The sequence below is a fragment of the Methanoplanus limicola DSM 2279 genome, from assembly GCF_000243255.1.
In the GTDB taxonomy this organism is placed as follows: Archaea; Halobacteriota; Methanomicrobia; order Methanomicrobiales; family Methanomicrobiaceae; genus Methanoplanus; species Methanoplanus limicola.
The window spans coordinates 408,077-869,449 of sequence record NZ_CM001436.1 but is presented as its reverse complement, the minus strand read 5'-3'; the positions used below and the strand labels follow the sequence as shown (position 1 = coordinate 869,449).

428 protein-coding genes, 14 tRNA genes, 3 rRNA genes and 8 pseudogenes (1 of these 453 running past the window's edge) are annotated in these 461,373 nt (G+C 43.2%); 227 read left to right on the top strand and 226 right to left on the bottom strand.

From position 1 onward, the window contains the following. The 3 genes in view from METLIM_RS04195 to METLIM_RS04185 are tightly spaced (at most 35 nt apart) and all read right to left on the bottom strand, a layout consistent with a single transcriptional unit that may run on beyond the window. Positions 1–795, bottom strand: partial view of an elongation factor EF-2 gene (locus METLIM_RS04195; RefSeq protein ID WP_004076670.1) — the beginning only. Its footprint begins 1,401 nt before the window's first position; only the first 795 of its 2,196 coding nucleotides appear in the window; the start codon lies at positions 793–795; its stop codon lies off the left edge, out of view. A 35-nt stretch (positions 796–830) separates the two neighbouring features. Further along, positions 831–1,466 carry a 30S ribosomal protein S7 gene (locus METLIM_RS04190; protein WP_004076669.1) on the bottom strand — a complete coding sequence of 212 codons (636 nt, stop codon included), beginning with the start codon at positions 1,464–1,466 and terminating at the stop codon, positions 831–833. 5 nt (positions 1,467–1,471) lie between these two features. Next, the gene (locus METLIM_RS04185) at positions 1,472–1,900 is read right to left on the bottom strand and encodes a 30S ribosomal protein S12 (protein ID WP_004076668.1); all 429 of its coding nucleotides are present in this window, start codon (positions 1,898–1,900) and stop codon (positions 1,472–1,474) included. Between the two features lie 704 nt (positions 1,901–2,604). Here METLIM_RS04185 and METLIM_RS04175 point away from each other — a divergent pair. The 10 genes from METLIM_RS04175 to METLIM_RS04130 all read left to right on the top strand — a co-directional run bounded on the left by METLIM_RS04175 (position 2,605) and on the right by METLIM_RS04130 (position 13,107). Further along, positions 2,605–3,009 (top strand): 6-carboxytetrahydropterin synthase, encoded by a 405-nt coding sequence (locus tag METLIM_RS04175; RefSeq protein WP_004076667.1) that lies wholly within the window; start codon positions 2,605–2,607, stop codon positions 3,007–3,009. A gap of 110 nt (positions 3,010–3,119) precedes the next feature. Further along, positions 3,120–3,734 (top strand): 7-carboxy-7-deazaguanine synthase QueE, encoded by a 615-nt coding sequence (locus METLIM_RS04170; RefSeq protein WP_004076666.1) that lies wholly within the window; start codon positions 3,120–3,122, stop codon positions 3,732–3,734. Further along, positions 3,734–4,474 (top strand): 7-cyano-7-deazaguanine synthase QueC, encoded by a 741-nt coding sequence (gene queC, locus METLIM_RS04165; protein ID WP_004076665.1) that lies wholly within the window; start codon positions 3,734–3,736, stop codon positions 4,472–4,474. Before METLIM_RS04170 ends, queC begins: the two co-directional genes overlap by 1 nt. A 38-nt stretch (positions 4,475–4,512) precedes the next feature. Next, positions 4,513–5,034: an NUDIX hydrolase gene (locus tag METLIM_RS04160; protein ID WP_004076664.1), complete on the top strand. Its 522-nt coding sequence runs from the start codon at positions 4,513–4,515 to the stop codon at positions 5,032–5,034. A 109-nt stretch (positions 5,035–5,143) separates the two neighbouring features. After that, positions 5,144–5,971: an alpha/beta hydrolase gene (locus METLIM_RS04155; protein ID WP_157202226.1), complete on the top strand. Its 828-nt coding sequence runs from the start codon at positions 5,144–5,146 to the stop codon at positions 5,969–5,971. Between the two features lie 376 nt (positions 5,972–6,347). After that, on the top strand, positions 6,348–7,622 hold the full coding sequence (gene prf1, locus METLIM_RS04150) for a peptide chain release factor aRF-1 (protein WP_004076662.1): 1,275 nt from the start codon (positions 6,348–6,350) through the stop codon (positions 7,620–7,622). A 261-nt stretch (positions 7,623–7,883) separates the two neighbouring features. Continuing rightward, positions 7,884–9,548, top strand: a complete 1,665-nt coding sequence (gene argS / locus METLIM_RS04145; RefSeq protein ID WP_004076661.1) for an arginine--tRNA ligase — start codon at positions 7,884–7,886, stop codon at positions 9,546–9,548. Next, a complete protein-coding gene (twy1, locus tag METLIM_RS04140; RefSeq protein WP_004076660.1) occupies positions 9,529–10,428 on the top strand; it encodes a 4-demethylwyosine synthase TYW1 in 900 nt (299 codons plus the stop codon). The genes argS and twy1 overlap by 20 nt, the downstream gene beginning before the upstream one ends. A gap of 1 nt (position 10,429) precedes the next feature. After that, positions 10,430–12,013 carry an O-phosphoserine--tRNA ligase gene (sepS, locus tag METLIM_RS04135; protein ID WP_004076659.1) on the top strand — a complete coding sequence of 528 codons (1,584 nt, stop codon included), beginning with the start codon at positions 10,430–10,432 and terminating at the stop codon, positions 12,011–12,013. Positions 12,014–12,117: 104 nt separating this feature from the next. Continuing rightward, positions 12,118–13,107 (top strand): DUF1848 domain-containing protein, encoded by a 990-nt coding sequence (locus METLIM_RS04130; protein WP_004076658.1) that lies wholly within the window; start codon positions 12,118–12,120, stop codon positions 13,105–13,107. A 141-nt stretch (positions 13,108–13,248) separates the two neighbouring features. Here METLIM_RS04130 and METLIM_RS04125 read toward each other — a convergent pair whose 3' ends face one another. Further along, positions 13,249–13,812 (bottom strand): DJ-1/PfpI family protein, encoded by a 564-nt coding sequence (locus METLIM_RS04125; RefSeq protein WP_004076657.1) that lies wholly within the window; start codon positions 13,810–13,812, stop codon positions 13,249–13,251. A 385-nt stretch (positions 13,813–14,197) separates the two neighbouring features. Here METLIM_RS04125 and METLIM_RS04120 point away from each other — a divergent pair, with 385 nt between their 5' ends. The 5 genes from METLIM_RS04120 to METLIM_RS04100 all read left to right on the top strand — a co-directional run bounded on the left by METLIM_RS04120 (position 14,198) and on the right by METLIM_RS04100 (position 19,945). Continuing rightward, positions 14,198–15,694 (top strand): DUF2193 domain-containing protein, encoded by a 1,497-nt coding sequence (locus METLIM_RS04120; protein ID WP_004076656.1) that lies wholly within the window; start codon positions 14,198–14,200, stop codon positions 15,692–15,694. Between the two features lie 16 nt (positions 15,695–15,710). Further along, positions 15,711–15,920 (top strand): DUF2180 family protein, encoded by a 210-nt coding sequence (locus METLIM_RS04115; RefSeq protein WP_004076655.1) that lies wholly within the window; start codon positions 15,711–15,713, stop codon positions 15,918–15,920. Positions 15,921–15,928: 8 nt separating this feature from the next. Beyond that, on the top strand, positions 15,929–16,675 hold the full coding sequence (locus METLIM_RS04110) for an MIP/aquaporin family protein (protein WP_004076654.1): 747 nt from the start codon (positions 15,929–15,931) through the stop codon (positions 16,673–16,675). 347 nt (positions 16,676–17,022) lie between these two features. Continuing rightward, positions 17,023–18,129, top strand: a complete 1,107-nt coding sequence (locus METLIM_RS04105; RefSeq protein ID WP_048145586.1) for a PAS domain-containing sensor histidine kinase — start codon at positions 17,023–17,025, stop codon at positions 18,127–18,129. Between the two features lie 34 nt (positions 18,130–18,163). After that, complete coding sequence (locus tag METLIM_RS04100) at positions 18,164–19,945, top strand: SLC13 family permease (RefSeq protein ID WP_004076652.1); 1,782 nt, start codon at positions 18,164–18,166, stop codon at positions 19,943–19,945. Positions 19,946–20,196: 251 nt separating this feature from the next. Here the strand turns inward: METLIM_RS04100 and METLIM_RS04095 are convergent, their stop codons facing one another. From METLIM_RS04095 to METLIM_RS04085, 3 genes are all read right to left on the bottom strand, one after another. After that, the gene (locus tag METLIM_RS04095) at positions 20,197–20,637 is read right to left on the bottom strand and encodes a hypothetical protein (RefSeq protein WP_004076651.1); all 441 of its coding nucleotides are present in this window, start codon (positions 20,635–20,637) and stop codon (positions 20,197–20,199) included. Positions 20,638–20,793: 156 nt separating this feature from the next. Continuing rightward, the gene (locus tag METLIM_RS15400; protein WP_004076650.1) at positions 20,794–22,548 is read right to left on the bottom strand and encodes a PAS domain S-box protein; all 1,755 of its coding nucleotides are present in this window, start codon (positions 22,546–22,548) and stop codon (positions 20,794–20,796) included. Positions 22,549–22,893: 345 nt separating this feature from the next. Further along, positions 22,894–23,538 carry a winged helix-turn-helix domain-containing protein gene (locus METLIM_RS04085; protein ID WP_004076649.1) on the bottom strand — a complete coding sequence of 215 codons (645 nt, stop codon included), beginning with the start codon at positions 23,536–23,538 and terminating at the stop codon, positions 22,894–22,896. A 428-nt stretch (positions 23,539–23,966) separates the two neighbouring features. On the opposite strand from METLIM_RS04085, the gene METLIM_RS04080 reads away from it, so the two are divergent. Further along, complete coding sequence (locus METLIM_RS04080; RefSeq protein WP_004076648.1) at positions 23,967–25,010, top strand: phosphoribulokinase; 1,044 nt, start codon at positions 23,967–23,969, stop codon at positions 25,008–25,010. A gap of 130 nt (positions 25,011–25,140) precedes the next feature. Here the strand turns inward: METLIM_RS04080 and METLIM_RS04075 are convergent, their stop codons facing one another. Next, complete coding sequence (locus tag METLIM_RS04075; protein ID WP_048145584.1) at positions 25,141–25,323, bottom strand: hypothetical protein; 183 nt, start codon at positions 25,321–25,323, stop codon at positions 25,141–25,143. Positions 25,324–25,585: 262 nt separating this feature from the next. Between METLIM_RS04075 and METLIM_RS04070 the strand changes: the two genes are divergently transcribed. The 10 genes from METLIM_RS04070 (at position 25,586) to galU (ending at position 36,476) form a co-directional block, all read left to right on the top strand. Beyond that, positions 25,586–26,320, top strand: a complete 735-nt coding sequence (locus METLIM_RS04070; protein WP_004076647.1) for an ABC transporter ATP-binding protein — start codon at positions 25,586–25,588, stop codon at positions 26,318–26,320. Next, on the top strand, positions 26,302–27,420 hold the full coding sequence (locus METLIM_RS04065; RefSeq protein ID WP_004076646.1) for a SufD family Fe-S cluster assembly protein: 1,119 nt from the start codon (positions 26,302–26,304) through the stop codon (positions 27,418–27,420). Before METLIM_RS04070 ends, METLIM_RS04065 begins: the two co-directional genes overlap by 19 nt. Positions 27,421–27,488: 68 nt before the next feature. After that, positions 27,489–28,112, top strand: coding sequence for a cyclase family protein (locus METLIM_RS04060; protein ID WP_004076645.1), 624 nt, complete (start codon positions 27,489–27,491; stop codon positions 28,110–28,112). After that, on the top strand, positions 28,109–28,717 hold the full coding sequence (locus tag METLIM_RS04055) for a hypothetical protein (RefSeq protein WP_004076644.1): 609 nt from the start codon (positions 28,109–28,111) through the stop codon (positions 28,715–28,717). Before METLIM_RS04060 ends, METLIM_RS04055 begins: the two co-directional genes overlap by 4 nt. Positions 28,718–28,792: 75 nt before the next feature. Further along, a complete protein-coding gene (locus METLIM_RS04050) occupies positions 28,793–30,046 on the top strand; it encodes a phosphopentomutase/phosphoglucosamine mutase (RefSeq protein WP_004076643.1) in 1,254 nt (417 codons plus the stop codon). A gap of 28 nt (positions 30,047–30,074) precedes the next feature. Then, complete coding sequence (gene glmU / locus METLIM_RS04045) at positions 30,075–31,277, top strand: bifunctional sugar-1-phosphate nucleotidylyltransferase/acetyltransferase (RefSeq protein ID WP_004076642.1); 1,203 nt, start codon at positions 30,075–30,077, stop codon at positions 31,275–31,277. 5 nt (positions 31,278–31,282) lie between these two features. After that, on the top strand, positions 31,283–32,434 hold the full coding sequence (gene glmU / locus METLIM_RS04040; protein WP_004076641.1) for a bifunctional sugar-1-phosphate nucleotidylyltransferase/acetyltransferase: 1,152 nt from the start codon (positions 31,283–31,285) through the stop codon (positions 32,432–32,434). A 5-nt stretch (positions 32,435–32,439) separates the two neighbouring features. Beyond that, positions 32,440–34,179 carry a glutamine--fructose-6-phosphate transaminase (isomerizing) gene (glmS, locus tag METLIM_RS04035; protein ID WP_004076640.1) on the top strand — a complete coding sequence of 580 codons (1,740 nt, stop codon included), beginning with the start codon at positions 32,440–32,442 and terminating at the stop codon, positions 34,177–34,179. Between the two features lie 156 nt (positions 34,180–34,335). Then, positions 34,336–35,610, top strand: coding sequence for a UDP-glucose dehydrogenase family protein (locus METLIM_RS04030; RefSeq protein ID WP_004076639.1), 1,275 nt, complete (start codon positions 34,336–34,338; stop codon positions 35,608–35,610). Then, positions 35,607–36,476 carry a UTP--glucose-1-phosphate uridylyltransferase GalU gene (gene galU / locus METLIM_RS04025; RefSeq protein WP_004076638.1) on the top strand — a complete coding sequence of 290 codons (870 nt, stop codon included), beginning with the start codon at positions 35,607–35,609 and terminating at the stop codon, positions 36,474–36,476. The genes METLIM_RS04030 and galU overlap by 4 nt, the downstream gene beginning before the upstream one ends. A 120-nt stretch (positions 36,477–36,596) precedes the next feature. Here the strand turns inward: galU and METLIM_RS04020 are convergent, their stop codons facing one another. The 8 genes from METLIM_RS04020 to METLIM_RS03985 form a co-directional block, all read right to left on the bottom strand. Next, complete coding sequence (locus tag METLIM_RS04020) at positions 36,597–37,667, bottom strand: GHMP family kinase ATP-binding protein (RefSeq protein ID WP_004076637.1); 1,071 nt, start codon at positions 37,665–37,667, stop codon at positions 36,597–36,599. Between the two features lie 36 nt (positions 37,668–37,703). Beyond that, entirely contained in the window at positions 37,704–38,255 is a 552-nt protein-coding gene (locus METLIM_RS04015) for a ferredoxin domain-containing protein (protein WP_004076636.1), read from the bottom strand. Between the two features lie 103 nt (positions 38,256–38,358). Further along, on the bottom strand, positions 38,359–38,802 hold the full coding sequence (locus tag METLIM_RS04010; RefSeq protein ID WP_004076635.1) for a metal-dependent transcriptional regulator: 444 nt from the start codon (positions 38,800–38,802) through the stop codon (positions 38,359–38,361). A gap of 127 nt (positions 38,803–38,929) precedes the next feature. Continuing rightward, positions 38,930–39,388, bottom strand: coding sequence for a hypothetical protein (locus METLIM_RS04005; protein ID WP_004076634.1), 459 nt, complete (start codon positions 39,386–39,388; stop codon positions 38,930–38,932). Further along, on the bottom strand, positions 39,389–40,603 hold the full coding sequence (locus tag METLIM_RS04000) for a nucleoside recognition domain-containing protein (RefSeq protein ID WP_052300876.1): 1,215 nt from the start codon (positions 40,601–40,603) through the stop codon (positions 39,389–39,391). Next, entirely contained in the window at positions 40,603–41,217 is a 615-nt protein-coding gene (locus tag METLIM_RS03995) for a FeoB small GTPase domain-containing protein (RefSeq protein ID WP_048145578.1), read from the bottom strand. Before METLIM_RS03995 ends, METLIM_RS04000 begins: the two co-directional genes overlap by 1 nt. A gap of 17 nt (positions 41,218–41,234) precedes the next feature. Continuing rightward, positions 41,235–41,465 carry a FeoA family protein gene (locus METLIM_RS03990; RefSeq protein ID WP_004076633.1) on the bottom strand — a complete coding sequence of 77 codons (231 nt, stop codon included), beginning with the start codon at positions 41,463–41,465 and terminating at the stop codon, positions 41,235–41,237. Then, positions 41,462–41,677: a FeoA family protein gene (locus METLIM_RS03985; RefSeq protein WP_004076632.1), complete on the bottom strand. Its 216-nt coding sequence runs from the start codon at positions 41,675–41,677 to the stop codon at positions 41,462–41,464. Before METLIM_RS03985 ends, METLIM_RS03990 begins: the two co-directional genes overlap by 4 nt. 286 nt (positions 41,678–41,963) lie before the next feature. On the opposite strand from METLIM_RS03985, the gene METLIM_RS15395 reads away from it, so the two are divergent. Then, complete coding sequence (locus METLIM_RS15395; protein ID WP_004076631.1) at positions 41,964–43,235, top strand: PAS domain-containing response regulator; 1,272 nt, start codon at positions 41,964–41,966, stop codon at positions 43,233–43,235. A gap of 846 nt (positions 43,236–44,081) precedes the next feature. Here the strand turns inward: METLIM_RS15395 and METLIM_RS16475 are convergent. Continuing rightward, positions 44,082–44,219, bottom strand: a complete 138-nt coding sequence (locus METLIM_RS16475; RefSeq protein WP_004076630.1) for a hypothetical protein — start codon at positions 44,217–44,219, stop codon at positions 44,082–44,084. A 264-nt stretch (positions 44,220–44,483) separates the two neighbouring features. On the opposite strand from METLIM_RS16475, the gene METLIM_RS03975 reads away from it, so the two are divergent. The 5 genes from METLIM_RS03975 to METLIM_RS03955 all read left to right on the top strand — a co-directional run bounded on the left by METLIM_RS03975 (position 44,484) and on the right by METLIM_RS03955 (position 49,292). Beyond that, entirely contained in the window at positions 44,484–46,247 is a 1,764-nt protein-coding gene (locus METLIM_RS03975; RefSeq protein ID WP_004076629.1) for a CHASE4 domain-containing protein, read from the top strand. Positions 46,248–46,349: 102 nt separating this feature from the next. Further along, entirely contained in the window at positions 46,350–47,294 is a 945-nt protein-coding gene (locus METLIM_RS03970; RefSeq protein WP_004076628.1) for a ribose 1,5-bisphosphate isomerase, read from the top strand. Positions 47,295–47,796: 502 nt separating this feature from the next. Beyond that, a complete protein-coding gene (locus METLIM_RS03965; protein WP_004076627.1) occupies positions 47,797–48,597 on the top strand; it encodes a hypothetical protein in 801 nt (266 codons plus the stop codon). 17 nt (positions 48,598–48,614) lie between these two features. Next, positions 48,615–48,869 (top strand): DUF4405 domain-containing protein, encoded by a 255-nt coding sequence (locus tag METLIM_RS03960; protein WP_004076626.1) that lies wholly within the window; start codon positions 48,615–48,617, stop codon positions 48,867–48,869. Between the two features lie 120 nt (positions 48,870–48,989). Then, positions 48,990–49,292, top strand: coding sequence for a hypothetical protein (locus METLIM_RS03955; protein WP_157202225.1), 303 nt, complete (start codon positions 48,990–48,992; stop codon positions 49,290–49,292). A 55-nt stretch (positions 49,293–49,347) separates the two neighbouring features. On the opposite strand, the gene METLIM_RS03950 is transcribed toward METLIM_RS03955, so the two are convergent. The 6 genes from METLIM_RS03950 to METLIM_RS03925 form a co-directional block, all read right to left on the bottom strand. Further along, positions 49,348–50,889 (bottom strand): AMP phosphorylase, encoded by a 1,542-nt coding sequence (locus METLIM_RS03950; protein WP_004076624.1) that lies wholly within the window; start codon positions 50,887–50,889, stop codon positions 49,348–49,350. Positions 50,890–51,171: 282 nt separating this feature from the next. Next, entirely contained in the window at positions 51,172–51,345 is a 174-nt protein-coding gene (locus METLIM_RS03945) for a CxxC-x17-CxxC domain-containing protein (RefSeq protein ID WP_004076623.1), read from the bottom strand. Positions 51,346–51,609: 264 nt separating this feature from the next. Continuing rightward, on the bottom strand, positions 51,610–51,783 hold the full coding sequence (locus tag METLIM_RS03940; protein ID WP_004076623.1) for a CxxC-x17-CxxC domain-containing protein: 174 nt from the start codon (positions 51,781–51,783) through the stop codon (positions 51,610–51,612). Between the two features lie 147 nt (positions 51,784–51,930). Then, positions 51,931–52,641, bottom strand: coding sequence for a glycosyltransferase (locus METLIM_RS03935; protein ID WP_004076622.1), 711 nt, complete (start codon positions 52,639–52,641; stop codon positions 51,931–51,933). Positions 52,642–52,717: 76 nt separating this feature from the next. Beyond that, entirely contained in the window at positions 52,718–54,139 is a 1,422-nt protein-coding gene (locus tag METLIM_RS03930) for an MFS transporter (protein ID WP_004076621.1), read from the bottom strand. 108 nt (positions 54,140–54,247) lie between these two features. After that, positions 54,248–55,561, bottom strand: a complete 1,314-nt coding sequence (locus tag METLIM_RS03925) for a protoporphyrinogen/coproporphyrinogen oxidase (RefSeq protein ID WP_004076620.1) — start codon at positions 55,559–55,561, stop codon at positions 54,248–54,250. Between the two features lie 185 nt (positions 55,562–55,746). Here METLIM_RS03925 and eno point away from each other — a divergent pair, with 185 nt between their 5' ends. The 5 genes from eno to METLIM_RS03900 all read left to right on the top strand — a co-directional run bounded on the left by eno (position 55,747) and on the right by METLIM_RS03900 (position 61,734). Then, positions 55,747–57,039 (top strand): phosphopyruvate hydratase, encoded by a 1,293-nt coding sequence (gene eno / locus METLIM_RS03920; RefSeq protein ID WP_004076619.1) that lies wholly within the window; start codon positions 55,747–55,749, stop codon positions 57,037–57,039. Positions 57,040–57,191: 152 nt separating this feature from the next. Beyond that, positions 57,192–57,533: a hypothetical protein gene (locus METLIM_RS03915; RefSeq protein WP_004076618.1), complete on the top strand. Its 342-nt coding sequence runs from the start codon at positions 57,192–57,194 to the stop codon at positions 57,531–57,533. Continuing rightward, complete coding sequence (locus METLIM_RS15390) at positions 57,526–58,884, top strand: MFS transporter (protein ID WP_004076617.1); 1,359 nt, start codon at positions 57,526–57,528, stop codon at positions 58,882–58,884. Before METLIM_RS03915 ends, METLIM_RS15390 begins: the two co-directional genes overlap by 8 nt. Positions 58,885–59,026: 142 nt before the next feature. After that, positions 59,027–59,674 (top strand): protein-L-isoaspartate(D-aspartate) O-methyltransferase, encoded by a 648-nt coding sequence (locus tag METLIM_RS03905; protein WP_004076616.1) that lies wholly within the window; start codon positions 59,027–59,029, stop codon positions 59,672–59,674. Positions 59,675–60,144: 470 nt separating this feature from the next. Beyond that, positions 60,145–61,734 carry a DEAD/DEAH box helicase gene (locus METLIM_RS03900; RefSeq protein ID WP_004076615.1) on the top strand — a complete coding sequence of 530 codons (1,590 nt, stop codon included), beginning with the start codon at positions 60,145–60,147 and terminating at the stop codon, positions 61,732–61,734. Between the two features lie 125 nt (positions 61,735–61,859). On the opposite strand, the gene dinB is transcribed toward METLIM_RS03900, so the two are convergent. From dinB to purH, 3 genes are all read right to left on the bottom strand, one after another. Next, positions 61,860–62,954 (bottom strand): DNA polymerase IV, encoded by a 1,095-nt coding sequence (gene dinB / locus METLIM_RS03895; RefSeq protein WP_004076614.1) that lies wholly within the window; start codon positions 62,952–62,954, stop codon positions 61,860–61,862. Between the two features lie 173 nt (positions 62,955–63,127). Continuing rightward, positions 63,128–64,660 (bottom strand): sodium:solute symporter family protein, encoded by a 1,533-nt coding sequence (locus METLIM_RS03890; protein ID WP_004076613.1) that lies wholly within the window; start codon positions 64,658–64,660, stop codon positions 63,128–63,130. Positions 64,661–64,883: 223 nt separating this feature from the next. Then, the gene (purH, locus tag METLIM_RS03885; protein ID WP_004076612.1) at positions 64,884–66,371 is read right to left on the bottom strand and encodes a bifunctional phosphoribosylaminoimidazolecarboxamide formyltransferase/IMP cyclohydrolase; all 1,488 of its coding nucleotides are present in this window, start codon (positions 66,369–66,371) and stop codon (positions 64,884–64,886) included. Positions 66,372–66,878: 507 nt separating this feature from the next. On the opposite strand from purH, the gene METLIM_RS03880 reads away from it, so the two are divergent. From METLIM_RS03880 to METLIM_RS03860, 5 genes are all read left to right on the top strand, one after another. Further along, on the top strand, positions 66,879–67,478 hold the full coding sequence (locus tag METLIM_RS03880; RefSeq protein WP_245543581.1) for a nucleotide exchange factor GrpE: 600 nt from the start codon (positions 66,879–66,881) through the stop codon (positions 67,476–67,478). Positions 67,479–67,483: 5 nt separating this feature from the next. Continuing rightward, positions 67,484–69,337 (top strand): molecular chaperone DnaK, encoded by a 1,854-nt coding sequence (dnaK, locus tag METLIM_RS03875; protein ID WP_004076610.1) that lies wholly within the window; start codon positions 67,484–67,486, stop codon positions 69,335–69,337. Positions 69,338–69,359: 22 nt separating this feature from the next. Then, a complete protein-coding gene (gene dnaJ, locus METLIM_RS03870; protein ID WP_004076609.1) occupies positions 69,360–70,499 on the top strand; it encodes a molecular chaperone DnaJ in 1,140 nt (379 codons plus the stop codon). A 177-nt stretch (positions 70,500–70,676) separates the two neighbouring features. Further along, positions 70,677–71,630, top strand: coding sequence for a methyltransferase domain-containing protein (locus METLIM_RS03865; protein WP_004076608.1), 954 nt, complete (start codon positions 70,677–70,679; stop codon positions 71,628–71,630). Between the two features lie 87 nt (positions 71,631–71,717). Continuing rightward, positions 71,718–72,875 carry a hypothetical protein gene (locus METLIM_RS03860; protein WP_004076607.1) on the top strand — a complete coding sequence of 386 codons (1,158 nt, stop codon included), beginning with the start codon at positions 71,718–71,720 and terminating at the stop codon, positions 72,873–72,875. A gap of 74 nt (positions 72,876–72,949) precedes the next feature. Here the strand turns inward: METLIM_RS03860 and METLIM_RS03855 are convergent, their stop codons facing one another. From METLIM_RS03855 to METLIM_RS03815, 9 genes are all read right to left on the bottom strand, one after another. After that, complete coding sequence (locus METLIM_RS03855) at positions 72,950–73,378, bottom strand: dCTP deaminase (RefSeq protein ID WP_004076606.1); 429 nt, start codon at positions 73,376–73,378, stop codon at positions 72,950–72,952. Positions 73,379–73,697: 319 nt separating this feature from the next. Next, on the bottom strand, positions 73,698–74,984 hold the full coding sequence (locus METLIM_RS03850; protein ID WP_004076605.1) for a bifunctional hexulose-6-phosphate synthase/ribonuclease regulator: 1,287 nt from the start codon (positions 74,982–74,984) through the stop codon (positions 73,698–73,700). Between the two features lie 190 nt (positions 74,985–75,174). Further along, positions 75,175–75,669, bottom strand: coding sequence for a nitroreductase family protein (locus METLIM_RS03845; protein ID WP_245543580.1), 495 nt, complete (start codon positions 75,667–75,669; stop codon positions 75,175–75,177). 223 nt (positions 75,670–75,892) lie between these two features. Next, positions 75,893–77,104 (bottom strand): TraB/GumN family protein, encoded by a 1,212-nt coding sequence (locus tag METLIM_RS03840; RefSeq protein ID WP_004076603.1) that lies wholly within the window; start codon positions 77,102–77,104, stop codon positions 75,893–75,895. Beyond that, the gene (locus METLIM_RS03835; RefSeq protein ID WP_004076602.1) at positions 77,097–77,663 is read right to left on the bottom strand and encodes a YkgJ family cysteine cluster protein; all 567 of its coding nucleotides are present in this window, start codon (positions 77,661–77,663) and stop codon (positions 77,097–77,099) included. The genes METLIM_RS03840 and METLIM_RS03835 overlap by 8 nt, the downstream gene beginning before the upstream one ends. 7 nt (positions 77,664–77,670) lie before the next feature. After that, entirely contained in the window at positions 77,671–78,231 is a 561-nt protein-coding gene (locus METLIM_RS03830) for a GMP synthase subunit A (protein ID WP_004076601.1), read from the bottom strand. 86 nt (positions 78,232–78,317) lie between these two features. Further along, positions 78,318–79,328, bottom strand: a complete 1,011-nt coding sequence (locus METLIM_RS03825; RefSeq protein ID WP_004076600.1) for a nicotinate-nucleotide--dimethylbenzimidazole phosphoribosyltransferase — start codon at positions 79,326–79,328, stop codon at positions 78,318–78,320. A 91-nt stretch (positions 79,329–79,419) separates the two neighbouring features. Next, entirely contained in the window at positions 79,420–79,644 is a 225-nt protein-coding gene (locus tag METLIM_RS03820) for a hypothetical protein (protein WP_004076599.1), read from the bottom strand. 38 nt (positions 79,645–79,682) lie between these two features. Beyond that, complete coding sequence (locus tag METLIM_RS03815) at positions 79,683–80,378, bottom strand: molybdopterin-dependent oxidoreductase (RefSeq protein WP_004076598.1); 696 nt, start codon at positions 80,376–80,378, stop codon at positions 79,683–79,685. A 127-nt stretch (positions 80,379–80,505) separates the two neighbouring features. Here METLIM_RS03815 and cobS point away from each other — a divergent pair, with 127 nt between their 5' ends. Then, the gene (gene cobS / locus METLIM_RS03810) at positions 80,506–81,276 is read left to right on the top strand and encodes an adenosylcobinamide-GDP ribazoletransferase (RefSeq protein ID WP_004076597.1); all 771 of its coding nucleotides are present in this window, start codon (positions 80,506–80,508) and stop codon (positions 81,274–81,276) included. A 207-nt stretch (positions 81,277–81,483) separates the two neighbouring features. Further along, positions 81,484–82,350, top strand: a complete 867-nt coding sequence (locus METLIM_RS03805; RefSeq protein WP_004076596.1) for a 4Fe-4S binding protein — start codon at positions 81,484–81,486, stop codon at positions 82,348–82,350. Between the two features lie 235 nt (positions 82,351–82,585). On the opposite strand, the gene METLIM_RS03800 is transcribed toward METLIM_RS03805, so the two are convergent. Continuing rightward, a complete protein-coding gene (locus METLIM_RS03800; RefSeq protein ID WP_245543579.1) occupies positions 82,586–82,873 on the bottom strand; it encodes a hypothetical protein in 288 nt (95 codons plus the stop codon). Between the two features lie 197 nt (positions 82,874–83,070). On the opposite strand from METLIM_RS03800, the gene tuf reads away from it, so the two are divergent. The 5 genes from tuf to METLIM_RS03775 all read left to right on the top strand — a co-directional run bounded on the left by tuf (position 83,071) and on the right by METLIM_RS03775 (position 88,315). Next, positions 83,071–84,348, top strand: a complete 1,278-nt coding sequence (gene tuf, locus METLIM_RS03795) for a translation elongation factor EF-1 subunit alpha (RefSeq protein WP_004076594.1) — start codon at positions 83,071–83,073, stop codon at positions 84,346–84,348. Between the two features lie 32 nt (positions 84,349–84,380). Continuing rightward, positions 84,381–84,689, top strand: coding sequence for a 30S ribosomal protein S10 (gene rpsJ / locus METLIM_RS03790; RefSeq protein WP_004076593.1), 309 nt, complete (start codon positions 84,381–84,383; stop codon positions 84,687–84,689). A gap of 18 nt (positions 84,690–84,707) precedes the next feature. Further along, positions 84,708–86,405 carry a flippase activity-associated protein Agl23 gene (locus tag METLIM_RS03785; RefSeq protein ID WP_004076592.1) on the top strand — a complete coding sequence of 566 codons (1,698 nt, stop codon included), beginning with the start codon at positions 84,708–84,710 and terminating at the stop codon, positions 86,403–86,405. 237 nt (positions 86,406–86,642) lie between these two features. Then, entirely contained in the window at positions 86,643–87,491 is an 849-nt protein-coding gene (locus METLIM_RS03780; RefSeq protein ID WP_004076591.1) for a polymer-forming cytoskeletal protein, read from the top strand. Then, a complete protein-coding gene (locus tag METLIM_RS03775) occupies positions 87,488–88,315 on the top strand; it encodes a hypothetical protein (RefSeq protein ID WP_004076590.1) in 828 nt (275 codons plus the stop codon). Before METLIM_RS03780 ends, METLIM_RS03775 begins: the two co-directional genes overlap by 4 nt. Before the next feature lie 9 nt (positions 88,316–88,324). On the opposite strand, the gene METLIM_RS03770 is transcribed toward METLIM_RS03775, so the two are convergent. Together METLIM_RS03770 and METLIM_RS03765 are read right to left on the bottom strand one after the other, a co-directional pair. Next, positions 88,325–90,358, bottom strand: coding sequence for a HEAT repeat domain-containing protein (locus METLIM_RS03770; protein WP_004076589.1), 2,034 nt, complete (start codon positions 90,356–90,358; stop codon positions 88,325–88,327). A 313-nt stretch (positions 90,359–90,671) separates the two neighbouring features. Continuing rightward, entirely contained in the window at positions 90,672–93,740 is a 3,069-nt protein-coding gene (locus METLIM_RS03765; RefSeq protein WP_004076588.1) for a HEAT repeat domain-containing protein, read from the bottom strand. Positions 93,741–94,038: 298 nt separating this feature from the next. Between METLIM_RS03765 and METLIM_RS03760 the strand changes: the two genes are divergently transcribed. Continuing rightward, the gene (locus tag METLIM_RS03760; protein ID WP_217178000.1) at positions 94,039–96,714 is read left to right on the top strand and encodes a DUF3656 domain-containing U32 family peptidase; all 2,676 of its coding nucleotides are present in this window, start codon (positions 94,039–94,041) and stop codon (positions 96,712–96,714) included. Positions 96,715–96,831: 117 nt separating this feature from the next. Here METLIM_RS03760 and fdhD read toward each other — a convergent pair whose 3' ends face one another. Together fdhD and METLIM_RS03750 are read right to left on the bottom strand one after the other, a co-directional pair. After that, complete coding sequence (gene fdhD / locus METLIM_RS03755; protein WP_004076586.1) at positions 96,832–97,563, bottom strand: formate dehydrogenase accessory sulfurtransferase FdhD; 732 nt, start codon at positions 97,561–97,563, stop codon at positions 96,832–96,834. Positions 97,564–97,641: 78 nt separating this feature from the next. Continuing rightward, positions 97,642–97,944 carry a DUF1894 domain-containing protein gene (locus METLIM_RS03750; RefSeq protein ID WP_004076585.1) on the bottom strand — a complete coding sequence of 101 codons (303 nt, stop codon included), beginning with the start codon at positions 97,942–97,944 and terminating at the stop codon, positions 97,642–97,644. 323 nt (positions 97,945–98,267) lie between these two features. Here METLIM_RS03750 and METLIM_RS03745 point away from each other — a divergent pair, with 323 nt between their 5' ends. The 5 genes from METLIM_RS03745 to METLIM_RS03725 all read left to right on the top strand — a co-directional run bounded on the left by METLIM_RS03745 (position 98,268) and on the right by METLIM_RS03725 (position 104,213). Then, entirely contained in the window at positions 98,268–99,416 is a 1,149-nt protein-coding gene (locus tag METLIM_RS03745; RefSeq protein WP_004076584.1) for an LL-diaminopimelate aminotransferase, read from the top strand. Next, a complete protein-coding gene (lysA, locus tag METLIM_RS03740; RefSeq protein WP_004076583.1) occupies positions 99,413–100,708 on the top strand; it encodes a diaminopimelate decarboxylase in 1,296 nt (431 codons plus the stop codon). The genes METLIM_RS03745 and lysA overlap by 4 nt, the downstream gene beginning before the upstream one ends. 29 nt (positions 100,709–100,737) lie before the next feature. Beyond that, positions 100,738–102,420: a single stranded DNA-binding domain-containing protein gene (locus tag METLIM_RS03735; RefSeq protein WP_004076582.1), complete on the top strand. Its 1,683-nt coding sequence runs from the start codon at positions 100,738–100,740 to the stop codon at positions 102,418–102,420. Positions 102,421–102,506: 86 nt separating this feature from the next. Then, on the top strand, positions 102,507–103,481 hold the full coding sequence (gene radA / locus METLIM_RS03730) for a DNA repair and recombination protein RadA (protein ID WP_004076581.1): 975 nt from the start codon (positions 102,507–102,509) through the stop codon (positions 103,479–103,481). 18 nt (positions 103,482–103,499) lie between these two features. Next, the gene (locus tag METLIM_RS03725; protein WP_004076580.1) at positions 103,500–104,213 is read left to right on the top strand and encodes a phosphoglycolate phosphatase; all 714 of its coding nucleotides are present in this window, start codon (positions 103,500–103,502) and stop codon (positions 104,211–104,213) included. On the opposite strand, the gene METLIM_RS03720 is transcribed toward METLIM_RS03725, so the two are convergent. Then, the gene (locus METLIM_RS03720; RefSeq protein WP_004076579.1) at positions 104,202–104,453 is read right to left on the bottom strand and encodes a PRC-barrel domain-containing protein; all 252 of its coding nucleotides are present in this window, start codon (positions 104,451–104,453) and stop codon (positions 104,202–104,204) included. The genes METLIM_RS03725 and METLIM_RS03720 overlap by 12 nt on opposite strands. Before the next feature lie 166 nt (positions 104,454–104,619). After that, the gene (locus METLIM_RS03715) at positions 104,620–105,498 is read right to left on the bottom strand and encodes a CBS domain-containing protein (RefSeq protein WP_004076578.1); all 879 of its coding nucleotides are present in this window, start codon (positions 105,496–105,498) and stop codon (positions 104,620–104,622) included. Positions 105,499–105,546: 48 nt separating this feature from the next. Between METLIM_RS03715 and METLIM_RS03710 the strand changes: the two genes are divergently transcribed. Next, positions 105,547–106,524 carry an NOG1 family protein gene (locus tag METLIM_RS03710; RefSeq protein ID WP_004076577.1) on the top strand — a complete coding sequence of 326 codons (978 nt, stop codon included), beginning with the start codon at positions 105,547–105,549 and terminating at the stop codon, positions 106,522–106,524. Here METLIM_RS03710 and METLIM_RS03705 read toward each other — a convergent pair. Beyond that, positions 106,460–107,380, bottom strand: coding sequence for a presenilin family intramembrane aspartyl protease PSH (locus tag METLIM_RS03705; protein WP_004076576.1), 921 nt, complete (start codon positions 107,378–107,380; stop codon positions 106,460–106,462). The genes METLIM_RS03710 and METLIM_RS03705 overlap by 65 nt on opposite strands. Positions 107,381–107,679: 299 nt before the next feature. Here METLIM_RS03705 and METLIM_RS03700 point away from each other — a divergent pair, with 299 nt between their 5' ends. The 8 genes from METLIM_RS03700 to cofC all read left to right on the top strand — a co-directional run bounded on the left by METLIM_RS03700 (position 107,680) and on the right by cofC (position 113,040). Continuing rightward, a complete protein-coding gene (locus tag METLIM_RS03700) occupies positions 107,680–107,994 on the top strand; it encodes a hypothetical protein (RefSeq protein WP_004076575.1) in 315 nt (104 codons plus the stop codon). A 39-nt stretch (positions 107,995–108,033) separates the two neighbouring features. Further along, entirely contained in the window at positions 108,034–109,035 is a 1,002-nt protein-coding gene (gene fen, locus METLIM_RS03695; protein ID WP_004076574.1) for a flap endonuclease-1, read from the top strand. Between the two features lie 173 nt (positions 109,036–109,208). After that, entirely contained in the window at positions 109,209–110,216 is a 1,008-nt protein-coding gene (gene cofG / locus METLIM_RS03690; protein WP_004076573.1) for a 7,8-didemethyl-8-hydroxy-5-deazariboflavin synthase subunit CofG, read from the top strand. Between the two features lie 4 nt (positions 110,217–110,220). Further along, complete coding sequence (gene purC / locus METLIM_RS03685) at positions 110,221–110,955, top strand: phosphoribosylaminoimidazolesuccinocarboxamide synthase (protein ID WP_342633005.1); 735 nt, start codon at positions 110,221–110,223, stop codon at positions 110,953–110,955. A gap of 4 nt (positions 110,956–110,959) precedes the next feature. Beyond that, positions 110,960–111,205 carry a phosphoribosylformylglycinamidine synthase subunit PurS gene (gene purS / locus METLIM_RS03680; protein WP_004076571.1) on the top strand — a complete coding sequence of 82 codons (246 nt, stop codon included), beginning with the start codon at positions 110,960–110,962 and terminating at the stop codon, positions 111,203–111,205. Beyond that, entirely contained in the window at positions 111,202–111,897 is a 696-nt protein-coding gene (gene purQ / locus METLIM_RS03675; protein WP_004076570.1) for a phosphoribosylformylglycinamidine synthase subunit PurQ, read from the top strand. The genes purS and purQ overlap by 4 nt, the downstream gene beginning before the upstream one ends. Before the next feature lie 27 nt (positions 111,898–111,924). Continuing rightward, positions 111,925–112,224: a ferredoxin-thioredoxin reductase catalytic domain-containing protein gene (locus tag METLIM_RS03670; protein WP_004076569.1), complete on the top strand. Its 300-nt coding sequence runs from the start codon at positions 111,925–111,927 to the stop codon at positions 112,222–112,224. Between the two features lie 177 nt (positions 112,225–112,401). After that, positions 112,402–113,040 carry a 2-phospho-L-lactate guanylyltransferase gene (cofC, locus tag METLIM_RS03660; RefSeq protein ID WP_004076568.1) on the top strand — a complete coding sequence of 213 codons (639 nt, stop codon included), beginning with the start codon at positions 112,402–112,404 and terminating at the stop codon, positions 113,038–113,040. Here the strand turns inward: cofC and cofE are convergent. Genes cofE through glyA form a run of 4 tightly spaced genes read right to left on the bottom strand, consistent with a single transcriptional unit; the run spans position 112,984 to position 116,666 of the window. Continuing rightward, positions 112,984–113,763 carry a coenzyme F420-0:L-glutamate ligase gene (gene cofE / locus METLIM_RS03655; protein ID WP_004076567.1) on the bottom strand — a complete coding sequence of 260 codons (780 nt, stop codon included), beginning with the start codon at positions 113,761–113,763 and terminating at the stop codon, positions 112,984–112,986. The two genes, cofC and cofE, sit on opposite strands and share 57 nt — an antisense overlap. Then, entirely contained in the window at positions 113,760–114,575 is an 816-nt protein-coding gene (gene folP / locus METLIM_RS03650; protein ID WP_004076566.1) for a dihydropteroate synthase, read from the bottom strand. The genes cofE and folP overlap by 4 nt, the downstream gene beginning before the upstream one ends. Then, positions 114,562–115,398, bottom strand: a complete 837-nt coding sequence (folD, locus tag METLIM_RS03645; protein WP_004076565.1) for a bifunctional methylenetetrahydrofolate dehydrogenase/methenyltetrahydrofolate cyclohydrolase FolD — start codon at positions 115,396–115,398, stop codon at positions 114,562–114,564. The genes folP and folD overlap by 14 nt, the downstream gene beginning before the upstream one ends. After that, a complete protein-coding gene (gene glyA, locus METLIM_RS03640) occupies positions 115,395–116,666 on the bottom strand; it encodes a serine hydroxymethyltransferase (RefSeq protein ID WP_004076564.1) in 1,272 nt (423 codons plus the stop codon). Before glyA ends, folD begins: the two co-directional genes overlap by 4 nt. Positions 116,667–116,841: 175 nt before the next feature. Between glyA and METLIM_RS03635 the strand changes: the two genes are divergently transcribed. The 9 genes from METLIM_RS03635 (at position 116,842) to ppcA (ending at position 130,733) form a co-directional block, all read left to right on the top strand. Beyond that, positions 116,842–117,501: a DUF7518 family protein gene (locus tag METLIM_RS03635; RefSeq protein WP_004076563.1), complete on the top strand. Its 660-nt coding sequence runs from the start codon at positions 116,842–116,844 to the stop codon at positions 117,499–117,501. Positions 117,502–117,551: 50 nt separating this feature from the next. After that, positions 117,552–120,992 carry a chromosome segregation protein SMC gene (gene smc / locus METLIM_RS03630; protein WP_004076562.1) on the top strand — a complete coding sequence of 1,147 codons (3,441 nt, stop codon included), beginning with the start codon at positions 117,552–117,554 and terminating at the stop codon, positions 120,990–120,992. Further along, a complete protein-coding gene (locus tag METLIM_RS03625; protein ID WP_004076561.1) occupies positions 120,985–121,707 on the top strand; it encodes a segregation/condensation protein A in 723 nt (240 codons plus the stop codon). The genes smc and METLIM_RS03625 overlap by 8 nt, the downstream gene beginning before the upstream one ends. A gap of 586 nt (positions 121,708–122,293) precedes the next feature. Continuing rightward, positions 122,294–123,762 (top strand): 16S ribosomal RNA (locus tag METLIM_RS03615). A 76-nt stretch (positions 123,763–123,838) separates the two neighbouring features. Then, positions 123,839–123,911 (top strand) — tRNA-Ala (locus METLIM_RS03610). A 143-nt stretch (positions 123,912–124,054) separates the two neighbouring features. After that, positions 124,055–126,980: ribosomal RNA gene (locus METLIM_RS03605) — 23S ribosomal RNA — on the top strand. 106 nt (positions 126,981–127,086) lie between these two features. Then, a 5S ribosomal RNA gene (gene rrf / locus METLIM_RS03600) occupies positions 127,087–127,209 on the top strand. The 16S, 23S and 5S rRNA genes sit together here with 1 tRNA gene alongside, the layout of an rRNA operon. Positions 127,210–127,613: 404 nt before the next feature. Next, entirely contained in the window at positions 127,614–129,017 is a 1,404-nt protein-coding gene (locus METLIM_RS15385) for a PAS domain S-box protein (RefSeq protein WP_004076559.1), read from the top strand. A gap of 237 nt (positions 129,018–129,254) precedes the next feature. Continuing rightward, positions 129,255–130,733 (top strand): phosphoenolpyruvate carboxylase, encoded by a 1,479-nt coding sequence (gene ppcA, locus METLIM_RS03590; protein ID WP_004076558.1) that lies wholly within the window; start codon positions 129,255–129,257, stop codon positions 130,731–130,733. A gap of 2 nt (positions 130,734–130,735) precedes the next feature. On the opposite strand, the gene METLIM_RS03585 is transcribed toward ppcA, so the two are convergent. The 3 genes from METLIM_RS03585 to dph5 all read right to left on the bottom strand — a co-directional run bounded on the left by METLIM_RS03585 (position 130,736) and on the right by dph5 (position 133,176). Next, positions 130,736–131,785: a lysylphosphatidylglycerol synthase transmembrane domain-containing protein gene (locus tag METLIM_RS03585; protein ID WP_004076557.1), complete on the bottom strand. Its 1,050-nt coding sequence runs from the start codon at positions 131,783–131,785 to the stop codon at positions 130,736–130,738. Between the two features lie 62 nt (positions 131,786–131,847). Further along, positions 131,848–132,420 (bottom strand): DUF357 domain-containing protein, encoded by a 573-nt coding sequence (locus tag METLIM_RS16875; protein ID WP_004076556.1) that lies wholly within the window; start codon positions 132,418–132,420, stop codon positions 131,848–131,850. Positions 132,421–132,423: 3 nt separating this feature from the next. Continuing rightward, the gene (dph5, locus tag METLIM_RS03575) at positions 132,424–133,176 is read right to left on the bottom strand and encodes a diphthine synthase (protein WP_004076555.1); all 753 of its coding nucleotides are present in this window, start codon (positions 133,174–133,176) and stop codon (positions 132,424–132,426) included. A 199-nt stretch (positions 133,177–133,375) separates the two neighbouring features. Here dph5 and METLIM_RS03570 point away from each other — a divergent pair, with 199 nt between their 5' ends. Next, complete coding sequence (locus METLIM_RS03570; protein WP_004076554.1) at positions 133,376–133,969, top strand: undecaprenyl diphosphate synthase family protein; 594 nt, start codon at positions 133,376–133,378, stop codon at positions 133,967–133,969. Here METLIM_RS03570 and uppS read toward each other — a convergent pair. The 3 genes from uppS to lysS are packed head-to-tail and all read right to left on the bottom strand — an operon-like array spanning position 133,957 to position 137,235. Then, complete coding sequence (gene uppS / locus METLIM_RS03565; RefSeq protein ID WP_004076553.1) at positions 133,957–134,736, bottom strand: polyprenyl diphosphate synthase; 780 nt, start codon at positions 134,734–134,736, stop codon at positions 133,957–133,959. The two genes, METLIM_RS03570 and uppS, sit on opposite strands and share 13 nt — an antisense overlap. Then, on the bottom strand, positions 134,733–135,698 hold the full coding sequence (locus METLIM_RS03560) for a radical SAM protein (RefSeq protein ID WP_004076552.1): 966 nt from the start codon (positions 135,696–135,698) through the stop codon (positions 134,733–134,735). The genes uppS and METLIM_RS03560 overlap by 4 nt, the downstream gene beginning before the upstream one ends. Then, on the bottom strand, positions 135,688–137,235 hold the full coding sequence (gene lysS / locus METLIM_RS03555) for a lysine--tRNA ligase (protein WP_004076551.1): 1,548 nt from the start codon (positions 137,233–137,235) through the stop codon (positions 135,688–135,690). Before lysS ends, METLIM_RS03560 begins: the two co-directional genes overlap by 11 nt. 135 nt (positions 137,236–137,370) lie before the next feature. On the opposite strand from lysS, the gene METLIM_RS03550 reads away from it, so the two are divergent. The 3 genes from METLIM_RS03550 (at position 137,371) to METLIM_RS17315 (ending at position 143,886) form a co-directional block, all read left to right on the top strand. Next, complete coding sequence (locus METLIM_RS03550) at positions 137,371–138,261, top strand: hypothetical protein (RefSeq protein WP_004076550.1); 891 nt, start codon at positions 137,371–137,373, stop codon at positions 138,259–138,261. Positions 138,262–138,337: 76 nt separating this feature from the next. Beyond that, positions 138,338–140,107, top strand: a complete 1,770-nt coding sequence (locus tag METLIM_RS03545) for a PKD domain-containing protein (RefSeq protein WP_169312354.1) — start codon at positions 138,338–138,340, stop codon at positions 140,105–140,107. Between the two features lie 413 nt (positions 140,108–140,520). Beyond that, entirely contained in the window at positions 140,521–143,886 is a 3,366-nt protein-coding gene (locus METLIM_RS17315; protein WP_004076548.1) for a PKD domain-containing protein, read from the top strand. 471 nt (positions 143,887–144,357) lie between these two features. Here the strand turns inward: METLIM_RS17315 and METLIM_RS03535 are convergent, their stop codons facing one another. The 3 genes from METLIM_RS03535 to METLIM_RS03525 all read right to left on the bottom strand — a co-directional run bounded on the left by METLIM_RS03535 (position 144,358) and on the right by METLIM_RS03525 (position 145,949). Then, a complete protein-coding gene (locus tag METLIM_RS03535; protein WP_004076547.1) occupies positions 144,358–144,813 on the bottom strand; it encodes a Zn-ribbon domain-containing protein in 456 nt (151 codons plus the stop codon). Between the two features lie 108 nt (positions 144,814–144,921). Then, complete coding sequence (locus METLIM_RS03530; RefSeq protein WP_004076546.1) at positions 144,922–145,302, bottom strand: DUF2073 domain-containing protein; 381 nt, start codon at positions 145,300–145,302, stop codon at positions 144,922–144,924. Positions 145,303–145,307: 5 nt separating this feature from the next. After that, entirely contained in the window at positions 145,308–145,949 is a 642-nt protein-coding gene (locus METLIM_RS03525; protein ID WP_004076545.1) for an Era-like GTP-binding protein, read from the bottom strand. Between the two features lie 497 nt (positions 145,950–146,446). Between METLIM_RS03525 and METLIM_RS03515 the strand changes: the two genes are divergently transcribed. The 27 genes from METLIM_RS03515 (at position 146,447) to rpiA (ending at position 166,813) form a co-directional block, all read left to right on the top strand. Further along, entirely contained in the window at positions 146,447–147,031 is a 585-nt protein-coding gene (locus METLIM_RS03515) for a CBS domain-containing protein (RefSeq protein ID WP_004076541.1), read from the top strand. Between the two features lie 143 nt (positions 147,032–147,174). Further along, entirely contained in the window at positions 147,175–148,038 is an 864-nt protein-coding gene (locus tag METLIM_RS03510; protein ID WP_004076538.1) for a CBS domain-containing protein, read from the top strand. 187 nt (positions 148,039–148,225) lie between these two features. After that, positions 148,226–149,002 (top strand): CBS domain-containing protein, encoded by a 777-nt coding sequence (locus tag METLIM_RS03505; protein ID WP_004076537.1) that lies wholly within the window; start codon positions 148,226–148,228, stop codon positions 149,000–149,002. Between the two features lie 112 nt (positions 149,003–149,114). Further along, positions 149,115–150,098: a deoxyhypusine synthase gene (locus METLIM_RS03500; protein ID WP_004076535.1), complete on the top strand. Its 984-nt coding sequence runs from the start codon at positions 149,115–149,117 to the stop codon at positions 150,096–150,098. Positions 150,099–150,213: 115 nt separating this feature from the next. Continuing rightward, positions 150,214–150,298, top strand: a tRNA-Ser gene (locus tag METLIM_RS03495). Positions 150,299–150,331: 33 nt separating this feature from the next. Continuing rightward, positions 150,332–150,781, top strand: coding sequence for a 30S ribosomal protein S13 (locus METLIM_RS03490; protein WP_004076533.1), 450 nt, complete (start codon positions 150,332–150,334; stop codon positions 150,779–150,781). A 13-nt stretch (positions 150,782–150,794) separates the two neighbouring features. Then, entirely contained in the window at positions 150,795–151,343 is a 549-nt protein-coding gene (locus tag METLIM_RS03485) for a 30S ribosomal protein S4 (RefSeq protein ID WP_004076531.1), read from the top strand. Then, positions 151,343–151,741, top strand: a complete 399-nt coding sequence (locus METLIM_RS03480; RefSeq protein ID WP_004076529.1) for a 30S ribosomal protein S11 — start codon at positions 151,343–151,345, stop codon at positions 151,739–151,741. Before METLIM_RS03485 ends, METLIM_RS03480 begins: the two co-directional genes overlap by 1 nt. A gap of 3 nt (positions 151,742–151,744) precedes the next feature. After that, on the top strand, positions 151,745–152,569 hold the full coding sequence (locus METLIM_RS03475) for a DNA-directed RNA polymerase subunit D (RefSeq protein ID WP_004076527.1): 825 nt from the start codon (positions 151,745–151,747) through the stop codon (positions 152,567–152,569). A gap of 1 nt (position 152,570) precedes the next feature. Continuing rightward, a complete protein-coding gene (locus METLIM_RS03470; RefSeq protein WP_004076526.1) occupies positions 152,571–152,933 on the top strand; it encodes a 50S ribosomal protein L18e in 363 nt (120 codons plus the stop codon). Between the two features lie 7 nt (positions 152,934–152,940). Further along, a complete protein-coding gene (locus tag METLIM_RS03465; RefSeq protein ID WP_004076525.1) occupies positions 152,941–153,363 on the top strand; it encodes a 50S ribosomal protein L13 in 423 nt (140 codons plus the stop codon). A 16-nt stretch (positions 153,364–153,379) separates the two neighbouring features. Continuing rightward, positions 153,380–153,781 carry a 30S ribosomal protein S9 gene (locus METLIM_RS03460; RefSeq protein WP_004076524.1) on the top strand — a complete coding sequence of 134 codons (402 nt, stop codon included), beginning with the start codon at positions 153,380–153,382 and terminating at the stop codon, positions 153,779–153,781. 32 nt (positions 153,782–153,813) lie between these two features. Next, positions 153,814–154,002 carry a DNA-directed RNA polymerase subunit N gene (locus METLIM_RS03455; RefSeq protein ID WP_004076523.1) on the top strand — a complete coding sequence of 63 codons (189 nt, stop codon included), beginning with the start codon at positions 153,814–153,816 and terminating at the stop codon, positions 154,000–154,002. Between the two features lie 8 nt (positions 154,003–154,010). Further along, positions 154,011–154,083, top strand: a tRNA-Pro gene (locus tag METLIM_RS03450). Positions 154,084–154,125: 42 nt separating this feature from the next. Continuing rightward, positions 154,126–154,293, top strand: a complete 168-nt coding sequence (locus METLIM_RS03445; protein ID WP_004076521.1) for a DNA-directed RNA polymerase subunit K — start codon at positions 154,126–154,128, stop codon at positions 154,291–154,293. 19 nt (positions 154,294–154,312) lie between these two features. Then, positions 154,313–154,921: a 30S ribosomal protein S2 gene (gene rpsB / locus METLIM_RS03440; RefSeq protein WP_048145560.1), complete on the top strand. Its 609-nt coding sequence runs from the start codon at positions 154,313–154,315 to the stop codon at positions 154,919–154,921. A 16-nt stretch (positions 154,922–154,937) separates the two neighbouring features. Beyond that, a complete protein-coding gene (amrB, locus tag METLIM_RS03435; RefSeq protein ID WP_004076516.1) occupies positions 154,938–155,744 on the top strand; it encodes an AmmeMemoRadiSam system protein B in 807 nt (268 codons plus the stop codon). Between the two features lie 4 nt (positions 155,745–155,748). Beyond that, positions 155,749–156,618 carry a mevalonate kinase gene (mvk, locus tag METLIM_RS03430; protein WP_004076515.1) on the top strand — a complete coding sequence of 290 codons (870 nt, stop codon included), beginning with the start codon at positions 155,749–155,751 and terminating at the stop codon, positions 156,616–156,618. After that, a complete protein-coding gene (locus tag METLIM_RS03425) occupies positions 156,608–157,372 on the top strand; it encodes an isopentenyl phosphate kinase (protein WP_004076514.1) in 765 nt (254 codons plus the stop codon). The genes mvk and METLIM_RS03425 overlap by 11 nt, the downstream gene beginning before the upstream one ends. Before the next feature lie 152 nt (positions 157,373–157,524). Continuing rightward, entirely contained in the window at positions 157,525–158,604 is a 1,080-nt protein-coding gene (gene fni, locus METLIM_RS03420; RefSeq protein ID WP_004076513.1) for a type 2 isopentenyl-diphosphate Delta-isomerase, read from the top strand. Further along, a complete protein-coding gene (locus tag METLIM_RS03415) occupies positions 158,595–159,941 on the top strand; it encodes an RNase J family beta-CASP ribonuclease (protein WP_004076512.1) in 1,347 nt (448 codons plus the stop codon). The genes fni and METLIM_RS03415 overlap by 10 nt, the downstream gene beginning before the upstream one ends. Before the next feature lie 20 nt (positions 159,942–159,961). Beyond that, on the top strand, positions 159,962–160,927 hold the full coding sequence (locus tag METLIM_RS03410) for a polyprenyl synthetase family protein (protein ID WP_004076511.1): 966 nt from the start codon (positions 159,962–159,964) through the stop codon (positions 160,925–160,927). 3 nt (positions 160,928–160,930) lie between these two features. Further along, on the top strand, positions 160,931–162,619 hold the full coding sequence (locus METLIM_RS03405; protein WP_004076510.1) for a glutamate--tRNA ligase: 1,689 nt from the start codon (positions 160,931–160,933) through the stop codon (positions 162,617–162,619). Positions 162,620–162,676: 57 nt separating this feature from the next. Continuing rightward, positions 162,677–163,957: a histidine kinase N-terminal 7TM domain-containing protein gene (locus METLIM_RS03400; RefSeq protein WP_004076509.1), complete on the top strand. Its 1,281-nt coding sequence runs from the start codon at positions 162,677–162,679 to the stop codon at positions 163,955–163,957. 94 nt (positions 163,958–164,051) lie between these two features. After that, positions 164,052–165,008 carry an EF-Tu/IF-2/RF-3 family GTPase gene (locus METLIM_RS03395; protein WP_004076508.1) on the top strand — a complete coding sequence of 319 codons (957 nt, stop codon included), beginning with the start codon at positions 164,052–164,054 and terminating at the stop codon, positions 165,006–165,008. 193 nt (positions 165,009–165,201) lie between these two features. After that, positions 165,202–165,939: an SIMPL domain-containing protein gene (locus METLIM_RS03390; protein WP_004076507.1), complete on the top strand. Its 738-nt coding sequence runs from the start codon at positions 165,202–165,204 to the stop codon at positions 165,937–165,939. Positions 165,940–166,120: 181 nt separating this feature from the next. Further along, complete coding sequence (gene rpiA, locus METLIM_RS03385; RefSeq protein WP_004076506.1) at positions 166,121–166,813, top strand: ribose-5-phosphate isomerase RpiA; 693 nt, start codon at positions 166,121–166,123, stop codon at positions 166,811–166,813. On the opposite strand, the gene METLIM_RS03380 is transcribed toward rpiA, so the two are convergent. Then, positions 166,799–167,176 carry a hypothetical protein gene (locus METLIM_RS03380; protein WP_004076505.1) on the bottom strand — a complete coding sequence of 126 codons (378 nt, stop codon included), beginning with the start codon at positions 167,174–167,176 and terminating at the stop codon, positions 166,799–166,801. The two genes, rpiA and METLIM_RS03380, sit on opposite strands and share 15 nt — an antisense overlap. 142 nt (positions 167,177–167,318) lie before the next feature. Continuing rightward, complete coding sequence (locus METLIM_RS03375) at positions 167,319–167,879, bottom strand: TATA-box-binding protein (RefSeq protein ID WP_004076504.1); 561 nt, start codon at positions 167,877–167,879, stop codon at positions 167,319–167,321. A gap of 300 nt (positions 167,880–168,179) precedes the next feature. Here METLIM_RS03375 and METLIM_RS03370 point away from each other — a divergent pair, with 300 nt between their 5' ends. Next, entirely contained in the window at positions 168,180–170,240 is a 2,061-nt protein-coding gene (locus METLIM_RS03370) for an acetate--CoA ligase family protein (protein WP_004076503.1), read from the top strand. 257 nt (positions 170,241–170,497) lie between these two features. Here METLIM_RS03370 and METLIM_RS03365 read toward each other — a convergent pair whose 3' ends face one another. Beyond that, positions 170,498–170,812, bottom strand: a complete 315-nt coding sequence (locus tag METLIM_RS03365; protein ID WP_004076502.1) for a transcription factor S — start codon at positions 170,810–170,812, stop codon at positions 170,498–170,500. 111 nt (positions 170,813–170,923) lie between these two features. On the opposite strand from METLIM_RS03365, the gene artA reads away from it, so the two are divergent. Next, the gene (gene artA, locus METLIM_RS03360; protein ID WP_004076501.1) at positions 170,924–171,748 is read left to right on the top strand and encodes an archaeosortase A; all 825 of its coding nucleotides are present in this window, start codon (positions 170,924–170,926) and stop codon (positions 171,746–171,748) included. Here artA and METLIM_RS03355 read toward each other — a convergent pair. Then, positions 171,720–172,364 (bottom strand): CDP-alcohol phosphatidyltransferase family protein, encoded by a 645-nt coding sequence (locus METLIM_RS03355; protein WP_004076500.1) that lies wholly within the window; start codon positions 172,362–172,364, stop codon positions 171,720–171,722. The genes artA and METLIM_RS03355 overlap by 29 nt on opposite strands. A gap of 207 nt (positions 172,365–172,571) precedes the next feature. Here METLIM_RS03355 and METLIM_RS03350 point away from each other — a divergent pair, with 207 nt between their 5' ends. Then, positions 172,572–173,252 carry a RibD family protein gene (locus METLIM_RS03350; protein ID WP_048145558.1) on the top strand — a complete coding sequence of 227 codons (681 nt, stop codon included), beginning with the start codon at positions 172,572–172,574 and terminating at the stop codon, positions 173,250–173,252. Positions 173,253–173,261: 9 nt separating this feature from the next. Continuing rightward, positions 173,262–174,074, top strand: coding sequence for a signal peptide peptidase SppA (gene sppA / locus METLIM_RS03345; protein ID WP_004076498.1), 813 nt, complete (start codon positions 173,262–173,264; stop codon positions 174,072–174,074). A gap of 89 nt (positions 174,075–174,163) precedes the next feature. On the opposite strand, the gene truD is transcribed toward sppA, so the two are convergent. Both truD and pth2 read right to left on the bottom strand, forming a co-directional pair. After that, the gene (gene truD, locus METLIM_RS03340; RefSeq protein ID WP_004076497.1) at positions 174,164–175,444 is read right to left on the bottom strand and encodes a tRNA pseudouridine(13) synthase TruD; all 1,281 of its coding nucleotides are present in this window, start codon (positions 175,442–175,444) and stop codon (positions 174,164–174,166) included. Continuing rightward, positions 175,441–175,803: a peptidyl-tRNA hydrolase Pth2 gene (pth2, locus tag METLIM_RS03335; RefSeq protein WP_004076496.1), complete on the bottom strand. Its 363-nt coding sequence runs from the start codon at positions 175,801–175,803 to the stop codon at positions 175,441–175,443. Before pth2 ends, truD begins: the two co-directional genes overlap by 4 nt. Positions 175,804–175,945: 142 nt before the next feature. On the opposite strand from pth2, the gene METLIM_RS03330 reads away from it, so the two are divergent. From METLIM_RS03330 to METLIM_RS03300, 7 genes are all read left to right on the top strand, one after another. After that, complete coding sequence (locus METLIM_RS03330; protein WP_004076495.1) at positions 175,946–177,094, top strand: geranylgeranyl reductase family protein; 1,149 nt, start codon at positions 175,946–175,948, stop codon at positions 177,092–177,094. A gap of 108 nt (positions 177,095–177,202) precedes the next feature. Then, on the top strand, positions 177,203–177,511 hold the full coding sequence (locus METLIM_RS03325; RefSeq protein ID WP_004076494.1) for a hypothetical protein: 309 nt from the start codon (positions 177,203–177,205) through the stop codon (positions 177,509–177,511). A gap of 467 nt (positions 177,512–177,978) precedes the next feature. Continuing rightward, entirely contained in the window at positions 177,979–179,898 is a 1,920-nt protein-coding gene (gene gyrB / locus METLIM_RS03320; protein WP_004076493.1) for a DNA topoisomerase (ATP-hydrolyzing) subunit B, read from the top strand. Further along, complete coding sequence (gene gyrA / locus METLIM_RS03315; protein ID WP_004076492.1) at positions 179,888–182,458, top strand: DNA gyrase subunit A; 2,571 nt, start codon at positions 179,888–179,890, stop codon at positions 182,456–182,458. Before gyrB ends, gyrA begins: the two co-directional genes overlap by 11 nt. Positions 182,459–182,685: 227 nt before the next feature. Continuing rightward, the gene (locus tag METLIM_RS03310; protein WP_004076491.1) at positions 182,686–183,888 is read left to right on the top strand and encodes a hypothetical protein; all 1,203 of its coding nucleotides are present in this window, start codon (positions 182,686–182,688) and stop codon (positions 183,886–183,888) included. A 198-nt stretch (positions 183,889–184,086) separates the two neighbouring features. Continuing rightward, entirely contained in the window at positions 184,087–184,770 is a 684-nt protein-coding gene (locus METLIM_RS03305) for a hypothetical protein (protein ID WP_004076490.1), read from the top strand. An 8-nt stretch (positions 184,771–184,778) separates the two neighbouring features. Next, positions 184,779–185,195 (top strand): secondary thiamine-phosphate synthase enzyme YjbQ, encoded by a 417-nt coding sequence (locus tag METLIM_RS03300; RefSeq protein WP_004076489.1) that lies wholly within the window; start codon positions 184,779–184,781, stop codon positions 185,193–185,195. A gap of 218 nt (positions 185,196–185,413) precedes the next feature. Here the strand turns inward: METLIM_RS03300 and METLIM_RS03295 are convergent, their stop codons facing one another. Continuing rightward, positions 185,414–185,677: a UPF0147 family protein gene (locus METLIM_RS03295; protein ID WP_004076488.1), complete on the bottom strand. Its 264-nt coding sequence runs from the start codon at positions 185,675–185,677 to the stop codon at positions 185,414–185,416. A 65-nt stretch (positions 185,678–185,742) separates the two neighbouring features. On the opposite strand from METLIM_RS03295, the gene METLIM_RS03290 reads away from it, so the two are divergent. Then, positions 185,743–186,195, top strand: coding sequence for an Sjogren's syndrome/scleroderma autoantigen 1 family protein (locus tag METLIM_RS03290; RefSeq protein ID WP_004076487.1), 453 nt, complete (start codon positions 185,743–185,745; stop codon positions 186,193–186,195). Between the two features lie 46 nt (positions 186,196–186,241). Here the strand turns inward: METLIM_RS03290 and METLIM_RS03285 are convergent, their stop codons facing one another. Together METLIM_RS03285 and glyS are read right to left on the bottom strand one after the other, a co-directional pair. Next, positions 186,242–188,572, bottom strand: a complete 2,331-nt coding sequence (locus METLIM_RS03285; RefSeq protein ID WP_004076486.1) for a DEAD/DEAH box helicase — start codon at positions 188,570–188,572, stop codon at positions 186,242–186,244. A 9-nt stretch (positions 188,573–188,581) separates the two neighbouring features. Further along, positions 188,582–190,303, bottom strand: coding sequence for a glycine--tRNA ligase (glyS, locus tag METLIM_RS03280; RefSeq protein ID WP_004076485.1), 1,722 nt, complete (start codon positions 190,301–190,303; stop codon positions 188,582–188,584). Between the two features lie 255 nt (positions 190,304–190,558). Between glyS and METLIM_RS03275 the strand changes: the two genes are divergently transcribed. Continuing rightward, a complete protein-coding gene (locus tag METLIM_RS03275) occupies positions 190,559–191,194 on the top strand; it encodes a hypothetical protein (RefSeq protein ID WP_004076484.1) in 636 nt (211 codons plus the stop codon). A gap of 143 nt (positions 191,195–191,337) precedes the next feature. Beyond that, positions 191,338–192,009, top strand: a complete 672-nt coding sequence (locus tag METLIM_RS03270) for a metal-dependent hydrolase (RefSeq protein ID WP_004076483.1) — start codon at positions 191,338–191,340, stop codon at positions 192,007–192,009. 257 nt (positions 192,010–192,266) lie between these two features. Here the strand turns inward: METLIM_RS03270 and METLIM_RS03265 are convergent, their stop codons facing one another. After that, positions 192,267–192,485, bottom strand: coding sequence for a type II toxin-antitoxin system HicA family toxin (locus METLIM_RS03265; protein ID WP_004076482.1), 219 nt, complete (start codon positions 192,483–192,485; stop codon positions 192,267–192,269). After that, complete coding sequence (locus METLIM_RS03260; RefSeq protein ID WP_004076481.1) at positions 192,482–192,718, bottom strand: type II toxin-antitoxin system HicB family antitoxin; 237 nt, start codon at positions 192,716–192,718, stop codon at positions 192,482–192,484. The genes METLIM_RS03265 and METLIM_RS03260 overlap by 4 nt, the downstream gene beginning before the upstream one ends. A 319-nt stretch (positions 192,719–193,037) precedes the next feature. On the opposite strand from METLIM_RS03260, the gene METLIM_RS03255 reads away from it, so the two are divergent. Beyond that, on the top strand, positions 193,038–193,934 hold the full coding sequence (locus METLIM_RS03255) for a GNAT family N-acetyltransferase (RefSeq protein ID WP_004076480.1): 897 nt from the start codon (positions 193,038–193,040) through the stop codon (positions 193,932–193,934). A gap of 29 nt (positions 193,935–193,963) precedes the next feature. Here METLIM_RS03255 and METLIM_RS03250 read toward each other — a convergent pair whose 3' ends face one another. After that, positions 193,964–194,170, bottom strand: a complete 207-nt coding sequence (locus METLIM_RS03250; protein ID WP_004076479.1) for a hypothetical protein — start codon at positions 194,168–194,170, stop codon at positions 193,964–193,966. A gap of 383 nt (positions 194,171–194,553) precedes the next feature. On the opposite strand from METLIM_RS03250, the gene METLIM_RS03240 reads away from it, so the two are divergent. The 4 genes from METLIM_RS03240 (at position 194,554) to METLIM_RS03225 (ending at position 197,618) form a co-directional block, all read left to right on the top strand. Beyond that, a complete protein-coding gene (locus METLIM_RS03240; RefSeq protein ID WP_004076477.1) occupies positions 194,554–195,030 on the top strand; it encodes a hypothetical protein in 477 nt (158 codons plus the stop codon). A gap of 105 nt (positions 195,031–195,135) precedes the next feature. Beyond that, complete coding sequence (gene serS / locus METLIM_RS03235) at positions 195,136–196,413, top strand: serine--tRNA ligase (RefSeq protein ID WP_004076476.1); 1,278 nt, start codon at positions 195,136–195,138, stop codon at positions 196,411–196,413. A 183-nt stretch (positions 196,414–196,596) separates the two neighbouring features. Next, positions 196,597–197,199 (top strand): Panacea domain-containing protein, encoded by a 603-nt coding sequence (locus METLIM_RS03230; RefSeq protein ID WP_004076475.1) that lies wholly within the window; start codon positions 196,597–196,599, stop codon positions 197,197–197,199. A 23-nt stretch (positions 197,200–197,222) separates the two neighbouring features. Continuing rightward, complete coding sequence (locus METLIM_RS03225) at positions 197,223–197,618, top strand: type II toxin-antitoxin system PemK/MazF family toxin (protein WP_004076474.1); 396 nt, start codon at positions 197,223–197,225, stop codon at positions 197,616–197,618. A gap of 137 nt (positions 197,619–197,755) precedes the next feature. Here METLIM_RS03225 and METLIM_RS03220 read toward each other — a convergent pair whose 3' ends face one another. From METLIM_RS03220 to METLIM_RS03210, 3 genes are all read right to left on the bottom strand, one after another. Next, entirely contained in the window at positions 197,756–199,162 is a 1,407-nt protein-coding gene (locus METLIM_RS03220) for a hypothetical protein (protein WP_004076473.1), read from the bottom strand. Beyond that, the gene (locus tag METLIM_RS03215; RefSeq protein ID WP_004076472.1) at positions 199,155–199,940 is read right to left on the bottom strand and encodes an ABC transporter ATP-binding protein; all 786 of its coding nucleotides are present in this window, start codon (positions 199,938–199,940) and stop codon (positions 199,155–199,157) included. The genes METLIM_RS03220 and METLIM_RS03215 overlap by 8 nt, the downstream gene beginning before the upstream one ends. A 95-nt stretch (positions 199,941–200,035) precedes the next feature. Next, positions 200,036–201,232 (bottom strand): AAA family ATPase, encoded by a 1,197-nt coding sequence (locus tag METLIM_RS03210; RefSeq protein ID WP_004076471.1) that lies wholly within the window; start codon positions 201,230–201,232, stop codon positions 200,036–200,038. A 327-nt stretch (positions 201,233–201,559) separates the two neighbouring features. Here METLIM_RS03210 and METLIM_RS03205 point away from each other — a divergent pair, with 327 nt between their 5' ends. Next, positions 201,560–202,423: a PHP-associated domain-containing protein gene (locus METLIM_RS03205; RefSeq protein ID WP_004076470.1), complete on the top strand. Its 864-nt coding sequence runs from the start codon at positions 201,560–201,562 to the stop codon at positions 202,421–202,423. Positions 202,424–202,560: 137 nt separating this feature from the next. On the opposite strand, the gene cls is transcribed toward METLIM_RS03205, so the two are convergent. The 14 genes and pseudogenes from cls to METLIM_RS03135 all read right to left on the bottom strand — a co-directional run bounded on the left by cls (position 202,561) and on the right by METLIM_RS03135 (position 214,940). Continuing rightward, positions 202,561–204,045, bottom strand: a complete 1,485-nt coding sequence (gene cls / locus METLIM_RS03200; protein ID WP_004076469.1) for a cardiolipin synthase — start codon at positions 204,043–204,045, stop codon at positions 202,561–202,563. A gap of 337 nt (positions 204,046–204,382) precedes the next feature. Further along, positions 204,383–204,571 (bottom strand): annotated as a pseudogene (locus METLIM_RS03195) (bifunctional 5,6,7,8-tetrahydromethanopterin hydro-lyase/3-hexulose-6-phosphate synthase); the annotation flags it as partial. Between the two features lie 185 nt (positions 204,572–204,756). After that, positions 204,757–204,906, bottom strand: coding sequence for a hypothetical protein (locus tag METLIM_RS17310; RefSeq protein ID WP_174266682.1), 150 nt, complete (start codon positions 204,904–204,906; stop codon positions 204,757–204,759). Next, positions 204,906–205,121, bottom strand: coding sequence for a type II toxin-antitoxin system HicB family antitoxin (locus METLIM_RS03185; protein ID WP_004076456.1), 216 nt, complete (start codon positions 205,119–205,121; stop codon positions 204,906–204,908). Before METLIM_RS03185 ends, METLIM_RS17310 begins: the two co-directional genes overlap by 1 nt. Before the next feature lie 134 nt (positions 205,122–205,255). Next, entirely contained in the window at positions 205,256–206,398 is a 1,143-nt protein-coding gene (locus METLIM_RS03180) for a bifunctional 5,6,7,8-tetrahydromethanopterin hydro-lyase/3-hexulose-6-phosphate synthase (RefSeq protein ID WP_004076468.1), read from the bottom strand. Between the two features lie 55 nt (positions 206,399–206,453). Continuing rightward, positions 206,454–207,086, bottom strand: a complete 633-nt coding sequence (locus tag METLIM_RS03175) for a hypothetical protein (RefSeq protein WP_004076467.1) — start codon at positions 207,084–207,086, stop codon at positions 206,454–206,456. Between the two features lie 75 nt (positions 207,087–207,161). Next, complete coding sequence (locus tag METLIM_RS03170) at positions 207,162–208,394, bottom strand: hypothetical protein (RefSeq protein WP_004076465.1); 1,233 nt, start codon at positions 208,392–208,394, stop codon at positions 207,162–207,164. A gap of 912 nt (positions 208,395–209,306) precedes the next feature. Then, positions 209,307–209,837, bottom strand: a complete 531-nt coding sequence (locus tag METLIM_RS03165; protein WP_004076464.1) for a hypothetical protein — start codon at positions 209,835–209,837, stop codon at positions 209,307–209,309. A gap of 133 nt (positions 209,838–209,970) precedes the next feature. Then, a complete protein-coding gene (locus tag METLIM_RS03160; protein ID WP_004076463.1) occupies positions 209,971–210,855 on the bottom strand; it encodes a hypothetical protein in 885 nt (294 codons plus the stop codon). A 258-nt stretch (positions 210,856–211,113) separates the two neighbouring features. Continuing rightward, positions 211,114–211,464, bottom strand: coding sequence for a hypothetical protein (locus METLIM_RS03155; protein ID WP_048145550.1), 351 nt, complete (start codon positions 211,462–211,464; stop codon positions 211,114–211,116). Between the two features lie 704 nt (positions 211,465–212,168). Further along, positions 212,169–212,930, bottom strand: coding sequence for a winged helix-turn-helix transcriptional regulator (locus tag METLIM_RS03150; protein WP_004076461.1), 762 nt, complete (start codon positions 212,928–212,930; stop codon positions 212,169–212,171). Positions 212,931–212,945: 15 nt separating this feature from the next. After that, the gene (locus tag METLIM_RS03145; protein ID WP_004076460.1) at positions 212,946–213,170 is read right to left on the bottom strand and encodes a hypothetical protein; all 225 of its coding nucleotides are present in this window, start codon (positions 213,168–213,170) and stop codon (positions 212,946–212,948) included. Between the two features lie 34 nt (positions 213,171–213,204). Beyond that, on the bottom strand, positions 213,205–214,173 hold the full coding sequence (locus METLIM_RS03140) for a hypothetical protein (protein ID WP_004076459.1): 969 nt from the start codon (positions 214,171–214,173) through the stop codon (positions 213,205–213,207). An 11-nt stretch (positions 214,174–214,184) separates the two neighbouring features. Then, entirely contained in the window at positions 214,185–214,940 is a 756-nt protein-coding gene (locus METLIM_RS03135; RefSeq protein ID WP_048145548.1) for a DUF6345 domain-containing protein, read from the bottom strand. 58 nt (positions 214,941–214,998) lie between these two features. On the opposite strand from METLIM_RS03135, the gene METLIM_RS03130 reads away from it, so the two are divergent. Further along, positions 214,999–215,277: a hypothetical protein gene (locus tag METLIM_RS03130; protein WP_004076453.1), complete on the top strand. Its 279-nt coding sequence runs from the start codon at positions 214,999–215,001 to the stop codon at positions 215,275–215,277. Between the two features lie 769 nt (positions 215,278–216,046). Here METLIM_RS03130 and METLIM_RS17650 read toward each other — a convergent pair. From METLIM_RS17650 to METLIM_RS03095, 9 genes and pseudogenes are all read right to left on the bottom strand, one after another. Continuing rightward, positions 216,047–216,331 carry a winged helix-turn-helix transcriptional regulator gene (locus METLIM_RS17650; protein ID WP_394295890.1) on the bottom strand — a complete coding sequence of 95 codons (285 nt, stop codon included), beginning with the start codon at positions 216,329–216,331 and terminating at the stop codon, positions 216,047–216,049. A 74-nt stretch (positions 216,332–216,405) separates the two neighbouring features. Continuing rightward, positions 216,406–216,807 (bottom strand): helix-turn-helix domain-containing protein, encoded by a 402-nt coding sequence (locus tag METLIM_RS03125; protein ID WP_048145546.1) that lies wholly within the window; start codon positions 216,805–216,807, stop codon positions 216,406–216,408. Positions 216,808–217,061: 254 nt separating this feature from the next. Continuing rightward, positions 217,062–217,226, bottom strand: a pseudogene (locus METLIM_RS17305) (bifunctional 5,6,7,8-tetrahydromethanopterin hydro-lyase/3-hexulose-6-phosphate synthase); the annotation flags it as partial. A gap of 109 nt (positions 217,227–217,335) precedes the next feature. Continuing rightward, positions 217,336–217,569, bottom strand: a complete 234-nt coding sequence (locus METLIM_RS03120) for a type II toxin-antitoxin system HicA family toxin (RefSeq protein ID WP_004076457.1) — start codon at positions 217,567–217,569, stop codon at positions 217,336–217,338. Continuing rightward, complete coding sequence (locus METLIM_RS03115) at positions 217,569–217,784, bottom strand: type II toxin-antitoxin system HicB family antitoxin (RefSeq protein ID WP_004076456.1); 216 nt, start codon at positions 217,782–217,784, stop codon at positions 217,569–217,571. The genes METLIM_RS03120 and METLIM_RS03115 overlap by 1 nt, the downstream gene beginning before the upstream one ends. A gap of 134 nt (positions 217,785–217,918) precedes the next feature. After that, positions 217,919–218,749, bottom strand: a pseudogene (locus METLIM_RS03110) (bifunctional 5,6,7,8-tetrahydromethanopterin hydro-lyase/3-hexulose-6-phosphate synthase); the annotation flags it as partial. Continuing rightward, positions 218,734–219,568: pseudogene (locus METLIM_RS17645) on the bottom strand (IS1634 family transposase); the annotation flags it as partial. The pseudogenes METLIM_RS17645 and METLIM_RS03110, both read right to left, overlap by 16 nt. A 104-nt stretch (positions 219,569–219,672) precedes the next feature. Beyond that, positions 219,673–220,872 (bottom strand): hypothetical protein, encoded by a 1,200-nt coding sequence (locus METLIM_RS03100; RefSeq protein WP_004076455.1) that lies wholly within the window; start codon positions 220,870–220,872, stop codon positions 219,673–219,675. Between the two features lie 14 nt (positions 220,873–220,886). Further along, positions 220,887–222,035 carry a hypothetical protein gene (locus METLIM_RS03095; protein ID WP_004076454.1) on the bottom strand — a complete coding sequence of 383 codons (1,149 nt, stop codon included), beginning with the start codon at positions 222,033–222,035 and terminating at the stop codon, positions 220,887–220,889. 71 nt (positions 222,036–222,106) lie between these two features. Between METLIM_RS03095 and METLIM_RS03090 the strand changes: the two genes are divergently transcribed. Beyond that, a complete protein-coding gene (locus METLIM_RS03090; RefSeq protein WP_004076453.1) occupies positions 222,107–222,385 on the top strand; it encodes a hypothetical protein in 279 nt (92 codons plus the stop codon). A gap of 42 nt (positions 222,386–222,427) precedes the next feature. On the opposite strand, the gene METLIM_RS17115 is transcribed toward METLIM_RS03090, so the two are convergent. From METLIM_RS17115 to METLIM_RS16440, 6 genes and pseudogenes are all read right to left on the bottom strand, one after another. After that, on the bottom strand, positions 222,428–222,604 hold the full coding sequence (locus METLIM_RS17115) for a hypothetical protein (RefSeq protein ID WP_217177998.1): 177 nt from the start codon (positions 222,602–222,604) through the stop codon (positions 222,428–222,430). Between the two features lie 542 nt (positions 222,605–223,146). Beyond that, positions 223,147–223,401 (bottom strand): annotated as a pseudogene (locus METLIM_RS17640) (winged helix-turn-helix transcriptional regulator); the annotation flags it as partial. An 18-nt stretch (positions 223,402–223,419) separates the two neighbouring features. Further along, positions 223,420–223,908 (bottom strand): helix-turn-helix domain-containing protein, encoded by a 489-nt coding sequence (locus METLIM_RS03080; protein WP_048145541.1) that lies wholly within the window; start codon positions 223,906–223,908, stop codon positions 223,420–223,422. Between the two features lie 15 nt (positions 223,909–223,923). Next, complete coding sequence (locus tag METLIM_RS03075; protein WP_157202223.1) at positions 223,924–224,370, bottom strand: hypothetical protein; 447 nt, start codon at positions 224,368–224,370, stop codon at positions 223,924–223,926. 440 nt (positions 224,371–224,810) lie between these two features. Then, positions 224,811–226,001, bottom strand: a complete 1,191-nt coding sequence (locus tag METLIM_RS03070; protein ID WP_004076451.1) for a bifunctional 5,6,7,8-tetrahydromethanopterin hydro-lyase/3-hexulose-6-phosphate synthase — start codon at positions 225,999–226,001, stop codon at positions 224,811–224,813. 92 nt (positions 226,002–226,093) lie between these two features. Beyond that, a tRNA-Trp gene (locus METLIM_RS16440) sits at positions 226,094–226,280 on the bottom strand. Between the two features lie 93 nt (positions 226,281–226,373). Between METLIM_RS16440 and METLIM_RS03065 the strand changes: the two genes are divergently transcribed. Beyond that, positions 226,374–228,074 (top strand): AMP-binding protein, encoded by a 1,701-nt coding sequence (locus tag METLIM_RS03065; protein ID WP_004076450.1) that lies wholly within the window; start codon positions 226,374–226,376, stop codon positions 228,072–228,074. Between the two features lie 66 nt (positions 228,075–228,140). Here the strand turns inward: METLIM_RS03065 and METLIM_RS03060 are convergent. The 3 genes and pseudogenes from METLIM_RS03060 to METLIM_RS03050 form a co-directional block, all read right to left on the bottom strand. Next, positions 228,141–229,839, bottom strand: a pseudogene (locus METLIM_RS03060) (IS1634 family transposase). Between the two features lie 128 nt (positions 229,840–229,967). Further along, positions 229,968–231,293 carry an amidohydrolase gene (locus METLIM_RS03055; protein ID WP_004076449.1) on the bottom strand — a complete coding sequence of 442 codons (1,326 nt, stop codon included), beginning with the start codon at positions 231,291–231,293 and terminating at the stop codon, positions 229,968–229,970. A 119-nt stretch (positions 231,294–231,412) separates the two neighbouring features. Then, positions 231,413–232,081 carry an MTAP family purine nucleoside phosphorylase gene (locus tag METLIM_RS03050; protein ID WP_004076448.1) on the bottom strand — a complete coding sequence of 223 codons (669 nt, stop codon included), beginning with the start codon at positions 232,079–232,081 and terminating at the stop codon, positions 231,413–231,415. Positions 232,082–232,302: 221 nt separating this feature from the next. Between METLIM_RS03050 and METLIM_RS03045 the strand changes: the two genes are divergently transcribed. The 3 genes from METLIM_RS03045 (at position 232,303) to METLIM_RS03035 (ending at position 234,608) form a co-directional block, all read left to right on the top strand. Then, positions 232,303–233,421, top strand: coding sequence for a nicotinate phosphoribosyltransferase (locus METLIM_RS03045; RefSeq protein ID WP_004076447.1), 1,119 nt, complete (start codon positions 232,303–232,305; stop codon positions 233,419–233,421). Positions 233,422–233,599: 178 nt separating this feature from the next. Further along, entirely contained in the window at positions 233,600–234,316 is a 717-nt protein-coding gene (locus tag METLIM_RS03040) for a TIGR00266 family protein (RefSeq protein WP_004076446.1), read from the top strand. Positions 234,317–234,326: 10 nt separating this feature from the next. Beyond that, a complete protein-coding gene (locus METLIM_RS03035) occupies positions 234,327–234,608 on the top strand; it encodes a hypothetical protein (RefSeq protein WP_004076445.1) in 282 nt (93 codons plus the stop codon). A 61-nt stretch (positions 234,609–234,669) separates the two neighbouring features. On the opposite strand, the gene METLIM_RS03030 is transcribed toward METLIM_RS03035, so the two are convergent. Beyond that, a complete protein-coding gene (locus tag METLIM_RS03030; RefSeq protein ID WP_004076444.1) occupies positions 234,670–235,176 on the bottom strand; it encodes a pentapeptide repeat-containing protein in 507 nt (168 codons plus the stop codon). A gap of 80 nt (positions 235,177–235,256) precedes the next feature. Between METLIM_RS03030 and METLIM_RS03025 the strand changes: the two genes are divergently transcribed. Further along, positions 235,257–237,023 carry a DUF2070 family protein gene (locus METLIM_RS03025; RefSeq protein ID WP_004076443.1) on the top strand — a complete coding sequence of 589 codons (1,767 nt, stop codon included), beginning with the start codon at positions 235,257–235,259 and terminating at the stop codon, positions 237,021–237,023. A gap of 85 nt (positions 237,024–237,108) precedes the next feature. Here the strand turns inward: METLIM_RS03025 and METLIM_RS03020 are convergent, their stop codons facing one another. The 4 genes from METLIM_RS03020 to METLIM_RS03005 all read right to left on the bottom strand — a co-directional run bounded on the left by METLIM_RS03020 (position 237,109) and on the right by METLIM_RS03005 (position 240,030). After that, a complete protein-coding gene (locus tag METLIM_RS03020; protein ID WP_004076442.1) occupies positions 237,109–238,215 on the bottom strand; it encodes an FIST signal transduction protein in 1,107 nt (368 codons plus the stop codon). Positions 238,216–238,225: 10 nt separating this feature from the next. Then, positions 238,226–238,426 (bottom strand): hypothetical protein, encoded by a 201-nt coding sequence (locus METLIM_RS03015; RefSeq protein WP_004076441.1) that lies wholly within the window; start codon positions 238,424–238,426, stop codon positions 238,226–238,228. Positions 238,427–238,841: 415 nt separating this feature from the next. Then, positions 238,842–239,423, bottom strand: coding sequence for a flavodoxin family protein (locus tag METLIM_RS03010; RefSeq protein ID WP_004076440.1), 582 nt, complete (start codon positions 239,421–239,423; stop codon positions 238,842–238,844). Positions 239,424–239,475: 52 nt separating this feature from the next. Then, the gene (locus METLIM_RS03005) at positions 239,476–240,030 is read right to left on the bottom strand and encodes a diacylglycerol/polyprenol kinase family protein (protein WP_004076439.1); all 555 of its coding nucleotides are present in this window, start codon (positions 240,028–240,030) and stop codon (positions 239,476–239,478) included. A gap of 343 nt (positions 240,031–240,373) precedes the next feature. On the opposite strand from METLIM_RS03005, the gene METLIM_RS03000 reads away from it, so the two are divergent. Next, a tRNA-Ala gene (locus METLIM_RS03000) sits at positions 240,374–240,445 on the top strand. Positions 240,446–240,609: 164 nt separating this feature from the next. On the opposite strand, the gene METLIM_RS02995 is transcribed toward METLIM_RS03000, so the two are convergent. The 3 genes from METLIM_RS02995 to METLIM_RS02985 all read right to left on the bottom strand — a co-directional run bounded on the left by METLIM_RS02995 (position 240,610) and on the right by METLIM_RS02985 (position 244,378). Beyond that, positions 240,610–241,008 (bottom strand): PIN domain-containing protein, encoded by a 399-nt coding sequence (locus METLIM_RS02995; RefSeq protein ID WP_004076438.1) that lies wholly within the window; start codon positions 241,006–241,008, stop codon positions 240,610–240,612. 10 nt (positions 241,009–241,018) lie between these two features. Then, a complete protein-coding gene (locus tag METLIM_RS02990) occupies positions 241,019–241,267 on the bottom strand; it encodes an antitoxin VapB family protein (protein WP_004076437.1) in 249 nt (82 codons plus the stop codon). A gap of 78 nt (positions 241,268–241,345) precedes the next feature. After that, the gene (locus METLIM_RS02985) at positions 241,346–244,378 is read right to left on the bottom strand and encodes a type I restriction endonuclease subunit R (RefSeq protein ID WP_004076436.1); all 3,033 of its coding nucleotides are present in this window, start codon (positions 244,376–244,378) and stop codon (positions 241,346–241,348) included. A 183-nt stretch (positions 244,379–244,561) separates the two neighbouring features. On the opposite strand from METLIM_RS02985, the gene METLIM_RS16435 reads away from it, so the two are divergent. Together METLIM_RS16435 and METLIM_RS02980 are read left to right on the top strand one after the other, a co-directional pair. Next, positions 244,562–244,720, top strand: a complete 159-nt coding sequence (locus tag METLIM_RS16435; protein WP_157202221.1) for a hypothetical protein — start codon at positions 244,562–244,564, stop codon at positions 244,718–244,720. Positions 244,721–245,621: 901 nt separating this feature from the next. Continuing rightward, a complete protein-coding gene (locus METLIM_RS02980) occupies positions 245,622–247,067 on the top strand; it encodes an ATP-binding protein (RefSeq protein WP_004076435.1) in 1,446 nt (481 codons plus the stop codon). 108 nt (positions 247,068–247,175) lie between these two features. Here the strand turns inward: METLIM_RS02980 and METLIM_RS02975 are convergent, their stop codons facing one another. Continuing rightward, positions 247,176–248,516: a restriction endonuclease subunit S gene (locus METLIM_RS02975; RefSeq protein ID WP_004076434.1), complete on the bottom strand. Its 1,341-nt coding sequence runs from the start codon at positions 248,514–248,516 to the stop codon at positions 247,176–247,178. 400 nt (positions 248,517–248,916) lie between these two features. Next, positions 248,917–250,638 carry a type I restriction-modification system subunit M gene (locus METLIM_RS02965; protein WP_004076432.1) on the bottom strand — a complete coding sequence of 574 codons (1,722 nt, stop codon included), beginning with the start codon at positions 250,636–250,638 and terminating at the stop codon, positions 248,917–248,919. Between the two features lie 411 nt (positions 250,639–251,049). On the opposite strand from METLIM_RS02965, the gene METLIM_RS02960 reads away from it, so the two are divergent. The 8 genes from METLIM_RS02960 to METLIM_RS02925 all read left to right on the top strand — a co-directional run bounded on the left by METLIM_RS02960 (position 251,050) and on the right by METLIM_RS02925 (position 261,782). Next, positions 251,050–251,880: a hypothetical protein gene (locus tag METLIM_RS02960; protein WP_004076431.1), complete on the top strand. Its 831-nt coding sequence runs from the start codon at positions 251,050–251,052 to the stop codon at positions 251,878–251,880. Positions 251,881–252,150: 270 nt separating this feature from the next. Further along, positions 252,151–256,419 carry a PKD domain-containing protein gene (locus METLIM_RS17295; protein WP_004076430.1) on the top strand — a complete coding sequence of 1,423 codons (4,269 nt, stop codon included), beginning with the start codon at positions 252,151–252,153 and terminating at the stop codon, positions 256,417–256,419. A 144-nt stretch (positions 256,420–256,563) separates the two neighbouring features. Further along, a complete protein-coding gene (locus tag METLIM_RS02950) occupies positions 256,564–256,860 on the top strand; it encodes a hypothetical protein (RefSeq protein ID WP_004076429.1) in 297 nt (98 codons plus the stop codon). Between the two features lie 55 nt (positions 256,861–256,915). Next, positions 256,916–257,338: an IS200/IS605 family transposase gene (gene tnpA, locus METLIM_RS02945; protein WP_004076428.1), complete on the top strand. Its 423-nt coding sequence runs from the start codon at positions 256,916–256,918 to the stop codon at positions 257,336–257,338. Further along, positions 257,322–258,362, top strand: a complete 1,041-nt coding sequence (locus METLIM_RS02940) for an RNA-guided endonuclease InsQ/TnpB family protein (RefSeq protein WP_004076427.1) — start codon at positions 257,322–257,324, stop codon at positions 258,360–258,362. Before tnpA (METLIM_RS02945) ends, METLIM_RS02940 begins: the two co-directional genes overlap by 17 nt. 319 nt (positions 258,363–258,681) lie before the next feature. Next, positions 258,682–259,311 carry a DUF47 domain-containing protein gene (locus METLIM_RS02935; RefSeq protein ID WP_004076426.1) on the top strand — a complete coding sequence of 210 codons (630 nt, stop codon included), beginning with the start codon at positions 258,682–258,684 and terminating at the stop codon, positions 259,309–259,311. A 16-nt stretch (positions 259,312–259,327) separates the two neighbouring features. Further along, on the top strand, positions 259,328–260,506 hold the full coding sequence (locus METLIM_RS02930; RefSeq protein ID WP_004076425.1) for an inorganic phosphate transporter: 1,179 nt from the start codon (positions 259,328–259,330) through the stop codon (positions 260,504–260,506). Between the two features lie 211 nt (positions 260,507–260,717). Next, a complete protein-coding gene (locus METLIM_RS02925) occupies positions 260,718–261,782 on the top strand; it encodes a DUF3089 domain-containing protein (RefSeq protein WP_004076424.1) in 1,065 nt (354 codons plus the stop codon). Positions 261,783–261,857: 75 nt separating this feature from the next. On the opposite strand, the gene nth is transcribed toward METLIM_RS02925, so the two are convergent. The 3 genes from nth to pyrH all read right to left on the bottom strand — a co-directional run bounded on the left by nth (position 261,858) and on the right by pyrH (position 263,570). Then, positions 261,858–262,511, bottom strand: a complete 654-nt coding sequence (nth, locus tag METLIM_RS02920; protein ID WP_004076423.1) for an endonuclease III — start codon at positions 262,509–262,511, stop codon at positions 261,858–261,860. Between the two features lie 2 nt (positions 262,512–262,513). Further along, a tRNA-Pro gene (locus tag METLIM_RS02915) sits at positions 262,514–262,588 on the bottom strand. A gap of 277 nt (positions 262,589–262,865) precedes the next feature. Next, on the bottom strand, positions 262,866–263,570 hold the full coding sequence (gene pyrH, locus METLIM_RS02910; RefSeq protein WP_004076422.1) for a UMP kinase: 705 nt from the start codon (positions 263,568–263,570) through the stop codon (positions 262,866–262,868). 163 nt (positions 263,571–263,733) lie between these two features. On the opposite strand from pyrH, the gene amrS reads away from it, so the two are divergent. Together amrS and METLIM_RS02900 are read left to right on the top strand one after the other, a co-directional pair. Continuing rightward, complete coding sequence (amrS, locus tag METLIM_RS02905; RefSeq protein WP_004076421.1) at positions 263,734–264,741, top strand: AmmeMemoRadiSam system radical SAM enzyme; 1,008 nt, start codon at positions 263,734–263,736, stop codon at positions 264,739–264,741. Positions 264,742–264,756: 15 nt separating this feature from the next. Further along, entirely contained in the window at positions 264,757–265,326 is a 570-nt protein-coding gene (locus METLIM_RS02900) for a Mut7-C RNAse domain-containing protein (protein ID WP_004076420.1), read from the top strand. Positions 265,327–265,375: 49 nt separating this feature from the next. On the opposite strand, the gene METLIM_RS02895 is transcribed toward METLIM_RS02900, so the two are convergent. After that, positions 265,376–266,041 (bottom strand): flavodoxin family protein, encoded by a 666-nt coding sequence (locus METLIM_RS02895; protein ID WP_004076419.1) that lies wholly within the window; start codon positions 266,039–266,041, stop codon positions 265,376–265,378. After that, positions 266,038–266,445 (bottom strand): hypothetical protein, encoded by a 408-nt coding sequence (locus METLIM_RS15365; RefSeq protein WP_004076418.1) that lies wholly within the window; start codon positions 266,443–266,445, stop codon positions 266,038–266,040. The genes METLIM_RS02895 and METLIM_RS15365 overlap by 4 nt, the downstream gene beginning before the upstream one ends. A gap of 121 nt (positions 266,446–266,566) precedes the next feature. On the opposite strand from METLIM_RS15365, the gene METLIM_RS02885 reads away from it, so the two are divergent. After that, a complete protein-coding gene (locus tag METLIM_RS02885; protein ID WP_004076417.1) occupies positions 266,567–267,913 on the top strand; it encodes a mannose-1-phosphate guanylyltransferase/mannose-6-phosphate isomerase in 1,347 nt (448 codons plus the stop codon). 98 nt (positions 267,914–268,011) lie between these two features. Here the strand turns inward: METLIM_RS02885 and METLIM_RS02880 are convergent, their stop codons facing one another. From METLIM_RS02880 to METLIM_RS02865, 4 genes are all read right to left on the bottom strand, one after another. Then, positions 268,012–268,443 carry a phosphate-starvation-inducible PsiE family protein gene (locus METLIM_RS02880; protein ID WP_004076416.1) on the bottom strand — a complete coding sequence of 144 codons (432 nt, stop codon included), beginning with the start codon at positions 268,441–268,443 and terminating at the stop codon, positions 268,012–268,014. Positions 268,444–268,590: 147 nt separating this feature from the next. After that, positions 268,591–268,830, bottom strand: a complete 240-nt coding sequence (locus METLIM_RS02875; protein WP_004076415.1) for a hypothetical protein — start codon at positions 268,828–268,830, stop codon at positions 268,591–268,593. Between the two features lie 13 nt (positions 268,831–268,843). Continuing rightward, positions 268,844–269,776 (bottom strand): HAMP domain-containing protein, encoded by a 933-nt coding sequence (locus METLIM_RS02870; RefSeq protein WP_004076414.1) that lies wholly within the window; start codon positions 269,774–269,776, stop codon positions 268,844–268,846. Positions 269,777–269,853: 77 nt separating this feature from the next. Then, a complete protein-coding gene (locus METLIM_RS02865) occupies positions 269,854–270,738 on the bottom strand; it encodes a phosphate ABC transporter substrate-binding protein (RefSeq protein WP_004076413.1) in 885 nt (294 codons plus the stop codon). 218 nt (positions 270,739–270,956) lie between these two features. Here METLIM_RS02865 and METLIM_RS02860 point away from each other — a divergent pair, with 218 nt between their 5' ends. The 4 genes from METLIM_RS02860 to METLIM_RS16430 all read left to right on the top strand — a co-directional run bounded on the left by METLIM_RS02860 (position 270,957) and on the right by METLIM_RS16430 (position 273,206). Beyond that, positions 270,957–271,409: a GNAT family N-acetyltransferase gene (locus METLIM_RS02860; RefSeq protein ID WP_004076412.1), complete on the top strand. Its 453-nt coding sequence runs from the start codon at positions 270,957–270,959 to the stop codon at positions 271,407–271,409. A gap of 152 nt (positions 271,410–271,561) precedes the next feature. Next, positions 271,562–272,407 carry a class I SAM-dependent methyltransferase gene (locus tag METLIM_RS02855; RefSeq protein ID WP_004076411.1) on the top strand — a complete coding sequence of 282 codons (846 nt, stop codon included), beginning with the start codon at positions 271,562–271,564 and terminating at the stop codon, positions 272,405–272,407. A 301-nt stretch (positions 272,408–272,708) separates the two neighbouring features. Continuing rightward, a tRNA-Glu gene (locus METLIM_RS02850) sits at positions 272,709–272,783 on the top strand. A gap of 276 nt (positions 272,784–273,059) precedes the next feature. Further along, positions 273,060–273,206 (top strand): hypothetical protein, encoded by a 147-nt coding sequence (locus METLIM_RS16430; RefSeq protein ID WP_004076410.1) that lies wholly within the window; start codon positions 273,060–273,062, stop codon positions 273,204–273,206. On the opposite strand, the gene METLIM_RS15360 is transcribed toward METLIM_RS16430, so the two are convergent. Continuing rightward, positions 273,193–274,830: a dockerin type I domain-containing protein gene (locus tag METLIM_RS15360; RefSeq protein WP_004076409.1), complete on the bottom strand. Its 1,638-nt coding sequence runs from the start codon at positions 274,828–274,830 to the stop codon at positions 273,193–273,195. The genes METLIM_RS16430 and METLIM_RS15360 overlap by 14 nt on opposite strands. Before the next feature lie 405 nt (positions 274,831–275,235). Next, the gene (locus tag METLIM_RS02840) at positions 275,236–275,832 is read right to left on the bottom strand and encodes an FKBP-type peptidyl-prolyl cis-trans isomerase (protein WP_004076405.1); all 597 of its coding nucleotides are present in this window, start codon (positions 275,830–275,832) and stop codon (positions 275,236–275,238) included. 96 nt (positions 275,833–275,928) lie between these two features. On the opposite strand from METLIM_RS02840, the gene METLIM_RS16425 reads away from it, so the two are divergent. Then, positions 275,929–276,087: a hypothetical protein gene (locus METLIM_RS16425; RefSeq protein WP_157202220.1), complete on the top strand. Its 159-nt coding sequence runs from the start codon at positions 275,929–275,931 to the stop codon at positions 276,085–276,087. A gap of 36 nt (positions 276,088–276,123) precedes the next feature. Here METLIM_RS16425 and METLIM_RS02835 read toward each other — a convergent pair whose 3' ends face one another. Together METLIM_RS02835 and METLIM_RS02830 are read right to left on the bottom strand one after the other, a co-directional pair. Next, positions 276,124–277,047 (bottom strand): ion transporter, encoded by a 924-nt coding sequence (locus METLIM_RS02835; RefSeq protein ID WP_004076402.1) that lies wholly within the window; start codon positions 277,045–277,047, stop codon positions 276,124–276,126. A 153-nt stretch (positions 277,048–277,200) separates the two neighbouring features. After that, a complete protein-coding gene (locus METLIM_RS02830) occupies positions 277,201–278,649 on the bottom strand; it encodes an MFS transporter (RefSeq protein WP_004076399.1) in 1,449 nt (482 codons plus the stop codon). Between the two features lie 317 nt (positions 278,650–278,966). Between METLIM_RS02830 and METLIM_RS02825 the strand changes: the two genes are divergently transcribed. The 5 genes from METLIM_RS02825 (at position 278,967) to METLIM_RS02805 (ending at position 284,184) form a co-directional block, all read left to right on the top strand. Beyond that, complete coding sequence (locus tag METLIM_RS02825) at positions 278,967–279,218, top strand: RNA recognition motif domain-containing protein (RefSeq protein WP_004076397.1); 252 nt, start codon at positions 278,967–278,969, stop codon at positions 279,216–279,218. Between the two features lie 117 nt (positions 279,219–279,335). After that, entirely contained in the window at positions 279,336–280,547 is a 1,212-nt protein-coding gene (locus METLIM_RS02820; RefSeq protein ID WP_004076395.1) for an AAA family ATPase, read from the top strand. Continuing rightward, the gene (locus METLIM_RS02815) at positions 280,544–281,140 is read left to right on the top strand and encodes a DUF4276 family protein (RefSeq protein ID WP_004076393.1); all 597 of its coding nucleotides are present in this window, start codon (positions 280,544–280,546) and stop codon (positions 281,138–281,140) included. Before METLIM_RS02820 ends, METLIM_RS02815 begins: the two co-directional genes overlap by 4 nt. Positions 281,141–281,257: 117 nt before the next feature. Beyond that, positions 281,258–282,601, top strand: a complete 1,344-nt coding sequence (locus METLIM_RS02810; RefSeq protein WP_004076390.1) for a serpin family protein — start codon at positions 281,258–281,260, stop codon at positions 282,599–282,601. A gap of 323 nt (positions 282,602–282,924) precedes the next feature. Beyond that, positions 282,925–284,184 (top strand): tetratricopeptide repeat protein, encoded by a 1,260-nt coding sequence (locus METLIM_RS02805; RefSeq protein WP_004076388.1) that lies wholly within the window; start codon positions 282,925–282,927, stop codon positions 284,182–284,184. A 204-nt stretch (positions 284,185–284,388) separates the two neighbouring features. Here the strand turns inward: METLIM_RS02805 and METLIM_RS16850 are convergent, their stop codons facing one another. The 11 genes from METLIM_RS16850 to METLIM_RS02750 all read right to left on the bottom strand — a co-directional run bounded on the left by METLIM_RS16850 (position 284,389) and on the right by METLIM_RS02750 (position 296,171). Then, the gene (locus tag METLIM_RS16850; RefSeq protein ID WP_004076386.1) at positions 284,389–284,553 is read right to left on the bottom strand and encodes a hypothetical protein; all 165 of its coding nucleotides are present in this window, start codon (positions 284,551–284,553) and stop codon (positions 284,389–284,391) included. Positions 284,554–285,037: 484 nt separating this feature from the next. Further along, positions 285,038–285,499, bottom strand: a complete 462-nt coding sequence (locus METLIM_RS02800; RefSeq protein ID WP_004076384.1) for a hypothetical protein — start codon at positions 285,497–285,499, stop codon at positions 285,038–285,040. A 23-nt stretch (positions 285,500–285,522) separates the two neighbouring features. After that, positions 285,523–286,545 (bottom strand): tetrahydromethanopterin S-methyltransferase subunit H, encoded by a 1,023-nt coding sequence (gene mtrH / locus METLIM_RS02795; RefSeq protein ID WP_004076383.1) that lies wholly within the window; start codon positions 286,543–286,545, stop codon positions 285,523–285,525. 94 nt (positions 286,546–286,639) lie between these two features. Then, entirely contained in the window at positions 286,640–286,780 is a 141-nt protein-coding gene (locus METLIM_RS16420) for a hypothetical protein (RefSeq protein WP_157202219.1), read from the bottom strand. 325 nt (positions 286,781–287,105) lie between these two features. Beyond that, a complete protein-coding gene (locus METLIM_RS02790; protein ID WP_004076378.1) occupies positions 287,106–289,589 on the bottom strand; it encodes a hypothetical protein in 2,484 nt (827 codons plus the stop codon). 1,081 nt (positions 289,590–290,670) lie between these two features. Further along, positions 290,671–291,171 (bottom strand): hypothetical protein, encoded by a 501-nt coding sequence (locus tag METLIM_RS02775; protein ID WP_004076375.1) that lies wholly within the window; start codon positions 291,169–291,171, stop codon positions 290,671–290,673. Between the two features lie 75 nt (positions 291,172–291,246). Beyond that, positions 291,247–292,221: a hypothetical protein gene (locus METLIM_RS02770; RefSeq protein ID WP_004076374.1), complete on the bottom strand. Its 975-nt coding sequence runs from the start codon at positions 292,219–292,221 to the stop codon at positions 291,247–291,249. After that, a complete protein-coding gene (locus tag METLIM_RS02765; protein WP_004076372.1) occupies positions 292,218–293,198 on the bottom strand; it encodes a hypothetical protein in 981 nt (326 codons plus the stop codon). The genes METLIM_RS02770 and METLIM_RS02765 overlap by 4 nt, the downstream gene beginning before the upstream one ends. Further along, on the bottom strand, positions 293,195–294,145 hold the full coding sequence (locus tag METLIM_RS02760) for a hypothetical protein (protein WP_245543577.1): 951 nt from the start codon (positions 294,143–294,145) through the stop codon (positions 293,195–293,197). Before METLIM_RS02760 ends, METLIM_RS02765 begins: the two co-directional genes overlap by 4 nt. A gap of 39 nt (positions 294,146–294,184) precedes the next feature. Beyond that, positions 294,185–295,165, bottom strand: a complete 981-nt coding sequence (locus tag METLIM_RS02755; protein WP_004076368.1) for a hypothetical protein — start codon at positions 295,163–295,165, stop codon at positions 294,185–294,187. 55 nt (positions 295,166–295,220) lie between these two features. Further along, positions 295,221–296,171, bottom strand: coding sequence for a hypothetical protein (locus tag METLIM_RS02750; protein ID WP_157202218.1), 951 nt, complete (start codon positions 296,169–296,171; stop codon positions 295,221–295,223). Positions 296,172–296,407: 236 nt separating this feature from the next. Between METLIM_RS02750 and METLIM_RS02745 the strand changes: the two genes are divergently transcribed. Further along, the gene (locus tag METLIM_RS02745) at positions 296,408–297,553 is read left to right on the top strand and encodes a hypothetical protein (RefSeq protein WP_157202217.1); all 1,146 of its coding nucleotides are present in this window, start codon (positions 296,408–296,410) and stop codon (positions 297,551–297,553) included. Between the two features lie 183 nt (positions 297,554–297,736). On the opposite strand, the gene METLIM_RS02740 is transcribed toward METLIM_RS02745, so the two are convergent. Continuing rightward, a complete protein-coding gene (locus tag METLIM_RS02740; protein ID WP_048145526.1) occupies positions 297,737–298,288 on the bottom strand; it encodes a hypothetical protein in 552 nt (183 codons plus the stop codon). A gap of 38 nt (positions 298,289–298,326) precedes the next feature. Then, positions 298,327–298,701 carry a hypothetical protein gene (locus METLIM_RS02735; RefSeq protein WP_157202216.1) on the bottom strand — a complete coding sequence of 125 codons (375 nt, stop codon included), beginning with the start codon at positions 298,699–298,701 and terminating at the stop codon, positions 298,327–298,329. Between the two features lie 472 nt (positions 298,702–299,173). Here METLIM_RS02735 and METLIM_RS02730 point away from each other — a divergent pair, with 472 nt between their 5' ends. Further along, the gene (locus tag METLIM_RS02730; RefSeq protein WP_004076361.1) at positions 299,174–300,253 is read left to right on the top strand and encodes a TolB-like translocation protein; all 1,080 of its coding nucleotides are present in this window, start codon (positions 299,174–299,176) and stop codon (positions 300,251–300,253) included. 29 nt (positions 300,254–300,282) lie between these two features. Beyond that, positions 300,283–301,311 (top strand): hypothetical protein, encoded by a 1,029-nt coding sequence (locus METLIM_RS02725; protein ID WP_157202215.1) that lies wholly within the window; start codon positions 300,283–300,285, stop codon positions 301,309–301,311. 473 nt (positions 301,312–301,784) lie between these two features. On the opposite strand, the gene METLIM_RS02720 is transcribed toward METLIM_RS02725, so the two are convergent. Beyond that, positions 301,785–302,054 carry an eS24 family ribosomal protein gene (locus tag METLIM_RS02720; protein WP_004076358.1) on the bottom strand — a complete coding sequence of 90 codons (270 nt, stop codon included), beginning with the start codon at positions 302,052–302,054 and terminating at the stop codon, positions 301,785–301,787. Between the two features lie 444 nt (positions 302,055–302,498). Here METLIM_RS02720 and METLIM_RS02715 point away from each other — a divergent pair, with 444 nt between their 5' ends. After that, the gene (locus METLIM_RS02715; RefSeq protein WP_004076356.1) at positions 302,499–302,729 is read left to right on the top strand and encodes a hypothetical protein; all 231 of its coding nucleotides are present in this window, start codon (positions 302,499–302,501) and stop codon (positions 302,727–302,729) included. A 134-nt stretch (positions 302,730–302,863) separates the two neighbouring features. Here the strand turns inward: METLIM_RS02715 and METLIM_RS02710 are convergent, their stop codons facing one another. The 5 genes from METLIM_RS02710 to METLIM_RS02690 all read right to left on the bottom strand — a co-directional run bounded on the left by METLIM_RS02710 (position 302,864) and on the right by METLIM_RS02690 (position 306,909). After that, the gene (locus tag METLIM_RS02710; protein WP_052300870.1) at positions 302,864–304,162 is read right to left on the bottom strand and encodes an Lcl C-terminal domain-containing protein; all 1,299 of its coding nucleotides are present in this window, start codon (positions 304,160–304,162) and stop codon (positions 302,864–302,866) included. Positions 304,163–304,231: 69 nt separating this feature from the next. Further along, entirely contained in the window at positions 304,232–304,672 is a 441-nt protein-coding gene (locus METLIM_RS02705) for a hypothetical protein (protein ID WP_004076351.1), read from the bottom strand. Beyond that, complete coding sequence (locus tag METLIM_RS02700; RefSeq protein ID WP_004076348.1) at positions 304,672–304,977, bottom strand: winged helix-turn-helix domain-containing protein; 306 nt, start codon at positions 304,975–304,977, stop codon at positions 304,672–304,674. Before METLIM_RS02700 ends, METLIM_RS02705 begins: the two co-directional genes overlap by 1 nt. Positions 304,978–305,230: 253 nt before the next feature. After that, positions 305,231–305,719: a DUF4411 family protein gene (locus METLIM_RS02695; protein ID WP_004076346.1), complete on the bottom strand. Its 489-nt coding sequence runs from the start codon at positions 305,717–305,719 to the stop codon at positions 305,231–305,233. 2 nt (positions 305,720–305,721) lie between these two features. After that, on the bottom strand, positions 305,722–306,909 hold the full coding sequence (locus tag METLIM_RS02690) for an ImmA/IrrE family metallo-endopeptidase (RefSeq protein ID WP_048145523.1): 1,188 nt from the start codon (positions 306,907–306,909) through the stop codon (positions 305,722–305,724). A 400-nt stretch (positions 306,910–307,309) separates the two neighbouring features. Between METLIM_RS02690 and METLIM_RS02685 the strand changes: the two genes are divergently transcribed. From METLIM_RS02685 to METLIM_RS02670, 4 genes are all read left to right on the top strand, one after another. Next, positions 307,310–307,519, top strand: a complete 210-nt coding sequence (locus tag METLIM_RS02685) for a hypothetical protein (RefSeq protein ID WP_004076343.1) — start codon at positions 307,310–307,312, stop codon at positions 307,517–307,519. Between the two features lie 162 nt (positions 307,520–307,681). Continuing rightward, positions 307,682–309,361: an Eco57I restriction-modification methylase domain-containing protein gene (locus tag METLIM_RS02680; protein ID WP_004076342.1), complete on the top strand. Its 1,680-nt coding sequence runs from the start codon at positions 307,682–307,684 to the stop codon at positions 309,359–309,361. A gap of 4 nt (positions 309,362–309,365) precedes the next feature. Further along, positions 309,366–310,295, top strand: coding sequence for a BsuBI/PstI family type II restriction endonuclease (locus METLIM_RS02675; RefSeq protein ID WP_004076341.1), 930 nt, complete (start codon positions 309,366–309,368; stop codon positions 310,293–310,295). A 269-nt stretch (positions 310,296–310,564) separates the two neighbouring features. Beyond that, positions 310,565–311,677: an OBG GTPase family GTP-binding protein gene (locus tag METLIM_RS02670; protein ID WP_004076340.1), complete on the top strand. Its 1,113-nt coding sequence runs from the start codon at positions 310,565–310,567 to the stop codon at positions 311,675–311,677. 150 nt (positions 311,678–311,827) lie between these two features. On the opposite strand, the gene METLIM_RS02665 is transcribed toward METLIM_RS02670, so the two are convergent. Together METLIM_RS02665 and METLIM_RS02655 are read right to left on the bottom strand one after the other, a co-directional pair. After that, positions 311,828–312,610, bottom strand: a complete 783-nt coding sequence (locus METLIM_RS02665) for a response regulator (protein ID WP_281034220.1) — start codon at positions 312,608–312,610, stop codon at positions 311,828–311,830. Between the two features lie 239 nt (positions 312,611–312,849). After that, the gene (locus METLIM_RS02655; protein WP_004076338.1) at positions 312,850–313,965 is read right to left on the bottom strand and encodes a tRNA (guanine(10)-N(2))-dimethyltransferase; all 1,116 of its coding nucleotides are present in this window, start codon (positions 313,963–313,965) and stop codon (positions 312,850–312,852) included. An 83-nt stretch (positions 313,966–314,048) separates the two neighbouring features. On the opposite strand from METLIM_RS02655, the gene METLIM_RS02650 reads away from it, so the two are divergent. From METLIM_RS02650 to METLIM_RS02640, 3 genes are all read left to right on the top strand, one after another. Next, positions 314,049–314,123: transfer RNA gene (locus METLIM_RS02650), tRNA-Arg, on the top strand. 145 nt (positions 314,124–314,268) lie between these two features. Beyond that, complete coding sequence (locus METLIM_RS02645) at positions 314,269–315,126, top strand: geranylgeranylglycerol-phosphate geranylgeranyltransferase (protein ID WP_004076337.1); 858 nt, start codon at positions 314,269–314,271, stop codon at positions 315,124–315,126. Positions 315,127–315,158: 32 nt separating this feature from the next. Further along, the gene (locus METLIM_RS02640; protein ID WP_004076336.1) at positions 315,159–315,617 is read left to right on the top strand and encodes a polymer-forming cytoskeletal protein; all 459 of its coding nucleotides are present in this window, start codon (positions 315,159–315,161) and stop codon (positions 315,615–315,617) included. Here the strand turns inward: METLIM_RS02640 and METLIM_RS02635 are convergent. From METLIM_RS02635 to METLIM_RS02620, 4 genes are read right to left on the bottom strand one after another with little or no spacing between them, the layout of a single operon-like run. Beyond that, positions 315,601–316,233: a DUF116 domain-containing protein gene (locus tag METLIM_RS02635; protein WP_157202213.1), complete on the bottom strand. Its 633-nt coding sequence runs from the start codon at positions 316,231–316,233 to the stop codon at positions 315,601–315,603. The genes METLIM_RS02640 and METLIM_RS02635 overlap by 17 nt on opposite strands. Before the next feature lie 60 nt (positions 316,234–316,293). Then, complete coding sequence (mtnA, locus tag METLIM_RS02630) at positions 316,294–317,334, bottom strand: S-methyl-5-thioribose-1-phosphate isomerase (RefSeq protein WP_004076334.1); 1,041 nt, start codon at positions 317,332–317,334, stop codon at positions 316,294–316,296. Positions 317,335–317,349: 15 nt separating this feature from the next. Further along, positions 317,350–318,630, bottom strand: a complete 1,281-nt coding sequence (locus METLIM_RS02625) for a CoB--CoM heterodisulfide reductase iron-sulfur subunit A family protein (protein WP_004076333.1) — start codon at positions 318,628–318,630, stop codon at positions 317,350–317,352. Further along, complete coding sequence (locus METLIM_RS02620) at positions 318,623–319,114, bottom strand: gamma carbonic anhydrase family protein (protein WP_004076332.1); 492 nt, start codon at positions 319,112–319,114, stop codon at positions 318,623–318,625. The genes METLIM_RS02625 and METLIM_RS02620 overlap by 8 nt, the downstream gene beginning before the upstream one ends. A gap of 29 nt (positions 319,115–319,143) precedes the next feature. Between METLIM_RS02620 and METLIM_RS02615 the strand changes: the two genes are divergently transcribed. Continuing rightward, complete coding sequence (locus METLIM_RS02615) at positions 319,144–319,608, top strand: phosphopantetheine adenylyltransferase (RefSeq protein ID WP_004076331.1); 465 nt, start codon at positions 319,144–319,146, stop codon at positions 319,606–319,608. A gap of 39 nt (positions 319,609–319,647) precedes the next feature. Here METLIM_RS02615 and METLIM_RS02610 read toward each other — a convergent pair whose 3' ends face one another. The 3 genes from METLIM_RS02610 to METLIM_RS17290 form a co-directional block, all read right to left on the bottom strand. Then, positions 319,648–320,229, bottom strand: a complete 582-nt coding sequence (locus METLIM_RS02610; protein ID WP_004076330.1) for a YIP1 family protein — start codon at positions 320,227–320,229, stop codon at positions 319,648–319,650. Positions 320,230–320,519: 290 nt separating this feature from the next. Next, positions 320,520–320,933, bottom strand: coding sequence for a type II toxin-antitoxin system VapC family toxin (locus tag METLIM_RS02605; RefSeq protein ID WP_004076329.1), 414 nt, complete (start codon positions 320,931–320,933; stop codon positions 320,520–320,522). Continuing rightward, entirely contained in the window at positions 320,934–321,296 is a 363-nt protein-coding gene (locus METLIM_RS17290; RefSeq protein WP_004076328.1) for an antitoxin VapB family protein, read from the bottom strand. Between METLIM_RS17290 and METLIM_RS02595 the strand changes: the two genes are divergently transcribed. After that, positions 321,297–321,611, top strand: a complete 315-nt coding sequence (locus METLIM_RS02595; RefSeq protein WP_052300869.1) for a M48 family metalloprotease — start codon at positions 321,297–321,299, stop codon at positions 321,609–321,611. Here the strand turns inward: METLIM_RS02595 and METLIM_RS02590 are convergent. After that, positions 321,608–322,651, bottom strand: a complete 1,044-nt coding sequence (locus tag METLIM_RS02590) for an RNA-guided endonuclease InsQ/TnpB family protein (protein WP_004076327.1) — start codon at positions 322,649–322,651, stop codon at positions 321,608–321,610. The two genes, METLIM_RS02595 and METLIM_RS02590, sit on opposite strands and share 4 nt — an antisense overlap. 2 nt (positions 322,652–322,653) lie before the next feature. Then, on the bottom strand, positions 322,654–323,058 hold the full coding sequence (gene tnpA / locus METLIM_RS02585; protein ID WP_004076326.1) for an IS200/IS605 family transposase: 405 nt from the start codon (positions 323,056–323,058) through the stop codon (positions 322,654–322,656). 91 nt (positions 323,059–323,149) lie between these two features. Here tnpA (METLIM_RS02585) and METLIM_RS16415 point away from each other — a divergent pair, with 91 nt between their 5' ends. Next, positions 323,150–323,332: a hypothetical protein gene (locus tag METLIM_RS16415; protein WP_157202212.1), complete on the top strand. Its 183-nt coding sequence runs from the start codon at positions 323,150–323,152 to the stop codon at positions 323,330–323,332. A gap of 2 nt (positions 323,333–323,334) precedes the next feature. Here the strand turns inward: METLIM_RS16415 and pyrI are convergent, their stop codons facing one another. From pyrI to METLIM_RS02555, 6 genes are all read right to left on the bottom strand, one after another. Then, on the bottom strand, positions 323,335–323,802 hold the full coding sequence (gene pyrI, locus METLIM_RS02580) for an aspartate carbamoyltransferase regulatory subunit (protein WP_004076325.1): 468 nt from the start codon (positions 323,800–323,802) through the stop codon (positions 323,335–323,337). After that, positions 323,799–324,695 (bottom strand): aspartate carbamoyltransferase, encoded by an 897-nt coding sequence (gene pyrB, locus METLIM_RS02575; RefSeq protein ID WP_004076324.1) that lies wholly within the window; start codon positions 324,693–324,695, stop codon positions 323,799–323,801. The genes pyrI and pyrB overlap by 4 nt, the downstream gene beginning before the upstream one ends. A 169-nt stretch (positions 324,696–324,864) precedes the next feature. After that, the gene (locus METLIM_RS02570) at positions 324,865–325,590 is read right to left on the bottom strand and encodes a methyltransferase domain-containing protein (protein ID WP_004076323.1); all 726 of its coding nucleotides are present in this window, start codon (positions 325,588–325,590) and stop codon (positions 324,865–324,867) included. A 19-nt stretch (positions 325,591–325,609) separates the two neighbouring features. Then, positions 325,610–325,945: a nascent polypeptide-associated complex protein gene (locus tag METLIM_RS02565; RefSeq protein ID WP_004076322.1), complete on the bottom strand. Its 336-nt coding sequence runs from the start codon at positions 325,943–325,945 to the stop codon at positions 325,610–325,612. 5 nt (positions 325,946–325,950) lie between these two features. Continuing rightward, positions 325,951–326,424, bottom strand: coding sequence for a PUA domain-containing protein (locus tag METLIM_RS02560; RefSeq protein ID WP_004076321.1), 474 nt, complete (start codon positions 326,422–326,424; stop codon positions 325,951–325,953). Continuing rightward, complete coding sequence (locus tag METLIM_RS02555; protein WP_004076320.1) at positions 326,390–327,790, bottom strand: single-stranded-DNA-specific exonuclease RecJ; 1,401 nt, start codon at positions 327,788–327,790, stop codon at positions 326,390–326,392. Before METLIM_RS02555 ends, METLIM_RS02560 begins: the two co-directional genes overlap by 35 nt. A 144-nt stretch (positions 327,791–327,934) precedes the next feature. Between METLIM_RS02555 and METLIM_RS02550 the strand changes: the two genes are divergently transcribed. The 12 genes from METLIM_RS02550 to METLIM_RS02495 all read left to right on the top strand — a co-directional run bounded on the left by METLIM_RS02550 (position 327,935) and on the right by METLIM_RS02495 (position 334,812). Continuing rightward, the gene (locus METLIM_RS02550; RefSeq protein ID WP_004076319.1) at positions 327,935–329,386 is read left to right on the top strand and encodes a bifunctional ADP-dependent NAD(P)H-hydrate dehydratase/NAD(P)H-hydrate epimerase; all 1,452 of its coding nucleotides are present in this window, start codon (positions 327,935–327,937) and stop codon (positions 329,384–329,386) included. 3 nt (positions 329,387–329,389) lie between these two features. Next, the gene (moaC, locus tag METLIM_RS02545; RefSeq protein WP_004076318.1) at positions 329,390–329,860 is read left to right on the top strand and encodes a cyclic pyranopterin monophosphate synthase MoaC; all 471 of its coding nucleotides are present in this window, start codon (positions 329,390–329,392) and stop codon (positions 329,858–329,860) included. Between the two features lie 224 nt (positions 329,861–330,084). Further along, positions 330,085–330,675, top strand: a complete 591-nt coding sequence (locus METLIM_RS02540; RefSeq protein WP_004076317.1) for a 50S ribosomal protein L15e — start codon at positions 330,085–330,087, stop codon at positions 330,673–330,675. A 30-nt stretch (positions 330,676–330,705) separates the two neighbouring features. Next, positions 330,706–331,353: an RNase P subunit p30 family protein gene (locus METLIM_RS02535; protein ID WP_004076316.1), complete on the top strand. Its 648-nt coding sequence runs from the start codon at positions 330,706–330,708 to the stop codon at positions 331,351–331,353. Next, positions 331,350–331,844, top strand: a complete 495-nt coding sequence (locus METLIM_RS02530) for an Rpp14/Pop5 family protein (RefSeq protein ID WP_004076315.1) — start codon at positions 331,350–331,352, stop codon at positions 331,842–331,844. Before METLIM_RS02535 ends, METLIM_RS02530 begins: the two co-directional genes overlap by 4 nt. After that, positions 331,832–332,593, top strand: a complete 762-nt coding sequence (gene psmA, locus METLIM_RS02525; RefSeq protein WP_004076314.1) for an archaeal proteasome endopeptidase complex subunit alpha — start codon at positions 331,832–331,834, stop codon at positions 332,591–332,593. The genes METLIM_RS02530 and psmA overlap by 13 nt, the downstream gene beginning before the upstream one ends. A gap of 20 nt (positions 332,594–332,613) precedes the next feature. Continuing rightward, positions 332,614–333,315, top strand: coding sequence for a ribosome assembly factor SBDS (locus METLIM_RS02520; protein ID WP_004076313.1), 702 nt, complete (start codon positions 332,614–332,616; stop codon positions 333,313–333,315). Between the two features lie 72 nt (positions 333,316–333,387). Next, on the top strand, positions 333,388–333,678 hold the full coding sequence (locus METLIM_RS02515; RefSeq protein ID WP_004076312.1) for a 50S ribosomal protein L37ae: 291 nt from the start codon (positions 333,388–333,390) through the stop codon (positions 333,676–333,678). Between the two features lie 16 nt (positions 333,679–333,694). Further along, entirely contained in the window at positions 333,695–333,826 is a 132-nt protein-coding gene (locus METLIM_RS02510) for a DNA-directed RNA polymerase subunit P (RefSeq protein ID WP_004076311.1), read from the top strand. Beyond that, a complete protein-coding gene (locus tag METLIM_RS02505; RefSeq protein ID WP_004076310.1) occupies positions 333,826–334,227 on the top strand; it encodes a Brix domain-containing protein in 402 nt (133 codons plus the stop codon). The genes METLIM_RS02510 and METLIM_RS02505 overlap by 1 nt, the downstream gene beginning before the upstream one ends. After that, positions 334,199–334,456, top strand: coding sequence for a KEOPS complex subunit Pcc1 (locus METLIM_RS02500; RefSeq protein ID WP_004076309.1), 258 nt, complete (start codon positions 334,199–334,201; stop codon positions 334,454–334,456). Before METLIM_RS02505 ends, METLIM_RS02500 begins: the two co-directional genes overlap by 29 nt. Next, positions 334,453–334,812, top strand: coding sequence for a prefoldin subunit beta (locus METLIM_RS02495; RefSeq protein ID WP_004076308.1), 360 nt, complete (start codon positions 334,453–334,455; stop codon positions 334,810–334,812). Before METLIM_RS02500 ends, METLIM_RS02495 begins: the two co-directional genes overlap by 4 nt. Before the next feature lie 60 nt (positions 334,813–334,872). Here the strand turns inward: METLIM_RS02495 and METLIM_RS16410 are convergent, their stop codons facing one another. After that, positions 334,873–335,019, bottom strand: a complete 147-nt coding sequence (locus METLIM_RS16410) for a hypothetical protein (protein WP_004076307.1) — start codon at positions 335,017–335,019, stop codon at positions 334,873–334,875. A gap of 289 nt (positions 335,020–335,308) precedes the next feature. Here METLIM_RS16410 and METLIM_RS02490 point away from each other — a divergent pair. Beyond that, positions 335,309–335,419 (top strand) — tRNA-Tyr (locus METLIM_RS02490). Between the two features lie 35 nt (positions 335,420–335,454). Further along, positions 335,455–335,527, top strand: a tRNA-Asp gene (locus METLIM_RS02485). A gap of 258 nt (positions 335,528–335,785) precedes the next feature. Here the strand turns inward: METLIM_RS02485 and METLIM_RS02480 are convergent. Beyond that, positions 335,786–336,064: a 2TM domain-containing protein gene (locus METLIM_RS02480; RefSeq protein WP_004076306.1), complete on the bottom strand. Its 279-nt coding sequence runs from the start codon at positions 336,062–336,064 to the stop codon at positions 335,786–335,788. Positions 336,065–336,280: 216 nt separating this feature from the next. Between METLIM_RS02480 and METLIM_RS02475 the strand changes: the two genes are divergently transcribed. The 5 genes from METLIM_RS02475 to METLIM_RS02455 all read left to right on the top strand — a co-directional run bounded on the left by METLIM_RS02475 (position 336,281) and on the right by METLIM_RS02455 (position 339,865). Next, a tRNA-Asp gene (locus METLIM_RS02475) sits at positions 336,281–336,353 on the top strand. A 237-nt stretch (positions 336,354–336,590) separates the two neighbouring features. Next, positions 336,591–337,559: a radical SAM protein gene (locus METLIM_RS02470; RefSeq protein WP_004076305.1), complete on the top strand. Its 969-nt coding sequence runs from the start codon at positions 336,591–336,593 to the stop codon at positions 337,557–337,559. Positions 337,560–337,699: 140 nt separating this feature from the next. Next, a tRNA-Asp gene (locus METLIM_RS02465) sits at positions 337,700–337,772 on the top strand. Between the two features lie 51 nt (positions 337,773–337,823). After that, complete coding sequence (locus METLIM_RS15970; RefSeq protein ID WP_004076304.1) at positions 337,824–339,203, top strand: hypothetical protein; 1,380 nt, start codon at positions 337,824–337,826, stop codon at positions 339,201–339,203. 194 nt (positions 339,204–339,397) lie between these two features. After that, positions 339,398–339,865, top strand: coding sequence for a HEAT repeat domain-containing protein (locus METLIM_RS02455; protein ID WP_004076303.1), 468 nt, complete (start codon positions 339,398–339,400; stop codon positions 339,863–339,865). 32 nt (positions 339,866–339,897) lie between these two features. On the opposite strand, the gene surE is transcribed toward METLIM_RS02455, so the two are convergent. Next, positions 339,898–340,680, bottom strand: a complete 783-nt coding sequence (gene surE / locus METLIM_RS02450; protein ID WP_004076302.1) for a 5'/3'-nucleotidase SurE — start codon at positions 340,678–340,680, stop codon at positions 339,898–339,900. 300 nt (positions 340,681–340,980) lie between these two features. Between surE and METLIM_RS02445 the strand changes: the two genes are divergently transcribed. The 4 genes from METLIM_RS02445 (at position 340,981) to METLIM_RS02430 (ending at position 344,302) form a co-directional block, all read left to right on the top strand. Beyond that, complete coding sequence (locus METLIM_RS02445; RefSeq protein ID WP_217177997.1) at positions 340,981–342,177, top strand: CARDB domain-containing protein; 1,197 nt, start codon at positions 340,981–340,983, stop codon at positions 342,175–342,177. 72 nt (positions 342,178–342,249) lie between these two features. Next, positions 342,250–343,137, top strand: coding sequence for an ATP-grasp domain-containing protein (locus tag METLIM_RS02440; protein ID WP_004076300.1), 888 nt, complete (start codon positions 342,250–342,252; stop codon positions 343,135–343,137). A gap of 8 nt (positions 343,138–343,145) precedes the next feature. Continuing rightward, positions 343,146–344,087, top strand: a complete 942-nt coding sequence (locus METLIM_RS02435; protein ID WP_004076299.1) for a hydantoinase/oxoprolinase family protein — start codon at positions 343,146–343,148, stop codon at positions 344,085–344,087. 71 nt (positions 344,088–344,158) lie between these two features. Further along, positions 344,159–344,302, top strand: coding sequence for a hypothetical protein (locus tag METLIM_RS02430; protein WP_245543576.1), 144 nt, complete (start codon positions 344,159–344,161; stop codon positions 344,300–344,302). 20 nt (positions 344,303–344,322) lie between these two features. On the opposite strand, the gene METLIM_RS02425 is transcribed toward METLIM_RS02430, so the two are convergent. Further along, complete coding sequence (locus METLIM_RS02425) at positions 344,323–344,859, bottom strand: hypothetical protein (protein ID WP_004076298.1); 537 nt, start codon at positions 344,857–344,859, stop codon at positions 344,323–344,325. A gap of 486 nt (positions 344,860–345,345) precedes the next feature. Here METLIM_RS02425 and METLIM_RS02420 point away from each other — a divergent pair, with 486 nt between their 5' ends. The 7 genes from METLIM_RS02420 to METLIM_RS02390 all read left to right on the top strand — a co-directional run bounded on the left by METLIM_RS02420 (position 345,346) and on the right by METLIM_RS02390 (position 352,452). Then, positions 345,346–346,215 carry a formate/nitrite transporter family protein gene (locus METLIM_RS02420; RefSeq protein WP_004076297.1) on the top strand — a complete coding sequence of 290 codons (870 nt, stop codon included), beginning with the start codon at positions 345,346–345,348 and terminating at the stop codon, positions 346,213–346,215. Positions 346,216–346,225: 10 nt separating this feature from the next. Next, the gene (locus METLIM_RS02415) at positions 346,226–346,735 is read left to right on the top strand and encodes a hypothetical protein (protein WP_004076296.1); all 510 of its coding nucleotides are present in this window, start codon (positions 346,226–346,228) and stop codon (positions 346,733–346,735) included. A gap of 506 nt (positions 346,736–347,241) precedes the next feature. Next, positions 347,242–347,394: a hypothetical protein gene (locus METLIM_RS17285; RefSeq protein WP_245543575.1), complete on the top strand. Its 153-nt coding sequence runs from the start codon at positions 347,242–347,244 to the stop codon at positions 347,392–347,394. Positions 347,395–347,456: 62 nt separating this feature from the next. Continuing rightward, on the top strand, positions 347,457–348,155 hold the full coding sequence (locus METLIM_RS17280) for a transposase (RefSeq protein ID WP_048145511.1): 699 nt from the start codon (positions 347,457–347,459) through the stop codon (positions 348,153–348,155). A gap of 400 nt (positions 348,156–348,555) precedes the next feature. Next, a complete protein-coding gene (locus METLIM_RS02400; RefSeq protein ID WP_004076295.1) occupies positions 348,556–348,885 on the top strand; it encodes a hypothetical protein in 330 nt (109 codons plus the stop codon). Positions 348,886–349,150: 265 nt separating this feature from the next. Then, positions 349,151–351,217, top strand: coding sequence for a formate dehydrogenase subunit alpha (fdhF, locus tag METLIM_RS02395; protein WP_004076294.1), 2,067 nt, complete (start codon positions 349,151–349,153; stop codon positions 351,215–351,217). 2 nt (positions 351,218–351,219) lie between these two features. Continuing rightward, positions 351,220–352,452 carry a Coenzyme F420 hydrogenase/dehydrogenase, beta subunit C-terminal domain gene (locus METLIM_RS02390; RefSeq protein ID WP_004076293.1) on the top strand — a complete coding sequence of 411 codons (1,233 nt, stop codon included), beginning with the start codon at positions 351,220–351,222 and terminating at the stop codon, positions 352,450–352,452. 205 nt (positions 352,453–352,657) lie between these two features. Here the strand turns inward: METLIM_RS02390 and METLIM_RS02385 are convergent, their stop codons facing one another. After that, positions 352,658–354,478, bottom strand: coding sequence for a chloride channel protein (locus METLIM_RS02385; protein WP_004076292.1), 1,821 nt, complete (start codon positions 354,476–354,478; stop codon positions 352,658–352,660). A gap of 135 nt (positions 354,479–354,613) precedes the next feature. Between METLIM_RS02385 and METLIM_RS02380 the strand changes: the two genes are divergently transcribed. Both METLIM_RS02380 and pscS read left to right on the top strand, forming a co-directional pair. Then, positions 354,614–354,796 carry a hypothetical protein gene (locus METLIM_RS02380; RefSeq protein WP_004076291.1) on the top strand — a complete coding sequence of 61 codons (183 nt, stop codon included), beginning with the start codon at positions 354,614–354,616 and terminating at the stop codon, positions 354,794–354,796. Next, a complete protein-coding gene (gene pscS, locus METLIM_RS02375; RefSeq protein WP_004076290.1) occupies positions 354,793–355,971 on the top strand; it encodes an O-phospho-L-seryl-tRNA:Cys-tRNA synthase in 1,179 nt (392 codons plus the stop codon). The genes METLIM_RS02380 and pscS overlap by 4 nt, the downstream gene beginning before the upstream one ends. Here pscS and thiI read toward each other — a convergent pair. After that, entirely contained in the window at positions 355,960–357,150 is a 1,191-nt protein-coding gene (thiI, locus tag METLIM_RS02370; protein ID WP_004076287.1) for a tRNA uracil 4-sulfurtransferase ThiI, read from the bottom strand. The two genes, pscS and thiI, sit on opposite strands and share 12 nt — an antisense overlap. A 191-nt stretch (positions 357,151–357,341) precedes the next feature. Between thiI and METLIM_RS02365 the strand changes: the two genes are divergently transcribed. Further along, a complete protein-coding gene (locus tag METLIM_RS02365; protein WP_004076284.1) occupies positions 357,342–357,977 on the top strand; it encodes a DUF2150 family protein in 636 nt (211 codons plus the stop codon). A 20-nt stretch (positions 357,978–357,997) separates the two neighbouring features. Beyond that, complete coding sequence (locus METLIM_RS02360; RefSeq protein WP_004076282.1) at positions 357,998–358,450, top strand: DUF5814 domain-containing protein; 453 nt, start codon at positions 357,998–358,000, stop codon at positions 358,448–358,450. Between the two features lie 52 nt (positions 358,451–358,502). Here METLIM_RS02360 and METLIM_RS02355 read toward each other — a convergent pair whose 3' ends face one another. The 3 genes from METLIM_RS02355 to METLIM_RS02345 all read right to left on the bottom strand — a co-directional run bounded on the left by METLIM_RS02355 (position 358,503) and on the right by METLIM_RS02345 (position 362,362). Next, on the bottom strand, positions 358,503–359,978 hold the full coding sequence (locus tag METLIM_RS02355; RefSeq protein ID WP_004076273.1) for an oligosaccharide flippase family protein: 1,476 nt from the start codon (positions 359,976–359,978) through the stop codon (positions 358,503–358,505). Positions 359,979–360,122: 144 nt separating this feature from the next. After that, positions 360,123–361,508: an endonuclease/exonuclease/phosphatase family protein gene (locus tag METLIM_RS15355; RefSeq protein ID WP_004076271.1), complete on the bottom strand. Its 1,386-nt coding sequence runs from the start codon at positions 361,506–361,508 to the stop codon at positions 360,123–360,125. A 128-nt stretch (positions 361,509–361,636) separates the two neighbouring features. Beyond that, on the bottom strand, positions 361,637–362,362 hold the full coding sequence (locus METLIM_RS02345) for a YkgJ family cysteine cluster protein (protein ID WP_004076269.1): 726 nt from the start codon (positions 362,360–362,362) through the stop codon (positions 361,637–361,639). A gap of 193 nt (positions 362,363–362,555) precedes the next feature. On the opposite strand from METLIM_RS02345, the gene METLIM_RS02340 reads away from it, so the two are divergent. From METLIM_RS02340 to METLIM_RS02330, 3 genes are all read left to right on the top strand, one after another. Next, a complete protein-coding gene (locus METLIM_RS02340; protein WP_004076268.1) occupies positions 362,556–362,891 on the top strand; it encodes an STAS domain-containing protein in 336 nt (111 codons plus the stop codon). Positions 362,892–362,912: 21 nt separating this feature from the next. Next, entirely contained in the window at positions 362,913–364,274 is a 1,362-nt protein-coding gene (locus METLIM_RS02335; protein ID WP_004076267.1) for a PP2C family protein-serine/threonine phosphatase, read from the top strand. Between the two features lie 63 nt (positions 364,275–364,337). Continuing rightward, a complete protein-coding gene (locus METLIM_RS02330; protein WP_004076266.1) occupies positions 364,338–364,757 on the top strand; it encodes an ATP-binding protein in 420 nt (139 codons plus the stop codon). Positions 364,758–364,838: 81 nt separating this feature from the next. Here the strand turns inward: METLIM_RS02330 and METLIM_RS02325 are convergent, their stop codons facing one another. The 7 genes from METLIM_RS02325 to METLIM_RS02300 all read right to left on the bottom strand — a co-directional run bounded on the left by METLIM_RS02325 (position 364,839) and on the right by METLIM_RS02300 (position 373,173). Then, complete coding sequence (locus METLIM_RS02325) at positions 364,839–365,546, bottom strand: PH domain-containing protein (RefSeq protein ID WP_004076265.1); 708 nt, start codon at positions 365,544–365,546, stop codon at positions 364,839–364,841. Between the two features lie 464 nt (positions 365,547–366,010). Further along, positions 366,011–368,416, bottom strand: coding sequence for a protein kinase domain-containing protein (locus METLIM_RS02320; protein WP_004076264.1), 2,406 nt, complete (start codon positions 368,414–368,416; stop codon positions 366,011–366,013). Between the two features lie 12 nt (positions 368,417–368,428). Then, a complete protein-coding gene (locus METLIM_RS02315; RefSeq protein WP_004076263.1) occupies positions 368,429–369,238 on the bottom strand; it encodes a PP2C family serine/threonine-protein phosphatase in 810 nt (269 codons plus the stop codon). 6 nt (positions 369,239–369,244) lie between these two features. After that, positions 369,245–369,946: a vWA domain-containing protein gene (locus METLIM_RS02310; protein ID WP_004076262.1), complete on the bottom strand. Its 702-nt coding sequence runs from the start codon at positions 369,944–369,946 to the stop codon at positions 369,245–369,247. A gap of 194 nt (positions 369,947–370,140) precedes the next feature. Next, positions 370,141–371,709: a sodium:solute symporter family protein gene (locus METLIM_RS02305; RefSeq protein ID WP_004076261.1), complete on the bottom strand. Its 1,569-nt coding sequence runs from the start codon at positions 371,707–371,709 to the stop codon at positions 370,141–370,143. After that, on the bottom strand, positions 371,699–371,830 hold the full coding sequence (locus METLIM_RS17510; protein WP_004076259.1) for a symporter small accessory protein: 132 nt from the start codon (positions 371,828–371,830) through the stop codon (positions 371,699–371,701). The genes METLIM_RS02305 and METLIM_RS17510 overlap by 11 nt, the downstream gene beginning before the upstream one ends. Before the next feature lie 281 nt (positions 371,831–372,111). Beyond that, positions 372,112–373,173, bottom strand: coding sequence for a hypothetical protein (locus METLIM_RS02300; protein ID WP_004076257.1), 1,062 nt, complete (start codon positions 373,171–373,173; stop codon positions 372,112–372,114). A 913-nt stretch (positions 373,174–374,086) separates the two neighbouring features. Between METLIM_RS02300 and METLIM_RS02295 the strand changes: the two genes are divergently transcribed. Continuing rightward, on the top strand, positions 374,087–375,268 hold the full coding sequence (locus METLIM_RS02295) for a type III PLP-dependent enzyme (RefSeq protein WP_004076255.1): 1,182 nt from the start codon (positions 374,087–374,089) through the stop codon (positions 375,266–375,268). A 183-nt stretch (positions 375,269–375,451) separates the two neighbouring features. On the opposite strand, the gene METLIM_RS17505 is transcribed toward METLIM_RS02295, so the two are convergent. From METLIM_RS17505 to cfbA, 11 genes and pseudogenes are all read right to left on the bottom strand, one after another. Beyond that, complete coding sequence (locus METLIM_RS17505) at positions 375,452–376,132, bottom strand: sensor histidine kinase (RefSeq protein ID WP_281034219.1); 681 nt, start codon at positions 376,130–376,132, stop codon at positions 375,452–375,454. Positions 376,133–376,135: 3 nt separating this feature from the next. After that, positions 376,136–376,849, bottom strand: a pseudogene (locus METLIM_RS17500) (PAS domain-containing protein); the annotation flags it as partial. 357 nt (positions 376,850–377,206) lie between these two features. Then, positions 377,207–378,373: a transposase gene (locus METLIM_RS02285; RefSeq protein ID WP_004076253.1), complete on the bottom strand. Its 1,167-nt coding sequence runs from the start codon at positions 378,371–378,373 to the stop codon at positions 377,207–377,209. 172 nt (positions 378,374–378,545) lie between these two features. After that, positions 378,546–378,839, bottom strand: a complete 294-nt coding sequence (locus tag METLIM_RS02280) for a hypothetical protein (RefSeq protein ID WP_004076251.1) — start codon at positions 378,837–378,839, stop codon at positions 378,546–378,548. Then, positions 378,823–381,825, bottom strand: a complete 3,003-nt coding sequence (locus METLIM_RS02275) for a chemotaxis protein CheB (RefSeq protein ID WP_004076250.1) — start codon at positions 381,823–381,825, stop codon at positions 378,823–378,825. Before METLIM_RS02275 ends, METLIM_RS02280 begins: the two co-directional genes overlap by 17 nt. 613 nt (positions 381,826–382,438) lie before the next feature. Next, a tRNA-Glu gene (locus METLIM_RS02270) sits at positions 382,439–382,511 on the bottom strand. 266 nt (positions 382,512–382,777) lie between these two features. Then, positions 382,778–383,647 carry a branched-chain-amino-acid transaminase gene (ilvE, locus tag METLIM_RS02265; RefSeq protein ID WP_004076248.1) on the bottom strand — a complete coding sequence of 290 codons (870 nt, stop codon included), beginning with the start codon at positions 383,645–383,647 and terminating at the stop codon, positions 382,778–382,780. Between the two features lie 149 nt (positions 383,648–383,796). After that, on the bottom strand, positions 383,797–385,173 hold the full coding sequence (gene cfbB / locus METLIM_RS02260; RefSeq protein ID WP_004076247.1) for a Ni-sirohydrochlorin a,c-diamide synthase: 1,377 nt from the start codon (positions 385,171–385,173) through the stop codon (positions 383,797–383,799). Between the two features lie 3 nt (positions 385,174–385,176). Beyond that, positions 385,177–386,247, bottom strand: a complete 1,071-nt coding sequence (gene cfbD / locus METLIM_RS02255) for a Ni-sirohydrochlorin a,c-diamide reductive cyclase catalytic subunit (RefSeq protein WP_004076246.1) — start codon at positions 386,245–386,247, stop codon at positions 385,177–385,179. A gap of 6 nt (positions 386,248–386,253) precedes the next feature. Continuing rightward, positions 386,254–387,468: a coenzyme F430 synthase gene (cfbE, locus tag METLIM_RS02250; protein WP_004076245.1), complete on the bottom strand. Its 1,215-nt coding sequence runs from the start codon at positions 387,466–387,468 to the stop codon at positions 386,254–386,256. A gap of 8 nt (positions 387,469–387,476) precedes the next feature. After that, the gene (gene cfbA / locus METLIM_RS02245; protein WP_004076244.1) at positions 387,477–387,881 is read right to left on the bottom strand and encodes a sirohydrochlorin nickelochelatase; all 405 of its coding nucleotides are present in this window, start codon (positions 387,879–387,881) and stop codon (positions 387,477–387,479) included. Positions 387,882–388,208: 327 nt separating this feature from the next. Here cfbA and METLIM_RS02235 point away from each other — a divergent pair, with 327 nt between their 5' ends. Genes METLIM_RS02235 through METLIM_RS02225 form a run of 3 tightly spaced genes read left to right on the top strand, consistent with a single transcriptional unit; the run spans position 388,209 to position 390,923 of the window. Continuing rightward, positions 388,209–389,363 (top strand): methanogenesis marker 9 domain-containing protein, encoded by a 1,155-nt coding sequence (locus tag METLIM_RS02235; protein WP_048145506.1) that lies wholly within the window; start codon positions 388,209–388,211, stop codon positions 389,361–389,363. Further along, positions 389,332–390,270, top strand: a complete 939-nt coding sequence (locus tag METLIM_RS02230; RefSeq protein ID WP_004076241.1) for a triphosphoribosyl-dephospho-CoA synthase — start codon at positions 389,332–389,334, stop codon at positions 390,268–390,270. The genes METLIM_RS02235 and METLIM_RS02230 overlap by 32 nt, the downstream gene beginning before the upstream one ends. Continuing rightward, positions 390,246–390,923 carry a DUF447 domain-containing protein gene (locus METLIM_RS02225; protein ID WP_004076239.1) on the top strand — a complete coding sequence of 226 codons (678 nt, stop codon included), beginning with the start codon at positions 390,246–390,248 and terminating at the stop codon, positions 390,921–390,923. The genes METLIM_RS02230 and METLIM_RS02225 overlap by 25 nt, the downstream gene beginning before the upstream one ends. A 516-nt stretch (positions 390,924–391,439) precedes the next feature. Here METLIM_RS02225 and METLIM_RS02220 read toward each other — a convergent pair. The 6 genes from METLIM_RS02220 to thiD form a co-directional block, all read right to left on the bottom strand. Further along, positions 391,440–392,786: an IS4 family transposase gene (locus METLIM_RS02220; protein WP_004076236.1), complete on the bottom strand. Its 1,347-nt coding sequence runs from the start codon at positions 392,784–392,786 to the stop codon at positions 391,440–391,442. Between the two features lie 123 nt (positions 392,787–392,909). Beyond that, positions 392,910–393,110 carry a type IV pilin gene (locus tag METLIM_RS02215; RefSeq protein WP_004076234.1) on the bottom strand — a complete coding sequence of 67 codons (201 nt, stop codon included), beginning with the start codon at positions 393,108–393,110 and terminating at the stop codon, positions 392,910–392,912. A gap of 388 nt (positions 393,111–393,498) precedes the next feature. Continuing rightward, positions 393,499–393,939 carry a hypothetical protein gene (locus METLIM_RS02210; protein ID WP_004076232.1) on the bottom strand — a complete coding sequence of 147 codons (441 nt, stop codon included), beginning with the start codon at positions 393,937–393,939 and terminating at the stop codon, positions 393,499–393,501. A 4-nt stretch (positions 393,940–393,943) separates the two neighbouring features. After that, on the bottom strand, positions 393,944–394,222 hold the full coding sequence (locus METLIM_RS02205) for a hypothetical protein (RefSeq protein WP_004076230.1): 279 nt from the start codon (positions 394,220–394,222) through the stop codon (positions 393,944–393,946). Continuing rightward, a complete protein-coding gene (locus METLIM_RS02200; RefSeq protein WP_004076229.1) occupies positions 394,212–394,679 on the bottom strand; it encodes an Lrp/AsnC family transcriptional regulator in 468 nt (155 codons plus the stop codon). The genes METLIM_RS02205 and METLIM_RS02200 overlap by 11 nt, the downstream gene beginning before the upstream one ends. A 55-nt stretch (positions 394,680–394,734) precedes the next feature. Then, positions 394,735–395,544 (bottom strand): bifunctional hydroxymethylpyrimidine kinase/phosphomethylpyrimidine kinase, encoded by an 810-nt coding sequence (gene thiD / locus METLIM_RS02195; RefSeq protein ID WP_004076227.1) that lies wholly within the window; start codon positions 395,542–395,544, stop codon positions 394,735–394,737. A 64-nt stretch (positions 395,545–395,608) separates the two neighbouring features. Between thiD and METLIM_RS02190 the strand changes: the two genes are divergently transcribed. Beyond that, on the top strand, positions 395,609–396,934 hold the full coding sequence (locus tag METLIM_RS02190) for an AIR synthase-related protein (protein ID WP_004076225.1): 1,326 nt from the start codon (positions 395,609–395,611) through the stop codon (positions 396,932–396,934). Between the two features lie 79 nt (positions 396,935–397,013). On the opposite strand, the gene METLIM_RS02185 is transcribed toward METLIM_RS02190, so the two are convergent. From METLIM_RS02185 to METLIM_RS02125, 14 genes are all read right to left on the bottom strand, one after another. Then, entirely contained in the window at positions 397,014–397,703 is a 690-nt protein-coding gene (locus tag METLIM_RS02185; RefSeq protein WP_004076223.1) for a hypothetical protein, read from the bottom strand. A gap of 93 nt (positions 397,704–397,796) precedes the next feature. Then, entirely contained in the window at positions 397,797–398,495 is a 699-nt protein-coding gene (locus tag METLIM_RS02180; protein ID WP_342633012.1) for a class I SAM-dependent methyltransferase, read from the bottom strand. Positions 398,496–398,500: 5 nt separating this feature from the next. After that, a complete protein-coding gene (locus tag METLIM_RS02175) occupies positions 398,501–399,499 on the bottom strand; it encodes an AAA family ATPase (protein ID WP_004076220.1) in 999 nt (332 codons plus the stop codon). After that, positions 399,486–400,217: a 4-phosphopantoate--beta-alanine ligase gene (locus tag METLIM_RS02170; RefSeq protein WP_004076219.1), complete on the bottom strand. Its 732-nt coding sequence runs from the start codon at positions 400,215–400,217 to the stop codon at positions 399,486–399,488. The genes METLIM_RS02175 and METLIM_RS02170 overlap by 14 nt, the downstream gene beginning before the upstream one ends. Before the next feature lie 33 nt (positions 400,218–400,250). Further along, positions 400,251–401,108: a pantoate kinase gene (locus METLIM_RS02165; protein ID WP_004076218.1), complete on the bottom strand. Its 858-nt coding sequence runs from the start codon at positions 401,106–401,108 to the stop codon at positions 400,251–400,253. A gap of 17 nt (positions 401,109–401,125) precedes the next feature. Further along, the gene (coaBC, locus tag METLIM_RS02160) at positions 401,126–402,268 is read right to left on the bottom strand and encodes a bifunctional phosphopantothenoylcysteine decarboxylase/phosphopantothenate--cysteine ligase CoaBC (RefSeq protein ID WP_004076217.1); all 1,143 of its coding nucleotides are present in this window, start codon (positions 402,266–402,268) and stop codon (positions 401,126–401,128) included. Between the two features lie 152 nt (positions 402,269–402,420). Then, the gene (locus METLIM_RS02155; RefSeq protein ID WP_004076216.1) at positions 402,421–403,299 is read right to left on the bottom strand and encodes a class I SAM-dependent methyltransferase; all 879 of its coding nucleotides are present in this window, start codon (positions 403,297–403,299) and stop codon (positions 402,421–402,423) included. Positions 403,300–403,415: 116 nt separating this feature from the next. Next, the gene (locus METLIM_RS02150; protein WP_004076215.1) at positions 403,416–404,471 is read right to left on the bottom strand and encodes a 60S ribosomal export protein NMD3; all 1,056 of its coding nucleotides are present in this window, start codon (positions 404,469–404,471) and stop codon (positions 403,416–403,418) included. Further along, positions 404,468–404,749 carry a DUF424 domain-containing protein gene (locus METLIM_RS02145; protein ID WP_245543574.1) on the bottom strand — a complete coding sequence of 94 codons (282 nt, stop codon included), beginning with the start codon at positions 404,747–404,749 and terminating at the stop codon, positions 404,468–404,470. The genes METLIM_RS02150 and METLIM_RS02145 overlap by 4 nt, the downstream gene beginning before the upstream one ends. Positions 404,750–404,939: 190 nt before the next feature. Continuing rightward, positions 404,940–405,773, bottom strand: coding sequence for a TatD family hydrolase (locus METLIM_RS02140; RefSeq protein ID WP_004076213.1), 834 nt, complete (start codon positions 405,771–405,773; stop codon positions 404,940–404,942). Positions 405,774–405,899: 126 nt separating this feature from the next. After that, positions 405,900–406,226, bottom strand: a complete 327-nt coding sequence (locus METLIM_RS02135; protein ID WP_004076212.1) for a dihydroneopterin aldolase family protein — start codon at positions 406,224–406,226, stop codon at positions 405,900–405,902. Positions 406,227–406,418: 192 nt separating this feature from the next. After that, positions 406,419–406,544: a hypothetical protein gene (locus METLIM_RS17495; protein WP_281034212.1), complete on the bottom strand. Its 126-nt coding sequence runs from the start codon at positions 406,542–406,544 to the stop codon at positions 406,419–406,421. 142 nt (positions 406,545–406,686) lie between these two features. Further along, positions 406,687–408,807, bottom strand: coding sequence for a minichromosome maintenance protein MCM (locus METLIM_RS02130; RefSeq protein ID WP_004076211.1), 2,121 nt, complete (start codon positions 408,805–408,807; stop codon positions 406,687–406,689). Positions 408,808–408,855: 48 nt separating this feature from the next. Further along, positions 408,856–409,833 carry a replication factor C small subunit gene (locus METLIM_RS02125; RefSeq protein ID WP_004076210.1) on the bottom strand — a complete coding sequence of 326 codons (978 nt, stop codon included), beginning with the start codon at positions 409,831–409,833 and terminating at the stop codon, positions 408,856–408,858. Positions 409,834–410,171: 338 nt separating this feature from the next. Here METLIM_RS02125 and METLIM_RS02120 point away from each other — a divergent pair, with 338 nt between their 5' ends. The 3 genes from METLIM_RS02120 to METLIM_RS02110 all read left to right on the top strand — a co-directional run bounded on the left by METLIM_RS02120 (position 410,172) and on the right by METLIM_RS02110 (position 414,447). Next, positions 410,172–410,927 (top strand): hypothetical protein, encoded by a 756-nt coding sequence (locus METLIM_RS02120; RefSeq protein WP_157202211.1) that lies wholly within the window; start codon positions 410,172–410,174, stop codon positions 410,925–410,927. Positions 410,928–411,011: 84 nt separating this feature from the next. Next, positions 411,012–411,770, top strand: a complete 759-nt coding sequence (locus METLIM_RS02115; RefSeq protein WP_004076208.1) for a metallophosphoesterase — start codon at positions 411,012–411,014, stop codon at positions 411,768–411,770. Continuing rightward, positions 411,754–414,447, top strand: a complete 2,694-nt coding sequence (locus tag METLIM_RS02110; protein WP_004076207.1) for a DEAD/DEAH box helicase — start codon at positions 411,754–411,756, stop codon at positions 414,445–414,447. The genes METLIM_RS02115 and METLIM_RS02110 overlap by 17 nt, the downstream gene beginning before the upstream one ends. A gap of 380 nt (positions 414,448–414,827) precedes the next feature. On the opposite strand, the gene METLIM_RS02105 is transcribed toward METLIM_RS02110, so the two are convergent. Together METLIM_RS02105 and METLIM_RS17490 are read right to left on the bottom strand one after the other, a co-directional pair. Then, a complete protein-coding gene (locus tag METLIM_RS02105) occupies positions 414,828–415,382 on the bottom strand; it encodes a TATA-box-binding protein (RefSeq protein WP_004076206.1) in 555 nt (184 codons plus the stop codon). A 231-nt stretch (positions 415,383–415,613) separates the two neighbouring features. Then, positions 415,614–415,736 carry a hypothetical protein gene (locus METLIM_RS17490; protein WP_281034211.1) on the bottom strand — a complete coding sequence of 41 codons (123 nt, stop codon included), beginning with the start codon at positions 415,734–415,736 and terminating at the stop codon, positions 415,614–415,616. A 43-nt stretch (positions 415,737–415,779) separates the two neighbouring features. Here METLIM_RS17490 and METLIM_RS02100 point away from each other — a divergent pair, with 43 nt between their 5' ends. Then, on the top strand, positions 415,780–417,666 hold the full coding sequence (locus tag METLIM_RS02100; RefSeq protein ID WP_004076205.1) for an AMP-binding protein: 1,887 nt from the start codon (positions 415,780–415,782) through the stop codon (positions 417,664–417,666). 151 nt (positions 417,667–417,817) lie between these two features. On the opposite strand, the gene METLIM_RS15960 is transcribed toward METLIM_RS02100, so the two are convergent. Continuing rightward, positions 417,818–419,218 carry a response regulator gene (locus METLIM_RS15960; protein ID WP_004076204.1) on the bottom strand — a complete coding sequence of 467 codons (1,401 nt, stop codon included), beginning with the start codon at positions 419,216–419,218 and terminating at the stop codon, positions 417,818–417,820. A gap of 269 nt (positions 419,219–419,487) precedes the next feature. Between METLIM_RS15960 and METLIM_RS02090 the strand changes: the two genes are divergently transcribed. The 3 genes from METLIM_RS02090 to METLIM_RS02080 all read left to right on the top strand — a co-directional run bounded on the left by METLIM_RS02090 (position 419,488) and on the right by METLIM_RS02080 (position 422,921). After that, a complete protein-coding gene (locus tag METLIM_RS02090) occupies positions 419,488–421,359 on the top strand; it encodes an AMP-binding protein (protein ID WP_004076203.1) in 1,872 nt (623 codons plus the stop codon). 180 nt (positions 421,360–421,539) lie between these two features. Continuing rightward, a tRNA-Leu gene (locus METLIM_RS02085) sits at positions 421,540–421,624 on the top strand. Positions 421,625–421,784: 160 nt separating this feature from the next. Further along, positions 421,785–422,921: a tyrosine-type recombinase/integrase gene (locus METLIM_RS02080; RefSeq protein ID WP_245543572.1), complete on the top strand. Its 1,137-nt coding sequence runs from the start codon at positions 421,785–421,787 to the stop codon at positions 422,919–422,921. 15 nt (positions 422,922–422,936) lie between these two features. Here the strand turns inward: METLIM_RS02080 and METLIM_RS16405 are convergent, their stop codons facing one another. Both METLIM_RS16405 and METLIM_RS02075 read right to left on the bottom strand, forming a co-directional pair. Beyond that, positions 422,937–423,095 carry a hypothetical protein gene (locus tag METLIM_RS16405; protein ID WP_004076201.1) on the bottom strand — a complete coding sequence of 53 codons (159 nt, stop codon included), beginning with the start codon at positions 423,093–423,095 and terminating at the stop codon, positions 422,937–422,939. 51 nt (positions 423,096–423,146) lie between these two features. Then, positions 423,147–423,443: a ribbon-helix-helix domain-containing protein gene (locus METLIM_RS02075; RefSeq protein ID WP_004076200.1), complete on the bottom strand. Its 297-nt coding sequence runs from the start codon at positions 423,441–423,443 to the stop codon at positions 423,147–423,149. 276 nt (positions 423,444–423,719) lie between these two features. On the opposite strand from METLIM_RS02075, the gene METLIM_RS02065 reads away from it, so the two are divergent. The 7 genes from METLIM_RS02065 to METLIM_RS02030 all read left to right on the top strand — a co-directional run bounded on the left by METLIM_RS02065 (position 423,720) and on the right by METLIM_RS02030 (position 431,579). Then, entirely contained in the window at positions 423,720–423,905 is a 186-nt protein-coding gene (locus tag METLIM_RS02065; protein WP_157202210.1) for a hypothetical protein, read from the top strand. Continuing rightward, the gene (locus METLIM_RS15345; protein ID WP_004076197.1) at positions 423,869–424,507 is read left to right on the top strand and encodes a DNA N-6-adenine-methyltransferase; all 639 of its coding nucleotides are present in this window, start codon (positions 423,869–423,871) and stop codon (positions 424,505–424,507) included. The genes METLIM_RS02065 and METLIM_RS15345 overlap by 37 nt, the downstream gene beginning before the upstream one ends. Positions 424,508–424,675: 168 nt before the next feature. Continuing rightward, entirely contained in the window at positions 424,676–425,251 is a 576-nt protein-coding gene (locus tag METLIM_RS16400) for a hypothetical protein (RefSeq protein ID WP_157202209.1), read from the top strand. Then, positions 425,236–426,648, top strand: coding sequence for a hypothetical protein (locus tag METLIM_RS02045; protein ID WP_004076195.1), 1,413 nt, complete (start codon positions 425,236–425,238; stop codon positions 426,646–426,648). The genes METLIM_RS16400 and METLIM_RS02045 overlap by 16 nt, the downstream gene beginning before the upstream one ends. A gap of 347 nt (positions 426,649–426,995) precedes the next feature. Then, on the top strand, positions 426,996–427,781 hold the full coding sequence (locus METLIM_RS02040; RefSeq protein ID WP_004076194.1) for a hypothetical protein: 786 nt from the start codon (positions 426,996–426,998) through the stop codon (positions 427,779–427,781). Between the two features lie 20 nt (positions 427,782–427,801). Continuing rightward, entirely contained in the window at positions 427,802–430,939 is a 3,138-nt protein-coding gene (locus METLIM_RS02035; protein ID WP_217177996.1) for a DEAD/DEAH box helicase, read from the top strand. A gap of 427 nt (positions 430,940–431,366) precedes the next feature. Next, a complete protein-coding gene (locus METLIM_RS02030; RefSeq protein ID WP_004076192.1) occupies positions 431,367–431,579 on the top strand; it encodes a hypothetical protein in 213 nt (70 codons plus the stop codon). Positions 431,580–431,834: 255 nt separating this feature from the next. Here METLIM_RS02030 and METLIM_RS02025 read toward each other — a convergent pair whose 3' ends face one another. The 8 genes from METLIM_RS02025 to METLIM_RS01995 form a co-directional block, all read right to left on the bottom strand. Beyond that, a complete protein-coding gene (locus METLIM_RS02025) occupies positions 431,835–437,183 on the bottom strand; it encodes a DEAD/DEAH box helicase (protein ID WP_004076191.1) in 5,349 nt (1,782 codons plus the stop codon). Between the two features lie 41 nt (positions 437,184–437,224). Next, positions 437,225–438,430, bottom strand: coding sequence for a hypothetical protein (locus METLIM_RS02020; RefSeq protein WP_004076190.1), 1,206 nt, complete (start codon positions 438,428–438,430; stop codon positions 437,225–437,227). A 72-nt stretch (positions 438,431–438,502) separates the two neighbouring features. After that, positions 438,503–443,578 (bottom strand): Eco57I restriction-modification methylase domain-containing protein, encoded by a 5,076-nt coding sequence (locus METLIM_RS02015; RefSeq protein WP_004076189.1) that lies wholly within the window; start codon positions 443,576–443,578, stop codon positions 438,503–438,505. Further along, positions 443,578–446,850 carry a DISARM system SNF2-like helicase DrmD gene (gene drmD / locus METLIM_RS02010; protein WP_004076188.1) on the bottom strand — a complete coding sequence of 1,091 codons (3,273 nt, stop codon included), beginning with the start codon at positions 446,848–446,850 and terminating at the stop codon, positions 443,578–443,580. Before drmD ends, METLIM_RS02015 begins: the two co-directional genes overlap by 1 nt. An 846-nt stretch (positions 446,851–447,696) precedes the next feature. After that, entirely contained in the window at positions 447,697–448,347 is a 651-nt protein-coding gene (locus METLIM_RS02005; protein ID WP_004076186.1) for an AAA family ATPase, read from the bottom strand. Between the two features lie 3 nt (positions 448,348–448,350). After that, positions 448,351–448,551, bottom strand: coding sequence for a hypothetical protein (locus METLIM_RS02000; RefSeq protein WP_004076185.1), 201 nt, complete (start codon positions 448,549–448,551; stop codon positions 448,351–448,353). A 367-nt stretch (positions 448,552–448,918) separates the two neighbouring features. Continuing rightward, complete coding sequence (locus METLIM_RS17485; RefSeq protein WP_004076184.1) at positions 448,919–449,044, bottom strand: hypothetical protein; 126 nt, start codon at positions 449,042–449,044, stop codon at positions 448,919–448,921. Between the two features lie 15 nt (positions 449,045–449,059). Beyond that, positions 449,060–454,972, bottom strand: a complete 5,913-nt coding sequence (locus METLIM_RS01995; protein WP_004076183.1) for a DEAD/DEAH box helicase — start codon at positions 454,970–454,972, stop codon at positions 449,060–449,062. A gap of 144 nt (positions 454,973–455,116) precedes the next feature. Between METLIM_RS01995 and METLIM_RS01990 the strand changes: the two genes are divergently transcribed. Then, on the top strand, positions 455,117–457,246 hold the full coding sequence (locus METLIM_RS01990; protein ID WP_157202207.1) for a hypothetical protein: 2,130 nt from the start codon (positions 455,117–455,119) through the stop codon (positions 457,244–457,246). A gap of 84 nt (positions 457,247–457,330) precedes the next feature. On the opposite strand, the gene METLIM_RS01985 is transcribed toward METLIM_RS01990, so the two are convergent. Further along, complete coding sequence (locus METLIM_RS01985) at positions 457,331–457,573, bottom strand: hypothetical protein (RefSeq protein WP_004076181.1); 243 nt, start codon at positions 457,571–457,573, stop codon at positions 457,331–457,333. A gap of 267 nt (positions 457,574–457,840) precedes the next feature. On the opposite strand from METLIM_RS01985, the gene METLIM_RS01980 reads away from it, so the two are divergent. Then, positions 457,841–458,344: a hypothetical protein gene (locus METLIM_RS01980; RefSeq protein WP_004076180.1), complete on the top strand. Its 504-nt coding sequence runs from the start codon at positions 457,841–457,843 to the stop codon at positions 458,342–458,344. 590 nt (positions 458,345–458,934) lie between these two features. Here METLIM_RS01980 and METLIM_RS01975 read toward each other — a convergent pair. The 3 genes and pseudogenes from METLIM_RS01975 to METLIM_RS01965 all read right to left on the bottom strand — a co-directional run. Beyond that, the gene (locus tag METLIM_RS01975; RefSeq protein ID WP_004076179.1) at positions 458,935–459,690 is read right to left on the bottom strand and encodes a DUF1670 domain-containing protein; all 756 of its coding nucleotides are present in this window, start codon (positions 459,688–459,690) and stop codon (positions 458,935–458,937) included. Further along, positions 459,677–460,531 carry a DUF1670 domain-containing protein gene (locus METLIM_RS01970; RefSeq protein ID WP_052300866.1) on the bottom strand — a complete coding sequence of 285 codons (855 nt, stop codon included), beginning with the start codon at positions 460,529–460,531 and terminating at the stop codon, positions 459,677–459,679. The genes METLIM_RS01975 and METLIM_RS01970 overlap by 14 nt, the downstream gene beginning before the upstream one ends. A 444-nt stretch (positions 460,532–460,975) precedes the next feature. Further along, a pseudogene (locus tag METLIM_RS01965) lies at positions 460,976–461,373 on the bottom strand (hypothetical protein); the annotation flags it as partial.

Sequence of the window (461,373 nt, the reverse complement as noted above, 5' to 3'; positions counted from 1 at the left end):
GCGTTTCTGAGCCTGATCCGGGTTTGGAAGGTGGCGGACAACCATGTCAAGGACAACTTCACAGAGGGGACTTTTCTTTGCGAGTGTCTTCATGTCTTCCGCTTTACAGAGGTCGTATACATCCTTGAATGAGATGCCGCTCTGCTTCATATATGGTACTGAAATTGCCCAGTTGTAGAGAGCTGATCCGAATGCAACTCTGCCGTCTGCTGCATCGAGTTTCCATCCGTTCTTGAAGGCTTCTTCGTTCATACCTTTGATGAGTTTGTTGACCTTGTCAATTACCTTACCAAGGCGGATCTGCATCTCCATCTCGTCAACTTTAAGTTCGTTGATGAGACGGTCTACCTTGTTCACGAAGAGAACGGGCATAACTCCCTCTTTGAGTGCCTGGCGAAGAACAGTCTCTGTCTGTGGCATTGTTCCCTCAACTGCATCAACGAGAACGACTGCACCGTCAACAGCACGCATTGCACGTGTGACGTCACCACCAAAGTCAACGTGACCCGGTGTATCAATCATGTTGATGAGGTACTCTTTTCCTTTGTACTCGTGAACCATCGAGACGTTTGAGGAATCAATTGTAATTCCACGTGCCTGCTCTTCTTCATCAGAGTCCATCCAGCATGCTTTACCGGCAATCTCATCGCTGATCATGCCTGCACCTGCAAGGAGGTTGTCTGAGAGTGTTGTCTTTCCGTGATCAATGTGAGCTACAATACCGATGTTTCTGATGTTCTCCGGATTTGACATCAGTCCTGTAACTCTCTCCACCATCTTTTTTCGTCTGGTCATGTAAGATTCACCAAAAAAAAGTAATATTTATTATATTAACGTGCAGACTTTGCAACACGTTCGCGTTCTTCTTTCTTTGAAACAGCAAAACTGCGTGATTCACCTGCGGCAGCGGCGATAAGCTCATCTGCAAGACATGCAGCGACAGGTTTCTTCTTTTTGTGGCTTGCCTGGCGGACAGCACGTGCAAGGAAGATAAGTGCAGTATCAATACGGCGCTGTGGTGCTGTATCGACTGACTTTGGTACATTGATACCACCGTACTTCAGGCGTACGGTCTCTTCACGTGGCCCTGAGTTTGCAATAGCGTCAATTAGGACCTCAACAGGGTTCCTGTTTGTCTTCTTGTTGACTATGTCAAAGGCATCCTTTACAATTCTTGTTGTAAGTTCTTTTTTGCCGGTATTTGTCTCAGTCTGCATAAGCCTGTTGATAAGGCGCTCGACAATGAGCATATTTGATTTTGCAAACTGCTGGTGCTGGTACCTTCCGCCTGAGTGCGGGACAATAAGTGAATCAACACTTACATAGCGTACAAGGCCAGGATCGTTGATCTGGACCTCTGTGAGGTCCCATTTGTTGAAGAGGAGGTAGGCAGGTCTTGCCTTTGGTGCTTCCGCTTCCTCTACAACAGGAACTTCTGTATTTTCGATTATTTCTTCTGCTGTCATAGGGATCACCTGCGTGGTTTCTCTTTCCTTCCAAGAACCATTTCACGGAGACAGACATTGTTTACTTCTGTTACCTGGAAACGAACTCCCGGAATATCTCCCTTTGAACGGCCCAGACGACCGCCGATACCTTCGATGGTGACTTCGTCGTGCTCATCAATGAAGTTGATAGCACCGTCGCCGACTGCAAATGCAGTGACCTGGCGGCCGTTTTTGATAAGCTGAACACGGACACACTTACGGATAGCTGAGTTTGGCTGTTTTGCCTCTACTCCTACCTTTTCGAGTACAATACCGCGTCCCTGTGGTGCTCCTTCCAGAGGATCAGACTTGATGTCAAGACCGAGCTGGCGCCTCGCGTAATTCGGGTCGCGCCATCTGTTCTTCTTGGCATCGCTTTTACACTTTCTTGCTGCGAATTTACCGTTTCCCATTGAATAACCTCAATGCATATTTTTGCTGGAAAAACCTTTTTCCTTTTCAGGATGCTGGTCTTTTCCGGATGTGCCCCATCAGAGATGAATATCTTTCTGATGTGGCTGTAATCACCTCTGCGGCAAAGCTGCCCACAGCTGTAATTACTGATTTTTGCCTCTTAATCTTGCGCTGGGCGCCTGAAATTGATAATTTGTGGCTATTGAGTGATCCATGAGAACTCTGAAAAAGATCGAGGCTAATCTCTTCGAATTGTCAGGAAACGGGCAGATACACGAGCGCCGCTGTCCTCACCGCCGCTGCCACCGGTACCAGATTTCTCCCTAAAATCTTGACTTACAGGTTATTAATATCTATTACTCCTGTACCTTTTCTGCGCGTTTTATTGTCCGGTATATTTATTGTGATAGTGGGTATTATTTCTCTGTAAATTCCTGAATTATTTCTTCTGATTCCAGTACAGGTCCCTGATTGGTATTATTTTGCCTTTATTCTGTCGGACTGGCGAAATTTGCATCTGTCAGTAAAATCCCGTATAAGGACTTTATTTACAGAATCTCCCTGTGCGCGCAATCTTTTATATTTCTCCGGTCTGAAATTACAGCAGATTCCGGACAGTTCTTCTGCTGCATTACAACCTGCACTGATAGTATATTCCATTACTTCTGCGGTGTAAATACTGTTAAGGAGATTTTTGATTAATATGACAATACGCATTTACAAGGAAGTCTATATTGAGGCAAGCCACAGGCTTATGCACTATAAAGGAAAGTGCAACAGGCTTCACGGGCACCAGTGGAGAGTGGAGGTCTGGGCTGAGGGCGAGACTGCCGGTGACAGCATGATTCTTATCGACTATAACCTGATAAAGGAGACTGTGAACCGCTACGATCATGAAGTTATCCTGAATAAAAACGACCCTATGGCAGAATGTATCGGCAGGTACCAGGATGTTGTAAAGACTGACGGAGATCCCACAAGTGAACTTCTCTCCGAAAGATTAGCTGCTGAAATTCAGGCAGAGTGTGATAATGCCGGAATCCGGGCAACAGTCACACGCTGCCGGGTTTGGGAGTCAACCTCCTGCTATGCGGACTGGGAGAGATAAAGCTTTGAGATCTGACCGGTTATGTCTGCCGGAAAAAGGCTTTTTGGTGATATTGTATTGTCTGGAAAACCAGGTTTCCTGAAATTGAGTTATAATCGGAGAGGCAGGATATGAAAATAGTGGAGATCTTTGGCAGCCTTCAGGGTGAAGGAAAAAATCAGGGCCGGCCAACAACCTTTGTCAGATTTTCGGGATGCAACCTCAGGTGCGCCTGGTGTGATACTCCTGAATCGCAGGATGGAAAATCGGGAGAAGAGATGACTCACGATGAGGTCATCGGTGAGATTAAAAAGAGGGGTTTTGGGCACATCTGCATCACTGGGGGAGAACCTCTGCTCTGGATGGATGAACTTGTCCCTCTGTTGGGTGCCCTTGATTCTGAAGGGTATATTATTGATATAGAGACGAACGGAACGATTGACCCGGCACCTCTGATGGATTTTGCATCGATATGTATGGATGTAAAATGCCCCTCTTCAGGTGAGGTCAGTAATCTCTCTCTTCTTAAGAGACTTCGAAACAGGGACTCTGTTAAATTCGTAGTTTTTGGGAGAGAAGATCTCGAATATGCTGAGGATGTGATAATCTCCGGTGGTTGCCTCCCGGAAACATTTATTTCTCCTGTATCCGGATCTGACTACAGAGCTGTCTCGGATTATATACTTGATAAAAAACTCCCATGTAGGATGCAGATTCAGCTGCATAAGATAATTGGTGTGAAATAATGAGTGGTAATAAAAAAGCTGTATGCCTTCTCTCCGGTGGTATGGACTCATCAACCCTTGCATATCTTGCAAAGGATATGGGGTATGATATCTATGCCCTCCATACGACATACGGGCAGAGGACTGAGAAGAAGGAGAGAGAATGTGCTGAGAAAATATCCAGGCTGCTTGGAGCAAAGGAACTTGTTGTTGTCCCGCTGGATTACTTCTCCTGCTTTGGCGGGAGTTCACTGACTGACAGGGGGCTTACTGTCCATGATCATGAGGATTCTGCGGAATCCTGCGTTGGTGCTGTTGATTTAACCGGTGATAACAATCTGTCTGTTAAGAGCGTTCCGAATACCTATGTCCCGTTCAGGAATGCAAACCTTCTCTCTCTTGCAACAAGTTATGCCGAGAGCAAGGGTGCAGATGCCATATTCATAGGTGTTCAGGCGTCAGATTACAGCGGTTATCCGGACTGCCGCCCGGAATTTATTGATGCTTTTCAGAGGGTTATAGATCTCGGCACTTCGGATGATACTTCTATTGAACTGATGACTCCATTTGTAAAGCTTAATAAAACAGAGATTTTAAAGAAGGGATTTGAACTTGGTGTGCCATATGAGTACACATGGTCATGCTACCGGGACGACCATCCTGCATGCGGGTGCTGTGACTCCTGCTATTTCAGGCTGAAGGCATTTGAAGAGGCCGGCAGAAGTGATCCGATAGAATACAGGACAAACCCCTGTGAGTAATTCTGTATGGTTATAATACTGAACGGAGTCTGATTTAAATGGCTGATATAAAAGAACCTGTTAGTGAAATATACAATGGTAAGAGGCTCAAAGTCGAGAAAGTGCTGATTGACCTTCCCGGCGGAGTCAAACTTGAGAGAATTGTTGTTAAACCCGGAGGAGCGGTTGCGATGCTTCCTGTGGATGACGAATACTGCTACCTCATTAAACAGTACAGGTATGCTGTGGACGATTACATCTATGAAGCGCCTGCGGGCACAATCGAAGATGGTGAATCTCCGGCAGATACCGCAAAGAGGGAAATTATTGAGGAAACTGGGCTCTCGGCATCTGAGATGATTCCAAAAGGATATATCTTTACATCTCCGGGATACACAAATGAGATTATATATCTCTATGAGGCAAGGGGTCTTGCCCCATCGGATGAGTTTGAAAAAGATGCGGATGAGGACATTACAGTTGTAAAAGTCAGAATAAGTGAACTTCGCGGTATGATTGAGGCTGAAAGAATAGTTGACGCAAAGACCATATGTCTCGTCTATAAATGTCTGGGGGCATAAAATAATGGCTATGCGGCCTTTTAGAAATAAAATCAATATAAATTATTCTCTCTTTTTATCTTCAGTCTTAATTGCCCTTATATTATTTTCATGCGGTTGCTCCGAAAATGTGCCTGAATCAGGTTATTCTGTCTCTGAATATGGTATTCTGTCGGTTGATAACTCTGCTTACTCCGCTTCCTCAACCGTAATCTCTCAGAAAGACGGGATTACTTCAGAAGAGGTGGTCATCTCAGCTGAAGGGGCCACGCCCTTTTATTCGGTACTCACCTATCCGCAGAACCCGTCCTGTGCGGTTGTATTTGCACCCGGTGCAGGTGTATCTGCCGCCGATCATAATTCAAGGGCTGTGAGTTATGCAGAGTCCGGCATAGCATTTCTGGCAGTCGATATCCGCGGTAATGGCGGGAAAAGTGAGGGTTATCCGCTGGATATATCAAAAGATCTCGGTTACTATCTCAATGGTGAGGTGCCCCAGTATTTCCGGATTGTCGGTGACCTGACTTATGGTGAAAGGTATCTCTCTGAAAGGTTCGGCGTGCCTGTTTATGCCGTTGGTTCATCTAATGGTGGGCGTTATGCGGCTATTGCTGCTGCGGCTGACGGAAATTTCTCCGGATATTTTGGCGTTTCAACATCCGGCTTTTTATTCCCGGAAGGTGATTACAGTGCAGCAACACTCCGCTTTATCAGAAGTATAAATCCGGATAACTACATAGGAATGATCAGCCCGTCTCCGGTTTACATATTCCATTCTCCGGATGACACCATCATTGATTTTGAGTACGGGCAGGCATTCTATGGCCTTGCAGAGGAGCCTAAGGAGTTTATTGCGTTTAACGGTAATCACGGCCTGAATGGAGAGGTTGATGAGGGCATCATCAATATCCTTTTGAGAAATGAATATTTGAGTTTAACACCTGATGCCGGATCTTAAGGTTAATATTTTTGTTCCGGAATTTCATCCGAATTTCTCCTCTGTATTTTTTATAGATTCTGCATAATGTTTTGGAATAACCGGGGTGTGGCGGAGATTATTCCAAATCATGCACTTATGCACTTATGCCGCACTTCATAGTAATAAGCAAATTTTCCGGACCATTCCGGAAAGTTCTGGATTATACTATATTATCCGGATTTTTATGACTGTTCTCCTATGAAACAGTGCACAGTTTTATTCATCATCTGTGAACCGGCTGGTTCATGAGTGACTTTGTTAATGCAGATCTTCTCTGATGATTATCCTGTTACTAAAACTTAATGCTACATACGTTGAATAATAATAAAGTTTATCAGCAGGTGAATTATAGCAGATGGCAGAAACGGTAACTGAGATTGACAGCGCAAGGAAGCGCTATGAATTTAAAAAGACTCTTGAGAAGCTCAATGAGAAGGAAGGAAGCGGAACTGAGCTTATTACAATATATATCCCTCCTGACAAGCAGATATATGATGTCACAAACCAGTTAAAGGACGAGTATGGTCAGTGTTCGAATATTAAGAGCAAGCAGACAAAGACCAATGTACAAAGCGCTATTTCTTCAATCCTCTCAAGGCTTAAGCAGTATAACAGACCTCCGGAGAATGGCCTGGCTGTCTTTTGCGGTACTGTGAAACTTGGCGGGGACAGGACAGATCTCGACTGCGTTATCATCGAACCGCCTGAACCTCTGAACCTGTATATGTACAGGTGCTCTTCTAAATTTGAGCTTGAACCCCTTCAGCAGATGCTTGTTGAGAAGGAGGTCTACGGGCTGATTGTAATTGACAGAAGGGAGTCCTATATCGGCTTTCTGAGGGGCAACAGGATTGAACCTGTGTCTGGTGTGACCTCAACAGTTCCGGGAAAACAGAGGAAGGGTGGTCAGTCTGCAATGCGTTTTCAGCGCCTGCGCCTTATTGCCATAAATGAATATTATAAAAAGGTCGGAGATCGGGCCACGGATATTTTTATGGCTGAACCTGATTTCTTTGAGAGGTTTAAGGGCGTACTTATCGGTGGCCCTACACCTACAAAGGATGAGTTTTATGCCGGAGAATTCATTCACCATGAACTCCAGAAGAGGGTAATCGGTCTCTTTGACTGCTCATACACAAACGAGAGCGGCCTTTCGGAACTTGTTGACAATGCAAGCGAGGCACTCCGCGGCGTTGAGGTTATGAAAGAGAAGGTTGTAATGGAACGCTTCTTTAAGGAACTTGTCAAGGATGACGGGCTTTCATCATATGGTGAGGAGAGCGTCAGAAAGAACCTTGAAATAGGTGCTGTTGATATCCTTCTTCTCTCCTCAGTCCTGAGAAAATCACGCCTGACAATTAAATGTCAGAATTGTGACTACGAAAAAGAGGAGACTGTGCAGGTGGAACCCGGTAAAAAGATGTCAGATATTGACTTTGGCACCTGCCCGAAATGTTCTGCGCCACTGTATATGGAAGATGAGACTGATATTATTGATGAACTTACGGAATTTGCAGATTCAAGCTCAACTGATGTTATGATTATCTCGGATGACTTTGAGGAAGGTGCAATGCTTTACAATGCTTTTGGCGGAATTGCGGCTATACTCAGGTACAGAACCGGGTACTGATTCCGGAATTTTATTCTTTTTACAGGTCTGATGATAACTGTGCAGATATATTCCGGATATGGATATCCGGAAATCCGGGGATGTTTGCCGGGTATATAACCGGCACATTCTGTTTATATCCGGAGATGACTGATGTTGTCCGTTAAATTTAATGATCTGATATGGATGTGGTGATTCTGAACGAATTTCTCTTTGAGTATCAAATTTAAATCTGAATATTCTATAAAAATAATTAATTGATTTATCCGGGGAATGAAAGATATGTTTTTCGAGACTTACGAAAGGATAGAGTCTGCTCTTATAGAGGCAACAGGCGAAGAGGATGTAATGCTTACATATGGCGGGGATCATGCTGATCTCGCCTCCACCGTGGCATTTGCACTTGCAAAGAAGAGAAGGGAAAATCCTGCAAAGATTGCAGGCGATATAACTTCTGAAATATCAGGTTCCCTCTCTAAAGCCGGTATTGAGGTAAAGACAACCGGACCTTATATCAATTTCATATTTGGTCCGGAATATACAGAAAGCGTGATTGCCAGGGCTGTTCTGGACGGTTACGGCAGTCTTCCGGTAAAGAACAAACGTATCAGTATTGAGCATACCAGCGCCAACCCAAACGGTCCGCTTCATGTAGGGCATATAAGAAATACCGTTATCGGTGATACACTTACAAGAGTCCTGAAAAAAGCCGGTTACAGAGTTGAGGCAGAATATTACGTCAATGATATGGGCCGGCAGATTGCCATAGTCTCATGGGGATTTGAAACTCTTGGTATTGAGAGGGAAGAAGGTGAGAAGGGCGATCACTATGTGGCAAGGGTCTATGTTGCTGCAAACCGTTCGATTGAGGCAAAACCGGAGATCAAGGGTGAGATCAACCACAGGATGGCCTTAATTGAACAGGGTGATCCTGAGACTGTCCGAAAGTTCAGGGAGGCCGTGCTGCTCTGCCTTGACGGCATGAAAGAGACTCTCCTTAAGATGAATGCAAAGCACGACCGCTTCATCTTTGAATCCGATTTTGTTAAAAACGGCCTCATGCTCAATGTCCTTCACAGGCTTGAGGCTCTTCCGGAAGCGAAGTCTGACGGTTCGCTCTCACTTGACTTAAGTGAATTCGGCTTTGAGAAGGAGTATTTCCTCCGCCGCTCTGATGGTACATCTGTTTATGCGGCAAGGGATCTTGCATTTCACGAATGGAAAGGGGATAACTTTGACAGGGTTATTGATGTCCTCGGTGCTGACCACAAGCTTATCGGAACCCAGCTTCAGGCAACCATGAAGCTTCTCGGCGACCGTGTGCCTGACATTGTCTTCTTTGAGTTTGTATCTCTTCCTGAAGGTTCGATGAGCACAAGAGCGGGAAAATTCATCTCGGCAGATGAATTAATTGACAAGGTGAGGGAGCAGGCATTTGAGGAGGTAACAGTCCGAAGACCTGAACTTCCTGAGGGTGAGAGATGGGATATTGCCCGTTCTGTCGCCGCCGGAGCAATAAGATATGACATTATCCGGGTTTCACAGGAGAAGAGCACGGTATTTAACTGGACTGAGGCGCTTGACTTTGAGAAGCAGAGTGCACCGTATATCCAGTATGCACATGCGAGGGCATGCTCTATTCTGGATAAGGCCGGCGATTTTGAGATTATTGCAAAAGCAGAGTCTGAGCAGGAAATAGCACTTGCGAAACATATTGCACTCTTCCCGAAAGTTATTGACGAGATTTCAAAAGAGCTTCGGCCTCATATCCTTGCAATTTATGCGCGGGAACTTGCTGACCAGTTCAATACATTCTACAGGTTTAATCCGGTTCTCAAAGCTGAAGGGGAACTCCGGAATTCAAGATTAACACTCGTAAAGGCAGCACAGAATACTCTCAAAGAGGCACTGGAGACTCTTGGTATTGATGCAGTCCGAAGCATGTAGGTCACTGATAAAACAGGGCTATCAGTTCTTCTCTAAAAAATCATCCGCAGCTCTTAAGCCGTGCATGTGGAACAGGAGAGCACTTTCCGGCGGCGATATGTGCTATAAACACCAGTTTTATGGCATAGACAGCCACCGGTGCGTCCAGATGACTCCTACGCTGAAATGCAACCAGAGGTGCCTCTTCTGCTGGAGGTCAATGGAGCATGAGATTGTGGAAGAGGAGGAGTGCCCTCCGGAAGTTATAGTGGGCGGGATTAAGAAGCTTCAGAAGAAGTCGCTTGCCGGATATAACCCAATAGTTGAGTCGAGCACTGCCACTCCCAGGATGTGGGAGGAGGCACTTAATCCAAATATGGTTGCGATCTCACTCTCCGGTGAGCCTACCTGCTATTCCCGGCTTCCTGAACTGATCGATATTTTAAACGCCGGAGGTAATACCACATTTCTGGTCTCAAACGGAACAAGACCGTGGATGATTGAGAAGTGCAGCCCTTACCAGACATATATTTCACTGGATGCACCTGAGAGGGAGACATATCTTAAGATCTGCCGTCCGGTTGAGGACTACTGGGACAACATTAATGAAAGCCTCTCCCTTCTTGGCGGAAGAAGGTCGGCTGTGAGAACTACCGTTGTTCTGGGTATTAATGACCATACGCCTGAAGGTTATGCGAAGATGTACCAGGATTCCGGTGCAGACTTTATAGAGGTGAAGGGGTATATGCACCTCGGTTTTTCAATGAAAAGGCTTGTCCGGGATGCAATGCCTGAACATTCACAGGTAAGGGCTTTTGCAGAGGAGATTGCAAAGTACTGTGATTATAATATACATGATGAAAGCCCTGTATCCAGGGTTGTATGCATGACGAGGGAGTAATATGAGATTTGATTCTGAAGAATTCAGGGCACTGGCCAGAGAGGATTTCGATGGCGCATGGCATAAGGGAGCGGAGTTTATTCCAAAGGCTCCTGTATCAAAGAGCTACCCCAGGGGTAAATTTGTAAGGGCAAAGGCACATCCGGTTGCAGAGACCATCCAGCGTTTAAGGGAGGTTTATCTATCGATGGGCTTTGACGAGGCCAGAGTTCCCCTGTTTATAGATGAAAAGGATGTATTCAGACAATTTGGCCCTGAAGCAAATGCTGTTCTTGACCGTGTTTTTTATCTCGGCGGCCTTCCAAGACCCAATGTCGGGATCGGCAGAAAACAGATCGGGCGGATATCCGAGCTTACAGGGGTAACTGTAACTGAAGAGACTGAGGAGAAACTCAGAAGAACCCTTCATGCCTACAAGAAGTCCGAGATTGACGGTGATGACCTTACACATGAGATCGCCTCTGTGCTTGGTGCTGATGACGGTATCGTTGCCGGCATGATGGACGAGGTATTTCCGGAATTTAAGGAGCTCGCTCCTGAGTCGTCAAGGACAACTCTCCGGTCACATATGACCTCCGGATGGTTCCTCTCACTCGGAGAGATGTGGGATAAATCACCCCTGCCCATAAAGCAGTTCTCAATTGACAGGTGTTTCAGAAGGGAGCAGGAGGAAGGCCCTACAAGGCTTATGACATATCATTCTGCTTCATGTATAATTGCCGGTGAAAATGTCACTCTTGAGGATGGAAAGGCTGTCACTGCCGGACTTTTATCCGCATTTGGCTTTACTGATTTTGAGTTCAGGCCTGATGAGAAGAGGTCAAAGTATTATGTACCGGATACTCAGACTGAGGTCTACGCAAAGCATCCTGTTCACGGGTGGGTTGAGGTTGCGACATTTGGTATGTACAGCCCATATGCCCTTTCAGCTTACGGGGTTGAAGTTCCGGTTATGAACCTTGGAATGGGTGTTGAGCGCCTTGCAATGATTGAATATGAGTCAGACGATGTGAGGGTTTTAACCTATCCACAGATGTATCCGCGTGAATATTCCGATTTTGAACTTGCAGGTGCAGTCGGGCTTAAGGAGGAGCCTGCAACTCCGGAAGGTATCACGATTGCATATGTCATTGAAAAGACGGCCGTATCAAATGGTGATGCGGAAAGCCCCTGTGAATTTCTGGCATATGAATCTGATGATTTCTGTGGTATGAAACTGAAAGTTTATGTCGAAGAGCGTGAGGAGAACTCAAAACTTCTTGGCCCTGCGGCGGGAAATGAGATCTTCATATCAGACGGAAAGGTTCTCGGTGTTCCTGACACAAAGAGTTTTAAAAAGGTGAGGGATAAGGGAGTTAATTCATATATCTCATATATCTCTGCGATTTCAAACCTTGCTGCTGCAAGAATTGAGGAGTCTGCCCTTACCGGAGAATCAGGGGAGATTCAGGTTAAGATGGCCAAACTTCCATCAGATCTCAATATTAAAATAGAACCCTGGGGAATGAGATATATTACAGACCGGGGACTGAAAGTGGACCTCAGGGGTCCTGTATTCACTGCTGTCAGATGGAAATTTGAATAATTCAGTTATTCTTATTTTTATGATTATAATCGTGATCTCTCTAATTATCTGACCTGTTTATCTGATAAAAAAATATAGTAAATAAATTCAGTGTCCTGGTTTTTATGAATCTCTCTGATTTTTCCGGTTCTGCTGCGGTAAAATCTTTAGCTGGTGGTGGGGGTGAATATCCGCCTTTACGCCCCAAAATCCTTTCTGTCAGCAGAACTACAGATATTCCGGCTTTTTATCCGGAATGGTTTATATCCCGACTCAATGCAGGTTATTCTGTTAAAGTAAACCCCTATAACAGAAGGAGGCGCAGGATAGTCTATGATGATGCAGGATTGATTGTATTCTGGTCAAAAAATCCGTCTCCTCTTATTCCTTATCTCCGGGAAATTGACAGGAAAGGGCTAAGATACTACTTTCAGTTCACTTTAAACGACTATGACCGTGAGGGTTTTGAGAGAAATGTGCCCCCGCTTTCTGAGAGAATTGAGACATTTAAGATGCTTTCGGAAGTTTGCGGACCGGAAAAAGTGATCTGGCGTTTTGATCCTCTCATTCTCTCTGATACTATCTCTGTTGAGACACTTACCGGAAGGATTGAGAGCATCGGGGAAGAGATACATCCATACACAGAAAAACTGGTCTTCAGTTTTATCGACCTTTATAAAACTGTAGAGCGGAATATCAAAAATTCCGGGATAAAAGCTGCGAAGCCGGTCCGGGAGTTTTCATATGATGAAGTGATTGAGATTTCAGAGGAGATTGGCAGGTTTGCCGGGAAGTGGGGCATAAAATGCGCCACATGCGGTGAGGATTATGAGCTCCGGGATTTTGGTATTGATAAAAACCGGTGTGTTGATCCTGATTTAATATCCCGCATTTGTGCTGATGATCCGGATATGGTCCGTTATCTTGCCCGGCATGCTAAGAAGGACAAAGGGCAGCGCCCTGCCTGTGGCTGTATCGAAAGTGCTGATGTAGGATGCTATAATACATGCCCGCATCTCTGTGCTTACTGTTATGCCAACCGTTTTCCTGAGAAGGTGAAGGTGAATTATCGTGCCTTCCGGAAAAATCCCGATTCAGAAACTCTCTGCCTTTAATCCCTTAATTTTTCTTCTTTCTCCTGAATTATCCAGGTCTATATCCGGAATTTGTGGTTACGGATTTATCATGGTGGTAGCACTTTTTTTTTTTGGTGTAATTCCCCCAATTATGTTCGTTTTCCGGATTGTCCGGATATTTTATACTTCAGGAGTCTTCAGAAATGCCTCTGCCATTCTTCTGCCAAATTCCCCTGCTGCTTCCGGGCCATCTGCTGTAATGATATTGCTGTCTGTTACCACCTGATCGCTGCTGATTCTGGCATCTGCTTTTTTTAATATCCTGAGTGCCGCACTGTCTTTAAATACCGTAACTTCACGTGACTTTAATATTCCTGCATTTGCAAGGACTGCCGGTGAGAGACAGATAGCCCCCACCGGCTGTTTTTCAATGTCAAATCTTCTGACAATTTCATGGAGTTCTTCATTGTTCCACAGGTATTCGGGTGCCCCTGACCCTCCGACTATCATGAGTGCACTGTATTCAGCATCTCCTTTTCCGCTTCTGATTGTCTCCAGAATATCCTTTAAATCCGTTTCTGCATAAGCATAAGCACCAAGCATTCCCCTTGCCTGTCCCTTCTCTGTTGATACTATCTCATACTCTATGCCGTTTTCTTCAAATACTGCAACAGGTTCGTTCAGTTCTTCATCACGGAAGTTTTCCGGAGCAATGACTACCAGAATTTTTCTCTTCTTTATCATTTTTGGTACCCCCTTTTTTAATATGGCTTATAGTTTCAAACCGGATAAGTATGATCTTTATCCTGAAAAAAAGTTATGCTGCATTATTGACCTCTGTTGTCCCATATATTCCGGGGCATTCATTTGTTGTTTTATATATCGTATGTCCTTATCATAATGGTGCCTGATTCTGAGGTTTTGTTCCGGCAGATATCCAAGACCAAAATTTGTGGTTTCTATACACTTAAATCTATCTCAGGTTAATTTTTCCTTCTGTTAAATGAGTTTATTTTTTTCCTTTTTTTAACTGCATTCCTGTAATATTTATCATAAATTTCTCAGGCTGAAAAAGGAATAAATATTATCCCGTCATTAGTAAAACTGACCTGAATGGAGGTATAATGAAATGACCATATATGAAAAAATGATAAATGAGGCAATGGGGGCACAGTATGCTGATGTTTCCATCCTCAAAGAGAAGAGAGGGAAAGATTTCAAAGTTGCTGATGGTAAGCCATATGTTGATGCCGTAAATAAGATGACTGTTGCCGATGGTCAGTCAGAGGCAGTTTTTGGGCTGCATAAGATTTCAGTCAATGCCCATTTTGACAATTTAAAGGCACTTACCAATTATGTCAGGCCTGAGGATGATCCTTTTGTTGAGCATTATCAGACTCCGGCAGTGCTTGAACTGCTGTATGCCGAGGATGACGCATTTAAGAAGAGCGTTGATAAGTTTATTGAGCAGATTGGTAAAGAGGAGGCTCTCATTGGTCTTGAATCTGCACGAAGATATGCCGGATTTTATGGGCCGACCTGTGTCGTTGACTTTGCTATGATTCCGGGCAGCACAAGTAATATTGTAAACCAGATCCTGAGGAAGACCGATATTCCTGAGGACCACAAAAAAGCTATCCTTGCCGCAAAGTCATGGGGTATGAATACATCCTATGGTGCAGGCGATGTATTTGCCCATGAAATTGAGGGAGGATCAACACTCGCATCTGCTGTTGAAAAGGAGATTGCTGAGTTGAAGTACATCTATGAACAGCCTGTAAGTGCACAGGCAGATCTTATGGATTCACTTGGTATGAATTCATTTGATCCCCGGAAATACATGGACGGTTATAAAAAGGCTATTAAGCCTGCCGTGATGGCGGCACTTGATGACGGGGTTCATTATGCAAATATTGTCACTATCCCTGCATACTGTGTAGGTGATATTGCCCACCACATCGCCCAGTCCACATACAATATGTGTAAGGATGATATGGTAATGGGAATCATTGAAGCGGTAACAGAAGTTATTGATAACTCTCTGCGCCAGAATATAGATAAGTTTAAAAGTCCCTATCAGGTGCTGAGTGTCGCAACCGGCTCGAGTGCCGCTGCTGCTGAGTATATCCTTGAGCTTGATGGTTTTAACGGCCTTTCTGTTGTTGAACTACTGACAAAGAGGTTCCACAACTTTGTTCAGCTGTATCCAACAAGGGGCGCCGCTGCGGAACTTCACAACTGCGACTTTATGGATATGGTGTACCGCGGATGGGGCATTATGGACAGGGCGAGAAAGATCAAAGCCGGAACTCCGGCAGGACTTAAACCCAATGTCAGTGGTTTAAATATTGATCTATCTCCTGTTGATAATCATGACGTGATTCAGAATCCGCAGAGGTATGTCTATCCGGCATGTGCAATTACTGTCAGGTTCGCTGCCATGATGAGTCTTGCGGACTATCCGTGCCTGCTCACATCAGAGCCGATTACAGCAACGATGATGACAAATGTCATTGCTCTTGATAAGAATACCGCAGCTGCTCCGGTTCGTGCATGCAAGAACTGTGCTTCTGCCTCCTGTGTTGACTTCCGGCACCAGTACTGCCAGTATCGTGATGCAGTCTGAAATAATGGTGATGTGAATGAAATGCTACATATGCGCTAAAAACGGCGTTGACTCTGATGCTGTAGCGGTGTGCATAGTCTGCGGTATGGGTCTTTGCATGGAGCATGCAATCCGTGAGGATAATGATGTGTGGGAGGGAGGTTATCCCTTCCCTGCATCCCGTATTTCAAAATCTCTGCCAAGAATATTATGTCCTGACTGCCACAATGCAATGAAGAAGAATTGAGGTTTAACATGGTTTCCCTTGTAAAAAGATCAGTTGCTGAACTGATTGGAACTGCACTTCTGGTCTATTTCGGTGCAGGTTCTGCTGTCATTGCACTGCTGCTCACACAGGGCAGTGTTCGTGGATCTGAGTATTCCATAGGCATTGGTGATGCCGGTGGCCTCTCGACGTGGCTTGCTATAGGTATGGCATTTGGTATTGTAATTGCAGCTGTAATTTACGCATTCGGCAGAGTTTCCGGAGCGCATATAAATCCGGCTGTGACTATTGCTCTGTGGGCTAAAGGGAAGTTCCCTGCCGGTGATACGGGTGCATATATCATTGCACAGCTTATTGGTGGAGTTGTTGGAAGTCTTCTCTTTGCGTTCTCTGTCGGAGATCAGGCTGTACTTATCGGCGGTCTTGGTGCTACTGCACCTTTCCCCGGAATATCTATGGGTGAGGCAATACTTGCTGAATTTATAGGGACTTTTGTCCTGATGTCGGTGATTATGGGTGTGGCAGTTGATGAGAGGGCACCAAGTGGTTTTGCAGGCCTTATTATCGGACTTACTGTTGCCGGAGTCATCACAACTATAGGGAATATTTCAGGAGCATCGATCAATCCGGCACGTTCTTTTGGCCCTATGATTGGCGACCTGCTGCTTGGCGGACCAAATGTTACGGGCAGTTTTATAATCTATCTGGTTGGCCCGATATTAGGTGCAGTTGCTGCTGTATTCCTGTATGAGTGGATTAATAAAGAGGATTCATAATAAAGATTGAACCAATGATATTGCATTGCGATATGCGCAAATCAGTAATCTCATCTGATCTGCGTGATTAATCTTTTTAAAAATCTATTTTTTTATTTAATCGTTTTTTGAGGGAATATACGGGTTACTGCATATTTTTTCATATGTCAGTACTTTATATTGTCGGGTGCACAATACCATTAACTGTGAATATTTCATTATATTTTGTGTGCCGGACAGTCACTCGTGAACTGCGTTTCTCATCAATATATAATTCAGATATAATTTGTGGGATTTTTGCTGATGATAGTAATATTCTGTAGTAATTCTCTGAAATAAATAACAGGTAATTGTTGGGGTGCCGGGAATTGAAGGATAAAAGAGATAATAACGGGAATAATATGCCTCAGAATGATTTATCTCCGGAAAAAACTGAAGAAAGGGTTTCTAAAGCTATCTGGGAGAGCGATCTTGGTGTATGGGACACTGATCTTAGTGACTATGCACAGGTTGTAAACCGGCGTTGGGCTGAGATGCTCGGTTACGGTTCGGAAGATTTACCTGATGATCCTGCTTACTGGCTTAGAATTATTCATCCGGACGACTACGATAAAGTGATTGATGCTGTTAATTCTCATGTGTCAGGTGACAGCCCTTATTATGAGGCTGAGTTCCGTATGCTGTGCCGTGATGGCACGTGGAAATGGATATTCAGCAGTGGAAAAGTTTCAGAATGTGATGAGAGCGGAAAACCTACCCGAATTTCCGGTGTGCACCTCGACATAAATGACAGAGTTTCCGTAATAAATACTGTCCGTGAGGCCAACCGGAAACTTAACCTCTTCTCAGGAGTTATCCGTCATGATGCAATGAATCAGCTTACTGCCGCCTTTGGCTACGCTGATCTTCTCCGTGGTGAGATTGCCTCCGATTCTGATGCTGCTTTGTATCTGAACTCCCTTGAAAAGGCCTTAGATAATATCTATGAGCAGATTACATTTACAAAACTGGTCAGCATGCTTGGTTCTGAAGATCCTGCCTGGCAGCCATTCTGCCGGCTCATTGAAAGATCGGTTGAGGAGACGAGGTTTACAAATTTAACAGTAGATGATTATGCTAAGAATCTTAATATCCTTGGAGATAATCTTTTTTACCGGATATATTCTGTGCTGTTTGAAAATGCACTCCGGCATTCAGAAAATCCTGATGTCAGTATAACCATCGGCTTCAGGGAAGATGGTGATTATGCTGTTATGTGCGTATCTGATGACGGATGCGGAGTTCCGGATGAAAAAAAGGACCTCATATTTGAGAAAGGTTTTGGTGAGGGGACCGGGCTTGGGCTGTTTCTTGTAAAAGAACTCCTTCTGATGCACAATATGCAGATTCGTGAATGTGGAGTTTATGGTAGTGGCTGTATTTTTGAGATACTGATGCCGAAGGGGACATATAGACTTGGTCCGGCTGTCAGATAATATTAATAATGTATCTGCTTTATAGGTTAATCTGATGGATATTCAGATTATCCTTACTCTCTTTGTCCTTATACTGACAGTTTTTCTCTTTGTAACCGAGATTCTGAGATCTGATGTAAGTGCACTTATTGTCCTTACAACACTTGTTATTCTTGGACTTGTATCACCCCAGGAGGCATTTCAGGGTTTTTCAAGTGAGGCTGTAATTGCTATCGCCGGAGTTATGGTCATCTCATCCGGGATTCAGAAGACCGGGCTTATGATAAAGGCAAGCAGATATATTCTGGATATTGCAGGCCGGAATGAGAAGAGGCTTGTTGGTGTTGTTTCAATATTTGAGGGGTTTATATCTGCTTTTTTGCAGAATGTAGGTTCTGCTGCCCTTTTTATTCCTGCACTTATGAGAATCTCAGGGATTACAGGTATTCCTTCACGCAGAATTCTGCTGCCAATAGGGTATGCGGCAATTATTGGTGGCACAGTTACAATGATTGGTTCGGCCACGCTGATACTGGTGAACGATTTTCTTACCTCGGCCGGATACAGTCCTTACGGTCTTTTTGATGTAACTCCTGTGGGTATAGCGCTTGTTATAACAGGTGTTGCATATTTCTTCTTCTTTGGAAAATATGTACTTCCTGAGTCGGACAATCCGGAGAGCGATCCGGAGCAGGAAAAAATTGTTAAATCCTGGAATCTTGTCTCTTCCATCTATTACGTGCGGGTTGTGGGTACCGGCAGTTTAAAGGGTGTAACCCGGCAGGAGGCAGAACTGTCAAAGAATTATAATCTTCATCTGATTGCCCTGCTCCAGAACAATGATGTGCTGTATGCCCCGTGGGTACATACCAAATTTTCAGACGGTCAGATTCTCGCACTGATGGGGGTTAAGGAGGATGTCGGGAGATTCTGCAGTGACTTTGGTGTGACCATTGTTCCGGGGGGAAAACTTGCAGATTCGATGTCAAACGATCTTGTGGGGTTTGCAGAGATAATAATCAGGCCTAAGAGTCATGTTGCCGGGAAAAGTATCTATGATCTGAATTTCCGGAAAATTTACGGTCTTGAGCCTCTCATTGTTTTCTCCGGACAGAGTGAGGAGAGTGCAGAGTTTTCTGACAGGCTCCTCAATGCAGGTGATACAATCGTTGCGCATGGTCCCTGGGATAATATCCGTAAAATTTCCAGTGATCCTGATTTCTTTGTCACTACACATATTGAGGGTGATACATACCGCAGAACAAAGGAAAAAGGTGCACTTGCATGTTTCCTCTGTTCCATATTTCTGACATTTACAGGTCTTTCGATTGCAGTCTCTTTTCTTATCGGTGCAATTGGCATGATACTTCTTGGGGTGCTGTCCTCTCACGAGGCGTACAGGTCGGTTGAATGGGAAGTTATCGTCTTAATCGGCGGTATATTTCCTATCTCTGTCGCTCTCTCGGATAGTGGTTTTGCCTCATGGATCTCCGGTTTTATAGGTACATATCTTGCCGGTGATCTTCTGATTTTTCTTGTCGCAACCGGAATTGTGATGACCGTTTCAACGATTATTATGACCAATATCGCATCCACGGTTGTATTTGTGCCAATTTTTATTCAGATGTCTTCTGATCTCGGAATTAATCCTGCACCTGTGGCACTGCTTGCCGGGATATGTGCATCGAATTCCTTTCTTCTTCCGACACATCAGGTGAATGCGCTTATTAAATCTCCGGGCAATTACAAAAATTCTGATTTCATACGTGCCGGTTTTGGGATGACAGTTCTCTTTCTGGTGGTCTCTGTGGGCCTGATCTATCTCTTTTATTACTGATGCCATACCCGATGTAAACGGTCATCAGAAAAATGGTCTTCTTTTAACCGATATGGTGTAAATGGTCGCCGGTTATTCACCCGGCACTTTTTTTCTTAAGAGATCAGAAAATCATCTGCAATGGCTGAATTATGATTTTCCGGCAGGGGCAATTGCAATGGCAGTTATTTTGATTTCGTGCTTTCCGGATGAATTGTCTGAATGTAAAAAAAATAGATATATGTTTTTTTATTTTGAGTTAATATTTGTTTTCAGGAGAATACTGAGATATCAATCTCAATATTCTTTATCTCTGCTTCTTCTGCTTCCCTTATTATTTCAGGATCTTCTGTATCTTTTTCACTGACAAATGCCAGAAATTCCCTGTATGATCTCCTGCATGTATCACATTCGCAGAAATTAAGGAGCATTTCCCCGTCAAAGAGCAGTTTGTATGCAAATATCCTTCCCGGTAGGTCAAGTTCTTCAAGTCTGCACGGGGTTATGGTTTCAGCTTCTGTTTTGATATTATCACTGTTTTCACTCGATTCTGTGGTTATATTGCCGGCTTTCTGGCTTTCATTTTCTGTTTTCAGAAAATGAGTTTCTCCTTCCGGAAAATATGTTTTGTGGCAGTTCCAGCATGTCTTTGTGTAAGGTGTTCCCCGCTTTCCGCAGTTGTCGCAGATCTGATATTCTGGTAATTCTTCCATGCAGTTATTTTGTATTTGAATGCTTATTTATTGAACTGTTTTATTCTGATATTATATTGCACTGCATAATGTTTTGGGATAATCGGAGTTTAACGGAGATTTATAATATATTTCAGAACTGCTGATTGTGAATGCAGTTCCTCTCCGGCATTGAAGTTAATGGTTAGTATCAAATCTTATATCTTCCAGGGGCACTTTTAATTCAAATATTACCCCCTCACCAAAAGTTCCTGTCTCTCTTATCTCAATTCCGGTTATAGAGAGTATCTCCCTTATGAGGTACAGGCCATATCCCTGATTGCTGCCGTACCCTGCCTTAAATATTAATTCTTTTTTGTCTTCCGGAATTCCGGGGCCATTGTCGCGGTATAATATTATATATGAATCTTCATCTGCGGTAAGACTCAGGCTTATCTCTGAGAGTCCTTCTGCATGCATAATGGAGTTGCCGATTAAATTTGCAAATATCTTCTCTAGCATGGGATCGGCGAATATATGCACGCCATTAATTTCAGAATTTATTTTAACTCCGGGATTTAATGAGACCGTCCTGGTGCAATTTTTAATGATTTCTCCCAGGTCCTGCCACTTAGGTGGTTTACAACCCATATCCTGGTAGTCTCTGCTGAACTCTATCTGTTTCTGAATTATCTGGACTGCTTTTTCAGTATTATTCAGATATTTCTCGATGTTTCTCTCTTTGCAGTCTTCTTTTGCAAATTCAAGATTTGCAAGTGCGACCATTATCTGGTTTATAATGTCGTGCCTTGTAATTGATGCAAGTATGCTGAGTTTTTTTGATGCTACATTTAAGGCTTCTTCATTCTTTTTTCTGGATGTAATGTCTCTTAATATCGTCTGGATTACTTTGGTGTCGGGATCGACAAGACTTGATCTTAAATCAGCGACCAGTCTTGGTGCATTCTCTCTTTTAATTGTGATTTCAGTGTTATAATATCCTTTTAAGGTCATATCGGCCATTATCCTTTCCGGTATTATCTTTTCCTCAAATGTTATCAGGTCCGCAAAATTCGTATTTTTTATTTCGTCATATCCAGCATTAAACAGCATTAAAGCCTGTTTATTGGCATCATATATTTTTCCTTGTGCCGAGTGGATTATTATTGCATCTGTTGACTGCTGGAATAACTTCTGAAATCTGTTCTTGCTTCTTTTAAGGATTTTTTCAGTCCTTTTTTTATCTGTTATATCGATGAATGATATGAGTATAATATTTAGTTCTGATATGTACCTGGCTTTTGCAATAACGTAGTATTTTTTGCTTTTTGCTGCATTAAGCTTAAGTTCTATTCCTTTTCCGGATGTGAATTCAGTAAATCCGGACGAAATGTTCTCTTCATCGTCATCATTTTCTTTGATCAGTTTATTTATGATTCTCACTGACTCATCATCAAGCAGGTCATTCCAGCTGATTCTTCTCAGTTCTTTTAAACTGTAACCTGTAAGTTTTGAGAAATCCCAGTTGCAGTGAATAATATTCATTGAATTGTCAGTAATTGCTGTAGCTGCACCTGAACTTTCAAAAAGGTGTGAATATTTGACTGAGTCTTCCCTGATTGCAAGTGAAATTGTGGCAATCATTGCAGATATGCCAATGTATATTATGCTTTTTATGATTGTGATGGAGATTATATATGCATCTTCGGAAACGATGGCAGATATGAATATCAGCAGAATGGAGAGTAGTGCTGCAAAATAAAATCCTTTTTTTGGAAACCAGAGTGCAGTCAGTGAGATTGGTATCAGATAGAGTTCCGGGAAAAGTATCTCTATCTTAAGATAAAGGCAGATACCTGTCAGTATTAGTGCTGATATTGTAAGTGCTGTTACTATTAAGGCTCTGTACTGGTATATGCCGGTTTTTCGCTGTAAAAAATCGCTTTTAATCATTTATCTGATTTATCTGCTACATTTTCTGTTGTGCCATGTCTAATCCCTTTGTCATTATTATTCTTTCTGTTATGCTATTTATCTGAAGGTATATTGACCTGATCCCTATGCGGGTTTTTGGTCTTTTATATATATTGCAGCGTCAGAGTCTGCTTAAAAAAGAGGACAATAATTGTTTATTTTTCTGTTTTGGATGCCTGATTTGATTGTGCCGGTATTATCCGGAAAATTTTATTCCCGGAAAGCCGGATAATAATGTCAGTGTCATGGTGGCTGCCGGATAATATTTTCTGATTTACTATGTGTTTTTTTGAATATATGTCCCCTTTATCTGTAGTCCTGAATTTATAGGGCCTGATACTCTGTCTGAATTTTCTGGTTCAGATTCTCATTGTGGGATTTTATCATCATAATCAGTGTGATTGATTCTCCTTCAAGGTTTACAGAATGAATTACTTTTGCTGTGTATCCTTCAGCAGGCATCTTTATTATTGAGATACAGTCTGAATCCGGTTCATTAAATGCTTTTTTTCTTGATTCAATGACTTCCGCCCCTATTTCATTTCGTGATATGAAGGCGGAGATCTTCTCTTCAGTTGTCATTTTTCCGCCAGGTATCAGTTCATCAATGATTGTCTCCATTGATTTATTGTAGTATGTGACTTCATCCCTGAAGTTGAGAACGAATAGTCCTTCAAATATATTTTCAATGACTGTAATTACCGGAATTCTCTTTGAAATATTGTATATTTTTGTATGCCCGCACGATCTTGCCTCTATATATCCCGCTGCTGCAAGCACCATGGCATACTTTCTTATTGTATTTCTGTTGATGTCAAGTGTGTCTGATAACTGTGTTATTGTAACTCCCCTTGGATCATCTTTTATCACTTCCATGATGCTGATAAGTTTGTCTGCGTTTTCAGGTTCTGCAAACCCTGTTATCTCTCTGCGTATAATCTCCGGTAATTGGTCATTGTTTATGTACATATTGTCTCCTTTCAGATCACATTTATTTTTAATATCTTCTCTTATCCTTCCGTATATCAGTCTGAATATCTGTCTGCTGCCGTATTTTATATGTATAAAAACTGTACCTGTGATTATTGCAGCAGGATAATTTTTCTATATGATATCTGGGTTCGCACCCTATTAACGATATGCGTATATGCATGTGGTTTGTGATAATGGGGTCTTTGGTTATAATTATCTTCCGGTTTACGGCGCTTCATGCTTTCCGGAGGAGATATCCTGCTGAAATTTTTCAAAATATTCTGATTATAACTGCCTTAATGCCCTGAATTGATAATATCAGGTTTTTTTGATTTGAATATATTTTTTTGTGTGCACAAGGGCCTGACGTATTATATTCTGTCTGGCTATTATTTATAATGCAGAAAATCCTATTCTAATTCGTTATGTCCTGCATTGATGAATATCTGAGCGAGTCCGGGAAATGTAGAAACCGTTTTTCCGGTGATGATGAATATTGCTTCTCTTCTTCCGGAAAAGGGATTAATCTGAAGAAAATTATTGAAAATTCCGGTTTAATTTTTGTAATCGGAGTTTCGGGTGATTCAGGTTCCGGCAAGACTACATTTACTGATGCAATAAGGGAGATATTCGGGCCTTCCTTTGTCTCTACAATTACGCTTGATGATTATCATATTCTTGACAGGGAAGAGAGGAAAGAGAAGAATATCACACCTCTTCATCCGGATGCAAACAATTTCAGTCTCCTTGAAGAGCATCTCTCTGATCTGAAATCCGGAAAAGAGATATTAAAGCCGGTTTACAACCATAAGACTGGGAAATTTGATGAACCTGTTCCTTTTTCATCATCAAAGATACTTATTATGGAGGGTCTGCATGCCTTTGCAACTCCAAAACTGAAAAGTCTGACTGATTTTTCCATATATGTTAATCCTGAAACGAATGTGAAGTATGAATGGAAGATAAAGCGTGATGTCAATGCCAGAGGTTATGATAAAGAGGATGTTCTCTCTGAACTTGAGGCGAGAAGAAAAGATTATGAGAACTTTGTCCTCCCGCAGTCAGAATCTGCTGATGCCTTAATTGAAATATCTGATTCATCCTTTGACAGTCCCTCACTAAAGGACAGAGGGGTTTATAAGATTACATTATATCAGAAACGCCTTGATAAGACTGTTAAAAATATCTGCCTCAATTTTGACCTTTTTGCTATTAATTCACTGGCAGACAGGAATTTCAGGTTTGATTTCAGGGTGACTGAGAGGGGTGGAGAAAAGATAGGTGCACTCTCGCTTGACGGTGAATTCCAGTACGATGTTATCAGATGCCTGGAATTAAATATTGAGGAGCAGACCGGAGTTTCGCCTGTTTCATTATTTGAAGGCCGGGATTATGTAACCGCAACTGAAATGATTCAGCTTCTGCTGTCATGGAGAATTATCAACAGAAGAATTCAGATGGAGTCCTGATTTTTGACTTTTAAGGCGTGAATTCCTCCTGCGCAGGCTGAAGTCAGTTCACGCCGCTTAAGACAGTAATTCAGTGGTTTTTCTGTATTATATTCTTCACAACATATCTCCGGCACGGTTCATATGCCGGTTATACGCATATTATAATGCCGTCGCCTCTTCTTTTTTCACCGGAATTTCTGCAGTTCCTGTGTGGACTGCTGTGGTCTTTCTCCGTTTCTTTCATTGCTTTTCGCTTTGAATATTCTCTTTTACTTTCGGATGATGAATAGTTCTTTGCCCTTTCTGCAAGCAGATAGAATGTCTGGCTCATATCTGCATTTATTTAAGGCCTGGTATAAGTCATTTGGCCGTGCGCAGGGTGAAAGTAAAAAAACCTTAAATTATGACTAAATGACGACATGGATATATTATTAGTCTCAAAAAGACTAAAGAGATTTATGTTACAGCCGGAAATTTTATTCATAAGAGTCACAAATAAGCAGAGTATTTCAGACAATGTCTGAAAAAATATATGCTTATGAGGGACGGGCAGTAAGAAAAAATATTCCGGATGAGAAATGGATGTGATATGAGTGCTTAAAATTGAGAATCTCCATGTGAATGTTGAGGGCAGGGAAGTCCTGCATGACTTAAACCTTCATATAAAGGAAGGAGAGACACATGTTCTTATGGGGCCGAACGGTTCCGGAAAAACAACTCTTCTAAGGGCAGCAATGGGCTTTTCAGGATATGATGTCACTGAGGGCCGGATATTTTTTAAGGGCCGTGATGTGACTGAACTCCCTATGCATGAGAGGGCCAGATATGGGATGGGAATTATGTTTCAGCGCCCTCCGACTATTTCAGGCCTGAAACTTGGAAAACTTCTGCAGGCCCTTTCCGGTGCAGAAAGGAAGGTTATTGAAGAATATGCAAAAAAGATGCATATGGATGACTTCCTTGACCGGGATGTAAATTCAGGTTTTTCCGGTGGTGAAATAAAAAGAAGTGAAGTTCTCCAGTTAATGATTCAGCAGCCGGATTTTGTAATGCTTGATGAGCCTGAAAGTGGGGTGGATCTGGAAAATATCTCACTCATCGGGAAGTCTATTGCAATGCTTGTGGAGAAGGACAGACACATAATTAACCGGCATAAATCAGGACTGATTATTACACATACCGGGTATATTCTGGACTATATTGATGCTGATGCGGGGCATATGCTCTGTGACGGTGAGATTAAGTGTGACGGCAATCCGAGAGAGATTTTAAAGGTTATTCAGGAAAAAGGCTACCAGGAGTGCATTAGATGCCAGAAGATATTATAAATCCGGATATTTCGGCGGAAGATCGGGAGAGAATCAAACTTTCCGGGATTGAATTCTCATCTGAACACAGATCCGGCACATTCATCCAGACAGATCAGCACATTCATCATTCCTCTTCAAAGATAGAGGGGATAGAGATGCTCCCTCTTGAAATTGCCCTTAAAAAATATGACTGGCTGAAGAATTACTGCTGGAACCTGGTGAAGAAGGATAAGGATCAGTATACCGAATTTGTCGCCGGAAAAGAAGCTGAGGATGGTGTCAGGGGCTTTGCCGTTATTGCCAAAAAAGGCAGCAGAAATATATTTCCTCTTCAGTCCTGTCTTTTTATGCAGAAATCTGAGATTCAGACCGTTCATAATATAATTATTGCCGAGGAAGGTGCTGAGCTTCATTTAATTACAGGATGTACGAGCAGCCTTGGCCGTCAGAAAGGGACACATTATGGCATTACTGAGATTTATGTGGGTAAAGATGCCCTTGTCAGCAATACGATGATTCACACCTGGGGCGAGAATATCAATGTATTCCCAAGAAGCGCCACTGAGATTGGTGAAGGCGGGACATTTCTCTCCAATTATGTCAGTTTAAAACCGGTCGGTGAAGTGCAGATGTATCCGGTTGCATACCTTAAGGGTGAAAACTCAGTGGCAAGGTTTAATTCAGTTATCCTTGCACCTGAAGGCTCAAAACTGGACCTTGGTCAGAGGGCTGTTTTAGACGGTAAAGGTTCAGGTGCCGAACTGATCTCAAGGGTTATCACAACCGGAGGGGACGTCATATCAAGGTCTCATATAATCGGTGCAGAGGAGGATACAAAGGGCCATATCGAGTGTAAGGGTCTGATACTAAAAGATGGTCTTATCCACGCTGTTCCTGAAATTGAAGGTCGGCTTAAGCAGACCGAACTTTCACACGAGGCGGCTGTAGGAAAGATTGCAAAGGATGAGATTGAGTACCTTATGGCAAGAGGTCTTGATGAAGAGGAGGCAACGGCAACTATCGTCCGCGGTTTCCTTGATGTCAGGATAAAGGGGCTTCCTGAGCAGCTTCAGAAGCAGATAGATGATGCTATTGATGCGTCAGAGTCCGGATTTTAAAGTGTATTGATTTATTATTTTAATTTGGTAATTTCCTTTTTTTTCGGAAAAATTGGTTCTTGTGTCTTATGGCAGTTTATGATGTGACCCGGAAGGTTTGTGATAGACTTATGGCTTATCCGGGAGATCCGGCGGCTGAAATTTATTCTCAGACTACAGATCACTGCATGGTATCAGAGATTAGTATGTGCTCGCACAGCGGTACGCATATTGATGCACCAAGGCATTACCTGCCAAAAGGATGTTCTGTTGATATGATAGATCCCTTCAGGCTGATCGGACCGGTTGTTGTGGTGGATTCCGGTGTTAAATGTGGTGAGATTGCAGCAGAATGTTTTTTGTCTGAGCTGAGAAATGAAAACTGCAAAAGACTGCTTATAAAGACCGGATTTTCGTATGAGGATAAATTCCGGGAGGATTATCCCTATCTCTCTGAGGGTGCCGCCCGGATGATTGCTGATGCCGGTCTGCTCTCGTTTGGCATTGACACACCGTCAGTTGATCCATACGGGGGGAGTGGAGAGAATCACCGGATCATACTCTCTGAAAATATTCCGATAATTGAACTGCTGAACCTCTCGGATGTTAAGAGCGGTTCATATTTTATGTATGCACTTCCATTACGTCTGAATGGACTTGACGGTTCCCCGGCACGGGTTATTCTCACAGACCCGGAGGATGAATTATTATGAATATCATTGAAGAAGCAGTAAAAAAACTTGAAGAGAAATTATTTGGCAGCGGATGCGATGACGGAGTTGCGGTAATCAGTATAAAAGAGGGCGGGAGGATATGTCCTTTTTCGTCAGGCAGATGTCTGGAGTCTGCATATGGCGGAAAGAGCGTTTATATGTCAACCGGGTGCCCGTTTGAGGTGAAGACAAAGGTATCCTTTATGTATGATTCTGAACTGAATGACGGCCTTAAACGAACGGCTGCCTGTGCACTTGTCAATTCCCTGACAAATTTTATGTGCTTTACAAGACTTTCCTCGCCCTGCAGTGAGGGTATGGAATCTGAATGCCTCAAGAAGCTTAAGGAGATTATTGGGGACAAAAAGGTCTTCCTAAACGGAAATATGCCATTTCTGAGTGAAAAACTCAGTTCACAGACTGTTGCCTCCCCTGAAGAGTCCGATCTGATCATCATCTCCTCAGACGGTATTATCAGCGACTGCGGCGTTGAAATTACAGATCAGTACCGGGACAGGAAGGAAATTTTATTTACAGGTCCTGGAACTGCCGGAATCTGCAATATTCTGAATTTAAATCACTTCTGCCCCTATGGGAATAAATAATTCCTATTACTGTACGGCTGCCTGTAATGGTGGCCGTCCGCCAAGTTATTTTATCCATGAAATCAAACATAAATTATGCTTTTCGGCTCTTCGGGGATAAGACGCCCATTTGGCCCTGAACTTTTAGACATCGGACTTAAAGCCGGTTTTGCCGCCGGCAGTAATGTGGATAGCATCGTTGTCGGTACAGATACCAGAAAAACCGGCCCTGCGTTGTCTGATGCCTTTACAGCAGGGGTACTCTTCTCAGGTGCGGAAGTTGTCTCAGGCGGGATTGCTCCCACTCCGACAATCGCAAATGCAATCAACTACTGTTGTGCAGGTGCGGGGTGCTCAGTTACGGCCTCACACAATCCTGAAAATTACAATGGAATAAAACTGATAAATCCGGACGGTTCTGCATTTACAAAGAAACAGCAGGCCGAAATTGAAGATAATATTAAGTCCTGCAAAAATTCCGACTGGAAACGGCAGGGCGAAGTACGTCAGACTGACATTATCCGTCCTCACATAGAGAACATTTTAAAGAGTGTTGATATTGGTGATACTTCAGTCATTCTTGACTGCGGGGGAGGTGCAGGTTCGGTTATAACACCGCTCCTCCTGAGAGAGGCCGGTGTGGATGCACGGTGCATAAACTGTACACCATCAGGAATATTCCCACGCCCTTCAGAACCTCTTGAGGAGAATGTTCATTACCTCAAAAAAATGGTTAAAGGCGGCAGTTTTTCCGGCGGTCTGATTCATGACGGTGATGCAGACCGTTTTATGGCGATAGACGGAAGGGGACGTTATATTAAAGGAGATCATCTCCTCGTCCTTTTTGCAGAGTATGCCGGTGCAAAAAAGGTTGTAACAACTGCCGATGCCTCAATGGCAATTGAAGAGTCAGCAGAAGTCAGGAGAACCCCTGTAGGGGACTCATATGTCTCAGAAGAACTTCTCTCATGGGGAGATTTCGGCGGAGAACCTTCCGGAAGCTGGATATTCCCGAAAAATTCACTATGTCCGGACGGCATATATGCAGCGGCGCTTTTCTGCCGGATTGCCTCAGAGACTGACATTGCAGAGGCAGTTGATGAACTTCCTGACTATCCGATACTCAGGAGTTCTTATTTCTGTGAAAACGGGCGTGATGTCCTGACAGCACTTGGCGCAGAAAATCCGACAGACGGTATAAGGATAGAGGATGAAGACGGGTGGTGTCTAATCCGTGCGAGCGGCACAGAACCAAAGGTCAGGATTACAGCCGAAGGGAGAACAGTGGATACTGCGAAGAGGATGAAGGAGAGAGGCCTTGGCCTTTTGAAGTCAGCAGCGAAGAAGTAATATTAAGAGGGAATTAAGGGATTTAAATATGGAATGTGTGATTCTTGCAGCCGGAGAAGGCAAAAGAATGAGGCCGCTTACGACCTCAAGGCCAAAGGTTATGCTGCCTCTGGCAAACAGGCCGATGATTGAGCATCTTATGAATTCAGCTATAAAGGCAGGTATAACTGATTTCATATTTGTTGTTGGTTATCATGAAGAGGCTGTCAGGGAGTATTTTGGCGATGGTTCTGAATTCGGGGCAAATATAAGATATGCTGTGCAGAGAAGCCAGAGAGGTACTGCGGATGCTTTAAACGCCGTAAAAGGACTTGTATCTGATGATTTTCTCCTCTTAAACGGAGATATGGTGATGAATGCAGAGGATATATCCGGACTTTCAGGTGCTGTATCGCCCTGCATGGGCGTATTTAAGAGTTCTCATCCCCAGGACTACGGGGTCATAACAACAGAGGGCAAAAGGGTAACCGGCATATTTGAGAAGACTTCCGAACCAAAGGGTGATCTCATAAATGCGGGGGCATATCTCCTTGAACCGGGTATATTTGGTATAATCTCCAATCTTGAACTCTCAGAGAGGGGTGAATTTGAGCTTACCGATGCCCTTATGGAATATGTATCAACCGGAAATCTGACAACCTATGCTCTCTCTGAATGGGGTGATGTGGGTGAACCCTGGAATCTTCTCGATGCCAATGCTGCTATGCTTGAGAATTTAGAAGGAAATATTGAGGGTGAGGTTGAGGACTTTGTTGTGCTGAAAGGTGCGGTATACCTTGGTAAAGGGAGTACAATACGTTCCGGGACATATATTGAAGGGCCGTGTGTAATCGGTGAAAACTGTACAGTCGGGCCTCATGCATATATCCGCGGTGCAACCTCAATTGGTGACAACTGCCATGTCGGCCATTCATCTGAGCTTAAAAACTCGGTAATTCTTCCGGATACGAAAATCCCTCATTTCAATTATATTGGCGACAGTGTAATCGGCTCAAAATGCAACTTCGGGGCAGGTTCAAAGATCGCAAATCTAAGGCATGACAAGAGGGACATCATGGCAGGCGACAGAAACACAAAGAGGAGAAAGTTCGGTGCGGTTGTCGGTGACGGTGTTCTCTTCGGCATCAACTCATCCGTAAATCCGGGCGCGATAATCGGAAGCGGTGCTGCAATAGCGCCCTGCACCCTCGTTGAAGGAAAAATTTCGGACAATACAAAATACGGACGGTGAAACTTATGCAGGCAGTAGTACTGGCAGGAGGAGAAGGCCATAGGTTAAGGCCGCTTACAAGGGGAATTGCCAAGGTTATGATTCCGGTTGCGAACAAACCGATAATCGACTATGTCCTTGATGCCCTTGTTAAAAACGGAATCAATGATATTATTGTTGTTGTGGGTTACAGGCGTGAGCAGCTCATCCGCCACCTCAACAATACAGATTATCCTGTTACGATTGTCACACAGAAAAAGCAGATAGGAACTGCAAACGCACTTCTCTGCGCAAAGGATCTGGTTAAAGATCATTTCCTTCTTCTTCCGGGAGACAATTACATAGATGCTGAATCTGTCTCCAGGATTAAAAATGAGAGAAATGCGGTTTTAATCTCCAGACATCCGTACCCCTCAAATTTCGGTGTTGTGAAGATATCAGACGGTAAAATCTCAGGCATACGTGAGAAACCCGGCGAAACTGAGAGTTTCCTGGTCAGCACAGGAATTTTCTCCCTTGACCGGGAAATATTCGGATTTCTTGACAGGTGTGAAATACCGGAGATTATAGAATACCTGAAGAGAAGCGGAAAACTTTTTACGGCAATTACCACTGAATGCTGGAGAGATGCCATATATCCCTGGGATCTCCTTCGTATGAATGAGAGGACTCTCAGGATGATAACGCCTCAGCTTTCCGGAAAGATCAGCCGAAATGCTGTTATAAGCGGAAAGGTGAGCATTGGTAAGGATACAACAATTGCTCCCGGTGCGGTTATCCAGGGTCCTGCAATTATTGGTGAGGGCTGTGAGATAGGGCCTAATTCATGTATCATGCCCGGAGTTTCGGTTGGCAACCGGACGAAGATCGGGGCATTCACCTGCATTGAAAATTCGATTGTGATGGAAGACTGTGTTGTCGGAACACATTCGCTGGTTAAGGATTCTGTTATTGGTTCCGGCTGTATTCTTCTGGATCATATATCTACAGTCAGCACAAGATCGCTCGTTGAGACCGAAAGCGGCCTGATACATGGCAGGTTTGGAGCTATTCTCGGTGACGGTGTTGAAGCGGCGCCTTTTACAATCTTTAAAGGTGCAATTTCAGGTTCCGGCAGTAAAATAGAGACCGGAAGGACGATTGAGGGCATTCTTCCTGAAAACTCGATAGTGAGGTGATAAATATGTGTGGGATTGTCGGTTATTTTGGTTATCGCAATGCATCGGATGTTGTAATCGAGGGTTTAAAAAAGCTTGAATACCGCGGTTATGACTCTTTTGGAATTGCAACTGTGGATGAGGAGGTGAAAGTCTACAAATGCGCCGGACGCATATCCGAGTCATCCGGTGAGATCTGCGGTACAGGAGGCACTGTATGTATTGGGCATACCCGGTGGGCAACACATGGAATTCCGGATAAGATTAACGCCCACCCTCATACGGACAGCACCGGAAGGATTGCCATTGTCCATAACGGCATTATAGAGAATTATATGTCCCTTAAATCAATGCTGATTAAGGAAGGTTGCATCTTTAAATCGGATACTGACAGTGAGGTCATAGCCCATCTCATCGGGAAGTATTATAACGGTGATCTGCTGGAAGCTGTAACAAGGGCGACAGAGTATCTTGAGGGCGCATATGCATTTTTATCGGTTGTTGCCGGGGAGGACAGGATTGTTGCTGCAAGGGATAAAAACCCCCTTGTTATAGGAATTGGCGATGCTGAGATTATTGCCTCTTCTGATGTCACCCCTATCCTTGAATATACCCGTAATGTCTATTATGTCGATGACGGGGATATAATATCCATTGATTCCAATGGCGCTTCTGTCTTTAATTCCGGAGTTTCAAAGGCGATTGTGACCGACGTTATCGACTGGGAGATCGATTCGGCCAGGAAGGGCGGTTTTGACCACTATATGCAGAAGGAGATCTATGAAGAGCCTGACGTCTTTTACCGGACATTCAACAGTGAGATAGATCCTGATTTCATCAGCGAGTTAAAGTCTGCCGAAGAGATCTGCGTAATTGCATGCGGGACATCGTACAATGCAGGTCTTTTATTCAGGTACCTAATGGAGATGCACTGTGACACTCCTGTACGGGTCGAGGTCGCTTCAGAATGCCGTTTCTTCAGGCCGAGAAGAGGTTCGGTTGTAATTGCAGTCACGCAGTCAGGTGAGACTGCTGATACTATTGCGGCTCTGAATATGGCAAAAGCATTCGGCTGCACCACTGCGGCGGTCACAAACGTGGTCGGAAGTTCGGTTACAAGGGTTGTGGATTACTCATTATGTACAAGAGCCGGGCCTGAGATCAGTGTTGCGGCAACAAAGTCCTATACTGCCCAGGTTGCAGTCTTCATGTCAGTCCTGAGGGAACTCTGTAACGGGAGTATCAAAGAGGACCTCGATGAGATTCACAAGGTTATTGAGGATGCCCTTTTGGTTGATGTCTCTGAAGGGGCTGAGATGTGTGCCGGTGCTTCTGACATTTTTTATGTAGGGAGGGGTTTATATTATCCTGTTTCGCTGGAAGGTGCTCTTAAAATAAAGGAGATTACCTATATTCATGCAGAGGGCTATGCCGCCGGAGAATTAAAACACGGGCCAATCTCTCTTTTATGTGAAGAAACACCAATTGTTGCGGTCTGCACAATGGATGTATCCTATCCTGTCATGCTCTCCAATATTAAGGAGATGAAGGCGAGGGGTGCTCCTGTAATTGCAGTAGGCACTGAGGGTGATGAGGACCTCGATGATGTTGCAGATGTCTGCATTTATGTGAAGAAGTCAACTCCTCTTGGAGAGATGCTTGCTGTGATTGTTGTGCTTCAGATGCTTGCATACCAGTCTGCCGTGATTCTTGGCCGGGATATTGACAAGCCAAGAAATCTGGCAAAGAGTGTTACGGTTATCTGAAAATTCCATATATTTTTCTGATCCGTTTTTTCCTGCATTGTGGTTTCATCCCCACACTGCCGGAAATATAAGGGCACTGCATCACTCTGCTGTACAGGAGGCCGGAGGTTAACTTCATTTTTCTCCGGCGACAAATAATTAATACAGGAAATTTTCATGAAAATATCAATAATAGGATCAGGTTATGTGGGGGTTGTAACCGGTGCATGCCTCTCGGAATTCGGGCATGAGATAATTTTTGTAGATATCGATCAGAAGAAGATTGATCTCTTAAATAAAGGAATTCCCCCGATATATGAACTGGGGCTTGCTGATATTTTAGAGAAGAATAAACATCTTATCTCTGCAACAGACGATTATAATTCAGCTATTGGTGCTACGGATCTGACTTTTATCTCTGTAGGCACTCCCTGTGCGGAGAACGGGACAATTGATACGGTTTATGTCAGATCTGCGGCTGAGAATATCGGTTCAGCCCTTAAAAACACCGGTAAGAAAGATATTCATACCATTATAGTGAAGAGCACCGTCTTTCCCGGAACTACGGAGTCCGTTGTTCTGGATGCACTTGAGAGGATGTCCGGAAAAACTGCGGGTGAGGGATTTTATCTTGGCTGCAACCCGGAATTTTTAAAGGAAGGAGTTGCGATTGAGGACTTCATGAATCCTGACAGGATTGTCATAGGTTCTTATGATGATGGTGCGGGAAGAGTCCTCAGTGAACTGTATGCCTCCTTTGACTGCCCTAAGGTGATTACAGGTATCAAAACCGCCGAGATGATCAAATACACAAGTAATGCTTTCCTTGCAACCAAGATCAGTTTTGCAAATGAGATTGGAAATATCTGCAAAAAGGCCGGCATTGATACTGAAGAAGTCTTTAAGGGTGTTGGGCTTGATGCAAGGATAAATCCCTCATTTTTCCGGTCAGGAATAGGCTTTGGGGGGTCATGTTTCCCAAAGGATGTCAGAGCACTCCTGTCTGGTGCGGCGGAGTCCGGAGTGGATACAGCAATTCTAAAAGCTGTTCTTGATGTAAATGAGGCCCAGCCTCTGGTGATGATTGACCTGTTAAATAAGCATATTCCTGATCTTAAAGGAAGGAAAGTTGGCCTTCTTGGCCTGGCATTTAAGCCCGATACTGATGACATAAGGGAGAGCCGTGCAATTCCGGTTATTTCAGCCCTGACTGATATGGGCGCTGAAGTTGTAGGATATGATCCCCTTGCATCGGAGAATATGTCAGTTCTCTTCCCGGATGTTGTCTATGCAAAGGAGATTAGTGAAGTTATGGCATGTGATGCTGTGCTTATCACAACCGAATGGCCGGAGTTTGAGAACCTTGATTACTCCGGGAAGCTTGTGATTGACGGCAGAAGAGTTCGGAGAGCGGCTGAAACTGCTGAAATATACGAAGGTGTCTGCTGGTGACATCTGTAAAAAAGGCTGTCATTCCTGCTGCGGGGCTTGGCACACGGTTTCTTCCGGCGACAAAGTCCATGCCAAAGGAGATGCTCCCTCTGATTGACCGGCCGATAATTCAGTATGTCGTTGAAGAGGCAGTCAATTCCGGAATTGAGGATATTATTATCATCACCGGAAGGAGCAAGAGGGCAATTGAGGATTATTTTGACGACTCTCCTGAACTTGAGATGCACCTTGAGCTGAACGGGAAGACTGATGAACTGAATCTGATCCGTGAGATTTCAGACATTGCTGATATTCATTACATCAGGCAGAAAGAGCCGAGAGGGCTTGGGGATGCAGTACTCCGGGCTGAGAAGCATATAGGTGATGACCCGTTTGCAGTTCTTCTCGGTGATGATATCGTTAAAAATTCAAAGCCCTGCACAGGACAGCTCATTGATGTCTATTGCAGGACCGGGTGCTCAGTAATCGCCATTGAGGAGGTGCCTGATGAGAAAGTATCAAGCTATGGTATCATTGACGGAAAAACTGTCGAAGAATCCCTCTATAAGATACTGGACATCGTTGAAAAACCGGCACTGAATGAGGCCCCGTCAAGACTTGGTGCGATTGGCCGTTATGTCTTTACACCGGAACTGTTTGAGTGCCTCAAAAAAACTGAGAGAGGTGTCGGCGGTGAGATCCAGCTTACCGATGCAATAAGGATGCTGAACGGAATTCAGGATGTCTATGCCTTCTCTTTTTCAGGTAAGAGATATGATACCGGTGACAAACTCGGTTATCTAAAGGCTATCTTTGACTTTGCGATGAATGACCCTGAAATCTCGGAGAGCATACGCGGGTATATGTCTGAGGCCTTAAAGAGATAATCTCAAAAAAAATTAATTTCTGTTTTATCATCAGGATTTTTGACATTATGTCCGGAGATCCTGATGTCCTGATTTTAATCTCCGGAATTTCGGCTGGTTATCCGGAAATTTGTGGGATATTTATCCAAACTGTATTCCTCTGTTGTCAACCTTTGTTTTTATGGCAATCTCAAGACCAATTGGTCTTAGTATATCATTCATCTCCTCTTCTCTGAGTTTTGTGATTACTGCAATTGAAGGGCCGACTGAACTCATGCCTACAAATTCCAGTCCTGCCTCCTTTAACCGGCTCATGTAATAGTAGATCTCGAAGGAATTGTGCTCAACTTCCGCACGCTTTGATCCTCTAAAATCCATCTCCCAGATGATCTCTCCGAGTTTTTTTATGTCGTTTCTGCAGAGCGCCGGTATAAAATCCATCAGTACAAAATATGCCTTCAGTTCCCTGTCACGTGAGTCAAGCGTCCTTGCCCTGTTCATCAGGATATTGAATTCCTCCTCTCCCGATGCCTTAGCTTCAGTAGGGGGGATTATTACATAGACGTTCTCGTCTTCTGCAAAACTATGATGACATACAAGGGTCAGTTCATCGCCTAAAACTGCCATGCCCCCGTATGTCGCCGCTGCAGGTCCGACTCCTGTTTCAAACCCGCTGATTATTTTCCCGTCGGTTGTCTCTTCGACATAGTTGCACCCTATGAGATACCTGATCTCTTCATTGCTGAGCGGTGATCCGATAGCCCGGTTCATTCCGTGGCAGACTGCAAGGAGTACTGAACCTGTCGAACCAAGGCCGACATGCTTTTTTTCATGGTCCTTTGCATAGATTTTAAATCCGCCGGAATAACCGGTAGCTTCCTTAAATACCTCTATGAGGTGCCTGACTATAGGTTCCCTGTTATAGTCAATCTCGTTTTTTCCGTCTGTGACTTCAACTACAGAATTGCAGTAGCACTGGATTGCAAACCCAATACCTCCGCCGCCAGGCCTGTTGGGTGCAAACCTGTTCATGTCAAGGACAGTCAGATGGATTCTTGCCGGAACTGTGACCTCTACAGGCTTTTCTGAAAATTCCGGCTTGAAATTCCTTTTATCGATACCACGAGTTCTGATATTCTCACCCACTTCAAATGGTGAAAAATCATACTCGACAAGATCCAGGTCTCCGCCCCGGATCATAAGTCTGGGCATTATTATCCTCTTTTTATCAAAACAGAGCTTAATTTATTATCGGTCAAAAAAAATGCTCTTACCTGAGGCTGACAGCGGTATGCCGTATGCTACGGTGCAGTCACCGGGCCAGCCAAGTTTCAGTGCTCCAACGCCGGCCGAAAACATGATTCTGTTGTCTATGTTATGTATTGATGCAGTCTTTGCTGCGGAACCTACTGCGATTCCGAGATCAGCCTGCCTTAATACGCAGTTTGGGCCATGAAATGCAGTGTCACGTCCTGTATTCCGGATAGCTTTCTGCTCTCTGAGCATACCGGAGCAGGTTGGAAAACCACATCCTCCGCAGTTTAAGCCAAGTGAGCCGTCACCTTTTACGCCGATAATTACACAACAGTCGCTTTTTTCAATGTTTCCGGCATCGCGGAGGAAGAAGTTCAGGTTATTCTCCTCTCCGAAACTCCTCATCGAAGCGGCCAGTGCACCAAGTTCATCCTTAGAAACGATCTTAATCTCAATTACATCGCTTCCCTTTGATTTTGGTGCAGTGCGTGCAGAGACTGCCATAAGTTTTGCGACAATCTCAACTGCTTCGCTTTCGATGAACATCAGATTTACATCATCTTTTAGGATATTTATAATGTTTGAAAAAAAGTGGCTTTCTGTAATTTTAATTCAGGGTTTTCGTAAGAACCATTTTATGGTTTATCTGTTAGTATTTTCCTGAATCAATCATTCTTTTGATATCTTCGGAGATCGTCCGGTTGTTCTCAAGGATTTCAATCAGGGTTCTGATCTGCCGTACTGTTTCGGGATGGAGTTCATGCTCCATAAAGCATGCGTCCTCGTTTGCAGTCTTTTCAGGAACTTTTATCAGCATCAGAAATTTTTTGAGTGTCTCATGACGATATTTTATGACCTCGGCAATCTCCCGGCCCTTCTCCTTCAGAACAACCCCTTCATATCTCCGGTACTCTACAAGCCCCAGTTTGTCAAGTTTTTTAAACATCTCGACAACGCTTGAGGGGCTGAGGGACATCTCCTCTGCTATGTCCTTTGTCCTTGCATAACCTTTCTGAATGGTGACATTGAGGATTGATTCAAGGTAATCCTCAACTTTTCTTGACAGGTTGCATGCTTTTTTTTCTGCTTTCATTAGTCACTTCTGCCGTTTATGGTCATATTCCGGTTCTGATCATTTAATCTGTGGTTATCTGTTTTTGTTCAGATGTATTATATACCTACAGATTTTTTCATCAATGTGCAGTTATTTTTATTCACCATCAGTTCTCTTCAAGTCTGAAGTAATAAACTGCGAATACCAGTGTGAACGGAAGGAGAATTACCGCCGGTGCATATGGCGGTGCAAAGGCACTTATGAAACCTGACAGTGAATTGAAGAATTCTGCCGATTCCTCTCCTGCCGGAATATTTTCACACAATGTTGCAAATATGTCTGTACCGGCGACAATCCAGATCATTACAGCGCCCAGAAATGATTTTGAGAACTGTTCAATCCTGTGGATGTCTTTTGCTCCGGAAATCAGCATAATCCCGCCAAATATTACAACAAGACTTCCCCAGACCCACCTGAAGAAGTCATCTCCGCCGATAGTGAACAGACCAAGATCTATTGTCTGGTATATTCCCGACCATACGATTATATTTAATATTCCGGCAGCAAGGGCTGCAATTCCTATAATTCCTGTATATAACTCTAATATATTATTCTTATTTTTCATTTATGCTACCCCCAGGAGTATTCCGATGAGGTGTATCAGTCCGCCATACAGGAATACAATTATTGCAAGCAGTCCTACTGCGGCGGCAAGTTCTTTGACTCCCTCTTTTAGCATGACAACAAATGTTGCGACACACGGGAAGTAGATGGATATCAGTACAACGGCTGTTATCATCTGGTATGGGGTCATGGCAATTGTGGACAACTGTGCTACTGCAAGATCCTTCCTTAAGAATGCTGCAATCAGGGGTCCTACTGTCTCTTTAGGGACACCAAACCATGTAACAAACACCGGGGCCAGTATATCGGCAAGAGCCTGAATGACTCCGAGAAGGTAAAGGACATTTACAAAGAGTATTCCAAGCAGAACGAAAGGTATTGCATTTATGAAAAATCCTTTCGTTTTTACCCAGAGTTTTTTGTAGATATTCTGTAATGTCGGTTTTCTGTATGGTGGGATGTCGATTAGAATTTCGGGGTTCCCGCCCGGAATGATCTTTCCCAGTATAAATCCAAAGAGGCAGAATCCGATTATCAGGTAAAGCATCACCCACCCGACAGTCTCCGGGATTACATCGAGCATTATTCCAAGCTGTGCTCCGCAGGGGATAAATACTGCAAGAAGCACCATCATGATAAATCTCTGTTTCCTTGTCTCAAGGTTTCTTGTTGCTGTTACAGCCGGAACATTGCATCCGAGTCCGAGTATTGCAGGAACTATTGCATACCCGTGAAGGCCAATCTTATGGAATATTCCATCCATCAGCACTGCCAGTCTTGGCAGGTAACCGGAATCCTCAAGGAAAGTCATCATGAGGTAGAATATGAATATTGCCGGCAGCACCACTCCTATTGAGACAAAAAGTCCGGAAGTGAGCATCCCGAAGGCCTCAAAACAGTTGTCTGCAAGCGGGTCGCCTACAAAGAGGAAGTAAAGCACGCTGTCGGGGTCGGGCCATACATTCTGAATCCATGGCAGCCAGTAATTGTCAAACAGTTTCACCATGAAGCCATCCGTTACAAGTGCCCCTGCGAAGGAGCTGAATATACTCCAGAATGCGTAAAGGACAGCCAGTGCTACCGGAATTCCGGTTAATGGCTTAACTGTAAGTTCACTGAGGTAATCCTTAACTGAGGGCTTATATTCTCCTGTGGTGACTGTCCGGTTTGCAATAAGGTCAACAATCTCCCATCTCTTTGCCGTGGATATTGTCATCAGAGGCCACCTCCGCCGCAGAGTCCGCATCCGGCACAGCCGCCTTTGGGTTTCTCCTCGGTAATCTCTCCTTTTGCCCTCTTTTCTATCAGATCTATCTCCGATTTCTGTGCATATCTTATTTTGCCGGTGAGGTCCAGCAGTCCCTCTCCGCTCAGTGCCGATGTGGTTATAACCGGGATTCCGAGTATCTTCTGAAGATTGTATATATCGACCGAAACCCCTTTTTCATGGGCTGAATCGATCATGTTTATGACAAGTACCGATTTGTAGCCCCTTTCAATGACTTCAAGAGCCAGATATAATCCTCTCTCAACCCTTGTTGCATCAAGAACTATGAATACTGTTGCATCTCTGTTATTTTCAAGAATTTTTAATGCAACCTCTTCTGCCCCGTCTTTTGGTTCAAGTGAGTACATGCCGGGAACATCGGTTATTTCATAAATTATCTCAGATGTCTCAAGGACGCCTTTTGTATAATCAACGGTAGTGCCGGGATAATTGGATACCGTTGCATCTGCGCCTGTAAGTCTGTTGAAGAGGGCACTTTTTCCGACGTTTGGATTTCCGACCATCAGAATTTTTTCTTTATTCTTATTTTTATTGCCAGCCATCTGAATCCTCGATTCTTTCACTCTGTCTTAATCTTTAGTTTTTCAGCAATTTCGTAATCGACAGCCACTTCGATTTCATTTACTATGACGACAACAGGGCCTTTGATTGGCTGTTTTGTAACCATCTTTACTGATTTCCCTGGTCTTATACCGAGGCAGTTTAAAATATGTTCACAACACGGGATGTCGTGAACAATTCCTCTTTCTCCATACTCAAGTTCTGATAATTTTTTCTCCAGAATAATCACCTATCTACTAATATTTTGTGTGCCATTCCTCTGCCCAGGACTAGAGATTCACCATGGATTTTTACAACAATGGGTCCGCATCGTCCGGAAATCATAGTCACCCTTTTTCCGGGGCAAAGTCCCCTGAGCGCAAGCTGCTGGACCAGGTGGCTTCCGCCGTTTATCTCCATTATATTGGCAAACTCTCCGGGGAGCAGTTCAGTGAGATGCATCTTCACACAATCAAATTTTTTATTTGGTTGATATTAACAGAGTCCAAATAAATTTAGGTTTTTAAAAATTTCCAAAAACTATTCGGAAAATATTCTTAAATCTAAATGTTTTCTTTATATTCGGCTGAAATTTACAGGGTTCATTGTCTGTTTATATGATATTTCGGGGGCGTTCGCGTCTATTTTGTGGAATTTTTCATATCTACTGATCTTTTTTGGATATTTTGACTGAACCAAATACTTTTCGGCCAATGTATATCCTGAATGAATATTATACCCGGAGATCATGTTTTTACAGACAACTCAGAATTCCGGCTGCGAATGCCGGATGAATAATGAATATTCCGGCCTGAAATCTATTTCAGGCAGGGATGATGAAAAAATAAGGGTTCTCCTTGTTGATGACGAACCTGGTGTCCTTGACGTTACCGGGATATTCCTTGAAAGATCAGGAAATTTTATAGTCGGATGCTGTGATTCAGCAGCTGAAGCATTAAAAGAGCTTGAGGTTGGTAATTATGATGCAGTTGTATGTGATTATGAGATGCCGGAGATGAATGGTCTTGAACTGTTGTTTGAGATCAGGAGTCTTGGGAACGATATTCCGTTTGTCATTTTTACCGGGAAAGGTCGTGAGGATGTTGTAATCGAGGCAATCAATAACGGTGCAGATTATTATATCCGGAAAGGTGGTGAGCCGAAATCACTCTTTGCCGAACTGGCGCATGTGATCAGTGAAGCTGTTGATAAACGGAGATATGCGTTGAGTGCCGGGAATTCGGAGAGGTTTATCTCCGGATTGTTTCATCATCTGCCCGACCCGACTTATGCCGTAAATAAAGAAGGTGTTGTTATTGCCTGGAACAGGGCCATTGAAGAGATGACTGGTGTAAATGCCGGTGATATTGCCGGTAAGTACGGAATCCGTCCTTCTGAAATACTGTACGGGTCAGGCAGGCCGTCACTTGCAGATATTCTGCTCAGCCCCGGTAAGGTTATGCCTGACGATTATAACGCAACAACCAATACCGGTTCTATGATAATTGCAGACGTCTCTAAGGATAAATCGGGTAAACTCTCTTACATGCGTGCCAAGGGGACGTATCTCTATGATGGCTGCGGGAATATCTCCGGTGCGATTGAATCTGTCAGGGATATTACTGAGTGGAAGGTTGCCGAGATGAAGCTTTTGAGGATGAATGAGTACAGAAAGGCCCTTATTGAGTCGCATATTGATCCTCTTGTAACCTTATCCCCTGAACTGAGGATTACTGATGTCAATGCCGCTACTGAAAAGCTTCTCGGATGCGGGCGTGGAGAGATAGTTAACTGTGAACTTCGTGAATGGCTGCCGGACTCTGAGGGAATCGGAGAGGTTTTTAGGTCACTGGACTTTGGGAAGACGATCAGGGACCACAGGTTAAAGGTTATGAAGAAATCTGGTGAGGAGATAACGGTTTATCTTTATGCTACAGCTTATTCGGATGCAGAAGGGGACGTTAAGTGCATATTTGCCGAACTCCATGAACCTCTGCCGTTTATGACCGATGATGAGTGATGACCGGCAAAATGTTGAAATATGGTATTTAATGCCCATATTTTCTGTATCGTAATTTGTGATATGTGCTGGCTCATATTTGGTTCATAAATTCTCATATGAAATAGTGCACCGTTTCATTCATTATCTGTGAACCGGCTGGTTCATGAATGACTATTCTGTTATTGTGTGAATCCGGTAGTTCTCGGTTCGTAACTGAAAAATCCATGCCTGCAATATTGCGTCTGTGCTCATGTCAGCCAGATTTTTATTCTGCCGTTTTCCGGCCGGAAATGCTCAGGATAAATTTTTTAATTCATATTTTATTGTCCGGGCAGGCATATTGACTCTGAAATGTGGTCTGATATGAGGTCTGGATTTGGTATTGCCGTTTATAATTTCCTGATATTTTTGGCGAACCGCATTTATTGGCAGTTCTGCAAAACAGATGATGTTTAATTGTTTATATTTTGGATGTTATTTTTGGCTGATGGCGTTTGATATAAATCTGAGCCCTTTGTTGTTTGTATTTTGGTTAAAAAATGGATGATTTATAACTCTTCTTAAATTCGTCTTTAAGGTTATATCGTGTTGTGCATTTATTGTATTGGTATTGTAGTGTGTATGTATTTTATTTTGTGTGCCCGGAGATCGGTACGTGCGTTGCGTGTTTAGAGGTCCTAAATATTATGGATTTTATTTAAGGTTTGTCCGGGCTGACAGGTTAATGTACCTGATTTGTCTGTTTGTAATGTAAACTTCACTTATTGCAGGTTATCGCATTATCACCTTTATTCCTGGTTTGTTCTTATTATTGTATTTTTGGATGATTTTTCCGGTTGTAAACCAGCTAATGCTTATTCTGATTTATTTATCTGCCTTTTTTTCGGCAAACCTGCTGTTGTCTCTGGAAATGCCAAAAAACTGACTCAATATCTCCTTTTTGTCTTCACTTTTTCCTTCGCTCAATTTTTCAATGCTGAATATTGATGATCTGGTACTCATATTTTACACTCTCCTTTCTGTGGTTAATGCTGATTTCCTGTTCTCATGCACGCGGGTTTCTGTCACTGCTGTGCCGCCCCGCTGTGCTATATTTTTATTGGTATTTCGGTTGTGATGAACACTCACCAAAAGAGATTGGATATGTGAGGTTCCACTGAACTATTTTTGGAATTCTGATTATTTTCCAAAAAATATTCGTGTTCTCCTTCTGATTTTCAGCACGTTTTTATATCCGGCAGATATATTAGATATTACCTGAGTGCCATGAATATCCGACAGAAAACTGTAATTATCGTAGCAACGGTCTTCTCAATTCTTATTGTTCTGCATATTGCCACATATGGCTTATTTATCCTTGGCAGTTACTCTGATGTTGAGGAGAATATTCTTAAACAGGACCTGGAAAGGGTTGTAACCGCGTTTGGCGATGATATAAATCATCTTGATTCTGTTGCCGTTGAATGGTCAAATACTGAATCTGTCAGGAATTATCTTAATGATGAATCTTCCGGGAATATTAAGGGTCTTTTAGGACCGGAAACTTTTGAAAGGCTACAGTTTAACCTGATAAATTTCTATAATGCAGAAGGGGAAAAACTGGACGGTGCAGAATATGATCTTGTAAATTACGAGTTTAAAGGCGTGGATTATATTTCTGAATCTGCAATTAAGGAATTTAATTACCATTCATACTCTCCGGAGAACAGAGATGGCCTGATGGGCATAATTATCCTTCCAAAAGGGCCGGTTATGATAACTTCAAGGCCGGTTGCCGGTGCTGATTCCGGGGATGAAATTATCGGCACGATTGTTATGGCAAGATATTTTGATGACCGGATGCTCGACCGTCTCTCTGCCATAACTAATTTCCCTGTAATTCCGGTGACCGACTCAGAAGAGATCAATCAGAAGATGGAGCGTTTTTCTGATTATGATGAGACATCGTACCCCCTGGTTACCCGCTATGAAAACGATCTCCTTTATCTTTTTGCACCGATGGATATCACCCCGGCAGATGAGGACAATCTCCTTGGAACTATCCTTATAAACGATGTCTATGGTGATGAGAAGATCCTGTTTGAGATAACAATCCCAAGAGCAGTCTATCTCCAGGGAAAATCCACTGTTATATTCTCAATTCTACTTTTCATTCTTTCAGCAATAGTTATGGAGGTTGTAATATTCCTTCTCCTTGAGAAGTTTGTTCTCTCAAGAACGTCTAAGCTGAGCAGGTCCGTAAATGAGATCGGTAAAAAACGCGACTTTTCACAGAGGGTTGTGGATGAAGGTTCTGATGAAATATCGTCACTCTCTGACGGAATAAACGGGATGCTGGGGGAACTTGAATCTTCCCAGAAACAGCTCAGGACTAAACTTGATGTTACTGAGGAGAGATACCGCCTATTCTTTAACAGTGGTAACGATATTGTGCTTGTCTGTGGAAATGGCAAAGGTCCGGGCCGTTTTATTGAGGTTAATAATGCCGCCGTTAATATTCTCGGATATTCCAAAGAAGAATTTTCAGGTATGGGGCCGGAGGAGATTATCAGAGAGGAGATCCCGGATGATCCCGGGTTTCTTCGCCGGATGAAGGAGGGACACAGTTTTTTTACGGTATATTTCGTTGCAAAAGACGGAAGGGAGATTCCCTTTGAGGTCAGTGCCCATATATTCAATAATTTCGGCACTCCTGCAACTCTCATGATCGCCCGTGATATTACTGAAAGGGTTGAGAATGAGAATATGAGGGCTGAAACTCTCAAACAGCTTGAAAAAAATATCGGACAGCTTGCAGTACTTAATGATCATCTCAGAAACCCGCTTCAGGTGATTATGAGCCATGTTCTGCTTGGTGAAGACGGGAATCCTGAAGTTATCCTAAATCAGATCGAAGAGATAACCGTTATCGTCCATAAACTTGACAAGGGCTGGCTTGAATCCTTAAAGATAAGGGATTATCTTGTCAGATATCATGGTATGAACTATGATGAAGATGAGGCGAAGAGGAACAGAGAGGATAATCAGTGACCGGAGGCTATAGTCGCAGTCAGTAAATTCCGGTAAATTGATATTTGACTTTGTAAAAATCCGGCAGGATTATTAAACTGTGGTGGTATAACCATCACAGTAATGAAATCCGTACTTGCTGATACCGCTTTGAAGATAAAATCCATGGAGATTAGGGGGGCGGGAAAGATTGCACGTGAGGCCGCTTCTGCCCTGAAAAGTCATGCAGAATCTCTTGATACCCAAAACTCCGGTAATTTTTTATCTGAAATGAGAACTGCCGGAGATATACTGCTTAAGACGAGACCTACTGCCGTATCACTGCCGAATGCAGTCAATATTATTCTTTCAGGCATGGACGGCAGTGATGATGCCGGTGAGATCAGGGCAGGAATCGTCCGGAGGGCAGACAGTTTTATAGAGCGGTCAAATTCCGCTGTAAGGAGAATCGGTGAAATCGGGGCCCGGCGTATCAGTGACGGTGATGTGGTATTAACCCACTGCAATTCTCAGGTTGCAATTGGCTGCATACTTGAGGCTCACAGGCAGGGAAAGGATATTGAGGTCTTCGCAACCGAAGTCCGGCCAAGAAACCAGGGACTGCTGACTATTAAATCTCTCAGTGACGCCGGTATAAAAACCAGTTTTATTGTTGATTCTGCTGCCCGGTATTTTATGAAGGATGTTGATATTGTGGTTATCGGAACCGATGCAGTAACAGTCAATGGTTCGGTTGTGAATAAAATAGGTACCTCGCAGATTGCCCTTGCTGCCCATGAGGCAAGAACTAGAGTTATGGTTGCCGCAGAGACCTATAAATTTGCGCCTAAGACACTCACCGGAGAATTGATCCAGATAGAGGAGAGGGACTCTTCCGAGGTGTTAAGTCCGGAAATTGCAGCGGCAATGCCTAATGTCACTGTCAGAAACCCGGCATTTGATATTACTCCGGCAGAATATATTGATCTTATCGTGACGGAGGAGGGTGCTATTCCCCCTGAGATGGCATATATAATCATAAAAGATTATCTTGGCTGGAAGATCCGTGATTTTGATAATGAGCGCTAATCTTTTGCTGCTGTTGTGAATTGTCAGGATATATCTGCATTTAGGGTGGTATGATCCTCTGCACTGTCCTGTGATGCTTTCGCCACCGTCTGCCGGACTGCCTTTAATCTTAATGCAGTTTTTGTCAGCCTGTATAAGATATCATCGGAAATTACTCAGATTTCCGAAAATAATTTCATTTGGCTTATTCTGTCAAAATTATTCGGGGTTCTGTTAATCTTTACCAAATAATGAATATTTCTGCGTGAAATACCGGGTGACCTTTCATCCGGTATAATAAACGGAAAGAGAGCATCTGCTCTGGTTATGGTTTATGGTCTGTTTATGCCCGTTATCTGAAAGTTGACGGGCCAGGATGCCTGGGTCTTCCTTTCATGAACCGGGTTATGTATGTGGAAGGGTTTAGCGTATATTCTCTGCGTTATTCACTGAATATTCACAATTCCTGACCATTGGCATATAAACAGGGCTGTTTCTCTTCTTTCCGGATTTTGGCAGAGAGATGATTTCTATGAAAAGAATTACAGTTTTATTGGTTTTTGTTATGGTTCTGGCATGTGGAATTGCGCAGGCCCATATGCCGGGTGCATCCGATGCACCTGATACAGACCTGGGGCCAGTTGTTCTCCTTGACGGTGAGGTGCCGGTAGAGATTACAATTGATGATATCGGGGCGTACCATGGTAAGATGTCCGGTGCAGAACCTGATGTCTGTGTATGCGGCGGATGCACGTACAGAGCACTCTTATGTGGCATAAATGAGATCTGGGGCGATGAAATTCCGCAGAGGTCGGATATTGGTTTTTCAAGCGGCCTTGTGAGCGATGGTGCCCTGCACTGCGCCTGGTATATCACCGGAACCGGCCCGGATATGGATGAGGCAGATGCAGGCACTCTGACTCTTTTAAATCCTGACAGAACTGTACTGACGAATTGTTCAAAACAGGCGAGGAGTAAAATTGCAAAGGAGAGATCAACTGATAATTATTATTTTGAGATAGAAAGGCTCTCAACCGGAGAATCTGTTGTACTGACTGTTTCAGAAGATGTCTTCACTGAAGGGTTTCATGAACTCAGAAAGAAAGTCAAATTCTCCAAAAATGCAGGTGATGAGGAGAATGAGCAGTTTATCGCTGATTACAGCACTGTCAGGGACAAATTTTTATTGAGTCCTGATTATGAACTCTTTAATGAAATTGAAGAAAAAGAGGATAATTCGGGCGTTATTCCGGGTGCTGTATTCCTCTGCCTGATAATTGTATGCTGTGTCGGGCTGTTCATCTCTGCGGGTAAGAATAAATAGACATTTCCGGTAATGTGATGAAAAGAAGAGATGTCATTTATTATACCGATATTGCAATGCTCGCTTCATTTGCTGCCTGTGCTGTGACAGGTTTTATAAAATGGCCGGGTCTTTTAAATCCGGTAAATTTTGTATTTTACGGGCTGACTTTTCGTGAAATTACACTTCTGCATGATTATTCCGGATTATTATTTGTTATATTCTGTTTAATTCATCTGTTTCTTCACGGAAAACGGCTCATTGTTATGACAAAGAATAAGCTGAAATACTGAGCATTGTCAGAAATCCGGGATATTTTATGCACTGTAAAATTCTGTGTTAATTCCGGAATATGAATGTATACTCTGTTTTTGAGCCAAATAATTTAATCTTATGATGTTGTGGTGACTGATGTGAAAAAGAATCCGCTTTTAATGTTTATACAGGTCGTTTGCCTGATTTCCATATTCTGTAGTGTTTCGGGCTGTCTTGAAGGGGATGTGGTGCGTGAGGAGAATCCGGATGCCTTTCTTGCAAAGGACGAGGAGGGTTCAGCCGCTGTTCAGGGAAGCGGTGATCCGGGTTATTCTGAGATAAATGATAATTCCGGCAATGACTCACCTGCCGGGACATGCCCTTTTGGAAATCACTGCTCATGCCCGGGTTGTTCACTATGGCTGGATGCAGACAACGACGGATATTGTGACAGAGGTTAATTCCCCTGACAATAATCCGTCTGCTCTTTTAACGGGAGTGTCAGCAGAAAAGATATTATAATTGTCTTGAATTTCTCCAGTAATCCGAAGGAATCCTGTCTATCATCATTCCTTCAACAATCACCGGCATGAGGCGTCTGCCTGTCTCAAGTGCACTCTCAAGCCTCCATGGTCTGTCAGCATAAATTGTAAAGATCGGTTCACCTTTTTTGACATGGTTGCCCTTCTTTTTATGAATATATATACCTGCACCGTGATCATTTGGTGCTCCGGCGGTTCTTGCAATGGTTATGAGCGAACTGTTGTTAAGTTCAACGACATATCCTGATTCCGGCGCATTTATATCATACGAATGGCTTCCCGGGACGATGTCATCTGATTTTACATCCGGATTTCCACCCTGAATCTTAATGATCTCCTTCATCTTCTCAAGTGCCTTTCCTGATTTAAGTATCTCCTCGGCTAACTTTCCTCCTTCACCGTTCTGAGCCTTTCCGGCCATCTCCAGAGCAATTCCGGCAAGTGATGTACTTTTTTGTATGAGAGACCCCGGAATGTTTGCCCCTTCTAGAGCTTTTAAGGCTTCACGTACTTCAAGGTTTACACCTATTGCATGACCTATGGGCGAGTCACCATATGTAAGTGCGCACTCAACTCTCATGCCAAGTCTCTCTCCAAGTTCAATGAATTCTCTTGCAAGTTTTCTGCCTTCTTCAGGATTTCTGACTTTTGCATGCTCTCCAACCGGAATGTCAATAACAACCAGATCAGCGCCTACCGCGTATTTTTTTGCCATAACGCTTGCGAGCATCTGCCCTCTGGCATCTATCTTTAACGGGTATTCATGGGTAATAATTCTGTCATCTGCGGGGGCGATATTTGTAGCTCCGCCCCATACTATAACAGCGCCCGCTTTCTCTGTCATATTTCTGACTTCATCTGCTGAGAATGATACCGGGCAGAGGGCTTCCATGAGATCAGCAGTTCCTCCAGCACCTGTGATAGCTCTGGAACTTGTCTTCGGGATTTTAAGTCCGGCAGCGGCGATGATTGGTACTACAAGAAGAGTGATCTTGTTGCCCGGAACTCCGCCTATTGAATGCTTGTCAACTATCGGATGGGAGCCGAATGAGATCTGTTCTCCGGTTGAGACCATTGCACGTGTCAGATACTCAATCTCATCCATATCAAGCCCGTTGATATATGACCCTGTGATGTATGCGCTTACCTCTCCGGGTGAGAGGACATCATTTACTATATCTTTTACAACTGAGAATGTCTCATCTGAGGTAAATTTCCCTCCGTCCATCTTTTTCTTGATATAATCTATCGATACCGGGCGGTCTGCAACCCTGATCTCAAATGTTTCTCCTTCTTTTGCATCAAGGCGTTTATTTGTGACATAGAATATTCCGACTGTCCCTTCCTGGATAATTGTCTCTGTTGTTGTAACTACGGCCTGTACAGAGGCACCCCTCTCCTGGTTTATTATCTGGATACGGTCACCGTCAAGGACTCCTGTTTTTCTTGCGTCCTCTCTGTTGAGCATAACTCCGCGGTAATCGATATCCATAAGTTTTGCGCTAAGTTTAATCATAATAACACTTCAGTGGAATATTTCTGATTAAGAATGAATAGGATATATTGTTTTGGTTATAATCCCGTATTTTTTGATTTTTCTGAAGAATTGGCCGGGTATTTTTTTGTAACCTAATGCCATAATTTTGGCAGCATGGCCTGCCGGGATCCATTCTTCCTGAATTTGTCAGCGCCGAACCGCACCCGGCTTTAATTTCCGTATTGATTTTACCGTACGGTATGTGCAGTCGTCTTAAAATAAAAAAAGATGGCCGGAAACCGGCCTTTATTTCCCCGGATATTAGTATCTAGGCTTTCTGTGCTTTGGGAAGCAGTCGTTGCAGTATACAGGTCTTCCTTCGGTAGGTACGAATGGTACTTCGCATTCTTTTCCGCAGTCTGAGCATGTTGTCTTGTGCATCTCTCTTGGACCGCCAAAGTTTCTGCGTCCACCGAAATTATCTCTTCCGTTCATATTAGTACTCTTGCAGAATATCTGCAATATATACAATGTTCGCAGAGGCTAATAATATCTGTGGTGAAAATCTTTAATACAGAATGCTGTTATTATAATTTTAAATAATGCTGTTGGTTAAAAATAAATTCTACAATATATTTTGTCGTACGTTGTGGTTGTTTCAGAAATTATAGCTGATTTGGATTTAAATTTATAGATTATGAAATTAACTGATAAAAAAGTAAACTGACCGTAAATCCGGTCAATATTTCTCCCGGATATTTAGTATCTAGGCTTTCTGTGCTTTGGAAAGCAGTCGTTGCAGTATACAGGTCTTCCTTCGGTAGGTACGAATGGTACTTCGCATTCTTTTCCGCAGTCTGAGCATGTTGTCTTGTGCATCTCTCTTGGACCGCCAAAGTTTCTGCGTCCACCGAAATTATCTCTTCCGTTCATTTTAGTACTCTTGCAGACTTGTCTGCCTTACATAGAATGTTGTCAGAGGGTATAATAGGTATGGTTAGTTGCATAAAAAAAGCAAAATTCCGGTAATATCCCTAAAAAATCCTGAAGATTATTTCTGATTTACAGATACATTTATGATTATTTGTATTTCTGCCTTGCATATGTGTATTTGGCTGAATTACCGCCTTTAATCACAATATAGATCCATATGTAGAGTGATTTGAGTGTTCCGAACTGAACATATCTTCTCATAGAAAACCGAACCTTAATTTTAGTGCTCAGCCTGACTTTTCCGATTTTTCTCATTCTCTGTGCGATTTCCAGGTCATCTCCGGCGTCAATGCACTTATATCCACCTATAGAGTGATATGCCTCTGCCCGAAATGCGGTATTACACCCAAGTGTATAATACAGGGTGTGGGTGTAATATCCAAGTCCTGAGAAGACATTGGCGAGAAATAGCGATATTTTATGCTTTATCCCCGGCTCTATCGGAGCTACAGTCCCATACAGCTGAACGGTATCCGGGTTATTTTCAAAGATTGAGATAATAGTTTCAAGCCAGTTTTCAGGGATCAGGCAGTCTGCATCGGTTGTTGCAAGTATTTTGGCCTTTGCAGCCTCTGCACCGTCATTTCTCGCACCGCCAACCCTTTTGCTCTTCTGGATGAACACCCGGTCAGCATATTTTTCGGCAAATTCCCGCGTTCTGTCTGCCGAATCGCCGTCAACAACAATAAGTTCGTATTCCTCTCTTGGAATTGTCTGTTTTGAGAGTGATTCAAGGCAGGCAGTAATATTGCCTTCCTCGTTGTAGGTTGGTATTACAACCGAAATTCTGGGTTCCATCTGTTCTTAATATTTTCTGGTTTTTAGGCAATATAGGTATAGGTCTGTAATATTCCTTAAAAAAAGGATTTCAGGTTTAAGTAATCCTTTTTGTTCTCTGCTTAAAGGCAAGGAGGGTTGCAAGGAGGCAGAATAAAGTTCCGGCTATGAAACAGGCCATGAATCCCTCTATGAATGCCTCAGTTCCGGGATTCACTGAACTGCCCGCTTCTCTGGTAAACAGACTGAATATGGCAGTGAAAGCTGCTGTCCCTATTGCAGTTCCAAGATAGACTGAAGTGCTCATGATGCCCGATGCAATCTCCTTTTTTTCAGCTGGTGCGGATGAGATAATTCCTGATGCACCCGCGCTCATAACCGGGCCGCAGCCCAGTCCGAGAAGGAGAAGTGTTGCTGCAATATAGATTATTGTTGATGTTTCTGAATAAAATGCAGTAAGCAAAAACCCTAATGTGGCCAGAATTCCGGATATGATACAGACAACACGCGCACCATATCTGTCCGCAGCTATTCCGCCGAGCGGGCTGAATATGGTTATTACAACTGACGGTATCAGAAGTGCAAGTCCTGCCATTGCAGGCGACCAGGATCTGATGTACTGAAAATAAAAAGGGAGCATTAAAACCGCGCCTCCAAATGCACCCATAATCAGCATATAGGTTGCGGTTGAGCTGTTGAATGCCGGAATTCTGAAGATATTAATGTCCAGTACAGGGTCCGCAGCAGATTTTTCTCTTCTGTAGAACAGGTAAAAAAGAGCTGCGCATAATGCCAGTGAGATTATCACGGATGGTGACAGGGGGCCTTCTTCTCCTGCCATTCCAAGGGTTATGATCAATATTCCGACTGATATGAGAAATAACAGTGATCCTGCGTAATCGAAATTAACTCTTTGTTTAGGGTTATCACCCGGAATATTCTCTGATTTCGGAATGTATTTCATGGACAGGGCTGCTGCGGCCACTCCGATTGGGATATTTATCAGAAATATCCAGTGCCAGCTCAGATATTCTGTCAGAATTCCGCCTGCCACAGGGCCAAGTGCAAAGGCGAATGATGATGCGGCGACAAGAATTCCGAGTGATTTTCCCCTTCTCTCTTCCGGGATTTCAGCTGCTACGATGCCTATGGCTGTCGGTGCAATCATTGCCGCCCCGATACCCTGAAGAGACCTGAAAATTATAAGCATCTCAATGCCTGTGGAGAGTGCACAGAGGAGTGATGATGCTGTAAATATCGCAATTCCACCGAGATATATCTTTTTTGCACCTCTGTATGAGGCTATTTTCCCGAAGGTTATCATCAGTCCGCTCAGAAAGATGAGATATGCAGTAATTACAAGGGACGCCAGTCCGATTTCCGCTCCGAAATCCTGTGCAATCTGCGGGAGTGAGACGTTTACAATCGCACCGTCAAGCCCGTCCATGAAGACGCCGATGGAGATGACAGCTAAAAGGAGGGTTTCATCTCTGAGATATTTTGCCGGACTGCTATCCATAATTTATATTTGGTCCGGCAGTTAAAAAAAGATATTTCGGTTATGTCCTGCTGATTGTCTGATATTGGTGCCCGGAATGTATTCAGACCCGGTTTAAAGCCGGTCTTTTCAGCTGAGTTCTTTTACGTATTCCAGAACTCTTCTTATGCAGCCGTCCATATTCAGGTACTCAAATTCAGCAAATCTTCCTACAGTGTCGATTCCGGCCGATTCAATATAGTCCCTGACAGTCTTTACATTCTTCTGGTATTCGGTATCATAGACGACATATGCATATTCAAATCTCTCAACGGTTTTATACACTGCATCATCAGGACTTTCCATTATGCCCATTCTGCATAATGTATCTATTGCTCCGTCTGCGATCTCATCATCAGACATCCCTGATACTGCATCGCCTTCATTGAATGTAATTTCAGCAAGGATGGATGAATGACCGTCCGGAGATGCCTCCACAGAATAGTTGGACGGGAATGATATCCTGTTTGCCGGCCCAAGTTCGGTCTGTGGGACATAAAGCCATGAGATATCATTTAAGTCGCCTTTTACACCTATGCCGACACATGCGATAGAGTTGTACTTCAGGTTTTTGCAGGCGTTGATGACTTCCTCAGGGACATCTTCCATGCAGGGCAGAAGTATCTGGGGTGGGAGGGTGGAGATTATTTTGTCACACCTGATCTCTTCATTGCCGTCTCCGATTACAAATATTTCCCCCTCTTTTCGTATGGTTCTGACACAGAATCCGGTCTTAATGTCATCTGTTACAGGTTCTGCTATTGCATGTATGAGCGCCTCAATTCCACCTTTAACCGGGTATGAAAATACTGACTGGTGTGTATAGCCTTCAGTTTCTATGCCTATTGATGCCTTTATGATATCTTCCACCGGAGGGCGCGGGATTCTTCCGTCAACCCAGTGGTGTGACATCTTCTCTGTCGGAAAATTCCATATTTTTTCATTGTAGGGAATCATATACGACTCTGCAATGCCTTTCCCGAATGTGTAGTATACCCATTCCCGGAAATTCTCAGGCTCTTTTAATTCGCCTTTTTCAAGTGATATGAGGTTTTTTACAAATTCGTTTATACAGAAGAAACGGTCATCGGGTGGCAGCTGGTACAGTCCGTTTTCAAAGGGATATTTGACGTAACTGTCCTTATAGAAGATTTTTGTATTGCGGTTTCTGGTTCCCCTGTTCTCCTTTAAGAGATTGCACATGAAATCATAGACTTCAGTATCCCGGCTGAATATGATGTGTGACCCTCCGATGTCAAAGGTAAATCCGTTTTCGGTCTTTGACCGGCACAGCCCGCCAATATCTTTCTCTTTTTCAAGGACTGTTATTTCATGTCCTTTCTCTTTTAAAAGTCTTGCAAGGGCAAGTCCGGTAAGCCCTGCTCCGAGTATTGCAGTCTTCACATTATTCAGGTTGGGTTTTGGTTTACAAATAACCTGTCAACTGCTCATGATCAAATTTCATGTGTGGATCTCCGGCCCGGCTTAGAGGTATCCTGTGCCGGTCAGCTTATTGTATATTTATTGTATAAAAAAGACAAACAGTTATCCGAAAATTTAAGGGGCATCTTGCTACAGGAGAAATAAATATGGATACAAAAATCAGGTCAGTTAAAGCGAGGGAAATCCTGGATTCAAGAGGTAATCCGACAGTTGAGGCAGATGTCACACTTGAGTGCGGTGTGACAGGAAGGGCAGCGTGCCCGTCCGGTGCATCAACCGGGATTCATGAAGCTGTTGAACTTCGTGACGGTGATAAGTCAAGGTACGGCGGAAAAGGTGTAATGAAGGCTGTTTCGGCAGTGAATTCTGATATTTCAGGCGTGGTTTCAGGTATGGATGCAGCTGATCAGGCCGGCCTTGACAGAAATATGAGAGAGGCAGACGGTACTCCCAACAAGGGAAACTTCGGAGCAAATGCCATTCTGACAGTCTCAATGGCAGCCGCAAGGGCTGCGGCTGATGCTGAGGGTGTTTCGTTATGGAAGTATCTGGGGACGGTTGCAGGGTCGGAGAACTATGTTTTGCCTGTCCCGTGCATGAATATCATGAACGGCGGTGCGCATGCCAACTGGCAGGGTGCTGACCTTCAGGAGTTTATGATTGCACCTGTCGGCGCCGGAAGTTTTTCTGAGGCTTTAAGATGGGGTGCAGAGATATACCAGACTCTCAGGGGAATTTTAAAGGAAGAGGGCCACAGCACCGGTGTCGGTGATGAGGGCGGATTTGCCCCGAAAGTTCCTTCAAACGAAGAGCCTTTAAAACTGATCATGAAGGCCATAGAAAAGGCCGGATACAAACCCGGAGTGGAGGTTGGTATTGTCCTTGATCCGGCATCAAGTGAGATCTTTAAGGACGGATTGTATGACTTAAAGAGTGAAGGAAGAAAGCTCACATCCGCAGAGATGGTTGAGTACTATAAAGATCTCTGTGAAAGGTATCCTATTCTCTCAATCGAGGACGGGCTTGCAGAGGATGACTGGGATGGCTGGAAGCTTTTAACTGATGCAGTAGGCGATAAGGTACAGCTTGTCGGGGACGATCTCTTTGTTACAAATGTAGAAAGAATTGAGAGGGGTATTGAGACAGGCGTCTCAAATGCAGTCCTTATCAAGCTGAATCAGATTGGTACTGTTACTGAGACAATTGCTGCTGTACGCCTCGCACAGAAGAACGGATGGGCGGCCATGGTATCCCACAGAAGCGGTGAGACTGTCGATTCATTCATTGCAGATCTCTCAGTTGCGCTCGGCACAGGACAGATTAAGACAGGTGCTCCTGCAAGAGGAGAACGTGTTGAGAAGTACAACCAGCTCTTAAGGATTGAAGAGGAGATGGGCGACTCTGCACGTTATGCCGGCAGGAATGCCTTCATAAGATAAATCTGTGAATAGTCCGGTTACCCGGTAACCTGATTATATTCTGCTTTTTGAAGAGAAATCGTAGTCATATGGATCATGATTACATTGATTGTGGCTATATTGCGGCCATATTAATGTAAAATAATGTAAAATCTTCGAGAGAAAAATCTTTAATGTGCTCAGAAACTGAAGAGGCAGAATCTGAATTTGGAACCATTCTGGTGTCCGAAGTTATATTCTCAAGGGATGATGTGAGGGTTCTCTCCCGGAATGTTGAGTTCTCAGTAAAATGGAATGCTGAATTCGGGATATTTGTCCTTTTCAATGAGGAATTCGGTATACATGTACATGCTCCTGCCTTAAAGGAGGCGATGCTTGACATTAATGACAGTCTCCGTCTCCTTTACGATGATTGTCTTTTAGTTGATGATGATAATTTAAAAGAAGATGCGGTTCTGCTGAAAAAAAAACTTGCTGAACTGTTTGGCTCTAATTCCGGAGTTTTAATTGAATAAAATCCATAATCAGAACCATAATCCGGACCGGAACTGTCAGCATAATCTCAGTGGTAATTCGCCGGGGAATCCGGATAAACAGAGAATTCTTCTGATATTATCGCTGTGTGTATTTATCTCCCTCGCAGGAATCGGCATAGTCGTCCCGCTCTTCAGTGTTTATGCAGACAACCTTGGTGCGTCCGGACTCTGGATCGGCATTGTTTTTGGTGCGTTTGCATTCTCACGGACGGTCTTTATGCCTTACTTTGGATCGCTCTCCGACAGGTGTGACAAGAAGAGGATTATCGGAGCCGGACTTCTGCTCTACGCAGTAATTTCACTTGGCTATATCATTTCCGGCGATGTGCTGGCGCTTGTTGCCGTCAGACTGGTTCACGGCATCTCTTCTGCAATGATTGCCCCGGTTGCTATGGCATACCTTGGAGAGATTGCATCTCCGGGGGAGGAAGCCGGTTTTATGGCGAAATTTCAGGCTGCAATTCTCTTCGGATTCGGTGCAGGGCCTCTCATAGGCGGTTACCTCTATGACCTCTCAGGTTTTAAGGCGGCATTTTACTCCCTGACTCTCCTTTCAGCAGTTGCATTTCTTGTCCTGGTGCTCTTTCTTCCGTCAGAGTTAAAAATCCGGAGTGAAATATCCGGAGATGCTCCCCCGGTGGCCGGCGGTCCAAAATCCGTGGTTAAAAATAGTGATTCTGCCGGAAAATTCAGATTCTCTCTAAAATCCGTGATGTCCCGCATATCGGGGATTTTATCGTCCGAAGCCTTAAGGTTGCTCTTTAAAAATCCCCTATATGCCGGAGTTCTGCTTGTCACTTTTGTGACGGAGTTCGGCATGATTGGCCTTCTGGTATTCATCCCGCTTTATGTTCCGGGAATTGGCCTGTCCCCCGGAGCTGCCGGGCTTATCATCTCGCTGAATGTATTCTCCGCCGGAATACTTCAGATGGTATTTGGCAATATCGCAGACCGCAGGGGCAGAATGTACCTTGTGCCTCTCGGGTGTCTTATCATGGGGGCTGCATTCATTGCTGTCTCCTGCGCAGGAAGTCTCACGGTCCTGCTTCTGCTCGCACTGCTGCATGCGGCGGGCGGACTCTTTGTATATCCTGCCTTAAACGCATATATGGTTGAGGCGGGAAGGATTGCCGGAATGGGTGCTGTGATGGGCATCTATAACTCCGTAAGGGGTGTGGGTGATATGATCGCACCTGTCATCGGCGGAATTATTATTGATATATACGGACTTGGTGTTTATTACCACTTTTCTGGTATTGCGGTCATAATGTCAGCTTTTATCTTCATACTGCTATCCGGAAAAATTGTTTCTTCTGCAAAATCCCGGTGAAGAATATCCAATTGTTCTGTTTATGTTTTCCGGCTGTCTTTATACGGAGAGTTCTGTTAATATCCCATTGAAATCTGACTGAATGCCCGGTCAAAGAATATATACTTTCCTGCTCATTATACTCATTTAAGAGGTGATAATTTTGGATGAGGACTATTACCGCAGACTCCGCATGGATATGGTTGATTATCAGATTCGGCAGAGGGGGGTTGAAGATGAGAATGTCCTTAAGGCAATGGAGAAGGTGCCCCGGCATATCTTCATCCCTGAAGATCTCAGAAGGCATGCCTACAGCGATCAGCCGTTGCCTATCGGGTACGGACAGACGATCTCGCAGCCATATATCGTAGGTGTAATGACTGAACTTCTTGAACCCTGTAAATCTGACCGGGTTTTGGAACTTGGCGCAGGTTCAGGATATCAGTCTGCGGTACTTGCAGAGATTGTTCATGAGGTTATTTCGGTTGAGATTATTCCTGAACTTGCGAAAGCAGCCACAGATAACCTCCGGAAGGCCGGAATATATAATGTTAAGGTTATATGTGCAGACGGAGCTGAGGCTGCACGGGAGTATGGCATGTTTGACTGCATAGTTGTCACTGCCGCATCTCCTCAGATGCCTGACTATCTGTTTGTAAATCTTAAAGAAGGAGGGAGGATGGTTGTCCCTGTGGGTGACTATTACTCCCAGACACTGATGAAAGTCAGAATGATAAACGGGGAGCCTTTTATTTCATCATATGGAGGGGTCCGTTTTGTTCCTCTGACAGGTAAGAAGGGAATGTTATAATTTAATTTTCTGGCTCTTACCCTATTTTATCTGTCAGGAGATTCTGTATTTCCGGGTCACGTTAACACAGATTATCCGGTATTGCCTTAATGGCCGGATATATTGGAGATTATGATTTTTGTGTCTCCTGTGGATATTCTTCTCCGGACAATTAATATGTGTGGCGCATCACGTCTGCATTTTATCTGTTTTTGACACCCTTTTATGCGTGTATGTATTTTCTTTACTTTGTCTGCTTATATCTGATGTAATCCCTGCGGACTATTCTCTATTCTGGATATTGTTATATTTCGTCATATTTCCGTTTGATTTTTATTTTATGGTCATATTTCTGATTTTTGTGCTCTTTCAGATGTCGGAGTATGCATTTTTCGTTATATATCCGGGAGTGGGTGTGCTCCGGCATTTTGTACTTAATAATTGTGTCACACACTAAAAGATAATAAAGCCATAGATCATATAATAATCAAATGTCTTCTTTTTTGAAATTTAACGAACTAGATATTTCAAACGAAATACTTAAAGCTATAGAAGATATGGGTTTTGAAGAACCGACACCCATACAGAATATATCAATACCGCTGATCATGTCCGGAAAGGACATAACCGCCCAGGCACAGACAGGTACAGGGAAAACAGCAGCGTTTGCAATCCCTCTTCTTGAGAAGATAAATACTGATAAATTAGCTGTTCAGGCAATTGTTCTTGCACCTACAAGAGAGCTTACAATCCAGATCGCAGAAGAATTCAACCGCCTGATTAAATATATGGCTGACATCAGAATCCTTCCAATATACGGAGGTCAGCCGATTGAGAGGCAGATATCCGCTATGAGGCGTGGGGTTCAGGTCATCATCGGTACTCCGGGAAGGGTTATTGACCATCTCGGAAGAAAGACACTGTCAATGTCTGAGGTTAACTTTGTTGTTCTTGACGAGGCTGACCAGATGCTTGATATGGGATTTAGGGAAGACCTCGAGGAAATCCTGGGTTATGCACCTAAAGAGCGCCAGACTGTTCTTTTTTCAGCAACAATGCCTGCCCCGATTCTCCGGATTTCAAAATCATTCCAGCACAATCCGGAATTTGTAAGCATTACTCCAAAGACGCTTACAGTACCTTCAATTGAACAGTTCTATATTGAGGTACGGGAGAGCGAGAAGGCTGATCTTCTCTGCCGGTTCATTGATATAAAAGGTCCGGGACAGTCAATTGTATTCTGCAACACCAAAAAGAGAGTAGATGAACTTTCATCAATTATGCGTTCACGCGGTTATTTTGCGGAAGGACTTCACGGTGATCTCAAACAGCAGCAGAGAGATCGCGTCATGGGTAAGTTCAGGAACGGAACTATTGATATCCTTATCGCAACCGATGTTGCGGCAAGAGGTATTGATGTTGAAGATATTGAGACCGTTTACAATTATGATGTCCCTCAGGATACTGAGTACTATGTGCACAGAATCGGAAGGACAGGGCGTGCAGGAAAATCCGGCGCTTCATACACATTTGTAGGCCCAAGGGAATACGGCAAATTAAAGATGCTCAAGAGGATCTCACAGTCCGGACTTAAGAGGATCCAGAAACCTGGCTTAAAAGATGTCGAAAACAGCCGTGTTGAGAGATATATCGAGAATGTAAAGGATGTAATGTCTGAGGAGGATTCCGGATGCTACCTCACCGTCATCGAGCGCTTCCTGGAAGAGAATGACTGTGACGCCTCAGATGTTGCCGCTGCAATGCTCAAAATCTATATGGGTTCACATAAAATTCAGAGTGACGAGGAGAGCTATGAAGAGACCGGCGGAGAGTCCGGCATGGTCAGGTTCTTTATCAGCATCGGAAAGAACAAGAGGATTAAGCCGGGCGACATAGTCGGTGCAATAGCTGGTGAGACCGGAATTCCGGGCAATTCAATAGGTGCTATTGACATTTATGAGAATTTCTCATTTGTTGACATCCCGCTTAAATTTGCAAAAGAGGTTCACAATATAATGGGCGGTCGCACGATAAAGGGCTGTGATATCAAATTTGAACCCGCAAAAAAAGCTGAATACTAATCTATTCTCTATATTTTTTTACCCGGAAAAATGTATATTCCGCAGCAAAATACCCAATAGCGGATGTCCCCGGATTAGGGTATTACATTAATTCTGCATTACTCCGAATATCTGACTCTCCTTAGCTACCTGAGTGATATATATTCGTCAAGACTTGTCTGATGAGAATTTCCGCCTTCAAATCCTGATATGGTAATTCCGAATGACCTGACCGGCTTGTTTTCGTATAAATCTGTAAATATTTCCTTTGCGTTATTCATAATTTCTGAGAGGCTGTCTGTATGGTGACTAAGGGATTTTGATTTTGCCCTGTCAATAAATCCTGAATACCTGATTTTAACCGTCACAGTACGGCACCTGTAACCCCTTTCAGACATTCTTCTGTGAATATCCCTGCATATCCAGTCAAGGCTCTTCATAATTACATCTGTATCAGATACATCTTCTTCATAGGTCGTCTGCCTGCCTATTGATTTTCTGCCCTCCCTCTCTCTGACTTCACGGTTGTCGGTTCCTCTTGCCATCCGGTACATCGCCTCACCATGCCTGCCGAATGCAGATATGAGGCTCTGAATGTCACATTTTCTAAGGTCGGCAATTGTAATTATGCCGTTTCTCTCAAGTTTTGCAGCAGATTTTCTGCCTATGCCGGGTATTTTCACGGCCGGCAGGGGTGCAAGGAAATCCATTACATCTTCCGGTTTTACAATGGTAAGCCCGTCCGGTTTCCGGTAATCGGAGGCTATCTTTGCTATGACCATTGAAGGACCGATTCCGACCGAGCATGTGATCCTCTCTTCCTGCTTTATTTTATTTTTAATTCTGTATCCCGTATCCTCAGCAGCCCCGTAGTCAGCAAGGTGGCTCATGTCAAGATAGGCCTCATCAACGCTCACCTGCTGGAATTTTTCAGAGTACTGCCTCAGGATTTCCATGACATTTTCAGAAACTTTCCTGTAAAGGGGCATATTTACCGGGAGAAATATGCATTCCGGACATATCCGGTAGGCGGTGGATACCGGCATGGCAGATCGTATGCCAAATTCCCTTGCTTCGTATGAGCATGTGCTTACAACCCCTCTTCCGTGCCCCTCTTTTGGATCAGCGCCGATTACAACCGGTTTTTTGGCAAGTTCCGGTCGGTCCCTCATCTCCACTGAAGCGTAGAAACTGTCCATGTCTATATGAAATATTATTCTTCTCTCTTCATCTTCATTCATAGAAAACGGGGTTTCTCCTGTAATCACATTTTCTGTATCTGAGAATATTTATCTGCCGGATCTTTAAGAATTGTCAGTTTATAGGCATGCAGAAACGTAGATTACTTCTGCAACGGTAGATATGCAAAAAAGTTTAAATTTGTATGGTATTGTTATTATCATTATTATTAATATTATTGTTGTTTGAGTTCTTTTGGCTGGATGTATGGTCCTGTAAATGTCAGGTCTAAAACTTCCTCTGAGTTTTTCGGTGTGAGCAGGCTTACAATAATCATTGCAATGGCGGCACATACAAGTGAATACATCGAGAAGTGCATCGGCAGTTTGTCAATGAACTGGTGATAGTACCCAAATACTCCTGAAGCTATAAGTCCGGTTAACATAGCTGCAATTGCACCGTATGAGTTTGCCCTTCTCCAGTATAGTCCGGCAATAAACGGAACTGCAAATGTTGAGAGCATAACTCCTATACCCATCCATATGAGGAATGCGAGCATTTCGGGCGGGTTTAACGCCAGGACAAGGGATACTGCTGCGGATATGAATACGCAGATCTGGCTCAATCTCAGGATCTGCCTGTCTGTTGCCTCAGGTTTTAAGAGATTTTTGTATATGTCCCATGAAAACATTGTCCCTATTGTAAGCATAAGCCTGTCAGTCGTTGACATAACTGCTGACAGGACAATAACTGCAAAGAGCGCCCATACAAATACATTTGGTGCGGCATATTCAACACCATACATAAATGCAAAGTCCTGTGCATTGACTGCATCCGGAAGAACAAGTTTCCCTTCTTCAACGAGCACCCGAACGGCAAATCCTGTAAATTTTACAAGGAACATTACAACCATGTAAAGTCCGAATGCGATCAGGGGTGACCATTTGAAGAATTTATCGTCCTTTGCCGCAAGCACATTATTCACGACATGCGGTGCGCAGGCAAGCCCGACTGTGAGCAGCACTACAAAGGATACCAGAAATTCCGGGGTGCAGTAGGCATAAGCTGAATATGCAGACGGGTAATAGGGCTGCACCATGTTGGGATCGATGGATGAGAGGACTTCATTTATGTGCTCAAGTCCGCCGGCAGATATGATCACAAGCGGTGCCATGATGAAAACACCGGCGATAAGAATTCCTCCCTGTATAAGGGTTGTCCATGAAACTGCATACATTCCGCCTATGACTGTGTACACCGTAATTATGACGGCGGCAATGATCAGGGCAATCCTGTGATCAATGTCAAAGAGCCAGACAAGAACGATGCTTATGGCGGTGTACTGCCCGACAAGGTAGATTAAGGATACGACAATGCCTGCAATGGCTGAGATCCCCCTCACCATTTTGGGGCTTTCAAACCTGTGGGCAAAATAGTCTTCTACTGTCATATATCCAGCTTTTTTACCGATATAATGTAGTTTTACCCCGAAGACAATTATTGCGAATGACGCTGCAAGTGGTACGGCAAGCTGCTCCCATATACCCGGCCATCCGGATGCATAACCAAAACCGCTGACCCCTACAAGTGTCATTCCACTGCACACCGAAGCGACCATTAATATTGTAAATACCCAGAATCCGAGCGATCTTCCGGCAAGGACATAATCCTCGGTATTATGAACTTTCCTTGATGCCCATCCGCCTATAAGGATGAGGCCAAGTGCATAAATGGCAATAATTCCGATAGTCAGAAAATCTCCGTTCAAATATCTGCCCCCTTAAAGGTAAGGCCCCATAATAAAAGGGCAAGCAATATCAATGCCGTGGCACCTGATACTGCAAAGAAGGTTGTATCGGGCAATCCGAATAACATAAATCAAAACTCCATGCTATTATGTAGCATGCTATCATATAACACGATCGTTTAAATCCTGAGTTATCATCAGGGGATTGAAGGTAAAAAATAGATATTTGATTAACAGGCTTTGATTAATGCCTGAAATATCTGATGCCTGTAAAGATCATTGCGATATTGAGCCTGTTGGCAGCGTCAATGACTTCCTGGTCACGGATCGAACCTCCGGGCTGGATGAGTGCCGTTGCACCTGCCTTTGCAGCGGTTTCAAGTGTGTCTGCAAACGGAAGGAAGGCATCAGATGCAACGACAGAACCCTTAAGCGGGAAGTTTGATTTACTAATTGCAATTTCTGCTGAATTGACGCGGTTCATCTGTCCGGCGCCTATGCCGAGTGCGGAATTTTTATTAGCAAATATGATTGCATTGCTCTTTGTATGCTTGCAGATCTTCATTGCAAATTTCATTGCGTCAATCTCGTCAGGTGTCGGGTCACGTTCCGAAACAACCTCCCAGTTCTCCTGAACAACCTTTGGAGTTCTCTGGAGCAGTGCGCCGCCGTCAATTGTCCTTAATTCATCTTTTTCGTTCTCTTCCGGAAGAATGAGTACGCGCATATTCTCCTTTCTCTTCATAATTCCAAGAGCTTCTTTTGTATAGGACGGTGCAATGACAACTTCAATGAAGGTGGATGCAAGTTCTTCTGCTAAATCTGCACCGACTTCACGGTTGAGAGCGACAATTCCGCCATATGCAGAGACCGGATCGACGTCCCTTGCCTGAAGATATGCCTTAAGGAGTGAATCTCCGGTGGCGACACCGCATGGGTTGTTGTGCTTTACAATCACTGCTGCTGTCTCATCAAATTCCCTTAATAGTCCGGTTGCCGCATCAGTGTCAAGGTAGTTGTTGTATGACATGGCTTTACCCTGAAGCGGGACCTGTCCTGCAATTCCGGTCTCTCCGAAGACTGCGGCGCTCTGGTGAGGGTTTTCACCATACCGGAGTTCTCTTCCGTTTCTGAACTGAACTGTGTATGATGTCGGCACTGCCCTGCCCTCTGAATTGAGGTAATTGCTTATCGCACCGTCATATGCTGCCATTCTTGTGAATACCTTTGCTGCGAGGTATTTCCGGTCATCATATGTAAGCCCCTCTTTTCCTAAGGACTCGATTACTTTGTCGTAGTCTGCCGGTTCGATGACGACTGCAACATCTCTGAAATTCTTTGCAGCCGCTCTTATCATTGCCGGTCCGCCGATGTCTATGTATTCTATGAGTTCATCAAGCGGGAGGTCCCTGCCTGACATCTCCTCAAACGGGTAGAGGTTTACTGCAAGGATGTCGATTGGGCCTATTCCGTTTTCCGCCATCACTGCATCGTCTTTTCCTCTTCTTCCAAGAAGCCCGCCGTGAATCTTTGGATGAAGTGTCTTTACCCTGCCGTCCATCATCTCCGGAGCACCGGTATATTCGGAGACTTCGGTTACATCAAGCCCTGCTTCCTTTAGTATTTTGGCCGTTCCGCCTGAACTGAGTATTTTATATCCGTTATCATTAAGTGCCTGTGCAAGAGGGATAATTCCGGTCTTGTCCCAGACAGAAAGAAGTGCGTATTTCATACCATATTATTTAATTTTGGAATCTAAAAAGCTGTGCGAAAAAACAGATTTTCTTCATCCGGGGTGACAGACGGGTCGCAGGTATTAGTGTAACACCCTGTACTGATGCCGGTGATTTCCGGTCTTTTCATATTGCACTGCATAGTAACAAGCAAACTTTCCGGACCATTCCGGAAGATCCTGCATTATACTATTATACCTGATATTCTGTATGTTTTACAGCGTAGAGAAGAGTATTTTTGATTCTGGCTGGGTGCGCTTTTAAATTCTGAACCCGGAGGAAGATTTTTGCGGCTAAAAAATAATCCAGATGCGTTCTTTGAGGCTAAATCTCAGAGTATATTTCCATATTTGTCAGGAAATATTTTTAATTTTCTCCTTAACCTCTCATCTCCAAAAAAGATATGCTTATATAGAACTGCTAACAGGCAATCAGAAATCATTATATAGAACTACAATCCATCTATTATGGTATTACGAGTATAATCAGGACTCTTTGGAGAATGGATGATGAAAAAGGATAATTCGGAAGAAAAAATTCCAGAGGAAGATCTCAGGCAAAATCCGGATACAGGTCCCTGCGAAGGACCTGATATTTTGGGGGGGAAATCTTCGGAAGACGGCAAAGACGCTTCTGCTGATGCAGACGAATGCAGAGAGGTTTCTGCTGAGGAAAAACTTATTGCAGAGAATGCGGAGTTAAAAGATAAATATCTCAGACTTGCAGCAGATTTTGAAAATTATAAAAAGAGAAGTTCAAAAGAGATCTCTGACCGTTCAAAGCGTGCAGTTGAGAGTTTTGCTGTTGATATCCTTGAAGTTTCAGACAACATCGACCGCGCCTTAAAGTCAGACGATGACAGTAAATTGAGGGAAGGTCTTGAGCAGATCCAAAAAATTCTTGAAAAAGTCCTGAAGTCCCACTCCATAACGCCTATGGAGTCTGTGAACAAAAAATTTGACCCGAACATACATGAGGCAATCGCCTATGTTCCGTCGGGAAATGAAGAAGGTACAGTCATTGATGAAATTATCTGCGGCTACTGCATGGATGACAAGGTCATCCGATGCGCAAAGGTTGCCGTATCAAAAGGTAAGGAGGAATAAGAATCATGGTATCAAATAAAGTAATAGGCATTGATCTTGGAACAACCAACTCCTGCATGTCCGTCATGGAGGGTGGAAAACCGGTTGTAATTTCAAACACGGAAGGAACAAGGACAACACCGTCTGTTGTAGCATTCTCCAAAGACGGAGAGAGGCTTGTAGGCAGTCTTGCAAAACGCCAGGCTGTGACAAACCCTGACAAGACCATCAGCTCAATTAAGCGTGATATGGGCACTGACAGAAAAGTCAGAATTGACGACAAGGAGTATACCCCTCAGGAGATCTCTGCAATGATCCTCCAGAAGCTCAAGGTGGATGCCGAGGCATATCTTGGTGAAGAGGTAAAAAAAGCTGTAATTACAGTTCCGGCATACTTTAATGATGCGCAGAGAAACGCGACAAAGGATGCAGGTAAGATCGCCGGACTTGAAGTTCTCCGCATCATCAATGAGCCTACAGCCAGTGCACTTGCGTATGGCATTGACAAGGAGAATGACGCAACAATTCTCGTATATGATCTTGGCGGCGGAACATTTGATGTCTCAATCCTGACACTTGGAGATGGTGTATTTGAGGTCCAGTCAACAGCAGGAGACAACCATCTCGGCGGAGATGACCTTGATCAGAGGGTCGTTGAGTACATTGTCGGGGAGTTTAAGAAGAAGGAAGGCATTGACCTCACCAAAGACAAGATGGCAATGCAGCGCATCCGTGACGCAGCGGAGAATGCAAAGAAGGAACTCTCCTCAACCCAGAAGACAAACATTAATCTTCCATATATCACAACCGATTCTTCAGGGCCGAAATTCCTTGACATGGATCTGACACGTTCAAAGTTTGAACAGCTCATAGGTGATCTTGTTGACCGGACAATCGGGCCGGTTAAGCAGGCACTCAAGGATGCAGGGCTTAATGCTGATGATATCGACCATGTCCTCCTTGTCGGAGGTTCAACCCGCGTGCCGCTCGTTCAGGAGAGAATTAAAAACCTTCTTGGAAAAGAGCCGGATAAGGGCATAAACCCTGACGAATGTGTCGCAGTCGGTGCATCCATTCAGGGCGGTGTGCTTACAGGGGAGGCAAAGGATATTGTCCTTCTTGACGTAACTCCGCTTACACTCTCCATTGAGACAATGGGCGGCATTGCAACAAAGCTCATTGAGAGAAACACCACAATCCCGACAAAGAAGAGTCAGATCTTCACAACCGCAGCTGACAATCAGACAAGTGTAGAGATTCACGTTGTCCAGGGTGAGCGTGCCCTTGCGGCGGACAACTTCACACTCGGAAAATTCCAGCTTACAGGAATTCCTCCTGCGCCACGCGGCATTCCTCAGATTGAGGTTACGTTTGATATTGATGCAAACGGTATAATCAATGTCTCTGCAAAGGACTTAGGCACAGGCAACAGTCAGGCCATAACAATCTCCGGTGATAAAAAACTCTCAGATGATGAGATTGAAGATATGGTTCAGAAAGCCAGGGACTTTGAGGAAGAGGACAGGAAGAAGCGTGAGGAGATTGAGGTTCGCAATGCCGCTGACAATGGTGTCTTTGCAGCTGAAAAGCTCTTAAAGGAGAGTGAAGATAAGCTCGATGCCGAAGATAAAGAAAAGATTGAGACCTCTGTTGAAAAGCTGAAGAAGAGCATTGAAGAGGACGACATTGAGGTGATCAAGAAGGACACCGGAGAACTTACTGAGGCTGTCTTTGCAGCATCAACAAAGTTATATCAGAAAGCAGCAGCTGAAGCAGAAGCGGAAAAAGGGCAGGAAGACGCTTACGGTGCAGAGGCCGGGGACGACACCGTCTTTGATGCCGATTATGAAGTAAAGAATGATTCAGAGAAGAAGGAATAATTCTTCAATGGCGGTATGAATCATGGGTGCGAAAAATTATTATGATGTCTTAAACATCCCAAAGAATGCGACCGAACAGGAGATTAAGAAAGCCTACCGCACCCTGACAAAGAAGTACCACCCGGATGTCTGTAAGGATGAGGGCGCTGAGGAGAAATTTAAGGAGATTAATGAAGCCTACAGCGTTCTCTCCGATTCCCAGAAGAGGGCTCAGTATGACCATATGGGCCATGATACCTTTACAAGTGCCTCAAAAGGGCAGTACTCTGGTGGAGGATTCGGAGGCGGCGGTTTTACAGCCGATTTCGGTGGCTTTGGAGATATATTTGATGCCTTCTTTGGAGGCGGGCCACGGCGTGGGCCGAGAGGCCCTCAGCCAGGTGCTGATCTCCTGATGAGGATACAGATCTCTCTGAAGGATGCTGTTCTTGGTTCTTCAAGAGATGCCGATGTCATGCATACCGAACCCTGTCCTGAATGTGACGGTACGGGCAGTAAAACCAAAAAAACAAGAGTATGTCCACGCTGTGGCGGAAGCGGTCAGGAAAAGCGTGAAAACAGGACTCCGTTTGGGAACTTTGTATCCATGGTCACCTGTTCAATGTGCAGCGGACGCGGCAAAATCCCTGAAGAGGTCTGCAAGTCCTGTAATGGATCGGGACATACAAGGGTAAAACGCACAATAACCGTAAATATCCCTGCCGGTGTTGAGAGCGGCATGCGCCTTCGGATGGAGGGATATGGTGAGGCAGGAGATCCGGGTGCACCCAACGGCGATCTCTTCATTGAAGTTGAGGTTCTTCCGGACAAAAATTTCAGAAGAATCGGGGATAACCTTGAAACTTCAGTTGAGATCTCCGCTGCACGTGCTGCGGTAGGATCTAAAGTTGATATAAAGACTATAGATGATCGTGATGTCGAGCTTAAGATTCCGGCGGGTGTGCAGCACGGAATTGCACTTAAGATACCCGGAGAGGGTGTAAGAAGGCGCGGAAGGCCCGGCGATCTGCTTGCCAGGATAAAAATTGTCATTCCAAAGCATCTTACTGAGGAGGAGAAGGAGCTTTACAACCGTATTGTTGAGCTTGAGAGCAATAAAAAGGATAAAAAGCATGGCTTCTTCTCTGATGTGATGGGAAAAGTGAAGGATTCAATGAAATAAGTCCGGCAGTGCCTGAAAATAATCCCGGAAATATCCGGGATATCCGCTTATATTTATCTTAAATCAGGTGATATTTTTTTATCAAATCTGAATTCTTTTTTTTGGTCCGGTGGAATGGTCCTTCCCGCATTAATGCCAACTGTTAATCTCTTATCTATACAAATATTCGGAGGAAATATGCGTCTGATCTTTGAACTTTCCGGTGAGCACCCGGAGATACCCTTTGCTGAGATTGAATCTGTAGGCATTATAACTGACCGTGAGGTGCAGGTGGCGGTTGCAGAATGCGTCAATCCTGCTGATGCCGGGCGTCTTGCAATGACTCATAACGTGATGGAATACCTCGGCGAATGCCATGCTGATGCCGGTTCTTTTGGAGACCTGCTGGATTCACTAAGCCTGTCATCAGAAGGTTCCTTTGCGGGACGGGTGAAGAAGATTGCAGGAACTTTTGTTTCTGAGTCCCAGCTGACTCTTGAAAAGATAATCGGTTCTAAGATAAACGGGCCTGTATCTCTGAATAATCCTGAGTATGAATATCGTGCGGTTTTTTCAGGGGAGCGGTGTTTTTTCGGGAAGGTCATATGCAGGATTGACAGGGGCGGTTTTTCATGCAGGAATCCTATGAGGAGGCCGTTCTTCCATCCCGGAGTTATGATGCCTCTCTTTGCACGTACAATGGTCAATCTCTCGCTTGCAATGCCGTATGATCATTTTTATGACCCCTTCTGCGGCACAGGCGGGATAATGCTTGAGGCAAAACTTCTTGGATGCAGGATATTCGGCGGGGATATGGACCCTCTCATGCTTGGAGGCTGCCGCCAGAATCTGCCTGATGCAGAACTTTTCAGGACTGATGCGTCATCAATGCCCTTTGGTGATGAAACTTTTGATGCTGTGGCAACTGATCTGCCGTACGGCCAGTCGGTATGCATAATGGGGGGATCACTTGATAAATTATATGACAGTTCACTATCAGAGATCAGAAGGATACTTAAACCGAAGAGGCGTGCGGTTGTTGTCACACATAATGATGTGAGGGGAGTGGCAGAGGAGTATTTTACAGTAAAGGACTATTTTGAACAGAGGGTTCATAAGAGTCTGACAAGAAGGGTTATGGTGCTTGAATAAAATTCCTGAAGAATGGTTTTTTTATTATAAGATAAAACATATCACAAATAATAATATCATATTGAAATTTATAGGTTTGAAGATTTAATGGATACAATATACTGGCTCAGGGCGAATTTTCCAAAAGCCAAACCGGAGAGGTCGGTTGCGAGAAGCTCAATAAGGCACCTCAAGAAGATTGAGAAGGGGCAGCTTTTTTCAAAGGATCTCTCACAGATGCGGGCGGCTGAAGGGAGATGGTATGAATCCCTGATATACGAGATGGTTCTTGACATCTCCAGAAAGACTGATACAATAAAATATGTTGTCAAAAAGGGTGCAGATGCTCCTTTTCCCCCGGAAAATGTTGTGATGGGCCAAAACGGCCTCTACTACTCAAACAGGGGTGACATCAATGTCAGGGGCAATGGTCAGGATATCGCTGAATTTGATATAATGCTCATCGATGATCAGGACAGAGTCTGCTTTGCCGAGATTGTTACCTCGGCATCCGATCTTAAGGATATGGAAGAGGAGGTAAGGTACAAAAAGGCACTTCTTGGTTATCTGTACGGGCAGGTAATTGTGCCTTTTATACTCTTCTCATCTGTTGATATTTCACGTTCCTCTATCATGAGGCGGCTTGTCCGGGAGACTGAGAGTGCGCTGATTATTACAAGGCCTGTTGAGGAGATTAAGACCCAGATTAGACCGGCTTCTATTAGAGGCGTGCCAAGAAAACCGATCAGTCATCCAAAGGCGATTGATCTTGCGGAAATTCCGGTTAAGAGGCCCTTTGATTACAAGGTACTTCATGACCGGAAGAGGGATCGTCTTATTGGCCTTATGATGGCTGAAAAGCCGATGTCTGAGATTATGAAGAAGGATGAGATCCCTCCTGTATCAAAGAAGGTAATTCTTGGTGCTCTTTATCCGTCGGGGATAAAGGCCCTTATGAGGGACCGCACCTTTTCTATGAAGGGGCAGGTGTATGATTATGATATGGTGCTGAGGGACTTTTCAAAGGTTGTTCTTGCTGTTGATATTCCTGATTATGAGCCGGTTATCTACCTCCGGTCAAAGAAGAAGAATGAGTACCTGAAGGTTGTCAGGAAAAAGTCCGGTGAACTGAAAGTCGAGAGCAAGAGAACCCCGCAGATGACAGGATTTTATATCTGGCTTGAAGACCTCTCACCTTCACTTGGGGCAAAGGTCACAGAATATTATGCAGATTATTTCCTCTGCATGCCGGGAAAAAAGAAGTGAATTTCCAGTCTCCCGGATATTTGTATCCGGATGACTTATCTGAAATTATCTGCTGTTTAGGTTTTGATTTTAATTTAGTTTCTCGCTTCAACTGACCCTTCACTGTCCTGATACCGTCCGTCATAGAGGATTTTTCCGTCTCTGACCTCATGCATTATTATCTGGACGCATCTCTCACCTTTTTTAAGCGGAACATCCTCAGGCCCCATATTGACAAGGCATAGTGTGAGATTGCCGCGGAATCCCGGGTCAACGTATCCTCCGCCGATTAAAACACCTCTTCTTCCGAATGACGACCTGCACATCAGGGTTGCTGCGATGTCTGCCGGAAGTCCTACCTTCTCCATGGAATGGACAAGAGTGCATTCGCCTTTCTTCAGGATATAGTCCTCGCCTGCCCTCAGGTCATATGATGCAGGCTGCTGTGAATCTTTGGAATATGGCTCAAGAGTCAGATCTCCTGAATTAACCCTGCTAATAATCTCATAACCGGATATTATCATTTCAGGATTATTGGTTCTGATGCCTGTAATATCTTATGAAAAATCTCTAAACTTTGCAGTATGGATTGAATGTCTGTTTAAAAGAGTCGTAACCATCTTTAAAATTCAGAATTTTCATGAGAAAGGCAGCAATTGGTGTGTGTACTGAGCCGCCTCCCTCATGGGCGTTATTCGCGTTATAGTGAATAACACCAGTAGTATTGATATTTCAGATAATTTAGAACTTACCTTTTTGCTGCTGTGGCAATATTGTGGAGATTACTCCGGGAAATCTGAATTATTGTTATTTGGGGAATCCTGAGGGGGTATCCGTAACTGTCTACCTCTTCTCCCAGCGTTTCAGTTCCATAACAATTGAGAGGGTTTTTCCCTGAAGAATCTCCTCGCGGACCCTGATTTCATGCTTTTTGACCTCAAGGGCACGCCTTGCAATCTCATATGCCCTCTCCTTTGGTATCACGACAACGCCGGATTCATCCCCTATAAGCCAGTCCCCGTTTCTGACAGTCTGCCCACAGCAGACGATCTCTGCACCTATTTCACCAAATCCCTTTGGTTCGCCTGCATTGGGTGATACTGCGGTTGAGAAGACCGGAATTCCGATCTTTTTTATATCATCAACATCCCTGACAGCGCCGTCAATTACAATGCCTGCAACGCCTTTGTTCTTTGCAGAATGTGTTGCAAGTTCACCCCAGGGTGCAACATGGGTGGCCCTTCCGTTGTTTATCACAATGACATCACCCTCTTCTGCAATGTCAATTGCCTCAACAGGTTTTGCCCAGTCTCCTGCGACAGTCTCAACCGTTATTGCCTTACCTGACATTTTGACATCGCCGCATAGTGAGATCAGGCCTGACATTGCACCTTTCCGAAACATTGCATCCGTTACATTCGGTGCTGACACCTGCATGAGAATATCCCTTATCTCATCATCATGGCTTTTTGCTGTTTTAGCAGGGAGTTTCGGGTCATCAATTGCCTTTCTGATCTCCTCTGTGGCCTTCCGTACATCTGCCGATTTTGTGATGCTGCTCCCGACAAGGAGGATGTCTGCACCTGCGATTACCGCTTCTGCGGCTGATTCTGCATTGAGTCCGCCTGCTGCGCCGACAGGCAGTGATACTTCCCCTGAGATCTCTTTTATCAGGTCAACCGGACTTTTTCCGGTCATCTGCTGGTCAATTCCCACATGGGCGTTTATGATGTCCACACCCAGTTTTTCAAGCTCTCTGGCTCTCTTAACCGGATTTTCTGTATTGATGAGGTCAGCCATTATTCTTATGCCATAGAGACGTGCTGCACGGACAGACTCCTCAATTACCGAGTCATCCGCTTCAGCAAGGACACATACGACTGTAGCTCCTGCTTTGGCTGCCATCTCGACCTCAATTCCGCCTGTATCGGCGACCTTCATATCCGCAACGATCTCAGTCCCGGGAAATTCTGCTTTCAGCCTTCTCACAGCCTCCATTCCCTCACTTTTGATGAGAGGAGTTCCTGCCTCTATCCAGTCAGCCCCTCCTGCAAGGGCTTCTTTTCCAATCTCTATCGCTCTTGTTAATTCTGTCAGGTCAAGTGCAACCTGAAGCAATGGTCCGGACATATTTTATTCACCCTGATTTCTTCAAAGCCAGGCGGGTTTTATTTATTGCCGGAATTTTAACCGATTAAATTCCCGGATGACAGTTATAATAATTGATATTTTATTGATATTGAATTAATCTGAAATCTGTTCAAAAATAAACGGATTTGATCTCTTCCAAAAACACGTTTTAATTACAAATCCTTTTAAATTAATCTTCTCTGTACTTTTCAAAGAAAGAGATCTCTTCAGCACTCTTTTTGGACGGAATTGTAACGTCAGCAGGGTATCCTGCGGGTATGAGTGAAATAAGTGTATATCTCTCAGGAACTCCCAGAAGTGTTCTTACATCATCTGCATATTCCATCTTGTCTCCGGCAATCCAGCATGAACCAACACCATATGACCACAATCCAAGAATTATCTGCATTGTTGCCGCACACCCGTCTTCAACAAAGAACTTATGGTCTTTTTCAGTAAAGACAGCAAAGCAGACATTGGCATCTTTTATAAATTTCCCGTGGGTTGCAAGTTCTGAAAGTTTATTCAGGGTCTCTTTCTCTTTGATTACCCCGATAATCCATGGCTGGGCATTTCTTGCAGTAGGGGCTAATTTGGCACCTTCAATAGCAGCGCTGATTATTTCATCAGATACTTTTTCATCTTTGTATTTCCTGATGCTCCTTCTTCCCTTAAGAATTGTCATTCCAAGATTCATGCTACCTATATAGTATTTTCAATAAAAAAACTCTTGTTATAGTATTGGCGGAAACTGTAGTTCTCTGACGGATGACCTGCCCTTCACTTTCAGATTGAATTACGCAATCAGATCTGATTCTGAGTCAGATTCCGGCGGACTGAAATGATCTGTAAATATCTCTTAAATAGGGACAAGAATTTAAAAAAATGGCGAATAACCGGATTTTTCCCTAAAATGGGAGAAGAGAGCCGATAAAGGCAGAGAAATTTGAAAGGCCGTCAAGTAAAACAACTTTCGGGTCAATGCCAAGGATCGGGAAGATGAATATGAAATATGCAAAAGTTCCTATTGTGCTTCCTACATTTGCCATTGCTGCGACAAGCACAACCCTGAAGAGTGGAACCTTCCTCATCTCCGTGAAATTTTCAGCTTCCATTATCTTCCTGAAATCCAGCGCTCCCGGTTTTCTGACCTTCGCTTCCGTAATTGCAGCAAACCATCCTGCTGCAAGCATCGGATTTAAAGAAGTCATCCATGAAACTGCAAATGCAGTGAGGGCTGAAAGCGGATGGCCTCCGGCGGCCAGGGTGAATCCTGCTGCAAGCACTCCGTTGATTATAACCCAGTACAGCACTGCCTCCAGGAGTACTCCCCATCCAACACCTGAAAAGGCTATCAGTATTATCAGGAAGGCAAAGAGGGCGATGAACCCGACGCCGAGTATTTTTGCCCACGGGAAGGGTTTTGGCTTCTGTACAAGCGATGCCATCTCCGGCAGGGAAGAGGGGTCTTCCATATATTTCCGGATGCCTTTCACATGCCCGGCACCAACCACACCGAGGACCTTCTCATTATTCCTTGAAAGGTTAAGGAGAGAGTGAGTGAGGTAGGCATCCCTCTCTGCTATCAGCGCCTTTGCACCTCCGGGTGAGAACCGGCCGAACTCCTCAATAGCAGCCTCAATGAGGTCTTTGTTCTGCGAGAGTTCATCAATATCAATCTCCTCACCGCCATCTTTGCCTGTAACAGCGCCTGCAAGTGCAACAAGAAGTTTAACCTTCTCAAAGAGTGTCATGCCGCTTACAAACCTTGAGAGTGTGATCCTGATGTCCCGGTCAGCAAGCGCAATTGGTATGCCTCTCTCCTCAGCCTCATTTATTGCCGCAAGCATCTCCGCACCCGGTTCAACACCGACATCCATGCCTATCTTCTTCTGGACATATGCCAGGAGCCACTGGACAAGAAGTTCTGAAAAGTTCCCGCCGGATAATATCTCACTTACATCGGGTGCTCTTGTATCTTTGTTCTTTATTGCCTCAAATCTTGGTCTGTCCAGTTCGACTGCAATGACATCCGGTTCAAACTCTTCTATCGCTGCCTTTACTTCATCTATACTTTTCCGGGATACATGCGCTGTCCCGACAAGTTTTATTTCACTCAATTATTTTTGCCCCTTCACTGTCTATGACATATTTTTTATTTTTTTTATTGCAGTCCCCGTTAAACAGCAGATAGTTCTCCTCTATCTTCCGGAAGTCCTCATCCTCGTTCTCCTCCCGGCAGATCAGGTCTTCAGCCAGTATCCTGGTATCTTTCTTACTGTTATTCTCTTCTCCTATGCCGGGGCATTCAAAGGCCAAAAGTTCACCATCCTGAATCATGAAAGGATAAGTCCGGCAGATGTCCGGTCTTATATCATATATTCTGCATCTCCCTGATTCATTCAGAAAGATACATCTGCTGCCCTCTCTTTTTAGTGCCCAGTTAAAGGTATATTCAGTTCCGTCTTCCTGTTTTAAAAAATCCGGGTATGGTTCTGCAATTTCAGACCAAGATTGTCCGGTATTTTCCATGATTTTTCTTATCTCCGGAGCACTTACCAGGACCAGATTTGAATCTTCGGATACTCTGCGGCAGCAGTCCCCGCAGAGTTTACATTTAAACCCTGTCTTTAATATTTTTAGTTTAATCTCTTCTGATTTTTCTGAAAAACGGGTCATAAAAAAATTAGAGGTTTTCCCTTGTGATTCTGTCAAAGTTTTCAAAAATTCTGCTTCCTTCGAATGTGTGGCTCACTTCCGGGTGCCACTGTATGCCATATATATTTTCATCAACTTTTGATATGGCTTCAGCAGGGCAGATGTCTGATACTGCGGCAAGGGTGAATCCTTCAGGGATTTTATTTACTTCATCGGCATGGGAGGCCCATACACTGATCTTATCGGGGTATCCTTCAAAGAGCGGGTTGTCTTCAAGAATTTTAACTTCAACTCCGCCAAAACCGCCCATTTTTCCGGGCTGAACACTTCCTCCGCGCCTTGTGGCTATGATGTGAAGGCCGAGGCATATTCCGAGAACCGGCACTCCCAGGTCCACATATTCCGGTCCGGAACCTGCCCTTTCAAGTGACGGCCCTCCGCTGAGAATAATGCCGCGACAGTTGCCTTCAACTTCTTCAGCAGGTGTGTCGTTCTTTATCATCACTGCATCAATTTCAAGATCTCTTAGCATTCTTTTGATGAGATGGTTTGACTGTCCGAAATTGTTAACCAGATATATCGGCTGCATTTAATACTTGTTTATACCGGAAAGGCTATAGATTTTTCATAGGTGACGGTTTTGTCTTCAAAAAAAAGTGCTGATTATGGGGCCGGTTATTTCCCGAAATTTTCGAGAAATGTCTTAATTGCGGCCCATATCTCTTCTTTGGAGTGACCTGTCATATAGGCAAGCCACATTGACCCTGCAAGAAGTGCGCCCTCCTTAACCTCACCGCCGCAGTACCGTGCAAGGCTCTCATCCCCTATATTTCCAAAGTCAGGATCGACAAACCAGGCTTTTATCCCGATTTCTTCGGCTGCTTTTTCGATCTCTGCGGATTTATCCGCACGCACATATTCGGTTGTGACAATCGGCGGGACATTGTCGCCGAGATGTTTTATGAGTGCTGCCACGGCAAGCATCTGTGTGCCGCCGGAGAGGACGAGTGTTCCGGTATACCCCTTTGAAATTCCGGCTACGACCGGCATCATAGGATCTCCTGCAATTCTGATGACATCCATCGGGGTCTTCTCCTTAAGGCTGTTTATCTTACCAAGAGCCGCGTCACAGATCTCGTTCTTGAGTGAATGCGGGTTTTCACTGTAACTGCTTGATACACCGACACTGTATCCAAGTCCTCTTAAGACACAGAGTGCGGTTGTGGTACCTCCGGGCACGCTCTCTCCCAGCACCAGCAGGTCACCTGCTTCTGAGAGTTGTTTTCCGATTCTTCGTCCGAATTCGTAGAGCCTTTCGGGATCTTTTATCGCGTCCTCCACTCTTGGGTCCTTTCCCGGTGCTCCGTAAACATCATAGCAGGGCGTAATAGGGTTCTGTGCCAGTCCTGCATTTACAATGACCGGATCAAGCCCGCAGAGTTCGAGCATGGCCCTTGTAACCGTTGCAGGTGTTGCGCAGCCAAGCGGGCTCAGGGGTATCTCCATTCCGGGAAGGGGGCCGTTTTGTATCAGAAAGGCGTCCAGTGCCGGTGTCATGAGTGTTGACTCGGGCGTTGCGCCGGCAGCTGAAAGCCCCGGAATTGTTGAGAGGACTGAATTGCCTATAACCATTCCGATTATTGGCTTTTTAAATTCAATGTCGGGTTTTTCTGATAGAAAATTCATTGTAGTATTTTTCCGGTCAATTATAATAAGAAATATGATCTGGATTTAAATCAGGTCTGGTTGTTTTATCCGGGTATCTGAAGTTCTGATATTATTTTTTCTTTGAGAAAGGGAAGTAAACATGCAGAATAAAGAGTATTACAAAAATTCCCCACGTCATGGTATGAATTCTGTATGAAAGGGGTTTGTCCAGGATTCCTAAAGTCAGGGGACCTATTATGTTGTAATGCGTAATCCCGAAACCGCTGATAAGCAGAACCAGCGTCATTATGAGCAGAAGGATAGCAATAATTCTTTTAATCCGGTATACTTTCATGTTAATCATGACTCCTGTATTTCATCTGTTTCAGGTGCTCAGGTTCCGAAGAAACTTTCGTCAAGTTCTGCTGAATCTGAATATCCGCGGCTCTCCCAGTAGCCCCTGTAGTTCCCGTCATCCGAGAGTTCAATCTCTGTTACCCATTTAATCCACTTGTATCCCCATCTGTCTTCTGCCACAAGCTGGAAAGGAAATCCGCGTTCAGGCGGAAGTGATATTCCGTTCATCGAATGGGCCAGAATTATTTCATTGCCGGTAATGTATTCCAGAGGGAATGATGTGGTATATCCGTCATAGGCATGAAATATAACGGTGTCTGCCTGATCTTCAGGTCCGGAAATATCAATCAGGTCTGATACAGATATCCCTTCCCAGAGAATTGTAACCTGCCACCCTTCAACGCAGTACAGAGTTGTAACCTCTGAATGGTTTGTGAATCCGGATACTGCCTCACTGTAGGTGTATGATGCCGGTTTTTTTACAAGTCCTGATATTTTTAGCCTGTATGTACTCATATCGGGATAAACCGGCCCCCTGATAGAATTTTCCCGGAAGTCATTCACTGAAGAAAGTTTTTCCCCTTCATATTCGCGGATTTCAGTATATCTGCTGTTCTCCGGGTTTTTGTCTTCATAGGGGCCAAATCCGGTATGTCCGGCAAAATCTATGGCATAAATAACTGCTGTTATCAGGATTGCTGCTATTATGACGATCTGTATCTCTCTTCTCATTCTCCACCCTCAATGGATGAAAGTAATTTCATAACCTTAAATTGCTTTCCTCACTTCCTCTCCGGTGACGGAAACGGTCATTTGATCCCCGGCTGATTACTTCTTTTGCAACTCCTATGCTGTCTGAATGGGAAAAAATAAACTGTTTTGGAGATTAAGATATGTTGATTACATGCCGGGATATCTCAAATCCGTAAGATCCACTCTTCAGTTCTGCACCATTCTTCCTCTTGGCGACAGCTCAGATTATGACTCGTACGCACGGCGGTTTTATCTGTTCCCGCTTGTGGGTTATGTCACCGGAGGTATTGCGGCGCTTCTTACAATGCTCGTATCTGATCCTGCGCTTTCTGCGGCAGTTGCGCTTGCAGCTGTTATGATCCTGAACGGTTTTCATCATTTTGACGGACTGCTGGACCTCGGGGACGGGATGATGGCACATGGCAGCCGTGAAAAGAGGTTAAAGGCGCTCTCTGATCAGAATGTGGGCGCGGGTGGCATTGCTTCCGGAATGCTTGTCATACTGCTTGCATATGCTGGGCTTATGTCAATTGCGATGGTTCCTTACGCCATACTTATTGCCGAGGTTCTCTCACGGTTCAGCCCGGTATTTCTGTTGACTTTCGGGGAACCGATAAAGGAAGGCATGCATTCATACACACATGATTTCGGAAAAAAATGGTTCCCTTATGCCGCGTTTGCTCTGTGTGTTCCGGCTCTCTTTCTTGCGCCGGGTGGCGTTGGTTTTATGGCCGCCGGCATTGCGTCAATCGCTGTTCCGCTCTTTCTTCTGGTTGTATTTAAAAAAATATTTGGCGGTGTGAACGGGGATATGGATGGCGCGTCTGTTGAGATCTCCCGGATGGCAGTTATTGCCTGCCTTGCACTGGTTTTGTGAAATAATTGCCTGAATTTATTATTCCCCTCTCTGTTTTTTTGTCCCGCAGGATATTATCTTCCGGCGCTACGTCATTTCATTTATTATCTCTGCTCAGGTGAGAAATGCCTGGAAATTATTTCTTTTACAGTCCGTAATGCCTGAATAATTTACCTTTGCAGTTTTGAATCAGTATATATACCTGTAATAGTCACTTTAATTTATATCATGAATGAATTTTTTCAGGGAATCCACACATCCGGGGGTGTAATCACAGAAAAGGATGGTAAGCACTGTACTTTGAGAATAAGAGTCCCTGCGGGTGTTCTTTCGGTTGAGAAGATGAGAGGGCTGGCTGATATTGCTGACAAATACGGTCAGGAGAATGTTCATCTGACTACCCGTCAGACTCTTGAGATCTCACATATTCATAACTCAAGGCTGGAAGAGATTGAGAAGGATCTTGCCTCAATTAATACACCGATAGGTTCTGAAAAGGATGAGGTCGTTAATATTGTCGCCTGCCCGGGTACTGACAGATGCAAGTTTGCCAATATTGACTCAATTAACTTAGCACTAAGGCTTGATGAGAAGTTATTCGGAAAATCAATGCCGGTTAAAATGAGAATTTCTGTTTCTGCATGCCCTTATGCCTGCACAAGTCCGACATTGAATGAAGTTGGAATAACCGGCGTTGTAACTCCTTTCAGGTCGCCAGGACTCTGTACTGGCTGTGGAAGCTGCACTGAGTACTGTAAGGAGGAGGCAATAAAGGTAAAAGGTGGAATTGCAGAAGTTGATCACGAAAAATGTATCCGGTGTGGAGTCTGCATTGAATCCTGCCCCTTTGATCTTATACAGGCAAGCGCCTCGGGGTATCTGATTACTGTCGGTGGCAGGCGCGGCAGGCACCCTCAAATCGGCAGAGAGTTTATGGAAGTGAAGACTGAAGAGGAGGTTATTGATGTTGTTGACCGCCTAGTTTACTATGTTTACAGGCGGGCATGGTCGGGCAGACTTCTCTCAGATCAGCTTGACGATATTAAGTTTGAGGAATTTAAGGCTGAAATGCTTTCAGGGTCTGCAATGCCATAAATTGTGCTTCAGGTGCGTAATTGACGTTTTAATAGCAAATTTTCTCTTTTTTTTCTGAAAAAAATTGGTTTTAATATAGTCACTCATGAGCCTGCGGGTTCACAGATAATGAATGAAACAGTGCACTGTTTCATAGGAGATCTCCAGGAAACATGCGCTGTTGCCGCAGGGCATATTAAAAAAATGTCTGAATTTCCTGTATGGCAAATTACTGTTTATCTCTCCTTTCTTCTGTCTAATAGCTGTACATTGAAGTGTAGCCCTGATTTTCATCATCGCTGCACACAATCGAGTCCCCGTCACGAATCAGGGTGTTAAACATCATCTGGGAATTAAGCAGGTCATCATCTTCTGAAGTACCCTTTGATATGCCGCTTATCTTCTCTTTCTGCGGCGTTGAAATGACTCTCTTTCTAATCTGGACGCCTTCACAGTGTTTACAGTATGCGCAGTGGCTGTAGACTGAAACTTCTTTATCTGCGCATGCGACTGTCACTTTCTGACCGCTCTGATCACGCTTCATTGGGAGTGTCTTCATGAAAGGAATTTTGGTTTTTTTTGGGTAAAATACCTATCTGCGTAACCTCAGGGAAAAGACGCTGTGTATATCATTTCAGGCCTGCAACGAAATCTTTTATACTACTGATTTCCATATATAAGATACTCGTTTCAATGCGATAGGACGGGTTCCCGTCGAATTTAAAATAAGAGGTTAGGATTATGGCATCTGACAAGCCACACATGAATCTGGCCGTGGTTGGGCACATCGACCACGGAAAGTCCACAACAGTTGGACGTCTACTGTTCGAAACCGGTGCTGTACCGGCACACATCATCGAGAACTACCGCAAGGAAGCTGAATCAAAGGGTAAGGGTTCCTTTGAGTTTGCATGGGTTATGGATAACCTCAAGGAAGAGCGTGAGCGCGGTATCACAATCGATATTGCACACAAGAGGTTTGACACTGACAAGTTCTACTTTACAATTGTAGACTGCCCTGGACACCGTGACTTTGTTAAAAACATGATCACAGGCGCTTCACAGGCAGATGCAGCACTTCTCGTTGTTGCAGCACCTGACGGCGCAATGGAGCAGACAAAAGAGCACGTCTTCCTTTCAAAGACACTCGGTATCAACCAGCTCATCGTTGGTATCAACAAGATGGACGCTGTAAAGTACGATGAGAAGCGCTATGAGGAAGTCAAGGCACAGATCTCCGATCTCGTCAAGATGGTCGGATTCAACCCTGCAAATATACCATTCATTCCAATGTCCTCATTTGCCGGAGATAACATCTCAAAGCACTCTGAGAACACACCATGGTACAAGGGCGTTACACTCCTTGAGTCACTTGATGATCTTGAGCAGCCTGAACTCCCAACCGGCCTTCCGTTCCGCCTTCCAATTCAGGACGTTTACTCAATCTCCGGTATCGGTACAGTTCCGGTCGGACGTGTTGAGACAGGTATCATGAAGAAGGGAATGAAAGTTTCATTCATGCCTGCAAACAAGTCCGGAGAAATCAAGTCCATTGAGATGCACCACGAGGAAGTTCCACAGGCACAGCCTGGTGACAACGTAGGATTCAACGTCCGTGGTATCGGAAAGAACGATATCCGCCGCGGTGACGTCTGCGGTCCTGAAGAGCAGCCGCCGACCGTTGCAGAGGAATTCACTGCACAGGTAGTTGTTCTCCAGCACCCAAGCGCAATCACAGTCGGATACACACCTGTATTCCACTGCCACACAGCTCAGGTTGCATGCACCTTTGTTGAACTCTTAAAGAAACTTGACCCACGCACAGGACAGGTCAAGGAAGAGAACCCAACATTCCTCAAGGCAGGAGATGCCGCAATCGTTAAGTTCCGCCCGGTTCAGCCGATGGTCATTGAGAACTTCAAGGATATCCCACAGCTCGGACGTTTCGCAATCCGTGATATGGGATCAACTGTCGCAGCCGGAATGTGCATAGCTGTAGATGCCAAGCAGATGAGATAATTTAAATCTCAATATTTTTTGGTGAATCAATTATGCAGAAAGCAAGAATCCGCCTTACGGGAACAGATTTTGAGAAAGTAGAGCATGTCTGTGACCGCATCAGGGAAATAGCCGAACGTACAGGTGTAAACCTTGCAGGACCGGTACCTCTTCCGACAAAGAAGATGGTTGTACCTATCCGCAAGAGTCCTGACGGAGAAGGAACTGCCACATGGGATCGCTGGCAGATGCGCGTACACAAAAGACTTATCGATCTCGATGCTGACGAGCGTGCATTAAGGCAGCTTATGCGCATTCAGGTGCCAAAGGACATTGGCATTGAGATTGTACTTGAGAATTAATATGGATAGGAGGCGGCAATGAGAGCCGCAGATATTTCCTCTCAATTTAAGGAAAGCCTTACCTTTGAGAGGGCTTTTATAATTATATTTCTATTCTCTTTGGTGTTCAGGTTTGCATTCCTGGATCTGAAGTTGTTTCACCATGATGAGGCAATACATGCCTGGTTTTCATGGACCCTCCTGACAACGGGGGAGTATGTTTATGATCCCGTATATCACGGTCCGTTTTTATATTATATCACAGCCGGAGTTTTCTCTCTTTTTGGGGAGTCGGATTTTGTCGCAAGGTTTATCCCTGCACTTCTGGGCGCTTTAATAATTCCGCTCGTATATGCGGTGAACAGGCTCGGTTATCTCGATAAAAGGCAGACTATAGTTGCAGCCCTTTTTATTGCGCTGTCTCCCGATATGATATATTTCTCGCGCTTTCTTAGAAATGATATATTCATACTGTTCTTTACAATGCTTCTTCTGGTTGCCCTGCTCTGTTATTTCGAGAGATATGAGCTGAAGTTTGCACTCCTGGCGGGTGCGGCGGCCGGACTTGGTATGTCCTCAAAAGAGAATATGCCCATTGTGATCGGTATTTTCGGGCTGTATATCCTTTACCTTTTATTCCGGGGTAAAATACAGCTCCCAAAATTATGGTGGCGTGATTTAGCCCTTGGAATTATTGTCGCAACCGGAATTTTGGCTTTTTTCTACTCTTCAATGGGAACCCATCCGGAAGTTCTTATGGACGGCTGGTTAAAGGCAATTGAACACTGGACATCAGTACACGGCGAGGAGAGGCTTGGAGGTCCGTTTTATACATATATCCTGCTCTTTATACTTTATGAGCTTCCCGTCATGATTCTTGCGATAATTGGGGTTTACAGGTTTGTTATGTACCGGAAGGTTAAAGACAATAATTCCGTTGATAACATTTCAGATTCCAAAATATTGCCGGATAATGATGACGCAACTGTTAATTGTTCAGATTGCGTTTTGTCTCCGGCTGCCCCAAAACTTATCAGAGATCTCCCCGGCTCACTTAAAAATGTGGAGTTTACAAGATTCTGTATTTTCTGGATGGTATTGTCAGTTGTCCTTTATGGTTATATCGGGGAGAAAGTGCCCTGGCTTATCCTTCATCAGCTGCTGCCGATGATATTTGTGGCAGTTTATCGCATTGATAATTATAAGAGCTATGTTCCTGCAATTGCTGCTCTGTTTCTTATTTTAATGACGGTTCATGTGGTATTTACTCCGGCAGATATCGCCGAACCTATCGTTCAGGTTCAGAATTCAGAGGATTTGAGGGAGGTATTCACGATGGTGGATGCCTCAGAGAATGTAGCAATCTCAAACGATGTCCGCTGGCCGTTTGTCTGGTATTATCGTAATGACTGGCCGGATAAGATCTCATATTTCAATGGTTATCAGGACCACAGTGACTATGTGCTGAATGGTGACTTTGATCTTATAATTCTGCATGATGCCGAATCTCCGGCAGCAATTTCCGGTTATGATAAGAATACATACAAAAAGCACTACTGGTTCAGTGTCTATGATCTTGTAAAAACGCCCTGGTCCGGCCTTAATCCCGGAGGTCCCGGATATTTTGAGACTTTAGGCAATGACCTTAAAAATATCGGATTATATTACTTTACAAGGGATGCAAAGGTCGGCAGCCTGAATATGGATGTCTACCGGAGGGATGTTCCGGCATTATAATCCGGAACTGCCGGTATTTCACATCCTTCATCCCTTTTTTATCTTCTGATTTATCCGGGTACGGACTATTGTCAGTTTATCCTGCCGAAATATTCTGAAATTCAAAAACTGTACTATATATCCTGAAATGTCAATACTGAATCTGTGGTCTGAGGTTTCATTGATATTGAATTATGATCAAAAACTATGATAGTATTTCAGATTTAATCTATCTTATGATAAGAGGCATATTTTCCGATGGATGATAACAGAGTTGAGTGGTTCTGGCAGTGTACAATACCCGAAGGCACTGAGTTACAGGAGCATTTTTTAAAGACAGAAGGGGTCCTGATAATCGGAGATCGCTGTAAAATAGATTATGGCCTCTTCGGTGATGAGATAATTGTAGGTGAATTTACATCAATAAACGGCAATATCAATTCTGAAAATGATCTGAGACTTGATAACTGGACTGAGATTAACGGTGATATTCACTGTGGTGCTGATGCCTATATCGGTGAAGGTGTAAAGATAAAAGGGCGCCTTGTGGTTGAGGGTGACCTTGACCTTGGTGACAATGTCTCCATAACAGAAGGATTTGAGGCAAAAGGCTGGATCTCCATAAGAAATCCTATGCCGGTTATTACATATCTTCTTCTTTATCTTGTTGCAGTGCTTGGTCTTGAGAAGGAAGAAGAGATCTCTGATTTCTTCAGAAAGCTTTTCAGTGAAGATGAAACTGAAGAAAAAAGAATTCCTCTTGTAATTCCTCCGAGTTCAGTCCTAAATATGCAGTTATTCTCCGTTCCAAAGAGCCTGACAATAGGTAAGGGGTGCAGGATGCATGGCAATATAAGGGCATCATCTGTACATATTCATGAAAATAATACGATATTTGGAAGTCTGACTGCTGACTCTGAGATTGTGATCGAGAGAGATTCGGTAGTGCATGGTGCTGTCACAAGTTCTTCAGGAGAGGTTACATTTATGCCAGGTGTTCATGTCCTTGGCAACGTGAGATGCAGTTCAGTTATTCTTGATGAGGATGCAAGGCTTGACGGGACAATTAAGGCTCCGGAAGGAGTTAAGATAGTGAGAAAGAGATGAAGTTAAAAGATTTTTTTGAGATTGATGCTGCGGAATGCATCGAACCTTCATTATTTGATCATATTGATGATTATTACAGCAGTTCATTTCTGGCTTTGAGTGCCGGGGATGCGCGTCTTCTTGTTGATGAGAATGAGATGCCTCTTGCAGTTGCCTGGAGATGTGACAGTGGCTGGGTCATATCCTCATATCTCTACAGAAATATTACATATGATATAATCGGTAAATTTGAGGGTTGTGCCGGGGAAATTTATCAGGAGAGGAGGGACGATTATGAGTCTGCACTGAGGGAATATTACTGCGGGAAAATAACCGGGGAATATCCTGAGGTTAGTGAGGACAACAGAGAGGGGAGATATGAGATGGTCACAGCTCTCTTTAAGGATACTATAGGCGTTTGCAAAGGTCAGTCTGCAATAGACTTCTGCTGTGGCTCGGGTGTAGTATCCAAAGCTCTCCTCTCCTCCGGATATCTGCCTCTCTCTATGGATAACGATCCATATCTTCTGTCTGTTGGTCTTCATAAGGGCAGGCTGAATCCAAAGAAGACTCTCTGTATTGATGCCTCCGTCTCCGCGTATTTCTGTCCGGAATCTGATGTCGGCACAGGACTTATGCTCGGAGACATAACCGGTTTTAACTCTGATCTCTGGCAGGGGATTGTTGCCCAGATGTTAATGCTGACCGGAAAAACGCTCATTACGGTTGCAACCGAGAAGGAGTCCATGCTTATCAGAAAATGGTGCGAGAATGCCGGAAGAACTCCGGAAATATTTGAGAATGAGAATGATCCTATATATGACCGCTGGGTCTGTTTCTGCTGATGTTATGCTTTAAAGTAACTCTTCTGTGCAGGAGAGGAGAGCCTTTCTCCTGACAGTCTCATTTTTGTCTTTTGTAAAGAGCGTTATTGCCTGCTTCGCCCTTAAATCATTTATTCCTGATAAAGCCTCAATAATACCTGTTTTTTCCTTTTCTGTTCCCTGTGTTGCAAGACGCCCCGATTCATCCATGATATTGTTGAACATATAATTGCTCATCTCTTTTATTGCATTTATGGCTGACTCCCTCACCCGCGGTTCTGAATCATTTAACATCCGTACTGCATATGAAATTGAGAGGTTATGTCTTATTCCTGCAAGCGCCTCTATGGCTGCAATTGTGATCTTTCTGTCTGACTCTTCAAGGGCACCTTTCAGGGTTGGAATTGCTGCAGTATCCATACCGGATACAGCAGCAGAAACTTTCTTCTTAAGTTCACTGTCACCCTCTGCCGAGATCCTGAGCATTGGTATTATCGATTTAGGATCCTTTATTTTGCCAAGTGCTTCAATAACAGTTATGCATGTAGATCTGTTCTCATGCCTGAGAAGATTTACCAGATATGGCACTGATCTCTTTGACTGAAGTTCTCCGAGAGATTCTATCGCTGCAATTTTAACACTTGGTTTTCTGTCTTTTAAGAGATGGAGAAGCGGTTCTTCAGAAGCTGATTCCATGCCTGCAAGCTTCTCCGCCGCAGATGACCTGACCATCTCATTTTCACTGCTTAAAGCTTTTGAGAGTTTTTCCGCTGCGAAAGGCCTTATCCCGCTTTTTTTCAGTATCAATAACCAGGCATCACTGGATTTAAGGCCCTTATTTTTTAAGTCCTCTCTTCTTCTCAGTAATTCCTCCTCGATATTCTCCTGACCGGAAATACTTCTGCTTCTGTTATCTGCATCATTTTTCCGGGCTGAATCCTTCTTTTTTATCACTGCCGCTGCTTCTGCCGCTCTCTTTCTCATCATTGGGTTATCTGATTTAAGGGCCTCATTTATTGCGGAATATCCGGGTTTGCCCATTGCTCTTAATACCTCAGTAACTTTTTGCCTTATATCCGGGTTTTCATCACAGAGGTATTCTGTAAGCACAGGTATTGCATAATCTTTTAATGGGATAATGTCCACCCATTTCTCTTTAATTATCAGATATCTTGTTTTCTCCCAGTATGTACGCGGTTTCCACCCGTACCTGTCAAGTGCCCATGCGGCTTCATTGCGAATATTTGAGTTTTTATCTGCCAGAGCCTTTACAAGATATGGCACAAATCTTCTCTCGTTAATGCTGCTGATTGCTTTAATTGCGGTGTATCTGACCTCCTCTGAAGTGTCCTGGAGGAATGCCGCAAGAGGCTGAATTACTATGTCGGAGTTTATCACTGAGAGATGTCTTGCTGCTTTCTTTCGCCTCTCTACTTCCGGGTTTTTAAAATCCCGGACTGCAACAGATACTGTCTCTGCCGGATAGCGGGCACCTTTTTCTGCTTCTCCGGAGGCATAGAAGTATGCCGCCGCCTCCATTTTGTTCTGAGGTTTCCATTTGAGATACTTCAGTGATTTTGCTGACTGAAGGCTGACTTTATCATTTTTGTCATAGAGAAATGCCGCTAGTATTTCGGTTGCACTGGAGTCTTTTTCACCAAGATATCCCAGTGCCTGAACCGCTGCACGCCTCTTTCTGTAGTCATTGTCGTTTATTATCTCTTCGATATATCTGACCGAAATTTTCCCGCATCTGCCAATTGCTCTTGCTGCTCCGTCCCTGGCATTATCTTTTCCTGTAGTCAGTATTCTGATTAATGTCGGCATCAGGGCTTCACCATATCCGGACAGAACTTCAGCTGCCCCACTTCTGACTTCCGGATTTTCTGAATTAAGCACTTTTAAAAGAGGAGCAACTGCTGGTTTACCTGTGGACTGCAGTTCAGCTATCGCCCTTCTCCTGGTGTCATGATCATCAGAGCCGAGAGCTGATATAAGCCTTTCAGTTTTAATGGAACTGATGTCATTGCATGTGGGTTTTTCCCGCTTATCTTCTGATGTCATATTACTGAAGGTATCTTATTCTCCGGTTCATACTCTGTTAATCTCCGGAATAATTTCCTGTCTGAATATTTCTGCCGGATTTTGACCCTGTATGTCTATATTTACCAAACGGAAATTAGATTCAGGCTATCTCCTATAGTATACCCATTCTCTTATGAATGTAAGATACAGTCTGATTATTAATACCTGCTTTTAGGTCTTTTAATGTTTGTATAATACAATCTGTGGGTTTTGATTTATCTTTACCGGCAATAGCAGGGCTTTTTTAAGATATAAATCATGATAAAATCTTCGAAGTTTTTTAGAAAATTTTTCAGGCTGTAATTTTTACGATGGCCTTCATTGCGAAAGTCTTCAGGTTTGGATTGTCGGATTCTGCAACTGTTCTTTCGAGATAAGGTAGTGCATCTTTGCCTGCTTTTACAAGTCCTGCCTCAGATTTTTTTCTGACTGCTGAATTCGGGTCCATCAGAGCTTTAATCATTGGCATAATTGCTTTCTCACCGCCTATATCAATTATAGTCTCAAGGGCTGCAAGCCTTATCTCATAGTCGTTATCTGACAGTAATTCTTCAAGAGGGCCGACTGCAACTTCTCCGGTTTTTCTGATCTCTTCCCAGTTCTCTTTTGCCATCAGATAATAGACAATGTCTGTCTCTGTTTCAGGAACCCAGGAGAGTTTGTCAAGCGCTTCTGCGATATTATATCGTATTTTGCCGCTTTTGCAGGAATGAAGTGCATCTGAAAGTTCCCGGATTGCATCTTCTCCAAGGCTCTTTAATGAATCTGTGATCTGATTAATTATGCTTAAATCTTCATCTTCAAGTGCATTTATCAGGGGTTTAATCGCTTTTTTACTGTTCAGATACCCAAGTGACCTTATTGCTGCTATCCTCACTCTTGAATCCTCATCTTTGATTGCATAAACAAGTGCATCAAATGCCATATCGTCTCCTGCAAATCCCAGTGATTCTGCGGCGGTCATTCTGATAACAGGGTCTTTCTCCTCGTACATTGCGCCGGATAATGCTGCATATGCCTTCTCATTCTGAATTTTTCCAAGACTCTGTGCACAGATAAGTTTAGTTGATGAACTTCCTGAACTGAGATGTTTTACAAGACCGTCAATTGCAGGATCTCCAAGACCTATCAGAATTTCGGCTGTCAGATTCTGAACTTCCGGATTACTCTTCTCCATGGATTCGATGAGCGGTTCGATGATCTCATCACCCATTGAAAAGACTTTTTCAGATGCACTGACCTGAACCTGTGTATCTGTGCTTCTCAGGCCGCTTATAATCTCATCGATCTTAGATCCGTATTTCAGTTCCGGAATTATCTCTGTCTTTATCTCCGGACGTTTGCCTGCTTCTTTGATCATTTCTGCTGCACGCTGGCTGACTTTTTGATTTCTGTCGCTTGCAAATGCTGTAATGATCTCTTTTGCCCTTAAATCCTCAACATCTGCAAGTGCAGAGAGAATTCCAAGTTTTTCAAGTTCATTTCCCTGAACAATTATACGTCTGCATTCATCCATTAACGGATTGAACATTGTATTGCTCATATTTTTTATTGCCTTTGACGCACATTCCCGGACATCAAATTCATAGTCGTTGAGCATTCTTACAGCGTAGGATATTGCAATGGGATCGTTAATTCCGGCGATTGTTCCGATTGCGGTCATACGGACAGTCATGTCAGAATCATCGAGGGTATTTTTAAGTTTTGGAAGTGCATCCGACCCTATGGATGAGACTGATGCCGATGCTGTTGTCCTGACACTTTCGTCAGGGTCTGAGAATAAGCCCGTAAGTGCGTCTATCGCTTTTATTTCCTTAATTTTTCCGAGTGATTCGGCGCATGCCATTCTGACGAATCTGTTCTCATTTCCACAGAGCTTTATCAGATATGGTGCGGCTCTTCTCGCCTTAAGGTCTCCAAGGGATTCAATTGCGGCGATTTTGACATTGTCCTTTTTGTCAATTAAAAGGTATAAGAGGGGTTCAATGGCTGATATTCCGCTCTGTCTCAGGTTTTCAATCGCGGCCGCCCGTACCATCTCATTTTCATTGCTGAGTGCACCCGATATCTTTTCTGCCTTTGAAAGTTCAATCTCGTTGTTTAAAAGAATTTTCAGCCAGGAATCCCTGCTCTTAATCCCGCTTGCATTAATCTGACTTTTGTGCTTTTTGATCTCCTCTTCAATACTGTATTTTCCAAAGAATTCCGGCAAAGGTTCTTCTTTTCCGGAATTTGATGCAGAATCCTTTTTGTTTATTATTGCAACCGCTTCTGCGGCTCTTTTTCTGATATTTTCATCATCTGACTTAAGTGCATTTTTTATTGCAAGGTAGCCCGGTTTACCCATGCTCCTCAGTACCTCTGTTGCCCTCAGCCTGATGACAGGATTTTCATCACAGAGATTTTTTACAAGTACGGGGACTGCACCTTCCTTCATCTGAAGAAGGTCAATCCATTTCTCTTTTATGAAGTAATATTCTGCTTTATCTTCTGAATTTTCCGGCTTCCAGCCGTATTTGTCAAGTGCCCATGCGGATTCGAGGCGCACTCCGGAATGTGTATCTTTAAGGCATTTTGAAAAATAAGTGATCAGTTCTGTGTCATAAATGCCTGATAATCTCTTTACTGCTGTATATCTTACTTCTCCGCAGCTGTCATCGAGATATTTCAGCATTACATCTTTTACTGAATCTGATTTCAGTTTAGAAAGGAGATCTACCGCTTTTTTACGCCTGTTCTCATCCGGGTTTTTAAGATCCCGTATTGCAAGGGTTATAATTTCTTTCGGGTATTTTGCAGAATTTACCGGGTCAGCAAGTGAGTAGTAAAAGACTGCGGACTGTAGCCTGTTTTCAGGCTCCCAGTTTATAGTTTTAAGTGACTTGGCCGCTTCAAAACTGACCTTTTCATTACTATCCCTAAGGAGCGCAAGGAGAACATTTTTTGTGGGTTCCCCGAGGTAACCGAGATATGCAAGTGTGAGTGCCGCACCTCTTCTTCTCCTGTAGTCTTTGTCCGTTGCCGCTTTTTTCAGTTCATTTAATGCGGTTTCGCCGCTCTGCGCGATGGCTCTTGCCGCACCGTCTCTTGTATTTTCCTTTCCTGCTGCAACAAGCTTGAGGAGTGTTGGCAGTGCCACTTCGCCATATGTGCCAAGAACCTCGGCCGCTCCGCTCCTGAGCATTGTATTGTCGGAATTGAGGGCTTTAAGAAGGCCTATTATTGCAGGGCGGCCCAGTGTTGTCAGCTCAATTGCAGCATCCTCTCTTTTTTTCCAGTCTTTTGAACCGAGAGAATCAATGAGATTTTCTATTTTTTGGGAGTTATTGTCTGTTTTTTTATTATTGTTTATTATGGCCATTAATGGTCTCCCATATTATCAAAACTGCATCCGAAAAATTCAGAATAATTTTAGAATTCTTTTAAACTAAATTGTTTTGTTATTTACCTCTTCTAAGCGAAAATATATCGTTCAGATCTCAGTATTTATTGAAATAATATTCACCTTCAGTTGATTTATTTTGTAATTGGGATAATTATGTGCTGTGGGTTATAGATTTTAGATTCTCCCGGGAGGATAAATCCGGTTATTTATCGGGAATTGCGGGCCGGTTATTTTTCCTCTCCTGATCTATGCAGTGATAAATAACCGGATATACGTGCAGAGCAATATAATATATCACTATATGAAGCAACACTCTGTTCCTGAACTATTGTCTCCTGCCGGATCTGCTGAATGTCTCACTGGCGCAGTTTCTGCCGGAGCAGATGCTGTATATCTTGGCGGTGTTAAATTTGGTGCCAGGCATTATGCCTCAAATTTTACAGAAGATGAACTTGTAAGCGCTGTAAGATTCTGCCATGCCCGTGGTGTAAGGGTATATGTCACCCATAATACTCTTGTAAAGGAGAGCGAGATAGAAGATTCGTTATCTGAACTTCTCTTTTTATTCAGCATAGGTGTGGATGCTGTTTTAATTCAGGATGCCGGAATTTTGCAGCTTGCAAAGTCCCTGATTCCCGGTCTTGCAGTTCATGCATCCACACAGATGTCGGTCCATACAAAAGAGGGTGTGAGATGGGCAGAGGAGAACGGAGTCGAGAGGGTTGTTATGGCAAGGGAGGTTTCCATTGACGAAGTATCTGCCATATCACGCTCAGATGACATACGTGCCGGAACTGAGGTCTTCATACACGGGGCGCTCTGCTACTGTTATTCCGGACAGTGCCTCATATCTTCACTTACAGGCGGTCGGAGTGGCAACCGTGGCATGTGTGCCCAGCCGTGCCGCAGGCAGTTTTCTCTTCTCTGCTGTGGTGAGGATGATAATGCGGATTTACAGAAATGCAGGCCTTTGCTGACCAAAGGTGATTATCTCCTATCTCCAAAAGATCTCTGTTCCTATGAGAATATTACAGATATTGTAAATTCCGGAGTTAAATCCCTTAAAATAGAAGGGCGCATGAAGGATCCGTCATATGTTGCTGTAGTGACCGACAGATACAGGAAAGCCATTGATGAATCTGCCCGGAAAAATATCAAAGGGAGTATTGTATCTGAAATTGATCACAAATCTGCGGCTGATGATCTCATGTTTGCATTTAACAGAGGGTTCACACCCGGATTTTTGTCCGGCAGCAGTTTTGGGGATATGATCTCCTATAAGAAATCCGGTAACGCAGGTGTTGAGGTTGGGGTTGTTCAGGGCTACAGCCAGAGGAGTAAAACTGCTGAGATTAAGCTCTATGGTACATTAATTCCGCAGGCGAATGACGGTATGATGGCCAAATCCGGAAAGGCGGAGGAAGGATTTATTATGAGAGCGCCTTTCACCCTGGCAGGAAATTCCCTGAAGGTAAGGATGCCGTTTGTCCCGGAAACAGGAAGCCGCGTATTTATTACAAGAAGGGATGCTCTTGAGAAGGAAGCTGAGAGGATAATTGCCCGTGACGGCAGTATTCCGGAGAAGATACCCTGCACCATAACTCTGAGGTTTGATGGTAAAATTCCGGTATGCTCAGTGTCGGCTATAATTTTCGGGCGTGAATTCTTCTCCGAAGTTAAGGGCTGGTTTGAGATGGAGATGGCAAGGGGGCGGCCTCTGACCTCAAAAGAACTGAAGAAAATATTCTCAAAAACTGGCGGAACCCAGTTTGCTGCCGATGAGTTTATTATTGATTATCCGGGCAGGCTTTTTGCGCCGGCAGGTCTTTTAAATGAGCTGAGAAGGAAGCTTTTCTATTCACTTGAGGATGTGGTTTATAATTATTTCAGGCCGTCTGAGGATGAAATCAAATCAGTCCGGGAAAATATTGATGTGGTTTTAAGATACCTGGATGATGATCGCCCTGCCGGAATGGCAGGCTCTTCATCCGGCAGCTTTAACCCGGGCAGTTTATCTTTGATGAATACTTTAAAATCAGGGATACTTTCACCGGCAGAAGGGCCGGCAGACAATATCTCTCTCTTCTGCATTGTAAGTGACTACTGGGGCGCTATGGCTGCATTTTCTGGCGGTGCTGATACGGTATGTATTGAGCCTTTTATCGTTCCCGGTAAGAGCAGTACAGTCCGCGAGATTTCAGGTCTCTTCAAATCTGTTGCCGGAAATATGCCTGACGGATGCAGGCTGATCTGGAAATGGCCAAAAATTACCGGGAAGAAATTCCTTGAATTTGCAGTTCCGCTGATAAAAGAACTTTCCGGTAAGGGTTTTTCCGGTATAATGGCTGAAAATGCCGGGGATGCGTTTGCCATACGGAAAATATATCCTGATATACAGATTTACGGAGGGCCCGGACTCAATCTCTTCAACAGTTTTTCTGCACTGAATCTCGGCAGATACTTTAACTCTGTCATTGTCTCATCTGAGCTTACCGGGGATGAGATCAGCCTTCTTGATAGGAATCTCTGCCGCCAGGAGAAGAGGCCTTCATCCGGAATTATTGTGCATGGTGCTGCCGAAATATCGGTATCAAAGATTAATATTCTCTCTTCAGTTCAGGACCAGGAGTCTTTATGCAGGGGCAGTTATTTTCTGAAGGATATTAAGGGACATCAGTTCCCTGTCAGTATTGACGGTGAGAAGAGGACGCATATATTCAACTCCTCCGATACATGCCTGATAGATTATCTGCCTGAAATACTTGAGTCCGGTATAGATTTCATTGCTGTTGACTCCAGAAACAGGAATGCTGATTACTGCCGGGAGATCTGTGAAATCTATAAGGCAGCTTCTGCCGGAGATTCCGGAATGGCAACTTCCGCAAAATACAGAATAAAAGATATTTCTCCTGCCGGGATAACGTCCGGACATTACAGGAAAGGAGTATAAATTCTGGAAATATTATTATTATTATTATCATTTCTGAATTTTTGTTTTTCGGAGCAGACTATTCTCCATTATCTTTAAGTTATATCGGCTCTGATTATGCGCCGGGCAAAAATAATGCTATGGTATATTCAGATCCTCTATTCTTTCCGGGTGGGAATAGACTGTAAATCTGTCCCCTCTTGCAAAACATATAAGTGTGATTCCGTTTTCTGATGCAATCCTGATTCCTTCCGTTGTTGTTGCCGCTTTTGTAATCACAACCGGAATTCCGGCATTTGCAAGTTTTGACACCATTCCTGCGGGCTGCCGGCCGGTACTGCCGATGTAGCACCTGCCTGTATCTATCCCGTTTAAGGCAGTGTAGCCTATTACCTTGTCAATAGTGTTATGCCTGCCAATATCTGAAAATCCGGCGACCTTTCTGCCTTCTGAAAACAGAACTGAATAGTGGACAGCCCCCGTCTGTCTCCAGAGATCTGACACTATCTCTTCTGTTACTGCCGGAATGTCTGCTTTTTTAATTTTCATACCGGATTTTACATGCTTAAATGGTGTATTGGAGCAGGCGCCTCCTGAAGAGCATGTAACAGGACTGAGCTTTCTTTTCAGTTCGGCTTCGACATAAATATCATTGCCATCGGTCCTGACAGATTCAATAATGTCTGATATACTCTCACTGATTACAAATCCTGCCCCCAGTTCTTCAAGATTTTCAGGTGTTGCTACCTGAGATGACAGCATTTCATTGTTGAGGTAGATATTTACCTTCTCTTCTGTGACAATCGGGTCATCAACAATTCTTACGGAATCACTCTTTACAAGAATTCCCTGCATATATTTTAGAGGCATATTTTAATTACTCAGGATTATGTATTTTCCAGGACATTTTTTACAGATTTCAGGCTATAATGAACTCAGATATGACCCTTATTTTCCGCTGACGATCTTTCCTTTAGTTCTGATTTCTTCAAGGTCAGCATCATCTGCTTTGATTTTTAAAAGTTGTGTTCCGAAGCAGGGTTTTTTGAAATAAAAGAGTATCTCTTTTTTCTTAATCTTAAGGCCTGTGTAAAGAGTTCCTTCTCCAAGAATTGTAACTCCCTTTATTGTAAATCCTTCCGGCATTTCATATACTTCAGATGCCTTCTTTTTGATATATTGTATAGCATCTTCCGGGGTGATCTCTTCATCAATTATTTCCGGGCTGAGTTTATTGACACACCTGTTCATATTTTTTCACTTTAACTTTTTTATTTATTATTTTGTTTGACTTTAAAGATATGATCTCCTCTTCTGCCGGAATTAATCTGCGGTTTTAATTTTATTGTCTCTCTGCCTGCCTTTCAGTTTGCTTTCGCTGGAAAGAAACATTGGAAATAATCTTGAGGCTTTAGATATCATGCAGAATTCTTCCTGGCATGGTATACGGAATTTATATCTGTATTTATCACTTATGGTGACTTTAAATCCGTATCCGGGGTCAGAATATTTATTTTTATGCTGCTGCTTTGAAGGCTTATATTTTTAAAGATCAATTACTACATTTAAGACACATGTATGCAAACCGACTTGATAATCTTCCACCATATCTTTTTGCTCAGATAGATGCATTAAAAGCAGAAAAACGTGCACAGGGAGTTGATGTTATTGATCTCGGTGTCGGAGACCCTGATCTTCCTACACCCTCTCATATCGTTGATTCACTATGCGAGGCTGCAAGGGATCCTTCGACACATCATTACCCGGATTATACAGGTATGATTGAATACCGTGAAGCTGTGGCTGAATGGTACAATTCCAGATTTGGTGTCAGTTTAAATCCGAAAACTGAAGTTCTGGCACTTATCGGTTCAAAGGAAGGTATTGCCCACGTACCGGAGGCATTTGTTAATCCCGGAGATTATGTCCTTGCAACAGATCCCGGATATCCTGTATATAAAACATCAACCCTCTTTTCAGAAGGAAAACTCTGGGAGATGCCACTTAAGGAGGAGAATGAATTTCTTCCGGTATTTGAGGATATCCCGAAGGACGTTGTTAAGAAGGCAAAACTGATGTTCTTTGGCTATCCAAACAACCCGACTGCCGCAGTTGCTCCTCTCTCGTTCTTTGGGGAAGTTGTTGAATTTGCAAAGGAGAATGATATCGTTGCCGTTCATGACAACGCCTACTCTGAGATAACCTTTGATGGCTACAAAGCACCTTCCTTCCTTGAGGCGGACGGTGCAAAAGAGGTTGGAATGGAGATGCATTCCCTCTCTAAGACCTATAATATGACCGGATGGCGCCTCGGTATGGCATGCGGAGGGGAGGAACTAATCTCCGGCCTTGGGCGTGTAAAGACAAATGTCGATTCGGGTGCATTTGATGCAATACAGCGTGCAGGAATAACTGCTCTGACCTCCTCGCAGCAGTGCGTCGCAGATGCCTGCAGCGTGTACCAGGAGAGGCGTGATGCCCTGGTGAGCGGTTTAAGGGATCTCGGTTTTGAAGTGGAGTCGCCAAAGGCAACTTTCTATGTCTGGCTAAAAGTAAGTGATTCAATGGGCTTTGCAAAGAAGATGCTCGATGAGGCTGGTATTGTTGTTACGCCCGGAGTAGGTTTTGGCAGCAACGGTGACGGCTATGTCAGGTTTGCGATCACCAGAAACATTGAAAGAATAAAAGAGGCAATTGAAAGGATGAGGAGTGTTGACTTCTGAAACTTCCAGAGCACCTGACAATAAAAGACGGCCATCTTATGATCGGCAGTCATGACTGCAATGACCTTGCAGAGAGTTACGGAACTCCGCTGTATGTGACGGACGAGAAGAGAATCCGGGAGAATTTTACAAGATATAACAGTGCCTTAAAGAAGCACTATAATAATGTAAGAATGCTCTATGCCGCAAAGGCAAATGGTAATATGGCAGTCCTGAAGACTTTTGCCGATCTGGGTGCAGGTGCAGATGTATTCTCTTCCGGAGAACTTCATCTTGCCCTTCTTGCGGGAATGAATCCTGAAAATCTTCTCTTCAACGGCAGTTCCAAGACAAAGGAAGACCTTGAACTCGCGGTTGACAAAGGTGTCAGGGTATCGGTTGATTCCTTTGATGAACTTGCCCAGCTCTCAGAGGTGGCAAAAGCGAAGGGAAAAGATGTTGAGATCTCATTCAGGATAAACCCTGCAATTGACGTTCCGACCCACCCTAAAATCGCAACCGGACTTGCGACAAGCAAGTTCGGCATTCCGGCGGATCAGATCCTTGATGCCTACCGCGCTGCTCTTGAAGCAGATAATATAGATCCGGTTGGCATGCACTGCCATATCGGCTCACAGATCCTTGAAGTTCTTCCGTTTGCAAAAGCGGCTGAGATTATGGTGAAGATTGCCGGGAAGCTCACAGATATCGGTGTTAAGCTGAAGTTCATCGATATAGGCGGCGGACTTGGAATTCCGTATCATCATGACAGTGACAATGCTCCGACACCTGAGGAGTATGCTGATGCAGTCATGCCGGTATTTCTGGAAGGTATTGCCAGAATAGGTATCAAACCGGAATTATGGGTTGAACCTGGCAGAAATCTGATGGGTGATACAACAATACTTCTGACAGGGGTCAATTCTGTAAAGACAGCGCATAAAAAATTTGTAAATGTCGATGCCGGATTCAACCTTCTGCTGCGCCCTGCAATGTATGACTCATATCATGAGGTAATAGTCGCTAACAGGGCAGATCAGAAACCTGAGCTTGAATATACGGTCACCGGGCCTATATGTGAATCCGGAGACATTATCGCGGCTGACAGGATGCTGCCGCATGTTGAAAGGGGTGACCTCATTGCTGTGCTTGACTGCGGAGCATACGGCTATTCGATGGCTTCACAGTACAACTGCCGCCCAAGATGCCCTGAGATCATGGTCAATGGTGACCGTTCGGCTTATATGAGGCGTGGTGAGACTGTGATTGACATTCTGAATACCATGGCAGATCTTCCGTGGGTTGAGAAGTGATAAGTAATGCAGAGGGGTAATTCCGGTCTGTGAGGGCATACTACGCACTCGTGGATGACCTTCTGTCTGAGGAGGAATTTGAGGAATTTGCCCTCTCTTTCTCTGGCGGTTTAAATGCTGATCATGATCTCCATTTTGCAGCGGCAGCCGCAGCAGAAAAACTGGGCCGCCTGCATACAAAAATTGCGGAGATCAGAAAGGGGCCGACCCTTATATCTTTTTACTGCCGGATAATTGGCCGCTATCTTACTCCTGAGAGTGAATCTGCCGTTAATTTACTGGATGAGTTAAATTCCGGTTCAGAATTTCTGGATGATTTCTCTCAGGACGAAGGGTCTGACCAATTCAGCAGTTATTCTGAGAGTTCCGGCTTTTCTGACGGCGACAGCCGCTATGTTAATACGTCTTCAGAGAGGTATCACTCACAGAAGAGGGTGCAGAAATCCCGCTCAGGGCAGAATTTATACGTTCATCTCAGGGAGAGCTTATCTGAATCCCTGCCGGAGTTTCCTTCTTTAAGGCTTATGCTTCTTGTGGGAGATGATACCGGAGAGGTTATCATTCATTTCAGGGATGAGATGGCATCTGCCGTTATGGAAATCCCTGACGGAAGTATGATCGAGGTTGCCGGGAGGTATAAGGGGTCCGGAGAACTTTATGCTGTTGACATCCGGCTCTCTGACAACGATATTTCCCTCCGGAAAGACGGGCAGAGAAAGATTCTGTATGAATCTGTATGCTTTGTCATTCTTGGGATTACCTGCCGGTCTTATGGTGATGAAGGGGAGGGAGAAGGCTCTTCATACTTCAGGCTCTTCTGCGGTAGTGGAAATGATACTTTTACCATCACTTTCCGGGACTCCTCTCTCCCGGAAGACATCTCTGAAGGGTTCTGTGCAAAGGCGGAGCATTTAATCCGCATTCCGTCTTCCGGTGGTGAAATCAGATTCTCTGCCGGAAGGAACAGTGATCTTATTCCGGCTGACGGTCCTGTTGAATTTACATACTCTTCACCTTCCGATGCTAAACCCGGCCGTTCTGCATCTTTTCTCTGTCGCGTTCTCTCTTTGGGCCGGGTGCATCAGTTTTATTCCGGAAAAGGCAGTCTCTCATGTGTGAGAAATATGACTGTTGTGGATTATGATCCTGCTGAGAATGACTTTCTCTGCTCTTCTGATTCTGATCTTCAGTATGGTTGTGGTGATGATTCACCCTGCGCTCCGGATCTGCCGTCACTTCTGTATATTCCGTCTGGTGGTTCTCAATGTCAGAATGTTGTCCTTTGGGGTGAGCATGCAAAAATACCGGTATCCGAAGGGGAGATTATTGAGATTGTAAACGGTTTTGCAAAAATTCCTGATGATGCCCATACTATGGCCGGTTGTTCCGGGGGGTATGAGATACATGCGGGCATCAGTTCACTTGTGCGGGTGGTTACATCGGATTATTGCGGGTCTGAAGAGAAGATCTCATTTGAGGGTATGGTCATTGAGGACTTTTCCGGGTTTATAATTGAGAACGGGTCTCTCTGTTACATATTATCCGGTATGACTGACGGGTTGTGCAATGGTATTCCTGCGGAAGTTTCGGGTATTCTGTACGGCATGAGAATTGATGTTATTAATTTCAGAAATATCTCATCCTCTAAGAATAATATTAATTGTGATATTGATTTTATGCTCTCAGAATCTGCAAATATCGATAATTTATGATTTGTTTTACTTTCACCCCGCGCGGTAACCCTTCTAAATAGATCCTGATCATATTCTTTTGTATAAAATAATCAGAGGTTATTTAGATGTCAGAACTGGATATTGAGGATCTGCCTGGTGTCGGCCCGACAACAGCAGATAAATTAAGGGAATCAGGGTACAGCACAATAGAGGGAATTGCAACCGCATCATATGCTGATCTTGCAGAAGCAGCAGAAATAGGTGAATCCACTGCAAAGAAGCTCATAAAAGAAGCCAGGAAGATGGCTGATATCGGGGGATTTAAGACCGGAACTATTGTTCTTGAAGAGAGAAAAAAGGTCCGGAAACTCTCAACTCTTGTACCTGAGTTTGATGACCTTTTAGCAGGCGGTTTTGAGACCATGTCTATCAGTGAATGTTATGGTGAATTCGGTTCAGGTAAGAGTCAGATCTCACATCAGCTTGCAGTAAATTCCCAGCTTCCTCTGGAGGTTGGTGGACTTGACGGTTCAGTCATCTACATTGACACTGAAAATACATTCAGGCCTGAGAGGATAAGGCAGATGGTTGAAGGTCTTGAACTTGATATTGAGGTACCTCCTGTAGAGGATTTCCTTGAACATATCCACGTTGCAGAGGCATTTACATCTGATCACCAGATGCTTCTTGCTGAGAGTGTAAGGGAGCTTGGCAATGAACTGAAGGATACGGACAAACCCGTCAGGCTGATTGTGGTGGACTCTCTTATGGCGCATTTCCGTGCAGAGTATGCAGGAAGGGGTACACTCTCTGTCAGGCAGCAGAAACTGAACAAGCATATGTATGACCTTGCAAAACTTGCAAAAGAGTTCAATGCTGTAGTTCTTGTAACAAATCAGGTCCAGTCAAATCCTGCTGTATTCTTTGGTGACCCAACAAAGCCGACAGGTGGAAATATAGTAGGTCATGCTTCAAAGTACAGAATATACTTAAGAAAGAGCAAGGGTGGCAAGAGGGTTGCAAAACTCGTGGACAGTCCTGATCTTCCGGACGGCGAGGCCGCATTCTCTGTGGAGATGGCAGGTCTTAAATCTGCATGAGTGTTAACCTAATAACAGATGCAGAATAATTCCAATTTTTTTCCCAAAGCCATTATTACCGATGTTGACGGCACAATTACTGATAAAAGCAGAAGAATAAATCTTGATGCCGTCTCAGCAATAAGGACACTATTTGACAATAATATTCCTGTGGTGATAGCCAGCGGGAACACTCTCTGCTCACTGACATTTCTCTGCAAGATGCTTGGCACTGACGGCACAGTCATCTGTGAGAACGGTGGTGTTTACAGGGTTAAATATGAAGGAGAGATCAGAATTCCGGGCAGCAAGCAGGTCTGCATTGAGGCATTCAGCCGTGTTGAGAATTACTATGCTGAAAAGGGAATTGAACTTGAGCTCTACAGCCCGGAATACCGGTTCGCAGATGTTGCCTTTGCCAGAAATGTAAATCCTGATGAGGTCCGTGAAATTGTTTCCGATCTGCCTGTGGTAATTCTCGATTCAGGTTTTGCAGTCCATATTCAGTCTGCAAATTCAGGAAAGGGAAATGCCTTTGGTTATGTGGCATATGAGATGGGCCTTAATGTCTCTGATTTTGTGGCATTTGGTGATTCACATAATGATGTCGATATGCTTAAAAGAGCCGGCAAAGGTGTTGCAGTTGCCGGAGGTGATAAAATGGCCGGAGATGCTGCGGACTGGGTCAGCAGCAAAAAATACGGAGATGGATTTGTTGAAGGCGTTAAAAGATATTTTCCATCATTGTTTTGATAGATATCTGTCAACAACGATGTAGTCTCTGATGTCCCTTACTGCCTCAAAAGGCACAAAGAGCCGGTCTCCGTCTATTGTATATCCGCTTGTGTCAAAATTAGGTTCAGGTTTTACAACGAGATTTATGACCTCTCCTGAATCAAGATCAACCATTATATTGCGAATAGTCCCTATGACCATCCCGTCTGTACTCATTACCTGCTTTTTTGACAGACTCCGGGAGAATGCTGTCTTCATATTAAAAAAGAGTGGGCATGATAGTATTTAAATGATTGTAAAATACTCCACAGAATGATAATTGCTCCAATGGTATCAGACTATAATTTCGGGAATATATTTTTGAAATACCGGATAAATATTGGATTTTGGGATGCCTGCCGGAAAACCGGATGGACAGGCATACTCACAGTGCAGGGAAGACCTTTATTATATCTGACTGCGTCAGAATACCAACCGGTTTATCGTCTTTAATTACTATTATCCTCCCGATATTTTCCTTTTTGAATTTCCCGATTATCTGGAAGAGGTTTTCATCCGGAGAAGTTGTCACAACCTTTGCCGTCATAATCTTCTCAATTCTGGTGTTTAAGGGCATATTGTCGTGAATCCCGCGTGCGATATCGCTTAATGTTACAATGCCTGCAAGATTGTCTTCAGAGATTACCGGTGCACCGTGAATCCGCTTTTCACTGAAGAGATTTATTGCGTCAGTAAATGTGGAATCATTATTCAGGGTAAATACCGGTGTGCTCATATATGCATCAATGTGTTTTTTTGGAAGTGATATCATCTCTGAGATTGTAATCAGGAGGGACTGGTTGACTTCGTCCTTGCCATAGACCTCCCCCTTCAGCAGAAGTTTGTTCACAGGGGTCGGGCCGATTGAGATCATATCGCCCATCTGGAAGGATTTTACACTCCCGATGAGTTTTATCATTGCCCGGCAGAGATCCGGGTTACAGAGTGTCGTGAAATCGATCTCAGCAACATTTACGCCCGGAATTACTTCATCATTCTTCTGAATCGGAACTTCAATCTCATTCTCATAGTCATTCAGGTTCAGTTCACTGTATGCCGCTGAAGATGGTGTGTAACCGCCTTTGGGTCCGGGTACACCTTCGACAAGTGCAAGCGCCTTTAGCGCCTGCATCTGGTTTCTGACTGTACCCGGATTTCTTTTTAAAACGTCTGCAATCTCCTCCCCTTTAATTGCGGACGATTTCTGGTGGTAAAGTGTAATGAGTGTGATTAAAATATCCTTCTGGATTAGGGATAACTCCATAATAGATTAATCATGTAAGTAAACATATATAGATTAGGGTTATTATCTGTGGAATTTGAAAAAATACCTACTGTTCCGACCGCCGATGAGGTTATGGATCGGGCACTTCGCCGCGCAGCTGCGGCACAAAAACTGAAAAAGAACAAGGATAAGGCGAATGAGGAATTTGTACGATCGATTTACAGTTCAATATATGACAAACTTGATGATACTGTAAGAAAATTTCCAAGTTTTGACAATCTGCCGAAATTTTACCTGGATATCTCAAATATTCTCTTTGATGTTGACCGGATTAAGAAATCACTTGGCGCTGTACAGTGGGCCGCAGGTCAGGCAAGAAAGACAGGCGGGACATATGCACGGCAGATGAGGCAGTCCGAGGATACAAGGGGCCTGCGCAAACAGGCAACTGCGAGAATATCATCCATTGTGCATCAGGTTGAAAAAGATCTGCTGTATCTTAATGAGGTGAGAAATGTCCTGCGTAAACTTCCTGAAATAAAAGAAGATGAGTTTACCGTCGTTGTTGCAGGTTATCCGAATGTCGGAAAATCGTCTTTCATAAAACTGGTTTCATCTGCGCTGCCTGAGATTGCCGGATATGCCTTTACAACAAAGTGCATCATTGTCGGTCACCGTGAGGTGGGGCGCGAGAGGATACAGATCGTTGACACTCCCGGAATACTTGACAGACCTTATGAGATGAGGAATGAGATTGAGAACCAGGCACTGTGTGCGATTTCAAATGTAGCTGATCTCATCCTGTTTATGGTTGATTCAAGTGAATCCTGTGGTTATCTGATTGAAGATCAGTTTGGCCTTTATGAAAACCTGAAAGAAGTGGTTGGCGATGTCCCTATGAAAATAGTGGTGAACAAGGCCGATTTAAATGAACTTCCGGGATACATGAATATGTCCACACAGACAAGGGCGGGGGTCAGGGATGTTGTTGACCTCATTCTTAAAGAACGGGAATCCAATACCACGTGGCGGAAGCCGCACAACCCAGAAGAAATCCAAGAATAGCCCCTCCGTTTAAAGTCGGAAGTCCGGCCTGTGGATTGCCCTTTGCAACAAACCAGAGCAGAACTGCAAGTCCGGCAAATGTCCCTGCCGCCGCGCCGAGTGTCGGCATTGATACCCCGAAGATAATATTTCCGGCGCTAAGATATACTGAGGACGAGACGACAAGAATCGTGGGCATGATGAGATCCCCCATTCCCATCAGGAAGGCTCCTCTCTCTTTTTTATCCTTCTCAAGGTTTACTCCCTGCCTGATATATGAATAGTCTCTGGTTTTCGGGATTACAACAAGAATCGGGGCTTTTGAATTGATCACACCTTCTGCCAGTGCTATCATATGTTTTGTCTTGTAGACGGATATCGCATCGTAGAGTGCAAGTATTATCAGGAGAATTATTACCGGAAAAATTTCCAGAGATATGCCGAATATTGACGCTGCACCTGCGCAGATTAAAATTCCAAGTACGTCTATCACATACCATTCGGGATATTTATACAGGAGAGCCGTTGCTGCAAGGGAGAGTGTGGCAGTCAGGATCAGAGTGAGTGTAACATTGTGAAATAATGCCTCTGCCACCGCTGCAAAAATATATATGAATATAAGAAGGATCGAGAAAGCAATTATGGCTGAAAGAACTTTTTTTCCTCCATATCTGATTAATACGAGCATTAAAGCTGTAAATCCTATAAGTATTGCAAAGAAGAAGGCAATATTTTCAATTGCTGAAGGGTCATCAAATGCGGTGTATCCTGCATCATTCATCGCAGGGGTGAGAAGAAGTGCGCCTGCCTGCACGAAAAGAAGCATTACAAACATTGCTGCATAGGGCAGATATTCCATTGTTTTTTCTGAAACCATATTATTTTTCCTCTGTTTTTTGTTTATTTTTCCCGTTTTTTAAGCGGTTTTTCCCCGGTTATTGCGGATTTTAAACTGTCATCCGGAGTATTTTATATCTCTGACCGATGCCGGAGGGCTTATATTTGCCTTAAACTGACGGTTAATCTCTCCCGGATTTTTAAATTTCCGCTGCATATTGCTGCAAAGACTGCTTCTGCACAGAGTAATTATTCATCCGGCAGGCAGATTACGGGACAATCAATCCCTGATTAAATAAGATAGTTAGATTAATTAATGGTCTGTAAATATCTTACAACATGGATGAGCGTAACAGTACAAAGGATATATTGCTCGCGGTTATTCTTGTCATCTCGACCCTTGTGATGGTTGTCAGGTTATGGCAGGACTGGATTGTCGCCCTCGCAACCGGAATAATGATGTTCTCACTTGCAGGCCTGATATTATCCCTTTGCAGGAAATTTGAAAATCTTGAGAATTCAGTCAATACAAGAGACCGTAATATGAGGCTGAACCTTGAGCAGCTGTCATCTGAACTTAATGAGAAGTGCGATGATATGTCAGCTGAGGTGAGTGAAGTGGTCTCCTCAATTGCAAGGAGAATGTACAGATAATCTCTTTTATTTTAAGCTCCAAAACTCCGGGATTTATTCATGGGCGTTGCAATACGTGATATTCTTAAAGAATACAAAAGACCTGCCGAATGGGACTGCCTGAGAGGTCGGGCGGCATTTGACGGCAATAATGCCCTCTACCAGTTTCTGACCACAATAAGGCAGCCTGACGGCACTCCACTTATGGACAGTGAGGGCCGGGTGACATCACACCTGTCCGGGCTTTTCTTCCGGCTGACAAATTTCATTGAGAAGGGCGTATCTCCGGTATTCATATTTGACGGAAAACCACCTGAGTTCAAAAACAGGACTATATCTGAGAGACGGGCAGCGAAAGAGCAGGCAGAGGCCGGTCTGAAAGAGGCCCTGAAAGCAGGAGACAACCAGGCTGCTTTCAGTTATGCCCGGTCCTCAACAAGAGTTGACAGGGAGATTATCGACAGTTCAAAGAGACTCCTCTCTCTCATGGGAATTCCTTATCTTGACGCGCCCTCTGAGGGTGAAGCGCAGGCGGCATTTATGGTGTCTGAGGGAATAGTAGATTATTCCGTATCACAGGACTATGATTCACTCTTATTCGGGGCTGAAAAACTCGTCAGAAATTTAACGGTCAGCAGAAAGAGAAAGATAAGAGGCAGGACAATTACCGTAAATCCTGAGACTATTTCTCTTGATGAGGTACTTTCAGGGCTTGAAATTACAAGGGAACAGCTTGTTGAGATTGGAATTCTTATCGGCACAGATTTTAACAGTGGAATCCGTGGTATCGGACCAAAAAAAGCGTTAAAGATTGTTCGGGACGGCACATTTGAAAATATCTTATCTGAAAGCATGCCGGAATTTGACTATCTGCCGGTGAAGGATTTCTTCTTAAATCCGCCGGTAAAGGAGAATGTTATTCCCGATTATGGGGCCGTGGATGGCGCAGGCGTTACTGAATTTCTCTGTGTGGAGCATGGTTTTTCAAAGGAGAGGATAAACACAGTCCTTGAGAAAATTAATGCCGGTGCGGGCCAGAAGACTCTTGATCAGTGGTTCTGACCGGAAATATTCCTCTTCAATCCCCCTTCAGTAACTTTCTTTCCTTTTTCTCTGTTTATCTGCCGTTTCCCCTTTTCTTCAGTGCCGGAACTTTTTATTCTCTGCATATTTTGCTGATGATAAATACTGTTCATCCGATTGGTTGATGTACTAATAATCCAAATATTTTCCCAATGCAAAATAGGGTGATCACCTACTCAAGAAATGCATTTCTTCCGCTTACATCTGTATGCAGGAACAGGTGCGGATATTGCACATTCCGAAGGCCGGTAGGCGAAGGTTGTGTTATGTCACGGGAGGAAGCAGAAAATGTTCTCAGAATGGGCGCCTCTGCGGGCTGTACTGAGGCATTGTTCACATTCGGAGAGATGCCTGAACAGGAGGCAGGGTTTATTGACCATATTGAAAAGCAGGGTTTTTCTACCGTGCTTGAATACTGCTGCCATCTCTCCGAAAGGGCAATAGAATATGGAATGCTGCCTCACACAAACGCCGGAGTGCTTGAATACGATGACCTTGAATGGTTATCTGAGGTCAATGCAAGCATGGGTCTTATGCTTGAGACAACGGCTGAAATTCCGGCGCACAGGAACTGCCCGGGAAAGAAGCCTGAAGTCCGTATCGAGTCGATTGAGAACGCCGGGAAATTACGTATCCCGTTCACAACCGGGCTTCTCCTTGGCATAGGTGAGACTGAATCTGACAGGGAGGACTCTCTGGAGGTTATCGCCGGTATTCATAAGAGATACGGGCATATCCAGGAAGTGATCATCCAGAATTTCTGTCCAAAGGAGGGCACTGCAATGGAGAAGTGGCCTGTTGTGGGCAGTAGTGTGATCTGTGAGACAATTAAAACTGCAAGAGAGATTCTCCCGCGTGATATTGCCATTCAGATCCCGCCAAATCTTGCTGATGCCTCCCGCCTGATTGGGTGCGGTGTCGATGACCTTGGCGGTGTGTCACCCGTGACGATAGATTATGTAAACCCTGAACATCCCTGGCCGGCGATTGATGAATTAAAAGTCATTGCCGGAGAGAGGGGAATTCAGGAGAGATTATGCATCTATCAGAAGTATATCCGAAAGGGATGGTACCCTCCGGTACTCGGTAATCTTATAGATAAACTGGGTAAAGATATTCAGCAGAGAAACGAAATTAATAGTCTGAATAATAGCCAGTAAGCAGATGATGAAAATGCAAACCGGAGAACTTCTCTATAAAGGAAAAGCGAAATCCATCTACAGAACAGAAAAGGATGATGAACTCCTTGCTGTCTTCAGAGATGATATTACAGCATTTAACGGAGAAAAAAAAGATGAATTTGCAGGTAAAGGGGAGTACAACTTCGCAGCGTCAGCATTCTTCTTTGATTTTCTTGAGAAAAACGGGGTGAAGACCCACTATCTGAGGGCTGTTGATGAAAGGTCAATGGTTGTATCAAAACTTGATATGATTCCTCTTGAGGTGATCGCAAGAAACCGTGCCGCAGGATCTATTGTGAAGAAGTTTCCTTTTAAGGAAGGGCAGATTCTGAACCCTCCGGTTATCTCTACGGATTACAAGGATGATGAGAGGGGTGACCCTCCAATTAATGATGATCTGGTTGTGGCGCTTTGTCTTTTAACCCCCGATGAGCTGATGAATGTCCGTGAGACAACTTTAAAAATAAACAGAATTCTCTCTGATTTCTTTGAGGAGCTTGGCCTGATTCTTGTTGATTTTAAGATCGAATTTGGGAGGAAAGATGGTATAATTGTCCTTGGAGATGAGATCAGTATGGATTCAATGAGGCTGTGGGACAGGGAGACCATGGAATCATTTGACAAGGATGTGTACAGATATGATAAAGGAGATTTTATGTCTGCATATGCCCGTGTTGTAGAAAAGATAAATCAGTGGAAAGACTCTCATATGGAGTGATTAAATGATATTTGACGTAAAAATTATAATTTCACTTAAATCCGGCATGCTTGACCCGGAAGCCTGTGCAATTCAGCACGCACTATCAAACCTTGGGTTTGAAACAGAATATCTGAACAATTCAAAGCTTTACAGTGTCGGAATTAAGGCGGATGATGCTGAATCTGCAAGAGCCAGGGCAGAAGAGATGTGCGACAGACTTCTGGCAAATCCGGTAATCCAGAGTTATTCTGTTGAGGTAACAGAATGAGATTTGCCGTTCTTCAGTTTGGAGGGAGCAACTGCGATAAGGATGCTCTTCATGTTCTGAGGGATGTATGCGGTGTTGATACTGATCTTGTCTGGTACAGGGAAGGGCTTAAGAGAGAATATGATGGAATTATAATTCCCGGAGGTTTTAGCTATGGAGATTATCTCCGTGCAGGAGCAATAGCAACAAGGACTCCCGTTATGGCGGATGTTGTAAGGCATTCAGAAAAGGGCGGTCTTGTGCTTGGGATATGCAATGGCGCACAGATCTCTGCCGAGAGCAGTCTTGTCCCCGGCGTATTCACCATAAATGAATATCCTAAATTTATATGCCGGGAAGTTTATCTCAGGGTTGAAAATGCCGATTCACCTTTTACATCTGCCTATTCGGAAGGTGAGGTTATCAGACTCCCTATTGCTCATAAGGAAGGGCGCTATGTCGCCTCACCTGAGGATATTGCTGACCTTAAGAATGAGAAGAGGGTTGCATTTCGTTTCTGTAATAAGGACGGGGAAGTAACACCTGATTCCAATCCGAACGGCACCACTGAGAATATTACCGGTATTCTTGGCAGAGGCGGCAATGTGCTTGCCATGATGCCCCATCCTGAGAGGGCATCTGAAGATGTGCTTGGCTCATCAGACGGCAAAAAAATCTTTGACTCTATGATCTCATATATTGAGTCACAGTAAATAATCTGAACCGGCGGGGCTGATAAATTGACTGAAGATGAAAAAAAGACATTTGAAGAGTTTGAAGAGAAGATTCTCGGATGGGCAGAGAGATATGCAGAGAAGAACGGCTGGGAGCTGAACAGGAAAGACAATCAGGCATCTGTCGTTGTCAAAGGCCTTGCAAAGAACAGGGTTATGTACGGCGCAAGGTACTGCCCCTGCCGGATCAGGTCCGGAGATCCCAAAGTAGATCGCGATATTATCTGCCCGTGCAGATTCCACAGGGATGAGATTGCAAAAGACGGTTACTGTCATTGCATGCTATTTAAGAAAAAGGAAGAATAATTCCCATCTGCCCCGGGTTATCCTGATCCCACTCTCTTTCCTTATTTTCAGACCCGGAAATATCTGTGTCTGACCTGTTTTTTGATTTCCGGCACTGGTTTCCCCGGCTGAGTTTACTGTTATTTCTCCATGCCAAATACGATGCTTTTTAAAGAAATACCGGGCAACAATGTTTAAATGGTTCATGCTGTAATCCCCTTCAGGCCGACGAACCCAAAGACCAGACTCTCCTGTATTCTCAGTCAGGAAGAGAGGGAAAAATTTGCCTTAAGGATGCTCTCTGACGTTATATCCACTACCAACTCTGCATGCTGCCGGACTGTTCTTCTCTGCACTGAGAATATATCTGTTGAGGGTGCTGAAACAGTGGTAAAACCACTTGGGTTAAATGAGGCTCTGAATGAGTACCTGGCTGAGAATGATGATTCTGTTCTGATTATAATGTCAGATATCCCTCTTGCGACCAGGGATTCTGTTATTGAGATGGTAAAAACAGGTTCTGATATTGCAGTCGTCCCCGGAAGAGGAGGCGGGACAAATGCGATATTTGTTAAAAATCCTAAAAGTTTTCATGTCGATTTCTACGGCGCAAGTTTTCTTGATCACCTGAATATATGCCGTGATTCCGGACTTACGGTTGAAATTGTTGACTCCTTCCGGTTGTCAACCGATATTGATGAGAAAGATGATCTCGTTGAGATCTTCCTTCACTCCAAAGGTGAAAGCCGCGGTTTTCTTGAAAATCTCGGTATAAAAATGTCAGTTGAAAAGGGAAGGGTTGGAGTTCATCGCCACACCCATAAAGAGACACCCTGAAGGTTCAATAGACTGAACTCCTGATTCTTTGTTTATTTCAAGTCCAAGTCCTCTTATAATTGCTACAGGTGTGCTCTCATTCGCCTCTCCCATCACAAGCTCTGCGGCGGATGCTATATTATCTGCAATGGCAAGTTCGGTCACCTCAAGTGCCCTGCCAAAGAGGTCCTTCCTTCCTTTTTCATCCGACACTGCGGTTATTCCGTAGCACCCTATTGCAACGCCTGAACATCCGAGGCGCATGGCATGGGTCCTTGAATCTGCAATAATTATGCCTGCCCTGATGCCTGTCTTTTCAAAGATCTCATTATGGATTCTTTCCGCACTGCCGTCAGGGTTCTTCGGGAGCGTCACAACTGTTCCTTCCGGAGCATTGGAGCCGTCAACGCCGGCATTTGGAAGAAGGGTGCCGCTCTTCATGCAGAGCAGAAATCCCGGTATGCCGCCTACTATCGAATCGCTCTCCCTTAAGACAACTTCTGTGAGCCTCGGCTCTGTATTGTATCTTCTGCTCAGTTCAAGCGCCGCTTCTGAGGGTTTTACCTCATCAAGCTTTATGATGCACCCTTCGGAAGATGCAAGTGCACTTTCGGCAATTACTATTATATCTCCGTCTTTTAGTGTATCAGGAACTTTCAGGGCGCATAGAATAATGTCTGTGATATTGTCGCCCGGAATTATAATCCCGGTTTTAATCCCGAAAACTGTATATGAAGAGTTCATCTGTTGATCAGATTTAATTTTTCATATACATCTATAATATCTCTTGTATCTTCTGTGTCATGCGCCCTTACAAAACCTGCACCTGAATTCAACAGATGCATAGTTACTGCAAGAGTGCCGGAGAGCCTCTCTTCTGCCGGCTTTCTGAGCAGGTCTCCTATAAAGGACTTTCTTGATACGGCCGCAAGCAGCGGTCTGTCAAAAATTTTCAGGTCTGAGAAATTTCTGCATACTTCCCAGTCAGATTCTGGTGTTTTTTCAGCAGTCCACCTGCCAATCCCCGGGTCAAGTATGACATTTTCAATGCCAAAATCTTCTGCTCTCTGCATGACAATGCTAAGGTATTCTATAGTCTCTTTAATTCCAAGATTGTCCCCCGGCACATATTTTGCAGCCATAAGAATTGCCGGAAGTCCGCTGTCTCCGGCAATTCCGGCATAATCCCGGTTGCAGAGACCTGAGATGTCATTTATGCAGTCTATATCATATCTGAGCGCGGCACTGAGAACTTCAGGGTGCATTGTATCCAGCGAGACCGGAATGCCGCTTCCGGGGAAGTCTTTAAGGGCTGTTTTAATCCTTAATACTTCCTCGCTGACTGAGATCGGCCTGGCGTCCGGTGCTGTGCTCCTTGCGCCTATGTCAATAATGTCTGCGCCTTTCTCTGCCAGATCAGCGGCTTTTGAAAAGACATCCTGTGATCTGGTATATGAATCTGAAAAAAAGGATTCGGGACTGCAATTAACAATCCCAATCAGTTTTACAGGCCCGTCTTCTTTTACCGGAAGACTGCCTATCCTAAATTCCTTCATGCAGTTTTGCCGACTTAAGGGTGTTCTGCATGAGGGTTGCGATTGTCATCGGTCCAACCCCGCCGGGGACAGGTGTTATTGCAGATGACTTCCGTTCAACATTTTCAAAGTCAACATCGCCGCATAATTTCCCTTCGCCGTCCTGGTTTATCCCGACATCGATCACAACCGCACCGTCACGGATCATCTCTTCCCTGATGAATTTCGCCCTGCCGATTGCGCTTACTACTATGTCGGCATTTCTGATCTCATCTTCAAGGTTTTCTGTCCTCGAATGGCATACTGTCACAGTTGCATTCGCATTTATCAGAAGTGCAGCCATAGGCCTTCCGACATCAACTGATCTTCCGATAACGACTGCTCTTTTTCCTTCCGGATTTATGCCATATTCGGAGAGTATTGTCATGATTCCGCCCGGTGTGCAGGGCACAAAGTCAGGCCTTCCGGAAAAGAGCCTGCCAAGGTTGTACGGGTGAAATCCGTCAACGTCTTTCTCAGGAGATACCGATTCTATAACTTTCTCGGTATCCGCGTGGGGCGGGAGGGGGAGCTGCACAAGGATGCCGTGTACTGACGGGTCAGCATTCAGTTCAGATACTGCCTTTAGTATCTCCTCTGTGGTGGACTCTGCCGGAAGTTCAACTCCTGCTGATTTTATGCCTACGTTTTCACATGCCCGGTGTTTCATTCTGACATACATCTGCGATGCGGGATCTTCTCCCACAATCACAGTTGCGAGGCATGGTGTGAGTCCTGATTCAGCAATCTCTTTTTTTACAGATTCCTGAATCTTTTCCGATAATTCCCTGCCGTTTAGTATCATCTGACTTCCGGATAGAGTGTAAATCCTGAAGCAAGAGCCTCTACTTCGGCACGGACTTCTGTGATTGCCTTCTTTGAGCCTTTGTCCTTACAGACGTCTTTAAGCACAGCTGCAATCCAGTGTCCGATCTGCTTCATCTCTTCTTCTTTCATTCCTCTTGATGTCACAGCAGGTGTTCCGATTCTAAGGCCGCTTGTGACAAACGGACTGAGTTTTTCTCTTGGAATAGTGTTCTTATTGACTGTGATTCCTGCTTCTCCGAGGAAGTTTTCTGCTTCAAGTCCGGTCAGGTGTGAACCGTTTGTTGCGAGATTTGTCAGGTCGAGAAGAATCAGGTGGTTGTCAGTTCCTCCGGAAACAAGGTCAAGACCTTCGCTTATGAGTACCTCTGCCATTGCCTGTGAGTTTTTGACAATTTGTTTTGCATATTCCTTAAAGTCAGGTGTAAGGGCCTCTCTGAAACAGACTGCCTTTCCGGCTATAACATGCATCAGTGGTCCGCCCTGCATTCCGGGGAATACTGACTTGTCAATAGCCACTGCATTCTCACTGCCGCACATGATTGCACCGCCGCGTGGTCCGCGTAGTGTCTTGTGTGTGGTTGTGGTTGTGATGTCAGTTACTCCTACTGATGTCGGGTGCTGCCCGCCGGCAATAAGTCCTGCAATATGGGCCACATCTGCCATACAGTATGCGCCGACCTCATCTGCAATCTCTTTGAATGCCTTAAAGTCAATTGTACGCGGGTAAGCGCTTGCACCACATACGATCATCTTTGGCTTCTCTTTTCTTGCCTGTTCTGCAATCTGCGCATAATCGAGTGTTTCAGTCTCTTTGTCCACGCCGTAATGTGAGACTGAATACCATTTTCCTGTTATATTTACCGGAGACCCGTGCGAGAGATGGCCACCCTGTGCGAGATCCTGGCTCATCATTTTGTCCCCGTTCTGCATGAAGGCAAAATAGACTGCCTGGTTTGCCTGACTTCCGGATACTGCCTGCACATTTGCATGTTCAGCACCGAAAAGCTCACAGAGTCTGTTCCTTGCAAGGTCTTCTATCTGGTCGTGGAATTCGCATCCGCCGTAATATCTCTTGCCAGGATATCCTTCTGCGTATTTGTTTGTCAGAATTGAACCTACAGCCTCAAGGACTGATTTGCTTACAACGTTTTCAGAAGCGATAAGTTCCAGGCCGTTTACCTGACGAAGGCGCTCCTTTTCAATCAGATTGTAAATATCCGGATCATAATTTGCCAGATCAGACATATAGAGAAGAGTTGTTTTTCTGAGGATTATATTGTTTCTGAAGAAAAGTATCTGTCTGTAATGATATTGATCTGATTCAGCTGTCATTCAGTAAAAAAGGAGGATGGCGCATAACACGGGCTACACAAAATATTAATTAACCTATGAGATGACTTTCATATAACGGAGTATCCTGATGGATATTAATGATTCTTCTGCCAGAATAAGAGACCTCGAGCATACAGTCGGGGAAAAAGAGCGTGAAATAGAGATGCTTAAAGACAGTATCAGGGAAATGAACGGTGCTAATCCTGTGAGTGATGAGAGAGTGAAAGCTCTTGAAGTACAGGTCAGTGAAATGAAAAGTACTAATCCTGCAAATGATGAAAGGGTGAAAGCTCTTGAGAGGCAGGTTAATGAAATGAGTGGCATGGTCAGAGGTCTTACTGCTGAAATGCTTGATCTCAAGGCCTGGATCCAGAAACTGTCAAAATCTCTGGATGATAAAAGTGCTGAAAACAGGAGGGTAGTTGCTGATAAGAAGAGAGAGTCTGCTGCTGTAAAGGACCCTAAAAAATATCCTGTTCCTGAGAAGCCTGTAGATGTTGCGGTCAAGAAAACCGAAGACAGCCGCAGACGGGAAGAGAAGGACAGATCTGAAGAGGTCCTGATCATTCAGCCGGACGGCACAATGAAACCTGAAAGGATGAAGGGCGACGGCATGATCATTGCAGATAACAGAGGTGGGCACATCCCGGCGAGAAGGGCATCCGAGAGGGACCCGCGGGACAGAAAGCCTCTTATTTATGCTGATGACGATGATGATTCAGTAGAAATAACTAGAAAAAGAAAGTAATCTAAAATTATAAATCCAATATTTTCAGCGTTCAAAGGAGCTACTGGTCTTTGTATATAACCGAACTTGAAGTTGACAATTTTAAATCTTTTGGCAAAAAAACCAAGATACCATTTTTTGAAGGATTCACTGTTATTTCAGGTCCGAATGGCTCCGGAAAAAGTAATATAATTGACTCTGTTCTTTTCTGCCTGACCCTCTCCGGTGCAAGGGGTCTTCGCGCCGAGAAACTGACTGACCTTATCAATCTTAACACCGGAAAAAATACCGCCGAGGTCTCAATCACTTTCTCTGAGGGCACTAAAATCCGCAGAAAGATAAAGAGAACTCCCCACGGCTATTACAGTTACAATTATCTCAATGACCGCGCCTGTAAGGTGGGTGATATTGTTGAATTTCTCTCAAGAAACGGCATAAAACCTGAAGGCTATAATGTGGTGATGCAGGGTGACATCACACGCATAACTGAGATGAGTGATACCGAGCGCAGGAAGATCATCGATGAGATCGCTGGTGTTGCAGAGTTTGACAAAAAAAGGGACCAGGCACTCTCAGAACTTGAAATAGTACGCGAGAGGATTGAGAGGGAGGAGCTTATTCTTGCCGAGCTTGAGAACCGGATTGTTGAGCTTAAGGAGGAGAAGGAGCAGGCTTTAAAGTACAGGGCACTTGAGGAGGAACTTGAGCACCTGAAGAGCTGTCATTCATATGCGAAACTTGCTGAGAAGAATAAGGAGCTTCTGGCGATCAGATCTCTGATTGAAGGTCAGGGTGTCGAATCTGAAAAATTTTCCGCAGATAAATCTCTCTGTCGTGATGAACTTGAGAATTTAAAAATCAGGGTAAAGGAGACAGAAGATGAGATCAATGAGAAGAGTGGTGCTGAATATCTGGCTCTGCTCTCTGAAATTGAGGATGCACGCGGAAAGATCAGGTTTTGTGAACAGTCCATTGAGAGGCTTAATGCAGAGAAGGAAAAGTCAAAAGAGGCGCAGCAGAAGAATTTTGCCGATATGAGGCGGGCTGAATCGACTGTTAAGGAGATATCTGACAAGATCAGGAACCTTTCTGTTGACCGCTCCGGACTTTCAATGGAGCTTTCCGGTACCAGGGCGGAGCTTGAAAATGCGGAGAATCAGCTCTCCAGAGATAGTCAGGCGGTGGAGGGCGCAAAAGATGAACTATTTTCTCTTCGTGAGAGACTTGATAAATTCCGGTCACAGAGGTCTGATCTCTTAAAGGAACAGGATCTGCTGATTGAGAAGAGCCGTTTCAGAACCGAAGAGAAAGAGCGCCTCTCTGAAAGGCTTATTCAGGCTGAATCTGAACTGAATGCCAGAAAGGGCAGCCTGGAGGAATATTCTGAGCTTATAAAATCCCTTGAAGCAGAGAAGTCCGTTATTGACCGGGAACTTGCTGCAAGTGAAGGGCGGCTCTTTGAAAATAAGGGTGCGCTTGAGAGGGTCAGATCTGAGCTTAGGTCCCTTGACCGTGAGCTGATGAGGCTTGAGGCTCAGCAGCAGGCATCGGGGGGGGCCGGTGGAAGGGCTATGGATTATATTCTGGGTATGGACGGGATATACGGTACTGTCGCACAGCTTGGAAGAGCGCCGCCTGAATATACGAATGCTCTTAATATTGCGGCAGGAGGCAGGATTAGGAGTATTGTTGCTGAGAGTGACTCTGTTGCATCCGCCTGCATAAGCTATCTGAAGGACAACCGTCTCGGCCGGATGACATTTCTGCCACTGAATAAGCTTCGCGCTCCTGATCTGCCCCAGATCTCCGATCCCGATGTGATCGGCTATGCAGCAGATCTTTTGGAATATGATCCTCTTTTTGACTCTGTCTTCAGGCATATATTCGGTAGAACTGTTGTTGTAAAGGATATGGCCACTGCCAGAAGGATGATGGGCCGTTTTCGGATGGTAACTCTTGACGGCGATCTTATAGAGGTGGCCGGTGCGATGACCGGCGGTTCTCTTCAGAAGAAGATGCAGGGTTTTGGTGTTGCGGCAGATGACGGAATAAATGCCCTTAAGGCGAAAATATCTGCACTTACTGCTGAGGAGGGTGATCTCAGGGCTGCTGTTGAGCGGTATGAGAATCTGGCCGGTGAGAGGAGAAGCCGCAGGTCGGAAATTGGCGGACAGGTCTCAAAGTACAGTCTGCTCGTTGAAGAATTCCAGAAACTCTGTGATTCCCTCAATACAGAGATTGCGGGAATCCAGGATAAACAGAATAATATGGCCGGTGATTTCTCTATTGGTGCTGTCAGGCTTGAGAAGATTGAATCTGCTCTTGAGGGAATATCAGAGGATATCGGCTCTGTTGAAGGGAGTATTGAGTCCTTAAAGAAGAAGCTTGGAGATACGGGGATTCCTGAACTTGCTGAAAAGGTGGACTTTCTCAGAAGAAAAACTGCTGATTCGGAGCGAAGGCTCAGAAATAAGGATGATGACATATCTGACTCGCAGAGGGAGAGGCAGCATTTCCAGAACCGTCTTTCTGAATTTCAGAATGACAGGGAAAGGATAGAATCCGATTTTAAGAGGATTGATGAGGATATTCTGAAGAATCAGGCTGGAATTTCAGATGCTGAGGCAGAAATGAGTTCCCTTGAAGAGAAGAAGGATAACTTTTCTGTGGAGCTGAATGAACTGCATGATCTGAGAGATGAGCTCAACAGTTCAGTTATGGCTGCTGAGAAGAAGATCTTTGCCATCAATTCTGAGATGGAGAGGATAAGACTTCAGTTGTCTTCTCTTAAGGACAGGGAAGATCTGCTCATCTCTGAGATTGAGGAGCTGTCTGCGCGAACGTCCGGTGTTGAGACTGATATGTCACTTGATGAGATTGAGAAAGGCATTGAGAGTTCGGAGAGGGCGATAAAGAGAATTGGTGCGGTTAATATGCTCGCAATTGAGGAATATGAGCGCGTTGACACCAGGATTAAGGAGAGATCCGGTCAGAAGGAGGTTCTCTCAAGGGAGAGGGCCAATATTATTGAGAGGATTGAGCATTATGAGAAGATGAAGTATGACTCATTTATGGAGGCCTATACTGCAATTGACTCAAATTTCCGCAGCATTTTTGCACGCCTCACTGAGGGCAGCGGTAATCTCTCCCTTGATAGTACTGCAGATCCCTTCAGCGGCGGTATGACTTTTGCGGTTCAGCCGAGGGGAAAGAAGGTTCACCTTCTCTCTGCACTTTCCGGTGGTGAAAAATCCCTTACTACTCTTGCGTTCATCTTCTCGATTCAGCAGTATATGCCTGCGCCTTTCTATGCGCTTGACGAGGTCGATATGATGCTTGACGGTTCTAATGTAGAGCGGATTTCCAATATGATAAGTGAGCTTTCCGGCAATGCGCAGACGATATGTGTCTCCCTTCGCCGCCCGACGATTGAGAGGGCTGACCGGATCATCGGTGTGACTGCCAGGCCCGATAAGAGTACATATGTTACCGGTGTAAAGAGCAATGGATGAAGAACCGGTAGAGATTCTTGTCAGGATGTCAGAGTCGGGGGAGATTGATCCCTGGAATATTGATATTGTTGAGGTTACTGACCGTTTCTTAAATGAGCTTGACAGGATGCATAAGCTTGACCTGAGGGTTTCGGGCCGGACTCTTTTCTATGCTTCTCTGCTTTTAAGAATGAAGTCTGAGGTCCTTGAGGAATCGGGTGAATCTCCGGATGAGGAGTTATCTGATGATTTTGCAGATGATCTTCTCTTTGGCGGGGATGATTATACGTTCGGGGATATCGCCGAGCCTGTTGATCGTCTTGAGAGGGAGATTCAGCGGCGTATTAAGCGCAAGAGTCACAGAAAGAGGCCGGTTACACTTTATGAGCTGATCAAGGAGCTTAAGACTGCGGAAAAGATGCAGATTCGGGGGCAGAAGCGGAAGAAGGCTGAGCCTCTGGTATTCTTCGAGGCGGATGATGTCATCTCGGTTGCTCATGAGGAGGACTTTAAGGATGAAACTGATTATGTCTATTCGTCTTTTGAGAAGGTCTGCGGCGCTTCAGGGGAGACCACCCTTAGTTCGTTATGTCATGAAGTTAAGATGGATCAGAGATCCGTATATCTTCCCCTTCTTTTTCTGATGCTTGAAGGAAAGCTGATGATATTTCAGGATGAGTTTTTTGGTGAGATTAAGATTTCCGGGTGGTCTCCGGATAAGTTTGAAGAAAACTGATCTGTCTGGTATTTTTCCCGTCTTTTTTTGTTATATTATCTTTATTTATTGCCGGGAATTATGTGGAATTTTTTGGATATTCATCTGACTTTCACCTGAATATTTGCAGCAGTTTGCGCGAGTGATCAAAAGTTCATGAAATAACGCTGTTCTGCCGTTTTTTTCCGGTGGGTGATCCTGTTTGTCTGTTCATTTTCTTAATTTCCTGCAAGGGTTTATATGTGGCGGCATACAACATTGTAAGGCCGAAGTATTCCGGTGACAGACGCCTCAGGGCGGCTGCAACTGTGGATTCGGGAAAGCCTGTAAGTTCTTTTACAGGTGACTGCAAAGCAAAAAGTGGATTCGCTGAATTATGCGTTCCTCTGCTTTTCAAAGAAATCGCAAAACAATGTGTTTATATAACAATAAACCTAACATTGTTACCTCGATTCTTAGATGGAGAACCGAAAGCACCCGGATGGGGGTGTCGGTTCTGACGTTGGCACTGACAATGCGGAAATTTGTTTAATAACCGCTAATTCCTTTTAGATAAACTAGTGAAAATATCGATAGTGTGCCGAAGTGTAAGTACTTCAAACAATTAATTCTGGTTGATCCTGCCAGAGGTCACTGCTATCGGGGTTCGATTAAGCCATGCGAGTTGAGAGGGTTAAGACCCTCGGCGGACTGCTCAGTAACACGTGGATAACCTGCCCTAAGGTGGAGGATAACCCCGGGAAACTGGGGATAATACTCCATAGGTTAAAGGTACTGGAATGTTCTTTAACCGAAAGTTCCGGCGCCTTAGGATGGATCTGCGGCCGATTAGGTTGTTGTTGGGGTAGTGGCCCAACAAGCCTGTAATCGGTACGGGTTGTGGGAGCAAGAGCCCGGAGATGGAATCTGAGACACGATTCCAGGCCCTACGGGGCGCAGCAGGCGCGAAAACTTTACAATGCAGGAAACTGTGATAAGGGAACCCCGAGTGCCCGTATATGCGGGCTGTCCGGATGTTTAAAACGCATCCGAAGAAAGGGCCGGGCAAGACCGGTGCCAGCCGCCGCGGTAATACCGGCGGCTCGAGTGGTGGCCACTTTTATTGGGCTTAAAGCGTTCGTAGCTTGAATAATAAGTCTCTTGGGAAATCTGCAGGCTTAACCTGCAGGCGTTTAAGAGAAACTGTTGTTCTAGGAACCGGAAGAGGTGAGAGGTACTCCGGGGGTAGGAGTGAAATCCTGTAATCCCCGGGGGACCACCGATGGCGAAGGCATCTCACCAGGACGGCTTCGACAGTGAGGAACGAAAGCTGGGGGAGCGAACCGGATTAGATACCCGGGTAGTCCCAGCCGTAAACGATGTGCGTTAGGTGTGCCGGTGACCACGAGTCACTGGGGTGCCGAAGGGAAACCGTGAAACGTACCGCCTGGGAAGTACGGTCGCAAGGCTGAAACTTAAAGGAATTGGCGGGGGAGCACCACAACGGGTGGAGCCTGCGGTTTAATTGGACTCAACGCCGGAAATCTCACCGGATAAGACAGCGGAATGATAACCAGGCTGAAGACTTTGTTTGACCAGCTGAGAGGAGGTGCATGGCCGTCGTCAGTTCGTACTGTGAAGCATCCTGTTTAGTCAGGCAACGAGCGAGACCCACGCCAACAGTTGCCAGCATGTTCTCCGGAATGATGGGGACACTGTTGGGACCGCCTCTGCTAAAGAGGAGGAAGGAATGGGCAACGGTAGGTCAGCATGCCCCGAATTATCCGGGCTACACGCGGGCTACAATGGTCAGGACAATGGGTAACGGCACTGAGAAGTGTAGTCAATCCCCTAAACCTGTCCCAAGTTCGGATTGTGGGCTGCAACTCGCCCACATGAAGCTGGAATCCGTAGTAATCGCGTTTCAACATAGCGCGGTGAATACGTCCCTGCTCCTTGCACACACCGCCCGTCAAACCACCCGAGTGAGGTTTGGATGAGGCTGTGGTTAATTGCCGCAGTCGAATCTAGGTTTCGCAAGGGGGGTTAAGTCGTAACAAGGTAGCCGTAGGGGAATCTGCGGCTGGATCACCTCCTAACGAAATATCGTAGGGGTAATTAGCGGTTATTAAACAAACTGTAAAATTGTCAGTGTCGACATGAACAAAGCAGAGGGCTCATAGCTCAGCTGGAAGAGCGCGGCGTTTGCAACGCCGAGGCCGGGGGTTCAAATCCCCCTGGGTCCATAGCCGTTTTTCGGAACGGCTTTTTAATGCACCCGTTGATGTGAATCGACGGGGAAGGGCCGAGAGTCAGTAAGGACTTTTTGAGGCCGTGTATAGGTATTCACACAACGACGTTAAATGGATTTTAACGGTTAAACCGATAAAATGCTGAATTACGTTCTGCCTGTCAGTGAATGGCTCGGTTCGAGTGCCGACGAAGGGCGTGCCAAGCTGCGATAAGCTCCGGGAAGACGCATGGATTCTATGATCCGGAGATACCCTAATGGGACATCCTGTGACATTAAGTCACGATCGGTAACGATCGGTAACCCCCCGAATTGAAACATCTCAGTAGGGGGAGGAAGAGAAATCAAACGAGATGTCGTTAGTAAAGGCGATCGAAAACGACATAGTTCAAACTGAATCCCGGCAATGGGAGATGTGGTGTTGATAGGCCCACTGTTTTTGTGCGATATGAAGTGGAATTTGTTCTGAAAAGTCAAACCAAAGAGGGTGACAGTCCCCTACACGTAAGTATCTCACATATATGTGGTGTCCTGAGTAGCGCGGGTTGGAATTCTCGCGTGAATCCGGGGGTCATCAACCTCCAAAACTAAATACTCCTCGAAACCGATAGCGCAATAGTAGCGTGAGCGAAAGCTGAAAAGTAACCCTTGAAAGGTGGTTAAAAGTGCCTGAAACTGGCAGGCGATGGTGTGTTATGGCGTTAAAGGATCTTTACCGCGAAAGAATCAGCTGCGAGGCTGTAGTATGGGCGGTATTGCCAGCGTCATAACTTACGTTTTGAAGAACGGGCCAGAGAGTTTATTCTGTCGGCGAGGTTAACCCTGCGGGAAGCCGAAGCGAAAGCGACAGGTTCGTAGTGCTTATGCACATGGGACGACGTATTAAAAGTGCGTGAAGTCGGCAGGATAAGACCCGAAGCCTAGTGATCTATGCGTGGGCAGGCTGAAGCGTGACGAAAGTTGCGTGGAGGGCCGAAGCGGTATTGATATGCAAATCATTCGTGTGACCTGCGTATAGGGGTGAAAGGCCAATCGAACTAGGCATCCGCTGGTTCCTCTCGAAACATGCCGTAGCATGACCTGGATGGAGACAGACGGTGAGGTAGAGCACTGATTGTGGGAGTTGGGGAAGAAATTCCTTACCCTGCTGTCAAACTCCGAATTCCCCGTCGTCAAAGAAGTCCGGAAGTCCGCACTGCGGGGTAAGCTTGTAGTGCGTAAGGGAGACAACCCAGCCCGTGGTTAATGTCCCTGAGTGTAGGTTAAGTGTAAACACTAAATGAGGTCCCAGGCCAAAAACAACTGGAAGGTGAGCTTAGAAGCAGCTATCCTTTAAAAAGTGCGTAACAGCTTACCAGTCTAGGTTTGGGGCGCAGAAAATGGACGGGGCTCAAACCTACCACAGATACCACGGACCATATTTACAATATGATGGCGTAGAGAGGCGTTCTGCATGGGCAGAAGCAGGGGTGTAAGCTCCTGTGGACCGTGCAGAAATGAGAATTCTGGCATTAGTAGAAGCATTAGATGGGTGAGAATCCCATCCGCCGGAGGGGCTAGGTTTCCTCGACAATGTTCGTCAGTCGAGGGTTAGTCGGTCCTAAGGTGTATCGTAACTCGAGTACGTCGAAAGGGAAACAGGTTAATATTCCTGTACCATCGGCCAATAATCCTGACGCTTCGGGATATGCTGTGCAGGGCCGTCGCCCTGTTTAATCGTATAAGCTCCTGGAGAACCGCAATGGTGAGAATTGAGCGAAAGCGTGATGAAGTAATACAGCAAATTCCTGGAGCCCGTGAAAAGGGGGCCAGATGACCGTACCGAGATCTGACACAGGTGCCCCTGGCTGAGAAGGCCAAGGCGTATCGGTTTAATTGTGTTTAGGGAACTCGGCAAAATAGCTCCGTAACTTTGGAATAAGGAGTGCCTGCTTGGAGATCAAGCAGGTCGCAGTGACTCGGGGACTCCGACTGTCTAATAACAACATAGCAGACTGCAACTCGGAAACGACTAGTATAGTCTGTGATTCCTGCCCAGTGCGGGCATCTGAAAACCGGGTACAACCGGACGAAGGACCCGTAAACGGCGGGGGTAACTATGACCCTCTTAAGGTAGCGTAGTACCTTGTCGCTTAATTGGCGACTTGCATGAATGGATTAACGAGAGTCCTACTGTCCCAAACACAAGTCCGTTGAACATTTTATCCTAGTGCAGAGGCTAGGGACCCCATATGGGAAGTGAAGACCCCGTGGAGCTTTACTGCAGCCTGTCGTTGTGTTACGGTATTCCTTGCGCAGAGTAGATGGGAGATGTTGATCCTGCCCTCGTGGGGGCAGGCTAGTCGCAATCTGAGACACCATCCTTGGTTTACTGTAACACTAACTCGTATACGAGGACATCGGTAGGTAGGCAGTTTGGGTGGGGCGCCACACCCTCGAAAAGGTATCAAGGGTGCCCCAAGGTCAACTCATGTGAGTCAGAAACTCACAGAAGAGTGTCAAGAGCAAAAGTTGGCCTGACGCTGATACGAATAGCAAGTATCTGCGAGAGGAAACTCGGGTCTAACGAACCAATACGCGCTTTTGATGAGTGCTATTGACGACAGAAAAGCTACCCCGGGGATAACAGAGTCGTCGCCGGCAAGAGCACATATCGACCCGGCGGCTTGCTACCTCGATGTCGGTTCTTTCCATCCTGGCTGTGCAGCAGCAGCCAAGGGTGAGGTTGTTCGCCTATTAATGGGGATCGTGAGCTGGGTTTAGACCGTCGTGAGACAGGTCGGTTACTATCTATATGGGGTGTCGGGAGTCTGAAGGTAAGATGGAAATAGTACGAGAGGAACTTTCCGTCGTCGCCACTGGTAGACCGGTTGTCCGACAGGGCAATGCCGGGTGGCTACGCGATAAGGGGTAAAAGCTGAAAGCATCTAAGCTTGAAACCTGACCTGAAAAGAGACTCCGTCACAGGACGCGGGTAGAAGACCCGTTTGATAGACCTGGGATGTACGCACGAAGGCAACGACGTGTTCAGTCCACAGGCACTAAAGTCCGATAATTCGGCAACGGAAAACACTTTAACCGTTAAAATCCAGACGAAATCGTTGTGTGAATGCCAATATGCCGGATAATTGCAGATTACATTTGGGTTCGTGACCCAGTGTCCGGTCTGCGATTGCGGCCATAGCGGCGGGGCAACACCCGGACTCATCTCGAACCCGGCAGTTAAGCCCGCCCACGTTTTGGTGCTGTACTGAGATACGAGAGTTCCCGGGAACCACCAAACGCTGCAATTGCTCAGTGAGTAATTGTGTCTATTCTGAAAAGTTACTACGTTAATTAATACTATCTGACAATTCTATTAGTTTTTTGGTCTTAGATCTCTTTTTTTTGTGGACGATTGTATCATTTTATTTAACAAAATATCCATTGTATTTAATTTCTGATACGATCTTTATTATAGTGTACAATTGGGGATGTGTTATGGCTGATAATTATAGTCAGATTTATCTGTTATATTTTAATGGTGAAGAAATAATTTCTGAATCAGCAGAATTATATCCGGAACCGACCGGAGGATTTATTGTGGATACGGCATCTTTCACAGAAGAGGATTCTGATGAGTTTTTTTTACCGGAGATCTGATTAAGTTGCTGATCAACAGGCAGAATGCCCGGACCCCGGCAGGGAGATGCAGCAGATGATATTATCTGAGGATATATTTTCAGCAGTTTTTAATTCCAGTGCGGCCATTATGGCGGTCTCTACAAAAGAAGATGGCCGATATATGGATGTCAATGATGCCTTCATCCGGAAGACCGGATATCAGCGAAGTGAGGTAATCGGAAAAACTGCAACTGAACTGAATCTCTTCGTTAATCCTGAAGACCGGCTGAATGCTCTTAGTTTACTTGAAAAGGCCGGAAAGATCATAGATCTTGAAATTCCGGTACGCAAAAAGAATGGTGAGGTTATGTATGGGATCTTCTCTGCTGATAGTCTCACCTTAGGAGAAACCCCGTGTCTTCTGACAACCATGGTCGATATTACTGCCAGAAAGATTGCAGAAGAAGAACTGGATTTAATCCGGAACCGCCTCGAACTGGCTGTGGATGCCAGTGAACACGGGTTATGGGACTGGAATCTTGATACAGACGAGATTTATTTCAGTCCGCGTTATTACAGAATGCTTGGTTATGAACCGGGAGAACTGCCGATGTCGCTCTCAACATGGGTTGAACTGATGCACCCGGAAGATCGTGAATTGGTTGTGCCAAGGATTTATGGATATGTCCGGGAAGCAAGACCATACAGGGAGGATTTTCGTCTCCGGACAAAGGGAGGAAGCTGGATGTGGATCTCAGGCAGGGGCAAGTCATATGAGGTGGATGATGATGGAATACCTCACAGGGCAGTCGGGACGCATGTTGATGTCAACTACCGTAAACAGACCGAAGAGGCCCTGAAGACACTGAATAAAAAGCTGAACCTTCTCTCTTCAGTTACACGTCATGATATCATTAATCAGATCTCCGGTATATGTGCATATCAGGAACTGCTGAAACGTGAACTTGATGAAGAAGAGATCAGGGAATATCTTGAGCCAATGATAAAAGCAACCGGAGTGATTGAGAAGAAGATCAGATTCACCAGTGATTATCAGGATCTTGGTATTTATGTTCCGGCATGGCAGAATGTTGACTCTCTTATTAAGTCGGTTATTCTTCTTATGCCCGGTACCTGTATGAAGGTGGAATATGAGACCAAAGGTCTGGTAATTTATGCAGATCCTATGCTTGAAAAGGTGTTTTACAATCTTTTTGAGAATGCTTTCTGGCATGGAGGGAATGTTACCCTGATCAGAGTATCATTTCATGAAAGGGAAGGCTGTGTTGTTGTTGTAGTTGAGGATGATGGTTCCGGAATTGCTGACGGGATGAAAGAGAAGATTTTTGAGCATGGTGTGGGTTCAAATACCGGACTGGGTCTTTTTCTGGTGAGAGAAATTCTGGATATTACCGGAATCTCCATATCTGAGACCGGCACTGAAGGGAATGGTGCACGCTTTGAGATTAAAGTGCCGGATGGCGGTTACAGAATATAATGAACTGTCATTTGTTTGTCTGACATCTGCTTTTTTTCTTCTTTTCGTTTATGCAGTGATTTTTCCGGATTAAATTAGCTAAATTAACTGTTTTCTGAAATCTCTGAATCGGGGCTGAAATGAACTGATTATTTTTTTCGTGTGTCCGGTATATTCGTGTGTCCGGTATATTTTCATCATTTGTCAACCACACATTTCAAAGTGGTTGACCACATATATTTACTGTGATTTTTTAAAATGATGAAAGGTCATTGTAACATCAGAGTGCCAAAGACGATGAGCACACAGCATCCGGACAATGTAAATATGCCGTTTTTTTCACGGAATTCTCTTCTGGGCGGGGAAGAAGAAGTTCTTGAGGCATATTATGCTTACTCTCATCTTAAGTGCAGTGAACAGATGTGGGACTGCGAAGGCAAAGAGGTTGATAATTTTGTCATAAAAAAACTTCTTTCGCGCTATAAATCCTACTTCTCAGAAAAACAGATCGGAAAAGACCTCTTTCTGACACTGAGGCTGCCTAACCCGGAAGTTGAGAGGGCCGAGGCAAAAATTCTTCTTGAAACCCTTGAGAGCATTCCGCGCTCCTTTGACCTGGCAAAACTCTTTTACGGAAATGAGACTGCGCCGATATTTGAGGTTATACTTCCGATGACAACCTCATATGCCTCGGTGGATAACATCTATCAGTACTACTGCGACTATGTTATCGGTAAACAGCACGGGCGGCTTGGCGGAAGAGACATAACAATATCCGACTGGATTGGTGAATTTAAGCCTGAAAAGATAAACGTTATCCCTCTCTTTGAAGACAGAGACGGGATGCTTAACTCCGGAGATATCGTTGGAAGGTACATAGAGGATAAAAATCTTGACTATCAGCGTGTATTCTTAGCCCGATCTGACCCTGCCATAAATTACGGCAATGTCGGTGCAGTAATTCTTAACAAAATTGCCCTTATGAATATGAGGGAATTATCTGATAAATCCGGAATTCCGATATATCCCATACTCGGAGTCGGTTCAGCGCCTTTCAGGGGTAATCTAAGGCCGGATAATGTGGAGAGTTTTGTACGTGAATATCCGGGTGTTCATACATTTACAATCCAGTCCGCCTTTAAGTACGACTTTCCGGTGGACATCGTCTGTGACGGTATAAAAAAGCTTGAGGAGAGAGATACCGGCGTTTCTCAGACTGTAGATTCAGAAAAATGCCTTGAACTGTTTGAGAAGTGTTCTTCGGCCTATCATAGCCGCCTGACTGAACTTGCGCCTGTGATCAACAGAGTGGCGGGGTATGTCCCTAAAAGAAGGCTAAGAAAGCTGCATATTGGTCTTTTTGGTTATTCACGCAACCATGAAGGACTTAATCTGCCAAGGGCAATCACTTTCACTGCGGCCTGTTATTCTATCGGAGTTCCTCCGGAAATACTGGGTATCTCGGCATTATCGGAGAAGGACTTTGAATACCTGACTGAAGTATATCTCAATTTTGAGAATGATCTCAGGGATGCTCTAATGTTTGTCAATCCCAAATCTCCCTATCTCCCGGAAGAAGACCTTCATTTTGCAAAGGAAATTTTAGGGGATTTTGATGCCGATGAAAGTCATATGGGTATCACATCCGGAATTATAGGCAGTCTGGCTGAGAACAGAATGGAAGACCTTGAATCCGGAATTCTGAGAGCTGCTGAAAAAAGGAAATTCCTGGGATAATTTCAATCCCTGTTTTTTGAAATTCTGTTTTTTATTGCTTTTCTTACCACTTCTCTTTTGACGATAATCACCGTTGCAAATACACCCATAAAGATATTCATGTAATAGAGGATGAGTCTCCAGAGAACAACAAAAATTCCGACAATTGATGACGGGATAAAGAGACTGTACAGTGATGTCGCCGACAGTTCTGCAATACCTGAACTTCCGGGTGTGAGTGGTATCATCATAATAATTGCAATTATTATCTGTGCAACAAACGATTCTACGATATGAGGACTCTGCCCAAGTCCCATCAGTATAAGTGATGCAATAAAGAATTCATTGAACCAGTATAATACAGTAAAAATTCCTCCGTATAACAGCCCTATCTTTGAATGACCGATATATTTCTTAAGTGCTCCGTGGAAATTGTCAACCTCTGAATCAATATCATTCATCAGCTTTTCAACTTTTTCTGCATGCCATCTCTTTGTCAGGAATCCTGATATCTTTTTAACAAGATTTTTCAGGAAATCAGGCTTTTTTACAGAATATGCAAAGAGAATTACAAATCCCATAATCAAAATCCACATGAATGCAAGCGGCAGAGTGATTGCAAGGCCAAGTTTCTCACTGCCAAGCCAGAGGAGCAGAACGGCCACACCTCCAATAATTCCAAGCAGAATTCCGTCTAAGACTCTCTCCAGTATAACAATCGCAGTTGCATCACCAAGCGGGACATCTGCCCTGTAAAGCTCATGTATCCTGACCGGCTCTCCGCCTGCCTGTGAAGGTGTTACAGCAGCAATTAAAAGATTTGCAAAGACCATATTGAGGCAGTGCAAAAATGGGACCCTGTATCCAAGAGATCTGGACATCAGCTTTATTCTTGCTGCCCAGAATCCCATTGATAATACATGGAGCAGTATCGCCGCTACAAGGTATTGCGGCTGCAACTCCTGGAGATAGGTAATTGTATTTTCATCAATTGTAAAATAAAGGACAATGGCCAGTACAATGACACTGAAGGTCACTGAGATGGCCAGCCATTTTACCTGACTTTTATCCATATTAATAAATCCTGAAATCTCTAAAAAACTTAGGCGTACAATATATAAACCATTTCAGGTTCTTATACGGTAAAAAGTCCTCTGTTTTTTAAAATTATTATAATTCCTGCCCGGACACCGCAGTCCAGCCATCCATATCCGTAACTGTACTCTGCAAGCGCATTGACAGTCATGTTCCGGTTCAGAAATCCTTCCCCGGAATTAAGATGATATTCTGCTTTCCTGATTATCTCTTCTGAGGCCTTATACATTGGACTTTCAGCGTCAGGGCCGGATTTGACAGAATCAAGTGCAGAGGTGAGCATCCGCTCATATCGGCCCGTCTTCTCATTGAGGTGTTCATCAAGCCCCGGAGTGATAAAGATTTCATCTCCTGATTCATTGAAATATTTCTCATCCACCTCAATAAATCCGATAAATCTCCCTGCATCAAGCCAGCCCAGGGCGTATGTAAACGATGCAGCTGCATTGACATCATCGCCGGAACGGGAGAAAGTCCTGCCATCACAAAGGTATGATTCTGCCATATTTTTACATTCAAGGGCAGTCCTTTCAGCATATGAGCCTTTTACAGCGGCCACGCGGCTGCTGATTATTTTCTCTTCAAGGAAATTTCCCAGACTGTCAGGATTCATATTTTACAGACCGGCAAAAACTCTGAGGTACTCTTCTTCCATCATATGCAGTTCTGCCGGGACAATTAATATCTGAAGCGGTCCGCCAAAGTCATAAGCGATAAGATCAGGCCCTCTCCCTGCTCTTACAACAGGTCTGTCTGATCCCGCCCTTGCGATCCCTACAAACAGTTCCGGTGGTTCTTCCTCTCTCCTCTTACACATCTCAGATATTAACTCAACTCCCTCATTGACTGTCATATATCTGTCAGGTTTAATATCCAGATAGACCAGTGTGTGAAGCCCCTGTGCCATATTGGATCTGATTGTCTCTGCGGGTGTAAGCGGAAACCACCCTTTCTCAGGATAGGGCACTGAACATGACTTGCCGAACCTGTAGTTCTGGAGTCCGGAAAGTCCGCATATTGCACTCTGTATTGATGCCCCGTGTATAATTCCGGTTTCAATCCCCCTCTCCTCAGCCCTTATTCTCAGGTCGGAATGAGTCGTTGATACCATAGGGTCACCTGCGGTAAGAAATGCCGCAGTTCCGTTCTCTGCGGCTATAAGAATATCTTCCGGATTATTCTCCACATCTTCCCTGTAGAGAACTTTAACCTCCTTTCCATAGTATTCTTCAAGCCTTGCGGTGTCTGCCCCCATTAAGCGTGAAGTATATGCCTCAAGGAAGACTCTGTCCGCGCTTTTTACTGTTTCAAGCCCTTTTATTGATATATCTCTCTCGTCAAAGAGTCCAAGCCCTATAAAAATCAGCATATTGTCATCATTTCTCCGGATTCAATTAGTATATATTTATGTTATGAAGGAAAAAAGATTAAGTTAGTTTGTAGTTGGGAGACTGGCCGTTATGCAGAATTTCTGTGTGACAGCTTTACGGATACCCTCCGGGGTTACGGGTTTTTCAACTGCAGACATACATCCGAACGACTGGAATGTCTTTGGGGCATCTTGAAATATGCTGGTGCACAGGTATTATGAATGGAGACTGGAGAGGGAACTTAAGTACCTGCCTGACTCTTTATGCTTTATGCTTACCGGCTATGATTTGACGGATGCCCCGGAGAAAATTCAGGAAGTTGCCGGATGGTGCATCAGATGCGGCATAAAAAATGTCATTTTTCACATAAATACAGATAATCTCGGAAATCCTGAGATATTTCTTCCGTACCTCCGTGACATATCTTCTTTTGCGAAAGTTACCATCACTTATGATGATAACACCGAAGTATCAGGGGAGGGAGCGGATGTCTATATTGTTATAGGTATGAGCGGACGCGATGAGATTGTCAGGTGCGTCAGAAAGATGGCAGAGGATAATATTAATCCGGCAGATGTCGATGAGAAGATGATAGAGTCATATCTGACTTTCAATTATGAACCGGATCTTGTCATTAAAACCGGCGGAAGTCACCTGACTGATTTTCTTATATGGCAGTCTGTGTACTCTGAGCTTTTTTTCTCTGATGTTAACTGGAAGCAGTTTCGGAAGACAGAATTCCTGCGGGCCTTAAGGGATTACCAGACCCGTAAAAGGCGTTATGGGAAGTAGGAAGGATCGTTTTTAATTCTCTGGTCATACATTCGAATTCCTCTCAGCAGATCAATCTTTCGAAACATCGGCCAGTATGGCGCACAGAAATATACCGCTGATTCGTTCCCGTTTGCAAGCCACGGCAGAAAATTTGAGGTTCTTTTATCATTGCCTGTTCTTATTATCAGATCTACCGGCGGGATATTCTGTTCCCTGTAGAGATGCGCCTCAATTGTTTGTATGTCGATTTCTTCCGGTGAGATTGTTCCTTTCCGTGTTTCCTGAAGGATTGACTTTGCTGCAAGTACAATCTCGTTTCTTCCACCGTATGCGATGGCGAGGTTTATCGTAAAGTGGTCATAGTCTTTTGTAATCCTCTCAACTCTCTCTATCTTTTCAAGGAAGTCTTTTGGGAGGAGGTTCCTGTCTCCGACCATCTGAAATTTGATCTTATTTTTATGTACTCTCTCGTCAGATACAATCCCAATCGCTTTTTCGGTAAAAAGGGTGAAGAGTTCACCAAGTTCATCCTTTGTCCGTCTGAAATTTTCGGTTGAAAAGCAGTACAGTGTCATGTGTGTGACACCGATGTCATGCGCCCAGTCCATGACAGTTTCAGTCTTCTCCGCGCCGAGCCTGTGCCCAAGTGCAACCTCAATACCCGATTCTCTGGCAAATCTCCGGTTTCCGTCCTGAATTATGGCTATATGTTTTGGTACATGTCTGCACTGCCTCAGCAGGTATTTCTCATATAGTGATTCCAGATATTCTTTTGCTCTCTTCATATCGGTGTAACCTCTACAACCATTCCGTTATTCGGGTATCTCTCGATGATCTCTTTTCTGCCGGGGAAATCATCCGGAAAATCTGCTAAGATCCACCAGGCAGTCTCTATCCTGTCATCGAATTTTTCATACTGGTCATCTTCAAGATCTTCTGGAATGTCGCATTCCGGATACCATACTCCGTAAACAACAGTTCCGTCATCTGTTATCTCTTCAAAAGGCCTTGCTGTATTATTTGCTATTCTTTTGAGGCGCTCTCTTAGCTGGACTGAGTCTTTGAAGGTTGATGAGCACCAGTGAACCTTAGGGTTTTTTAATATCTCCTCTGCCCATGCCTCTGCTCCGGGTACTGCATTGTGGTAGTCATCCTCAAGGCTGTAACCCTTTTTTCTCATCTCTTCTGCGTTTGTCTCAGACCATTCAAGTTCATTGATATTCATATAGTCGAGATATGGCAGGGCGGGGATGAGATTTTCAAGCCCCGGAAGTGACGGCACTTCAATGGTGACCTCAAAACCCAGTTCTTTTGCCTTTTTTGCAGAGGTTATATATTCTGTATCCAGAATGTCTCCCCACATTTCCTGCGGCGGGTGCATTCTTATCTCATCGACAAGTCCCTGAAGGTTTTTCAGGCACTCTTCATCCGGTGCAGTTCCGGTATAGAGGTGTATGTGATGTTCCTTCCCGAATTCACGTTTTAGCAACCGGCAGAATGACATAACCCTGTCCATCTCCAGAAGGGCTTCCCCACCTGTAACTCCGGTGCCGAGCGCCGACATAATCCGTGCCTCTTCGATTATATCTTCCGGACGGATTATCACCCTGTCGTTTGCATAGGCACGGTCTTTGCCTCTTCTCTCGTCCGATATAGGGCAGTACCAGCAGCTCTTGGTGCACACTCCGGTTACGAAGAGCACCATCTTTGCGCCTTCGCGGCATTGCCGGCAGGCCTTACTGAGCACCTGCGTTCACCGTTTCAATAAGTCTTTTCATAACGAAATCCTGCCCGAGTGCCTCAATAAACCACCCGGCACGCGGGCCTCTCTTCTGTCCGAGAATTGCTATGTAGATAGAAGTGAAAATATCTTTCGGGTTTGCACCTGTTTCATTGCCGAGATCGTATATTGCATTGTGAAGGTACTCGGCCTTCCATTCCTTAAGTGAAGCATATTTATCGATAAGAAGGGTCAGTGCATCGATATCTGCTGCACTGAATGATAGTACTTCATCGGGAAGTTCTTTTCTGACTGTGAATCTGACCATATCCGGTGCATATTTGTCAACCCAGATCTTTGCCCTATCTGCTCTTTTCAGGACAGCATCCCGGTTTTCAACATTATACCCGCTTCTCTTCAGTATTTCAAATATGGCATCCTCGTCCTGTGCGATCTGGACTACTGTTACAAGGTGCTTGAACGGGATGTCGGTTGCTACGTCTGATATTGCGGAGAGTTCATATTCGCGTCCTTCTCCCTTCTCGGAGAGTCTTGCATATTCGTCTATTAATGTAAGCAGTCCCATTCCGGGATCAAAGCTTATCGCTTTCTCAGGTTTTGTCCTGACTATGAGGTACCTGAGCACATCGGGCGGAACTATCTCAAGCATTGACTCTATTGATATTGCAACACCTGTTGATGATGCCATTGCACCCTTTCCTTTCAGGCTGATCCATTCATACTGGATTGGGAAAGGTGCACTGCCGTTAAATATCTTCTCAACAATCTCTTTTCCGGTGTCATATGAGCCTCCGGATGCGGAGTGGTCCTTTCCGAAGGGTTCAACTGTTACTCCAAGGGCAGACCATCTCATCGGCCAGTCAACACGCCATACAAGTTTTCCCTCGCCTTTTGAGTAGTCGCAGTAGTCCTCGTGCCCACATTCGCACTTATATTTAACAAGGTTTTTCTCCGGAATATGCTCAAGGATTTCTGCATTGCTTATTTTCCTGCATCCTTTGCATATGGGGTAGAACGGCACCCATGTGTCCGGAAGTGTCCTGCCGGATACGCGCTCAAGAATTTCTTTTATTTCGGAACTCTTCTCAAGGACGGTCTTTATCTCTTCGGTATATTTTCCGGTTCTGTATAATTCGCTTGATTTCAGGACTTTTGGTTTTACGTCAAGTTCTTCGAGTGATTTCAGGAATGGTTCAAGGAAATGGTCTGCATAACTCTCATGCTTTCCGCAGGGGCATGGTATGTCGCAGATTGGCATTCCGATATATTGTTCATAACTTTCCGGGAGGAAAGGATAGACCTTCCTTAGCGGGTCAAAATCATCTGCATTGTATATAAGTTCAGCATCAATTCCCTTCTCAGTCATTGCCTTATATACTATATCTCCGGTGAGAACTTCACGCATATTTCCTATGTGTATCGGCCCGGACGGGGTGATGCCTGTTGCAATTCTGTGCGGGACGTTGTCATCAACCTTTGATGCAATCACATCTGCCCAGTGTATCTGTATCTTATCTGTTGAATTGTCACCTTGTTTCTGCATGTCGCTTATATATTATCAGTTTAAGATTAACAATATGTAGGTTTGATCAGCAAAACAGCAAGTATTGTTATAAGTATTAAATAAGCATAAACGTTGAATAAACATAATCAATCTTAAACTACCGGTATTGGAATAATGACTCGTCTAAATAATGAAGAAGGTCTCTCGGAAGTGATTGGGTTTATCATGATTCTTGCTCTGATCATGGTATTTCTTTCAATCTGGGTTGTATATGGGGTTCCCAGTGAAGGGAGACAGCAGGAGATTGAGCATATGGACTATGTCCAGGACTGGTTTACACAATATAAGATTACTGCGGATTCGCTGTGGATCAATTATGATGATGTCAATAATTATGGTACCGGCAACATTACTCTCTCAAATTCGCTGGTTTTAGGTTCACTTGGAGGCGCTACACACAGTCAGGGATTATTTATGGTCCTTATGAGACCTTTTGGATCTTCAGGGACAATATCGCTGGAAGAGGATGGGTCTGAGTTTATTGAAATAAAGAATACAAGTGCCACCATCTTAAATGAATCTATGATGAGGATTCAGTATGATTCCTCCAATCTGTACTGGATTCCGCAGTCTTATTACTACCAGATGGGCGGTGTTTTCCTCAGGCAGACTGACGGAACGGTTTGCCGCATTGCCCCACTCATTAGTTTTAGTGACAACTCTGAGATAGCAAATATTCTCATCACAGATCTCAAAATGGGAGGGTCAGATATGGCGTCTATCAGCGGTGAGGGTCCGGTCAGGATTGATACGGTAATTACGGGCAGGGCCGAAGCAGCTACTGTTCCCGCAGGTCTGGGCCATAACATAACTATAACGCTGAAGGATGAATCTGCTGCGAAAGCGTGGATGGGCATATTAAGGGAGCTTGGAGCGCCTTCAGGTGGAATTACACGCGGTGGTCCTGATGGGAATCTAATTACAATTAGTGGTGTTGATACAATCAATTATCAACGTGCAGACTACACGGTTTCGCTACAGTCGGTTGTAGCAGCCGGTGCCTGAGATAAGGTCCGGCAGTTATTGTATAATTGTCATATTACAATCATTAATTCAAAGTCTGGGAGTTATTATGTCCGGGATGTCCGCAAAACGGGAAGGGTTAAGCCAGGGGGTAAACCCTGAAGATGGGTGTGAGATCAATATATATTCTAAGATATGTCAGATATTCCGGAAGTCAAAGAGTCAGCCGTGGTTCTTTTCCGGAAGGGATGATGCTTTATCTGATATCATAGGTGGTATTGTGCTGACTGCCGTTGTTGTTGCGGGAATTGGAATGATGGCCGTTGTTCTGCTCTCTGATGTTCCTCCTGCTGAAATTCCTGTGCTCAGGGTTGATCTTGCAGATAGTAAGGCAACCATCACTCTGGTGCATAGCGGAGGGGATTCTGTCTACAGGGAGGACGCTCGTATCATGGTTGATGGTGTTGACAGAACGGATGATTTTAAGCTCTTAACGGACGACGGTGAACTGGTGGACTGGAATGTATTTTCCACCGGAGACTGGCTGGTAAGTTCAATACCGCGTGATGCTGTGGAGGAGGTCCAGCTTAGTTCCATTGGTTCTGAGGTGCCGACAGTTATTCAGGCTCTGGTGAGCCAGCCGGTGAGTGTTTCACCGCCCCCTATTGTATATTTTACTTTTAGTCCCACTTCGGGATATGTGCCTCTGGTGGTATCCTTTACTGATCTCTCAGGCGGGGATATAATTAACCGGTTATGGGATTTTGGTGACAATTCAACCTCAACGGATGTGAACCCGGTGCATATCTATAACCGCTCGGGAATATTTACAGTTACACTGACTTTGTGCAATGCAGCCGGCTGCAACTCAACGACAGATAACATAACCGTCTTTGGATTTGATGATTTCATAGTGAATGAGAGTGTCTTTGTTTATGGGAACCGGATGATTTTTGAGGGAGATAATGTAGTTGGCGATGGTTCTACAATAGTCATTACCGGGGATCTTACCGGAGATGATCTTAATGGCGATGCAAAGGTTGGTGTATCCAATATTTACATTGAAGGTTCCGTTGAGCTTAGTGGCAGCCAAGTACTTGGTAATGCTACTTCTCCAGGTATTCTCTATATTAATGGGAGTTTAAGTCTTGAGGGTGGAAGTGAGGTCTATGGAAATAATATTTATGTTGCTGATGATGTTGTTCTGACGTCTGGAAACATTTATGGGAATATATACACATTTGGAAGTTTCGATTTTATAGGTGGGAATACTTATGGTGAAGTACACACTAAAGGTAGTTTGAGTTTAACAAGTGGAAATGTGCATGATGACATATATATTGATGGTGATCTGACATTGGGCTGGACACCAACAATTGATAGTGGTGTTTCAATTTATTATACCGGTTCAATCAGCCATCCTGATTGGTATTCCCAGGATATTCTTGACAAATGTCATCATGTAGATTCCGTTCCAGATTTTTCAATGCCGGGATTCAGTACCCCACCAATTCCTTCTGCAAGATTAGATGGCTGGTATAGTGATCATGGTTATGTCTCGGGTAAAAACCTGTACAGCGGAATTAAAATATTTGCTGATAGTTATAAAAGGACTGCTAAATCAACTGACAGTGCCGAAAATATTGTAATTGTTGCAAAAACGGGAGATATTGAATTGAATAAATTTGGGGGCATCCCTGTAACTGGTGTACTTTTTGCCCCCAATGGAGAGGTTATATTTGGGGGGAGTTCATTTGAATCATTTGAGGGAGTTGTTATTGCAAAGGAAGGGTTCTCTGTCGAAAGAGGCGGAGTAGATGTTACCTTCAGAAATATTGAGAATTATATCCCGAATCGTGATGATTTCCCCTGGTCAGATTCATTCTGAATGATCCCTTTTTTATGGGTGTTATGTGTTTTACCATAGACTTAATCCATTTATTCTTTACATTTACGGGCAGTTTTTTGCGGTTTTTCTGGGAGAATTAATATTTTGTGGGCCGTGATTTAGCATTCCAAAAGCAGTATGCTACAGGCAATGCCGGCAGCGAAATTCCGGCACCAGCACAATGTATTTATGTTCATAATGAGGAAATACAGCATATAATTAATTGTTGTTCCTGAATTGACGGATTACTTAAAAGTATTACTGAATTTATGTGGATATATGTCCGGGTAATCCTGAATGTATGCTGGAATGTGATTTACAGTGCTTGTGTGCCTGTTAGTGTCATTTGGATTCATTGGTTCTGTGAGTCTTCAGGAGATTAAATATCATTACATCAAAGGGGTTGGTACATCATGAAGAAGGATAACAGAAAAAACAGAAATTACGGATACAAGGGAGATAAAAATAATTTGAAGAGATGTGAAGCCGTCTCAGATATGGTAGGTGCTATATTGATGGTTTCGCTTGTTGTCATCGGCATTGGTGCTGTCAGTGTGGTTATTACGAGTCAGAGTACGCCGGTTGATGTCCCGAGCATGTCAATAATTCCTGATACAAATGCTAATGATCTCTTTTTGTATCATTCCGGTGGCGACTCGCTGAAAAGAGGAGAATTTATAGTTCGTGTTGACGGTGAGGACTTTAATCCGAGTGAATTAAGTCTTATTCCTCTGGGTGATGATGACGGAGAATCTGACTGGGATTCGTGGGGAGTAGGTGAATCACTTGTTGTACCTGGTAAAAGTGATTATAGTCAGGTTCAGATAATTTCCACGGGCGGAGGGCATGGAAGTCTTATCGCCGGCAGTGGTGAAGCCGTAATAACTCCAACCGGAACTGCAACTGCAACTCCGACGGTAACCCCGACTGCGACAGCAACGGCTACACCTACGGTTACGCCCACACCGGAGCCTGATGTGCCTGTTGCAGACTTTACCGGTACTCCTACAAACGGTTCGGTCCCGCTTACTGTTCAGTTTACAGATCTCTCAACCGAAGATCCAACCTCATGGCTGTGGGACTTCGGTGACGGAACAACGTCAACAGAAGAGAACCCGGAGCATGTTTATTCGACATTTGGAACATTTACAGTAACTCTTACTGCAACGAATCCTTCCGGTTCAGGAGATATAACAAAGACCGATTATATCACTGTAATTCCATCACAGTCCTGTGAAGTAGAGGGTATAACCGGTTCTTACTATGAAAATGAGAACTTTGCCGGAACTCCGGTTAAAAGAATCGATCAGAGGATCAGGTTTGCAGATCAAAGAGCCATTGATGATGAAAGATATGATTACGGCAGTGATATTACAGACTGGCCAAACCCAATAATTGGACGTGATGAGCGTTTCAGCGTTATCTATGAGGGTTATCTCATGATTGATGAAGAGGATGATTATACATTCTATCTGACATCAGATGACGGTTCAAGGTTATGGATTGATGATAATCTGGTCGTGGACAATTGGGGTGATCATTCTCCAAAGGAGGAATCAGGTAATGTTCGTCTGACTGAAGGTTTCCATCCGGTAAAGGTCGAAATGTACGAGAAGACCGGCCATGCAGTCCTTCAGCTTGAATGGGAATCTGAAGGATTTGGCAGGGGATTTGTTGAAGATTTCTGTGCAGAGGACTGCTGTAAGGTGCCCACTGCCGGATTTACGGCTGATAAGACATCCGGAGGAGTGCCACTTACAGTACAGTTCTCTGATTCTTCGTCAGGAAGTCCGACCTCGTGGCTCTGGAGCTTTGGTGACGGTACAACGTCAACAGAAAAAAATCCGGAGCACACCTACGCAGGTGCAGGAGAGTATGATGTCAGCCTTAAGGCAGCAAATGCTGCCGGCTATGATTATGAGAATAAATCATCATACATCACGGTAACCGGACTTCCGTCACCTGTTGGATGGTGGAAGTTTGATGAAGCCTCAGGAAGTACGGCAGTTGATTCCTCCGGCAATGGTAATGATGGATCTATTAAGGGCACTTACTCCCGTGTTGCAGGTGCCTGTGGGGATGGCCTATACTTTGACGGCACAAGCACCTATGTACTTGTTTCAAATGACGATACTCTTGACGCACCAAAGTATATTGCATATGCTGCGTGGCTTAAGCCAGAACCACCTGTTAATCCCAATGGCATGGCATCCAAGTACTTAAATTTTACCTCCCTGATTTGCAAGGGTTCTCAGGATGAGGATAATTATGAATTATTCATAAGAAATCTGGACGGGACGTCTAAATTCTCATTTGAGACTTATTCCGGAAGCTACAAAGAGTACAGTACCACTGGGTTTGGCTATGAATACGGACAGTGGCAGCATGTTGCCTTTGTTGCTGATACAGATTCCGGAGCGGCAACGCTGTATATCAACGGTGAATATGCGGCAACGGTCACCTCATCCCTGCCGGATTCATTTGCTACAAACAATAATGCTCTGACGATAGGTGTGCAGCAGATGTATTCCCCATATTTCTTCAGATACAAAGGCGTGATGGACGAAGTGATGCTCTATACTGTTGCTCTAACGGATGATCAGATAAGAGAGATCTATGGAATATGCACACCATCACCCACTCCGAATGCACCAGTCGCTGATTTTACAGCAGATACAGCAAGTGGTGATGCTCCTCTTACAGTAAGCTTTACTGACAGTTCTACAAACTCGCCGACATCATGGCTATGGGACTTTGGTGACGGCACAACGTCAACAGAACAAAGTCCTGAGCATACCTATGATGAATCCGGGATATACAGTGTTGCACTGACTACGACAAATGCAGGCGGTACTGACACAGTCACAAAAACGGATTATATTGATATTTCCGGTGTGGAAATATCTGACTTTGCAAGATTTGTTGTGGATGAAGGTGTTTTCATCTATGGTGAAAAACTTGAATTTAACGGAGATTCGATAAATGGGCTTGGTTCAACGGTAATTATCACCAATGATCTTAAAGCTGATAAAATAAATGGCGGAGCTTCGCTTTCAGCTTCAAATATATATGTGGAAAATACGATTGATATGGATAAGGGCGGAGCTGATATAGGATCTCAGAGAAATCCTGGAATAATATATGCTGGAAACGATATGAAGCTCCTGCAGGGTAACCGTAATGTATATGGCGAGGTTCATGTAGGAAATAACCTTGAACTCAAAGATGCCAGAATTCATAATAATGTCTATGTCAGTGGTGATCTTAAACTTGAACATGAGCCATGGATAGCTGACGATGCCTATATTTACTATGTTGGAAAAATTGACTTTCCTAAAAATTTCCCTCAGTCAATCCTTGACAAGTGCATAAAAGTAGACTCAGTCCCGGAAATTTCAATTCCTGAATACAGTATTCCTAATGCGAAACAGGCCAGCTGGTATAGTTCCCATGGCTATAATTTCGACGATGGTGATAAAATCCTCAGTTCTGGTATAAAAATATTATCTGATGGTAATTATGAGAGGAAAAGGGACAATTCTGACGATCCGAGGAATATTATTATCGTATCAAAAGATGGAGATATCAAACTTGAGAACTATAATAAACCTGTATCAGGTATTCTCTTTGCACCTAAAGGAAAGGTGACTTTTAAGGGAGACTCATTTGAGGGCCTTGTTATTGCCAAGGATGGTTTTTATGTGGAACAGGGGGGAACAGATATTACATTTAAAAATATGGAGCAGTTCATAACTAATCCGGCTTACTATCCATTCTAATATTTTTTCTTAAATCAGTTATTTGTTATATAATGACCCAAATAGCTAAAAAAGTGTACACTACTGCCAGTCATATTTTGAAAATATTAACGTCAATTCGTTATTTCATTAAAATATTCGATATACTGCTGAAAAGGATTTATTGAATGCAGTACATATGTAAACTGCCAGTATGTATTTCTATTTTCCACAAAAATGTCGTAATTTTGGAAATGAAGGATTTAAAAAGAAATTGACCAATTTATTAAGCAGTAGTGTATTAAAAAACAGCTAAATGGGTAATGAATATTTTTAAATTGATGTGGGGAAGCCCTCTGCATATCTGGTGTTTTCATGGAATCCGGTACATTAAACTTCTGTGATATCTCTGAATGGCAGTTTCCTGCCTGGGATTTTGTGATTATTTCTCAAAATAGGTCTATTGGGGATTATATGGTTTTATTGATATTTTATTGACGGTTTGATTTCTTCTTATCTCTTCTTTTTCTTCTTTGATTTGGACATTGACATTATATCGACAACATATTTGTCATCCGTTCCCATCTGCATGACCATGCCATCGCTTTTGGCAAGTTTTTCAAGATTAAGCTCATATGTTCCCGGATTTAAAACCCGGATACTCTCAACACGGTCGTAGAGTTCAATCTTCTTCCTGTTCTTCCTGCTTTCACCCACTGCGCTGTTTTCACTCTCTACACCGTCTTCACTATCTGTATTTATCTTATCTTCCGGCTCTTTGATCTCAATAATCTCCCGGCCGGTCTCAGCGGCAATATCCTCTATCGTCTTCTCTTCCAAAACATCCTGGTGCAGGTTTTCAGGATTTATATACAGGAATTTTTTGCCGCCGCAGCTCGGACAGCCCTTAAGGATGTCTGTTGAGCCGTCTTTAAATTCCCTTCCGCATTGTGTGCATTTGTGAGGCATCTTTTCAATATTCACCTTAAATTACTGAACTTTCCGGCAATCTGCTTTAGTATTGGATTTTCTGATAATCATTTATATTGCCTGACTGTCCGGCAATCTTATTTCCTTTTATCTGGATGATACCCAGGCGCTTATAAGGTTTTTGTCCTTCTTCAGGGTCTTCATCTGGTTTGCAGGACCGATTACAGTCATTCTGCCGGATGTATTCTCTTTTTTACCGAAAAGTCCGCTGAAAAGTCCCCCGCTCTTCTGATGAGTGGCCGATTCACTGGAATATGTCTCCATTTCAATTCCTGCAAAACCGTCCGGTTTTATCTCGCGCATAGTTGTCTCTATCAGTAAACTCTGCTCATCGGGTGTGAGTCCTTTTTCAAGGACAACTACATTTCCGTCGATAACCTTTTCAAGAATCATCCTTATTTTTTCAAGTGATGTGAGATTCTCAAGACGTTCTGAAGAAATTAAATCTATCTGGACTCCCTGAATCATACAAATCACCCGAAATAATCGATCATTTTCTCGTAAAGCTCTTCCACATTATTTCCTTCAAGTCCTGATATTGAAATTACAGGGTGCTGCGGAAAAGCGCTTTTTATTCTTGTGGCAGATGCATCCGGGAGATCATTTTTATTGGCAACAATTATTACAGGCAGTCCGCGGCTCTCAATAATTCCAATCAGCATGATATTGACCTGCATGAAAGGGTCCTGGGTTGAATCAAGCATATATATTACACCCTCAATATCCTCCCTTAACCAGTGCATGGCTTCAGCAACTCCCTCTGTTGCCTCACGTGCCCTGACTACTGCCTCTTCAGACTCAATACCATATTCAAGGAATTCCTTATAGTCAATCTTGGTTGTTACTCCGGGTGTATCCACAATATCAATTGTTACTGCATTGCCCTTCTCATCCGCAATTGTGACTCCCTCTTTTCTTCTGGCACGGCGTGTCTCGTGCGGTATCTCACTTACAGGCCCTACAGCATCTCCGGTCCAGTCCCTGACAATACGATTTGAGAGTGTTGTCTTCCCTGCATTCGGGGGGCCGTAAATACCTATACGCATCTGTTTTTTCTTAAATAATCTGGCAATTATTTTTTTAAATTTCTTTTTTGTCCTGATAAAGAAGCTCATATTGTATTCTCCAGAAACATTGGTTTTGGTACAGTATAAATTAATATCATCTTCTGTCGTATGGATAAAATTTCTCATTTATTCCTGCATAAAAATCAAAATCAGTTCCTTTAAATGTGTAATATTAAAAATATCTGAAATTCTGTGCAGTTACAGAATAATATTCTCAGCATTTATTTCAGTTGGCTGCATGCCTCTCCCGGAATTTCCGGTAAAACTGATTAATAATCAGATTATTACCTCAAAGACATATAACTGTGGCTGTTATGGCAAAGAGACGAACAGCCGGAGGTATTCCCGGCTACTGCCAAAAACCCCGTAACCAGTATAATTTCTGATGAAAATATCCGTATAATATATACTTGATGGATGACACAAATTATAATTGGCTGTTTTATGTTAAATGCCAGTAAATATCCTTTTATAGTGCTGGAAACCATAGGATAACTTGTAGACCTCTCTTCTGCGGGATTTACTGCGGAGGAGGAGGTGGTCATGTGAGCGAAAATATAATGGATGCAAATCACTTCAAAATAGACGTTCCTGTAAAGGAAGTCATGAGGTACAATCCGGCCACAATCGGTGCAGAAGCGACTGTTCCAAAAGCGGCTGCAAAAATGTGCCAGAAAGGAGTGGGAAGTTGTATAGTACTGCAGAATAATGTGCCTAAGGGCATTGTTACCGAGGAGGATATTAACTGTAAAGTAGTAGCTAAGGACCGCAAACCGGGAGATGTGTATGTAAGTGAAATTATGAGTACACCTTTAATAACCATTGATGTTGACAAAACCGTCGGTGACGCAACTCACATGATGGTTAAGAATAAAGTGCGAAGGCTCCCTGTGGTGGACAAATCCAAGGTTGTAGGTATCGTGACAGTCAGGGATATTATCTCGGTTTCCAACGAGATAAACGAGATAATGTCTGATCTTATAAAAGTCAATAATGACTTTGAAGGTTCTGTTAACGGTTCTGCAACATCGGGAGTCTGTGACGACTGCAACCTTATGTCAGATGATCTCGTCTTCGTTGACGGGAGAATGCTCTGTTCGGTCTGCAGGAAAAGTGACGATACGGATTAAATCCGGATAAATTCCGGATATATTCATATCCTGCTTTATATGCCGGGTGATTCCCGGAGAAGGAAAAGGATAAAATAAAAAATTTCCAGAGAATATCGCTGTATGATATTTTAAATACTGCGTCTGAATATGGGAATGATTTCATGCAAAAAAATCAAAAAAATCACAACAATAAAATCTTAAAGGATATTGCAACGAAGGATGTCATCACAGTCTCACCGACGATGAGCATTATAGGTGCAATTGAAATAATGACAAAGAAGGGTTTCAGGCGCCTGCCCGTTGCTGATTCCGGTACAGGAAAGATCATAGGTATTGTGACAGCGGGTGACATCCTTAACTTAATGGGAGGCGGAGAGAAGTTTAATCTCGTTTCCGGCAAGCACAAAGGAAATCTTATAGCTGCACTAAATGACAACGTAAGGGAGATCATGACGACCCGCCTCATTACCCTGAAGGAAAATGCAAAGGTCAACGAGGTCGTCAGAACCATTGTGGACAAAAAATGCGGCGGACTCCCCATTATCTCGGAAAACAGTTCGGTTGTCGGAATTGTGACAGAGAGGGATATATTAAGGACACTCTCATGTGAGGACAATTATACGTCTGTCTCTGAGATTATGACAAAAAATCCCTATGTCACAAGCCCTGATGCGCTTATGACTGATGTTGCAAAAGAGATGATTTTCCGCAGATTCAGGCGTCTGCCTGTAGTCAGTGATGACGTTTTATTTGGAATCATCACTGCGATGGATATAATGAAATACGTTGGGAAAGGTGATCTGTTTAAGGGAATGGTAACAGGCAATATATCTGATCTCATGTCAGTACCTGTAAGGGATCTTATCAATGGTGAACTCTATACCACAACTCCTGATAAGCCCATATGTGAGGTTGCAAAGGAGATGATAAGCAGGAATGTAGGTGCCCTTCCGGTAATTGAGAATTCTCATCTGGTTGGTGTAATTACAGAATTTGATCTTGTCAGGGCCCTGACAAAAGAGTGATGATTTAATTAAATATAGCTGGCAGTTATATGGCAGACATCTGTACAGATTCAGACAATGATTCTTTTGTCCGGGTGTGCTGACTTATTATGTATCTGCATTCATAAAGGCATTTTTTTGAATGCCTGTAAGACAGAGAGAATATAATCCAATAAAATTTATGCAAATCCGATTGGAGGTTAAAAAAATGAATGAAAAAACCCTTGTAAAGGATGTAATGTCCAGACCAGTCACAATAGCAAAATCAGCACCAATAACTGAGGCACTCGACAAAATGTTATCTGAAGGTGCCGATCCCCTGATCGTAACCAATAACGGAGTTGTAACAGGTACAATCTCAAGAAAGGCAATAGCAGAGACGCTCGGCAGCAAAAAGACTTCTTCCCTGCCGCCAACAAAGATTCATGTCGTAAACCGGACAGATGATGACTTCACTTCAGTCTATTCGGATGAAGAGGCACAGATTCTCATCCCTCTGCTCCAGAGATATAAGATTGTGGTTGTACTTGATGAAGAGCACAAACCTGTCGGAAAGGTGGACGCAACAGATCTCTTAAAGGTCATGGTGCCGGAAGGTTCAATTGAAAATCTTATGCAGAACCCGCACAGCATCAACCCCGGTGAGCGTGTCGTTCACCTCCGCAGGAGGATGATTGATGAGAACAGTGCAAAGTTTGTTGTAACTGAGGAGGGCAATATCGTTGGTGTTGTAACCGAGACTGACGTGGCAAAATCCATGAAGGAGTTCAGAGAGACAGTCGGTGAGAAGCACCAGGAGCAGCAGGTCAGAAATCTCTACGTCAGTGATATAATGACTTCTCCGGCACTTACAATGGACATAAACGGAGATGTTGCTAATGCAATCGATCTCATTGTCAGCAAAAATATCAGCTCTCTTCCGGTAATAAAGGATGGAAAACTTGTAGGTATAGTCTCTAAAGAGAGCCTTATTGTTGCTCTTTAGGCCCGGAATTTTCGGCTGAAAGGAAACAATAAATAATTTATTCCCCTTTTTTTGCGCCCCGTCTCAATCGAATCTTTTTTTATTGAATCTCTCTTTATTTATTATCAGAATCATGAAAAGAGCAACATCAGTATCACCGTCCGGGAGTGTTGCCGGACTTATTGAAGGGATGAGTAAAACCGGTTTTCAGGGCAGAAAACTCGGTGAATCCCTTAATGTCTGGAAAAGAATGATAGATGATCCCGACTGCATAATCTTTCTCGGACTCTCAGGTGCAATGATCCCTGCGGGGATGCAGAAATGCCTCATAGAACTCGTGAAAAACCGTTATATTGACGGAATTGTTTCAACAGGGGCGAATATGTTTCATGACACCTGTGAGCATCTGGGTGTGCGCCACTATATGGGTCATCACAATGCTGACGACTGTGAACTCTTTTCAAGAGGTATTGACCGCATTTATGATGTCTTTGCATATGATGATGAATTCCGTGGTATTGAGTCTGAAATAGCTTCTTTTATTGAGGGTGTCTCCCCGTTCAATGCCTCTTCACGCCTCCTTATGGAAAAAATGGGCACGTGGCTTGGTGAGAAGAACCCCTCCGGAGAGTCAGTGCTGAACGAATGCGCAAAAGCCGGCATTCCGGTATTTATTCCTGCTCTATGTGATTCATCGGTTGGGATTGCCGTGCTTATGGCAAGAAGAAAAGGTACAGATGTATCGGTTGATCAGATCGCTGATGTTGATGAGATAACCACAGTCATAGAAAATTCTGTTCACACCGGAGTGATATATGTCGGCGGAGGCGTCCCTAAAAATTTCATTCAGCAGACTCATGTTATTGCAGGAATACATGAGAGGGATACTGACGGTCACCAGTACGCCATCCAGTACACAACAGATGCGCCACACTGGGGCGGACTTTCGGGCTGCACATTTGAAGAGGCCATCAGCTGGGGCAAGGAGGCGCCGGACTCATACCGTGTCCAGTGTTTTGCAGATGCCACAATCGCGCTCCCGCTCATTGTTTCGGCACTGACTGAGAGAAAACTTATCCGGGCCAGGATTCCGGATATGAAATCCTTCTTTGAATAACCGATCCTGTGTGGCTATACCACAACCCTTAATAACAAATTTATCATATCTAATTAAGCAACATTCATGGAGCGATATATGTTATCGCGAGTGTCGTAAGATGCGAGATTACTCTGTTGAGGTAGCCAAGCCTGGCATGGCGCGGGGTTGCTAACCCCGTGTCCCCCTGGGACTCGAGGGTTCAAATCCCTCCCTCAGCGCTTTTAGAGCAAATCTCATTGTGAGGCTATTGAATGGAAGAACAAGAGATTAATTACTTTGTAAGGATTGAAAATGCCGATCTCGACGGAACAAAGTCCGTTCAGATTGCACTTACCGGCCTTCCGGGAATCGGCATGCACACATCTGCTGTAATTTCAGATATGGCAGATGTAGATCCGCGTGCAACCCTTGGTCTTCTCGATGAGGAGCATGTGGAACGCATTCGCAATGTGGTGACAGATTATCAGAATCTTGTTCCTGTATGGATGCTCAACCGTCAGAAGGATGTCTATACCGGAGAGGCAAAACAGCTTCTCGGTTCAGATCTCAGTCTTGCCCTTGAGGATGACATTAACAGGATGCGTAAGATTCGCTGTTACCGCGGTATCCGTCACGAGACCGGCCAGAAAGTACGCGGGCAGCGCACCAAGTCTTCCGGAAGAAGAGGATCGACTGTCGGTGTCAGCAGGAAGAAGAAGTAATCGGGTGGTTTAAATGGTATATCCTGGTAAGAATCACAAGCAGTATGAAACACCAAAGAGGCGCTTTGAGAAGAGCCGTATCGATGATGAGAACCGTCTTGTCATTGAGTTCGGTCTCAGAAACAAGCGTGAGCTCTGGAAAGCCCAGAGTACGTTAAGGCGCTACCGCCGTGCAGCCCGTGACCTCCTTGCTCTTAAATCAAGTGTGACTGATGAAGCACTTATTGCGAGGAAGGAAGATGAGCTTCTTGGCCATCTTGCAAAATACGGCCTTCTTCCTGAAGGTGCAGGTATCGGCGATGTACTGGCAATGAAGACCGAAAATGAACTTGAACGCCGTCTTCAGACGGTCGTGTACAGAAAAGGTCTTGCACGCTCACCAAAGCAGGCACGCCAGATGATAACACACGGCCACATATCTGTAAACGGAAGAAAAGTTACAATTCCGGGTTGCAGAATCAGGAAGTCAGAGGAATCTGAGGTTCGTTATTACGGAAATTCCCCGTTCACAGGTGAAGCTCACCCTGAGCGCGGTCGTATCGTCTCCGGAGGCAGACAGTAATGGCAGAAGATTCAAAGGAAAAATGGGGCGTAGCTCACATTTACGCTTCGTTTAACAATACAGTTATTACAGTTACAGATCTTTCCGGTGCAGAGACCGTTACCAAGTCAAGCGGTGGAATGGTTGTAAAGCAGGCACGTAACGAAAGCTCTCCCTATGCGGCAATGCAGATGGCAATTAATGTTGCAAATGCAGCAAAGGACAAGGGTATTGTTGGTGTCCATGTAAAGGTGCGTGCACCTGGACGTGGCAAACAGCGCAGCCCCGGTCCCGGAGCACAGGCAGCAATCCGTGCCCTTGCACGTGCCGGAATGAGAATCGGCCGTATTGAGGACGTAACACCTGTTCCACATGACAGCATTCGTGCTAAAGGTGGAAGAAGGGGCAGGAGAGTCTGATTAATGGAAATCACATTCAGCAGGCTTGATGAGAATGCTGCAAAGTTTATTCTGAAAGGTACGACATTTGCCTTTGCAAATTCCTTCAGAAGGGCAATGATTACAGATGTGCCCACACTTGCAATTGAAGATGTATATCTGTACGACAATAACAGTGCACTCTTCGATGAAATTCTCACTCACCGCCTCGGCCTGATTCCGATTACAACAGATCTTTCAGAATATGTCAGAAGAGACGAGTGTTCCTGCGGAGGCGAGGGATGCTCACAGTGCCAGGCAGTATTTACTCTGAGTGTCGAAGGTCCGGGAATTGTTATGTCCGGAGATCTGGTTCCCCAGAATCCGGGAGCAGTTCCTGTAAACCCTGACATTCCGATTGTAAAACTGGATGAAGATCAGAAGGTTGTCCTTGAAGCAAGGGCAGAACTGAATACCGGTATGGAACATGCAAAGTGGCAACCGACACTTGCATGTGGATATAAGGCATATCCTGTCATTACAGTGAGCGATCGCTGTGACGGGTGTGGGAAATGCGTTGAGCAGTGCCCAAGAAATGTCCTTAAAGCCGGTAGTAAGGCAGTGTTAGTCATTGAAAGCAGACTGGAAGACTGTTCCATGTGCAGGCTCTGTGAAAAGGCCTGTATGGCAAGTGATATCGGAGATGAGCCGGCGATACGTGTAAATCCCCATGACAGTGACTATATATTTGTAGTCGAAAGCGATGGTTCAATGCCTGTAAAAGACATTATGATCCGCGCACTGGATATAATCGGGAATAAATCACGTGGCCTGGTGGATGTATTAAGCGACATTTCAGGAGCGATCTAAAATGAAGATAGCTACTAAGACAAATCCGCGCTACTCTGCCCTGGTTGCAACTCTAAAGGATGCATCAAGGACCAATGATGCAGGCGTATGGCGTGAGATTGCAAAAAGGCTGGAGGCTCCCTCCAGAAACCACGCTGAAGTTAATCTGAATAAAATCAGCAGATACGCACGTGAAGGCGAAACTGTAATTGTTCCCGGCAAGGTCCTTGGAAGCGGTGTGCTTTCATCAGGAGTTTCTGTCGCGGCACTAAACTTCAGCGAATCAGCCATTGACAAAATTAAAAATGCCAACGGCACCTGCATGACCATAGAAGACCTCGTAAAGTCAAATCCCGAGGGTAAAAGCGTAAGAATTCTGAGGTGAATTGAGAATGGTTACAGTTATCGATGCAGCCGGTCTGCGCCTTGGAAGACTTGCAAGCATTGTTGCAAAACGTTCACTTCAGGGTGAAGAGATTGCAATCATCAATGCAGAAGCTGCAGTGATCTCCGGTGCAAAAGCCCGTGTTCTTGCAGATTATGATCAGAAGAGAAAGCGCGGCTCCAGAGAAGGCGGACCGTTCTATCCAAGAAGACCTGATCATATAGTAAAACGCACCATCAGGGGGATGCTTCCTTACAAGAGACAGCGTGGTATTGAGGCATTCGCCCGTGTAAAAGTCTATGTTGGTGTGCCTGAAGAGTTTGCAGACATAAAAGCCGAGACTATTGAATCTGCCCACATTGAAGGTCTTTCAACACCCAAATATGTGGCTGTCGGAACAATAAGCAGCATTCTTGGAGCAAAATTCTAAGGGGGCTTTGAAAAATATGTCTAAAGTAATAAATACGAGCGGAAAAAAGAAGACCGCAATTGCAAGGGCTACATTTAAAGAAGGAAACGGGAGAATCAGAATCAATTCCATCCCTCTTGAGATATACAGCACAGAAATTGCAAGGATGAAAATTTCAGAGCCAATCCTTCTCTTCCCTGGTTCAACAGATGATGTTGATGTAACTGTTGATGTTTCAGGCGGAGGTTACATGGGCCAGGCTGAGGCTGTAAGAACAGCAATTGCACGTGGTATTGTAAACTGGCACAATGATCCAAGGGTAAAGGACGCATATCTTGAATATGACAGGACTCTCCTTGTTAATGACTCACGCCAGAAGGAAGCCAAGAAGCCACACGGCCGTGGTGCAAGGAAGAAATTCCAGAAGTCTTATCGTTAGAACAGCTAAAATTATAAGGGAGAGATCAAAAAATGATTCCGGTCCGGTGCTTTACATGCGGAAGAGTAGTTTCCGTATACTACGAAGAGTTTAAGAAAAGAAGAGATGCCGGTGAGGAGATCAGGGATATCCTTGACGATCTGGGGCTTGAGCGCTACTGTTGCAGGAGGATGCTGCTCACCCATAAAGAGATCATTGATGATCTCAACCCTTACCAATAAATTTATGAGGGGTCGTGGGGTAGCCTGGAATCCTATGGCGTTCGGGATGCTGTAACCTGAGTTCGAATCTCAGCGACCCCATTGTCAAATTTAAAAACAAAATAAAGATTCTATGGGATTATGATGAATACATACACCAGATATGAGAGAGCCAGAATTGTAGGTGCACGCTCTCTTCAGATTTCAATGGGCGCACCTCTTCTGGTTAAGACTGACAGGATTGATCCGCTTGAGATCGCTCTTGAGGAGTATGAATTAGGTGTCATACCCATCACCGTTAAGAGAAAATAGTACTGGAGCTGATGTAAAATTGAATTCAAATGAAATAGAGATTGAACTGAAAGAATCACTTGTGCCTGTAGAAGAATATCTGGCTGCCGGAGTTCATATTGGAACACAGCAGAAGAGTCAGGATATGAAAAAGTTCATATACCGTGTAAGGGGAGACGGACTTTACATCCTTGACATCCAGCAGACAGATGAGCGCATCAAAGTCGCAGCAGATTTTATCGCTAAATTTGATCCTGCAAAGGTGCTTGTTGTCACATCACGTCAGTACGGCCAGTACCCTGCAAGAAAGTTTGCAGAGGCTGTCGGTGGTGTTTCAAAGGTCGGAAGGTTTATTCCGGGCCTTTTAACAAATCAGAGCATCAGGGAATACATCGAACCTGATGTTGTAGTTGTAACAGATCCTATCGGAGATCTTCAGGTAATCAACGAGGCTGTCCAGTGTGGCATTCCTATTGTGGCACTCTGCGATACAAACAATATTACCAAGTACATCGATATTGTAATCCCGACAAACAACAAGGGCAGAAAAGCCCTCAGTCTTGTCTATTACCTCCTTGCAAAGGAAGTAATGAGCAAACGCGGTATTGCAACTTCACTTACACCTGAAGATTTTGAAGTAGAGTTATAATTGGGGGCGAAACCTAATGGAATTACGCAGGAGCACTCTTGCCGGCAGTTTCTATCCGGCAGATTCTTCTGTTCTGAGAAAACAACTGAAATCTTTTTTTGAAAACATTCCTGATAAATCACTTTCTGCACTTCCAGAGCCTTTTGGCGTTGTATCGCCGCACGCAGGAATTATATTCTCCGGACAGACATCCGCATATGCTTATTCGGCAATTCCCAAAGAATTTAAGGGAACTTTTGTTGTTATAGGTCCCAGCCACGCCGGCTATCCAGACTGCGTCTCAACTGACAACTGGGAAACACCTCTTGGGACTCTTAAAAATGACAACGGTTTTATCAGAAACCTGGACATTCCGGTTGACAATTACGCACACAGGCAGAGAGAGAATTCTCTTGAGGTTCAGATGCAGTTCATCAAGTACCGTTTTCCGGACTGCCGGATTGTGCCGGTTCTGGTGGGCAGTCAGACCAGGAGGAATTCACTTTCTCTTGCAGAGAAGCTTTTTAAAGCCATTGAACTGTCAGAGAATCCTGTAAAGATTGTGGCATCATCGGATTTCTCACATTACATCAGTGATAAGGATGCCAGAATGCTTGACAACTATGCAATTGATGCCCTCTTACATCTTGATACTGCTGAATTTTACCGGAGAATTAATGACGAAGGGATCTCTGCATGTGGTTATGGTCCTATTATGGTTATGGCTGAGGTTTCAAAGAGACTTGGGGCAAAGAAAGCAGTTAAGCTTCATTACTCAACAAGTGGTGACATTAATGGCGACCGGAGCCAGGTTGTCGGTTATGCGTCATTAGCGGTGGTTTAAAAGTATGGCCACCTGCAGCGCACCCGGCAAGGTCTTTCTTTTTGGTGAACATGCAGTGGTTTTCGGAAAACCGGGCATTGCCATGGGAATCAAACCCCGGGTTTTTGTCACTGTAAGGAGGGGCAAAAATCCACCGCGTGTGAATTCACCTTACATTGAGAACTGTTTTGAGCAGACCGGCGTTAACGGGAGTGCATATATCCATTCGCAGCTGCCTTCGTCTTCCGGACTTGGGTCTTCTGCTGCTGTAACTGTGGCAACACTTTCAGCTATAAATGAGGAGTATAACCTCGGCATGGACAGGTCACATATCGCCTCGACTGCCTTTAAGATCGAGAAAAAGGTCCAGCGCGGAAGGGCCAGCCCTACCGACACTTTTGTATCCACATATGGCGGCCTTGTCCTGGTAAAGGACAATAAAAGAAGAATACTTCCGCCTGAAAATCTCAGTCTTGTAATCGGGAATACGATGGTGTCCCATAAGACTGCTGAACTTGTTGGCATGGTCGGAGAGTTCAGGCGCAGTAACCCCCATGTTGTTGACCCGATTCTTGATGCTATTGAGGCAGTGACTATCAGGTCACTTCATAATTTCCATAATCAGAAGACTCTCGGACGGTATATGGATGTCAATCATGCACTCCTTGAGGCGCTCGGTGTAGGTCACCCAATGCTCACCCGCCTTGTGACTGCCGCCCGGACATCCGGTGCCTACGGAGCAAAGATGACTGGTGCGGGTGGCGGAGGGTGCATGATTGCACTCTGTCCCAAGAGGTCAAAGAGCCGGATTGCAAAGGCAATAGAAGCGGCAGAAGGAAGAGCTATAATTACGTCAATAGATACCGACGGGGTACGGACTGAGGATGACAGTTAAAGAAATTATTATTTTAAAACTGGGCGGTAGTGTTATCACTGACAAATCCGGCAGCTGCATGATAGACGAAGAGAGAATTTCTGCTGTTGCAAAGGAGATATCCACAAGAAAGGACATATTTCCGGTTGTCATCCACGGTGCAGGATCATGCGGTCATCCGGAAGCGAAAGAACATCATATTGATAAAGGTCTGGATCATAATAATAGATCAGGTATATTTATCACCCATGCGGCAGTCAGAAAACTGAATGAACGGGTGGTAGATGCGCTTCGTGCCAGTGGAGTGGAGGCAGTAGGTATTCACCCGCTTGATGCATGTACCGCAAAAAACGGACGTCTAATATCATTTGAGCTTGGTCCTGTTGAAATGCTGGTTCGTCATGGCATTGTTCCTGTTTTACACGGGGATGTTGTGATGGATCTGGGTCAGGGTGCCTGTATTGTATCAGGCGATCAACTTGTCAGTTACCTTGGAGGGAATATGGCAGTTGACAGGATTGGGCTTGCAACCAATGTCTCCGGGGTTCTCAAAGACGGATACGTAATAGAGAGAATAACCTCAGAGTCAATTGCAGATCTGACTTTCAATGATTCAGGGAACACTGATGTTACAGGTGGAATGAAAGGCAAAATAGAAGAACTTCTTGTTCTTGCCGAAGACGGGATCAGTTCCGGTATATTCCATATAGACAGACTTGGTGATTTCCTGGACGGGCGCAGCCACGGCGGAACTGTGGTGACCAAAGACCATTAGCACTGCATTACAGTAGTTATGCGATAAAGGGATCAGGGAAGGATTTGATCCCGGCTAATCGGTACTGGTTTAACCTCAGTAATATCTCCGCACAATCCCGGAAAATCAGGCTTAAGGGCCGCAATAGTCCTGAAAATCCGGATATATAAGAGGTGACAACAATAGATAAATCCGGATATACATCCTCAAGAAAGAGAGAGCATCTTGAGATATGCTGTGAAAAACCTGTTGAATCAGGTTTTTCAGGTTTTGAGGATATAAGGCTTGTTCATAATGCACTTCCTGAGTGTGATATGAATAATATTGACAGAGGGGCTGAGTTTCTTGGCTATGAGCTATCTTCGCCACTTTTTATTGCCGCAATGACCGGCGGGCACAGTGATACCGCTGAGGTCAATGCAGTTCTTGCCGAGGCGGCAGAACACTTTAATATTGGCATGGGTGTCGGTTCCCAGCGTGCTGCTCTTGAAAATCCCGAACTTGAGGACAGTTTTACAATAGTCCGTGAAAGGGCGCCAGGTGCATTTCTGTGCGGCAATCTCGGTGCGGTTCAGCTTGCAGAAAAAGGTCCTGAATGGGCAGATCGTGCTGTGGAGATGATTGACGCAGAGGCGCTCTGTATTCATTTAAATCCGCTTCAGGAAGCAATTCAGCCGGAGGGTGATCATAATTCCGGCGGATGCCTTGAGGCTATCCGGGACCTGTGCCTCTCTTCCAAATATCCTGTCATCGTTAAGGAGACAGGGTGCGGAATATCGGGTGAGACTGCAAAGATGCTCTGTGATGCAGGAGTCTCTGCCATAGATACCGGGGGACTCGGCGGAACATCGTGGGCGGCTGTTGAGGCTCTCAGGGCTGACAGTGACCTTCTGGCAAGGATGGGTGACGATTTTAATGACTGGGGCATACCGACTGCTGTATCCTTAATGGAAGTTGCGGACTGTGGTGTGCCTGTTATCGCAACCGGAGGCTTAAAATCCGGAATAGATATTGCAAAATCAGTTGCACTCGGAGCCTCTCTTGGCGGCATGGCGTTAAAGCTTTTAAAACCGGCCATGAAATCACGTGAAGCGCTCTTTGAAGAGATTGAACTTATAAACCGTGAACTTACCGTTGCCATGTACCTGACCGGTTCAGGAAATTTAGCTGAACTGTCTAAAGTCGGGGCATATATCACGGGAAAGACGGCTCAGATGAAAAACAGAATGGAGATGAATAAAATATGGAAGTAGAAATAATTGCCGTAGGCGGTTATGGAGAAGTCGGCCGTAATATGACAGCCGTCCGCGTAGGCAAAGATATAGTAATATTTGATATGGGCCTTCGCCTTGACCAGATAATGATTCATGAGGATGCTGAAGTTGAAAATATGCATTCTCTTGATCTCATTGAGATGAAGGCTATTCCTGATGACACTATAATGAATACTGTCGCGGGCAGTGTGAAGGCGATAGTCTGCACTCACGGACATCTTGACCATATAGGTGCCATTCCAAAGCTTGCGCACCGCTATAATGCCCCGATTATCGGAACGCCCTATACTGCAAAACTTATCGAACAGCAGATTGAGGGCGAGAAGAAGTTTGGTGTCAATAATAAGGTATTTTCACTGAATGCCGGAAAGAAGTACAGGTACCAGATAACTCCCGATATAAGCCTTGAGTTTGTCAATGTCCAGCACAGTATAATTGATACTGCAATGGCGGTATTACATACACCTGCCGGAATAATCGTATATGCAAATGATTTCAAGCTTGACAGGACTCCTGTGCTTGGAAACCCTCCGGACTTTGCCCGTATGGCAGAACTTGGGCGTGAAGGGGTTTTAGCCCTTATTGTAGAGAGTACAAATGTAAGCCTTCCGGGAAGATGTCCGAGTGAGAAGGTCGCCCATAAACTTGTCAGGGATGTTATGACAAGCTATGAGGATGATAAATGCGCCATGATGGTAAGCACTTTTTCATCCCATATCGCCCGTGTAAAGACCATTGCAGAATGTGCACATGAGATCGGCAGAAAACCGGTGCTGCTTGGAAGGTCAATGGAGAGATACTCCTCTACTGCCGAACAGATGAAACTTGTAGGATTCCCGGACACGCTCTCAATGTATGGCAACAGGAAGACTGTTGACAGGATGTTTCGTAGGATCATGAAGGAGGGCAAGGACAAGTTTGTGCCTATTGTTACCGGTCACCAGGGTGAACCTGGTGCAATTTTAACAAGGCTTGCCGCCGGAAATACGCCTTACCGTGTTGATAAGGGTGATAAGATCCTCTACAGTGCCAAGATCATTCCAAATCCGATGAACTACGGGCAGAGGTACCATCAGGAGACATTCCTGAGAATGAAGGGCGCCCGTATCTTTCAGGAACTTCACGTGAGCGGCCACGCCCAGAAGGAAGATCATTATGAAGTTATTCATCTCTTCAATCCTCAGCATATCATCCCGTCCCACGGTGATATTGACATGACCGGGGCATATGTCCGGTTTGCAGAGGATTGCGGATATACTTTAAATAATGATATACACATTCTGAGAAACGGTATGAGAGTAAATGTCAGTAAATAATTTAATGTGAGGAAATCCCTATGAATCTTGAAGAATATCTTGAAAATACTGCTGAACTTGTCGACCTTGAACTGAACAGGCAGTTTGGAGGGCTTCCTACCCAGCTTGGGAAAGCAAGCAGCCATCTCCTCCTTGCGGGTGGCAAGAGGTTAAGGCCTGCAGTGACGTTACTTGCAGCTGATCTCGTCTCTAAAGGGAGATCACTGGATATACTTCCGGCAGCACTTGCCCTTGAGGTTACGCACACTTTCACCCTTGTTCATGACGATATAATGGACGGCGATTCTGTCAGAAGAGGTGCGCCGACTGTTCATGTAAAATGGGACGAGCCTACAGCAATTCTTGCAGGTGATGTATTATATGCTGAGGCATTCGAGCTTATAACCAATTCTCTTGCTGATAATCTTGCAAAAGTTCATAGTGTTGCTATTCTTGCAAGAACCTGTGTTGAGATATGTCAGGGTCAGCATGAGGATATGTCGTTTGAGAACCGCGATGATGTGGACTCTTTTGAATATATCGATATGGTCGGTAAGAAAACCGGGAAGTTATACGCTGCCGCTGCTTCAATAGGTGCAACTCTTGCGGGTGGTAATAAAAAAGAGGTTTCGGCTCTCTATGACTGGGGTTACCACAGCGGCATCGCTTTTCAGATTCAGGATGACTTAATTGACTTTATGGGTGAGACCGAAAAGACAGGAAAAGACCGGGCTTCGGATCTCCGAGAGGGCAAAAAGACACTTATTGCAATTATTGCAAAGGAGAAGGGCATTGATCTCTCAAAGTACAGAAAGGATTCCTTAACCGATGAGGAGATACAGGAGGCTATTGATATTCTCACAGATGCAGGAGTTATTGAGGAAGCCAGGAATGCTGCTATGGAGCATGTTGAGAAGGCCAGACATATGCTTGCAGTTTTCCCTGAATGTGAGGAGAGCAGGATTCTTGGGGAGATTACAGATTACTTCATCAACAGAGGCTATTAAATAATGTCTGTGGATCCACGTGATTTCTTCTTCAGGCATGCCCTCTTAAATGCAGTTCAGCATGAGAATGTGCCTAAAGCCGGCACTGTCCTCGGCATGCTTATGGGCAAACACCCTGAATTCAGGTCGCAGGCAAAGGAGATGTCTGCTATTCTTAAGGATGTCTTATCTGAAGTTGAGGCTCTCTCTCCTGAGGAGAGAAAGGAGAGGCTGATGGCCGTAGCTCCTGAACTTCTCACTGAAAAGAAGGAGAAGAAAGAGAAGGAGCCTCTTCGTGAGCTTAAGAATGTTGGCGAGGAAGGCGTTGTGATGCGTTTTGCGCCCAATCCAAGCGGCCCTCTCCATCTGGGCCATGCAAGGGCTGCATATCTCAATGACTATTACGTCCGGAAATATGGCGGAAAGTATGTCTTAAGGATTGAGGACACTGATCCGAGGCGTGTTGAGCCTGAAAACTATGAACTCCTCCTTGAGGACATCAAATGGCTCGGATTAAATATTACGGATATTGTATACCAGAGCGACAGGTTTGATATATATTATGAGCACGGGCGAAGGTTGATTGAGATCGGCGGGGCTTATGTCTGCACCTGCGATGCCGAAAGCTTCAGGGAGCTTAAGAACAGCAAAAAGCCATGCCCATGCAGGGACAATTCCGTTGAGGATAATCTCAGGCAGTGGGATGAGATGCTCGCAGGCGGATTTGCGGAAGGCACAGTCACAGTCAGGGTTAAAACTGACATAGAGCACCCTGATCCTGCAATGAGGGATTTTTCGATATTCAGGGTTGTTGATTCACCGCCACATCCAAGAAAAGATGTGACTGTCTATCCGATGATGAACCTGTCAGTCGTTGTGGATGACTACCTGCTTGGAATGACCCATGTCATCAGGGGCAAGGACCATATCGCCAATACAAGAAGGCAGGGCTATATCTATGATTATTTCGGGTGGAAACAGCCTGAGTACTACCACTATGGCAGGATGTCAGTCGGAGATGTGGTGCTCTCGACTTCTGCAATGAAGGCAGGGATCTCAGACGGGACATATTCCGGATGGGACGACATCAGGCTTGGAACCTTAAAGGCAATTGCACGGAGGGGTATTAAGCCTGAAGCGGTCAGGAAGGCAATGGTTGATCTCGGAGTCGGTCAGACTGATATAAACTTCTCATGGGAGAATCTCTTTGCCGAAAATAAGGCTATAATTGATCCGGTTTCTGACCGTTATTTCTTTGTGCCTCAGCCGGCCCTCTTTGAGATATCCGGTGCACCATCAAAAACCGCCGAAATCCCTCTTCATCCGAATGAAAGTTCAAGGGGTGTCAGAAAGCTTGAGTTTACCGGGAAAGTGCATATCTCGCCTGAAGATATTGCCGGAAAATCCTTTGTAAGGCTTAAGGACCTCTTTAATGTAACAGTTACGGAGAAGGACGGCGAGGCTCTTATTACTTATGCAGGTGATTCTCTTGAGGAGGCAAAAGAGAAACATGCGCCTATAATCCAGTGGCTGCCCTATGGGAAGGCGTCGGTGCCCTGCCGGATTAAAAGGCCTGATGGTGATGCTGAAGGGCTTTGCGAGGAAGGAGTTAAGCATATGGCCGGAGAAGAGATCCAGTTTGAGAGGATCGGTTTTGTAAAGATTGATTCTGTCAGCGGGGACAGTGTAACTGCATACTTCACCCACCGGTAACCAAAAATAATATATACTATTTTACTATATTATCCCCCGGGGAAGGATTTCCGGGGGTTGAATAGTATACTTTATCTGTTTCTCATATTTACGTCTCTAATCTCAATTCTTATCGCTTACCTCTCGGCGTCCAAAAAGCATGTTCTTGGTGCCGTTCCCTTCTCAGTTATGATGGTCTTTGTATCTTTCTGGTCGTTATTTTATGCCATTGAGTTCAATTTTTCCAGTTATGCACTGATGATGCTCTTCAATGTCTTTCCGTTCTTTGCCGGGGCATTTGTTCCCTGTTTATGGCTCTGTTTTGTCCTTGATTATACCGGCAGGAAGAGCTGTCTGTGTCTTAGAAATCTGGCATTTCTTCTGATAATTCCGGTTCTGACGGTGGCAGTTATTCTGACAAACGGTTACCACGGGCTTTTTGTGAACGCTGTATATCTGGGCGTCAGCGGTTTTGGTTTTATTTCCTTATTTTTTGGGCCATGGTATTACGTCTATATTTTTTATTCTTACCTGATTCTCTCTCTTGGATTCCTGTTCCTCTTATGGACGTATATCCCGTCTCCGCGACATCAGAGGGTACAGATATCCTGTGTGATGTCGGGCGGTCTTATTCCGTTTATCTGGAATATTATATTTGTCACAGGTTCTGCGCCGGATGATCTCTTTGATCTGACACCTTTTTTCTTTCTTTTGGCCGGAATTTTAATCTATATCGGTGTTTTCAGAGTGCCCCTCGCTGAAGTAATCCCTGAGGCCTACAAAAAAGTCTTCAGGAGTATGATTGAGGGTGTCATTGTTGCAGACAGAAACGGAATTATTATCGATATCAATCCCCCGGCGGAAGCTGTTCTTGGGATTAAATCAAAAAATGTGGTCGGTCTGCGAGTCAGCGATATATTTGCAGAGTTCTCTGAGGATATGACTCATGATTTTAACAGGGGTGATGTCAGAGAGTTTATTGACTGGGTCTGTACTGCCGGAAAAAAGTACATCCTCGTCCGGAGTGCACCGCTTGAACCTGAAGAGTTTAATTCCGGATTTATTCTGCTTTTAAGAGATAAAACACTGGAATTTGAGAGCCATAAGAGGGAGAAGGATTCACTTGTCCAGATCGAAAAAAATCTTGAACAGCTGGCAATTTTAAATGATCATATCAGAAATCCTTTATCTGTTATTGTGGGCATTTCATCTCTTGCTGAAAGTCCTGCAAACGAAGAGATTCTCAGGCAGGCAGATGAGATTGACCGGATAATTGATGAACTTGATAACCATTACCTGAAATCTGACAAAGTCAGAAGAGTTCTGAAAAATCATTATGATCTGGACCTTGATGACTGATGCCTGATTTATCTCTTCATTCTCCTCTTTTTCTTCTCTCAATGCCTTTCAATAAGAAACATCATTATTCAATAGATTCTAACATTAAGGCACTATGCCAAATCTGAATGTAGCAGTGCTCGGGTGCGCCGGGTATGCAAAGACCATCGGAAAGGAAGGAACCCGATCTGATATAATATTGTATAATCTGAAGAAGGGAGAGGATACTGTAACCCTTATTGAACCTCTGAGGTATCCTGAAAAGCTTGCACCGCTCTTTTACACCGTATCTATGGCAGATTATGCCATTATTGTTGTTGATGGTATTACAGCAGAGTTTGGTGAGATCGTACTGATGACCGACTGCGCCGGTGTAAAATCCGGCTGCATAATTCTGAGAAATTATATCGACAGATCACAGATTGCCCCGCTCATTAAGGGGACTGTACTTGAAAATTATGAGTATTCTGAGGATGACCCGATCATTCTCCGTGAGTCGCTTCTGGATAAGGCTGTAAGCCTTGAAACTGTAAAGGATGACGGTCCTGGTACTGTTTCCATAGATCATCATTTCAATGTGAAGGGTATTGGGACCGTAATTCTCGGCACAGTTATGAGAGGGAAAATTAAGGTTCACGATTCCCTGACTGTTCTTCCGGATGAGAAGATCGCACAGCTCAGGTCCATTCAGAAGCATGATGATGACTGCCCTGATGCACACACAGGTGACCGTGTAGGTCTGGCCCTGAAAAACATCTCGGCAGATGACCTTGACAGGGGATTTGTCCTGACCACCGATGATGGTGTCAGATGTAAAGACATATTCTCCGGTGAGGCATCTGTGGTTAAATACTGGCCCACACCGCTTGAACCGGGAATGGTGATTCACCTTGGCCACTGGATGCAGTATCTCTCCGGAAAAATAGAGTCTGTCTCAGGTGATGACCCCAAAAAGCCTGAAATAACACTGAAGCTTGATAAGGATATGGTTTATCTTCCGGGCGACCGGGCAGTGATTCATCACCTGGACGCGGGTAAACTCCGTGTTGTCGGGACTATCTCTCTGAACTAAGAGCAGTGTTTATATTTCCGGTCTTTTTTTTACCCCCGGAATTATTTACATCCAATTCCGTTTTTACATAATTTCCTCTGATTTATTCTGTTATCAGTCATATTTCCGGAAATGCCTCCGTATTTTAACTTCGATCTTTTTCGAAGTCAAGGATAGGGTTAATATTTTTAAGGACGACTATCTTCTGATAACTATGAAGAGTGGAAGAATTATAATTCTCGCAGTCATGCTCATTGCAGTCCTGGCACTGGCAGGCACAGCATCGGCACAGACTACGGAGGATGACAGGCTTATTCATGTCTCAGGCACAGGCAAGGTCACAACAGACCCGGATGTTGTGAAGATAACCATAGCCGTTGAGACTGAGAATACAGACGCCGTTAAGGCACAGCAGGAGAATGCAGAGAGGATGACAAAGACCGTAAGCAGCTTAAAAGCTCTTGGTCTGACAGATGACGAAATAAGCACAGCAGGTTATAACATCTACTCCTATACTACAGGTTCAGACTCTCCGTTTGGAAAGGATAAGAAGATCTATAAGGTTACAAACACTGTCCTTGTTGATACCAACAAGATTGATCTTGCAGGAGACATCATTGATGCAAGCGTTATGAACGGTGCGAACCGGATAAACAGCATCTACTTCACACTAAGTGACGAAAAGTCACAGTCACTCAGATCACAGGCAATCACTGCGGCAGTTGAGCAGGCAAAACTTGATGCCGATGCTGTCTCAGCAGCGCTTGGCGTTACAATTTCGGGCGTTAAGTCCGTCAATGTCGGTTCAAGCTACACACCATACAGCTACAGCAACAGTATGGACTATGCGGTAATGGAAAAAGCGGCAGGCGGTATGGCTGTCCCTACTCCGGTACAGCCTGACACTGTCGATGTTACAGCATCTGTCTCTATCGATTACCTGATAATGTAATCTGGTTTTTAGGCAGGAATCAGCAGATTTCTCCGAAAATCAATTATTTTAAAAAATTTCATTTTTGACCGGATGAATGTCTGTTCCCCTATAAATTTCCGGTTCTCATCGTCTTACTCTTCTGCATAATTCCCGGAATAATTTAATTCAGATGGGTATGCAATTATAATCAGGAATTTTCATGACTGATGCTAATATTATGAAGAAGAATGCCGGTTATTATGCGGCAGAACTTGTCGAAGACGGGATGATTGTCGGACTTGGAACCGGTTCGACAGTATTTTTTGCAATGGAGAAACTCTCCTCTATGATAAACGGTGGTCTTGACATAGTGGGAGTTCCGACCTCCTATCAGGCGATGAGGCGTGCACGGGAGTATGGCATACCACTTGGAACTCTTGACGATTACCCCACGCTTGATCTGGCAATCGATGGTGCAGACCAGATTGATCCAAAGCTCAGGATGATTAAGGGCAGGGGTGCGGCACAGACCATGGAAAAATGTGTATGCGATGCGGCAGACAGTTTTATAGTTGTAAGCGATCCTTCAAAACTCTCTGACAGACTTGATGCAGTTGTTCCCGTTGAAGTCATCCCCTTTGCATGTTCAACCATGATGGAGACCGTAAGAAAGCTTGGCGGAGTTCCGGTTGTAAGGGAAGGTGTAAAGAAGGACGGCCCGGTAATAACTGACAGCGGCAATTTTGAGATAGACTGCTCATTTGGGATAATCAAAGATCCGGAAAGCCTTGAGAGCAGACTGAACAATATACCCGGAGTACTGTCCTGTGGACTGTTTACGCAGTATTCCTCTAAAACCAGAGTTGTAATCGGAAAGAAAAATGATGTTGAGGTAATCCTACTCGGCGATTAAGCCTCTTACCTTCTCAATAAGTTTGAGCTGAATATTAATTTCCTTCTCTTTTTCGACTTCAATGATATCAACTATGTCATTGATGTCCTTTGAGAGTGAATAGATCTTAACAGGCCTGCCTTTGCTCTCTGCTTTGCTCTCGCGGCTGTCAATCCATTCCTTCTCCATGAGTGTCCTCATTGCAATGCTCACTTCAGGCTGCCTGAGATCAGTTCCCCTCTCAATATCCCTTGATGTTGCCTCATTTGTATTTGCAAGATATACAAGCACTTTTGAGACATTTCTCTTCATGCCGATCTCTGTAAGCAGATTGGCAAGCTCCTCTTCTGCATCTGTAAATGTTAGTACTTTTTCAAGTTTCATATCTTCACCAGAATTATTTCATACAAATTATGTCAAAATGATATATATAGGTGTTTATCCTATGCAGGGTATTTCTTCTGCTGAAATTAATGCAAAAAATATTGATCTGAAAAAAATGGAATTTGTTATTTAACCGGAGATATTATATGAGTCCAAGGTTTGAGAGGTCTGACATAATCTTTATGACTGCCGCTTTCGCATCTTTTGTCTCTTTACCGCCCGTTATGATCAGTTTTCCTGAACCAAATAATAATACTACGACCTTTGGCTCTTCGAGGCGGTACACCAGCCCCGGAAACTGCTCAGGTTCATATTCTATTCTGTCAAGGTTAAACCCGACTGCTATCTTATTAAGATTGATTGGGGATCCAAGGTCTGCTGATGTTACAATATTCTGGACCTTATATTCAAGGTTGGTGGGTATATCCAGTTTTAATGCCCTGAGTTTCTCTCCGAGAATCTCAAGACCTCTTGAGAGGTTATCTATACTTTTTGCCCCTGTAAGGACAACTTTTCCTGAACCAAATACAAGTGCTGCTATCTTTGGGTCCTGCATCCTCAGTACAACGCCCGGAAATCTCTTTTTGTTGTACTCAGCATCTTTGATCTCTTCATTTATCATCTGAAGATCAAGTTCATCGGCAACCTTTGCGGAGGCTACAATATTTTCTATCTTTAAAGAATCTTCAGGATTCACCTTCATGTTTATAAAAAGGATTTATATAGTATATAAATGATTGGTTGGTTGTCGAATTCGACAGTTAGTTGCGCAACTTTGGTATGTATTTAAACTACTCTCTATTCTACACGATTAACTATTACAAAATTTTATCTATAAATTAGATCAATAGATGGTAAGCAAATCCTAACGAATGGTTTTTCGTCATTTGTTGAAGGGTATGTCTGTGCCGGAAAATGCCGGTTCAGTAATAATATCTGAACTTATATGGGTAGATTTTCCGACCTCTACAAAACCCCTTTTATGAAAAAAGAGGATTAAAATATGGCAGAATGGTTATTAAGTGAAGCAGAGGGATATGATTTCCTCAAAAAATATGATGTGCCGGTACCTGAATACAGGATTGTAAAATCCGCAGACGATGCGGCAGATTCTGCCGCAGAGATCGGATTTCCGGTTGTCATGAAGATCGTCTCACCGCAGATCATCCACAAGAGTGACGCCGGAGGTGTCATAGTTGGTGTGAGCAGTGCAGAAGAGGCATCCAGAGCATATGATAAAATTATATCCAATATTTCATCTGCAAATCCGGATGCGGAGATTGAGGGTGTAATTGTTGAAGAGATGGCTGAATCGGGCGTTGAGCTTATCATCGGAGGAAAGACCGATCCCTCCTTTGGCAAGACAATTACATTTGGAATCGGCGGAACACTTGTCGAATTCTTAAAAGATGTCTCGCTCAGGATTCTGCCCTTAACTGAAGAAGAAGTCCGCAAAATGGTCCGTGAGATCAACTCCTACAAACTGATCTCAGGATACAGGGGATCAACCCCAAAGGACGAGGACGGACTTATAAAGATAATTATGAATGTCTGCCGGGCCTTTGAAGAGACTGAGGACTTAAAAGAGTTTGATATCAATCCTCTCAGGCTTTATGAAAAGGGCGCATGTGCTGTTGATACGGCTTTCATCTTCAGTGATGAGCATAACGGCAGTCAGGCCGAACAGGAGCTTGTTCCGGTTGAGTATTTCAATCCGGAATCTATTGCAGTTATAGGTGCATCCGAGAGCCCTGGAAAGATGGGTTATGCTGTAATGCACAAACTCTCGTCATTCCCCGGCAAACTCTACCCTGTAAATCCAAACAGGGACCGCATTATGTGCTTTAAGACGTACCCGAGCATTCTTGATGTCGAAGGGAATGTCGACATGGCTGTAATTACAGTCCCGTCAAGACTTGTGCCGGGTGTGATGGATGAGTGCGGCAAGAAGGGCGTTAAGATTGCGGTTGTAATCACTGCCGGATTCAAGGAGATGAATGAGGAGGGCAGAAAGCTTGAAGAGAAGATGGTTGCCATTGCAAAGAGGCATGGCACAAGAATTGTAGGGCCTAACTGTCTCGGACTTATCAGCCCTCATAAAGGATATGATACGACCTATGTCCAGAGATCACCGACACCCGGCAACATCGCCTTCCTTTCACAGAGTGGTGCAATTGTAAATGCTGTTGTTGACTGGAGTCTCACGCATGATGTCGGATTCTCATCTGTAGTCTCTGTAGGAAACCAGAGTGACTTAACCTTCCTTGATTATCTCCACTGGGCAGAGTCGGATGAGAATACCGATGCAATCATCATGTATATTGAGGAGATTAACAATGGCCGGGAGTTCATGAAGCGTGTGAGTGAAGTTGCAAAGGTTAAACCTGTTGTTGCAATAAAATCCGGTTCATCAGCAAGGGGTCGTGCAGCGGCAGCCTCACACACAGGTTCACTTGCAGGAAGTTACGAGGTCTATATGGAGGCCTTCCGTGAGGCGGGCGTTCTTTCGGTTACAAACCTCGAAGATGCCTTCCTTGCTGCTGAATTCCTCTCACACCACAAGCACTATCCGCTTGGCAGAAGGGCTGTAGTGGTTACAAATGCAGGCGGTTTTGCAGTTCTCTCAACCGATTACGCAGAGCGCTATGGTATTGAGATAGTTGACCTGCCGCAGAATGTCATTGATGAGATGAATACTTTCCTGCCGGAATTCTGGAACAAAGGCAACCCTGTTGATCTCCTTGGTGATGCAGACGGCGAGAGGTTTGCAAGAACCTTCAATGTCCTCGCAAAGCATGACGATCTCTGGGATATCTGTGTTGTAATAGGATTCCCGAACCTTGTGCTCACTTCTGAGAGGTTTGCAAAGCAGATCATGCAGCTTTCGGATGACACCGATAAGCGCATAGTGTCCGTGCTTCTTGGCGGTGCTGAGATGACAGGAGGGCGTGAAATTTTAAGAGAGAATAAGGTGCCACCTTTTGAAGAGCTTGAGACTGCCTTCCGTGTAGTCGGCAGGACTCTTCAGAGCAAGTTCCGTGCAAAGGGTCAGGGACTCTTCTAATATTTTTTTCTTTTATTGTCCTTTCATACCGGAATTTATCCGTATTTAGCAGACCTGTTCACTGTACAGGCGTGCGGTGATTATTGTATTTTACACTCCGTATTACTTTTGGAATGGTTCTTAATGATTGATTCCGCGTCTGAAAAGAGTCTTTTTAAAAATTTCCTGCGGGATGGTTCTGATATTATTTTGGGATTTAAAAATTATTGTCCGGGATTTATTCCGGAATTTTGATTGATTTTATCTGTTTATCTGCCTCAGTCGTATTCACGCCAGGTGAACTTGCACTTTGTGCATTTGAAGAACCGGACCTCACTTTCATCAGCAGATCTTAACTGCCTGAGCCACCAGAATGCCGTGTTGTTTCCACACTCAGGGCATCTTATTGCGGTTGTCGGGAGTGTTGCAATCTCATCTTCACTGTCAACGATGGTGATCTCCTTCTCTGTCCTTGTTGAGGTCTTCATTAACTGGGATTTATTAGCAATATCTTTTTCAAAACCGCATCTGGTACATTTTAGCTTACCGCCGGATGCCTTCATCAGGCTTTTGCACTCTGGACAAAACATCATTGTATAAATTTTTATTTTATCTGTGAATAACCCTTGCGAATCAGGCACCCTCAACTCCATTTTTTTGTAAAATGACAATCTAAAAACCCTTTCAGGATAAATAATTCTGTAATGGAAGCGGCCCTTGTTTTTGCGTCTGCAATATCATTTCTTATATTTCTTGTAATTCCTGAAAAATTCAGGAAATACCCTGCAATTGCGGGCTGGGTTTTTATCGTTGCCTCTGTTGTAGCCGATATCCCGTATTACATAAATAGTGAAAATAATTTTTTATATCCGGTTATCGGGATACTTGGGATTCCTTTTGTTGCCATAACGGCAGGTGAACTGTTAAAGGACAATAAATATGTTCACTATCTCAGCAGAGGCGCGGCAATTGCCTTCCTGATCTATGTGCCTTTTGGATATATTCAGCCGCTGGGTGATGCCCTGATTGCGATTGTTACATCACAGTGTGTCGTTATTCTGAATGCAATAGGTTTTGATATCACACAGCTTGCGTGGAATCTGGTGTCGCATGACGGGTTCCGGGTTGAGATTATCCTGGCCTGTACAGGTCTTCAGGCGATAGCAATTATGCTTGGGCTTGCATTCTGTGTACCATCAACCTTTAATGAGAAGATTCTCTCTTTTCTTGTTGTCGCGCCGGTAATCTATATCCTTAACCTCTTCAGGAATGTCTTTGTTATTATGGCATATACTGGTCAGTGGCTCCAGGTACTCCCTGAGATTGCGTCAAACGGGGAGTATGGCTATGAAAGTTTCTTCTGGGCGCATAATGTGATTGCAGAACTTGGCGCACTTGTATTTCTGATAGTTCTTGCACTTATCCTGTTCAGAATCAACAGAAATCTGGGTATATTTTCAGAAGAGATTGTTAACCTCTATTATGGTAAAATAAAGTATTTTACCGGAGGTTTTGGTAGAGATAAATAATTCTCTGTATGGCTGAGAGATTTGTGCAGACCGCAACGATGATTACTGATGCCCAGATGAACCCGGTAAGGCCCCCGATAATCAGAATAATTATCGTTTCCGGCCTCCCGAAAAAGCCAACTCCTTCAAGCGGGTCATTTATCTTCCCGTCCTCCCTCTCCTGAAATCCTGCCTCGGCATAGACAACAGGTTTGATGAATGTATTTATCATTGAGCCGAAGAGGGCGAATGCGGCGACTGCGAAGTCCGCAACCGGAATATACTGCGGTGCCAGGTTAAATATGCCTGAGATTATCGGTATTCCGGACAGACCTATTGCAATAATCACAATTCCGTCCACATATTTGTCAACAATCCAGTCGATTACAGCACCGAATCTGCTTTCTGTCCCTTTTGCCCTTGCAACACTTCCGTCTGTGAGATCGAGCACTGCCGATAATAACAGCATGAGTGCTCCTGCCGGAAACATTCTGATTAAGAAGAGATAAGCTGCGATAATTCCGGCAATGAGTGACAGTGCGGTTATCATATTCGGAGAGATGCCCAGTTTTATGAATATGCCTGCGAGTGGCTCAAGGCATTTTGTAAATTTGGGTCTGAGGGAAGTAATATTCATATCCTGATCATTATTAGTAGTTGCAGAGTGAAAAAACCAACTTGACCGTTACTGAAAATTCATGTTGATTCTGTCAATTTCCGGTAATTATATTATATGCCTGCCGGTTACTGTCATCAAACCTGTTGGTTAAAAGGCATTTAAATAATCATAAATGATAACTGTTTTGTCTGCAAAAAGATGATTAAACAATTATATATGATGACTATGTCTGAAAATAAGATTAAACCTCATGTGCTCATAATGTCAGAGATTACTGCTGACGGGAAACTGACTCTGAAGAAGGGCGCCTCAAGCAAGATACTTATGAAGTACATGGATGAGAAGACCGATATTCTGCTTCATAAGACCAGGGCCGAATATGACGCAATTATGGTCGGTTCAAATACAATAAGAATCGACAACTCCTTTCTTACAGTGCGGCATGTTGAGGGTAAGAGTCCGGTGAGGGTTATCCCGTGCAGCCTGGGCGATCTTCCTGCTGACTCAAATGTCCTCTTAAACGATGCAGAAACTATTGTTGCCGTTACTAAGGCGGCAGGTCCTGAAAATATAAAGTACCTGGAAAGCCGCGGCGTTAAAGTCGTGGTTGCAGGCGACATTCATGTCGATTATACTCTGCTTATGGAGATTCTTGCCAGAGATTATGGCATCAAATCCCTGATGGTTGAGGGAGGTCCTACCTTAAATTATTATATGCTTCAGAACCGGCTGGTTGACGAAATAAGGCTAATTCATCTGCCCTTCATTGTAGGTGGATATGACACGCCTTCCCTTGTTGGAGGTATGCATATTGATTCTGAGGATGAGATGTTCCGGCTTGAACTTAAGAAGCACTATCTGTGCGGCACTAATCTTGTTACTGAGTACGATGTTTTGTACAGGTGATCTGAACCCATGTCCTGGTTTGAAGATGAGATGAAAAAGAGGGAGAAGAAGAAATTCCGGAAGAATGGTCTGAAGTGGTTTTTAGCCGGAATTCTGATCTCTGTTCTTCTCATTATCGCTCTGGCATTCATTCCTTTTTCTGAGGAGGGAGGTGTTAAGGTTGTCAGGATTGAAGGGACCATTGTATCAGGCAACAGCTATGGCGGCGGGTACATCGGCAGCGAGTATGCCGGTTCTCAGATCCGCGAGGCAGCGGACAATCCTCTCATAGATGCAATAGTTCTCAGGGTAAACAGTCCGGGCGGCTCTCCGGCAGGCGCACAGGAGATAATCCAGGATGTTGAGTATGCGAAGACAAAAAAGCCCGTTGTCGTCTCAATGGGGGATATCGCAACCTCTGCGGCGTACCATATAAGTGCACACTCTGATCTCATCTATGCAAATCCGGACACGATGACAGGAAGTATAGGGACGATCTGGACATTTCATGACATCAGCGGCTCTCTTGAGAAGGAAGGGGTCAATGTTTCGGTTGTGAAATCCGGTGAGCAGAAGGATATAGGCTCAGAGTACAGGTCCATGACAACTGAGGAGAGGGATTATGTTCAGGAGATCGTTGATGACAGTTTTGAACTTTTTATCAGTGATGTGATGGAGCAGAGAAATATCTCACGCGCCGATATTGAGGAGGCCCAGATTGTCCGTGGTTCGAGGGCGATTGAGCTTGGGCTTGTCGACCGGACGGGCAACCTTTATGCTGCGATGGAAGGTGCGAGGGAACTCAGCCGGAGCAGAGGCAGCTTTAAGGCTGATTCTGCCTGAGATTTATCCCGGTATTTTTCCGGTATAATCTGATGCCTTTGGTTTATAATTTTTCTGTAAAAATAGTATTTTATTTTATTATTCCTGAATCAGGCCATATTCAGTGGATTTGTCTTCATTATCTCCCTGCATACGGTTGTTGCATAATGGCCGGGCGGGAGGGTGAAGTCAAGCTTCAGGCTGTTTTCTGAAATTTCGTATGATATATCCGCCTTTATTGCCACAGGTCTGGTATTGCCTTTAAATGAGGTCTCTGTAAGTGCAGCTGCGATTCTGTAGCTCTCCCTGTCAATGCCGAGTTCTGCCATAATTTCTTCTATGAAGGTGTCAGTCTCTCCGCAGACTCTGTACTCCTCACTGCCGGGCATAAATATTGCCGGCATGCATCTGCCTCTTCTCATATGCACCTTTGCGGTATTGATGTTCTTCTCATCTGCAATATCCTCCTTTCCATCTGAGAAGATGATACGGTCTCCAGGTATTATCTCGTTTAAGCCTGTGCCTGATTCTATCCTGTGAGAAAGCGCCCTGTTGAATATATAGGACTGGCAGGCACTGACGAGCATTGAGAGCAGTTTTGGTGGCAGCACTTTTAGTGCGCCCTGATAATCATCCGGTTTTTCTGTCAGGTGATGAAGCATTGCTCTTTCATACCGGAGAAAGACAGGGATTACATTCAGGCCCTCCACCGGGTCACGGTTTTTGTAATAAATGTCCCTTGCCTCTCTTGTTTCAGGTTTCTCATCCGGAAATGACATGCCGACATAGCAGGCTACCGCCGATTCGTAATCACCTTTGAGGATCTCAAGCCCTGCAAGGTGGGATATCGGCCTTGCTGCTCCGAAGCGCTGTATGCCGTAGTAATTTGGGATTATCCCCTTCTCCCCGGCAATGCGGCACTCTTCAGCAGCACCATTCATTTCTTCCGTGCTGCATTCACAGTCACTTATCGTAATCCCGAAGCCGTTGCCCTTAAGTTCACCGAGCGAGAGCTGAGCATTTGCTCTGCCGACCGGTTTTAGGACCATATCTTTTATGCTGAGGGCTGAGATTCTCTCCTCGTCTATATTATATAGGGAAATTAGCTGTGTGGTGACGGCATTTTTGTCCTTTGTACCGGCCCAGCCTATTCTTCTGTGGCTGATACCAAGCCTCTTTGAAATCTCTTTTACAGCCCTCTGAAGCTCCCAGTTTCTCTTCTCAAGCTCGCAGATGAGGTAAGGGCCGCCTGTCATCTTCTTCTCGCCGTATATCTCCTTTACAGTGAAGTCCTCAGGTGTTTTCCTGAGAATTCCCCCTGTACCCAAAGAATCGGTTATGTAATATTCCGTCCCGATTATCTTCTCGGTTTCAAATCCGGTTTTCATCATAGGAGGGAGAGGTCTCCTGTGATCTTATCGAGGTCTTCGGATTTTGCAGGCCCAAGTCCCAGTGCTGTGACTGTTCCCGGCGGAATTTCAGTCATTCCGGCATCAGTGATAATTGCGGCTGAGATTCCCGCCTCTTCCGCAATGGTCTTAAGCTCATATAATTCCCTCTGGGAGTTTGCCTTGAGGGCGACTTTCTTCATTCCCTCGTCGTACCATTTCTTCTTTGTAATCTTGTCGGCCTTTTCATATGCAATGACTGCGGCATGCGCAAGCTGGGCGCATTTCTTGCCGCAGCTCATTTTAATGTCATTTCTTATTATAAGGCACTGTTTCCATTCAAATGCAGGTTCAGGAGTCATTCTTTCATATCCTTTGGATTTTGTAAATGAAATAGTTACCAGATGGTGCAGGGGCAGATGACTTCTCTCTTCTCCGGTTTATTATGGAATTCATCCTGTTCAGTTCACTTTATCGGATTTCCGGAATAAAATATAGCCACAGATGTATGATGTGATAGTTGTTGGCGGCGGGCCGTGTGGAAGTGCTGCTGCACGGTTCTGTGCAGAGTCCGGGCTTAAGGTGCTTGTTCTGGAAGAGCATGCCTCCATAGGCTACCCCGTTCAGTGTGCAGGCCTTCTGAGCTGCAATGCCTTTGATGAGTGCCGGGTAACTGAGAGATCAGTCTTTCAGGAAGTTTCAGGGGCAAAGATCATCTCTTCGGGCGGTTCTGTCCTGGAGTTTGATTCCGGAAAAACAAAGGCATATGTCGTTGACAGGGCGGCACTTGACCGTGAGATGGCGGAGAATGCTGCAAATGCCGGGGCTGAGTTCAGGCTTAAGTCATATGTCTGCGGCGCAGAGAACGGCAGGGTCTTTGTACGCGGTCAGTCGGGCAGGGAAGAGATCCCGGCAAAGATGATTATCGCCGCAGACGGTCCAAGAAGCGTACTGTCCCGCTGTTACGGTTTAAAACGGCAGGAGATGATTCTGTCCGGTGCACAGGCCGAAGTGTCCTTTCCCGGGTTCCATAACCTTGTAGAGATATATCCGGGTGCATCTGAGGACTTCTTCGGATGGGTGATTCCTGCCGGTGAGGGCAGGGCAAGGGTCGGTCTCTGCGGAGGTGAGAATGTCCCGCAGAGGTTTTCAGAATTTTTAAAACGCTTCGGTTCCGGAAATGTACATCTTGTATCCGGCACAATCCCGCTTGGTGTAATGCCGAAGACATATCATGACAGGACGCTCTTTGTCGGTGATGCCGCCGGTTTTGCCAAACCCACTTCGGGCGGCGGCATTTATACGGGAGTCCGGTCTGCATTTCATGCTTCAGAGACTGCACTTGAGTGTATAGAGAAGGACAGTTTTTCAGATTCTGATCTTAAAAGGTATGAAGGGCGGTGGAAGGCGGACTTTGGACGTGAGCTTAAGATCGGGATGATGATGTATAAGATGAGGAGAAATCTTCCCGATGACAGGATAGATGACATCTGCCGTATACTCTCAAGGCCTGACATCCGTGATGACATTATAAAATACGGTGATATGGACAGACCGGGAGTTATCATCCGGAAAGTGCTCAAAAGGCCGGCAGTGGTTAAGGCTCTCGGGCTTGCGGCCTGCATGGAGATAAAGTCGGTATTCTCATCCTGAATATTTTACTGCACTTCTTTTCTTCTGTTTTCCTGTACCGGGTGACGCAGTAACACTCCCGGATGATTTCAATTAATTTAATCACTGAAAAACTTCATAATCCGTTACATGGCAAGTCAGTTTGGCAGGGGTTTTATAACCGTAATAATGCTCATATCAAAACATCTCAGTCTTCCCCCGGTGAGGGCATGGAACGGACTTTCAGATCATATGATGGAGATGGAAATTCCTGAACAGTTTAAGGGGACTGAGATTGAGGAGATTGCGGGTGACCTGCGGCAGAAGGTTATGTGGCATCAGAACGGTCAGATGGATGCTGATGATCTTGACGGCGTTATAAGATCAATGAGAAGACTTGTTATTGCGGTTGATAAGGAACTTGGAATAAAAGATCCGGATGCCGGAAGATATGACTGAATGGCAGATAAATTAATCTCTCCGGGACCGAAAAATCCACGTACCATATCCGGTTTTGTGCTGGTGCTTATTCCGGTACATCATCCGGGTGATACGGTATAATGCAGAACTTTCCGGAATGGTCCGGAAAGTTCGTTTATTACTATTATGTCCGGTATAAGTGCATGTTTTGGGAGCATGTTCTGGAATAATCTCCGTTGCAATCCGATTATCTCAAAACATTATGCTGTGCATTATAATTATCAGCACGTATAAATGATTATTCCGGCTGAAAAACCAAAATATACTCATAATCTGTTTTTCCGGCTATTTGTGATCCTTTTATCTGCTTATAAAGACAATATTATTGCAGAATCTTTGCTCAGCAAATATTACATATTTTAGACGGAAGATTTAAATGAGTTCAGAAAATCTGTTTTTGAGAATATCGGTTAAAGAGCGCTTTAACACAGAGGGGGTAATTCCGGTTGGCTAAAAATAATTACAATGCATCAAATATCACCGTTCTTGAAGGTCTTGATCCTGTAAGAGAACGTCCGGCCATGTATATCGGAAGTACAGACACACGCGGTCTTCACCACCTTATCTATGAAGTGGTTGACAATGCTGTGGATGAAGCACTGGCCGGCATATGCAATAATATATCTGTCACAATAAACAGGGACGGTTCATGCACAGTTTCTGACGACGGAAGAGGTATTCCTGTTGATATAATGGACGATCAGGAGGGCAAAAGTGCACTTGAGGTTGTCATGACTGTCCTTCACGCCGGAGGTAAGTTTGACAAAAACACCTACCAGGTCTCAGGGGGTCTTCACGGAGTCGGTGTTTCGGTTGTCAACGCACTCTCAACATTCCTCAATGTTGAGGTGCACCGTGACGGTTACATCCATGAGATGGGTTTTGAGCGTGGCCTGGTTGTAAATCCTCTCTCATCAAGGGTGAATGCGTCCAGCAGCGGTCCTGAACATGGCACTAAGATCACATTCATGCCTGACCCTCTCATCTTTGAGACCGTTACTTTTGATTATGATGTCCTGAGCCACAGGATGCGTGAACTTGCATTCTTAAACAGTGGAATCCGGATTGAAATTGCGGATGAGAGAAATGATTTTGAGGATGTCTTCCATTATGAAGGCGGGTTGAAGGAGTTTGTAAACCACCTCATCTCAGGGAAAGAGGCAATCCATAAGGATGTTATCTATCTTCACACCTTTGACGAACCAAACAAGGTTGAGGTTGAGGTGGCGCTTCAGTATTCATCGGCATACTCCGAGACCATCCTTACTTTTGTAAACAGCGTCAATACCCGTGAGGGCGGGACGCATCTTGAGGGCTTAAAAAGTGCCCTTACAAGGGCTATTAATAAAACCGCAAAGGACAACAACCTCCTTAAGGGAATATCAACCCCGCTCAGGGGAGAGGATGTAAGGGAAGGTCTGAATACAGTTATCAGTATCAAGATTGCCGAACCTCAGTTTGAGGGTCAGACGAAGATGAGGCTTGGGAACAGCAATGTAAAGGGAATTGTTGATTCACTTGTCTATCAGTCACTGACAGAATATTTTGAGGAGAACCCCAAGGTAATCCAGATAATTGTACAGAAGGCTCTTGGCGCTGCAAAAGCAAGAGAGGCTGCAAGAAAGGCGAGGGAGCTTGCCAGAAGAAAGAGCACACTTGAAAGCGGCGGACTTCCCGGAAAGCTTGCCGACTGTTCTGAGAGGGACCCTGCAAAGAGTGAAGTGTATATTGTCGAGGGTGATTCTGCGGGCGGTTCTGCAAAGCAGGGCCGTTCAAGGCTTTTCCAGGCAATTCTGCCACTCAGGGGTAAAATCCTCAATGTCGAGAAAGCAAGCCCGCATAAAATACTTAAAAATACTGAAATTCAGGCACTTATATCTGCGATCGGCTGCGGTGTAGGAGAATCCTTCAATGTCGAGAAGGCAAGGTATCATCACATAATTCTGATGACTGATGCAGATGTCGATGGTGCACATATCTGCACTCTTTTGCTTACCTTCTTCTACAGGTATATGCCTGATCTGATTGAGAAAGGTTATATCTACATCGCCCAGCCGCCTCTCTACAGGATTGCAAAGGGTAAGATGGAGAAGTATGCCTTTAAGGAAGAGGAGATGAGAGCGGCTATTGCTGAATATGGTGAGAAGGGCGTATCAATTCAGCGTTACAAAGGTCTTGGAGAGATGAATGCAGAACAGCTCTGGGAGACTACCATGAATCCTGAGACAAGGGTTCTAAAACAGGTCGATGTTATGGATGCAACATATGCTGATGAGATATTCTCAAAACTTATGGGGGATGATGTTGATGCCCGCCGCGAATTTATTATAAGGCATGCAAAGGAGGTGACAAACCTTGACATCTGAAGAGATATCCACACTTTCGTCAGGCAGGCGTATCATCTCTGTCAATATTGAGGAGGAGATGAAGTCCTCCTATCTTGACTATGCCATGTCAGTCATCATCGGAAGGGCGATTCCGGATGTGAGGGACGGTCTAAAACCGGTCCACCGCCGCACGCTCTTTGCGATGGGTGAGATGGGCAATACCCATGACAAGCCGTATAAGAAGAGTGCCCGTATTGTCGGAGAAGTCATGGGTAAATATCACCCCCATGGAGATGCTTCTATATATGACACTCTTGTTAAGATGGCGCAGACATTTTCATACCGCTGCACTCTCGTTGAAGGTCAGGGTAACTTTGGATCAATAGATGGCGATTCTGCGGCTGCGATGCGTTACACCGAGGCAAGGCTTGACCCTGTATCAGAGGCAATTCTTGAGGATATTGACAAGGATACGGTCAACTTTATACCGAACTTTGATGAGTCTTTAAAAGAGCCTGTTGTTCTTCCGTCAAAGATACCAAACCTTCTTGTAAACGGTTCAGATGGTATTGCAGTCGGTATGGCGACCAAAATGCCGCCGCACAACATCGGAGAGGTATGCCGGGGAGTATGTGAGGTCATTGACAATCCTGAAATTTCTGTCTCTGAAATTATGGAGCATATCCCCGGGCCGGATTTCCCTACCGGCGGTGTGATTCTTGGCCGAAGCGGCATTGTAAATGCTTATGCTACCGGAAGAGGCAGGATCAAGGTCCGTGGAGTTGCTGAAGTTGAGGATATGGGGAAGAGGAGCAGGATTATCATAACTGAGATCCCCTATCAGGTCAATAAGGCAAGGCTGATTGAGCATATAGCGGAACTTGTCAAGGATAAGAGGATTGACGGGATCTCTGACTTACGTGATGAGTCTGATAAGGACGGTATAAGGGTTGTAGTTGAGCTTAAATCCGGAATTGTCCCTCTTGTGGTTCTAAATCAGCTGTTTAAACACACCCCTCTCGAAAGCACCTTTGGTGTCATAAATCTCTCGATTGTGGACGGCAAACCGAGGGTTCTTGGGATTAAGGAGCTTATTGGGGAGTTTATTAAGCACCGGAAAGAGGTGGTATTCCGGAGGACCAGATTTGAGCTTAAAAAGGCCGAAGACCGCCTGCATATCCTGAGAGGTCTGCTTTTAGCCCTTGACAATATTGATGCGGTAATTGCAGCAATCAGAGCTTCAAAAGACAGTGAAGAGGCAAAGGCCGCTCTTGTTGATAATTTCGGGCTTGATCTCATTCAGGCCGATGCTATTCTTAAGATGCAGCTCAGAAGGCTTGCGGCACTTGAGCACCAGAAGATTCTCGATGAGAGAGACGGTCTTTTAAAGGAGGTTGAGAGGCTCAACCTGATAATATCTGATGATGAGCATATCCTTGCAAAGATACGCGAGGAGACTGTGGAGATGGGTGAGAAGTTTTCAGATGAGAGGAGGACAAAGATCACCCACGATGTTGATGACTTTGACAAAGAGGATCTCATTGAGAATAAGCCGGTTCTGATCTCGCTGACCGGTGAAAATTACATCAAGTCAATGCCGCTTGATACATACAAAGGTCAGAAACGCGGTGGAAAGGGTATAATTGGAATGGCATGCAAGGACGAGGATGCAGTAAAATCGGTATTTGTGGCAAATTCACATGATTATCTTCTCTGCTTCACCTCAGCCGGAAGGGTTTACTGGCTGAAGGTATATGATATCCCTGAAGCTTCCCGCCAGAGCCGTGGCAAAGCCATTGTAAATCTGTTAAACCTCGGTGATGAGAAAGTCAGTGCCCTGATTCCTGTCTCGGAGTTTAAGAGTGATGAGTTCTTCCTCTTCTCAACCAAGCATGGTATGGTCGTAAAGATCCCGCAGGATGAGTTCTCAAGGCCGAGAACAACCGGCATGAATGCCATTACTCTAAGGGATGACGATGAACTCGTTGGTGTCTTAAAGATGGGCGATGACGGTGAACTTGTGCTGACATCAGTTCAGGGTCAGACTCTGAGAATGGGTGCGGACACAATACCTCTGAGGCACAGGAATGCTCTCGGTGTGAAGGGTATGAAGCTCCGTTTCATGGATGAATTAAAGGACATATCTGCGGTTGAGATGGACCATCTGCTTACTGTAACCGAGAAGGGATACGGGAAGAGAACTGACTTTGGTGAATTCAGGGGACACGGGCGTGCAACGATGGGTGTGAGGAACATCCAGACCGATGTTGCAGGCGGTGTTGTCGCATCAAGGGCAGTAAGCGATGACGACGAGATCATACTGATGAGCAGTTCGGGTATTGTCATCCGGACAAAGGTATCGGAGATATCGATTCAGAAACGCGGAACAAGAGGTGTCCGTGTGATGAAGGTTGATTCCGATGACTCTGTTGTCGGTTTTACAGTTCTTGGATCTGATGATGATGAAGAAAGCAATGGTGACAGTCCGGATAACTCCGGTAATTCTCTGAGTTCCGGTGAAGGCAGCGGGAATTCAGAAGATAAAAGTGATGCCCCTACGGGGAATAATCATAAATCAGGGCAGTCTGAACTGTTCTGAAGTTAACTCATGCGGATTAATCTGTATGGTTAATTAATCAATTTATTTTCTCAGAATTTTCTGAATTTTTATCAAATTTGTGTGGTGTCCGGTTGTTATTAACCGGAATCTTATTTTTCACCTGATTAAATTATCTTGGTTCTCTTCATATTTTGCCTTTTATTGGAATCTGTGGCGATGCCGGCGTTTCATAAGTTATATATCATACTTCTGTTTAAGTAATTATTATGGGGAATTCATTTTTATATGGCTGCATAACAGGGTTGCTGTTTATCTCTATTGTTATCGCCGGATGCACAACCGGGCCTGTTTCTACTTCAGGTTCTGATACAGGTGCAGATACGGCTGGTAACACAATGAATGATGATAATTCTGTGGGAACTTCTGCTGGAAGCACTGCTCCGGCTGAAACTCCGATCAAGATGAATGATGTTTTTTCAGGAGACAAAACTACAGAGACTGATACAGGGGCATCAGCAGATGAAACTGTCGCTGCCGTGGCAGAATCTGCTGTAAAATCAGGAGTTGCAGGAACAGCGGCTGATTATTATATGTATCCCGATGCTTATGAAAAATATGACATAGTCTATTTTGATCAATCGTCAGGCAGGTCTTTTACGAGATACGACTCTTATACAAATTCCTTTGTGGAACTTGGAGATTTAAAGACCACCAGACAGTATCCTGTTGTTGACCTGAAGAAAGGGAGGTCTGTGACAGAAAATGCAGATTCCGGCAGGAAATTTGTACTGCTTGCTGTTAAGATGGCTCTCGAGGGAGATACTATCGAGACTTTTGTATCTCCGGCCGCATCTGACTTTTCACTGATTGACGGTTCTGAGACATATGAGGCAAAACTGAATATCTGCCCTCCGATGGGAGCAGTTATTAAAAACAGTCTGGCAGATGATGAGGCACTTATCAGGAGTTATGCACTGGAGGATGTCGGTGATATCTATGTCGGACAGACTGTCTATGGTAAGCTCCACAATATGTCGGTTGCCGGTGAGAGGACCGGATGGCTTGTCTTTGACGTACCTGAGTCTTTTAAGCTGAATAAGGATACCTACCTGAAGATGAATGTCGGGGACAGCGGAGAGGCATACTGGCATCTGGCATATCTGAGGGCTGATGTATCGGTAAAGAAGAGTCCTTCAACAGGAAATATTGAGGTGTTTTTCAAAGGCGGAACTGATGAGAATGTCGTTGGCGGAATTGAGATTGTGGTCACAAAACCTGACGGTACGGTCAGCACAGAGCTAAGAGAACCTGAGGCCGGCGGGTCCGGTATTCCGGTCGGGACAAAGGTCAGTGCCAGGGCATCTGAACCCGGAGCAGGTACTGACCATGTCGTTGTCTATCTGGTACGTATGGACGGTGAGAAGTTCATAAAATATGAAGAAGATTTGAGTGTTGATTCGTCAAGGTAGCTGCCAGAATACAAATTAATTTATATTATTCTGAAACATTTCTCTTTTATTTTTTAATGTCCCGTTTATTTTTACTTTCTGACATTATCTGAATTTAATTTTTTACTGGGATGTTAAATCTTAATGTTTGGGAATTATTAGAATATTCATACTGAATTCTGGACTATTATTATATCATATCCCGCTCTAACTCAGTCTATGCAAAAAGGACATATTGCGGCTATTGCTGTTGTAATTCTTATAATGATAGCCGGAGGTTACATACTCCTGACAAAATATCCGGACGCAGTAAGATTTGGTTCACAGTCATCAGGCCCGGGAAATTCCGGAAGTCAGGTCAGTCCGGCAGGCACGACAGTTGTTTACCAGAACTCTGCTGAAAGTTCTTCAGCATCCGGAAATTCCAATAATGGCGGAGTTGCGGCAGTAACTGGCTATACAACTCCTGGTTATGTGTATGCCGGAGAGGTGGCCGGAACACCGTCTATGATTAAGCAGATGGATCTCTTCGGTGAACCTGTTGACTGGGACGGGGAACCGGGAAATGACGGCATTGTAATTCACTTTACATTCTATGATGAATATGGCAGAAAAGTCATCTTCGGCGGGTCATCAATAAGTGCCACAGTAACTGCATACACTCCGTCATTTGACAAACTCCAGCGGCCGGTCAGTCCGAGGAAAGTTCTGTATAAAGGGTATGCAACAATAACATCTTCTGATGAAGGAAGCAACAATCCTCTGAGTGGTCTTAGAATTCCATACAGTGAACTTAATACCGGAGAGTATGACCTTGGAATTGGCCAGATTAAGGTTAATATTAACCTGCCGGCAGGCGGAGAAGTGACGGCGGAAGAGACTTATCTTTATACGAGAAAATAACTTTTTTTATGAAGCATTATCCTCTGAATATCGATACAGCTGGTGAGGGTGATATCATTGATATCACTCCCTATGTCAGAAATCTCCTCTCTGAAAGCAGGCTTTCAGACGGCATTGCAAATATCTTCTGCGAAGGTTCAACAGCTGCCATAACAACGATAGAATATGAACCAGGAGTTCTTGAAGACTTAAGGAGGGCACTCAATGTAATCGCCCCGGCTGATGCTGAATATAAACACGATCTCGCATGGGGTGACGGCAACGGGAGATCGCATGTCCGTGCGGCAATAATCGGTCCGTCTCTGACCGTACCTTTCAGGGATAATAGTCTCCTTCTGGGCACATGGCAGCAGATTGTTCTTCTTGAGCTTGATGTGAGAAATAAAAGGTCAAGGAGAGTTCACTGTACATTTTCCGGAGATTAACCTAATTTCCGGGAAATTATTGTCATATCTCAGCAGATATGTCCCGTTTGCATTTTTGGTCCAATGGTTTTTTTCATCTGCCGGATGAACTACCGCCTGCTTACGCAGGGGAGATCATGCCTGAATAGTATAATTGTCCGAATCTCATTTTTTTACAAAAAAGCGGCATTTTACTATTATATCCGGATTGAAAAATGTATATTTTAAATGATGATTGTTCAGTCAAGCGGTACAGTCTCAAGCTGTGAGACCAGTCCCCAGATTCTTGTCCTTGCATGAACCGGCATATTCGGGTCGTTTGAGATCTCATCGATCATTGAAATTGCGGTTGCAGCACGAAGACCGAGAGTCTGTGTCTCATTTGTGAGGACTTTCTTTGTCTCGTCTGCAACTTTTCTGATGTTTCTTGGAATTGTTGAATCATCCATTATCTGCTGGAGCATCATTACGCAGTTATTTATGATTTTTTCAGGTTCTGCCATATTATATCACCATCCTATTATTAATTGGTGGTTGAGCATATATAAGATGTAGAGATGGTGCATAAATGAGAAACCCTGAGGATATAATGGCAGATTATCTGCTAAAAGGTGGTAAAATGCTTGAAAAAAGCTGTCCTGTCTGCGGTTCGCCCCTTTTTATTGTGAAAGGTGAGACGTTATGTGTAGTATGTGCAGAAAATTCGTCTGCTGCCGCAGAACAGCCTGTGATCCCGGATTCCGCAAAAATAAGTGATGTTGACCTTCGTCCCGGAGATGATCCCGTAAGTTTGACGGGCGCGCCTGATAACTATCCGCCTGCGTGTGCCGCTTCCGGTAATGCTGGCGGAAAAATCCCGGAGGTAAGAGATTTAGACCCGGATTCTTTATACCTCGATATTGAAGAGACCATAAAGAGCTTGTGCGCACGGGTAAGAAATACTGCAAACCCCGGAGACTGCCTCACCTATATGGAATGTATTCAGGCCGGGACAGTGGCGCTGAAAAATCTGAAAAACTGATATTTTTTTATTCACCGGAAGACTGACATTGGCAGGAAATTCCGGTTTAATACCTTTTTTTTGAGATGTCAAGTATTGATTCTGCAATCTTTCTTCCGATTCCGGGAACGCTCTCCAGTTCGTCCTCATCGGCATTGAGAATATTCTGAATTGTACCGAATTTTTCCAGAAGTGCCCTTGCATTTTTAAGTCCGACTCCCGGGAATGAAGATATGATATACTCCTGGTTCTCCCGCTTTGACCTGTATGCCTTCTGCTGGTGAGCACTCCGGTATGATGTACTGCCGCCTGCCTCCCTTGATGCCATGACATAGAGCATCTCAGCAGTGTCGGATGAACTTTCAGTCTGGAATACTGATACACCCATGCCTATTGTTATCGCCGAAAGTGCGCCCCTTATTGCATTCGGGTTGATATTTCTCTGTGAGTAAAGATCTCTTCCTTCTATTATCACAACAGGCTTTGGCACTTCCTCAGCCATCTTTCTTATCTGTGTTATAAGATCCCTTTCAACAAGAGTATCGACAAAATCCCTTGCTGTCTTTCTCTCAATGAGTATCTTATCTCCGATCTTATAGTCGCCATATTCAAGCCTTTCAATGGTGAGGGATACACCTTTCTTATACAGATTTTCAACGACTGCCGATGATGTCTCCCTGTCATCCGCAATTATGGCCGGACCTGCTGTTGTGAGCGGAAAGTTCTCAAATGAGGTCTGCCCTTCTGCGTGGACTGCTTCGCTGTCAGTCATCTGATCTCCGGGAGTTCCCGCTTCTCCTGTGCTGCCTCCACCGCCAAAGTTCAGAAGGCTGCCCTGTATCTCAGGCTTTCTCCCTATATTGTCCTTTAAGAGCGATATCCCTTTTTTCATGGACTTCTCTCTTGAACCACTTATATAACTGAATGTTTCATCAGTTGTGCCTTTGGTTATCAGGACTATTATCTTCCCGCTCCCGTGCCTGCCTGTCCTGCCTTTCCTCTGTATGCTCCTGATCTCAGATGGCACCGCCTCGTAGAATATGACCAGGTCGGTTGATGGGACATCAAGCCCCTCCTCACCGACAGATGTGGCGACAAGCACCCTAAACTCTCCTTCCCTGAATTTGGAAAGTGTTTCTATCTGCTTCTTCTGCGATAATCCCTTCTCACTGTCCCTTGATGCCTGGCCGATGAATCTTGCGCATTCAAAGCCTTCCTTATTGAGCCTTTCAGAAAGTAGGTTTACAGTGTCACGGAAGTTGGCAAATACCAGAATTCTGCTGTCCGGAAATTCATCCAGCTGTGCCCTGACTATCTCAGCTACCTTATCCGGTTTGGGATGTATCTCCTCTTTCCACCCGTCTGACCGGGCAAGCAGGTCCTGAAAGGTATGGTCTGCCGCCAGCCTTTTTCCTGCTTTGCTGCCTGAAGGTGAGAATGCTTCACCGGCGAGTTTGTTCAGGTATCCTTTCAGAATTGTGCTGCCCTGTGACTCTCCGAGTGTTACGGCATGCCTGATCTTCATAATTTCGGCATGGATGGATGCCGCAAGAAATGCGTCAGGCTCTCTCTTCTGGATATTCCTCTGGACCTGTGCATTGATGCCGTTTAGCTCCTTCATTGAGAGCTTATCCGGGCGGGGGACTGTGTATCCCATGTCAGAAAGGGTATTGAGCCTCTTTTCGAGAATTGATTTAAGTATCCCTACAGATTCTTCCAGTTTTTCCGGAAGTTCAACATTTACATATTCAACCTCCCGCTCATGGATGTAGGGCTTAACATCCGGATCATCTTCCGTTCTGCTCTCGACAATCTTTATTGTGAGATTTTCACAGACTTCATGAACTTTCTCCTCTTTGCTGCCCGGAGATGCGGTCATTGCAAGAATCAGGGGATTCTTTCCGGTCTGCATGTAACTTTCAGCTATAAATGCATAGGCATAGTTCCCGACTGCCCTGTGGCATTCATCGACTATCAGGAGGGTTACATCCTTAAGCGAGTACCTGCCGGCTATTATGTCATTTTTAATGACCTGAGGGGTTGCAAGGATAACCCTTGACTTCTCCCACATCTCTTTCCTCTGTGAGGTCTTTGTCTCGCCTGTAAAGAATGCAAACCCGGAGAAGTCATCGTCAGGATTTTCAGGCTCGATCAAAAGTTCGGTGAACATTCTTCTGTGCTGGTCGACAAGCGGCTTTGTCGGTGCCATCATCAGCATCTTCCCGCCGGCAGTCTTAAGCCTTGATGCGGTTGTAAGAAGAGCCACTGCTGTCTTACCAAGACCTGTGGGAAGTACTACCATGGTGTTTCCCTCAAGGGCATGCACAGCTATTGATAACTGGTACCTTCTCTCCTCAAGTGAGTCCGGTTTAATCAGCGGGTGGCTTATGTATTTCATCTGGTATCTTCACTTGCAGAGTGATTCAAAGTTAATTCTGCCTTTGATTAGTGAGTATAGTATTGCCGGAACTTCTTCTGCGGGAACCCTTGCCTGTTTCATTGTATCTCTGTCTCTTAGTGTCACTGTTCCGTCTTCCTTTGTGTCGTAATCAACTGTCACGGCGAAAGGTGTGCCTGCTTCGTCCTGCCTTCTGTATCTTCTTCCTATTGCACCATTGTCGTCATACTGGGCAAGTATGCCTTCATCGAGAAGTTTCTCTTCGATATTCCTTGCAATCTCTTCAAGGCCGTCTCTTGTCATTAGCGGAAGAACAGCAGTCTGGACAGGTGCAATTTTTGGCGGGAAGTGCAGGACACGCCTGATTTCACCGTCGACATCCTCTTCCTCGTATGAATGCTCAAGGACGGTGTAGATGACCCTGTCAATGCCGTATGAAGGTTCTATTACATGGGGCATGACATATTCTCCGCGAATCTCAACTTCCTCTTCGACAAGTTCATACATATCCTTAGGGACAAAATGCTCCTCGCCGTCTATAACAACTCTTGCTCCGTCCTCTCCGGGAACTGCATCTGCAAGGGCTTCTGAAACTGCTTTTGCCTTTCCCCTGAACAGCGGTCCGAGCCGTCCCATGTCTGCCTTCACCCTCTTCTGCATAACTTTTTCAGGAGTTTCGTACGGGATGAATACGGTAAATGGTTCATTGCTCTGTGAGGCATGTGCACGGAGGTCATAGTCCGTCCTGTCGGCTATTCCTACGGTTTCAACCCATCCGAATCTCTCAGAATATATCTCCGCATCCCAGCAGTCGGTTGCGTAATGTGCCCTCTCATCCGGAAGATGCTGCCTGAACCTGATCTTCTCAGGGTTTGCCCCGCAGGATATGAGGAAATCGTATGTGAGCGCGATATAATATGCCACATATTCGTTTGCTACAGTACCTGCTCTGACTGCATCTGCCATTCCTGTAATGGCGGCCTCCCGGTCGTTCTCCTGCTGCTCTATCCCTCTCAGAGGAACTTTCATATCAGCATATCTGGAGAACTGCGGGTGGTCTTTCTTATCCGGATGAACGAATATCTCAGCTTCAGCCTGGGTAAATTCCCTGAGTCTTATCATTCCCTGCCTGGGGGAGATCTCGTTTCTGTATGATTTTCCGATCTGGACTGCACCAAAGGGTAGTTTATCCCTGTAAAACCTGAGCAGGCGGTTGAAATCCGTAAATATACCCTGAGCTGTCTCCGGGCGCATGTATCCCTTTCTCTGTGATCCCGGCCCGATGTTTGTATGAAACATGAGGTTGAAGTGATAGACTTCTGAACCTGCAAACATCCCGCCGCACGCTGGACAGGGCAGGTCTTTCAGGATCTCTGTCAGTTCTTCTATTGGCTTTGTCTCTGCATTGGTGATGCCGTTTGCTTCCGCAATATGGTCGGCTCTGTGGAATTCACTGCATGAAGGGCACTGGATCATCTTGTCTGCAAATCCCTTTACGTGACCTGATGCGATGTATATCGATTCTTCGCCGATTGTCGGGCATTCGATCTCGAAGTAGCCTTCCCGGATGACATAAAAGTCACGCCAGAGATTCTCCACTTTTCTTTTCATCATTGCGCCGAGGGGGCCGTAGTCTATAAATCCGGCAACTGATCCATAGCATTCTGATGTCGGCCATACAAACCCACGCCTCTTTGCGAGTTCCATTATTTTATCATAGATGTCGGGCATACTGAATTACCTGATATGTTCTTAATAATTCTGTCCGGGAATTATAAAAGGTATATTAAAGTGATGTCTCTCTGAAATTTATCTTTAATCCGGCAGGGCTGTTATTCTCAGGCTATTTTTTTACTGTTTATACCTGATTTTTTTGTGAATTAACTATCCTGGCTGTTTATCTGTCGCTATGTAATATTTGTGTCAAATGAGAACTTATTTATGTGATTGCGATAATTATAGAGGTCTATCTGGTGTGGTAATAACATGGCAGCCGTCAGAAGAAAGAAAAAGACAAACTCTACAAGCAGGAAGAAGGAGCTATTGGATTTATTTTCCAATATCTCCGGAAAAACTGAAATTGTGGAGCCTATGAAGAAGATTCATGGTACCTTGCGTGATAAAGATGCAATTGAGCGCGAAGTCGCTTTAATTATGCGTGAAATCCTTGATCTGGGTTTTTTCAAGACCAAACTGAAACCAAGGGATCTCGCCTGTCTTGTATGCGGGTACTATGAGGGACGTAACGACACCGAGATTGCACGTGATCTTGGGGATGAAAAACTCTCCAAGACTGTGGCACGTGCCAGAGTAAGGCTGAAACTATTCCGCGATCTTGATTTTAAGATGCCTTTTGAGAGGGCAAAGATGGAAGTACTTCTCGAATCAGGGCAGACAATGAAGGATATAAGTGCAGAACTTGGAGTAAGCCCCTCAACACTTCGTGAATACCGGCATGTCATCGAGCAGGAGAAGGATGTTACTCTTGATCCATTCCTTGAGAGAATTAAGGATGTGATGGAGGATCGTGACCTTACTGAATCGATGACCGGCGGGCTTGCAAATGACGGACTTTCTGATGCTATAGACAGGACTGAAGCTGAACTGGCTGATATATCCTGATATTTTTTTAGCTTTTTTATTCGGAATTATCTCCTGCATAAGTGTACAGCATTTCACTTTTTCCCGGACTGTTCTCTTAGTTTTTTTTCACCGGAAGTTTTTCCGGGCAGGGTTAATTAATCAAAAGAACTGATCTTATCTGTATGAAGATCAAGTGGCTTGGACATTCGTGTTTTTATCTTGAAGGCTCAAAGAGAATTCTGATAGACCCATTTATGCCTTATGGCAGTTTTGACTGTATGCCTGATATTGTGGCAGTAACACACGGGCATGGTGACCATCTGGGTGAGACAGTTTCTTTGAATAAACTTACGGTCTGCCCCAATGAGCTTGCCAAATATCTCTCTGAACGGGGGCTTGAGACTGAACCGATGAATATTGGTGGTTCAATTGAGGTTTTGGGTGTCAGGTTTACAATGGTTCCGGCACTTCATTCGTCATGGTTTGAGATGGGCGGTGAGGGTGCATACGGCGGGCCCGCATCCGGTTTTGTGATTGAGATGGATGGTGTGAGTGTCTATCATGCCGGAGATACAGGGTTGTTTTCAGATATGAAGCTGATTCATGATCTCTATCACCCGGATGTTGCCCTGCTTCCTATCGGGGACCGGTTTACTATGGGGCCGGCAGAGGCCATGATGGCAGCTGAATTTGTCGGTGCTCCGCTTGTTATTCCGATGCACTACAATACTTTCCCGCCTATTGAGCAGGATGCAGGGGAGTTTAAGAGGGCGATTGAGACTGTTACGGATATGAAGGTATGTGTAATGAACCCCGGTGATGAGATTGATCCTGAAGATTACCTGAAGGAGTGATCCGGTAACATCTTCAGGTATATTCTCCTTCTGCTCTGCCGAATGATGTTTAACAGGAGCAGGTTTCTGATCTCTATCCGGTTATTCTGGAGGGCAGGTGCATGGCAGCAATGACACGGGGTTAGCGTGGTGAGATTGCCATCTGCAAAATGTCAGATTATTGCATTTAAATGAATGTTTACTGAATAATCAAATGATCCCGGAAAAGTTCCCTGAAAAGAGTGTATTGTGCTGCAATTATGTGTGTGGTGATATTTCTAAAAATCTTCAAAATCATCTTTATTTATGCCTGCCTGCTTTAATATCTCCATTAGTGTACCTTTAGGCAGATCTTTTTTATGAGCCGGAATAACAACCCTTTGCCTTGTCTCAGGGTGAACGTATATATGGTGACTTCCTTTTACTCTGTCGAGAAGAAAACCCTTTTTTTTGATAACTTTAATTACCTTTTCCGGGTTTAAATTAGGAAGCCTCATGCCTGTGCTTTAATCTGAAGATTATATTCTAATATTTCATCGTCTGAAGGTACAGGTTCACCATGTTCTATGAGACTTTCAATGTACAGCTCAACGGCCTCCCTTACCATTTCTGTAGCTTCGTCTATAGTATCTCCAAATGTAACACATCCCGGAAGTGAAGGTACATATGCTGTATATCCTCCTTCAGGTTCTTTTCTGAGCATAATTCTGAAATTATAGTTTTTTTCCATTTCGGGTGCCTTGTTTTAATGTCTGCGTAAAGTTATTTAATTATTTGTCAGATTTTCAGTAATATTTTGAGGCTGTTATGGATATGAAGGTCTGCGCCATGAACCCCGGAGATGGGATTGATCCGGTTGCTTATCCGGAGAAGTGATCCGGTAAGATCTTCAGGTATATTCTCCTTCTGCTCTGCTGAATGATGCTTTACAGGAGCAGGTCCTGCTCTCTCCGGCCGGGTGGTTGGGCTTTACAGTATGTCAAAAGCCCAGGGCAAGATAATCAGGGTGATTGGAAACCTTCAATTAATTTATATGTCTATTATTCTTTATGGCAGAGGATTCCGGAATTTCCGGCAGCTTTGAGAGTGATGGGGCTGAGTTTATCATAAGAAATATGCGGCCTGGTGAGGTTTCAACAGCAGTTAGCTTTGCGGCTGAAGAGGGATGGAACCCGGGACTGTATGACGGTGTGTGTCATTATGCCGTTGATCCTGCCGGCTGGTTTGTAGCTGAGTCGGAGGGTGTTGTTGTTGGTATTGTGCAGTTCTCAAATTATGATGATAATTTCTCATTCGGAGGATTTCTGGTTGTAAAACCGGAGCTTAGAAATCTTGGCATTGGTGATGCACTCCTGAAGGCGGGCCTTTCACATACGGAAGAGAGGATCTGCGGTGCAGACGGGGTTTTTGAGATGCAGGACACCTATTCCCGGAAGTACGGGTTTATTTTTGCGTACCGGAATATCAGGTGGGAAGGAAATATTGAAGGGAGGAAGGATCACGGATTTCTGAATGCGGCAGATGTTTCCTTTGAGAAGCTTCTTGAGTATGACACCCGTCATTTTCCGGCTGAGAGGAGAACTTTTCTTGAGAAGTGGATTAACCAGCCGGAGAGCACCTGCCTTGTAAGCAAAAAAGACGGTGAGATCACAGGTTACGGTATGATTCGGAGATGCGTTTCCGGGTGGAAAATCGGCCCTTTATTTGGTGAAGATGAAATAATTGCAGAAGAGCTCTTTCTTGCACTCTGCGGTTCAGTGGATTCTGGTTCAGTTAAGTCCGGCCCTGTTTACTTTGATACCCCTGAACCCAATGTGAAGGCGGTGGCAATTGCTGAAAAATACGGTATGGTGGAGGTCTTCGGCACTGCAAGGATGTATAGGAATGAGGTGCCGGAGCTTCCCTTAAATAATATATTTGGTGTCACGTCCTTTGAGATGGGATGAATTAACCTTTCCGGCGTGAAGGAGGGTGATTAATCAGAAAACTTTTCAAGAATTCTTTCAATTCTCTCAATTTTTTTATCCATTGATTCAACGGCCTTCCTGAGTGATTTTATTTCCATTTTGATCTCAGCAAGCTCATCTGTACTGTTGTAAATGGATTCTGTCTCTTTCTTCACCCATTCCCTGATTCGTTCTGTATCTCCCTCATTGAAGATTCCGGTAATTTTTGTGTTCATGATTCTGCTCCGGATATTTCTCTGGCTTAAATGCAGTTAAGATTTTTCCCGGTATTTTTTTCAGAATTTTCTGTTTCTTAATAAATTTTTCAAATATTGCAGGTTCTGAGTGCCAATTCTTGGATGTCATATGGATGTCAATCATGGATCTCATGGTGAGTGTCCTGTTAAATTTTCAGTTTAATCTATCTGTTTCTTCTCCGGATTTCAGGAATTAATTCTTCTTACTGGAGTAAGAGTAACAATTACAGGCGCAATCGGGGAGACTCTCACTGTCACAAGTGGGAATTCTTAGACTGTCATTGACAGTTGTCTGCCAGACTGAACTTTTGGAGATCTTATCAGGGAAATTTTTTTATCATTACAGGACAAAATTGCCTTCTATGCTTCTACTGTCGAACAGGGGATTAATCTCTGTTTTTGTAATTATTGCATTTGCTGCTATTGCCTGCAGTTCCGGGTGTGTGGAGGGTGAAGGTGATAATATGCAGATTATTGTACTCAGGGATTTTGGACAGTATAGCGGATTTTTTGGAGTTGCCGGAGACCTGATTGGTAAAGTCGATAAATCCGTTACAACAGTGAGCGGTGAGTACTTCCAGGAAAGGGGGCCAATAAATCCGGATGAAGGTGAGTATCCCATGGTGCTTATTTTTAAATCCGGAGGAGAGTGTGATATTTACGAGTCGGTCAACGGATACCGGCAGTATTATGCCACTTTCAGGTATTCTGTAAAGGATGGAAAGGTGTATATCCGTCTTAGCGATGAATATGATGAAAATTCGATTTTAATCAGACTTGGGATTGAGGATGGCGGTGCGAAACTCGTAAATGACGACAACACCTTTGTCCGCATCTAATTCTTATAACCATTTTTCCGGATGTATTTTCATAGCATCCGGACCACTTTTTACGAGTCCCTCAAAACAATAATCTCATATGGTTGGCATAAATATAATGAATTTATGCTTGAACTGAAATTTATACGGAATAACCCGGATGTTGTCAGGGCTGACCTCAATAAAAGGGGAGATGAGGAGAAGCTTTTATGGATCGATGACCTGCTTGCAAAGGATATTAAATCCCGTGAGATGCAGACCGAAATCAACACCATGCGGGCACGGCGCAATGTTATCAGCCGGGAGATAAATGATGCACGGAAAGCAAAGGAAGATTTTTCGGGACTTCTTGAAGAGGCAAAATCCCTGCCTGCCAGAATAAAGGAAGATGAGGCAGAACTTGAGGAGATTAATGCGAAGCTGAAATATTACCAGATGAGAATCCCAAATCTTCTCCATGAGACTGTCCCTGTCGGTGCGGATGACTCTGAGAATGTAGAGGTTAAAAAATGGGGCGAAGCTGTCGTGCCTTCATTTGAGCTTAAAAACCACGGTGAACTTGCGGTGGAGAAGAACCTGGCTGATTTTGAGAGAGCAGCAAGAATTTCCGGCTCCGGATTTTACATGCTCAAGGGAAACCTCGCAATGATGGATCTCGCCCTTCAGCGCCTTGCAGTCGATCTTCTTACCGGACGTGGCTATACTCCCATAATTCCGCCTTACATGATGAACCGTGCCGCATATGAAGGCGTTACAGATCTCGCTGACTTTGAAAATGTGATGTATGCCATTGACGGTGAGGACGAATTCCTCATTGCAACAAGTGAGCACCCGATGGCTGCAATGTACATGGATGAGATCTTTGAGGAGAAGGACCTGCCAATCCGGATGGCCGGTATAAGCCCCTGCTTCAGGCGTGAGATCGGTGCACACGGCCTTGATACCAGAGGACTTTTCAGGGTTCACCAGTTCAACAAGGTTGAGCAGTTCATCTACTGTAAGCCGGAGGATTCATGGGCAATGCATGAGGAGCTTCTCAAAAATTCTGAGGACCTCTACCAGATGCTTGGCCTTCCATACAGGGTTGTCAATATCTGCACCGGAGATATAGGCACTGTCGCCGCCAAGAAGTATGATATGGAGGTCTGGATGCCGCGTGAGGAGACATACCGTGAGGTTGTATCATGCTCAAACTGTACGGCATACCAGTCTGTGAGGCTGAACATCAAGGTCAGGGATGCACATGACTTTGAGACGAAGAACTTTGTTCACACCTTAAACAGCACAGCGGTTGCAACCACACGAACGATTCGTGCTATTATGGAAAATTATCAGGAAGAGGGCGGCACGGTTGTTGTGCCAAAGGTCTTAAGGCCGTATATGAACGGCGCTGAGACTCTCTGAAACCTTATTTTTGTTTTGTGTATTCTCAGGAAGAATTATTTATTCCGAAGGGTATAGGGTAACTAAATATATCATATTAAGAATTTGCTGAATTCTTCTGTGTAAATATCCGGATATTTTCAAATATTCATGTGAATTATTATCGCAAGGCCGGTAAATCAGTTTAAACTTTGAGGTGTGAATATGAAGACTGAAAAACAGCTTAATGCCCTTATCTATGCCATTGAGAGATATCCGGAGATCGGAAGAACCAAGCTGATGAAATTTGTTTTTTTTGTGGATTTATTCAGATTTAACCAGACCGGAGAGACACTTCTGGAAGATGAATATATTCGTCTTCCAAACGGTCCTGTGCCTGATATTGGTTTTTCATATACAGATAATTCAAATGCCTATCTGAGTGTAACCTGTGAGCAGATAGGCCCGGAACACTGTTTATATCAGTATAAACCAAGAAAAAAATCTGATGTTTTACTATTCTCCGAAGATGACATTAAATTGTTTGATCTGATTATCCAGACACTGAAGAAATACAATACTCAGTCAGTGAGTGATCTCACTCACAGATTTACTCTCTGGAAAGAAGCAGAAAACAGTGATATTATAACCAAAGAAAAACTCCGGCTTGATGAATATGAATATGATGATCTTGAATCTTTTTTTTATTATAATCAGGCCTTAACTGATGCTGAAGGGGTAACTGAATATCCGGGAGATGATGCCTGTGACACAGTCTCTGAAGAAATGATGTCCCTCCAGTTGGAATCAATGGACAGATCAGAATAATGGTTGTAAATGGTCAGTAAAGGATGAAGGATAAACTGAATCTGGGGGAAGGGGATGTTTTTTTCCTTGATTTAACTGGGCACACCGGAATTTCAGAGAGCACAATGAAAGATCCGCATTATATTGCAGTTGTAATGAATCCAGGAAAACTTCTTAACGAAAATCACAGAACAATAATCTGTGTGCCGATGACATCGGTTAAGTCTAAGATGTGGGATGAAGTTAATAACAGGCCAAGAATTTACTCCCATTATCTGATTAAACCTGAGAAATATCCGGAACTAAAGAATAATACGCTGATAAAGTGTGAGCAGATTTATACCATAAACCGTGAATATTTCTCAGATTATCGTTTTACACTTGATAAACACGACCTTCATGAAGTCAGGAAACGCATGATTAACATAATTGGATACTGATGTTCTGCTTCCATATCGTCAGGTGCTAATCCGGCAACCATATAGGAAACTCTTGAGAGATCGTCTATGTATCCACAGTTATTTTTTGTGCAGATAGCTGTTCTTATTTCTGTTTGAAATCCCAATGTTCTAAAATCCTAAAGCCCTTTAAATTCAGTATTGTCCCATTTTTTAAACCCGGAATTTATCATATGCCATGCCGGGATTAGCAGTATAACTCCGGCATAGGCAAATACAGGGCCTGCCGATGTGAGTGCAAGCATAACCAGTACAGCCGGGCCGATTAAAAGCATATAGAGCAGAAATACTCTGACATTGTAGATGAGTATGCCCGGATTAAGTCCGCAGAGCCTTATCTGAACTGACAGGGCAAAAAATGATACTGAAAGGCAGAGCACAACCGCTCCGGGTATGTGTGCCGGAATTCCGGATGAAATTCCGGCAGCCACGAGAAAGATCACCGGAATTACCTGTAGCACTGTGAAGGATTCGGCCTTTGCTTTGATGATGTCCGAAGTCCTGACCGGAAGGAAGATGTATGCTGCGAATGAGTCAAATTCCGTAAGCCAGGTGTACATAGTTGAGGATATAACTCCGGTTACAACCGCAAGACTGAATAAGAGACTCTCCTGTGGGATTATTCCTTCCATAAGTGAGAGTAAGAGCCAGATTATTCCCAGGGGGAGCAGAAATGAGAAGAGCGTCTGCCCTATCCCGGCCCCGCTTCTGTACAGGTCAATGAAGTCCTTTGCTACAAGGTTATTCTCCCTTAAGATGCTGAGTTTTTCGGAGAGAGGCAGAAAACGGTTTTTGTAGTGCTTCTCAGAACTCCGGTATTCCGGCGTGAAGAATATCATCGAAATGGTAAACAGAAGAATTATCAGAAGAACTGAGACTGCAAGGTTTACAGGGGACAAAGAATAAAACAGCGCCAGCGGAGGGAAGAGGAAGGAGAATTCTGTTCCTGTGCCGAATGTTATAAGTCTGGCAGCCACTACAATTACAGCAATCAGCAGAAGAAGAGCTTTTTTGCTCCTTGAATAGACGGATGATAGCAGAAAAACAAGGCAAAGCCCGGTCAGAAACGAGAGTGTAATCGTCAGGAGGAGAAGAAGAGGGTAATACAGGTTAATTCCAAGGAATGGCGCTGCGATTAAAAAGCCCAGTCCAAATGGAATTACCCAGAGGATGAAGTAATATACAATGTCCTTAATGATGAAGTTTAAGAATATCACCTTCTCAGATATCGGCAGGCTTCGTGCTGAATAGGCAATCAGGCTTGACTGCCCGAACCTCCGGTTCATAACCTCTTTCCCTAAAAGTCCAAACGATCCGACCATTATTCCGAGAAGTGCGAATTGGGCATGTATTATCAGTGCAAGGGTGTTTATCTCAATTACCTCTCTTACAAGCGGTATCAGAAATGCACCCATAAATGCGATTGCGAAGATCATGAATGGGAAGAGGGCAAAGTTCAGGCTTCCAAAGAGTGTTGAGTGCATCCGCCACTCTTCCTTAAACATGGCACAGAAAAGTTCAGGCATTCTTCTCCCTCTCTACGATTCCTTCTTCTCCTCTTTCTTTCCCTTCAATTATCTCATCTATAATTTCTTTCTCCACAAGCTCCATGAAAAAGTCGTCAAGATGAATATCTTTTTCCTTTAGTTCAGTTACTTTTCCGGTATGGAGGAGTTTTCCTTTATGAAGAATTGCAAAATCTGTGCATATCTCCCCCGCAATTTCAAGTATGTGGGTAGAGAGAAATATTGTCCTTCCGGAATCTGTGTAATCCTTTAAAAAGCCCTTGACCTTTCTCTGCATGACCGGATCGAGGTTGATGAGGGGTTCATCTATTAATGCGAGATCGGGATTATGGAGAAATGCCTGTGCAAACATGAGCTTCTGCCTTGTTCCCCGTGAGAGATCCTTGCATAAGACATCCTTCTTGTCCGCAAAATCGAGGTAGTCAAACCACCATTCTGCCTTCTCCTCAATATCCCCGATTTTACGGATTTTTCCGGCAAATGAGAGATACTCCTCAGCAGTCAGAAAGCTCGGCGGTGTCTCCTGTTCGGGGATTATCCCCACCGCCGCTCTGACTTTTACCGGTTCCTTTGCAGGGTCAATTCCAAGAACCTCTGCCGAGCCGGACGACTCCTTCATCTGTCCGGTGAGCATTCTGATCATTGTCGTCTTTCCGGAGCCGTTTGGTCCTAACAGCCCGAAGAGGCTGCCTTTCTCAACCGAAAGCGTGACTGAATCGACAGCTCTTAGTTCTCCGAAGTTTTTAGTCAGGTTTTTTGTCAGAATTACGGGTGGCATGATGATCTCCCGGTTAAGTTACTCTAATGGCAGGATATATAATGAATCTGTATGTGTGATTTGAGATATATATCCCCTGAAAGGTGCCTGTGAAATCAGCGTGTGTCCAGTAAAACTTCTCTTATCCATCTTTCAAATACGGGATCACAGAGTTCATATTGACCTTTTCCGGTTTTTATGACAAATCCCTTATCTGTTAAATAGCCAAGATAAGTACTTACATTTGATATTTTATCCCGGATATCTCCGGAATTCAACTCATTTCTCTCCCCGATCTCCTTTGGTCTGTGATAGCCTTTAGCAATCTTAAGCACAACCAGCTTCTCTTTTGGACTTAAAGAATTAAATTCCTCTCTGAATAGCATATTTCCCTCCTCTCTTATAAATTCAGATTCAGTCTCTTTTGCATCTCCAATAGTGACGGTGCCGCCTTCAGGTCTTCTTCTCTTAAGCATCTTACCGATATACTGTATGTAAAACGGAATTCCGGCTGAGAAATTATAAATCTCTATAATGCAATCCTCTGTGATATTCAGTCCGGCAGATAATATTTCCCCGGTATGCTTAAGATCGAACGGGAGTATCTCTTTTGAGATTAACTGCCGGTAAAACGGTGACCCTGGTGAGAGTACAGCAAGGTTCATTGTGCTTCTGAGAGACCCGGATACACAAAGGGCAGTGTGCTGATAATTTTCCGATATGGTTCTGATTTTACGCAAAATTGCCTCCCCAACTTTAATATTGTTACTTTTAAGGTCAATAACAGAAGGAAATTCATCGATCATTATTACACATTTGATATTTCCGGGACATTTTTCTGACAGTTTTTCAGAGACTGTAAAAGTGTGCTCAATCATTTCATCTCTGCTTTTCTGCACATTATTCCGGCTTATAATAAACTCAATTTCATCATAAACCACTTTAAGTTCAGCCTCAGAAAGAATTTTCCTGAGTATGGACAGAGGAGTTTTTATCAGCTCGTATGAACGGAATTTCAGGGATAAATACGGCCTGTAAGCATCAATTATCTCAAGTATCAGTTTTCTGCAGAGTTCTTCAACTGTATAATCAATAAGATCCCAGACAGACAGATAAACAACTGCAATATTTCCCTTTTCTGTCAGCCTCCCTGAAACTTCCTTTAAGATTGAAGTTTTGCCAATTCTCCGGCGGCCATAAAGGGCAAATCCTGATGTTGAGTCCGGATTGGATAGTTCAGAGATCATTTCATCAAGAATTCTGGTTCTGTTGATGAAGTCTTCCCCTTTTACAGGCGTTAATGTGAATGCCATAATAAACTAATAAATTTATTAGTAATAATTTTATTAGTAATTTTTCTCTGCTGCTATAAGGAGATCTGGCATCTGGCGTATCTGCAATATTGCCGGTTGGTAAAATGTCATAAAATAAGTGACCTTCAGCCTCAAAAACTGCACTGTCGGTATCATTCATTCCCTTTGCCACAATTCCGGGTTTGAATTTAATATATGGATCGCTGTTGGTTGTGTAAGGTATAAGTTATGAAGGCACCTCTGTTTTATAAACAATTTACAATATTATTTCTGGCAATATTGGCCGTCCCATACCGCAGGAAAAGAGCAAAGGAAATGAAAAAATAAATGACAAACTCTTTATATAACCCGATAAAACTTGAAAAACCTGACATCTCAGCCTTAAAAAAAGATGGCTATACCCCTGCGGATATGCACCTTCATACCTGCTACTCAGATGGCCTCACAAAAATTCCGGACCTTCTCAGATATGCGGAAAAAAAAGGAATTTCACTTTCAGTAACTGACCATAATGAGATAGGGGGTGCTTTAAAAGCGGAAAAATATGCAGAGGACACCTTAATAATTCCCGGCATTGAACTTGATACCAAAGAAGGACCACATCTCCTCATATATTTTTATACATCAGATGACCTATCTGAATTTTTTAATGACTTTAACAGGGAAAAAGCTGAATTAAGTCCGGCCCTCACAAAAAATCTGCCGGTTATGAAATGCCTCACTCTTGCAGAACAATATGACTGTTTAAGAGTTGCAGCACATCCCTTTGGATATTACGGAATAAACCGTGGGGTCTTAAAATGTGTGGATAAAAATATGCTCCCCGGAGTTATGGACCACCTGGACGGGATTGAAGCAATCTGTGGCGGAATGATAAGGGGCTTAAATGAGAAATCAATGGAATATGCCAGGAATAATGACATTCCTTTTACCGGTGGTTCGGATGCCCATATCCTGCCTGATGTAGGTAATGTCCTGACAGGTTCATATGTTGAAACGGTTGAGGAGTTTCTCTCCGGAATTGTGAACCGGAAGAATATTGTCATTGGAAAGTCCGGGAACTTCTTAAATAAGGGTGCAACAGCAGGTGTAATTGCATGGAGTTTTGTTCCGTACACCTTATCATATCTTTCTGCGCATTATTTGGCGAATAAAAGGAGAATGTCTGATATTTTCAGTTCAGATAAATAATTCTCATATCCTTTTTTTATGCTTAAATTAAGTAACCCATAAGCAATGGCTCAAAGGTGATGGATGGATAAGTAGAAGTTTTTCGTATGATCCATGTTTTGATCAGCAAAAATTCCGGGCTTAAAAAAAGAAAATTCTCAGAGCAGGGGAGAAAAAAGCCTTGAAACTGAGAGTTTTAATCTTGTAATTTTTGGCAGTGATAAAATACGCTCTTCTGTCAGTTCTGTGCAGTCTGAAAGGTCTCTGATGAAGTATTCTTTTAGTTCCTCTGCAACATTTCTGTCATACATTATGGCATTTGTCTCGAAATTGAGCCTGAAACTTCTTACGTCCCAGTTTGCACTTCCAACAGATGCGGCGACATTGTCAACGACTATTGTTTTGGCGTGAATGAAGCCATCATTATAGGTATAGGCTTTTACTCCTGCATCAAGGAGCTGTTCGATGTATGAATATCCCGCCCAGTAAACAAAGAGGTGGTCAGGTTTTGACGGGATCATAATTTTAACGTCAATCCCTGACAATGCTGCAATTCTCAGTGCATCCATAATGCTTTCATCCGGAATAAAATACGGGGTCTGAATGTAAACCGACTCAGTTGCAAGGGTTATCATCTTCAGATAAGACTCCTTTATTGGATTCCAGTAGGTGTCAGGACCTCCTGATACAATCTGAACAGGTACATTACCGCTCTTTTCAGTTTCATCTCCTGTCATCTCCGGGAAATATCTGCCTTTCAGTTCTATCTGTTCATCTTTTGCAGCATAATTCCAGTCCAGAATAAATCTTATCTGCATGGGCAGTACTGAATGACCTTTAATCCGGACGGCAGTATCCCTCCATGGTGCCCATTCTGGAATCCGGCTGAGATAATCGTCTCCAATGTTAAATCCTCCGATAAACCCTGTTTTGCCGTCAATTACTGCAATCTTTCTGTGGTTTCTGTAATTTATCCTCGGATGCCTGATTGCTACCAAAGAAGGAAAGAAAAAGGCCACTTTTCCTCCGGCTGCTTTAAAAGGTTCATAAAATTCCTTTTTTGGTCCTGCACATCCAAGCCCGTCACCAAGAAACCTTACTGTTACACCTGCATCTGCACGTTCTGTAAGTGCAGCAAATATTTCATTCCCGATTTCATCATCTTTTAAGATATAATACTCCATGTGGATGTGGTCTTCTGCACTTTTGATTGCTTCAAGGAGGGATTCAAACTTATCATTTCCGTCAACAAAAACCTTTACCCTGTTTTTGGTTGTCAATGCAGCCCTGTTGCTCTCCATAAGCATCAGAATCATCCGTTTGTAGGGATCATACAGTGTTTTTTCCACCGGAAGATCTTTTGTAATAAGCTCCTTTTTTTGTGATTCTATTATTTCTGTAATTGCCTGATCTTCCTCTTTTTTTATCCGGAACATTCTCTCACGGTAAAAACTCTGACCGACAAAAAGGTAGAGGACAAATCCTATGACCGGAGCAAAAATAAGTGCCATAAGCCATGCAACTGTGGCAGTTGGGTTTTTCCTCTCGATAAAAACAACTGCCAGAGCAAAAATCATATTTGCTATAATTATAATTGGTATTATCAGATCCCAGATCAACTGGATAATTTCATTTATTATCATCACCGCCGGCTATATCTGTTAAATAACTGATATGTGTGATTTTACTGCAAAGGATATAATATGAGTGAAATTATTTTACATAACCTGCTGAGACTGTTGCATGCTTATTTTTCAGCTGGCTATGAGCCAGTTATATAGTATATCCCGGCTGATTCTGGCGGTTATATTGCTCTGTTATCTCACTTTTCTGAATAATACTGCTTTGAGGTAATCCTCTGTATTTTCAAAGAGAGGTTCAGTTTCACAGATCCTTCAAAATAGCATATTACTCCTGTTGTGTTGATTATGGGTGAGAAAAGTTCTAAAAAATGAGTTTTAAAAATATTGTGTGGCTGAATTAGAAATCAGTCATGATCCTGAACTGGTCGATCTCTTCCTTGTTCATCTCTTCAAGGAACTGCTCTGCCGGGTTCCGGATGTTTTTAGATGCTGTTATTGCTCTTCCGACAACTAAAATATCAGCGCCTGCCTTAAGTGCGTCCTTAACAACGTGCTGCCTGACACCGCCTGCGGTTGCGACAGGAAGATTTGATATTAGCGGTAAGGCAGTTGACCTGTTGCTTTTGTAAACTGCCATTTAAGGTGTAGAGGATGAGGGAATGTAGTATTTTCCCATCCCGGCGATGTCATTGATTATAATATTTCAGGAATTCTTCTCTTGATATGCCGGCCTGATTACATATCACCCTTAATGTTGAGACTTTAATTTTACTAAGACTTAGGGAGTGTGAGCGGAGTTTTTGTACCGTCAGGATTACTCCGTTGCATTGAGATGTGATTTTCTGCCCTGACTGTTACAAACCCGGGTAATTCAAATGTTTTTAGAACTTTTGCAATTGGTACATCCTGTGGAAACTTCATCAGACTGCAACCTCTGCCACAAAGGTTTCCAGTATCTCCTCATTTTCAAATACATCACTTCCAAACGATTCTATGTGAAACACAATTGCAGATTTAACATCTGAAAGTGCTTCTTCATATGTGTCGCCTTCACCAATTACTACCCCTTTCAGGCCAATGGGGTATGCAATATAACCATCTTCATGTTTTTCAACGATAATTTTTAAGTTCCGCATAATTATGAGTATTTGTTTTTCCGTTATATTAATTCTCATACATTCTGCTAAACAGAGTATAATGCCATTTATGGCGAAATTAGCGGTAAATGGAGCTAAAAAAAGAAGTTCTGAAAAAATATTGTCTTTCCAGATCAGAAATCAGTCATGATCCTGAACTGGTCAATCTCTTCCTTGTTCATCTCTTCAAGGAACTGCTCTGCCGAGTTCTGGATGTTCCTGGATGCAGTGATTGCCCTTCCGACAACGAGGATGTCAGCGCCTGACTTGAGTGCGTCCTTTACAACATGCTGCCTGACACCGCCTGCGGTTGCGACAAGGAGTTTTCCGCCGGCTGCTTCTTTGATTGCCGGAATGTCGCCCCAGTTGTAGTCATCGCCCTCAGCGTCAATGGCACGGTGCATCTCAACAATGCTTGGAACTGCGCCTTCTTTTGCAAGCTTTTCTATAAGCTCTGCCGGTTTATCAACATTGAGCATATCTATGACTGAGTAGATGCCGGTCTTCTTTGCTTCCTGGATGAATTTGACAATTGTCGGCACAGGTGCAAGCCCTGATACAACAACAGCGTCTGCGGATGCGTTTGCTGCCATCCTTGCCTCAAGGTTTCCGGTATCAAGGGTCTTTAAGTCAGCGATGATGAATGCATCAGGCCTTATCTTTCTGATCTCGCTTATTACTGAAAGCCCGAACTGCTTAATCAGAGGTGTTCCTGCCTCAATTAATACATGGTCGTTCTTGGGCACTGATGTTAAGACTCTCTCTACAGACTTCATGTCAACAAGGTCCATGGCCACCTGAAGGTACGGCGGGTCCCAGAGCCTGTGTACTTTGAATCCCATAACAGCGTGTCCTGCACGGTCTTTCTCTTTGAGAACTGTTTCTTTGTCCGGGAATCCTGCGAGTGCACGGGTGATTGCAAGCTTTGTTGAACCGTAGTTGTAGCGGTAAATCCTGTTGTAGTCCTTTGCATCCGGGTGAAGGAATGCACTTACCAGGAGTACAAGGTCTTCTATATTATTGTCACCGAATGCGCCCTCTTCAACTGAGTCTGCAACAGCCTTTGCAACTGCCGCCTGGACTGCGCCAAACATTGCATTTACCTGTTCTCCGGTCTTAAGAGTCACTTTAGGTATGATGAGTGTTGCAGGCTTTGTTAAGAGATTAGGCCTTATTACTGCCAGAAGTGGTGTGTGTCCGGGTGAGAGCTGTGACATTGCGTTTGCAAAAGCCATGCCGACCGGGCCGGTCTTGTCGCCGACTAAAAGATCTATAATCTGGCAAGAGCGATAAAATCAATTCTATTTACCCTTTTGTTCAGCTCTTAAGTTATCATTTCACCGTAATGTTTGCAACAGGAACTCCTCTGTCATGATCAACATGGGAATAATATCCATACCATCCTTCACCATCAAAGATATTTACGTCCATTACTGCAAGACAAAATTCTCCTGTTTTGTTTGGAGTCCAGACTATATTTTGAGTGATTTTTTCACCGGGATTAATTGTTACATCTCCTTTTCTCTCATCAATATATTCAACAACCTGATAGCGTTCGGTTTCCAATAGGTCTGCATAAGCAACGAACATTTTTGGAGGAAAGTTGTTGATAATACCCGGAGAATCATCTATTGATTCAAATATGACATCAATAGATACAGGTTCACCTGATTTCACTGAATTCTCCGAATTTTCTGCATACACTGTCAGGTCGGCAACTTCATTCCCTGCTGCTGTCGGAGCAATCATATTTGGAGGATAAGTCTCTTCAACAGAGGTTTGCTTTGGCAATACCTGCCAGATTATATCCTGTTGTACAGTTGATATATTATCTCCATCGTGAGAATTCTCTATAATGTCGCTGCTATCCGTATTTTCATTAATTGTTCCAACGCATCCCGCAGTTAAATTACAAAAAACAAAAAAGAAAATAGTGAGAATAACTTTAATTTTTATTAAACTCATATGTGTATACTCCATTTATCTCATCAATACATATATGGTGAAAAAATAATGGTGTGATTGTTTTATTATGTTCTTTCATGTTTGATACCTTCCTGCTTTATGATATGTGTAAATGATATTGGATGAAACCCAATCATTCATGTAGACATAATTTCCAGAGCCATATGGATAAGTATGGGAATTATAGCTAAATGAAATTCCCGGACGGATCCAGTTATTATCACTGTCTTGTGACCACTCATCCTGCATTGTATTAGTAATAGCTTCAAAATCTGTTTGAGGTGTTCCAACCAAATCCAGTTCTGATGTTCCTATTAAATGTGTAACATATTCTGCTCCATCATTAGAATCATCATAAACATAATTATCCCAGTCTAAGGTTGTTATGTCTTTAAACCAAATATAATACTTATCAGAATTTACCTGAACATAATATTCATACTGATGCATAGAAGATGCATCAATCCACTCGTTATTTGGCCAGCAAAGAACTGTCTCATCATAAATTGCTGCAGAGAGATAAATATCACCATCAGGTTGATACCAGAGAATTAACTCAACAAGATCACCAGCACGATCAAAGTGGATTTCTCTTTCCTGATATATTACACAAGATTGTCCGGAAGTAAATGAATATGGCTGTATTTTACCAGTTACATAATCTATATCAGAATAACCTGATGCTGAATCATATTGAATACTTTCCATATAATTTATGGATCTAGTATCTTTTGATATGGCAACAGAGGAAAATTTTTCCGAATTATTTGGATCTTTCGAGGATTCAAGATTTAATTTGCTTAATTTTCTTTTTTCCAGAATGTCATTTTGCATATCTTCGTAATTATCATATTTTCCAAAGAAGTTTATTGGATAATTCAAATCCAGTTTTTCATCATCTCCATTTTGATTTTTAATCATTTGAGTAGGTAATCTCAGTAAATATATTACTTCATCAGAATCTATCTGAACTGGTGTATATACCAGATGTTCCAATTTTTCATCATATTCTTTATTCAATTCAGAAGTTTCAAGATTTAAATTCACGATTTCCAAATCTTCATTCAAATTATTTTCAATAATCCATTTAGCAGGAAAAACATAATATGAAATTTCAGATTCCGAGAGTGGATCTTTGAGATACTGTTCAGTTTTACTATAGTCTGGTGTTAATATTGCTATTGATTCAGAAGATCCTTGTTCCATTTCGTTATAACTTATTGCACTAACCGCTGGAATGAACATCGCTGTCAGTAGTGTCATTACCAATAGCAGGCAAAAAGCCCGCACGCCTTTTTTAATTTTCATAACTTTTCCTCATTTTGTTCTTAAAACCGGCATACAAACCTTAATCTGAGTTTATGTGAAATCAGGTAAATGCCGGTTGATTATAATTGGCAGACAACAGGGGAGGATAAGGAAACTGAATTGGTTAAAATGGCCCTTATTCTTTCCTGTCAATTACCACCTAAATTGTTTTAAGGAAAGGTTAAATCAAAAGATCACTCCTTTGTTACCCCTCAGTTAAAAGTAGAAAGTAGGACTATATATAGACCTCTCACCACATCATTGAACTGTTATTGTAATATTGACAGCAATATCCGGGATTTGGAGATTTTGGGTGACAATGTTTTTGTAAAATCATCGCTGATGGCTTATTTTTAATAAATATTGGATTTTCCTCTCTAAAATATCACTGCGCCTATCTCAAAACGGAATAATTTTTCCTGCATAGTTGGGGGAAATAAAATCCGTATCGACAGCACTAACCGCCGGAACGAACATCGTCGTCAGCAATGCCATTATCAATAGCAGGCAAAAAGCCCGCACGCCTTTCTTTAATCTCATAGTTGTACCTCATAGTTTCTAAGAGCAACCGGCATGCAAACCTTAATTAGATTTTATGTGAAATCAGGTAAATGCCGGTTGACTATAATTGGCAGACAACAGGGCAGGATAAGGAGACTGGATTGGTTAAAACGGCCCTTATTCTCTCCTGTCAGTTACCACCTAAATTGTTTTAAGGAAAGGTTAAATCAAAAGATCACTCCTTTGATGTCATCTCCATTTAAAAATAGTCTATTGAATTATAAATTTACTCTCACTATATCATTGAACTATTATTCTTGACTCATCTCAGAAAATTGGAGATGAGTCATAATTTTTTACCATGTTTTCCCTCTGTTATATATTCACAAAAAAAGAAAGCCTTTTAATATATTAGCCGGCTGTTGGCGAAGGCACCGTAGGTCTGGACTTCCCAAATTCTGGAAGGCAACCTATCGCAAAAAATTGTCCATCGTACTCATACAATACAGGTGATTCTAAAGGATCGCATTTTGGATCGGTGCTGTTTTTACAAGATAAATTTCGAAGTTCTGTAATTTGATTCACCGAACCTTTAAAGTCATAAACAAATTTACGACCATTATACCATTTATTGTCATTATTTGCATAGTTCAGAATCCCGTTTTCAACTTGTGGAAATGAAATCAGATCCTCTTTAGTCAGGTGAACAATAACTCGATTTGTTATATAATCAGGATCTACCTCCTGAATGTAACAATAGTCATTGGTCTGAGAAGTGGTATTCGACGGAACTGAGGTTTGTGGGATCTCATTTGATTGGTTTGGATGAAGATTTTCGAATGGAATCACCATAAAATAAATAAGACAAATCATGATAATTATGGCAATAATGAGGCTAACAAGGAGTATTGGATAGTTTTTCTTAATATTTGATAATTTCATTTACAACACATCTGTTAAAGTGTAATTTTTGTTTGATGATCTTTATACCCGGTAAAATCAGGTTGGGTACAACCTGAGGAATTTCATAATTAATATGTATCATCCCTTGGCGAATATAAAAATAATTGGGAGGTCAAGCCCAACCTGACCAGGCATATGATTCTGTGATAAGTTCCTGGTTGTTTGAACCACCCCAGCACCAGTTAATGTGGACGAAATTCTCGTTTTCTGTTTGGTTTTCAAATGTCCAAACCTGTCTTGGTTCCCTCCATGTGCCGCCGGTTTCACGGACCCATTCATCGATAATCGGTTCAGTATATGCATAGAAAGAGTCCGTTATTGGGCTGGTATGCTGGAAAAATTCAGACGAACCGCAAACTTCAGTGAAAGTTGTACTGGGATTGTCCTGATCATTATATACATACTGATCAAACCACTGCAATGTATTCATATCTTCAAAGTTTATGTAATATTTACCATTATAAATCTCAATATGGTATCCATATGAATGAGGGAATGAATTAGGAATTAGTTCGATAATCTCTGCCCCTGAATCCTCATAATTGCTTAAATCTATGACATCTGAACCATCGTCATAGATGGCTGGAAATAATGATACTTTACCAAGAGGATAATCTGAATAATGGTCGTAATTTACGACAACCTCAATGGCATCCTGTCTGTTAGGATTTAGATAGGTTTCCCTCTCCTGTGGAACATAATATTGATCATTGTTTCCTGAAAATGACCAAGTATCAGGGGTTATTTGACCAATAATGTAGTTATAATTAACTGTTTTGCTGGCCCGTTCAAAAAATACTCTTTCATTATGCCAAGTATCAACACCTTGAGGTGTAACCCTTACTGACTTTGTCCCAGTTCTTGTACTACTTTCCAAAGCAGGTGTTTCAATTACTGATGATGCAGATGAAATTTGTTTAATTAATGTAACATCATTTTCGCCAGGATTTACTATTATAGAATCTCCTTCAAGTTTTACGTGCGAATCAAGGTCCATAATATTATTATAGTTCCTAAAAAAATTCGCGAATGGAAGAGTTACAACCTGGATTCCCGAAAATTCCTAACGAGCCATTTTTAAAATGGCCGTATCACATTTTAAATTAGAAATAGTGCGTATTTTATTGATGGATGTTGTTTCGCTCGTTAGGTAGTAATTACAAAGCATAACTGGGCCGTGCATTTTTAAAATGGCTACAATATGTTGGCCAAATTCTGATTAAATATGAATTTGGCCGCATTTGTCCTGCCCTAGTTATGTGTCTCCGGGAATCCAGGTTACAACATTATTTTTCGATGTAGCAAGAAAACGATCTAACATGTCCATAGGCATTCGCATCAGAACAACTGCCTCATTGGAATTAATGTCTTTAGCAATATATCTGTTTGGATAATCTTTTGATTTATCGAAATGTGTTTTTATATCTAAGTAGAATACTGGAATACTTATTATTCCTAAATTTTCTTCTTGATTAAAAGAATCAAGAGTTTTCTTAGGTATAATTAAATTTATCATTTCTGATTCATGCAAAGGTTCTGCCGGTTTTGAATCTTTGAAATATTCTGGTGTAATATAATTTTCATGTGAATTTATATCTTTGTCCATGTCCACTGATGATTGCGTAGAACTACTCTGTGTTTCCGTTGCACTAACTGCCGGAACAAACATCGCCGTCAGCAATGCCATTACCAATAGCAGGCTCAAGGCCCGCACGCCTTTCTTTAATCTCATAGTTGTACCTCATAGTTTCTAAGAGCAACCGGCATGCAAACCTTAATCAGAGTTAACGTGATATCAGTTAAATGCCGGTTGACTATAACTGGCAGACAACAGGGCAGGATAAGGAAACTGAATTGGCTAAAATGGCCCTTATTCTTTCCTGTCAATTACTACCTAAATTGTTTTAAGAAAGGTTAAATCAAAAGATCACTCCTTTGATTGCCCTTCAAATAAATTATTCAATGTAAGTGATTATATGTTCTCTCACTATAGTCTTGAACTGTTAGTGCAATGTCTGTGAATACTGTCTGCGATCAGGATATTTCAGGCAATAAAGTTTTGGTGAAATTATTATTTGTGGGCTGATTTTTGATAAAATGGAGTGTTTCTATTCGATTATTCTACTATTATGGTTGGTGCGCTAATTTTGTGCATAATAGATTCAGAACTGCCTTAATAATCTTATTTTCCGGGTTACAATTCATTGAATGGGTGTATAATTATAATGTTTCATAATTTGATTTGTTGAGGTAATTGATCAGTCAGCTTATAAGTATCCGGGAAATATTATCCAATTTGATAATTTGCTTTTATTTATCTTCCTGATTATTAGCTTTCAGATTATATTCATCTTTTATCTCATCAGGCAGGTTTTCGATGAAAAGAGTTTCAAACTCTGATCTGATATGATAATGCCTGAATTTTCCTGAGATCCTTGTGGATAACAGATCTGCACCATCTAACTTTTTGATGTGCCACGTCACAGCGCTTTTTGAAATGTTAAGTTCTTCTTTTAGCTCGGAATTTTTTATTCCCGGATATTTCAGGATAATTGCAACAATTCTGGCCTTAACAGGGTTATGGCATAAGGCAATAATTCTTCTTTCCGGGCCTGTAAACCTGTTCTGGTTGATGAAAATTCTCTTGGAATTACTGTCTTTTTCAGAAACTATATGGTTATTTTTTTCGAGGCGATTAAGATGGTACCGGATAGTCTCACGTTTGGTATTAAGTTCCTCAGCAAGCTGACCGACAGATTTTCCGGGATTTGCTGATATGTAATCCATAATTTCCTTTCTTTTTTCATTGGCAAGAACATAACGAATTCTCCCAACTATTGGGGGCAAAAATTTGACAATTGCAAAAAATCCGGCAATAATTGATGCGACATATGATATTTTAATCCAGAGCGGCAGTTCCCGGAAGGTCGTGGATTTATCTGCTCCTGAAATATCTGCATCCGGGCTGTTACTTTCACCAAATGTGACTGTGTATTCACAGCATCCGGGATAAATGCAGAGCAGAGCAGTCAATAAAAAAAAGATTACTAATTTCTGGTGGAGATCCATCATATTTTATTTAATACATCATATGGTATAATCCTCTGTTCCTGATACGTCGTATCCATAAACCTCATAGCGCCAGGTGCCTCTGGCAATGCCATCCGGATTATTGATATTGAACTGAATTCTTCCGTCATTTGAACCATCACTGTTGTCATAGTAATATCCGAATGTGTGGCCATCCGGAGAAGAACCCCTTTTTATTTGTTGATAAAAAAAGGTGGACTTTTTGTATTTATCACAATACATTTATGTATAATTCATTATTATAATTCTATGTTTTTCATGATTCCAAAGCATACACATATTCAATAAATGGATCTGTTAATTTACCTCTTGTTGCAGTTCCACTAAAAACATATATGGGAACTACTTTATTCTGCTCGTAGATCCTCGGTTCCATCCAGTAACCAAGAGAAATGTCGTTGATAGTAACTGTATCAAATTCAGCAAGGTTTACCGGATATACAGTATTTTGATTACACAAGTCTTCATATGCATTTTCTACTGTTCTTAACTGAACATTTCCTGACGGTTCGACCTCTCTCCAGTTTTTCACCATTCCTACAACTTCTCCGCCGTCACCTATAATTACCGAAAATTCATCTCCATAAACTGGAATTCCATCAAAATTTCTGGCATAACGAACAGCAGTCGTTACATCATAAGATTTTTCCGGTTTGGTAGCTCCACTTTTCCAGACCTGTTGTTTTTGATTTACTTCTACATTTTTAATAAAGGCATCTTTTTGATAAGTATTGGTCTTTTCAAGGAATTCATCCGCAATTATTATTGCTTCTTCTTTGGAAGGAAGAACTGGTTGTACTTCAACACTGTTTGGAAATTCTTTATCTGGAATTGAATAGACTATTGCACCTGATTTAGAGTAATAAGATATCTGCCTTTGTGGATCGTAAGAATCATCCACTATTCGCATTTCCCCCGTATTTTTTATATAGGGCTCTAAAACTCCTTTTATGTCAAAAGATTCTGCAATTTTTTTAATATTATCTGTGTCCAATTTTTCAAATTTAATATCATATAACGGGACTGTTGTTCTATCTTTTGTAAATTTAGCATTCAAAATAATGTCTGGATTTGAGCTATCAAGTGAATTTAAAATCTGACCAGAAGAATATTCAGATATTTCAGCCTGTTCAGAGATGTTGCCCATTATTTCCATTGATATTGCACAACCTCCTAACAATGTAATTGCAAGCAATGTTCCAACAATTAATTTTTTATTAATCATATAAATCCTCCTTAATTGCAATAATATAGCCAATAATATGTTGTGTCATCTACAGTAGGATCAGCAATTACTGTCCCCTCTTTCCAGATGCGGTCATTACCACAATTAGAATTTTCGCCGATTATTCCTACTTTAATTGTATCTGGGTGTGTCTCATCCATTGCGTTAAACCAAGCTAATCTGACTTTTTCACTGTTAAGCAATCTTTGTGCACAATTCTCCCCATCATCTGCAAAATCATAACCAATTGTATTAAATCCACAGATCAGATGAACGCCGTTAAGTGCTTTATGAAGAATTCCTTTGAAGTTTCCGGGAATTTCGGTAGTATGACAACTGTGCAACAGCATCCATTCTGCATCGTAGTCTCCCCATTCAACAAGGTTAAATTGAACCCAGTCCAAAGGATTATTTGTCAACAAAAGATAAGCCTGATGTCCATGACCTGAAAACCATGTAATATCCACACCATCTACATAATTTTCATCATTATCACTCCACTGGTTTACTGCTGTTTGCCTGTCTCCAAGGCAAAATCGCTTTGTCCAACCTGCATTTCCTAATGTATTATAAAAATCAGTTGCGCTTTCATCAGAATGCGAAAGTGGATTAGGCCAATAATCATTTACCCATTCCACTCCCACCTCAGGAAAAGATGCGTCATTGTCATCACCTGTCCCGGCACTAACCGCCGGAACGAACATCGCCCCGATAAGCGCCATTATCAATAGCAGGCAAAAAGCCCGCACGCCTTTCTTTAATCTCATAGTTTCTAAGAGCAACCGGCATGCAAACCTTAATCAGAGTTTATGTGAAATCAGGTAAATGCCGGTTGACTACAATTGGCAGACAACAGGGGAGGATAAGGAAACTGAATTGGTTAAAATGGCCCTTATTCTTTCCTGTCAGTTACCACTTTTTAGTGAAGGTTTAATCAAAAGATCACTCTTTGTTACCCCTCAGTTAAAAGTAGAAAGTAGGACTATATATAGACCTCTCACCACATCATTGAACTGTTATTGTAATATTGACAGCAATATCCGGGATTTGGAGATTTTGGGTGACAATGTTTTTGTAAAATCATCGCTGATGGCTTATTTTTAATAAATATTGGATTTTCCTCTCTAAAATATCACTTGCGCCTATCTCAAAACGGAATAATTTTTCCTGCATAGTTTGGGGGAAATAAAATCCGTATCGACAACACTAACCGCCGGGAACGAACATCGTCGTCAGCAATTGCCATTACTAATATCAGGCTCAAGGGCCCCGCATGACTCTTCTTTAAATTTCATAGTTTTAACTCTTAGTTTTTCGGGAAAAACCGGCATGCAAACCTTAATCAGAGTTTATGTGGATTCAGTTAAATGCCGGTTGACTATAACTAGGCAGACAACAGGGCAGGATAAGGAGACTGGATTGGTTAAAACGGCCCTTATTCTCTCCTTTCAATTATCACTGGATCTGTTTAGGAAGATTTAATCAAAAGATCACTCCTTCGATTGCCCTTCAAATAAATAATTTGATGTAAGTGATTATATGTTCTCTCACTATAGTCTTGAACTGATAGTGCAATGTCAGTAAATACTGTCTGCGATCAGGATATTTCGGGCAATAAAGTTTTGGTGAAATTATTATTTGCGGACTGATTTTTGATAAAATGGAGTAATCCTATTCAGTTATTCGACTAAATTAATTGATGCGCTAATTTTGTGCATAATAGATTCAGAACTGCCCTAATAATCTGACTTTCCGGGTTACAATTCATTGAATGGGTGTATAATTATAATGTTTCATAATTTGATTTGTTGAGGTAATTGATCAGTCAGCTTATAAGTATCCGGGAAATATTATCCAATTTGATAATTTGCTTTTATTTATCTTCCTGATTATTAGCTTTCAGATTATATTCATCTTTTATCTCATCAGGCAGGTTTTCGATGAAAAGAGTTTCAAACTCTGATCTGATATGATAATGCCTGAATTTTCCTGAGATCCTTGTGGATAACAGATCTGCACCATCTAACTTTTTGATGTGCCACGTCACAGCGCTTTTTGAAATGTTAAGTTCTTCTTTTAGCTCAGAATTTTTTATTCCCGGATATTTCAGGATAATTGCAACAATTCTGGCCTTAACAGGGTTATGGCATAAGGCAATAATTCTTCTTTCCTGGCCTGTAAACCTGTTCTGGTTGATGAAAATTCTCTTGGAATTACTGTCTTTTTCAGAAACTATATGGTTATTTTTTCGAGGCGATTAAGATGGTACCGGATAGTCTCACGTTTGGTATTAAGTTCCTCAGCAAGCTGACCGACAGATTTTCCGGGATTTGCTGATATGTAATCCATAATTTCCTTTCTTTTTTCATTGGCAAGAACATAACGAATTCTCCCAACTATTGGGGGCAAAAATTTGACAATTGCAAAAAATCCGGCAATAATTGATGCAACATATGATATTTTAATCCAGAGCGGCAGTTCCTGGAAGGTCGTGGATTTATCTGCTCCTGAAATATCTGCATCCGGGCTGTTACTTTCACCAAATGTGACTGTGTATTCACAGCATCCGGGATAAATGCAGAGCAGAGCAGTCAATAAAAAAAAGATTACTAATTTCTGGTGGAGATCCATCATATTTTATTTAATACATCATATGGTATAATCCTCTGTTCCTGATACGTCGTATCCATAAACCTCATAGCGCCAGGTGCCTCTGGCAATGCCATCCGGATTATTGATATTGAACTGAATTCTTCCGTCATTTGAACCATCACTGTTGTCATAGTAATATCCGAATGTGTGGCCATCTGGAGAATAAATCTTTAACCTAAGAGAATCTGATGAATCACCCCAGTTTAAATCAATATGGAGCTGAGTGGTATAACTGTTTACTGTTTAAATTGATTAATCTCTTCCCTGTTCATCTCTTCAGGGAACTGCTCTGCCGGGTTCCGGATGTTTTTGGATGCTGTAATTGCCCTTCCGACAAGGAGGATATCAGCACCTGCTTTAAGTGCGTCCTTAACAACATGCTGCCTGACACTACCTGTGGTGTGAAAAGGAGAAATGACGTTAGCGATAGGGTAGTAAATCAGTCTCTTCTGTAAACTGACATTTAAGAGGAGAACACAAAGAAATTATATATTTTATTCTATTGATGTGTCATTGATTGAAGTATTTCAGGAATTCGTCCCTTGATATGCCGGCCTGATTACATATTGCCCTTAGTGTTGAACCTTTAATTTTACTATGATTGGGAAGTGTGAGCGGAGTTTTTGTACCGTCAGGATTACTCCGTTGCATTGAGATGTGATTTCCTGCCCTGACTGTTACAAACCCGGGTAATTCAAATGTTTTAAGAACTTTTGCAATTGGTACATCCTGTGGAAACTTCATCAGACTGCAACCTCTGCCACAAAGGTTTCCAGTATCTCCTCATTTTCAAATACATCACTTCCAAACGATTCTATGTGAAACACAATTGCAGATTTAACATCTGAAAGTGCTTCTTCATATGTGTCGCCTTCACCAATTACTACCCCTTTCAGGCCAATGGGGTATGCAATATAACCATCTTCATGTTTTTCAACGATAATTTTTAAGTTCCGCATAATTATGAGTATTTGTTTTTCCGTTATATTAATTCTCATACATTCTGCTAAACAGAGTATAATGCCATTTATGGCGTAATCTGATGATATTAATGCTAAAAAAAGAAATTCTGAAAAAATATTGTCTTTCCAGATCAGAAATCAGTCATGATCCTGAACTGATCCCTCTCTTCCTTGTTCATTTCCTCAAGGAACTGCTCTGCCGAGTTCTGGATGTTCTTGGATGCAGTGATTGCCCTTCCGACAACTAAAATATCAGCGCCTGACTTGAGTGCGTCCTTTACAACGTGCTGCCTGACACCGCCTGCGGTTGCGACAAGGAGTTTTCCGCCGGCTGCTTCTTTGATTGCCGGAATGTCGCCCCAGTTGTAGTCATCGCCCTCAGCGTCAATGGCACGGTGCATCTCAACAATGCTTGGAATTGCGCCTTCTTTTGCCAGTTTCTCGATAAGCTCTGCCGGTTTTTCAACATTGAGCATATCAATGACTGAGTAGATGCCGGTCTTCTTTGCTTCCTGGATGAATTTGACAATGGTTGGCACAGGTGCAAGTCCGGATACAACAACAGCGTCTGCGGATGCGTTTGCTGCCATTCTTGCCTCAAGATTTCCGGTATCAAGAGTCTTTAAGTCAGCGATGATAAACGCATCAGGTCTGATCTTTCTGATCTCACCGATTACTGAAAGTCCGAACTGCTTAATCAGAGGTGTTCCTGCCTCAATTAATACATGGTCGTTCTTGGGCACTGACGTCAGTACTCTCTCTACAGACTTCATGTCAACAAGGTCCATGGCCACCTGAAGGTATGGCGGGTCCCAGAGCCTGTGTACTTTGAATCCCATAACAGCGTGTCCTGCACGGTCTTTCTCTTTGAGAACTGTTTCCTTGTCAGGGAATCCTGCGAGTGCACGGGTGATTGCAAGTTTTGTTGAACCGTAGTTGTAGCGGTAAATCCTGTTGTAGTCTCACTTATCTGTTTTATGTTATCTTCTGAATAAAACGCAGCATCAGCAATATAATAGACTTTTTCATCGAAAATAAGAGATTTTTGAAAGTTTTGAATCATCTCGATAATGCTTTCGCTATCTTGTTTATTGCCTGAAAAGGCCTCCGTAAATAGCGGAATTCCCATTTGATTAGTTGCTATTCCAAGCACAAATCGATTAAGGTCCCATCTTCCGTCTTTTGGATACCCTTTCGTAATATTGATGGTATTATCAGAATTTCGGTTATATTTGCCATAAACACTAAAATTGGTGGTGTCAACATGGATCAGTTTAGTTGCAAATTCATCTTTGATTAAAGATTGGACTACAATTTCATTGAATAATCTAGGAGGCTGTCCGAGAATAAAAAGTGACAAAATAAATTTTGCTTCTTTTCTAATTTAAGGCTTAAATTATGCTTCATTTATCATCGTTTTTTTGATAAACTGCATTGCCAGACAGTCTCCTAGTCGGACCATATTCGTAAACTGCATCAAGGGTACGGCCTATTACATCATCATTTAAATGCTCCAGTCTAACTCCATCGCCAAGTAAATTTTCAACAGCAAGATCATTGAAGAATTTAGGAAAGAGGTAAAGCCGGCGCTCTGTAAAACCAAGACCATTCAGGACCATTGCTTTAAGGACCTGTCCATGAGACATATTGCACGGACGTTTTTTTGGGATAGCATTGTCAGCAATTGTTCCAATATTAAGAGAGTCAAATATTCCTGCTACCAGGCCAAGGTGATATATTGACTCAATTGAACCCTCAACATAACCATCTAAGATTTCCATAGGAGGTAATGTATATATTGATTGTAATATATAGATCTTTCTATTTTACATTTTGAAATTAATTCATACCTGCGGATTGTAAGATAAATTAATGATTAAGAATTTCAAGTGCAATATTTGCAGAATTTCTTAATTATAAATAGTACATTTCCATTGGCATATGTTTTATTCATATAATTCAAATGATTTGTCCTGTTTTCATTTGGAGAAGGTTGGCATTTAAGGTCTGCACACTTTGTTTTTTTAAGATATAAGCCCATTTCATCCATTTCTTTTAATATAGATTCCTCATTGGCAAGAATGGTGACAGGATAATAACATTTCCCGGTGTTATCCCCTTTAAACTGTAATTCTTCATAATAGTGATTTTCGTAAATTATTATATCATTAAAATGATTGAGCATTTTGAGTTTATCAGTTAAATTGCCTGTTGAATAATCAAAATAATAATTGGCATAAATGAAATTATCATTTTGAACCTCCAAGGATACTCCATTAGGAATATTGTTAATCAAAATATTCTCTATTTCTTCATCAGGTATAGTATATTTGAAATAAACTGAAGGTTCCCATAATCTATCAGAATTGTTTAATTCTATGTTTTTCTCTTTAAATATTTGTGGATAATAAATGCCAATGTTTGATTTTAGTGCAAATATGGAGTCTTCATTATTATTAAGATTATTAATATTTAATATGACATTGGAGTTATTTATGGTTTTACCATCTTCAGGGAAGAGGTAAACAAGAGTTGTTTCTGAAATTTCCAGTTCTTTGAATTTGTCATTATGTGTTATATCATTTAGTTCATCTGTTGGGCAGATCAATGAAAAGGCATATGCTATAGTTCCATTGGATGTAACCTTTGGGTTTTCAAGTACATTGATGCCACTGATGAAATCAGGATTATAGTTATAGCAGGATTGATTTTCGAAGAAGATAATGTCATTATTGATTTTTTTATCATTCGAATGAAGTATATAATTCATGTAGATTTCGTCGTACATAATTCTCCATGATATATTTGAGTTATTAAAATATTTTTTCATGATACTATTAATTTGTTTATATGATGTATCAGAATCAAATACTAATATTGGACCCCATCCATCCGGTGCTATAAATAATGTTTTTTTGTCATCTGAAGAAAATGAATAATTTTCATATATGATTAATGGATTATATTCTGACAGATTGTCAGTTTTTTTTGATTCCGGATAAAAAAAGTGAGTATATTGTAAAAACCCGTATGATAATATAAAAATACAGGCCAATAGAGTAACTATCGATATTATTTTTTTCATATATCGATTCTCACTTAATCAACTAATATCCATGTAAGGTATGTTGTTGAATCGAAGTTTTCCCAATATATATTTCCATCCGATGAAGGATCATAAATATGGAAATATTTGCCATTAGATGATTCTAAAACTCCTGCACATGCTCTGGAATGATTCCCCACTGTGGAAGCGATTGGGTTTTCATCATGATAAATCTGATACATTCCTGTATAAAATGTTATCTGGTTTCCTTCTTTTAGTTCGGCATCACAGCAAAGTCCTGTTGGAGAATTTTCATAGTAATCAAGTTCATCGTCGGTGTCGGATGTGGCTAATGGGTCTAGAGGTGTTCCTGAATTCATTTCCTCTGCAATATGTGAAAAGGTATCTGTAACACCAAACCAATATGCAATCATTTTTCCTGTTGTAACAGCACACCAAACATTGTTTGGTTGTGTAATATGATTTGCGGAATTCCATAGATCTTTATATGTTGTAGATTTGGTTTCTAATTCATTGTCATATTCTTCATTCCATTTGAAGATATTAGTATAAATTTCATCTTCGTTTATTTCATTGTATAATGAATAATATCCCGGTCCGTTGGTTTGAGTATTAACATCAGTTATTAGATTCTGTTCCAGATCAAATATCAATTTTACAAATTGATCCCTTTCATCCCTGAAGCTATACATTACACCCAATTCCGGGTAATCATAACAAACAATTTTTAGATCAGGATCTTTTTTTACTGAATACTTATTTTGAATAACCCTTTCTGTATTTTCGAGAACAGATGAATAATCAACATTATCCGGTCTGTCTTTTATCATTGTAACAGTACTTCCAAGGACTTTACTTGCTGCCGCACGAACAAATCCCTCGTTTTTGCCATTTTTTTCAATTGGAAACTGATAATAAATGATCAATCCGTTTAAATCATATATTTCTACAGGTTGTTTCTGCAACATTTGGGGTGAATAGTTATCATCGCTAATTGCCCCGGCCGATAAAAATAAATTAAGAGCTTTTAAAGATGCTTTATAAGCATCATCAGTTGAGACATAATTTTTTTCAATAATATTTACATCTTTGACGGCACTAACCACCGGAACGAACATCGCCCCAATAAGTGCCATTATCAATAGCAGGCTCAAGGCCCGCATGCCTTTCTTTAATTTCATAGTTGTACCTCATAGTTTCTAAGAGCAACCGGCATGCAAACCTTAATCAGAGTTTATGTGAAATCAGGTAAATGCCGGTTGACTACAATTGGCAGACAACAGGGGAGGATAAGGAAACTGAATTGGTTAAAATGGCCCTTATTCTTTCCTGTCAGTTACCACTTTTTAGTGAAGGTTTAATCAAAAGATCACTCTTTGTTACCCCTCAGTTAAAAGTAGAAAGTAGGACTATATATAGACCTCTCACCACATCATTGAACTGTTATTGTAATATTGACAGCAATATCCGGGATTTGGAGATTTTGGGTGACAATGTTTTTGTAAAATCATCGCTGATGGCTTATTTTTAATAAATATTGGATTTTCCTCTCTAAAATATCACTGCGCCTATCTCAAAACGGAATAATTTTTCCTGCATAGTTGGGGGAAATAAAATCCGTATCGACAGCACTAACCGCCGGAACGAACATCGTCGTCAGCAATGCCATTACTAATATCAGGCTCAAGGCCCGCATGACTCTCTTTAATTTCATAGTTTTAACTCTTAGTTTTTCGGGAAAAACCGGCATGCAAACCTTAATCAGAGTTTATGTGGATTCAGTTAAATGCCGGTTGACTATAACTAGGCAGACAACAGGGCAGGATAAGGAGACTGGATTGGTTAAAACGGCCCTTATTCTCTCCTTTCAATTATCACTGGATCTGTTTAGGAAGATTTAATCAAAAGATCACTCCTTCGATTGCCCTTCAAATAAATAATTTGATGTAAGTGATTATATGTTCTCTCACTATAGTCTTGAACTGATAGTGCAATGTCAGTAAATACTGTCTGCGATCAGGATATTTCGGGCAATAAAGTTTTGGTGAAATTATTATTTGCGGACTGATTTTTGATAAAATGGAGTAATCCTATTCAGTTATTCGACTAAATTAATTGATGCGCTAATTTTGTGCATAATAGATTCAGAACTGCCCTAATAATCTGACTTTCCGGGTTACAATTCATTGAATGGGTGTATAATTATAATGTTTCATAATTTGATTTGTTGAGGTAATTGATCAGTCAGCTTATAAGTATCCGGGAAATATTATCCAATTTGATAATTTGCTTTTATTTATCTTCCTGATTATTAGCTTTCAGATTATATTCATCTTTTATCTCATCAGGCAGGTTTTCGATGAAAAGAGTTTCAAACTCTGATCTGATATGATAATGCCTGAATTTTCCTGAGATCCTTGTGGATAACAGATCTGCACCATCTAACTTTTTGATGTGCCACGTCACAGCGCTTTTTGAAATGTTAAGTTCTTCTTTCAGTTCGGAATTTTTTATTCCCGGATATTTCAGGATAATTGCAACAATTCTGGCCTTAACAGGGTTATGTCATAAGGCAATAATTCTTCTTTCCGGGCCTGTAAACCTGTTCTGGTTGATGAAAATTCTCTTGGAATTACTGTCTTTTTCAGAAACTATATGGTTATTTTTTTCGAGGCGATTAAGATGGTACCGGATAGTCTCACGTTTGGTATTAAGTTCCTCAGCAAGCTGACCGACAGATTTTCCGGGATTTGCTGATATGTAATCCATAATTTCCTTTCTTTTTTCATTGGCAAGAACATAACGAATTCTCCCAACTATTGGGGGCAAAAATTTGACAATTGCAAAAAATCCGGCAATAATTGATGCAACATATGATATTTTAATCCAGAGCGGCAGTTCCCGGAAGGTCGTGGATTTATCTGCTCCAGAAATATCTGCATCCGGGCTGTTACTTTCACCAAATGTGACTGTGTATTCACAGCATCCGGGATAAATGCAGAGCAGAGCAGTCAATAAAAAAAAGATTACTAATTTCTGGTGGAGATCCATCATATTTTATTTAATACATCATATGGTATAATCCTCTGTTCCTGATACGTCGTATCCATAAACCTCATAGCGCCAGGTGCCTCTGGCAATGCCATCCGGATTATTGATATTGAACTGAATTCTTCCGTCATTTGAACCATCACTGTTGTCATAGTAATATCCGAATGTGTGGCCATCTGGAGAATAAATCTTTAACCTAAGAGAATCTGATGAATCACCCCAGTTTAAATCAATATGGAGCTGAGTGGTATAACTGTTTACTGTTTTGGAAAGCCAGTCTGTCTCTCCCTGGACTATAGTTTCGTACACTGTTCTTGTCTGGTAATTATCTGTTATCTCTTTGTCTTCAATCCACGATACTGTGTAACCCTCTACGGATTCAATTTGTTCTGTCTCAAATTCTTCTGCTGCTGCATATGCTGTAAGCATAGCTAAAGCTATAAGTATAAACATAATCTTTTTCATATAATCCACTTCTGAGTTTCGCAAAGGAAACTGCATTTAATAATATGAAATAAGATGTATAATCGTTCTCTCACTATAGTCCTGAACTGTTCCTCTTTTTGTTCAGGGACATAGTGATATAATATATATGTTAGGTCAGTTTATCGCGTAAAATTGCAGTTATGATATTTATGGTATTTAACTATGCCCTTAAACTATTATTGCCGGTGAAATTATTCCCCGGCATGATTCTAAATTGATTAATCTCTTCATTGTTCATCTCTTCAGGGAACTGCTCTGCCGGGTTTTGGATGTTCCTGGATGCAGTGATTGCCCTTCCGACAACTAAGATGTCAGCACCTGCTTTAAGTGAGTTCTTAACGACGTGCTGTTTATCAATACTTGTGTTGTGAAAAGGAGCTAAAAAAAGAAATTCTTTAAAAAAATATTGTATGACTGAATCAGAAATCAGTCATGATCCTGAACTGATCAATCTCTTCCTTGTTCATTTCCTCAAGGAACTGCTCTGCCGAGTTCTGGATGTTCTTGGATGCAGTGATTGCCCTTCCGACAACTAAAATATCAGCGCCTGCCTTAAGAGCGTCCTTTACAACATGCTGCCTGACACCGCCTGCGGTTGCGACAAGGAGTTTTCCGCCGGCTGCTTCTTTGATTGCCGGAATGTCGCCCCAGTTGTAGTCATCGCCCTCAGCGTCAATGGCACGGTGCATCTCAACAATGCTTGGAACTGCGCCTTCTTTTGCAAGCTTTTCTATAAGCTCTGCCGGTTTATCAACATTGAGCATATCAATGACTGAGTAGATGCCGGTCTTCTTTGCTTCCTGGATGAATTTGACAATTGTCGGCACAGGTGCAAGCCCTGATACAACAACAGCGTCTGCGGATGCGTTTGCTGCCATCCTTGCCTCAAGGTTTCCGGTATCAAGGGTCTTTAAGTCAGCGATGATAAACGCATCAGGTCTGATCTTTCTGATCTCACCAATTACTGAAAGTCCGAACTGCTTAATCAGAGGTGTTCCTGCCTCAATTAATACATGGTCATTCTTGGGCACTGACGTCAGTACTCTCTCTACAGACTTCATGTCAACAAGGTCCATGGCCACCTGAAGGTATGGCGGGTCCCAGAGCCTGTGTACTTTGAATCCCATAACAGCGTGTCCTGCACGGTCTTTCTCTTTGAGAACTGTTTCCTTGTCAGGGAATCCTGCGAGTGCACGGGTGATTGCAAGCTTTGTTGAACCGTAGTTGTAGCGGTAAATCCTGTTGTAGTCCTTTGCATCAGGGTGAAGGAATGCACTTACAAGGAGTACAATCTCCTCTAAATCGGCATCGCCGAATGCGCCCTCTTCAACTGAATCTGCAACAGCCTTTGCAACTGCTGCCTGAACTGCGCCAAACATTGCATTGACCTGTTCTCCTGTCTTAAGAGTCACTTTAGGTATGATGAGTGTTGCAGGCTTTGTTAAGAGATTAGGCCTTATTACTGCCAGAAGTGGTGTGTGTCCGGGTGAGAGCTGTGACATTGCGTTTGCAAAAGCCATGCCGACCGGGCCGGTCTTGTCGCCGACTAAAAGATCTATATGTGCAAGTTCTGCACCTTCGCCCTCCAGGGCTTCGCCTACTAAATACATTGAAGTTTCCTACCTGTCTTATATTATGGTTTTTAATGGTAAAAATAGATGCTTGGTACAGATGTCTCTGAAAGAATAATTTTAACAAAAGGTGGGGTCGGTGAGATTTGAACTCACGATCGACGGGTCTCTCCGAATATGCATGCTCACACGCTGAAACTCATCAATTGGTTATTACATCAGCGCTCCAACGGATCATCATCAAATCAGCAGACCCATTGTTCATCACACGCAAAGACCGTTGGAGCCCGTCGCCATGCCGGACTAGGCCACGACCCCTAGTGCCTATACTATAATGACATATGTTGATTTAAAAATTTTGATATTAATCTCCGGCATTTTTATTTTTTTAACCGGCTAATGTAATAGGATATGGCCAATATCAGCTATGCAAACGGCACTTCATCAATACCTCTTATCGGGGAGACAATAGGCGAAATGCTGGAGAGAATCAGCAATACATATCCGGATAATGAGGCACTTGTGTCAGTTGATCAGAATATAAGATGGACATACAGCGAATTTCTGAAGAAAGTGGATGAAGTTGCACTTAGCCTTATGGCCATAGGAGTCAACAAAGGTGACCGTGTTGCTATCTGGGCGCTCAACTATGCTGAATGGATAGTCGTACAGTTTGCAACTGCCAGATGCGGCGCAATTATGGTCAATATAAATCCCGCATACAGGACGTTTGAGCTGGAATACGCACTCAAACAGGCAGAGGTGAATACTCTTATACTTCAGGGCAGATTCAAGAGTTCGGATTATGTCGGCATGCTCTATGAGGCATGTCCGGAGGTTATTGAGTCAAGGCCCGGCAAAATAAGCACAGAAAAGTTTCCATTCCTCAGAAATGTCATCTTCCTTGGTGATGTCCCGTACAACGGCATGTTTACATGGGATGAATTTATTGCGAAGGGCAAAAACATAAGCCGGGATGAGCTGACTGAGCGTGGTAATTCACTCTCTTTTGATGATCCAATTAATATCCAGTACACAAGCGGGACAACAGGTTATCCGAAAGGTGTCGTCCTCACCCATCACAATGTCTTAAATAACGGGTACACCATCGGCAACGGAATGAAATTCACCGAAAAAGACAGGCTGTGTATTCCCGTGCCATTCTATCACTGCTTTGGAATGGTCCTGTCAAACCTTGCCTGTGTCACGCATGGCACAACAATGGTCATCCCGTCACCTGCATTTGATCCTGAGGCAGTCTTAAGAACCATTGATAAGGAGAAATGCACTGCGGTGCACGGCGTTCCGACAATGTTCATCGCCGAACTTAAGCACCCCAATTTCAACAAATACAAGTATGACAGCCTCCGTACCGGAATTATGGCCGGTTCTCCGTGTCCAATAGAGGTCATGAAGGCTGTAAACCAGAAGATGAATATGCGTGATATTGTCATTGTGTACGGCCAGACTGAGACATCTCCCGGAGTTACCATGACAACAACGGATGACCCTATTGAAATGAGAGTCTCTACGGTTGGCAGGACATTCCCGCATGTCGAGATAAAGATAGTCGATCCTGTAACACAGAAGATCGTTTTGAGAGGAGAACCCGGAGAGATCTGTGCAAGGGGTTATGTTGTGATGAAATGTTACTACAACAACCCAAGCGCCACAAGACAGACCATTGACGCAGATAAATGGAACCACACAGGTGATCTCGGAATAATGGACGGGGAAGGTTTTGTCAAGATTGTCGGCAGGTTAAAGGAGATGGTCATACGCGGCGGCGAAAATATCTATCCGCGTGAGATCGAGGAATTCCTCCATACAAATCCTAAAGTCCTCGATGCCTATGTAATCGGGGTTCCGGATGAGAAATACGGTGAGGAGCTTATGGCCTGGGTTAAACTGCATGAAGGCCTTACAATGGCTGGTGAGGAATTAAAGGAGTTCTGCGACGGCCAGATTGCAAGATACAAGATCCCGAAATATGTCAAATTTGTGGACGATTTCCCGATGACAGTCTCCGGAAAGATCAGGAAGGGCGAGATGAGGGAAATCTCGATAAAAGAGCTTGGCCTTGAAAAAGAAGCGGATATAAAGACTGCCTGATAATCAGGCAGAAAATGTTATAATATTTTATCAGTATCTGGCCTTTCGCTGATCCTAAATAGCAAATCATAGATTCTCACAAATTCTCATGAATATTCTTTCGTCTGTCCCCAGAAGATTCAATATTCTCTTTTGTAAATCGGTCAATTCACTCATTAAAACCGTATTTACGCCATCAATATCTACTATTGTCAAAGTAATATGTTCAAAAATTTTCAACATTCTTTCAGCACGTGGCTTTTTTGTACTTTGTTTGGGATTGTATTCATATATTCCTGCAAGGCAGTCCCCACTTTTTTCAAGAGACTCATGAACTTTCATCTCAATTGATATCAGTACTCTTAATCCAAGTGACGCAAGTTTGATCAGACCATCAATATGATCATCACGCTTTAGAAACATTGGACTGAGTGATGTTGGATGATTTTTCAGCCGGTGGAATTTATCTTCAATAATGTACTGATTTCTGTATGCCAGTACCACTTTTTCAAGAGAAAAGCTGCTCTCAGGTTTATTTGTCGCGTAAACACGCCATCCCATGGTCTGGCATGCATCATCATACGCCGTTTTATTTAGATTTACGTTGCATTTTATTATTTTCTTAACAATGTCACGTTCCGGATTATCCTGATATTTTCTCCTGGTAATCCTTTCCTCTTTTTCCTCAAAGATAATTTCCAGGATGCCGATAAGGGAGTAATTGTTAAGAATCTCATCCCCTTTCTCTAAGGCTTCTTCTATTGTTTTTGGTGGTTTCCTACCCCTTCCTCTTAAATTCATCTTCTCAATTTCTTCAGTTGCTTTTTTAATGCGCTTGTCCAGTGCCTTTTTTTGAGCTTCAGCGTAGGTAAAGGAACGTGCATAGATTCTTCTCTCCTCCCATTGAAATTCAACATCATCTTCAACAGAAATCTGAGATGTACATTCTTCAAATCCCTCTGCAATTGGGCGAATTTCACCATCCGAATATTCTCTTGTGACTTCAATAAGGGAACTGCTGGATTCTCCAAAATTTTTTATTTTTTCTCTCAGAAGTGAAGTCGGAATTATTTTTTTCGGGAGCGGTGTGAGATAAAAATCACCATTCCGGACAATTTCTGTCCGTATTGACATCGCGCTCATTTTAGAGTCTCCAACATACAGGAGTCCGGATTTATTAAGCGATTTACGGACTTTTTGAATTATTGGGGTGTACGTGGGATCATCAGCACGATTACCGGGTAAAGTTGAAATGATTGCGGGCAAACCAAGAGGATCTATTGTTGCAAGAGCAATTTTAACCTGAGGCATATCCTGCCTGTCTTTTGATCTTCCAAATTGAATCAAACCGTCCTCCGTCACTAAACAATTTGAGTTGACAGTTGTGCAGTCAATTCACAGTAGGATTATCAAGATCATAAACACGCAGACTTTCCTGATTTAGTCGGGATTCAATCTGTTCCCAAATATCATCATCGGATAATTTTTCAAGTATGATTCCTAATCGGTCATCTGTAAAATCAAGCTCTCGCACCTCCATTCCAAAAAAAAGTCTTAATGTATGGATATGTTGACTTGCCCATTTTTGAACATGACATAATCTGTGATCGGCCTGACTAATTATATGAGTAATCCAAACGGCACACGTCTCACCAATTGGAAGACCACCCCAGTTTCCGTGAGCAGGGCAAATATCATTTATGATTCCGGGGAGATTCATAGTTTGTAAAGTAGTAAGTAAAACAGGAATGTCATCTACTCTTTCATTAGTCACTAACTTAGCCATTGTATCTCATATATTGCTCTGATGACAAAAATAATCCACTATGCTGGGGTTTTCGTTTACAATTTGATTATTTGCCTTTTGAAATGGGCGAAAGGTCAGAGTATTTTTCTAAAGCCAGGGTTTTCCGGCTACTTCTCTGACCTTGATACAAGGTTTCCGGCAATCTCGGATGCCTTCCTGAGCGTCTCCTCTTCTCCGGGTATATATCCGTCTGCCATTAATATCCTGCCATTGCAGATGACAGTATTCACAGCGTTTGCTCCCGCTGAGTAGATTATATTCGAGACAGGATTATACAGCGGAGTCATGCAGGGCGTTTTTCTGTCAAGAAGAACGATATCGGCATACTGTCCTTCTTCGATCTTTCCGCTTCCAAACCCAAGCGCTTTTGCACCGGAAGAAGTGATCATCTCAAGTGCTTCCCCGGCAGGGAGGATTGTGTCTGAATTCCAGTAAAACTTCTGCAGCAGAGCTGCGAATTTTACCTCTTCGAGTATGTCAAGGTTGTTGTTTGATGAGCATCCGTCTGTGCCGAGAGTTACATTCGCGCCTGAATTCCTGAGTTCTTTATATGGCATAGCCCGGTTTACTGCAAGTTTCATATTGCTTGCAGGGTTGTGGGATACCGAAACTCCTCTTTTGCCTAAAAGTTCGCATTCCTCCCCGTTAAGCCAGCAGCAGTGAGCGGCGACTGTCCTTTCCGAGAGGCATCCGCATTCGTCCAGGAGCTTTGATGGGCGCATTTTGTTGGCTTCAATGCAGTCCTTGACTTCCTGTTCGGTCTCGCTTAAGTGAATGTGCAGGAGTATCTCCTCTTCCTCCGCAAAACCGGCGCACCATTTCAGGGCGTCCTTTGATACTGTGTAGGGGGCGTGAGGGCCGACTGCCGCTTTGATACGCGGGTTGTTGAGCGATTTTATATGCGAGACAAGACTTTCTGTTGCCCTGATCTCTTTCTCCCTCTTCTCAGCATCGCCAAAGTCAATGAATCCGTGTGAGAGGACAGCCTTCATCCCGGTCTCATCTACTGCCTTTGCAGCCGATTCCATGAAGAAATACATATCATTGAATGCAACTGTTCCGCTTCTGATCATCTCCATGCAGGCGAGTTTTGTGCCCCAGTACACATCATCTGCCACAAGGTGTGCCTCAAGCGGCCAGATCTTCTCTGAAAGCCACTCCTGAAGGTGCATATCATCCGCATATCCTCTCAGAAGTGACATTGCCGCATGGGTGTGAGTGTTCACAAAACCCGGCACTGCAATCATATCCGAGGCTTCAACGACGATGTCTGCCTCGTTTTCAGGTTTTCTGTCGGATTTAAATCCAATGGCTGCAATAATTCCGTCTTCGTCTATCAGTATGCCTGACCTTCCGTCAGCAGTCTTTGCATCCTTCAGGAAAACCGACATTCCGCCTTTAAATATATCATCGTCAAGATCATCGGGGGTCATAATATAACTTCCATTATTTGTTTAAGCTATTTATATCCGGAATTAATAAGATGTCTGATAAGTTTTTGTATTTTTTGCACCGGAGATCTCCCTGCCGTGGCTTTGTCTCTGATTCCGGTTCAGAGTTTCTCTGCAATTTCCCTGACAGTCCTTTCCATCCTCTCTTTTCCGGCTTTTGACCTCTCCAGTATCGCTTCATAGCTTAGTTTCTCATGGCAGAGTCCGTTGCAGTAGTTGTCAACCGAACAGAGCGCTGCAAAGGGGATATTCAGCTCATTTGCTATCGTTGCCTCGCTTGCAACCGTCATACCGAGAACATCTCCTGTGCCTTTCAGTGCTTTTATCTCGGCAGGCGTCTCAAACCTCGGCCCGGCTGTCTGGACATATGTGCCGCCCATGACTGCGTCCGGAATAATCTCATGCAGCCTGCACCTCATATCATAGTCCACCGAGGTTGCCGCATGCCCGATACTGTTGTTGTATATTGTCGGGATCTCCGCATAGCTGAAGTAGTCGTCCGGAATTACGAACATTCCCGGTGCGATCTCGTCTTTTAGTGAGCCTGTTGAGCCTATTGAGATTATTCTGTCAACCCCGCATAGTTTCAGGGCCGATATTGTCGCGGCAAAGTTGATTCTGTGCGGCGGGGTGCTGAACTGATGTCTCATCAGGAGGGCAATGTCACCGAGATATACTTCAGCCGGACCGAATGGTGTGCTCACCGTTTTTTTCTTAAGATTGGGAATGTCTGCATATAGGAGACTTGTTCCGCCGATTATTCCAAGCATTGTTATTTATCCTGTAAATTATGATATTGAACAGAACAGCTCTTTGATCCGTTGATTTCCCGGATTTAATATGCGATTTCCGGAGCGGTTCAGTAATTCTCTGATATAGTTGTCTCTCTCTCTTTTTATGCCTTTATTTTATCCGGAGTTCTGAAAGACTGTGGGTTTTGCTGCAGAATCTGACAGAAGATTTAATCTGTAATCTGGTTGAATCTGTTTTTATGGGAATATTTCAGATCGTCGGAGAAGAAGAGATTAAGTCCGGCCAGTCCACTGATATATATTTTATACGGACTGAGGATATTTTAACGATTGAGGACAAAAATCCGGCTGTTACCGTAGAGATTACAGCCTCGTCGCTCTGCAATGACTGGGGGGTTTTCTGCGGCTTAAGTGATGCCTTAAATCTCCTTGAGGGGCTGGATATTGATGTATATGCCATCCCGGAGGGCAGTGTCTTCTATCCCGGTGAGCCTGTTATGAGAATCTCAGGCAATTACCGGGATTTTGCCCGTTATGAGACTGCACTTCTCGGTATGATCTGCCATGCCTCCGGAATTGCGTCATCCGCCGCCCTTATTAAAATCTGTGCCGGAGATGTTCCGGTGTACTCCTTTGGTTCACGAAGGCAGCATCCTGCCATTGCCGGGATGATTGAGCGGTCTGCATGGATCGGAGGCGTTGAGGGTGTAAGTAATACGTCAGCACCTGCGGGGATACCGCTTGCAGGAACTATGCCGCACGCCTATGTGATGTGCTTTGACAAACCTGCTGATGCCTGGAATGCCTTTATGCGGCATGCTCCGCCTGAGGTTTCAAGGACAATGCTCTGTGATACATACTGTGATGAGAAGAGGGAGGCACTCTCTGCGGCAAGAGCGGGGGCAGCATCTGTCCGCCTTGACACGCCAAGGTCAAGAAAAGGGGATATGAGGAGTATCATTGAGGAGGTCAGGTGGGAGCTTGATGTCAATGGTTTTACTGATGTCGGGATCTTTCTCTCCGGAGGTCTGACTGCTGAGGATGTTTTGGAGTACAGGGATATTGTGGACTCTTTTGGTGTGGGCGGTGCGATCGCCAATGCGCCTGTTGTTGATTTCTCACTTGATATTATTGAGATTGAAGGGCTGCCGGTGTCGAAGAGGGGAAAGAAGAGCGGTGTGAAGGAGATATATGAGTTTGAGGACGGCGAACACCTTCTCCTTCCTGCGGGAGCTGTCCCGCCTGAGGGTGCAAAACCCATGCTGAAAAATTTCATCAGAAAAGGACAGATACTCTCGCTTCCGGATATGAACAAGTCAAGGGCAAGGCTTCTTGCATATCTTGAGAAGTCTGCCTGATTATTGCCGTCAGTAACTGGCATTTTATTATTTTTATTTTTGTCCTGATGATCTCCGGCATTCCCCGGCCGTCATCTTTTCCGTTCCGTCCCTGATCAGATTGTCTGCCTCTTTTTGATTCCATGAATCCGGGATATTTAATTATATATTGAGATTAAATCTATTTTCAGGTGAGAAAATGGACTATAAAATAATAGGAGACAATCTACAGTTTGTAAACCTTGCAATTAATCCCGGTGAATTAATCTACGCCGAAGCCGGGGCAATGGTTTACATGAGCGGCAATATCAATATGGAATCAAAGCTTCAGGGCGGACTTTTTACGGGCATTAAGCGAAAGCTCGCCGGTGAGTCCTTCATGGTCTCTCATTTCACAAGCACGGGCGGCCCCGGCAATGTCGCTTTCGGAGGCAACTGCCCGGGTAAGATCATCACCCGTGATATGGGTGACGGCGACCTCATTGTCCAGAAGGACGCATTTCTCTGTGCGGAAGAGAGCGTAAAATGGGAGATCGCATTCCAGAAGAAGCTTGGTTCAACCTTCTTCGGCGGGGAGGGCCTCATCCTTGAGCACCTCTCCGGCAGCGGGCTTGTATTCTGCCACGCAGCAGGAGATATAGTTGAAATTGACCTTAAAGCCGGGCAGGTGTATAAAGTTTCAACCGCCCATGTGGTCGGATGGGAGCCAACTGTCCAGTATGACATTCAGGCGGCGGGCGGCGTAAAGACCGCACTCTTCGGAGGGGAGGGCTTCTTTGTGACAACGCTTACAGGGCCGGGCAGGGTTTACATCCAGTCGATGACTCTGCCGCAGCTTGCAAATGCGCTGACTCCTTTCATTCCGCAGACCAGTAATTCATCCGGCGACAGCGGCGGATTTGGATTTAATATCTAAGGGTGTGTCTATGGAGAAGAATACGGGAGCTTCAAGGGCAGGAGGAATTCTCCTCATCGCCTTTCTGGTGATTCTGGCCCTTCTGGTCGTCCTTTATTTCCTTGAATCTATACTTTTCGGTGTATTTATTGCATTGGTTGTAATCCTGATCATTGTGGTTGCCGCGGCTTTCCTCACCGGAATTATAGCTATTCCTGCGTATATTATGAAAGGAACAACGACTGAAGCCGGAGACTACAGCATGGATTCAATAAAGTCTGTTGAGGGCGGGAAGAAGAGAAAGGAAGAATAAATCATATTAATATTTTTTTCCGGATGATAAATTATGCCGGAATTATGCTTAATTTCAGTTTTTACTTTGTATAATTGCCTGTTACCCAGCGTATATCCGCTCCTTCAATGATAGCGCCTGTAAGGTCTGCGTTGTCAAGCTCTGCGCCCCTGAGATCTGCATATCTTAAATCTGCATTCTTAAGATTTGCACCTTTAAGGTTGGCGTAATCAAATTTTGTACCTATTAAATCCGCATTTGACAGGTCTGCACCTGAGAAGTCTGCAAGTGTAAATCTTGCACCGTGCAGGTCAGCATTTCTGAGGTCAGTTCCGGTAAAGACTGCTTTATAGCCCGCGGCATTTGAGAGGTCTGCACCTTCCATCATAGTGCCGGAGTAATCGAGATATGACAGTTCCTTTGGAATGTCCTCTTTTTTATCCTCAATCGTATTTCCGGATACTGTACATCTGAGCGCTTTATCCTGTTCATCAATAAATGATGTATAGAGGATGATATTGCCAAGTGCTGATACTGCAAGAAGGACAACTGCAATTATGAGATACTTAAACAGGCTTTTTTCTTCCATGTCTCCTCCTTATTCATACAATTAGATTACTTTGACAATTTATTTAATTTGTGGAAGCAATTCTGATAATCAGGGATATTATGGGAAGTTCACAGGAGAGCATGCTTGAGGGGCTGTCACGCCTCATTGTCACACCGCAGGACTGGAAAAAGTCTGTATTATTTATTGTACTTGCCGGAATCTGCATCGACCTGCTCGGATACGCCGGCATATTCACTATGAAGAGTGAGAACTTTGTCCTGCCTTTCTTTGGGATAGCATGCTTCACACTGCCGGGAATTTTCTCGGTTTTCATGACCAATTTTTTACTCTCTTCCTATGGCCGAAAGATAAGCCGTGACTGGTCTGCTCTCCTTTCAGCCTTATGCGTCGGTGTGAGTATTATATTTTCTTTTCTTCCGCTTACAATATTCTGGGATGACCTTGAATTTTTCTTTGCGATATCAATTGCCGCTGTATTTTCTTTAAGGATAATTACCCTCCTTGTCCTCGCCGACAGCAGGTTCTCCCATGTATTCTTCCCGGCATTTTCACAGAGCCTCTTTGCCGGATTTACAGGCACGATATTTTTTCCGGATGAGTTCTTTATCTTTACATTCCTGCTTCAGTTATTCTTCGGTGGCGGTATGTTTCTCATCGTCTGGCTCATTGAAAGGCCTCTTAAGATAAATTTTGGTGTGAGTGCGCTTGGAATGGCAAATGCCTTTATGGCGCATGTTAATGACGGTTCCAAAGCCCTTGATGCGATATTTACCGAGCTTGGTGAGGAGGTCTTTGTCCCGCAGGTAACTCTCTTTTTTAAAAGGGAGGGTAAGGATGAGATAATCTTTACAGTGCCGAATGTCCATCCCGGCCCTCTTGGTGAGATCGGCGGGAGCAACCTTCCTTTTCAGCTGAATGCCCTTCTTGGGAGAGATACTCTTGTTCCGCACGGGGCGGCTACGCATGACTTCAATCCTGTATCTCCGGATGAGATTTTAAAGATTGCTGATGCGGTTGAAAGTACGAGAAAGGATCTTGTCTTCTCCGGAAAGGCAAGCCGGATGGTTCATTTCGATGAAAAGCCTGTTCATGCAACCGCCCAGGTTTTTGGAGATTCTCTTCTGATTATCGCCTCACGTTCTCCTGAGGTTACCGATGATCTCGACTTCTCAGTCGGTCTTGCAATTATGGAGGGCGGGCGGAGGTATTTTAAGAATACCGCCTTTGTTGATGGTCATAACAGCATGAAGGATATTGCCCCGGCTGTTCATTCAGGTTCAAGGAAGGCTATAGAGTATATGCGTACGGCAGAGGTTGCCTCCGGGAGTATGCATGGGATGGATACTTTCAGCTTTGAAACCGGAATTTTCACTGTAAAACTTCCTTTCGGGCGGGAACGTGGATTTGGTGACCTCGGGGTTCAGGCATTTGCTGTCCGTTCCGGCGGGGAAATTTCGGTTTATCTTCTCTTTGACGGGAATAATATGGTGAGCGGGCTTAGGGAGAGGATAATTGATCTTGTTGTCGGTGAGACGGATGCCGGTGCCTGTGAGGTTATGACAACTGACACCCATGTTGTCAATATAATCTCCGGAAAAAATCCTGTTGGCGGTGCTGTCCCTCTTGAAGACTTCTCAGATTATATTCTCGATGCTGTAAGGGGAGCGACAGATGATCTTGCGCCGTCTGAGGTTGCCGTTTCAACTGCCTGGTGTGATGGTGTGAGAGTATTTGGTTCTCATAAGATCTCTCAGCTTGCAAGTTCGGCAGGGGCTATGATCGGTCTTTTAATTCCGGTTGCGGTGATAATTCTTTTTCTCTCACTGCTGACAACAGTTCTTGTCTATATGGTCCTGCTGTTCTGAATAATTCCGGTTTATGCCCGGAAATACGGGTAATTATACTCTTTTTGTCCGGATTATCTCTGAAAAAAGAATGAGTGGGGTTGTTTTACTTAAATACAAGCATTGTTGCTGTCTGGTTTATGTGACCGATGTACTCCTCGCCATATGTGCTGAATCCGATTGCAGGGATGTTTTCAAATATTTCAGCATACTCTTCAGTCTGGTTTTTGGATTCCAGTTCGAGGGTTCTTAAGATGCAGTTGAAGTTAATCAGGCCCGAAATCTCTTTCAGTTCTGACAGTTTCTCATTTACATCCTTTCTTGTGCTCTCTACTATGTCATCGGATTTGAGAATGTTCAGTTCCATTCCCTCGATGATGTTGCAGTAGAATTTCACTGCACTGCCGGCAACCTGCTGCGGGCTTCTGACAAATATGTCGTCATCCGTAATTACACCGAGGGGGTGCGTCATGAACTGTTCGGGAAGTTTTTTTGTATCCACACCGAGCTGTGATGCATACTCTTCAGCAGCCGGCCTGCCGTTGAACTCTATGACTGTCCTGTTCTCTTCATCTACCTTTGTAGCAGTCATTTTTTTATCAAGAGCGGAAAAACTCTGGGTTTTTATTATGTCAAATCCGTTTGCGGGTTTAATTACTGCAAGCAGTACTGCATCTGTGAAGGTCTCTTTGTCTGCGAAGATGCAGGTTTTCTCAAATTTCAGGTCATCTCCGGCAGATCCGCCTATAAAGGTTATATTTGTGAGATCACCTATTTTGTCCATAACTTTTTCTTCGGAATTGCTCAGGCCGTCGGCGAGAATGATGCCGACGTAATCCTCAAATTCGAGGTCTGACATTGGTTTTCCAAAGTGCCTGCCGAAGGATTCAAACGCTTTTTCAGTGTTTTTGGTGTCGCCCGGATTTTTGACTATTTCAAGGGCGATGTCTGAGATCATTTCTTCAGGAAATGCCATTGCAACGATGGAGTTTTTTAGCATTCCGCTGCTTATAATCTCACCTGATGTTGTACATCCTATTACAGTTGCGTCCGGAAATTTCTCCTTCATAAGTCTGGCGGTATCTTTTGCAGGGTAAACTGATGATGAGAAGAAAATAACCATCTTTGGGTTTATTCCTGCAAATTTGGATTTAATCTCCTCAGATGCATCATTGATGTCGGTTTTTATAGAGTATGCTGTTGAAGTTTTCATGATAATCCCTTTATAATACAATTCCCATCTCTTTTGCTACAGATTTTATTTTATCAATGACTTCAGGGTCATCTACTGAATTTCTGTCGTACTTTTTTGGATTTATTCCCTTAAGGAGAAGCTTTGTTCTTGTTGTATTGGCGACTGTGGGATTGCCGCCTGATTTTAATTCTACAAGTTTATCTATTAATTCAATTATTTTTCCGGTCATAAATCACCTTATTTTATGGTTGATATTATGATATTTATGTATGACTATTTTTTTCTTGTACGTTATTTCTGCTTTAGACTCTTTAATTTTTAAATTGATGCTTTTTGTGCTGGTTTTATAATAATTTTTTCTGTCTGGAATATTTATTTTGTAAATTATAATGTGTTGATTTGTTTGCTTTGTAAAGTTTTGTATTATCTGAGTGATTATTTTATAATGTGTTGATTTGTTTGCTTTGTAAAGTTTTGTATTATCTGAGTGATTATTTTATAATGTGTCTGATATGTCTCTTGTTTCCCTCTCCGGCTGAAGGATTCAGTGCCGGTTTATCCGTTTGTTTTGTGATGTAAAGGGCCAAAGGAGGCTTTGCAAAAAAAGATATATTTTTTGATGTGGTGATGTCCGGAATTTACTTTTAAATCCCTGTTTCTTCACTGTTATTCTGACCTGCAAGTTTTATTCCGGTTTCAAACGCTTCGTCAAGTATATCCTCCTGTTCGAGGACGTCTTTTGGCTTCGCAAGTCCGCCTGCGACAACCCAGCCGGAATTCACACCTTCAAAGAAGTGCATTGCAAAGTCAAAGGTTTTTGTAATGTCCCTGAATGCTGCCCTGTTGGGGTTGCCCTGTGTCATGACAACTGAGTATTTTATTCCGGCATCTATTCTTGAGTTGTATTCCCTGTCGATTAGTGCATACATTCTGTCGATGAAATTTTTCATCAGTCCTGACATCTGGGAGAAGTAAACCGGAGTGCCGAATACTATGGCATCTGAGAATCTGATTTTGTCATATAACTCCTGCATTCCGTCTTCAAGCCTGCAACTGTCGCTCGACTTGCAGTGCATACATCCCTGGCAGTCTTTGAAGTCATAATCGCAGAGATATACAAGTTCGGTCTCTGCACCTGCCTTTTCAGCACCTTCAAGCACTTTGAATACCAGTGCGGCTGTGTTTCCATTCTTCCTTGGGCTTCCCACAAAACCAGTTACTTTCATATTGTCTTTCTATTGAAATGAGAGAATATAATCTTTCCCTGTGATTTTCAGTTCAGATAAACTGAAGTGCATACAGTACGATGCATACCACAAAAGGCACTGTCAGGTTGTCATCTATTGGTGAGAGCAGTTCGGCAGCCGAACCTGCTATGGCAAGAATAACTGCTGTTGCCGGTGTTAAGAATGGCAGAAGGACAATAAATCCGGCTATAAGTCCGGCTGCTGTCCCTTCCCAGGATTTCTTTTTGTATAGTCTGTGTCTGCCGGCTTTTGTCCCGACTATTGTTGAAATTCCGTCAGTTACCGAGAGTACCAGGATGGCGATTGCGGCGTAATCATTGGAGAATATTACTGTGCAGAGAAGGGCGCTTATGAAAAATACTATTGCACCTTTACCGGGAACATTGACATCCCTCTCCATCCTGTTTACTATCGCTGAGAAAAGCGGGATATTGTAGCCTTTTGATATCGCATCCGCAATTGCGACAGATACAAAAACAACTGCTGTCATAACCTGCACGGCAAGGTCATGCGGGGATAAGAATATGAATGCGGTGATGAGAAGACCAAATGCCATATGGGAGGTCTTTCTGAAAATTTCTCTCATATAGAAGTTTTATCCGGTTCAGGTTTATTATTTCCCTATTCTTTCCGGAGGGTTTTGGTTATGTATCTAATCCGGAGATCTTATTTTATTATTTTCCTTTATCGTCCTTTTTTTCCCGCTATTATTCTGTTTATCTCCAGCTATCATTCTGTTTATCTCCCGCTATCATTCTGTTTATCTCCCGTTATTATTCTGTTTATCTCCCGTTATCATTCCGTTGGTATTCTGTTAACGGCCCGTAAATGTAACATTTCCCGGCCAGGTTTCAGGTGATAAATCTCCGGTAAAAAAACAAAGTATATCTGTTTAAAGCACACATTCTATTAGGCAATATTAAAATTGCGGGCTGGTAGATCAGGGGAAGATCGCTACCTTGGCATGGTAGAGGCCGCGGGTTCAATTCCCGCCCAGTCCACTCATTTTAAGTATTTCTCCGCATATTTCATTATCTGGTTAAATAATAATTTTCTGTGGTTTATTTGATTTACTTTTATTTTTCAGTTCGTCAGAATGGTAACTGCTGCAAAAATGGCGGCTGAGGTGTTGTGTTATCTGCGCAGATGACTCTTTACGACTGATTCAGTATGATATTACAGGGACGTTGTAGCGGCTTTTGAAATGATTATCCCTTGTGATTACTGCCTGGCCGGTGCGGTGTGCTATTGCCGCAATGGCTATATCATACCCTCTTAGTTTCCGGACGGGACTGTTCTTCCGGCACATGAGTTTGTAACAGTATGCTGCACAAATGTCACTGTCTTCGGGTTCGTAGCCTATGGTATTGATCATACTCAGGAATTTTTGCAGTTTTTCATAATCATCTTTGGGTTTACCGGATTTGTTTCCAATTCCCTGATATAATTCAATGTTAGTAAATACTGTGCTGAAAAGTTCTGTATTACTTCTTAATAGCCCCTCATATTTTTCATTGGCTTCATTATCACCTTCTAAAATGTCGATTATAAAACTTGTATCCATTATGGGCAAGTTATTCTCCTTCTGCTTCTTTAATTTCTTCTTTGACGTAACCTGCAATTCGTTTATATTCTTTCCTGTTTTTCTTTAGTTCCTCAAGATACTCATCTATTTCATCAGGTTCACGTGGTTCTGCAATGAATCTGCATATGACGTCATCATAAGTGTCATTTTCACCTTTTCTTGCTTTAATGCGGTTAAAGGTATCTATGCTGATGGTTATTGTCTTCCTCTGCGTCTGAGGGTTTGCACTCTGCGCCATATTATTCTAATTGATGTGTGATAATTTTAGATTTTCCGTAGTGCCCTTTTTACTTTTTGAAATTATGTAAAAGCAGTGTCACACCTGTGCGGTCCTGATCTTTCTGTATATGTCTGAACGCATCAGGTCCATTGTGTACTGCATAAATGAAGAATCATTGAACATGCGGATGAAAAATTCATCATTCTGCTCATACCTCTGAATTGCTATATCTTTGAACACTTTTTCAAAGACCGGTCTGAAGACACGCTCATCATTGTTCTGTGCAAAATTGACAAGGCTCTCTTCGGCCCGGATATCATTTTCAATCTGTAAGAGAACCTTATCCATCTCGGTAAAGTCTGTGCCGAACTTTTCATTTATCCGGTCAAGAAGTTTTGTGAGCGTGTCTTTCTTCTCTTTTTTTGCTCCGGCCTCTCCTTTGATTGGATCGATGGAATAGTCGTCATGCCTGTCCATGACGATTGACCCTGCAAAGTTCTTTTCAAGCCTGTAGTACTGCAGAAGAATTTTATCGTCCAGGTCCACAGTAACTTTTTCTCCCTTTGGAAGTACGGTTGAGAGGAATTTTGCATATGCACTGAATTTGTGCAAATCCGGGTCAAACATCCTGCATACCTGTGTGATGAACCCATATATCCGGATGAAACGCGAGAGTGTTGTTCTGAATGTTTCACGGTCCTCCGGAGACTTTGCAGCGAACCTGTCCATTGCAGGCCGGAGCGTTGCTGAGAGTCTTCCCATTTCCTCTTTATCTGCAAAGAAGATTTCAGCAAAGGAGTTTATCTCTGGCTCTCTGTAAACCCGGAAGTCGTCAAGGGTGTATTTAAGGTCGTATAATACATTGGGGTCTGTCTCTTCGGCAAGGATGGTTGCTTCGTAATACTGCTGAAATGCCTTCTGAATATCTTCTGCGGAGTTTACAAAGTCAAGGACAAATGTGCTCTCTTTGCCTTCGGCAGTTCTGTTTATCCGTGAGAGTGTCTGAACTGCTTTTACTCCGCTGAGTTTTTTATCGACAAACATTGTGTGGAGATAAGGTTCGTCAAATCCGGTCTGGTATTTCTCAGCTACTATGAGGATATTGAAATTTTCATGGAACTCTTTCGGGAGCTGTTTCTCCTTAATCTGTTCACCGGATTTTGTTCTGTTAATCTTCTCTTCGGTCCATGTCGTCCCGTCATCGGTTATTTCACCGGAGAAGGCGACTAAAACATCAAGGTCTGTGTAACCTTTGTCTTTGATGTACCGCTTAAACTCAAAGCAGTATCTGACTGCGTGAAGGCGTGACGGTGTGACGACCATTGCCTTTGCCCTGCCTCCGATCTGGTTTTTAGTCCGGTTTCTGAAGTGCTCAACCATGATGGCGGTCTTTTGGGCGAGGTTGTGGGGGTGAAGGCTTTCATAACGTCTTATCGCCTTTATTCCTGCGGCTGTGTCAAGCTCCGGGTCATCGGGTATGTTTTTGATTATCCGGTAGTACATGCTGTATGTCATGTAGTTTTTCAGTACGTCAAGGATGAATCCCTCTTCAATGGCCTGACGCATTGAGTAGATGTGATATGCCCTGTAAGTGCCGTCCGGCTGTCTGACTCCAAACATCTGGAGTGTTTTGTCTTTTGGTGTTGCTGTGAAGGCAAAGAATGAGAGGTTTTTATGCTGTCCCTGTGCTGCAATTTCGGCGACCAACTTATCTTCTTCGTCCGGGCGTTTCTCCTCTTCTTCGAGTTCGGCTTTTGCATACTCCTCAAGGATCTCTTCTGTGTCTGCAAGGGCCGTTTTGAGCTTTTTTGCCGCTTCTCCGGTCTGTGACGAATGTGCTTCATCCACGATTACCGCAAAATTTCTGTTTTCTGATCTTATTTCCTTAAAGATTACCGGAAATTTCTGAAGCGTTGTGATGATTATTCCTGCACCTGAGTTGATTGCATCTCTAAGCTGTTTTGAGTTTTTGTCTATTTTTACAACAACACCTTGGACATGGTCGAACTGATATATTGTATCCTGGAGCTGGCTGTCGAGGACTTTTCTGTCGGTGACGACTATTGTCGATTTGAAGATTTTTTCGTCTGAACTGTCATGCAGCCCTGAGAGCCGGTGTGCGAGCCATGCGATGGAGTTTGACTTTCCGCTCCCGGCACTGTGCTGTATGAGGTAGTTTTTGCCTGCACCATTCTCTTTTACATCTGACAGGAGTTTTGTTACAACGTCAAGCTGATGGTATCTTGGGAATATAAGGGTCTCTTTTATCTCTGTCTTTCCGTTGCTGTCGGTTACAGTTTCGGTTTTAATATGGAGGTATTTGTGCAGGATTTCAAGGAGGCAGTCTTTTGTGAGGACTTTCTCCCAGAGATATGATGTCTGGTATCTGTCATAGGTGAGAGGGTTTCCCGCTCCTCCTACCTCGCCTGCTCCGTTTGATCCCTGATTGAAGGGTATGAATTTTGTTTTTGCCCCGTTTAGGCGGGTGGTCATATAGACGTTGCAGAGATCGATTGCGAAGTGGACAATAATTCTCTGTTTGAATTCAAAGATAGGGTCGCGGGAGTTTCTGTCAAATCTGTACTGCCCGATTGCGTTTGCAGCATTCTGGCCGGTGAACTGGTTTTTGAGTTCGATTGACACAACCGGAATTCCGTTTACGAAAAGCACAATGTCAAGACTGTTCTCATTTGCAGGTGAGTAATGGAGCTGTCTTGTGCAGTGGAGGATATTCTGTTCGTAGCGTTCTTTTGACTCTTCGTTGATTGCGGTCTCCGGCTTCCGGTAGATTACCCTGAATCTGCATCCCCTGTCGTTTATTCCCTGCCTGAGTACCCGGATTATGCCTGTTCTTGCAGTTTCCCTTGTGAATCTCTCAAGGAATGCCTTTTCACTCTCACTGCCGTAGATACTTGTGTATTTCTTCCATTCCTTTGGCTGTGTTGTCTTTATGAATGTAAGGAGGGTTTCTGTGTCAAGTGCAAGAGTGCGGTTGAACTGTTCCGGGTTTCCCCTGACATAACCGCCGTCTGTGCATAGTGAATATTCTATATCGGTCTCAAACTGTTTTTCTGTGTAATCTCCGGCTGCCATCTGCTTAAAATCCCCGTATGTTGAACTATTATTCATCAATGATTAAAATATGATTTATTTGTCTTTTGATATATTCAGTGTTCCTGATGTCTCCGCTGTTTTGTCCGAAATATCTCCTATGAAACATTAGTACTCTTTTTTTATGATCTCAGACATACAGAGTAAATATCAGATAACAGTATCAGATTCAGGTTTTTAACGCCGGTATCGGGTACGGAGATGAAATTTTTGGAGGTAATACGGATGAGCGGTTCATATGTCAGCATACGTGACGATGTTTTAAGGAAGTCTGAGTCCATATATCAGACCATATGTGAAAGACGATGTTGTTTTGTACGGTTCTTCAGTGAGCGCTTATCACAGTTCTGCCATCATTAGCATCTGTACGAACCTGTGTTTAATCTTAATTTAAGAGGCTGTTGCGTGAATAAAATATAGTGGACAAATGAATAAATTGTTTGTATGTATTGATCAAAACTTGTCAAAAAATTCCCGTTCGTCAAATGAAATTATCTTATTGTCTACAGGAAAATAACTGTGCAACAGCCTCTTAAGTTGAATTTAACTTGCAAAAGTAAAATCGGTCCAGATAAAATAATTGCTTAAATCTCCAATATGTCTTTTATATCTCAAAGCAGGCATTTTCCTGAGTTTAATTTAAATTGCATTTCTCCTGCACATTGTCTGGAATTCACCTGTATTTTCCATTATTCAGATCTGAATTTTTGTTAAAATCCGGAATTTAAAGGTCATTTTGGTTATTTTCACCTGCCGGTTACATGAAGTGTCTGTTCTCGCCTGTTTAATCTGCATTTAACTTGCATTTAACTTGCAAAAGTAAAATCAGTCCTGAAAAAATATTTGCATGAATCTTCCATATGTCTTTTATATCTCGAAGCAGACGTTTTCCTGAGTTTAATTTAACTTGCATTTCTCCTGCACATTGTCTGGAATTCACCTGTATTTTCCATTATTCAGATCTGAATTTTTGTTAAAATCCGGAATTTAATGGTCATTTTGGTTATTTTCACCTGTCGGTTACATGAAGTGCCTGTTCTCGCCTGTTTAATCTGCATTTAAGTTGCATTTAACTTGCAAAAGTAAAATATGTTCCAAAAATATTTTTAATTATACTGTCATTGTAGCCATTATTAACTAAAATACTAATTTTTATGAATTTAATTTAAGTTGCATTTAACTTGCATTTCTGATGTTTTCAGGAAAAATACTATCTGGTAAAAGATAGATATGTATTGTAAAGAATCCGGGTGAAGGACATATGAATCTGAGTCGTTTGGTCAAAGAACTTGCAGGACTTCCAACTGAAACCGAATGGGTTGAGTTTAAGCAGAACAATGCCAGTCATGAAGATATTGGAGAATATATCAGTGCACTTGGAAATTCGGCAACATATCATGATAAAAACTCAGCTTATTTGATCTGGGGTGTCAGTGACGATACACACGGGATTGTGGGGACAACTTTTGATTACCGGAGTTATAAGGTCGGCAATGAAGAGCTTGAAAACTGGCTCCGGCATATGCTGAGTGATAACGCGGATTTTGAGTTTCAGAAGGCTGATGTTGACGGCAAAAACGTTGTCCTTCTTACCATCCGAAAGGCAATATCCAGACCGGTTACGTTTAAAAATAATGCTTATATCCGTGTAGGCAGTTACAAAAAGCCATTAAAATCCTATCCTGCAATGGAAACAAGGCTCTGGAACAGGATTAATAACTCAGATTATGAACTGCTGACTGCAAAGCAGAATCTAAAGAAGGAGGATGTTGTCAGGTGTCTGGATTATACCACATATTTTGATCTGGTCAAAATGCCTCTTCCAACTGAGATTGATCAGATTGTTCATTATCTTGCAGAGGAGCGTATTGTTATTTTGGAGGACAACGGTCTGTATTCAATAACAAATCTTGGTGCGATCATGTTTGCCCGGAAACTGTCCTATTTTCCGGGGATTTTCAGAAAGAGTATTCGGGTTATTCAGTACAGGGGCAGCAGCCGGATTGAAGCAATCCGTGAGTATGAGGAATCAAAGGGCTATGCTTCAGGCTTTGAAGGTCTTATTACATACATAAGCGGGCTTTTGCCGATGGGTGAAGTTATTGTGTCAGGTATGAGAAGAACTGTCTCTTCTTATCCGATGGATGCAGTCCGTGAACTTATTGCAAATGCACTTATTCATCAGGACTTATCAATAACCGGTGCAGGCCCTATGATTGAGATATTTGAAAGCCGTATTGAGATCACCAATCCGGGGGCACCGCTTGTTGATGTCTGGCGTATTATTGACAATCCTCCAAGGTCACGCAATGAGATAATGTCTTCCCTGATGCGAAGAGTTGGTTTTTGTGAAGAGCGTGGAAGCGGATGGGACAAAGTGGTTTCTCTTTGTGAGTTCTCACAGCTCCCGGTGCCTAAGATTGAGGAGTATGACGAGTTTACCAGAGTAACGATGTACAGCCACATCCCTTACAATAAGATGACTCATGAAGAGAGGTTGTGGGCCTGCTATATGCACGCATGTTTAAAGCAGGTCAGCAATGATTATATGACCAATAAATCCCTGCGTGAACGTTTTGGTCTTTCTAACTCAAAGAATTCCGCAGTTTCCCGTCTCATTAAAGACGCCCTTGCCAATGACCTCATAAAACCCTTTGACCCCGACACAGCACCAAGATATATGAAATATGTACCAATCTGGGCGTGACATTGAACCATACGGAACATGGTAAAAATAGAGATCAGATTTTTCAACCCGGATTTAAAATAAAATTAATCTGGATTTAACTTGGCTTTGACCTGAATTTTTCAGATTTTATGTTGAAATCTCTGCAATTTCAATCTTTCCGGTTACTGCCTCATATATCAGCGATTTCTTATACTCCTCAAGTTTCTCAATAAGTTTCTCCTTCCCGGACACTGCTTCATCAATAGCAGTGCATTTTTCATCAAGATATCCGGTGATTTCGGTTTGTTCTTTTATAGGAATAGCTAAAACAGGAGTTGTGCATAATTTTTCTTTTGTATAATGAGCAATGGTTGCCTTATTGCAGATTAAATCTAAGTATCCTGAATTTTTTACAGCACCCATCCAATAGTAAAATAATTTATTGCTTGCATTCTTGTCTTTTGCAGTTACTTTATGGACAGCATTTTGAATATAACAAGGACTTGCTTCTCCAAGATATTCTGATGAGACACCAATATCCCCACCTTCAGTAACGACAATATCCCCTTTATTTAATAGATAACGAGATTTTTCAGTCTTAGAAAACCACATTCGCTTAACTTCATCAACCCGTATTCCGTCCCATTTTAAGTTAGCCGCACACAGATAATTTTCCAAAGTATCAGATTCATCTGAAGGATTATTGCTAAGCATCTTCCCTAAAACTACATTGTAGAGCATTGATACTTTTGTTACATCCCACCCTTCCGGAATCTCACCAATCCATTCAACACCGGAATCCTTCATAGGCACATCCGGATTCAGGCCCTTTGTCACAGCCTCAGTTATCACCGACTGCCGGTATTCCTTCAGCTTATCAATAGATGCCCGCTGATTTTCGATTGCAGAGTCAATCGCGGCACATTTTTTGTCGAGGAATGAGGCGATGCGGGTTTGTTCATTTATGTTTGGCAGAGCCACATTTTCTTTAGATAAAAATGCAGATATATCTAAATTTTGAATGCCGGTTGTTTGTTTGATGTATTTTAATGATATTGTTGTATTATATAATGTTGATAATAAGTACTCAACATACATTGGGTAATGTTCTCTATTTACTTTGAGCTTTTCAATAAAATTTGCATAAATTGCAGGAAAGTCTTCAAGAAATATTACAACACGTCCTACTGGAGTTAAGTCTCCACCACCCGATTTTTCAATTAGAATATCTCCAGGTTTAAGCAGTAACTTGTCTATAATGTTTTTAGGATAATTTCTTTTTGTGTATTCGTTTTTTATAGAGATTTTCAAATTTGAAAAATTAAAATCTGCAACTCTAATGCAAATTAAATCACCATCATTACCTTTTGCTTCTTCTCCCCAAGCACCACCATTTCTTTCAGAGAAAACTCTTTTCAGTGTAAAGACATTCCAGTCTTCCGGGATTTTGCCTATCCACTCAATACCGGAATCTTTCATTGTTCTCATTAGATACCACCAGAGATCTTTTGATGAAGATGTGAGTGAGGGTAAGGATATTGGTGAGGATGTGATTCGTCTGTTTTTGTTTTTGTTTTTGTCTTTGTCTTTGTCTCTGTCTCTGGAATCTGTATTGGCTGCCGGAAATTGGGTGTTTTGAATTCGAGACGCAGTGCGTCTCGAATTGAAAGTACTATATAAGAGTGATCTAATTTGGAACGCAGTGCGTTCCGAATTGAAATTATTGTGGATATTTGTTTATATGCCGAAATGACATTCCTGCGGACATTCTGGTGAATGTCGTCTGATGGGAGGAAATGAGGGGCAGAAAGTGATTCAGAATTGTAATCAGAATCATAACCGGAATATGAATCATAACCAGAATCGGAGTCTGGAATATCTTCAGGTGTCATTTCCGGAAAATCTCCGTGAGGCTGCCTTCAAGTTCCTGTTCAAGGGTTAAGATTTCGTCCATGATCTCCTTGCTTGGTCGTGGAGGGGTGTACTTGTAGAAATAGCGGGTGAAGGAGATCTCATAGCCGACTTTTGTCTTCTTTTCGTCAATCCATGCGTCCGGTGCGAAAGGGAGGACTTCACGCCCGAAGTATTTGTTGATGTCTTCACTCAGGGGAATGTTCTCTGTATCTCGCTTTGATGAGTCGGGTTTTGGTTTTCCTTTTGAGAGAACAGGTTTATTGTTCTCGTCCAGAAGCGGGCGTTCAACCGTTATTTTGTGGTAACCAAAATCCTCGTTACTGAATATTTTGCTTATGTCATTCTCCTTAAACTCACCGTAAATCCGGGTGATTTCAGCAATTGCTTGTGGGGAGATGTCGTTTCTCTTATTGCCAAGTGATTTCCTGCGTTTGACAAACATATGATTGGCATTGATTAACTGAACCTTTCCTCTCCTTTTCTCCGGTTTTTTGTTGGATAATACCCAGATATAGGTCGCAATTCCGGTATTGTAGAATATGTCATTCGGAAGAGCAATTATAGCATCCAGGAGATCATGCTCTAAGATATATCTCCTTATCTCAGACGGGCCTGAACCCGCATCTCCGGTAAAGAGCGGAGAACCGTTATGAATAATAGCAACCCTTGATCCTGAATCCTTCATCTTCGATATTGCCGTTAACAGAAATAGCATCTGGCTGTCACCGATTGCAGGCGTTCCCGGACCAAACCTTCCGGCAAAGCCCTGTTTTGCCTCTTTCTCAATCGCACTCTTCTCATTCTTCCACTCCCTGCCAAAAGGCGGATTTGAGAGGATATAGTCAAACTGCATATCTGCACACTGGTCATCAGATAACGTATTTCCGTTTTTAATCTGTTCTGCACCTCCGCCCTTAATCAGAATATCAGCCTTGCAGATAGCAAATGTATGATCATTAAGCTCCTGACCAAACCCGATAAGTTCTGCCCCGGAATTCATCCTGTGCAGATATTCGGAAGCGACTGAAAGCATACCGCCTGTACCGCATGCCGGATCATACAGTGTTTTTTTGATGTTATTTCCGGACAGGACATCACTGTCATCAATAAACAGAATGTTTACCATCAGTTCAATGACTTCACGCGGGGTGTAGTGCTGTCCGGCATCCTCATTGTGTGACTCTGAAAAACGCCTGATAATCTCCTCAAAGATGTATCCCATCTCCAGATTGGATATTTTTGACGGGTGAAGGTTTCCTTTCGGCGTTGTGTACTCCTTTAAGACATTATACAGAATGCCCTTCTTCGCCATCGTTGTAATGTGTCCGTCAAACTTAAACTTCTCAATAATCTCCTGAACATTCGGAGAAAAACCGTTCAGATAATTTTTAAAGTTCGCCTCGATGTTATCCGGATCATCAAGCAGTCTCTGAAAAGTAAATCTGCTTGTATTATAAAATGAGTAGCCGGATTTCCTCTTAAGAAATTCATCCTTCATTGCAACAGTCTTCATCTTCTCGTCTTCTGCAAGAACTGCATCCTTCGTGTCCGCAAGAACGCAGTCAAAACGTCTTATTACAGTCAGAGGAAGAATAACCTCTCCGTATTCGTGTGGTTTGTATGCTCCGGTCAGTTTGTCTGCAATTGACCAGATAAGATTAGCTTTGTCACTGATATTTGAACTTAAATTTCTCATATTGACCCATTTTCCGCTATTATTTTCTTATTTAATATATGAGTTTACAATTAATAAATAGTGTCAGATTTAAAATGAGGCTTTAATCACCGGACATAAGCTCTGAAAAGAACTCATTATTTTATCATTTCCCGATCCCCCCCTGCTTATATTTAAATAATATCCTCTCACTCTGTAGATGTAACATTAAATGGAGGTAATATTCTGACATATAATAAAACTCCGGGGAAGAAGCCCTCCGGATTAACATTAACTCTTCCGGATTCCTGTGCCTTAAACTCCCGTGACATTAATCCTGATAACCCTGCTCCCGGTAGATTTGATTCCAATAGGTGTAACTGGAATTTCAGCGGACAAAATCCGTCAGCTGCCACAACTGATACAGTCACAAATATCCTTCATGCCGGAATTGTGGCTGCTGTTGTGGCTGTTGCTATGTTCATCGCTTTATTTGCGGGTGTGGCATCTGCCTACCCTGCTGAGTATCTTGAATCCGGCACAGCATGGGGTTATACTCCCGGTGACATATCCGGACTTAAAGATGAATACCCGGCAGATTTTCAGTATTACCATATCTCATGGATAAAAATAGTCCCTGAATCAGACACCGACGAATGGGGCGCTGCATCGGATTACATCTGCACCCTTAAAACTCCGCACGGCAAGGAGATCTACATCCGGCCCGGCAGGGATGTTTTTTATACGCCACCCGGAGATGACGAAGGCGGACTCTTCAATGACGGCGGTATGGGGTATTACTCAGTTAATATCAGCAGCCTCGTAGCCGGTGCAAAAGCTGATATGATCCCGTGGAGAGGGACATGGACGGTAGAGTATTTCTTCAATCAGAAAGACTCAAAGAATCCTCCGGATTATGCCTTTATAACCAATACAACCTTCACAGTCTATGACGATTACACCCCTACACCAACGCCGACACCTGAGGCTGTAAGTCCAAAAACAACACCTGCAATTCCCGAAGGGTTCGTTCCGGCAGGATCATATACATCTGATACCTCCGGAGGTGATTCCGGAACCGGCAGCGTAGCAGAAACAACAGTTAAACCGGCTGCCGGATATACGGAAAAGCCGGTTTCTGCCGGCAGTTTTAACGCCACCGGCAGCGATGGTGACGATAACGGCATATACATCTGGATTATCGCGGCAGTTGCCCTCATTGTTGCAGTGATAGTTATTGTCAGGATTATAATGGGCAGAAACAGGGATGACTATTACCTGTAACCGGAAGATATTCTGATATTATACCTCCGGCAAGAACCTGCATCAGATAAATGAGGCAGATTAACATTATAAATCATTTTTTAAGGAACTTTTACAGATAACTGAATTTGCGGGGGAGAAGTCGATCTATTTCCATTATGGAAAGTAATATTTAATATTAAAACAATGCCTGCTATTTAGACATATTGATGGTTGCTGAATGCCGTAAATACGGACTTTAAAAATTTCCGGCAGAAACAAAATCATGTGTTCAGGGTTTGGTGATTGTAAATGAAAGCACTTGTGTGTTTCATCATATTTATGGCTTTATCTGCCGTTTTTGGTATTGCTTCTGCTCAGGAATCTGCATTTCCTTCTTCTTATGCTGAATTATACTCCACGTCAATTCAGCCAGACGCTGTTCCTGAAGGTCCTGCCTTAGACTGGCAGCGCTGTCTGGGCGGCTCAATGACTGAATTATTAAACAGCATACAGAAAACGGGCGATGGCGGATACATAATCGCCGGATATGCCTACTCATCCGATGGAGATGTCAGCGGTCACCATGGCGGATGGACCGATGCCTGGGTAGTGAAACTTGACTCCGGCGGAATTTTTGAGTGGCAGCAATGCCTGGGCGGGACCGGTGATGACTCTGCATCGAGCATAATACAGACTAATGACGGAGGTTATTCACTTGCAGGAAGGACCACATCTGACAACGGTGATGCCGGCGGTAACCATGGCGGCGGCGATGCATGGGTGGTAAAAGTCGATTTGGACAGGGATATTGAGTGGCAGCAGTGCCTTGGCGGTTCCGGTGATGATACTGCATACAGCATACAGCAGAGCAGTGACGGAGGATATATAATCGCCGGAGAGACCTACTCAAACGATGGCAATGTCAGTGGTAACCATGGCGGCGGAGATGCCTGGATAGTAAAACTGGATAGAAACGGAACCCTTGAGTGGCAGCAATGCCTCGGCGGTTCAGATTATGACTGCGCAAGGTGTGTCCGGGAGACTGGCGATGGCGGGTACATAATCACCGGAGAAACTTTCTCAAATGATGGAAATGCCGGCGGTAACCACGGCGGCGGTGATGCCTGGGTTGTGAAACTTAACTCCGGAGGAACTCTTCAGTGGCAGCACTGTCTTGGAGGTGCAGGTGGTGACAAAGCATACAGCATACAGAAAACGGGCGATGGCGGATACATAATCGCCGGAGGGACCTCCTCAAACGATGGAGATGCCAGCGGCAACCACGGCAGCGGTGATGCCTGGGTTGTGAAACTTAACTCCGGCGGAACCCTTCAGTGGCAGCAATGCCTCGGCGGAACCAGCGGGGACACTGCCTACAGTATAGAACTGGCAGAAGGTGGCGGATACTTAATCGCCGGAGAAACACATTCTGACGATGGAGATGTCAGCGGAAAACATGGCAAATGGGATGGCTGGGTAGTGAAACTTGACTCCGGCGGAACTCCTGAGTGGCAGCGCTGCCTTGGGGGATCAGAGGGAGATTCTCTACGCAGTATAGTGCAGATCAGTGACGGGATTTACATAACAGCAGGTGTTACCTTCTCAAACGATGGTGATGTAAGCGGTAGCCATGGGAGCGGTGATTTCTGGGTGGTTAAATCTGCTCCTGAATCTGACGTAAAAAAACCTGATGCCGATTTTTCAGCAGATAAGACAACAGGGACATCACCCCTGACAGTTAATTTCACTGACCTCTCAAAAAATAACACAACATCATGGAACTGGTCGTTTGGTGACGGAGGATTATCCACCATCCGGAATCCGGTGTACACATACAGCTCAGCCGGAAATTATACTGTAAATCTGACCGTTTCAAACGATGCAGGGGCTGACACAGAGACAAAAACAGATTATATTATTGTAACAGCACCTGAACCCTGTCAGGCAACTTTTTACCTCAACCAGAATCTTGTGGTGGATAGTGAAGGAGATATAATTTCTGCCGGAAGTTATACAGGGGTTTATAATTATTTTCTCTCCATTGTAAATGAAGAAATATTCTATGCCGGGGACCTCAGTACAAAAGATTCAGATGAAGACAATAATTCAGAAAGAGTTCTTGTACGCCCGGAATTCTCAATGGATATTCCTGGATTTTCGGAATATATTACCGGATATGCCTGGCCTGATTATGCCTCAATAACAGGCGACAGGATTTGCTGGAAGTTCCCTGAGTCATTTAATATTGGGGTCGGGGAGGTCCTGAGTACATCTGCGCAGTCTTCAAAGACAGATGAGATGGAACTTCAGTTTACCATATCAAGAACATTTAACAGGACATTCTTTGAGGAGTCAGGCGTACAGCATTTTGAATTCTCAGTAGTATTTGCTAATCTCAGTTTTACTGAATGCTGGGGAAGAATAAGTTACCCTGATTCCGGAAATGTAACGACTTCAAAAATACCTTATTCTATTAATTGCAATGCCCCTGTTACGTGGGAATTCGGTAAAGAGAGGGACCAGTTTGTTTTTGATGTGAACAGTCTCTCATCCGGAGCTGAATACAACTTCTCTGTCGATATTGACGTTAAAACATATCACAATGTTACATACAAACCGGAAGTCTTTATCTGTACTGTTACAGGAAATGAAAGCAGGGTTCTTAATTATGGCCGGGCTGCAACAGTTCCGGCTGATATGCTTCCGGTTTACATCTCAAATGCAACTGCCGGAAGTGAAACCGATTCATCATGGAGATTACTGAGGAAGGACAACCTCAGAGGTACTTTGAACAGTTTTATAGAAGAAGTTCCTTCAGCTAAGAAAAAGACGGAATTCCCCGGTGTGCAATGGCAGCTCTGTCTTGGTGGTACCGGCATTGATCATCTGTACAGCATAGAGCAGACGGGAGACGGGGGCTACATCGCAACAGGATTTACCAATTCAAGCAACGGCGATGTAAGCGGAAATCATGGAGGACATGATGTATGGGTAGTGAAACTTGACTCCGGCGGAACTCTTCAGTGGCAGCGTTGTCTTGGAGGAACAGGTGCGGAGAGGGGATATGACATAAAGCAGACAGGCGATGGCGGATACATAATAACCGGTTCTACAACATCAGATGATGGAGATGTCAGCGGACACCACGGGGGTAAAATCCCGGAAGGGACCGTGATTAACAGTCACGTATCAAATGACGAAGATATCAGTGAATTTCAGGAAGTAAGCGATTTCTGGGTTGTGAAACTTGACTCCGGCGGAAATCTTCAGTGGCAGCACTGCCTTGGCGGCTGGAATTATGATGAATCATATAGCCTCTGCGGGACAGGCGACGGAGGGTTCATCATCGCCGGAGTGACCTACTCAGAAGACGGCGATGTCACAGGAAATCATGGATTGGGTGATTTCTGGGTGGTGAAACTTGACTCCGCAGGAATTCTGCAGTGGCAGCGCTGTCTTGGCGGATCAGGCGCAGACTATGCCTACAGCATAACGCAGACAGACGATGGCTGCTACATAATAACCGGTTTTACAGGATCAAATGACGGTGATGTAAGCGGATGCCTTGGAGTATGTGATGCCTGGACAGTGAAACTGGACTCAGCAGGAAATCTTCAGTGGCAGAGATGCATCGGCGGTTCTTATGGTGAATCGGCAAGCAGCATAATACAGACAGACGATGGCGGCTACATAACCGCCGGAGAATCCTACACATACGATGGTGATGTATTCGGGCATGGTGCATTAGACTTCTGGGCTGTCAAAATGGATTCAGATGGTTATTCTGAGTGGCAGCGCTGTCTGGGAGGGGTGGCCTCTGATAGTGCATACAGTATACAGCAGTCTGTTGATGGTGGTTATATATTAGCCGGAGAAACCATGTCTAATGAAACTTTATCCATTGATGGTGATGTCACCGGAAATCATGGCGGATATGACGCCTGGGTTGTTAAAGTGGACTTCCTTGGATTTATTGAGTGGCAGCGCTGTCTTGGCGGTTCGGATTATGACTATGCAAAGTGTATCCGGAAGACAGACGATGGCGGATATATAGTAGCCGGCTATACAGAATCAAATGATGGGGATGTAAGTGGAAACCATGGTGACTATGATGGCTGGGTAGTAAAAATTGCTCCTGAATCTGGCATGATAAGCCCTGATGCAGATTTTTCAGCAGATAAGACAAAAGGGACATCACCTCTGGCAGTTAATTTCAGTGATCTCTCTACAGGCAGTCCGGAATCATGGAACTGGTCGTTTGGTGACGGAGGATTATCCACCATCCGGAATCCGGTGTACACATACAGCTCAGCCGGAAATTATACTGTAAATCTGACCGTTTCAAACGATGCAGGGGCTGACACGGAGACAAAGACTGAATATATTATTGTTTATCCAAAAGGTGACTTCAACCACAACGGCGTGGTTGATATAGGCGACGCTTCAAAGGTGGCATATATGCTTGTAAAGATAGTTCCTGAAGATCCGGGTGCTGACTTCAACTTCAATGGATTTGTGGATATAGGTGATGTTTCAAAGATTGCCTATTACATTGCCGGGAAGACAGGCGGTCTTTAAGATTAATCTCACTTCATACAACTTCAATCAAATTAACTCAATTTTTTTAATCCCTGTTCACCCGGACGCCTTTCCGGCTGAAAAAAACAGTATATGAATTAAAGCCGGAGATAGTATTATGATTCCATCAGTGTATCTTAGATTATGAAAGGGGTAATTGTAATTATGACAGTTCTGTCACTTCTTCTCTTCTCTGTATGCATCAGCGGATGTACAGAAGAGGGGCAGGTCAGTGAAGATCAGGGGACAGTACAGCCAACAGCAGTGCAGACCACAGCCGCAAAAACTCCAGCTGAAGATAAAGAAGAGATGACGGTTCCCTGGACTCCGGACGGTATCATCTCCGAAGGTGAGTATATGGATGTCTTCAGATCAGATGACGGCAAATTTGAGTTTTACGATCATGGCAGCAGAAAGCCCACGACTTTAGTCGTGGGATGAATGCGTCTATATCACGACAATAACTATATATTCTTACCCCTAGATAATTATACTGTTGGCAAAAAAAGAACGCTGGACTCATGCGAATACCTGCGTATATAATATTGGGTATCATATTATTTGGTGTCCTAAATATAGGCGAAATGTCTTACAACCAGATGTTGCAGTAAGGTTGAAAGAGTTATTGCATGAAAAGGCATCTGATATTGATGTGATAATTGAAGTTATGGAAATCATGCCGGACCACCTACATTTATTTGTTAAAACAAAACCAACTGCAAGCCCACATTGGGTTATTCAGCAATTTAAAGGTTATACTTCAAGAATTTTAAGACAGGAGTTTAGCACATTGAGAACCCGTCTTCCAACATTATGGACCAGAAGTTATTATTGTGAGAGTTGTGGTCATATTTCAGACGAAATTGTAAAAAAATACATCGAAGATCAAAAAAGAACTAATTATGATTCTGACCTATAAAATCCGTCACAATCAGGACTTCACTGAAGACCTAAAAAAAGCCTTTAAAGTAGCGGAGTTTGCAGTCAGGAATCCAAAGTGCAGGTCTTCTAAAGCAGTTAAAGATATTGGATTAAAATCAGCAATATCTAACCAAATATTGCGGAAATATGGTAACCAGAAAAAGATTAAACGAGTACATAATGTAAATTTAGTTATTCCAAATCAATCAATCAGAGTCGATAAAGATAATCGGATTATCAAAATAGTCCCATTAAAATTAACATTGAATTATCAATTCCCTGATTTTGAGAAAATAAATCAAATTGAAATTGATAAAGAGTTTGCTTATATATCGTGCACCGTCAAAGAAGATTCCGAGATGATACCCTCTGCATTTATAGGGGTTGATCGGAACACTACGGGCCATATTGCTGTATTGGCAAATCCAGATACTGGAAAAATTGAAAAGCTTGGTAAAAAAGCACTTCATATCCACAATAAATATTCTGCAATTCGTAAACGACTTCAAAGACAGGGAAAATTCAGACAATTGAAGAAGATAAAGGATAAAGAATCCCGAATTGTCAAAGATTTAAACCATAAAATAAGTCGCAGGATTGTTAATATTGCTAAAGAACAAAATGCAGGTCTTGTATTTGAAGATTTAAAAGGGATTCGTAACTCCCGGAAACAGAGTAAATCGTTTAAATACGCCTTGAACAGTTGGTCATTTTATCAACTACAGTTATTTGTAGAATATAAGGCTAAGCTGCTTGGCGTTCCGGTGTATTATATAGATCCTGCATATACATCTCAAAACTGTTCAATTTGTGGTAAAATAGGAATTCGTAACGGAAAAGAGTTTAAGTGTCCACATTGTGGCCACGTTGATCATGCTGATGTAAATGCTGCATTCAACATAGCAAATCGTCAAAAAAGCATGGTTGATCGTGTACAGAAAGAGATGTACACGATGGGAGCACTGATACCCCACGACGCAATGTTTGAAGAATGTCAAACGTCAGAACCCCACGTGCTTTAGTCGTGGGAGTATGTCAGCCTCGGTTGATCTGTAAATGTATTCAATGAGATATAATTGTAATCCGTTACCGGCATTTATAGTGCACTTCATAGTCTCAGCAAACTTACCGGATAATTCAGGAAAGTATCTGCATTATACTATAGTATCCGCAGGGAATTTTTGGCGGATAAATAAAGGGCAGATCATGTTTTTAAATCTCCCGGGCGTGTGTCTTGTCAATTAATTCTCATTAGTTACATTTATGATTTACCCGTTTTCCCCCGGTGTCATTAGTAAATGTTAATGTAATCCGCAGACCAATTTTAATTGGTGAAAAAGGTTGGGCCTAAGAGACTGGATAATACCTCAGGATAAAGTTTTTTTCGATCTTTTTGAAGAACAGGCAGAAGTTCTCAAAAAGGCATCTGTTCATTTATGTTCAATGATTCAGAACTTCAATGACCCGATGAATGACTGTCATAAGATGAAAGCTTATGAAAATGAGGGCGATGATATTACTCATACAATATATCAGATATTAAACAAGACTTTCATCACCCCCATTGAACCGGAAGAGATCTCAAAACTTGCGAAGGTTCTCGATGATATTCTGGACCATATTGACGATATTGCAAGGCAGCTTTACACATATAACATCAAAAAGACTGATAATTATATGGTTGAGATGTCAAAGCTTATTCATCTGCAGGCTGAGGAGCTGGTTCTTGTTACCGCTGCTCTAAGGGACCTCAAAAAGCCGGATTTCATAGAAGAGAAGTGTATAGAGATAAACCGTCTTGAAAATCTTGCAGACGAGATCCTTGACCGGGCACTGCGTGAGTTGTTCTTAAGCGATGATGCAATAAGGATTATCAAACTCAAGGAAATATATGAAACTCTTGAGATTGCAACTGATCTCTGTGAAGAAGCGGCGAATGTTATCGGCGATATAGCGATTAAGCACTCTTAGAGGTTGAAACAGATTCATGGAATTTCTGATAATCGTAGCCGGCATAATCCTGGCATATCTCTTTAATTTTGTAAACGGGCTAAATGATGCTGCAAATTCCATTGCAACAATTGTTGCAACAAAGGCGCTTTCGCCCTTAAAAGCTGTTTTAATGGCAGCTTTTTTCAACCTTGTCGGGCCTCTTGTTTTCACAACCGCAATTGCGGCCATGATTGGCAAAGGCATTGTTGACCCTTCATTTATGACCAGTCAGCTCCTTTTAGGTGCAATGTCTGGTGCTGTCATCTGGGTTTTTTCAGCATCATACTTTGGTATCCCTGTATCCAGCAGTCATGCACTGATCGGCGGTCTTCTTGGTGCGGGCATTGCAAGCGGCGGTCTTGGCGCAATATTGTGGCCGGCTTCCGGAACTGCCGAAGCTCTTCTCTTTTACATGCTTTTGGGCGGTACATTCTTCGCCTTTCTCTTCTCTGCGGTCTGTATGTATAAAAAAGAAAACTGGCGCTTATATCTTATTCCGGCTTTCCTTGCCGGAATTACATTCACGGTGCCCCTTCTGATAATATTTGATGTCGTCCAGGTCAAAGGGATTTTAGCTGTAGTTGTCTTCATTATCGTCTCCCCTATGCTTGGGCTTATATCTGCACTGCTTCTGGGGCTTATTATTATGCGCCTCTTTCAGAAGTCAAATCCCGGTAAGTTAAATCAGGCTTTTAAACCGCTTCAGATTTTTGCAGGAGCACTTCAGGCAGTCGGGCATGGTGCAAATGATGCCCAGAACGCGATGGGAATGATTACGGCTATGCTGCTTGCCGGTGGTTTTATGACGGAATTTGAAGTGCCTTTCTGGGTTATTATATCCTCCTGCCTGATGATATCTCTTGGAACACTGCTTGGAGGATGGCGCGTTGTTGAGAAGATGGCAAACCGTATCACAAAAATCAGGCCATATCAGGGATTTGCCGCATCCGCTGCCGGTGGTGCCGTTCTCTCACTTATGACCTCTTTTGGTGTGCCTGTATCAACAACCCATGCAATGTCAGGCGCAATTATGGGTGCCGGAGCATCAAGAGGGTATTCCTCAGCTGTAAAATGGGGAATTGTCAGGGAGATTGTTGCTGCATGGATTCTCACAATTCCTGCTGCGGCATTTGTATCAGGTATGGTATATCTGGTGATTGCGACGTACATGTAATCTAAAATTAAAATAGTTTTTTTTCTGTATCTTTGATATATAATTCGCTTACATACATTTCATATCCGGAAAAATATGGCGTGATTCTTTTAAATCTAAATTGTCCTGAAGAGAGGGATGATGTACAATTTAAAATTATGATTCTCGTTTTTTCCTGAAATCAGCTAAATAGAAATCTGTTTATAATACAGAACAGGAATAATATAATATTATGGTGAAAACTCAGGGCAAAATGTCTGTTTTATCAAACAGTTCGTTTTTAGCTCTTCTTCTGTTTGTATTTGTGAGTGTATGCCTCATTTTAACGGCCGGCTGCGTTGGTAATGAAAGTCCTGCTCAGGCAGGTGATAGTGAAGAGAATGCTGTTGTTCTCCCTCCGGATAACAGCGTTGATTACAGCGATTCATACAACTGGCTCTCTCTGCCGGCCGCAGAAAAGGAAGTGGATGTCTTTTATGTCTATCCGACGGTCAGCAGTAATTCATCCGGTTCAATGCTTATAACTGACGATGTGGACAGGGCACTTGCTCAGGGTATTTTAGAGGCACAGGCAAGTGTTTATGAACCGGGTGCAAACGTCTTTGCCCCTTACTACCGTCAGATGTCAACCGGTGTCCAGATGTCGGGAGATATGCTTGCAACCGATACAAAAGAATTTAAACAGGGTGCTGCCGATGTTTCAGATGCCTTTGATTATTATATCAATAATCTCAATGAAGGCCGTCCTTTTATCATTGCAGGTCACAGCCAGGGGACAATGGCACTCATAGAGCTTATTAAGAACCGCTTCGGTGATGATGAGGAACTCCGCAGCCGGATGGTTGCAGCCTATCTCATCGGCTATACCGTAACTGATGATGATCTGGCAAAAGCCGGTCTTACAGCAGCAGAAGGTGCGAACGACACCGGAGTTGTAATTACATATAATACTCAGTCTCCAACTTCAGTTGGTGGCCCTATGCTTATGGAGGGTGCACACTGTATCAACCCACTGAACTGGAAGACTGATGATACATATGCCCCGGCATCCGGGAACATAGCTGCAAGGTTTTACAATGACTCTACCGGAGAGTTCCTGCGTGAGGTCCCGAATTACTCTGATGCACAGATTGATATGGAGACGATGGCACTGACAACAATGATTCCTGAAGGAGAAAATCTGGACATCGGTTCCTATCCGGAAGGTGTTTATCACCGCTATGACTACGCATTCTGGTACAGGAATCTTGAAGAGAATGTCAAAGACAGAATTGATGCCTACATGGGTCAGCAGTAGGTAAAATCGGAAAAATAATGAGCAAAGCGTGGATTTAACTTAAAATCCCACATCTTTTTTTATTGGAACTACTTATCATCCGAAAAAATTATTATTACTGTAATATCTGCAATAATCTTTTATGCAGCATCTCTCACAGGCAGGTTTTTTTGCATCGCAGACCGCTCTTCCGTGTGATATGAGCAGGAAGTTCATCTTTCCCCACACTTCCTGAGGGTAGAGGGCTGTGAGATCTCTCTCAATCTTGTCAGGATCAGTGTTGTCCGTCATACCCAGCCGGTATGACACCCGCTTTACATGAGTGTCAACCGCGATTCCGGCATCTATTCCATAGGCGTGGTTCAGAACAATATTTGCGGTTTTCCTGCCTACACCGGGAAGTTTTATCAGTTCTTCCATACTGTCCGGGACAACTCCGTCATATTCCCTGACAAGCATCTCAGATGCGCCCCTGATATTCTTTGATTTTGCCCTGTAAAATCCGGTAGGCCTTATAATCTCCTCGATTTTGGAGATCTCGGCATCTGCCATTGAATGCGGATCGGGATAAGCCTCAAAAAGTCTGCCTTTAACCGAATTGACTGTCCTGTCGGTAGTCTGTGCACTAAGAATGGTCATTATGAGAATCTGGAAAGGATTGTCAAATTCAAGGAAATTAAGGTTGGTATCCTCTCTGATATATTGATTTAAAAGAACAGAAAAGATCCTGCATGCAGTATCTTTCATCATTATGGGGTAGGGCAGATTCGAACTGCCGTCAAAGCGTCCCAAACGCTCTAGGATGGACCAGGCTACCCTACTACCCCGTGGGACAACATATATTGAACGTTTGCGTATTAATGTCTGCCGATTTGGCTCTCAATTTCGTTGCAGGGCCTGTTCTTCCGTATGTCTGGGAAATATTCCATTTTAGGGCATTTTACCTGATTTAAACAGTTTATGTAGCTTTTTTGTGTGGTGATGTAATATTGTCTGAAAATCTGCACAAACAGAATAAAAAGAGATTTTTCCGGTATATCGGTTCCGGGAGTGCCAAAAAGCGCAGTGACTCTCGGGCAGCTTTTGCTTCCACTTATCTTCCGGCTACAGAAGTTTTGGCATTTTTCTGTCACTGCTGACAATTGTTCCTGCACCGGTTCCATTCATTATTGCGGATTTAAACGCTTCCGGATCCCTTCCGTCTGTTACAAGGAGTGGTATTTCACTTCTCTGCACAATTTTGGCTGCCACAAGGTCAATGATATTGTTTGAGCCTGCATTCATTCTTCCGGATGATACAATCTCAACAAGTTCTTCATGTGTCATTGAGTCGAATTTTACAGCTTCAATGTCCTTCTTTGGATCATCAGAATATATTCCGTCTATTGATGTGACATTTACTAAGAGATTTGCACCTGAGCGCTCTGCAAGGACAGCTGATACAGCATCAGTCGTCTGTCCTGGAGTTATTCCTCCCATAATGACAATTTTGGCAGTCTTTGAATATGCAAGCGCATCATTGTAATTGTCTGCAATTGCCGGGTGTGCATAATCCCCAAGTGCCCATGACAGAAGTGATGCGTTTATCCTTGTAACCATAATGCCAAGTTCATCGCACGTCGCCTCATCAATGTCGAGGGATCGCGCAACAGAAATGTACCTTCTGGCCTCTCCCCCTCCCCCTATGACGACAAAAATTCTGAATTTTTCTGAGAGCGATTTTAAAACGGAAGCGAATTCGCCAATTTTATTTGATTCAAGTGAAGGGACAATTATTGACCCCCCTACAGAAAGAACAATGGTTTTCATTCTGATTCTAAATATTGTCCTCAATAGCATATATGTTTTTTAAAATGTACATTTCCGGTTCTCTTTATTCTCTCCTCTCCGGCCATTTTGATAATATCATCAAAAGATATATTGGTATGACGAGCGTATTTTCGGCACTGATATAATTAAGGGGTGAGACTGAATGCGTGAGGCAAATCTTTACGGAAGGGAGGGGGATGGCACTGTTATATGCCATCTCTGCCCGCACAGGTGTAAAATCCGGGATGGCAAGTCGGGTATCTGCTCGGTCAGGGTTAACAGGGAAGGAACACTGTACGCTGAAAGTTATGCGAAGGTCGTGGCAGAGGCTGTAGACCCTATTGAAAAAAAGCCGCTTAACCATTTCCTTCCGGGAACTCAGGTGTACTCTCTTGGCGGAGTCGGGTGCAACTTCAGGTGCAGGCACTGCCAGAACTGGCGTATATCTCAGGTTGATGTAAAAACTGCCGATTATCTCAGGGTCATTGATCCTGAAGAGGGTGTCAGGCGGGCACTTGCGCATGACTGCTCATCCATTGCATGGACATACAACGAACCCACAATCTGGCATGAATATTGCCTTGATATGGGTATTATTGCCAAAAAGAAGGGCCTCAGGACCATTTATGTCACAAACGGATATATCACCGGAGAGGGCCTTGCTGAACTTTCCGGCATGCTTGATGCCTTCAGGGTTGATATTAAAGCGTTCACTGATGATTTTTACAGGAAAGTCTGTTCTGCAAGGCTTCAGCCTGTCCTTGACGCAACTATAATCGCAAAGGAGGCCGGGATGCACATTGAGGTCGTAAACCTTGTAATTCCGGGACTGAACGATTCTGAGGATGAGATCCGGGCAATGATAAAGTGGATATATGAAAATCTCGGTGAAGACACCCCCGTTCACTTCACAAGGTTTCATCCGGATTACAACATGACTGACATCCCGGCTACACCTCTTGCCAGCCTTGAGAAGATTTACCGATGTGCAAAAGAAGGCGGGATTAGATATCCATATATCGGCAATGTCGCAGGGCATGAATATACAAATACATACTGCCACAACTGCGGTTCACTGCTGATAGAAAGGGTTGGATTTATGGACAGGTTTGTTCATCTTGACGGCGATGAGTGCGGCGCATGCGGTGAAAAAATTCCAGTTTTTGTTTAATCCGGAATTTTGGCTATGAATGAGAGCAGTTATCCTGCCACAGATCCATGCGGAGCAGAAAACTGCCGCTTTGGCAGGGATGATTTCTGCACAAAATTCCTGACCGACAGAATGCTTGGAACCCTCACAAAATATCTGCGTTTTACAGGATATGACACAAAATCTGCTGATGTATTAATTCCGGGGAACAACAGAGAGGACAGTATCCTCCTGGAAATTGCAAAAGAGGAGGGCAGAATTCTTCTGACAAGGGACCGTGAACTTGCTGAGAGGGGAAAGGGCATTTCTGCGGTTCACATTAAATCGGATGATATATTCAGTCAGCTCAGCCAGATCATCGGTGAAGGCCTGATATCCGGAGACCTTAAGGTTCAGATGAAGAGGTGCACCCTCTGCAACACACTGCTCAGGCCTGCCAGCCCTGAAGAGATCGAAGGTGCGGATTATGCCCCTTCAGGCAGAAGAGATCTCAGTTTCTGCTGGTGCCCGTTCTGCCGGAAATTATACTGGTCCGGCACCCATCTTTCAAACCTTGAAAAGAAGATTAAGGATGGTCTCTTAAGGCTGAAGGATAATTCAGTCTGAGTTTAAAATTTAATGACTGTTCAGTCTCCGGCTGGCATAAAATTCCGGATTATTCCCCCTTCTTTTTCTTCAGGTGTTTGTATTCGTGTTTCCATTCCTTCTTGTTTGCAAGAATGAGGTTCTCCATTCTCTCCTGCATATATTTATGGAACTCCTCCTGTTCCGGATATTTATCATTATTTTTTATTGCAGATGCAAGTTTTTGCCCTTCTTCATATGCTCTCTCTTCCCAGGGTTTAAATCCCTCCTCTGCCTCTGCAATGTCCATTCCTATATGGCCTGTTGTATCTGCTCCAAGCACCCGGAGTGTCTGGTTCATATATTCCGAAACTTCGCCTGCACCTGAACCTCCGGCCGTGCTGATGGAAAATCCGTATTTTCCTTCAAACATCTGGCAGTGTATGGCATCCGCCATTCTGTCAAAGAAGGTCTTCATCTGTCCGGTGACTGAGTTGATGTAATTCGGAGATGCAAATATTATGCCGTCACTCTCCATAAGTTTAGAGAATACCTTTTCAAAATCATCATCATAGATGCACTTTCCTGATTTGAAGCATTTTAAGCATCCTGTGCAGTAATTGATATCTGATTTTGCAATATTGATTATTTCTGTCTCTGCCCCTTCATCTTCCGCTCCGGTCAGTGCTGCTATTAGCAGGGGGTATGTATTTCCTTTCTTTCCCCTTGGACTTGCGATAACGCCTGTTATTTTCATGAATCCTCCGTTTTAATATTAACTCCTATTCCGTAGTTTTTACCGCAGTCACCGTCAAGTTCGACTGTGAAACCTTTATTCTCACCTGCCGGGAAGAGTTCAAAATATCTGGTCTCTGTATCGGAGACTGTTCCGGAATCAGCCTCTTTAAGACTGCATCTGACAACTACATTCTTCTCATCCTTTAAGCCGTTATTTGTGACCATGATGTCTGAAACCCAGTAGCATGTGCCGTCCGGCCTGTAATGCTGCTGTGGCAGAGTGACTGTGCTGCTGAATGTCCGGCTGTAAATTCCGTTATCTTCTTCGCTGCCTGTTCCTCCTGTAGTGCACCCTGAAGCTGCGGTCAGCAGGAAGAGGAGAGCGATGGTAAATACGATAGCAATCACTGATTTTTTTGGCATATGGGTAATAATTTTTAAAGCATTATACAGCAATAAGATTTTGCCTTCTGATTTTACCTGTGCTCTCTCTTCCGGATATCTTTTTTTAGCTGTAGTATCAATTTTTTAATGAGTTATATCCATGAAATCAATCATCCTTGCCGGCGGTGTCGGCACGAGGCTCTGGCCTTTGTCAAGGGAGAAGTATCCCAAGCAGTTTCTGAAGATGAACGGGCACTCGCTCTTTCAGGAGACATATCTGCGCTCATTAAAGCTCTCATCTCCCGATGAGATTGTCGTTGTTACAGGTGAGCCGTATGAATATCATGTAATAAACCAGATTAAGGAGCTTGGATATTCCATACCGCGGGAGCATGTTCTAAAAGAGCCTGTAGGTAAAAATACTCTTCCGGCTGTGATGTGGGGGATGAAAGTGTTATATGATGAGTCCGGAGACTGCACTGCCGCTGTATTCCCCAGTGATCATATGCTTGATGCTGCGGCCTCTGATGTGATTTCATCATCAGAAGGTCTGGCTGAGGACTGCCTTGTTGTATTCGGGATAAAGCCTGACAGCCCGCAGACAGGTTATGGGTATGTCAAAGCCGGAGTTCCGGTTAAGAACGGTTATTTTGTGGATGAGTTTAAGGAAAAGCCTGACGCGGAGACTGCACAGAAGTACCTTGATGAAGGATATCTCTGGAACAGCGGTATGTTTCTGCTGTCGACAAAGGTATTCTTTGGCGAGGTTATGAAATTCCGGAAAGATATTTATGATGAATTCTTCTCCGGAAGTCTGAATTATCACAATATTGACGGAATCTCTATGGATTATGGCATTCTTGAAAAGTCGGATAAGGTTGCTGTTGTGCCACTTAATCTTTCGTGGAATGATCTCGGCAGTTTCAGGTCCATGTATGCTGTTGGTGATAAAGACGAATCAGGCAACTGCGGCGATGCCCTGTTCGTGAGATCGCAGAACAATTTTGTCTCTTCGGGGGGCAGAAAGATAGCTCTTTTGGGGGTTGAGAATATTGCCGTAATTGACTCCGGAGATGCGGTTTTAGTCTGTAATCTGGACGATACAGAGTCTGTTAAGGAGCTTGTGAATTTCTATCTTGAGAAGGGCGATGATATTGCAAAGATACACAAGACGGTATTTCGGCCCTGGGGTTCATATACAACTCTTGAAGAGAAGAATTTCTATAAGATCAAGCGTGTTACGGTCAATTCCGGAAGCGTGCTCTCCCTGCAGAAGCACCATCACAGGAGTGAGCACTGGGTTGTTGCGAGCGGGTGTGCGGAGATTACACTTGGTGAGGAGGTGCGGACGCTTACGCATGGCGAGAGTACATTTGTTCCCGCCGGGTTTATGCACAGGCTCAGAAATCCGGGCATGATTCCCCTGGAAGTAATTGAGGTTCAGATCGGAGAATATCTTGAAGAGGATGATATAGTGCGGTTTGATGATGCTTACGGCCGGCAGTGATTACTGCTGATAATAAATTTTAAAATAATATTTTTAATGGGTTTTGCGGACTGTTCCGGGGTATTTCCATCATTTGATATTAAATTATTATTTGTGCGTTATTTATTCTCTATTTTTAATGAATTTCCTTTTTTAATAAGATAATATCCGGCTGTAAGTGAGAATATGATAACTCCTATTGACATTAGCATAAGAGCGCCTGTTATCTCAGTGTCCACTACAATTATTTTTCTTGCTACTGCAATAATTGCAAGTATCAGGACTATCTCCACCTGTATTCTCCTTGTTTCAAGGTAAGACTTTATCGTCTCCATAAGTTCAATGCCAATCAGGACCAGGAGGAAGAAATCGAAGAAAGCTAATATCTCTTTCGGGCTTAACTGCATGAAATCGCCGGAAACCAGGCCTGCCATAAGTGTATATGCCAGTTCCAGGAGTGAAAAGACTATCACTATTGTGAGGAGAACGAGGAGACATAGATATACTGCTGTCTCAATATTGTTGATAATCCTGATAATTTTCTTTTCCATATTGCCTGCCTGAGTATTTAGTTTATTATTAATAATATCTCTTCCTGTTTTTAAGGCTGCCCCCACTTTCTCTGTGCAGGAAGATAATATTTGGTGCACTGTTTTTGGGTAAAATAAATTCTGAAAACTGGATTTTTCCGGAAAAATTTACTTAAGTTTCCGGATTACATTTGCCATAAACTTTGCATCTTTTTCAGAGACAAATCTGGTTGCATCAACTTCAATTCTCTCAGCAAAGCGTGATACATTATCAGGTGCTGCTTTATGGAAGGGGATGCCTACATTGTTCCCGAGATCGACTGCAAAATCGTTTGCTGCCGGCCCCATCTTTCTCATAAGCACATTAAGGATCATCTTCTGGTATTTGTCATATGCTACTGCATTCATTTAAATCACTTTTTCACTTTGAGTTCAGCTTGTCCATGTAATACCTGAGACTTACAACCATTCTTCCGAATGATTCGGCGAGGTCTCCGATTTCATCATCTGATTTGATCTCAATTTCTGTATCTTCGAGTTCTCCCATGCTGACCCTGTCAGCGACTTCTGTCAGTTTTCTTATGGGTTTTGTGATGCTCTGTGCAAAGAGAAAGCTTACGAGTAGTGCTGCAAATATTGTAACGAGTGTGATTATCAGAATTGTATTCTGCATACTGAGGCTTTCTGTAGATTCTTTTATTTTTGAGATGGTGTAGTCAATTTCCCTGTTAATTGTTTCATCGATTGTCTTTACAGGTTCTGAGAACTCTTCTGTGTACACCGTTGCACCGATCATGTAGGGTGTTCCTCTGACAGGTGTGAGGTACATGAACTTTCTTTCTCCCACTCCGTCAGGGTTTATCCAGTCATAGTAGCCGCCGACTGTGCTCCCGCTGAGGGTCGGTCTGAATGTCTCCCAGAATTCCGGAAGTGTTTCTTTTAACCCTTTCATGTCATAGTTTACAAAGCGTTCGTCCGGGTGGAAACGTGTAATCCCTGTATCTTTTTCATATAGGAATGTATATCCTGTACCGCCGATCTTCTGGCTTGCAATTGACTTAAAGTAACTGTCAGACTGAAGTTCTGTCAGTGTTGCATCCGGGTGTGCATTAAGGTAGATTTCGATCTGTTTTGAGACGTCCTCCGCCTTCTGTTCGATCATTGCTACGCCGAGTTCTTCGAGCGCTTCTGTGCTGTCCCTGAGTGCAAATGTACCCATCCATCTTGCATCGTCTGCGGCGTCATAACCTACCTGTCCTGCATTCAGGCCTGAAAAGTATCCGAGGGTTATGAGTGGAAGAACAGAAACAAGGAGCATTATTATAAAAATTTTTTTGCCAATTGTAATGCGCATTGTATTTCTCCGTTATTTTTTACGGGAAATCTGGTGTTCTGAATAAATTTAAAAAAAATGTTTGTGATGTTTTTAGTTTACTTTACGCTTACAAATCCTTCTTCTTCAACTATTGCCTGTCCTTCACTGCTCAGGATAAAGTTGATGTAATCTTTGGAAAGACCTGTTGCTTCTCCGCTGGTAAACATGTTAAGTGATCTTGCAATAGGATAGGTGCCTTTGACGACATTATCTATTGTCGGGACAACTACGTTTCCATTGGTGTCAATATTTACTGCTTTAATTGAATCGTCAATATATCCGAGTCCTACATATCCGATTGCGCCCGGTGTGTGTGCGACTGACTGCTGAACAGCACCGTTTGAGTTCTTTTCCATCTGTGTTGCAACAAAGTCCTCTTTGTTCATTACAGATTCAAAGAAGTATTCTCTTGTTCCTGATGAACTGTCACGGCCGACTACTACAATTTCCATGTCATCTCCGCCGACTTCATTCCAGTTTGTGACCTCTCCTTTGTAGATCGATTTGACCTGATCGATTGTGAGGCTCTCTACGGGGTTGTCCTTGTATATGATAAGGGCAATTCCGTCACGTGCGATTACGTGCTGGACAAGGTTTGGGTATTTTTCCTTCTCTGAATTTTTCAGTTCTCTTGAAGCCATTCCGATGTCAGCCGTTCCTTCGCCTACTGCCTGTACTCCTACACTTGATCCGCCGCCGCTGACCATGATGTCAGCGTTTTTGTTCTCTCTCATATAGGATTCGGCTGCTGCCTGTGCAGCAGGAAGAACTGTTGTTGAACCTGTGACTGAGATTGTTCTGATATCAGTACTCTGTTCTGTGCCAGATGCTGCCGTTGTGTCTGAGCTTCCTGTACAGCCGCAGACAAGAGCGAATGCTGCTACAATTCCAAGAACTGCTACAAGCATTATACCTTTGTTAAAGGTCTGATCTTTCTTCATCAGAATAATGTCGTCTGATCTAAATATAGTCTTTGCCGAAGTAATGTATATTTTAATCTATTTAGTACGTACTGATATATTTTTTATTTTTGTTATATATTTTATCATTCGGCAGTTTTTTTATTACTTTTATCTGTTTTGATGCAATCTCCGGGGGGATGATCTGATCTTTCGTTATTGTAAAATGTAATTCTGTTTCATATTATAGCAGGATTAATATGAATATTACTGTCAGGAAAGCAAAACCGGAGGATGCAGCTGATATTTCCGGGAATAACATCCGGATGGCATATGAGACTGAAAGGCTGGTGCTGGACCCGGATACTGTATTAAAGGGTGTGGTGGGTCTTTTTGAGGATAAGAACCGTGGATTTTATATTGTTGCCGGGTGCGGTGGTGAGATTGCCGGACAGTGCATGATAACTTATGAGTGGAGTGACTGGAGGTCTGCGGATTTCTGGTGGATTCAGAGTGTTTATGTGAGGGAAGAGTTCCGGAAGATGGGGATATTTAAGAAGATTTATGAGTTTATTGCCGGAATTTCCGGTTCTGAAGGTAAGGTATGCGGAATCCGGCTGTATGTTGATGATGGTAATAAAGATGCTATTGAGGTATACGGGAGGATGGGCTTTTCCCGGTCACATTATCTGATGTTTGAGAAGGATTTATAATCGGAAATTCTGGTTTTTTATCCGGATTTATCTCATAATTTTCGGTTATTGATGCTCTTTTTTTGGGGTTTTGCTCCTATCTTCTGACTGATTGCCGGTATTCTCTGTGTGATGGGAAATAAATCAATACAATAGGGTAGAATATTTTTCTGATGGATTTTAAATCCCGGCTGAAAGGTAAGGTGCCGGATGAGGTTCTGGAAGGGATTTCAGGCCGTTTTGATGTCGTTGGCGATATTGCGGTGCTCTCGCTTCCGGAATGTGCAGAGCCTTATGCCGGCTGCATTGCCGGGGCTGTCTGTGATTCCCGGAAGAATGTCCGGACTGTTCTTAATAAGCGCTCAGTTCTTTCAGGTGATTTCAGGACTTTTGATTTTGATATTATCTGTGGCGGAGGGACTGAGACAGTTCACCGTGAGTATGGCTTTTCCTACAGGTTTGATCTTAAGGATTCTTTCTTCACCGGAAGGCTCTCTTCTGAGAGGATGAGGGTTGTTTCTCTTGTTAAGAAAGGCGAGTCTGTATTTGTGCCCTTTGCAGGTGTCGGGCCTTTTGCAGTTCCTGCGGCGAAAAGAGGGGGAAATGTCATTGCTATGGAGATGAACAGGAAGGCCTGCGGTTATATGCGGGAAAATGTGCGCCTGAATTCTGTTTGTGAGAGTCTGGATGTCATATGCGGCGATGTCCGGAGCTGTGGCTCTCTCTTTGGCTCTCTTTTGGAATCTGCATCCGGTAATATCTCTGAAACTACGCCGGGATGTCTGTTTGACAGGATTATCGCACCTGCGCCATATGGTATGGATGATATTCTGGCTCTTCTCAGCGGAATTTTAAAAAGTGGCGGTTATATTCATTTTTATTCTTTCAGTCCGGAGAATCAGGTGGAGGATTTTATAGGCTTTGCAGAAAGTTGCGGGCTGGAAGTTGAGAGTTATTCTGCCTGCGGAAATGTCGCACCCGGAATTTCAAGGTGGGTATTTGATATGAGGAGTTTGTGAGAGGCTGAGCCTTCAGATTTTCTTATCGGCAATATTGATTATTTGGTGTTGGTTATGATTATTTGGTGTTGGTTATGATTTTGTGGATGATTATGGTTTTAGGGATGTTTATGGTTTTAGGGATGACAGTGTTGTTACTGCGCACTTTTGGCTGTCAGGGTCTCACATCCTGCGTTATATGGCATGATTTTCCTTTTGATAGCGGTTAATCATCATTTTTTGAATCATAATTGTAGTTTTTCCGGATTGAAATGATAATTCTTAAATATCTGTCAGGATAATCTTTAGAGGCACAAGTATTGCTGATATAGTGTAGTTCGGCCAATCATGCAGGACTCTCACTCCTGCGACTGGGGTTCAAATCCCCATATCAGCATTGAGACATCGTGTCCAAATCCGACACACTCTTTTTATAATACTAAACTGAACAATTCCTTATACTTAAACAAGCACCCACCCCAGGGAAGACAGTAGTTTTCATACAATCAAGTCTGAATACTCCGGAAGGTTCATTCAGAAAGGACTGTTAGCAGAAAATCTGACCGATGATGACGTCCGGCTGATAAGAGAATTCATAGCTGAAAAGAGAGCCTGTGATATTATCTCCACACGAGTAAACAAAATAGTCACACATGAGCCTGCGGGTTCACAGATGGTGGATGAAAAATCAAAGTTTTTCATAGGAGTTTACACACTTGTCCGTTGGAGAAAATTCATAGGTCCTTTTAGGGAGAATATAATTCCTGACCTTTGCGGAGGGATTGGCAGATTCAAAAAAGAATATATTATAGGCTGTTAATTTTTCCCACAAAATACCATGAGATTCTGGCAGCATCTCCTGTATCAACATCTCCGTCATTGTTAAAATCTGCGGCCATGTTCTTTGATGTCAGTCTGGCAACCATATATGCAACTTTAGATACATCGCCAATATCAACAACTCCGTTGCCATTGAAATCGCCTTTAACCCCAAAAAAACTGATAGTTCCGTTAATACATTCAAGATTGTATTCTGCCATATTCGTATCAGTCCATGTTGCATTAAATGTTGATATCATGGCTGAATCTCCGCTGTTTCCTCTTGGGACTACTGAGATGTCAAATAAGGCATTCAGGTCTGTATCTGTCATTGAATTTGTATTGACAAGAATCAGATCCGCCCGCTCTTCTGTAAGGTTAAGTGTGATTGAAGATCCAAGAAATACTGTATTGTTTGCCTTAACTTTATTAACCGTTATGACTGAAGAATCCCATTTTAATGAACATGAGACCTCCTTTGCATTAGTTATCCCGGAGACCATAACAGGAATTACATATGTGGAGTTTAAAGGGATGCTGATGTCCGGAATAAGTAGTTGTGCTGATGTAAATCCGGTCGTAAATTTTTTGAATATATCTGTGAACTCAAAGTTTTCCTGGTCCAGTTGTGACCACTGGTATATTGCAGTACCCTCACTGCCGTTGTTATCCCTGTTTATTGACCACATGCCAAGCATTGTAACCCAGTCTTTTGATTCGGCCCATTTTTCAACCTGATTTGCATTATCAATGGTAAATATTTCCTGGGCAGCATCATTCTGCCCTATCATTGGTGTCATACCCAGCGTTGCAGATACATTTCGTTCTTTTAGCTGGCTATAAGCTCCTTCAGTTGCTGAAATTGCAGCATCACCCATTTTTCCATGGACAGCTGCATCATAGTAATCCATAACCATAAGATTTACAATGTCAATTTCGACGCCGTTTTCGGTAGCATTGTCAATTACATTAAGTCCAAATGCATCAAGTCCTGTAGGAGTTACAGGGAGGCAGAATCCGATTCTAAGTCCGGGATTATTATCCTGTAATCTTTTAATAGCTATACTCCTTCTTCCTATGGAAGGTCTGTCACCAACTGCGGTTCCTTCAATATCAAAATCAATCCATGTTGGATTGTATTTGTCAATTACCTGCTGGTATTTCGATGTCAGGGTATCAACATTGGTATTGTTTAATGCAATTTCAACTCCGCTTGCCCCGCCAAAGGATATCGCAACATCACCGCCTACTGAGCGGATATAATTTATTTTATCTACAAAGTGGTCTGAATCCATTCCAAGACTGGTATATCCCCCCCATGTCGGATTGGCATTTCCGTCACTCACAATAAATGCCAGGGTATAATATTTCTGCCCGGTAGAAAGATATGCATTTTTCAGGTCATAGTAACCTCCGGCACTGGTACTCCAGAGTGTTGTGTCAATATAAGGTGCAAATACTTCATTTGGCCATCCGGATTGTTCAGAAATATAACCGGACTCTGTTATCCATGATGCCCCTGAAACTGTCATTGTGCTGCATGATATGAATAACAACATAATGATAAGAAATCCCTCAAATGAGGATTTTCTGGAGAATATCCTCCTATCCTTTCTTTTTTCCATTCCTGATTCCTCCATCCCGAATTTTGTTTTTATCAACCTGGACCCGGTAAGCCTTATTCTCCTTTTAGTACTGATATTATTAATATATTTCCGGAAAAACCGGTTCTGGTCTCAAAATAATTAATCCGGTTTTTCAGGACTGCATGTTCAGCACACTCACACAGTTTGCCGGAGAGCCTGACTATTAAAAAAAAGTCATCCATGAACCACCTGGTTCACAAATGATGATGAAACGGTGCACTTTTTTATAGGTGGATATAATCTGTTTTGATTTATCTCGTATGCAAAATATATCTGGGGTATGATACTCACAATTTCAATGCGGGATGCCTGAGGGAAAGTAATTATAAAACATTGAAGAGAAAATTTTGGGCTGATAACATTAAAAGGGTTGAATTATATTCATCATGCCCTTTTAATGACGGAATCAAGAGTAATTGTAAACCGGAGATCTTTTCCAACAAGCGGCCTGTTTGTGTCAACAGTCACCGAATCTTCCGTTATATTGGTAAATACGTATCTCATGTATTTCCCTTCCGGAAGTTTATATTCGATCATCGGACAGGGATAACCAGGAATGAATGATATTGTGATATTTTCCCTGTTCATTCCGTTTACTAAATCAATCGCCTCATTTAATGGAATTTTCTTTACAAGACTCTCATTTTTCTCGCCGTAAGCCTCATCCGGAGTTAAAATGACCGTTTTTGTCTCACCCGGAACCATTCCCCTGATTGCCCTGTCAAATCCGGAGATCATAGCTCCGCTTCCGAGTGTAAAATTAAGGGGTGTGTCATTTACATTTGATTCAAATACAGCACCTCCGGGAAAAGAGAGCGAATAATATACACTTACCTGGTCCCCGGATTTTGCAGGGGCATTTTTATCCATTGCATAGCCTCCTGCAAGCGACAGTCCGGCTATAAACAGAGCTGACAGAATTACGGCAATAACTGCCAGTGAAAAGGGAGACAGCCCTGAGAAATGAGTTTTATTTTTCATGGATTAACAGTTGATGTAAAATATCATAACAATTTCTGATATGTAGCTGTGTTTCAGCAGAGGTTATACAAAAAATGAAAAACGCCATTGCCTGTAATGGATTCTTTTCTTAATGCAGGATACGATGTTATTTTAAGTGCCGGTAAGTCGGGGGAGAACAGCATTGGAAGCAACTGCGGGCAGTATGTCGAAAAACTGAAAAAGGGCATCTCTCCTGCGGAGAAATGTTATACCTATAATATAAAAGAGATATGAGTGCATCAGGCAACTGCATTTATCTATTCTTTTCTCTTATAGTTTCTCTGAGATAATTCCGGCTTTAATCTCTGAATATTCCTCATCAGTGATTATACCCTTCTCCCTAAGTCCGGCGGCCCTCTCCAGCAGGTCCATCATCTGTCCTGATTTCTCTAAATTATCCTCTGAATTATCAGGTCTATCTCCGTTATTCTTCTGCCTCTCTTCGATAAACCCGGTAGCCAGAATTGCGGACGGCAGGGCAAGTAGCAGGACACCTGCAAGGGTGATAAATGATCCAATTGTCTTTCCAAGCGGAGTTATTGGGTATATGTCGCCATAACCTACCGTTGTCACTGTCATCATCGCCCACCAAATTGCTGCCGGAATGCTGGAGAATTTATCCGGCTGGGCGTGGTTCTCCACCAGGTACATAATCGTTGATGAGAATAAAATGACAAAGACCAGGAAGAAGATCATGATGGTGAAGATTTCCCTCTTTTTGATAACGACCCGCTTTAGCAGGGCAAGCGAAGTTGAATTGCGGGCATAGCGGCCCAGCTTGAAGATTGATATCAGCCTGAATCCACGCAAAAGGGCAAAATCAGTAGGGAAAAATACCGGAAATATAAGCGGTATGATGGAGATAAGATCAATAATCTGATAAAATCCTGTTGCATAACGGAGCCGTTCTGAAAATCTCCCGGTTATAGTTGGTGCACTGGTGCAGGACCATATCCTGAGAATATATTCAATGGTGAACACCAGCAGACAGAAGGTGATTATCAGGTTTAATCCGGAAGAGAAGGATACCTCTACTGAAGGGATTGTGAATATAACTACGGCAATCGTATTGGTAATAATTACAAGTGCAAGGAATACATGGGTGAACCGGGCGATTTTGTCACCCGGCGCCGGTTTTTCCATGAGTGCCTGTATCCGTGCTTTGGCCCTTTCTAAACGTGATGGTTCTCTCATCTGTTTCTTTTAACCGTTCATTTTTCAGTTTCCGGGCAGGATGGTGCACATAGTGTAATCCTTATGCCGGTTTTTTTACTGACAATTCATCTTCAGGTTGTTCTTATCCGTTTATTCAGCAAATATTCAGGACAATAATGTCCGGATTTCCGGTCAGAAACCGGCTACAGGTTCACCGTCAGTGCTAAAATCATTATTTTTCTCTCTTACAAAGAGCATCAGCACAATGCCGAGGATCTCAATTCCCATTAAGAAGAGGAATGCAACATCAAATGCACCGGCAAGATCTGAGACCGGGAGGTTGTGTACAGACTCCTTTGCCAGTTTAGGACCGAGTGCTGCGGTGGCAACCAGCATGACAAGAGCAACCCCAAGTGATGAACCAAGATTTGTCATCATCTTTATCATGCCGGAGGTTGTTCCCCTCTCTTTTTCCGGCGATTCCCCCATGACGGCACTGTTAAGAGGTGCATATGCAATTCCTGTTCCTGCTCCAAGAAGGAAGAGGTATATGACCACATGGCCTACACTGGTATTCTGGCTGATTGTTGAGAGTAGCAGGAGTGAGATGGCACAGACTACGAATCCGGCGATTATAGGTTTTTTTGTGCCTAACACATCTGAGAATCTGCCGGCAATGGGTGATGTGAGGATCATTCCGATTGGGAGAGCAAGAAGGACTGTTCCTGCATTGTCAGTCGGCAGGTCCTTTACCAGCTCCAGGAAGAACGGCATAAGGATCATCACTCCTGCCATTGCCATCTGTATGAGCATGACACTTATATTCTGAATGGTAAATGCCCTGTTGGAGAAGAGACCGGTATTTATCAACGGTTCCTCCGCTCTCTTTTCCCTGAACCAGAATATGATCCAGAATATTACAGATATAATCAGGGCCGGAATTCCTCCCGTTGAATCTGTTCCCTGAAGGGAGGTTAATCCATATATAAGAGTACTTAATGCAATAAAGACAAGTGCCACTCCTGGAATGTCAATTTTACCTCCTGGCGAGACCGGATTTTGCCGGGGCAGAGTATGCAGTCCCAGCAGAATGGCGATGATTCCCACCGGAAGATTGACGAAGAATATGAAGCTCCAGGAAAATGCACTTGTTAAAAATCCACCCATGACAGGACCAAGTGCTGCTCCAAGCATGGTAAACATGGCAACAATGCCGAGTGCCTGCCCACGAAGTGATGGTGCAAGGTAGCTTGTGACCATCACTGCTCCAAGTGCAGCTATTATCGCTCCTCCTATTGCCTGAAGCATACGTGATATTATCAGCATGTCAATGGAGGAGGCAAATCCGCATAATGCAGATCCAACGGTAAATACAGCAAAACCTGCCAGGAACACTTTCCGGTACCCCTTTATGTCACCAAGGCGGGCTGCGGCAAGCAGCAGGCTGACAAGGATTATCAGGTAGGCATTCAGAACCCAGGAGGCCGTCACTGTTGAAACATCAAATGCTTTTGCTATTGAGGGAAGAGCAATATTGACTATTGTGGCATCAAGTCCCGCCATAAATGATCCGAGTGAGATGACTATGACTATCATCAGTTCCTTTACGGACATCTTCTGGCGGGCAGGCTGTTCGTTCATTAATATATATCCTCATTCTGTCCGGATATATATTTATTGATTTTTCTGGTTGTTTTTCCGTATTGCCGGGAGTTGTTTCGGATAATTATGTCCCCGGAGTCCTTCTCTCTCTTTTCTGTCTGCGGGCCGGAGATTATGTATGCGATGTTTAAAGCCAAGCAAAAATATTTCAATAAGGATATTCAGAATAGCTCCGTTGACGATGAATAACCAATAATTCTGCGGACACTGTCTGTGCTGGAAGCTCTGGCAGATTCTCCCAAAGATTGTGGTATTATTCTTTTGCTTAAATATTTTTAGCAGTTGTGGTGAGAACTATGGAAAGTCATAAGGTATATGTCGGAAATCTGGCTCATTATGTTACTGAAGAGGAAATTGAAGATCTGTTTGCTGAATTCGGAGATATCATGAGCGTTAAGATTAAGCCACAGGAGGGGTTTGCTTTTGTTGAATATTCAACCATTGAAGAGGCTGAAAATGCGATTCACGGGACAAACGGGAAGGAATTTTCCGGCAGAACACTGAAGGTTGAGGATGCAGGGCCTGTAAGGTATCATATTCCAGGATAAGGATTAATCATTACTATTTTTTTGATATGAATTCATTGTGGGATTTTATTCCGGAGAATCATTATATGCAGCATTGACAATGTAAAATTAATTATCAAAGAGAATCAATTATCATTAATGAATGAACCGGTGCTTAAAGAAATTCGGCTGAAAAATATACTGTCTTTTGGGCCTGAAACGAAGTCTGTTCCTTTAGGCCCTCTGAATGTTCTTATCGGTCCAAATGGTTCCGGCAAATCGAATTTTCTTGAAGTAATTGGCCTTTTGCGTGCTGCACCAAGAGATCTCTCAGCACCTGTAAAAGAGGCGGGTGGGGTTCGTGACTGGCTCTGGAAGGGATCCACGAATCCTGAAGCCTCAATTGAGGTAATAATAAATTTAAATCATCATGAGATGCCAGTCAGGCATATTTTTTCATTTGTTGAACATGGTATGCGTTTTGAATTAACAACTGAATGCATTGAGAATAATAAGCCATTTTCAGGGTATAGTGAGCCGGTGTTTTATTATATGAATAAAAACGGCTATATCAGGTTAAGGGGCAAGCCACAATATCGGGCCGGAGTCAGTTCAGAATCCATAAATAATGATGATGAGAGGCAACTCCAAAGAGAGAAAATCGATCCGGAGAAATCTATTCTGTCACAGGTTAAAGATCCTGATTGTTATCCGATACTTGCTGATATTACTGAAATCTATGATTCTACGCGTCTTTACCGCGAGTGGACTTTTGGAAGGTACACTTCACCAAGGCAGCCACAAAAAGCTGATCTCCCTACAGAATACCTTTTAGAGTCATGTGAAAATCTTGCTCTTGTACTGAATTCACTCCGTTTTAATCCCCGTGCAAAAACTGACATTCTAGATGCACTTAATTATCTCTATCCTGACATTCAGGATTTCAATGTTCAGATCAACGGCGGGTGGGTGCAGCTCTATCTTGAAGAAGAACAGTTTAGTATTCCGGCAACCCGTTTGTCTGACGGCACATTACGCTATCTCTGTCTGGTTGCAATTCTCTGCCATCCCAGTCCTCCGTCTCTGGTATGTATTGAAGAGCCTGAACTTGGCCTGCATCCGGACGTCCTGCCCCATCTGGCAGATCTGATGATCTCGGCATCAGAGCGTTGTCAGCTTATAGTTACGACCCATTCTGATATGCTTGTGGACGCCCTGACGGAAACACCTGAATCTGTTCTTGTATGTGAGAAAAGGAATGGTAAAACCGAGATGAAACGGCTTAAATCTGATGATCTTAAAGGATGGCTGGATAACTACCGTTTGGGTGAACTATGGCTCAGAGGTGAGATTGGAGGCACGCGCTTTTGAAAACGAAGATCTACATTGAAGGTGGTGGAGATTCAAAAGAACTGCACAGCCGCTGCCGTGAGGGATTTAGCAGACTTCTGGAGTCATCAGGTTTTAAAGGCAGGATGCCTCAGCTTATTGCATGTGGTCCTCGTGATTCTGCGTACCGGGATTTTAAAACCGCTAACAGTTCAAATAATGCTGATTATGTCGCAATGCTGGTTGACAGTGAAGAACCGGTCAGCAATCCGGAAGATACATGGGTTCATCTTATGAAGCGTGACGGATGGGAAAAACCGGATGAGTGTGAAGATGATCAGGTGTTTTTAATGACTACCTGTATGGAAACCTGGATTGCAGCTGATCCTGATTCCCTTATAAGATATTATGGAAACTGTCTCCGTAAATCTTCTCTTCCTTCTTTACATAATATTGAACAGCGAAACCGACACGAAATCCAGAATGACCTGAAAAATGCAACTTTGGGGTGCTCAAATGTCTATCAGAAGAATAAGCGTTCCTTTGAAATTCTGGGCAAACTCAACCCGGAAATTCTTGAAAATAATATGGTGTTATTCAGGCGGATGAAGCGTATCCTGAATGAGAAGCTGTAATGTATTTATTCCGGAAATTTGTGGCATATCGGTGAATTTCAGTGAATATAAACTGATGCCTGCAAAGTTCAATTTTTATTAGCTGCGAAAAATTCCGAAGTCAACGCCAGATTAAATATGGCTTATGACCATAAATCAGGTATGGACAGAAAGAATATTGTGGCTTTTTCAGCCGGAATTTTACTTATTCTCTGTGCTGCTTTTTCGGGCTGCACAGGAGTGAACGATTCCGGTGATGACGGCACAGCAGCAGAGACTCCATCGCCGGCATCAACCCCGGCATCGACAGTAACGCCCGAAGATATCACCAAATCTGCCGGTGAAGTGGTGGATGCAAACAGCATCTTTGCATTTGACCTCTATCAGAAACTGGCAGGCGTCAGCAGTCAGGATGAAAACATCTTCTTCTCGCCTTATTCCATATCATCAGCTTTTGCACTAGTATATGAGGGGGCAAAAGGGGATACTGCGGCTGAGATAAATTCCGTGTTTCACTTTCCCGCAGAAATCCAGGATTTAAGGGACGGATTTTTAGAGATTAATTCCGGAATTAATGCCGGAGATCCTGAGTATGAACTGAGTGTTGCCAATGCACTCTGGGCTGAGAAGACCTACTCATTTCTGGATGATTATATCAAAACTGCGAAGGACTATTACTCGGCTGACACAACAAACCTTGACTTCATAAATCAGCCTGAAGAGTCAAGACTTGCAATTAATAAGTGGGCAGAAGATGAGACTCATGAGAAAATTAAAGACTTAATCCCGCAGGGCATGATTGACCCAATGACCCGGCTTGTAATCACCAATGCGGTATATTTCAAAGGTGACTGGGTAAAGCAGTTTGATGTAAACAATACCCATGAGGCCGCTTTCACAACCGCTTCCGGAAAGTCTGTAACGGTTGATATGATGCAGAGGACAGATGAGGATGCAGTATTTGGCTATATGGAAAATGATGATCTCCAGATGCTTAAGATGCCCTATGATCATGAATCCGGCAGAGAACTTGCCATGTATGTAATCCTGCCAAAGGGAGATGACCTGAGAACATTTGAAGAGGGTCTTGATTCTGACAGACTCACAGATCTTAAAGCAGCCATTGCAGAAAAGGAGGTGAAAGTATTCTTCCCTAAGTTTAAGCTTGAGACCGAATATTCTCTTTCAGACACACTTGCAGATATGGGAATGCCCGTTGCATTTTCAGATAAAGCTGATTTTTCCGGAATGGACGGGACAAAGAGCCTCTCTATCAGCGATGTTATCCATAAGGCATATGTTGATGTAAATGAGGAGGGAACTGAAGCCGCCGCCGCAACTGCGGTTGTGATGAGGCTTACGGCAGTGATGGATGAAGAGCCTGTTCCGGTATTCATGGCAGATCATCCGTTCATCTTCATGATTGAGGATACGGATGATGGAAATATTCTCTTTATGGGTAAATTGTCCAGTCCTGCCTGAAAGAATAAATACTAATTATCTCTTTTTTTACATATATTGATCTCTATGCAGCAATAATTTATCAGAAAAGATTTCCGGACCGTATTCTCAGGTTTGTGTTCCCTGATTTGGATATATCCTCTGTATTCTGAAGTCAGCAATCCCTGATTTAAATTATTATATGTGAATCCGGCATATGCATTTAAATCTGTTGAATTCTTCCATATTCATAAAACTGCTGTAAATGCTCCCTTACTGAATCATTATCTGAAAGCAGCATATTTCCGGTTGTCAAAACATTCATTTTTTGCCTTTAGATGCACATATTATTCAGGAGAGATGGTATGGGCATTTTAGACAGAATAAAATCACCGGAAGAGGCATTTGAGAAAGGAAACCGGCTGGTTGATTCCGGAAAGTTTGAAGAGGCCTTGAAAGCATATGAGTCTGTATCTGAATCAGAATATCCTGAAATACACTATTGCAGAGGAAATGCGTATTATGGTCTTTTAAAGTATGACAAGGCAGCAGAGGCATATAATAAGGCAGTTGCCATAACTCCGGGTGATGCTGATGCACATTACAACCGTGGAAATGCCCTCTATAAACTGGGTTGTCCTGACGAGGCAATAGAGGCATACGATAAGGCAACCGGAATTGACAGCCGGCTTGCCGAAGCCTACAATAACAAAGGAAATGTTCTGTCAAAGTCCGGAAGGTATGAAGAGGCCCTTGCAGCGTTTGAGAGTGCCATAGCTGCCGGAACGGATTTTGCAGAAGGATACAATAATAAAGGTCTTTCACTGTCTTCACTTGGGCAGTATGATGACGCAGTTTTAGCTTTTGATAAAGCAATAAGCATAAGATCTGACTATGCAGAGGCGTATTACAACCGTGGAAACGCCCTGTATGAGGCCGGACGCCATGATGAAGCCCTGGCTTCCTATGATATGGCAGCTGAAATTATCCCTGAAAATTCCCTGTACCACAACAACAGAGCACTCACTCTCTTTGAACTTGGCCGTTATGAGGAAGCCATGGCAGCATTTGACCGGTCATTAAGTCTAAACCCGAAAGATGCCGATCTCTGGTTTAATAAAGGTTTTGCCTTAAATAATCTCGGACAGTATGACAAAGCCCTTAAGGCAGTCGAGAATTCAGTCAGTATTAATCCTGATGATGCTGAAGCACAGTATAACAAAGGTTTTGCCCTTAATGAACTTGGCCGTTATGACGAGGCAATTATTGCACTGGACAGATCAGTTGCTATAGATTCCGGAAATTCTGAAGTTCAATGCTTAAGAGGAGCGGTTCTCACTGAACTTGGCCGTTATGATGATGCAGTTAAAGCGTATGATCTGGCACTGGGCATAGTTCCGGATAATGCCACATTCTACTATCAGAAAGGCGATGCCATTGGAAAAACCGGCCGGTATGAAGAAGCGATATCGGTATATGATCAGGCAATTGCTTTAAATCCTGATTACGCCGCTGCATACTCTAAGAAAGGAAAGGCGCTCATTCATCTGGGAAGATATGATGATGCCTCGGCGGCTTATGACATGGCAAAGAGAACTGAGCCGGATGCTGTCAGGGATAATTAACTGATTTCTGCTATAAGTGTCATTTACAATATAATTCCGGGGAAAATTATCAGGGGAGTATTCCGGCCCGGAATTATTTCCGGATGCCATGTCCATATTATCCCCGGAAATAATGTCATCTTATGGAAGATGAAGGTTTATTTTCCCCTGAGATGCCAATTATTTTATAATTATATTATATGTGGATTGGACGGCTGGGATAACTTACAGGACCTCTTTTCTGTTCATCTCTTTCATCAGGTGATGGAGGTGCTCGTCAAGGTTTTTAATGTGGCTGTTAAGCTCTTCAATGTCTCTTCCTACGTGCTCAATATCATCATGTACATGATGAAGCTCTTCACTTACATGCTCGAATAGTTCTTCTGTCATTTATTTACTCCTGTTTAACCGGAATAACCCGGCTCTTTTTTTTCTGTGATTAGCTTAACTTCCGTAAGGATTTACGCTAATTACAATAACATATTTCATATTTTGGTGCAGTAATATCTGACTCTGAAATTATTTGGGTTGCTTTGAATAACCTCTCTGAATTTCAGTTTTGTTCCGCTTTTTTCTAACTCTGCGCTATCCTATGTGGCAGTATTCAGACAATAAGATGATTCTGTAGCGCTTCTTCATGTACGGATGCTTTAGAATCCGGATGCCGTTTCCGGTGTTAATAGAATAGTTCTGCATTACCGGGTTATGAATTGCATTGACCGGCGGAGCGGCATGACAGCATTGAAAAAAGTGTATTTGTTATTATCTGTAATGGTGTACGTTGTTAGTTCGAAGTTGACATGAATTTATTTTTTTGTATGTACTGCTCCACAGTGCAGAAAAAACTGTCCGCATATTCTGTTTTTGGAAATGTCTATTTCAGACTGCTGAGGTTAAATTCTCTATCATTGCCGGAGATATATCCGGCAATTTCTTTTGCAGCGTCTTCGCTGATTTTTTGGCATGTACCGGAGAGAGTTTTGATATATCTGCTGCTGATAATACCTATTGATGAGTCTTTTTCTGCGGCTCTGCTTTTTATTGTAAAGAGCGATATGCAGTTTTCGTCACTTCTGAAGCAGGGTATATTTCCTATCTGTGCGGGGTATGCCACAGGAGGACTGTGAATGTATCCTATCCATGAACAGGCATTTTCAGAGACATAAAGAGATGTAATGCCGATTCCGGCAAGTTCTTTGATCTTCTGATGAAGACTGTTTTCTGTATTGGCTTTGTATGAATTTTTATGATATTTTCTGGGTGTCCCGTCATTTTGGGCACTGGCGGAATACTCCAGGAATTTCACATATTTGTGGAGAGAGCGTGGTAAAGCCATAAGATTCCTCTTTTTGCTTTACTTTAGATCATTCTGTGAATCGGATGGTTCTCATCCATGACTTCCCCGCCAAGTTCCTGCCATGTCTCGGCAAGTACTATGTCACAGAATGCGGCAGTGGTCGCCATCGGCTCCATGCTTTCAATAGGGCCGTACATGATGAGATCGGCCCCAAGTGTCATTGCGATGATATTGCATCCAATATCAGGTGATGACCATGCAGCCTGCCTGATGCCATCAATTCCTCCAAAGTAATGGTGGTACATCTGCTCGGCGAGTGCTTCTTTTCCTTCATATATGTCGGATAGTCCGTTCTTGCGCCAGCGTTTGAGCCATGTCCATGAAACGGTCATGTTATGATATGCCCCTCCGCACGGGAGTCCGTGTATTGCCTTGCAGGCGAGGATGTGACGGAATGATGCTCCGGACCCCAGTCCAAGAGGAGTTGCAGCTGTATCAAGAATCGGGCGTGTAATGCCGCATTCATCTGCGATCTGGAGCATACTCTTCTCCTGTCCGGCTACTCCGCCTTCCTTTAAGACTTTCTCCTTCCCGATTACGGTTGCTTCTCCGGGATTGAATGCCAGAACGATTGCAGAATTCACATCACTTTCTTTGAGGACATCAATGTTCTCCTGGGTGATTGAACCGTTTATTGAATTATAAATGGCTCTGTCAGAGAGTCCCACTTCATCGACAAATTTTGTGGCATGCACAAGGGCTGCCGGATCTGATGAATCCATCAGGAAGGGAGTTTTGCTGTCTATGCTGTCAAACCACCTGATGTAGCTTTCAAAAGCTTCTGCATGTTCTGAGATTATCTGGCAGAAGAATGGATTTCCGGTGAGATCATAGAGTTCCTGTGTTCTCTGCCAGAGTGCTTCTGCTTTTTCCTTATCAATCTTACCTGTGTGATCATCAAGGACAATCTCCTGTTTGTTGTAGAAGATTGATGCACTGAGCACACGCGGGTATTCTCCGGGCTGTCCGCCTAATTTTATGCCGTTAAAATCCAGCACTGTCTGTTCTTTATCAAATCTAAACATAAATTTCACGTCCTTTTCGTGACGTCGAGCCCAAGTTAAATTATTTTTATTTAGAACAATTTAATTTGAACTAATTATCTTTGTAAAAACTGATTTAAATAAATTCCGGAATATCTTTTGGCAGGTCGTTTACCTGGTATAGTTTATACCTGCAATACGGGATGTTTGCAACATGCGGTATGTCTGCGTACAGTTTCAGGATGAAGTCTGCAAAGAGAAGAACTGATATAATCATATAAATGTTGATTTAAATGAATAATAGCCATTTTTTCTCTTTGTTTGCTGCAGAAAGAAAAAGCGGGGAAGCAGGTTATAATGAATAACTTTTTTACCCTCTCTTCTGTGTTATCCGGGATCTGCTGCAAAAGATTATTTTTGCCGGTATAAAATTCAAATACTCTTTCAGATCCAGCTTTGGCAGATTTAAACAGCTTTTTCTGATTGCAGTTCTCTGCTGAAAATACGCTGCCAACATGATGCAAATCCGCAAATATGAACCATGATGAGATGGGTGGGAAGGGCAGAAACCGGAGGTATTTAAGAGTCATGCCATCTCCCCTTCAGGGATTTTTGGATATTGTACCCTGTCTGTTATTATTAATGTCTCCTCCGGAATTCCGCCCGTCACCATCAAGGGAGATATTGGGTGAAGTTATCCACTCACGGTAGGTCTGATAATTAAATGAGTACCTTCTGACCTTCTTTCGTGCAGTGCCAAATTCACATTCCTCAGGATATACCATCTCATCCAGTGATATGGCGGGGCACTTCTCTAAAAGCCCGGCATATTTCAGACCTCTTGCTGAATAACCATGAAAGACTCTTCTGACCTGGTAATAGGAGAAGCCGAGCGCCTCCTGGATCATTCCGACTGTGACGAAGTTCCACTCCATCTTCTCCATAACTGCCAGTGTGTTGGCTTCGTTCTTTGTAAGGTTTGATGACATATCTCCGTTATCCCGGCTGATCTTTTTATAGAGTTTCAGGGCGGCATAAAAGTCCGACTCATCCGCATCAATATATTTCACATCCGGATCTTCCTTTGGGGTCTCCCTCTGCATTGAGAAGAGCAGGGCATGTGATTTTATCAGATCAAAGAGCATTGTTGGATTTCTCCGGTTGTGAACATCTGAAAATCTTATTCTCTCTGCAAATGGTATTCTGACATATACCTGCCTCTCTTTTAAGATACGCCAGATCTCCCTGCATACCGGGATGCCTTCGTGTTCGGCAGTTTCTGGTATGCCCTCAGCTTCACTTCTTTTAATGTGCTTAAGAACATCCTCATCCTGCCGGTGTGAATCGTCAATCCAGACGGTAAGCATCCGGTTTAACACCTGATCATCACCGGCATCCTCAACTTTTGAGAGCCACCAGACACACCTCTCAGGAATTCTGCATATTTTCAGCTTTCTTTCGGTTGTGAGGGTCATATGTTCAATGCTTTCTGTGAAGTTTGAGGTGGAATTTTTAATTATCTCCTGGAAATCATCTGACAGGGCTGTGTCGTCAAACCAGAAGATGGTTCCTGCCTTTAAATTTGGGTTATAATAGAGGGCCTTGTCGCTTACAGTTCCGGAGAGTTTAAAATCCTCAGGTAAGAGTTTTAGCATTGTTTTGCAGGCATGGGTCTTGCCTTTCCCGGAATTTCCGGAGACAGATACATGAAGACCGCTTGTGTTATAAACCGACTGGGAGGCAACTGACATTGCCATACACTCGGCGACAACTCTGTCTCCTACGTGGTTCTTCTCAAAGGTGTCGAGGATGAATTTAAGCGGGTCGCCGTTTTTGAGAATTTCGATGGCGGAATTTTGGGCGGAGGTTGTGTCAATGTCATTTAATGATTTGTCATCCTGATTGCTATCGCTGTTTTCTTCGGGAATTATCTCCGGGAGTTTATCATTCCCGCCGGAAAGAGAGGATATTACTGTCTTCCGGTTGTCATTCTGCTCCTTAACCGTTTTCCTGCCGGAAGTCTTCTCTCCTTCATACATCGCCCGTAATTCCTGCCATCTCTGCCTGCCTGCACCGCAGGAATTGTGGTGGCATCCGGCAAAAACTGCACCGTTTTCAAACTGGATTGCAAATGCCCCGTCTTTATGGGCTGAAGAGAACGGGCATTCTTCAAGGATATACAAAGTCCCGTCCTGCCAGGGCTTTTCTGACCGGACCTTTATGTTATGTGCTGACAGCCAGTCTGCAAGGGGTATTTTTCCGCCCGGAACTGTGATTGGGTTTGCTCCATTCCCCTCCCTTGTAATTTCTGAATTGGCGGCCGGCGGGATCTCCTTTCTGTTTCTGCCCGGAATTGCCTCTGCAAGTTTTATGAGAAGTTTTTTTGGGACGGTCTCCTGATTATCAGCGGCTGAAATTATGCCCGATCTCCGGTGGGGACGAATCTCTGTGCTGTCACCTTTCCGGGCGTGTGTCCCGTATAATTTCCAGATTCGTGAGGCGTTGTAATTGCCCTTATCAACAACGGCTTTTTCGTCTGAGAAGAGGGCATCAAGTGTTTCAAGGCAGTGTTTAATGAGGATAGTTGCATCACCGCTGTTTTTGAGGTCAATTCTGTACAGGAGGTGTGCACCGTTTCCGGAATCGGCGGATATTGGTTCTGGAAATCCCAGCTCACTTAAGAAAGCTGCAATTTTCTCTGCCATTTTAAGTGCATAGTTATGTTCATCATCTGAGGATGATACGCCTGACGGGCGGACGGGATCGATGTCCACCGGAAGAAAACGCCTTCTGATTATGTCGGCATCCGAGGTTGCTGCATCTTTTTTTGTGAGCTGCCTGATTCTGTCTGCCCTTCTTGAATATAGAACCGGGTTTACCTCGTTTAAGGTTACATAAATACCGTTTTCTCCGGATATGTCAAGTCTGAAGGCTTCGTCTGATAGCTTGTCATGGTCCTTAAAGTAGCCGCTGTATGTCTTGAAATCGGATAATGCCCTTAGTTCGACCACATCTTCCGGCAGGAAAAGAAGATTTATATTCTCCCTGATCTCCTCCTTTCTTCTCTTTGCATCCTCAAAGTTCATGCAGGCATCACCATTTTTTTGGAAATTGCAGCATTTTTTGGGAATTTAGCCCCGGAAATTTCTGTTGAGAAATTAGTAATTGTTATATCAGTGTCCGGGTAATAACTGTTAGCAGTCTGGTGGAATTTTACTGTCCTAAGAGTTTTTTCCGGGCTGCTGTTTATCTTGTTAACACCTTTTATATTAATCCTGCATCTTCTGCTGATTTTTTTCTCCGGTTCTCTGTGTCTTTGATATTTTAATCTCATTTTATCACCGTTCTTCTGTCCGGCCTGTTTTGCCGTCATTTTTTGGAAGTTGGGATCTGTGATTCGGGAATTTCCGGATTTTTTGGATTCTGATTTTTTTTGAGAGCCTAAGCTAATGTATTTTCAGTTGTCGTGGAAAATCTCTCTTCTCAGGTTCTCCTTATCAGATCCCGCCTGACGGTTTGGTGCCGGATTTAACAAAAAACACCTGGTATGATTATTATCAGGAGTTATCAGTTCTGTTTCCGGCAGAAGTTTTCCGCCCAGGTTTATCTTCCTTATTATGAGGTTAATAACAGGGTATATAATAACATTCGGGCGCAGGGTGAAAGTAAAATCCTAAAAAATTGTATTTGGTGGATTTGTCTATTTAGCCGTTGCTTTACATTGTGACTCTCTTTGCAGGGCTGAAATTTTCAGTTCCGTCTGACTGTCCCGGTGGGCGCATGGTGGTTATAATTCCGGGCCGTTATTCTCTGTATTTATATTCGGAATATTGAGGTGCGGCAGTTTTATGGTGTTATTAACATCTGTCTGATATTTTTTCTGCTAATTATTCAGGCAGATCAAAAAAAGGGAGGATTTTTCAACCCGGAATCTGCATGGAAAGATGGTGTGAGATTTTGTGAGACGATTATCCTTCTCTTGCTGATATTATTCTGTCTGGATTTTGTCTTCCCGTTATTTAAGATATTTTTGACATCGATTTTATAAATATGGCATTTGAATTTGAATGTTCCAAAATTCAGTTTTCAGAACATTCCTGATTAATTTAATATCAGTCTTACACTGTCATCCTGTTGCACTTTTTTAATCAGGACTTTTGTGACCTGTCAGATGAGAAGTCCAAGCCCGTAAGAAACAGAATTGACAATGATGGCAATGATCACGGCCTGATACAGCCTGATTTTAAGCATATACCAGATTATCACTGACTCCACAGCGGCAACAATAATCTCACCATTGACCGGATACCATGACATATCAAGATAAACCGGCATTATAAACCAGAGGTATGGCAGAGTCAGTGCCGTCATCAAAATTCCGGCTGCAAAAATATCCGGCTCGGAAATCTTCTCTTTCAGGTTTTCCTTACCATTAACATTAAGATTGTCCTTCCGGTCAGCTTTCTTTCCACCGTTTTCTCCATCTGTTTTTTTATCTGCATCTCCACAGTCTGTGCAATTGTCTGCATCTTCTCTGTATTTTCTACCGCTAATTGTTCTCTTCAGGAGATCTGTTCTTTCTGCAATGCGGATTATGGCGTACATCAGCGGGATTTCCATAATCCACGTAAAGATGAGGGATTCAAGGAATAAGGATTCGTAAGTCATATGCAGGTTTGTTGGTCATTGGTTTGTCTTTTCGTATGGGTAACCGGTTTGATTTATTCCATCTTTTCCGGGACATTAGTTCCTCAGGCCCAAAAATTTCAGAATGGCTGTAAAGAAACTGTCATCTGTATCATTCCGGAGATTTTGAGATGAAGTTATATTATCAGCCGTTAAAATTTTGATATTTTCCGGTTTTATCTTCTCTTCTGCTGCAAACTGAGTTTCTTTTTCTGTATTATGTTTTATTATATTGCCATCCTCGTCTGTAGGAATGGTGTAGTGCAGGCTGCCTTCTTTTCTTATTGGCTGACCTTCCGGATTACAATAGTCTTCACATGGTACAGTCTCAAGTAAATCTGAACAGTTAAGATCAATATTGCGTACTTCTTCATTACATGCATAGTATTCTTCAGTCCAGACCATGGTTGTGTTATTCATCTCAAATGTTCTTGTACCTTCAGGATAAATCTTATTTTCATCATATTCTTCAAAATATTCTCTGCATAAGTCATATCCTTCGGATATTAGCCTTGATTGCTCTTTATTGCAGGCATCAGATTCGTCAGTCGTCATCAGGCACGGCCCGTATTCTCCTGAATGGTAATCCCTGTAAACATTGTACTCCAGGTAATTGCAGTCCGGATTTGGAATATCACCTATATTTTCGATTGTAAATTCCACACCGCCGGCTTTTCCGCATAGTGTACAGTGGTCAATTACCCTGTGATTATAGTAAAACGGCTCGTAGATGGAGTCTCCGTAATTATCTACTGTAGCGGAATATGAGAATACTTCTGTCATATTGTATGTTCCCGTTTCTCTTTTCTCATAATTTCCACTTAGATAATCTTTCCATTCCTGGGTTCTCACTTTGAGAATGTAGCCGTAGCATTTTACGGTATAAGTAACTGACTTGTTGTATGGTTCTCCGTCTTTCTCGAAGAAAATCTTAGTTTCGGTAGGCTGTGTTATGTCCGCAGATGCCGGTAATATCAGTGCCAGAAAGATAAATCCGGCCAGTATCAGGATAACTATTGCTTTGCTGTTCATTTAATCAGCCCAAAAAATTTCATAATTGCTGTAAAGAAACTGTCATCTGCATCTGTGCGGGTGTTTTGAGATGACGTATCGTTTTCAGCCGTTTCGTTTATTACGTCTTTTAATGCTGTATCCGGTTCTGTTATCGTTTCAGATTTATCGGATTCCTGTTTTGTATCCATCTCAATTATGTTACCATTTTCGTCCGTTGGAATGGTGTAATGCAGGTTACAGTATCTTAGAAGAGGATTTCCGTCAGGGTCACAGTAATCACTGCATGAAACTTCATCGTCAAATACAGTGCAGTTTAGATCAATGGCTTCTGCTTCTTCATGGCATTTTCTGCACTCTTCTGTGATCACCATTGTAACTCCGTCGCGTTTAAAGGTCCCGGTGTCTTTTGGGTATTTCTTTTTTTTATCAAAAACTTCAAGATATCTGTCGCATAATTCATGCTCTTTTTCCTTTAATTCGTTCTCCTCCTCCTGACATCTGTCTGACTGACTGGTGCTGATGTAGCATACGTCTGAGCTTTTCTCCTTTGGAAAACTGACAAATTTCTCTCTCATTTTGCAGTCCGGAATCGGGCTTACCCCTGCATTTTCAATTACAAACTTTTTCCCCTCTGCTTCTCCGGAAAGTGTGCAGTAATCAATGATCCGGTAATTTAAGTAAAACGGTTCAAATATCTCATCACCGTAATGGTCAACGGTTGCGGAGTATGAGAATACTTCAGTCTGGTTGTATGTCCCCGGTTCTCTTCTCTGGTAATTTCCACGCCAGTAATATTTGAAATTCGGGTCTGTGTCGTCCACAATGTAACCATAGCAGGTAACCGTGAAACTGACAGTGCCGTTGTAAGGCTCTCCGTTCTTTTCAAAGAAGACTTTGGTTGAGGTCGGCATTATTCTATCCGCAGATGCCGGCAAAGTCAGAGCTATAAGGATAATCCCTGCCATAATCAGAATTGTTATCTGTTTGCTGCTCATTTAATCAGCCCTAAAAATTTCATAATGACTGTAAAGAGATTATTGTCTGCACCTTTACCGGGGTTTAGGGATGATGTCTCGTTTAGAGCCGTTTCGTTTCTGACATTCTGCTTTGCAGCACCATTTTCTGTAATTGTCTCTGGTATGCCGGATTCCTGCTTCGTATCCGTCTCAACTATATTGCCGTTTTCATCAGTCGGGATTGTGTAATGCAGGCTGCATTCCCTGTCAATCGGATGACCTTCAGGATCGCAGTAGTCCTCACATGGAACCGTCTTTAAGAGATCGGTGCAGTTGAGATCAAGGCTGTATGCCTCGTCAGTACACCTGAGGTATTCTTTTGTGAGAACCATAGTGACACCGTCAGCCTCCATGGTTCTCGTATCATCGGGGTAAATCCGGGTGTCATCATAAATTACCAGGTATTTATCGCACAGGTCGGCTTTTTGGCATTTCAGCCTCTCTTCCTCTTCAAAGCAGGTATATGCACTGTCTGTTTCCATGTGGCAGACATCAGAATCATAATCCCGGATTACACGATACTCTGCTCTTTTGCAGTCCGGAATTGGACTGTCTCCAATATATTCAATGACAAATTTTTTGCCGCTTGTCTCTCCACAGAGTGTACAGTGATCAATTACCCGGTAGTTCAGGTAAAACGGTTCATATATCGCATCGCCGTAATGTCCGGCAGTTGCGGAGTATGAAAAGACCTCAGTCATGTTGTATGTTCCCGGTTCTTTCTTTTCATAATTCCCGTTTATGTAATCCGTAAATTCCTCTGATCCCGGATAAAAGGTATAGCCGTAGCATCTTACTGTAAATTCGACAGAATCATTATACGGCTGACCGTTTTTTTCAAAGAAAACTTCTGTTTTGGTTGGGGTGATAATATCCCCTGATACCGGCAGGCATATTATCGTCATTAGCAGAGATACTGAAATCAAAATAACCGGGTATTTTCCAACAATCATATTTTATAACCCTTATATTTCCTTTTTAAAATTCCATTCCCCGCCCACCGGACCAAAGCTGGTTATATTCACAGAGATATTTTCATACGTTACTGAGAGTGGTTCAACTGTGCAGGTAAAAGTCCTTAGCTCTCCGTTCATTCCCGATAATTCGGCATTCCAGAGATATTTTTCCTTCCCGCCGTCAATACTGTAAAATCCACTGATTTTATCGTCCGGTGAATAGGTATATGTCCGGACTTCTCCTCCTTCATTGGTTATGTTATACACCGGATTTTTTGGAAGAACGGAAAAAAGCAGGTCTGTACCGGTGGGCCTGGCATCAATTTTCTCAAAAGTAATCGTTATATCTTCATCTTCTCTTTTGGTATCAACCGGAATTATTTCATTCATAATTTCACCGTCCGGTTTAACCATGACTTCAGATATTGCCTTTCCAAGTACACCTGTAAATTTCTCTTCAGTTATGCCGTCCCAGACCATCACATCCGGCATTTCAAGGACGTATAATCCGGGAGAAACGTTTCTTCCGTATTCATCAGTCAGGTCCCATATGATCTCATAAGTGAGGTTTTCACCGGGTTTTATCCCGACTGTATCACTCCCATTTGAATATCTCTTAATAATTCCAAACGGCAGGGAGATGTCACTTGGGTCTTTAATCAGAAACTTTGGGGAGTAATTTCCAATTTTAAGAGGCAAATCACCTTTGTTTAAAAACGTGACCTCTATTGTGGCACTGCCTCCTTCTGTTGCTATGAGTGATTTTGGGGATGTATGAATTGTAAGGCCGTCATATTTACCTTCTGAAAAATCAGCTTCTGAATGTGTACCTTTGGGACCATCTGTACGGTTGTCCTCCGGAAGAATGATCCAGTTGCCGTTTTCGTCATATACTTCTGTTTTTGTGTTATCTGTGCATCCGCATGTGGCAGTAATAGCCATTACAAGGGCAGACAATAATATCAGTTTTATAATTGTTAGTTTCTTCATGAAATTACCTCTCAAAAATCCTGAATCTGAAATAATCGTTTTTGCTTCATGGATATCATATCCCGGCAGTGTTAAGGTACCTGACTTCAGTCCTGTTAAAGATCATAACAACCTCATTTTTCTCTTTGTCAAATATCCACCAGTTCTCCATCCGGTTGTCATGATTTGCCGTATAACGGTGGTTCTGGTCTGAATAACTGTAAGATACATTTTCCGGGTATTCATACCGCACAAAGTCTTCTCTGTCATTGGCGGCAAATGCAAATGACATATCGCCGTATCTTAAAGTCAGGACGACAAGAATTCTTTTTTTGTATGCCTCATCTTCCGTTTCCGCTGCGAATTCCGGTTTAAATCCGGCATTAATCAGGTTTTTAAACTTGCTGTTGTTTATGGCCAAAGCTATGACTGCCGTAATATCGGATGTAATATTTTCCTTTACTGTAAAATCCGCCTCTTTGATATTATTTACATATCCGGATGATTCCGGGCTGAGTATATCCCCTTTGACTGTATCAGGAAAGATGAAGTCTGTCTCATTCTGGGCCAGAATGATTTTCGTTCCGTTGAAGAAGTATGTCTCATCTCCGAAGGTAGCTTTTGAATATCCCTCTATATCCTGTGGCATAATAATTCCGTCTCCAGCCACTTCTCCGGAGGACTCATTTACACTGACAAAATATGTAAGACCGCTGTAATCTATGATCAGCCGTGGATATGACGAAAGGCAGAATGCCGGATATTTGGGACATGGGGTAAAAATGAAATCAACTGAGCGTATTTTCCCTCCGGCTTTAATGAGCTGCTCTGTTTTTTTCTCCTTTAAAGCTGTCTTAGCAACATAAGACCCGTTTGTTGTCAGGAGTTCCTCTGCTGATTGTGATATCGGTATCTCTGAATAGTTAATTATTAATTGTTCTTTGGTTGGGAGCTGCACTATGGCGTCAGAATTGTCTGTGTTGTTGGCATCTGCGTTGTATTCCGTGCATCCTGTAATTAGTGTCACTGAAACAGCAAGAGCCAGTATCCCTGTTAATTTTAAAAATTTAATTCTCCCGGGTCCCCGCATGACTTTTATCCCTGATTAATGGATTTATTTCGGGACTATATAAATGCCTCTCACCATACCATTGAACTATATATGATATGTCAGAGTTGTTCGATAGAATGGTCAGAGGTATATTTATAGGTTGAAATCAGATTGTTGTATATATGGTGTGCTGCATTCCCTATTTCATCTGCATGAAGCATTCTAATGCCGGGCGTGGTGGACGCTGCAACTATGGTGATTTTCCTGCCAGTATCTTGTTTTACTTCATATTGTCCCTGACAATCCTCTCTTTAATGGTTCAGTCCGGATCAGCATATGATACAGCACCGGGCACTACTGGTATAATTGGGACAGACAGCCCCCCGCGGTACTGCGGTATTGACGGTGATTATGTGATCTGGAGTGAGTATAAAAAACTCATACTCCACAATCTTGTGGAGAATAAAAGCGTTAAAATCTCAGGCGGCGGTTTTTATGAACTCTATTCTCCGAAAATTTCCGATGGCAATGTAATCTGGCTTGAATGGGAGAATGAATTTGCTGATACACGTATATGGGACCTTTACATCTATAACATCTCCTCAGATGAGATTCAGCTGATTCCAACTGAGATGGGTGCCCCCCGTTATCCTGATATTTCCGGAGAATTTGCAGCATGGACGGATCATAACGATGTCTATCTTCTGGAGCTTAAAAAAGGAGAACCGGAGAAAATTTCGGAAAAAACAGTCTTTACCGGAACATGCCGTGTGGACGGGGGAACCGTAGCCTGGGAGGGGACAGAAAACCCGGATTCACCGGTAAATGATCTGTACATATACAATATCAGCACCGGAAAGACAGATATTGTATCTGATCTGACTGGATTTCGTGATGAATTCCTGCTGCATGACAATACTGTCATATGGGCGGATTATACAACCAACAGTTCACACTCTTCTGTTATGAAATATGACACCGGCAGTAAAACAACAGAGGAAATTGCAAGGGTCAGGGATAATGCCGGGAGTTTTTCAGCATCCGGAGATATTCTGGTCTTTACAAATTTTGGCTTCTGGAGTACTGATGTACCGGACCGGCAGAACCATCTGCTGAATATGACAACCGGAGATGATATGGTTATAAATTCTGCCGGGGAAGGAGGATGGGCAATAGATGTCTCCGGCAACAGGGTTGTCTGGTCAGTTCAGGATGTAATCTTATTCACATATGACCCTTCCGCTATTCCGGAACCTGAAAATCAATCTCTGCCAGGGTTTAGCTATGTCCCGGTAATCTGTGGAATTCTTGGAGCAACAGGCATATCCATATGGCGTGATGCAAAAAAATCCCTATAACACTTCAGATTGCCTGTTTCGTAATTGACAGATCACTTTATGGGAAGTATTAAGAAAGGAACGGCAGCAGGATAGTTGCAGGCGTATCTTCTGCAAAATACCGGCAGTAATTTAAATTATACAATATTCCGGATGAAACACCCTCCTGTTCTTTCTCTTTTTAAATGAAAATCTGACTGTGCTTTACAGATTCTTATAGCAGTCTGTTATCAGTTTAAAAAACCCGAATATTATTATCATGACAATTAATATCTCTGCAAAAAAGCCGAAATGAAGTATAACAAGAGCAGTTATGCTCTCTTCTCCGGCTATGAACTGTGAACTGTCAGTTATCAGATCTAAAAACCAGCCGGTTAAAAAAAGCCTCTGTCCGAAGAAATCCGGCGGAAAATGCTGTCCTGCAATCATTTCCGGAACAATTACCATTGTTATGATGAAAGGGAATGATACAAACGGGACAAGGAATGCTGCTATTGTCTCACCTTTTTTGGATAATATATTGTCAAATATGGCCATTGATATTGATACTGAACAGGCAACAGTGAATGCTATGAGTGTAAACCAGGTAATTACCGGAATAAACGGAATGTTTTCATAATCTGAAATTACAATAAGTGCTGCCGGTAAAACCAGTAATTGCAGGAAAACTGCAACTGTAATCCTGATGGTTCGCCTGAAATTCATCAGGGCGTAATAGAGCACCAGTGACAATATTGAAGGCAGAAGAATCAGCAATAAAAACCAGATCATATTTGAACTCTTATCTCTTTTGGCTAAAGTGAATGCATCATATTCATGGCCATCACAAACGGGCTTAATATTAGGCAGCAGACGGACAATACCGTTTTTCTTTTCTTTAATACTCCTCCTGTCCCTGCAATTCCAATTGCCAGTGCCGGGAAAATCTTATCTCTGTGATTCTGAAGATATGAAAAAATTATCTCAGAATTTGAGGAGTACATCATTTCATCCGCGAGACAGGCTAAAGCTACCGGAATAAACGGGACAATTATGTAATATGTAAGAAACGGAATGACAAAAGCAAGAATCAGCACCTGGTATTCTTCAGGTCCGCTACCTGGATATTTACCTGAATACTTTTCATCAGGTTCTGGTACATTACCATTCATTCCGAAATATACTGCCATTACCGGTGCAATGAAAAATATCAAATTCAGGGTGGAATTGCTGATCATATAGAATTCTGTTACTATATATGACATCACTGAGATGAAGATCAGCAGGAATACTACAGTCAAAGCAGACAGGTAAAAGCAGTAACCTGAATTTAACATAGATATTTTACTCCCCTTCAGTTCTAAACACCCCAATATACCCCTTAATAAAAAGTCAAATACCCTGTCTGTTTTATTGGCTGATGAATTTTTATTTTTGCCTTTTAAGGCCTTAATCTTCAGTTATGTAAGTTATAATATATATGTCCCTCTCACCATACCATTGAACTATCGTCTGTGACTGGAAAAAAGTTAATGATGTTATGTCATGTAACGCATTTCATGTTGGATCTTTTATTTTCGTGACTGTTCAATGGTATGGTGAGAGGTCTTTAAGGTATCTTAGCATAATATTTTAGAAGTAATAATCTGCAGGATATTTTTCATGGTGGGAATTTTAATAAGTACAGGGGTAGCTGCCGTGTCAGGCAAAGTTCCGGAGAAAAAACATCTCTTTAAAATTATAATCCCGGCATTTTCAGTGGTTATACTTATTCTCTCTTTTCCGACTGTCTCCGCCGGAGAACCGGTCATGTTCTCCGAGGGGCATTCATACGACCCTTATGTCTTTGGGGATTATATTGTCTATACTGACTTTAAGGACGATCCTTATGGAAATTATCCTGAGTGGAAGAGGTACGGGATTATCCGGGGAAAACCACCCTTAAGACTTCTCTCAAGGGGGAATATATATCTGTACAACATATCCTCAGATAAGTCAGTTCCGGTTTACAAAAGCGTATCCCGTAGTGGTTTTCCGTGGATTGAAAATGACACTGTCTTCTGGTATGAGGACAGGACGTCACCGGCGTACTATGATCCGGGAGATCCAAATCCCTATGAACTGTTACTCTATTCTGTACCTCTTAAGAGAATAAGCAGTGAGGCGGCAGACAACTACTCACTGCTAAATCCGGATGTCACATCTGCATGGGAGTTATCCTATAGTTACAAAAATAACCGCAGACCGGATTTCTCTTCAAATCTGACAGAAGTAGTTCACGGAGATGCCGGAACTTCTGATCTCTATATGTATTATACAGATCCTGATTCCGGTAATCAAACGCTGATTGCATCCGGCCCTTATGTTGATTATGCCAGTCCTCAGGTATTTAAAGACCGGATTTTCTGGGAAGACTGCCGGTCCGGTTATTCACAGATTTATATGTATGACCTGAAGAACGGAGAGGAATATCACATATGTCCGCAGAATTTCGCCCAGTATGACTGCTCCGTTGACGGGGATATAGTGGCCTGGACGACATTCGGTGGTGACCTTTATTTCACTGATATCTCAGGACTGACAGAACCTGATTTATCCGGAAATATGACTGATAACGAGTCTGCCGGATATGGTTCCCCGGAAGCTGGCAGAGCAGCAGAATCCGGTATGGGATCAATAGTGTTCATGTCTCTGCCACTGGCTGTTTTTCTGGTTCTAAAATGTCAAAGAGGTAAAAGATGAAATATAATATGCTTAGAACAGTTCCGGAAATGTTTAGATTAACTGTAATCTTAATTGTGTTTCTGATTGTGGTCTGTACTGCCGGATGTACAGATAGTGCTGCTGAAGTTCCTGACCAAAATCCCGGTGATGATCCGTTATCCGTATCAGACAATAATCTGAGTGAACTGTCTGATAAAGGGATATATCCTGCAACTCCTGAGGATGTTGAAGCCTTAAATAACTACGTTCCTCCGGTTGAAAAACTTATCAGTGATCTAAAAGTTCAGGGGATGGATGATGAGAATATTACTGAAGTACTTGCAGAACAGGGTTACGGCTGGTATCCGGAAACAGGAGCATGGTGGAAAGGGACGAGACCAACTGCGGAGCAGCAGAAGGATATTGCTCTAATCCGGGGTCCGGACTACTCTCCGTTTCCGGATGATAACAATGAAAAAATCGAACCATGTTTATGTTTTTGTGAAATTCTGACAATTGACAATGTCAGTGCAGGAGGATACTCAATGATCTCTGATTATACCAATGACAATGAAATTACAATGAACCTTGAGCTTTATGATATTACCCGTCTTTCTTACAATGATTCACTGTTTGAGGAAAATCCGCTCATTTACAGGGCATTTTATAATGAGTACGGCGGCGGACACGGCAGGGCTTACCTGAAACCTGAAGAGACGGAATATGCTAATATGCACTACAGGAGCAAATATTTTGAATATAATGGCAGTTATTACACCACGACTGTAGGCAGGGGAACATGTCCTGCTGATGTATGCATCCCGAAAGATTATCCCGGTATGGACCTGACAGAGGATGAGGTAGTATCGCTTGCACTTGCAGACGGAGGGGTTATTGATTCAATAGGAGGTCTTGATTATAAAGTGTCCGGAGTCTGCATAACTGAAGATCGGGGTGAACCATTATATCAGGTGCAGATTTGGAGATATAAAGGAGAATATCCCTATGGTTCTGTAATCCCATATCTTAATGCCTCAGGTACGGTTGTGAAAGTTGGTCATTCTTATCCGTCACACATTCTTCCGGAAATAACATGATATTGTGCAGAAAAAAAAGTCCCTCATGAACCAGCCGGTTCACAGATGATGAATGAAACAGTGTATTGTTTCATAGGAGTCATTCATGAGCAATGGCTCACAGATAATGAATGAAGCAGTGCCCTGTTTCATAGGAGATTAGGATTTTACCGGAATAACGGGTGGGAATTATCGCAGTGTCGAGCATCTTATGAAGATGCTTCTCTCCTCATCAATCTATTCCTCTGTGTTACTGGTTTTTAGCCCCGCAAAAAGATCTTCATGATTGCAGTATTCTGCTGAAAAAAACTCTAATGTCGCTGCAAATCTAAAAAAACTCAAATGTTGCTGTAAATCTGAAAAACAGCATTTACTGGGATGAATAATCAACAGATGTCCGGCAGGGATATGACAGAAGATTACTGTGATAATCTATGTCCTGCTGCATGTGGCTGATTAGTCAGTAAAGGAGTAAAAAAAATATTTTTGAAGGTTTATTTCCTGGGTTTCTTCTCACACCGCTTCATTGTCTGTGAGTCCGGGTAAATCCTTGCCTTTCCGTTAGCCTGCTTCTTTCCCCTGACTGTCCTTAGTTTGTCGAGTGCCACAAGTTCCTGTGGTGCTCCGTAGCAGAGCGATATTTCATCCAGAATGTCCTTTCTTGCCGGAATTGCACCCTCAAAGTTTAAGGTAAATTCGATATCTTTTCTCTTCATCTCAACGCTCTCTTCGTATTTTGTGAAGTTTATGTCTATTGTGGTCATGATTTCTCCTTTTTCCCTGATTTAATCCTCTCAACCGTAAGGTCTGATCGTTCTAATATTATATTGCAGAATTTCACAGGATAAATATTTGTCTGTCAGTTTTTCAGCTTTTTGTAGTATTTGGGCGCTTCAGTTTTTGATAATGGTTCATCGTAATCAGATTATGTCATCAGTTTTGCGAGTCCGTGATCTTCGATTATTTCATCAATTATTGCAGAATCCTGAAATAGCAAAAGTAATGTTTCTTGATCTGTCATCTTTGGTTATAATATATCTATGTCTTATTTTGACAATTTAATACCCTCCACCTGTAATTGTATATATCTGCTGGATATCCTGATAAATCTCTGATCTGTTTACCGGTTGTTGCATAAGTTTCCGGTGATCTGTAAAATTCCGGATGACAAGCCATAACATTCCTCTTCTGCAAATATTATATCATCAATGATTACAGTCTGTTGTGCTGCCTGCGGGAAAAAACTATTCCGGTACCAAAAGATTGGCAAGGGCAGACTGCTTCACTGCTGGCATACCCGGATATCATCCAATCATTCTGTCAGGAGAGGTGATGACGTTTACTGTACCTGCGGTCAGCATATCGGAGTTGTTGAAACGAAGTGGATAAACCTTCACGGCGGTTCGTTTACTGTTAAAGGTTCAGCACTTAAGAAATGAATGCTGATTTTGCCTTAAAATCTGAGTCCTTAAGGCAGATTATTTCCTGTATAAAAAGAGAAATTAATGATGGTAATCTCTCAGAAGGGATTGGGGAAACTGATAACTATCCTGCAAAGTGAGTATTCTCTGACTTAAGTGTCCCTCACGCAAAGGACGTAGTTATAATAACGCTCTCCTCCTTCACCCAGTGGTCCGTCCTCAACTTTTGTGTCAAACCTGACAGCACCGGCACCGTGAGAGTCAGTACCACTATTGCCTACCGCAGTTCCGATTGCCACATACCAGGCGTAGTAGTATCCGGGATCCTGTTTGTTGAAGTAGGCACTTGTGCTTGTCCAGTAGTAGCCGTAATCAGGGTCATAGTTGGTTGTTCCAGCCGGAAGTTTGGTTACTGTAAAGAAGTCTGTGTCAATAGCAGGACCTAAGTCTGCTGCATCAGCGGCACTTGGTGAATGGGCGTAATCAACGATGCTCTGTAGTTCTTTAACATTTGGCAGACGCCAGTCATCATATCCTGCCAGTGTCAGATCTTCTGCATAGACCAGTGCACTGTCCCAGTCCATACCGCTGCCGATGTCTGCCTGCTGCCACATAAGTCCTGTTGCACTGTCTGTGATGGTGCCGTCACCATCGTCTGTGAAATCATTTACTCCGTATGAATATCCGCGGACTGCTCTGACGTGGTTGCCCATCCGGCCTGAAACTTTAGCCGGATAGGCTTTGATATGTCCTGTTCCGTGATTGACACCGAAAGCTGCATCTGTGCCGCCTTCAACTGTTGTGCCGACGTAGGGTTCTGTCCAGTACTGCTCGTCCTTGCTGACTTCCCCTGAATCTGCCAAGTCAAAATATTCTGTGTCCAGATAAGGCCATCCTTCTGAGAAATCGCTTATGGAGAAGAGTTCTTTCGTTGTTGGCATACGCCAGTCGTCATATCCGCCAAGTTCTAAGGATTCGCAGTAATCATAAGCCTCTTCATAGTTCAGGCCGGTATTTTCAGGTGTCCTCTGCCATGTCAGCCCTGTATTTAAGTCATATACTGTAAGGCCGTCACTGCTGGTCTCGTAAGCCGGCTGATTGCCCGAATACTGGGAATCCTGTCCGTAGAATGCCTCTCCTTCAGCCGGACATGTGATCTCTTCAATGTTATTGAAGAATTTTGTCTGCCCTGTATCAACTATGGTGTATGTCGTCTTTCCTGCCGGGGCGGTATTCTTTGAAGCAGTACTTAAGGGAACAGAACCGGTATCTGTCTCTTCTGCTGATGGTGATTCTGTCTGTCCTGAATCTGTCTGCGATATACATCCGGCAAAGAGGGCCATTATGGCCATTGCAACGATGAGTGCAATAATTCCCTTATGATATTTCATCTCTCTCTCCTCTGCATAGAGTTGTACTTTGGAGTAGTGATAACCAAATGCCGGAATCACTTCCGGATTACACCCAAATCATACCCAAATTTACGTATGGGGTGATAAAAAAGAACGGCAAAAAAAGGATTATTCAAGGCTGATTCTGATGAGGATTAAGAGGGCTGCTGTTGCACAGAGGTCCGGGATTATCTGGAATATTCCTACATAGCCCGGAATTCCGCCAAGGAGGGTTACGATTATCGGGTTTGATGTGACGGCATACATGCCCAGGGATATGATAACTGCTATGAGTCCAAGGGTGAATGAACTCTTTATTTTTCTGTATATCCCGGCGTAGATGATGAAGAGCGGGATTATCAGACCGAGGTTTATGAATGAGATCAGTGTTTTTATCTGGATATTTTCTTCCTTTATTGGGGGTTCCATGTTTCCGGTGTTTTGCGGCTGTTCCGGATTTTCACTGGCTTCATGGTGGGGCATCTTAATAAATGAAGGAATGGTAAACCCTGCAACCAGAATTGCAATCACTGAGATGGTAATTATTAAGATGATACTGTTATTTTTCATTACTCTGTTTCTCCCAAATTATCATCCGGAATATCAATTTGTCTCCAGATTTCTATGAACTCATCATATTTTTTGTTTAATCCTTCTGACAGAAAATACATGGTGCCATATCCCTCTCCTACCTGTGTGATGAGGTTGTTTTTTTTCAGGACGTCTAAATGGTGGCGGATGGTCTTATAGTCCAGACTAAGTGTCTGTGTCAGCTGGTTGGCATTGTATGGCCTTTTATGCAGGGCAATGATGATTCTGGCACGGTTTATTCCTCCTTTAGAACCGGCTATAAGCCACCACAATACCTGTTTCACTTAAGCACCCTTAAAAATCCCCGGATAATTTTTTACTGGTCCCTTTTATCCGGTTTTACGTTATTTGGTTTTTATTTATTAAATGTCGATTTTTCCGGTAATAACATCTTCTCTATTTTTTGGCAGTACTTATCTGTTAATTTTCCGGGTGGATTTATGTTTTGCTAAGATTCTGGTTGGCAATAAATAGGTTTTCTGTGTGTTTGTAATTTTTCAGGTGTTCTGTTTCCTGATGGTATAAATGAGTAGTAATTTATATTTTCAGGCTGACTTTCTGAATTTTCATAAGGTCAAATATTGTTATGTACTCGACATTAAATGTCTCAGATATATTCGGTATTTTCACTTTTTTTGTTCCCGGCCCTGCTTTTGCTTCATGGGTTACAACAGCATAATCGCCGGTCATTGCAGTAGCAATCAGCCAGGGATCGGCCCTTGAGAGGAAGAAGTTTTTGTTCTCGCGGCTGAATCTCCTGTTGTTTGTTACGTAATTTGTAACTTCTCTCATTTTATCCTGAATCTCCCGGTCTGCTTCAATAAAGCAGTTTAAAGGAAATTCTGAGATCCATTCCTTCAATTCATCATCATTTTCAGTGATCTCATTTCTGACTTCGCGTATTGTCAGGAAAGACTGTTCTTCTGTAAATATTTCCAGCCAGTTCCAGAATCCCGGAGCAATTTTAAATGAATAGTATCTGTTCTTCGCTTCGATGAATACATTTGAATCCAGCAGATACTTCATATTCAATATCCCAGCCTTCCTGAAAATTCCTTAAGGCTCTCTGCATTTCTTATACCGAGCAGCCTGAAGGCATCACGGTAGAGCATCCGGTTGGAATTTACTTCCGATATTACAGCCAGAGCAAGGTTTCTTCCGGTTTTAAACCTCCTCAGCAGATATGGGTCTGGTCCGCCATGCTCTTCCCTTCTCTTTTCTTTCATTGCCTCAATGCGGGTTATTTCCTCTGAGTATAACTTCTGCTTCTCGTCACAGCTTATTAAGTTCAGTTGATAAGCACGGTAGACACATACGAGCCTGCTGACTTTAAGCCTGAGCCGTATATTGTCCAGATTTTTATCTATGCTCTCTTTTTTATTCCAGATACTTATGAACCGTTCTTTTGGTGTAAGGAACTCAGCAGCAACCTGGTTACACCATCTCTCCTGTGGGACTGAATGGTTAATTTCAAGTGTATTGTCCAGAACTCCGCTGACTCCTATTAACAGGTGCGCTATCTCATGGATCAGGGTGAATGTCCGGGCGGGTTTTGCATCCCTGCCGTTAATGAAGATAATTGGTGCATATCTGTCTGAGAGTACAAATCCCCGGAATTCTTCTTCGTCCAGGGGGCGGCGGGTATTGTTTTTGAGTGAACTGTTGACGATTACGGTAATTCCTGCATCCTCAGCATGGTTTAGGAGGTAACCAAATGCCCTTTCCCAGTCACGGCACTTCAGATATTCGTCCTCATCAATTCTGAGAATTTTCTTAATATTCTTTGCAGTTAGTTCTGGATCTGAATTTATGTCATATTTCCCGATATATTTTAGGGGTTCTGAATCTTCTGCGATTAGGTAATCACGATACCACTCCTGTTTAAGTCTGGCATCGCTTATGGTCTCAAGAAGTTCGGCGCTTGGTATTATTATGTCTTCCAGACCGTGTGTCCTGAAATCTGCTATTGGAAGTTCATCTTCCGGGGGATTGTCTGCAAATAGGAGACCATAGGGGACGAGTGATATCTTTGAGAGGGATCTGGCTTTTGCTACTGTTATTGCAAGCTCTCCGGATTCCCATTTTTTGACTTTATCTGTGTTCGTTTTAAGTTTCTCTGCCAGTTCTTCTATGGACAGTCCGGCCCTTTCTCTTGCCCACTTAATCATTTCACCCTTTATGATAGTCTCCATTTCTCTCTCCTCATCTGGTTTCATTGTATTTTTGCTGCAAAGTTCTCAGTTTTTGTTGTGAATTCAACATTGGATATTAATTTATATTAGTATTTCCTGGAGTTTGATCTTTGGTCCGGGCAGTTTTTAATTCAGCAGTCTGATGAGGCAAAACTTACCGGAAAGGAATCCCTGTTGTCAGAATGATCATTGTCCAAAGTTAATGGCGGGAAACGGATTATCATGTGGCATTTGTTTTCTGATCTGGTTGTTCCAGTGGGGCACTGTCTGAAAATCCAGTGATGGGAGATTGTTCATATTTACAGGTCCCTTTTTTATTGATTTAGGGCCAGAGAAATTAGTTTTATGTTTAGGCATCACTGAAAACCCGACTGTGCCGCCTGTGATGAATAATTATATATTATAGCATGTTTTTGTAATAATTATGGCAACATATAAGCAAATTATGGATTGGGTTAAAAAAAATTATGGAATTTCCGTTAAAACATGTTGGATTGCGAACATTAAAGAGGATGTAGGTTTGGAATTAAGGAAGGCACCAAATAGAATTGACTCAAATAAAAGGAAATATTCATGCCCCCCGGAAAAAAGAGACTTGATAATTGAAGCTTTTAGACATTTCAGGATGATTTAATGTCTGCAATTGCACTGATGAATACCAATTAATATATTTTTTAGGTGTTGCTTTGTTAATTTATCTGATCTGCAATATTACCTATGTTTTATGGGGTGTTGGGAATATTTCTTTTTCCCCGACACCCAATATCTTTAAAAACGGAGTACAATATTAATACAGATGTCCTCTCTGAATTCTCCGGCTGAAGGATTTAAAAATTCAGGTTTAACTGTTCCGGATGATAATCAGGATTCTTTCAGTCTGATTGATCTGGCTATAGATCTATCTTTAAAGCATTCAGCCGGAATTTCAATAGATGAGAGGAAGAAGATAGGACAGATCTTCACCCCCAAAGAGACGGCAGTGTTCATGGCCGGATTTATCAATATTAATCCCGGTAAAAGCAATATTTCCGGTTGTGATAACAACTCTGATATGGCTGAATTTTCTCTTATGGACCCTGGAGCCGGAACCGGAAACCTGCTCTCAGCAGTATGCCAGAGAATACTGAATGAAGCAGAAAGTCCGATGAATATCAGGGTTGATGCCTTTGAGTGTGATCCTCTGGTAATTCCATCTTTGAAACAGGTTATGGAGAACTGCCGGAACTTTTTGCAGGCAGAAGGACACAGATTTCAGTTTAATATCATTGATGAGGATTTTATACTTCATAATGAGCAATATCTTGAAAAAGGCTCTTTGTTCCGGGAAAAAGATCTCTTCTGCTACGATGCAGTAATCTCCAATCCACCATATTACAAGATTAATAAACAGTCCTCTCAGGCTCTTATAATGAAGGATTTCCTGTCAGGTCAGCCGAATATTTATGGTCTTTTCATGGCTCTTTCAGCCCATATGGTGAAAGATTCCGGAGATATTGTATTTATTACACCCAGAAGCTTCTGCTCAGGGTTATATTACAGAAAGGTCAGGAACTGGTTTATTAAATACACCTGCATTGATCGGATACATAATTTTGAGTCAAGAAAAAACCGGTTTTTGAATGATTCCATTCTTCAGGAGAATGTAATAGTTCATGCAGTTAAAACAAAGGCTGAAATGTGCCCTTCCTCCCTTATAAGCAGTTCATATGACAATCTCTTCACTGACGGTCATCAGATAGAAGTGCCTTACAGAGATTTGATCTTTAACAGAGCTGATGAAAACATTATCCGGATTCCAACTTCAGAAACAGAACTGAAGATAATTGAACTTGTGGATTCATGGAAATACACCCTGAGTGATTTCGGGCTTAGGATGTCAACCGGCCCTGTGGTTGATTTCAGGACAAAAGAAAATCTGAGGGATAATTATTCTGAAGGTAAAGATGCCCCTCTTCTCTGGATGCAGAATTTTCAGGGCAAAGAGATAATCTGGCCTGTTGAAGGGTTAAAAAAACCCTGTGCCATTGAGGTAAATTCAACAACTGCCGGTATTCTTCTGCCTGTGAAAAATTACGTCCTGATTAAGCGTTTTACTTCCAAAGAACAGAAGAGGCGTCTCTCTGCAACACCTTTCCTCAAAGAAGATTTCAGTAATTATGAGATGATCGGTTTTGAAAACCATCTGAATTACATTCACCGGCCAAAAGGTTTTCTCTCTGAGGATGAGACATTCGGCCTGACTGCCTTCCTGAATACAAAATTAATAGATCTCTATTTCAGGGCAATGAACGGGAATACCCAGGTGAATGCGTCAGAAATTAATATTCTTCCAGTTCCGGATATCTCTTTTATAACTGATATAGGATCAAAATTCCGGGATTTAACGGAGGTTTCATCCGCAAATCCGGATGAGATTGTTGGAAATATCCTTGGTATTGATAATGATCTGATTAAATGCCTGAAATACAGGAGTTAATACAATGGCAAAGACTGATGAAGCACTTGAGATACTGAATAAACTGGGTATTCCAAAGGCACAGTTAAATGATAGATCTGCACTTACCCTTCTTGCAATTGTTGGTTTGAAAGAGGGATCAGACTGGGGCAAAGCCGTTCAGAGATCAATAATAATTCATGATATTATGAATTTCATCCGGGAAAATTATAATGTAGATTATGCAGAAAATTCAAGAGAAACTATCAGAAGACAGACAATTCATCAGTTTGAACAGGCCGGTCTGCTGATTAAAAATATTGATGACCCAAAAAGACCGACAAACAGCCCAAAGACAGATTATGCCGCAACCAGAGATCTGCTGAATGTTCTTCATAGTTATGGTACAGATGAATTTGAGACTTCTGTGGATGACTTCATCTTAAATAATGGCAGTCTTGTTGATGCCTATAATAAAAGAAGACGAAAGCACCAGTTAACGGTAAACACTGAGGGTGTGGAACTGAAGTTTTCTCCCGGAAAACACAATCAGCTTCAGATTGATATCATTCAGAAGTTAAAGCCGGAATTTTTCAGCGATGCAGAACTTCTCTATGTCGGTGACACTTCGGATAAAATGCTTTATCTGAATGAAGTTCTGATCCGGAGACTGAAATTCCCTGTAAAAAAACATGAAAATCTCCCCGATGTCGTATATTATGAAGAGAAGAGGAATCTGTTATTCTTAATTGAGGCTGTCACTTCACACGGACCAATGACGCCCAAGAGGATAACCGAGATAGATGAAGCATTAACTGGTCATGACAGCCTGAAGATATACATGACAGCTTTTCCTGATCAGAAGACATTCAGACGGTATATATCAGATATCGCCTGGGAGACTGAGGTCTGGATCTCTGACAGCCCTGAACATATGATTCATTTCAATGGCACTAAGTTCTTAACCGGAATATGATGATTCCGTCAGATAGTTTATACAGCCCTTTTTTTTGGTAGCATATTATTTTTTGTCATCCACATTCATAACAGCGCACCACAACCTCCGATATATCTCATAAAACCAAAAATTATGCTGCCTGGCGGAAAAGCCCAATTTAATCAATTTATTTAAATTTTGGTCTATATTGCCCGCATTTGTCATGTGGCCTCATCACATCTCCGGTAAATAACTGCATCCTTCATCCATCCTATTAAGTATTTTCCTGTCCCATAATAACCAGAATTATGTCTTCAATTGAGGAGCAGATACGGGAAATAGAGGATGAAATTAAAAATACAAAATACAATAAAGCGACATCACACCATATCGGCCGCCTGAAGGCAAAGGTTGCACGGCTCAGGGATGATGCCGTCACAAGGGCAATGGCATCGTCCGGAGGCGGCGAAGGATATAATGTAAAGAAATCAGGTGACGGTACAGTCGTCCTGGTTGGTTTTCCTTCAGTCGGAAAGTCAACACTCCTGAACAAACTTACAGGCACTGAGAGTGAAACCGCGGGTTACGCCTTCACCACAGTTTCCGTAATTCCGGGTGCGATGGAGCATAAAGGGGCAAATATTCAGATTCTTGATATCCCCGGACTTATCGCCGGTGCTGCGATGGGCAAAGGCCGCGGAAAAGAGGTAATTGCGGTTGTAAGAGGTGCAGATCTAATCCTTCTTCTCGGCGATGTGTACAATGAAAAGCATGTCAATGTCCTTATAAAGGAACTGTATGATGCAGGGATAAGACTCAACAAGGAAAAACCTGATATTACAATCAAAAAGACCTCAAGCGGTGGAATCAGGTTCAACTCGGTGGGCAACTCCGATCTTGACCTTGGTGAAATCAGGGCAATCCTTGCAGAGAACAAGATAATGAATGCTGACGTACTTGTCAGAGGCAGTGTAGATCAGGACGACTTCATAGATGCCATGTTTGGCAACCGCGTCTATATCCCCGCCTTCTTCTCAATCAATAAGATCGATCTCGTTGACGCTGAGACCAGAAAGGAGATTGACGCAGACGTCACAGAGAGGTTTGGCCTTCCGCCGGTTATGATCTCAGCCCACAGCGGATATAATGTCGAAGAATTGAAGGATTCGATCTATGACAACCTCGGCTTTATCAGGATCTACTTAAAACCGGTAGGAGGAAAGGCAGATATGGAAGAGCCTTTAATTATCAGAGAACCGGCAACCGTAGAATCGGTATGCAACAAACTCCACCGGGATTTTGTGGAGAAGTTCAGGTATGCCAAGGTATGGGGTGACTCAGTAAAGCACGATGCCCAGCGTGTAGGTCTTCCGCATGAACTCTGTGACGGGGATATACTTACTGTTGTAACAAGGGCATAAGTGGTCGGGAAAGAAAATATTATATTTTAACCTGGTGATTTCCGGATGGGTATCATCCCGTCCGGATATTTCTCCGGCGGCGTATTATCTCTGAACTATCCCTGGATTATGATAGGACCTTCCTGCCGGAAACTGAGAATTGTCAGGTGGTCAGCGTTTCTTAGAACCGGTTACGTCAATCTCGCCTTTTGACTTGAAGTGGATTTTAAAAAATGTCCCTACCTTATTCCCAAACGGATCATTGACCACCATAGATCTCACACTGGCGTGTTTATATCCGTTTTTGGTTGTCTTAATAGCGATATTTGTCTTTCCGCCAAAGAGTATACTCTCCCTGACCACATTCATATATGTATCCAGTATCGGCTCATGCGTTTTTGTGTCATAGAAGAGAATGAATTTATTTATCGAATTCATCAGCACCCGGCTCTCATCCTGATTAATCAGGTGCTCCGCATAGGGATTCATAAATATTATTCTGCCCATATCATCCAGCAGGAAATAGGCGTCAAGTTCTGATATAGACTGGCATGCCAGAATTCCGGTCTTGTTATACGCAAAATTATTGGATTTTTTCAGCAGTGCATCATTTTTAAGTGCAATCTCAATATTGACGCAGAGATCTCCGGCACCGAACGGCTTTGAGAGGAGGCATGCAGCACCTGCTGATGCAACATCATCCGGTAGTTTCATGATGTTATCTCCGGAGATGAAAATTACCGGGATATTGAAGAGTGATGTGATATATTTTGTCGCTGTAATTCCGTTTATATTCCCATCAAGATTTACATCCATTATAATAATCTTCGGCAGATGCCTGATTGCTTTCTTAATGGCATCCTCACCTTTTGAAACCTTATCAATTACAAGATAATCCTTCTGGTTGAGAAATCTCTCAATAAGGGAGGCAATTACATCATCGTTCTCTACGATTAATACCTCTTTTAATCCGGCATTATCTGAATATATCCTGTTTATTGAAATCCCCGTCCTTAATTTTACAGAATTATCTGATCTGCTTAATATCCGCCCCTTATGTAAATTAAGCGATCAGTCTCTGCCTGTATATATGAATATAAGCAAAATGAATATTTTTTTGTTTCTGTAATATTACTGTCTATAATATTATTGAACTGCCTATTTAAGATATGGGGGTATTGGTAAATGAATTTTTATCTCCGGCACAATATCTCTTTAATCTCCTTTAAAGGAGCATCCGTCTTTATTCCGGTGCCTGCGTAATGAACTCTTGAGGCTTTCCAACCGGAATTTATGAGTTCCTCAATGACGGTATCAATGGCCTTTGGCGATACCCTCCAGGTCTTTGCAAGCCTGTGGTAGTCGTAAAATGTCGATGAAGGCAGTTCATTCATGCAGGTATTTAGCAGTTTTTCTATCTGGTTTTTAGAGCCTAACTCAGTCTCAGGCAGAATTTCCGTCATCTGCCGGATAATTCCGGTATCTGACACGGCACCAAGCCATAGCGGACCGGCGGGGGTGAGTCTTGCTCCGCAGTCCGGGCAGGTTCTTCTCTCCGGCAATACTGCCTTCTCCTCCTCCCTGTACGGGCACTTTGGGCACTGGTGGATATATCCCAGATTTTCAAGCGCTTTATCTGCCCTTCCTGCTCCGTTTGTCATCTTAAGGTGGATTCTTACAAAATGCTCCCTTGCAAAGGAGAATAAAGGTTCAATGCCCCTGTCATACTTTGCCGCCTCCCTTAAGGCATAACCGAGAAGAATCCTGAGGCCAACTTCACTGTGGTAATCAGTATTCAGCGGCCTTGCGGCATACCTGCGTATTCCTGCCTTAAGGTGCGCTCCGCATAACGGTGCGGTATCGGTCGCTGTGGCAAATAAAAACCTCTTTGCACATCCTGAAGCTGAGTCCAGAAAAGGCGCAGGAGAACCGAAGGGATCGACATCGACTGCATCAAACCGCCTCTCGTTCATTATAACCTTCGCGTCCGAATGAACTACCTCAATATTCCGGCAGTATGTCTCACTGTTATATTCAAGAAGTGCGACTGCATCAGAGTCCTTCTCGTTTATTGTGGTCTCAATGCCGCATTCATGGGCTGCGCGGAAACCACGCACACCAGTTGCGCCCATTGCGTCAAGATATGTGGACGGGCTGAGGCATTTCATAAGTAAAACGGTTATGTCTCTGTTAATTTCCATGCGCCTGTTGAAGAAAACAGGCGCTGTTCCGGGCGGAAATTTCTCAGTATTGTCCTGTTTCGGCACCAGAAATTTTGTGGTGCCCTCTGTTACTTCAACAAGATCCATTATATCCTAAAAACTTATAATTAGGAAATCTTATACCTTATCCTGTACAATCTATATTGGCACAGGGTGTGCTTTATTTCTGTGGGTTTGTGGCCTAGCCTGGATATGGCGTTAGCCTCCTAAGCTAAAAGTCAGGGGTTCGAATCCCCTCAAGCCCGTAATTATTACCTTATTGCTTTCTAAAGACATTTTTGTGATTATTTTTCAGCTCCTGGTTAACGGACAAAAACGATCACAGGCTCATGTGACAGACTAAAAAGAAGTTACATTAATCTGAATTCCCCCTTATTACTATAGAACAAAATGAACAGAGGTTATATAAAAATCACAAGGCCGGTAAACTCGCTCTTTGCCGGTTTTGCGGTTCTTCTCGGCATAATAATTGCAAAGGGCACAATTCCGGGTGACAGTCCGGCTGAATACCTTATACTGATTCCTGTTGTAGCTATGATTACTGCTGCGGGCAATGTCATCAATGATTATTATGACCGGGAGATTGATGCAGTCAACCGCCCTGAGAGGCCGATTCCGTCCGGAAGCGTCAGTCCGAAGGGTGCTCTCTTATACAGCGCAGTTCTCTTTGCAGCAGGAATCTCAATCTCGTTCTTTGCAGGATTTCTCTGCCTGATAATAGCCTCTGTAAATTCTCTTCTTCTTGTTCTCTATGCAATGAAGCTTAAAGGAGTTCCGTTTGCAGGGAATATCTCGGTCTCCTATCTCTCTGCAAGCATATTTCTCTTCGGGGGCGCACTGTATGGGCTTTCCGGCCTCATCAACAATTTCCCTGTAGCCCTTATTACCTTCTTTGCGATTCTGTCAAGGGAGATACTTAAGGACGCTGAGGATGTCGAGGGTGACAGAGCCGGCGGTGTAAAGACGCTTCCGATGTACACCGGAATTTATAAATCATCCGTTCTGGCGTTTGTTTTCGCTCTGATCGCAGTAATTATCAGTCTGATGCCGGTCTTCAGGTGGTGGGGATTATATTATATCCTTCTGATTCTGGTTGCCGATGCTGTGATTATGGCAGGTGCAGTTAAGGGCGTTATGTCAGGTGACGACTCCGGCACTTTAAAAAGATCGGGCGCAACCGGAATTTTAAAGAACGGAATGTTTCTTGCGGTGGTGATTTTCATTCTTTCTGCTCTTCTCATAGGGTAATATTAATACAAATTGAGAAACCATTTTAATCAATGAAGATTTACCGGGACGGAAATACTTACATCGCACCAAAAGGGACATATTTTGAGGGCAATGTTAAGATTAACGGCGATTTTATTGTCCCACCCTGCACTCATTTCTGGGGGATACTTGTTGTGGACGGAAGGCTTGAGCTTGGCCCCAATTCTACGGTAGGCTCACGGGTAACATGCCGTGAAGCTGTGATCGGCTCAGGTACTGAGATTAAAGGCCCTGTCAATGCCTCCGGCAGTGTTACAGTATGCGACAGGGCCAGGATATCTTCGATAAATGCCGGCGGTGATGTGATTCTCAGACCCGGAATTGAAGTGGGTGATGTAAAATGCGAAGGAACACTTTTTGTGTATGGAAAAGTAAAGTCCGGGAAATTATTCGGCAGGCAGGTTAAAGTGCTGAGAGCCGATGCTGCTGCCAATAATGATTTTCCTGAAGAGGCTACTCCGGGCTGCTGAGAAGAGCGACTTCAAGGAGGTCATTCCAGTTCATAGTAGTCTCAACACACCCGTCTGTTGCGGTTAATACTCCCATACCGACAATTGACATTTTATCGGTAAGCTCAAGACCCTCTTTGACTTCCATGAGGCATCCTACGCCGATTATTCCTTCCGGCCTGTATTTTTTTACCATTCTCTTTATGAGGGTCGATCCCGGAGCAATCCATACCATATAGCCGAGGTTTTCCAGTTCGTCTATATGTGCTCCTATTTCACACCTGCCACATCTCCGGCAGACAAGCCCTTCGGGCGTCAGGTGTGCAGGGCACTGTGCATTTCTCAGACACTGTGGGAGAAATATTGCCCTTTTGTTATATGGTATTTTTGAGAATGGAACTGTGTTCATCTTGTTGTGGAGTCTTATGAAGAAAGTGACGAGCTCCTGGTCGTCAAGCCCGAAGAACCTGCATATCCCCTTTGCAAACCCTTCTGTCATCACAAGTCCGGGCTTAAGAATTGTAGGGAAATAGAACTGGCCGTTCTTTATTGAGTAAAATGAGATTGCCACAACAAGAAATGAGAGGAGAAACATTCCGACAATTATTATGATTGTGGCCTCACCTATCATTATCATCAGATTCTGCCATATTGAAATGTCGGATAACATATTTACAAAAAACTGGTTTTTATTGGTTTAAATATCTCTTCGTCCTGGCAGAGCTTCATTTCTGTCAAAAGGTGGTTTAAATACTCCTTTCTCCGTGATGACAGCCGTAATCAGGTCCATAGGTGTCGGGTCAAAGGCGTAGTTTAATGCTTCAACGCCATCGGGCATGAGCATCTTATCGCCGCAGAATGCAAGTTCGTCCCTTGATCTCAGTTCAATCTCAACATCGGCTTCCGAGAGTTCCGGGTCAAATGTGGAGTATGGTGCGGCAACGTAGAAAGGAATGTTGTGGTGCTTTGCACAGACCGCATGCATATATGTGCCTGTCTTGTTGAAGACCGCGTCATCGGTTATCCGGTCGGCGCCAACGATCACTGCATCGATCAGGCCCTTTCTCATAAGCATTGCTGCGGATGAGTCTGTGATTGTCTTTACCGGAATTCCGTCACGTGAGAGTTCAAATGCTGTGAGGCGTGAACCCTGGTTTAAGGGCCTTGTCTCACATGATATAACCGAGACTTCCTTTCCGGCTTTGCAGGCTGATCTTATTACTCCGAGTGCTGTGCCCCATTCTGAGCATGCCAGTGCACCGGCATTGCAGTGTGTAAGGACGGTGCACCTGTCAGGGAGAAGTTCTGCACCGTTTTCTCCTATCATCCTGCACATGGCGGCATCTTCGTCTCCGACCGCCTCTGCTTCTCTCAGGGTGACCTCTTTTATCTCTTCAGGGTTACCGCAGCCTTCTGCCGTCTTAAGCACCCTCTCAATGCCCCATGCGAGGTTTACTGCTGTCGGCCTTGTGGCTTTCAGGAGTTCTGCATCTCTTCTTAGACCTGTTAACATTCCGGTCTTATCTGTGCTCTCAGATACTGCTGCTGAAAGGGCAATGCCAAGACCTCCGGCAACGCCAAGTGCCGGTGCGCCCCTTACTTCGAGCCTTCTTATGGCCTCTGCAAGCTGCTCAACAGTGCTGCATTTTTTAAATCTGTATTCTGCCGGAAGTAGTGTCTGATCTATAAGGGAAATGCTCCTGCTGGCATAATCCCAGAATATTGTTCTTTCTGTCATAAAATATCTAAAAAATTATGCCTTAATGGCATCAATAAATGCCTTCATTGCGGCGGCTTCACCCTGCATGACACTGTCAGGTATATCTTTTGGTGAGAGTGCCGTGCCTGCTATATATATGCCTGGTCTGTTTGATATAACCGGATTTAACTTCAGGTCAGGAGCGGCGAAGAATCCGCTCTCATCTTTCTTCAGGCCGAGTATGTCTGCAAGTCTCTCAGCACCCTTTGCCGGCTGCATTCCTACTGAGAGCACTGCCAGGTCGGGTTTTAGTTGCAGGATGTCTCCGGTTTCGGTATTCTCAACCGGTATTGTGATCTCACCTTTTGGGTCGTCTATAATCTCACCAGGTATTCCGCGTATGAACTCAATTCCAAGCTGCTTTGCCCGCTCGTAATACTCTTCATAGCCTTTGCCGTATGCCCTGATGTCCATGTAGAGCATTTTTATGTCGAGCGACGAATTTTTCTCTTTCAGAAGAATTGCGTTCTTTATTGCGTACATGCAGCAGACACATGAACAGTACGGCCTTCTCAGCTGCATGTCCCTCGATCCCACACACTGTATGAATACTATTGATTCGGGTGTTCTTCCGTCTGAGAGTTTCCTGAGCTTTCCACCTGTCGGCCCGCTGGCACAGATCATCCTCTCAAATTCAAGGCTTGTGATCACATCCGGGATTTTAAGGTATCTAAGTGACCCTTTTTCAACCGGATTGAAGGTCTCAAATCCGGTTGCGACAACGATTGCGGAGACATTGATGGTGAACTCCTCTTTTTTGTCCTCATCGGTGTGAAGGACAGCTTCCGGGCCGCATACATCATAACACATGCCGCATTCTATGCAGTGTTCAGCATCCCTGACAACGATATTCGGGACTGCCTGTGAATGTGGTTTGTATATGGCCTTTCTGACACCTATGCCTGCATCATACCGGTTGTAAACCTCAACAGGGCATGCCTCCATGCAGTCGCCGCAGCCTGTGCATTTTACAGGGTCAATGTAACGCGGGTGCCTTACAAGGGTTAGGTTGAAATTTCCGGCCTCACCTTCGAGGAAATCCACCTCGGTCATTGTATGCAGGACGATATTCTCATTTCTCTCTGCATCCACCATCTTTGGCGAGAGTATGCACATGGAACAGTCATTTGTTGGAAAAGTCTTGTCGAGCTGAGCCATGTGTCCTCCGATTGTAGGCTCACGCTCTATGAGGTGGACTTTTATCCCGTGGTTAGCAAGGTCAAGGGCTGCCTGTATGCCTGCAACACCTGCACCTATGACAGCAACTTCATTCATTGGCGTACCTCTCTGCAAGACCTCTGTAAATCTCTGCATTCCTCTCAATGCTTATTTTCTGCTCTTCTGTCAGCTCTTTGATTACCTTTCCGGGAACTCCCATTACAAGTGATCCCGGCGGAATTACCTTATTCTCGGTTACAACTGCACCTGCGCCTATTATTGTGTCTTCACCTATCTCTGCGCCGTTGAGGATTATCGCCCCCATTCCCACAAGGACTCTGTCTTTGATTGTACAGCCGTGGACTATTGCTCCGTGGCCTATTGATACGTCTTTTCCTATTGTTACGGGGTGTTTATCTGATACATGGACCACGCAGTTGTCCTGTATGTTTGATCCGTCACCGACTGTTATTGAATCATTGTCTGCCCTGAGGACTGCGCCGAACCATATCCCGGTTTTCTTCCCAAGGTTGACGTCTCCTACAATTGTGGCATTGCCGGCCACAAATTCAGTGGAGTTTTTCGGAGTATCACTACTCATAATAGTGTATAAGTTGACCTTATGGTTCAATGAAGGTTATGGTAGGAGGAACTTTTGATCCCCTTCACGATGGTCATAAGAAACTGCTGAAGAGGTCTTTTGAGATCGCCGGAAGGAATGGTTTTGTGACAGTCGGACTTACGGCTGATGGTTTTGCAAACAGGAAGTCACACCCTATAAGGCCTTTTGAGGTCCGTAAGTCTGAACTTACGGAATTTCTTAACTCTGCCGGTTACAGTGGCAGGTATGAGATTGAGGTCTTAAATGACAGGTTTGGTTCGGCCCTTGAGTCTGACTTTGATGCCCTTGTTGTCAGTGAGGAGACCTTTAAGACCGGAGTTGAGATCAATCAGATCAGAAAGGAGAAGGGGCAAAAGAAGGTTGACCTTCACCAGATAACCTGCGTTCTTGCTGATGACGGAAAATGGATCTCAAGCACAAGGATCTGGAACGGCGAGATTGACAATAAAGGCAGAATTGTGAATAAAAAATAGATTTTGTGGGGATAAATCCACTTATTTTCTTCTTTTGCCTTACGCTGCCATGCCTGTAGCAGCAACAACTGCGAAGAGGAAGAAGAATATCGCAATAAAGATCAGTCCGAAGAGTATTATCACCGGGAGCATTACAGCAAGGGTTGCTCTTCCGGTTGAAACTTCCTGGAGCTCCCTGATACCGATTATCTGAACGATTATTCCATAGAGTGCAAATAATATTCCGATTACAGGTATCCATCCAAGTAAAAATCCCGGTGTTGAGGCATATGCAACAGATTTGAATGTCTGCTCAAGACCCATCTTTCCACCCACAATAAGGACAAAGAGGTGAATTATGATGCCTATTATGAAAAATCCGACAATTCCTCCGACAATTCCGTATATAATGGACATTATGTCAAAGATTGCAACCGTTCCGGCAGGAACTGTTGAGTAGAGCGCCTCCATTATCGGGTCAATCCTGAAGTAGTTTACAATTCCGGATAAAACCGAGTATATGACGAGAAGCACGACATAATACACGAGGGCCTCTCCGGTATCTCCATCCTTAACTTTTCTGAATGCCTCAGCCGGACTGAGGATGAATGACTTTAACTTTTCTGGGAAATCATCTAACATAATGAAAATAATGCCTGTATTGTATTTATATTGGATAGATGGGTGTTTTCCTGTCCGGAATCACCACCCGGATCAGATCAAAAGCATCCATATAAATTGTAACATTGGGTGATGGTTGATACTTAATGCGATGAAATTATACAACAGTCAATTAGGCTGTTGCACGAATGAAATTCTGTGGACAATTGTATAAATTATTTGAAGTATATTAGCTGAAATCAAGTATTAATCGCTCATTTATTGGGCTAATTTACCTCATTGTTCATTGGAAAATAACTGCGCAACAGCCTCTAATGGTTAATTATTTCTGAACGTGGGATTATCCTTGCAAAGTCTTTTGTGTTATTGGTAACAAGTTTTGCTCCGTGCTGGAGAACAATTGCGGCAACAATTTCGTCATATTTTCCGATTGGCGTCCCTCTTTTCTCAAGCTCAGCTGAAAGTTCTCCAAATCTGACGTAGTAATCATCAGAATGATCAATTACCACAATAAGCTTTAATATTTCATTTATTTTATTTATGGAATCCGGAGTATTTACTGTTTTATATGCTCCCTTGTAAAGTTCGTAAATATTTATAAAGGTAGTACTTACCGTTTTTTCCCCGTTTAGAATATCATCAAGGAATGCCATGGCCCTTTTATGTTTGACACTGTTTTGACTTCTGATTAAATCAATTAAAAAAGTACTGTCAAGGATGATCATTTAATCCTCATCTACGCTCTTTGCCATTATATCAGCATCTTCATCGGAAATAGAACCTATTCTGTCAAGGGCCTTACGAAATTCCTCTGATGTTCTGACTTCCGGGATTAATCGTAGAATAATACTTGAATAGCTCTCATCCTCAGTTTTTTTCCATTTATTAAGCCTGCCATATGCTTCTTCTGAAAGACTTACTGTTATGGATGACATACTAACATATGGATATATAAAGGGTAATAATAGTTTTGATGGAGTGGAACTGTCTGAAAAATCAGTCTCCCGCTTATGTATCACTAAAAGCTCCGACTGTGCCAACTTCTCTTCATCATCGGTCATGAGATGGGACACGCCAGGAGCTGCCATATGCTCTACCGGCAGACTGCTAAAATCCTGATGCTGATGGGAGGTGTTTTCAGTGACGTAACGCTTGGGATTGGTTCTCTTATCACTACTACTGCTCAGGTTGCCCTGCTCTACTGGTCACGCATGAGTGAATTCACAGCAGATCGTGCGGGGCTTCTTGCCTGTCAGGACATAATGACTGCCGCAGGAGCATCTATGAAGCTTGACGGGATCCCGGTCTCACAGAAAGATCAGATTGATCCCCGTGATTTTATCCGGCAGGCAAGGGATTTTAAAGATTATGATTACCAGACACTGACATACTCCCACGGCTAAAGCACGTGGGGTTCTGACGTTGTTTGACATTCTTCAAACATTGCGTCGTGGGGTATCAGTGCTCCCATCGTGTACATCTCTTTCTGTACACGATCAACCATGCTTTTTTGACGATTTGCTATGTTGAATGCAGCATTTACATCAGCATGATCAACGTGGCCACAATGTGGACACTTAAACTCTTTTCCGTTACGAATTCCTATTTTACCACAAATTGAACAGTTTTGAGATGTATATGCAGGATCTATATAATACACCGGAACGCCAAGCAGCTTAGCCTTATATTCTACAAATAACTGTAGTTGATAAAATGACCAACTGTTCAAGGCGTATTTAAACGATTTACTCTGTTTCCGGGAGTTACGAATCCCTTTTAAATCTTCAAATACAAGACCTGCATTTTGTTCTTTAGCAATATTAACAATCCTGCGACTTATTTTATGGTTTAAATCTTTGACAATTCGGGATTCTTTATCCTTTATCTTCTTCAATTGTCTGAATTTTCCCTGTCTTTGAAGTCGTTTACGAATTGCAGAATATTTATTGTGGATATGAAGTGCTTTTTTACCAAGCTTTTCAATTTTTCCAGTATCTGGATTTGCCAATACAGCAATATGGCCCGTAGTGTTCCGATCAACCCCTATAAATGCAGAGGGTATCATCTCGGACTCTTCTTTGACGGTGCACGATATATAAGCAAACTCTTTATCAATTTCAATTTGATTTATTTTCTCAAAATCAGGGAATTGATAATTCAATGTTAATTTTAATGGAACTATTTTGATAATCCGATTATCTTTATCGACTCTGATTGATTGATTTGGAATAACTAAATTTACATTATGTACTCGTTTAATCTTTTTCTGGTTACCATATTTCCGCAATATTTGGTTAGATATTGCTGATTTTAATCCAATATCTTTAACTGCTTTAGAAGACCTGCACTTTGGATTCCTGACTGCAAACTCCGCTACTTTAAAGGCTTTTTTTAGGTCTTCAGTGAAGTCCTGATTGTGACGGATTTTATAGGTCAGAATCATAATTAGTTCTTTTTTTGATCTTCGATGTATTTTTTTACAATTTCGTCTGAAATATGACCACAACTCTCACAATAATAACTTCTGGTCCATAATGTTGGAAGACGGGTTCTCAATGTGCTAAACTCCTGTCTTAAAATTCTTGAAGTATAACCTTTAAATTGCTGAATAACCCAATGTGGGCTTGCAGTTGGTTTTGTTTTAACAAATAAATGTAGGTGGTCCGGCATGATTTCCATAACTTCAATTATCACATCAATATCAGATGCCTTTTCATGCAATAACTCTTTCAACCTTACTGCAACATCTGGTTGTAGGACATTTCGCCTATATTTAGGACACCAAATAATATGATACCCAATATTATATACGCAGGTATTCGCATGAGTCCAGCGTTCTTTTTTTGCCAACAGTATAATTATCTAGAGGTAAGAATATATAGTTATTGTCGTGATATAGACGCATTCATCCCACGACTAAAGTCGTGGGCTTTCTGCTGCCATGATCGTAAATCGTTACATCAAAGGGACCATAGAATATAGTCCTACGTTTGGTATGACTCATCCATGGGCAGTGCTGCGCGCTGCAGAGCTGATGAAATGGATAGAATCTGATGGTTATATGGATGTTGTAACAAGAAAAACGGCGTTTGAAGAGTATTGCAGGTTCATAAAAAATATGTAAAATTAAATAATATAATATGCAATATCCCTTGTGATCACATTGTCACAGTAGTGGCATCTGAGAGTTCCGCCCTCAACCTTAAACTTGCTTAAAATAGGTTCGTCTGAATTTGAGATACATCCGGGATTTGGACATTTTATAACGCCTGTAAGCCTTTTTGGAATCTGTACGGTAAGTTTCTCAGCAACTCCGAAATCTCTTATAATATTTATTGTAGCTTTTGGCGCAATAAGTGCAATTCTGTCAACCTCTTCCTTCTTAAGTTCCCGGTTTGAGATCTTGACTATATCCTTTAAGCCCGAAAGTCTGCTCTCCACATTGGTTGCAATGGAGAGGCATTCCTCTGTTGTGCCGGTTATGCCAAGAATTCTTAGTACATGAAACGCCTCTCCGGGAGAGATGTGGTCTATTACAGTTCCGTTACGGATCGGACTTATCATAAGGCCTTCTTCAGGCGCTTTTTCGCTCATAATATCGTCTCCTCGAGCATGGCCATCCTTACCGGAATCCCGTTCTCGGCCTGCCTGAAATATTTTGCATAAGGGAGGCTGTCAACCGCAGGGTCTATCTCGCCTGCACGGGGGAGTGGGTGCATCAGGATCAGACTGTCTCTCACACCCTCAAGAATTTCCGGAGTAATCCTGTATGAATTTGCAATACTTGAAAAACTTGCCGAGTCCGGGAATCTCTCACGCTGTATCCGTGTGGCATAGAGGACATCAAGCTCCTTAACCGCAGATTCAAGGTTCTCGTGCTCAATGATCTCAAGTCCCTTCTCTCTCAGGTCGTTCATCAGGCTATCGGGCATCTCAAGTCCGGGGGGTGCTATAGTATGCAGGACGGCATCGTAATTTGTGAGTGCACAGGCGAGTGAATGAGCCGTTCGTCCGTATCTTAAGTCCCCGAGAAGGCCGACATCAATACCGTCAAGCGGCATATTCTCCCTGATTGTATAGAGGTCTAAAAGAGTCTGTGAGGGGTGCTGGCCTGCACCGTCCCCTGCATTGATTACGGGGACGGATGAGAACTCAGATGCCATCCTGGCCGCACCTTCTTTTGGATGCCTGAGGATAATCACATCAACATAACTGCTGACAACCCTTATTGTATCGGAGAGCGTCTCACCCTTTGATATCGAACTTCCCTCAACGCTGTCAACCGTTATTGCGACCCCGCCCAACCGGTTTAAAGCCGATGTGAAGGACATCCTTGTTCTTGTGCTCGGTTCAAAAAACAGCATTGCGGCAATTTTTCCTTCAAGGGTTCTCTTATATATACCCTTATTCCGGATCTCTTCCGCTTTGTCCAGAAGGGAGTCTATCTCCTCCCTTCCAAAATCCTTGATTGAGATTATGTGATGCATGCGCCTTTCAGTTATTCGTAAAACCCCATCGGGTAAATATTGTTCTCAATCAAACCGCCATATCCTGAGATCACGGGAATCGGCAACTGCGGAATAACCGGCAGATATTCCTGGCCATTTTATCAGATAATGGCGGGAAAGTTCTTTGAATCGCTTAAAAAAAGTAAATTTACTTCCGGCAGACTGTGATGTAGCCGGAATGGCAGACCCTTGTTGACGGTCTTGTGCCTCTCTTTGTCCGTGTAAGTTCGCGCCCTATCGTCTCGTGGCATACAACTTCCGTGAAGAGATCTTCTGCTGTATCAATCACTGTGAATGTATGCTCAAGAAACGGTGTATATGCTGCAAGGTACCCGCCCGGTTTTAAACATTCAAAGGCATGGACGATATGCTCCGGAGTTATGGTGAGGTCATGATGAACTATGTCAAAAACTCCTTTCTCCTCAAGCACATCTCCGGTTTTGACCTCGACATTGCAAAGTCCTGCATCGTTTATGTTCTTCCTGCATACGGAGGCGAACTCCTCTCTCTGCTCCCATGTAACGACGCTCTCTGCAATTCCGCCAAAGTAGATGGCTGCAATTGCACTTCCCGTTCCGGCATCAAGCACCCTGTCCTTATGGTTCATTCCGGTATATGCAATGACAAGCCCGATGTCTTTTGGAAGCATTGGGGCGCCTGTCCGTTTTGCATAAGAGAAGAAGTCGGTCGGACGCGGGATCTTAATCCTGAAGGGGTCACCGAGATGTGTCTTTATCTCATCTCCTGCATTTTTTCCGACAAGTTCTGAAAGCTCCAGAATTCCCTTGTCTGTTGAAAACCTGCCCTCTCCTGCGGTGACGAAGTACTCTCTTTTTCTCCCGCATAGAAGTATGCGGTCGTTTTCTTCTATCATTTAATGTTATATCGGCGCCTTATTCTGAGAGTTTGATTATTGCCTCGGCGATGTCGCCGCCTGCTGCTTTTAAGGCCTCTTTAGCTTCCTCTCTGCTAACCTGTGCCTGTTCGCTTACAAGTGCGATGTCCTCGTCCGGAATTTCAGCCTCGCCCTCTTCAAACCTTGGCTCGCCGTTGATCTGGTATGTTGTCATACCCTGCATTGTTGTTGCAACGATCTCAGCATTGTCAAAGACGTAATTGCCTGATTTTGTGTATATGACAACCTTCTCGACACCTTCAATATCTTCGGATTTCATGCCGAGTTTCTTCATCATTGCCTTCATCTGTCTTGGATTTACACCTGGTATCATAATAATCAGTTTCCTTTTCTTATCTGTACGGCAACGCCGTAGTTGAATGCAGCCATCTCTTTTCCGCAGAGTATTGCGCTACCTGTGCCGAGGAACTGACCTTCCTCATTGCAGACGAGCACTTCATCTCCGGACCGTATGCCGGGATCGGCAGAGATCACATGCTTTGCCATTGCATTTTTGCCTTTAATGATGAACTCCTCAATTTCTGTGAGGACAGTTACCCTGCATGAAGGTGCATCAAGAAAGCTGTACAGCCTCTTTGCTCCTTCCCTGCTCAGAGTCAGCCTGCCGTCTCCGGCCCTGACCGTGGCAAGCCTCTCTTTATTCAGCATTACGTAGCGTATCCTCTTCGTTGATGAAAGCTTAAATGTGCATTCATCAGGAAAAAGCGCTTCTCCTGCGCCCCGTCCGAACTGGAATGAGGCGATTGTTCTTGCCCTTTTAAGATGACTGTTCTCTGAGGATTCTATTGACATTTTCTGCAAATTCCCCTTCTGCACTTCTTGGTATATATGCGCCGGCAGCTATTTTATGCCCTCCGCCTCCGCCGCCGACTTTCTCTGATGCGATCTGGAGTGCTGCCTGGAGATCGACCCCTTCCCTGACCATCCTCTCATTGGTGCGCATGGACACCTTCACGACATCGTCATAATCCTTCCCCTCCTCATTTTCGTCCCTGAGGTAGCAGAGAATCATTATCGGAAGGCGCCAGTTAAGTTTTGAAAGTGCCATTCCTGCGCCTATGCCGACTATCGTATCCGGAAATTTGTCCTCGACATGGAGGTACTGGAGGTGCGAGAGTTCAGTGACTCCGTTGTCAATGATATACTCCATCATCTCACGGATTATCTTCCTGTGGTGCCTGAGCATGTACTCGCTCTCCCTGTAGGCTTCTCCCCGGTCACCGCAGCATACTGCACTGCCGGTCTTTGGTTTTATCCACCTTCCGCAGGCGTTTAGCATGGTCGCAAACTCAGAGGCGTTTCTGAGCGGAGAATATCTGAACTCGTCCGGGAATATGTAATGCTCGGCCATCAGCCTGTCTGTCGGTTCACCGGCGTTATAAAGTCTCAGGGCAAGCCTTGAAATGATGCTTCGCTTCTCTTCCGGATTTAAGTCCTCCCAGACGAGCCATTTCCCGTTTCTCTTCTTAATATCTATCCCTGCATCATACCTGAGCAGGTTTTCAGCCTCGCGTGCATTGTTGGTGATGCCGGGGATATACGGGTCGTCTGAGTATGACAGGCAGAAATGAAGCGGCCTTGTGGATATCCCATAGCAGTTAAGCTCATTTTCCTTAACAATTATATTTCCGTGCATTACTCCGTCTTCAACAATTTCTCTTGCAGGTCCGATGAGGCCGCAGTGCTCCCTTGCCATCATATCGCCCACATTGCCGACTACTGCAATCTTTGCAAGATCTGTATTGCTGTCGTCTATCTTCTTTGCGACGAAGTAACCTATTCCGGCGGCTGAGAGCTTTTCATAGCCGTAATTTAAGCCGTTGACCTGGAAGTACGGTGTATCCGTATCCTGTGATATGTGGTGGTCGATGATTATCACTTCATTTTCTGACAGGCCTCTCTCTTCAAGGAGGTTCTGCTGCCCTGCGCCGAGATCGATGAAGATCTTCAGGCTGTCGTCTTCGGGCACATGCTTCATCGTAAGCGGTTCGAGCTGCCTTACAAATACTGATTTGACATCAATGGCTTCGCGTGATATCGCCTGGCGCATCACAGCCTCGCTTGCAATGCCGTCAGCGTCTATATGTGATATTATTGTGGCTGATTCAGCCTCTTTTATTTTTTCTGCCGCTTCCTGTGCATCCCTGTATAGACCCATTGTATAATGGTTGGTGAGGATGGCGGAAAAATGGTTGTGATGGAGTAATAATGGCGGTCCGGAGAAGGTGATGATGATCTGATTTTATGGTGTTTATCGTCATATTTTCATTGAATTTTTTTATGATACTTTTGGAGTGCAGGTATGGTTTTAGAGGATGAGGCTGGAAGTGATTCGATAGAAGATCTGCACAGCAACGGCAGTTTAAGGGATTTCAGGCGGACGGGAGTCGTCTCCCCCGGAAGAATGAGGGCGATTGATAAAAATGCGATGGCTCTTGGTGTGTCCGGTTCTCAGCTGATGGAGAGTGCCGGAAAGAGCCTTGCCGGGGTTGTTATGGAATATGCTCCCGAAAAGGTTCTTATTCTGTGCGGCAGCGGGAACAACGGCGGGGACGGTTTTGTCGCCGCACGATATCTTCAGAATGTCTGCGATGTGGATCTGCTGTATTACAGTTTCGGAGATATGACTCCTGATGCTGAGGCAAACCTGAGGACGCTTTTATACTGTGATGTGTCTGTTCACAGGATCAGATGCCCGGGTGACCTGATTGCGGCTGAGTCACTCTTTTCAAAAGCCGATGTTATTGTCGATGCTATGCTTGGCACGGGGGCCAGAAAGGGTCTTGTGGAACCTTATCTCTCGATGGTCAGGCTTGCGGATTCGGTGGGTGCAGTTAAAATCTCTGCCGATATTCCGACTGAAGGGTTTAATGCTGACCGGACAATCGGGTTTCACCTGCCCAAAAGTCCTGAATCTGAGTTTGTGGATATAGGCATCCCGCTTGATGCCGAGATATACACAGGTCCCGGCGATCTGACTATGGTTCCGGCGAAGAAGAGCGGTTCACATAAGGGTGCGGGCGGGAAGGTGCTGATAATCGGCGGCGGCCCGTACCAGGGTGCGCCGTACCTTGCAGCTCTCTCCGCTTTAAGGGGCGGGGCCGATATAGTCCGTGTTGCGACACCATGCATGATGCATTACCCTGATCTGATTGTCAGCCCTCTGAGCGGCGGGATAATTTCAGGGGAGCATACGGAGGAACTTATCTCCCTTGGCGAAAGTTCCGACTGCGTTGTCTGCGGCTGCGGGCTTGGGAATGAGAGTCATGATGTAATCCGGGAGATTGCGCCGTATTTCAGAAAAGTCGTCTTTGATGCCGATGCCTTAAATTATCCTCTGCCATTTGGCAATGAAACCATAATCACTCCTCATTCTGGAGAATTTAAGAGAATTTCCGGAAGTCTTCCCCCGAAGGATCTCTATGCCAGGGGGATGTCAGTCCGGAATTTCGCCGGAAGTGCAGATGGCAGGCTCACAGTACTTCTTAAAGGTGCAACTGATGTAATATCAGACGGAGGGTCTGTCCGTTTCAACCGGACCGGCTCTCCGGCTATGACAAAAGGCGGCACAGGGGATGTCCTTGCCGGTCTTACAGGTGCACTCTTCAGCCGTATGAGTGCTTTTGATGCAGCGTGCATTTCGGCGTGGATAAACGGGGCGGCAGGAGAGAAGGCCGCCGGGCTATACCAAAACGGACTTTTAGCATCCGATATTATTGATAAAATACCGGAAATAATGAATATGGAGATTTAAACTATGCCTGAATTTACACACATAGAAAACGATCGTGCAAGCATGGTCGATATATCGGAGAAGAAGGACGTATCAAGGCAGGCAACAGCCGGCGGCAGGATATACCTCCGGCCTGAAACTCTTGATGCTATAAAGAACGGGGATGTCATAAAGGGCAATGTCCTTGCCACAGCAAGGGTCGCCGGTATTATGGCGGCCAAGCATACATCAAACCTGATTCCTATGTGCCACCCGATTCCGGTAAGCTCGGTCTCGGTTGATTTTGAATTTGGTGAGGATGAGAGCTATATCGAGGCGAAGTGCACTGCAAAGACATTCGGACGGACTGGTATTGAGATGGAGGCCCTCACCGGAGTTTCAGTCGCGCTTCTGACAGTCTGGGATATGGTAAAATCCGCTGAAAAAGATGAGGACGGACAGTATCCTGAAACCGGAATTGAGGACGTTCACGTAATTGAGAAGATTAAGGGCTGAATCCGGCAGATATATGTAATCCTGCCCTTTTTTCCGGATTACAATACTGCTTTTTTTCGGGCCGGTGAAGATCTGCTGTTTTTGCAGTCCGGGAATTTTCCGGCGCTCTGCCCATTACTTTAATACTCTCCCGGACAAACTTGTAAAGAACTGTTGGATTAGTCCCATCAGGAGAAAGGGATGTGGCCCATAAAATTTGGGCTGAACCTTTAAGGTGATGACAAATGTCAAAATCTATGTATTCATACGTTCGTGACGCATGGAAGCGTCCGGACAAATCGGAAGTTAAAGATCTTCTCTGGCACAGGATGCAGGACTGGCGCAGAGAAGGCAGTATCGTTCGTATTAACCGCCCAACCAGGATTGACCGTGCACGCACTCTTGGGTACCGTGCAAAGCAGGGTATCATCGTAGTCCGTGTGAAGGTACGCCGTGGTGGCCGCAGAGTTCCGCGTTATATCCGCGGACGCCGTACTAACCGTATGGGTATGCGCCGCCGCACTGCCGGCAAGAGCATCCAGAGAATCGCTGAAGAGCGTGCATCGGTCCGCTATGTCAACATGGAAGTTCTCAACTCCTACTGGGTAGGTCAGGACGGAAGAGCAAAGTGGTATGAAGTCATTCTTGTTGACGGACATCACCCGGCGATCAAAAACGATCCGCATCTCTCATGGATGGCAGACTCTGTTCACAGGGGACGTGCTGAGCGTGGTAAGACCAGCGCCGGTGTTAAGGGACGTGGAATGGGTAAAAGAGGCAAGGGAACTGAAAAGACCCGCCCGAGTATCCGTTCCAACGAGAACAAAGGGAAATAATTTTTTCTTTTTTTAAGGATCTCTTATTGTATGTTATATTCTGACGCCTGCGTATATCCGTACCCTTCCGGAGATTCGAGTGTCCGCAGGATGGCGCTTGAGGGCCGTTATCTCGGGTACGGGCGTCTGGTCTGTATGGACTGTGAAACTTCAGGGGAGTTTTACGGTGTATCTCTCCTGAAAGGCTGCCTTATCTGCTCTTCCGGGTTTAACGACTTCCGGAAAATCCTGAAGAAGGAGTGCAGGGGTTGTGATATCATTGCCGCATATGCAGGTGATGCCTCTTTTAACAGATCCGTCATCTCATCCGGGAAGGTAAATATTTTAAAAGGAATTGAGAGATGCGAGAGGAGATCTTTTGATGATGTATCTGCAAGATATGCTGCTGAGAAGGGTGTGGCAGTGGATATTGACCTGTCTGCAATAATCAGAAAATCCGGATTTTTAAGGCAGAAGACACTGACGATGTATGGGGACATACTGAAATTTTCACGGAAATACGGCTTTATGCTCTCTGTCTCATCCGGCGCCCGTTCATATCCGGAGATGAAAGGTATCCGTGAAGTGGAGAATATCTGTTCACTCTTTGGCATGACTACGGATGAGGTGAGGCAGTCTCTCACGTCTGTTGAAAGGATTTTAAATCCGGCGGAGAGTGTAGAGGTGATCTCTGCATGAAACCTGTCCCTCCGACTATGAGAGAGAAGAAGAGGTACATTCTTGCAAGGGTTGTGCCCCATGGTGCAGTTCCTGACGGAAAAACTGTCTATTATCTCCTCCAGGAGATTCTGGCAGGACTTTTCGGTGATGCAGGAGCGGCTGAGATTAATATGTCGGTTGTATATTCAGAAGCCGGGTATATTATAGTCAGATGCCGCAGAGGACAGGAAAGAAAGCTTGAGACTGCACTTTCGTTTGTCACCGCAGAGTCGGGTGCTGTATCTGCACTGAGGTCTGTTTCAGTCTCCGGAACGATTGCCGCCCTTAAGAGAAAGATACCTGTGCCTCCTCCTCCGGGAAATGATTGTGGCATCACTATCGGCGGCGAGGAATTTGTATATTCTTTCCGGTCACAGGAAAAGGTTGATTTACATCAAAAAGGAATTAAACACCAGAAGATATTGTATTTTACAAGAGAAGATATTGAGGAGATATTATGCAGCCAATGAATGCTCAGATGGGTGGATATGACAGGGCAATTACTGTTTTCAGCCCTGACGGAAGGTTATACCAGGTAGAATATGCACGTGAGGCGGTTAAGAGAGGAACAACTGCTGTGGGTATCAAATGCTCGGACGGAATTGTACTTATTGTTGATAAGAGGATTAGCTCAAAACTTCTTGAACAGACTTCAATTGAGAAGATTTTCATGATAGATGAGCATATCGCGGTTGCTTCATCCGGACTTGTGGGTGATGCAAGGGCGCTTGTTGACAGGGCAAGGGTTGAATCACAGATCAACAGGGTGACATATAACGAATCCATCGACATTGAAACCCTCTCAAAGAAACTCTGTGACCATATGCAGACACTTACACAGTATGGCGGCGCAAGGCCGTATGGTACTGCGCTTCTTATTGCAGGTATCAGTGAGGATACTCCAAGGCTTTTTGAGACTGATCCTTCAGGGACTCTCCTTGAGTACAAGGCAACGGCAATCGGAACCGGGCGTCCGGCTGTGATGAAGGTCTTTGAAGAGGAGTATGACGAGTCAATGACTATTCAGAATGCAATTCCTATGGGACTGAAGGCGCTTCATGCTGCGACTGAGGGCCGTTTTGATGTCAATAATGTAGAGATGGGCGTTGTAAAGCTTGAAAATCAGCTGTTTGAGAAGATGACCAAAGAGGATGTCAAAATTTATGTTGATGAATTTGAGGCATCCATAGCATCTTCTGAAGAAGAAACTGAGGAGTAAATTAAAGGAGTAGTGATGATATGATCCCTCTTGATAAGGCAGTTGTCGCAAGGCTTGAGAGCCATGGTGAGAAGTTTGAGATACTTGTCGATCCCGACCTTGTGGCAGATATCCGGCACGGGACGGATATTGATATTGAGGATGCAGTTGCTGCGCTTTTTATCTTTGAAAACTCGTCAAAAGCAGAGAAAGCCTCTGAAGAGAATCTGAAGAAGGTTTTTGATTCTACGGATTTTGAGACTGTTGCAAGAAGGATCATTCACAAAGGTGAGATTCACCTTACAGCAGAGCAGAGAAAGCAGATGGTTGAGGATAAAAGAAAACAGATCGTCAATTTCATCTCCCGCAATGCAATTAATCCACAGAACAAACTTCCGCATCCCCCCAAAAGAATTGAGATGGCTATGGAGGAGGCAAAAATATCAGTTGATCCTTTTAAGCATCTCGATGAACAGGTTAAGAGCGTTGTTAAGGCCTTAAGGCCCATTCTTCCGATTAAATTTGCAGAGATTAAGTTTGCTGTAAAAATTCCGGCTGACTATGCGCCAAAAGCATATGGTGAGATCTCATCCGGAACAACGGTTGAGAGGGAAGAGTGGCAGAATGACGGCTCCTGGGTGTGCGTATGCACAATTCCGGCAGGGATTCAGGAAGAGTTCTATAATATGATAAACCGGCTGACAAAGGGCGACGGTGAGGTTAAGATCCTTGACCAGGCCTGAAAAAGATAATGTCAGTATTAATAAGGTTGAAAGAGTAATATATACAGACCAAAATTTCAGGGAATTGTAAAAATGGCTAAAGCAGGAAAACAAAGAGCAAAAGGAAGAATCAGTGGTAGTGCAGGAAGATATGGACCAAGGTACGGCCGTTTTATCAGAAAGCGTGTCAACCAGATTGAAAAGGTCGCAAAGGCAAAGCATGTCTGCCCGAAATGCGAGACCATTGCAGTAAAGCGTAAAGGTACTGGTATCTGGGAATGCCGCAAGTGCGGAAACAAGTTCGCAGGCGGAGCATATGTCCCGCAGACACCTAACCTTAAGGTGGCACTCCGTACAATTGAGCGCTCACTGATTAAGGAATAAAGGTAGCTGATATTTCATGGCCGGATATAAGTGCGCCAGATGCAAGCAGAAGGTTGAGATCGACGTCAATGTCAGATGTCCCTACTGTGGTCACCGTATTCTCTTTAAGGAGCGCGGTGCAGCAATAAAGAAAATAAAAGCCAGATAATGGAAGTTACTACATCCCGGAAACCTAATCCGGGGATCAGGACTTTTTCAAAGGATCTTGCTTTCTCTCTTGGCTGTCATTATACTCCGAGAGGAAAGTCAGGAATTGGCGATATAATCTCAATTGATGAAGACGTTTTGATTGTGTCAGGATCAGGGCGGAATTTTTCAATAAATTTTTATTCGGATTCTGAACTGAAAGCGGAGATCTTTTTTTCATCTGTCAGTAAAGAGGTGAGGGAAGGTGAGCTTGTTTACGGTATCCGGACCGGCAACCATGCCCTGTATGAGATTCTGAGTCCGCACATGAATACTGTAATGTCTGACTGCGGGGAGTCAAAGCTTATCTTTGACGGTCCGCAGAGGAGAAGGTATGTCCTTAAAATCAGATATGATTCATGAGGCTGTATTTTCTTTTCAGACTTCAGATGCAGGGCTGATATATGAATCTGTCCTGCCTGAAGCGGATGATGAGTCCGGGAGATCTTTTGCAGAGGTTATTCTGAATAGTGATACTGAGGTTCTTCTGAGGATCTCTGCAAAGGATATACACGCTATGAGAGCGGCTCTTAATACGTGGCTGAGACTAATTAATATTGCGAACGAGATGAAAGAGGTAATTGATTCATGAATAATATTTCACCAAAAATGCAGAATCAGATTGCAATGCTCCAGCAGGTGCAGCAGCAGCTCCAGACAATCATGCAGCAGAAGATGAACTATGAGATGTCTGTAAAAGAGGCAAAGAAAGCTGAAGAGGAACTCAGGACTGTCTCTGAAGATGCTGAAGTCTTTGTTATGGTGGGTTCTGTTATGATGCAGAAGGATAAGCCGAAAGTAACTGAGGATCTTGCTGAAAAGATCGAGACACTTGAGCTCAGGGTAAAATCACTTGACAAGCAGGAGAAGGCTCTTCAGACGAAGTTTGAACAGCTTCAGTCTCAGATCAAAGCAGCATTTGAGGGTGGCCAGGAGACGGCCATCTGAATATTTTTTTAACTTTCTATTTCCGGCAGATTAATTTTTATTTTCTATCGCTTATTCTCTTCAGATGAGTTTTTTTATCGGGTCTTTTTTCAGGATCTCAAAGGTTTTGAATGAATATTCTGCACGTTTCCCTGCCTGGCGTATTTCTGGTAATCTCTCTCTCTCTCTCTCACTCTCATGATGGGAGGTGATTCTTAGGACCTGCATTTTTTGCTCTTAATGTGGTTTTGTGTACCTGGTGGATGGGTTGTGTATGGCTGATCTCTTCTCTGCGCTTTTCTGATTCAGGCGTTTTTCTTTGAATATTTTTTCCGGGTTAATTTTTCCTTTCGTGTTATTGTTGTTTCTTAATGTCTGTATTTTGGGCTTTTTTTCTAATTCTAAGGATGTTTTACTATTTTTCAGTATGTTTTCGGCAGGTTCTCCCCGGAACTCTCTAACAAATCAAAAAGGAAATGTTTAAACGTCAGACTGGCGTATATTGTAGAGCACCATGCCCGCCTTAACTCAGACTGGTAGAGTGCGCGGCTGTAGTTTGGTTTACTCTGACGAAAGGAGTAACTGCGCGGCTACCGCGATGTCCCCGGTTCGAATCCGGGAGGCGGGACTCACCTTTTTGGTGAGTCAAAGAGTCTGAATTTTGCCCAGTTAGTGTAGTGGCCTATCATGCAGCCCTGTCACGGCTGCGACACGGATTCGAATTCCGTACTGGGCGTAACCCTTTTTGTTTTATTATTTCTCTTAAGTTTTAACTGTGAATATTTACCTTTATACTGATTTATCCGGTTATGATAATCCGGACGCCCGGATAAGTTCCCGGATGACTGCAAAAAAAGTTCCTTATTATTTTTCCGGAGACGGATGAAGGTTAATCTGAAGTTTTCCGGTATTCCCTTCAGCTAAAAGTTGATCATTATCTCATTATTCTTCATATTCTGTTAATTATAATCTGATTTGCCTCTGAATATTCCTTTCAGTTCTTCTTCTCCTTATCCATGTATTCCTTTATTTTTTTATCTTCCCAGTTCTTATCGAGGATTTTACAGTGTCCAAATGTGTTCCATGCATGAACCAGTATACCTATCCCCCAGAAGAGAGTTATCCAGTAGAACCAGAGTGACTGCGGGGATGTTATCAGATTTATCAGAATAAGTATGATGTTCACGAGGATGTATGCTGAGAGATGTGAATAAAAACCCTTCAGCTCCTGTACCTTCTCCTTTGCGCGCCTGTATGACTCGTCATCTTCCATTATGCAGTATTTTCACTATTATTATTTTATTCTGTCTGAAATGCCCGTGAATATTTTCTTTTTTTCCTGTTCATTACCGGTTTTGTTTCCTGCCGGAATTTCTCCTGAGTGTGCACCGTTGAATATCTCTTCATTTTCCCTGATTCTTTACAAATATCCAAACCGAAGGGTTAAAATGTTTATTGTGACAATCTAGTATGGTAAAATTACTTTACTGCCCAGTTAGTGTAGTGGCCTATCATGCAGCCCTGTCACGGCTGCGACACGGATTCGAATTCCGTACTGGGCGTATTATATTTTTTGTCACGATTTTTGCAGATTTTCTCCGGATTTTAAAGTCTCTTTAATTTCTGATCTATGCATCTGCATTACGTCTGTAATCTGTGTAAAGTCAGATTTTTCTGTTTATGGATAGTTCCTGTGATACATCTCTCTGCTTCATCCGTCATCAGGGCCTTTTTGGTGATGTGATATTTTGGATGCTTTAATTATCATCAATTGTGAATATTGATCCCTGCCGGTGCATATGAATAACGATACAAATAATGCTAATAATTACAGGCATCTCTTCGGGCCTGTTCCTTCGCGAAGGCTTGGAATATCTCTTGGGATAGACCTTGTACCGCCGAAGACATGCAACTACAACTGTATATACTGTGAATGCGGCAGGACCACCTCCCTTACTGCAAAGAGGCGCGAGTATGTCCCCACCGCAGAAGTTACAGAAGAGCTTGACTCGTACCTTTCAGCTTCTCCCAGGCTTGACTATATCACATTTTCCGGCTCAGGTGAGCCGACGCTTCACAGCGGTACAGGTGAGATCTGCCGTTACATAAAGAGTAAATTTCCGGGTTACAGAATCGCTCTTCTAACCAATGGCGGTCTTTTTTCAGATAAGAGTGTCCGGGATGAGGTCATGGATATGGATGTGATTATCCCTTCGCTTGACTCTGCGACAGAGGCAGGGTTTATGAAGATTGACCGTCCGTGTAGTTCAGTAGTGATTGATGAGATAATCTTTGGGCTTGCAGAACTTAGAAAGGAGTTTTCCGGTGAGATCTGGCTTGAAATATTTGTTGTTCCGGGACTGAACGATACTGAAGAAGAACTTGCTGCTCTGTCGGAGGCAGTGCACAGGATTGCGCCTGACAGGGTTCAGCTCAATACTCTTGACCGTCCCGGAGTGGTTGACTGGATCAGGGCGGCAACTCCTGAAGAGATGGAGAGATTTGCGGCAGGTCTTGGTTACGAAGGAACGGAGATAACAGGCAGACCATCGTCAAGGTCTGGTATAGGCAGTTTTTCCGGCGATGCAGTGGAGCAGATCATGCAGACGATAAGGCGCAGGCCCTGCACTGCCGGTGACCTTTCATCCGTTCTCGGGATGCACAAAAATGAGGTGAACAAGTATATCCAGCTTCTGATTGAAGAGGGAAGAATCAGAGAAAAAAGGGAGAACCGCGGAATATTTTTCAGAATTTCTGAAGAGAACTGAAATTTAAATATTATATTTCATTTTACCCTGCATCTCTGTCCTCTTCCGGTCATATTCCTTCTGCGACCGGAGCAATGCCAGATCAAATGTTTAAATAACTCTTATGTTCAATATATTATGCTGATTTTAAGCATAAGTCTGCCCAGTTAGTGTAGTGGCCTATCATGCAGCCCTGTCACGGCTGCGACACGGATTCGAATTCCGTACTGGGCGTATCCCTTTTTGATAATCTCTTTATCTGATACAGTTCATTATTTTCTTAACATGCCTGCACAGGATAAAGATAATTCCGGTCTGAATTCTGAACCTGGACCGGATTCAGATTCCGGGCAAAACTGCCGTTTTACCGCAGAACCTTTTGATGTATTCAATGTCTTCTTTGAGAGGATTTATGATCCGACAATGCACCTCATGGTGCGTTACTCCGGCATGATGGATGAGGAAATTCTCAGGAGATCAGTTATCCTCACACTTGGGTCTGTGCCGTTTCTCTCTGCAAAGTTTGTGGAATCGGAGAACCGGTGCTTCTGGGAGAGAACAGGGCCTGAAAGATATCCGGATGCATTTGTATTTCACAAAGACTGCAACCCTGAAGAAATACCATATAAGATACCGCCAAAGCCTCTTGATGTCAGATCCGGCCCGCAGATCAGGGTTGACCTTTTCAGAACAGAATATCCCGGAAGTGACCTGATCACAGTGACATGCCATCACGGTGCGATGGACGCACGCGGTCTGGTTGATATATCGGAATACATATTTACAGTGTACAGGAATTTGTATGACAATTCCGGATTCATACCGGAAATTCAGTCTCCTGACCGTTCTTTATCCCGGATCTATGATATGTATCCTGATTCCGTCTTAAAAGAGGCACTGACAGAAGAGGAAAAGATTACCGACACCTGGAATTTCCCTTTTCTGTACCACGGGCGTGGGGAGAGGAGAATGGCGAGGAGGGACTTTGATCATGAGAGGCTCTCAGAGGCAAAGGAGGTATGCAGGAGGTATGGCGGGACAGTAAACGACCTTTTGATAGCCGTATTTTTCCTGGCGCTTTGTAAGGTCAGAGATGACCCTGTGGATGACAACCGGAAGAATGCCATGCTGACCTCTGCCGATCTCAGGAGGTATATTCCGGATATTGAGAACTGCTCACCGGCAAACCTCTCGGCTGCGTATGAAATTTCTGCAGTTACCAGCAGATATTTTGGTATTGAAGATATTCTGCCTGGTATAATTGCAGCAACAAAAGAGAGGAAAAATAGTAATCTGGGGCTTGGTTCAGTCCTCTTCTACAGAAATCTCTATAACGAAGGCATACCGCGGATAAAAGAGTTCTTTGACGGCATGATCTCAACATATCGTGATTCAGACCTCAAAAATCCTGTTTTATCCAATATTGGTGTAATTTCCGGCGAAAAATTCAGCAATATTCCGGGAAAGAACGGTACACTTCTCAGTCCGGAGGATTTATGTTTTCTTCCGGTTGTCTGCTATCCTCCCGGTTTTCTCCTCACTGCCTCAACATTCAACGGCGTTCTCTCTGTATTTACCGGATATGAATCCGGCCCTTATGATGAAGCCGATATAGACAGGTTCATGGAGGGATTTGATGATTTATTTCCTGGTGGGCTAAAATAAGGTCGTAATATCTGCTATTATCCAAAATATCATCTATATTTTTCAGGGATGCCGGAAAATATCAAAATAATTTCATATTCTGATCTATTGTGGTGTGCATAATCGTTCGTCATATCTGCGGGGAATTATGATAATTCGGCAGAATTCTGCCTTAACAGGATCATTTTATAATCAGCAGTTCAATAATTAATGTAATGTCAGTACAGGATCAGATTATTCTCAATGTCGAACTCCTCAGGAATCCATCAAAGGATACCAGAAAAAGGGCGGCTGAAAATCTTGCAGGGCTTGGATCAAAGTCAGTTTTGAGTCTGATTCCTCTTCTTGATGATAAAGACTGGATTGTCAGATATCGTGCGGCTGAAGCCCTTGGTATGATAGCTGATGAGAGATCAATCAGTCCCCTGCTCGCCGGAATTAGGGATGAAAAGGATCATGTGAGGTATATGTCGGCAAAAAGCCTCGGTGAATTTGGAATTCCTGAGGTGGGAATTGCTCTGATTCCTCTTTTGAGAGATGAAAATGACTATGTCAGAAGAATTACTGCCCTCTCAATAAAAAAATCAGGCAGCCCTACAGCGATTGAAGAGATAAGAAAAGCGCTTTCTCAGGAGAAGGATCCTGCGGTAGCTGAAAAATTCCGTGAAATTCTTTCGGAATAAAATAATTTCTCTCTGTTTTTCCGTAAAAAAAATTATAATTTAAAATTATTCTTCATATCTTCCATACTTCTGTATGATGTACAGTCGAGGGTGAGCGGCGTTATTGATATATTTCCGTTTGATACCGCATGAACATCGGTTCCTTCCTCTGCCACCTCATACAGCGGTCCGTTTATCCAGAAATAGGGTTTGCCCCTCGGGTCAAGCCTCTTCTCAACTCCGGTCTCAAAGAGTTTCTCTGCAAGCCTTGTAATTTCATATCCGCCTTTTATCTCGCTTGGGATATTGACGTTGATTACATCGGCACCTTCCGGGAATCCTTCATTTAAGAGTTTTTTGCAGACCGTTTTTATGACATTCTTTGCATTTTCAAAGTTCTTTGAATAAAATCCCGGGTCATCAAATTTGTCAGCCTGGTCCTCGACCTGAAGTGAGAAGGCAACAGCCGGATAGTTATGATTTGCCGCTTCAAGTGCAGCGCCTACTGTTCCGGAGGTCATTACAGACTCAAAGGAGAGGTTTTCACCAATGTTGACTCCGGATACTACAAGGTCGGGTTTTATTTTCAGTGCATACAGTCCGATTATGACCGAATCGGTCGGTTTGCCGCCGACAGAATATGCCTCATTTCCGTTTATTGTAATCCTGTTTACTCTTATCGGCTCAAATATGGATATAGATCTACCCACAGCACTCTGCTGTGTTGATGGTGCGGCAACGATCACCTCGGCAAATTCAGAGAGTGCATCATATGCAGCCCAAAGCCCTGTTGATGTAACTCCGTCATCGTTTGTAAGTAAAATTTTCGGCTTCATAACCCGTTTTTAATTGCGGCCACTGAAATATTAAATGAATGGTTTTAAGGCTTTTTTTCCTTTTGATAATGTTGTGTTCAGATCGCCTGGCGGCAGTATAGATCCGGCTGCGGCTGCCGGAAATTATTCTTATTCGTGATATAATTCCTGTCTTAAATAAATAATGATTAGTTCTTTATCAGACAAAAACGAAATATAATGAGGAGTCTGCTGATGTTCCTCCCGGAAAAAAAGATATTATATTTTTCAATAATTATCCTGGCCATTTTTACCTCTGTATTCTCTGCCTCAGCAGAGGATATGGTATATTTCAGCCAGGAAGATACTCTGGTGTCAGATCACCGGCTCACACTAAAGGATTTCACAATATCAGGCGACAGTGATAAACCGGAACCCGGAGATAGCATACTTCTCTCTTACTATCTGGAATATAGTGCAGAGATGCCCAATCCGCTTACGGTTACTCTGCCAAACGGTCTTTATTTCATGGCTACATCTCCTGACGGTGAAGAGATCGCAGTTGGCGGTTCGTATATAAACGAGGTAATTGAACCCGGAAGTAAATTTAGGGTGAGGGCGCCTTTCACCCCGGAAAAATCCGGATTATGGAAATTTTCTCCGGCATATTATGTCCGGGACAAGCGCGGTGTAGGGCTTACTTCTCCAGATGACTGGCAGGTGGCTGAGATTATGGTCAATGCGCCTTCATCTCTCCCGGATATTTCGATAGCAGGTGCGGAGGTCTCTTACAATGAGAAATTCCCCTCTTTTGTTACTCTCTATTATACTGTTGAGAACACCGGCGGCGCTGTGATACCATCTGCAATGCTGATGCTTGAGGTGGGCGGGCAAAATGTGACTGATGGGATTGAAATCTCCTTAAATCCCGGAGAGTCGGTTCAGTCCACTTATAATATTCCTGTGGAAATGGTCGGTGAAGGGTCTCTTATAAAAATAACGGGCGACTGCACAGGTATTCTTGCAGAGAGCAATGAGGATAATAATGTTCTGACTCTTGATTACAGTGGATTTGCCTCTGGAAAGAGTTACGGTGGTGAATATCCGGTTCTGACTCCGTCAGCCGTCACTTCACCGGGTACACAGTCCGGCGGGAACAGTTCCGGAATATCTGATACGGCAGATAACTCCAAAACCTCCGACACCTCTGCTGTGGATAATCCTTCCGGTGGTGTAAATGCTGCCTCAGGCATTATTCCGGATTACAGCAGCTGCAACATTCAGTTTATTGTTCTTGGCATTCTTGCGGTTATAATGTCGGCAGTCTCATTCATCCTCGGCTATCTCTTCTCTGAATGCGGTAAGGGAAGAAGAGAGGTTGAATGGCTCACGGCAAAAGTTGACAGGCTTAAATCTGAAAACTGTGATCTTGAGTATTATAATAAAAAGGCTGCAACCCAGCCAGTGAAAAAGAAGGATTCCAAAGAGAACCGGATGAAAAAGGCGATTGATGACCTGAAAAAAAGTAAGGATCTATAGCCTCCGGGTCAGCCGGCATAACTCCGGCAAGGATCGTCATCCTAATTTTATTTTAGCCGAAATAATTATTCAATGAAGGCCCTCGTTGCCGAATATACGGTATTCAATGAACCTGACCTTGCACCTGAGGGTGCTGCTATGCTTAAAGTACTCTCTGAGAGTTTTGAGAGATGCGGATATGAGGTTTTTTCCCCTGAAGGCGGTGATTTTTCTGAAGAATTAAAGCGCCTTGCACCTCTCTGTGATGTCGGTATTGTGGTTGCACCTGACGATCTCTTGGGCAGATTTACAAAGATTCTTGAGGACAATACCAGAAGCCTCGGCTGCGGCAGCCTGAATATCACTATCTGCTCCAATAAGAGGAGAACCGGGGATATACTCACAATGCACGGTATAGCTGTCCCGCGCGAAGTTGACTCCGGTGTGCGCATCATAAAGAAGGTCAAAGGTGTTGACGGTCAGAATATGCGCCTTTCAGACGGTATTCCTGGTGATGATGAATTCGGCCAGGAGTATATTGAAGGTGAACATATCAGCGTCAGCCTTGTGGGAAGCCGGCTTGTAGGCGATACCTGCAATTCATACAGCGGAAGGCCGCCGCTTGTCCTTGCACTGAACAGGCAGTACATCGAGCGAACAGAGGACGGGCATTACCGGTACCTCGGCGGTGAAACACCTGTGGAGCACCCAAGGGCGGATGAGATAATAGATACGGCAGTAAAGACACTCAATGTCCTTGGGTGTCAGGGCTATACCGGAATTGACGTTGTGGTTGCTGATAAGGTCTATGTTGTTGATGTAAATCCGAGACCGACAACGAGCCTTGTCGGCATAGCGGCGGTTATGGAGGAGGAGATAGCTGATATTCTCGTGGAGTCATCAAAGGGCAATGTGCCTGAAGAGGTGCACCTGAACGGAAGGGTTTCCTTTGACACAAAAGGCGGGGTGAAGAGGCTTTGAAAGGCGGTATGAATCCTGATTCTGTTATCGGCATTGACGTAGGCGGTGCAAACCTGAAGATTGTGGACGGCAGGGATGTCGTAATTCACTACTGTCCTATGTGGCAGGATTCTCCGTTAACCGAACTGCTGAAGGTATATTCCGGAAAAACTGCGGCTGTTGTGATGAGCGGTGAGCTCGCGGACGGATTTTCGGATAAGAACGAAGGGATAGAATATATCGTAAAATCTGTCAGGGATGCAGTGCCTGACTCATATTTTTACGGGATGGACGGGCAGTTCCACACCGGACCTGATTGCTCACTTGCGGCTGCGAACTGGCTTGCTTCTGCCGATTATCTGCGGGAGAAGTATCCCTCATCCCTTCTTGTGGACATGGGCAGCACGACTGTGGATATAATTCCTCTGAACTCATTTGAAACACTCAGAGGCATGACTGATCTCGACAGGCTCAGGGCAGGTTATCTTGTATATTCGGGGACCCTCCGGACAACAGTTCCGGCTGTAATCAGGTCTGCATCTGTAAACGGCATAAATACACCTGTGAGCAGTGAATATTTCGCACAGAGTGCAGATGCTCATCTGGTCCTTGGAAACATCTCTGAGGCCGGCTATACCTCTCCTGCGGCAGATGGTGCAGGCAGGGACTACAACTCCTCACTCCGGCGGCTTGCAAGGGTAGTATGCTCAGATCTCTGTGAGATTGGAGAGGAGGGCGCGCTTGATATTGCACGTGAATTTTATAGTATGCAGATGGAGATAATCGGCTCTTCAATAAGGGATGTGATGGATAAGACAGGGTGCGACTCGATAATTGCAGCCGGAATCGGGTCACATATCATCGTAAAGGAGTTTGGCGGCCTTGACTTCCGGAAAGAGTCAGAGAGCTTCTCTGATGCGCTGCCTGCCTTTGCCGTCAGGGAGGTGGCGCTACGCAGAGGGGAGTTTTAAGCCTTATACTTCTGGCGGGGTCGCTGGGGATCAGTATTTTATTGCTGTACCTCGGATTCCCGTTCTTCTTTATGTTTCTTTTTATCCCGCTGATACCCTTTTTTGGCGGGGGGAAGAGAAAGGAGAAGGTATGCCCTCTCTGTGGTTACCGGACATCCGGTGATGAGATATTCTGCCCCTATGATGCGGAACCGCTTAAGGAATCCGGCAGCTGACGGGGTGACCCCTCTTTTTTTTAAAAATGCCTCTCTGAGATCATCTGCATAATTGCCGGCATTCCCATGCCTGAATTGTCAGGAAAGCCGACATCTGCAAGATTTAACAGAGATGCCGGGAAGAATACACCATGCATCTCCACTGCGGGAGGCATATTCAGGTCTGCTGATGCACAGTTTCTGACAGATGAAGGGCTGGCATAAATATGCAGGTGCTTAAGGATTCTTGAAATATGAGCATATGAATATCTTTCACTGTTTGCGAGGCAGAAGTCCACAACCGGTGCGCCTGTCCTGATTTTCGGATAAAATGGTTCATCGGCGTAAACCAGTCTGCCGCATTCTCTGCATCTGAACCGTTTAACTTTGACATATACCGGATTTCTCTGTTCTCTGTAAATTCTTGTCGCAAATTTTTTCCTTCTGAAGTCATGCGTGATCAGCTTTCCTGCACATTCCGGACATTTATCTGCATTTTCAAAGATTTTCCCGTCAATGCCGGATATTCCTGAATCAATCAGCTGAATCAGCATTGGCGGAATCTTTACATCCCTCATATTATGATGTAATTTATACGTTTTTGATATAAATACCCATTTTTGCTGTTAATTATTGACTTATGCTGAAAAAGGCGCACCTGTTATCTTTAAACTCTCATGCCCCGGTATCATACCTGCTGTAGTGACTGCTTTTATCATTATAATTGATGTTAATTATTACCTGTTTGTGTCCGGATGTCTATAATTATTGACTGCGGTGCTGTTTTTTTAATTATCCACACCTCAGCTTTTTTATCTGAAATATTTGTATGATAATGCGTGTTTTACTTTTTCATTAATCAAATATGATTTACCTATTTAAAATGTAAATATGTTTTCGGCGAGTGTTGGGCTGGTTCAATATTCTGATTTGGGCATTATACATCAAATACTCCGGATAAATTGGAAAGATTTTAATATCATCCTAAATTGATTCTTATCTGCCTACGAAATGTGAGGTACGTTTGTTATTTCAATCAGGCATAACAATTTGGAGGAAATGTAATGGTTTTTCATCCCCCAGCAACAATAGTTGCTAAAACAGGAGATGCAGGAAAGGCAAAAGTAGGTCTTTCCATGCAGAATATGCTTCTACGTGGCTTTATGGCCGGAGCATATATCGCAATGGGAGCAGCACTTGCAACAGTATGTTATACTGGCACTGCAGGCTTCCTCGGAGCAGGTATTGCAAAGTTAGTTCTTGGTGCCGTGTTCCCTGTCGGACTTATAATCATCGTGCTTACCGGTGCAGAACTCTTTACCGGAGACGCAATGTTTGCACCTATGGCTGCCTTTATCCACAGGGTCAGCTGGGGTTCAGTTCTTAATCTCTGGATATGGGTTTACATAGGTAACCTTATCGGTTCACTCGTATTCGCTTACTTTATGGCATACGGTCCGCTCACATCATGGAGTGCAGCTGGTGTCGGATCAGCAACTGCCTTTGGTGTGACAGCAGTAAGCATTGCAGCAGGAAAGACAAGTTATATCGGCCTTGCAGCAACATGGTCATGCTTCCTTAAGGCAATCTGTTGTAACTGGCTCGTCAACCTTGCAATTCTTCTCGGAATTTGTGCAGATGATGCAATCGGTAAGATTGTCGGTATCTGGTTCCCAATCATGGCCTTCGTTGCAACAGGATTTGAGCACTGTGTAGCAAACATGTACTTCATCCCTGCCGGAATTCTGACCGCTCCATATCTCAGTGCAGACCAGGCAGCAGCAGTCGGTGCAAAACTTGCAAACCTTAGCTGGGTAACAATGTGGACAAACAACATCATCGTCGTCACAATCGGAAACATCGTCGGCGGTATGCTCTTTGTTGGTGTCATCTACTGGATTGCATTCAGAAAAGATATTGAAGCAGCCAAATAAACGGTTTTAAATGAAAATTAAAAATACGAATGTAAATATCTCGGCCATCAATATCGGGGTGGTGGGATTTTTTGCATTCTTTTTTTTGGTCTATGTAATTCTTACAGGAGATTACAGGTCATTATTATGGGGAATTCCCGTTATTGCAGCATTATTTGTAATTCCGCTGATTCTTAGTTATATGAGTGCTACGGAGTACAATGATCTCGCGCCTGTATATGAGGCAGAGGCGAAACCTGTCAGGATTAAGACAATCAATGAGTCCTCAATAGGAAACATCGTCAGAATTGAGGGTGTCACTGAGAGGGCGATGTTTAAGTCACTTAACAGGCCTCAGTTTCTTGTTGCAGACCGGACAGGGGAGATTTCGGTAAAAATGTTCACCGGGGTTTCGGAGGACATAAACAAGGATGACATTGTAGAGGTTTACGGGCAGGTTATCAAGAGATATGTCCTGGTCGGAGATCCTGTAATCAATGCAGTAATTATTCGCAAAATCGATAAAAAGGAAGCGAATTAACTTCAGAAAAAATTTTCAATTTACTGTATTACAGTACTTTAAACATTTCCTGAAAAACCCCATTTTTTGCTCAGAGTATTTCTGCCCAACTTGAGAAAGTTAAGTACTTCTCTATTTTAATGACAAACCGCATGGACTACTGCGCGTTTACCCCAATATCGCCAAATTCTTTTAGAATTTAGCCAGAATTCACCTTATTTTTTTGACGTACGCCTGATTTATGGTGGGGTTTATATACTCTCAAAAACCCCTCATATGGCAAATAATTGTCAAAATATAGGCAAATCGGAGCTTAATAAAGAAAATAAGCTTGGAAACCTTGAACCGATATGCGCTCTTGTTGAGGGGAATGTAACCTTAACAGGTGGCAGAAACTATGATAGTCTAACGTTGATTCGGGGAGCTATCGCTACGGCATGTTCTAATAACTCAATATCCGGTTTTGCAAAAATGACGGAAGGACTACCGTCCCATACGACTTGTCTAAAAAACTTCATGGCCTTAATATGGAGGAATTGACACTAAATACTCCAAAAATGCTTTTAAAAGCGGGAAAAGGAATCCTTAAGAAAGGTCAGAAGTATGATTTTGCAATTGATATAACGCTAATTCCATATTATGGGAAAAAGGATAAAAAAATCCTAAATCTCCAATTGTAGGTGGAAAAAGAAAGGCATCGACAAATTATTTTGTTGGATACCTGACATTCTCGGTTGTAAATATGGATAAGCACCTTATACTTCAGGTTATTCCTTTGTTTAGAGATTCCACTAACCTCACCGCAATAAAGAATTGTGTTGATTTAATTTATGGATATGGATTCAAGATCAAATCTCTGATGCTTGACCGTGAGTTTTACTCTGCTGAAATCTTCAGTTACCTTAAGGAATCTGAAATTCCTCACATAGTGCCTGTTAAGAAGAACAGTGATGAACTCAAAAGGCAGCTGAAGGGAAAGAAATCAAAATCATTTGAATATGTTATAAACGCCAAATCGAAGAATAAGCTAAAATGTAAGGTGAAAATTGTTGATCGTGTCATTTACATGAAAGGTAAAAAGGGTAAAAAAGGTGCTCTTCATCGTGCTTTTGTTGTGTACAAAATTAATACTTCCCCACAATCAATTAGTGAGCGATACAGGCATAGATTTGCCATTGAATCAACATATGTCATTAATAATAAATTCAAAGTAAGAACATCCACCAAAGATCATGTGGTGAGATTTTTTTATTATCTAATTGCATGCATAATTCAGAATTTTTGGGTTTTAACAAAATGGGAGCGATTTGCAAAGATTCAGAGAGGACCAAAAGTAATAGACAGGGACAAATTCCCCTTAAATCATTATCTTGCCATCATATTTGAAGAAAGTATGACTCATTTTCGTATATTAAGGATTGATGAAATTGCTATAAGCTGACATTCTGACATCTCAATGAACGGAATATGCAGCTGCGACCGATTTAGCGGTAGCTATCTATAATTTTGTAACTTTTTCACTGGAAACAACACAATTTCAATTCAAAGATACTCTTTTCAGATTGATCTCGATGAGAAATGGAAGAATGTAATGAGGCCTAAATGGGGATGAGTGATGTTAATCAAAATAGGTTTACAAAATGTGCCTTGTGACCTCTGTGCAAAAAAACGGAGAATTTAGGGCCAATACTGCGATTTGGGCAATTTAATAGAGCATTTTAAATTTAATATTGTAGGTTCGAACATATTAATGATCGTCTAAGTTTAAAGTACTGGTATTATTTTACTTCCCGGATTCGTTTCCGCTTAACTTTTAGCTTTATCTTTCTAATACTATCAATATGACAGGTAAACTGAAGAATGCTGTAGATACTTATTTTAAATATACTGTGGCGGTTGTTGCGGCATTATCCTTTGGAGGTATTGCAATCTCTGTGGCTGTCGGCGGTATTTTAACTTATTCGGGCGTTGCCGGGTGCGTGATATCATCTTTTATTCTTGGTATTGTTGCATTTCTGAGAGATAAAAAAGATATTGTTGCGATAATGGCTCCTCTTTATGCAGTGCTTATCTTCAATCCCTACAGTGAGTTTACAACCGGAATCATTATGCAGATTATGTATGCGGTGACTATATCTGTTATAGCAGTACGCTTAATCAAAAAGTACTGATTTGTTATAAATATTTAATTTTTTTTAAATTCAGTCATTTTTTGAGCGCGGATTGTCTGTTTGCATCATGTTAGGGTATAATTAGGTGAATCTGTGCTATTGTGTTAAGATAAATTGGTTTCCATATGATTATGGTTAAATGTGCCTGTAATATTTTTAGAATTATGATCTCATTTCAGACCCACTGATAATGCTCATTTATCAAATGTAAATGAAAATGAATTAATACTATCATTCCGACTCTTTCTTTGTAAGAGGTTAGATTATGGATCTCAAGTTTGTTCAGACAACATGTCCCTACTGCGGAACAGGTTGTACTTTCAATCTTGCCGTTAAAGACGGTAAGGTCGTGGGTTCTACAGCGTATCAGCGCTCACCCGTGAATGAAGGTAAAACCTGTCCAAAGGGCACATATGCTTATGAGTTTGTGAACAGCCCAAACAGGCTGACAACACCGCTCATTAAGAAAGATGGTAAATTCGTTGAAGCTACCTGGGATGAGGCATACAAGCTCATTGCAGAGAAGTTTAAGGGCTACAAGCCGGAAGAGACAGCATGTCTCTCATCAGCACGTACTTCCAATGAAGACAACTACGCGCTCATGAAATTTGCACGCGGTGCACTCAAGACAAAGCACATTGACCACTGTGCACGTCTCTGCCACTCCTCAACAGTTGCAGGACTTGCAGCAGTATTCGGATCAGGTGCAATGACAAACTCCATTCCTGATATTGCTGAATCAAAGTGTATCTTCATCATCGGAAGTAACACATTTGAGCAGCACCCGCTTATCGGGCGCAGGGTGATGATGGCAAAGAAGAATGGTGCAAAGCTCATATACGCAGATCCAAGGTACACCCCTACTGCAAAGCAGGCTGACATCTACATGCAGTTTAAGTCAGGAAGCGATGTCGCAATCCTCAACTGCTTCATGCATGAGATCATCAAGAACGGATGGGAAGACAAGGAGTTCATTGCAAACAGGACAACAGGCTTTGAGGAGCTTAAGGCCCTTGTAATGAAGGACGAGTACTCACCGGAAAATGTTGAGAAGATCTCCGGAATTCCTGCAGCCCAGCTCAGAGAGGCAGCAGAACTCTATGCAAAGGCAGAGAGCGGAGCACTCCTGTACTCCATGGGTATCACCCAGCACACAGTCGGTGTTGACAATGTGAAGTCAACTGCAAACCTGCAGATGGTTACCGGAAACCTCGGTAAGCCTGGAGCCGGTGTAAACGCACTCCGTGGACAGAACAATGTTCAGGGTGCCTGTGATATGGGAGCACTCCCTGTTGTATTTACAGGATACCAGAAGGTAATTGACCCTGCAGCACACAAGAAGTTCGAGGATGCATGGGGATTCCCTGACGGAATTGCACCTGCCGAGAACGGATACGAAGTTACCACCATGGTAAACGTCATGTCTGACAACCCTGGTGAACTCAAGGCAATGTACATCATGGGTGAGAACCCGCTTCTCTCAGATCCAAACATTGACCATGCAAAGCATGCATTCGAGTCACTTGAATTCCTCGTTGTCCAGGATATCTTCCTTACAGAGACAGCCCAGATCGCCGACGTTGTCCTGCCTGCAACCTGCTACGCAGAGAAAGACGGTACCCAGACCTCAACCGAACGCCGTGTCCAGAAATGGAGAAAGGCACAGGACCCACCTGGAGAGGCAAAACTTGACTGGAAGATCATTGCAGAGGTTGCAGGAGCAATGGGATATGCAGACCAGTTTGCATGGGAGACCTCAGAGGATGTCTTCAATGAGATTGCAGCAGTCACACCATCATACCACGGTATGAACTACGAAAGACTTGAGAAGCCTGAGGCACTCCACTGGCCATGCCCTGAAGCTGACCACCCCGGTACACCAATTCTGCACACCCAGAAATTTGCAACACCTGACGGTCTTGGAATTCTTACAGCAATTGAGTGGAAACCACCGGCAGAAGTTCCTGATGAGGAATATCCGTATATCTTCACAACCGGAAGGACAATCTGGCACTGGCATACAGGTACAATGACCAGAAACTCACCGACACTTGACAATGAGGTCCCGACAGGATGGATTGAGATCAACACAGAAGATGCAAAGGAACTTGGAATTGCATACGGCGAGAAGGTACGTGCAATCACAAGACGTGGTGAAGTTGAGGTAACTGCAAAGGTAACAAAAGACATTATGAAAGGTGTAATGTTCATGCCGTTCCACTTCGCAGAATGCCCGGTAAACAGGCTTACAAACGATGCACTTGACCCAATCTCCAAGATTCCGGAGTACAAGGCATGTGCCATAAAGGTTGAAAAGATTCAGGAGGCCTGAAGATGGTAGCAAATGGAGATATGTTACTTGCATGGGCAAAGGATGCCGCTTACCTTGAGAAAGGAGAGTGCGGCGGTGCAGTAACAGCAATACTTAAAAACGCCCTTGAAACCGGCCTTGTTGATGCAGTATTCGCAGTCGAGAAGGGCTACGATATTTACGATGCAAAACCTGCATTCATCACAAATCCGGAAGACATCGAGAGACTCAGCGGTTCACTTCACTGTGGTACCCTTCTGATGCCAAAACTGATCAAGAAGTTCCTTGACGGTGCAAAGAACATGAAGCTTGCAGTAACCCTGAAGGGTTGCGATGCAAAGGCACTCTATGAACTTGCAAAGAGGCAGCAGATCAATCTCGACAACATCTACACAATCGGTCTTAACTGCGGTGGTTCAATCAGTCCTGTTGCAGGAAGAAAGATGATTGAAGAGAAGTTCGGAGTCAGCCCGGACGATGTTGTAAAGGAAGAGATCGACAAAGGCCAGTTCATCATTGTTACAAAAGACGGTGAACACAAAGGCATAAAGATCGACGAACTTGAGGAAGAGGGATACGGACGCCGTGCAAACTGCCAGCGCTGTAAGACCAAGGTCCCGCGCCAGTGTGATATTGCATGCGGTAACTGGGGTGTACCAGCTGATAAAGCCGGCAAGGCAACATTCATCGAAGTATGCTCAGACAAAGGCGCTGAACTTATAAACAAAGTTTCAGGCGGAATTGAGACCGCACCAACGGATCCAAAATTCGTTGCAATCCGCGCCAAGATCGAGCAGGCAATGTACAAACTTGCAGATAAAGCAAGGGAAGAGCAGTTCGCAGCAATGGGCGAGGGCCAGGACCGCCTGAGCTTCATTATGAAAGAGACTTCACGCTGTATCAAATGCTACCAGTGCATTGAGAACTGTCCAATCTGTTACTGTGTTGAGTGCTCAACAAAGAAACCATACCTTGTAACACCCGGCCAGGTTCCACCTCCATTTATGTTCCATATGATCAGATATGTCCACGTATCAGATTCATGTGTCAACTGTGGTCAGTGCGAAGAGCTTTGTGCAATGGATATTCCAAATGCGCTCTACATGCACGCACTACAGGTTGAAATGCAGGAGATGTTTGGATATGAACCTGGTGTAAACCTTGATCTTCCGGTTCTTGCACTTGTTGAAGAACCAACAGAGAGAAAGCGCCTTAGTGACACAGGCGATGACCAGATTTTCAATATATTCAATTAAATAATATATTTTTATTGAATGATGGTTGTGGTAAAAGAGCCGTATTATCCCCCGGCCCTTATTATCATTTTACCATTTCTTTACCTCCATAAAATCAATCATAAGGTGGACAGATTCAATAAATCTGTCTTTTGATTATATTTAATTAGAATTATGCTGGTGAAAAAAGGTTAGGGAAACCCGGGATTTAATTTATTCCTTTTTTTTATTGTTGCTGTTTTTTCTGCAATTCAACTTTTATATCTCTCATTCCGGAAGTATATGCCCGCATAATATTGGTCGATGTAATAAATCCCTTAAGCTCTTTTACATTATTTTTATCCACCACCGGTATATGATGTATGCTGTTTTTCATCATCAGGTACAGGGCGTTATCAAGTGTGGATTCTTCATAAAGAGTTATAAGATCATTTTTCATCCTCTCCCGGACATCCGTGCATGGGATTTTCCCGTTCTCAGGAGAGATATCTCTGTGTGTTATTATCCCTGTCAGCAGACCGTTTTCTGTTACCGGAAATCCGGTATGCCTGTTTTCATTCATCATCCTGTATACTTCACTGCATGAGTCATCCGGATGTACGGTTATAAGATCTTCGGGTTTTACCATTGCTTCACAGGCTTTGATATTCTGAAGAATTTCTATCTGATATTCCTCTCTGTGTGCTTCTGATTCAGCCTTTGTCCTAATCTGTTCCTTAAATATTGTATCCTCACCTGTCAGAATAGTTGAGATCGCAACAGCCCCCATAGCCGGTACAAGTATAGAATAGTCGCTTGTCATCTCAGTTACCATGATCATCACAGCGATTGGGGCATTTGCAATACTGCCAAAGAGTGCAATCATACCGACTATCACAAATGCCGGAACGGATGCCACAGGAACAATCTCAGGGAATACCAGATTGAGAATAAGTCCGAAAGCTCCACCTGCTGCACCACCTACAGCAAGTCCCGGGGCGAAGACTCCGCCACTCCCGCCTGAACCGATTGTAAGTGATGTTGTGATGATCTTTGTAAACGGCAGGAATAAAAGGACAGAGAGTGGCAGCAGGTTGTACATTGCAATCTGAAGAAAGCCATATCCTGTTCCAAGACTTGCAAGTCCTGTTATCATCGCATCCGGAGATATGTGCGCCATTGCAATGACCAATAATGCAATAATGAGTGCCCCAAAAACCGGTTTTAAGTACGGCGGCAGATTGTGCTTTATGAAAAAATCACTGAATATTTTCCTTGTCCCGTAAAATGTTCTGATATATGCAACTCCAAATGCCGCGCAGATAATTCCCAGAATAAGGAAAAGGGGTATCTGGGAAGGTTCCCAGAAGAGTTTTGCCTCGCCGAATACAGGATTGTAGCCTTCAAAAAAGCCAAATATAGTATATCCTGTTATTGATGCTATGAATGCCGGAAGTATGGCATCTGCCTCAAAGTCTCTTGTATAAAGGATTTCAGCCGCCAGAATTGCTCCGCCTAAAGGTGCTTTAAATATTGTACCTATACCTGCCCCAATTCCGGTTGCGATAGCAATTCTTCTCTCCCTCTCAGAGAGGTTCAGGAAATCTGCGGCAATTGAACCAAAACCTGCAGAGATCTGTGCTGTCGGACCTTCCCTGCCGGCACTTCCGCCGCTTGATATGGTGATTATTGAGGCGATGGCCTTTACAACCGGGACGCGCCACCTGACTTTGCTTCCTTTGTGAAAGGCCTTAATTGCTGCGTCAGTGCCATGCCCTTCTGCCTCAGGCGCGAAGCGGTACACAATATACCCCGAAATCAGTGCACCTGTGCATATTACCGGAAGAATGAGCCATATTGTCGCCGGAGGAGACCATTGTGATATTATCCGGATGGTCTCGCCTTCATGCGGCATATGATATCCGAGAAGATATTCCGAAACAAATAAAGAGCCGTATTTTAATCCCTGAAAGAACAGGTATGCCCCAAATCCTGAAATAATCCCGATTATTATTCCGATGAGTATCGTTCTGTTTATAGAGGCATATTTTCCAAATCCGGGAATCATTTATTAAAATTATATCTTTTACAGTATTTCATCGTTTTATTTTTGGTCATAAATTTTCTGATAAAATACCTCATAAGGCCACTTTTTTAATTGACAAAAATCAATTATATGCAGTTAGTTTAACCAGGTGGATTTATGTCGCAGAGAGCCGTTGATGCATTATTTCAGGCTCTGTTTCTTCTGACCGATATCAGATCTCTTTTCAGGAAGACTGCTCCTGATCATGATTTTGACGAGGCAGAGAGGCAGAAGGCCGAAAAAACGATAGAAAAGCTGAAAAAACAGGTTTCAATCCTTGAGCAGGAGATCTTAAAATGAAGTGCACAGGCAGTATTGATACGAGGGAAGTTGAGGAATTATATATCAATATAGATCCGATTCAGGCCGGTGGCCGGCTGACAAATGAGGCACAGAAGGCTGTTATTGCCTATTCAGACGGGTATTCGGTCTGTGACAACTGCTTAAAGCCGTTCAGGCTTGATTATATCAGAAAGCCGCCTATTGCAGAGTTTCATGAAGACTGTGCAAAATGGCTCAATATGGACCAGCTGAGGGTAGTCCCCGGAGCAAGGCGTGGTTTTCAGGCAGTTGCCAGCTCACTCGTTCAGAAGGGTGACCCTGTGATTCTTACAGCACTGTCACATTATACCGAGTTTGTATCTGTTGAGCAGTCCGGGGGTATTCCGTGTGAGATCCCAAAGGATGAGAATAATCATATAACCGGTGACAATGCGGCTGAGAGGATTGAGGAAGTCATTGCAAAATTTGGTAAGACGCCCCCTCTGCTCTATGTCGAGCATGTGGACTACCAGTATGGCAATATTCACGACATAAAGGGCATTGTAAAGGCCGCACATCAGTACGACATTCCTGTCCTGCTGAATGGTGCCTATTCTGTCGGAGTTATGCCCGTTGACGGAAAAGCTCTCGGTGTTGATTTCATAGTCGGGTCAGGTCACAAGAGCATGGCAGCACCTGCGCCGTCAGGTGTTCTTGCGGCAAATGAGGAGTATGCTGATGTTGTCTTCCGGACAATCACTGCCAAAGGTGATGTAACCGGCCGGACATTTGGCATAAAGGAGGTTGAGATGATGGGCTGCACTCTTATGGGCGTGACAGTCATGGGCCTTATAGCATCTTTTCCGGAGGTTCAGAAGCGTGTTACTGAGTGGGATCGTGAGGTTGAGCACAGCAGGATAATCACAGATGCCTTAACTTCGATAGAGGGCACAGTCTGCCAGAGCGACAGTCCAAGGGAGCATACCCTCACAAGAATAAATACCATAGAATCGTTTGACAAAGTGGCACAGAACCATAAAAAGAGGGGATATTTCTTCTCCAGTGAACTGAAAAAGAGGGGTATTACAGGTGTTATCCCCGGTTCGACAAGGGTATGGAAGTATAATACATACGGCCTTACCAGGAAGCAGACCGATCATGTGGCAGCATCCTTCAGGGAGATTGCAGAGGATAATTGCCTCTCAGTTATCTGAGTCGATAATCTCTCCATTCATTATTTTTATCTCTTCTAAGGACTCCATGCATTTTTCTGTGAGGGTGGCATAATACAGTTTCTCCTCTTCTGCTTTAAGGTCGGCAATTGTAGCTGAGACTGCCGGATGTTTGGGGACGACTGAGCAGTCAAGATCGCCTGCGAATTCCCTGAATGTGCCGATCTTTCTTGCAAGGTCAACGATCTCCTCTTTATCCCACGTCAGGAGAGGCTGAAGAAGCGGAAGTCCGGGCGGGACAATCTCTTCTGTAACCGCCATATTGGCAAGTGTCTGCGAGGCCACCTGTCCGAGGTTGTTGCCCATAACAATGCCGTACATTCCTTTTCTGACAGCGATGAGTGATGAGAGGTGCATCATAAACCTCTTGCATACAAGGCAGAGGTACCTTGGTGTTATCTTATCCAGAATTTCGGTGTAGAAATCCTCCAGATCTATGGAATAAAGTCTGATCTTTCTGCCCGGACACCACTGTGAAAGATTTTTCATATTTTCAAGCATTGCATCTTCAGTATCTCTGCCAAAGTATCCTTTTCCCCTGAAGAATATGAACGAGGATGTGCATCCCCTTCTCATGACAAGCCATGCGGCCACCGGAGAGTCGATCCCGGCGGAGATTAGCGAGAGGACTTCCCCCTGTGTCCCAACCGGAAGTCCGGCCGGCCCTTTTATCCTTCTGTCATATATAAGGCCGCCCTCTGTTCTTGCCTCGACAAATATCTCGTAATCAGGATTTTTAAGGTCAACTGTTAAGTCAGGGACAAGTTCCCATATCCTGTCGCCTGTTGATGCACCAAGTTCCTGGCTTGTAAAGCCTTTCATATTGGACCTCTTTGGCCTTACAGCAAAGCTCATTCCCGGTCTTAATGACTTTGCAGCGATCTCAGCAGCTTTTTTCTCGAGAATTTCCCTGTCAGGTTCTGTAACTTCAGCAATACAGGCGTCAAGGACACCGAATATTTTTGTGACTATGCTGACAATTCCTTCAGGGTTGTCTCCGTAGATTAAAATTCTGCCCCTGTGTCTCTCTATTCTGTGCTCTATTCCACCTGTTTTGAGGGCGTTTTTGATATTATTGTCAAGTATTCTGAGGTAATGCCTCTGGACTGATTCACTTTTGAGGAATATCTCCCCGTATCTGATCATTACAGCTTTATTCATTTTGTACGCTGTACTTAAGTTTCAGGTAATTTAATAATTCCCGGCAGTTAATCTCTGAGAAGTGCCTCTTTTTCTGTCAGAACGGGGCCGGATTATTTCAGATGGCTTAACTGGCAACAGGTTTTTCTTCCTGAGAATGTGTGAAAATAGAAATACCTTTTATGATATGAATCAGAAATAGTGAAGTAATTATGGCAGGGAAAAAGAAGAAAGATAAAGACAAGAGTGAACCGCAGTCAGTTCTCTATTATTTCTATACACAGGAGAGATGGGACAACTGGATTCTTACTTTAAAGGAGATGGATTTTGAAGGCGACCCGGAGAGCGAAGAGATGCCTGAGGGGCTTGCATCACTTGACAACTTTACAAAGGACATCAATGTCTCCGTTCTGAAGATTATCAAACTTGTTCAGAATGGAAGTTATAATCAGGATATGGCTCTTGCAAAGTTAAATGAGGTTGAGGAGATCATTATGGCAGATCTGCCTGAGGATGAACTGACCGATATTCTCGGCGGCGTCCAGATGCGCTTCCTTGTTCTCTTTATGTCATGCAAGAATTATATCAGGGGTGAAATCGGTGAAGGGGAAATAAAGGACCTTGTAAAGGAGGGACGTGCCATCTCCGATGAAGACCCTGAGGCTGCACTGAAGATTGCCGCTGACATCGGTGCAAAGGTTCTTGACGGCGGTTCATGCTGCGGCAAGTACCTCCGCGGTGACTTTGAAGAACCGACCATGTTTGACGACTGGCTGATTGAAGTTGATGAGATGGCTGAGTCTTTAAAGTCACTCAAAAACTTTGATGAGCAGTTTGGTGAAGCTTAAAATATAATATATATTTTTTTATGATTGCACGAAAAGCCCGTTTCAGAAGGGCTAAATATCTCCAGAATATTGTCGGTTACAGGGTGCCTGAGTCAGTATTCACCGGCCCTTTTCTTGAGGCTGTCACGTCCTGTATGAATTACCGCAGGATGGACAAAAGACTAAAGGAGCAGCTGTTAAATATCTTCAGGGACTTTCTTGACTGCAACTGCAAAGGCAGTCCTTTATGCGGATGTCCGGAGAAGAAGTTTGCAAAGACGATTATTGAGCTGAGGATGACCGGGCTTGATCACCATCAGATCGGTGATGTTTTGCAGGACGAATATGGTATAGATCTCTATCCGGCTGACATTCTTGGATTTCTCGAAGAGTCTGTGCATGTGCTTGAGGCGATTAAGTCTGTTGCGGAGATAGAGAAGAAGACCGAACTTGCATCACTGTCGGCAGAGTGCATTTCCGGTATTGAACAGTAGATCAGTTTTAATGTCCGGAATTATATTATTCTGATAATTCCGGTGCGTGTTCTCAGCTTTTTATCATCCCGGATTTTTTCAGGACCTCCTGAATATCCTCTTTTATCATCCGGTTTTTCGTACAGAGTATTCCGGAGTAAAGCAATGCCCCTGAAATAACTATTGCAAACAGGACTGGCCAGGAATCAGGGGCAAATACCTCTCTTTGAGCCAGAATAAATACTGCCATCATGGCAGAGGATGTGATTATATCTTTTACAACCGGAATATCAGGCTTTAGTGGCAGTGTATCTCTCAGCAATACTGCTGAGTACAATGCAGACAATGCCATTGTTGCCAGAAATGCCAGTGCAGAACCGTTTATACCGAAGAGAGGTATGAGCAGCAGGTTTAAGCAGATGTTTAAGGCTGCTGCCGATATTGTAACCCGGAAGCTCTCCTTTGGGCGGTTGAATGCGTTTAAACACATGATTCCGGTCAGTAAAAATATACTGAATATCTGTGCCGGAAGTATTATCCGCAGCGCTGCTGCGCCCTCTGCAAAATCTGCGCCATAGAGGAAGTAGAGGATGTTATCGCTGAGGATAATGCCTCCGGTGACTGCCGGCAATGCCGGGATAAGCGCATAGGCGAGTGATTTTTTGACCGCATTTTCAATCATACTGTATTCTCCTTCCTTATGCCACAGACTTAACTGCGGAAAGAGGGCGTTTATCATTGCTGCGGCTGCAAGTGTTGCTATTGCTGAAAACTGCAGTGCGATGCCATAGATCCCAACCTCGTAATTTGTAAGGAAGTACCCGACAAGGATGGTGTCTGCATAAGCAGTTATTGTAGTGCCTGCACATGAGAGAAAGGACCATTTTGCATAGGTGTAAATTGATCTTATGTGCTCCATACCAAAACGTGCCAGACGGACAGTCCTGTAGCGGAATGCGATGGCCGCCCCTGTGATGAACCCTGCTATATGTCCGGCCGCAAGTCCGGCAGACCCGAATCCGAAAAAAACCGTTAAAACCTGGGATGTTATTCTGCCTGTCTCATTTCCGAGAGCAGATATCTGGCTCATGCCAACCATTCCTGCACCATAGTTGGCGGAGATTATGAGGTTGTATATCCCACCCGAAATTACGGCTAAGATGAGCAGGTAATAGAGTCCTGATTCTGTCAGGTCTATGAATGCCGGTTTTGCGATTATAATTCCGGATATGACTCCTGCTATCAGAACGGCCCTCAGGAAGAGCGATGCCGAGTAGTATGAACCGGAATCTCCACCTTCGCTTATTCTTTTTATCATTGCGGCCGATATTCCGCCTTCGGAGAGGAGAGAGAATACTGCAAGGTAGGCAAGGAATATTTTATAACCCCCAAGTCCCTCTGCGCCGAGCACATGGGCAAAGTAGATTGTTGATATGAATCCGGTTAATGTGAGGATTAAAAGGGATGTCAGGGATATTATGGTCTGTCTCTGGAGTTTGTCTATGCATAGAATCCGGGGTATGATCTCTTTTAGTGCCGGAATTCTCATCAGGTTATTCTGGGGTCCTGATTACTGAAAAAAGATTATGATGCCGTGTGGCAGACGGCGTTACCGGATTCCCTGAGACCTGCCCGCGGCCTGCCTGCATCTTATTTTGGCGGTGAAGGTCCCGCCTGTAAGTTACGCGGCATTTCATATGCTGATGCAGAACTCTGATGCCGGATTCCCGTTCTCATCATAAAGAAAAGCGCAGTCGCCGCTGTCATCCCAGATCTCATCACCGGTCTGCCAGACCAGTATGTTCTCTTCTGTACTGTTCATATCCGGAGTTATCGTCACTGATGCTCCGGCTCTTATCGTGTACTGCGGGAAGATGTATGAGTTTTCACTGCCGCTGTCTGAGAGGCGCCATCCGGAGATCTGTTTATCCTCATCCCCTGCATTCTGTATGGTTACCTCTTCAGAAACCGGGTTTATCCCTGTAATTATGATTTTGGACTCCTGAATGCAGCTGTCGCCGCTGCATGAGTCTGAGGGGCCTGAGGGAGTGCTGATTACAGCAGGAACTGTCCCGTCTCTGGAGATTTTAAATTTCGCATAAACCGGGTAATGGTCGGATACCTTCAGTGATTCGTCCCGGGTGAGTCCGTAAATGGTGTCAAACCTGAATACTCCTGACTCACCTGTGTAGTAATCCTCTCCGCCGTTTAATATAATCCTGTCATATGTGCAGACTGTATTTCCGGTGGTGGTGTCCTCACCGTTGCCGATCAGCCAATTGTATTTTTCTGATTTCAGCGTGATATATGAATCCTCATCAAAGTATGAGCAGTCTGCGTTGAGGTCACCCATGAGGATTAATGCGTCATCTCCGGGAAGTATCCCTTTCATATAATCCATGACATGGATCAGTGCCGGAATCTCTTCATCCGCCTCGTCAGGGTCTGTATGGATTACAGCATAGGTTGCTGTGAAGTCCCCGCCTGTGGTCTCAAAGGGCATTATGTACGGCTCTCTGTGGAAGAGATCTGTTTCAGTACTGTCAGGATAGGTGACAGGTGCTCCTGCCGGCCTGATGGTGTTTCTGTTGTATATGAAGGCGTACTGCTCTTTGCTTGATGTCCGGCCAAGCCGTTCGCCGATAAACATGCCGTAATCTGACCCGTCAGAGTTTACATACTCTAACAGGAGGGGTGCTGCTGTTTCCGAACTGTCTCTTATCTCCTGAATGGCAATGATGTCAAAGTTCCGGATGATTCTGGCAAGTGTGGTCATCACTTCATCATCTGATGCCTTACTCTGCCCGAATACCTGGATGTTAAAAGAGCCGGCAGTTATTGTCTCAGTCTCTTCTGCAGGATTTTTGCTTCCGGTATTTCTTATGAAGGAGAGTATTATATCGATATATCTCTCAAATTCAGAGATCTCCGGGATATTTTCATCTATAAATCCGGAATCTGCTGTATTTAATCCTGTTTTGCTTCCGATCCCGGTGAGGACTGCAAGTGACAGGAGCAGTACTGCAATTGCCACTACATATTTTGACATAGGTGACTTTTTTGACTTCTTTTTAGCCATTGGGTAATTAATTGACCTTCGGATTAATTATCCTGTCTGTAAATCATGTCCCTGTAAATCATGTCCCTGTAAATCATGTCCCTGTAAATCATGTCCCTGTAAATCATGACTCTGTAATCATCTCTGATTCAGGTCTCAGATGTATAGTCTGATAATTTAACGGTATTTCTCTCAAAATTCCCTTTGCTGAATACATAGACAACAACCGGAATATCATCATTGAATTCCTTCATCTTCCGGTCGTATATCCTTCTTACAGGTTTCAGACCGTTTTTATCAAAATACTCAAGTACAGCACTGTAAAATGCAATCTCTTTTTTTAGAAATTCCTTCTCATAGGCTATCGTCCTTTTGGCAATATCTTCTGCTTCCTCCCGGCTTACCGGGTGGTTATACTCGCCGTGCAGGTTTAATCCGGAGATCTGCCTGAAGTCATATGCTCCGTTTTCATCTTCCTCCCTGTGAAGCATGAACGGATATACTCTGCATATTGAAAATCTGTCACTGTAGATTGTGCACCTGTTCTCTTTCAGAAATATGCAGTCGCCGTTTTCTCTGCATCTGAGTGAATATCCGGAGACATAGAAATTCCCGTGCTGATCGCAGAGTTCAAAATAAGGCGCAGGGACTATTGAGGATGGATCTATTCTCTTTGCCCGGTCGATGTCCGTGTCGAGGAGGAATACGTGGTCGTTGAACTCCTTTGTGCAGCATTTCCCGCATAATGTGCATTTAAATCCCACATCTTCAATTATCTCTGCAAGTTTTCCTTCCGGAAATTCGGTCAGCAGAGCATATTCTGATTCAAGTTCTTCTCTCTTTGCTCTGATTGTCTTTATTGATAATATCTGCAATTATTTGCTCTCCGGTCTTTATACTCTCTTTTTAATGCGGTTATTCTTCTGTTATGCCGGCCATGCTGCCGCCTGCCTTTCCGGGTGTATATAATAAATATTAAGTCCATGCGGGAGGCAGTTATTCCGTTTTACATTTATGAAGGTCAACCAGAAAAATATTATCTGATATGGTAGAAATACTGTATCAACTATGGAGATTGAAAATAAAATATCCGGCTCAGTAAATATTATTCTGGTAAATGGCCGTATTGATGCCAGAAACTCCTCCCTCCTTGATGATAAGCTTAAATCTCTTATTGAGGCAGGTTCTGACAAATTTATTGTGAATATGGAAGGTGTGGATTATATCAGCAGTTCAGGGCTGAGAGTTCTTCTTGCAGCGTTAAAAAAGGTAAAACCTTTCGGCGGAGAGATAAAGCTGTCGGGTCTGAAGCCTTTTGTAAGTGATGTCTTCAGGATATCAGGTTTTGACAGTATATTTGATATCTGTAATTCTGATAAAGAGGCCCTGCTGAAATTTGAATAATTCAGCATGTAAATTTTTTTTATGGCCGGAGAACTGAGTCTGTTTCTTGACCTTTTTGGTCTTATATGTGTAATTGTAGTTTTCTCTGTCTTTGTAACCCGTTCGCACTGGTTTACTGAGGCTCTTGAGAGAAGGTTTACGTGGAAGAACCGGACTGTTCTTATTATCTTCTTCGGGCTGCTGTCTGTTTACGGCACCCTTGGCGGCGTTGAGGTGCTCGGTGCACCGCTGAATGTCCGTGATCTCGGTCCGATGGCCGCCGGTCTCTTCTGCGGACCATATGTCGGTATTGGCGCGGGTATTATCGGTGGTGTGCAGAGGTTTACAATGGGCGGGCCGACCTGCCTGCCATGCAGCCTTGCGACAGTCTTAAGCGGAGTTTTTGCCGGAATTTTGTATATCCTCCTTAAAGATCGTTTTGCCGGGGTTAAAATTGCGGTTGCCTTTGCTGTAGCTATGGAGTCTTTTCATATGCTGATCACCATCCTTCTTGTAAGTCCGCCTGAGGTTGCGTATGAGATTGTAAGCCGTGCGGCACTACCCATGATCCTTGCGAATGCAATAGGTATGTTCATCTTCTCGTATCTTGTCAGTAATATCCTTACTGAGAGAAAAACTGAAGGGGAGAGGAATCTTTACAGGTCCGAGGTTGCGAGGAATAAGGCCGAACTTGACATAGCCTCTGAGATCCAGAATGATTTCCTCCCCAAAAAGATGCCTGATATTCCGGGATTCAGCCTCTATGCCATGAACACTCCTGCAAAGGAGGTAGGCGGGGATTTCTATGACTTTGTGGACTGCGCCGGCGGCAGTACCGGCATTGTAATCGCTGACGTTTCCGGTAAGGGTGTGCCTGCGGCATTGTTCATGATGCTCTCAAAGACCCTTATGCACGCAAGCGCAGGGTGGCACAGGTCAGTTAAGCGGGCTTTGGAGAGTGCCAATAATATGATCTCAGGTGAGTCTGAGTCCGGCATGTTTGTGACGCTCTGCTACTCGGTTGTTGACCCCGGTTCCGGCAGGATTGTTTATGCAAATGCCGGCCACTGCCCTCCTTTTCTCCTTAAAGCTTCCGGGGATGAATTCCTGCGTCTCAACCCGACCGGGATGGCTCTTGGTGTTATTGAGGATAATGAGTATGGCACAGGTGAGGTTAATGTCTCATCCGGAGACCTGATAGTTTACTTTACGGATGGCATTACCGAGGCAATAAACGGTGATGATGAAGAGTTTGGAGAGGAAAGGTTAAAAGAGGTCATTCTAAATAACAGATATGAATCTCCGGAGAGGATTGCAGGTTCAATAACTGAATCTGTCAGCAGTCATTCTTCCGGTGAATTACAGTTTGATGATATCACGCTTGTAATTCTGAAGGTGTTATAAGATATCCGGGAAATACAGTGTATCATTGCAATAATAAAAATATAATCAAGAGGTGGATATGATATGAGCAGAATTTTTTATTACAGGACGGATTCCCTGACAGAGGATAAACTGTCCACTCTTTCAGAGGCTTTTTCAGATTATCTTCTGATGCTTCTGGTGCCTGAAAAGATATCTATGGGGGCAGAGCTTATCTTTGAGGAGATTACCCAGAATATTGTCAGCCACGGTTATATTCTGGGCGGTTTTTTCTCATTCAGGTGCACCTTCAATGGTGAGGTAATTGAGATGGAGTTCCGTGACAGGGGGCGGGTTTTTAACCCGCTTAAGGATGCCCCTGTGCCTGATACCGGTTCTCCGGCTGAAGAGAGGGATATAGGCGGGCTTGGTGTTCATCTTGTAAAGGAGTTCTCTGACGATATGATATATACAAGGGATGGCGTTGAGAATGTCCTGATGCTGAATAAAAAGGTCAATGGCTGATGTTCTCCATATAATCAGTTTTATTCCGGAATTTACTGCCGGATTTACATAAAAAAAGGGCCGGATATTTCCGGATGGATATTATCTTTCTCTCTTCTCTTCAAGCAGTCTTTTTATCTCCTTAAGCTCAGTCAGCATCTGTCTGTTTAAATCCCTGTCACTCTCACCGGAATATCTGCCGGTTGTGCTGCTGCCTGTATTGTAATCTGTATGGACGCCTCTCTCCTCCTCCCCTCCGGTTACCGATGTCTGTGGCTTTCTGTTTCTGACATAGTCCAGAATAAGGTCACGTATCTCTTCAGGGTTGTCTATGCCTTTGATGGCTATCTCTGAATTTTTCTGCCCGGAATAACCGGCAGTCTGGATCTTAAGGTCAGAGATATTATATATTCTCATCAGCGGCCCCTGTGAAATATCTACATTGGTTATGCGGTTGTACGGCACTATGCCTGTCTGCCTGAACCAGACACCTCTCTTCCATGACATCTCCTCATTGTCAAGTCTGTAAACAATTGACCTGTAGTAAAGCGGGTTCCAGTATATAACGAATACAAGCGGGAGGATGATTATTGCCGCGATGTATATCTCTGCCATTCCGGGCAGGAATTCTGAGATTGGAAATGCAAACCATACTGCACATAACAGGATTATAAATATCACAGTCAGTGATGTGAGGATCAGGTTGTAGTTTTTAAACTGAATTTCCGGTTTGAAGTCTTTTCCGGTCTTTACATTAGCCATAATGTCATGTTTTACGGTCTCTGATAAATATATACCTGTTCCTTTCATTCCCGGAAACTTTGTTGGTCAGTTTGGGAAAAATCACATTTTATGGAGTAATTTTTGGTTTTTATCGTGATTCTGAATTATCTTCGGGGCTGATTTATGCCGGCCAAAGAAGAGAGAATTATCTGTATGATTTATAAGGAGGTGGAGCATGATTAACAGAAAACCCGCACGGCAGTTGTCTGATGATGATTACAGAAGAGTATCTCAGATGCTGAAGTACCGCAGTAAAAAGTTCTGACCTGTGTATAGAGTCCGCATTTTTAATTCTCTTCTCAGGTCAGTAACCGTAACTGATGTAAGGGTGAAATTTATCTCTTTTCTGAAATGCCGGGATTTCTGGTGTAATTATGTTTTGAGGCTATTATATAAGTATTTTCAGATTTTTAGATCTTTATGCCGGTATATTCCTGTCCGGCCTTTCGGGCGGCCTTTTGATTTTCAGGACGTATGCCTTATCCCGGAATTCATCTCAGTGATGCAATCACCTGTATCTCACATCTGCCGCCGTTTGATATTACAGCTATTTTTCCGGTCTGGATGGCTTTATCGCTCATATGTTCCGGAATTATGGTGATATTTATCTCCTGCTTTCCTTTTATGGAGAAACTCTCCGGTTCTGCGGCAATCCAGTTTTTATCGGATGTTATCTCACCTTTAAGTGTTCTCTCTCCCGAATTGATTATCTCAATATTCTGTGCATATTCCTTCTGACTGTCGTCTGAAGTGTATTTCTCCGGCTTTTCAATGCCCCTGAAGATGAGCCTCTTATCCGTAATTATGGTCAGCAAGGGTTTTTTCTGCAATGAGACATTTATTTCAGTCCTTTCAGGTCCCGCCGGTGTTTTGAATCTTATCCAGGATTTGTATTTTATGCCCGGAATTATGCCTTCAAAGTGTGACCTGTCAACCGTTATCTCAATAATTTTTCTGTCTATGACAGTGAAACCCTTCTCAGGAAGAATTATCCATCTGTGGAGGGGTTCTGCTGTAATTTCAAGAGGTTCTTCATTTCTGTTTATTATCTCTATCTCTGCCTTATTGTCACAGTCCGGGTCAAATTTCAGATCAATTGCACCCGGTATGATCTCCGGTTTTAACAGAGCAGTCTCTCTCTTTTCAGGGAGAGTTTCCGTTTTTCCAACTTCCGTTTTTCCAACTTCCGTTTTTCCAACTTTCTTTTTTTCAGTTTTTATTTTTTCAGTTTTTGTAATCGGCCCGGCATTTATCCCTGGTGTTTTCGGATATGTGGATTTTATATCTTTTATCTGTCTGCTATCTCCGGCCGTATTTGTATTATCTTTTATTGCAGCTGAATTTTTACCTGTATCGGGCATGGCTGTATTCTTTATCCGGGATGTAATTGTGACCGGATTACCTGTGACCGGATTATCTGTGACCGGATTATCTGTGGCTGGATTATCTGTGACCGGATTACCTGTGACCGGATTATCTGTGACCGGATTATCTGCCGCTTTTGGAGGGGGGCATATTGGAGTACTTTTATTCTCCGGATCTGATGATGGGTTTATATCCGAATCTACCCTGCCTTCTTTTTCTCCGGATGTAACAGTTTTTCTCTTTTCTTTTTCCGGAGGAATGCCTGTTTCTGAAGGTATTTTCCTTACCGGAACTTTTGCTGCTGCTGTCGCATATGTTCTCTTTTCATCTTTTGCCCTGTCAGGTTCTCTCTTTTCAGCTGCGTTTTCCTGATTTTTTTTAATATTTTCTGCCGGTTCACCGGCCGGATTCTCTCTGCCGGCTCCGTTTTCCACTGCTCCTGACTCGGGTTTTACAACTTTTGGGCCGTTATATGGGAAATATTCCTTCTTTTTAATCTTCAGTATTTCACACCAGGGACATACCTGAAGATATCCGGAGTGCCAGTGGTTTGGGTTATTGCAGCACTGTTTCAGCCCGGAAAGTTCATCCTGCAGTACTTTTACCCATTCTTCTGCATCCGGGCGCATATACGGCTTATCTATGCCTTTAACGAAGCATCTCTCAAACAGTGCCCTTATCTCAGGCGGGAGTATGGCATAAGGCGGGGCATAGAGTGGCGGATATATCTGCCTGACATTTCTCAGGTAGGGAAATATTCCGTTCTTTATCTTATGCTCGGTTGTCGGGTAGTCATCAACTCCTTTCCCTCTCGCCTGAAAGGGATGAACACCGTTCATCAGGAATTTGAATATGAGAATGGAGAGTGAAAAGAGGTCTGAATAATACCTGTCTATATTTTCAGTGCGGAAATTTATGCCCATAAGTTCAGGTGCAAGATAATCTCCGGTTGCGACTTTTGTGAAGAATTTTTTGCCGGTCTTTTTATTCTCTATCTGAAAAGAGTCGCAGTCAATGACAGAGATCGCAGCCGTCCTTGCGACAAGGATATTGCTGCCGCTCATATCTCCTATGCAGTGCCCGCTTTTGTGTATTGCAGAGACGGTGCAGGCGATATTATAGGCTGCTGTGAGGAGGTACTTCCATGTAAATGATCCACTCAGATATCTGCTCCGGTCTTCAGGGTCATAATACATATGTGCCTCTCTGAAGAGTTCTGTGTCAATGACCGGCATCAGAAAGCCGCAGAAATCTTTTCGGCCCGGATATTTATACAGCTCGCTCAAAGGCCATGCTATTGATGCTGAACGGGTTTTTTTATTGTGTTCAGTAAGATCGCCGGCGGGAGGGTTGTCAGTCATTGAGGTGATCTTCTCGCAGATCTCCTCTGTAATTACATTTCTGTAGTATATCTTTGCACAGAGGGCAGGATTTTCAGATAATCTGAATACCTCCCCTTCCCCGCCTTTCCTTGGCGGACGGATGAGGGTGTATTTTATTCCTTTACGGTCATATACAAAGGTTTTATCCATTTAAGGTGCCTTTTAATCGTTTTTCCGGTTTATAACCCCGACAACAAATGTCTTGTCATCCTCGGAGTTTTCTGTCATCATTCCGGATAAAAGAAGATTTTTCAGGTCATCTGATGCCTCATCAAAGTCTGTTATACTGCTTATATATCGGTTAAATGGGTTGAAAAAAGGGATGTGCGGCTGGTATTTCCCGCCCGGTTTTGTGAGGACGGCTCTCTGGCATCCGTCAGTGAATACAGATACTGAATCTATGCCCTGTATGTTCTCCTTTATCCTGAGATCACCTTTCCATCTTTCAGAGGTTATCGGTGTTGTCTCGTTTATGTACTCCGAATATCCGGGGTCTGAGATTATTATCGGCTCTCCTTCTCTGATGCCTACAATGGCGCCGTCTCCGACATGTCCGCATGATACATAATTCCGGTCAATAAGCACAACCATCAGGGTGCAGGCGAGTTCTCCGGTTTTGAGGCCGTTCTCTTCTGCATATCTCCGGATGGATTCTCTTGCATGCAGGAAGGAATTTTCAATGATTTCCCTGTTCTTGGTTATATCGGCGAGGATTGTATCACCGATCTTCTCCCTGAAGAGATCAGTTATCATTTTACCTGCGGATCTGACGGCAATTTCAGATCCGATCTCTGAAAACTTTGCACTGCCAAGGCCGTCTGAGACTGCTATTACTGCTGTTGACTCTCTTATAGCCTCAAAAGCCATAGCGTCCTGGCATGGTATGCCTTTCTTTATATGTGACGGGCCGGTTACTCTTGCGCCGAAAACAGAAGGTATATTCTCCGGCAGCATATTATTTTCATTCTTCATAAATGGTTATATTGTGGGAATTTCTCCCCATCCGCTGAGCATGTCAAAGGGGTCTTCAAGGACTACCTGTTCTCCGACTTTCGAGGCCGAAACTTTGGCCTGGCTTCTTGACAGCCAGATGAACATCTCATTGAAGTGGTTCTCCTTAAGTTTGATCGGTGGCCTGTTAGGCGGGGCAATCATCTTTAAAGTCTCCATATCAGCTTCATCTACACCTACTGTGAAGAAGAGGAATTTTCCTTCTTTCTCTCCGTTGTGGACAGCATTCAGAGTTTCGCTCCAGAGTTCATCGCCCTCTTTCATGTCAGTCGGTTCACCGTCTGTTATCATGAATATCCATGGCCGGTAATAATCAATACCCTCCTTTTTGTATTCGTCCTTTCTTGCCTCAAGCATCTCAACGGCTTTTTTAATCGCACTTCCCATAGGGGTTAAGCCGTCTGCTACGAGAACTTCCGGTTCGAACTCCTCAATTGACTTAAAGCCTGAAACCACCTGCACAGACTGTCCGAATGCCACCACTGCAAGATCAATTCTCTTTCTTGCGAGGTCGTCTTTTTCGATCTCTTCTTTGAAGGTCTTAATTCCGGAATTTAAGTCATCAATTTTGCCACTGATGTTCATTGAGCCTGATGTGTCCAGAAGAAGTATTGTCGGACAGTGGGGCTGCTGCGGGTATGCGATCTCGACCATTTCCTCAAGTGTCATGTCATTAACCTCATAATAATTGTATAATTGTTTATCTATAATCGTATATCAGCCTGTAATCTGATATTAGAACGGTGGCATAAATATACATTCGGTTTTGGCCGGATAAATATTCAGAGTGATCTGAAATGCTCTGCAAATATCATAATCCGGGGTGTGGATGCTGAACTTTTGGTTATGAAAAAAAAGCGGGGCTATGCTGTCCCGCATAATCTGTCAGTTCTGTTTTTCTCGATGACTAAAGCTGCAAAGAGTGCAATTGCTGATACCGGAAGGGCGATTACAATCGGGTTTACAACTCCCCACGGCATTGGAAGAACTGACTGTACCCCAAAGAGTGCGTCAGATATCCCAAGAACAGATGACTCCTTAACATGGACAAATGCGGTCCACAGAAACCATGATACAGCACCTGCTGTAATGCTTATCTTTGCTGCATAGACTGAGGGTTTTTCCGAGTACAGTGCGTGGGCAAATGCCGGAATGAATGCTGCTGCACAGAGACCCATGAATATGACCGTTGCCCTTGCTATGATGTTCTCCGGAAGTGCGTATGCAACAATTGTGCTCACGATGATCATTGCCAGAGTTCCGATCTGGATTGCCTTCATTGAAGGTTTGTTCTCTTTTACAAGGGGGTTTAGGTCATATCCTATTGTTGTTCCCATTGTATGGAAGAGTGAGCTTAATGTTGACATTGCCGCTGCCAGCAGTGCGAGCATAAAGATTACAATGAAGAGATCAGGCATTGCAGAGTTGATGTACAGCGGAATTATGCTGTCAACATTTCCTCCGGCAGCGTCAACCGCAAGCATACCGGAATTTTTCATAAACCAGACGTTTGTCAGAGGTCCTACGGTGAATGCAACACCTGTCATCATAAGCACAAACGGCCCTCCTATCATCACAGCCCTGTGAATTGAACGGTTGTCCTTCACTGTCATAAAGCGGACTGCAAGCTGGGGCTGGGCAAGGACACCGATTCCTACACCAAGGACCATTGTTGTTATCATTGTGAGCCATATGGGTGAGAGAAATTCCGGCATGGAAGCCCATCCTGTCATACCTGCTGCTGCAAGCCCTTCCGGAACAAGCGGTGAGAAGGAATCAAGTGCGGAGTTTGCCGCAGTCACTCCGCCGAGGTATATGTATGTCAGAATAAGAAGAATCGTCATTCCGACAAACATGATGGCACCCTGAAGTGCGTCTGTGTACATGACTGCAATAAGTCCGCCAAGTATTACATAGAGTGCAACAATTGCTGCAAATGCGAGCAGTGCGGTGTCATAGGGTACTGACAGTGTCGTCTCAATGAATCTTGCACCCCCGATAAGAATGGCTGCTGTGTATATCGGCATACTGACAATAATTATGAGTGCCGAAACTTTCCTTATAAATACTGAGTTATAGCATTTACCGAGCAGATCAGGGTACGTAAGGGCACCTGTCTTCTGTCCGAGGCTTCTTGTTCTCTTCCCGAATATTATGAATGCGATAAGAACTCCGACACCGATGCAGAGCACGGTCAGCCAGACAAGGCCCATTCCAAGCTGGGCGGATATGCCTCCGAATCCTACTATTGCAGAGGTGCTTATGAATGTTGCACCATAGGAGAGTGCCAGAACGACCGGATTTATCTTTCTTCCGGCAATGAGGAAATCATCGCTTCCCTTCGTCTGCCGGTATCCCAGGTAGCCGAGAAACACCACTGCTGCCAGATAGATGAGTGTGATTACGGCAAAGGTCAGGGTGTCAACTGCCATTCTCTCTCTCCTCTTCAGAGCCTTTTTTCCAGTTGATTATGCCGTACGCTATACATCCTGCCGTCAGGATAAATGACAGCAGGTAACCTGCCCATATACCGGGATCAGATATACCAAACATAGTAGAAACCTCACGGTATTTTGAGAATGATGACCGGAAAAATACAGGGGCTGCCGGATTTTATTTTTAATCCGGAGCCCTATCTAAAGCTGAATAAGCTAAAAAAACCAAAGAAAAATGCAGTGCCACAGGTATAGGATAAGAGTCCTGTGTTAGATTCTGCATATCTGTCTTCGGTCATATTACAAAATACCTGTATGTTATTGGTTATGGGCTGTATATAATGCTGATCTGATCCTCTCCTCTCTTCTGAAGGGATAACGGGTGGCAGGAGATATTCCTTACAGAAGATAATGCCATACTCCAAGGACAAGCTCCATTGCAATCAGTATGATGACAATCCACTCCAGGAAATTTGAATGCTGGATTCTGACCTCGTCTGAGAGCATTGAGTAGTTATCCTGTATTATCTCAGTTTTTCTGCTGACGCTCTCTGTCCACTGGCTGCACCTTACAACTTTTAATGTCGTCTCATATATCTGTGCGTAATAGACATTCTCTGTTATCTTAATCAGATTTCTGACCTTTTCAATGACTTCTGAGATCTCGGCGTTTCTCTCCATCAGTTCTGACATAATTGAGTGGTACTTCCTTGTCCTGAGAAAATTGGGGAGGCGGTCAGCATGATTGATGTTATCATACATTTTTTCCATCTGCCTGTTAAGCTCCATATCATAATATCGAAGTTCTAAAACCTGCACATTTGCAAATTCAATCAGATCAATCAGGTCCTGGGGATTTTCCGGGCTGCACAAAAGTGCTGAGTCCCATGAGAGGATGGCAAGGTCATCTTTTGTATAACTCTGCGTGTTCTTTGTCACTTCGTCACGCATCTGTGCTGAATAGTCCGCTCTTTCGCCCATGAGGAGAATTACAGGGTCTCCGGTTATTTCTGCCGTGTCTGTAGCATATATTGTATAATCTTCATAAAATTCTGTATCATAACTGAAGTCTTTTATAAGCGGTTTTAAAGAGCTGCCTATCAGATTAACGTAATCTGAAAAGAGATTTGACAGTGGATCTCCGGTTGCAAGCTGAAGCGCTGTCTCCTCAAGATCACTGTAGTTTCCTTCACTGTTTTCATAGATAAAGCAGATGCTGAACGCACCTATGTCATATATTCTTGCTGAAACTCCGAATTTATATCTTCTTCCCTCTATTTCAGTCTCTATCGGGTCTGTTTTGATAAGTATTGGCTTGTTTTCAAGAATTATTGATTTTGGTTTGACTCTGACAAAGTTTGTCCTTGTTGTTGAAAATGTCCGGGCCAGTTTTTCTTCCAGGAGATCCAGGTCTATCTCCATTCCGGTGTCGTATATTCTGTAAAATCGGATTGAAATCAAGATATTCTGCCGCCTTCTTCTGTCTGTTCATTGTGTGACAGTATACTCTTCTGTGTTAATTGTAGATATATTCTATATGTGATTGTTAGTATCATGTAATTTTGGTCTTATGCAGTGATTTCTCTATTTTGGGGCAATATTGTTTTAAATTTTAATTTTGGTCTTATGCAGTGATTTCTCTATTTTGGGGCAATATTGTTCTTATATTTTAATATTGTGACTTTATATTGTTTTGATTCGGTAAATGTCTGGTTGGTGTGCAGTATTTCCGGATTCGCCGGTTATAATGCCGCACCTCTATTCTGCCACTGTAAATAAGGTTTATTCTGCTCTTTTTTCTGAAGAGATTCTGCGCATTATGATATTAGAATATTATTTTATGCGGTGAATATTGGCTGAATCCGTATATTTTTCATATATTTTCTCTGCCGGCAGGTTCCTGTTCATATATTTGTATATCTCTATTTTGAGTTAAAAATGATAAAAAATGGCGAAATTTAACGTATTTTTGCTGTTAATTATAATATGACTTTTAAAGTATATTTTTTAAAAATTTATATTGGTTTACAGCTTATGGTTTGATTCTGACTGTTTTAATTGATTATTTTGCTAATTTATTTTAGTTGGTTTTCGTCATATTATTGTCGGTATGTTTTAAATGTTATATTTTGTCAATTTTCTAAAAGTTTTTAAGTCTGGAATGAATTATTATTTTGATAATTTATCAGAATAACAAATCCTCCGGATAAATCCGTTATAATTCGGTATGGTGGCTGGATTTTGGAATCAATTCAAAAATAACGTCTAATCTCCCTGCAATGCACAATGATGGTGAATCTCTGAACTGCCGGATAACGGCCTTCGTTATTAATTTCATTGTTTTTGAAGCAGGAGGTTAAAGGAAGTGAATAAAATGGAAATTGAGGGGCAGAGTATTCCCGTACACCACATTGGCTCTAAGAATAAAGAGCTGCTTCAGAATCTGGCTAAAGAACACGGCACACCAATATTTGTTATTAATCATGAACAGATAAGAGATAATTACCGTGAATTTAAAGAGCGTATGCCGGATGTCCAGGTATATTATGCAGTGAAAGCAAATTCAAATCCTGAGATTATAAAGACACTTTATGATTTGGGGTGCAGTTTTGATGTTGCGTCAATGCCGGAATTTATGCTTGTATATGAAAATATAAAGCATCTCTCCGAGGAAGAGCAGCTTGAGTGGATATACCAGAATATCATCTACGCAAATACAATTAAACCAACAGAAACTCTTGAGGCTCTTGATCGTTACCGGCCCCTTGTAACGTTTGATAATATTGAGGAATTAAAGAAGATAAAAAAATATTCTCCTCAGGCCGGACTTGTTCTGCGGTTGAGGGTTCCAAATACCGGTTCGGTTGTGGAGCTTTCCTCAAAGTTCGGAGTTGAGCCGGGTGATGCTGTTGACCTGATTGTCGAAGCTTTTGAGATGGGCCTTACAGTCGAGGGGCTGAGTTTTCATGTAGGCAGCCAGTGTACCAACTTTGAAAATTATATTCTGGCCCTTGAACTCTCGGCAGAGATTTTAACGGAGTTTGAACTGCGTACAGGCGAAAAGATCAAGCTTCTGGATATTGGCGGAGGTTTCCCTGTAAAGTATAATCCGTATGTTAAGTCAATACGGACACTTGCAACCCAGCTGAATGAAGAGATTGAGCGGCTTTTTTCACCGGAAATTCAGATTATGGCTGAACCCGGCAGATTTCTTGTGGCAAATGCCTGCTCTCTTGTTGCAAAGGTTATCGGGAAGGCATTTAGGGATGGTAAGCCCTGCTATTACATTAATGACGGTGTTTACCACACTTACTCCGGGCAGGTATTTGACCACTGCAATTATCCGGTCCTCTCATTTAAGGACGGTGAAACTCAGATTTCAGCAGTTTTCGGGCCAACCTGTGACGCATTTGATACAATAACACTCTCTGCGGAACTGCCTGAGCTTGAGATCGGTGACCTTGTATTTTCTGAGAATATCGGTGCATATTCACATGCGTCATCAACTTATTTTAACGGTTTTCCGCCGGCAAAGGTTGTTCATATCAATAAATAATCCCGGATAACTTTTTTTTAATTATCTTTTCTGCGTGATATTTGGGTTTCTCCGTAATTTCCGTTAATATATTCCGGGGTTTTTCCTGTTACTTTACTGCCTGCCGGGATTATACTATAAGAGATGCAGGCAGCGCTGCCCGGCTGAATATCATTAAGAGTTTAAATAACAATTGTAATTCATCTACATTTTTCTGAAATTACTTATTGGTTCTCCGGTGAACCGGTATGCACCTTTTGGCACAGTCATCTCAAATCTTGCTCCCTTCCCCGGTTCACCGTTCTCCGTAATTGTAATTCCGGTAATGGAAAGGATCTCCCGTGAGAGGAACAGTCCCAGTCCTGTGTGCTTCCCAAAGCCACGTTTAAAGAGATTTTTCCGTTCATCAGCCGGTATTCCTGCACCATCATCTGAGAATACAACATATAATCCTTCTTCCGTCTCATAACATGATAATGTGATTGTCGTGAACGGAGCAGCATACCGGAATGCATTATCATAGAGATTATAGAATACTTTCAGCAGAAGAGGATCTGCAAATATCTCGACATCATTACATGCTGTCTTCAGAGTTACTTCATCCTGTTTAAATGCTGAACCGGCTTTCACCACCACATTTGTGACATTCTGCCAGACTGCTGCATTTACACCGATCTCCTGGTATTCTTTGGTAAATTCGATCTGGTGCTGAATTGTATTCGTTGTTTCATTGAGGATTTTGAGATATTCTTTAATTTCCGGGTTCAGTGGCTCTTCACTTGCAAGTTCAATATATCCAAGCAGAACAGTAATACCATTCAGAATATCATGCCGGGTGATGCTGGAGAGCAGGTTGAGTTTACTGTTAACCAGGTGAAGAGCCATTTCTGCATTTTTTCTCTCCGTAATATCGGAAAAGATGGTGGTGAACTGGTTCGGAGAATTCCTGTATACATTTACTTCAAAATATTTGCCTAAATCCTGCTTAAACTCCTCAAAATGATCCGATTTTCCGGTAAGTGCTACATTTCCGTACCGTTCAATCCAGACTTTTTCAGTCTGTGGCAGGACCTGAAGAACGGTTCTGCCTATCACCTGCTCACGGGGAAGTCCGGTCATCCTCTCAAATGCGGGGTTTATATCCAGAAATCTGTAATCATATGGGATATCTTCTACATTGCAGATGATCTCATGAACCGCAAATCCGTTTAACATTGACTGGAAAAGATTGCGGTACTTATTTTCGCTCTCACTCAGCCTCTCTTCAATCTCTCTCCGTTCTGTGATGTCTGAGATTGTCATCCGGATCACTGCTGAATCTTCCCCGTTCTCCGGAATTTTTGTTCCCTGCACATGGGCAAAGAAGCGTCTCTCCTTATCCCTGAGAAGTTCCACTTCGCATGTCTGTTTTACCCCGTTTTCGATTATATTCCGGCAGAATGAACTGAATGCCGGTAAACTTTCCGGAAGTAAATAAGACTGAAGGCGGTGGCCGATGGTTTTCTGTCTCTCGTGACCAAGGAGTTTGCATCCGGTCAGATTTACCTCAAGTATGGTACCTTTATGGTCTATGGTGAAGTAGCCTACAGGAGCAAAATCATAGAGGTCAACATATTTATAGTGTACAGTACTTTAAACTTAGACGATCATTAATATGTTCGAACCTACAATATTAAATTTAAAATACTCTCTTAAATTGTCCAAATCACAGTATTAGCCCTAAATTCTCCGTTTTTTTGCACAGAGGTCACAAGGCACATTTTGTAAACCTATTTTGATTAACATCACTCATCCCCATTTAGGCCTCATTAAATTCTTCCATTTCTCATCGAGATCAATCTGAAAAGAGTATCTTTGAATTGAAATTGTATTGTTTCCAGTGAAAAAGTTACAAAATTATAGATAGCTACCGCTAAATCGGTCGCAGCTGCATATTCCGTTCATTGAGATGTCAGAATGTCAGCTTATAGCAATTTCATCAATCCTTAATATACGAAAATGAGTCATACTTTCTTCAAATATGATGGCAAGATAATGATTTAAGGGGAATTTGTCCCTGTCTATTACTTTTGGTCCTCTCTGAATCTTTGCAAATCGCTTCCATTTTGTTAAAACCCAAAAATTCTGAATTATGCATGCAATTAGATAATAAAAAAATCTCACCACATGATCTTTGGTGGATGTTCTTACTTTGAATTTATTATTAATGACATATGTTGATTCAATGGCAAATCTATGCCTGTATCGCTCACTAATTGATTTTGGGGAAGTATTAATTTTGTACACAACAAAAGCACGATGAAGAGCACCTTTTTTACCCTTTTTACCTTTCATGTAAATGACACGATCAACAATTTTCACCTTACATTTTAGCTTATTCTTCGATTTGGCGTTTATAACATATTCAAATGATTTTGATTTCTTTCCCTTCAGCTGCCTTTTGAGTTCATCACTGTTCTTCTTAACAGGCACTATGTGAGGAATTTCAGATTCCTTAAGGTAACTGAAGATTTCAGCAGAGTAAAACTCACGGTCAAGCATCAGAGATTTGATCTTGAATCCATATCCATAAATTAAATCAACACAATTCTTTATTGCGGTGAGGTTAGTGGAATCTCTAAACAAAGGAATAACCTGAAGTATAAGGTGCTTATCCATATTTACAACCGAGAATGTCAGGTATCCAACAAAATAATTTGTCGATGCCTTTCTTTTTCCACCTACAATTGGAGATTTAGGATTTTTTTTATCCTTTTTCCCATAATATGGAATTAGCGTTATATCAATTGCAAAATCATACTCCTGACCTTTCTTAAGGATTCCTTTTCCCGCTTTTAAAAGCATTTTTGGAGTATTTAGTGTCAATTCCTCCATATTAAGGCCATGAAGTTTTTTTAGACAAGTCGTATGGGACGGTAGTCCTTCCGTCATTTTTGCAAAACCAGATATTGAGTTATTAGAACATGCCGTAGCGATAGCTCCCCGAATCAACGTTAGACTATCATAGTTTCTGCCACCTGTTAAGGTTACATTCCCCTCAACAAGAGCGCATATCGGTTCAAGGTTTCCAAGCTTATTTTCTTTATTAAGCTCTGATTTGCCTATATTTTGACAATTATTTGCCATATGAGAGGTTTTTAGAGTATATAAACCCCACCATAAATCAGGCGTACGTCAAAAAAATAAGGTAAATTCTGGCTAAATTCTAAAAGAATTTGGCGATATTGGGGTAAACGCGCAGTATTACGCGCAGTAGTCCATGCGGTTTGTCATTAAAATAGAGAAGTACTTAACTTTCTCAAGTTGGGCAGAAATACTCTGAGCAAAAAATGGGGTTTTTCAGGAAATGTTTAAAGTACTGGTGTAGTATATCGGCTTCATTACGGGCACGTTTAAGCTCTTCATTCTGCATCTCAAGTTCAATCTGGTGCACCTGCAGTTCATGTATCAGAGCCTGTTCATCGGCAGTTTTTCTCTCCTGCCAACTGTTCAGCGCTCTCTCCTTAAGGATTTCCTCGGCTTTTATGCGCAGAACGGCATGTTCCTCACAGGGGACTTCCTGCTCTCTTCCGGTGTCATCTTTCCGGTTCATGTATGTTTCCCCCTTTTTGATCTGTCACATCTTCAATTGCAAGAAGTATTAATTCAGAGGAGGGATCATCAGATAATATCTGCCTTGCATTGAGTTCCATTATACGTTCACCTGTTTTAGGGTGTATGTGCCTGACGATATAATTATCAAAGGATTTTTCCTCAGGAAGGACTGTCTCAAGGAAGGCCCTAAGGTCAGGAATGTCCCACTGTCCGCCGCCTATGGAATAGAGGCACTCCCCTTCAGTCTCTTCTTTGTGGAGATTGAACATCTTATAAAAAGAGCGGTTTGCAACAATTATTTTCATATTACTGTCAAGTACAAGGAGAGGTTCTCTGATAGTTGCAATAATTCCCTCTGCTAAATCCCTTGCTGCGATGAGTTCATATTCTTTCTTTTTGACTGATGTGATCTCAACGAAGGTTACCACAAGTCCCTCTATTATATTATCAAGCGTTCTGTATGGCATGATCCTAACCCTGAACCACCGGTTATCACGGGTTGCGATCTCTTTTTCTGAATATATAAGGGTTTCCAGCACATCTTCTGCATCCTTTACAAGATCAGGATAGATGAGGTCAGAGGCGATATCTGTTACCGGCCGCCCTTCATCTCCCGGAATTAGGTGGATTATCCGGGTTGCAGGAATTGTAAACCGCCGGATGTTCATATTTTCATCAAGGAATATTGTTGCAATCTCTGTGCTGTTGAGCAGATTTTTCATGTCATTGTTCGTCCGGGAAAATTCTTCTATCCTGCCCTGCAGTTCTGCGTTGACAGTCTGGAGTTCCTCATTCATGGACTGCATCTCCTCTCTGGAAGTTGTCAGTTCCTCGTTTGTGGACTGAAGCTCCTCGTTTGTTGACTGCATCTCTTCATTGGCGGATTTCAGTTCTTCCTGTGATGTCTGCATCTCCTCACGGGTGGTCCTGAGTTCCTCATAATTCCGCCGGAGTTCTGTCTCAAGTTCTTTAATGCGTTCGTTATCTGATTCGGATGCGGAACTGGTTTTATCAGGTTTTTTTACCTTGGGGGTGGCTTTGGCATCCGAAAAGACGATGAGAATCATTCCTGCAAGTGCACCGGGATCTATTATATACTGGACCGTGCAGTCTGTGGGGTACACTTCTCTGTCTCCCTGCACCGGGATATTCCTTACTGTTATTGTTCCCTGTTCCCTGATTACCTTCTGAAATGTTCCGGACAGCTCATAGCGCAGCCCATCGCGTGCCATAGCAAATATGTTCCAGTTGGCCTTTCCTGCCGGAGGTTCAATATATTTTCCTGTGCGTCCGTTCAGGTAGAGAATATCTCCTTTTTCAGTTGTCAGGACCGCCGGTGGTGAATAATTGCGGAGGATCAGCTGTTCTGCAAGTGCCTGAAGATTGATCTCCTTCCTTATTGGCGGATCAATATGCTGAAGTTCGCGTGAATGTGATGGGGATGTTATGGGGAATTCAGCCATTCCGGGCAGGATATATGTGTCCTTTCTTTTATAGAGCCTGAATTTGTTATCTATGGTGGAAAAAATATCTGAAGGTCCGACTGTTTCAGAACTTCCAAGTAATAATACACCACCGGGTTTTAGAGAATAGAAGAAGAGCGGTATGATCTTTTTCTGAAGCTTTGGTTCCAGATATATGAGGAGATTCCTGCAGCTTAAAATGTCCAGATTTGTAAATGGCGGGTCCATAATGATGTTCTGGGATGCAAAGATCACTGTCTCCCTGATCTCTTTTTTAATCCGGTAACCGTTTCCCTCTTTGGCAAAGAAACGGCTGAGACGCTCCGGAGAAACATCACCTGAGATATTTGGAAGGAAGAATCCCTGTCTGGCTTTTTCAATTGCATCACTGTCAAGATCGGTAGCAAAGATCTGAAGGGTATAATTTCTGCCCGGTTTTAACTTATCCATGGCCTCTCTGAATATTATTGCAAGTGAGTAGGCTTCCTCACCTGTTGAACATCCTGCGACCCAGGCCCTGAATTTTGTCTCTTTGGGTTTTTCTCTGACCAGTATAGGAATCAGGTTCTCCTTAATGTATTCCCACACCGGCGGGTCCCTGAAAAAACCGGTTACTCCAATCAGCAGTTCATGAAACAGGAGGTCCAGTTCAGACGGGTTTTCCCTGAGATAACGTACATAGGTATTTACATTGTCAATCTGGTGTATTGCCATGCGGCGTTCAATCCGGCGATATACCGAGCTTTTTTTGTAATATGTGAAATCATGTCCTGTATGTTCCCGGAGCAGGACAAATACTTTGGAGAGAGAGTTCATTGATTTTTCCTCAATGATGGGTTCCGGCCGGGTGACGGTGGGTGTATGGCGGAGGTACGCGATTATCTTCCCCGGCAGTTCTTCCGGCGGAGCAACAATATCTGCGAGTCCGGCGTTAATAGCACTGCGTGGCATGCCGTCAAATTTTGCCGAGGCGGGTTCCTGTACAAATGCTATTCCTGCCTTTTCCTTGATGGCACGCAGACCGGTTGTTCCGTCTGTGCCCATACCTGACAGGATAACTCCGATGCTCCCGTCCTGCCGGTCCTCTGCAAGGGAACGGAAAAAATAGTCTATAGGGAGGCGCAGTCCGCGGGGAGCTGCCGGATCCAGCAGGAAGAGCACTCCATGAAGGATGGACATATCGCTGTTAGGCGGAATTACATAGACATGGTCCGGCAGGACCTGCATATTGTCTTTAACCTGAATGACTTTCATTTTGGTGACACGCTGGAGGAGTTCGGGCATAATCCCTTTGTGCGTCGGGTCAAGGTGCTGGACAATTGCGAATGCCATTCCTGAGTCAGGCGGCATATTTCCAAGGAACAGTTCCAGGGCCTCAAGACCTCCGGCTGATGCACCTATGCCGACTATTGGGATGTGGCTGCTGTCTTCTGGTTTATCTTTCTCTGTAACACCTTCTCTCTTTTTTGGTGGCTCTTTCTCTCCGGTGACTGTCTTTTTGGGTTTTGGTTTATCTTCCATTCTTCCTGCCTGTATCTATTGGTGAATTTATGGCTGGTCTGCTTTATCTTTTTCTGTGCCACTGTATCATATTATCCGGATTCAGTAATGTGCGTGCCCGGCGCGTTTTTTTGTAGTCTTTAAGGGTCTGTAACTGCCCTTTTGTTTATAATATGGTGTATTTAGCTTCTAATGTGTGATTTATGCAGTTCAGACTTTAATTATTGTAATGTATCTTTTTCAGGCTGTTACTCTGTTATATGTGGGTGTATGATTCATCATTTGCATATTACAGAAAAAACCGTTCTGGTGTGGTAATGGCAGTATACTCTCTTATGTATATAATATGATTATGAATTCTATTCATTTCGTACAGAGCAGGGGCAGGGTGGAGGCCTCATGATGTTTTGCACTGATGATGCAGATATCAAAATTCCCTAATTTTAAAATGCCTGAATTGCTGTATTATCTGATTAAAATAGTGTTTTAGGATTTGAATTGGATGTGTGATCTATATGTAGTTATATTCTGTTGTATGGGTTATGGTATTTTTATGATATGCCTGTTTAAGCATGAACAAATGTTAAATCTGGTCTTATAAAAAGAGTGTGTCGGATTTGGACACGAGGTATTATGCTGCTATGGGGATTCGAACCCCAGTCGCCGGCGTGAAAGGCCGGCATGATTGGCCCCTACACTATAGCAGCAATGGTGCTCCGTTGAGTCATCAGCGTTGCCTTACTATCTACGCATGATGCAGATATATAGTTTTTGAAATCGTTCTGCTGTGATTTGCCCGTTTTCCGGTATGCAGCAGTGGCAGTTCAGTGGTCATTATTACCCGTTCATCCGGGTGACTGATCAGACAATTTCTGGTTTATTTGGCTTAATATTAAATTCAGTCTCCGGAATGAAATTATTCCAAAAATAAATCTCTAAAATATTTGGTGAGTCCGGAAACTCTTTAATCAGGTTACTGATAGATTTCTGTTCCTTCTTCTGAAGTTTTTGTCCTGAACGCGGCAACGAGCTGTGCAGCAACCGGGCCGGGTCTTCCTGAACCGATGCTTCTTCCGTCAATCTTTGTGACCGGAGCAATCTCTGCTGCTGATCCGGTGACGAGAACTTCATCGGCTGAATAGAGGTCAAAGTATCCGAGGTTCTGCTCTCTGACCGGAATGCCCATCTCACCTGCAATCTCAAGGAGAACAAGGCGCGTAATGCCTCTCAGGTTGTTCAGGGTGTGCGGAGTGAATATTGTGCCGTTCTTGACGACAAATATGTTGTCACCCGAACCTTCGGCTACGTATCCGTTTGTGTCAAAGAATATTGCCTCATCGCCGCCCTTGTAATTTGCCTCAATCTTTGCAAGGATGTTATTGAGATAGTTGAGACTCTTGACATTAGGCGGGAGCGCGTCTGCCGGATTTCTCCTGACCGAAACCGTGACCGCAGTAAGGCCTTTTTCATAGAGGTCCCCGTACATTGCCCCCCATCCGGTTGCGATGATAAATATCGTCGGCTTGTCACATTTGCGCGGATCAAGACCGAGATCGCCGACACCCCTTGTGACTACAAGCCTGATGTATGCGTCCTTAAGTTCATTTCTGCGTAATGTCTCAAGAGTTGCCTCTGCCATATCCTCTTTTGACATTCCTATGTTAAGGTCTATAGTTTTGGCTGAGTCGTAAAGCCTGTCAAGATGTTCACCAAGCCTGAAGACTCTCCCGTTATATGCCCTTATTCCTTCAAAGACACCGTCGCCGTAGAGAAGACCGTGATCAAAGACAGAGACCTTTGCCTCTTCCTTAGGTACAAATTCACCATTCAGGTATATAATCATAAAAATATCCTTTGGCGGTAGAAGGTAATATTTTTTTGATACGCACCGGAATTTTACGGTCTGCAAAAATAATATTGTCTGACCACGTATGGAGCTTCCTGCTCCATTTACGGCTGACAAAAATAGTATTTTCCGGGTTTAAATTACTTTTAATCCCGGAAATTTCTGCATGCTTTTACAAAACTGCTGATCTTATCATATGACGCAGCAGGATGCAGGTGTGTATATGATGCAAGGGTATTGTCCGCAAGAGCGCCGTCCCTGTTGCCTTTTATCCCCTTACCGCGGCTGAGAAGATATGAGTACTTTGTATCACTGTCAAGTGTGACATCGGTGTGGTGGAACTCGTGGCCCTTAAAGGGGCCATCTCCAAGCGGCCCTCCGGAAGAGACACCTTCAACATAGCTGACCACTCTTCCGACCGGCATTTCGGTTCTGCCTTTAAAGACCCCTGCCATTGAGTAGCTTTCATCCTCTTTAAGGTCGCTCCAGCCGGCTTTGAGAACAACCTTCTCAGTCAGGTAAATCAGCCCGCCGCATTCGGCATATATCGGTGTCCCGTTTGCAGAGACTTCCCTCACTGCCTCTCTCATGGCATAATTTCCCTCAAGCTCTCCGGCAAAGAGTTCCGGATACCCGCCGCCGAATATATAGCCCTCTGCATCAGGCAGCCGGTCATGAACCGGGCTGAAGAATACCGGCTCTGCATTTAGTCCTTTTAGTATGTCAAAGAGGTCGTTGTAGTAGAAATTGAACGCCTCGTCAAGAGCAATTCCTATTTTGATATCCGGAGATTTGCCCATCTCAAAGATTGTCTTCTCCGGCTTCTCAATATCTACATCGTTTGTAAGTGAGAGAAGTGCATCCATATCCACATGCTCTTCAACGATGTCAGTTACGGCCTTCAGTTTTTCAGTGAATTCATCCTTTGTTCTGCCTTCCATATACGGAATCAGGCCAAGGTGACGCATGGTAAGCTTCATCTCCTCCTTTCTGGGGATGGCACCTATAACCGGAATTCCGGTCGCGCTCTCAATTGCCTCCTTTGCCTTTCTGGTATGCTTCTCGCTTATCACCTGATTGAGAATTACACCTTTTATCCGGACTTTCGGGTCAAAAGCCATAAAGCCCATAACAATCGCCGCTGCACTTCTGGTAATGCTTCTGGCATCGATTACAAGAATTACATTGACATTGAGCATCTTGGCAATGCTTGCTGTTGAGCCTGTGTCAGCAAGGGACTCTGAGCCTTCGTACAGCCCCCTCACGCCTTCAATGACTGCGATGTCTGCGCCTTTGCAGGCATGCGTGAAACTGTCGCTGATCTCATCCGGATTCATCACAAAGCTGTCAAGGTTTCTGCACATCCTGCCCGTAACTCCGGTCAGGTACGACGGATCGATATAATCCATTGCAACCTTAAACGGCTGGACTTTGTATTCCCTTGCAAGTATTGCTGAGATGGCCAGGGTTATACTCGTCTTTCCGCTGCCTGATCTGTCTCCGGTTATCAGAATAGATCTCATTTTTCAGCTCCGCTTAAAGCTTCTTAAGACATCCCCGAACTCACCCGGTACAATATTCTTTACTCCGAGTGTCTTTGGGTGAAGGTCAATCTCTACAACGACATGCTCATGGCCGAAGTCCTTTAATGGTTCAACCTGCCTGGGTCCGTTTGTAACCGAAAAAAGTTCTATTCCTTTTAGATATTCCGGAGGTATAGCATGGGGCACACCGGCAATAAGGGCAAAGTCCGGCTTCAGCTTCCTTATTGCTTCCCCAAGGATATCCCCGTTTGCGCCGTACTCGTCAAGTGCGCCTTTCAGTACCGGAATAATACCTGCATCTTTTATTCCCTTAAGGACATTTTCAGCATCCTGCCTGACCTTTGGAAGTCCTCTCTCCTCAAGATTTACTATATAGGTTATATCTGCATCCGGGCAGACCTCATGCAGGGCTACAAGTTCATCGGCAAACATATAGGCGGTCTCCTTCTTGGCGTTCATGACTGCAACTCCCTTCTTTCCGGAGGTGGCAGTTTCCACAAGTCTCTCTGCAACGAGGTGCTTTAAGTCGCCCCTTGAGGGCTGCACATATTTCTTATATGCTGCGCCTCTCTCCTTTTCAACCCGGTTTGCCTCCTTTAAGACCCACTTCTGCCTCTCAAGTTCTTCAGCATCAATCCATCCGGCCTCTGCCGCCGGTTCAAGTGCCGCGATTACACCGTCTATATTCTCGCGGAATCCTGCATGTATGTCTATCGCTATTGCCGGGGTTTTTATCCCGGAATCCTCGATGGCGGCCTGCATGTCCTCGCCGATTATCATGGATACGCATGTGCCGACAACAGCTATTCTCTTCGGGGAAAACTCAGACTCTGCATATCTTAAGACATCTTCGAGAATGTTCTGTCCGCCGAATATGAATTCATTGTCTGCGAGCGAGGTGGTGAGCACCCGCAGTCCGTCCTCTTCCAGAAGTCTCGCGTGCTTAAATGAGCATCCGGACGGCCCATGCAGTATGGCAAGGTCAACTCCGAGATCCCTTACAGTGTAAAGCGCAGCAACTATTGAACTTGGTCTTGGCTGAATGTAATGCATATAATATCATCTCCATGTTTTTACAGAAAGGACAATTAAGCCATCATCTGTTATTTTTTCCGCAGTTTCTCTCCCGTCAGACAGTCCGGATGAGAGGGTTACATATCCTGTCAGCCCCTCTGCCTCCTCCTTCAGCCGCGCTGCCTCTCCGGCGAGAACGACCTTGTCAGCTCCCGACTGCCTGATGGCGTCCAGTATATCTTCAGCGGGAAAACCTTCGCATATATTATTCGCCTCAAGGCCTATAACAAGTGTCAGATTCTCTTTTGGGGAGACTTTTCTGGCATACCTGACAGCGTCCAGAGTTGTCTGCTTATTGACCCCGCTGTTGGAATTGTCTATAATTATGTTGCTGCCCCTTTTTCCGGATGACATCCTCCCTTCAAGCGCCAAAAAATCTTTCAGGCATGCAGGGTCTATTCCAAGAATGCAGGCTGTCGCTGCCGCTGTCTGAAGGGCTTTTTTATATCCGGAAATCTCAAGCAGCGGGTTTCTGAATGAGCCGTTTATTCCTTTGTAGCTATAGCGGCAGACCCCGTTTTTAACTTCGGTAATATCCTCTGAGTGATATGCGCCGGTGTTTCCGCCCGGATCTTCTCCCGGTGCGGTGATTACAGTCCCGGAATTCTTCATAGATCCCAGTTTTGCCTTAATGGCGCTCTTTTTTCCGGATGCTATCGGATAGTCCTCCTTTGATGTCAGAATGGCTATATCCCCTGCCCCTGTAACTCCGAGCGACTCTTCGGCTATCAGCCACAGACCGTTTTCATGGGCATACAGTGCTGCATCAATGACCGATGCAGGGGTTATGCTCTTCTTCCAGAGTGTTTTTCCGCCCGGAAATTCAACTGTTCCTTTTGATGTATGCAGGAGCAGTCTGTTGTTATGTGTTCTGAGTACATGGGCAAGTGCATGTGCGGTTGTTGTCTTTCCCTTTGCACCTGTAATCTCTATCATAAGTTCAGGCTTTTTATCTCCGATTATCATTGCGGCCGCCTGATGATGTGAGATAATTCTGCACTCTTTTTTCAGGAGAGGATATTCCGGGTCAAGATGAACAGGCGAGGCTGTCAGGTCATAGTTTTTTAATAGGGCACTGCCTTCTGAAATTCCGGATTTATGCCTGTAAACATCGACAGTGTCGGTGTTATGGCCCAAAGAAATGAGGCGGCGGGATATCTCATCTCCGCCGTGAATGGTGTCGAGCACCAGAATATTCATGTTAATAATTACAGGTAATTCTCTAATGCAAGGTTTGCACTCTCGATCATGAGATCTGCAAGCATCGGGTTGTCTCCGATTGGCTGGGCAAAGACGAGCGGGACTTCTCCTGCGTCTGTCTCAAATGTACCTTTGTGCCCGCCTTCTTCAATTCCGAGAATTTCAGGTATGTCTTTGTCTATGTGGATGCCTCTTGCGAGGAAGAGCGGTACAACAACAAGTGTGTCGATCTCTTCCTTTTTGAATTCTTCAAGCATCTCCTGAATTGTCGGGGAGCTGTTCTCCATAAATGCGGACTTTACGATATATCCGTCTTCTTTACCGGAGATTATTGCTGCTGTGCTCTCGATTAACTGTTTATTGTATGGCTTTTTGCTGCCATGGCCTACTAGTAAGAAACCTTTCTTAACCATATAATACTATGTACAACGATTTTATTAAAAATAATTACCGGTTCTGTTTTAAGTTCTCATATGAAAGAACTGAATTATTGATTGGGCCGTGGGTCCGGTTCCGGATATTATTGCGAGTTCTCTTTTGCATGGCTCTAATTGGGATATTTGAGCAGATTATGGGAGTTTTTCGGCCAGAAGTTATACTCCTTATTTTCTGCCAGGATGCGCATCTGCCGCTTTATGTTTTTTTCAGACGGCACTATTCTCTCCTGTGTGATGATTTCTGCATCTCTTTTGATCCTTATCCAAAGAGATTAGAAATACTATGACAAAAGTTAAGGGATAATGATGGATCCTTATGACCGGTATGAGCTGATGGTAAATGAGAGGGTTGTGAAGACGCCTGTTGCACTCTCCTCCATGGCCGGCATAGTCGATGCGGATTACTGCATTGAGAGAAAAGAGCATGTCGGCATGGCATTCATCGGCGGTTATTCTATTGATGAACCGACTATTAATGCAAGTGCAGTTCTTCTGGAGGAAGGCAGGAAGGAGTTTGTATATGACGATCCTGTTGCAGAACTGAAGGCACAGACTGATAAACTAAATGGTTCCGGTATAGTTCCGGGTGTAAACCTACGCGGTTCTTCACCGGAATCTTTTGTGCACATTGCTTCTGCACTGGGTAAGGATGTAATTTACGAGATAGATGCACACTGCCGGCAGGAGGCCATGATCAGTGCCTGTTCCGGTGAATACCTCCTCAATAATACAGATCAGTTATGTGATACAATAAGGGCGCTGAAAAGTCTCGGCGTTACGGTTTCTGTGAAGATAAGAGCCGGTGTAAATCCTGATGATTCAGAGCTTTCAAAGCTTATCTGGAAAGCCGGGGCCGATATAATCCATGTTGACCTGATGGATTTCGGCGTTGGTAAGCTGAAGCAGATAAGGAACAGCTGTCCGTTAATACTGATTGCCAATAATTCGATCAATGACTTTCCGGCTGCAAAGGATATGTTTCAGCATGGTGCTGACCTGATCTCACTTGCAAGGCGTGCGGATTCTGAGACGTTAAAAAATCTCGATAATGCCATTGCAAAGTATGCTGATGAGACGGGCTGGTACAATGCGCCTAAGCAGTTATGCCGCGGCGGGGATCTAAGGAGCCTGACATTCTGCTGTATGCCGGTTAAGCAGTGCCCTCTTCTTCCGGCACTGAAGAGAATCGGGATGACTGCCAGGGAGTATCATGACCTCAAACTTTCGCTTGTCAAAAACACTCCGCTTGAGGATGGGGATACTACGTGCTTTGGGAGCCTTGCATGGTGCTGCAAGAGTTCAACGCCCTGTATGTTCAGGGACATCTCGCTTAAGAAGGCGGGCATAAACCTTTTTGATTATATGGGCTACAAACACAGGCTCTCTGAGAAGATTATGAAGGAGATCTTTTCTGAGAGGGGATCTGATGATGACAGTAAGACGGACGGGAAGCTCTGACCGGAGCAGTACCCTTGCCGGCATGGCGCAGACTGCTATGATGCTTGAGGTCTGCGCCGAGGTCAAGCCGGGTAATGTTGACCGGAAGCATGACTATGACGACACCTGGCTTGAGCATTTTTTAGCATCGGCTATATTTGCCGGGCCTGTGTTTGATGAGGCTGAGGTCTGTGATCCGGATAAGGGAATTGGTGAGCTTATTTATGATGCTGTTTGGGCCACTAATTCGCATTCCGGCGGAAATACACATTTTGGTGCATTTATACTCTTAATTCCGCTGATAAAGGGCAGGGGCATTCCCGGAGCTTTTGAATGCGTGAAGCAGACAACGGTTGATGATGCGGTCTTCTTCTATAAGGCATTCGGGCTTACAGCTGTCCGCATGAATGAGTCTGATGATGAGATCGATGTCAATGATCCTGAGTCCATCCGGCAGCTTCGTGAGAAGGGTATGACGCTGTATGATGTCATGGAGTACTCTTCTGTCTGTGATATGGTTGCCGGAGAATGGATCAACGGGTTTTCACTCACCAGGAAAGCGGCGGACCTGATAAAAGAGTTCGGGCATGGGCGTGCTGCAATAGGGCCGGCATTTCTTGAGCTTTTAGCCACCGAAAATGACACTTTTGTTGCAAAGAAGCACGGGGCTGAGGTTGCCGATCAGACGAGGGAGATGGCTGCCGGGGTTCTCTCCGGTCTCAGGGCCAAAACTGCATCCTTAAGTGATTCAGGGAATATAAATGCAGATAAATCCGTGAGTGTGAATGATGTATTAAGCCCTGAGGACTTTGACATATACTGCCTTGATAAAGGTATCAATCCGGGTTCTGTTGCTGATATTGTCATTGCCGGAATTTTTGTCGCTCTTATGGAGGGCTGGAGATGGGACTGCTCTGCGGCGGAATAAACGAGATTATTGCAACGACAGTTTCACGCAGGGAACCATCTGCACATAAGTCCGGTGCCGGACTGCCGGAGCGTGAGTTCAATGCTGCGCCTATTGGGATTATCAACCGCGATAATCCGGAAAAACCTGAAAAACCTGAAAAACCTGACAGTCTGAAGATGGTGCTCTTCCACGGCACACATACGGCTGAAAACATTGCCCGTGAAGGTATTGTTGTCGCAAATTTCATATATGACCCGGTCATCTATGTAAAAACCGCTTTTGGGGATATTGATGACTCTTTTTTTGCGGGAGGTAAATGCAGATATAGATCTCTTCACAGCGGTGAAGAGAAGGATACAGATTTCTGCTATCTCAAAAATGCCGAGGCATGGATACTCTTCTCAGCAGAGGTTGAGCGTGACACCGGTGAGGCACTGATTGTAAACCTTACACCGATAAGGGAACAGACCGGAAGCATCCGGATACATCCTGTAAACCGCGGTTTTTCATCTATAATTGAAGCAACGGTTCATGGAACGAGATATGTAATGAACAGGGATCCACACCTCTTAGAGCTCATAAACCACCATGCATCACTTGTCAGGAAATGCGGCGGCAGAAGAGAACTTGAGGCTCTTGAGATTCTAATTAATTATATTAATTTAATCTAAAAAAAGGAATTTAGGTTGATTTTCCAATAACCTGTTTGGTTCCATCGTTAAATGTTCCGGTAAATATTATTTCTCCACCTGATTTTAATTTCTCAGAGCTGGCAGAATCACCAACTGTTATGGATCCTGCACTTCCTGTACCTAATATTGGTGCTGTAGTATTTCCACCTTGGCTTGCATTGATATATGTTAATTTACTAACATCACTACCTGAGAAAACTGTGACCCCATATAAGTCAGTTTAAGGGATCTGGACTGAAAAATTGCATACATTTTTGAGTGTACGTATTAATTAGTAATATTTTCCGATTAAATTAACAGGATTTAGAAATTCTAAAAGAAGATACTTCGCGCAGATTAGGAAATAAGAGGTAAAATGTTGCTATCTCAAGCCATTTTCTAAGCTGTATTATGTCAAATGTAAAATAATGGCATATTAAACGTATTTTTAGAATTTTTGAATACAGCTATCGCTAAGGCTAACGACTCAAATATTGTTGGATTGACTTCTACTCTTTAAAAGCCAACATATTTGAGTGAAATTCGGTCGTATCCTTTATGTCGGCTACATGCAAGTCGCCGCAATGAATCTTCCAATTTTTTCCATCTTTCACCAACACTCTCTTTTCCAAAGATACTCTGATCAATGATACTCAGGAACTCGTGAGCTTTCTCTGCAAAAACTTTAGACCATAACAATGGACCATAACGAGGTTTTTCATCTTCATCAAGTGATGCTACCATTTTTTTGTACAGATTTCTGCTCAAAACAAGCCTTATTAACATAGAATAGACATGGATCAGAGCAAGCGGTTCCCTGGCTAAAAGAAATTTCCCAAGATCATAGTCACTTTTCATCTCCTTGAATAACAGCTCAATTATCCATCGATACCGATATAGCTGATAAATCTCGTCCTTTTTGTAAGCATCACCAGGTAAGTTTGTTACATAATTATGCCAAATCTTGTCATTTTCATCCCAGAAACAGACGACTCTGAAATCTGCATTAATTCTTTTTTTGCCCCATGGTTTTTCTTTATCTCTTCCAGTAAAGGTGCATATTAGCTCAATTTCATCGCTTTTTGGAACTTTCTCAAGAAAGTCTCCTAAATTCATTCCTTTTTCAAAAATACTATCAAAAATCTTAGATTCTGATACAATTTCTTTTAATTTTGGTTTGGCTGAATTCTTGACCCGACTAACAAAAAATCCTCCTCTTTCATTGATGTTTGCCAAAACATAATGCGAATAATAGCCTAAATCAAAAAGGAAAAGAACGTCTTTTATGTTCCCATCAATCCTGATTTTCTTGTAGTCATGCGTTTTTTCATCAGTAATTTCAAATGATTTAAGTGAATGTGATACAGCACTATATACTGCATGAATTTTCAATCCCGCAGCTTCACTACGTGATCTTGCCGGTGGAAATTCCTCTGCAAGTTTTTTGCTCAATCGAACGATGCTGCTGTCCTGTATCAAGATATCTTTCAGGATCCCAACCGGACCCTTTAATCTTGCAGGTGAATCTGCAAAGGTTATATTGATATAGTGATCCAGCATCGCTCGTAAGAAAAGAGCCATATTACTGTCAAAACGATTGTGAAAACTCTGATATCTAATCTCTTTTGTCCCTGCAGATTTCCCACCCAGGTCTTGATAGTCACGATGAATTTCTTCAAGTGTAGGTTTACAGTGACTACTGATTCCAAAAATAAGGACGTATAAGAGATATGTCGGATCTAATTTCCTCATTCTCTTAATAAATCCATTACTGCGTGCCTTTTCCATAATAACTTCAGGAGGGAGTAATTTCTCCTGCCAATTCCTCAGGGAATTGTTATCATCTTTTTGCTGATGATTCATATTTCCAGGTTCCGCGAAGCGGCGCGCGAAAGTATATAAAGGTTCCGATCTGTTGTGGGGTGTGGGATTATTGGGGAGTAATACTCAAAAATGAAATATTGATGACTTCACGCTAAAAGTGACTTATATGACTGTGACCCATACATAGCCTGTTCCATTAGTGCTTGTTGTCAACTGCACATCCTTCTGTGCACCGCTCTCTAAATCTCCGGCGAGGCCGAAGACAAATACTGCAATTACTGCCGCCAGAATGACGGTAATTGCGACCATGAGGATAACACCGATAACCGGTGATACTGCCTCTTCATCTTTCATAAATCTCATAATGTTCACCTCACATCCTGCCACGGACAAAAATCCGGACAGAACAATTTCCCGGAGATATCGACAGTCTGTAAATTAAAAAACTCTCGGACATCTCCGGCAAACATGCATGAATCACCGATCCAATGCCTGTTTTAACAAATAGTTATCCTATGACTTAACATATATATGTTTTGTCAAATTTGCGGACTTAGGCGAAGAATGGAAATATTCTTTCTTTGTGTGTGGAATATTCATCTTTGTGTTTGGTTATGAAATATTATTTCAATTTATTTGATTAGAGATATTTTATTTTAAAATATATGTGTGTTTATGTGTTGGTTCCGCTTTATCTATATCTGTATCTCTGTGTGCACGCATGTCTGCGTGTGTGCAGATCTGTGTATTTTTAGATGTCTTTTGGGTATATCCTGATGGATTTACTGTCATTCTCAATTCTGCCGGGGGCAAGTGCCGCTGCAAAACCGGTGATATATGCAATATTCAGTTTAGGGTTCTGAATGGAAGATGATATAATATTCTTCTCATCAAGGGCAATCTCTATCACAAAATCCCTTCCGCTCCCTCCTGACTCGTACATTATTCCGGATGCGATTAAAAGACCTTCAATAACAGTTTCAGGGTCCATACTCGTGCTCATGCGTTCATGAACACTTTTCCCGTCCCTCCTGCCTATATCAACTACTATTTTCTCAATCTTCTGAGCGGTCTCCTCATCCGAATCCTCAATCAGCCGGTTTAAAACCTCTTCAGATATATTGTGCGGCTTTAAATCCCTCGATAATTTGATTAACTGCCAGTCCCGCGCAAATGAACCGGTTTTAGCCATATATCTAACCTCTCAGGATGGAATATATCATTGTACAGATTCCGATGATCACAAGCAGGCGTGAAAATATCTCAGACCAGAATATCCAGAATAAATCCTTAGCCAGAAGCGTAGTAACATCAGTCAGGATAATTCCCATCACAAGCATAAACAGACCGTACATCAGAAGCAGAAGGCTCTGCTGTCTGACAGCCTTATACGCATCGTAAAGATATATTATCAGAGCCGCACCCAGAATCAGTGTTATAAGGGCAAGTATTTGGTTTAAAATTTCAATTTCCATGCAGATCGTACTCCTCAATATTCCAGAACTGTTCTTTAACCTTCTTAACCGTTAAAATGGGCTTTACATCCCTCACACCCGGAAGTTCACTAAGCGGAATTAAAACATCTTTTTTCAGCTGTGCAATCTCATGCACCCTTACTTTTGCAAGAAAATCGCTCGGTTCAAGCGTCTCATAAACCTCAAGCACATGGTCCATCCTGACCAGAAAATGCTCCACCTCCGGTTTTTCTATAGGGTTTACTGATATCGATAAGAAAACAATTATGGAATGCCTGAAAAATTCCGGATTTACTACAATTGTAAATCTCTGTATAATTCCACTTGATTTTAACTTCTCAATCCTTTTAAAGACCGTTGACGGAGCAATACTGAGCTTTTTGCCAAGGTCAGCCATGGAGGTTCTTCCGTCCTTTGCAAGTTCACTCAGAATTGCGTTATCTACATTATCCAGCATTTAAATCCTTTTGCTTAAATTATTCCTTCAGAGTTTAAATATTATTGTTCCTTATTCAGCATTTATCCGTGTTGGTGTGCAGTTTTGGATTAATTACAGTTCTCCCTGATACTGACCTGAAAGGTTCAGATATGGCACAATTGACGAAATCCCTGGCTGACCTGCATGCAGCAGACAGCTCCATACCCCTGGCCATGTAAGCCGCAATTGCGGAAGAGAGGCAGCAGCCCGTCCCGTGGAAATCACCAGGCAGCCTTGGGGCTGAGAACTCAGTAACCCTCTCCCTCTCAACCAGAATGTCGGTTGAAACATCCCCTTTCAGATGCCCGCCTTTGATGAGCACCGCCCCTGCGCCCAGATCAAGGATAAGCTCTCCGGCGTGAACCATATCGTTTATCCCGGAAATCTCATCAATGCCTGAAAGAACAGCCGCCTCGGGGATATTTGGTGTTACAAGCGCAGATTTCGGAATAAGTACCTCAATAAGCGCCATCACCGCATCTTCCCCGATAAGCCGCGAGCCGCCTGTCGATACCATAACCGGATCTATAATCAGGGGCACACCCCCTGAAACATTATCAGAAACCGCTTCTATTATCCCGCTGTCCGGAAGCATCCCGGTCTTATATGCTCTTACCGGAAAATCATCCCTTACTGCCCGGATCTGCATCCCTACGGCCTCTGCGGGCATGCTCCAGACTCCTGTAACCTCCCGGCTGTTCTGGGCCGTCACCGCCGTTACAACCGTGCAGCCCCACACCCCGAGGGATAAAAATGTCTTAAGATCTGCCTGAATGCCTGCGCCTCCGCCGGAGTCCGACCCTGCAATTGAGCATGCGGCAGGGATTTCGTCATAATTATTCATATCCAAACTCTCTCTGCTGTATTATCTGTGACCATTTATTATGCTATGCTGAAAAAACACTACTATGGACGTTGAGCATTTCGCCCGGAAAGAACTCTCAGAAGGGGCGGATGAGAATACAATAATCGAAAATCTTTCAGCACATATACTGAAATTCAAGTCATGCTCAGATGAATATGCACGTAATTTTGCCAGAGCAGTAATCACCGAGGCAAAGAATTCCTCCGGACTGAAAGGTGATCTCTTTGAATATTACCGCTCCGGTGTCGGGATGGGCGAATTTGGTGTTGGGTCAAGGGGCGAAGGGGACTTCTTTGCCCACAGGCAGCTCCCGAAGATCATCGGAAATTCAGGTGCAGAGGTCGGTGTTGACGAGATGGACGATGCAGGTGTTGTAACCGCCGGCGGAAAGTATATCATCAGCACAGTTGACGGGATGCACTCCAGGCTCTCCGATTTTCCTTTCCTTGCGGGATTTCACGTAACAAGGGCGACACTGCGTGACGTCTATGTGATGGGCGCAAAACCGGTTGCGATGATATCCGACATTCACGTAGCAGATGACGGGGATGTCTCAAAGATCTTTGACTACACGGCCGGAATTTCGGTTGTGAGCGAGATGATGAATATCCCCCTCGTAAGCGGCTCAACACTCAGAATCGGCGGCGACATGGTGCTTGGAGACAGAATGACCGGCTGTGTGGGTGCTGTCGGGGTCTCTGATCATCTCACTGCAAGATCATCCACCGTTCCGGGTGATGTCCTTCTCATGACCGAGGGTGCAGGCGGAGGGACAATTGCAACCGCTGCAATTTATTCAGGATTTCCTGAGGTAGTTGAAAAGACCATCAATCTCTCCTTCTTAAAGGCATGTGAGGCCCTCCTTAAGAGTGACGTCCTCTCTGAAATTCATTCAATGACCGACGTTACAAACGGCGGCCTTAGGGGTGATGTATATGAGATGGCAGAGACAGCCCGGTGCAGAATCGTTATCGAGGAGAGCAATCTGAGGGACCTCGTTGACCCGACTGTCCTTAAAATGCTTGACGCCCTTGATATCGACTATCTCGGTGTATCCCTTGACGCCCTTTTGGTGGTTGCACCGCCTGAGGCTGCTGATGAGATTATTTCGACTGTGCAGGCAACCGGTGTGAAGATGAGAAGGATTGGCTATGCGACTGAAGGGCCATCAGACTCTAAGATAATTCTCAATGGTGAGATGAAGGATTTCGTACCGGAATTCAGGGAATCGGCATACACTCCGCTCAAAAAAGCCGTTGACAAAATTCCGGGCGACAGAGACGACATGAAAAAGCGTGTCGAAAAGGCGGCAGATGAAGCCGTAGAGAAGAAAATGAGAGTAATCTCGAAATTAAAAGAGCGTTACTGATAATACTGTATCTGATGTTGAAATCCGGGAGAACTGGTGAAACTCCCGGGAAAAAATTCAGGGATGACTGCTGCGCCTGTCAGCACATATCATCATCAAGCCCACCTTCATATCCACACACTCCACAGCGCGGTGAGTTCACAACCGGAAGCTGCATACCTTCATCACATTCGTGATCTTCATAGCACTCGTCGCAGAAGAGATATTCGTCTGAGCCGTCATACATGCACTCCAGGCAGATTATCGTTGCCTCTTTGCCGCAGACTGAGCAGACTGCCTCAGGCATCTTATTCCTTGCGACAATCTCCACATCATATCCCTTTTTTGTGCTGTACGGGAGTTTTGATATTACCTTAAAGTCCAGATATGTTGAACTTCCATAGTCATAGATGTGCTCTCCGGTCAGATTTTCACAGAATATCTTATCAACCCTGATGTCCATCCCCTTAGCGTCTTCATGGTATGATCCTTCCGGGTTTGATTCATATTCCCTTCCGGCTATTGTGAAAGATGAGAGGTGACCGCAGCATTCAAGCCAGACATCCCTTAATTTTCTGTCTACATCCTCCAGGGTTGCCTTTTTATCCACAAGGAGATAGATCCAGAACTCCGGCATGCCACTTCCGTTAAATAATACGAGCCATGACTGAGGTGTTTTCTCTTCGGCTCTCTCTTCTTTCAGCGCCCTTAATATCTCAGTTTTGGCTTTTCTCTTTGTTGTGTCATTCTTTGAGATTAGGCACCTTCCGGGGTAGGTTTTTGAAGCCATTAAAAATAGTTTACTGCTGCCATATATTTAATTATGACAGTCACAGATGGCTTATGCAGCCCGGAATATATCAACTGTAAAACTGCCCGGATACTATTGTTTTACACCGGAAGCACATATATTGAATGCGAGGTATGGCATCTTCTCCTCGACAAAAGGCTCAAGTTTCTTTGTGAATGAATAGAGGGTCGGTTTTAAGTCCACATGGGCGAAGGACTTTCGCTCAACCTTTATATCCGAAAATCCGATCTTCTCAAAAAGCGCCGTAAGCTCCTCCTCGCGGTAGTAATGCTCACCAAAGTATGCCATCCCGACCCTTTTTATCTTTAACTTCTCACCGATTCTGTATGCAACCGGCACCATTGTGGTGAAGACATTCTTCCCGAGTGTGCATATGGAGATTGAACCTCCGGGCTTTAGGATTCGGAATGACTCCTCAAGCATATCCTCCGGGTTCTGAAGATATGAGAAAGCAAGAAGGCTTGTAACAGCATCAAAACTTTCATCCCTGAAAGGCAGAACTTCTGCATTTCCGGTCATGAAATCAGCACTGCATTTTTCACTTCCCTTTATAACCATTCCCCTGCTTATGTCAAGCCCGACTGCCTCGCCGCCAAGGGCAATATACCTCCTCATGAATAATCCGGTGCCGCATCCGAGGTCCAGGAGTTTTCCTCCTTTTGGGATATTGGGCATTATATTTTCACATATATGGTTGTAATAGATCTGCCCCTGTGACTGGTCGTAGTGGTTGTCATAGACAGTTGCCACGCTGTCGTAATGTTCGGACACCTTCTTCAATTGAAAACCTCTGATATAATATTTGATATTAGTGCATTTATCTGGAGATATTCGTTCCCGGCCTCTGTCAGGCTGTAATCCGCATCTCCGAGTATAAGCGCAATTCTTGGATCGTTGTATTCCCTTCTGGCAGTTTTGGAGATCTCGTTTATGACTTCCCCCGCCGAGAGTCCGTATTCGATCATCATCATCTCTGCCGTCTGTTTTGACTTTGCAAAATCTGCTGCCTTTATTGACATAAAAAGTGCGGCTGATAACGATGAGATCTCAGACCTTGACAGTTCAATTATGTCTGCTTCATCACTTTTTGCTGCTGTTATCTGGAGGTATGTTATTGCCTTGCGGCAGTCCCCTTTTGAAAACTCTGCAATCAGGTCAAGGTCGTCATCCGGAATTTTATCTCCGGAAATCTCTTCTTTCTTCATTATCTCTTTCATTATCCTAACGACAGTCTCATTTGGGAGTGGTTTGAAGAAGAGGGGCAGGCAGCGGGAGTATATTGCCGGAATTATAGTGGAAGAACGCCTTGTCAGAAGAATGAATCTGCATGTACGGCTGTATTTCTCCATAATCCTTCTGAGTGCCGCCTGTGCGGCGAAGGGGAGCATATCGGCCTCTTCAAAAGCAAGGATCTTAAAATCGGCCTCAAAGGGCCTCATGGAGGCATACCACTTGACGATATGCTTAAAATTATTTATTAAGCTGTCTTCCTTCTTATACAGGTGGGAGAATCTCTCTTCATTTTCAAGCCAGGTTTTCCCCTGTGTGAAGAGTATTCCTGCCTGGATTACACTCAGGTTCTCATCTGAGTAGTCACCATAGATCTCTTTTGCAAGAGACTGCACAGCGCAGGTTTTTCCTGTACCATGCGGACCGAAGAGCAGCATATGTGGTATATTTTTACTCCTGCCAAATCCCTCAATATGGCTTATTACTTCTTCCTGGCCATATATATCTTCAAATTTTTCGGGCCTGTATTTTTCAATCCAGAGCATTGGACAGATTCTCCACTATATCTTTTACCGCCGACTCCAAAAAATATCTGTTGTTATAACCTGCTACAAGCTGCTCAGCCTCATCATCGCTGAGGGTTTTGCAGAATTCTGTCATATTTGCAAGTGCCCTTGACAGTTCATCAATGATTGGGAGGGATGAAGTCTTTGCTGTCCTTGAGAGCGGATTTAAGTCTATTGCTATCACAGTTTTGCCCATATTCACAAGTGCTTCACATCTGTCACCGTCTTCGAGCGGGACAAGTATGACATCACAGCTGTAAATTCCGTCCCTGAGGCATAATGCCCTGTCATGCGAGAGCGGCAGGAGCCTCTCAAACTCTCCTTTCAAAACATCAGCCCCGGCATCTTCGAGAAGCTCTGTTATCATCCGGACTCTCTCTTCAGTTCTGTGAAAGAGGTTAACCTCGACTGCTGCACCGGAGGCTCTCTGAAGTTCTGCTATCTCTTCTGCTGCAAGGGCAGCAGTGTTGCCGTTGACTGACATTACAGGATTTTTGGCCTTGAGAAAGAGTGCCGCCGCCGTTTTTTCTGCAAGGAGTGCTGAATCTGTCGTCTTTTCACCGATTAGGTAGTCAAAAGCCTCCCCCCTTCCGTGTGCCCCGACACCTTCCATTGCAACTATGCCTTTAAGTGCGGCATCTGCTATTCTTTCCCTTCTTATTAGTGACTTATATCTCGGATGATCTTTGGGTATCATTACTAATCTTTTCCGTTTTTTAAGTTCCGGTTATCATTTGGACTGCAAAAGGGAATAACCTGATTCTGATATCTTCATGGTGTACACCTCACCAAAAGAGGAGAGAATCTCCTTTGCTGAATTTCCGTATGCGAAGACCCCGTTGCCAAGCATAGTCATTGATGCAGGCACCGATTCGCTCTCACACGCCCTGATAATCTCTTCTGCATCCTTCGTTAGAATCCCGGATTTAAAGGCAAACTGTTTTGACATCCGGAAAAATTCCTCAATGCTTTCCGGGCATCCGGACGGGAACGCTCCTTTTGCTCTCTTTAGAATCTGCGGATTTTTAATAATTTCTCCGGTGGGGATCGGGCCTGAACTTACAGCGGCAATCTCTTCTCCTGCATCATAGTTTCTGATGATCTCGCCGTCTAAGCCAGGTGTCTTCCTGCATATGTATCCCCCGCCTGTGCATGCCGGAACATCGCCAAGGCCGGATGATGAGTAAACTTCTGCTTCGTATGCAAATGCTTCTATCTTTTCTCTGGAATATCCGCATTCAAAACAGTCGTCTGCGGCTGAAACTGTCGCCAACAGGGCAGCTGCACTGAGGCCGAACCCTGATCCAAGCGGCAGCCTGCATTCAGTCTGTACGCGGGCGGTGACATTCATCCTGCTGAGAGCGTATTCTATAGGAGGGGACCCGATAATTTTTGTAAGGATTTCACCGCTTCTTCCCCTTCTTATGATCTCAACAGATGTCTTATCAGAATACGAAACAGTGGAGGTTACACCTTCGGTGATGACTATGCCTCCTCCTATACTGCCTTTATCGCCGTTTTTGCAGGTTTTCGGGCAGAAATAACCTGATATGTGGCCCGGAGAGAATGCCCTGGATATTTTGGTCATATGTCAGATTTCCGGGGCTAAAGGACTGCCTTCCACAGCTCCTTTGCTATCTCCTCTTTTGGCCCCTCTGCATCTGTTATGCCGTCTTCTGTAACAAATCTGTATCTGCCGGAGGCACTTCCCATCACATCCGGAGTATTGACTGCGACCATGAACACGCCTTTTTTAACCATCTCTTTTGCTTTCTCTTCTTCGTCACTGCCGAGTTTGAAGGCTATAATTTTTGCATCCGGATTTCTGCCCTTAAGTTTAAGCATTTTGTCGAGGATTTTTGGCTTTGGGAGCAGTTTTACTGTTACACCTTCACCTGACGGAATTTTCCCGCCGTAAATTTCCGGTGCGAAATCCGAGATTGCAGCGGCACTTATGTAGTAGTCCGGAAATTCATCTTCTGCATAATCTATGACTGCCTCTCTCATGGAGTCGGAATCTGTCGTTTTTATGTTATTTATGAGCGGGATTTCAGCATTTTTATGGGCAATTGTGACCTCTGCACCGAGCCTGTATGCCTCAAGCGCAATCTCTCTTCCCATTGCACCGCTTGCTCCTGTAGTCAGGACTCTGACATCATCGAGCGGTTCTGCGCATGCACCTGAGGTTACAAGCACTCTCTTTCCGGCGAGCGGCATCCCGCTGCATGCCCTCTCAGCTTCAAGGATTATGTCTTCGTTTGAGGCCTGCTTTGCCTTGTTCTCTTCAAGTTTTGGTTCTGCAAAGGATATGCCCCAGCTCTTCAGTTTTTCTATTGAATCCTTAACTGCCGGATGCCTGTACATGCTCTCATGCATTGCCGGGACAATCACAACCGGCATTCCCCTCCCGATAGCTGTTGTTGCAAATGTCGTGACCGGAGTGTCGTCTATGCCGCCGGCTATCTTGCAGATTGTGTTGGCGGTTGCAGGGGCTATGAGCAGGAGGTCGGCACTTCCGCCTATTCCGCAGTACTTCACATGCTCAATAAGTCCGGTTATCTCGGTGATTGCCGGATAATCGCATGCATATGTCACTGCATCGGGGTGTACAATGCCGCATGCTGCCCTGCTCATGACAGCCCTGACCTCCGCACCTCTCCGTCTCAGTGCCCTTGCAAGTTTTATATCCTCAACTGCTGCAATGCTTCCGGTAATTCCGAGAATTACTGTTTTTCCCTTCAGTGTCATAATATCTCATCTCCAATCTCTGGGTTTTTTCCGGCTCTTTCTGATCTCCTGTGAAACAATAACCGTTTCATTCATCATCTGTGAACCGGCTGGCTCATGGGTGATTTTATTGATCCTTTACCCTGCCGGCAGGTCTGACGGTAATATTGCCTTTATGCAATCGTTACGTCCTGGACAATATGCCATCTTCCGGGCGAATACTTCTTGACTTTCACTGCCTCTATTTTACATCCATATCCCGCACTGCTGAGTATTTCCCTTATTTTATTCTCTACAGAATCTATACTGTGCAGGTGCAGTATGCTGCCTTTTTCTATATGAGGTATAAGGTCTCTGAGCATATTTACTGAGTCAAAATGGCCCATAATTACCCTGTCGTAAGTTCCGCTGAGGAGGTTTCTGCAATCGCCCAGGTCCGCGGTTATGTTATTTTTAAGGCCGTTTGCTGTTATATTTTTATTCAGGAAATGGTATGAGTCCGGGTTTAACTCCATTGCATGAACCATACCGCCGGCCCTTCCGGCAGGGATTGTAAAATAGCCGATTCCGGCGAACATATCCCCGATACGTTCTTCTCTCCCGGAATTTCTGACGAGGTTTTCAATTCTTATCTTCTCGTCCCGGTTTCCCATTGCAAACATTACCTTTGAAGGGTCGATGTAAAATATATGTCCGGCTTCCCTGTGGCAGGTTTCGCCGCAATCCCCGTATAATATTTCAGTATCCGGGATTCTCTTCCCGCTGTTAAATCCCTTCAGGAGGATGATACCTTTTGGGTTTTTCCATTCCCTGATCTCTGAAATTCCGGATTCTGTCGGCCTGCTCCCGTGGATTACGGCAATGTCGCCGATCATCTGGTATCCGGGGCCATTGTATCTCTTACGCTTTTTTATCTCTGTATCAGCGGCATATCCTTCCCTGACAGGCACATATGCAGTATCGCCTCTGACATAGGGCCGCCGGCTCTTCTCTGCCCATTCCCATCCGGAAATTTCTGACAGTTCTGATGTTTTAACAATTCTGCATCTCATGTCCGTTCTTCTGTTATTTCCTTCAATGGTGGTCTGTCAGGCAGGTCCGGAAGACCGGTATTCTCTGTTTTCCTGCATTTTTGCGGATGTATCCCTCTGTCTTATATTATTATTATTCATCCGACAGGGATCAATAGATCATTTTCAGGGTCGCGTATCACTCTTATTTCTGATCCCTCTCTGATATGGAGCCACTTTGGTATAAGCACCTCACGGCTTTCATAACTTTTCGGGTCTAAAATTCCGGCTGTGTCCCCCTCGGTATGTGTGACAAGGGCATTTTCAACTACCCTGATATTTCCAACCGATCTCTCAACTTCATCCTCACGCAGGGATTTGAGCATGCCGTCCTCAAAATCAAAGACCTTTAAGAGTCCGGATTCGATATACCTTACTTCGAGGTATTTCCCTTTTGAGTAGAGTATCTCACCCTTCTGGTATCTTGGAAGCCTTATTAAGTATGTTATCCTGTAAAGCGGTCTTCCGTCCTTCTCACCTATCAGTTTCGGGTGTTTTGTCACCTTTCCGCCAAGCCTTTTTTTGATCTCCCTTGAGATGCTCTCACCAAGATTGTGGCTGCTTATGACAATATCGACCCCGTCTTTTGTATTCTTGGTCTCGGTGATGAACGAAAGCCTTTCACCTGCATTCTGGACACTGTCCTCAATTTCGGTTGCGATCTCTTCTGTGACTGCCCTTTCGTGGTCATCCGGCCTTCTGCCATCTGCCCTTACCTGGATTACTCCGGCATAATATCCTCCGGAATATCTGCTGCACCTGTCGCACTGTTCCTTGATCCATACAATGAGTGTTCTGCATTCATCTTCCACATGCCTGCCGTAGATTTCCCCGCTGATTTTTATCTTTACTGATGTCCTGTTCGGGCTTGGGTCAAAGTGTGAGAGCTGTATATTGTAGTCATTCATATTTTCATGCAGATGAACTGCTGAGAGAGCAATCTCTGCAATAAGGTCTTCCGTTTCCATGTTGCAGTCTGACCATATTGCTCCGTTTTTAATCGAATTGCATGTGGGACACTGGGTGCACTGAACCCTTTTGTCGCAGACGAGCCATTCTGTCTCAGCTATTCTGCACTCCGGACATAGGCCTTTTTTTGTCGGTTTTCCGCATTTCGGGCAGATGTTCTGTTTGATGTCAATATCTTCAGTCATAGGATTTGCACGTGTGGTATGTCTTTTATGTATATGCAGCAGTCATCGTCTATTATTCCGCATCTGACTGCGACTGCAATTACTCTCTTTCCGATGAGGTTGGCATTTGTTGCCTTCTTCAGCGCCTTTTCAAACTCTTCTGCGGTGACTTTTTCGTTCCCGTAAAAATTTTCGCTGATCTCAATCTCTATTTTATCCTCTGATAGTGTTGTATTCAGTAATTCACAGTCGCATGCTGCAAGGACTTCTTCGCATCCCGGCGATCTGTGTATCTTCATGTACATATGAATAGTATCTGTCTGTATTATTGAATAAAGGAAATGATGGTGCAGTCCGGAGCTGACGGTTGTTGTTTTTCCGGACTGCGCTTTTGGTATTGTATACTGTAAGTTCAGTGTTTAATATTTGCGCTGTTATTCTTCTGTTTTTCACGTAAAAAAGAGTTTAAATGATATTATGTCTGTTATTTCAGTCTAAAGTGATCTCAACGCCGTAGATCTTCTCCGGGTTGTCTTTATGGATTTTATATGCCTGCTCTTCTGTTATTTTTCCGGATTCGATGAGCTTTCGTGTAAAACGCGGCACTGACTTTGGGCCGATTACCGAGCCGGGCCGGCTGTTCTCGTCCATGTAGTCGCTCTCCATTGTAAAGAGACGTCCCTGCCGGGCAAGGTCCGGTATTGCCTCATGTTTTGCGATTAATGACGGTGTGAGCGGTGTCTCCGGGATTCCGAAATGCTTGACTATTCTTTTTATGTCCATTCCGGAATTCTGTGCCATCACTGCGACGTCTCCACACGGGCCTGTCTCGGCATGTATCTGAAGCGCGCAGTCTGCATCTTCTGCAAGAGCTATTGCATGTGCAAGCACCCTGTTTGAGGCGTCCCATACTTCCGGAGTTACTTCATAGTGCGGTCTTCCACTCTTTAAGGCCACTGCTTTTCCTTCTCTGACATATTCAGCCGCAAGTGTAAGTCCGGCTGCCATCACATCCGCAGCTTTATCAACGGTCATTCCGGCGGCTGTCAGTTTTCCTGTCTCCGCCGGATGGACTCCGAGAATCGGAAATGCCTTTACTCCGTTCTCTGTTATCTCATCTGCAAGTTTTATTGTCTTTTCAAATACGGGCCTGAAGTCTTCCCCTGACTGCGGGGTAATTCCAAAGGACCATGACGGTTTTGTTACGAGAAATATGTGTGTGCCGCCTGATCTTTTAAATTCCAGTGCAGCTTTTATTCCTTTTCCGTTGACCGGGTCTATGTGCATGTGGTCATCGGTTATTGGTATATCTTTCAGAATCATTGTGGTGGGAAAATTATGCCGGAGAGGTTTTCTGCCGGTTTTATGTTCCGGATTATCAGCCGGCAGTCTCTTCTGTTGTTTCTGTTAAGTCCGGGGTCAGTTAATATCAGTTCAGATCGTTTTGATTCAGATCAGTTCAGTGATCTTCATCATGGGGTAGTCTTCCTCCAACTTCAGTTCTGCATGGCATGTTGCATTTCCGACTTTTGTCTTAATCTTAACATCAAACATCTTTCCGGACAGCTCACTGTACCCGAATGTATTCAGAACCATCTGTGAGGTGTCGATTTTTACTGATATTTCATCGACATAGGGCTGAAGTCCGACAGCACCTTCAATTGCCTTCTCAATGCTTCCGGCAGTCTGCGGGGAGATTGGTGTGCCTACCCACTGGTGGTAGAGTGCTCCGAGTTTGATTCCGGCTTCAAATGCTGCTTTTGCTTTTTTCTCCATAATCATATTTTGCAGTTTATCAGCATTAAATAGTAACGGGATATATCGGGTTGTTGTGGTTCGTCATGGATCATAACCGGATCATAATCGGATCATTTTTGCAATGATCTGCTCCTAATCGGATCATTTTTGCAATGATCTGCTCCTAATCGGATCATTTTTGCAATGATTAGGTTATGACCTAATTTTAATTCAGGAGTTGAGTCTGTAGGTTGTTGTTCTCCCCTTTCCGGCCTGTTTTAGAATATTCATTGATTCAGGTTCTATGAGTTCTCTCTTTGTTGTTCCGCTTGAGACAGATGAATGCGGGCTGTGCAAATCCTCAATTGAGATCCCCTTTGGCAGTTCCCCCGGATTGTAAAACCAGATGTGGTCATCTTTTAAAGTAATGTGGAGTCTAAAAAAAGGTTTTCCCGGTTTTTCCGGGTTTTTTTCCTGCCCGGGTCTGACCCTTCCGGTTTTAGATCAGCTTAATTATACCGTGCCTCGGCTCCATTGCCTCTCCGCTTCTTAAGAGATCATCAAGCCTCTTTCTGATGTCATCCTTACTATGGCCCTTCTGCTGAAGAATCTCCTGTACCTCTTCAATGCGTGTATAACCGTTGTCATCAGCATTGTTCCTGATGGTCTCCTTAATCTCACGGATGATATCACGGCGCTGTTTTGGAATGCCTGTGACAAGCTTATCTATATCAAAACTCTCGGTATTGGGATCATACGCCACGTCCCTTAAGCACCGGTCAACAATCCTGATAACCCTCTCGGCATCCTCGGTCTCAATCTTTTTGGAGAGCCTCACCCTTGCACTTGCCTCAGAAAGCCTCACAAGCGCTTCAAGCTGCCTTGCTGTTACAGGCACAGGTTTGTTGTCATCCGCAAATCCTCTCAGGCTGAGATAGTAGTCGATGAGCTTCTCCTTTGCCTCTTTTGAGAGCAGAGGGAAGCAGTTTCTCTTGGAATATGCGATATATTTCCTGAAGAGAGCCGGGTCGATATCCGGTGTCACAGGAGCAAGTGCTCTTTCGATGTATTCCGCATCAACACCCTCAATCGCCTCTTTCTTGGTATGTTCAATAAGCTCTCCGACTTCATGGGCTTTGAGTATATGCTCTCCGATTGCACGGTCCAGCGTGTTGTTCGGCTTGTCCTTCATGACAAATATGAGATCAAAACGGGAGAGCAGGGATGGCGGCATATTGATCTGCTCAGACATTGGCGCAAATTCATCAAAACGCCCCATCTTCGGGTTTGCCGCACCAAGCAGGGCACAGCGTGACCTTAAGGTCGCCGTAATTCCTGCCTTCGCTATAGAGATGGACTGCTGTTCCATCGCCTCGTGCAGGGCGCTTCTGTCATCCTTTGCCATCTTGTCCATCTCATCCACTGCGGCTATACCCATATCCGCAAGGACGAGTGCACCTGCCTCAAGTGTCCACCGGCCGTCACCAAATTCGTCCTTTACCGCCGTAGCAGTCAGTCCGGCAGATGTGGATGACTTTCCGCTCGTATAAATTCCTCTCGGTGAGAGCCTTATCACATAACGGAGCATCTGGGACTTTGCAATACCCGGATCTCCGACAAGGAGCATGTGTATGTCGCCCCTCAGGTGGCTCCCGTCCGGAAGTTCCTTCATGATCCCTCCGAAGAGAATCAGTGATATCGCCTCCTTTACCTCATCGTTACCGTAGATCGAAGGTGCAATTGAGTGTGCAAACTTATAATACAGGTCTGAATCCCGGCTCAGCTCCATTATATGCTCTTCATCCTCTTCGGAGATTGCCACCTCCTCAAACTCCTTCTCACTCATCTCAAGGGAGTTTGCCTCAAGATATATGTCAAAGAGTGAACTCTTGTTTCCGTGTGTTACACGCTGAATTGACCTTAAAATTCCGTTGATGACTATGCGGTCCCCCGGTGCTGCTATCGCAACCAGGTCATCTGTTATGTCGACATCAATAGTCTCAGGCTGTTCACCACCCCTAAGTCCCTCAGGAGACTCCTGCATCCTCACCTTCTGTACATCCAGGAACTTTGAGAGGGAGGGGACAAGCTCCATCTTTGTTGCACGCTCGCACTGCTCACATGGCCTGTATGGCTCCTGAAACTTTCCGTAGCCCTGCTTGTAAGGGGGAGTCATAGTTCCGCAGGTGAGGCATCTGAATACCGCTGATGTGAGCCTCGGCCTGACTTCGGTTACCTTCCTGACAATTCCCTCAATTGAGATGAATGTGTTGATGTGGTTTGCCCTGATCTCTCTGGCTGCTATCTTTTTAGGCAGGCCGATGAACCGGATATTTACTTCGTCTGCCTTCTCTTCCTCGTCCTTTGTAAAGATCAGGTTGTTGTTCTTTATCGCGTCCCTGACATCGCCTATTACCTTGCCGGGATTTTTCAGGATTTCATCTGCAAGTGAAAGTCCTTTCTTACCCCATTTCTCAAGCTGCCGGTAATCAATAACTACCGATCTCTTATGCGGGAATTCCCTGGCAATCTCACTTAGTTCCGCCTTGTAGTGCTTCTTTAAAAAGCGGGTCCAGTCTCCCGCCTTATCAGTAACATTTGCACTATTCTCTTCTGCCAAAAAAATTCTCCCTTACTATAGATATGCTGAATAATCTCTGTTTAAAGTTCAGTTACCGGCGCATTTTCTTGCACTTATTACTGATCTGGCAATGAGGGCTTCCATCTGTATTCCCGGGTCTGATCCCTCGCTTATCCTGAAATCTGTCTCACCAAGGTGCGAGATCATCTCAAGCTTAAGCTCACGTCCGATTGTCTTATGGCTGACAATGGTCCGGTATAGCTGGTTTATCAGCTCGTTTGGTGCAATACCTCTCTTTACTGTCAGTTCATCCAGTTTATGCCCGGCTCCGTCAAAGTCAGCTTCAATTATAATTTCAAGTAATTCCAGAATCTCATCCGGCTTTGCAGTCGATGTTATCTCAAAGATCATCTCCTCTTTGATCTCCGGGTCTATTATTGCCGCACCCTGGAGCGCATTGATGGCCTTTCTCATATCTCCGGCTGAGACATAGATTATCGCGCTAATCGCGTCTTCTGAGAGTGTCAGACCTTCATTTTCGGCTATGTGCATCAGTTCTTCAGTTATTGCTTCCCGGTCAAGTGGTCTGAACCGGTATATTGCGCACCGGGACTGTATCGGGTCGATTATTTTGGATGAATAGTTGCATGAGAGAATAAAGCGGCATGTTCTTGCATAATTCTCCATCGTCCTTCTGAGTGCTGCCTGTGCATCATTTGTCAGTGCGTCAGCCTCGTCAAGGAAGAGTATCTTAAACTCTGCGCCTCCTATCGGGGCTGTTCTTGCAAACTGCTTGATCTGATTTCTGACAACATCTATTCCCCTCTCGTCCGAGGCGTTCATCTCCCTGAAATTGACATTCCAGTGCTCTCCGTAGAATTCCTTTGCAAGTGCCACAGCCGAGGTGGTCTTGCCAATTCCGGCTGTCCCTGTGAAGAGGAGGTGTGGCAGGCTTTTTGTTTTCACGTAGGATTTGAGGCGTGAGACTATCTCTTTCTGGCCAACGACATCGTCAAGTCTTTTGGGCCTGTATTTCTCTATCCAGATTGTATTTGATTCATCCATGCGTCAGACTTCCGTATTTGGTTTATATTATCTTAGTCCGTCTGCCGGTTCTAAGTTTTTGCTATGCTGTAAGAATTATAGTGCAAAACCTGACGTTTTTTAATCATCGGAGTGAAACGGAGATGATTACAAAACGTGCACTCTTGTGGCACTACATAGTACTAAGCAGACTTTCCGGATAATCCCGGAAAGTTTTGCATTATACTATATTTGTCCCTGAAGAACTAATTATTATTCAGTAAATAATTTTTCAGTATGTGGCTTTAAGTAATTCACCCGGAAATATGAGCCGGGGCATTACGGGTGCGCTGCACCATACTGATTATGGATGGATAATTATGCCAGAACCGCCTGAATATATGTTTGCGTGTGAATTTGAAAAGGTCTCTGTGGAGGGGAGGGCTATGAAAATCCCGTCCGGAAAAAAACCTGTGGGTGATGTATTCATATCCGGTGCACTGACGGAGCGGTCTTTGAATAAAATGCAGAAGAGGGTTTTTATGAGGGTTGCGGATGCAACCGGGGTTTTCATTGTGAGCGCACAGGAAAATTCCCCTATGGCAGAGGGGATGCTCTCCCTGAAGGTCCCGTCATTCATTTCGGTATATGGCACGCTCTCATCCGGATATTACGAGGGCAGCCTGCGTCCTCTTGTTATACCATATACCGTTAAAGAGATATCTTCCGGAGTGAGGGATATTCTGGTGACAGAGACTGCAAAGAGAACTGTGCAGAGAATTAAGGGCTCCGGAAAGCCGGTATCCGGGGATATAATTCCGGTTTTAAATTCGGCAAAACTTATACTTGACACAGTTAAGGAGACTGGCAGTTCCAAAACTGCACCACCTTCCGGCGGCAGTGCTGATGGTGCATCCGCACAGTCTTCTGTTACAGATGATGACTCCCTGAGGGACGGGGTCATAATCCCGATTATAGAATCAGGAAGTGGGAAGAAGGGAATTTTAATGGATGAACTGTTTGAGAAGTGCAGGTCTGCCGGAATTCCGGATGAGAAGACAAAATCCATTCTTGTAGAGATGCTTGAAGAGGGCGACTGCTATATGCCGCCCGGCGGTTATCTGAAACTGCTCTGAAATTATGGTTTCCGGAGGTCTGGTGGTGATTGTAATGCTGAATTCCGGGCAGGCAATTATGTCTTACTGCAAGGGGGGATATGCATGATACCCCATTTCATGCCTGAAGGGCCGGCTGTTCTCGTTGAGAACAGGATGCGTGTTCTGGTTGTTGCCGACACGCATTTCGGGGCTGAGGCGGAACTTGCACGGAGGGGTGTTTATATAAAAAGCGGCTCTGAGGGCCGTCTTGAGAGGCTTTACAACTGTATTGACTCATCCGATCCTGACCTGCTCCTGCTTCTCGGCGATTTCAAGCAGTCGGTTCCCCTGACAACGAAGCAGGAATACTTTGAACTGCCAAAGATAATCTCCGGCCTGCGCAGAAGAACTGTAATACGGCTCACTCCGGGAAATCATGACGCTGGCATTGAGAGATTTCTGGAACCTGAAGAGATACTGCCTAAAAATGGTGTTGTGATTGACGGCACAGGGTATCTTCATGGCCACACATATCCCGACCCTGCCCTTCTTGGCGGTCTTATTCTGGTCGGGCATCACCATCCGGTTGCATACCTCTATGATCAGGTCGGCTGCTCACTCCGTGCCGGCCCTGCCTATCTCCTGAATGAAACAGACAACAGACAGCTTTCTTTGGATGGGGGTGCTCCTGAGGGCAGAACGAGGGTTCTCTTTGTTCCGGCATTCTTTGAGCTTGCGGGCGGAATGGATGTAAGCTGCCTTTCAAAGAGCGGACTTGGCCCTTTCTCAAGGGCTGTTGACCCGGATACTGCGGAAGTTTTTCTTGCAGACGGAACATATCTTGGAACAGTTGAGGAGATAGGGGATGGGAGAGGCATCTGATCTTATTGATAGAAATATTGCTGAGCTCCTTGTAAAGAGGGGATTTGATACTCTGTCAGATACACAGGAGAAGGCAATCCCTCCGATCTCTGCCGGAAATCATACTCTGTGCATTGCCCCGACAGGCACAGGCAAGACAGAGAGTGCAATGCTGCCTGTATTCAGCAGTCTTCTGCATACTGGTGGAGGCGGCTTTAAGGCTATATACATAACGCCTCTCCGTTCACTGAACCGTGATATCCTCTTCAGGCTTGAGTGGTGGTGCAGTGAACTCGGCCTGACTGTTGGTGTCAGGCATGGCGATACCAGCACAAGTGAACGGACAAAGCAGTCAAAAAAACCGCCCGACCTTCTGATAACGACTCCTGAAACCCTTCAGGCTCTTTTTATGGGCAAAAATCTCCGTGAGCACCTTAAAAATGTCCGTTATGTAATCATTGACGAGATACACGAACTTGCGGGGAACAAACGCGGTGCACAGTTATCAGTCGCCCTTGAGAGGCTTATTCCCTATGCAGGGAACTTTCAGAGGATCGGGCTGTCTGCGACTGTTGGAAATCCGGGTGATGTTGCGTCGTTTCTGACCGGAAACCGGCCCTGTGAGATTGTAAATATCCCCGCCGCACCATCGCTCTCAATTGATGTGAGGTACGCCGGCGGGAGCTTTACCAGTCAGTCAAAGGCTGTGGAAAAGGCAATTGAGAGGGAGGACTCGACCCTTGTCTTTGTTAATACAAGGGTCACTGCGGAGGCGCTCGGTCATGAACTCTTCGGGCGTGGTGATGTCGATGTCCATCATGGTTCACTCTCAAGGGAGGTCAGGATTGAGGCTGAGGACAGGTTTAAGGAGGGAAAGTTAAAAGCGCTCATATGCACCTCCTCAATGGAGCTTGGGCTTGATATCGGCCATATCAGCCATGTTATTCAGTTCGGCTCTCCAAGAGAGATCTCAAGGCTTCTTCAGAGGGTCGGACGCGCCGGGCACAGGCTCGATACTATGTCATACGGGACAATTCTTGCGACAGGGTTTGACGACCTCCTTGAATCCGGTGTAATAGCAACCCGTGCTCTTCAGAATGAGTGTGAGGACCTTCTGCTCTCAAGGAATGCCTCGGATGTGCTTGCCAACCAGATTGCCGCAATTGCGGTGGAATATGGTGAAATCAGCGTTCTGAGGCTGAAAGAGATCATCACAGGTTCTGCCTGCTTTCAGGATGCCGGCGGACTCATTGAGAGGGTTATTTTACAGATGGCAGAGCACCGCCTGATATGGCCTGAAGGGGGAATGGTTGCGAGGACAGGGCGGTGCAGAAAATACCTCTATCAGAATCTCTCAATGATCCATGACGAGAAGAAGGTGAAGGTCTATGACATCGTCTCAAGAAGAATAGTCGGGACACTTGATGAGTCCTTTGTTGTAAGCTTCATATACACAGGGGCGGTCTTCATCACAAAGGGGCAGTTGTGGCAGGTCATAGTACTTGAGGACGGGATGATTAAGGTTGAGCCTGCGCATAAACTTAAAGGAGAACTCCCGTCCTGGGAAGGTGAGCAGATCCCCGTTCCTTACGGGATTGCCCGGGAAACCGGCAGGCTCAGGCGGACGAGGAATTTCTCTGATTATCTCTCAGATGGTGCTTCCATATCTTTTGCAGAGAGTTTTATGGACGGCATGGATCATGCAGGATCGCCTGTTCCCTCAGATAATCTGATTGTTCTTGAGCATTTTGACGAAGGTGTTGTTATGAATGTCTGCGGCGGTCATAAGGCAAATGAGGCGCTTGGAAGGGCGGTCTCTGTTCTCCTTTCGGCAAGGTCCGGCTCTTCAGTCGGCATTGAGGTTGATGCCTACAGGGTGACTTTCCGGCTGCCAAAAGAGATCACTGCCACGGCAGTTATGGAGGCCTTAAAAAACCTTGAACCTGCTCATATACAGGGCATTCTCTCACTCTCCCTGAAACGTTCCTCCCTCTTTAAGTGGAAGCTGGTTCAGATTGCCAAAAAATTCGGTGCTATAGATGCGGACGCGGATTATGAGAAGATAAGCATACATCGCCTTATGGATCTCTTTGATAAGACTGTCATCTCGGATGAGGCATTCCGTGAGCTGTTCTCTTTAAAGATGGACGTGGAAAAGGCGGCTGAGATTGCCAGACGGGTTCAGTCCGGAGAAACAGGTGTCACCATCGCCCCGATAAGCGCCATCGGAAGTGAGGGCATAACCTCTTCGCGTGATCTCATCCCGCCCCCATCAACTGATCATGCGGTCATCAGCACTATAAAGAAGAGGATTGAGAATGACAGCATCCTGCTATTCTGCATGAACTGCCGGAAGTGGAAGAGTAAAACCGTTGTCGGGCGTGTGCCTGACGATATCGTCTGTCCTCTCTGCGGCGCAAGGCTTATTGCCGCATTAAAGCCGTATGAGGATGACCAGATTGCAATAGCAAAGAAGAAGAACAAGAGTAAGGAGGAGCGTGCGGTTGAGATAAAAATGATCAGAAATGCAAATATCGTTTTATCCAGCGGAAAAACGGCTGTGACTGCACTTGCCGCACGTGGTGTCGGCCCGGATACTGCCTCAGGAATCATTGCCACAATGGCGAAAGGTGATGACTTTTACAGGGAAATTTTAAAGGCTGAGCGTAACTACATCAGAACACACCGCTTCTGGTGATCCTTTTTTATGTGAATTGTGAATTGTGAATTGTGAATTGTGAATTGTGAATTGTGAATTGTGAATTGTGAATTGTGAATTGTGAATTGTGAATTGTGAATTGTGAATTGTGAATTGTGAATTGTGAATTGTGAATTGTGAATTGTGAATTGTGAATTGTGAATTGTGAATTGTGAATTGTGGATTGTGGATTGTGAATTGTGAATTACAAATTATTAATTGTGAGTTACAGTGGTGTAAAAAAAAGTCACAGTGAACAGCCGCGCTTCTGCAGCTTTTAAAATCATTCCGTATTATTCCGGAATTTTAATAAAATGTACGATTGTCCTGCTCTTATGCAGGTTTTTGATCTAAGAAAATTATTGGTTTTGTCTTCTTCATTACATTATGCTGTCAAGTTTTGATTCAAGAACATCAAGGCCGCTCTTTATGTCCTCCATATTCTTTCCGCCGGTCAGGATTATCTTTCCGGATGAGAATATAAGTGCAACAATTTTTGGCTCTTCAATCCTGTAAACAAGTCCGGGGAACTGTTCAGGTTCATATTCAATGTTCTCAAGGTTCAGCGTGACAACGATTCTGTTCAGGTTTACCGGTTTTCCCATGTCATATGAGCATACAATGTTTGTAACCTTGACATTGGGCACGTCAAATGTATCTACTCCGTTCTCTTTCAGTGATTTTATAATGATATCAAGCCCTTTTTCAAGGTCTTCATTATTCCTTATCCCTGTCAGAACAACTTTTCCGGAGGAGAACAAAAGAGCCGCAATCTTTGGCACAGTTATCCTTAATACAGCCCCTGGAAATCTCTTTGTATTAAGCTCACAATTATCAATGTTCTCTGAAATTGACTGCAAATCCATCTCTTTTGCGATTTCTCCGGACGCAACAATATTTTCAATCTTAAGTGAGTCGTAACTCTTCTCAGCCATTGCTTACTCAATTGAAAGCATCAGACCATAATATTAATTGTTTTGACCCGGAAAAATGGGGTGGCCATCTCAGCCGGCCTGTCCCCCGCTTCTGCTTAATATCGCCGGATAAATGACATATTATCTGAGATTATGGTTTTTTGGCTCTTCGGTTATATGTGGTGTTCTTTTGTGATCTCCGGATGTTTTAAATGAGTGACAATGTATTTTTATGTCTGTCTTGTTGCTCTGTCAGTTTATGGCAATGTCGTTTGAGTTCCTGATTCTTATATCCGGGTGACCTGCGGCAGACTGATACTTAAGTGGACTGATATTTGTCAGCCGGGATTCTGCATTGATATGTCTGGTCGACATACATAAACAAACATTAAATTACATTGGTGCAGATGTTTATGACATGGATTACAATGATGAGAAATTCTATACGCCGCAGGAGGTTGCAGACCATTTAAAAGTGGAGGCGCGGACTGTTCATGCCTGGCTGAGGGACGGCACTATGAAGGGTATGAAGGTCGGACGCCTCTGGAGAATATCGGAAAGCGAGGTATCCAGGGCCAGGTCCGGTGAAAAACATCCGGAATCACAGAGCTACTCCCGGAAAAACAGAAAAACTTCCGGAATTCATAATATGATGGATTATGATGAGACAAAGGCAAATTATAAAATTGAGGTCCCTGAATATTTCAACTTTGGATATGATGTAATCGATCACTGGGCCGAGACTGACAGGAATAAGCTTGCAATGATCTGGGTGGACCAGGAAGGGCATGAGAAGAAGTATTCTTTCAGGGATCTGAAGAACCTCTCCAACCAGGCCGCAAATATCTTTCTTAAATATAATATCAATAAGGGTGACCGTGTTCTTATCATGCTCCCGAGGATTCCGGAATGGTGGATATTTGTCACTGCAATCATAAAACTTGGTGCTGTTGTATGCCCCTGTCCTGTCCTTCTTACACCAAAGGACCTGAAGTACAGGATAAATGCCGGAAAGTTCAGGATGGTCATAACTGATCTTGAGAACGCACCGAAGGTAAACGAGATCTGCGACAAGTGCCCTACACTCCGTTCAAGATTTCTGGCAGACGGTGAACTTGAGGGCTGGGCAAGCTTTCCGTTTGAACTTCTCTATCCTGCACCTGTTTCTCATAAATCTGTCAGTATGCCTGCTGATTACAGAACCCGTTCTGACGATCCAATGCTTATCTATTTCACATCCGGAACTACAGGTGAGGCAAAGATGGTTCTTCATGACAACAGCTATCCCCTTGGTCATAAGGTTACGGCGGAACTGTGGCATGATCTTACACCAAATGACGTTCATTTCACATCTTCGGACACCGGGTGGGCAAAATGTGCGTGGGGCAAGATATTCGGCCAGTGGATTGCCGGGGCATGCCTTCTTATCATCGATGTGAGGGGTAAGTTTGAGGCTACAAAACTTCTTCCTGTTATTGAGAAATATGAGGTTACGAGCTTTTGCTGCCCGCCTACTATATACAGGATGCTCATACTTGCGGACCTCTCAAAGTTCGATCTCTCTGAACTCCGGCACTGCACCAGTGCAGGTGAACCTTTAAATCCGGAAGTTATCAGGGTCTGGCAGGAGGGTACGGGCCTCACAATACACGAGGGATACGGTCAGACCGAGACATGCTGTGCCATTGCATCCTTTGCGTGTATGGAGAATAAGCCGGGTTCTATGGGTAAACCTTCTCCCGGGTGGAATATCGAACTTCATGATGACGATGGAAAACCGGTTGGTAATTATGAGGAAGGCAGGATTGCCATATCTCTGAATCCAAAGCCTGTCGGTCTTTTGGTGGAGTATCTTGACAATGATGAGGCAAATGCCGAGTCTTTTGTGAACGGATTTTATTATACCGGAGATAAGGCGTACAGGGATGATGACGGCTATCTCTGGTTTGTCGGCAGAAATGATGATGTCATTAAGAGTTCCGGCTACAGGATCGGACCTTTTGAGGTTGAGTCGGCTCTCCTTGAACATCCGGCAGTGAAGGAGTCGGCTGTTGTCGGTTCCCCTGACCGTATCAGGGGTATGGTTGTCAAAGCTTTTGTTGTGTTAAATGAAGGCTTTGAACCGGGAGATGAACTTGTCAGGGACATTCAGAAGTTTGTCAAGAGGATAACTGCACCGTACAAATATCCGCGGCTGATTGATTTTGTTGATGAGCTTCCAAAGACTCTCTCCGGTAAGATTAAGAGGAATGAGCTTAGAGAGGGTGAGCTTCAGAAGTTTAAAAAAGCCCGAAAAGAGCAGTAGTTCATATTTTGTGGATGTTATTGCCGGTTGTGAAGTATTTTCATGACCAAAATTCCGGCTTTTTTGGATAATGGGTGAATTGGATGTCAGATGGTTCATTGGAGGGGATTTGTCGGGAATTACGTTAATATGAAGTTCTGTCTGAGTAATTTCACCTATTTCTCTTTTCATCCCATTCCCGTGTTTTATTGCCCATATGTCTCATTGTATTCATTGCATCCTCGTATCTGACTGTCTGGAGCTGAATTGCCGATAATGCCTCTGATGCCTCTGAGGCATTGTCCATTATCTGTGTTATTTTAAGGCCGGATTCCCCCTTTGCGATATTGATTATATTTAATATCGGACTGTTTACCTTATCGAGGAGTGCTGTTATCTTTGAGATGCTCTCCTCTATCTCTGTAATATTTTTATCGATCTCTTCGGAATAATTTAGTATTGCGTCTTTTTTTGTTGCATCTCTGAGGTATACAATCAGGCTTGTGACTCTGCCTGATTTTATGACCGGATATATTATTATCTCCATCAGGAGGAATCCGGTCCTGGTCTTTATCCTTCGTCTCCCGGAGTAGGTATTGCCTGTCCTGATGGTTTCCACGTATTCGTCAGGGTTTATTATTGATTTTATTCCCGGTATTTCATATGCCGGCATTCCGGGCTGTATTTTTCCTGCGTTTAAATTATCTGCAAATTTGTCAAATTTCCGGTTGGTGTACAGCACTTTCAGGTTTCTGGTGAGTACAAATACGCTATCGTCTATTGTGTCCAGTATGTCGGGAATAATTTCTGTTTTTGACTCTTTCTCTTCCGGATATTTCCTTCTGTCTGATATCTCTATGAACTGGCGTATCTTATCGTTTGTCCGGTCATAATAAAATCCTGTGAGGAGGAGTGCCTTCTTTATCCCCCTTGAGGTTTTGATTCTGATCTCCTGGGGATATGTCAGATTTTTTTCCGGTCCTGAATTTTCATCACTGCTGTTTTTCTGTATAAATATCTCCTGTGCAGGTATTCCTTTCAGGTCTTCAGGTTTTTTTCCTATTATCAGTGCAGCTTTTTTGCTGACTTCTGAGATCCTGCCTTCGCTGTCCAGAAAGATTACAGGTGATGTGAAATATCTGATGATGTCTGTTATCTCTTCTGTTTTAATTATTTTTGGAGTTTCTACTGACTGTTTTATCTTGTTTTTGTAGATTGCCATCTCGATATTGCCAAAGAGTTCCCTTTCCCTGTATGGTTTTATTAAAAATCCTGCGGGGTTTATTGCGATTGCTCTGTTTACGATCTCTTCGTCTGAATTTCCGGTTAGAAATATTATGGGTGTGTCATAAAGCCCCATTATCTTTTCTGCGGCTTCGATTCCGTCCATATCTCCTTTCAGCCTTATGTCCATCAGGACGAGATCAGGTTCTGTCTTTCTGCAGAGATCTATTGCATCAATTCCGTTTGTTGCAATTCCGGGCACTTCATATCCCAGTTTTTTCAGAGTTGCCTTAATCTCCATTGCGATTATTATTTCATCTTCCACAACCAGTATTCTGTTTTTTCCCAAATTTTTACCTCCTGCGCATTTTACTGGTCTGTTTCATTTTTTTGTATATTGGATATTTCATATGATATTTGTGTTGTTCCGGTTTAAAGGACAGAGAATTATTTATTATTTTTATTATAGTTTGTCTGGTTAATATGATATTGCAATGTGATCATCTCTCTTTTTTTGTATATCTCTGGACTTAGATGTGCTTTATTGTCCCGAGTTTTTCTTCCGTGGTGTTTGTTTGTGAGATAATCTATATATCTTGCACCACCAAATATTCTGGTATGGTGCGATTTTCTGTGACTATGGATGATGATCTGGTGAAGAAGATTGACGATATCTCAGATCTCAGAAATGTCTCGCGTTCTGAATGGATTACTCAGGCGTGCGGCAGGGAGGCCGAAAGGTCAGTTATTCCCGGCGGCGGTCAGAGTCTTTATGATCTCCTTCATCTCCGTTCCCAGATTCCGGTTGATGAACCGAATATGACTGATTATGAGGAGTTGTGCAGTAATTTCTCTATTGATGTCCCGGAGTTCTTCAATTTTGGTTTTGATGTTATTGATGCCTGGGCAAAGATTGACCGGAACAAGAAGGCGATGATCTGGGTCAATCAGAGCGGGTATGAGAAGATTTTCACATTCAGGGATATTATGATCCGTTCCAATGAGGCGGCGAATATGCTTCTTAAGTACGGCATTAAGAAGGGTGACCGGGTTGCGATAATGCTTCCGCGTGTGCCTGAATGGTGGTTCTTCGCTGTTGCATGTATTAAACTGGGTGCGGTCTTTGTCCCGTGCCCGACTATGCTCACTACCAAGGACCTTGTCTACCGGATCAATGCCGCCGGAATCAGGATGATGATCACTGATATGGAGAATGCACCTAAGATTGAGGAGATCTGTCGTGAATGTCCGTCTCTGAACTCCAGGCTTGTTGTTGACGGCCGGAAGGAGGGCTGGGTGAGTTATCTTGTTGAGCTGGATTATCCTGCGCCTGTTTCCGGTAAACTTGTTGTGACGGGTCTTGAGAAGACGAGGTCGTCTGATCCTATGGTGATCTATTTCACATCCGGAACTACGGGTGAGGCGAAGATGGTGCTCCATGATCAGGCACTTCCACTCGGGCATATTACAACCGGTGCGTACTGGCTTGATCTGAAGAAGAATGATGTTCATCTGACTCTGTCAGATACCGGATGGGCGAAGTCTTCCTGGGGCAAGTTCTTCGGGCCGTGGATCCAGGGAGCATGCAGTGTTGTATATGATATAAGGGGTAAGTTTAACGCGACCGAAATTCTGCCTATTCTGGAGAAGTATGAGGTTTCAACGTTTTGCTGCCCGCCGACTATCTACCGTATGCTGATTATGGCTGATCTGGATAAGTTTGACCTGACACCTCTGCGTCACTGTGTAAGTGCAGGCGAACCTCTCAATCCTGAGGTTATCAGGGTCTGGAAGGAAGGTACAGGTCTTGATATTTACGAAGGGTATGGTCAGACTGAACTTACGCTCTGTATCGGTACTTTTCCGTGCATGAAGACGAAGCCCGGTTCGATGGGCAGGCCGTCTCCGGGATGGAATATTGTGCTTCATGATGAGGATGGTAAGACGGTTGCTCCGGGTGATGTCGGAAGGATTGCAGTCTGTATCAATCCGAGGCCTGTCGGGATGTTTATGGAGTACTTTGGCAATGATGAAGCGAACGAGGCCGCTTTTTCAGGTGATTATTATTATACCGGAGATAAGGCATGTATGGATTCTGACGGGTATTTCTGGTTTGTCGGCCGTGATGATGATGTAATTAAGAGTTCCGGTTACAGGATCGGGCCTTTTGAAGTTGAGTCTGCCATTATGGAGCATCCTTCCGTTAAGGAGGTTGCTGTTGTCGGTTCGCCTGATCCTATAAGAGGTCTGGTTGTGAAGGCTTTTGTTATACTGAAGGATGGTTATGATCCTTCTGAGGTACTGGTTAAGGAGATCCAGAAGCATGTCAAGACAACGACCGCACCTTATAAGTATCCGCGTATGATTGAGTTTGTAGAGGATCTTCCAAAGACTATTTCAGGAAAAATCAAGAGGAATGAGCTTCGCGATATGGAATATAAGAGGCATGTTCAGGAGAGCGGTTTTAGGAAACCTGCCGGAAAGGAATAATTTCTCATATTAATTTTTATTTTCTTGTTCACTGCGCCCTTTATATCTGCTGAAATTTTAACTTTATTTGTGACTTTTTTTATTTGGTTTATATCTTATTACCGGGCAGATCGGGGTTTTATCGTAAAATAAAAAACCAAGGTTTAATTAGCTTAAGCTACAACTTATGTAGGTAATTGTGCGAGAGTTGCCAAGCCTGGTCAAAGGCGATAGGTTCAGGGCCTATTCTCGTAGGAGTTCGCAGGTTCGAATCCTGCCTCTCGCATCCGTCCGTCAGGTTCAAATCCGGCAAACCCTTTTTATAATACTAATTTCAACAATATTTTATGCTTAAACAAGCACCCACTAAAGAAGACATTAGTTTTCATTTAATCAAACCTGAATACTCTGCAAAGTCTATTCAGAGAGGATTATTATCAGATCTATTGTCTGATGATGACGTCCGGCTGATAAGAGAATTCATAGCCGAAAAGAGATCCTGTGACAACATAAAAACAGGCCGGGAAAACAAACTGGTATTTACCCTAATCGGATGGAGAAGATTCATAGGGCCTTTCAGAGACAACTCAATTGCAGATCTCTATGACGGAATAGACTCCCTGAAAAAAGGAAAATCCACAAAAGGCAAACCCTACAAGCACAACACAATCCTTGACTTCATTGCCATTCTGAAACAGTTCTACTCCTGGATGATAGAAAACGAATATTCTGAAATTCCGGAGAGAAAACTGATAAAAATCAAAATCCCAAAAAAGGACACCATGACCAAAGAGGCCGGCGATCTCATGACAAAAACTGAGATATCAGCAATGATGAATGCCTGCCAGAGGAGCCGGGACCGTGCCCTTATAATGACTCTTTACGAAGGGGGATTTCGGATTGGTGAGATAGCAACCATGACCTGGAAAGATCTGGTCTTTGATCAGTATGGTGTCATAGTAAACTTAAATTTCAAAACCGGAAAGCCCCGTTATGTCCGGCTGATAATGGCAACAGAGTACCTCGCTGCATGGAAGAGGGATTATCCGTTCAATCCGGTCGGGGAGAACCTGGTATTTATCACCCGGCAGAGCAATGCCCTCAGCCATGGAATGATTACATCGCAGCTCAGGCGGATTGGAAATCGGGCCGGCATTGAAAAGCATATCACCGCCCATGTATTCCGGCACTCAAGAATAACCCACCTGATAACGGACGGAGTGAATGAAAGCGTTATCAAGCTTATGATGTGGGGAAGCCTTACAACAAAGATGTTTGATACATATGCCCACCTGACCGGAAGCGACATTGACAACGAACTCCTGAGAAATTATGGCCTTGCCAGGTCAGACTCAAAGGCTGCAAAAAAAGAGAGTCTTGAGCCGGTCCAGTGCAGGCACTGCAATACAATAAACAGTCCTATGTCGGCGTATTGCAGTACCTGCGGACTTGAATTAACTGAAAAAGCCAAAAACAAAATCGAGGCAATGGAGAAGGATGTAGATGAACATCCGGAGATACTCAAAGCTATGATTGACAAAGCGATTGAAGAAAAAATGAGCCGGATGCCAGCTCACGGATGATAAATCATCATTTTATTATTTTATTTGTTTTCTTTTTTTCAGAATAGGGTTATTGCTCCCGTTACCTCCCAATTTTGTTGAGAAAATATCGCTGATTATGGCTGATATCTCCTCTTTGACCGGAATTTCTCTAAGTAATTCTTTTAGCATATCTTTGTCATATTCATGATTCATAAAAACCTGAAATCTCAAATAAGTGGTTAAATCAGGTTTTTAGGAAGAAAATTATCTTCTGGCCATAGATGATTCAACGGCCCTTTTGTAGATCTCCTGATCTACAAGTTCTGAGATTAATTCTCTCCCGTCATCAGACCTGAAAAATTCGGATAATTCTGAAATCTGTACTTTCTTCATCTCTTCCCTAACCAGATAATCTCTAAGCAGACTGAGGATAATGTCTGAATAGTTTGAGAATTTACCTGCGGCAACTAATTTATCCATCTCTTCGCACAGTGCCAGGGGCATCCGCACGCCAACATTTTTTGTCTGAACTTTCTTCTCTTTCTCCGTTTTTTCTGTCATCTTTACCTTCTCCATTTGGCCTCTGTTAAACCATTGTACAACAAACATTAATAATTTAACTTAAAATCGTTATTTGTTCGACAAAGTTTATAAATGTGATTGTCATATGATAAATTATGGGCCATGATAAGAAAATTAAAGGTTCTGTAACAAAAGGCATTCGCTTTTCAGAAAATGAGATCAGCCGGATAAATTTCTGCGTGAAAACAGGTGATTACATATCTTTCTCCGATTTTGTCCGGTTTGCAACAAGAAGACAGATTGAACTGGAGAATAATGATGGACAGGGGAGATAGTTATCCAAGAATTATTACTGAGGATGATTTACGGGCCTTTCGCATTAAGTATCCTGCATATGATAAAGCGGGAGTTGCTGAAGGGATGTTTGAATTTGGAATATGGATTCTTGTTAAAGGAGATGAAAAATGCAGAGAGATAGAGGAAATAAGAGAAAAACGATAGACGGCAGCCAGGAAAATTGTCAAGCACCCACTACAGTATATGACTATCCGGCTGCCAGAGAAGTATTAGACTCTAATGATTTATTAAAACGTACCCTCGCAAATGAACCTCCGAATGAGAAGGGTATCCGCGGTGTCCCGAAGAATGAATGGACTACTCCGCCGGAGATTGTGGAGGCATCTTTAGAGGTTTTGGGGGTTATTGATATCGACCCTTGCGCTGAATCAAAGGACTGTCCAAACATTCCTGCCAGGGCGCATTATACCATCTGGGATAACGGGATGTCGGTTCACTGGGAGGGCAGGGTTTTCTTAAATCCGCCTTATGGCAATAGTCTTGCCCGGTGGATTGCTTATCTTCGGGATGAATACCGGCTTGGTTACGTAAGGGAGGCGATTGTTCTTGTTCCTGCCAGGACTGATTCCAGGTGGTTTCACTATATGGGCAGTAATTTCATCTGGTGTGGTGTTAAGGGCCGGCTGAGGTTTTCAGAGATTGACGGGCCTGCGCCTTTTCCATCCGCAATTTTTTATATCGGGAAGAATCGGAAGAGGTTTGTTGAGATCTTTTCAAGGTTTGGACCGGTTTATGACAGGATTTGACTGCCGGAAGTTCTGAATTAGTCAGATCTGTTTAGATGTCCGCTGAGGATGAGATCCGGGGGCTGCTTGAGCGTGAGCCCTGCCTTTCGTCTATGGAGATTGGAAGGGTTGTTGGCCATACTCAGAGGCATGTACGCCGGGTTTTGTCTCTCATGCCGGATGTTGTCTGTGAGAGGAGGGGGAGGTCGGTTGTTTACTCCCGGAGGTGTGGGTGTGATGGGGCAGGTGCGCCGGCCCAGGATGATCTTTCTGCTGCTGCTTCTTCGGCTTCAGCTTCTTCATCATCTACTACTACTTCTGCTTCTTCTTCGGCTTCAGCTTCTTCATCATCTGCTGCTTCTTCTTCTTCTTCTTCTTCTTCAGCTTCTTCTTCAGCTGCTACTACTGCTGCTTCTTCTTCGGCTTCAGCTTCTTCTTCATCTACTACTACTACTGCTGCTTCTTCTTCGGCTTCAGCTTCTTCTTCTTCGGCTTCTTCTTCAGCTGCTACTACTACTCATAATTCTGGCTGTGAAAAGGGGACATGCAGAGGGCCTGACAGAGGGGCTTTTTCCGGGAAAAAGGGGTGCGTTTCCGGTGGATATGATGTTAATAGAGGACATTATGATGACAATAGAGGACATTATGATGACGATAGAGGACATTATGATGACAATAGAGGACATTATGATGACAATAGGGGACATAATAGAGGACATTTTAGTACTGATAGGGGACATTTTTCTAATTTGGGTTCTGGTTTAGGGCAGGATTGTCCTTCTTTTTTAAATCGAGGTGGCAACAGCTATGGTAATGGCACTTTTCCGGCCTGTTCTGACTGCCCTTTTGTTTTCTGTTCTCTTGAGCGGGATGCTGTCGGGTTTGTCCTGGTGGATTTGGTTTTCAGGAATGCTCTTTTTGATCGTGCCGGTAGCGAGGGCTGGGATGTTAAGGTCCGGGGCCGGAATGTTTACATCCGGGTGGATCATCTGTCGTTTCACCTGGGCTATGATTCTGTTGTCTTTTATTCGGATGAGCCGTTTAATCTGGAGTGGATCTGTGAGTGGGTTAAGGCTGAGTTTGCAGGGGAGTTTGATGCCGGCTTTCTGGAGTCCCTTCTCTTAAGGATTCGCCATCCTCAGAGGCTTTCACGGGATGAGCTTACTGTTGTCATTGAAGATTCAGTTCTGGCTGATGCTATGGTCTCTGTGACTGAGCTGTACTTCCGGCCCGATGGTGTGCTGTACTTTGAGCCGCCAAACGGGACGACTCCGGCTTTCCGGATGTACCGGCGTGGGGAACTTTTGAGGGTGGAGTTTGATGCCCGGAATTCTTCGCAGTCTGTCTCTGCTTTTTTTATGAGGAATGAACTTCTGGCAATGCTTCCGGGTGTTAAGGATAGTCCTGGTCTTTTCTTTTCGTTTTTATCCAGGTATTATGATCCGGGTGCCAGGACGATTGTGATTGATAATTCCGGTGTGGCGGAGATCCTGCGGGACGTTATGAGGGATGTTGTAAGGGAGATGCTGGCCGGAAAGATGGGAGATCCTTTTGTTTGTCCGGATGGGAAAGAAGTTTTTGAGGCTATGGATAATTCCGGAAATGAAGACGGCGGGGAAGGAAAGGAGAGGAAGGAGAGGGAGGAGAAAAAGAAGGAGGTTAGGGCAGAGGAGGCAGGGGCTAAGGCAAATGGGACTGATGAGGCGGGAGATGCGAAAGAAGCGGGAGAAGCGGAGGATGAAGAGGATGCCGGAGAGGATGAAAAAAAGGCAAAGGGTGCCGGAGAAGATGAAAAAGCAGAGGCTGAGGCTGAGGCATTTGGAAAGGTTGATCTTGTCTGCCGGCGCCTTGACGATCTGAACTGTTTTTTGCCGGATAAGGTTGCCGGAATTCTTGGGGAGTGTTTTGGTGTGTCGGTTGATGCCGGTTATTTCTTCCTTGCTGCCTGGTCGGTGTGGTCGGGCCGGAGGTTTAAGGGCCGGGTAACTTCAGAGGAGGTTTTGGGGGTTTTGGAAGGGCAGGGTGTTTCTGTTGATGGCCGGAATTGCGGCGGGGAGCTGCTTTGGGCCGGAGTTTTGGAGGAGAGGGTTGGTTTTGATGTCTGCTTTTCTCCGGTTGGGATAAGGCTTGGGAAGAAGGTTGAGGGTTTTTGGAGGGGGTGAGAATAATTGGGTGTGCAATAATTAAATTTGTAATGACTGGGCACAAATATATGGTACATATAATTAATCAAATTTCAATATTGCGATTATATCGGTAAATTTATCTGATGTCACCCGAATGTTTGACAGATTAATAAAAATTAAATCATTACAGGTGTTGTGGTCATTAAAATTTTCAAAAAAATAGATCTTATTTTGAATTAATAATAAAATATACTGAGAACAAAGAAGACATGTTTGAGTTTTTTCTTTGGCAAATTAGATTATTTGAAAAAGGTCAATAGATGAAATCGGTAGAAATAGTGTGGATATTATACTGTGAGCATCTGAACAGGAGTTTGTAAGTGATGATTACAACTACTGTCCTTTATGATGATAATCAGCAGCAGGTAATATGGCACGGGATCAATCTGGAAAAAGGAGCATCTTTTGACTCGTTCATGGCAAATGAAGTTGCTTCCCGCCTTCATGACAAAGAGGGGGCAGAAGAGTTTGAGTCCCACCTCCGTGGCCTTGCATCAACGGAATTTGAAAGAGATAGCCTAAGAAAGATATTGGAAGCAGAAATACCTGAAGAGAGAGAATGGGCAATTGGAGAGGCCTTAGCTGAAGCGTATTTAAGCCAGCATCACAATGTCATCTGGCCCTGGAACATGAAGAGAGATAAGAGATCACCTAAAGCAAGTCTTCCGGGAGCAGATCTAATTGGTTTTCAGATTAATAATGGTAAAGTCCGTTTTGTTCTGGGTGAAGTAAAAACATCATCCGATAAAAAGACTCCACCCGGAGTTATGAACGGCAGATCGGGGATGAAACACCAAATTGATAAATTAGCATCCGATCCTGGATTGCTAAATGGATTGTTAAGATGGCTGTTATTCAGGTGCAGGAATACAGTTAACGAGTCCTCCTTTAATGAAGCCATAGGATGTCTTCTTAATTCAGGAAATAAGGCATTGTCACTTTATGGTGTATTAATCCGTGATACGACGCCCAATCAACTTGACCTAAGATCCAGAGGAAAGGCGTTATCTAAAATACTTCAGGATCCAACTACATGCCATTTAATTGCAATATATTTACCATGTACCGTCAAAGAATTGCCAGATTATATTAACGGGTGTGAATCATGAGTCACTGGTTGCTGAATACTTTGGGCGATAAAAGAGCAGAAGCTCTTACACAGGCTAATTATATTCAGATTCAACGGGATTTTCGTGATGTTCCATTTAATGGAGATGAAGAACTCATCCGGCATACTGCTGAAGTGCTGGAAATGGTAGTCCTTGATCTAACACTGAATGGCAATAGTTCTGAAAATAAAGATGAACTTCAGAGCTGCGCAGCTGATGCATTCCGTCTCATGCGTGTTCTCTCCCGTCCAAAAGAACCTGTTGAAGCTGCAAAATTATTGTTGCGTGCCAGCTCTCTTGCAGTTTTGGGAGAGATGGGAGCAGACGCTGCAAGACTGTTGCGTGAGGATGAATGGCCGGATTTACCCCTAAAATCAGATGACTGGGGTGAGCGTACCTGGGCTACAATTCTTGACGTATGGCTGCGCCTGATCCGTAAAAATGGCTGGACTGATCGTGATCTTGTCTTAGAAAGGATTTCAGCTTTACGCGAATCACAGGTTCAGTTTGAAAAGGATTACTTATATGGTCAGGACCCTGTATATGCAAAATCATCTGCTTTGGAATTAATAGGGCTTTATCATCTTGCAAAAGCAGCAGAAGTATTTGCCCATTATATTACCGATGGCGTTGTCGATGGGAAGTACCAGGTTGATAACCTATTAAATATGCATTTTGACCGTGTTTTTGCCGTATGCAAAGACACACAGTTGTTAGAACTGGAACCTTTGGCCCGGCTTCTTGCTTCATGCTCAACCAAAATGGCAGAGAACTGTATCTGGACAGTGACAAGGGCAGTTAACTCCCGCGTGACACAGTTTGTAAAAACTTTGGTCGAACGAGGTCGTGGAGATAAGGCTATCTTTGATATGCTCCCTCCTCAGCGCCGTGCCCTTGCAGAAAAGGGTTTACTTGGTTCAAGTCGGCGGGCAGTGGTGGTTAGTCTTCCAACTTCAAGCGGCAAGACTTTAATTGCAGAATTCCGCATACTCCAGGCACTTAATCAGTATGATCATGAATGTGGCTGGGTGGCCTATCTTGTTCCAACACGGACATTGGTAAATCAGATTGCAAGACAACTGCGGCGTGATTTTGAGCCGCTTGGTATTTTTGTAGAACAGGTTAGTCCTGCATTGGAAGTTGACTGTGTTGAGGCTGAATTACTTCAGCAGAGTGATCAGAATAAAGCATTTCGTGTACTTGTTACTACGCCTGAAAAACTTGACTTAATGCTCCGGCAAGGGTGGGAGGAAAAAATAAGTCGTCCTCTAACACTTGTTGTTGTTGATGAAGCCCATAACATTCAGAGTGTTCGCCGGGGATTAAGGTTAGAGTTACTTCTTGCAACCATTAATAGTGAATGTCAGAATGCACAGTTTCTCTTGTTAACACCATTTATTAAAAATGCCGGAGAGGTTGCACGGTGGCTTGGAGGACAAAACTCTGATGATATCAGCCTTGCACTGGACTGGCAACCAAATGATCGTGTCATTGGAATTGTTCAGGCTGTCGAAGGGAAGGCTCTGAATAAAAGGAGTTTTGATTATCACCTTGGCATGGAAACGATCCATACTACGAGACAGACGCTTTCTGTCGATGATCTACTAATTTTACCAAAAAATGAGGAAATAGCTAAAACATATAGTAAAGTCTCAAATCAAAGCTCATTGGCTGCTGTGACCGCACAGGAACTGCAAAAAAGAGGACCTGTAATAGTGATGCATACGCGGCCCGATCATGTATGGTCGCTGGCAGAAAAACTTAAAATAAGTGAGAATAAATGTTCATCACCATCAGAGAAGATTAAACTCGTTCAGAATTTTCTTGAATTTGAGTATAGCGCTGATTATCCCTTAATTGATTTATTATCATATGGTGTAGGTGTACATCACGCTGGTTTATCTGATGATGTCCGGGCTTTAATGGAATGGCTGTTTGAAGAAAATGAATTAAAATTTCTCGTTGCGACCACAACAATTGCACAGGGTGTAAACTTTCCGGTTACTGGTGTAATCATGGCATCTCACCAGTATCCATATGGTGAAGATATGCCCCCTGAGGACTTCTGGAATATAGCAGGCAGGGCCGGGAGAATTAGTCAGGGAAGTCTGGGTGTTGTTGCTTTAGTTGCGGATGACGCTGATAAGGCCGAAAGTCTCCGGTTATTCATAAATAGACAGGAATCAGAACTCAATTCAGCACTTATAGCTTTAGCGACGGAAGCTCATGAAGAATTAAAGGACCTCAAAAAAATAGTATATAAATATCCTGAATGGTCTTCTTTTGTTCAGTACCTTGCTCATTCCTATAATCAAACAGGAAAGCCTGAAAGATTTGCAGATGAAGTTGAACAGGTATTGCGTGGAACTTTTGGATTTGATAAACTGAGAAAGCAGAATCCTGAACTTGCATCTCAGTTACTAAATGGAATCTATAACTATGCAGATTATCTTCAAAAACCAGGTCAGCCTTTGAAATTAGTTGATAGCACCGGTTTCTCACTGCAAAGTATAAATTCGGTTTTACAATCAGCCAGCAAAGAAGAAATCCTAAATTCTATGTGGGATTCTGAATCATTATTTAATCCTGATAATAAGGACCTGCAGGGAATGATGGGCATTTTACTCAAAGTTCCTGAACTACGGAAAAATTTAGAGGAAGCAACCGGTGGTGATATTCCTGATGGAGATAAACTTTCTCTGATTATTAAAGACTGGGTGAATGGTAATTCTATTCAGGACATCGCCTCTTGTTATTTCATGGATGGGAAACGGGATGTTAATACCGCAATGACAAAATGCGGTCAGAATCTGTTTGGTAAATTAAATCAGACTGCTGCATGGGGATTAGGTGCATTACTTTCAATTACCGGGGGCGGTATGGAGGATGAAGAGTTTCAGACACTGAGAAATCTCCCATCGTACATTTACTATGGTGTAAATAATAACGATGCTGTTACCTTACGTCTGCTTGGCATCCCCAGAGCGGCTGCTTCTCCTCTTGCAGAACATATGGAACAGGACCTTAAACAACCCCTTCAAAGTGTCAGAAGTAAATTACGAGTTATGGATAAATCAAATTGGAATAGTGCATTGGGACCTCAAAAGGGAGATGTTTACCGGAAAGTCTGGCGTGTTCTTGAAGGATTAGATTCGTAATAACAATATTACGATTGCAGATCACAAACGATTCATTAGAATAAAATAACTTTTAGCAGGATTTCAGCAAAAGCCCTGAAATCAACATGTTGGACTATTTGTGTGCGAAAATTCATTTTTTTAGCACCCCGTTCTTTTAAATTCGGTTTTAGCCACTATTTTTTTCAATTGACTTTTGATTTTTCAGGACCTTTGAAGATATCCGGAAAATCTCCACTTATTCATCTTCATATACCAAAAATAAACGGCGCCTTGATCTCCTGGACTCTTTTGTGCCGGATAATGTTGCAGCACAAAGTTGCCGGAGTTCTTGGGGAGTGTTTTGGTATCTCTGCTGATGCCGGATAATGCCGGTTATTTCTTCCCTGCTTCTGGTTAGGTGTGAGCGGGCCGGAGGTTTAAGGGCCGGGTAACTTCAGAGGAGGTTTTGGGGGTTTTGGAAGGGCAGGGGGTTTTTGTTGACTGCGGGAGAGATGGATATGCTGGTGCATCTGGTGCTTCCGGTTCTGCTAGTTGTGCCGGATTAGTCCGGGAGCTGCTTTGGGCCGGAGTTTTTGAGGAGAGAGTTGGTTTTGATGTATGTTTTTCTCCGGTTGGGATTAGAATTGGGAAAAAGGTTGAGGGGGTTTGGAGAGGGTGAAGTATTGAGGCATAGGCTTCTGCCGCAGCAGGAGGTGCAGTGGTGATAGTAGATCAGCCGAAGGGACTCCTGGGAACCCGGAGTCACTTGGGCGTTACTAATCCAGCTTAGCGAGGAAAACGGCGAACCGTTCACGGCTGAGTGAAACGAGGCCGGGAATCGTGAGCGTTTAAACTTAAGTTTTTATGACTGTAATAAAAAATTAAAATTTTCTTTTTTCCGAAGTTTTCATAGCAGATAAATTTTGTCTTCAAGTCATTTATTATTTAAAGGCATTGATATTTCCAGCAATTTATATTTTAATATAGCAGGGTCATCTAAAGCAGATGCCGATACTTCAACAACAGAATATTTTTTAGAACGCAAAACAGTTCTTATAAATTCATCTCTTCTATAATTTTCTGAATTACCATGAATTTCTCTTGATAATCCATCAAGATATATTGCAATTTTGACATCTCCTTCTAAATCTTCATAATAGAAATCAGGGATGGTTTTTAAATTCAGTTCGGGTATATCAATCTCTTTTTGACTTACAAATGTTGGGAAATTATATTCTTCTAAGATTTGTGAAAATCTCATCTCCGCAGTATTTGTATTGTCACCTTCATTTGGAGTAGCTTCATCTTCAATAGCTGGAGGTATAGTTCCGAATTTTGAAATTGGTCCATTTATATCCTCCAGCAATTCAATTGCTCTGTACCTGTCCAGATACTTATGATGGTGCATATTTCCATAGGACTTTAAGCATTCATAGCAACTACTTTCGCAATTGTTTGGGCAGTTTCTAAGAGCATTAACTCCGTGTTTGATTATTTTATTCCACTGTTCCAGTACTTGGTCAAGAATTCCGGAGCCTCCGGGCATAGGGTCGTATAAAAATACTTCTGCCTGATCTTCGTTCTGCATTATTATAATATAATCAAGGTCGTTAGTGTCCATCTCTAATGAAATATTTGCACCAGCTTTAAGGCCCTCCGCCAGATTTACTGCATCTGAAAATGATTCAAGGTCCTTGAAAAGCAATCCATCAACCTTTGTATCCGCAGTAATACAGAAATATTCAGGTTCATGCCCACAACTTTTTTTATGCATTTCAATGAAATTTTTAATCTCTGCTTCGGAGGCATAAGGTGATCTTGAAGCTCCACAGACAAGACAAATTGGATATCCTAATTGACCTTCTGCAACCTTATCAGCCGGACCAATATTTATTAACCTTAGATGTTGGCTATGATGATGTGAAAAATCCTGCTCCTTTACATTATAGTTATCAATACCATTGTGATTTTTCTGAATAATTCCGCCCATTGAGACGGGCATCTTGAACCGGTTTTGTTCTTCGTCAGATACAAGTGAGATAAAACCAAGTTCTGTGTCACAAATTGCAATACCTGGAATTCCAATTTCTTCATCGGCTGCGTACCCATCAGAAATTTCTCCTTCTAACAGAACTCTGAAAGTATTAGTGTCTACAATATATTTATCTGGCTCAATTCTTTTATCACTAAATGGTAAATGATACCAGACTGTTCTATATTTACCACCGTTTGCATAAATCATATTTCCGGGAACGAATTCACGGATAGCAAGAGATTCAGGTCTGGACAATTCAAACTGACTTCTGTTCCAGCTATATGTATAAGTATCAGATGCAAAAGCATTTACAGAACCCTGATGAATGGCGTATCCGGGAAGAAAACCACCGTTAGCAAGTACATTTAATGTATAATTCTCCAGTTTTTTTTCTTCAAGAGATCTTATATAGTCTCTACAACGGGACAGTAACTTCTGTTCCATTTCATCAAGTTGTGATACATCTCTTTCTTTTTCCGTGAGTTTATCCCTGGTTTGCTTAGCCCACAAGAGTCTTTTGTGTATTATTGAGACATTTTCTTTCAGACTCTGAACGAATAGATTAAGGTATTCTTCGAGTGACTCGTCTGAGACATCATCTTTAAACTCATCAGGCCAGTAATCTAAGAATACCTTTTTCATACGGTTTAGAATTTTTTCATGGAATTTATCAGTCAGTTCTTCAAGATGCTTTAAATCCGGAGGAATTTTTCGTATAAGATTACCATTTTCAAACAGGTATCCCTTGATATAAGGTGGAAGACATTCATTAAGTATTATTTTTATTTTTGCAGCTGTTTCTGAATCAGAATGCTCTCCTGCAAGAATCATCTCAGATATTATTGCAGAATGAATGTGTTTTTCAATCATTACTGGATTTTTTAGGTTTATTTGCGGTGGATATATCGTACCTCCAAGTAACCTCATCGGATCCTCAAAAAAGTAGTCATCATGAGGCTTTTTGAGACAATATGTAAAGATTACTGCCATTCTGTGACGGCGGCCTGCCCTCCCGGCCCTCTGCCAGTAATTTGAAGGTAAAGGTGGTACATTCCTCATTAAAACCATATCTAAGTCGCCGACATCAATTCCGAGTTCAAGAGTAGGAGTTGCAACGAGACAGTTTACTGAACCCTTTGGATCTTTAAATGAAGTTTCATAAGTGTGTCTTTCATCAGCGGGCACCTGCGCAGTGTGCTCTCTTGGAATTACCATCATGAAGTCCTGATTTAGGAGACTTACGTTATAATCCTCTTCTGGTGGATTCTCACGAACGAGATTTCCTTTGCAGTATATTTTCATACATTTATTGCCAGGCGTATTTCGTGTATGAATCCTGTTACAATTTGTGCACCTGTACCTTTCGTTCTGAGAGGAAAGACCTATAGTTGCAGAATCAATTTGATAGACTCCTGTACTTCCCGGAAGTTGATTCCCTCTTCCATCCTTCAGACTAACCGGAACGAGAATTTTAAGATCTTCAGTCAGGAGTTTCCAGATGTCCTCTATGACTTGATTTGATAATTCATCATCTACTCCAATTCTCTTTACAAAATCCATGAGTGTTGTTCGTCCTCTTGACGAGGTAAGGCCCATCACAGATCCTTTTCTGTCATCAGTTTCACGTTCTAATTTAACTCCTTTTGGGGGTAAATCTATATATGGCAGGAATTTTCTCTGAACATCTGCCATTCCCTGACTCCAGTAATGGCTAAATATTGGCTCTTGTGGGTCCCATAATATTTTTGAGCGTCTGAGATAATCACAAACACTTCCAATTAAATTAATTGTCTCTTCTTCCTTTAGATTATATGCTTCAGCAAAATCTTTGACCGATTCTGGATAATTTTCAAGGCCAAAGTAGGATATTTTAAGTTTACCCCATGTCTCAAGGTTATCTCTTTGTGAAAAACTTGTGGCAATTTCTCTTAGAATTGTTATTCTAAGGTATTTTTTCATATCGTCTTTTATACGAGAGCTATATCCTTCTTCAACATTTCTGGCATAAACCTCAGTTGCCAATGCCTTCCCAAGTTCCTTATTTTCTTCAAATATTTTTGTTAGCTGTTCTACAAGATCTCCTATGGATAGCGGTTTAAGACTATTACTAATCAATTCAAATATGAGATGTCTCAGGCGATACCTTCTTGCATGGTCCGTCATCCAGGCAGCCTGAAATGCGGCATCCTGCCGATTATCAGCAAATAAAATCAGTTTTCTGTTGTCAGCACTTTCAGCATTTATCATACTTTGAGTAAGAATGTGAATGTCTGCAACCTGGACTGCTGATAGTGGCCTTAATGAGGACCTGTTTTTACCCGGAGCACCATAACGACAAACCGGACATTTTTTTATAAAACCATGTTTTTTTATAACAAATATAGAAACTACAGGGTGCTGTATATGGCAATTGAGGCATTCTTTCGATTCTTTTTTATGAATCGCTCCACAAAAACGGCAGATGTAAGCCAATTCTCTTTTATTCTTAAGACTGTTTCCTACATCTTCGCTTTCTGATTCTGATTCACTAACAAAACGGTTTGTAAATGTAACTTTTGCGCCTTCTGTTTCTGTTGCAGGTGGCCAGAATATATTATCTCCTTCCTGTATTCCTCCAAGAAGACCATCATCATCTTCAGAAATATCTTCAATGTTAATTTCAAAGAAGTGTTGACCGCATTTCTGGCAGGAAACTACAGGGAATATTCCGGTTGGGAGAAGATTGGGATCAGGGTTAGCCTCTTCTGCCTTTTGGTGTGAGAAATAAATGTTTGCCGGAGTTTCACCATCTTTTGATTCTCTTAATGTTCCAACAACTCCGGCAAGACCTCTGATGAAGAAGTGTATCTGAGGACGAATCAGAGGATGATTATCTTTCTCCGCTGTAGCACCAAGAGTAAGGTATATCAAAACCTCAGCTGATTCCTCTTCACTTTTAGGCAGAGGTCGCTTTAACATCTCCCAGATATCATGTGTTGCATTCCATAGATGCTTTGACGAAGTAAGTGAAGTTTCAATTGCATGGAGCATATCACTTTTAAGAAGAATATCGTATAATTCCTCTTTCCAGTTAGATTCATCTGAAATTTCTTCAAGTCCCAGTTTTCTTAATATTCCTGAAACTTTTTTTGGTGCGGAAATATCATTTATTGCTTCAAGGGTCTGCCTGAATAATTCAGGTGCACCATTTCCTATGGATCTTGTTTTCATTAGTTTTTCTGGATAATCTGATTCAATGTATTTTTCCTGTATAAACTCTATATTATCAGGATTTACTCCAAAGAAACGATTGAAGAATTTTGCACCCGGTTTTGTTCCGGCATCAGGATCAATAATAGTTGCACTTGTACCAATGCACAATACATCATCTGCACTTTTGTTTGCAAATGCACGAAGGCGTCTTATGAGCAGAGCAACTTCTGCCCCTCTTGAACCTGTGTATGTGTGGGTTTCATCAAAAACAATATACTTGAGTAGGGAGTCTTCAATTATTGCCAAATCCTGTGGACGGGTTAAAATATATTCAAGCTGGTTTATGTTTGTAAGGAGAATTCTTGGTGGTTCTTCCCTTATTTCTTCTACGGATGCTTTTTCTTCAAAGGGAATTATTGTGATATTGGGATTATTTTTGTTTTTAATACGATATTTCTCAAAATCAGCTCGCCCTTCTCCGTTTTGCATTCTTTCTGTATTTACAATATCTGAACGGCGGCGTTTTGTAGAACCTATATACATTCCGAATGTGATTCCGGTCCCTGCCAGAAGTCCTCTTAATCTCTCCAGCTGATCTATTGCAAGGGCATTCATTGGATATACAATTACAGCAGTTATGCCGGGTGGTGCGTTTTCATCTTTCAGCCGGAAACAGTGGTCAAGTATGGGGTATAGAAAAGACTCAGTTTTTCCAGAACCTGTTCCGGTTGAAACCAGACAGTGTTTTCCGCTGGTTATGGCATCATATGTCTCCTGCTGATGGGAAAACATCCTTGGATGTTCTGCAATATGTGCTACGCCCGGATGAAGTTTTTTCTGTGAAACAAGTTCACTTAATAGCTCACCTTCTGCAAAAGGACGGGATATTGAGACGTAAGGACCTTTTAATAATTCAGAACCTTCTGAATTATTTCCGGATAGCATCTCCTTTACCTGTTGATAAAGTTCAGGGTCAGAGAGAGGAAATGCAGTTGTCTGGTATCTAAAATGCTGTTTTTTAATTTCGGATGCAAAAAGAACCGGATTTATAGTCATTAATTTAACTATGAGTAATTATAACTTATATATTTTACAATTTAAATTTTTGATTTCCATTCACAAAGCTGATTTTCATGTTCCCTGATGTACGACTGAAACTGTGAGATTTTTCTTTCATGCTCAGGAATCCATTCATTCTCGATCATTCGTATATGATTTTCATTATATGCACTTCTGATTTTATCATAACAGGCATCAATTTGTCTTCGGTGATGGGCAATTCTGCTTTCAAGGTCATTTATTTGATCTGTATGATGTTTGATTTTGTTATCTACAAGCCGGGAAAAATCTTCACGTTTTTTCTCTGATTTTGCTGCTGCAATATCCCATGCCCTTTGAAGCACAGACTGAATATCTTTATATTGAGAATCATTTACCGGTTTGGACTTTTGCAGGTTATGGACACTTTTTACAAGATTTCTCGCTTCACGCAGGTCATCACACTCTGCTGCTCTTACTGCATTTCCGGCAATTGAGATTAAATGATTATAATTACTTTTCCAGATGTCTTCACGTTTATACCTGATTTCATCACTTACAGATGTCCACTTTTTCCAACAGATTTCCCTGTCCTGTTTAGTTAGTTTAATTTCTGAACGAAATAACTGCTCAGATATGGAATCTCCCACATAATTATCTTTCATTACTTCCAGTGCCTTGTTCAGATAATTTCTGGCATTTTGCAGCTCTCGCATATCTCTGGAACCCTGAGTCTGGAAATGTGCATCTTTTATTAAATCAAGAACATTTGATTTTTTTTGTTCGGATGCACGAATCCTTTTATTATATTTATCTGCCTGATCTTTTTTTACCCGTTCACAAAGGGATTGATATTTTTCCCAGAGGCGTGTTCTTTCTTCTTTTGGAAGAGGACTTTCTCTTTTAAAAATAGTTGGGATTTCTTTTGATTTTTTCCAAAAATCTCCGTATGGTTCTATAAAAGAATAAAATCCAAGTGTTGATAGTTCAGATTCTATAGTTGTGATTGCTTTTTTAGTCTTCTCTTCCTGAATATTTTTGGCTTTTTCACAAATGGAACAGTGGAGTTTCCACAAATACTCACGATCTTCTGATTCCAGGCGAGTATTTTTGAATAGAACATTTATATCCTTTACACCCTCCCAGAAATGTTTATAGTCCCTTCCGGCTATTGAATTTAGTTCCTGTTCAAGGGTTATTATTTTAATATTTATTGATTCTGCATTATCTTTTAATTCGGAATTTCTCTCTTCATCGTAGCTCATGATAAATCCAGTATTATATTGTCAATGACGTTCTGCAAATAAAAAATTGTGATTCTTTCTGATTTTATTCAACTAAAAATCTCCAAGATTTTTCTGCTTCTTTTCCTCCCTGTCAAATACTTCCTTTTGACTGGTTGCTTTCTGAAGAACTTTATTGATTTCTTTTCCGGAATTACAGGGTGATTCCTCTGCTTCAGTCTCATTCATCATCTTCTCAAATTCTTCATCTCCAAGAAGATTTCTGGCATGCATCTCACACTCTGCCCAGCTCTCTTCAGGTGTTCCTTCAAACTGCCAGTCATAGAACCTATCTCCAAGTCTTTCCCTTACCGGTACAGTTACGCCTCCCGGAGTATCAAATGCAATAGTTCCGTCTTTTAAAACCTCAAAGGTTGTCTCTTCCGGAATCATCCATCCGTCACCGTCATTTAGTTTGCAGAATTCATCAATGCCTATTTTTTTAAGGTCAGCATAGGCTTTGAGGGCAAGAAGAGTATGTCGAATTTCAGGATCTTCTGTCTTATCTACTCTCCAGAAGCCCTTTGGATCGAATTCTTTGGAATTTTTATTTATGTATTCCGGAGAATGTCCACAGTCACGTAAAATCCAGGCAAAATCTTCATATGATATTCCATATAGTTCTGCAACAACTGCATCCAGAATACAACGCAGGCGAAGGCGTTCATGTGGAGTTACTGCCCAAAGGGATTTCCAGTGCTTTGAGTTATCAAAATAATTCAACTTCAATAGTTTAATCCAATCATTGGCATAAGTAATGTCAGATAATATTATCTTTGAACCATATTTGATTAAATGAGTATATTCTTTAAATTTCAAAAGTGCAGATTCTTCTACTATGAAATAATTCAATGATAAACCACCAAGTCTGTCCCGAAACTGTTTGTCAAATACAAATGAATTTAATATAGATACTAAAGATATGCTGATTGTTTCCGAAGAATTACATGATATTAATAGAGGTACTTTATTACCACAGGGGAAACCCTTAATTCCGGCACTAATCATCGTTCTGGTATTAGTTGCAAATGATACATCCATGAAGACTGTTCTTAAATTTGCTTGTCTAATGTCTTCATTATCATGGGTACAAGTATTACTTATTAAAAATTGAGGCTCAATAACTTTTTTGTCCCAGGGAATGTCTCTCCATTTTGCAGAACGACCTTTCCCACTGACCCATCCTTTCTCAGAAAAGTCAAACTGGCCAATCATCCTTCCTTCATACAGGGGAAGGGCAATATCTCCGGCTTCACCAATTTTTTTATTTTTATAGATTAGTTCAGGAGGATTTTCCTTTGGTGGCAGCCATCTGCCATATTGATCAGGAGTATAACCACGTTCTTCCCACCAGGCAAGCGGAGGGAAAAGATTTGAATCATTGGTCATATCAAATTCTCTGGCATAATTAATTCCCCATCCTTCAGAACCCTGGTCACCAAGAAGAACAGAATTAGAATAAATTTCTGATATAATATCCATATCACGTCCTGTCTGAGTTTCAAGAATGGACTTGCTTTCCGGACTGAATACATATAACTGATCAACAGGATACTGGAAAGAATAATTCTTTGGATTTTCCCAGTCTGAGAGATTATGCCTCATAAATGCAACATTTATTACATCAGTTTTGCCTTTTTTCTGAATTATTACGGGGCAAAATTTAGATGAACGGTGAATATCGAAAATCCCTTTTTTGTTTTCAAAACAAAATATCCATTCCCACTGACATTTTTCAAGGAAAAGCTCACGAAGTTCCTTTGTACCATAATCTGTATAAATTCCGGATGGGACAATCATTCCAATACGTCCGCCTTCACGACATAGGGCATGTGAAAATTCAAGGAACATTTTGTATGTATTTATATCCGCAGAACCCTGATGCCTGAATGGATGTGCAGGATCAGCATATCCATGATTATTAAGACGATGCTTTCTCCAGTTGTCATGGTTTGTCTTGTTCTTTTTAGGGCTTCTGGTAAAAGAAAATTTAGAACCCCCAATATTTTCATCCTGAGGATCACCAAATGGGAATGCTGCATTCTTATTCCAGTTGGACATTGATTTAAAACCGGAGTTATACAACAACCACGAACGCTCAATAGCTTCATCACGCTCAAAAAGCTGTTCTTGAAGCGATATCGCATCCTGCTTGGTTCTTGTCCGGTAAATTGGATCATATATTGAAAAAAATTCCTGTGATTTTGGTTTTGATATTTCCCAGGGAGGATTACCTATAACAGCATCAAAACCGCCGCCACCTTCAACAAATACGTCCGGGAATTCAATTTCCCAGTGGAAAAATTTATTATCTGCTGCAATTATTCTGACTCTCTCTGAGAATTTGTCGGTTGGATTATAAAATCTAACAGGAGTCGGGCCATCTTCATCAAGCCAGTCTCCAGGCCAGAACCAGACTGCACACCACCGGTCAAAGGCATGCCTTAAATCTTTAAAATCCTGATCGCCTATGAATCTCTCTTTGTAACATTTTTCTCTCTCTTCTGTCTCCTGAATGGGAATTGAGTGCAGGCTCTCAAAAAGTGAAAGAGTATTCTTATGAACAGAATGTCCTTTTTTACTGTCAATAGTCCAGTTTTCAATACCTGTCTGTCCGGAGGTAGTTTTTTCAATATGAGCAATAAGCTGAAGTTTTACTTTATCATTTAGTGTGTCTTTTATGGCCTTAGTCCATTCTTCTTTTTTATAATAAACTCCGTTTGAATGATTTTTATCGCCACCTTCCCTCAGCCATGCCATCACAGGATACTCTTCAAACTGATCAAACCAGCAGCCAACAAGACTGTTCCCACATTTTAACTTATGGTCCAGATAAGTAAATGGAAGCTGCCTATCCATTGTTTCAACCCACAGGGATAGTTTTGCAAGCTCAACAGCAAGCGGATTTAAATCAACGCCGTAGATACATCGTTCTGCAATATGCCTCTTAAGCCTTCCCAATGCACGTAAATCAAAGTTTTCATCACTGGTAGATTCCGGAAGAAACTCCTCATAATTCTTTCCCGTATCGGAATCTATGAATGGAAGCTGAATGATAGTTCCACCAGATGATAGTCCCCTGATTTTTTTATGATGCCAGAGACTTTCATATAAGGCACCTGTCAGGTACCTTAAAGCACTAACCGGAAAACTCCCGGAACCCATCGCCGGGTCACAAATTTTTAATGAAAGAATCTCATCCGGAAGTTTCGGAATCTTAACAGCATTCTCACCTTTAATGTTATAGACCAATGGTTCAAGTGTCCTGTGGACAGTAGGGACCGCAAGCTGAGGCTTTGTATAAAATGTTCCTGTACCTTTCCTTGTTCCTGATCCACGGATCAGGTACATCTGACCAGGATAAACCACTTTACGGATTATCTGAGTAGCTTTTTCCCGGACCTCCGTTTGATAAATAGTCTCATCTTTATTTTGTGTCTTCTTAACAAGTTTTGAAACTTCAACTGCATGACATACCCGGGCAAACACTTCCCTGAAAACTTCATTGTCAGTTATGGATTCTTCCGGTTGTGACTCAATAATTTCTGAGTCTGAATCATCAAGATTCCCCTCTTCATCATAACCTTCAGATTCAATTGCTTCTTCACTTTCGTCTCCCGTGTCCTGGACTTTTTCTTTGGAAAGTTCTTTTATCAGCTCCCTGATGTCTTTATCCTGCATTGATTTTAAGAGAGATAATGGCAGAGCAGGCTGTTTACCTATATTCAGAAAGATTACAGCTTTTTCTTCATCTGTAACTTTTCTAAGATGATAATCCAGAAGACCTTCATACATCATCCCGATATACTCAGTTCTGAGGTCTGAGAAATCAACAGGGCCAGAAACCCATCTTGTACTTCTTCCAACCTTCGCTTTCACCTTTCCAAATTTTAAAAGACTCAGCACCTTGTAAACGACAAAGTCTGAAATATAAACACGCTGATCTTCATAAAGTGCCAGTGCTCTCATAACAGCATCGTCACTATTCAGGTCCCCACTCCTGAAAAGAGAACCACCATATTCCGGAACAGTAAGATCTTTATACTCACAACCTTCTGAAATTAACCTGAAAAGTGCAAGCATACGTGGCCATGCATGTCCCTGATCCTCAAGTGCACCTTCACCTTCTGCCGATATTGTAGAACGGAATTGTGAGTACAGCCCATCCAGCCCATATGAATTATAGTAAATATCACTTTCAACAGGCAAAAGGCTCCGTGCCTCAGAAAATAAGGTCACAACAAATCTCATCACCAGGCGAATAGATGCTTGATAAAGTGCATTATATGCTTCACTATCGTCAATTCTGCCATTGCCTCCAGGACGGTCTAATAATAGATCATCAATTCCAGGATTAGTCCGTCGTGATTCATCATAAGCCTGAAGTAAATACTCAACAGCTTCACGGGTCTGCTCTCCAAGGACCTGTGATAATTCTCCCTGCTTTGTCCGGCTATCAAGAACTGCATCATAAAATGGATACAATGACCCCTCTTTTTCCTGAGTACCATTCGCGCCGACAATTGAACGAAATCCTGCAAGCTGCGTCCTCCCGGTTGCATCTTCAAACCACCGGTCTGCCTCCCACTCAGTCCAGACATCAAAGTCCATACCTGCATAAACTATTCTGAATTGTCTTCCGTTTGTGAGTACACCAAGATGGACACCTGTTTCACGTAAGAGTTCCACAAAAGAACTATATGATGCCCTCCCACACCCCATTCCTACACGCTTTGCATCTTTTTCAATCTTAACAAGGAATTTAGGTTTCTCAGGGTTTCCATCTTCAAGAAGAACACGGTCTGGTTTTAGTTTGCCACCGGAAAAACTACTCTCAAGTACACAAAACTTTTCATCAATATCTGTATGCTTCTGCCAGTCTGATGATTTATAGTCTAAAAAACGCTCAAAGACTGCATTTAACCATTTATTCAGAATAACTGAATCCGATGAGTCCTCAGAGATTCTCGTGAGATATGAAGTATATGAATCCCTCAGCTTTTCGTAAAGATATTCTGAAATTTTTCCAGGTCCTTCCGGTAAAAAAGAATCAAGAACGGATGCAGAAAGGAGCATTCCGTTCTGACGGAGTTCCATATACCAGCTGTTTATACTTAAATCTTCGGCCATCAGAAAACACCCTCCCTTAAAATTACATGGACTCCAACTGGATGTATTTCAATCCCATCTTCATCAAGAGAATATCTGCCCGGCAGGACTTTTTCAATAATCCTTTTCTCTTCTTTGTCAAGTCTCTCTTTTAATTTCTCCCGGTGACTATGCTGACGTTCCCACTCTGCTTCTGTAATTCTGAGTTTTAGATTATCATATTCCTCTTTTCTAATGAGATTTTCCTCCTCATCAAAAGTTAACTGCCTTACTTTTTCAGCAGCAGTTAACATCTCTGTTTTTAATTTTTGTAAGGAACGCTCATCTTTTTTGAATTCAAGAGAACTACGCCGTTCAGCAAATAACTTCATCTGCTCCTTTCTCTCTTTCTTAAATTCAATTTCCAAATTTTCTTTAACTGAATCTTTGAGACTATCTTCAATTGAAGCAATTAATTCCTTAGAATATTGAGATACGTGATTCCATTTTGAAATTATAAATTTATGTGCAACTACTACTGATTCAGAAATTTCATGGATGTCATCAGAATTAATTTTCATTTCCTCAAAATATGCTTCTGAAATAGGTTTTATTCCATTATTACATCCTAATGGTATTTCCAGAATGCCGGTCTGAAAACGTTCTCCAAGTTTATTTCTGAGGGAAATTTCGTATGTAAGAATAAATACAGCATCCAGATTATCAGTTAACTTTCCGGATTCAACAGTCCATTTGTTCATTCCGGAATTTTTTTGAGAAATCCACATTCTTCTCTTAAATATAGATAATGCTTTTTGCATAACCGGATGCCCAAGCATCAAAAGACGGGTATCTTTTCCCGGCTGAAAAATCATTCTTCCATTAATTTCTTCCTGAACTCTGTCAGGAGAGAAAACAAGCTTTGGTTGTGCTCCACGTTTACTGTTATTTGAGATAAGAATAGTATTCTCAATAAGATTTTTCCATCTTGGAGGTGTTTTAGTTATAATATAAGATCTATCTCCCTTTTCCTTAATTTCTCCCCCTTCAAGAATCATTGCCTGATTTAATACTCTTGCAAAGGATTCTTCATTAATTCCAAGGTTTCTCATTGTTTGTGAATACTGCTTTATTGCACCGGAATATTTTGATGCCGATCCGGAGTCCGCACTGGATGTATCTGAAGAGTTATCGGCAACTCTTTGAGTAATTTCAATACGTTTCTGAACTTCTTTACTTGTAACAGTGCCTTTTGTGAAATATTCTATTACAGTTTCATCAAGAACTTTCCCAACACTGCCAAGGTCCTGCCTTACTCTATGAACTTTTGACACAACAAAGTCCAGAAACTTTAATTCATCAACTTGGTCCGATACAAAATGAAATATCGTTACATCTCTTGATTGTCCGTGTCGATCAACTCTGCCGTTTCTTTGCTCAAGGCGCATTGGATTCCATGGTATTTCCTGATGAATAACATATCTGCAGGATTGCTGAAGATTCAAACCCTCGGCAGCAACTTCAGTTGCAATGAGTATTCTTAGGGGAGACGCTGAATCATTAAATGCGTTCTTTATTTTTCGTCTTTGTTCGGCTGCTGAACCGCCAAACAATGTCTGAAGTTGTGGTTCTGTAATCCCTTTAGATTTAAACTTAGCAACCAGATAATCAAGGGTATTCTTATATTCTGTAAAAATGATTACCCGTTCATCTGCAAGGAATTTCTTATTGATCATGAGATATTTTTGAATCCAGTCATATAATTCATCAAATTTAGAATCTGTTGGTAATTTTTTAGATTCATTGATCTCCTGATCAATTATTCTTTTACTCCAGCCCATGCTTTCGAGGTGCTCTGAAATTCTTTTTTGATATGGACTAACAAGATCGCGATAGTTTGAAAGCCAACTGCCACCGTGCCTTACTGCATCCATTTCCCTCTGACTTTTTTCAGTATCATCTTCAATGGGAGCCTTTGCACGCTTCATTGATTCGTTTGCTTCATTAATACCAAATTCTTCAAGTCCTGTGCTTTCCACATGATTCCACCACGTTTTGGCAAAAGAATAAGTACTTGAAAGAAGACGCTTTGTTAAAATGGAAAAAATAAATCCAGCAATAATACGCTCTTTTTTACCGAATTTTGAAATACTCCTCGTAACACCAACCCTGTATTCTCTCAGAGCGTCATATAACTGAACTTCCTTTTGGGATAATTCTATAGGAAGTCCTTGAATGAAACGATTAGGAAATCTTTGGATTTCTCCTTTGTTTAAATCGTCTTTCATTCTCCGGATCATAATTTGACTGATGTTTGACATGTCCTCTTCATCAAGGACTGCTTTTTGCTGGAACCTTATTGGATCAAGCATTTCCAGAAGACCAGTAAAGGAAACGGTATATCCATTGTGTGGAGTTGCACTTAAAAACAGATGATTTTCACAATACATTGAGACTTCTCTAAGCATAGAGCACCTTAGACTTTCATCAGCGAATCTGGATGGGGATAGGTTGTGCGCCTCATCTACTATTAAAAGATCCCAGGGAAGCATAGCAGAATCTTTAGGATTGAGTTGTTGTGATGTATGTATAAATTTGTTCAATATATCCTTTTGTTTAAGATAATCCATTGAAATAATAATCCGGGGGTATATTTTCCATGGATTTGCATCCATTCCTAATTCTCTCTGCATTTTGAATATCTGAGCAGTGTCAAGAATTGTAAAATCAATATTGAATTTTTCCTTCATTTCGTCCTGCCACTGAATCTGCAAGGCTGAAGGACATATGATAATGATTCTTCTTATTTTCTTATTTCTGATTAGTTCCTGAGTTATCAAACCAGCTTCAATTGTTTTTCCAAGACCTACATCATCTGCAAGGAGAAGATTGGCTCTTGGCATCGTAAGTGCTTTTAGAACCGGAAATAGTTGGTAATCCTCTACCTGAACTGAACTAAAACTTGGTGATACTAAATTTGTAGGATTATAGGTTACTGAATCATTTTGATATGAGTAAAATCCCTGACTGGTCCACTTAATCGCATCAATAAATCTCTTATATCTTTCAGGAGTGTCCGGTTTAAGATTTATATTGCCTATATCAGGAAATTTAAAAGATGCGAATACTTTAGCATCTAATTCTCTTTCCCAGATTAATTTATCTTCACGTGGATAATCATGTTCATCAATATATTCAACTTCTATCAGGTGTTGAATAAAACCATCTTTTATTGTTGAATTTTCATCCAATTCACGTACTATAGCAGGTCTTTTTCTGACAATTACACATTGGCCAGGAACTGGAATTTGCATGAAGGATGATTAATTTTTAATATGTAATAGATTTCGATTTTTATTTCAGATGATAAAGGCTTATATTATCCATATAAATACATTTTTTACTTGAAAAATTGTAAATGATCATGAATATTCACCATGGAGTAACTATACTCATATATAATAAATCCAAAAATAGTCTTGATGGTCATAATTACAATGGTCGGGGGCGGGAAAATCATGGCAAAATTATTCTTAAAAGAGATGAATAAGAGGTATTGCGATCACAATATATTTTTTAATTCATGCTCTAATATAAATGATGTATACAGGAACCATACAATATTGCTAAATATCATATCCATGAAGGATTATGTGAATTAGTTCTATTAACTACAACTTATTAATTTAGATTTACAAATTATCTGTATTTATTTTCAGATAATATACACCGTAACATCTTCAAACCAATTATCAAACCTCTCTTTTACTTTTTCATCCTGGTAATACAGAACAATATTTTGAGGCTGTTGCGTGACTATTACTCCATAGACAATAAGACAATTTAATTAGACACTTAGGTAATTTTTTGGCTAATTTTGACCCATATGCATTCGCCAATTATCTAATTATCCATTGATTTTCATTCGTGCAACAACCTCTTTTCATCAGTAAATATCAGATACGCAACATCGCCGGACCGGTAATTACACTTTAATCCACAGTAGTATCTGTAATTCTGATAATCCGGAATGCAGTCAGCATCATAAATTTCCGTAAGCTCTGAGTTATAGAGATGGATAAGGCGAAGCGGTGGTTAATGGAGAACGGGCAGCTCTTAGAGGAGGAAATCTGAGTCTCCCGTTTTTTCCGGCTAAAACTTCACTTTAAGCAGTGAACGAAAATATCCATATCATTAAGTGGTTTAATCACATGAGTCATAACCCACTCATTCACTTCTTTATCATCCACCTGCCAGACAATCATATCCGGTCCGCTATCATCTTCATTTCCCATTAATTTCTGAAACAGAAGTGTCGGATTGGCATTATCATAGGAATTGTCATATATCAAAACCTCATCGGCAGCCAGAATCATTTCAGGCAAAAATGAAACTGAGCGTTTGTACCTTCCCCGTATCTTCTCCTCCGGAACATCATGTCCTCCCCTTAAAAAACGGTCATGAACGCGGCGGACATTAATATCAGGATGCTTTGTTGTGATATAATTCAGGTGAATTCTGTAACCTGCCACTTTTGCAGATTTCATAATTTCAAGACGGCTTTCATGAGAAAATACCGTTTCCCATGCAAAAGATTCTCCGGATGAGATCATCTCTTCAATCTGCCTTTCAGTCTCTTTCTGTGCACGAACTGATTTCTCAAGACCATCAGGCATCTTTGCAATCAGAGGAACAGCACGGGCACAATAGTCGGCATTTAAGTAGATTACATTATTTTCAGAGAGTAATCCCTTAATAATTGTGGATTTTCCTGAACCATTTGGTCCGGCAAAAATAAAAAAGTCCTTCATTGGTTATTTATGACTAAGGGCCTTATATGTCCGCCGTGCGGCTTTCATCAGGACCTTATCTGTATCCTCAAATGAAGGAGTATATCCCTTTTCACTCCATTTAACACCTTCAGAGATGATTATGCTTTCGGGCGACATCCGGGCAATAATCCTTTTTCTCTCTGATTCAGTGATGGGTTTACAGGTTAATTCTCTTCTGGTCATTTTTACTCCTGAACTGGTGTTATTGTTCTTTGGTCGGGATTTTGGTTTACAGCAGAATCTAAAGGAATACAGGTGTAGTTCTGTCACAGCCTGAATATCTCTTTTTGTTGCCCGAAATTTTAAGTTCTCTTTTGGGTTTGTGTCCTTTAATTCATAATGTTTGACCAATTGTAAACAGATAGTTATGCTCTGAGATTATATTTAAATATAATCATGTTTCCAGAGAATCGCCGGAAATCAGGTTATTTTGTCGTTTTTTCATCATTTTTCATAATTTTCCCGGATAAATGATCATATGCGGACAAACAGGTGAAAATTCAGGCTCTGAAAAATACGGAGCCAAAAAGAGTTCAGATTGCCTGAAGAATCACCCGCCCCCAAGCAGCTTTAACACAACCGCCATAACCCCTCCGGCCCCGGCCCCGATTCCGGCTGATAACTGCTGCCCTCTCTTCTCGTTTCCAACCGCTTCAGATTTCCAGCCTTCAAGCATCTATCAAATCTCCACTTACATTAATTCTTTTCTGCACCAGCTTGGTCTTCTTATAAGATTGAAAGTGTCAATAAAACTGATATTTTTTGAATTTAAACTGTCAATTTCGTCTTTTAATATACCAGAAGGTTCTTCAGTATTCCATAAAGGATGGACTATAAGAGAAATACCATTTTTATGATATATTTTTGGAATAATATCAGATGTGACGGAATCAAAATTAAATGATGCCGAAAAATTCTCAGAAATATCTTTTGCTATACCCTGCCAGTCAATCAGTTCAGGATAGTCAAAGTTCCCATCAAGCCCACATTTATAATTTGGATCGTAAATAGACTTTAGATATGACAACCCTGTTCTCCAGTCTAAAATACCATGGTATCTCATATTATCATATGACAATAAACAATCATAACAGACAGATTTACAGGATTTTCTGTGTTTTTCAGAGATTAAGTGAGAAACAAAAGAATCCTCATCCTCAGTTATAACAACTCTCTTCAGTAATTCTTCCCAGTTGTTATATATCCAGTGTACAAAACCAGAGCCATTTTGTAATTTATCATTAAATAATAATTCTGCCACAAAACCAGAATCTGTCCATTTCCGTTGATAGTTACATATTTCTATCTCATCAGGGTTAATATCCTGTAGTTTTGCAACTTCTGATTTTAAGATAAAACTTGCAGAGTATGCTGCTCCTTTAACACCACCATTTGAAGAGAAAGGATCAAGAGTCAGACCCCGGGGAACTTTTATCGGTTTAACTTTAATTATATCTGTTGTCTTTCCGGATGCCAGAGCAATCTTCTCCATCTTTATTTTAGCATCAGAATCAGATACATAATCCAGATATTTCTCAAAAATCCATTGATTTTTAAATCTTAGGTGTTGGGAATAGAATTTGTCATTTTCTTTAGACCTCTTAAATCCTTTTGTTTCAACTACACCGCCACCAAATAATTTTCCATTATTATCGTTAATTTTCCAGATTCTTCCGGCAGGGATAAAAGATATACCCGAATTATACTCATTCAAAGAAAAATTATCACTGTCTCCAATATCTGCTATTGCAGGAGATGAACCGAAATACGTTTCATTTCTCTTAGAATTATTTCCTTTTGAAAAGTCTGTCCTAAAAGCAGCAGGTGAGGCAATATTATAATATTTCAATTTATCATTATAACTCTCATTGCATAATGGGCAGTTTTTGGTTTTTTTGATACTGTCTGAAACCCTAACATATCCACAGTTTGAGCAGCGCAGCATTTGTTTACGATATGGAAGAGGATTTTCATTTGGATATGCTAACATCCATCCTTTATACTGTTTAACTAAAGGTTGTGTAAATCCAATACAGGTATGAACAGCATGATCTTTGGTCCTCTGAGACCCTGGAGCAAATTCTGTTATTGCCAACTCAAGATCACGTTCAATAGTACGGGGTTTTGACCCATATAATCCATGATATAATGCACGGACTCTTGTGGGTAAGCCATACATTGGCAGAATACCACCATCAGCAATTCTCTCAGCAAGACCTTTTCCGGTCAATTCTGGGTTAATTATGCAATCTTCGATATTCTCAGGAAGTTCTTCAATATAAGTCAATATTTTTTCTTCAAGATCAGAATCCAAAGTTCCTAAAATTGCTTTTATTATACTTTGTTTCTCTGAAATATTGCCAATATTTTTTCTACTAGTCCATTCTTTTATTGCATAAGAAACATCTTCCCAATATATGGAATTTATATTGGAATTTAAATCACCTGATGAATATCCAAATTCTCCATGCACATCACCACCCGAAGGGCAGTTCCACCAATGCACATCAGCCTGAATAAAAGCTCTTCGTAAACATTCTTTGGCAATTAATCTCTCAGCAATCTGGATTTGATCTGGACCCATTGTTAAAAAGGGAACGGGGGGCGGCTCTACAATAATCTTGCCGGGATTCTCATAATAATACTCATCATGACTTCTTCCTCCCCTACATAATGTAAGAGCAACTGAAAATGCCTGGCCTCTTCTTCCGGCCCGGCCAACCCTTTGTTGATAGTTAAAGCGTGTAGGAGGCATATTAGCAAGCATCACTGATTGTAAGTTGCCAATATCTACTCCAACCTCCATTGTTGTTGTTACTGATAAAACATCAATTTCATCAATATTTTTTACGAGTTCCCTTTCTTCATCAAGTTGGTCCAGGAAGAATCCTTTAAAGAGACGTTGTCTGATTTCCGGAGTGTCTGTCTGTCCGGTTAATTCCTCAGAATGGATCCGAATTGGTTTTCTTCCTTCAATGGCTGGTTTTGCTAAGTAATTCCTATACCATAGCTCACTGCACCTGTTTTGAGGTTCTGATGGAAGCTTATTTTGGCATTCAGTACATATACCCGCAGAATAATGGAGATGTGGCGTTTTACACACATCACAAACCCAAACAGGATCATTTTCCTGGCTGACAAATATCCCAAGTGAATAGGTATCAATCAATCCGTTTTTGTGGCCGGCATCATTCAGAATCTCCCAGATAATATTTCCACCCATATTTTCTTCAATATTATATTCCTTAAATACAGCGCGGAGATAATCTTTAAAGCCTGCTTTTGCAGACAAATAATTTGGCCATTCATGTTGCATATAATCTGAAGCTTCATGACGGAAATGGGAGCCAAGAATTCTTATAGTCGAGTCACAGACTTCAGATACTGTTTTTTTGTCAATATTAAGCCTTGATGCATAGTCAGATAGCTTATTATCGTCAATTATTAATTTAGGGTAACCAAGACCTGCTGTTTCAAAATTTAAATATTGAGGACTAAAAAGAACTCTGCATATGTTTTTCCGGACTTGATTTCTGATTACTGTCTTTGCTTTTTCAGCATCCTGTGATATGTCTGAATTCCATCTTAAGTTGTCAATATCAAAGAGTTTAGCCCAGTGTTCCCATTTTGGTGAGTCTTCAGTCCCCCAGTTTAAATATTGATGTTGAATCCCCAAACCGGCAGGATTTACTCCAATTGAGAGAAGGTCTTTAATTAAAATGCCGCAGTGAGAAAAAGAACTTTTAGGAGGTTCAACCAGGTTTTTAACGTTTACAACTCTTGATTTTGATTTTTCTTCAATATCCTGGAGATATAACTCTGCTGAGTTGTAATTTGATTTAATACTCTCCCGAATTGTTAATGGAAGTCCATCAGGAATGCCATATCTGATAGTAATTAGTGATTCAAGAATTTTTTTAGCTTCACCGGGCTTTGTTTTTACATACTGCCCAAAGTCATCATTAAGAGAAATATTTCCAGTTAAGATATCTTCAATTATAGAATTTGGATTTAAGTTTCCTATGTCTCCAGAATTATCATCAATAATTGTATTGAAATCCTGAATTATTTTATTCTCCTGAGAGACGGAAATATTTAGTTCATGCACCAACATATCCCTAAATACATCAGCATAGTGGCTTTTGCTGATCCCGGAGGAAATATTTGCAGCTTCCTCCCGGCTATCAGAGAATACAACCATTTTTTGTGTATTTTCTGGAAGTTGGAGAAACATTTCTTTGGTTAATATCTGGCTGATTTTTGCAAAACCAGTCCTGAAATTATTAATAGGGGACTTAATTTTTTTACTGGGGTGTGAGTAATCCTGACCACAATGTGGACATACAGAAGGCATTGAGCCATAATTTCCTTTATCTTTTGTATCAAGCTCAAATATATAACCTTTAATCCAGTTTTTTGGATCACTCTCTGATTTTTTATGACCCTTTTCTACTCTTCCGGTTTTACTGTCAAGACTGGCTTTTATCCATGAAGCCTGACATTTTGTATTCTCATACGGAGAGTGTTGGGACCATCCCTCTAAAACATCAGTGTTGATTTTTTCATTACCGCAAGGCCAGAATATAGCAAATTCATTATATGTTTTCCTTGTAGATAATGTTGAAATGTTCTTATCCGGAATTCCTTCAATATCGGCATCAACGGGCAAAAGTTCAGTTTTTCCCCGTTCAAGTGTTAATCTGTTGCCTCCATAAAATAGTGTACCGCAGTGATTGCACAAAAATAATTCCAGAACTCTGTTGTTTTCTCCTGTATCACAAATGATTCTTGGCTGAGAGTATAGTTTCCCAACTGTTCGGTCTGAATTATTTTTAACAGGACTTGCAGATGCCCATAAGCCATCAACATTTCTGAAAATCCAATGCAGTCTGAATGTGGGTAAAGGTGACTTTTCGCCAAATTTCTCCCGGACTTTTGGGTTACTTATCCTTATATTATCACATAATGAACGAATATAAAACAATCCCCTTACCGCATCAAAATACTGATCCCTGCTTAAATTTTTACCAAAAATCAGTTCTCCAAATTCATATAGTGAAAAAGCATTAACTTTATCATCGTATTGACAAATATTATCTATTCTTGATTTTAATGCGATTTTATCTGATTCTATGGCTTCAATTACAGCTTCTTCAGGTTCATTGTATCTTCCTTCAGGATAGATATTCTTAGAGAATTTTTGTAACTTTTCTTTTGATGGTTTGGGAAGAGAGGCTGTTATCTCAATAAATGGTTCAGGATTTAAAAAATCCTTAATTTCTTTTCCAGAAGAACAATCATAATAACCTGGAATTATTGAAAAATTAGAATTTATTCCAAAAAAGTTCTTTATAAATTCATTACTGTCTTTGTCATCCGGATTTAATGATGCACTGGAGCCCAATATTCTCAGTTGTGGATGTCCGGGATATAAACCAATTCTGTATAATAAAAGTCGTAATAGATAGGCTACTTCAGCTCCAGATGAACCTCTGTATAAATGTAACTCATCAATTATAAGATGAAAAATTCTTTCTTTGTCTTCATTAAGCCATTTTTTGGTTTGTTCAAATATTTTTCCGTCATCTTCACGTACCAGCATTACATTAAGCATTGAAAAATTAGTAATCAAAATATCTGGCGAATGATCCTGCATGTCCCAGCGGCATCGCATCTCTGAACCATCCAGGCGCTGGAAAAAATATCTGGCTTCATTTTTACCAGTGACACTATCATATTCTAACGATTTTTCAGAAATATCATCAATTTTTTTTAATTTCTCAGCTAAGTTCAATATTTTTTTCCGGTTAGGATAACGCGAATTTTTCCGGAAGTCTCCCCTCTGGTTTTTTGGAGGAGGAGAATATTCGGGTCCTGCTATTGGTGTTGAACTATTATATCTTGAAAAGTAGAATCTGTTATTATTTCTGTTATTCTTAAGCCAGTTTCTTGAATTATCAGAATCGAAAGTTTTTCTAAGCCTCGTTAGTTGATCTTCAACCAATGCATTCATTGGATAAAGAATTAATGCCCTTAAACCAGGTTCTCTTTTTTCATGACTTCTCTGTGGAACCCTTAATGTATTTTTCGTATTTCTTATATTTTTTGTCCAATTAGCGATATAATTTTCATCACTCCACCAATCATTTATTTTTAAGTCAGGTCGAGAGGGCACCTTCCATTTTTTTGATTCTTTAATTAGTGAAGCAACAACTGGCAAAAGAAATGCTTCAGTCTTCCCTGAACCTGTAGGAGCAGTAATTATACAATTTTTACCACTTAGAGAATCTGTAAGCATTTCAAGCTGGTGCTGGTATAGAGGAAAATCACCAATTAGACCATTTTGACAAAACTCGATAAAATCTTCTCTGATTTCATTATCCATGCCTGGAAGGTCATTATCTGATAAATCCTGAATATTTTTTCCTGATGATCTAAACTTTTGCATCGGTTCTATCCAGGGTTCTTTGCTTATTATTCCAGGTTCTTTAAAAAGAAATTCTCTTTCCGCTTCAACATCTTCATAGCGGGTTGAAAATCTAGTCTTTAAATATAAAATATAATTATCTCTCAAATATTCATAAGATCCCAAAGGGTCAATCATTTTTATAGCTCCCCAAAAAAACTATAGCTTCTAACAATATATTCCTTTACATTTTAACCTTAAAATTGACAAGAATTACAAATAGTAAATTATATGGGGAGTATATTACAATAGTCAATGTTGATGGTGAAAAATAATCAATGTGTGTTTGAAAATTTAATTCGACGGAAGATTATTAAATATAGGGGGAATTTTATTGAACTAAACAGTTCTGAATCAGATTTGTTAAATGGATTTTCTTCTGATATCAGAAATCAGGAGAACTTTAAATATATACTTACAATTCCTGAAAACTGCACTCTAATTCTTCGTTCTGTAATAACTGAAATCCTTTATTTGGCTGTTGAAAAAGACTTTGGAACTGTTTATTTTATAACAGATTCAATTGGCAGAGCTTTTCTTAGTAGTATGCTATATGAGATGCATACAGAAAAAGTTGATTTAAAGTGTCTATTATTAAAATTCCAATCTGCAAAAATCAAAATTTATGAAAATAAACTTCCTCGAAATATCAATGATAATGACTTAATTGTATATTTTAGAAAACCTGAATCAATAAATAGTATATTTTATGCAAATAAAGAAATCTGCATTATTACCTTAAGAGATATTTATGAACTCTCTTCTAATTATGATGACTGCCTTGGTTCATTAGCTAAAGGGGGGTGGAAAAACTATCAATTCATAGAATCTCAATCAAAGACCCAAAAAAAAGGTAAAATTGTTATAAAAAAATTGAAAGGAGACTTTATTGACTTATTTTTTGCAGAAGTTGAAGCATTAAGGTTAAATGAAAAGAATTTAAATCCTTTGATTGAGTCATTTGGATATTTTTATTCCTCAATAGTTATTCCACTAAAATATTATGATTATTGTCAATATTCAGAAGACTCTGAAGACTTTAATTTAGGGGTACCACCTTCGGAATCTATAAGTCAAAACTCACACATTGGTTGGCATGATTCTTTAATTTTAAAAGGAGTATGTCAAAATATTGAACAAAAATTGAGTGATACAAATGAGAAATATAAGTTTTTATTGAAAATTATTAATGATGCCATAAGAATAAACAAAAAAATCCTTATTTTACTTCCAAATAAGCAGGTCTCAGATGGATTTCGATATTGTATTGAAAATGAAGACAATGCTAAAAAAATGGGTACTTCAAATATTTCAGTATGTTATCCAGAAAGTTTCTTTTCCGATTCTTTGATGGATGAGAAGTCATTTGATGCTATTATTATTCCTTTTGTACCTTCTAATGAGATATTACATGCGTCTATTAATTTATCTGATGAAATTGTCCTTTGTATATATGTGAGTGAAAGTTCTTTACTATATAATAATTCGAAAGAGTGTCATTTGTATATGAATCAATTCACAATGAACTCATATTATAATTATGAATATGAACAGGATTTGGAGTCTAAACTCAAGGGTAAAACATCAAAGTCCAAGATAGTAAAAACAGATATTAATACTCATAATGATTATCAAATTCAATTAACCAATTATTCACCAAACCCCGACAATTACTCCAGATTTCTAAAAATCCTTGCTCTTGGAGACCCAGTTGAAAGTGATGATAATAAATACTCTGACACATTTATTGACAAGAATAAATATTACTTAAACCAAAATGAAGCTGAGAATCTGATAATTTACGGACATGAAAATGTAATTTTGTTTCGGGAAAATGAAGAACTTAATTATAGGCGTTTTCAGTGGATTTCTCCACGTTCTATTCAAAAGAATGATACAATAATATGTGTGCCTAATGATTTAAGAATTAAATTTTTACAAAATGAAATTTATGCTAATGTATCTGAGAAGTTAGACGATATAGATTTGTTAGTAAGTTACGTATCTGAATGGAAATCATCCCTTGTTGAAGTAGGAAAAAAGTACTCATTTGTTGAAGTTCATGAAAAATTGAAAAAAAATGGACTTGAAAGAAACTATATGACTATTTCAAAGTGGTTTTCAGGTCTTTATGAAGATCCAAAAAAAAGTGCACTTGTTTCAATCATTGATCCAAAATATAATATTGGGCCAATGAATTCTGAAGATATTAAGAAATTTGGTGAAACTTTTGAAATTGAAAATTTAGTGAAAAATTATAAAACCATTCATGCAGCTATGGCAACCTTTAGAACTAATAATCAGCACTTTGGGAAAATTGCAATGAAAAAGATTATTCAGGAAATAGACGATCCTGAAATTTTCTCTAAGTGCTATAAACTGAAAGTTAAATCAATTAAGATAAAGAAATGAAATATCTTATAATTCATTTTTAACCATTTTTTAATAGCAAAAAGCATACAGGGGGATAAAATGGATTTAGTTTTCGATGGAAGTTCACCCGCCCCCAAGCAGCTTTAACACAACCGCCATAACCCCGCCGGCCCCGGCCCCGATTCCGGCTGACAGCTGCTGCCCTCTCTTCTCGTTTCCAACCGCTTCAGACTTCCAGCCTTCAAGATTTCTGATCCGGCCCTCTAAATCTTCATTGCACTTGTCAATCCTCTTAAGCGTCTCGCACATCCACTTTACATCCCGGTTTGTCTCTATAATCATCTCACGGGTGGTCTTTTCCTGCATTTTTATCAGCTGAATTATTCCGGTAATTATTTTGATTATTCTTTTTGCCGGAATGGTTAATATATTTCTTCATTATGTCTGCATAACATTCTTTAATTGCGTTTTAATGCGAAAATTTCGGTCTGATTGTTAGGATCATTTAATAATGATGACTGCCCAATATAATTATTGTCTGTGATTAATCCATGGTAAAAGCAGGCAATTTGATCACCAAAAAGTCAGGTATTCCGGCTTCATGCCGGAAAAATACCAGGAGCAGATGAATAAGTGGCAGATTTTGTAGAGACAACAAACACCAAATCGTCAAACAGGGAGTTTACTAATTCTATTAGTGATCTCTCGGTTTTCCAGGCAGTTGTGGATGGACTTATTGAAGACAATCCCTTTGAATGCACCGATTATTACCAGTCAGGCGCTGCTGTTGATGGAATAGCAGTTTCAAAGGAGTACTACACCGCGAAATTTATCTTTGAGGATAATGACGCAAAAACGGTTGGTACACTTTCTGTGAAGTGCCCCACAGTTGCAGCATACAATGCTGCTGTGACAGCTGTTCTTGCTGACACTGCACTTGCAACAGCTATCGGCGGAGATTGTATTCATAATTCAGAGAAAGATTCCTTCTCAAGCACACTGAAGTGCCATGATGTAAACGGCGAAATTTATTATCTCACCATCGGCAGGGATAATGCAAGGCTCACCTCATACTCGGATGAATCCATCCGGACCAAGGTTGAAACATGGGCAGATGGGGTAACAGCTCTGGTGTAAGGGTTTACACCGGAGATTCACCATCTCCTTTTATGCAGGTACATGCCCCCAGTACCTGCTGTTTTTTCCTATGTTGTCATGACCGCCCTGCACAAATACTCAGTTGATGTTAATTCCTTCATTCGTATCAAATCCCCATAAATCCCCTGAATTTCTATCAAATCCCAATATTTCATTTTTTATTGTTTTATGTGAATGAATTTCCGGAATGTATGATATTTTAAAGCTTATTCCGGGCTTTTTCCGGGAATAAACTGATTAGATTGGGCCTTTTTGAGGGTTGAGATTTGTGCCGGATTTGGGCTTTATTTCTGATATGTCGCTGAAATTTTGATTTATACGGGCCTTTTTAGAGGCGCCGGTTTTCCGGAGGATGTTTTGTATGGGGTGGGCTTAGAAAAGGGGATACAGGCTTTCTGTGTGGATCGGTTTTTTGGGTTTTACACTGTTTTTGCAGGTTTCCCGGATATTTGGTATTTCTGTGTTAGGAGGTATTTTTCCGGGTGATAATTTCCTAATCGGCAATATTGCGTATGTGCTCCAACCCACCATATTTTGGTTCAGGCACATTTTCTTTACGCATATTGTTTTCACGTTTCATCACCTGTTTCCGGGAATTCATCGATTATATCCAGATAAGATTTGATCAACCAGTTGCTCATCCCTGTTACTGAATGGATATATTCAGGTTTTTCATCCTTAAGAAGGTTTACCTTCTCAAAGGCTCTGATGTACCTATCAACAGCTTCTTCTGAATGGTTTGTTATTCTGGCTATAGCAGGTGTCAGATGACCATCCATGTATAATCTGATGATTATCTTCTTGTGTGTGGTTGCCATACCAAGGTCATGGATTGTTCCTCTTGTTGGTAGAACAACTTTCTCCCGCTCCATGAATTCTCTGGCCTGTTTGCTGACTGTTGTTGGACTTACACCAATTATCATTCCTACGTCTGTGTTTGAAAGTAATGCACTCTGTTGGTAGGCTTCATTAAAAAGCCTCACAATTCTTTTTTCACGAATTTCCTGCTTTGAATAGCCCTCCGCTGTCATATCAAGATCTTCTTTTGCTATCAAAGAGAGGGAGATGGGAACCATCTGAATATTACCGGCGTTTTTGCCGTATGATGGTTTGTCATCTTTATGGATGCCTATCCACAGTATCTGCCCTGTTTCAACAGAATCAAGTTCACGGAACTCTTCTCTTACAAGATTTACAACGTCCTCAGCAAACATCTGCTTGATCTTGTCGCCGTTTATCATTGTATAATCCTTGTCTATCAGATTTACAATGCTGGTTTTAAGTGACGATTCAACTTTCGTTCTGGTCATCTTATCTACTTTCATTTTTTCCCTCCCTGATGACATTGAAGAGTCTGTCTCCCCTTTGAGAGTAAGGTGATTTTTTTTTCCCGCCTGCAAATTTGGCTGTTAACTGTTCATATCTCCGGATTGTGTTTTCATCAAGGAGAGAATCTTTCAGATCAAGATACTGTTTTACCAGGTTTTCCGAATGATTTGTGATAATTCTGATCTCCTCCATGCTATGCTTCATGTCATCAAGACATGATACTCTGGCAAAATCATTGAGATATCTTGATATGGCTTCACTACTATGTCGTGTTCTCCTTTTGATCTCAGTGAAATCATATCCTTTGAGATAGAGTTCAACAATTTTTACCTTGTGTGAGACCCCAGGCCCTATGTCCTTTTTATTTCCTCTTGTTGGTACTATGATGCCTTCTTTCTTAAGTTCAGAAACTCTGGTTGATATGGTCCTGAGACTCTCACCTAACATAACGGACAAATCTGACTGTGTCAGGACACCTCCCTGATCATATGCTTCATTGGTAAGTCTGATTATTCGGTGTCTCTGTAGCTCAACAGAGCTTTTGTTCATGATCTCAATGTCACTTACATCACAGAGGGTTAGCTGAACCGGAAGAGTTTTGATCTTACTTACCTCGATCCCAGGTGGTACATCACTGGGAATTACTCTGTATATCATCTGCCCATCAGATTTTTCATGGCCCAGATAGGTGTTAAAATAAGACATGAAGAGATCTTTAAGACTTCTTGCAATTGCTGCTGCAAATCCGTAATCCTCCATCAATTCAGCTATCATTTGTGATTCTACTGTTCTTTCAGCAAGACTCACATATGCTTTGTCTAATTCCTTCTTCCCCATTGTCATCACTGCGTTACATAGCAGAAAGGGTAGGATAGTATTTAGTACATACGCAATATTACAGTATTTATGAACTTCCGGCTGGGTGAATTATGTAAGAAGTTGTTGCAGATCTATGCTGATGAGGGAGGGCCGGTTATTATACTGAAATCCCCTGCCGGAAGTTTTCACTTCACCAGGGTTTGCCGGGTGTGATACTGGAATCCGGTTTGCCGGAGTCTTTCCTTCACTCGCTTAACACTACTTCCGGACGCTCACTCTTCCCGCCTTCGTTTCACTCAGCCGTGAAAAGTTCGCTATTTTATCCGGTTTGCACAGCCTGCTCACGCCCAATTCCTCTGAGTTCCTCAGAGGCATTCGGCTGATCCCATTACCGCCACTGCACCTCCTGCTGCGGCAGAAGGCTTGTGGCTTGCTTTCCGGAATAGTTCCAGGAGATTTAATTCATAAACTTCCAGTTTTACCAGCAATATAAAATGCGATCTTTGATGCATCACCTATATCAACAAATCCATTTACATTAAAATCTGCACCAAGATCTTCCGATACTTTGCCTATCACCATGAAAGCAACTTTGGAGGCATCGCCTATATCAACATAACCATTTCCATTGAAATCACCTTTTATAATCGATGTTACTAATATACTGCCATTTTTCAGTGTTTTAAATGGGTATTCAATTGGAATTCCATCTTCATTGATCGTTGAGTATGAACATTCCTGCCCCATTTCAATATCCCAGATGCCCTCAGTTAATGGTGTTAAGGCAAAGTCAAGGACTGATCTTGTGTCAGTAATATTTACATTATTATCTGACTTGAATTCGTAGTAAACACTCTTTC

Excerpts from the sequence above, each read along its gene's own strand:
- artA (WP_004076501.1), top strand. The coding sequence starts at position 170,924 with ATGGAAGCGGCCCTTGTTTTTGCGTCTGCAATATCATTTCTTATATTT.
- METLIM_RS03525 (WP_004076545.1), bottom strand. The coding sequence starts at position 145,949 with ATGAGCTTCTTTATCAGGACAAAAAAGAAATTTAAAAAAATAATTGCC.
- METLIM_RS03270 (WP_004076483.1), top strand. The coding sequence starts at position 191,338 with ATGAAGATCAAGTGGCTTGGACATTCGTGTTTTTATCTTGAAGGCTCA.
- METLIM_RS03425 (WP_004076514.1), top strand. The coding sequence starts at position 156,608 with ATGACAGTTAAAGAAATTATTATTTTAAAACTGGGCGGTAGTGTTATC.
- METLIM_RS02225 (WP_004076239.1), top strand. The coding sequence starts at position 390,246 with ATGGGACTGCTCTGCGGCGGAATAAACGAGATTATTGCAACGACAGTT.
- METLIM_RS02635 (WP_157202213.1), bottom strand. The coding sequence starts at position 316,233 with ATGATAATGATAGGTGAGGCCACAATCATAATAATTGTCGGAATGTTT.
- METLIM_RS03940 (WP_004076623.1), bottom strand. The coding sequence starts at position 51,783 with ATGAACGGAAGAGATAATTTCGGTGGACGCAGAAACTTTGGCGGTCCA.
- METLIM_RS02560 (WP_004076321.1), bottom strand. The coding sequence starts at position 326,424 with ATGTCAATAGAATCCTCAGAGAACAGTCATCTTAAAAGGGCAAGAACA.
- METLIM_RS03290 (WP_004076487.1), top strand. The coding sequence starts at position 185,743 with ATGAGAAACCCTGAGGATATAATGGCAGATTATCTGCTAAAAGGTGGT.
- METLIM_RS04075 (WP_048145584.1), bottom strand. The coding sequence starts at position 25,323 with ATGAGCCAGACATTCTATCTGCTTGCAGAAAGGGCAAAGAACTATTCA.
- METLIM_RS03045 (WP_004076447.1), top strand. The coding sequence starts at position 232,303 with ATGGGAATATTTCAGATCGTCGGAGAAGAAGAGATTAAGTCCGGCCAG.
- METLIM_RS02120 (WP_157202211.1), top strand. The coding sequence starts at position 410,172 with ATGCCAGAACCGCCTGAATATATGTTTGCGTGTGAATTTGAAAAGGTC.
- METLIM_RS03945 (WP_004076623.1), bottom strand. The coding sequence starts at position 51,345 with ATGAACGGAAGAGATAATTTCGGTGGACGCAGAAACTTTGGCGGTCCA.
- METLIM_RS02820 (WP_004076395.1), top strand. The coding sequence starts at position 279,336 with ATGAATGAACCGGTGCTTAAAGAAATTCGGCTGAAAAATATACTGTCT.
- METLIM_RS03370 (WP_004076503.1), top strand. The coding sequence starts at position 168,180 with ATGGCAGAATGGTTATTAAGTGAAGCAGAGGGATATGATTTCCTCAAA.
- METLIM_RS03720 (WP_004076579.1), bottom strand. The coding sequence starts at position 104,453 with ATGAAGACAGCATTCTCCCGGAGTCTGTCAAAAAAGCAGGTAATGAGT.
- METLIM_RS03005 (WP_004076439.1), bottom strand. The coding sequence starts at position 240,030 with ATGAGAGAAATTTTCAGAAAGACCTCCCATATGGCATTTGGTCTTCTC.
- METLIM_RS02470 (WP_004076305.1), top strand. The coding sequence starts at position 336,591 with ATGAATAACGATACAAATAATGCTAATAATTACAGGCATCTCTTCGGG.
- prf1 (WP_004076662.1), top strand. The coding sequence starts at position 6,348 with ATGGCAGAAACGGTAACTGAGATTGACAGCGCAAGGAAGCGCTATGAA.
- METLIM_RS03165 (WP_004076464.1), bottom strand. The coding sequence starts at position 209,837 with ATGAAATTATCAAATATTAAGAAAAACTATCCAATACTCCTTGTTAGC.
- mtrH (WP_004076383.1), bottom strand. The coding sequence starts at position 286,545 with ATGTTTAGATTTGATAAAGAACAGACAGTGCTGGATTTTAACGGCATA.
- METLIM_RS03275 (WP_004076484.1), top strand. The coding sequence starts at position 190,559 with ATGGCAGCCGTCAGAAGAAAGAAAAAGACAAACTCTACAAGCAGGAAG.
- METLIM_RS17295 (WP_004076430.1), top strand. The coding sequence starts at position 252,151 with ATGAAAGCACTTGTGTGTTTCATCATATTTATGGCTTTATCTGCCGTT.
- METLIM_RS15970 (WP_004076304.1), top strand. The coding sequence starts at position 337,824 with ATGCCTGCACAGGATAAAGATAATTCCGGTCTGAATTCTGAACCTGGA.
- METLIM_RS02625 (WP_004076333.1), bottom strand. The coding sequence starts at position 318,630 with ATGAATGAAGTTGCTGTCATAGGTGCAGGTGTTGCAGGCATACAGGCA.
- cls (WP_004076469.1), bottom strand. The coding sequence starts at position 204,045 with ATGATAATAAATGAAATTATCCAGTTGATCTGGGATCTGATAATACCA.
- METLIM_RS02810 (WP_004076390.1), top strand. The coding sequence starts at position 281,258 with ATGGCTTATGACCATAAATCAGGTATGGACAGAAAGAATATTGTGGCT.
- METLIM_RS17115 (WP_217177998.1), bottom strand. The coding sequence starts at position 222,604 with ATGCCGGTTTTTCCCGAAAAACTAAGAGTTAAAACTATGAAATTAAAG.
- METLIM_RS03970 (WP_004076628.1), top strand. The coding sequence starts at position 46,350 with ATGAAATCCGTACTTGCTGATACCGCTTTGAAGATAAAATCCATGGAG.
- METLIM_RS03860 (WP_004076607.1), top strand. The coding sequence starts at position 71,718 with ATGGATACAATATACTGGCTCAGGGCGAATTTTCCAAAAGCCAAACCG.
- METLIM_RS03145 (WP_004076460.1), bottom strand. The coding sequence starts at position 213,170 with ATGTATTGTGATAAATACAAAAAGTCCACCTTTTTTTATCAACAAATA.
- METLIM_RS03355 (WP_004076500.1), bottom strand. The coding sequence starts at position 172,364 with ATGAATATTACTTCCCTCAGACCCAAATTTACAAAATGCCTTGAGCCA.
- METLIM_RS02330 (WP_004076266.1), top strand. The coding sequence starts at position 364,338 with ATGAGCAGAATTTTTTATTACAGGACGGATTCCCTGACAGAGGATAAA.
- METLIM_RS03095 (WP_004076454.1), bottom strand. The coding sequence starts at position 222,035 with ATGAAATTAAAGAAAGGCATGCGGGCCTTGAGCCTGCTATTGATAATG.
- purC (WP_342633005.1), top strand. The coding sequence starts at position 110,221 with ATGATGAAAATGCAAACCGGAGAACTTCTCTATAAAGGAAAAGCGAAA.
- METLIM_RS02335 (WP_004076267.1), top strand. The coding sequence starts at position 362,913 with ATGGCCGGAGAACTGAGTCTGTTTCTTGACCTTTTTGGTCTTATATGT.
- METLIM_RS02690 (WP_048145523.1), bottom strand. The coding sequence starts at position 306,909 with ATGAAACCAGATGAGGAGAGAGAAATGGAGACTATCATAAAGGGTGAA.
- METLIM_RS03635 (WP_004076563.1), top strand. The coding sequence starts at position 116,842 with ATGGATATTAATGATTCTTCTGCCAGAATAAGAGACCTCGAGCATACA.
- METLIM_RS02100 (WP_004076205.1), top strand. The coding sequence starts at position 415,780 with ATGGATTACAATGATGAGAAATTCTATACGCCGCAGGAGGTTGCAGAC.
- ppcA (WP_004076558.1), top strand. The coding sequence starts at position 129,255 with ATGATGAAAGGTCATTGTAACATCAGAGTGCCAAAGACGATGAGCACA.
- METLIM_RS03170 (WP_004076465.1), bottom strand. The coding sequence starts at position 208,394 with ATGAAAATTAAAAAAGGCGTGCGGGCTTTTTGCCTGCTATTGGTAATG.
- surE (WP_004076302.1), bottom strand. The coding sequence starts at position 340,680 with ATGAAGCCGAAAATTTTACTTACAAACGATGACGGAGTTACATCAACA.
- METLIM_RS02980 (WP_004076435.1), top strand. The coding sequence starts at position 245,622 with ATGAATCTGAGTCGTTTGGTCAAAGAACTTGCAGGACTTCCAACTGAA.
- METLIM_RS03310 (WP_004076491.1), top strand. The coding sequence starts at position 182,686 with ATGGGGAATTCATTTTTATATGGCTGCATAACAGGGTTGCTGTTTATC.
- METLIM_RS03765 (WP_004076588.1), bottom strand. The coding sequence starts at position 93,740 with ATGGCCATAATAAACAATAATAAAAAAACAGACAATAACTCCCAAAAA.
- METLIM_RS03130 (WP_004076453.1), top strand. The coding sequence starts at position 214,999 with ATGCCGGTTGACTACAATTGGCAGACAACAGGGGAGGATAAGGAAACT.
- METLIM_RS02615 (WP_004076331.1), top strand. The coding sequence starts at position 319,144 with ATGAAGGTTATGGTAGGAGGAACTTTTGATCCCCTTCACGATGGTCAT.
- METLIM_RS02040 (WP_004076194.1), top strand. The coding sequence starts at position 426,996 with ATGATTACAACTACTGTCCTTTATGATGATAATCAGCAGCAGGTAATA.
- METLIM_RS02530 (WP_004076315.1), top strand. The coding sequence starts at position 331,350 with ATGAAACCTGTCCCTCCGACTATGAGAGAGAAGAAGAGGTACATTCTT.
- METLIM_RS04085 (WP_004076649.1), bottom strand. The coding sequence starts at position 23,538 with ATGTACATAAACAATGACCAATTACCGGAGATTATACGCAGAGAGATA.
- METLIM_RS16410 (WP_004076307.1), bottom strand. The coding sequence starts at position 335,019 with ATGCAGGTCCTAAGAATCACCTCCCATCATGAGAGTGAGAGAGAGAGA.
- dnaJ (WP_004076609.1), top strand. The coding sequence starts at position 69,360 with ATGGGTGCGAAAAATTATTATGATGTCTTAAACATCCCAAAGAATGCG.
- METLIM_RS04190 (WP_004076669.1), bottom strand. The coding sequence starts at position 1,466 with ATGACAGCAGAAGAAATAATCGAAAATACAGAAGTTCCTGTTGTAGAG.
- METLIM_RS02435 (WP_004076299.1), top strand. The coding sequence starts at position 343,146 with ATGAATCCTGATTCTGTTATCGGCATTGACGTAGGCGGTGCAAACCTG.
- METLIM_RS03485 (WP_004076531.1), top strand. The coding sequence starts at position 150,795 with ATGGTATATCCTGGTAAGAATCACAAGCAGTATGAAACACCAAAGAGG.
- pyrH (WP_004076422.1), bottom strand. The coding sequence starts at position 263,570 with ATGAAAACCATTGTTCTTTCTGTAGGGGGGTCAATAATTGTCCCTTCA.
- METLIM_RS02930 (WP_004076425.1), top strand. The coding sequence starts at position 259,328 with ATGGAATTTCTGATAATCGTAGCCGGCATAATCCTGGCATATCTCTTT.
- METLIM_RS03510 (WP_004076538.1), top strand. The coding sequence starts at position 147,175 with ATGCAAAAAAATCAAAAAAATCACAACAATAAAATCTTAAAGGATATT.
- METLIM_RS02155 (WP_004076216.1), bottom strand. The coding sequence starts at position 403,299 with ATGAGATGCAGAATTGTTAAAACATCAGAACTGTCAGAAATTTCCGGA.
- METLIM_RS04065 (WP_004076646.1), top strand. The coding sequence starts at position 26,302 with ATGCCAGAAGATATTATAAATCCGGATATTTCGGCGGAAGATCGGGAG.
- twy1 (WP_004076660.1), top strand. The coding sequence starts at position 9,529 with ATGCAGTCCGAAGCATGTAGGTCACTGATAAAACAGGGCTATCAGTTC.
- METLIM_RS03975 (WP_004076629.1), top strand. The coding sequence starts at position 44,484 with ATGAATATCCGACAGAAAACTGTAATTATCGTAGCAACGGTCTTCTCA.
- METLIM_RS02950 (WP_004076429.1), top strand. The coding sequence starts at position 256,564 with ATGAAAGGGGTAATTGTAATTATGACAGTTCTGTCACTTCTTCTCTTC.
- METLIM_RS02645 (WP_004076337.1), top strand. The coding sequence starts at position 314,269 with ATGAACAGAGGTTATATAAAAATCACAAGGCCGGTAAACTCGCTCTTT.
- METLIM_RS02975 (WP_004076434.1), bottom strand. The coding sequence starts at position 248,516 with ATGAGAACAATGAAAGATTCCGGTATTGAGTGGATAGGCAAAATCCCG.
- METLIM_RS03135 (WP_048145548.1), bottom strand. The coding sequence starts at position 214,940 with ATGAGATTAAAGAAAGGCGTGCGGGCTTTTTGCCTGCTATTGATAATG.
- METLIM_RS02825 (WP_004076397.1), top strand. The coding sequence starts at position 278,967 with ATGGAAAGTCATAAGGTATATGTCGGAAATCTGGCTCATTATGTTACT.
- METLIM_RS03465 (WP_004076525.1), top strand. The coding sequence starts at position 152,941 with ATGGTTACAGTTATCGATGCAGCCGGTCTGCGCCTTGGAAGACTTGCA.
- METLIM_RS03455 (WP_004076523.1), top strand. The coding sequence starts at position 153,814 with ATGATTCCGGTCCGGTGCTTTACATGCGGAAGAGTAGTTTCCGTATAC.
- METLIM_RS03175 (WP_004076467.1), bottom strand. The coding sequence starts at position 207,086 with ATGAGTTTAATAAAAATTAAAGTTATTCTCACTATTTTCTTTTTTGTT.
- METLIM_RS02205 (WP_004076230.1), bottom strand. The coding sequence starts at position 394,222 with ATGGAAATTGAAATTTTAAACCAAATACTTGCCCTTATAACACTGATT.
- METLIM_RS03845 (WP_245543580.1), bottom strand. The coding sequence starts at position 75,669 with ATGACAATTCTTAAGGGAAGAAGGAGCATCAGGAAATACAAAGATGAA.
- METLIM_RS03410 (WP_004076511.1), top strand. The coding sequence starts at position 159,962 with ATGAATCTTGAAGAATATCTTGAAAATACTGCTGAACTTGTCGACCTT.
- fdhD (WP_004076586.1), bottom strand. The coding sequence starts at position 97,563 with ATGCCTCTAAAATATATGCAGGGAATTCTTGTAAAGAGTGATTCCGTA.
- METLIM_RS03260 (WP_004076481.1), bottom strand. The coding sequence starts at position 192,718 with ATGGAAAAAAACTATAATTTCAGAATTATGCTCAGAAAAGAACCTGAA.
- mvk (WP_004076515.1), top strand. The coding sequence starts at position 155,749 with ATGGCCACCTGCAGCGCACCCGGCAAGGTCTTTCTTTTTGGTGAACAT.
- METLIM_RS03300 (WP_004076489.1), top strand. The coding sequence starts at position 184,779 with ATGAAGCATTATCCTCTGAATATCGATACAGCTGGTGAGGGTGATATC.
- METLIM_RS03500 (WP_004076535.1), top strand. The coding sequence starts at position 149,115 with ATGAAAAGAGCAACATCAGTATCACCGTCCGGGAGTGTTGCCGGACTT.
- METLIM_RS02790 (WP_004076378.1), bottom strand. The coding sequence starts at position 289,589 with ATGAACTTTGAGGATGCAAAGAGAAGAAAGGAGGAGATCAGGGAGAAT.
- METLIM_RS02125 (WP_004076210.1), bottom strand. The coding sequence starts at position 409,833 with ATGGATGAATCAAATACAATCTGGATAGAGAAATACAGGCCCAAAAGA.
- METLIM_RS16420 (WP_157202219.1), bottom strand. The coding sequence starts at position 286,780 with ATGATTATATCAGTTCTTCTCTTTGCAGACTTCATCCTGAAACTGTAC.
- METLIM_RS15345 (WP_004076197.1), top strand. The coding sequence starts at position 423,869 with ATGCAGAGAGATAGAGGAAATAAGAGAAAAACGATAGACGGCAGCCAG.
- purQ (WP_004076570.1), top strand. The coding sequence starts at position 111,202 with ATGAGATTTGCCGTTCTTCAGTTTGGAGGGAGCAACTGCGATAAGGAT.
- METLIM_RS03040 (WP_004076446.1), top strand. The coding sequence starts at position 233,600 with ATGGACTATAAAATAATAGGAGACAATCTACAGTTTGTAAACCTTGCA.
- METLIM_RS15400 (WP_004076650.1), bottom strand. The coding sequence starts at position 22,548 with ATGATTAAAAGCGATTTTTTACAGCGAAAAACCGGCATATACCAGTAC.
- METLIM_RS02385 (WP_004076292.1), bottom strand. The coding sequence starts at position 354,478 with ATGATTCCCGGATTTGGAAAATATGCCTCTATAAACAGAACGATACTC.
- METLIM_RS03505 (WP_004076537.1), top strand. The coding sequence starts at position 148,226 with ATGAATGAAAAAACCCTTGTAAAGGATGTAATGTCCAGACCAGTCACA.
- METLIM_RS02895 (WP_004076419.1), bottom strand. The coding sequence starts at position 266,041 with ATGAAAATAACAGGCGTTATCGCAAGTCCAAGGGGAAAGAAAGGAAAT.
- METLIM_RS02510 (WP_004076311.1), top strand. The coding sequence starts at position 333,695 with ATGGCCGGATATAAGTGCGCCAGATGCAAGCAGAAGGTTGAGATCGAC.
- METLIM_RS03150 (WP_004076461.1), bottom strand. The coding sequence starts at position 212,930 with ATGATGGATCTCCACCAGAAATTAGTAATCTTTTTTTTATTGACTGCT.
- METLIM_RS03700 (WP_004076575.1), top strand. The coding sequence starts at position 107,680 with ATGGATGAGCGTAACAGTACAAAGGATATATTGCTCGCGGTTATTCTT.
- METLIM_RS02305 (WP_004076261.1), bottom strand. The coding sequence starts at position 371,709 with ATGGCAGTTGACACCCTGACCTTTGCCGTAATCACACTCATCTATCTG.
- pyrB (WP_004076324.1), bottom strand. The coding sequence starts at position 324,695 with ATGCATCACATAATCTCAATCAAGGATTTTGGAAGGGAGGAGATAGAC.
- eno (WP_004076619.1), top strand. The coding sequence starts at position 55,747 with ATGGATACAAAAATCAGGTCAGTTAAAGCGAGGGAAATCCTGGATTCA.
- METLIM_RS02640 (WP_004076336.1), top strand. The coding sequence starts at position 315,159 with ATGAAGATTTACCGGGACGGAAATACTTACATCGCACCAAAAGGGACA.
- METLIM_RS03550 (WP_004076550.1), top strand. The coding sequence starts at position 137,371 with ATGACTCGTCTAAATAATGAAGAAGGTCTCTCGGAAGTGATTGGGTTT.
- METLIM_RS04125 (WP_004076657.1), bottom strand. The coding sequence starts at position 13,812 with ATGATAAAGAAGAGAAAAATTCTGGTAGTCATTGCTCCGGAAAACTTC.
- METLIM_RS03850 (WP_004076605.1), bottom strand. The coding sequence starts at position 74,984 with ATGTCCGGACCATTGCTTCAGGTTGCACTTGACCTGACAGAATTAACA.
- METLIM_RS04030 (WP_004076639.1), top strand. The coding sequence starts at position 34,336 with ATGAAAATATCAATAATAGGATCAGGTTATGTGGGGGTTGTAACCGGT.
- METLIM_RS02500 (WP_004076309.1), top strand. The coding sequence starts at position 334,199 with ATGTCCTTAAAATCAGATATGATTCATGAGGCTGTATTTTCTTTTCAG.
- METLIM_RS02685 (WP_004076343.1), top strand. The coding sequence starts at position 307,310 with ATGGCAACATATAAGCAAATTATGGATTGGGTTAAAAAAAATTATGGA.
- METLIM_RS03250 (WP_004076479.1), bottom strand. The coding sequence starts at position 194,170 with ATGAACACAAAAATTACCGGAATCTTCAATGAGGGAGATACAGAACGA.
- METLIM_RS03770 (WP_004076589.1), bottom strand. The coding sequence starts at position 90,358 with ATGACATCAGAAGATAAGCGGGAAAAACCCACATGCAATGACATCAGT.
- METLIM_RS16430 (WP_004076410.1), top strand. The coding sequence starts at position 273,060 with ATGGTGGATGAAAAATCAAAGTTTTTCATAGGAGTTTACACACTTGTC.
- METLIM_RS03240 (WP_004076477.1), top strand. The coding sequence starts at position 194,554 with ATGCTTCTACTGTCGAACAGGGGATTAATCTCTGTTTTTGTAATTATT.
- cfbB (WP_004076247.1), bottom strand. The coding sequence starts at position 385,173 with ATGAGATCTATTCTGATAACCGGAGACAGATCAGGCAGCGGAAAGACG.
- cobS (WP_004076597.1), top strand. The coding sequence starts at position 80,506 with ATGGGAAAAAATAAACTGTTTTGGAGATTAAGATATGTTGATTACATG.
- METLIM_RS03995 (WP_048145578.1), bottom strand. The coding sequence starts at position 41,217 with ATGGCTGGCAATAAAAATAAGAATAAAGAAAAAATTCTGATGGTCGGA.
- METLIM_RS02770 (WP_004076374.1), bottom strand. The coding sequence starts at position 292,221 with ATGAACAGCAAAGCAATAGTTATCCTGATACTGGCCGGATTTATCTTT.
- METLIM_RS02280 (WP_004076251.1), bottom strand. The coding sequence starts at position 378,839 with ATGAACCGGAAAGATGACACCGGAAGAGAGCAGGAAGTCCCCTGTGAG.
- METLIM_RS16850 (WP_004076386.1), bottom strand. The coding sequence starts at position 284,553 with ATGACAGAAGAACTATTCGAGCATGTAAGTGAAGAGCTTCATCATGTA.
- lysS (WP_004076551.1), bottom strand. The coding sequence starts at position 137,235 with ATGCAGAAACAAGGTGACAATTCAACAGATAAGATACAGATACACTGG.
- METLIM_RS02360 (WP_004076282.1), top strand. The coding sequence starts at position 357,998 with ATGATTGCACGAAAAGCCCGTTTCAGAAGGGCTAAATATCTCCAGAAT.
- METLIM_RS02445 (WP_217177997.1), top strand. The coding sequence starts at position 340,981 with ATGGTATATTTCAGCCAGGAAGATACTCTGGTGTCAGATCACCGGCTC.
- METLIM_RS03785 (WP_004076592.1), top strand. The coding sequence starts at position 84,708 with ATGAGAGCCGCAGATATTTCCTCTCAATTTAAGGAAAGCCTTACCTTT.
- METLIM_RS04160 (WP_004076664.1), top strand. The coding sequence starts at position 4,513 with ATGGCTGATATAAAAGAACCTGTTAGTGAAATATACAATGGTAAGAGG.
- ilvE (WP_004076248.1), bottom strand. The coding sequence starts at position 383,647 with ATGATTATATACCTGAATGGTGAATTTGTACCTAAGGAAGAGGCAAAG.
- METLIM_RS02745 (WP_157202217.1), top strand. The coding sequence starts at position 296,408 with ATGAAGCATTCTAATGCCGGGCGTGGTGGACGCTGCAACTATGGTGAT.
- METLIM_RS02215 (WP_004076234.1), bottom strand. The coding sequence starts at position 393,110 with ATGAGATTTATGAAAGATGAAGAGGCAGTATCACCGGTTATCGGTGTT.
- METLIM_RS03080 (WP_048145541.1), bottom strand. The coding sequence starts at position 223,908 with ATGATGGATCTCCACCAGAAATTAGTAATCTTTTTTTTATTGACTGCT.
- radA (WP_004076581.1), top strand. The coding sequence starts at position 102,507 with ATGTCAGAACTGGATATTGAGGATCTGCCTGGTGTCGGCCCGACAACA.
- METLIM_RS02420 (WP_004076297.1), top strand. The coding sequence starts at position 345,346 with ATGGTTTTTCATCCCCCAGCAACAATAGTTGCTAAAACAGGAGATGCA.
- mtnA (WP_004076334.1), bottom strand. The coding sequence starts at position 317,334 with ATGACAGAAAGAACAATATTCTGGGATTATGCCAGCAGGAGCATTTCC.
- METLIM_RS02620 (WP_004076332.1), bottom strand. The coding sequence starts at position 319,114 with ATGAGTAGTGATACTCCGAAAAACTCCACTGAATTTGTGGCCGGCAAT.
- METLIM_RS16435 (WP_157202221.1), top strand. The coding sequence starts at position 244,562 with ATGAAATTTTTGGAGGTAATACGGATGAGCGGTTCATATGTCAGCATA.
- glyS (WP_004076485.1), bottom strand. The coding sequence starts at position 190,303 with ATGCCCGACATCTATGATAAAATAATGGAACTCGCAAAGAGGCGTGGG.
- METLIM_RS04050 (WP_004076643.1), top strand. The coding sequence starts at position 28,793 with ATGCTTTTCGGCTCTTCGGGGATAAGACGCCCATTTGGCCCTGAACTT.
- METLIM_RS03020 (WP_004076442.1), bottom strand. The coding sequence starts at position 238,215 with ATGAAAACTTCAACAGCATACTCTATAAAAACCGACATCAATGATGCA.
- METLIM_RS02715 (WP_004076356.1), top strand. The coding sequence starts at position 302,499 with ATGATTACAGTCTGTTGTGCTGCCTGCGGGAAAAAACTATTCCGGTAC.
- glmS (WP_004076640.1), top strand. The coding sequence starts at position 32,440 with ATGTGTGGGATTGTCGGTTATTTTGGTTATCGCAATGCATCGGATGTT.
- METLIM_RS03445 (WP_004076521.1), top strand. The coding sequence starts at position 154,126 with ATGAATACATACACCAGATATGAGAGAGCCAGAATTGTAGGTGCACGC.
- METLIM_RS04175 (WP_004076667.1), top strand. The coding sequence starts at position 2,605 with ATGACAATACGCATTTACAAGGAAGTCTATATTGAGGCAAGCCACAGG.
- METLIM_RS02605 (WP_004076329.1), bottom strand. The coding sequence starts at position 320,933 with ATGATCATCCTTGACAGTACTTTTTTAATTGATTTAATCAGAAGTCAA.
- METLIM_RS03050 (WP_004076448.1), bottom strand. The coding sequence starts at position 232,081 with ATGCTTGGAATAATCGGCGGAACAAGTCTCCTATATGCAGACATTCCC.
- METLIM_RS03750 (WP_004076585.1), bottom strand. The coding sequence starts at position 97,944 with ATGAACAGGTGTGTCAATAAACTCAGCCCGGAAATAATTGATGAAGAG.
- METLIM_RS02275 (WP_004076250.1), bottom strand. The coding sequence starts at position 381,825 with ATGGAAGATAAACCAAAACCCAAAAAGACAGTCACCGGAGAGAAAGAG.
- METLIM_RS02430 (WP_245543576.1), top strand. The coding sequence starts at position 344,159 with ATGTTTCTTTTTATCCCGCTGATACCCTTTTTTGGCGGGGGGAAGAGA.
- METLIM_RS03010 (WP_004076440.1), bottom strand. The coding sequence starts at position 239,423 with ATGAAAGTAACTGGTTTTGTGGGAAGCCCAAGGAAGAATGGAAACACA.
- METLIM_RS02695 (WP_004076346.1), bottom strand. The coding sequence starts at position 305,719 with ATGAAGTATCTGCTGGATTCAAATGTATTCATCGAAGCGAAGAACAGA.
- METLIM_RS03475 (WP_004076527.1), top strand. The coding sequence starts at position 151,745 with ATGGAAATCACATTCAGCAGGCTTGATGAGAATGCTGCAAAGTTTATT.
- amrS (WP_004076421.1), top strand. The coding sequence starts at position 263,734 with ATGCGTGAGGCAAATCTTTACGGAAGGGAGGGGGATGGCACTGTTATA.
- METLIM_RS03125 (WP_048145546.1), bottom strand. The coding sequence starts at position 216,807 with ATGATGGATCTCCACCAGAAATTAGTAATCTTTTTTTTATTGACTGCT.
- METLIM_RS04005 (WP_004076634.1), bottom strand. The coding sequence starts at position 39,388 with ATGAAAAATAAGAATAATATATTAGAGTTATATACAGGAATTATAGGA.
- METLIM_RS02005 (WP_004076186.1), bottom strand. The coding sequence starts at position 448,347 with ATGAAGGACTTTTTTATTTTTGCCGGACCAAATGGTTCAGGAAAATCC.
- METLIM_RS03205 (WP_004076470.1), top strand. The coding sequence starts at position 201,560 with ATGACAAACTCTTTATATAACCCGATAAAACTTGAAAAACCTGACATC.
- METLIM_RS03215 (WP_004076472.1), bottom strand. The coding sequence starts at position 199,940 with ATGCCACCCGTAATTCTGACAAAAAACCTGACTAAAAACTTCGGAGAA.
- METLIM_RS03535 (WP_004076547.1), bottom strand. The coding sequence starts at position 144,813 with ATGCCTCACAAATGCACACAATGCGGAAGGGAATTTAAAGACGGCTCA.
- METLIM_RS03930 (WP_004076621.1), bottom strand. The coding sequence starts at position 54,139 with ATGGATAGCAGTCCGGCAAAATATCTCAGAGATGAAACCCTCCTTTTA.
- thiD (WP_004076227.1), bottom strand. The coding sequence starts at position 395,544 with ATGAATAATTATGACGAAATCCCTGCCGCATGCTCAATTGCAGGGTCG.
- METLIM_RS04080 (WP_004076648.1), top strand. The coding sequence starts at position 23,967 with ATGTCCTGCATTGATGAATATCTGAGCGAGTCCGGGAAATGTAGAAAC.
- METLIM_RS03160 (WP_004076463.1), bottom strand. The coding sequence starts at position 210,855 with ATGGACCTTGATTCGCACGTAAAACTTGAAGGAGATTCTATAATAGTA.
- METLIM_RS17280 (WP_048145511.1), top strand. The coding sequence starts at position 347,457 with ATGGATAAGCACCTTATACTTCAGGTTATTCCTTTGTTTAGAGATTCC.
- METLIM_RS04055 (WP_004076644.1), top strand. The coding sequence starts at position 28,109 with ATGAATATCATTGAAGAAGCAGTAAAAAAACTTGAAGAGAAATTATTT.
- METLIM_RS03075 (WP_157202223.1), bottom strand. The coding sequence starts at position 224,370 with ATGAAAAAGATTATGTTTATACTTATAGCTTTAGCTATGCTTACAGCA.
- METLIM_RS02870 (WP_004076414.1), bottom strand. The coding sequence starts at position 269,776 with ATGCGCATTACAATTGGCAAAAAAATTTTTATAATAATGCTCCTTGTT.
- pscS (WP_004076290.1), top strand. The coding sequence starts at position 354,793 with ATGAAGTGCACAGGCAGTATTGATACGAGGGAAGTTGAGGAATTATAT.
- METLIM_RS02320 (WP_004076264.1), bottom strand. The coding sequence starts at position 368,416 with ATGGATAAAACCTTTGTATATGACCGTAAAGGAATAAAATACACCCTC.
- METLIM_RS02110 (WP_004076207.1), top strand. The coding sequence starts at position 411,754 with ATGGGAGAGGCATCTGATCTTATTGATAGAAATATTGCTGAGCTCCTT.
- METLIM_RS02805 (WP_004076388.1), top strand. The coding sequence starts at position 282,925 with ATGGGCATTTTAGACAGAATAAAATCACCGGAAGAGGCATTTGAGAAA.
- METLIM_RS03140 (WP_004076459.1), bottom strand. The coding sequence starts at position 214,173 with ATGATTAATAAAAAATTAATTGTTGGAACATTGCTTGCAATTACATTG.
- METLIM_RS03015 (WP_004076441.1), bottom strand. The coding sequence starts at position 238,426 with ATGACCGGAAAAATAATTGAATTAATAGATAAACTTGTAGAATTAAAA.
- METLIM_RS02295 (WP_004076255.1), top strand. The coding sequence starts at position 374,087 with ATGGAAATTGAGGGGCAGAGTATTCCCGTACACCACATTGGCTCTAAG.
- dnaK (WP_004076610.1), top strand. The coding sequence starts at position 67,484 with ATGGTATCAAATAAAGTAATAGGCATTGATCTTGGAACAACCAACTCC.
- METLIM_RS04010 (WP_004076635.1), bottom strand. The coding sequence starts at position 38,802 with ATGAAAGCAGAAAAAAAAGCATGCAACCTGTCAAGAAAAGTTGAGGAT.
- drmD (WP_004076188.1), bottom strand. The coding sequence starts at position 446,850 with ATGCAAATTCCAGTTCCTGGCCAATGTGTAATTGTCAGAAAAAGACCT.
- METLIM_RS04095 (WP_004076651.1), bottom strand. The coding sequence starts at position 20,637 with ATGGAAGAATTACCAGAATATCAGATCTGCGACAACTGCGGAAAGCGG.
- METLIM_RS03715 (WP_004076578.1), bottom strand. The coding sequence starts at position 105,498 with ATGGAGTTATCCCTAATCCAGAAGGATATTTTAATCACACTCATTACA.
- METLIM_RS02135 (WP_004076212.1), bottom strand. The coding sequence starts at position 406,226 with ATGGAGAAAAAAGCAAAAGCAGCATTTGAAGCCGGAATCAAACTCGGA.
- METLIM_RS02140 (WP_004076213.1), bottom strand. The coding sequence starts at position 405,773 with ATGATTCTGAAAGATATACCAATAACCGATGACCACATGCACATAGAC.
- METLIM_RS02835 (WP_004076402.1), bottom strand. The coding sequence starts at position 277,047 with ATGAGAGAACCATCACGTTTAGAAAGGGCCAAAGCACGGATACAGGCA.
- METLIM_RS02175 (WP_004076220.1), bottom strand. The coding sequence starts at position 399,499 with ATGCTCTGGATTGAAAAATACAGGCCCGAAAAATTTGAAGATATATAT.
- coaBC (WP_004076217.1), bottom strand. The coding sequence starts at position 402,268 with ATGACACTGAAGGGAAAAACAGTAATTCTCGGAATTACCGGAAGCATT.
- METLIM_RS03155 (WP_048145550.1), bottom strand. The coding sequence starts at position 211,464 with ATGGACAAAGATATAAATTCACATGAAAATTATATTACACCAGAATAT.
- METLIM_RS17510 (WP_004076259.1), bottom strand. The coding sequence starts at position 371,830 with ATGTTTGGTATATCTGATCCCGGTATATGGGCAGGTTACCTGCTGTCA.
- folD (WP_004076565.1), bottom strand. The coding sequence starts at position 115,398 with ATGATACTAAACGGCAGGGAATTATCGGAAAAGATTCAGGAATCTGTA.
- METLIM_RS03900 (WP_004076615.1), top strand. The coding sequence starts at position 60,145 with ATGTCTTCTTTTTTGAAATTTAACGAACTAGATATTTCAAACGAAATA.
- METLIM_RS02185 (WP_004076223.1), bottom strand. The coding sequence starts at position 397,703 with ATGGCTTCAAAAACCTACCCCGGAAGGTGCCTAATCTCAAAGAATGAC.
- rpsJ (WP_004076593.1), top strand. The coding sequence starts at position 84,381 with ATGCAGAAAGCAAGAATCCGCCTTACGGGAACAGATTTTGAGAAAGTA.
- METLIM_RS02200 (WP_004076229.1), bottom strand. The coding sequence starts at position 394,679 with ATGCTGGATAATGTAGATAACGCAATTCTGAGTGAACTTGCAAAGGAC.
- METLIM_RS02655 (WP_004076338.1), bottom strand. The coding sequence starts at position 313,965 with ATGGATCTTGTTGAAGTAACAGAGGGCACCACAAAATTTCTGGTGCCG.
- METLIM_RS17285 (WP_245543575.1), top strand. The coding sequence starts at position 347,242 with ATGGAGGAATTGACACTAAATACTCCAAAAATGCTTTTAAAAGCGGGA.
- METLIM_RS04120 (WP_004076656.1), top strand. The coding sequence starts at position 14,198 with ATGACCATATATGAAAAAATGATAAATGAGGCAATGGGGGCACAGTAT.
- METLIM_RS02925 (WP_004076424.1), top strand. The coding sequence starts at position 260,718 with ATGGTGAAAACTCAGGGCAAAATGTCTGTTTTATCAAACAGTTCGTTT.
- METLIM_RS03745 (WP_004076584.1), top strand. The coding sequence starts at position 98,268 with ATGTATGCAAACCGACTTGATAATCTTCCACCATATCTTTTTGCTCAG.
- METLIM_RS02865 (WP_004076413.1), bottom strand. The coding sequence starts at position 270,738 with ATGAAGAAAGATCAGACCTTTAACAAAGGTATAATGCTTGTAGCAGTT.
- METLIM_RS15355 (WP_004076271.1), bottom strand. The coding sequence starts at position 361,508 with ATGGCTAAAAAGAAGTCAAAAAAGTCACCTATGTCAAAATATGTAGTG.
- METLIM_RS02675 (WP_004076341.1), top strand. The coding sequence starts at position 309,366 with ATGGCAAAGACTGATGAAGCACTTGAGATACTGAATAAACTGGGTATT.
- METLIM_RS02220 (WP_004076236.1), bottom strand. The coding sequence starts at position 392,786 with ATGAATCATCAGCAAAAAGATGATAACAATTCCCTGAGGAATTGGCAG.
- METLIM_RS03490 (WP_004076533.1), top strand. The coding sequence starts at position 150,332 with ATGGAAGAACAAGAGATTAATTACTTTGTAAGGATTGAAAATGCCGAT.
- glmU (WP_004076642.1), top strand. The coding sequence starts at position 30,075 with ATGGAATGTGTGATTCTTGCAGCCGGAGAAGGCAAAAGAATGAGGCCG.
- METLIM_RS03395 (WP_004076508.1), top strand. The coding sequence starts at position 164,052 with ATGCCAAATCTGAATGTAGCAGTGCTCGGGTGCGCCGGGTATGCAAAG.
- METLIM_RS03825 (WP_004076600.1), bottom strand. The coding sequence starts at position 79,328 with ATGAATTTTCTATCAGAAAAACCCGACATTGAATTTAAAAAGCCAATA.
- METLIM_RS03625 (WP_004076561.1), top strand. The coding sequence starts at position 120,985 with ATGGATGAAGAACCGGTAGAGATTCTTGTCAGGATGTCAGAGTCGGGG.
- METLIM_RS04110 (WP_004076654.1), top strand. The coding sequence starts at position 15,929 with ATGGTTTCCCTTGTAAAAAGATCAGTTGCTGAACTGATTGGAACTGCA.
- METLIM_RS02325 (WP_004076265.1), bottom strand. The coding sequence starts at position 365,546 with ATGAAAGGAACAGGTATATATTTATCAGAGACCGTAAAACATGACATT.
- METLIM_RS03380 (WP_004076505.1), bottom strand. The coding sequence starts at position 167,176 with ATGAAACTTGAAAAAGTACTAACATTTACAGATGCAGAAGAGGAGCTT.
- METLIM_RS03880 (WP_245543581.1), top strand. The coding sequence starts at position 66,879 with ATGATGAAAAAGGATAATTCGGAAGAAAAAATTCCAGAGGAAGATCTC.
- METLIM_RS04000 (WP_052300876.1), bottom strand. The coding sequence starts at position 40,603 with ATGACAATATCCACGGCAAAGAGATGGGAGATTGTTGACCTTATTGCA.
- glmU (WP_004076641.1), top strand. The coding sequence starts at position 31,283 with ATGCAGGCAGTAGTACTGGCAGGAGGAGAAGGCCATAGGTTAAGGCCG.
- METLIM_RS02995 (WP_004076438.1), bottom strand. The coding sequence starts at position 241,008 with ATGGATACAAGTTTTATAATCGACATTTTAGAAGGTGATAATGAAGCC.
- pyrI (WP_004076325.1), bottom strand. The coding sequence starts at position 323,802 with ATGAGCGAAAAAGCGCCTGAAGAAGGCCTTATGATAAGTCCGATCCGT.
- METLIM_RS02595 (WP_052300869.1), top strand. The coding sequence starts at position 321,297 with ATGCTCTACCGGCAGACTGCTAAAATCCTGATGCTGATGGGAGGTGTT.
- METLIM_RS03055 (WP_004076449.1), bottom strand. The coding sequence starts at position 231,293 with ATGACCCCCGATGATCTTGACGATGATATATTTAAAGGCGGAATGTCG.
- METLIM_RS02015 (WP_004076189.1), bottom strand. The coding sequence starts at position 443,578 with ATGGCCGAAGATTTAAGTATAAACAGCTGGTATATGGAACTCCGTCAG.
- METLIM_RS03960 (WP_004076626.1), top strand. The coding sequence starts at position 48,615 with ATGAAAAGAAGAGATGTCATTTATTATACCGATATTGCAATGCTCGCT.
- METLIM_RS03065 (WP_004076450.1), top strand. The coding sequence starts at position 226,374 with ATGGCCAATATCAGCTATGCAAACGGCACTTCATCAATACCTCTTATC.
- METLIM_RS17290 (WP_004076328.1), bottom strand. The coding sequence starts at position 321,296 with ATGGCAGCTCCTGGCGTGTCCCATCTCATGACCGATGATGAAGAGAAG.
- METLIM_RS03365 (WP_004076502.1), bottom strand. The coding sequence starts at position 170,812 with ATGATGTTTTGTCCAGAGTGCAAAAGCCTGATGAAGGCATCCGGCGGT.
- METLIM_RS02105 (WP_004076206.1), bottom strand. The coding sequence starts at position 415,382 with ATGGCTGAGAAGAGTTACGACTCACTTAAGATTGAAAATATTGTTGCG.
- METLIM_RS02590 (WP_004076327.1), bottom strand. The coding sequence starts at position 322,651 with ATGATTCTGACCTATAAAATCCGTCACAATCAGGACTTCACTGAAGAC.
- METLIM_RS16425 (WP_157202220.1), top strand. The coding sequence starts at position 275,929 with ATGGATTCTTTTCTTAATGCAGGATACGATGTTATTTTAAGTGCCGGT.
- METLIM_RS02025 (WP_004076191.1), bottom strand. The coding sequence starts at position 437,183 with ATGACTATAAATCCGGTTCTTTTTGCATCCGAAATTAAAAAACAGCAT.
- METLIM_RS03220 (WP_004076473.1), bottom strand. The coding sequence starts at position 199,162 with ATGCCTGAACTTTTCTGTGCCATGTTTAAGGAAGAGTGGCGGATGCAC.
- uppS (WP_004076553.1), bottom strand. The coding sequence starts at position 134,736 with ATGAAGAGAGCAAAAGAATATCTGGAATCACTATATGAGAAATACCTG.
- METLIM_RS03305 (WP_004076490.1), top strand. The coding sequence starts at position 184,087 with ATGCAAAAAGGACATATTGCGGCTATTGCTGTTGTAATTCTTATAATG.
- METLIM_RS02150 (WP_004076215.1), bottom strand. The coding sequence starts at position 404,471 with ATGACTGAAGATATTGACATCAAACAGAACATCTGCCCGAAATGCGGA.
- sppA (WP_004076498.1), top strand. The coding sequence starts at position 173,262 with ATGTCCTGGTTTGAAGATGAGATGAAAAAGAGGGAGAAGAAGAAATTC.
- METLIM_RS02880 (WP_004076416.1), bottom strand. The coding sequence starts at position 268,443 with ATGGAAAAGAAAATTATCAGGATTATCAACAATATTGAGACAGCAGTA.
- METLIM_RS03325 (WP_004076494.1), top strand. The coding sequence starts at position 177,203 with ATGGCAAGTCAGTTTGGCAGGGGTTTTATAACCGTAATAATGCTCATA.
- METLIM_RS02455 (WP_004076303.1), top strand. The coding sequence starts at position 339,398 with ATGTCAGTACAGGATCAGATTATTCTCAATGTCGAACTCCTCAGGAAT.
- METLIM_RS02190 (WP_004076225.1), top strand. The coding sequence starts at position 395,609 with ATGGACGTTGAGCATTTCGCCCGGAAAGAACTCTCAGAAGGGGCGGAT.
- METLIM_RS02765 (WP_004076372.1), bottom strand. The coding sequence starts at position 293,198 with ATGAGCAGCAAACAGATAACAATTCTGATTATGGCAGGGATTATCCTT.
- METLIM_RS03985 (WP_004076632.1), bottom strand. The coding sequence starts at position 41,677 with ATGCATCTCACTGAACTGCTCCCCGGAGAGTTTGCCAATATAATGGAG.
- METLIM_RS03225 (WP_004076474.1), top strand. The coding sequence starts at position 197,223 with ATGAAGGATAAACTGAATCTGGGGGAAGGGGATGTTTTTTTCCTTGAT.
- METLIM_RS16875 (WP_004076556.1), bottom strand. The coding sequence starts at position 132,420 with ATGAATCCTGACAGTCTGGGAAATTTCCTTGAAGAGAAAATAATCAGC.
- METLIM_RS03915 (WP_004076618.1), top strand. The coding sequence starts at position 57,192 with ATGTGCTCAGAAACTGAAGAGGCAGAATCTGAATTTGGAACCATTCTG.
- sepS (WP_004076659.1), top strand. The coding sequence starts at position 10,430 with ATGAGATTTGATTCTGAAGAATTCAGGGCACTGGCCAGAGAGGATTTC.
- METLIM_RS01995 (WP_004076183.1), bottom strand. The coding sequence starts at position 454,972 with ATGATTGACCCTTTGGGATCTTATGAATATTTGAGAGATAATTATATT.
- METLIM_RS02520 (WP_004076313.1), top strand. The coding sequence starts at position 332,614 with ATGATCCCTCTTGATAAGGCAGTTGTCGCAAGGCTTGAGAGCCATGGT.
- METLIM_RS02165 (WP_004076218.1), bottom strand. The coding sequence starts at position 401,108 with ATGACCAAAATATCCAGGGCATTCTCTCCGGGCCACATATCAGGTTAT.
- METLIM_RS03025 (WP_004076443.1), top strand. The coding sequence starts at position 235,257 with ATGGGAAGTTCACAGGAGAGCATGCTTGAGGGGCTGTCACGCCTCATT.
- METLIM_RS02310 (WP_004076262.1), bottom strand. The coding sequence starts at position 369,946 with ATGACACTTGAGGAAATGGTCGAGATCGCATACCCGCAGCAGCCCCAC.
- METLIM_RS03230 (WP_004076475.1), top strand. The coding sequence starts at position 196,597 with ATGAAGACTGAAAAACAGCTTAATGCCCTTATCTATGCCATTGAGAGA.
- METLIM_RS02495 (WP_004076308.1), top strand. The coding sequence starts at position 334,453 with ATGAATAATATTTCACCAAAAATGCAGAATCAGATTGCAATGCTCCAG.
- METLIM_RS02565 (WP_004076322.1), bottom strand. The coding sequence starts at position 325,945 with ATGATACCAGGTGTAAATCCAAGACAGATGAAGGCAATGATGAAGAAA.
- METLIM_RS02735 (WP_157202216.1), bottom strand. The coding sequence starts at position 298,701 with ATGGCAGTATATTTCGGAATGAATGGTAATGTACCAGAACCTGATGAA.
- METLIM_RS02535 (WP_004076316.1), top strand. The coding sequence starts at position 330,706 with ATGTTATATTCTGACGCCTGCGTATATCCGTACCCTTCCGGAGATTCG.
- fen (WP_004076574.1), top strand. The coding sequence starts at position 108,034 with ATGGGCGTTGCAATACGTGATATTCTTAAAGAATACAAAAGACCTGCC.
- folP (WP_004076566.1), bottom strand. The coding sequence starts at position 114,575 with ATGAAGGAATTTAGGATAGGCAGTCTTCCGGTAAAAGAAGACGGGCCT.
- tuf (WP_004076594.1), top strand. The coding sequence starts at position 83,071 with ATGGCATCTGACAAGCCACACATGAATCTGGCCGTGGTTGGGCACATC.
- METLIM_RS01970 (WP_052300866.1), bottom strand. The coding sequence starts at position 460,531 with ATGGGGAAGAAGGAATTAGACAAAGCATATGTGAGTCTTGCTGAAAGA.
- METLIM_RS02170 (WP_004076219.1), bottom strand. The coding sequence starts at position 400,217 with ATGATACCCAAAGATCATCCGAGATATAAGTCACTAATAAGAAGGGAA.
- moaC (WP_004076318.1), top strand. The coding sequence starts at position 329,390 with ATGCCTGAATTTACACACATAGAAAACGATCGTGCAAGCATGGTCGAT.
- METLIM_RS02315 (WP_004076263.1), bottom strand. The coding sequence starts at position 369,238 with ATGAAGAATGAAAATAATATGCTGCCGGAGAATATACCTTCTGTTTTC.
- METLIM_RS02505 (WP_004076310.1), top strand. The coding sequence starts at position 333,826 with ATGGAAGTTACTACATCCCGGAAACCTAATCCGGGGATCAGGACTTTT.
- METLIM_RS02440 (WP_004076300.1), top strand. The coding sequence starts at position 342,250 with ATGAAGGCCCTCGTTGCCGAATATACGGTATTCAATGAACCTGACCTT.
- METLIM_RS02515 (WP_004076312.1), top strand. The coding sequence starts at position 333,388 with ATGGCTAAAGCAGGAAAACAAAGAGCAAAAGGAAGAATCAGTGGTAGT.
- METLIM_RS02480 (WP_004076306.1), bottom strand. The coding sequence starts at position 336,064 with ATGGAAGATGACGAGTCATACAGGCGCGCAAAGGAGAAGGTACAGGAG.
- METLIM_RS02285 (WP_004076253.1), bottom strand. The coding sequence starts at position 378,373 with ATGGCAAATAATTGTCAAAATATAGGCAAATCAGAGCTTAATAAAGAA.
- METLIM_RS02855 (WP_004076411.1), top strand. The coding sequence starts at position 271,562 with ATGGATTTTAAATCCCGGCTGAAAGGTAAGGTGCCGGATGAGGTTCTG.
- METLIM_RS03585 (WP_004076557.1), bottom strand. The coding sequence starts at position 131,785 with ATGGATAAAAGTCAGGTAAAATGGCTGGCCATCTCAGTGACCTTCAGT.
- METLIM_RS03405 (WP_004076510.1), top strand. The coding sequence starts at position 160,931 with ATGTCTGTGGATCCACGTGATTTCTTCTTCAGGCATGCCCTCTTAAAT.
- METLIM_RS03265 (WP_004076482.1), bottom strand. The coding sequence starts at position 192,485 with ATGAGGCTTCCTAATTTAAACCCGGAAAAGGTAATTAAAGTTATCAAA.
- METLIM_RS03725 (WP_004076580.1), top strand. The coding sequence starts at position 103,500 with ATGCAGAATAATTCCAATTTTTTTCCCAAAGCCATTATTACCGATGTT.
- METLIM_RS02940 (WP_004076427.1), top strand. The coding sequence starts at position 257,322 with ATGATTCTGACCTATAAAATCCGTCACAATCAGGACTTCACTGAAGAC.
- METLIM_RS02705 (WP_004076351.1), bottom strand. The coding sequence starts at position 304,672 with ATGAAAAATAACAGTATCATCTTAATAATTACCATCTCAGTGATTGCA.
- METLIM_RS03965 (WP_004076627.1), top strand. The coding sequence starts at position 47,797 with ATGATTTCTATGAAAAGAATTACAGTTTTATTGGTTTTTGTTATGGTT.
- METLIM_RS16405 (WP_004076201.1), bottom strand. The coding sequence starts at position 423,095 with ATGAATCATGAATATGACAAAGATATGCTAAAAGAATTACTTAGAGAA.
- METLIM_RS15395 (WP_004076631.1), top strand. The coding sequence starts at position 41,964 with ATGTTTTTACAGACAACTCAGAATTCCGGCTGCGAATGCCGGATGAAT.
- METLIM_RS02680 (WP_004076342.1), top strand. The coding sequence starts at position 307,682 with ATGTCCTCTCTGAATTCTCCGGCTGAAGGATTTAAAAATTCAGGTTTA.
- purH (WP_004076612.1), bottom strand. The coding sequence starts at position 66,371 with ATGAAATACGCACTTCTTTCTGTCTGGGACAAGACCGGAATTATCCCT.
- METLIM_RS02840 (WP_004076405.1), bottom strand. The coding sequence starts at position 275,832 with ATGAAAAATAAAACTCATTTCTCAGGGCTGTCTCCCTTTTCACTGGCA.
- METLIM_RS03185 (WP_004076456.1), bottom strand. The coding sequence starts at position 205,121 with ATGCGGAACTTAAAAATTATCGTTGAAAAACATGAAGATGGTTATATT.
- METLIM_RS02415 (WP_004076296.1), top strand. The coding sequence starts at position 346,226 with ATGAAAATTAAAAATACGAATGTAAATATCTCGGCCATCAATATCGGG.
- METLIM_RS04185 (WP_004076668.1), bottom strand. The coding sequence starts at position 1,900 with ATGGGAAACGGTAAATTCGCAGCAAGAAAGTGTAAAAGCGATGCCAAG.
- METLIM_RS04020 (WP_004076637.1), bottom strand. The coding sequence starts at position 37,667 with ATGCCCAGACTTATGATCCGGGGCGGAGACCTGGATCTTGTCGAGTAT.
- METLIM_RS15360 (WP_004076409.1), bottom strand. The coding sequence starts at position 274,830 with ATGGAAAAAAGAAAGGATAGGAGGATATTCTCCAGAAAATCCTCATTT.
- METLIM_RS02365 (WP_004076284.1), top strand. The coding sequence starts at position 357,342 with ATGGCAGGGAAAAAGAAGAAAGATAAAGACAAGAGTGAACCGCAGTCA.
- METLIM_RS03570 (WP_004076554.1), top strand. The coding sequence starts at position 133,376 with ATGCTGGTGCACAGGTATTATGAATGGAGACTGGAGAGGGAACTTAAG.
- dinB (WP_004076614.1), bottom strand. The coding sequence starts at position 62,954 with ATGAATGAAGATGAAGAGAGAAGAATAATATTTCATATAGACATGGAC.
- METLIM_RS03855 (WP_004076606.1), bottom strand. The coding sequence starts at position 73,378 with ATGATAATATCCGGTTATGAGATTATTAGCAGGGTTAATTCAGGAGAT.
- METLIM_RS01985 (WP_004076181.1), bottom strand. The coding sequence starts at position 457,573 with ATGCAGGAAAAGACCACCCGTGAGATGATTATAGAGACAAACCGGGAT.
- METLIM_RS02065 (WP_157202210.1), top strand. The coding sequence starts at position 423,720 with ATGATGGACAGGGGAGATAGTTATCCAAGAATTATTACTGAGGATGAT.
- METLIM_RS02390 (WP_004076293.1), top strand. The coding sequence starts at position 351,220 with ATGGTAGCAAATGGAGATATGTTACTTGCATGGGCAAAGGATGCCGCT.
- fdhF (WP_004076294.1), top strand. The coding sequence starts at position 349,151 with ATGGATCTCAAGTTTGTTCAGACAACATGTCCCTACTGCGGAACAGGT.
- METLIM_RS02875 (WP_004076415.1), bottom strand. The coding sequence starts at position 268,830 with ATGAATGCAGTAGCATATGACAAATACCAGAAGATGATCCTTAATGTG.
- METLIM_RS02900 (WP_004076420.1), top strand. The coding sequence starts at position 264,757 with ATGAATGAGAGCAGTTATCCTGCCACAGATCCATGCGGAGCAGAAAAC.
- METLIM_RS04170 (WP_004076666.1), top strand. The coding sequence starts at position 3,120 with ATGAAAATAGTGGAGATCTTTGGCAGCCTTCAGGGTGAAGGAAAAAAT.
- METLIM_RS03480 (WP_004076529.1), top strand. The coding sequence starts at position 151,343 with ATGGCAGAAGATTCAAAGGAAAAATGGGGCGTAGCTCACATTTACGCT.
- METLIM_RS02670 (WP_004076340.1), top strand. The coding sequence starts at position 310,565 with ATGTCTTCAATTGAGGAGCAGATACGGGAAATAGAGGATGAAATTAAA.
- METLIM_RS02725 (WP_157202215.1), top strand. The coding sequence starts at position 300,283 with ATGTTTAGATTAACTGTAATCTTAATTGTGTTTCTGATTGTGGTCTGT.
- METLIM_RS02610 (WP_004076330.1), bottom strand. The coding sequence starts at position 320,229 with ATGTTAGATGATTTCCCAGAAAAGTTAAAGTCATTCATCCTCAGTCCG.
- METLIM_RS16475 (WP_004076630.1), bottom strand. The coding sequence starts at position 44,219 with ATGAGTACCAGATCATCAATATTCAGCATTGAAAAATTGAGCGAAGGA.
- METLIM_RS02020 (WP_004076190.1), bottom strand. The coding sequence starts at position 438,430 with ATGAGCTACGATGAAGAGAGAAATTCCGAATTAAAAGATAATGCAGAA.
- cofC (WP_004076568.1), top strand. The coding sequence starts at position 112,402 with ATGGTTCATGCTGTAATCCCCTTCAGGCCGACGAACCCAAAGACCAGA.
- METLIM_RS17315 (WP_004076548.1), top strand. The coding sequence starts at position 140,521 with ATGAAGAAGGATAACAGAAAAAACAGAAATTACGGATACAAGGGAGAT.
- amrB (WP_004076516.1), top strand. The coding sequence starts at position 154,938 with ATGGAATTACGCAGGAGCACTCTTGCCGGCAGTTTCTATCCGGCAGAT.
- METLIM_RS03030 (WP_004076444.1), bottom strand. The coding sequence starts at position 235,176 with ATGGAAGAAAAAAGCCTGTTTAAGTATCTCATAATTGCAGTTGTCCTT.
- serS (WP_004076476.1), top strand. The coding sequence starts at position 195,136 with ATGCTTGAACTGAAATTTATACGGAATAACCCGGATGTTGTCAGGGCT.
- METLIM_RS02800 (WP_004076384.1), bottom strand. The coding sequence starts at position 285,499 with ATGGCTTTACCACGCTCTCTCCACAAATATGTGAAATTCCTGGAGTAT.
- METLIM_RS04130 (WP_004076658.1), top strand. The coding sequence starts at position 12,118 with ATGAATCTCTCTGATTTTTCCGGTTCTGCTGCGGTAAAATCTTTAGCT.
- pth2 (WP_004076496.1), bottom strand. The coding sequence starts at position 175,803 with ATGACTCCTGAACCTGCATTTGAATGGAAACAGTGCCTTATAATAAGA.
- METLIM_RS02425 (WP_004076298.1), bottom strand. The coding sequence starts at position 344,859 with ATGAGGGATGTAAAGATTCCGCCAATGCTGATTCAGCTGATTGATTCA.
- METLIM_RS02145 (WP_245543574.1), bottom strand. The coding sequence starts at position 404,749 with ATGAAGATACACAGATCGCCGGGATGCGAAGAAGTCCTTGCAGCATGC.
- METLIM_RS02550 (WP_004076319.1), top strand. The coding sequence starts at position 327,935 with ATGGTTTTAGAGGATGAGGCTGGAAGTGATTCGATAGAAGATCTGCAC.
- METLIM_RS02985 (WP_004076436.1), bottom strand. The coding sequence starts at position 244,378 with ATGAATAATAGTTCAACATACGGGGATTTTAAGCAGATGGCAGCCGGA.
- thiI (WP_004076287.1), bottom strand. The coding sequence starts at position 357,150 with ATGAATAAAGCTGTAATGATCAGATACGGGGAGATATTCCTCAAAAGT.
- METLIM_RS04015 (WP_004076636.1), bottom strand. The coding sequence starts at position 38,255 with ATGTTCATCGAAAGCGAAGCAGTTGAGATTGTCGCAAAACTTATGGCA.
- METLIM_RS02400 (WP_004076295.1), top strand. The coding sequence starts at position 348,556 with ATGACAGGTAAACTGAAGAATGCTGTAGATACTTATTTTAAATATACT.
- METLIM_RS02830 (WP_004076399.1), bottom strand. The coding sequence starts at position 278,649 with ATGAACGAACAGCCTGCCCGCCAGAAGATGTCCGTAAAGGAACTGATG.
- METLIM_RS02570 (WP_004076323.1), bottom strand. The coding sequence starts at position 325,590 with ATGATAGAAGAAAACGACCGCATACTTCTATGCGGGAGAAAAAGAGAG.
- cofE (WP_004076567.1), bottom strand. The coding sequence starts at position 113,763 with ATGAACTCTTCATATACAGTTTTCGGGATTAAAACCGGGATTATAATT.
- METLIM_RS03545 (WP_169312354.1), top strand. The coding sequence starts at position 138,338 with ATGTCCGCAAAACGGGAAGGGTTAAGCCAGGGGGTAAACCCTGAAGAT.
- METLIM_RS17505 (WP_281034219.1), bottom strand. The coding sequence starts at position 376,132 with ATGGCTCTTCACCTGGTTAACAGTAAACTCAACCTGCTCTCCAGCATC.
- nth (WP_004076423.1), bottom strand. The coding sequence starts at position 262,511 with ATGATGAAAGATACTGCATGCAGGATCTTTTCTGTTCTTTTAAATCAA.
- METLIM_RS01975 (WP_004076179.1), bottom strand. The coding sequence starts at position 459,690 with ATGAAAGTAGATAAGATGACCAGAACGAAAGTTGAATCGTCACTTAAA.
- glyA (WP_004076564.1), bottom strand. The coding sequence starts at position 116,666 with ATGTCTGATCTGGCAAATTATGATCCGGATATTTACAATCTGATTGAA.
- METLIM_RS03470 (WP_004076526.1), top strand. The coding sequence starts at position 152,571 with ATGAAGATAGCTACTAAGACAAATCCGCGCTACTCTGCCCTGGTTGCA.
- dph5 (WP_004076555.1), bottom strand. The coding sequence starts at position 133,176 with ATGCTGATTTTTATAGGGCTTGGACTCTTTGACGAGAGAGATATATCA.
- METLIM_RS03460 (WP_004076524.1), top strand. The coding sequence starts at position 153,380 with ATGTCTAAAGTAATAAATACGAGCGGAAAAAAGAAGACCGCAATTGCA.
- cofG (WP_004076573.1), top strand. The coding sequence starts at position 109,209 with ATGCAAAATAGGGTGATCACCTACTCAAGAAATGCATTTCTTCCGCTT.
- purS (WP_004076571.1), top strand. The coding sequence starts at position 110,960 with ATGATATTTGACGTAAAAATTATAATTTCACTTAAATCCGGCATGCTT.
- METLIM_RS04100 (WP_004076652.1), top strand. The coding sequence starts at position 18,164 with ATGGATATTCAGATTATCCTTACTCTCTTTGTCCTTATACTGACAGTT.
- METLIM_RS03950 (WP_004076624.1), bottom strand. The coding sequence starts at position 50,889 with ATGATTAAACTTAGCGCAAAACTTATGGATATCGATTACCGCGGAGTT.
- METLIM_RS03090 (WP_004076453.1), top strand. The coding sequence starts at position 222,107 with ATGCCGGTTGACTACAATTGGCAGACAACAGGGGAGGATAAGGAAACT.
- cfbD (WP_004076246.1), bottom strand. The coding sequence starts at position 386,247 with ATGCATTACATTCAGCCAAGACCAAGTTCAATAGTTGCTGCGCTTTAC.
- METLIM_RS03285 (WP_004076486.1), bottom strand. The coding sequence starts at position 188,572 with ATGAAATACATAAGCCACCCGCTGATTAAACCGGACTCACTTGAGGAG.
- METLIM_RS02990 (WP_004076437.1), bottom strand. The coding sequence starts at position 241,267 with ATGGCGCAGAGTGCAAACCCTCAGACGCAGAGGAAGACAATAACCATC.
- METLIM_RS02380 (WP_004076291.1), top strand. The coding sequence starts at position 354,614 with ATGTCGCAGAGAGCCGTTGATGCATTATTTCAGGCTCTGTTTCTTCTG.
- METLIM_RS02000 (WP_004076185.1), bottom strand. The coding sequence starts at position 448,551 with ATGACCAGAAGAGAATTAACCTGTAAACCCATCACTGAATCAGAGAGA.
- METLIM_RS02965 (WP_004076432.1), bottom strand. The coding sequence starts at position 250,638 with ATGAGAAATTTAAGTTCAAATATCAGTGACAAAGCTAATCTTATCTGG.
- cfbA (WP_004076244.1), bottom strand. The coding sequence starts at position 387,881 with ATGGTTAAGAAAGGTTTCTTACTAGTAGGCCATGGCAGCAAAAAGCCA.
- METLIM_RS03350 (WP_048145558.1), top strand. The coding sequence starts at position 172,572 with ATGTCTGAAAATAAGATTAAACCTCATGTGCTCATAATGTCAGAGATT.
- METLIM_RS02540 (WP_004076317.1), top strand. The coding sequence starts at position 330,085 with ATGTCAAAATCTATGTATTCATACGTTCGTGACGCATGGAAGCGTCCG.
- METLIM_RS02775 (WP_004076375.1), bottom strand. The coding sequence starts at position 291,171 with ATGACTTACGAATCCTTATTCCTTGAATCCCTCATCTTTACGTGGATT.
- METLIM_RS03800 (WP_245543579.1), bottom strand. The coding sequence starts at position 82,873 with ATGAAGCGTGATCAGAGCGGTCAGAAAGTGACAGTCGCATGCGCAGAT.
- METLIM_RS15385 (WP_004076559.1), top strand. The coding sequence starts at position 127,614 with ATGATATTATCTGAGGATATATTTTCAGCAGTTTTTAATTCCAGTGCG.
- METLIM_RS02885 (WP_004076417.1), top strand. The coding sequence starts at position 266,567 with ATGAAATCAATCATCCTTGCCGGCGGTGTCGGCACGAGGCTCTGGCCT.
- METLIM_RS03295 (WP_004076488.1), bottom strand. The coding sequence starts at position 185,677 with ATGGCAGAACCTGAAAAAATCATAAATAACTGCGTAATGATGCTCCAG.
- METLIM_RS03865 (WP_004076608.1), top strand. The coding sequence starts at position 70,677 with ATGCGTCTGATCTTTGAACTTTCCGGTGAGCACCCGGAGATACCCTTT.
- METLIM_RS17310 (WP_174266682.1), bottom strand. The coding sequence starts at position 204,906 with ATGAAGTTTCCACAGGATGTACCAATTGCAAAAGTTCTAAAAACATTT.
- argS (WP_004076661.1), top strand. The coding sequence starts at position 7,884 with ATGTTTTTCGAGACTTACGAAAGGATAGAGTCTGCTCTTATAGAGGCA.
- METLIM_RS03835 (WP_004076602.1), bottom strand. The coding sequence starts at position 77,663 with ATGACCCGTTTTTCAGAAAAATCAGAAGAGATTAAACTAAAAATATTA.
- METLIM_RS03390 (WP_004076507.1), top strand. The coding sequence starts at position 165,202 with ATGAAGAGTGGAAGAATTATAATTCTCGCAGTCATGCTCATTGCAGTC.
- METLIM_RS03330 (WP_004076495.1), top strand. The coding sequence starts at position 175,946 with ATGTATGATGTGATAGTTGTTGGCGGCGGGCCGTGTGGAAGTGCTGCT.
- METLIM_RS02210 (WP_004076232.1), bottom strand. The coding sequence starts at position 393,939 with ATGGCTAAAACCGGTTCATTTGCGCGGGACTGGCAGTTAATCAAATTA.
- METLIM_RS02355 (WP_004076273.1), bottom strand. The coding sequence starts at position 359,978 with ATGAGAATTCCGGCACTAAAAGAGATCATACCCCGGATTCTATGCATA.
- METLIM_RS02115 (WP_004076208.1), top strand. The coding sequence starts at position 411,012 with ATGATACCCCATTTCATGCCTGAAGGGCCGGCTGTTCTCGTTGAGAAC.
- psmA (WP_004076314.1), top strand. The coding sequence starts at position 331,832 with ATGCAGCCAATGAATGCTCAGATGGGTGGATATGACAGGGCAATTACT.
- METLIM_RS02755 (WP_004076368.1), bottom strand. The coding sequence starts at position 295,165 with ATGAAGAAACTAACAATTATAAAACTGATATTATTGTCTGCCCTTGTA.
- rpiA (WP_004076506.1), top strand. The coding sequence starts at position 166,121 with ATGACTGATGCTAATATTATGAAGAAGAATGCCGGTTATTATGCGGCA.
- truD (WP_004076497.1), bottom strand. The coding sequence starts at position 175,444 with ATGATGAAAACCGGATTTGAAACCGAGAAGATAATCGGGACGGAATAT.
- METLIM_RS02730 (WP_004076361.1), top strand. The coding sequence starts at position 299,174 with ATGGTGGGAATTTTAATAAGTACAGGGGTAGCTGCCGTGTCAGGCAAA.
- METLIM_RS03815 (WP_004076598.1), bottom strand. The coding sequence starts at position 80,378 with ATGAGAAGAGAGATACAGATCGTCATAATAGCAGCAATCCTGATAACA.
- METLIM_RS02235 (WP_048145506.1), top strand. The coding sequence starts at position 388,209 with ATGATGGATCCTTATGACCGGTATGAGCTGATGGTAAATGAGAGGGTT.
- METLIM_RS03805 (WP_004076596.1), top strand. The coding sequence starts at position 81,484 with ATGAATGAATTTTTTCAGGGAATCCACACATCCGGGGGTGTAATCACA.
- METLIM_RS16415 (WP_157202212.1), top strand. The coding sequence starts at position 323,150 with ATGATCGTAAATCGTTACATCAAAGGGACCATAGAATATAGTCCTACG.
- METLIM_RS03255 (WP_004076480.1), top strand. The coding sequence starts at position 193,038 with ATGGCAGAGGATTCCGGAATTTCCGGCAGCTTTGAGAGTGATGGGGCT.
- METLIM_RS03115 (WP_004076456.1), bottom strand. The coding sequence starts at position 217,784 with ATGCGGAACTTAAAAATTATCGTTGAAAAACATGAAGATGGTTATATT.
- METLIM_RS03820 (WP_004076599.1), bottom strand. The coding sequence starts at position 79,644 with ATGAAAGTATACCGGATTAAAAGAATTATTGCTATCCTTCTGCTCATA.
- METLIM_RS03210 (WP_004076471.1), bottom strand. The coding sequence starts at position 201,232 with ATGGCATTCACATTAACGCCTGTAAAAGGGGAAGACTTCATCAACAGA.
- METLIM_RS03530 (WP_004076546.1), bottom strand. The coding sequence starts at position 145,302 with ATGATTCAGGGAGTCCAGATAGATTTAATTTCTTCAGAACGTCTTGAG.
- METLIM_RS17490 (WP_281034211.1), bottom strand. The coding sequence starts at position 415,736 with ATGTCGACCAGACATATCAATGCAGAATCCCGGCTGACAAATATCAGT.
- METLIM_RS03780 (WP_004076591.1), top strand. The coding sequence starts at position 86,643 with ATGGATGATAACAGAGTTGAGTGGTTCTGGCAGTGTACAATACCCGAA.
- METLIM_RS03415 (WP_004076512.1), top strand. The coding sequence starts at position 158,595 with ATGGAAGTAGAAATAATTGCCGTAGGCGGTTATGGAGAAGTCGGCCGT.
- METLIM_RS15365 (WP_004076418.1), bottom strand. The coding sequence starts at position 266,445 with ATGCCAAAAAAATCAGTGATTGCTATCGTATTTACCATCGCTCTCCTC.
- METLIM_RS02860 (WP_004076412.1), top strand. The coding sequence starts at position 270,957 with ATGAATATTACTGTCAGGAAAGCAAAACCGGAGGATGCAGCTGATATT.
- METLIM_RS03100 (WP_004076455.1), bottom strand. The coding sequence starts at position 220,872 with ATGAAAAAAATAATATCGATAGTTACTCTATTGGCCTGTATTTTTATA.
- METLIM_RS03705 (WP_004076576.1), bottom strand. The coding sequence starts at position 107,380 with ATGGTTTCAGAAAAAACAATGGAATATCTGCCCTATGCAGCAATGTTT.
- METLIM_RS03375 (WP_004076504.1), bottom strand. The coding sequence starts at position 167,879 with ATGAAGGTGAATCCTGAAGATTCTTTAAAGATAGAAAATATTGTAGCC.
- queC (WP_004076665.1), top strand. The coding sequence starts at position 3,734 with ATGAGTGGTAATAAAAAAGCTGTATGCCTTCTCTCCGGTGGTATGGAC.
- METLIM_RS02075 (WP_004076200.1), bottom strand. The coding sequence starts at position 423,443 with ATGACAGAAAAAACGGAGAAAGAGAAGAAAGTTCAGACAAAAAATGTT.
- METLIM_RS03035 (WP_004076445.1), top strand. The coding sequence starts at position 234,327 with ATGGAGAAGAATACGGGAGCTTCAAGGGCAGGAGGAATTCTCCTCATC.
- METLIM_RS02230 (WP_004076241.1), top strand. The coding sequence starts at position 389,332 with ATGATGACAGTAAGACGGACGGGAAGCTCTGACCGGAGCAGTACCCTT.
- METLIM_RS03120 (WP_004076457.1), bottom strand. The coding sequence starts at position 217,569 with ATGAAGTTTCCACAGGATGTACCAATTGCAAAAGTTCTTAAAACATTT.
- METLIM_RS02090 (WP_004076203.1), top strand. The coding sequence starts at position 419,488 with ATGGTGCGATTTTCTGTGACTATGGATGATGATCTGGTGAAGAAGATT.
- METLIM_RS04115 (WP_004076655.1), top strand. The coding sequence starts at position 15,711 with ATGAAATGCTACATATGCGCTAAAAACGGCGTTGACTCTGATGCTGTA.
- METLIM_RS04060 (WP_004076645.1), top strand. The coding sequence starts at position 27,489 with ATGGCAGTTTATGATGTGACCCGGAAGGTTTGTGATAGACTTATGGCT.
- METLIM_RS03935 (WP_004076622.1), bottom strand. The coding sequence starts at position 52,641 with ATGGAACCCAGAATTTCGGTTGTAATACCAACCTACAACGAGGAAGGC.
- METLIM_RS03070 (WP_004076451.1), bottom strand. The coding sequence starts at position 226,001 with ATGTATTTAGTAGGCGAAGCCCTGGAGGGCGAAGGTGCAGAACTTGCA.
- METLIM_RS03775 (WP_004076590.1), top strand. The coding sequence starts at position 87,488 with ATGAAGTTAAAAGATTTTTTTGAGATTGATGCTGCGGAATGCATCGAA.
- METLIM_RS02720 (WP_004076358.1), bottom strand. The coding sequence starts at position 302,054 with ATGACCACAATAGACATAAACTTCACAAAATACGAAGAGAGCGTTGAG.
- METLIM_RS02555 (WP_004076320.1), bottom strand. The coding sequence starts at position 327,790 with ATGGGTCTATACAGGGATGCACAGGAAGCGGCAGAAAAAATAAAAGAG.
- METLIM_RS03830 (WP_004076601.1), bottom strand. The coding sequence starts at position 78,231 with ATGCAGCCGATATATCTGGTTAACAATTTCGGACAGTCAAACCATCTC.
- METLIM_RS02340 (WP_004076268.1), top strand. The coding sequence starts at position 362,556 with ATGGAGATTGAAAATAAAATATCCGGCTCAGTAAATATTATTCTGGTA.
- METLIM_RS17485 (WP_004076184.1), bottom strand. The coding sequence starts at position 449,044 with ATGCTTGAAGGCTGGAAATCTGAAGCGGTTGGAAACGAGAAGAGAGGG.
- cfbE (WP_004076245.1), bottom strand. The coding sequence starts at position 387,468 with ATGAATATTCTGGTGCTCGACACCATTCACGGCGGAGATGAGATATCC.